Origin of the sequence: Streptomyces sp. NPDC057950, from assembly GCF_042887295.1 — a bacterium.
GTDB classification, from domain to species: domain Bacteria; phylum Actinomycetota; class Actinomycetes; order Streptomycetales; family Streptomycetaceae; genus Streptomyces; species Streptomyces kaempferi.
Genome location: NZ_JBHVPP010000004.1, coordinates 52,989 through 418,162, shown reverse-complemented (window position 1 = coordinate 418,162; position 365,174 = coordinate 52,989). Strand labels below are relative to the sequence as shown.

Below are 365,174 nucleotides of genomic sequence, written 5' to 3'. Positions count from 1 at the left end.
GCCCGGTTACATTCCGAACCCGGAAGCTAAGCCTCACAGCGCCGATGGTACTGCAGGGGGGACCCTGTGGGAGAGTAGGACGCCGCCGAACAAATATTGTGGGAGACCCCCGTACCGGGAAATCGGTACGGGGGTTTTCTGCGTTCGGGATTTTTTTATTTGGGGGCCTCTTGGGAAAGAGGCCCCTTTTTTTGTGCCGGCTTACAGGCGTCCTGCCGCCTTGAGGGACAGATACGCGTCCGCGAGAGCGGGGGGCAGATCGTCCGGAGTCGCGTCCACGACCGTCACCCCATGGCGCATCAACTGCTCTGCCGTGCGACGCCGTTCCGCCTGGGCGTGGGCCGCTGCCGCCGCCTCGTACACGGCGTCGGCGTTGCCGCGGGCCCTCGCCATGCGGGCGACATGCGGATCGGCGACCGAAGCCACCAGAACCGTATGACGCTGTGTGAGACGGGAGAGGACGGGGAGCAGGCCCTCCTCGACCGGGGCCGCGTCGAGCGTCGTCAGCAGGACGATCAGGGAGCGGCGCCGGGCCGTACGGAGTGCCGTGGCGGTCAGGCCGCGTGCGTCGGTCTCGACGAGCTCCGGCTCCAGGGTGGCCATCGCGGCGACCAGGGAGGGCAGGACGTCGCCGGCCGCGCGGCCCTGGACGAGGGCGCGTACCCGACGGTCGTACGCGAGGAGGTCCACGCGGTCGCCGGCCCGGGAAGCCAGCGCGGCGAGGAGCAGGGCCGCGTCCAGGGAGGCGTCGAGGCGCGGGGCGTCACCCACACGGCCCGCCGAGGTGCGGCCCGTGTCGAGGACCAGGAGGATGTGGCGGTCGCGTTCGGGGCGCCAGGTGCGGACGGCGACCGTGGAGTGGCGAGCCGTGGCACGCCAGTCGATGGACCGGGTGTCGTCGCCGGGGACGTACTCGCGCAGACTGTCGAACTCGGTGCCCTCGCCGCGGGTCAGGACGCTGGTGCGGCCGTCGAGTTCACGGAGCCGGGCCAGTTTGGACGGGAGGTGCTTGCGGCTGGTGAACGGGGGCAGGACGCGCACCGTCCACGGGACCTTGTGGCTGCCCTGGCGGGAGAACAGACCGAGTGGACCGTACGAGCGAATCGTGACGCGGTCGGCGTGCCGGTCGCCGCGGCGAGTGGGGCGCAGCCGGGTCGTCAGCCGGCGGCGTTCGCCGGGCGGGACCGTCAGACGGTGACGGGACGCGGCCACCTCGGTGCCGGCTTCCCAGCTGCTCGGGGGCCAGGCGTCGCGGAGGCGGGCACGCAGGGGGCGGCCCGAGGGGTTCGTGACGCTCAGAGTGACGTCGGCGGTCTCGCCCAGGCGTACCGAGGTGTCGCCGGAGCGGGTCAGACCGAGACGGCGTACCGGTGCGGCCAGGGCCGCGTCGCAGGCGCAGGCCAGCGCCAGAGGGGCGTTCACGGCGAGGATGCCCGTCCAGCTCGGTTCCCAGACGCCGATGGGGATGGTGCCGATGGCCGCCAGGAGAGCGGCGCGCCCGGTGAGTGCCATCAGCGGGGGACGGGGACGTGGGCGAGGATCGCGTTGATGACCGAGTCGCTGGTCACGCCCTCCATCTCGGCCTCGGGGCGCAGCTGGATGCGATGGCGGAGAGTGGGGAGGGCCAGGGCCTTCACATCGTCCGGGATGACGTAGTCGCGGCCGGTCAGCCACGCCCAGGCGCGGGCCGTCGCGAGGAGGGCCGTCGCGCCGCGCGGGGAGACACCGAGGGTGAGGGACGGCGATTCCCGGGTGGCGCGGCAGATGTCCACCACATAGCCGGTGATCTCGGGAGACACCGCGGTCTTGGCGACGGCGGTGCGCGCGGCTTCCAGGTCGGCAGGGCCCGCCACGGGGCGTACGCCGGCGGCCCGCAGATCGCGTGGGTCGAATCCCTCGGCGTGCCGGGTGAGGACGTCGATCTCGTCCTCGCGGGAGGGGAGAGGGATCGTCAGTTTGAGCAGGAAGCGGTCGAGTTGGGCCTCCGGCAGGGGGTACGTCCCCTCGTACTCGACCGGGTTCTGGGTGGCTGCGACGAGGAAGGGCTCCGGGAGCAGTCGGGGCGTGCCGTCGACCGTGACCTGGCGTTCCTCCATCGCCTCGAGGAGGGACGACTGCGTCTTGGGCGGGGTGCGGTTGATCTCGTCGGCGAGCAGCAGGTTGGTGAAGACCGGGCCGGGCTGGAAGGAGAACTCGGCGGTGCGGGCGTCGTAGACGAGCGAGCCGGTGATGTCGCTCGGCATCAGGTCGGGAGTGAACTGGACACGCTTGGTGTCGAGTTCCAGTGCCGAGGCCAGGGCGCGGACGAGCAGCGTCTTGGCGACCCCGGGGACTCCCTCGAGGAGCACGTGTCCGCGGCACAGGAGGGCGACGACGAGGCCGGTCACGGCGGGGTCCTGGCCGACCACGGCTTTGGCGATCTCGGCGCGCAGGGCTTCCAGGGAGGAGCGGGCGGCGCCCGGATCCCCGGTGTACCCGGCGTTGTCAGTGGTCGGGGCCATCATGAACGGCGTACCTCTCTTTCGAGGGCGTCTAGTCGGTCGACGAGGGAGACGAGGGCCGCGTCGTCGCGGGGCGGCGGCCCGAAGAGGAGGGGGTGCAGGGAGGACTGTCCGTCGCCGTGGAGCTGGGCGGACAGGGCGGGGAGCAGGGCCTCGGGCGCGTGAGCCTGGGTGGGGGACACGCCGACGAGGGGGGCGAGGCGGGTGCGGGTGGCGGAGCGCAGGGCGTCGGCGGCGCGGTCGCGGGCGTCGGCCTTGCGGTAGAGGCGGGCGCGGCCCTCGACGGTTTCCGAGGCGCGGATCGCGACGGGCAGGCGTTCGGGGACGAGGGGACCGAGTCGGCGTGCTCGCCAGAAGGCGGCCAGGCCCGCGGCGATGAGGAGTTGCAGGGTGCCCCAGAGCCAGCCCGAGGGCAGCAGGTCGAAGAAGGTCTTGCCGCCCGCGTCGGTCGCCGAGGTGTCGGACAGGGAGGGGAGGTACCAGACCAGATGGGGGCGGGAACCGAGCAGTTGGAGGGCGAGCGAGGCGTTGCCCTGCTGGTCGAGACGGTTGTTGTAGAGGATGTCGGGGGCGCCGACGACGACGGTGTCGCCGTTCTCGGAGGTTGCCGGGATCCGCAGCAGGGTGGACAGGCCGTCGCTGGGGTAGCAGGAGTCGGCGTCGAGGGCGGTGGTGGTGTAGCGGATGCCGCCGGTGTCGGCGCTGCCCGCGCGGCGGGCGGCCGGCAGGTCGCAGTCGGGCGCGAGCGTCGAGTCGAAGCTGATCGCGGGGTCGGCGGTGACGCCGGGGGCGAGGGTGCCGAGGGAGGGAGCTTCGGGGGCGATCAGGATCGTGCGGCCGCCGGAGCTCGCGGTCGCCCTGTGGAGGCCGGTCCGCTGGCTGTCGGTCAGCAGGTCGGGGGCGGCGACGAGCAGGGTGGTGTCGGGGCCGGCCGCGGCGCGGGCCTCGTCCAGGGTGGTGACCACGCGGGTGGAGACGCCGCGGTCGCCCAGGAGTTCGGCGACGGCGCGGCTGCCGTAGGGGTCGGCGGAGCGCGGGTCGAGGCGGCCGTGCTGGGCGCCGGAGCGGATCGCGGCGATCGCCACGGCGGCCGCCAGCAGGATCACGACCGCGAGGGTGACTCCTCGGGCGCGCGTCCACACCTGGCGGGCGGTGGGCGACGCCGAGGTGGAGGGGAGGGCGGCCTCGGTCATGAGGCGGCTCCGCGGCCGGTGTGGTGGGCGCTGCCCGTGAGCACGGGTTTGCTGCGCTCCAGGTCGCGGTCGAGCTCGGTGAGGCGGCCGTAGGCGCTGGAGCCGGCGGGCCGGCCGCCGTACGTGACGTCGTCGAAGTCGCGGGCGGCGGCGCGCAGTCGTTCCGTGTGTCCGGGCAAGGTGCGGCCCGCCTCGGCGGCCGCCTCGTCCGCGGTACGGCCGGGGCGCGGGTCGAGGAGGGTGCGTTCCTCCAGGGAGCGGACGATGGCGCGCATGCGTTCCTGGACGGCCTGGTTCCAGTGGCCCTGGGCGGCGTGGGCCTCGGCCGCCGAGCGGTGTTCGGCGGCGCTGCGGGGGCGGGCGTCGAAGAGCGCGGCGGCCGAGGCGGGTGCGCGTTGCGGGGTGCCCAGGCGCCACCAGAGGGCGGCGACGACGGCGAGTACGGCCACCACGATCACCAGTAGTCCGAGGGCGCCGCCGGGGGCCGCGGAGGACGCGGCTCCGAACAGCTTGTCGACCCAGTCCCAGAAGGCGTTCAGGGCGCGTTGGACCAGGCTGGGTTCGTTCTCGTGGTACATCCGCTTGGACAGTTCGCGCCTGGCCGCCTCCCGTGCGGGGTCGCGCGGGATCGTCACCGGTGGTTCGTCGCCGCCGTGCGGCAGCGCGAGGACGGCCGCGGCGCCGGTGTGCGGCAGCGCTCGCAGCGTAGTGAGAACTCCCCCCGCCGGACTCACTCCGTCAGCCTCCCGCGGTGGTGCCGGGGGCGTGGGACTCGTAGTCCCGTACGCCGGCGGCGCGGGCCAGGTCGAGGTCGAGGGCCTCGCGGCGGATGCGCTGGTCGATGTAGAGGAGCACGGTGACGCCGGCGGTGATCGGGAAGGTGAGCATGGACCCGATGACCGAGCCGATCCCGCTGATGACGAGGAACGTCCAGCCCAGGCTGCCGCCGCCGCTGTTGAGGAAGCCGCTGATGCCGTTGCCGCTGAGGGCGGCGGCGAGGATGGAGAACGGGATGACGACGATCGACGCGACGATGTTGGCGATGATCGTGGCGAGCAGCTGAATGCCGAAGATCCGCCACCAGGAGCCGCGGACGAGCTTGGCGGAGCGGCTCATCGACTTGAGGACGCCCTGCTTCTCCAGCATGAGCGCCGGAGAGGCGAGGGAGAAGCGGATCATCAGCCAGAGGGCGACGACGGCCGCGCCGAGTCCGCCCAGGGCGGCGAGTGCCGCGCCGGGGCCGCTCGCGCCGGCGAACGCGATGATCACACCCGGCAGGACGCCGACGCCGATGATCGCGCAGGCGAGGAGCGGCAGCAGGAAGGTCAGACCGAACAGTTTCAGCAGCTGGGGGCGGGCGTCCCGCCATGCCTCGGTGGCGGTGACGGGCTTGCCGAGCACCGCGCGGCTGGTGACGGAGGTGAGCAGCGCCGTCGCGACGATGGTGCCGAGCAGGGTGATGAGCAGGACGATGCCCGAGCTGAGCAGGGCGGAGCCCAGGGCGTGGCTCAGTTCGCCGACGGTGGCGCTCGGGTCGTTGAGGGCGTCGGTGTCGGCGTTGTCGTTCAGGAAGAAGCCCTGGAGCAGGATGACCGCGATCTGCGTGACGACGGCGACGGTCAGCGAGATGCCCAGGACCGTGCGCCAGTACGTGCGCATCGTGGAGACCGCGCCGTCGAGGATCTCGCCGACGCCGAGCGGGCGCAGCGGGATGACGCCGGGCTTGGCGGCGGGGGGCGGGCCGCCCCAGTTTCCGCCCCAGCCGGTGGGACCTCCTGGTCCGCGGCCGGGTCCGCCCCAGGCTCCGTAGCCGCCGCCGCGACCCGCCGGGCCGCCGGGGCCGGGAGGCCGGCCGCCGCCCCAGCCGGGTCCGGGCGGAGGCGGGGGCGGGGTCCGGCCGGGGCCCTGGGGGCTGGGGGCGGACCACTGGCCGGGCGGGGGCTGTTCCTTGGACCACTTCGAGGGCGGCTCCGGCTGGTCGGGGCCGCCCTGGTCCGAGGGCCGCTCCGGGGGCTGCGCGGTGCCGGAGCCGTCCGGCTCGTGCCCGTCGGAGGGGGCGGATCCGGGCGAGGCCCAGCCCGGAGTGTCGTTCATCGTCGCTCCTTCACGGTGCGCGTCCGCGGGCGCGGCGGCAGGTTGGCAGCCATCGTGTCACGGTGTGCCCGGGAGGGGACCGGCCGCCGTATGGGCTGCACATCTTCAATTGTCCGCCGGGTACGGGGCAGACTGGGCGGATGGCTGATCAGTACGCGCAATCCCGCGAGCACGACGGGCCAATGGAGATACCGGCGATCCGCTGGGAGGAACCACCTGAAGGGCCCGTAGTGGTCCTTCTCGACCAGACACGGCTGCCGGCCGAGGAAGTCGAGCTGGTGTGCACGGATGCCCCGGCGCTGGTGGAGGCGATCCGCACGCTGGCCGTGCGCGGTGCGCCGCTGCTCGGCATCGCCGGGGCGTACGGTGTCGCGCTCGCCGCGGTGCGCGGCTTCGACGTCGAGGATGCCGCCCGTGCGCTGGCCGGGGCCCGGCCGACGGCGGTGAACCTCGCCGTGGGTGTGCGCCGGGCGCAGGCGGCGTACCGAGGAGCGCTCTCCGGCGGCGGTGACCAGCGGGCGGCCGGGGAGGCGGCGCTGGCCGCGGCGCGGGCGCTGCACCGGGAGGACGCCCGGGCCAGTGCCCGGATGGCGGTGCACGGGCTGGGGCTGCTGGACGAGCTGCTGCCGGGCGGCGGTCACCGGATCCTGACCCACTGCAACTCCGGGGCGCTGGTGTCCGGAGGCGAGGGTACGGCGTTCGCGGTGGCCCTCGCGGCGCATCGGGTGGGGCAGCTGCGGCGGCTCTGGGTGGACGAAACGCGTCCGTTGCTGCAAGGTGCTCGCCTGACGGCTTACGAAGCGGCGCGCAACGGAATGGCGTACACCTTGCTCACGGACAACGCGGCGGGATCCCTGTTCGCGGCGGGTGAGGTGGACGCGGTGCTCGTCGGGGCCGATCGGATAGCCGCCGACGGTTCGGTGGCGAACAAGGTGGGGAGCTATCCGCTCGCGGTGCTGGCCCGGTATCACCACGTGCCGTTCATCGTGGTGGCGCCGGTGACGACGGTGGATCCGGACACCCCGGACGGAGCCTCCATCGAGGTCGAGCAGCGCCCCGGTCATGAGGTGACCGAGCTCACCGCGCCGCAGGTGCCGGTGGTGGGAGTGGAAGCGGGAGGCGGGATACCGGTGGCACCCCTGGGAACCCAGGCGTACAACCCGGCATTCGATGTGACGCCGCCCGAGTTGGTGACGGCGATCGTGACCGAAGAGGGCGTTGTTTCGCCCGTGACGGCTGAGGCGCTTGCCGAGCTGTGTGACAGGTCACGCCAGGTAACGATTTAGTTAATGGGATGATGTCGTTTATGAAGGGACGAGTCCTTGTCGTCGATGACGACACCGCACTGGCCGAGATGCTCGGCATCGTGTTGCGTGGTGAAGGTTTTGAGCCGTCGTTCGTAGCCGACGGCGACAAGGCGCTGGCCGCTTTCCGTGAGACCAAGCCCGATCTGGTGCTTCTGGACCTGATGCTTCCCGGCCGGGACGGCATCGAGGTGTGCCGCCTGATCAGGGCGGAGTCCGGGGTACCTATCGTGATGCTCACGGCGAAGAGCGACACCGTCGATGTCGTGGTGGGCCTCGAGTCGGGTGCCGACGACTACATCGTGAAGCCGTTCAAGCCGAAGGAGCTGGTGGCGAGGATCAGGGCGCGGCTGCGTCGTTCCGAGGAGCCGGCGCCGGAGCAGCTGGCCATCGGCGACCTCGTGATCGACGTCGCCGGTCACTCCGTGAAGCGGGACGGACAGTCGATCGCGCTGACGCCGCTGGAGTTCGACCTCCTGGTGGCGCTGGCGCGCAAGCCCTGGCAGGTGTTCACGCGTGAGGTGCTCCTGGAGCAGGTGTGGGGCTACCGGCACGCGGCGGACACCCGTCTGGTGAACGTCCATGTCCAGCGGCTGCGCTCCAAGGTCGAGAAGGACCCGGAGCGGCCGGAGATCGTGGTGACCGTCCGAGGAGTCGGTTACAAGGCGGGACCGAGCTGACGTGTCCAGGGACAGTGCCGCTTCGGCGCCCGGACAGCCGGGGAACCGCGCGGAGCGGCCTGTCGGCCGGACCATGACGGGCTCCGGCTGGGAGCGGCTCATGGCGGGCGGGCTGCTCCAGGGCGGAGTCAAGGGCAGTCCGGTCCTCCGGCTGCTCGTGCGCTGGGTGCGCCGTCCGCTGCTGCCGGTGATGCGGCTGTGGCGGCGCAACATCCAGCTCAAGATCGTCGTCACGACGCTCCTGATGTCCCTGGGCGTCGTGCTGCTGCTCGGCTTCGTCGTGATCGGGCAGGTGCGCAACGGTCTGCTGGACGCCAAGGTGAAGGCGTCACAGAGCCAGGCGACCGGCGGATTCTCGGTGGCCAAGCAGAAGGCGGACGCGACCGCCACGGCGAACGGTGACGCGGGGTCCGGCACGGACGACCGCCTCTCCAAGAACGTCAGCCAGTGGATGACCGACCTCGTCGTGTCCCTGTCCAGTGGTGGCCAGGGCGCTTTCGACGTGGTGACGCTCAGTTCCACCGCGGTCGGTTCCGGTGGTGCCGGGCTCGGGCCGCGCTCCTCGGGTGACGTCGATCCGACACTGAGCGTGCCGGAGAACCTGCGGGCCCGCGTCGACAGCAGCACGCTGGCGGCCCAGAGCTACACCCGTGTCGTCTACAAGGACGGCACGCAGTCGCAGCCCGCGCTGGTCGTCGGCAAACAGGTCAACGACCCGAACGGAGACCCGTACCAGCTGTACTACCTCTTCCCGCTGACGCAGGAGGAGAAGTCGCTGAGCCTGGTCAAGGGGACGCTCGCGACGGCCGGCCTGTTCGTCGTGGTGCTGCTGGGAGCCATCGCCTGGCTCGTGGTGCGCCAGGTCGTCACGCCGGTGCGGATGGCGGCCGGTATCGCCGAGCGACTGTCCGCCGGGCACCTGCAGGAACGGATGAAGGTCACCGGCGAGGACGACATCGCCCGGCTCGGTGAGGCCTTCAACAAGATGGCGCAGAACCTCCAGCTGAAGATCCAGCAGCTGGAGGAGCTGTCGCGGATGCAACGCCGCTTCGTGTCGGACGTGTCGCACGAGCTGCGTACGCCGCTGACTACCGTCCGGATGGCCGCCGACGTCATCCACGACGCGCGCGTGGACTTCGATCCGATGACCGCCCGCTCGGCCGAGCTGCTCGCCGATCAGTTGGACCGTTTCGAGACGCTGCTCGCGGACCTGCTGGAGATCAGCCGGTTCGACGCGGGCGCGGCGGCGCTGGAGGCCGACGCGATCGACCTCAGGGAGGTCGTACGCAGGGTGGTCAGCGGTGCCGAGCCGCTCGCCGAGCGCAAGGGCTCCCCGGTACGGATCGTCGGTGACGCGCAGCCCGTGATCGCCGAGGCGGACGCCCGGCGGGTGGAGCGGGTGCTGCGCAATCTCGTGGTCAACGCCGTGGAGCACGGCGACGGCAAGGAGGTCGTGGTCAAGCTGGCCGCGGCGGGCGGAGCGGTCGCGATCGCGGTGCGCGACTACGGCGTGGGCCTCAAGCCCGGCGAGGCGACCCGGGTCTTCAGCCGCTTCTGGCGCGCGGACCCGGCCCGCGCGCGCACCACCGGCGGTACCGGACTCGGGTTGTCGATCGCCCTCGAGGACGCCCGGCTGCACGGCGGCTGGCTCCAGGCGTGGGGCGAACCGGGCGGTGGTTCGCAGTTCCGGCTGACGCTGCCGCGGACGGCGGACGAGCCGCTGCGGGGGTCCCCGATACCCCTGGAGCCCAAGGACTCGCGGCGCAATCGCGGACTCAGCGAGGCGGGACTGCCCTCCGGCGGTGGCGGCAAACTCGCCACGGTGCCGGCGCAGTCCACGGGCGCTCACGCGCCGCCCCCGATGCCGCCGCGCACGTCCATGGAGTCACGTATGGCCGGGGTGTCGCCCACGGCCGATCCGACGGCGCTGCCGGGCAACGGCGCCCGCGTGGTGCCGCGGCCCGCCGGGGCCGTGCGACGGCCGGACGGCACGCCCGCAGCGGGTGGGGAGCGGACCGCGGAAGACCGTGGCGAGCAGGAGGAGCTCGGGCAGCACGAAGAGCTCGGACAAGGGGAGACATTCCGTGGGCGCTGACCGCGAGGGGAGCGGCCGGCTGCGTCCCGTACGCGTGGGGGTGTACCTCGGCTGCGGTGCGCTGCTGCTGACGGGGTGCGCCTCGATGCCGGACAACGGGGATCTGCGGGGGGTCGAGTCCACGCCGAGGCAGGACTCGCAGGTCCGCGTCTTCGCGCTGCCGCCGCGCGAGGACGCCCGGCCGGCCGAGATCGTGCAGGGGTTCCTGGAGGCACTGACCAGTGACGACGCGCAGTACAAGACGGCGCTCAAATATCTGACTACGGCCGCGCGCAAGACCTGGGACCCCTTCAGCTCCACGACCGTCCTCACCGACGGGCCCGACGCCAGGTCGCAGCAGTCGGTGAAGGCCCAGGACAGCGACGGCAGCTATTCGTACGTACTGGCCGGGACCAAGGTCGCCACGGTCAACGACCAGCACGCGTACACGCCGGACTCGGCCGCGTACCACGCGACGGTGCACCTCACCCGGCAGAAGGACACCAAGCAGTGGCGCATCGACGGGCTGCCGCAGGGCGTGGTGATGGGCAACTCCGACTTCCAGCGCAACTACGTGTCCGTCAACAAGTACTACTTCGCCTCGAACGCTCACTCCGGGGCCGCCGGGCAGCTGGGGACCGTCGCCGATCCGGTCTATGTGCGCGAGAAGGTGGACCCGATGACCGAGATGGTCCGGGCGCTGCTGAAGGGGCCCACGCGCTGGCTCGATCCGGTGGTCACGTCGAGCTTCCCGTCCGGCACGGATCTGAAGGCGGGCGTCACCTCGCTGTCGCCCGACGACCGCAACAGGGTGACGGTCCCGCTGAACCACAAGGCCGACCGGGTCGGCAGGGCCCAGTGCGACAGGATGGCGGCCCAGCTCCTGCTCACCTTCCGGGACCTGACGCCCACGGGGGTCGACGAGGTGGAGCTGCAGCGGTCGAACGGTTCGCAGCTGTGCGTGCTCAGCGAGGACCACGCGGAGGTCATCGCCTCGCAACGTGCGGCCGAGCACCCCGGGTTCGAGTACTTCATCGACGGCAAGCAGCGCCTCGTACGGTTGTCCAGCACCAACGGTGGCAAGGAGGCCGAGCCGGTGCCCGGCCCGCTGGGCGACGGCGGCAAGAAGCTGCGGGCCGCCGCGGTGTCCCGGGACGAGGACAGCGCCGCCGGCGTGTCGGTCGACGGGAGTTCGCTGTACGTGGGCTCGCTGGTGTCGGGCGCCTCGCTCGGTGACGCGGTGCTGCACAGCCAGGGCAAGACGGCACAGGACCGCCTGACGACGCCCAGTTGGGACGGCCGTGGCGACCTGTGGGTGGCGGACCGGGATCCCGCGAACCCCCGGTTGCTGCTGCTGGAGAAGGGCGCGGGCGCACCGCGGCAGGTCTCGACGCCGGGACTCGACGGGCGGATCAAGGCGGTACGGGTGGCCGCCGACGGGGTGCGGGTCGCGCTGATCGTCGAGAAGGACGGCAAGAGTTCGCTGCAGATCGGGCGCATCGACCGGGACACCGGTGAGCGGCCCAGCGTCTCGGTTCTCGAACTGCAACCGGTCGCACCGCAGCTGGAGGAGGTCACGGCCATGTCCTGGGCCGGGGACAGTCGGCTCGTGGTCGTCGGGCGGGAGTCCGAGGGCGTGCTGCAGATGCGGTACGTCCAGGTCGACGGCTCCACTCCGGTGGGCGCGGCGCCCTCCGCGCTGACGGGCGTGAAGGAGATCGCCGCGTCCGAGGACGAGCGGCTGCCGTTGGTGGCGCACTCGGAGGAGGACGGGATCGTGCGGTTGTCGTCCGGGGAGCAGTGGCAGAAGGTCGTCAAGAACGGCACGGCGCCGGTGTACCCCGGGTAGGTCGGTTCTCTGCCGTTCTCTTTCGTTCGCTGCCGTGTGCGTGTGCGTGTGCCTGTGCGTGTCCGTTGCGTGTCGAGGTGGGGTCGTCCCGTGGTTCCGGGGCGGCCCTCTTCGCGTTCCGTGAGGCCATGGGGGCTCCGTGCGGGCTGGTCCGACAGCCGTCCCGGCCGAGGACCGGCCCCCACGGGTGACGGGTGTCCGGTTGTCCACAGGCGGTTGTCCACAGGGGTGGCCGGTCGGCCGTGGTGTTGGCACAGTGGTGGACATGCGGGCGTGGTGGCAGGACCTCACCGACCTGGTGCTGCCGGCCGAGTGCGGAGGCTGCGGGAGACCTCGCACGGTGCTCTGCCCGGAGTGCCGTGCCGCCCTGAGCGGGGCCGCCCCGCGCCGGGTGCGCCCGGATCCGGCGCCGCCCGGGCTGCCGGTCGTGCACGCGGCGGCCTCGTACGAGGACGAAGTGCGCGCGGCACTCCTCGCGCACAAGGAACGGGGGGCACTGACACTGGCGACACCGCTGGGAACAGCCCTGGCGGGGGCTGTGAGGGCGGCTTCGGGACTCCCGCTCCACCCGGACCCGCACGGGCTTCCGGCGGCCTCGGACGGGCCTCTGAGCGTGGGGAGCGGGTGGCTGGGGTCCCCCGGCGGGCTGGGACCCGTGCTGCTCGTTCCGGTGCCCTCCTCGCGGCGGGCGGTGCGGGCGCGCGGTCACGATCCGGCGCGCCGGATCGCCCTCGCGGCCGCCGGGGAACTGCGGCGCACGGGAGCGCCGGTGCGGGTGCTGGCCGTGCTGCGGCAGCGGCGCGCCGTGGCCGACCAGGCGGGACTCGACTCCCGGCAGAGGCTGCGCAATCTCGCGGGCGCGCTGGAGGTCGCCACGGGAGGCGATCGGCTGCTGGCGGGCGCCGGCCGGGTGGTGCTGGTGGACGACCTGATGACGACCGGAGCCTCCCTGGCGGAGGCGGCGCGCGCCGTACGGGTGGCGGTGGAGGGCGCCGATGCATACGGAAGGGAAGCCGGGGAAGCAACGGGGGAACGGATGCGGAGACGAGTGGGGAAACGGATGACCGAGGCGACGAGAGAGGTGGAGGAACGTGATCCGGCGGCTCGCGGGATGACGGACACGAGCCGAGCCGGCGCCATGATCTGTGCCGCTGTGGTCGCGGCAACGCCGGATGGTTTCGAAATCAACCGGAACTGACTGAGAACTTCCATCGTTGCTGGTAATGACCAGGTCAATTCACCTGAACGGAGGTACGCCGCAGTAGAGGGTGACGACATCCGTCCGGGCGAGATATGTTCGGTTGTGAGGCCGTTGGCGCTGGCCACACCTCGTATATCCGAATGCCGTGCTGCGGGTTTCTGAATCACCCGCCCGCCATGGGGTGTAGATCTTGCCCATGGGGGAGGAGGAGGTGAAAGTCACCGAGTCCGAGGTTCCGGGGCTCACCGGGATCTGGTGCAAAAGGGAGATGCTCCGCCTGTGGAGCGGGGCTATCCGGGAACGGAGTTCTGCGTGGACATCGTCGTCAAGGGCCGCAAGACCGAGGTGCCCGAGCGGTTCCGCAAGCACGTGGCCGAGAAGCTGAAGCTGGAGAAGATCCAGAAGCTCGATGGCAAGGTGATCAGCCTCGACGTCGAGGTGTCCAAGGAGCCCAACCCCCGGCAGGCCGACCGTTGTGACCGAGTGGAGATCACGCTCCGCTCCCGCGGTCCGGTGATCCGGGCGGAGGCAGCGGCGAGCGACCCGTATGCAGCACTCGACCTGGCGGCGGACAAGCTCGAAGCCCGGCTGCGCAAGCAGCACGACAAGCGCTACACCCGCCGTGGCAACGGCCGGCTCTCGGCCGCGGAGGTCGCCGACCACGTCCCGGGTGCCGCGACACTGAACGGGAACGGGAGTGTTGTCCACGAGGACGAGCCCGACAGCGTGCCGACCAAGAAGATCGGCTCCCTCGAGGTCATGGGGGAAGGGCCCCTCGTCGTCCGGGAGAAGACCCACGTGGCCGCCCCGATGACGCTCGACCAGGCGCTCTACGAGATGGAGCTGGTCGGGCACGACTTCTATCTGTTCGTCGACTCCGAGACCAAGGAGCCGAGTGTCGTCTATCGGCGGCACGCGTACGACTACGGCGTCATCCACCTCAGCACGGACCCGATGGTCACCCAGGCCGGATCGGACGCGCCGGGCGGTGCGCTCGGCGGCTAGACCCGCCCCGACGACGACAGAGCCGGTGCCCCTGGTGCGCGCGTGCGCCCCCAGGGGCACCGGTGTGCGACCACTTCGCGACCCGCTCTGTCACCCCACTGTCGTCCGGGCATGAAATCATGGCCGCACCGGCCCCAACCGGGGGGCTGTTGCCTTGGGTTGGCGATGGCACAGGAACACGGGCCACGGCCTTCAGGGGGAGGAACGATGGCGGACAGCTTCGGACCGATGCGTGTCGAGGATGCCGACGGCGGGGGCGCCGGTACGAGCCCGGACGCGGGCACCTCACGCAAGGAGCCCATCCGTGTCCTGGTCGTGGACGACCACGCCCTCTTCCGCCGCGGTCTGGAGATCGTGCTCGCGGCCGAGGAGGACATCCAGGTCGTCGGCGAGGCGGGGGACGGGGCGGAGGCGGTCGACAAGGCGGCCGATCTGCTCCCGGACATCGTGCTGATGGATGTACGCATGCCGAAACGGGGCGGCATCGAGGCATGCACCTCCATCAAGGAGGTGGCCCCCAGCGCGAAGATCATCATGCTGACGATCAGCGACGAGGAGGCCGACCTCTACGACGCGATCAAGGCCGGCGCGACCGGATATCTCCTCAAGGAGATCTCCACGGACGAGGTGGCCACGGCCATTCGCGCGGTGGCGGACGGTCAGTCGCAGATCAGCCCTTCGATGGCGTCGAAACTGCTCACCGAGTTCAAGTCGATGATCCAGCGGACCGACGAGCGCCGGCTGGTGCCGGCGCCGCGGCTCACCGATCGCGAGCTGGAAGTCCTCAAGCTCGTCGCGACCGGAATGAACAACCGGGATATCGCCAAGGAGTTGTTCATCTCCGAGAACACGGTGAAGAACCACGTGCGCAACATCCTGGAGAAGCTCCAGCTGCACTCCAGGATGGAAGCGGTGGTGTACGCGATGCGGGAGAAGATCCTCGAGATCCGCTGAGGGCTGTCGTCCGGATCAGCCGGCCGGTCCGGGTGCGTCACCCGAGGGCGTGCGCCAGCTCCCTCGTCAGCGGGTCGCGCAGCTCGGGCGCGTCCACCCGCTCCACGCGCACGCTCGTGCAGTCCACCCAGCTCGCGGCCTCCACCAGTGCCTGGGCCACCGCGGGGACGGCCTTGGCGCCGTCCAGGGTGACCTGCTTGGCGACCAGGGTGTTCCCCTCCCGGGCGGGATCCACCCGGCCGACCAGTCGGCCGCCGGCGAGGACCGGCATCGCGAAATAGCCGTGGATCCGCTTCGGCTTGGGCGTGTACGCCTCCAGGCGGTGGGTGAAGCCGAAGATTCGCTCCGTCCGGGCCCGCTCCCAGACGAGCGAGTCGAACGGGGACAGCAGCGTCGTGCGGTGACGGCCGCGCGGCGCGGTCTCCAGGGCGGCCGGATCGGCCCACGCCGGCTTGCCCCAGCCCTCCACGGCCACCGGGACCAGCCCCGAGTCCGCGATCGCCGCGTCGACCTGCTCGCCCTTGAGCCGGTGGTAGTCGGCGATGTCCGCGCGGGTGCCGACGCCCAGGGACTGGCCGGCGAGGCGGACCAGGCGGCGCAGGCACTCCGCGTCGTCCAGCTCGTCATGGAGCAGGGTGTCGGGGACGGCGCGCTCCGCGAGGTCGTACACCCGCTTCCAGCCGCGCCGCTCGGTGCACACCACCTCGCCGTACATCAGCGCGCGCTCCACGGCGACCTTCGTGCCCGACCAGTCCCACCACTCGCTGGTCTTCTTCGCGCCGCCCAAGTCCGTCGCCGTGAGCGGGCCTTCGGTGCGGAGCTGCTTGATGACCTGGTCGTAGGTGCCGTCCGGCAGGGCGTGGTTCCAGTGCGGGCGGGCGCGGTAGGCGCGGCGGCGGAAGGCGAAGTGGGGCCACTCCTCGATGGGGAGGATGCAGGCCGCGTGGGACCAGTACTCGAAGGCGTGAGGGGCGCCGCCGGCACCCGGTGTCCAGTAGGCGTCGTCCACCGTCCTGCGGCCCACCGCGCCCAGCCGGGCGTACGGGACGAGTTCATGGGAGCGGGCGAGGACGGAGATCGTGTCGAGCTGGACCGCGCCCAGGTGTCGCAGGACCCCGCGGACGCCCGACCTGCGGTCCGGGGCCCCCAGGAAACCCTGGGCGCGCAGGACGATGCGGCGGGCCTCGTCGGCGGAGAGGTCGGTGGCGGGACGCGGGAGACTCGTCATGCCCGCACGATAGGCGGTGGCACTGACATCGGGGGCCGGGCCCGTGGTCCGGGGCCGGGGAGGCCACCGCCGACGCGCCCGGCCGGCGGCCGGCTCTCCCCGTTCCCGGCGCCGCGCCGGCTCTCCCCGTTCCCGGTGTCCGGGTCTCGGCTGCCCGGGTCTCAGACGGTCGGCGGCCCGGAAGGGGGCGGGAGGTAGGGCGCCGTCGAGGGCAGGCCCAGGTCCGAGGGGATCAGGGAGCCGATCCAGCAGTCGCGGCGGACGCCCTTGTTGTTGATGGCGGAGCGGAGCGTGCCCTCCATGGTGAAGCCGGCCCGCTCGGCCACCGCGCGGGAGGCATGGTTGCCGACCTCGGCGCGCCATTCGACGCGGTCGACGGCGAGGCTGGTGAACGCCCAGCGTGAGGCCGCGACGGTGGCTTCGGTGAGGTAGCCGTTGCCCCGGTGCTCCTTCGTGGCCCAGAAGCCGACCTCGCCGACACCCAGGGAGCGCATGGTGATGCCGAGCATGCCCACCAGTTCCCCGGAAGGGAGGAAGACGCCGAAGGTGAACATCGAGCCGTCCGACCAGCCGTCGGGCACCAGCTGGGCCGTGAACCCCGTCGCGTGTTCGTGCAGATAGGGCGACGGGATGGTGGTCCAGCGCTGGATGTCGGGATCCTGGACGGCGTCGAACACGGCGTCGGTGTCGTGCGAACCCACGGTGCGCAGGAGCAGGCGGTCGGTGGCGAGCGTGACGGGGTCCATCGGGCGATTCTGCTCGGGCTGCCGTAAGGGCGCCATTCCTTTGCCCTGGGTGATGCTTCGGTTACTTTTCGCTGCGTGGACGCGGCACCTTACGCAACCCCTGTCCGTTGTCCTAGTGGCTGTCGTGGGCAGACCTCCCGGCGCGGTGGGGTCCTCGCTTACGATGGCCGTTGCTCAAGCTGCTCTTGACACCGCCATTCAAACCGACCGTCCCAGGCCCGACCGGCAAGGAGACAAACCCCCGTGTCCGTCCTCTCGAAGATCATGCGTGCAGGCGAAGGCAAGATCCTGCGCAAGCTGCACCGCATCGCGGACCAGGTCAACTCCATCGAAGAGGACTTCGTCGACCTCTCCGACGCCGAGCTGCGGGCCCTCACCGATGAGTACAAGCAGCGGTACGCCGACGGCGAAAGCCTCGACGACCTGCTGCCCGAGGCGTTCGCCACGGTCCGTGAGGCCGCCAAGCGCGTCCTCGGCCAACGTCACTACGACGTGCAGATGATGGGTGGCGCCGCGCTCCACCTCGGCTACGTCGCGGAGATGAAGACCGGTGAGGGCAAGACCCTGGTCGGCACGCTGCCCGCGTACCTGAACGCCCTCTCCGGAGACGGCGTCCACCTCATCACGGTCAACGACTACCTGGCCGAGCGCGACTCCGAAATGATGGGCCGCGTCCACAAGTTCCTGGGCCTGAACGTCGGCTGCATCCTGGCCAACATGACGCCGGCCCAGCGCCGCGAGCAGTACGCGTGCGACATCACCTACGGCACGAACAACGAGTTCGGCTTCGACTACCTGCGCGACAACATGGCGTGGGCCCAGGACGAACTCGTCCAGCGCGGTCACAACTTCGCGATCGTCGACGAGGTCGACTCCATCCTCGTCGACGAGGCCCGTACGCCGCTGATCATCTCCGGCCCGGCCGACCAGGCCACCAAGTGGTACGGCGACTTCGCCAAGCTGGTCACCCGCCTCAAGAAGGGCGAGGCCGGCAACCCCCTCAAGGGCATCGAGGAGACCGGCGACTACGAGGTCGACGAGAAGAAGCGCACCGTCGCCATCCACGAGCCCGGCGTGGCCAAGGTCGAGGACTGGCTGGGTATCGACAACCTGTACGAGTCGGTGAACACCCCGCTCGTCGGTTACCTGAACAACGCCATCAAGGCCAAGGAACTCTTCAAGAAGGACAAGGACTACGTCGTCATCGACGGCGAAGTCATGATCGTCGACGAGCACACCGGCCGTATCCTCGCCGGCCGCCGCTACAACGAGGGCATGCACCAGGCGATCGAGGCGAAGGAAGGGGTGGACATCAAGGACGAGAACCAGACCCTCGCCACGATCACCCTGCAGAACTTCTTCCGCCTCTACAGCAAGCTCTCCGGCATGACCGGTACGGCGATGACCGAGGCCGCCGAGTTCCACCAGATCTACAAGCTCGGCGTCGTCCCGATCCCGACCAACAAGCCCATGGTCCGCAAGGACCAGTCGGACCTGATCTACCGCACCGAGGTGGCCAAGTTCGACGCGGTGGTCGACGACATCGCGGAGAAGCACGAGAAGGGCCAGCCGATCCTCGTCGGCACGACGTCGGTCGAGAAGTCCGAGTACCTCTCGCAGCAGCTCTCCAAGCGCGGCATCCAGCACGAGGTGCTGAACGCCAAGCAGCACGACCGCGAGGCCACGATCGTCGCCCAGGCGGGCCGCCGGGGTGCCGTGACCGTCGCCACGAACATGGCCGGCCGAGGCACCGACATCAAGCTCGGCGGCAACCCCGAGGACCTCGCCGAGGCCGAGCTGCGTCAGCGCGGCCTCGACCCCGAGGAGCACATCGAGGAGTGGGCCGCCGCCCTCCCCGCCGCCCTGGAGAAGGCCGAGCAGGCCGTCAAGGCGGAGAACGAGGAGGTCAAGGACCTCGGCGGGCTCTACGTACTGGGCACCGAGCGCCACGAGTCGCGGCGCATCGACAACCAGCTGCGCGGTCGCTCCGGCCGTCAGGGCGACCCGGGCGAGTCCCGCTTCTACCTCTCCCTCGGTGACGACCTGATGCGCCTGTTCAAGGCCCAGATGGTCGAGCGCGTGATGTCGATGGCGAACGTGCCGGACGACGTGCCGATCGAGAACAAGATGGTCACGCGCGCGATCGCGTCCGCACAGTCGCAGGTCGAGCAGCAGAACTTCGAGACCCGCAAGAACGTCCTGAAGTACGACGAGGTGCTCAACCGCCAGCGCGAGGTCATCTACGGCGAGCGCCGCCGCGTCCTGGAGGGCGAGGACCTGCAGGAGCAGATCCAGCACTTCATGGACGACACGATCGACGCGTACATCGGGGCCGAGACCGCCGACGGCTTCGCCGAGGAGTGGGACCTGGACCGCCTGTGGGGCGCCTTCAGGCAGCTCTACCCGGTGAAGGCCACCGTCGAGGAGCTGGAGGAGGCGGCCGGCGACCGCGCCGGTCTGACCGCCGAGTTCATCTCCGAGTCCGTCAAGGACGACATCCACGAGCAGTACGCGGCGCGCGAGGAGCAGCTCGGCTCCGAGATCATGCGCGAGCTGGAGCGTCGGGTCGTGCTCTCGGTGCTGGACCGCAAGTGGCGTGAGCACCTCTACGAGATGGACTACCTCCAGGAGGGCATCGGCCTGCGCGCCATGGCGCAGAAGGACCCTCTGGTCGAGTACCAGCGCGAGGGCTTCGACATGTTCGGCGCCATGATGGACGGCATCAAGGAGGAGTCCGTCGGCTACCTGTTCAACCTGGAGGTCCAGGTCGAGCAGCAGGTCGAGGAGGTCCCGGTCGAGGACGCCGCGCCGTCGCTGGAGAAGGAGGACGTCGTCCCCGCGGGCGCGCGTCCCGAGATCCGCGCCAAGGGGCTCGACGCTCCGCAGCGTCCCGACCGGCTGCACTTCTCCGCGCCCACCGTGGACGGTGAGGGCGGCGTGGTCGAGGGTGACTTCACCAACGACGACGAGCCCGTGCGCTCCGAGGCGGACGGACTCACGCGTGCGGAGCGCCGCAAGCAGCAGAAGAGCATCGGTCGCCGCCGCAAGAAGTGACGGCCGTGACGGCTGAGCCCCGGAGGGCCGAGTGGCCCGGGAGGGCCGACCGGTCCGGTGGGACCGCGCCGTGACGGGCTGATGGGCTGATGGGTCGAAGGGCCGGGCACCTCGGGTGTCCGGCCCTTCGCGTCGTTCAGCCGTCGTCGGCGGCGCGGGGCATGCGGGGGCCGCCCAGCTCCACAGCCGTGCACCGCCAGCGGAGGTCGGGTCCCTGTTCCAGGCGGAAGGCCATGGCGCGGATCTGGTCACCGGCGCCGATGCGGGCGAAAGCCTCGATCGCACCGGGGCGGGGGACGTAGTAGCCGATGTCGCGGACGACCGGCCGGCTGCCACGGGTGCGCAGCCGGCCACGTTCGGCGAGCCAGGCGAGCTCGTCGTAGGCGCGGCCCGCGGTGTGGCGCAGCATGCAGTGGACGGGGCGCTGACCGCTCAGCACGGCGAGCAGGCGGTCGGCGAAGAGGTCGGTGGGCCGGGGCTGCGGAGCGGGCCGCTGCCGGGTCCCGTCCGGGCAGGGGGCCGGGACCGGCGTGGTGTACGGGGGTGACGGCGGCGGGCTGCCCGCGGGGGCCGTGCGAGGGGCGCCGCCGCCCGGGGCGCGGGGCGGGGCGCCTCCCGGGCGACGGGTGTCCTGGCGGCCGGGAGGGCGGGTGCCCGGGCGGCGCCCCGTCCTGGTCATCACCTTGTTCATGAGTCGTCCCCGCTCGCTGCGGCCCGGTCGGTACCGGGCGGTAACTTTCGTGTCGGAGATCTTGTACGAGGCCGGAGCGGGGGCCCGCAAGGATGTCCGGCGCGCGTCGCGGCGGCCGGAGGATTCACCTATCAGGGTGACCGACGGGTGCGGGAGCCTTGGCGCGACAGGGGCGTACCGGGTGAATCGCGGGCCGGGGGTGGACGTCGCGGGCGGTCGGGCCCGGGACCCGAAAGAGGACGCCCACCCGTATCCTGAAGGCCCTCCCGGGAGGCGCGGGACAGCCCTCCCAGGAGCTCCCCGACCATCCAGGAGCTCCCCGACTACGAAAGCGGCCAGCCATGCGCGTCTACGTCCCCCTGACCCTCTCCGGGCTCGCCGAGGCGCACAAGACGGGGGAACTGGGAACGGGACCGTTCGTGGCGTACGCCGTCACGCCCGCCCTGCGCGAGTGGTATCTCTCCGACGACATCGAGGAGCTCGAGTACGCGGCGCTGAACCGGGCCGCGCTGGCCTCTCTCCGGCTGCTCGCGGGGGAGCGGGACACCGCGCGGCGCCGGGTGGTCGTCGCCGTCGACGTCCCCGACCGCGCCGCGGCAGCCGATCCCGACCGGGGGCTCGATCCGGTGGCGCTCGGCGAGGTGCGGGTGTCCGGGGCGGTGCCGCTGGCCAAGGCGGCCGCGGTGCACGTCGACGCCGACGACGCCGAGGAGGACGTGTCGGCCGCCGTGCGGGCGCTCGGGGCGGCCGACCACGGGGACGACGACGCGCAGTTCGTCGTGGACGGGGCGGAGGACCACGAGCTGTTGTGGTTCGCGACGCAGGAGATCCCCAACCTGGTGGGACTCGGGGACTGAGACGCCCCCGTCCGGTTGTCGGTGGAGCCGGGTACGTTCTTGGTATGGGGAAGCACGGAGCAGCGGCGCACATCGTGTGGGACTGGAACGGGACTCTGTTCCACGACAACACCGCGATCATCGGCGCGACGAACGCGGCGTTCGCCGAACTGGGGCTGGAGCCGATCACGCTGGACCGGTACCGGGCGCTGTACTGCGTCCCGGTGCCCAAGTTCTACGAGCGGCTGATGGGGAGGCTGCCGACGGACGCCGAGTGGGAGATCATGGACGACACCTTCCACCGGTACTACACGCAGCACCGCACGGGCTGCGAGCTGACCGAGGGGGCGGCGACGCTGCTCGCCGGGTGGCGGTCGGCGGGGCACAGTCAGTCACTGCTGAGCATGTACGGCCATGACGAGCTGGTCCCGCTGGTCAGAGGGTTCGGTATCGAGCCGCACTTCGTACGGGTGGACGGGCGGACGGGACCGTCCGGCGGCAGCAAGGCGGAGCACATGGTGCGGCACATCGGCGCGCTCGCCGGGGTGGATCCACGACGCACGGTCGTGATCGGGGACGCCGCCGACGACGCGGTCGCCGCGCTGCACGTGGGGGCGCGGGCCGTGCTCTACACCGGCGGATCGCACGGCCGCGCCAGCCTCGAAGTGGTGGGTGTGCCCGTGGTGGACAGCCTGGCCGAAGCGGTCGAGGAGGCCGAGCGGCTGGCGGCCTGACCGCGGACGCCGGCGGCCTGACGGCGGCGACGCCGGCGGCCGGTACGCCGGGAAGCCGGGCTCCGTACGGGCCGGGCCGCACGCCGGGCAGTTCACCTCCGGGCAGTTCACCGCCGGACAGCTCACCTCCGGGCAGTTCACCGCCGGTCAGGTCACCGGCGCCTTCGCGCGCAGGACCGTGAGGAACTCGCGCATCCAGCTGGAGTGGTCCGGCCAGGCGCGTGCCGAGACGAGTGTGCCGTCGACCACCGTCTCCGTGTCCTGGAAGGTCGCGCCGGCGGTCTGCATGTCCGGCTCCAGTGCCGGATACGCGGTGACGCGGCGCCCGCGCAGGGCGTCGACGGAGGCGGTGAGCAGCGGCCCGTGGCAGATCTGGGCCACGGGCTTGTCCGTCTCGAAGAAGGACCTGAGGATCTTGCGGAGTTCGGGGTCGCCCCGCAGATACTCGGGGGCGCGGCCGCCCGGGATCACCAGGGCGACGTACTGGCCGGGGTCGACCTCGCTGAAGGCGAGATCGGCGGGCCAGGTGTAGCCGGGCTTCTCGGTGTACGTGTCGAAGCCGGGTTCGAAGTCGTGGACCACGAACTGGAGCTTCTTGCGGCTGGGGGCCGCGATGTGGACCTCGTACCCCTCCTCGCGCAGGCGCTGGTAGGGGTACAGGACCTCCAGTGACTCCGCCGCGTCACCGGTGACGATCAGGATCTTCGCTGCCATGTCGCTCCGCTCTGTGAGCCGTGTGCGTCTTCGTCGGCCGTCCTGGGCAACGTGCCTCGGCGGACGGGTCCTGCCAAGGGGGCGCGCAGGTGTTTCGGGAACGGAGTGGCGGCTCGCCGGGGCACCGCGGGGGGTGTGCCGGCCGCGGGCCGATCGCCGGTCGCGCAGTTCCCCGTGCCCCTCCAGGCGGCGCGCAAGCCGTCCCCGCGACCCGTGCGGGACCCACGCCGACAGCCCCCGTGGCCCGCACTGCACGTTACCGTCCCATTCGTCCCTGTGCAGACTGTCAAAGTTCGACCCCCGGTTTTGTACACATACGGCTCATGACGAGTCCGGGGTGAGGAGCGATAGCCTGGTGGCGTGATCAGCGCGATATCTCGCGGGGGCGCCGTCGCCCCTGCCCCGCGCCCGGAGACCACGGACGACATCCGTGACCGGGCGTCAGTCGCTGACCTTCGCGGGCGGGACGGAGCGGCAAGCGCACTCCGTATGCCGATGACACGCCGTGGACGGACGTCGCCGAGAGCAGCGTCACAGTCCCCAGGGGTGCCGAACATGGCCGATATACCCCCGCCCATCTCTCCATGCGGCATAGCGTCGGACCAGACCGGACACCCCGCGTCACGGCGTCACGTCGGAGAAGAGACCGTATTTCCTTCTACGTCACGCAATGGCGCGCGACAGGAGCCAGAGGACAATGCAGACCAAGCTGGACGAAGCAAAGGCCGAGCTGCTCGAACGGGCCGCCCGGGTAGCTGAGAACAGTCCGGTCGGGGGGCACCTACCGACCGTGAAGACGGGTGCGGGCACCCCGGACCGGGAGACCGTGCTCGCGTTCCTCCAGCGCTACTACCTGCACACCGCCCCGGAGGACCTGACCGACCGCGACCCGGTCGACGTCTTCGGAGCCGCCTTCTCGCACTACCGACTGGCCGAGAACCGCCCCCAGGGCACGGCCAGCGTCCGCGTGCACACGCCCACCGTCGAGGAGAACGGCTGGACCTGCAGCCACTCCGTCGTCGAGGTCGTGACCGACGACATGCCCTTCCTCGTCGACTCGGTCACCAACGAGCTGTCCCGGCAGGGGCGCGGCATCCACCTCGTCATCCACCCGCAGGTCGTCGTACGGCGTGACGTGACCGGCGAGCTCATCGAGGTGCTGCCCGGCCGGCCCGTCGCCGACGAGCTGTCGCACGACGCGCACATCGAGTCCTGGATCCACGTCGAGATCGACCGCGAGACCGACAGGGCCGACCTGAAGCAGATCACCGCCGATCTGCTGCGGGTCCTGTCCGACGTCCGCGAGTCCGTCGAGGACTGGGAGAAGATGCGCGACGCCTCGCTGCGCATCGCCGAGGAACTGCCGGCCGAGCCGACCGCCGGAGACCTGCGCGACCGGGAGGTCGAAGAGGCCCGTGAGCTGCTGCGCTGGCTCTCGAACGACCACTTCACCTTCCTCGGGTACCGGGAATACGAGCTGCGTGACGACGATGTGCTGGCGGCGGTGCCCGGGACCGGGCTCGGCATCCTGCGCTCCGACCCGCAGCACGGCGGCGACGACAGCCACCCCGTCAGCCCCTCCTTCGAGCGGCTGCCCGCCGACGCCCGCGCCAAGGCCCGTGAGCACAAGCTCCTGGTGCTCACCAAGGCCAACAGCCGCGCCACCGTGCACCGGCCGTCCTACCTCGACTACATCGGTGTGAAGAAGTTCGACGCCGACGGCAACGTCGTCGGCGAGCGGCGCTTCCTCGGCCTGTTCTCCTCGGCCGCCTACACCGAGTCCGTGCGGCGCGTCCCCGTCGTCCGCCGCAAGGTCGAGGAGGTCCTCAGGGGCGCGGGCTTCTCGCCCGACAGCCACGACGGCCGCGACCTGCTGCAGATCCTGGAGACGTACCCCCGCGACGAGCTCTTCCAGACGCCCCCGGACGAGCTGCGTGCCATCGTCACCTCCGTGCTGTACCTCCAGGAGCGGCGGAGGCTGCGGCTCTACCTGCGCCAGGACGAGTACGGGCGCTACTACTCGGCGCTCGTCTACCTCCCGCGCGACCGCTACACCACCGGCGTACGCCTTCGGATCATCGACATCCTGAAGGAGGAGCTCGGCGGCAGCAGCGTCGACTTCACGGCTTGGAACACCGAGTCGATCCTCTCCCGGCTGCACTTCGTGGTCCGGGTCCCGCAGGGCACCGAGCTGGCACAGCTCAGCGACGCCGACAAGGACAGGCTCGAGGTGCGGCTCGTCGAGGCCGCCCGCTCCTGGGCCGACGGTTTCGCCGAGGCGCTGAACGCCGAGTGCGGTGAGGAGCGCGCGGCCGAGCTGCTGCGCCGCTACGGCGGTGCCTTCCCCGAGGGCTACAAGGCCGACCACACCCCGCGGGCCGCCGTCGCCGACCTGGTCCACCTGGAGAAGCTCACCGACGACGACACCAAGGACTTCGCGCTCAGCTTGTACGAGCCGGTGGGCGCCGGTCCCGGTGAGCGCCGCTTCAAGATCTACCGCACCGGCGAGCAGGTCTCCCTCTCCGCGGTCCTGCCGGCCCTCAACCGCCTGGGCGTCGAGGTCACCGACGAGCGTCCCTACGAGCTGCGCTGCTCGGACCGTACGACGGCGTGGATCTACGACTTCGGGCTGCGGCTGCCCAAGTCCCTCAACGGCAACGGCGACTACCTCGGCGACGACGGCCGCGAGCGCTTCCAGGAGGCCTTCGCCGCCACCTGGATGGGCGAGGCCGAGAACGACGGCTTCAACGCCCTCGTGCTGAGCGCCGGGCTGACCTGGCGGCAGGCGATGGTGCTGCGCGCCTACGCCAAGTACCTGCGCCAGGCCGGTTCGACCTTCAGCCAGGACTACATGGAGGACACCCTCCGCAACAACGTCCACACCACCCGGCTGCTCGTCTCGCTCTTCGAGGCACGGATGTCGCCGGAGCGCCAGCACGCCGGTGTCGAGCTGACGGACGCCCTCATGGAGGAGCTGGACGCAGCCCTGGACCAGGTCGCCTCGCTCGACGAGGACCGGATCCTGCGGTCTTTCCTCACGGTCATCAAGGCGACGCTGCGCACCAACTTCTTCCAGAAGGCGGTGGGCGACAGGCCGCACGAGTACGTCTCCATGAAGTTCGACCCGCAGGCCATCCCGGACCTGCCGGCGCCGCGCCCGGCGTACGAGATCTGGGTGTACTCGCCGAAGGTGGAGGGTGTGCACCTGCGGTTCGGCAAGGTCGCGCGCGGAGGGCTGCGCTGGTCCGACCGGAGGGAGGACTTCCGGACGGAGATCCTCGGACTGGTCAAGGCGCAGATGGTGAAGAACACCGTCATCGTGCCCGTCGGCGCCAAGGGCGGCTTCGTCGCCAAGCAGCTGCCCGACCCGTCCGTGGACCGCGACGCCTGGCTCGCGGAGGGCATCCGCAGCTACCGGACCTTCATCTCCGCGCTGCTCGACATCACCGACAACATGGTCGCCGGTGAGATCGTGCCCCCCGCGGACGTGGTCCGGCACGACGGTGACGACACCTATCTGGTGGTCGCCGCCGACAAGGGCACCGCCACCTTCTCGGACATCGCCAACGAGGTCGCCCAGAGCTACGACTTCTGGCTCGGGGACGCCTTCGCCTCCGGCGGTTCGGCCGGTTACGACCACAAGAAGATGGGCATCACCGCCCGCGGTGCCTGGGAGTCCGTCGAACGGCACTTCCGGGAGCTGGGCGTGAACACCCAGACCGAGGACTTCACCGTCGTCGGCGTCGGTGACATGTCCGGTGACGTGTTCGGCAACGGCATGCTGCTCAGCGAGCACATCAGGCTGGTCGCGGCCTTCGACCACCGGCACATCTTCCTCGACCCGACCCCGGTCGCGGAGAGCTCGTACGCCGAGCGCCGCCGTCTCTTCGAGCTGCCCCGTTCCTCGTGGGCCGACTACAACACCGAGCTGATCTCCGCCGGCGGCGGCGTCTTCCCCCGGACCGCCAAGGCGATCCCGGTCAACGCCCATGTCCGTGAGGCCCTCGGCATCGAGTCCGGGGTCGTGAAGATGACCCCGGCCGACCTGATGAAGGCGATCCTCCAGGCACCGGTCGACCTGCTGTGGAACGGCGGCATCGGCACCTACGTCAAGGCGTCCACCGAGTCGCACGCGGACGTCGGCGACAAGGCCAACGACGCGATCCGGGTCGACGGCGCGGACCTGCGCGTCAAGGTCGTCGGCGAGGGCGGCAACCTGGGCCTGACGCAGCTCGGCCGGATCGAGTTCGCCCAGCACGGCGGCAAGATGAACACGGACGCCATCGACAACAGCGCGGGCGTGGACACCTCCGACCACGAGGTGAACATCAAGATCCTGCTCAACGCCGTGGTGGCCAACGGGGATCTGACCGTCAAGCAGCGCAACAAGCTGCTCGCCCAGATGACCGACGAGGTCGGACACCTGGTGCTGCGCAACAACTACGCGCAGAACGTGGCGATCTCCAACGCGCTCGCCCAGTCCGGGAGCATGCTCCACGCCCAGCAGCGCTTCCTGCGCCACCTGGTCAGGGAGGGGCACCTCGACCGCGCCCTGGAGTTCCTGCCCAGCGACCGGCAGATCCGCGAGCGGCTCAACACCGGGCAGGGCCTGACCGGTCCGGAGACGGCCGTCCTCCTCGCGTACACGAAGATCACGGTCTCCGACGAGCTGCTCGCCACCTCGCTGCCCGACGACCCGTATCTGCAGAGTCTGCTGTTCGAGTACTTCCCGACGGCGCTGCGGGAGAGGTTCCGCGAGCAGATCGAGGGACACGCGCTGAGCCGCGAGATCGTGACGACCCTTCTGGTCAACGACACGGTCAACACGGGCGGTACGAGCTTCCTGCACCGCCTGCGGGAGGAGACCGGCGCCTCCCTCGACGAGATCGTCCGGGCGCAGACCGCGGCCCGCGCGATCTTCGGGTCGAGCGCGGTGTGGGACGCGGTGGAGGCGCTCGACAATGTCGTCGCCGCCGATGTCCAGACGCGGATCCGGCTGCACTCCCGCCGGCTCGTCGAGCGCGGTACGCGCTGGCTGCTCAACAACCGGCCGCAGCCGCTCCAGCTCGCCGAGAACATCTCGTTCTTCCGCGAGGGGGTCGCGCAGGTCTGGGGCGAGCTGCCCAAGCTGCTGCGCGGCGCGGACCTGGAGTGGTACCAGCAGATCTTCGACGAGCTGTCCGGCGCGGGTGTGCCGGAGGAGCTGGCCACGCGGGTGGCCGGGTTCTCCTCGGCCTTCCCGACGCTGGACATCGTCGCGGTGGCCGACCGCATGGGCAATGACCCGATGGCCGTCGCGGAGGTCTACTACGACCTCGCCGACCGCCTGCGCATCACCCAGCTCATGGACCGCATCATCGAGCTCCCGCGTGCCGACCGCTGGCAGTCCATGGCCCGCGCCTCGATCCGCGAGGACCTGTACGCGGCCCACGCCTCGCTGACCGCCGACGTCCTCGCCGTCGGCAACGGCACCTCGACGCCCGAGCAGCGCTTCGAGGCGTGGGAGGAGAAGAACGCGCCGATCCTGGGTCGCGCCCGCACCACTCTGGAGGAGATCCAGGGCTCCGACTCGTTCGACCTCGCCAACCTGTCGGTGGCGATGCGCACGATGCGGACCCTGCTGCGGACGCACTCGTAGTCCGTACGTTCCCGGCGTTCCTGGGGCGCCCCCGGCCGACAAGGCCGGGGGCGCCTCCGTCTTTCTTGCCGATCTCTCAAGGACCTCACGGAAAAACCGGACTTGGATTTTACCTATTACTGATAAAAGGGACAATTGTGACCGTGAATCTCTTCGAGGGGCGGGCCCGCATCGGGCGCCGTGCCCCCGCGCCCGCCCAGCCCTCGCCCGCCGGCCCTCCCGGACCCTTCGCGTGGACCCGTCGCGTCGCTCTCGAAGTGGTCAAGTTCGCGGCCGTCGGCGGCAGCGGTGTCGCGGTCAACTTCCTGGTCTTCAATCTCCTGCTGCACGGCCTGAAGTGGGCACCGATGGCCGCCACGGTCGTCGCCAGCTGTGTCGCCATGGGCACCAACTACCTCGGCTTCCGCTTCTTCGCCTACCGCGACCGCGCCTCGCGCACCCGGCGGCAGATCTTCCTCTTCTTCGTCTTCAGCGGCATCGGCGTCGTCATGGAGAGCGCGCTGTTCTATGTCGCGTACCACGGGCTGGGCATGGGTGGTCCGATCGGCTCCAACCTGGCCAAGGCGCTGTCGATCGTGCTGGCCTCGGCCTTCCGCTTCCTGGTGTACCGGACATGGGTGTTCGAGCAGACGAAACGCGACCACCAGGAGCTTGCCCAGGACCCGCAGTCGCCCGGGTGACACGCCAATGGAGCAGCCACCTGTGTAGTTTCATAGGAAATGTCTACCCTTGACAGGGTGAAAGTTGATCAGCGCTGCGCGCCCGACGCGTCCGGGACCGGGCCCGCCGGAACCGGAGCCGTACCCGCCGTGTCCGTGGTCGTGATCGTCTACAACGACGAGAACAGGCTGCCCACGGCCGTGCGCTCCGTCCTCGACCAGACGCTGCGGAGCGTCGAGGTCGTCATCGTGGACGACCGGAGCACCGATGGCTCGTACCCCGCGGCGCAGCGGCTGGCCGCCGCGCACCCGGACCGGGTCCGCGCGTTCCGGCTGCCCGAGAACAGCGGCGGCTGCGGAGCCCCGCGCAACCACGGCGTCCAGCAGGCCCGCGGCGACTACGTCCTCTTCCTCGACAGTGACGACGTCCTGGAGCGCAACGCGTGCCGCAACATGCTGGAGGCCGCCGAGAACACCGGCGCCGACCTCGTCTCCGGACTGTGCGTACGGGTGCACGTCGACTCGCGCACGCGCAAGGAGGTCAAGTGGTACCCCTGGCTGTACGAGCGCACCCGCACCCTGGAGTCCGTCTCCGAACTGCCCGACCTGCTGGTCTTCGACACCCTGTCGACCAACAAGTGCTACCGCAGACGGTTCCTGCTCGACGAGGGCCTGGAGTTCCCGGTCGGCATCCACTACGAGGACCTGCTCTTCTCCGCGCAGGCGTACGTGGCCGCGCGCCGGATCACCCTGATCCCCAACCGGGTCTACGACTGGCGGATCGTGGACCGGCCGGCGATGACGGCGGCGAGGTCCATCAGTAACCGGCGTGACGAGATCGCCAACTTCGCGCACCGCATGGAGATCCACCGCCGCGTGGACCAGCTGCTCGCGCAACACGGCCTGCTGGAGCTGAAGTTCGCCAAGGACGTCAAGTGGCTCAAGCACGATCTGGTCCTGCATCTGCGTGAGCTGCCGTTCCGGGACGCGGCCTACCGGCGGGAGTTCGCCGCGATCGCCCGCGCGTACCTGGCGTCGATCGACCGCGCCGCCTTCGACGAGACCGAGCCGATCCAGGCGATCTGCGCCTACCTCCTCCACGAGAGCGACTGGGACAACCTGCTGCCCGCCGTGGACACGCTCACCAACCGCGACAAGATCTCCTCGCCGCTCGTCGAGCGCGCCGGACGCGTGTACTGGTGCGCGCAGCACATCGAGGACGACGCCTTCGGCCGGCGCGTCCTGGACGTCACCGACCTGGGCCACCACACCAAGCCGGTCGAGAAGATGTTCCTGCGCAACGCGCTGACCCGGTACGAGGAGCACGCCGGCACCGTGCGGCTGGCCGGCCGCGTCACCAACCCGCTCGGTGTGATCCCGCCCGGTGCCCGGCTCTCCGCCGAGCTGGAGTTCTACGCCCGCCGCAAGGGGGTGCGCCTGCGGACCTTCCGCTTCCCCGTGGCCGAGCTGCGGCACGAGGGCGAGACCATCGCCTGGGAGGCGTCGGCCGGTCTGGCCAGGGGGCTGCGGCCCATCGGCGTCGTGGACACCGTGTGGGACGTTCGCCTCCATCTCGACGTCGACGGCGCCCGGACCACGACCCGGCTCACCGCCGTCGGGGCCGCACCGCCGGCCGGCGGCCTGCCGGTCCGGCCCCGCCTCACCCGGCTGGTCGCCGACCGCATGGAGCCGGAGGTCTCCGCGCGCGGCCACCTCTCCTTCCGGCTCGTCCCGGGCAAGAAGGCCGAGCAGCTGGTCCGGCGCGGAATGCGGGGAAAGATCGCACGCCGCGCCAAGTCCGGCTACCGAAAGGCCAGGGCGCGGCGCAGGGACCTCGCCTCGGGGCGCTCCAAACTCCGCCTCTACCACGAGGTGTTCAGCCGCCTCCCGCACCGGAAGGGCCTCGTCGTCTTCGAGAGCCATCTGGGAAGGCAGTACAGCGACAGCCCCAAGGCCATCTACGAGGAGATGCGCAGACAGGGGCTGGAGTTCGAGGCCGTGTGGGCGTACGCGGGCAGCCCCGAAGGCTTCCCGGCCGACGCCGCACTGGTGCGCCGCTGGTCGCTCCCGTACCTCAAGGCGCTCGCCCAGGCCGAGTTCTGGGTCGACAACCAGAGCTACCCGCTGAAGCTCACCAAACGGCCGGGGACCACGTATCTGCAGACCTGGCACGGATCCGCGCTCAAGCGCATGGGCTTCGACGAGCCGGGGTGGAAGGTGAGGTCCCGTGCCTCGCAGGCCGCACAGCAGCGCACCCTCGACCGCTTCGACCGGTTCCTGATCCGCTCGGAACACGATGTGCGCACCCTCGCGCGGGCGTTCAGGCTCCCGGAGCGGACCCTGTTGCGGGTGGGGTATCCGCGCAACGACGCGCTGGTACGGGTCAGGAAGCGCGCGGAGGCATCCGGAGGCCGGCGCGAACCGGTTCTCCTGGCGGCCGAGTTGGGCATTCCGTCCGACAAGGAGGTGCTGCTCTACGCGCCCACCTTCCGCCAGCGCGGGGGCAAGCGGAAGCGGTTCGAGCTGCCCTTCGACGTGGAGCGCTTCGCCGACGCCTTCGGTGACCGGTACGTCCTTCTCGTCCGCTCGCACTACCTCAACCACGTCGTGCTCCCGCCGTCCGTGCGCGGCCGCGTCATCGACGTCACGGACCACCACGACGTGACCCCGCTGCTGGCCCTCGCCGACGGCCTGATCACCGACTACTCGTCCGTGATGTTCGACTACTCCCTCCTCGACCGACCGATGTTCTTCTTCGCGTACGACTACGAGGAGTACGTGCACGAGGACCGCGGTACCTACTTCGACCTGCTCGAACGGGCCCCGGGGCCGGTCGTCCGCACCGAGGACGAGCTCTACGCCGTCCTCGGTTCGCTGGAGGACCAGAGGACGAAGTACGCGGCTTCGCGCGAGCGGTTCGTCGCCGACTTCAGCGAGTTCGACCGGGGCAACGCCGCGGAGAGCGTCGTCGACCAGTTCTTCGCCCACTGGAGGCGCACATGACCGCGGACCCCCGACGGGACATCTTCTTCGTCTCCAACAGCGTCGACGAGCTGGGCGGGGTGACCAGTTGGTCGCACCAGATGGCCCGCCTGTTCACCGAGCGCGGCCACCGTGTGAAGGTCATCGGCATCACCGATCCCGAGGTCCCCCAGGAGCTCGGCGAACTCCCGTACCCCACCCTCACGTTGTACGACGTCCACCCGCCGCGGGTCGGCCCCGCGCGCGGCATCAGGGGACGGTTCGACGTGGCCGGGCGCAGGCTGCGCGCCGAACGGGCGGCGGGGATGCGCGAGCAGGCCGCCAAGCTGAGCGTGCTGTTCCGGGCCGCGCGCCCAGGGGCGATGGTGATCGTCACGCAGGTGTGGGCGATGGAGTGGGTGAAACTGGCCGACACCGCCGGTCGGACCGTGATCGGCATGAGCCACGAGTCCTTCGCCTACTCGCGGGTGACCTCGCGCTTCGGGCGCGTGCGGCGGCACTACCGGGACGTGGACCGGATGCTGACGCTCACCCGTGAGGACGCCGACCTGTGGATCCGGCAGGGTCTCGACAACGCGTCGTTCATGCCGAACCCGCTCCCGTTCATGCCCGAGGTGCCCTCGCCCCGCACCGCGAAGGTGGTCGTCAGCGTCGGCCGGCTGACCGACCAGAAGGGCATCGACATGCTCCTCGACACCTGGGCCGAGGTCGCGCCGCGCCACCCCGATTGGCGTCTGCGGATCTACGGCTCGGGGGAGGACGAGGAGGTCCTCAGGAAGCAGTGCACGGCCCTGGGACTGGACGGCTCGGTGGAGTGGATGGGCGCGACCACGGACGTGCCGGACGCGCTGCGGGGCGGCTCCGTCTTCGTCCTGTCCTCGCGCGGTGAAGGCTTCCCGCTCGCCGTCATGGAGGCCATGGCGGCGGCCCTCCCGTGCGCCGCCTTCGACTGCGCGCCCGGCGTCCACGAGATCGTCCGCGACGGCGAGGACGGTCTCCTCGCCACCCGCGGCAACACCGGGGAACTCGCCCGCCGCCTCGACACGCTGATGTCCGACAAGCGGCTGCGCGACCGTATGGGCGAGGCGGCCCGCGTCAACATCCAGCGCTACTCGACGGACGAGATCGTGCGCAGGTGGGAGGACCTCTTCGTGTTCCTGGAGCGCTGAGGACCGGGCCTTTTGGGCCCGGTCCTCAGCGCAGCTTCCCCCTGCTTCCTACTTCCCGGTGAACTTCTCGTACTCCTTGAGGACCTCTTCGGTCGGCCCGTCCATCCGCAGCTCGCCGCGTTCCAGCCAGAGCACGCGGTCGCAGGTGTCGCGGATCGAGTTGTTGTTGTGACTGACCAGGAAGACGGAGCCCGCGCTCTTGCGCAGCTCGCGGATCCGCTGCTCGGAGCGCTTCTGGAAGGAGCGGTCGCCGGTGGCCAGGGCCTCGTCGATCATCAGCACGTCGTGGTCCTTGGCGGCCGCGATGGAGAAGCGCAGCCGCGCCGCCATGCCCGAGGAGTACGTCCGCATCGGCAGCGTGATGAAGTCGCCCTTCTCGTTGATGCCCGAGAAGTCGACGATCTCCTGGTAGCGCTCCTTGATCTGCTCGCGGGACATGCCCATCGCGAGCCCGCCGAGGTAGACGTTCCGCTCGCCCGTCAGGTCGCTCATCAGGGCCGCGTTCACGCCGAGCAGGGAGGGCTGGCCGTCGGTGTAGATCCTGCCGTTCTCCACCGGGAGGAGGCCGGCGACCGCCTTCAGCAGGGTCGACTTGCCCGAGCCGTTGGTGCCGATCAGACCGATGGCCTCACCGCGGTAGGCGGTGAAGGACACGTTCTTGACGGCGTGCACTTTGCGCACGCCCGCGACCTTCTCGGACTGCTTGCGGCGCATGATGCGGTTGAGCGCCGCGGTGGCGGAGCCGCGTCCGGCGCCGGTGCCGTTGACCCGGTAGACGATGTCGACCCGGTCGGCGACGACGGTGGGGACGAGGGCGTTCGCGGGACCGGCGTCGCGCGGGAGGCCGGATTCCTTGGTCAGGGTGTCAGCCACGTCCGTACGTCTCCTCGGCCTTCCAGAAGTAGATGAAGCCGCCTACGCCGGCGACCACGGCCCAGCCGACCGCCACCGCCCACACGTGCGGTGGCAGTTGGCCGGCGTGGAAGCTGTCGATCAGCGAGTAGCGCATCAGGTCGATGTAGACGGCGGCCGGGTTGCTCTCCAGCGCGACCATCGCCCAGTGCGGCAGATCGTCCTTGCTGAGCACCTTGTCGATGCTCCACATGACGCCGGAGACGTACATCCAGGTACGCAGCACGAACGGCATGAGCTGCGCGATGTCCGGCGTCTTGGCGCCCATCCGCGCCATCACCATCGCGACGCCCGCGTTGAAGGTGAACTGGAGCACCAGGACGGGCACGGCGAGCAGCCACGACGCGCTCAACGGAACGCCGAAGCAGAGCAGGATGACGACCAGCGCGGCCATCGAGAACAGCAGCTGCTGGAGCTGCTGGAGGGCGAAGGAGACCGGGAGTGCGGCCCGGGGGAAGTGCAGGGCCCGCACCAGGCCGAGGTTCCCGGAGATGGCCCGGGTGCCCGCCATGATCGAGCTCTGGGTGAAGGTCCAGATGAAGACGCCGGTGACCAGGAACGGGATGTAGTCCGGCACACCGCGCTTGGTGCCGAGCAGCACACCGAAGATGAAGTAGTAGACCGCCGCGTTCAGGAGCGGGGTCATCACCTGCCACACCTGGCCGAGCTTCGCCTGGCTGTACTGGGCGGTGAGCTTGGCGGTGGCGAAGGCGGTGATGAAGTGGCGCCGCTCCCACAGCTGCCGGACGTACTCGCGCAGGGCCGGCCGCGCGCCGCTGACGCTGAGGCCGTACCGGGCGGCGAGCGCCGCGGGATCGTCGGCCGGGGGGACCGGCGTCGGGGGCGGTGTGTGGAGGACCTGGCTCACATCCGCTGCTTTCGCTCAGGGGGGTGGGATGCGGGGTCCCGTGCTTGACGTTTCGCCCACTGTGTCTTTGCCAGTAGCTTACGTCGGGACGGGACCGTATCGTCGCAACGGGAGCCTAGAGCTTCGGAGCGTCGGAACGCAACCGTTTCGTCGCTACGGCCTATGCTGGTCGGTATGACGACGAACGCCGACACCACGAGTGCCGCCGCGGGCGCGGAGAGTGCTGCCGGGAAGGCCCCGCGTCGTAGGGCTCCCGCCGGTGCGGCCGTGCTGCGGGAGGACGTGACCGAGGCGATCCGGGCAGCCGTCTTCGAGGAACTCGCGGCCGTCGGCTTCGCCCGGATGTCCATCGAGGGCATCGCGCGTCGCGCGGGCGTCGGCAAGACGGCGGTGTACCGGCGCTGGCGCTCCAAGCTGCACCTGGTCCTCGACCTCGTCTCCGCCATAGCGGTGCAGGGGCTGCCCGCCCCGGACACCGGTTCCCTGGAGGGCGACCTGCGTCTGCTGTACGAGGTCACCTCGCGGGCGCTGCGGCACCCCGTCGCCGGCCAGATCATCCCGGACCTCCAGGCCGAGGCGGCGCGCAACCCCGACATCGCGCAGGCCCTCCAGGAGGCGCTGCGGGAGGGGCAGCAGGGAGTGGCGAGCGGGATCGTGGCGGCGGCGGCCGCGCGGGGCGAGTTGGACGAGGGGATCGACCTGGAACTCGCGCTCGACCTCATGTCGGGGCCGCTGTACTGGCGCTCGGTCGTGGTCCGCGGCCCCAAGCTGCCGAAGGGGTACCTGGCGAGCCTGGCCCGGTCGACGGCGGCGGCGCTGCGGGCGTTGTAGCGGGTCCGGCCACGGAGCGGTCCGGATCCGTGCGGCGCCGCCGACGCCGAGGCGTGCGGTCCGCGCGGCCGTGATGGTGCCGATCCGTGTCGTCACCGGGGTCGTCTCACTCTGCCAGCCGCCGGGCGAGCCCGCGCAGTTCCGCCGCCCGCAGTACCCGCCCGCCGAACCCCGGCAGCGGCACGTGCAGCGGCTCGAGCCACCGGCCGGGGATGGCGTCCGCCCCGTGCACGGCCCCGGCGAGACCGCCGGTGACCGCGGCGACGGTGTCCGTGTCACCGCCGAGGTCGACGGCGGCGCGTACGGCACCCTCGTAGGAGTCCGTGGTCCGCAGCGCCCAGACGGCGGAGCCGAGGCAGGGCCACACCGCGCCGTTGAACTCCGTCGCCCGGTCGGGATGCCAGTCGTCGGCGAGAACGGTGGCGTAGCGGGCCCGGTGGTCCGGGTGCACGGCCCGCAGGGTCAGGGGCAGGGCGGCGAGCGGGTCGCCGCCGTCCAGCGCGACCCGGACCAGCTCGTGGAACACGGCGGTGCCTTCCCAGGCCGCGCGGTCGCCGTGGGTGAGCGCGGCGATGCGGCGCGCCGCCTCCATCGTGGCGTCCCGCCCCTGCCGCGCGAAGTGCACGGCGGAGGTGGCGGCGCGCATCAACGCCCCATTCCCCGCCGCCCGTTGGCTGACCTGGAAGTGCAGTCCGGCGGCGAGGTCCCAGGGGTCCCCGCTGCCCAGCACGGCCTCCGTCTGCAGCCCGATGTCCTTGGGCTCCGCGGCCGCCCACCGCCGGAACCTCCGGAAGACGTCGGGGAGTTCGAGTCCGCCCCGGTCCAGCAGCGACTCCCCGACCAGCACGGCCATCTGGGTGTCGTCGGTCGCCTCGCCCGGCTCCCACCCTCCGCCTCCGCACATCTCCCCGCCGTGCCCCGGCTGCGGGAAGCGCGCCGAGAACGCGCCCTCGGGGCCGAACTCGAAGGGTGCGCCCAGCGCGTCGCCCACGGCGGAACCGAGCACGCAGCCGAGGACTCGCGGTTCACGGGGTCCGGTCATCGGGGCAGCGTACGGGGTGTCCTGGGGGACGGGTCAGTGTGGTGCGGGGTGGTCGGGTGCGCAGCCGCGGAGGGTGTGGGCGATGACGTCGTCCAGGTTGGCGTCGAGGGTGCCGGGGGGCAGGGTGCTGCTGACGGCGAGGCTGGCGAACCCGTGGAGGGTGCTGAACATCGGGATGGCGATGGCGTCCAGTGGGGCGTCGCGGACCTCGCCGGTGCGGCGGCCTTCGGCGATGAGGTCGGTGGCGAGTACGGACATGCCCTGGGAGGCCCGGACTAGGGCTTCGGATGCCGCGGGGTCGTGCTTGATGGAGAACATGAGGTCGAGGAGTTCGGCGTTGGCGGTGGCGAAGCCGACGTAGCTGCGGGCCAGGGCGCCGAGCCGGTCGGCGAAGGAGTCGCCCGCTGTCTCCTGTGAGGCGGCCAGGGCGGTGCTGAGGCGTTCGAAGCCGGTCAGGGCCAGCGCGTCCAGGAGGGCCTGTTTGTCCTTGAAGTGGCGGCTCGGCGCGGCGTGGCTGACGCCCAGGTCGCGGGCGAGCTCGCGCAGGGAGAGCGCGGCCGGCCCCTTTTCCCTGAGGGTGTCCTCCGCGCGGGCCAGCAGTGCGGCGCGGAGGTCTCCGTGGTGGTAGGGGCGAGGGCGGGTCTGCATGGGCGGCAGTCTATCCGGTATGTAACCGACGCCAACATTGTTGGCGTCGCCATCATTGTTGTCGTTGACAGCATTGTTGGCGCCGCCTACATTGAGGTCATGGCTACCAAGGACTCGGCTGTCGAGCAGAGCAAGAAGAAGTGGAGCGCGGGCGACATCGGTGACCAGACCGGCCGCACCGCCGTCGTCACCGGCGCCAACAGCGGACTCGGTATCGCCACCGTCGACGCCCTCGCGCGGGCCGGTGCCCATGTCGTCCTCGCCGTACGGGACCCGCGGCGTGGCGAGGCTGCCGCCCGCACCGTCCACGGCAGTGTCGAGGTGCGCCGGCTGGACCTGGCGGACCTCGCCTCCGTCCGTGAGTTCGCCGCGTCCTGGCGGGGCGACCTCGACCTGTTGATCAACAACGCGGGCGTCATGAACATCCCCGAGGCCAGCACCAAGGACGGCTTCGAGATGCAGTTCGGGACGAACCACCTGGGGCACTTCGCCCTCACCAACCTGCTGCTGCCGCACGTCACCGACCGCGTGGTCACCGTGTCCTCGGGGGCCCACCGGATTCCGGGCGGCACCCACATCCACTTCGACAACCTGAACCTCACGGGCGAGTACGCGCCCATCACCGCCTACGGCCAGTCCAAGCTGGCCAACCTGCTGTTCACCCTGGAGCTGCAGAGCCGGCTCGCGGCGGCGGGATCGTCCGTACGCGCACTGGCCGCGCACCCCGGCTGGGCCGCCACCGGCCTCCAGGGCCACGACGCCAGCGTGGTGCGCCGCGCCCTGATGGCGGTGGGCAACCGGTTCATCGCCCAGGACAACAGGGCCGGCGCGCTGCCCACGCTGTACGCGGCCACCCAGGACCTGCCGGGCGCCGGCTACGTCGGACCGGACGGGTTCGGCGAGATGCGCGGCGGACCGACCCTGGTCGGCCGTTCCGCCGCGGCCAGCGACCCGGTCTCCGCCGTCCGTCTGTGGCGGGCCTCGGAGGAACTGACCGGCGTCACCTTCCCCCGGCTGGACGAGGCCGCACGAGCGGTCGCGGCGGGGGGCTGACGCCGGGCCGGCCCTTCCCGGGGTGCGGCCGGGGTCAGACGCGTGCCGCCTCCGGGTGCAGCCGCAGCCATCCCGCCCAGGCCGAAGTGATCATGTCCTGGACGTCGTACCTCGCCTTCCATCCCAGCTCCCCGCGGATACGGTCGGCCGAGGCGACGACCCGCGCCGGGTCGCCCGGGCGGCGCGGCACGGTCACCGGAGGGCGGTCGTAGCCGGTGGCCGCGTTGATCAGGTCGATCATCTCGCGGACCGAAACCCCCTCGCCACGGCCGATGTTGAGGGTCAGGTCCCGGCCGGGCGAGGCGTCCAGCGCGCGGGCCGCGGCCACATGGGCCTCCGCGAGGTCGACCACGTGGATGTAGTCACGGACGCACGTTCCGTCCGGTGTCGGGTAGTCGTCCCCGAAGACGCGCGGCGACGCGCCCCGTGTGAGCCTGTCGAAGACCATGGGGACGAGGTTGAAGACCCCGACGTCGGCCAGTTCGGGAGTGGCCGCGCCCGCCACGTTGAAGTAGCGCAGCGAGGCGGTGGACAGACCCGTCGCCCGGCCCGTCGCGCGGACCAGCCACTCGCCCGCCAGCTTCGTCTCGCCGTACGGGCTCATCGGCACGCACGGGGCCTCCTCCGTCACCAGCTCCCCGGCCGCGGCCGCCGGCATCCCGTACACCGCGGCCGAGGACGAGAACACGAAGGAGCGGACGGAGGCCGCCGTCACCGCCTCCAGCAGGACACGCAGCCCCTCGACGTTCTCCCGGTAGTAGTGCAGAGGCAGGTCCACGGACTCGCCGACCTGCTTCTTCGCCGCCAGATGGACCACGCCGGTGACCACGTGCTCCGTGAGCGTCCGGGCCAGCAGCCCCGCGTCCAGGGTCGATCCGACCACCAGCGGTACGCCCTCGGGCACCCGTTCCGCGATGCCCGTGGACAAGTCGTCGTAGACCACCGCCTGTTCGCCCGCATCCCGCATCGCGCGCACGACGTGCGCCCCGATGTAACCGGCGCCGCCGGTGATCAGCCAGGTCATGGACGGTCGTCCTCTCGTCGGTGGACCGATGACGGTGCCGCCGGTCGTGGACAGGCGGGGTGGCCCTGGCCCGGCGTGGACCGGTGGCATGGCCGCCTCTCAGTGAAGCAGGCGGCCGAGGCGACGGCGTACCACTTCGGTCATTCCTCTCCATCCGGGCGCCAGCCGCAGCGCCAGTGCCCCCGCGTGGGTGCGGTACGGCTGCACCAGGAGCACGCCGTGCCGGGTGTCCGGGACCGCGCGCCGGCGCAGCAGACCCGGGCCGCCGACCGCGTGGGCGCTGACGTCCCGGTGCGTGCCGTCGCGGAAGTGGAGCCGCAACCGCAGGTCCCAGGTGCCGTGGCCCAGCGCCGACAGGTCCACCGGCGTCTCGGCCGACCAGCTGCCCCGGTCCGGGTCCGGCGCGAGGGCCACCCTCAGACTCGGACCCGTCCGCTCCTCGTCCCGGTGCGCGAACGTGACGTCCGCCGCGGCCGGGCCGGCCTGCGCGATGCGCCCGTACAGGTCGTGCAGGCGCAGCCGCAGCAGGGCCGCACGCGCGCGGGGACGCAGTTCGGCGTCGACGGCGGCCGGCAGCACGTGCGCGGGCCGCAGCAGGAGGTGGTCCAGCGTCACCTGGGGGAGGTCGTGCGACCAGACGGGCGTGCCGTCGGCGGCGCGCGCGTACGGCGGGCGCAGTCGTGCGGGGCGGGCGGCGAGCTCCCTGAGCCGGGGGAGATCGCGGGGGCCGGGGGCGGCCAGGACGACCCGGGCGATCAGACGGCCGGGGGCGGTCGGGTCGACGGTGAGGTCGGCCGCGTCGAACGACTCCAGATGGGCGCGGGTGAGGTCCCACCACGCACGCCGGTACGCGGGGGTGCGCAGCCCCAGCTCGCGGGTGTACATGCGCAGTTCGTGGTCGAGGAACCGGGCGTGGGCGGCGCGCGCGAGGCGTTTCTCGCCGGCGCCGAGGAGGATGGCGTGGGCGGTGCGGCCGGCCTCGGTCCTGGCCCGCCAGTTGTCGATGTCGGCGCGGTCGAGCGAGATCGACAGCCGCTCGGCGGTGCGCCGTACGTGCCAGACGTACACGGTGTCGGGGATCAGCGCGACGCGCGGCCCGGCGGCCAGCACACGCGCGGTGAACACGAAGTCCTCGTAGGGGTGGCGGCCTTCGGGGAAGCGGACGCGGTGCGCACGCAGGAAGTCGGTGCGGTACAGCTTGTTGACGCAGAGGGTGTCGTGGACCAAGCGCGGCCGCCGGGAAGGGTGGGGGAACACGGCCGGTTCGGCGTAGAGCGCGCGCTGCCACGGGGTCTCGCGCCCGGAGGGCAGTTCACGGCGCACGCACAGGCCGGCCGTGACCTCGGCGCGCCGCTCCAGGGCCGCGCCGAGCAGCGCGTCGACCGCGCCCGGCGGCAGCACGTCGTCGCTGTCCAGGAACATCAGGTACGGAGCGGTCGTCGCGTCGATGCCGTCGTTGCGGGGGCTGCCGCAGCCGCCGCTGTTCTCCCGGCGCCGGACGACCCGCAGACGCGGCTCGCCGGCGGCGAGACGGTCGAGCAGGTCGGCGCTCCCGTCGGTCGACCGGTCGTCGACCGCGAGCACCTCCCGGACGGCCGGCCCCTGCGCGAGTGCCGAGCGCACCGCGTCCGTCACATGGGGGGCGTCGTTGTACCCGATGACGACGACACAGACCTGCGCGGCTCGAGGTTCCATGGATTCACCGGACGGAATCGTAGGGCATGTCAGTAATTTTCCGTTGAAGGGGTGTTCAGTGTCCGGTCGGGGAGACGGCGGGGGCCGGTCGCGGGTCCCGGACGGGCGCGGCTGGCTCCGGGCGTTTCGTCGCGGGGAGGCCGGATCGCCACAGCCGGGTGAAGGACAGCGCGGCGGCCGTCGCCAGCAGACCGTTGCGTACGAGCATCAGCACACAGCCCGTCCAGGTGCTGCGGGTGACCTCCTCGTACAGGCCGGGGTAGACCACGGAACTGACCGCGGTCGCCGCCACGATCAGTGCGGCCACCGGGCGCTGGGTGGTGTGACGCGAGGTCAGGCAGACGGCGGACAGGCCGAGCAGCCACACCATGTACTGGGGGCTGATCACCCGGCTGGTCACCGTGAACAGCAGCACGGCGGTGAGCGCCGCGTCGTTCGGGGTGGCGAGCGTCCAGCGGCGCGCGCGCACCCGCCACAGCAGCAGGAGCCCGAAGCAGACGAGCGTGAGGGCGAGCGAGGCCGCCGCGACCGTGGGGACGTGCGGGCCCACGAACTCCATCGCGCCGTACTGGTAGCGCACGCTGCCCCGCCAGCCCGCGTGGCGCGCGAGACCGAGGACCGTGCCGCCGAGCGACTCGATCTGCACGCCCCGGCCGCCCTGCTGGCGCAGGAAGTCGAAGGGGTCGCTGAAGGCCGCCGTCAGGACGGCGAGCAGGACGGCCGCCGCGAGAGCCGCCGACGTCCATGCCTCCCGGGTCGTACGGCCGCGCGGGGTGCCCAGCAGCACCAGCGCGGGCCAGACCTTCACCAGGGCGCCGCACGCGGCGAACACGCCGCAGGCGCGCGGGGAGCGCTTCAGGGCCAGCAGGGAGAGCACCGCGAACGCCGTGACCTGTACGTCGTAACGGGCGAGCGGCACGTGCAGCAGCAGCGGCAGGCCCAGCGTCCACAGCGCCGCGCCCCGCAGACTGCGGCCCGCCCGGGATCCCGCGCGCACGAGTGCCAGCGCGATCACGGCGTCCGCGAGGAGCGTGAGGGTGACGAAGGCATGCGGGTAGGTCAGGCCCGGGAGCAGCGCCGGCGAGAGCAGGACCGCGCCCGCGCCCGGCGGGTACTGCCACAGCCGGTCGCCCGCCGGACAGGCGCCGTGCGACAGGACGCCGTACCAGCGGAAGTACAGATGGCTCACCTCGCGCGAGACCCCGCCGCCTCCGAGCACGGCGAGGTTGTCGTGCGCGAGCAGCCACAGCATGAGGGTGCGGGTGACGGCCCAGGTCGCGGCGAGGGAGAACAGGCGGTGTCGGGGGCTCAGGTAAACGCTCATCAATGCCGGATCGTAAGCTTCCTGAATGCCTCAGGGGCGGCGATACGCCGTCATGACCCTGCAAAGGTTGGCTAATAGTACTAAATAGGTCTCAGGGTGAGGGTGTTGATGAAGCGGTCCGGAGCCGGCCGTCCGGTGGTCGTCGCGGAGATCGTGGCGGTCCTGCTGCCCGTACTCGTCATGCTCGTGCTCGGGCTGTGGGGGCTCGACCGCGGCGGCATGTGGCGCGACGAGGCGGCCACCTTCCAGGTCGCGCGGCGCTCGGTTCCGCAGATCTGGCATCTGCTCCACCACGTGGACGCGGTGCACGGCCTGTACTACCTCTTCATGCACGCCGTCCTCGCCTCCGACCCCGGCGAGGTCGCGCTCCGGCTCCCCTCGGTCTGCGGCGCGGCCGCCGCCGCGGGCCTCGTCGCCGCCCTGGGTGTCCGCCTCTGCCGCCCGCGGGTCGGCCTGTGGGCGGGGCTGCTGTACGCCGTCACCCCCATGGCCGGGCACTTCGCGCAGGAGGGCCGGTCGTACGCGCTGGTCGCGGCCGGCGCGGCGGGAGCGACGCTGCTCCTGGTCAGGGGTGTGCGGTCGGCGGGGACGGGGGTCTGGTGGGCGTACGGCGCGACGGTCGCCGTCACCTGTCTGCTGCACGAGTTCGCGGTGCTCCTGCTGCTCGCGCACGCCGCGACCCTGGCCGCGGCCCGGCTGCCGCGCCGGGTCTGGCGGCGCTGGGGGCGCGCGGCCGGAGGGGCGGTACTGGTGCTGTCGCCGCTGGTCCTGGTCTCGCACGGGCAGTCCGGGCAGGTCGCGTGGCTGACGCGGCCGGACTGGGAGAGCGTGGACCGGCTGCTGCGGGCGTTCGCCGGGCCGACCCAACCGGTCTTCGTGCCCTACCTGTTCCTGGTCGCCCTGGGGGTGCTGTGGCAGGTGCCGCGCGGGGAGGTGACCCTCGCGGCGGTCGCCGCGCCGCTGATGGTGCTGCCGCCCGCGGTGCTGATCACGGTCTCCCGCTTCTGGCCGCTGTACGACGAGCGGTACGTCCTCTACGCCCTGGCGGGGGCGCCGCTGCTGGCCGCCGGGGGGACGGACCGGGTGGCGCGGGCGGTGGCCCGGTCGTGGGAGCGGTGGAGGGGGGCGACGCCGCCGTGGACGGCGCGGAGGAGGATGCGGCTGCCGGTGGCCGCCCTCGCCGGAGTCCTCGCGGTCGCGCTCGCGCTCACCGCCCAGTTCCCGCTGCTGTGCCAGGATCGCACCCCCAGCCGGCGCCCCGACAACCTCGCCGCCGTCTCCGCCGCCGTCGGACGCGAACTGCGCCCCGGTGACCCGGTGTTGTTCCTGCCCTCACTCGCACGGCGGTCCGCGCTGGCCTATCCGGAGGGTTTCCGCGGGGCCCGGGACATCGCGCTGCGGGCCTCCGCGACGGCCTCCGGGACGTTGTACGGCGAGGAGGAGGGCCCCGCCGAACTGCGCCGCCGGCTCGCCCGGCTCGACCATGTGTGGCTGGTCGCCGCGCCGTTCGCGCTGCGGTCGGGCTGGCGCCCGCACACTCCGACCGAGCGGGCCAAACTCGCCGTGATCGGCGAGGAGTTCACCCTGCGCGAGCAACTCGCGCGCCGGGGCGTCACCCTGCGCCTGTATGTACGCCACCCGTCGGCGGACGACCCGGCAGCCGCCCTAGTGCCGGCCTGAGGCCGGGTCGGGCGCTTCCCTCCGGGCCGCGTCGTCCAGTGCGACCGTCAGCCGGTCCAGCCGGGACTGCAGTTCGATGATCTCGTCGAGTTCGAAACCCGTCGCGGCGGCGATCCGGCGCGGCACCCGCAGGGCGCGCTCGCGCAGGGCTGTGCCCTCGTCGGTGAGGTGGACGTGCACGGAGCGCTCGTCGAGGGCGCTGCGCTCACGCCGTACCAGACCGGTCGCCTCCAGGCGCTTGAGGAGCGGCGACAGCGTCCCGGAGTCGAGCCGCAGATGTTCGCCGACCTTCTTCACGGGCAGTTCGCCGTGCTCCCACAGCACCAGCATCACGAGGTACTGCGGGTAGGTCAGCCCGAGGTCCTTGAGGATCACCCGGTAGACGCCGCCGAAGGCGCGCGACGCCGCGTTGAGGGAGAAGCAGATCTGCTGGTCGAGACGGAGGTAGTCCCCGTCGGACGGGGCCTGGGGGTGCGGGGTCGGCATGGCGGTCATACCCACAGGATAGCTCTCGTCCGTCACTAAGTTGTGTGCAATTTAATTGTGTGCTCTAATCGAGTCCGTGAGACGGCCGGACCGGCCGCTCCGACAGACATTCATCTGAGAGGGATGGTCTTCATGGAAGCGCTCTACACCGCTGTCGCCACCGCCACCCACGGCCGTGACGGTCGTGCCGTCAGCTCCGACGGCAAGCTCGACCTCCAGCTGGCCATGCCGGTGGAGATGGGCGGCAACGGGCAGGGCACCAACCCCGAGCAGCTGTTCGCCGCCGGTTACGCAGCCTGTTTCGCCAGCGCCCTCGGCCTCGTCGGCCGCGCGGCGAAGGTCGACGTCAGCGAGGCCGCGGTGACCGGCGAGGTCGGCATCGGCAAGCAGGGCGAGGGCTTCGGCCTCGCCGTCACGCTGCGGGTCGAGCTCCCCGACTCCGTGGACCAGGCCACCGGCCGCAAGCTGGTCGAGCAGGCCCACCAGGTCTGCCCCTACTCCAACGCGACCCGCGGCAACATCCCGGTCGAGCTCGTCGTCGAGTAGTACCGCGCCGTGCCGTCCCCGTGCCCCCTTCGCGCCCGCGAGGGGGGCACGGGGATCCTCGCGTACGGCCCCCGCCGCCCCGCGGCGGGCCGGACCCGCACGCCCGGCCCACCTCATCGGATGACACTGCTGTCCGTGCGCAGCGGCCCCGGCACCATGTCCAGGCCCGGCGCCCGTGGCCGTACGGCCTGTTCCAGCAGCAGCGGGAGCCCCACCACCGGCAGCACCCACACCAGCACGATCAGCCGGTCCCCGTAGATGGTGATGTCGGGATGCCCGGCCTGGTTGAGGACGCCGGTGAACGCGGCCGCGAGCAGCAGGACGGCGAAGGCCGGACGCCGCCGCACCACCCCCCACGCCCCGGCCGCCAGTGCCGCGAGGACGAACGGCTCCCGCAGCTCCCGGCGCAGCCACTCCACCCAGAAGTCGGCTTCGAGATGCAGGAACTCCGGCCACGGGCGGGTACGGTCCGGGACGGCGAAGTGCCCCGTGAGCAGGTCCTGGAGGCTCTCCGACTCGGACGGGTGGCGCAGCACCCGCGCCGCGAGGAGCGTGACCACGACCGCCCCGGCCGCCACCGCCCCGATCGCCCTGAGCGGCGGCGTGAGCCCGCGCAGCGGCCGGCGCGGCCCCCCGTGCCGCACGCCGGTCAGCGCGCACGCGCCCGTCAGGCACAGCCCGAGGAACAACGCCTGCGAGTGCTTCACCGTGAAGAGCGCCGCCAGCGAGCCCCCGACCAGCAGGCTCCCGGCCCGCGCACGGCCCTCCAGCGCCAGCGCGCAGCCCCACAGCGCGGCCAGCGTCAGGTCCAGCAGCAGACCCTCGGTCATCGGGCGCATCGCGGTCGTGCCGCACGGCAGGACGTAGAAGAGCGCCTGTCCGGTCAGGGCCGCGACGGTGGGGGCGCGCAGGGTGCGCAGTACGAGGAAGGCGAGCACGCCCCCGGCGACGGTGACGAGGACGCTCGACACCCACACGCCCCACTTCACCCCCAGGACCGTGACGAACGGGGCCAGCAGCGCCGGATACCCGGGCCGCGCCTCGAAGATCCGCATGAAGCGCGCCGACATGAACGGCACGGTGTGTCCCGAGGTCTGCCCGGCCCGCAGCCGCTTCGACACCCCCTCCCACTGCTCGCGCCGGCACTCCTCGAAGACCCGCCGGGTGGGGCTCGGCGCGTGGAAGCGCAGCACGTCGACGCTCTGGTCACGGCGGGCGAGGGAGGCCCTGCCGGCACAGACGTAGTCGATGGTGAGCGAGGCGGCCTCCTGCTTGCCCGCGCCGCCCAGACTCAGCGCGTACGAGAGGTAGTTCTTGCTGTCGGGGGTGTCCCGGCCGGTGATGTTCGCGAGTTGCAGGACGGCGAAGACGGCGGCCAGGACGATCACCCGGAACCGAGCGGGCCCGGAGCCCGAAAGCATGGCCACCGGGGTGCTCACGACGAGGTGAGGACGTCGTGCTCCGCCTGCGCGGGCACCTGGACGGAGGGCGCCGGTCCCTCGACGTGCTCACCGAGCATCAGCGTCCGTACCACCCGCTCGGCGGCCCGCCCGTCGTCGAACGCGCAGAACCGGGCCCGGAATCCGGCACGCAGCCGCGCCGACTCCGCGTCCCGCCACGCCCCGGACGCGAACAGCCGCGCCAGCTCCTCGTAGGAGCGGGTCACATGACCCGGTGCGTCGGCCGTGATGTCGAAGTACGCGCCCCGGCTCGCCGCGTACGCGCCCCAGTCGTCGGCGTGCACCACGATCGGCCGGTCCAGGTTGGCGTAGTCGAACAGGAGGGCCGAGTAGTCCGTGACCAGTACGTCGGAGGCGAGCATCAGCTCCTCGACGTGCGGCTCGTCCGTCGCGTCGACCACGACGCCGCGCCGGTGCAGCTCGGACAGGCCCGCCCCGCGCGCCGGACCGTCCACGAGCGAGGGATGCAGACGGACGACGAGGGTGTGGCCCTCGCCGAGGTCGTCGGCGAACCGGGCGAGATCGACACGGTCGAGGTGGCCGCCCCTGACGTAGTCGCGGCGCGTCGGCGCGTACAGCACCACCCGGTGGCCGGCCGGGATGCCGAGACGCGCCCGGACCCGCAGTCCGTCCTCGGGCCGCGCCCGCACGAGAAGGTCGTTGCGGGGGCTGCCCGTGCGCAGCGAGGTGAAATGGCAGGGGTAGGCGCGGTCCCAGACCAGCTCGGAGTGGCGGTTGGCGACCAGGCTGTAGTCCCAGCGGTCCGCGCGGCGCAGCATCTGCGGCACGTCGAAGCCGTGCCGTGCACCGGGCTTGCCCAGCAGGTCCGCGCCCATGTACTTCAGCGGTGTGCCCTGGTGGGTGTGGATGTGGACGCTGCCCTCGCGCTTGACCAGGGAGCCGGGCCAGTTGACGTTGTTGACGAAGTACGTCGCCCGCGCGGTCACCCGGCGGTAGTCGAGCGAGTCCGGTGTGACGTGCTCGACGCCGGGCGGCAGCAGCGCCACCTGGTCCGCCCGTACCACCCACACCCCCCGGATGTGCGGGGCGAGTTCACGGGCCGCGCGGTAGACGGCACCCGGGTCGCCGAGCACCCCGCGGTGCGAGAACGCCGAGTACACCGCCAGGCCGGGGTCCAGCGGCCGGAGTCCGTGCGCCGCGGACCAGCCGCGCTTGCTCCGGGTGACCGCGGCCGAGCGCACCTGCTGCCCGCGCCGGACCAGCTCCCCGCCGGCGCGGGCCGCCTGCCGACGGGCCCGGTATCGCGTGTAACCGCCCAGCAGGACACGGAGTTCGGGTGGCACGGGGCCGCTGCGGTGCTCGCGGAAGAGCGCGGCCGTCCGCGCGAAGAACTCGCCCTTGTCGGAGGCGGGCAGCCGGTCCGGCTTGGCGAGGATGTCGAGACAGTGCTCGCCCATCTTGCGGTGCAGATACGGGCGCCAGCGCGCCAGTTCCGGACGGGAGTCCACGAACGCGAAGACCCGCTCGTACTGGTCGTGGATGTCGAAGTGCTTGCGGCTGGTGGTGGACAGGATGTTGCCCTGGCGCCGCTGCCGGTAGTTCAGACAGATCCGGTCGAGCGTGGCGATCCGGTCGGCGCTGAGCATGACCGGGAAGGTCCAGGGCGTGTCCTCGTAGTAGCCGGGTGGGAAGGTGAAGCCCTCCCGCTCGACGAACTCGCGGCGGTAGACCTTGTTCCACACCACCATCAGCAGGTCGAGGATCTCCGGGCGCTCGACGGCGCGGAAGGTGCCGTCCCCGGCCTCGGAGAGCAGATGCGCGAGGACGTTGCGGCGGGTCCCGCCCCACCAGTAGGTGCGCGCGTAGTCGAACACGAGCACATCGGGCCCGGTGGGGCCGTCGGGGCCGTCGGGGCCGTCAGGGGCGGCGGTCTCGTCGAGGCGGTCGGCGACGGCGCGCAGGGCGCCCGGTGTGAGCGTGTCGTCGCTGTCCAGGAAGAGGAGGAACTCCCCGCCGGCGAACGGCATTCCGGCGTTGCGGGCGCGGCCGAGCCCCACGTTGCGCGGCAGGTGCAGCACCCGCACGCGCGGGTCGCGGGCCGCGTACTCGTCGAGGATCGCGCCGCAGCCGTCCGGCGAGCAGTCGTCGACGGCGATCACCTCGAGATCCGTGTACGACTGGTCCAGGACCGAGTCGAGGCACTCGCGCAGAAAGCCCTGCACCCTGAAGACGGGGACGATGATGCTGAAGCGGGGCACGTCAGCTCCTTACGAGGGTGGACGCGGCGGGGGCCGGAGGCCGCTCGGCGAGCGGGATCACCGGGGGGATCGCCTCGGGCGGCTGGCCCAGCAGCACTCTGCGGACGACCCGTTCGGCGGCCTGCCCGTCGTCGAACGAGCAGAACCGCTCACGGAATCCGGCCCGCAGGGCCCGCGAGGAGTCGTCCGCGTAGGAGCCGTCGCGGAACACCCGCGCGAGTTCCCCGGGGGTACGGGCCACCGGCCCCGGCGGCGCCTGGAGCAGGTCGAAGTAGACGCCCCGCGTCTCCTGGTACACCTCCCAGTCGTCCGCGTACACGACGATGGGACGGTCGAGGTTGGCGTAGTCGAACATGATCGACGAGTAGTCCGTGATCAGCGCGTCGGCGGCCAGACAGACGTCCTCCGAGGAGCGGTGCCGGGTCACGTCGATGATCCGGCCGCTGCCCGCGCGGCCGCCCTCGTCGTAGAAGTAGTGGGCGCGCAGCAGCACGACGAAGGAGTCGCCGATCTCCTCGCAGAACGCCTCCAGGTCCAGCCGGGACTCGAAACCCGTGCTGTGGTCCCGGTGCGTCGGCGCGTACAGCAGGGCCGTCCTGCCCTCGGGCACGCCCAGTCGCGCGCGCACCCGGGCGACGTCCTCGGCGGTCGCCGTGCAGTAGACGTCGTTGCGCGGATAGCCGTACTCCAGGGCCTCGTACGTGCCCGGGAACGCCCGCTCCCACATCTCCGTGGAGTGCCGGTTGGAGGAGAGGTTGTAGTCCCAGCGGTCCACCCGGGTCAGCAGCTTGGTGAAACTGCCGGTCGCCGCGGCCACCACCGGGTACGTCGACTGGTCGACGCCCATCTTCTTCAGCGGGGTGCCGTGCTGGGTCTGCAGATGCACACTGCCGGGGCGCTTGACGACGCCGTCCGCGAAATTGGCGTTGTTGATCAGGTACTTGGCGCGGGCCAGCACCTCCCAGGAGCGGGCGCTGCCGATCACCGCGTGGTCCACGCCCGCGGGCAGCCCGTCCACCGCATCCGCCTCGACGAGGAACACCCCCCGGATGTGCGGGGCGAGTTCACGGGCCTTGGCGTGGATCGCGGCCGGGTTGCAGGCGTAGCCGCGCCCCCAGTAGGCGCAGTACACCGCGAGGTTCTCGTCCAGCGGGCGGCGCAGTTGCGCCGCGTACCGCGTACGGGTGCGCAGCAGCCGGGGACGCGGCACTTTGCCCCAGACCCTCGGCAGCCGCCGGCTGGCGCCGCGCAGCGCGCGGAACGCGCTGTACGCACCGGCCGCCAGCAGCCGGTGCTGCACCCCGACCCGGCCCGCCGGGGGCCTGAACCCGGCCGGGCGGTGCAGACGGTAGAGCCTGCCCGCACGGCGGAAGAAGGCCCGGCGCCGGCTCAGGGGAAGCCGCCTGGGATGCGCCGCCGATTTCAGCACCGCCGTGAAGAGGTCGCCGAACAGCGCCCTCGACCGCTCCTCGGACAGCCCCTGTGCGGCGGCCCGCGCGAGCACCAGGCCGACCTGGTCGAGCAGGTGGAACTGGTGCTCGCCCGGCTCGTTCAGCCGGCTGCCCTGCCGGCGCAGCAGATGGCGTACGAGGACGGAGCGCAGCACCGCCATCCGTTCGGCGGCGAGATTCACCAGACCGCCCCAGCCCAGGTCCGTGAAGTGCCCCTGGGGAAAGGAGAGATCCCGCTCGCGCAGGAAGTCCCGCCGGTAGGCCGCGCTCCAGGCCGGCAGCAGCACACCGGTCAGCCGCGGTGCCCGGCCGGGCGTGAAGACCCCCTCGGGTGTCCTCGGGAGCGGGGGCGTGCTGGTCTCGACGTCCCACCAGTGGACCCGCTCGTGCGCGAAGTACAGGACGTCGGGCTCCTCGCGCAGCCCGCCCTCCAGGGTCCCCAGCGCGCCCGGCACCAGGACGTCGTCACCGTCCAGGAAGAGCAGATACGTGCCGGCCGCCGCCCCGATCCCGGTGTTGCGCGCCGCGCTCAGCCCGTCCGACGGCGGCGAGTGCACCGGGACGACCCGGGAGTCGCGCGCGGCATACCCGGCGACCACCTCGGCCGCCGGGGAGTCCGGCGTGTCGCAGACCGTGATCAGCTCGAAGTCGCCGAAGGACTGGCCGAGGACCGAGTCCAGTGCGAGGGCAAGCCGCCCGGCGACTCCATGGGTGGGGACGATGATGCTGAAGCGGGGCATTCTGCTCTTTCTCTCACAGGGAGCCGAGGTCTCGGGGGGTGCTGAGGCGGGTTGTCATCGCTTCGGCCGGCCGGCCGGACGCCAGGTGGCGGGCCGGGACGGCGTGGGCCGGGAGGGGCTGGAGGGCATGCCTGCTCCGGTTCAGAGGATCTCGGTGACGTGGGAGGGAGAACCGGGCGCGGGCACCGTGGCGAGGGGCGGCACCGGCCGGGTCCGGGCGGCCGACGCGACCGGGTGGCGCTCGGCGAGCGGGAGGGCCCGCGGCAGCCCGCCGCTCTCGCCCAGCACGACATGGCGCACCACCCGCTCGGCGGCGGACCCGTCCTCGTACGGGCAGAAACGCTCGCGGAACGTGGCCCGCAGCCGCGCCGAACGGGAGCCGCTCCAGTGTCCGCCCGCGAAGATGTCGATCAGCTCGTCCTCGCTGCCCGCGACCTCGCCCGGCGGGAAGGCGCGCACGTCGAAGTAGGTGCCGCGGGATGCCTCGTACGCCTCCCAGTCGTCCGCGTGGATCACGATCGGCCGGTCGAGGACCGCGTAGTCGAACATCAGGGACGAGTAGTCGGTGACCAGCGCGTCCGAGGCGAGACAGAGGGACTCGACGCTCGGGTGGTCGGAGACGTCGATGAGCCGGCTCCCGGGGACGGCGGTGAGGGGACCCGTGTACGCGTGGTGGGCGCGGGTCAGCACGACGAAGCGCGGGCCGAGCCGGCGCAGGACGCGCTCCAGGTCGAGGGTGAGGCGCTGGGTGAGCCGGTAGTCGCGGTACGTCGGCGCGTACAGGACCGCGACCGTGCCCGCGGGGATGCCCAGGGACTCGCGCAGCCGCGCCACGTCGGCCGGAGTCGCCCGCTGGAAGACGTCGTTGCGGGGCAGGCCGTACTCCAGCGTGGTGAAGGCGGCCGGGAAGACGCGCTCCCAGACCAGGGTGGAGTGGCGGTTGCCGGACAGGCAGTAGTCCCACTTGTCGGCGCTGCGCAGCAGTTCGGCGAAGTCCGTGCCGCGGGCGGCGGCCGGACGGTCCTGCAGATCGAGACCCATGTGCTTGAGCGGGGTCCCGTGCTGGGTCTGGATCATGATCTGGCCGCGCCGCTTGACCAGCCTGCGGTCGAAGTTGACGTTGTTGACCAGGTACTTGGAGCGGGCCAGCGCGGTCCAGTACCCGGCCGAGCCGGGCCGCAGCCGGTGCGTCGCCGGCGGGATCGTGTGGTGGTGCTCGGGGTGCGCGATCCACGCGGTGCGGATGTGCGGCGCGAGGTCGCGGAACGCGGACTCCAGGGCGCCGGGGTTGCAGCCGTGACCGCGCCCCCAGTAGCTGGAGAAGACGGCGCGGTCGGCGCGCAGCGGGAGGCGGAGCTGCACGCGGTAGTGGAACTGGAGCGCCGCTCCGCGGGCCCCGCGGAGCAGCTCCTTGGTGCGGCGCAGCGTCTTCTTGTGGACGCGTGAGGCCAGCGACAGCAGCCGGTACGTACGGTGGTTGCCGAGCCGGACCAGGGCGTGCCGGACACGGGTGCGCAGGGGGACCGGGACGCCCGGCGCGCGGTGGCGGCGGTAGTGGGCGCGGGCCGCGCGCAGGAACTCGGCGCGGGTGCCGCGCGGCAGCCGGCCCCGTTTGGTGAACACCGTCGAGAGGTGGTCGACCATGCGGCGGAACAGGACCGGGCGCCAGTGCTCCAGCTCCGAGTGCGCGTCGAGGTGCGCGAAGACCCGGTCGTACTGGGCGAAGATGTCGAAGTGCTTGCGGCTGCTGGTGCCGAGGATGTTGCCCTGGCGGCGCTGGCGGTAGTGAACACAGACCCGGTCGAGGGTCGCGATCGTCTCGGCGGAGGTCAGCACCGGGTACGTCCACGGCGTGTCCTCGTAGTACCCGGGCGGGAAGGTGAAGCCCGCGCGTTCGACGAACTCCCGCCGGTACGCCTTGTTCCACACCACCATCAGGACCTTGAGCAGCCCCGGCCGGTCGTCGAGCCGGAAGGGCGCCGGGCCCTCCTCGGTGAGGTGCGCCGCGAACTGGTTGCGGACCGCCTCGCCCGACCAGTAGGTGCGCGCGTAGTCGTAGACCAGGACGTCCGGTTCGCCGGTCTCCTTCAGGCGGTCGGCGATGGCGTGCAGCGCGTCCGGTGTGAGGGTGTCGTCGCCGTCCAGGAAGACCAGATAGTCGCCGGTGGCCTGTGCGAGCCCCGCGTTGCGGGCGTGTCCCAGGCCCACGTTCCGCGGCAGGCGCACCGGGCGGACACGGGCGTCACGCTCGGCGAACTCTTCGATGATCGCGCCGCAGGCGTCGGGCGAACAGTCGTCGACGGCGATCAGTTCGAGGTCCGGAAAAGACTGCTCCAGCACGGATTCGAGGCATTCGTGCAGGTACGCCTGAACCTTGTACGCGGGGACGATGACACTGAACCTGGGCAACGGACATCCATGGGTCGGCGCGGGCATACTGCCCGGCAACGGCCGAAGGGGTGACTTGGTTACGCCAGATGTGGCATATGGGGGACCCCGGGTGAACGCAGAGGGGCGAACCGGTGTCCGGTCCGCCCCTCGACCCGCCCGTCGTACCGCTACTTGACGGCGCCCGCCATCACGCCGGACACGAACTGCCGCTGGAACGCGAAGAACACGGCCAGCGGGATCACCATCGAGATGAAGGCGCCCGGTGCCAGCACATCGATGTTGTTGCCGAACTGGCGCACCTGGGTCTGCAGGGCGACCGTGATCGGCTGGCTGCCCGAGTCGGAGAACACCAGCGCGACCAGCATGTCGTTCCACACCCACAGGAACTGGAAGATGCCCAGCGAGGCGATCGCGGGACCGCCGAGCGGCATCACGACCCGTACGAACAGGCGCAGTTCACCCGCACCGTCCAGTCGGGCCGCCTCCAGCAGCTCGCGCGGGATCTCCGCGAAGAAGTTCCGCAGCAGGAACACCGCGAAGGGCAGGCCGAAGCCCACGTGGAAGAGGATCACCCCGAAGATCGTGCCGAAGATGCCGATCTTCCCGAAGAGTTCGGCGATCGGGATCAGCGCCACCTGCACGGGGACGACCAGCAGGCCGACCGTGCCGAGGAACCACCAGTCGCGGCCCGGGAACTCCATCCAGGCGAAGGCGTAGCCCGCGAGCGAGCCGATCACCACGACCAGGAGGGTCGCCGGAACCGTGATCAGCACCGTGTTCAGCAGCGAGTTGGTGATGTCGCCGTTCTCCAGGAGCTTCTGGTAGCTGTCCACGGTGAGCTGCGACGGCTCACTGAACACCTTCCACCAGCCGGACGCGCTCATGTCCTCCGGCCTGCGCAGCGAGGACAGCAGCAGCCCGATGGTCGGCACCAGCCAGAACAGGCCGACGAGCAGCAGGAAGACGCGTACGATCCCGCCGCTGACGCCGCTCGCGAGGCGGGAGCCGAGCGAGGTCCTGGTCTTCTCCCGGGCGGTGACGGGCGTGGTCTCGGTGACCGTGCCGGCGTGTGTGGTCATCGCCGTACCTCCCGCCGGAGCCGTCGGATGTTGAACAGCATCACCGGGATCACGAGCAGCAGCAGGAACACCGCGATGGCGCTCGCTATGCCCGGCTGGTCCTCGGAGAAGCCCTTGCGGTACAGCTCCAGGGCCAGCACGTTGGCGTCGTCCTGGGAGGAGCCCGGCGCGATGATGAAGACCAGGTCGAAGACCTTCAGGACGTTGATCATCAGGGTGACGGCGACGACCGCGAGCACCGGCGCGAGCAGCGGCACCGTGACCCTTCTGAAGACCTGCCACTCGTTCGCGCCGTCGACCCGGGCGGCCTCCAGCAGCTCCCGCGGCAGGCCCGCGAGCCCCGCCGCGATCAGCACCATCGCGAAACCGGCCCACATCCAGATGTACGAGCCGATGATCGCCGGGGTGACCAGGGACGGGCCGAGCCAGTCGAGACCGTTGTACGGCTCCTTGAAGTTGCTCGCGGGCAGCCGGAGCAGGGCCCCGTCGGCCTGGGCCGGCAGCGTGAACGTGCCGTTGTCGCGCACCTTCGTGGAGGCGACCACCTTGCCGTCCTTGACGGCCTCGACCTTCATACCGGCGTAGCCCAGCTCGCTCGGATCGGCCTGCCCGAGCCTGCCGACGCCCTCGCCGCGGGTGAAGTCCTGCCAGGCCGTCCCGGTGACCTTGCCCGGCTCGACGGCGGCCTGTACGGCCTTCTTCGCGCTGCCGGGCATCTGGTCGGGGGCGACACCGACGAGCGGCAGTGCGACGGACTGCCCCGCCCGTACAGCCTGGCCGGTGACGAACCCGCCCTTCTCCGGCCGGAGTGGCGACTGCCGTCCCGGGTGGGCCTTCGGGAACGCGGACGACTCCGCGAACGTGTCGTGCACCCCGACCCAGACCGCGTTCGCCACCCCCTTGTCCGGGTCCTGGTCGTACACCAGCCGGAAGATGATCCCCGCGGCGAGCATCGAGATCGCCATCGGCATGAAGACGACCAGCTTGAACGCCGTGCCCCAGCGCACCCGTTCGGTGAGCACCGCGAAGACGAGACCGAGCGCGGTCGCGGTGGTGGGCGCGAACACGACCCAGATGACGTTGTTCTTGAGCGCCGTGCGAATGCCGTCGTCCGTGAACAGCGCCTTGTAGTTGTCGAATCCGGCGAAACCGTCACCGGACTGGTTGAGGAAGCTGCGGACCAGCGAGTACCCGATCGGGTAGACCACGAGCGCGCCGAGCAGCACGAGGCAGGGCAGCAGGAACAGCACTGCCACGGTCCTGCGCGTACCGGTCACGCTCTTGCGCCGTGTCGCCGCGGGAGGGGTCGGGCCGACCCCTCCCGCCGTTGCCGACGTCATCGCCGGATCAGCCCTTGTACGCCGCGGCCGCGTCGGCCTCCAGTTTCGCCTGCGTCCCCGCCACGTCCTTGGGGTTCTTCAGGAAGTCCTGCAGGTCCTTCCACTCGCCCTTGCCGGGCGTACCGCCGAAGGACTGCGGGGCCTGGTCGGACATGTCGAAGCGGAAGTCGTCACCGGCGGCGATCAGGGCCTTCGCCATCGACTGCTGCACGGCGTTCGGGTACGCGGAGTTCGCCACGCTCTTGTTGGGGGAGAGATAGCCGCCGAGCTTCGCCTGGATGGTCGCCGCGTCCGGGGAGGCCAGGAAGGTGACCAGTGCCTGGGCCGCCTTGGAGTCCTTCAGGACGACGGCCGCGTCACCACCGCTGACCACGGGCGCCTTGTCGCCCACCGCGGGGAACGGGAACACCTTCGCGTCCGTGCCGATCTTCGCCTTCGTCTCCGCGATGTTGACGCCCACGAAGTCGCCCTCGAAGACCATGCCGGCCTTCGGCTGGTCGCCGCCGGTGAACGTCTGCGTCACCGAGGCCGGGAACTCCGTCTGCAGCGCGCCGTCCGGGCCGCCCGCGACGTAGTTCTTGTTGCCCCACAACTGGGCGAGCGTGGTCAGGGCGTCCTTCACGGACGGGTCCGTCCACTTGATCTTGTGCTGGGCGAGCTGGTCGTACTTCTCCGGACCGGCCTGGGAGAGATAGACGTTCTCGAACCAGTCGGTGAGGGTCCAGCCGTCCGCGCCTCCCACGGAGACGGGGGTGACCCCGGAGTCGTAGACGGTCTGGGCGGTGGAGAGGAAGTCCTTCCAGGTGGCGGGCTCCTTCGCCCCCGCGTTCTCGAAGACCTTCGTGTTGTACCAGACCAGCGACTTGTTGGCCGCCTTGTAGTACACGGCGTACTGCTTGCCGTCGACCTTGCCGAGGTCCTGCCAGCCCTGCGAGTAGTTCTTGGCGAGCTGGGCCTGGGCCTCGGCGCCGACCGGCTTGGCCCACTTCTTCTCGACGGCCTGCTTGATGGCGCCGACCTGGGGGAGCAGCGCGACGTCCGGCGGCGCGCCGCCCGCGATCTTCGAACCGAGGAAGTTGATGATCGGGTCCTGTGCGGGGACGAAGGTGACCTTCGCTCCGGTGCGCTTCTCGAACTCCGCCAGCACCTTCTTGAAGTTGGCCTGTTCGGGCCCCGTCCACACGGCGGCGACCTCCAGGCTCGCGCCGTCGAGCTTGGGCAGACTGACACTTCCGCCGCTGCCCGCCGTGTCACCGGTGCTGGCACCGCTCTTGCCGTCGTCGCTCTTCTTGCCGTCGCCACCGCCGCATGCGGTGAGGGTGAGTGCGCCGGCGATGACGGCGGCTGCGGCGGCCTGTGCGGCCCTGTGCGTCGAGTGGGTGGGCGAGCTGTCTGTACGAAGCGATCTGCGCATTACTGCCCCGTTCCTCGTTCGTCGTCGAACGTGCGGCGCTGTCCCGTGCGGTCTGGTCTACGCCCGGGGCCTTAAGGGCGGCAAGAGCGCCTACGGTGTCAAGTGAGCGATCGTGATTGGGTCGTGACGTGGCATGCCGGCCTGGCCGGCCCGGGTGGGTGGTTCTCCGGATGCGGGTGGGTGGGGGCTGGTCGCGCAGTTCCCCGCGCCCCTTGGGGGTGGCCGGCGGCCGCTGTCCCGGCCCGGCCCGTACCTGGGGGCTCCGCCCCCGGGCGCCTGCACGGCACTGCTCGGCGCAGGCCCGCCTACTCAGTCCACCCGGCGTTCGAGGACGAGCCCTTCGGGCGATGCGGGGGTCCAGGGGGCGCAGCCCCTTGGCTGGGTCCGGGGCGAGCCCCGGGGACGACGGCGGTCCCCCCTGCTCGAGCGACGCCGAGAGCTTGGGGGAGGGCAGGAGCGGCGAGGGCGAGGGAAACGGGGTCAGAGGAGGGACGGAACCTCGGCGGCCGCCACCGACCTCGCCGCCCGCTCCAACGCACTGGCCAACAACGCCAGATCCGTCGGCCCGTTACCCAGCTCCCGTACGGGCCGCCGCGCCGGCGGATCCCCCATACGCTGCCACTCGAGGGGCACGACCGTCGGCCGCAGCGTCGCCGTCCGCGGAATGCGCCCCGTGACCCGCCCGGCCTGGAAGGGCGTGACCCGGCCGTCCGGGGTGAACAACCGCCCACGTCCGGGGGCGGGTTCGTCGGCCCCGGGTGACACCGGGTCCAGGGCGACACGGAGCCCCGCGGAACGCCCCGGCTCACTGGCCGCCGCCCGTCCGTCGTCCGAGGCGGCCGCCACGAGATGGACACCGAGCCGGTCGCCCTCACGTGCCACGGCTTCCAGGGCGCGTACGACCGAACCGGCCGCCGGCCGGCCCGGCGACCCCAGCGCGGGGGAGAGCAGCGCGTCCAGGTCGTCGACCACGACGACGAGACGGGCGAGCGGCGGCCCGGGTTCGGCACGCGCGCGTGTGGCCGCCGGCCGCAGCCGCAGCGTCGAACTGGGCGGGGTGTCCAGATCGGCGGCACCGGAGGACGCGTCCGACGGCGCCCCGGGGGACGGCCGGGCCGCTCGCTGGCCGACGAACCGGCCCGACACCTCCCGGTGGGTGTGCCACTCCGCGAAGCCGAGCCGCCCGAGAAGCTCGGCCCGCCGCTTCAGCTCGGCGCTCAGCGACTGGGCGAACTCCCGCATCCGCACAGGGTCGTTGGCGGTGAGATGGGTGGTGACGTGAGGGAGGTCCGTACAGACCCGCAGCCCCTCGCCGCCCTGCGCCGCGCCGGGGCCGCCGGTGCTGTCCCGGCCGTCCACCAGCACGATGCCGAGCCGGTCGGGCCGCTCCGCGGCGGCCAGGGACGCGGCGATCGAACGGAGCAGCTCCGTACGCCCGCTGCCCGGCGGGCCCTCGATCAGCAGATGGGGGCCCTCGGCGGGGAGGTCCACACCCAGCGGCCCGCGCGGGCCGGCGCCCAGGACCGCCCGTCCGCGCCCGCCGAGCGACTCCGTGTCATCGGCCGCGTCCGCCCAACGCGCCAGCAGTGAGGCGGGGGTGGCGCGGGCCAGTCCCAGTTCGTCCAGCAGACGGGCGATCTGGGGGAGCGGAGCGGACACGCGCGGGTGCCGGTCGCCGTGCGCGCCGTCCGTGCGCAGGGGCGCCAGGGCGCGGGCGAAGCGCTCGGCCCAGGCCCGGGACACCGCGTCCACGGTGGCGACCGTGCCGTGCCCGACGGGGGCGCCGGACGCGACCCGCATGAGCCGCAGCGCCGTGGCCACGTCCCCGCTGAGCAGCGCGACGGTCCCGCACTCCCGGAACGCCGGTGACGCCGAACAGGCCGCCTCGTACGTCTTCGTCACCGGGGACGCGGGGGACGCCGCCGCGGTCTCGGCGAGGCAGAGCACGTGGATGCCCGCGCGGGGCCCCTCGTGCGCCAGCCGCAGCACGGCCTCCCGCACGTCGGCCCCTCCGGGGTCCCCGTCGACGACGACCAGCGTGTACGGCCCGTCGAAGTCCCGCTCCGGGCCCCGGGTCCCGCCCTTGTCCGCCGGGTCCTCGTCCCGCGCCCAGGACGGGCGCCGTCCGGCGGCCCGGGTGTCCAGCGGGATGTGGTCGGCCTCGTCGTACGGCCGGGGGCGGGCGCCGGGGTCGGTGGTGCCGGCGCCCCGGGAGTGCGTGGCGTGACCGCCGTCCGCTTCCGTCAGGTGGTCCTCGAGGCGGCGCAGCAGTTCGTCCGTGCGGGCGGTCGCCTGTTCGCGGTCGTAGGCGAGGAGCAGGCGGCAGTCCTGGCCGTGGGTCGGGCGCAGATGGGGGAGCCAGCCGAGCCAGGCCCATTGCGCGGTGCGCTCCTCGACCGGGCGGGAGCGGTCCGTGCTGAGCAGGACGATCTCCAGGGTGCCCGGCGAGTGCAGCGCCGCGAGCTGTGCGACCACCGAGCGGGCCAGCCCCGCGAGGCGCGCCCGCGGTCCCGCCAGGCCCAGCGCGCCGGCCTCCCGCAGGCCGGCCGTGACCGGCACCGCGGGCAGCAGCCCCGAACCGTGGGGCGTCGCCCGGTCGGCCGTCCCGAGCCGTACCGTCAGCGCCTCCGGGTGTCCCGGGCCGCGTTCCCACAGCCGCGATCCCGGTCCGAGCGCGGTGAGCAGCAGCGTCGCGGGGTCGGGCCAGCTCTCCGGCACCTGTGCCGTGCCGCCGTCCGCCGTGGACCCGGCGGCGTGGTTCTCGCCGTGCTCCCCGTACGCACCGTGTTCCCCGTACTCGGCGTGCTCCCCGTACCCGTACGGGTCCTGTCCGGTGTCCGTGGGCTCGCCCCGGCTTCCGGTCAGGCGGCGCGCCCAGGCCCCGAGGCCGCCGCGCCTGCGCTCACCCGGCGGCAGGTCGGTGCCCCGCGGGGGAGTGCCTTTCCTGGTGCTTTGATCAGGGTCGGCCGGGGACCGCGCGAGGTCCCCGGCGGACGTGGTGCCCGGACCGGACGGCTCCGGCCACCTGCTCTCGATCCCGGGCGCCCTGCCCTGTTCCGGTACGACGGGGGGCACGGCGGAGGGCGCGGGCGAGGTGGCGGGCGAGGCGGAAGGGGCGGCGTGCGAGGCGGAAGGGGCGGCGTGCGGCACGGCCCGGCCGTGCGTGCGTGTTCCGGTGACGTCCTCGGTGGCCTCCCACCGCGTCGATCCGTAGGCGTGACGGGTGTCGTCGCGGGGCGGCTCTGCGGCGTCCGGGGTACGGGCCCGGGGCACGGACGCGACGCGGGCGGACACCGGATCAGGGCGGGCGCCCGTACCGGCGGTGGTGGAGACCCGGACGTGTCCCTCCCCGTCGGGTGCCGTCCCCACGGAGCCCGGTCCGCCGGGTGGGGCCAGCCGCAGGGCGGACTCGCCCACGCGCAGCAGCGCGCCCGGCGGGAAGCCGACCGGGCGGGTGGTGACGCGGGCGCCGTCCAGCGTCGTACCGTTCGTCGATCCCAGGTCGGCCACCGTGACGCGGCCCTCGGGAGAGACCGTGACCGCGCAGTGCAGACGGGAGACGTCGGGGTCGTCCAGCGGGACGTCCGCCTCGGCGGAACGGCCGATGTGGATCCGGCCGCCGTGCAGCAGGTGCACGCCGCCCGCGTCGGGGCCCGCGACGACGTGGAGCTGGGCCGCGTCCTCGTCGACGTCCGGACCGGGTTCCGTGGGGGCGCCCAGCGACAGCACCGCGCCGTCGGTCAGCGGCGGCTCGCCCAGCGTGCAGCGCTGCCCGTCGAGCCGCTCGGCGCCCGCGTACAGCACGACCGGACCACCGCCGGGCTCCCGGCTCCGCTCGGACGGGCCGGCGCTCCCTTCCCCGCCGACCGCCGAGGCCAGACCCGACGCCACCGCCGCCAGCGCCGTCCCGGCGGGGGCGGTGACCAGCACATCGCAGGCCGTGGCACGCCCCCGCGGCTCCGAAGGCGGGCCCAGCGGGTCTACGACGGTCAGCCGGATCTGCATCGCCGTCAGGGGTCCCTTCCGCGCAGGCGCCCGCGACGAGGACGAGGCTGTGCTGCGGTCCCCCCACCGCAGATCCCCCCACCGCGCACGGACACGTCGGCCAGTACTGAAGGCATCCTCGCACCTGTCACTGACAACACGCCCGCCACCCGGGCAGAAGTGATCTTGATTGGTCGGCTCTGCCCGTAAAAGTGCCTGACCAGTGCCCGACCGGTGCCCGCTTGGGATCGGTCGCGGTATCCGTCACACCCCGTCGAAGGGGCCGAACGGCAACCAACCGTCGCGAGTGAGCGTCTTTCCGTCGAACATGTACGGGAACGCCTGCGTAAGCGTTTATACGAACCACAGGCGCTCACGGGAAGCAGACCAGGACGACAGTCCGGTGCCGGGCAGCTCGGCATTACAGTTGGGCGGAACCGCCGCAGCGGAAGTCACGCAGAAGCGACAACGGCGGACGGACCAGGCAAGCAAGCAACAGGGAGCGCATGACGTGCGGCCGGTAGGGAGCAAGTACCTCCTTGAGGAGCCGCTGGGGCGCGGCGCCACAGGCACCGTCTGGCGAGCCCGCCAGCGGGAGACCGCGGGTGCCGAGGCGGCCGTCGCCGGCCAGCCCGGCGAGACCGTGGCGATCAAGGTCCTGAAGGAGGAGCTCGCCAACGACGCGGACGTCGTGATGCGCTTCCTGCGGGAGCGGTCCGTCCTGCTGCGGCTCACCCACCCGAACATCGTGCGGGTCCGCGACCTGGTCGTCGAGGGTGATCTGCTCGCGCTCGTCATGGACCTGGTCGAGGGGCCCGACCTGCACCACTACCTGCGCGAGAACGGCCCGTTCTCGCCGGTCGCCGCCGCCCTGCTCACCGCCCAGATCGCCGACGCGCTCGCCGCCAGCCACGCCGACGGTGTCGTGCACCGGGACCTGAAGCCCGCGAACGTCCTGCTCAAGCAGGACGGCGGCCAGATGCACCCGCTGCTCACCGACTTCGGCATCGCCCGGCTCGCCGACTCCCCGGGCCTGACCCGGACCCACGAGTTCGTCGGTACGCCCGCGTATGTCGCGCCCGAGTCCGCGGAGGGACGTCCGCAGACGTCCGCCGTCGACATCTACGGCGCGGGCATCCTGCTGTACGAGCTGGTCACCGGACGTCCGCCGTTCTCCGGCGGCTCCGCCCTCGAAGTGCTGCACCAGCACCTGAGCGCCGAGCCGCGCCGGCCCTCCACCGTGCCCGATCCGCTGTGGACGGTCATAGAACGCTGTCTGCGCAAGAACCCGGACCAGCGGCCCAGCGCCGAGAACCTCGCGCGCGGGCTGCGCGCCGTCGCCGAGGGCGTCGGCGTGCACGCCACCTCCGCGCAGATCGCCGCGGCGGACGGGGTCGGCGCGCTGCTCGCCCCCGACCCGGCACCGGCGCCGGTGCCCGGCACGCCGGGCGCGGCCGACCCCACCCAGGTGCTGCCGCACGGCGCTCCGGGGGCGTACGACCCGAACGGCGCGACCAGCGTCCTTCCGCACACGGGCGCCGCCGACCCGACCGCCGTCATGCCGCCGGTGCCGCAGAACCAGCCCGGCGCGGGGCCCGGCCGGCCGGAGGACCCGCATCCCTGGCAGAGCCAGCTGCGGGCCGCCCGCGACCGCAACGAGCAGACGCAGTTCCAGCAGTACGTCGACCCGGAGCAGGACCCGCTGCGCCGGCGTCCGCAGCGGCAGGTCGCACGACCGCAGCAGCGGCCCGAGCAGCAGCAGGGCCAGCAGCCGCCGCCCGGATACGGGTATCCGCAGCAGGGGCAGCAGCCCCAGCGGTACGCGCCTCAGCAGCCTCAGCACTACGGGCAACAGCAGCAGTACGGGCAGCAGCAACAGCAGCAGCAGTACGGGCAGCAGCAGCAACAGCAGTCCCGGCGGGCGCAGCGTCAGCAGCCACAGCCGCAGCCACAGCCGCAGCGGTACGCTCCCGCGCCGCAGCAGCCCGAGGCGCCCGCGCCGCGGCAGCCGCGCGAGCCGCGGCAGCGCAGTGCCAACCGGATGAGGATCCCGGGTCTTGGCTGCCTCAAGGGCTGCCTGTTCATGATCGTCATCCTGTTCGTCGGTGGATGGCTGGTCTGGGAGTTCAGTCCCCTGCAGGGCTGGATCGGCTCCACCAGGTCCTTCTGGGGCGAGCTGACGCACGGATACCACGCCGTCAGCGACTGGGTCGGGAATCTGGGCTCGGGCTCGTCAGGCAACTGACGGGCCGCGCCCGCGCACCTGACCGACGGTCGGTCCGCGGCCGACTCTGGGGACTTGTCGACATCTGGCGGGTGATTTCCGCCTCCGGAGTGAAGGTTGGCTCCTCGGACGCGTACTTTTAGCGGCAACACGCGTCGGTAGGAGCAGTCTTGGCACGGAAGATCGGGAGCCGCTACACCGCCCACCAGATCCTGGGGCGGGGCAGCGCCGGTACGGTGTGGCTGGGCGAGGGACCCGAGGGGCCCGTCGCCATCAAGCTGCTGCGCGAGGACCTCGCGTCCGACCAGGAGCTCGTGGGCCGCTTCGTACAGGAGCGCACGGCCCTGCTCGGTCTCGACCATCCCCATGTGGTCGCGGTGCGTGACCTCGTGGTGGACGGCAACGACCTCGCGCTCGTCATGGATCTCGTACGGGGTACGGACCTGCGCACCCGGCTTGACCGGGAACGCCGGCTGGCGCCGGAAGCCGCGGTCGCGATCGTGGCCGACGTCGCGGACGGCCTGGCGGCTGCGCACGCGGCCGGGGTGGTCCACCGGGACGTCAAGCCCGAGAACGTGCTCCTCGACATGCAGGGGCCGCTCGGTCCGGGTGGCGCGCACCCCGCGCTGCTGACCGACTTCGGTGTGGCCAAACTCATCGACTCGCCGCGGCGGACCCGGGCCACGAAGATCATCGGCACGCCGGACTATCTCGCGCCCGAGATCATCGAGGGACTGCCGCCGCGGGCCGCCGTCGACATCTACGCGCTGGCGACCGTCCTGTACGAGCTCCTGGCCGGGTTCACGCCCTTCGGGGGCGGACACCCGGGGGCGGTGCTGCGGCGGCACGTGACCGAGACGGTGGTGCCGCTGCCGGGGATCCCCGAGGAGCTGTGGCAGCTCCTCGTGCAGTGTCTGGCGAAGGCCCCGGCGTCGCGGCTGCGGGCGTCCGAGCTGGGAGCGCGGCTGCGGGAGCAGCTGCCGCTGCTGGCGGGGATGCCGCCGCTGGACGTGGACGAGCCGGACGGGGAACCGGCGGAGGAGACGTCCGAGGAGGCCGCGGAGCCGGTCGAGCCGACGTCACGGGTACGACGAGGGGCCGTGCCGCTGGTGCCGGGCGCCGCGCCGGACTCGAACCGGGACACGCACACGTCCATGCGGGTGCCGGGGCCGGACGAGCTGGCCGGCGGGGCGCGGGGCACGGCACGCGTGCCGCGGGCCGCGGGGGCGCCCCGGCCCGGATCGGCGCGGCATCGGGCCTCCGCACGGCGGCGCCGGATCACGCTGGGGGTGGCGGGAGTGGTGCTCGTCGCCGCGGTGGGGGTGGGGACGTGGCTTGCCACCTCGGGGGACGACGGGGGGGCGCAGCCGTCCGACACGAAGAATTCGGCGCCGGCCTCTCCCTGACGCGTCGGCTCCGCCCCGGACCCCGGCCGGTCGTGCACCCGGGGCTCCGCCACGGACGCCGGCCGGTCCCGTCCCCGGGGCTCCGCCCCGGACCCCGCCAAGGGGCTGCGCCCCCTGGACCCCCGCATCGCCCGAAGGGCTCGTCCTCAAACGCCGGACGGGCTGGAGATGCGGGCCTGCGCCGGAGGGTCGCGGACGGGCCCGAGGGGTGTGGGCCCGCGCCGGAGGGTCGCGGACGGGGTGGAGGTGCGGGCCTGTGCTGGATCGTTCCGGGCGGGCCGGAGATGCGGGCCCGCGCCGGAGGGTCGCGGACGGGTGGAGATGCGGGCCTGTGCTGGAGGGTCGTGGACGGGCCGGAGGGGTGTGGGCCCGCGCCGGAGGATCGCGGACGGGCCCGAGGGGTGTGGGCCCGCGCCGGAGGGACGCGGACGGGGTGGAGGTGCGGGCTTGTGCCGGAGGGTCGCGGACGGGCCGGAGATGCGGGCCCGCGCCGGAGGGTCGCGGACGGGCCCGACGGGTGAGGGCCCGCGCCGGAGATGAGGGCGTGGGCTGATGGTTCCGGCCGGGGGCATGGCTCTCAGCCCGTCCGGCGTCCGAGGACGAGGCCGTCCGGGCCGAAGCGGGGGTCCGGGGGGCGGCAGCCGCCGGGACGGGGGGCCGGGGGCGCGGTCCCCGGGGGTGGGAGCCCCGCTTGCCGCAGCCGTTACGCTGGAGGCGTGGCAGTCGTCGATGTATCCGAAGAGCTCAAGTCCCTCTCCTCGACCATGGAGTCGATCGAGGCCGTCCTGGACCTCGACAAGCTGAGGGCAGATGTCGCCGTGCTCGAGGAGCAGGCGGCCGCGCCGTCCCTGTGGGACGACCCGGACGAGGCGCAGAAGATCACCAGCAAGCTGAGCCACCTCCAGGCGGAGGTCAGGAAGGCCGAGGCGCTGCGCGGGCGTATCGACGATCTGAGCGTGCTCTTCGAGATGGCAGAGGAGGAGGACGACCCGGACACCCGTGCCGAGGCCGAGTCCGAGCTCACCGCCGTCAAGAAGGCGCTGGACGAGATGGAGGTGCGGACGCTGCTGTCGGGGGAGTACGACTCCCGCGAGGCCGTCGTCACCATCCGCGCCGAGGCCGGCGGCGTCGACGCCTCCGACTTCACCGAGCGGCTGCAGCGCATGTACCTGCGCTGGGCCGAGCGGCACGGGTACAAGACCGAGCTCTACGAGACCTCGTACGCGGAAGAGGCGGGCATCAAGTCCACCACCTTCGCCGTGCACGTGCCGTACGCCTACGGAACGCTCTCCGTGGAGCAGGGCACCCACCGGCTCGTGCGGATCTCGCCCTTCGACAACCAGGGACGCCGGCAGACGTCGTTCGCCGGTGTCGAGATCCTGCCCGTGGTCGAGCAGACCGATCACATCGAGATCGACGAGTCCGAGCTCCGGGTGGACGTCTACCGTTCCTCGGGCCCCGGCGGCCAGGGCGTCAACACCACCGACTCCGCGGTGCGACTGACCCACCTGCCGACCGGCATCGTCGTGTCGTGTCAGAACGAGCGGTCGCAGATCCAGAACAAGGCGAGCGCGATGAACGTCCTGCAGGCCAAGCTCCTCGAGCGGCGCCGCCAGGAGGAGCAGGCCAAGATGGACGCCCTCAAGGGTGACGGCGGCAACTCCTGGGGCAACCAGATGCGTTCGTACGTGCTGCACCCCTACCAGATGGTCAAGGACCTGCGGACGGACTTCGAAGTGGGCAACCCCGAGGCCGTGTTCAACGGTGAGATCGACGGGTTCCTCGAGGCCGGAATTCGCTGGCGCAAGCAGCAGGAGAAGTAGCAGGAGAAGTAGCACGGGGCCCCAGGGGCTCTTTGTCGACATGGCAACTGCCGCTCTTCGGGCGGCAGTTGCCTTTTGTATGGCGGTCCTCTGGGGCTTACGTCACAGTCACATGTCTTCATGGCGGTCAAATAGCGCCGATCCGGACATCGCGGCCGCAACGACCTTGACGCTGCTTTGAAAACTGGGAAGGGTGACGAGTGGCATGCGTATCTCTGGGGCGCATGTGAACCGGGGGGTCGAGCAAAGCCACCCTGTGACGCCGTGGCCCCGGGCGCTGCTCCATTGACGATCAGCTACTGGGGGTAGCAAGCAGATGACCAAGAAGACGCGGATTCGCGCGGCGCGGATAGCCGCCTGTGCGGTGATCGCCGCCGGTGCCTCGCTGACCGCCGCGGGTGCCGCTTCGGCCCTCGACATCAACGTCGGTGTCACGCTGGACGGCCCGACCCCGACGGCGAGCGACACGGGCATCCCGACCAGCCCGCCGCCCAGTGACTCGGCGCCGACCAGCCAGCCGCCCACCACACCGCCGCCCTCCGAGTCCGCTCCGGCCACCACCGAGCCGACCGACGGGCCCACGGACCCGACCGAGGAGCCGACCGAGCCCACCGACCCGACCGACGAGCCGACCGACGGGGCCGGTACGGGCGGCAACGACAGCAACCCCGACGGTGGCTCCAAGCCCGTCGAGCAGGGCAAGGGCTCCTCCGGTCTGACCGACACCGGCTCGGACACCTCCGCCCAGGGCAAGAGCGGCGAGCTGGCCGAGACGGGTGCCGCCGAGACCACGTTCCTGCTGGTCGGCGCCGCCACGATGATCGCCGGCGGTATCGGCTTCCGCCTGCTGCCGCGCCTCATGAGCGGCCGCGGCGCCGCTGCCTGACACGGGCCGGTGTGATACGCGACACCATCTTCGCGTGACGATGCGAAAAGGGCCCGGAGCGAGCTGCTCCGGGCTCTTCCCGTACGCCCTGGGTAGCTGTCCGTACGCCCTGGGTGGCCTCTCGCGGGTCCTACACCGTCTGGTGGGCCAGCAGCGCCACCGCCGCGATGAGCACGGCCAGCAGCGCTATCAGCGCCATCGGGTTCAGCCCGGCGAAGGGGCTCTCCTGCTGCAGCCGCTCCCGGTTCGCGCGGCAGACCGGGCAGCGACCCTCACTGACGGGCGCCGCGCAGTTCGCGCACACCAATCGGTCGTACGTCATGCGCTTGCCCTCCTTGCGCCGTCCTCCGCGAACATAACGCCGCGGGGAACGCAACCGTTCCCCTTCCACTGTGCCAGGTTCCGCGGAATTCGGCGCGGCTCGCCTTATCCTGCCCCGTCCGGACGCTTTCCAGCCCGTCAGATCCGTGACAAAACGTGCAAGCGTCGCGCAACCCTGGACGCCGACTGCGGACCCACACCCGGTTCGCGTATGGTCACGCACACCTACCCCCGGCGACCCGTGGTGCATCCGTGATCCGATTCGACAATGTCTCCAAGGTCTACCCCAAGCAGACCCACCCCGCTCTCAGGGACGTCTCCCTGGAGGTCGAGCGTGGTGAGTTCGTGTTCCTCGTGGGGTCCTCCGGCTCCGGCAAGTCCACCTTCCTGCGGCTGATCCTCCGCGAGGAGCGGTGCAGCCACGGTCAGGTGCACGTCCTGGGCAAGGACCTCGCGCGCATCTCCAACTGGAAGGTGCCGCAGATGCGGCGCCAGCTGGGGACCGTCTTCCAGGACTTCCGGCTGCTGCCGAACAAGACGGTCGCCGAGAACGTGGCCTTCGCCCAGGAGGTCATCGGCAAGTCCCGCGGCGAGATCCGCAAGTCCGTGCCCCAGGTGCTCGACCTCGTCGGGCTCGGCGGCAAGGAGGACCGCAGGCCCGGTGAGCTGTCCGGTGGTGAGCAGCAGCGTGTGGCCATCGCGAGAGCCTTCGTGAACCGGCCCAAGCTCCTCATCGCGGACGAGCCGACCGGCAACCTCGACCCGCAGACCTCCGTCGGCATCATGAAGCTGCTCGACCGCATCAACCGGACGGGCACGACTGTGGTGATGGCGACGCACGACCAGAACATCGTGGACCAGATGCGCAAGCGCGTCATCGAGCTGGAGAAGGGTCGTCTCGTCCGCGACCAGGCGCGCGGCGTCTACGGCTACCAGCACTGACGACGGTCCACGGAAAGGCTTACCAGACGCCATGCGCGCCCAGTTCGTTCTGTCGGAGATCGGTGTCGGTCTCCGTCGCAATCTGACGATGACCTTCGCGGTCGTCGTCTCGGTCGCCCTCTCCCTCGCCCTGTTCGGCGGTTCGCTCCTGATGAGCGACCAGGTGAGCACCATGAAGGGCTACTGGTACGACAAGGTCAACGTCTCGGTCTTCCTCTGCAACAAGAGCGACGCGGAGTCCGACCCCCACTGTGCCAAGGGGGCGGTGACCGCCGAGCAGAAGAAGCAGATCGAGAGCGACCTCGGCAAGATGACCGTCGTCCAGAAGGTGACGTACGAGTCCGCGGACGACGCCTACAAGCACTACAAGGAGCAGTTCGGCGACTCCCCACTGGCCAGTTCCCTGACGCCGGACCAGATGCAGGAGTCGTACCGCATCAAGCTCAAGGACCCGGAGAAGTACCAGGTCATCGCGACCGCCTTCGACGGGCGTGACGGCGTGCAGTCCGTGCAGGACCAGAAGGGCATCCTGGACAACCTCTTCGGGCTGCTCAACGGCATGAACTGGGCCGCGCGCGCGGTGATGGCGATGATGCTCGTCGTCGCCCTGATGCTGATCGTCAACACGGTGCGCGTCTCGGCGTTCAGCCGGCGCAGGGAGACCGGGATCATGCGCCTGGTCGGCGCTTCCGGGTTCTACATCCAGGCGCCGTTCATCATGGAGGCCGCGGTCGCCGGACTCATTGGCGGCGGTGTCGCCTGCGGATTCCTGGTGGTCGCGCGGTACTTCATCATCGATCACGGTCTGGCCCTGTCCGAGAAGCTGAACCTGATCAACTTCATCGGCTGGGACGCGGTGCTCACCAAGCTGCCGCTCATCCTGGCGACGAGCCTGCTGATGCCCGCGCTTGCCGCGTTCTTCGCGTTGCGCAAGTACCTGAAGGTGTGACGCATGCCAAGGGGGCCGTACTGCCAACCGGCGGTACGGCCCCTCGCGTTGTCCTAGACTCACCGCCATGTCAGGTCGTGACCTGTTCTGCCAGCCCCGCCGCGTCGGCCGCGGGGCTGCCCTGACATTGGTTTTCGCGAGCGTTCTGGTCGCCGGGGCGGCGACCGGGTCGTTCGGCGACCCCGACCGGAAATCCCCGCTCCCGTCGACGCGTTCGACGCCGGCCGCCCACCACAAGGACGTCGCCGCGGCGGCGGCCGAGGCGATGGCCGACGGCAAGTCGCCCATGGAGGCGGCCGAGCGGGCCGTCAGCCGCAGCGGCGACCGCTGGGGCGCGGTCTACTCCCAGGGCGACTACGAGGAGTTCGAGGAGGCCCTCGACGGCCAGTACACCGGTGTCGGGCTGTGGGCCCGGCGCGAGCGTGACGGCCGGATCGAGGTGACCCGGGTGCAGGGCGCATCACCCGCGGCGGCCGCCGGGATCCGGGTGGGCGACCGGCTGCGCAGCGTCGACGGCGAGGACGTCGACGGCAGGCCCGTCACCGAGGTGGTCTCCTTACTGCGCGGGGACGCGGACGACGCGGCCGCCGGTACGAAGGTCCGCCTCGGTCTGGAGCGCGGCACGCGCGCGTGGAGCGAGACCCTGCGCCGGGCCAGGCTGTCCACGGACTCCGTGACCGTGCGCAAGCTCCCCGGCGGTGCCACCGTGATCAAGGTCGCCGCCTTCACCAAGGGCGCGGGCGACGCCGTGCGCACCGCCGTCGAGCAGGCCCCCCGGCAGGCCGGGATCGTCCTCGACCTGCGTGGCAACTCCGGCGGACTGGTCACCGAGGCCGTCACGACGGCCTCCGCCTTCCTCGACGGCGGCCTCGTCGCCACGTACGACGTCAACGGTGACCAGCGCGCCCTGCACGCCGCGCCCGGCGGCGACACCACCAGACCCCTGGTCGCGCTCGTCGACGGTGGCACGATGAGCGCCGCCGAACTGCTCACCGGCGCCCTTCAGGACCGTGGCCGCGCGGTCGTGGTGGGAACCAGGACCTTCGGCAAGGGCTCGGTCCAGATGCCGAGCGCCCTCCCCGGCGGCTCCGTCGCCGAGCTGACCGTCGGGCACTACCGCACGCCCTCCGGGCACGGCGTCGACGGACGGGGCATCACCCCCGACCTGGAGGCCGACGCGGGCGCCCTGGAGCGCGCCGAGACCGTGCTCGGCGGTCTCGGCGACCCTTCGTAGTCGTCACCGCCGGGCGCCCCTGTAATCGGCTTTCCCCCGGGCCCCCCTGTAGTGCGAAAATGGTCAGCACTATGAGCAAGGGAATGTACGTACCGAAGGAGTCCCAGCCCAAGCAGGGCGGAGGGGCCGCGAAGGCCAAGGACGGCAAGCGCAAGATCGTCGCGCAGAACAAGAAGGCACGGCACGACTACGCGATCATCGACACCTACGAGGCCGGCCTCGTGCTCACCGGCACCGAGGTGAAGTCGCTGCGTCAGGGTCGCGCCTCGCTGACCGACGGCTTCGTCCAGATCGACGGGAACGAGGCGTGGCTGCACAACGCCCACATTCCCGAGTACAGCCAGGGCACGTGGACCAACCACACGGTGCGCCGCAAGCGGAAGCTGCTCCTGCACCGCGAGGAGATCGACAAGCTGGCGTCGAAGTCGGAGGAGACGGGTCACACGATCGTGCCCCTCGCCCTGTACTTCAAGGACGGCCGGGCCAAGGCCGAGATCGCGCTCGCCCGCGGTAAGAAGGAGTACGACAAGCGGCAGACCCTGCGCGAGAAGCAGGACCGCCGGGAGTCCGACCGCGCGATCGCGGCGGCGAAACGGAAGCAGCGTGGCGAGTAGCCACGAGGCGCCGGCCGCGAGGCGGTAGCCACGGGGAATACGGTGGCACCGACGTGCGTCGGTCACGTAGGATGGCATCTGCATCCCACAGCGGGTGCGCGACCCTCTTCGGAGGGGCTTGAAAAAACAACATGGGGATGATCGGTTTCGACAGCGGATGTCGAAGCAGGGGAAGCGTGTCGAGGAAGCGACAATGATCTCGTTAACCATATGTCGCAACCAATAATCGCCAATTCCAAGAGCGATTCCCAGTCCTTCGCCCTCGCTGCCTAATAAGCAGTGAGTGAAGGACCCTTAATGGGTGTCAGCCCGGGGGTGTTCCCGACCCGGACCCTGGCATAATCTAGGGAACTAAACCATCGAGCCCGGTCACGGGGTTCGATGGGAAATCAAACAGTGACTGGGCCCGTCGGCGACTTGTTCGCGTGATCACCGGGGCCGAGAAAATCGCAGCGAACTGCACACGGAGAAGCCCTGATTCTGCACCGGTGGACGCGGGTTCGATTCCCGCCATCTCCACGATCAGGAGGTCCCCTGGACCTCCACATCCCATGTGGGCAAAGGCCCCGTCGCTTTCGGGCGACGGGGCCTTTGTCATGACCGGCGGCCGGTTCCTGGTAGTGGTCCGGTGAGTTCGAGTGCGGGACTTCTGGAGGTTCCGCCGGAGCCGGGTGGGAGCGGGTTCGAGGTCAGGGAAGGGTGAGGATACGGGGACCATCCTCGGTGATGGCGATGGTGTGTTCGATGTGGGCGGCTCGGCTGCCGTCGATCGTGCGCAGGGTCCATCCGTCGGGGTCGGTGTGGTACGCGTTGTGTCCTCCGGCCATGAGCATGGGTTCGATGGCGAGGGTGAGGCCGTGGCGCAGGGGGAAGCCGCGGCCGGGTCGTCCGTGGTTGGGGACGTGGGGGTCCTCGTGCATCTGGCGGCCGATGCCGTGGCCGCCGAAGTCGGCCGGCATGCCGCAGGCGGCCTTGCGGGCGACCGTGCTGATGGCATGGGAGATGTCTCCGATGCGATGGCCGACGGTGGCGGCGGCGATGCCGGCGTCCAGGGCCTGCTGGGTGGCGGCGATGAGTTCGAGGTCGGCGGGGCGGGGGGTGCCGACGGTGAAGCTGATCGCGGCGTCGCCGGTCCAGCCGTCGAGTTCGGCTCCGCAGTCGACGCTGACCAGATCGCCGTCGCGCAGGCGGTGGTCGCCCGGGATGCCGTGCGCGACGGCGTCGTTGACGGACGCGCAGATCACGGCGGGGAAGGGAAGAGGGGCGAAGGAGGGCTGGTAGCCGAGGAACGGCGAGCGTGCCCCGGCCTCGGTGAGAACGGCGCGGGCGGCTTCGTCGAGCTCGCGCGGGCGGACTCCCACGGCTGCCGCCGCACGTGCGGCCGCGAGCGCGTGGGCCACGACGCGTCCGGCCTCGCGCATCATCTCCAGTGCCGTGTCGGTCTTGATCTCCACCATGTGTCCTGCTCCCTGCCACGCGATGTCGCCCAATACTTATACCGGTATTAGTATCACGGGCATGGTGAGAGTTCCGTTGAGCCCGCAAGAGCGGCAACGTGGAGAGCGGTTCGGGTCGCTGCTCCGCGAGGCCCGCGGTGACCGCAGCATGGTCGACGTCGCGGCTGCGGCCGGCGTGTCCGCAGAGACCCTCCGCAAGATCGAGACCGGCCGGGCCCCGACCCCGGCCTTCTTCACGGTGGCAGCCCTGGCCCACGCCCTGCACCTGTCGCTCGATGACCTGGCCGTCGCCTGCGCGGAAGCCGGGGAGGACGCGGAAGGCGGCGGGCAGGCCATCTCGGCGTGACCGTCGGGCGCGCGCCGTCCGGCGGAGAATCGGCGTCGCGGCGTCGGCCCGGTTGATCGAGGCTCGCTGATGCGCCTCGGTGCCCGGTGGACGGGGGCACGGTTCCTCAAGGGGCCGGCGTGCGCGGTGCGGTGCTCGCGCGTTCCGTCAGCCGGGGCGTCAGGAGCGTGGCCTCGGGGACGTCGGTGCCCCCCAGTTTCCTCATCAGCAGTTCCACCGCCCGAGTGCCCACCTCGGTGGACGGGAGGGCGACGGAGGTGACGGGGACGCGGACGTTCCCGGCGAGCTCGTCCGGGCAGATCGCGGTGACGGAGAGGTCGGCGGGGACGCGCAGACCGAGCTGCTCGAAGGCGTCGATCAGCGGTTCCAGGACCGGTTCGTTGTGGACGACGACGCCGGTGAGCGCCGGCTGTTCGCGCAGGAGCTGTTCGGCGACCCGGCGCGCGGCGGCGGGCGAGGAGTCGCAGGGGTGGACGGAGGACACGAGTCCGCCCCGGTCGGCGGCGGTGGTGAAGCCCTCCACCACGCGCTGGGCGAACGCCGTCCCCCGCACGTACACCTCGGGGGGCGATCCGACCAGCGCCACGACCCGGTGCCCGAGCCCCGCCAGCCGTTCGACGCAGAGCTCACCCGCCGCCTTGAAGTCCAGGTCGATGCAGGTGAGCCCGGCGGGCCGGGAGGGGAACCCGATGAGCACGGAGGGCCGGTCCAGGGCGCGCAGCAGCGGCAGCCTTGGGTCGTGCAACTGCACGTCCATCACGATCAGGGCGTCCACCAGCGCGGTGTCCGCGACCCGCCGCAGCCCCTCCTCGCCCTCCTCCTGTGTCAGCAGCAGGACGTCGTGATCGTGCCGGCGTGCCGCCGTCACCACCGACACCGCGAACTGCATCACCACCGGCACGTGGATGCCCGCCCTCAACGGCACCACCAGCGCGAGGACGTTGGACCGGTTGCTCGCGAGGGCGCGCGCCCCGGCGTGCGGACGGTAGCCCAGCCGGCGGATGCTGGCCTCGACACGCTGCCGGGTCTCCTCGGAGATGGGGCGCTTGCCGCTGAGGGCGTAGGAGACGGTGCTGGGGGAGACCCCGGCGTGCCGCGCCACATCGGTGATCTTCACCATCACTCCGACTCCGACTCCGACTCCGACTCCGACTCCGGGTCCGACTCTGACTCCGGCTGCGGGTCGGGTTCCAGGTCCAGGGACAGGAAGCCCGTCCCCGCCTTCGCCCGCGCCTCGCGGCCGCCCGCCGCCAGCCCCCACGGCGCCGCCGGATCACTGGACGCGGCCCGCAGGGTGTTCCCCTCGCGGACCACGGTGAACGTCACGCCGCCCACCGGCACCGTCACCCGGGCGCCGCGCTCCAGGCCGTACGCGCGCAGGGTGACCCCGTCGGCGTGGACGTAGTCGGGCCGGTCGTCCACGGCGCCCACCGGGATCACCGCGCCCGGCCGCACCAGCAGGGGCACGCTCAGGAAGCCGTGGTGTTCGCGCACCCAGCGCGGACCGGTCACGGTCCGCCCCGTGAGGAGGTGGGTCCAGGTGCCGTCCGGAACGTAGTAGGAGACGTCTCCCTCGTCGTTGAAGACGGGCGCGACCAGCAGGTCGGGGCCGAGCATGTACTGCCGCTCCAGATGCGCGCACGCCGGATCGTCCGGGAACTCCAGCACCATCGCCCGCATCATCGGCACCCCCTCGGCCTGCGCGGCGCGGGCGGCCTCGTACAGATAGGGCATGAGACGGAGCTTCAGCCGGGTGAACAGCCGCAGCACGTCCACGGCCTCCTCGTCGAACAGCCACGGCACCCGGTAGGAGGACGAGCCGTGCAGCCGGCTGTGGGAGGAGAGGAGACCAAAGGCGATCCACCGTTTGAAGAGGGCCGGTGGGGGCGTTCCCTCGAAGCCGCCGATGTCGTGGCTCCAGAAACCGAACCCCGACATGCCGAGGCTCAGCCCGCCGCGCAGCGACTCGGCCATCGACGCGTACGTCGCCTCGCAGTCGCCGCCCCAGTGCACCGGGAACTGCTGGCTCCCGGCCGTCGCCGAGCGGGCGAAGACGACGGCCTCCGCCTCGCCCCGGTGCTTGCGCAGCACCTCGAAGACGGTGCGGTTGTAGAGGTAGGTGTAGTAGTTGTGCATGCGTTCCGGGTCGGCGCCGTCGGCGTACGCCACGTCGACCGGGACCCGCTCGCCGAAGTCGGTCTTGAAGCAGTCGACGCCCTGGTCGAGCAGTGCCTCCAGTTTGGCGGCGTACCAGTCGCGGGCGGCGGGGCTGGTGAAGTCGACCAGCGCCATGCCCGGCTGCCACAGGTCCCATTGCCACACACTGCCGTCGGGCCTCCTGAGCAGATGGCCCAAGGACTTTCCCTCGGCGAAGAGCGGGGAGCGCTGCGCGATGTAGGGGTTGATCCACACGCAGATGTGCAGGCCCTTGTCCTTCAGGCGGGTCAGCATGGCCGCCGGGTCGGGGAACACGCGCGGGTCCCACTCGAAGTCGCACCAGTTGAACTCGCGCATCCAGAAGCAGTCGAAGTGGAAGACGGAGAAGGGGAGTTCACGGTCGCGCATGCCGTCGATGAAGGAGGTGACGGTGGCCTCGTCGTAGGAGGTGGTGAAGGACGTCGACAGCCACAGGCCGAAGGACCAGGCGGGCGGGAGGGCCGGACGGCCGGTGAGCCGCGTGTACTTGCGCAGGATGTCCTTCGGACTCGGCCCGTGGATCACGTAGTACGTCAACTGCTGTGTCTCGGCGCTGAACTGGACCCGCGACACCGCCTCCGAGCCGACCTCGAAGGAGACCCGGCCCGGGTGGTCGACGAAGACGCCGTAGCCCGCGTCCGTCAGATAGAACGGCACGTTCTTGTACGCCTGTTCGGTGGCGGTGCCGCCGTCGGCGTTCCACATGTCCACCACCTGGCCGTTCTTGACGAGCGGGCCGAAGCGCTCGCCGAGGCCGTAGACCTGGGTGCCGACGCCGAGGTTCAGCTGCTCGCGCAGGTAGTGGGCGCCGGCCGCGTCCCGCATGATGCCCATGCCCTTGGGGCCGCTGGTGGTGAGGACGCGGCCGTCGGCGAGGAAGTCCACGTGCCAGGGGGTGGTGCGGGAGACCCGGACGGACAGGGCGCCCGCGGTGAGCGTCGCGTGCTCGTCGTCGTGTTCCACGACGGGGGAGAAACCGCTCCGGTGGAGTTCGAAGCGGGGACCGCGCGGTTCCTCCCCCTGGAAGTGCGTGAACGTGACGCCGATGACGTCCGGCATCGGCGCGTGCGCGCTGATCGTCACGACCGGTCCCTTCAGCAGGTCGCCGCGGTGGCGGATGGGCTGGGTCGGCGCGTGGATCTCCAGGGTCCCGCCGGACGCGCTCACATCGAGGACCTCGACCGGATGGGCCGCGCTGACGCCTTCGCGCAGCAGCCAGTAGCCGTCGGTGAACTTCACGCCCACACCCCTTACTTGACCGCGCCCACGGCGATGCCGCGGGTCAGCGTCCGCTGGAAGACGAGGAAGAAGACGATCGCGGGGAGCACGCCGAGGAGGGCCGCCGCGTTGGTCATGGTCGCGTCCATCAGGCGCTGGCCCTGGAGGACACCGAGCGCCACCGACACCGTCTGGTTGTCGTTGGAGATCAGCATGACCAGCGGCAGCAGGAACTCGTTCCAGGTCCAGATGAAGAAGAAGACCAGGAGGACGCCGATGGTGGGACGGCTGACGGGGACCACGATCCGCCACAGCACCTGCCACTTGTTCGCCCCGTCGATCCGGGCGGCCTCGATGATCTCGCGCGGGAACTGCCCGAGGACGGAGGACAGGAGATACGTGCCGAAGGCCGCCTGGACGACGGTGAACACGATGATCACGCTGAGCCGGGTGTCGTAGAGGCCCGCCTGCTTGCTCAGGTAGTAGACCGGGTAGACCAGCGCCTCCTGCGGCAGCATGTTCGCCAGCACGAAGAAGGCGAGGACCCAGGTGCGGCCCCTGATGCGGCCGATGCCGATCGCGTACGCGTTCAGGACGGACAGCACGGCGGCGCCGATCGCCACCGAGCCGGAGATCAGGACCGAGTTGACCAGCTTCTGGCCGTAGTCGACGCGCTGCCAGAAGTCCTCGATGCCGTCGAGGTAGAGGCCGTGGGGCAGGCTGAGGGGTCCGTTCGACGAGTACTCGGTGGGGGACTTGACCGCGTTGACCGCGACGATGCCGAACGGCAGCACCATGAAGAGGGCCGCGACGACCAGGGCCACGAGGACGGGGTACCGGCGTAGGGCGGTCATGCGCGGAGTCCTTCCTCGGCGTCCTCGGCACGGGTCTGGAGCTTCAGGCCGACCACGGCGAGGACGAGGATGATCACGGTCAGCACGGTGGAGATCGCGGCGCCGTAGCCGACCTGGGTCTTCTCGAAGAAGGTGGCGAAGGAGAAGTAGGACGGCACGTCGGTCGCGCCGCCGGGGCCGCCCTTGGTGAGGACGTACACCGCGCCGAACACCTTGAGCGCGGCGATCGTGCACCAGAGGAGGACGACGTAGATCTCCGGGCGGATCTGCGGCAGCGTGATGTGCCCGAACCGGCGCCACCAGCCCGCGCCGTCCAGCTCCGCCGCCTCGTACAGCTGCGGGTCGACGCGTTGCAGTCCCGCCATGAAGACGACCAGCGGGAAGCCGATCTGGACCCACACCATCACGCCCATGACGCTGTAGAGCGCGAGGTCGGGGTCACCGAGCCAGTCCCGCTGGAGCGAGCCGAGACCCACCGCCCTCAGAAGCGCGTTCAGGGAGCCGTTGTCGGGGGCGAGGATCCAGCTCCAGACGATGCCGGCGACGGCGATGGGCAGGACCTGGGGGAGGTAGAAGCAGGCGCGCAGGACGGCGGCGGTCTTCGTGCCGAAGTGCTTGCCGACGAAGTCGAAGAGGGCGGCGGCCAGCACGAGCCCGAGGACCGTCGGTACGGCGGCCATCGCGACGACCATGAAGAGGCTGTGCCGGAAGGACGCCCAGAACTCGGAGTCGTCCAACAGCTCGCGGTAGTTGGCGAGCCCCGACCACTTCGGCGAGCCGACGCCCTGCCAGTCGGTGAAGCTCACACCGGTGTTCATCAGGAACGGGACGACGATCACCGCGAGGAAGGCGAGGACGCCGGGGAGCAGGAAGAGGGCGTAGGAGGAGCGGGGGCGGCGCGGGCGGCCCGTACGGCTGCGGTGCCGCCGGACCACCTCGCCGCCCCGTTCGGCGGTGGCCGTCATGTCTTCGGCGCGCCCTTGTCGTACGCCGTCTGCAGCGCGCTCAGATAGGCGTCCGGTTTCTCGCTCCCCGTGATCAGCTTCTGGGTCTCGGAGACGAGGACGTCGTAGAAGCCGGCGACCGGCCAGTCCGGGTAGAAGGCCAGACCGTCCTTGCCGGAGAGGGTGTTGAAGTCGGCGATCAGGGTCTTCGCCTTCGGGTCGGTGATGGCGGCGGTGTCGGCGCCCACCGGGACCCCGCCCTTGTTGCCGAGCAGGTTCTGGATCTTCTTCGACATGGTGATGTCGATGAAGTCGTAGGCGAGGTCCTTGTTCCTGGCTCCCTTGGGGACGACCCAGAGGTTGCCGCCGGAGCCGAGGGTGAGGTCGCTGCCCGGCCAGAGGAAGGTGCCCCAGTCGAACTTGTTCTCCGTCTGGAAGCGCCCGTACCACCAGCTGCCGCTGAACAGGATCGGGCTCTTGCCCTGGATGAAGGAGACGCCCGCGTCCTCGGCCTTGAGCGAGGTGGACTTCTTGCCGATGTAGCCCTTCTTCACCCAGTCGGCGAAGGTGGTGGCGGCGTACGTCCAGGCGGCGTCGTGGAAGTCCGTCTTCCCCTTGTAGAGCTCGTACTTGTCGACCCACGAGCGGTCGGCCTTGGAGAGGGCGAGCTGGTACAGGTACTGCTGGGCCACGTACTCGGCGCCCGCGTTGGCCAGCGGGGTGATGCCCTTCGACACGAACGTGTCCATGGCCGCGGTGAGCTGGTCGAGGCTGGTGGGCTCCGCGACGCCGTACTTCTTGAAGAGGTCCTTGTTGTAGAACACCATCGTGTACTCGGCGTAGTTGGGCACCCCGTACCACTTGCCGGAACCCATGACCCCGTTGGCGTCGTACCGGCTGGTGGTGCGCACCCCCGCGCTGAGCTTCTTGTCCCAGCCGCGCTTGGCCGCCTCGGCGGTCAGGTCGGTGAGAAGCCCCTGCTTGGAGAGCAGCCCGGCGGTCGCGTTGCCCTTGTTGTACTCCATGAGGTCGGGCGCGTCGTTCGAGTTCAGGACCATCGGCGCGGTCTTCTGGATCTGTTCGAAGCCCTTCTCCTCGAACTTCACCTTGACGCCCGGGTGGGTCCGCTCGAACTCCTTGATGGCCTCGTTCCAGGCCACGCCCATCGCGCTGTCCGGCCCTTCGTAGTGCCACAGTCTCAGCGTCTTGCCGTCCGGCGCACCGCTGTCCGAGCTGCCGCAGGAGGCCAGCAGCAGGGCGCCCGTCAGGGTCACCGCCGCCGTCGCCACCACATGCCTTCGTGTCGTCGACATCCATTGCCTCCGGGAGTCGGATGGGATCGGAGCCGTCACGCGACGGCCGTCGAATCGTTTTCGACACATCCCGTCGAAGCGCTTCGACGGGGGAAGGTATGTGGGGGCTCCGGGTGCGTCAATGGGGTGCGTCGGAATTGGCGCACGGGTTCGACCCGCCGGACGGCGCACTCCCTCGAAATGTCGGTGAACTCCCTCGAAAACGCACTGATATCAGGGCGGAGAGCGTGAACGCGGTCGCCGCCGCCGCGACCGGCACGACATACCCGGCCGTCGAGGAGAAGCGCTCCACCACCCACCCGCCGACCGCCGAGCCGCAGGCGATCCCGCCGAGCAGACCGGTCACCGCGAGCGTCATGCCCTCGTTCAGGCGTCCCTCGGGCGTGCGCCGCTGGACGAGCGCCATACCGGTGACCATGGTCGGCGCGGTGGCGGTCCCCGCGAGGAGCAGCGCGCCCGCCAGTACCGGGAGCGAGCCGGTGAGCGAGGCCGCGAGCAGCGGCAGGGACATCGTGACCGTCATGGCGGCGAGGCCGAGCCGGTGGCGCCGCTCGGCGGGGCCGGCCGGCTTCAGGGCTCCGTACAACAGCCCCGCCGCGCACGAGCCGGCGGCCTGCAGGGCGAGCACCGCGCCCGCGGCCGACCGGTGTCCCTGCGCGTCCGCGAACGCGATCGTGACGACCTCCATCGAGCCGAACACCGCTCCGGTGGCGAGGAAGCCGAGCAGGAGCGGAGGCATTCCGGGGGCCAGGACGGGGGACTTGGACCGCGGGTGCCGCCGGGGCGGCGGTTCCGTGGAGCGCTGGGCGGCGAAGACCAGGACGCCGGTCATCAGCAGGACGCCGGCCACCAGCGTCCCCGCTTCCGGGAAGAGCGTGGTGCACAGGAACGCCGCGCACACCGGGCCCAGCATGAAACACAGCTCGTCGGCGGCCTGTTCGAAGGAGTTCGCGGTGTGTGCGGTGTCGGGGTCGGCCCGGAAGAGGTGGGCCCAGCGGGCGCGCGACATGCCGCCCGTGTTGGGCGTGGTGGCGGTGGCGGCGTAAGCGGCGAACAGGGTCCAGTCGGGCGCCCCGAAGCGCACGCACAGCAGCAGCGCCAGACTTCCCAGCACGGCGAAGGCCGTGGCGGGCACGGCGATCCGGGCCTGGCCGTGGCGGTCGACGAGACGCGCGGTCCAGGGGGCGACCAGCGCGGTCGCCGCGAGGCCCGTCGCCGTCACGGCACCGGCGAGGGCGTAGGAGCCGCGGGACCCGGCGATCATGATGACCGCGCTGACACTGAACATGCCCATGGGCAGCCGCGCGAGCAGGTTCCCGAGGGTGAAGGCGCGGGCGCCGGGGACGGCGAAGAGGCGGTGGTAGGGAGTGCGGGGGATGCGGGGGGTGTGGTTGGTTCGGGTCGGGTTCGCGGGGTGTGGGTGGAGGTCCGGGCCGGCGGGCGCCGGACCGTCGCCCGTGACGGTGAGCGGTGGCGTGCGTGTCTGCTCGGAGGGCTGTCGCGGCATGGGTCCACCGTCGCCGGGAGTGGGACGAACGGTCCAACACCTGTTCGGCGGCGATTGACGCATCCGCGTTGTAAATTCGCTCGATGCCTGGTCAACGGCCCCCTGCCGCATCCCGCACCGCGCCTCCCGCCCGTCGGCGCCCCCCTCGTCCCACCGCCCGGCCCGACCCCCGTCTCCTGCGCGCCTTTCTCGCCGTCGCCGAGGAGTTGCACTTCACCCGGGCCGCCGCCCGGCTGTACGTCGCCCAGCAGGCCCTGAGCCGCGACGTCCGGCGGCTGGAGCGGGAGCTCGGGGCGGAGCTGTTCGTGCGGACGACCCGGCAGGTGACGCTGACGGCGGACGGTGAGCGCCTGCTGCCGCACGCCCGGCGGGTGCTGGAGGCGAACGAGGCCCTGCTGTCCGCGTTCGCGGCGAACGGCCCGGACCGGCCGCTGCTGGTCGACGTCAACTCGCCGGGGCTCGCCTGTGGACGCGTCCTCGACCGGGCCCGCGCGCTCGCCCCGGACTGCGAGTTGCTCGCCCGCTTCGAGAGCGGGCTCACCGGCGCGGCCGAGGAGATCCTCGCCGGGCGTCTGGACGTGTCGTTCGGACGGTTCGCGGGCCTCGCTCCGGCGGTCCGGGCCAGGCTCGCACAACAGCCCGTCCGGTACGAGCCGATGGCCGTCGTCCTGCCCGAGGACCATCCCCTCGCGGCCCTGGACGCGGTGCCGCTGGACGCGCTGGCGGGCGAGACCGTGTACGCCGGCGCGGGGAATCCCCGGACGCTGGAGTGGACCGACTTGGCGCGTCACCTCTTCGAGGGACGTGGGATCGTGCTGGCGCCCCCCGCGCCGGTGGCCCTCGGAATCGAGGAGTTCCAGCGGATCATGGCGAAGAAGCGGAACCCGGTGCTGGCCGTCGTGGACTTTCCGACGATGTCCGAAACTGTACGCAGACCGCTGATCGACCCCGTTCCCCTGTCGCCCGTGTCATTGGTGTGGCGCAAGGGGCTGGAGCATCCAGGCGTCGATGCCCTGCGGCGGGCGGCGGTCGAATTCGCGGCCGAGGAAGGCTGGCTGAGGCGCCCGGTGAACGGTTGGATTCCAGCCATCGATGCGGGCATCATGGCGGGGAAGGATTGACACATAAGCACACGGGTCTTCCACGTGCGCTACATTCATCTTCCGGGTTCAGTGTGATAAAGGGGGCGCTCGGAACGGGTGGGGGCCCGTTCCGGACGGCGAGTCAGTAGCGCCCGGAGTCGTGCGCGCACCCGAAATCCGTCCCTGGGGGGATGTACGTGCACGTGGAGAAGTGGCGAAAAGAAGCCCAACCTGATCACCGGACCGGTGATCAGGTGGAGGGGGCCGGTCCTGATCCGTCGGAACGGCGACAAGCCGGAGACACGACGCCGGACAGCCCCGAAGAACCCTTTGTCTGGCCCGACGCGGCCCAGGCGACATCGACCTGGCCGCAGGCCGGAATCGGCTCCGAGACCTCGCGCTCCGTAGAAGCGGAATGTGAGACAGGGGTCGAACACGATGCCGAAACAGCTCGTGGAGCTGCGGCGGAGCGGGGTGTGCCGACGCCGCCCCGAACCGGGACGGAACCCCGAATCGGGGTAGAACGCCGAATAGGTGCGGACCGCGGATTCGGTACGGACCGCCGATTCGGCGTAGACCGGCCGAGTTGGGCGGACCGTGCGATGTCGGCCGACGGCTCGACGCCGGCGGATCGCCTGCCGACTGCGGACCGTGCGATGCCGGCGGACCGTGCGATCCCGGCGGACCGTGCGATGTCGGCGGCCGGTCCAACGCCCGGGGATCGCCCCCCGACTGCGGACCGACCGACGCCGGCGGCCGGCGCGACGCCCGCGGATCGCCTGCCGACTGCGGACCGTGCGATGCCGGCGGCCGGCGCGACGCCCGGGGATCGCCTGCCCACTGCGGATCGCCTGCCGACTGCGGACCGACCGACGTCGGCGGACCGTGCGATGCCGGCGGCCGGCCCGACGTCCGTGGATCAGCCCGCGCAGGTGGACCGGTCGGTGCCGGCGGTGAGCCGGGTCGACGCGGACCGTCCGGCCGGCGCGGGGCGCCGGAGCGTGGCCGGCGGCCCGGCGCGGAGCGGCCCCCGTGCCGCCTTCGCCACCGGCCCCTGGGAGCGGCCCGAGGAGCCGGACCACACCCACGATCCCCATGAGGTGACCGTCCAACTCGACGGAGCCGGACGCCGGCTGGAGGACCGGCTCGTCGCGCGGACCGAGGACACCCCCGGTGTTGCGGACGGTCCGGTCTTCGTCGACGAGTCGGGGCGCCGCAGCCGCAGGTTCCGCCGCCTCGGCATCCTGGTCGGCATCGCCTGCGCCGTGTACGCCGTGGTCATCGTCGCCACGCTGCTGTCCGGCAGCTCCGACGCGCCCTGGCTGCCGGTGCCGGGCCAGCAGGACGACACACCGGCCGGGCAGGTCCACACCTCACCTCTGCCCACCGACTCGGTGAAGCCCTCCGGCCCGAGTGGCGGCGCGGCACCCGGCGTGAGCGCGGCGGTGGGCGACGGCACCACACCGGCCTCGGGCGTCGCCCCGAAGCCCGACGCCTCGGGCAGCACCCTGCCGCCGGGCACCTCCGCGGACCCCAAGCCCTCGGCGTCCGCGACCACCAAGCCGAAGCCGAGCGCCAGCACCACCAAGTCACCGGTCGTCGAACCGTCCCTGCCGGTGTCCAGCTCTCCCGACCCCAGCCCCTCGGTGGACCCCTCCGCGGGTACCTCGCAGAGTCCGCTCGGCGGCGACAGCGGGACCGTCGCCGACGGTCCCGTCGAGCCGCGGCCCCTCGCTCCCGTACCCGGCGCCACCGGCACCCCGTTCTCGGAGAACCTCGTCTGATGGCTTCCCGCACCAGCGCGCACGGGTCCGTTCCCCGTGCGCGGCGCCCGGTTCCCAACGCCCGGCGCCGACGGCTGCCGATGCGTTTCCTGCTCCCTTCGCTGCTCCTCGTCGCCCTGCTCGCGATGCTGATGCTGCGCGGCTACGTCCACAGCGAGATCCTCGCCGACCACCGGATCCAGCCCGAGGCGGCCACCGACAAGGTGCCCGAGAAGATCCTCGACGGCGGCCCGGTCATCGACACCCGCGGCGGCCGCACGAGCAGCCTGAGCGTCCCCGACCACCGGCTCGTCCTCACCTTCGACGACGGCCCGGACCCGAAGTGGACGCCCCAGGTCCTCGACGTCCTCAAGAAGCACCACGCGCACGCCGTCTTCTTCGTCACCGGCACCATGGCCTCGCGCTATCCGGAGCTGGTGCGGCGCATGGTCGACGAGGGGAACGAGGTCGGCCTGCACACCTTCAACCACCCCGACCTCTCGTACCAGTCGAAGGGGCGCATCGACTGGGAGCTGTCCCAGAGCCAGCTGGCCCTGGAGGGCGCGGCGGGCATCCGGACCTCCCTCTTCCGCCCCCCGTACTCCTCCTTCGCCGACGCCATGGACAACAAGTCCTGGCCGGTGACGAAATACATCGGCAGCCGCGGCTACATCACCGTCGTCAACAACACCGACAGTGAGGACTGGCAGAAGCCCGGCGTCGACGAGATCATCCGCCGCGCCACGCCCGAGGGCGGCAAGGGCGCGATCGTCCTCATGCACGACTCCGGCGGTGACCGGCACCAGACGGTGGAGGCGCTCGACAGGTTCCTGCCCGGACTGCAGCGGCAGGGCTACGAGTTCCAGAACCTCACCGAGGCGCTGGACGCCCCCAGCGCGCACACCCCGGTCACCGGCCTCGACCTGTGGAAGGGCAAGGTCTGGATCTACCTGGTCGGGGCCTCCGACGGCGTCACCGACGTCCTGGTCGCCGGTATCGCGGTCATCGGCGTACTGGTCTTCACCCGCTTCGGCATGATGCTCGTGCTCTCCGCCGCGCACGCCCGCCGGGTGCGCCGCGACGGCTTCCGCTGGGGCCCGGTCCCGGTCACCGAACCGGTGTCGGTGCTCGTGCCCGCGTACAACGAGGCCAAGTGCATCGAGAACACGGTCCGTTCCCTCATGGCGAGCGAACACCCCGTCGAGGTCGTGGTCGTCGACGACGGGTCGAGCGACGGCACGGCCCGGATCGTCGAGGACCTGCGGCTGCCCAACGTCCGTGTCGTGCGCCAGCTCAACGCGGGCAAGCCCGCGGCCCTCAACCGGGGTGTGGCCAACGCCCGGCACGACATCGTCGTGATGATGGACGGTGACACCGTCTTCGAACCGGCCACCGTCGGTGAACTGGTGCAGCCCTTCGCCGACCCGAGTGTCGGCGCGGTCGCCGGAAACGCGAAGGTCGGCAATCGCGACTCCCTCATCGGGGCCTGGCAGCACATCGAGTACGTGATGGGCTTCAACCTCGACCGGCGGATGTACGACATCCTGCGCTGCATGCCGACCATCCCCGGCGCGGTCGGTGCCTTCCGACGTTCCGCCCTGGACCGGGTCGGCGGCATGAGCGACGACACGCTCGCCGAGGACACCGACATCACGATGGCCCTGCACCGCGACGGCTGGCGGGTGGTGTACGCGGAGAAGGCGCGCGCGTGGACCGAGGCACCGGAGTCCGTGCAGCAGCTCTGGTCCCAGCGCTACCGCTGGTCGTACGGCACGATGCAGGCGATCTGGAAACACCGCAGGGCCGTCGTGGAGAAGGGCCCCTCGGGCCGCTTCGGGCGGGTCGGCCTGCCGCTGGTGGCGCTGTTCATGGTGCTGGCCCCGCTGCTGGCCCCGCTGATCGACGTCTTCCTGCTCTACGGAGTGGTGTTCGGGCCGACACAGAAGACGATCATCGCCTGGCTCGGTGTCCTCGCCGTCCAGGCGGTCTGCGCGGCGTACGCCTTCCGGCTGGACCGCGAGCGCATGATCCACCTCGTCTCGCTCCCGCTCCAGCAGATCCTCTACCGACAGTTGATGTACATGGTCCTGATCCAGTCCTGGATCACTGCTCTCACCGGAGGCCGGCTGCGCTGGCAGAAGCTCCGGCGTACGGGCGTGGTGGAGGCGCCGGGGGCGACCCCGCGGCAGCGGACGGCGCGGAGCGAGAACGAGAAGGACCGGAGGCCGGTCGGATGACGACGCACGAGTACACGGCGGGTGCGACGCCGCCGCCGGGTGCCCCACGCGTGCGCACCGAACCGGCGGCGGTGCCGGTGCCCGCGGCGGCGGCCGGGAAGCCGGGCCGTGACCGCTACCTCGACCTGCTGCGCTCGATCGCCCTGGTCCGGGTGGTCCTCTATCACCTCTTCGGGTGGGCGTGGCTGTCCGTCCTGTTCCCCTCCATGGGCGTGATGTTCGCGCTGGCGGGCTCGCTGATGGCACGCTCGCTGAGCCGTCCCGCGTGGAGTGTGATCCGGGGGCGCGTGCGGCGTCTGCTGCCCCCGCTCTGGGCCTTCAGCGCGGTCGTGCTCGCCCTGATGTTCGCGGGCGGCTGGAACCCCGCGCACGACCCGGACACCGGCGGCGGTGTCTGGGGCGTCGCCGAGGTCCTCAACTACATCGTCCCGGTCGGCGCCCCGCCGTACCCCGCGCACGCCGGTTCGGAGTCGGGCCTGCTGGAATCCAGTTGGGCGGAACAGAGCGCGGGTCCGCTCTGGTACCTGCGCGCCTACCTGTGGTTCGTGGTCGCCTCCCCGCTCCTGCTGTGGGCGTTCCGCCGCGTTCCCTGGGCGACCCTGCTGGCTCCGCTCGCGCTGACCGCGGTGATCGGCACCGGGCTGGTCACCATCCCCGGCGAGACGGGCAACGCCGTCACCGACTTCGCGGTCTACGGCGGCTGCTGGGTCCTGGGCTTCGCCCACCACGAGGGGATGCTGGTGAAGGTCCCCCGCTACCTCGCGATCTCGGGCTCGGCGCTGGTGATGGCCTTCGCCCTGTGGTGGGCCTCGGGCCATCTCGGTTCCGAGGGCTGGGACCTGAACGACATCCCGCTGGCCGACGCGCTGTGGTCCTTCGGCTTCGTGGTGATCCTGCTCCAGTACAGCCCGTCCTGGAAGGAACTGCCGGGCCGCCTTGCCAGGTGGGACAAGCTCGTGACGCTGTCCAACAACCGCGCGGTCACGATCTATCTGTGGCACAACATGGTGATCATGGCCACGGTCCCGATCCTCGACCGGATGTACAGCCTTCCGTTCATGGACAGCGACCGCGCTGCGGCGGCGCTGGACGCGACCTACACGCTGTGGACGTTCGTCCTGGTGTGGCCCCTCATCGGCCTGGCCATCCTGGCCTTCGGCTGGATCGAGGACATCGCGGCGAAGCGCGGCCCACGGCTGTGGCCGAACGGAGCGAAGCCGAGGGGCGGCGGTCCACGGGGCGGTCACCGGGCGGCGGGCGCCGAGGCACCCCCACGGGGCGGTCACCGGGCGGCGGGCGCCGAGGCACCCCCAGGAGACGGCCACCGGGTCTGAATCCGGGCGGGAGGCGACGGTCCGCCGCGCATTCCTCACCGTCGCCCCCGCTCTCCGGTGAGAGCAACGTTCCGCTCCGGTCACTCGAGGCCACGACGCGGAAACGCGCCCTCCCTACCTTCGGGACCCAGCAGGTCGTCGGCCGACGCCTGGGCAGCGCACCGGAGATCCGTGGAGGCGTCATGACAGCCCCGAGCACAGCCCCCGCACGCAGCGGGAAAGGACGCTGGATCGAACGGTGGGATCCGGAGGACGAGACCTTCTGGCACGAGACGGGGGCGAAGGTCGCCCGGCGCAACCTGCTCCTGTCCGTACTCTCCGAGCACATCGGCTTCTCGGTCTGGACCCTGTGGTCGGTCATGGTGCTCTTCATGGGGCCCGAGTACGGGCTCACCCCCGCCGACAAGTTCCTGCTCACGTCGATGGTGACGCTGGTCGGGGCCGTGGTGCGGGTGCCGTACACCTTCGCGGTGGCGGTCTTCGGCGGCAGGAACTGGACGATCGTCTCGGCGGCCCTGCTGCTCGTGCCGACCGTCGCCGCGTTCGTGGTGATGGAGCCGGGGACCTCGTTCTCCACGTTCCTGCTGGTCGGTCTGCTCGCCGGCGTCGGCGGCGGCAACTTCGCCTCCAGCATGACCAACATCAACGCGTTCTTCCCGCTGCGCCGCAAGGGCTGGGCGCTCGGCCTCAACGCCGGTGGCGGCAACATCGGCGTGCCCGTCATCCAGCTCGTGGCGCTCGCGATCATCGGGGCGCACGGCGGGCCCCGCGTGCTGCTGGGCATCTACATCCCGCTCGTCCTCGTCGCCGCCGCGCTCGCCGCTGTCTTCATGGACAACATCGCGTCCGTGCGGAACGACACCGGCGCCGTCAAGGACGCCGCGAAGGACGCGCACACCTGGATCATGTCCCTCCTCTACACCGGCACCTTCGGGTCGTTCATCGGCTACGGCTTCGCCTTCGGACAGGTGCTGCAGAACCAGTTCGGGCGCACGCCCCTGCAGGCGGCGTACGTCACCTTCGTCGGCCCGCTGCTCGGCTCGCTGATCCGGCCGGTCGGCGGACGGCTCGCCGACCGGTACGGCGGGGCGCGGATCACGCTGTGGAACTTCGTCGCCATGGCCGGCGCGACCGGTGTCGTCGTGGTCGCCTCCGTCCAGAGGTCGTTGCCGCTGTTCACCGTCGCGTTCATCGCGCTGTTCGTGCTCACCGGGCTCGGCAACGGCTCGACGTACAAGATGATCCCCGGCATCTTCCAGGCCGAGGCGGTCGCCCAGGGGCTGCGGGGCGAGGCGGCCACCTCCTACGGGCGGCGGCTGTCCGGTGCCTCCATGGGACTCATCGGCGCGGTGGGCGCGCTCGGCGGCGTCGGCATCAACCTCGCCCTGCGGCAGTCCTTCCTCTCCTACGGTTCCGGCACCGGGGCCTTCGTGGCCTTCCTCGCCTTCTACGGACTCTGCTTCGCGGTCACTTGGGCCGTATACCTTCGTGTGCCCGCACCCCGGGCCCGGACCGTCGCGGTCGCGGAGGCGAAGCCGCGGCCCGACCACGCCGAGGTCTGACGTAACACGGGTGACATCACGGGGAACCGGGCCTGTCACGGGCCGTTGACAGGCTCGGTCGGCCGCAAGCGCACGACGACTTCCGCGTGAGACGAGACCCATGTACGAGGAACCGCAGCGACCCGCCCCGCAGGATCACGGCCCCCTCTCCGGATTCACCGTCGGAGTGACGGCCGCACGCCGGGCCGACGAGCTCGGCGCGCTGCTCCAGCGGCGCGGCGCCTGTGTCCAGCACGCCCCCGCCCTGCGTATCGTGCCGCTCGCCGACGACGGCGAACTGCTCGCCGCCACCGAGGAACTGATCGACCGTGCCCCGGACATCGCGGTGGCCACGACCGCCATCGGCTTCCGCGGCTGGATCGAGGCCGCCGACGGATGGGGACTCGGCGAGGCCCTGCTCGCACGGCTGCGCGGGGTCGAGGTCCTCGCCCGCGGGCCCAAGGTCAAGGGCGCGATACGGGCCCAGGGGCTGACCGAGGAGTGGTCGCCGTCCTCCGAGTCCATGGCCGAGGTGCTCGACCGGCTCCTGGAGGAGGGCGTGCGGGGCCGCCGGATCGCCGTACAGCTGCACGGTGAACCGCTGCCCGGGTTCGTGGAGTCGCTGCGGGCGGCGGGCGCCGAAGTGGTGCCCGTGCCGGTGTACCGGTGGATGCCGCCGCAGGACATCGGACCGGTCGACCGGCTGCTGGACGCCACCGTCGCCCGGGGCCTGGACGCGCTCACCTTCACCAGCGCGCCCGCCGCAGCCTCCCTGCTGTCCCGCGCCGAGGGACGCGGCCTGCTCCCCGAACTGCTCGCCGCCCTCCACCACGACGTGCTGGCCGCCTGCGTCGGCCCGGTCACCGCGCTGCCGCTCCAGGCCCACGGCGTCGCCACGATCCAGCCGGAGCGCTTCCGGCTCGGCCCCCTCGTCCAATTGCTCTGCCAGGAACTCCCGGGCCGTGCCCGCACGCTGCCGGTCGCCGGCCACCGGGTGGAGATCCGCGGGCACGCGGTGCTGGTCGGCGGCGCGCTGCGTCCCGTACCGCCCGCCGGGATGTCACTGCTGCGGGCCCTGTCGAGGCGGCCGGGCTGGGTGGTGGCGCGGGCCGAACTGCTGCGCGCGCTGCCGGGCGCCGGACGCGACGAGCACGCCGTCGAGACGGCCATGGCCCGGCTGCGCACCGCGCTGGGCGCCCCCGGACTCATCCAGACCGTGGTCAAGCGCGGCTACCGGCTGGCCCTCGACCCGGCGGCCGACGCCAAGTACGCGGACGGGTAGGCCCCGCGGTGGAGGTGGAGGGCGCGGGCGAGGCAGGCCAGGGCGGCCGTCGACAGCAAGGCCCGTACGACGTTCCAGGCGACCCAGGTGTCCTCGAAGCGCTCGCGCACGGCGGCCGGGTCGGCGATCCGCGCCGGGTCGCCCGCGTCCGCCAGCCGGTCGTTGAGCGGGACGTTCACGGCCGTGGTGACCAGGAAGGCGAGCACGTACGCGGCCAGGGCCGCCCACACCCACCGGCGGTGCGGGGACCTGCGCGACTGCCAGGCGGAGACGGCCGTGAGGACCAGCGCGCCCAGGAAGCTCAGGAAGAACACCGGGTTCTGGATCACGTCGTTGATGTTTCCCATGACCTCGATGAAGACGCGGTCGTCGCTGCGCGCCAGCGACGGCATGACGGCGCAGGCGAAGATGTAGAAGACGCCCGCGATCAGACCCATCGCGACCGTGGCCGCGCCCAGGACACCTGCGGCGGCCCTCGGCCGCCCCGTGCTGTTCTCTGTCATGACACTGAGTCAACCGCCCTGGACGCAAAGGGCACATGGCCGAGGCGCGCGGCCCCATGAGCGGACGTCCACGCGGCTGTCCGAGCGGCTGTCCGAGCGGCTGTCCGCGCCGCTGTTCACGCGGCCGTCCACGGCCTGTGCGGTACCGGGTCTTCCGGCGGCGCGCGCGGGCATGCACTGTAGGAGGTACCTCCCCCACGGCGGTAACCCCAAGGCGGTGACAGGCACATGGCATCGGGCATGGCCACGGCCCCGTACGAGTTGCGGTTCGACTCCGGGCGGATCTGCCTGGATCTCCTGGCGACCACCCACCCGGAGGAACGGCTCGACGCGGTGGACCGGCTGCGTGTCTGGATCATCCGGTCCGGCCTCGTCCCGGCCGGCACACCGCTGACGGCGGCCGATCCCTCCTGGCTCGTGGGCTTTCGCGAACTACGCGGACAAGTGGCCCAGTTGGTCCGGGCGGAACTGGACGGCCGGCCCGCCGAGACGGCGCTCGCCCGGGTCAACGCGCTCGCCCTCGCCGCCCCGCCCGCCCCCTCGGCCGTACGCGCCGAGGACGGCTCCCTGCGGCGCAGACTGCACACCCCGCCCGGATGTCCCGGGCTGCTCGCGCTGATCGCCCGTGACGCCCTCGAACTGCTCACCGATCCGGCGGCGCGCGCGAGCCTGCGACAATGCGCCGGTGACAACTGCCCGATCGTGTATCTGGACACCTCCCGTGGCAGGCGCCGGCGATGGTGCTCCAGCGAGGTGTGCGGGAACCGCGAGCGAGTGGCCCGGCACCGGCGGCGGGCCGCCCTCGCCCGTGCGTGAAACAGCCCTCCGGAGACCTCTTTCCCACCCCTACGTGATCTTCCGATCGCGCCGAGTGGTCATGGAGAGATCTTCACAACTCCCCCAGGAAATATGTACCGCCTCTTTGAACACGGGCCCGACCCCGCACGTACCCCGTCATGAGCGACCGACTGGGGGAACCCCCGGACACCGGAGGTAGGCGTGCGCAAGGATTCGGCCGTGGCTGATGATGAACGAAGGTCAAGGGCCCGACATCGCATGAATCCGTCCGCGTCGGCTTCGTCGAACAGCGAACCCGACGAGGAGCTGATGCGTGCGCTCTACCGGGAGCACGCGGGTCCCTTGCTCGCATACGTGCTGCGCCTGGTCGCCGGCGACCGGCAGCGCGCCGAGGACGTCGTACAGGAAACACTCATCCGTGCCTGGAAGAACGCCGGTCAGCTCAATCGGGCGACCGGTTCGGTACGACCCTGGCTGGTGACGGTCGCCCGGCGCATCGTCATCGACGGACACCGCAGCCGGCAGGCCCGGCCGCAGGAGGTGGACCCGGCACCGCTGGAGGTCATCCCCGCGGAGGACGAGATCGACAAGGCGTTGTGGCTGATGACACTGTCGGACGCGCTGGACGACCTGACCCCTGCTCACAGGGAGGTTCTGGTCGAAACGTACTTCAAAGGGCGTACGGTCAATGAAGCGGCCGAAACGCTCGGCATACCCAGCGGCACTGTGCGCTCCCGGGTGTTCTACGCCCTGCGTTCGATGAAGCTGGCGCTGGAGGAGCGGGGGGTGACGGCATGAACGCGTACGGGGGATACGGAACGGGCGGTCCAGGAGCCATGCAGGGACCACGGGGACAGCAGAACCCCGGCGACAACATCCACGAAACCGTCGGCGCCTACGCCCTCGGCATCCTCGACGACGCGGAGGCCACGGCCTTCGAGGCCCACCTCGCCACCTGCGAGTGGTGCGGCCAGCAGCTCGACGAGCTCGCCGGGATGGAACCGATGCTCGCCGCGCTCGCGGATCTGCCCGCCGCGCAGGGCACCCCGGCCATCGGCGAGTCGCTGTCCGCCCGCCCGAGTCCACGGCTCGCGGAACGGCTGGTCGACGAGGTCTCGCAGCGGCGCGCCGTCAAGCGCCGGCGCGGGATGTACCTGGTGGCCGCGGCGGCCGCGCTGATCATCGGCGGTCCGCTGACGGTGATGGCGGTCAGCGGCGGCGACGGCGGTACCAAGACGCCCGCCGCGATGGCCACCAGTCCGGCCAAGGCGGCGTTCCAGACGATGACCGACAAGGTCACGGCCACGGACCCGACGACCAGGACCAAGGCGACCGTCGCGGTGGAGTCGAAGGACTGGGGCACCCACGCGGTCCTCCAGCTCTCGAACGTCAAGGGCCCGCTGAAGTGCTCCCTGATCGCCGTGGGCAAGAACGGCGAGCGTGAGACGGTCACCTCCTGGGCGGTCCCCGAGTGGGGCTACGGCATCCCGGGCGCCACGACCGAACAGGCGAAGAACCCGCTCTACGTACACGGCGGAGCGGCCTTCAAGCCCAACCAGATCGACCACTTCGAGGTCATGACCTTCGACGGCAAGCGGCTCGTACAGGTGAAGGCGTGAGCGAGGCCTGGGCGCGCACGTAGCCTCCCGGGGTCCCCTTCGCGTACGGTTGACGGCTGCCCAGCACGTCAGAAGGGGGCCCGGTGGCCGCTCAGGCTCAGCAGGAAACCGCGCTCGGCCCGGTCCACGGTTCCGTACCGGAGAAGTCCGTCAAGGACGACTCCGTACGGGAGCGGGAGATCGGGGTCGAGCAGCAACATCTGGACCGGGTGTACCGGCGCCTCGAGGAGAAGATCCACGAGGCGGAGTTCCTCATGAACGACGCCGCCCAGCGCGGCCAGGTCGGTACGCCGGGAGCGCTCGCGGAGCGTGACGCCCAGGTGTTCCGGGCGGGAATCCACCTCAACCGCCTCAACAACGAGTTCGAGGACTTCCTCTTCGGCCGGATCGACCTCCTGCCGGGGAAGGACGGCAAGAAGGGGCCGGACGGCGCGTACACGGCCGTCGAACCGGCCGAGGGCGCGGTCCGCGCCGACGAGACCGGTCAGTACGCCTCCATCGCCGAGACGCTCCACATCGGCCGTATCGGGGTACTGGACGCGGACTACGCGCCGCTCGTCATCGACTGGCGGGCGCCCGCCGCGGCTCCGTTCTACCGCTCGACACCGGTCGACCCGGGACGGGTGGTCCGCCGCCGGGTGATTCGTTCCAAGGGCCGCAGGGTCCTCGGGGTCGAGGACGACCTGATGCGCCCGGAGCTCAAGGCCACCCTGGACGGCGAGGCGCTCCCGGTGATCGGCGACGGCGCCCTCATGGCCGCCCTCGGCCAGGCCCGCAGCCACACCATGCGGGACATCGTGGCGTCGATCCAGGCCGAACAGGACCTGGTGATCCGGGCCCCCGCCGCCTCCGTGACGTACGTGGAGGGCGGACCGGGCACCGGCAAGACCGCCGTCGCCCTGCACCGCGCCGCCTACCTCCTGTACCAGGACCGCCGCCGGTACGCGGGCGGCATCCTGGTCGTCTCCCCGACCCCGCTCCTGGTCGCCTACACCGAGGGCGTGCTGCCCTCCCTCGGTGAGGAGGGACAGGTCGCCATCCGCGCCATCGGCTCCCTGGTCGACGACGCGGAGGCCACCCTGTACGACTCCCCGGCCGTCGCCCGCGCCAAGGGCTCCTACCGCATGCTCAAGGTGCTCCGGAAGGCGGCGCGCGGGGCGCTGGAGGCGCCGGGAGGCTCGCGGCAGGGCTCACAGGGCCCAGGCTCGCGCCAGGGCCCACAGGGGTCGGGCTCGCGGCGGGGCGACAGGGGCTCCGGACGGGGCTCCGCGGGCTCCGGGAGCTCCGGGGGCTCCGGGGAGCAGCTCGCCTTCGGCGCGGACACCCCCGAGGCCCCCGCCGGGCCGCCCGTCCGGCTGCGGGTCGTCGCCTTCGGGCGGCGTCTGGAGCTGGAGGCCGCCGAGCTGGACCGCCTGAAGGAGAACGCGCTGAGCGGGACCGCCCCGGTGAACCTGCTGCGCCCGCGCGCCCGCAAGCTGCTGCTGGACGCGCTGTGGGCGCAGTCCGGCGCCGGCACCCGGCACGCGGACCCGGAGCTGGCCGCGGAGCTGCGCTCGTCGTTCGACGAGGACGTCGCCTCCGAGGACAGTTTCCTCGCGTTCCTGGACGCGTGGTGGCCGGAGCTGACCCCGCGCGGGGTGCTGGAGGCGATGGCCGACGAGCGGCGGCTCGGGCGGTGGGCGCGGCGGATCCTGAACCCGGGCGAGGTCCGCCGGGTGGCGCGCTCGCTCAAGCGGGACGGCTTCTCCGTGCACGACGTGGCGATGCTGGACGAGCTCCAGGCGATCCTCGGCGCTCCCGCCCGGCCCAGGAAGCGGCGTGATCTGGACCCGCTGGACCAGCTCACCGGTCTCGAGGAGCTGATGCCCGTACGCGAGGAGACGCAGCGCGAGCGGGCCGAGCGGCTTGCGCAGGAGCGGACCGAGTACGCGCACGTCATCCTCGACGAGGCGCAGGACATCACGCCCATGCAGTGGCGGATGGTGGGCAGACGCGGGCGGCACGCCACCTGGACCGTCGTCGGCGACCCCGCGCAGTCGTCCTGGTCCGACCCGGACGAGGCCGCGCAGGCCCGTGACGAGGCGCTGGGCAGCCGTCCCCGGCGCCGCTTCACCCTGACCGTGAACTACCGCAACCCGGCCGAGATCGCCGAGCTGGCCGCCAAGGTCCTCGCCCTCGCCATGCCGGGGTCCGAGTCCCCGTCGGCGGTCCGTTCCACCGGCGTGGCGCCGCGCTTCGCCGTCGTGGGGGACTCGCTCGCGCAGACCGTGCGCGCCGAGGCCGCGCACCTCCTGGAGCGGGTGGACGGCACCGTGGGCGTCGTCGTGGCCATGAACCGGCGCGAGGAGGCCGCCCGCTGGCTCGCGGGCCTGGGCGACCGCGTGGTGGCGCTCGGCAGCCTGGAGGCGAAGGGTCTGGAGTACGACGCGACGGTGGTCGTCTCACCGGCGGAGATCGCCGACGAGTCGCCCGCGGGGCTGCGTGTCCTGTACGTCGCGCTGACCCGGGCCACCCAGCAGCTGACCATCGTCTCCGGCGAGCGGGACGAGCCGGACGGGAACGGGGTGCCGGACCTGCTGCGGGACTGAGGCGCACCCCTCCGCTCGGGCGCCCGAGCGGAGGGGAGGCGGCTACGGCGAGAGGCCCACGTCACGGGGTGACGTGGGCCTCTCGTTCGTTCACGACACCGACCCGCCATGCTCGCCTCGCGGCAAGTGGTCGCTCGTAGCGACGAAGGTTGGGCCCGGGGGCTTGGATCGGGCCGGTGTCACGTCCACGGTAACAAAGGATCCCCGCTAGGCAATTCCCGTCCCGAAAGTTCATTTTCGCGGCGCGGGCTCCTTGCCGGTCCGCCCTTCCACCGTCAGGCGACTTCTCGTATGGTGGAATCAGATTTCCGAAAGTATTTCCAGCGCCGCGAACAAAACGTTCGCAACCCGGGGCGGCTACCACGTACTCCGCGGTAGGTGCGACGATCGGACGGCATACCCGCGACACGCAGTACACGGTGAAAAGCAGAGGAAGTCGGCCATGGCAACGGCGCCCAGCGTCTCCTACTCGATGACGGTCCGGCTGGAGGTGCCCGCGAGCGGAACCGCGGTCTCCCAGCTCACCACGGCCGTCGAGTCCCACGGAGGCTCGGTGACCGGCCTCGACGTGACCGCCTCCGGGCACGAGAAGCTCCGGATCGACGTCACCATCGCGGCGACCTCCACGTCGCACGCCGACGAGATCGTCGAGCAGCTGCGCCACATCGAGGGCGTCACCCTGGGCAAGGTCTCCGACCGGACGTTCCTGATGCACCTCGGCGGCAAGATCGAGATGCAGTCCAAGCACCCCATCCGCAACCGTGACGACCTCTCGATGATCTACACCCCGGGTGTGGCCCGGGTGTGCATGGCGATCGCCGAGAACCCCGAGGACGCCCGCCGCCTCACCATCAAGCGCAACTCCGTTGCGGTCGTGACGGACGGCTCGGCCGTGCTGGGCCTGGGCAACATCGGCCCGAAGGCCGCGCTGCCGGTCATGGAGGGCAAGGCGGCCCTCTTCAAGCGCTTCGCCGGTATCGACGCCTGGCCGCTGTGCCTGGACACCCAGGACACCGACGCGATCGTCGAGATCGTCAAGGCCATCGCCCCCGGATTCGCGGGGATCAACCTGGAGGACATCTCCGCGCCGCGCTGCTTCGAGATCGAGGCCCGGCTGCGTGAGGCCCTGGACATCCCCGTCTTCCACGACGACCAGCACGGCACCGCGATCGTCGTCCTGGCCGCTCTCACCAACGCGCTGCGGGTGGCGGGCAAGGCGATCGGCGACATCCGGGTCGTCATGTCCGGCGCGGGCGCGGCCGGCACGGCCATCCTCAAGCTGCTGATCGCCGCGGGCGTCAAGAACGCGGTCGTGGCCGACATCCACGGTGTCGTGCACGCCGACCGCGTGGACCTGGTCGACGCGGCCCCCGGTTCGGCCCTGCGCTGGATCGCCGACAACACCAACCCCGAGAGCCTCACGGGCACGTTGAAGGAGGCTGTGCGCGGCGCCGACGTCTTCATCGGCGTCTCCGCCCCGAACGTGCTGGACGGCGACGACGTGGCCGCCATGGCCGAGAGGGCGATCGTGTTCGCGCTCGCGAACCCCGACCCCGAGGTCGACCCGGCAATCGCCCGCCAGACGGCGGCAGTTGTCGCCACCGGCCGTTCCGACTTCCCCAACCAGATCAACAACGTGCTGGTCTTCCCGGGCGTCTTCCGCGGCCTGCTGGACGCTCAGTCGCGCACGGTCAACACGGAGATGATGCTGGCCGCCGCGACCGCCCTCGCGGACGTGGTGACCGAGGACGAGCTCAACCCGAACTACATCATCCCCAGCGTCTTCAACGACAAGGTCGCGGGCGCGGTCGCCGGAGCGGTGCGCAACGCCGCGAAGGCGGCGGGGGCGTCGGCGGCCGAGTAGACCCCGGCGCGCCGGTCCGGGGGCGCACCGGACGCGTGCACCGCCGGCGCGGGACACGCCCGGGCGCACACCGGTTGTGACGATCGCCACGGCCGGTCCGGCACCGGCGCGTCGTGGAACGCGGGGCCCGCGGGCGCCCTCTAGGGTGGCGGCCAGGCTCAGGCCTTCGCAGGCCCTGCGATCCGCTGCCGGGAGCGGACGGAGCGTCACCACATTGAGGCAGTGGCGCTTTTCGTGTGACTCCCAAGGGTGTTCGTGTGACTCCCAGGGGTGCCGGATTGGCTTTCCCGCCGCAGGTGGGGGCAGGATGCGTCTTCGGGCGCGAGGGTCTGGCTACGGACCCGGGTCCGGGGACCGACCGAGGACCCTGGCAGCATCGGCTTCGCCGCATCCGACATGCGGCTCCGCCGCGTGGCACGCCTCAACGGCAAGAAGAACACGGGAGTAAGAACATGAACCGCAGTGAGCTGGTGGCCGCGCTGGCCGACCGCGCCGAGGTGACCCGCAAGGACGCCGACGCCGTTCTGGCCGCGTTCGCCGAGACCGTCGGCGAGATCGTCTCCAAGGGCGACGAGAAGGTCACCATCCCCGGCTTCCTGACCTTCGAGCGCACCCACCGTGCCGCTCGCACCGCGCGCAACCCGCAGACCGGCGACCCGATCCAGATCCCGGCCGGCTACAGCGTGAAGGTCTCCGCGGGCAGCAAGCTCAAGGAAGCGGCCAAGGGCAAGTAGGTTCCCGCGTGTGCCACGAGACGGCGCACGAGGTCAGGTAACGCCAATGGGGCGGCCCCCTTCACCGGGGGGCCGCCCCATCGTCGTACCCGCGACGCGCCGGGCGCGTCCGGCCGTGTCTAGCCGAGCGCCTTGCCCGGCAGTTCCACCTTCGCGCCGAGCTCCACGAGCTTGTCCATGAAGTTCTCGTAGCCGCGGTTGATGAGCTCGATGCCGTGGACCCGGGAGGTGCCCTGGGCCGCGAGAGCGGCGATCAGGTACGAGAAGCCGCCGCGCAGGTCGGGGATGACCAGGTCGGCGCCCTGGAGCTTGGTCGGGCCCGAAACGACCGCGGAGTGCAGGAAGTTGCGCTGGCCGAAGCGGCAGTTCGAGCCGCCCAGGCACTCGCGGTAGAGCTGGATGTGCGCGCCCATCTGGTTGAGCGCGGACGTGAATCCGAGCCGGGACTCGTAGACCGTCTCGTGGATGATCGACAGGCCGGTGGCCTGCGTCAGGGCGACGACCAGCGGCTGCTGCCAGTCGGTCTGGAAGCCCGGGTGGACGTCCGTCTCCAGCGCGATCGCGTTGAGCTGGCTGCCGGGGTGCCAGAAGCGGATGCCCTCGTCGTCGATCTCGAACGCGCCGCCCACCTTGCGGTAGGTGTTCAGGAACGTCATCATCGAGCGCTGCTGGGCGCCCCGCACGTAGATGTTGCCTTCCGTCGCCAGCGCCGCGGACGCCCAGGAGGCGGCCTCCAGACGGTCCGGCAGGGCCGCGTGCGTGTAGCCGCCGAGCGAGTCCACGCCGGTGATGCGGATCGTCCGGTCGGTGTCCATGGCGATGATCGCGCCCATCTTCTGCAGTACGCAGATGAGGTCCTCGATCTCCGGCTCCACGGCCGCGTTCGCGAGCTCCGTGACGCCCTCCGCCAGGACGGCGGTCAGCAGCACCTGCTCGGTGGCGCCCACGGACGGGTACGGCAGCTTGATCTTGGTGCCGCGCAGCCGCTGCGGGGCCTCCAGGTACTGTCCGTCCGCCCGCTTCTCGATCTTCGCGCCGAACTGCCGCAGCACCTCGAAGTGGAAGTCGATGGGACGGCCGCCGATGTCGCAGCCGCCGAGGCCCGGAATGAAGGCGTGGCCCAGGCGGTGCAGCAGCGGACCGCAGAAGAGGATCGGGATCCGGGACGAGCCCGCGTGCGCGTCGATGTCCGCGACGTTCGCGCTCTCGACGTGCGAGGGGTCGAGCACCAGTTCGCCCGGCTCCTCGCCCGGCCGCACCGTCACCCCGTGCAACTGCAGCAGTCCGCGCACGACACGCACGTCGCGGATGTCGGGGACGTTCCGCAGCCGGCTCGGCTCGCTGCCCAGCAGGGCGGCGACCATGGCCTTCGGTACGAGGTTCTTCGCACCGCGGACACGGATCTCGCCCTCGAGCGGGGTTCCGCCGTGGACAATCAGTACATCGTCAGAGCCGTTGACGGTCATGTGTCTCGCGATCCGAAGAGTTGGGCAGGGGTACGCATCGGCGGGCCTGTTGGGCGGGAGCCGAACAGCAAGGGTAATCGCCGCCCACCCCCCTTCCGTAAGCCCGAGGACCACCCGGCAACGTCCCAGCTTTGCCACAACACGAACCGTTCCGTATCGGGCACACCGGGTCACCGGGGCCCTTGTGCGCGGGGGGCGCTTCTCTGCGCCCTGAGCTGCATTCACTCGGTTACGGGTATTGGGTCCCCCTGTGCGGGGAAGATGCGGGATCATGTCTGGCATGACCGAGGTGTCCTCGCTCACAGGGCGGCTGCTCGTGGCCACGCCCGCCCTGGCGGACCCGAACTTCGATCGCGCGGTGGTGCTGCTCCTCGACCACGACGAGGAGGGCTCGCTCGGTGTCGTCCTCAACCGTCCGACCCCGGTGGGTGTCAGCGACATCCTGGAGGCATGGGCGGACCTGGCCGGTGAGCCCGGTGTCGTCTTCCAGGGCGGCCCGGTGTCGCTGGACTCGGCACTGGGCGTCGCGGTGATCCCGGGCGGCATGGCGTCGGGGGAGCGCGCGCCGCTCGGCTGGCGGCGTGTGCACGGCGCGATCGGCCTGGTCGACCTGGAGGCGCCGCCCGAACTGCTCGCCTCGGCCCTCGGCTCCCTGAGGATCTTCGCCGGATACGCGGGCTGGGGCCCCGGTCAACTGGAGGACGAGCTGGTCGAGGGCGCCTGGTACGTGGTCGAGTCCGAACCCGGAGACGTCTCGTCCCCCGCCCCGGAACGCCTGTGGCGCGAGGTGCTGCGGCGCCAGCGCAACGAACTGGCGATGGTGGCGACGTATCCGGACGACCCCTCCCTCAACTGACCGGCGGGGTCCCGGTCCGGCCGCCGCCCCCGCGTCCTGCCCGGGCCGGGGGCTCCTCGACGGGGCGGACGACCACGAACGCCCGGTCGCTCCTCGTACGGCTGTCCATCTGTGACGCGGGCCCGTCGCTGTAGCGGCGCGTCGTTGATTACCCTTGCTCCCATGAGCACTCTTGAGCCTGAGACCCAGCCCCAGCGCGGCACTGGGACGGGGACCCTCGTGGAGCCGACGCCGCAGGTGTCGCACGGCGACGGGGACCACGAGCGCTTCGCCCACTATGTCCAGAAGGACAAGATCATGGCGAGCGCCCTCGACGGCACGCCCGTCGTGGCCCTCTGCGGCAAGGTGTGGGTCCCGGGGCGCGACCCGAAGAAGTACCCCGTGTGCCCCATGTGCAAGGAGATCTACGAGTCCATGGGCGCCGGTGGCGACAAGGACAAGGGCGGCGACAAGAAGTAGGCGCCCCCGCGCCCTCGCGGCGCGGCTCGCCGCGTGGAGCGAGCAGGACCGCGGCATCCCTGTGCGGGGTGCCGCGGTTCTGTCGTGCGCGCGTTGCACGGAGTGCGTCCCGTGGTCACAGAGTGGTGGAGACCTCTTGTGGGCATGTTCATGTACTCCATAGCCTCCGGTGTGTTGTGCAGAGCAAAACCCCCATTGCGCATGTTGCAACGCACCCCCACCGGAGGACGCTCGATGAAGCTCCCGCTGAACCTCTCCGTCCGAACGGCCGCCGCGGCGGCGGCACTCGCCGTCGGTGCTCTCACCGCCACCGCCTGCGCCCCCCAGAGCTCCGGCAACTCCGCCTCCGGGAAGGACGAGAAGTCCGGCACCCTGCGCGTCTGGCTCTTCCAGGAGGTCGGCAACGCGCCGAAGCAGAAGGTCGTGGACGCCGCCGTCGACACCTTCGAGAAGGCCCACAAGGACACCAAGGTCACCATCGAGTACATCCCCGTGGAGACCCGCGCCCAGCGCATGAAGGCCGCCTTCAGCGACCCGAAGAGCGCCCCGGACGTCATCGAGTACGGCAACACGGACACCGCCGGGTACGTCAAGGACGGCGGACTCGCCGACGTCTCCCGGGAGTTCGCGGACTGGAGCGAGTCCAAGGACACCGACCCGACGGCCAGGCAGTCGGTGACGGTGGACGGGAAGATCTACGGCGCCCCCTTCTTCGTCGGCGTCCGCGCCCTTTACTACCGCACCGACATCTTCAAGGACCTCGGCATCGAAGTCCCGCGGACCCAGGACCAGTTGGTCGCCACCGCCCGGCAGGTCCGGGCGGCGAAACCGGACCTGTACGGACTCGCGGTCGGCGGCGCCTACACGTACGGCGCGATGCCGTTCGTCTGGTCCCGGGGCGGTGAACTCGCCCAGGGCAAGGGCGGTTCGTACGCGGCGACCATCGACAGCGCCGCCGCCCAGAAGGGCATCAAGACGTACACCTCGCTCTTCGGCGACGACAACTGTCCGGCCGCCAAGTGTGCGGGCATGACCGGCAACGACACGGTCACCGCGTTCTCCTCCGGCAAGGCGGCCATGGCCATCGGCGGCGACTTCAGCCACGCGGCGATCGAGGCCGGGAAGGTCAGGGGCAAGTACGCCGTCGTGCCGCTGCCGGGTCTGAAGACGGGCGAGATCGCCCCGGCGTTCGCGGGTGGCAACAACCTCGGCGTCCTGAGGAGCACCTCGCACCGCACCCTCGCGGTCGGCCTGATGGAGGAGCTGGCGGGCAAGAAGACCCAGGCCGCGCTCTTCGACGCCATGGGGTTCCTGCCCACGTACACCGACGTGCGGGACGACGTGGCGAGGAAGCAGCCGTTCGTCGCGCCCTTCGTGAAGACGCTCGCCTCGGGCGCCAGGTTCGTGCCCGCGTCGCCGGCCTGGTCGCAGATCGACGCCTCGCTCGTCCTGCCGACCATGTTCCAGGAGGTCATCAGCGGCAAGAAGGACGTTGCGGCGGCCTCGAAGGACGCGGCGAAGAAGATGAACGACGCGTTCAGCTCCGCGGGCTGAGCGGATGACCACGCAAGAGGCCGTGGCCGGGCGGACCCCGGTGGGCGAGGCGGCGCCCGCCCGGCCCCGGCGCCGCGGTGCGGGCGCGGCCCCCTGGCTCTACCTCGCCCCCGCCCTCGTCGTGCTCGGCGGGCTGCTCGTCTACCCCGTCTACCAGCTCGGCCTGATCTCGCTCCTGAACTACACGCAGGCGCAGGTCAGCGGCGGCGAGCCGACCACCTTCGAGGGGTTCGGCAACTACACGTCGCTCTTCGCCGACGACCAGTTCTGGCGGGTGCTGGCCGCCACCGTGGTGTTCGCGGGGGCCTGCGTGCTCTCCACGCTGGCCGTCGGCTGCGCGCTGGCGGTGCTCCTCACCCGGGTGCGGGCCCTGCCGCGGCTGGCGCTGATGCTGGCCGCGCTCGGCGCCTGGGCGACCCCGGCCGTCACCGGGTCCACCGTGTGGCTGTTCCTCTTCGACCCCGACTTCGGTCCCGTCGACCGGATGCTCGGCATCGGGGACCACTCCTGGACGTACGGCCGCTACAGCGCCTTCGCGCTCGTCCTGCTCGAAGTGGTCTGGTGCTCCTTCCCGTTCGTGATGGTGACGGTGTACGCGGGGATCCGTGCCGTGCCGGCCGAGGTGCTGGAGGCGGCCGCGCTGGACGGCGCCTCGCAGTGGCGGATCTGGCGCTCGGTGCTCGCGCCGATGCTCCGGCCGATCCTGGTGGTCGTCACCATCCAGTCGGTCATCTGGGACTTCAAGGTCTTCACGCAGATCTACGTGATGACGAACGGGGGCGGCATCGCCGGACAGAACCTCGTGCTGAACGTCTACGCGTACCAGAAGGCGTTCGCCTCCTCGCAGTACGGCCTCGGCTCCGCGATCGGTGTGGTGATGCTGGTGATCCTGCTGGCGGTCACGCTCGGGTACCTGAGACTGCTGCGCGGACAGGGAGAGGAACTGTGAGCTTTCCGGGAACCGCCGTGCGCCGGCCGTGGCGGCTCGCCGCGGAGACGTCCGCGCTGCTGATCGCGGCGGTCGTCGCCTTCCCCCTCTACTGGATGGTGCTCAGCGCCTTCAAACCGGCCGGTGAGATCGAGTCCACCGAGCCCCGGCCCTGGACGCTTTCACCGTCGTTGGATTCCTTCCGACGCGTCTTCGGGCAGCGGGAATTCGGCCGTTACTTCCTCAACAGTCTTGTGGTGGCGGGCTCGGTGGTCGTCGTCTCGGCACTGATCGCGTTTCTCGCGGCGACGGCGGTGACGCGATTCCGCTTCCGTTTCCGGACCACCCTGTTGATCATGTTCCTGGTCGCGCAGATGGTGCCCGTGGAAGCGCTGACGATCCCCCTCTTCTTCCTCATGCGGGACTTCGGTCAGCTGAACACACTGGGCTCGCTGATCCTGCCCCACATCGCGTTCTCGCTGCCCTTCGCGATCTGGATGCTGCGGGGTTTCGTGAAGGCCGTACCGGACGCGCTGGAGGAGGCCGCGTACATCGACGGGGCGAGCCGCGCGCGATTCCTCTGGCAGATCCTTTTCCCGCTGGTCTTCCCGGGACTGGTGGCCGCGAGCGTCTTTTCCTTCATCTCGGCCTGGAACGACTTCCTGTTCGCCAAGTCCTTCATCATCAGCGACACCTCGCAGTCCACCCTGCCGATGGCCCTGCTCGTCTTCTACAAGCCCGACGAGCCGGACTGGGGCGGCGTGATGGCGGCGTCCACGGTGATGACGATTCCCGTGCTGATCTTCTTCGTACTCGTACAACGACGACTGGTCTCCGGCCTCGGCGGAGCGGTGAAGGACTGATGGACTCATGGACATGACGGATTCCGCGCTCATTCCCGCGCCGGGTGCCGTGCGGAGCGTCCCCGGCGCCGACGGCTTCGTCATCGACGAGGGCACCGTGATCGACGCCGGGCCCGGCACCGAGGCGACCGCGCGCTGGCTGCGGGCCACGCTCGGCGCCGTGACAGGGTGCGCGCTGGCGCCCGGGACCGGGGGTGACGGCCGGACGATCCGCCTGCGTATCGACCCGGCGGACGCGGGCCACCCCGGTCCCGAGGGCTACCGGCTGGACATCGGCGCGGACGCCGTCACCCTCCACGGTGACGGCCCGGCCGGTGTCTTCTGGGGAGCGCAGACACTGCGTCAGCTGCTCGGCCCCGACGCCTTCCGGCGCGCGCCCCTCGCGCCCGGCAGGCGATGGACCGTGCCCGCCGGCTCCGTCGAGGACGCCCCCCGATTCCCCTGGCGCGGTCTCATGCTCGACGTGTCCCGGCACTTCATGCCGAAGGAAGGCGTCCTGCGCTACCTCGACCTGCTGGCCGCGCACAAACTCAACGTCTTCCACTTCCACCTCACCGACGACCAAGGGTGGCGTGTTCAGATCAAGCGCTTCCCCCGGCTGACCGAGGTCGGATCCTGGCGGGCGCGCACGAAATTCGGCCACCGCGCCTCGCCGCTGTGGGAGGAGAAGCCGCACGGGGGCTTCTACACCCAGGACGACATCCGCGAGATCGTCGCGTACGCGGCCGAGCGGCATATCAGCGTCGTGCCGGAGATAGACATCCCGGGGCACTCGCAGGCCGCCATCGCCGCGTATCCGGAACTGGGCAACTCCGACGTCATCGACACCGCCTCCTTGACCGTCTGGGACTCCTGGGGCGTCTCCAAGAACGTACTCGCCCCCACTGACGGCACCCTGCGCTTCTACGAGGGGGTGTTCGAGGAACTCCTCGGCCTGTTCCCGGCGGACGCCGGGCCGTTCTCGCACTTCTTCCACATCGGCGGCGACGAGTGCGCCAAGGACCAGTGGGAGAGGTCGCCGGCCGCGCAGGCGCGTATCGAGGAGCTGGGTCTCGCGGACGAGGACGAGTTGCAGTCCTGGTTCGTCCGGCATTTCGACAACTGGCTCTCGGCACGCGGCCGTCGGCTGATCGGCTGGGACGAGATCCTCGAGGGCGGGCTCGCGGACGGCGCGGCGGTGTCCTCGTGGCGCGGTTACCAGGGCGGCGTCACGGCCGCCCGCGCGGGCCACGACGTCGTCATGTGTCCGGAACAGCAGGTGTACTTGGACTACCGCCAGGAGGCCGGGGAGGACGAGCCGGTGCCCATCGCCTACGTCCGCACCCTGGAGGACGTCTACCGCTTCGAACCCGTTCCGTCCGAGCTCACCGAGGCGGAGGCGCGGCATGTGCTGGGCACTCAGGCCAACGTGTGGACCGAGGTGATGGAGGACCCCGCGCGCGTGGACTACCAGGTCTTTCCCCGGCTCGCCGCCTTCGCCGAGGTCGCCTGGAGCGCGCTTCCCGCCCCCGCGGAGCGTGACTTCGCGGGCTTCGAGCGGCGGATGGCCGTCCACTACGGGCGACTCGACGCCCTGGGAGTGGCCTACCGGCCCCCCGGAGGGCCGCTTCCGTGGCAGAAGCGGCCGGGGGTGCTCGGACGCCCGATCGAGGGGGCGCCCCCGAACGTGTGAGGCGGCTCCCGGGCGGCGTGTCCCGGGCCGCCGGGTCCGCCACCGCGGCCCGACGAGGAGAAAGGCCCCCGAGAGTCTCCGAAGAGTGGCAATTCGCACTGAACGGCGATGCCGTGCGAAAACGGACCATCTCCCTGGTGAGGGGGCGAATGCCTCCTAGCGGACCCCCGCGTCGGGGGCCGGGGAAGATGTGCCAGAGTTGCCACGTCCGCCCTGTCAGCACGTACCGTACGCGCAACACAGGTGGGACCAGGTGGGGCAGCGGGAAGGGGCAGCCGGTTTGACCACGCACGCACCGCAGGCGGCGCAGGCCGTGACGCTGCCCGCCTCGCTGGACGAGGCAGTGGCGGCGCTGGCCGCCATGCCCACCGCCGTTCCGGTGGCCGGCGGCACCGACCTCATGGCCGCGGTCAACTCCGGACAACTGCGGCCCGCCGCGCTCGTCGGCCTCGGCCGGATCAGCGAGATCCGCGGCTGGCAGTACCAGGACGGCCACGCGCTGCTCGGCGCCGGCCTCACCCACGCCCGCATGGGGCGCCCCGACTTCGCCGCCCTCATCCCCGCGCTGGCCGCCGCCGCGCGCGCCGCGGGGCCACCGCAGATCCGCAACGCGGGCACCCTGGGCGGCAACATCGCCTCGGCCGCCCCCACCGGGGACGCGCTGCCCGTGCTGGCCGCCCTGGAGGCCACGCTGGTCATCGCGGGCCAGGGCGGGTCCCGCCGGGAGATCCCGGTGTCGCACCTGCTCGCGGGCATGGAGATGCTCCGCGGCGGTGAGCTCATCGGCTACGTGCGCGTCCCGCTGCTGCACGCCCCGCAGGTCTTCCTGAAGGCGACGGGGCGCACCGGTCCCGGCCGGGCGATCGCGTCCGTGGCGCTGGTCCTCGACCCGGCCCGGCGCGGCGTGCGGTGCGCCGTCGGGGCCATAGCGCCGATGCCTCTGCGGCCCCTGGACGCGGAGGCATGGGTCGCCCAGCTGATCGACTGGGACAACAACCGCGCGATCGTCCCGGAGGCGCTCACCGCGTTCGGCGAGTACGTCGCCGCCGCCTGCATTCCCGACCCGGTCCCGGCCGAGGACGGCTCCGTACAACCGCTTCCGCCCGCCGTACTGCATCTGCGCCGCACCGTCGCCGCGCTGGCCCGACGAGCACTGGGGAGGGCACTGTCGTGACCGACGACCAGCACGAAGAGGGCGCTCCGCAGGGCAGGGGCCGCTGGGATCCCCTCCCGCAGGGCGACTACGACGACGGCGCCACCGCCTTCGTCAAGCTTCCGGAGGGAGGCATCGAAGCCCTCCTCGCGGAACGCGACCGCAACAGCAACAGCCCGCTCGCGGCGCCCGGACACGGCTACGTGCCCCCGGAGATCACCACGGCGCCCCCGGTGCAGGAGCAGGGCGGCACGGGCACGTGGGGCGCGCCTGCCGAGCCCCGATGGCCCGAGCGGAGCACCGGGCACCAGGACACCGGGCATCAGGACACCGGGCATCACCGGACCACGCACGACGGGTTCTCGTACCACCCCGGCGCCACCGGGCAGTGGGACTTCGGGGAGGCCGCCCGGGAGGGCGCCCCCGGCGGTCACCACCCCGGCGGCACACCCGGGCACGACGTCACCGGGCAGTGGTCGATCCCGGTCGCCGGAGGTGATCTTCCGGACGAATCGGGCGAGTTCACCACTTCCGCGCTCGTCGAGCAGTGGGGCGGCACCCCGCCCGCCACGCTCCCCGGCGGCGCGTCCGCGCCCTGGGCGACGACGGAGGCCATCGGGGAACCCTGGTCCGCCGCACCGCCGACGGCCGCTCCTGAGGCCGCTGAGGCCCCCGTGGCGCCCTCGCGGCCGACACATGCCGAACCGGGCGCCGGGGCCGCCCAGCAGGCCACCGAGCGCGCTCACGAGGCATCAGGACCGGCCGCCGGCCCCTTGTCCGGGGACGGCGACCGCTCCGAAGCCCACGAACCGGACCCCGCCCGGCCGCCCGGCCCCGCCTCCGGCGACGACGACCCCACGGCCTCCGGTGCCGAAGCCGCCCCCCAGGACGGCCCCGACGCCCCGGACGAGCCCTCCGACACGCCGCCCGCGCACAACGAACACCCCCTCGCCTCGTACGTCCTGCGCGTCAACGGCGCCGACCGCCCGGTGACCGACGCCTGGATCGGCGAGTCGCTGCTCTACGTCCTGCGGGAGCGGCTCGGCCTCGCGGGCGCCAAGGACGGCTGCTCGCAGGGCGAGTGCGGCGCCTGCAACGTGCAGGTGGACGGACGGCTGGTGGCGTCCTGCCTGGTGCCCGGCGTCACCGCCGCGGGCAGCGAGGTGCGCACCGTGGAGGGACTGGCCGCCGACGGCCGGCCCTCGGACGTGCAGCGCGCGCTGGCCAAGTGCGGTGCGGTGCAGTGCGGTTTCTGCGTACCGGGCATGGCCATGACCGTGCACGACCTCCTGGAGGGCAACCCCGACCCCACCGAACTGGAGGCCCGTCAGGCGCTCTGCGGCAACCTGTGCCGCTGCTCCGGCTACCGGGGGGTCCTGGACGCCGTGCGCGAGGTCGTCGCCGAACGCGAGGCGCACAGCGCGGCCGCCGCCGAGTCCGTGCCCGACGCGGACGAACCACGCATCCCGCACCAGGCGGGCCCCGGCGCCGGCGGAGTCAACCCGTCGGCCTACGAGGACCCCTCTGCGTACGACGCCCAGGCGCCGTACGAGCAGCCGTACGGCCAGGACGGAGGCCAGGCGTGAGCAACGAGACCGTGACCGCGGCTGCCGCGGTGACCGAGACCGGACCGGAGCCGCTGCCGCACGGCCTCGGCGTGTCGTTGCCCGCCGCGGAGGCCCGCGCCAAGACGGAGGGCACCTTCCCGTACGCGGCCGACCTGTGGGCCGAGGGCCTGCTCTGGGCGGCCGTCCTCAGGTCGCCCCACCCGCACGCGCGCATCGTGTCGATCGACACCAGCCACGCGCGTGAGATGCCCGGCGTCCGCGCGGTCATCACCCACGAGGACGTGCCCGGCGCCGCCCTGCACGGCCGCGGCAGGGCGGACCGCCCCGTCTTCGCCTCCGAGGTCGTACGCCACCACGGCGAGCCCATCGCCGCCGTCGCCGCCGACCACCCCGACACCGCGCGGATGGCCGCGGCAGCCGTCATCGTCGAGTACGAGGTGCTCGACCCGGTCACCGACCCCGAGCAGGCATTCGAGGCCGAACCGCTGCACCCCGACGGCAACCTGATCCGGCACATCCCGCTGCGCCACGGCGACCCCGACGCGGCGGGCGAGGTCGTCGTCGAGGGCCTGTACCGCATCGGCCGCCAGGACCCGGCCCCGATCGGCGCGGAGGCCGGCCTCGCCGTGCCCCGCCCCGACGGCGGGGTGGAGCTCTACATCGCCTCCACCGACCCGCACACCGACCGCGACACGGCCGCCGCCTGCTACGGCCTGGAGCCCGAGCGCGTGAAGGTCGTCGTCACCGGCGTGCCCGGCGCCACCGCGGACCGCGAGGACCAGGGCTTCCAGCTCCCGCTCGGACTGCTGGCGCTGAAGACCGGCTGCCCGGTGAAACTCACCGCTACGCGCGAGGAGTCCTTCCTCGGCCACGCCCACCGCCACCCCACGCTGCTGCGCTACCGCCACCACGCGGACGGCGACGGCAAGCTGGTGAAGGTCGAGGCGCAGATCCTGCTCGACGCCGGCGCGTACGCCGACACGTCCTCGGAGTCCCTGGCCGCGGCGGTCTCCTTCGCCTGCGGCCCCTACGTCGTCCCGAACGCCTTCATCGAGGGCTGGGCCGTACGCACCAACAACCCGCCCTCCGGCCATGTGCGCGGCGAGGGCGCCATGCAGGTCTGCGCCGCCTACGAGGCGCAGATGGACAAGCTGGCGAAGAAACTCGGCGTCGACCCGGCGGAGCTGCGCCTGCGCAACGCGATGGCCACCGGGGACGTGCTGCCGACCGGCCAGACGGTGACCTGCCCCGCGCCGGTCGCGGAACTCCTCCAGGCCGTACGGGACTTCCCGCTCCCCGCGCTCCCCAAGGACACGCCCGAGGACGAATGGCTGCTCCCGGGCGGCCCCGAGGGCGCGGGCGAGCCAGGCGCGGTGCGCCGCGGCGTCGGCTACGGCCTCGGCATGGTCCACATGCTCGGCGCGGAGGGCACGGACGAGGTCTCCACGGCCACGGTCAAGGTCCACGACGGTGTCGCCACGGTGCTGTGCGCCGCCGTCGAGACCGGTCAGGGCTTCACCACGCTGGCCCGGCAGATCGTCCAGGAGACGCTCGGCATCGACGAGGTGCACGTGGCACCGGTCGACACCGACCAGCCGCCCGCCGGACCGAGCTGCCGGGGCCGCCACACCTGGGTGTCGGGCGGAGCGGTCGAACGCGCGGCCAAGATGGTCCGTACGCAGCTGCTGCAGCCCCTGGCGCACAAGTTCGGGATGTCCACGGAGCTGCTCCAGATCACCGACGGCAAGATCACGTCGTACGACGGTGTGCTCTCCACGACCGTCACCGAGGCGATGGACGGCAAGGAGCTGTGGGCCACCGCGCAGTGCCGCCCGCACCCGACCGAGCCGCTGGACGCCGCGGGACAGGGCGACGCCTTCGTGGGCCTCGCCTTCTGCGCGATCCGCGCGGTGGTGGACGTGGACATCGAGCTGGGCTCGGTACGGGTCGTCGAACTCGCCCTCGCCCAGGACGTCGGCCGGATCCTCAACCCGGCGCAGCTCACGGCCCGGATCGAGGCCGGTGTCACCCAGGGCGTCGGCGCGGCGCTCACCGAGAACCTGCGCACCGCGCGCGGCCTGGTCCGCCACCCGGACCTGACCGGCTACGCCCTCCCGACCGCCCTGGACGCGCCCGACATCCGCATCGTCAAGCTCGTCGAGGAGCGGGACGTCGTCGCGCCCTTCGGCGCGAAGGCGGCCAGCGCGGTGCCGGTCGTGACGTCCCCGGCCGCCGTCGCGTCCGCCGTGCGGGCGGCGACCGGGCGCCCGGTCAACCGGCTCCCGATCCGTCCCCAGGCCGCGGTGGTGACGACCGCATGACCACGTCAGGGCCTCCGGGGGAGGAGCCCCGGCAGCCGCGGGACGGCGACGGGGACCTGCCGCGGTACGAACCCCCGCCCAGTGTCGGCAAGCTGATGATCTGGGTCCTGCTGTTCTTCGTGGCGGCCCTGGCGGTCGTGCTGGGCGGCGTGTACTTCACCTGAGTGCGACGGCCGCGGGCCTGAGTGCCCGGCTTCCACGGGCCTGACCTTCCACCTTCCGGGGCGGGGCCGTGGGTCCGGGCGATCGCGCGCGTGCCAGGAGAGGCGATCTCCGGTACCTGGGACATGGCGGCGGGGGCTCCGCGCCGGGTGCCGGGCCCCGCCGGGGATGGCTTGAACCGGCGTGTTTCCCGGCTGTGCCCCCTGTGTGCCTGCATGTTTCCGGCGTTGTCAGCGGGGCGGCGTATGGTTCTCGGTCAGTGGGGAACAGCCGCTGGGCGGCGGGGTGTTCCCCGGGGGAAGCACACAAGCGTTCACATGCGCGGGGGAGCCATGAGTACGACTGACACCGATGTCGTCGGCGTGATCACGCTGACCGAGGGCGAGCTGGATCCGTACATCACGCACGCGGACACACGGCGCCGGCTGACGGGTCCGGGACTGCCGTCCGACGGCACACTGCTGGAATTCGGCACCCTGCGAGAGCACGGTCTGCGCAGGGTGACGGAGCTGGCCTCGGACGCCGACAAGCTCGCCGAGGAGCTCCGTGACCAGCTGGTCATCGGGGCGCTGCGGACCTTCGACCGGGACCTGGAGTCGATCGTGCTGGACGGGTCGACCGGGAAGGTCGCCACGACTCAGCTCTCCGCCCACCCCGTCCTGATGGACCTCGCTCCGCTGGCCCCGTCCCTGGAGGCGCTGGTGCGTTTCGCGGCGGCGACGGAGGAACTGACCGTGTCCCAGGAGCGGTTCGCGTCCCACGGGGGCCGGTTCGGCCCGAAGGCGGTCACGGAGGTCTCCGAGTCGCTGACCGAGGTCTTCGAGGCGGGCACGGGCGGCGAGGTGGCGGCGTACTGGCGGATGGCCGCGCTGATCCGCCCCCTCGCGCGGATCGCGGGCCCCGGCGAGGGGCTCCTGCTCGATCTGCCGCAGCGGCTGCTGGACGAGGAGTTCGGTCCCGGCGCGATCATGCGCTTCGAGGACGTCGACTTCCCGCCCGCGCTCGTGCACGAGCCGACACGCCGCTTCCTGCGCGGGACGGGTCTGCCGGAGGACGGCCTGCTCTTCCAGCTGGACACGGAGGTGCCGCTGCCGGCCCTCACCGAGTACTACGCGGACGAGCGTCCGGAGGAGTTCACCGCCGAGGAGCTGCCCGCGACGGCGGACCGGCTCATACGCCTCGGCTATCTCATGGAGGACACCAGCCTCGTCGTGGACGGCACGACGGGCGCGGTCCTCGCCTGGAGCGAACCGGACGCCACACTGCGCCCGCTCAACGCGGACATCTCCACGCTCGCCTTCACCCTCTGGCTGCTGCACCGCGAGAAGTCGATCGACGCCGCGTACGACCTCACCGACTCCTACGAGCAGCTCGCCGCGACCATGGCCCAGACCCTCGCCGCGGTCGACCCGGTCGCCTGCGACCCGGCCCCGAGACTGGACGGCGACGACGGCCGCCGCTACTGGCCGGAGATATTCGAGGACCAGGCGGGCGGCACGCTGTACGCGTAGACGGGCCGCGTCCCGCCGGGACGTCCGGTTCGTGAGGGCATTTGCGGGTATTTGACTGATATGACTACCGCATCCGCATCGATACAGATGGCAGCGCCCAGCGGCCTGCTCAGCCTCGGGCTGTTCCTGGTCGCCGTGGCCCTCGTGACGCTGTTGGCCGGCAGTCTCTGGCTGGGCTGCCGCATCCGAGCCCACGAACAGCTGCCGCGCCCCGAGGAGCAACCGCAGCTGCCACCGGGCGGCGCGGTCCACGAGGTCCGTGAGATCCGCGAGTCCGCCGAGATCCCCAAGGTGGACAAGAGCGGGCACGCCCTCACCCCGTACGAGCTGGCCCACTCGTCCCGGCCGAGCGCCTCGCAGGAGCGGCGACGCTGGGACGAGGGCGGAAGCGGCTCGTTCGGCAGCGGCGGCCTGGGGCCCCACTGAGGCGGCCCCCGACCGGGACACCCCCACGGAGACCGCCCCTGCCCGGAGGACGGCCCACCGGCACCGGGGCCCACGCGGACCCACCACGCGCGAGCCCCGTCCGCCTGCCCCGCGACGGGGCCCGCGGACCTCTGGAGGCCGTGGCGGGAATCGAACCCGCGTAACTCGCTTTGCAGGCGAGTCCCTGAACCACTCGGGCACACGGCCGTGTCAGGTGCGGCACGGCTCACTCGTTCCGAACCTGATGGGTCGACCGTAGGCGCCGTCGCGGGGGCGGCTCAAGAGGTCCGGGACCGTCGCAACGGGACTGCCACACGCCGTTCACGAAACGCCCCGCGGGTGGCGCGCGCTGGTGGTCGTACGACCAAAGAACCAGCTGATCACGGTCTTCGGACAGGAGCCATTGCGGGTTGTGCCCCTTACGCTGACGGCCATGACCGCACTGGAACCACGGGACACCGCAACCGCCCGGCCGTCGACGGAGGCCCAGGCCGGGGAAGGGGTGCTGAGCCGGCCGTACCGGGCGCTCAGTGTCGGGATCGTCTCCGTGGTGCTGCTGATCGCGTTCGAGGCGACGGCGGTCGGCACGGCCATGCCGGTGGCGGCCAGGGAGCTCGACGGGGTCGCGCTGTACGCCTTCGCGTTCTCGGGCTACTTCACGACGAGCCTGTTCGGGATGGTGCTGGCCGGCCAGTGGTCGGACCGGGACGGACCCCTGGGCTCGCTGACCGCGGGAATCGGGGCCTTCGCGGCGGGGCTGATCCTGTCCGGTACGGCCGGCGGCATGTGGCTGTTCGTGCTCGGGCGGGCGGTGCAGGGGCTCGGCGGCGGCCTGGTGATCGTCGCGCTGTACGTGGTCGTGGGGCAGGCCTACCCGGAGCGGCTGCGGCCGTCGATCATGGCGGGCTTCGCGGCGGCCTGGGTGGTGCCGTCCGTGGTCGGACCGCTCGCGGCGGGCGCCGTCACCGAACACCTCGGCTGGCGCTGGGTCTTCGTCGGCACACCGGTTCTGGTCGTCCTCCCGCTCGCCCTGGCCCTGCCACAGATACGGCGGCGCACCCGCGGACGGACGGCGGACCCCGCCCTCGTACCCCCGGGCCGGCGCCGCATCCGTTCGGCGCTCGCGGTCGCCCTCGGCGCGGGGTTGCTCCAGTACGCCGCCCAGGATCCGCGGTGGCTGTCGCTCGTCCCCGGCGCGGCGGGGGCCGCGCTGCTCGTCCCGGCCGTCCTGCGGCTGCTCCCGGCCGGTACCTACCGGGCCGCGCGCGGTCTGCCCTCCGTGGTGCTGCTGCGCGGGGTCGCGGCCGGCTCCTTCGTCGCCGCCGAGTCCTTCGTGCCGCTCATGCTGGTCACCCAGCGCGGACTGTCGCCGACGCTCGCCGGGTTCTCGCTCGCGGCGGGCGGCGGGACCTGGGCGCTGGGTTCGTACGTCCAGTCGAGGCCGCGCGTGGAGCCGTACCGGGAGCGGCTGATGTTCTTCGGGATGGTGCTGGTCGCGGCCGCGATAGCCGCCGTGCCCGCTGTGCTGGTGCACGCCGTGCCGGTGTGGACCGTCGCCGTCGCCTGGGGGTTCGGCTGCTTCGGGATGGGGCTGGTGATCGCCTCGACCAGCGTGCTGCTGCTCCATCTCTCGGCACCCGAGGAGGCCGGCGCGAACTCCGCCTCGCTGCAGATCTCCGACGCCCTCTCCAACATCGTCCTGCTCGCGGCGGGCGGTGCGGCCTTCGCCTCCCTGGGCGGCGGCACGGTCACGGACACGGCCGGCTCGGCGGCCGGCTCCCACCCCGCCGCCTTCGCCGCCGTGTTCCTGCCGATGGCCGGGGTGGCGCTGGCGGGCGCCTGGGTGACGACCCGGCTGCGGGAACGGTGACCGTGAGCCGGCCGACCGTGAGCCGGTCGACCGTGAGCCGGCCGACCGTGAGCCGGCCGACCTGAGCCGGCCGACCGTGAACCGGTCGACCGCGGCGGTCGGGTGGCTCTACCGTGACGCCGTGGAAGAACTGCCGCTCCGTCTCGCCCCCGGTCTCGCTCGCGACCTCGCCGACCTCGCGGACGCCCGGGACCGACTGCCCGAGGAGGTCGCGGTCGACGCCGTACGCCGGTATCTGCACGACGAGGGCGAGCACGTCCGCTCGCTCGCCACCCGGCTCGCGGCGGACCACGCCGGACTGCTGCGAAGGCTCGGCGAATGAGTCCTATGCACCCCGGTGACCCCGGTGACCCCGTGTCCGCGGGGCCGACCCGTCACCTCACCGTCGCCGAGGTCACGGACATCGCACGGATCGCCTTCGGCGGCGCCGCCCCCGAGACACGGGAGCCGGGACTACTGGTCTCCGCCGTGCACCGCCCGCGCGCCCGCATGCTCGGCGTGGCCGCCTACACCGACCTCTACGAACAGGCCGCGGCCCTGCTGCACGCGCTCGCCGCCAACCACCCCTTCGTCGACGGCAACAAGCGCACGGCCTGGCTGTCCGCCGCCACCTTCCTCGCCGTCAACGGCGTCGACCTCGGCGGCTGCGACCAGGCGGCGGCGTACGACCTGGTCATCGACGTGGCGTCCGGCGAGGAGAGCGGGCTCGGGGTGATCGCGGCCCGGCTGCGCACGCTGTGAGGTGGGTCGCATCCACGGGTGCCCCGGCGTCGTCCGCGCGGTGACACATCCGGGTCGCCGGTAGGGTGGCCCGGTTGTCATACGTAGCCGAGCCGCTCGACCACCCCACGGAGACCGTGACTACCACCGCCGCCACCGCTTCCTCCTCGCACCACCTCTCACCCGCCTTTCCCGGGCGCGCCCCCTGGGGCACCGCGGGCAAGCTGCGCGCCTGGCAGCAGGGGGCGATGGAGAGGTACATCCAGGAGCAGCCGCGCGATTTCCTCGCCGTCGCCACGCCCGGCGCCGGCAAGACGACGTTCGCGCTGACCCTCGCGTCCTGGCTGCTGCACCATCACGTGGTGCAGCAGGTGACCGTGGTCGCGCCGACCGAGCACCTGAAGAAGCAGTGGGCGGAGGCGGCGGCGCGGATAGGGATCAAGCTGGACCCCGAGTACAGCGCGGGCCCGCTCAGCAAGGAGTACCAGGGCGTCGCCGTGACGTACGCCGGGGTCGGCGTCCGGCCGATGCTGCACCGCAACCGCTCCGAGCAGCGCAAGACCCTCGTCATCCTCGACGAGATCCACCACGCCGGTGACTCCAAGTCCTGGGGCGAGGCATGTCTCGAGGCGTTCGAGCCGGCCACCCGGCGGCTCGCGCTCACCGGTACGCCCTTCCGGTCCGACACCAACCCGATCCCCTTCGTCACCTACGAGGAGGGGAAGGACGGGATCCGGCGGTCCTCCGCCGACTACACCTACGGGTACGGGTCCGCCCTCGGCGACGGGGTCGTGCGGCCCGTCATCTTCCTCTCCTACAGCGGCAACATGCGGTGGCGCACGAAGGCGGGCGACGAGATCGCGGCGCGGCTCGGGGAGCCGATGACCAAGGACGCCGTCAGCCAGGCATGGCGCACCGCCCTCGACCCGCGCGGCGAGTGGATGCCCAGCGTGCTGCGCGCCGCCGACCAGCGGCTGACCGAGGTGCGCAAGGGCATCCCGGACGCCGGTGCTCTCGTCATCGCCTCCGACCAGGACTCCGCCCGTGCCTACGCCAAGCTGATCCGCGAGATCACCGGGACGAAGGCGACCCTCGTCCTGTCCGACGACACCGGCGCCTCGAACCGCATCGACGAGTTCAGCCACGGCGACGACCGGTGGATGGTCGCGGTGCGGATGGTGTCCGAGGGCGTCGACGTTCCACGGCTCGCCGTCGGTGTGTACGCGACCACGATCTCGACCCCCTTGTTCTTCGCGCAGGCCGTGGGCCGATTCGTCCGCTCCCGGCGGCGCGGCGAGACCGCCTCCGTCTTCCTCCCGACCGTCCCCGACCTTCTCGGCTTCGCCAACGAGATGGAGGTCGAGCGCGACCACGTCCTCGACAAGCCCAAGAAGGAGGGCGAGGAGGACCCGTACGCCGAGTCCGAGAAGGAGATGGACGAGGCGAACAAGGAGCAGGACGAGGACACCGGCGAGCAGGAGCAGTTCTCCTTCGAGGCGCTGGAGTCCGAGGCCGTCTTCGACCGGGTGCTGTACGACGGCGCCGAGTTCGGGATGCAGGCCCACCCGGGGAGCGCGGAGGAGCAGGACTACCTCGGCATCCCCGGACTGCTGGAGCCCGACCAGGTGCAGATGCTGCTGCAGAAGCGGCAGGCCCGGCAGATCGCGCACAGCCGCAAGAAGCCCGACGAGGAGGCCGATCTCCTCGAACTCCCCGCCGACCGGCGTCCGGTGGTCTCGCACAAGGAGATGCTGGAACTGCGCAAGCAGCTCAACACCATGGTCGGCGCGTACGTCCACCAGAGCGGCAAGCCGCACGGGGTGATCCACACCGAACTGCGGAGGGTGTGCGGCGGCCCGCCGAGCGCGGAGGCCACGGCGGGGCAGCTGCGGCAGCGGATCGCCAAGGTGCAGGAGTGGGCCACCCGGATGCGGTGACGCCCCGTACACAGGGTTCGCCCGACACCGCCCGACACCGCGCGCGCCGATCGAGGTCGGCGCGCGCTTCGTGTGTGCCACGGCGTGCGCCACCGCGGGGGAACCGGGGCGTGCACGCGGTGTGCGGGGGTGGTGCGCGCCGTGTGGCTGGCGCCGCGTGTAACGGGACAAAGGGAGGGAGTCCGTACCGGCCCCTGCCCGGATTCTGGACGGAGGCTTCCGCTGAGCGGACCGGCTCGCTACTGTCACGCTACGCACACGCCCCGTGGCAGCGCCGCCGCGGAGCGCAGCCGTGTAGCGACTCCGCCCGGGAAGAGCCCGGGTCGTCAGCCGACGGCGGCCTCTGAAGCGCGTCGCCGACGGGACTCGGTGCCGCGACCGCCCGGAGGGGGCCGCCGACCTCACCACTAAGGAGTGGGCGTCGTGACCGCGGAGACCTCTCAGACGCTCGACCGGGGACTGCGCGTCCTCAAGCTGCTCGCCGACACGGATCACGGGCTGACGGTCACCGAGCTCTCGAACAAACTGGGTGTCAACCGGACCGTCGTGTACCGGTTGCTCGCCACCCTGGAGCAGCACGCGCTGGTACGCCGTGATCTGGGCGGCCGCGCCCGGGTCGGCCTCGGGGTGCTGCGCCTGGGCCGCCAGGTGCATCCGCTGGTACGGGAGGCCGCGCTGCCCGCGCTGCGCGCACTGGCCGAGGACATAGGGGCCACCGCCCATCTCACCCTCGTCGACGGGACCGAGGCCCTCGCCGTCGCCGTCGTCGAACCCACCTGGACCGACTACCACGTCGCCTATCGCGCCGGGTTCCGCCACCCGCTGGACCGGGGTGCGGCGGGCCGCGCGATCCTCTCCGCCCGGCAGGCACCCGTGGGCGAGCCCGGATACACGCTCACGCACGGGGAACTGGAGGCGGGCGCGAGCGGCGCCGCGGCACCGCTCCTCGGCGTGACCGGTGTCGAGGGCAGCGTGGGCGTCGTCATGCTCGCGGACTCCGTGCCGGAGCGGGTCGGGCCGCGGGTCATGGACGCGGCCCGTGAGGTCGCGGACGCGCTGCGCTGAGGCCGGCCGGGCGGCACGGCGGACGACGCCCTGAAGATCCGGGAGGGCACTGCCGTTAGATTGATCCCGTGCTCTCTCGCCTCACACGCCCCAAGGCTGTCGCCGTCTGCGCCGTTCCCGTCGTGGCCCTGCTCGCCACGGCGGTGTTCGCGCCGCTGCCGTTCTCCCTCGCGCAGCCCGGCCTGACGGCGAACGTCCTCGGCGAGAACAGGGGGGACCCGGTCATCACGATCAGCGGGTCGCCCGTCCGCCGGACCAGCGGACAGCTGCGGATGACGACGATCGAGGCGACCGGGCCGGACGCGCGCGTCTCGCTCGGTGACGTGATCAGCGCCTGGTTCGCCGCGGACCGGGCGGTGATGCCCCGCGACTCGGTCTACCCGAGCGGGAACAGCGTCAAGGAGATCGAGCGGCACAACGCCGACGAGATGAAGCAGTCGCAGGACACGGCGACCGAGGCGGCGCTGTCGTATCTGCACGAGAAGAACGACGTGAAGGTCACGCTCAAGCTGGCCGACGTGGGCGGGCCCAGTGCCGGACTCCTCTTCACGCTCGGCATCATCGACAAGCTGGACGGCGACGGCAGCGGCGGCGACCTCACGGGCGGTCGCACCGTCGCGGGTACGGGGACGATCGACGCGGACGGCAAGGTCGGCGCGGTCGGTGGCGTGGCGCTGAAGACGCAGGCCGCACGGCGGGACGGCGCGACGGTCTTCCTGGTTCCGAAGGCCGAGTGCTCGGACGCCAAGGCCGAGCTCCCCGAGGGGCTGAGGCTGGTGGCGGTGACCACGCTCAAGGGGGCGGTCGACGCACTGGTGTCCCTGGAAAAGGGCAAGGGCTCGGTGCCCGGCTGCTAGGACGTGTGGCGAAAGCCCCGCCCGCCGGGAGCGTGGTGGCGGGCGCGTGGTGGCCGGACGCGGCCTAGGCGGCGACGGCGGGCCTGGGGCCGGAGGCGAGGCGCAGGCCCACCTCCACCAGGGACCAGCCGAGGCGGGTGCGCAGTTCGCCCGGTGCGCGGGCGGCGACCGCGAGCCGGTGGACGCCGGCCTGGGCGCGGAGGTCGGCGGCGCGGACGTGGTGCAGGGCGAGGTGCGTATGGGCGTCGAGCATCGGAGTACCTCTCAGGTCTGTTTGAAGGGGAAGAGGTGCGTGTGGATACGTACCTGCTCCGCGCCGGGGGCGTCCTCGTCGGCTTCCAGCGGGCGGTAGCTGCTCAGGAGTTCGCGCATCCTCGTGACCAGTTCGGCCGCCTGGCCGGGTGTCAGGCGTACCGTCATGTCGCTCATGTCGGTGGCCCCGGACCAGGCGTCGGGCCAGTCGCTCCGGGTGGCGATCCAGGTCGACAGCTCACGGGTGTGGTTGTTCGCGACCTCGTGCAGGAACAGGTCGGCGGCTCCGCGGACCGCGGGGTCCGCGTCGGGGTCTCAGCCCTGTTTCACGAACCCCTGCGCCGTCATCCAGTCCAGTGCCACCTCGTGCGGATCCTGCCCCTGCACGTCCACCTTCGCGTTCAACTCCTGCGCCACCGTGTTGTCCAGCTTCCTCGTCACCGGGTCGAGGACCCGGGCGATCGCCGGATATCGCTTCAGCGCCCGGGAGTTGATCGCGGGCGCCGCGTTGTAGTTGGGGAAGAACTTCTTGTCGTCGGCCATCACGACCAGGTGCATCGAGCGGATGCGCCCGTCCGTGGTGAACACCTCCCCGTACGTGCAACTCCCCTTCGCCACCTGGGTGTAGATGATCCCGGTGTCCATCTGCGTGATGTTCTTCGCGGGCACGCTCATCCCGTACGCCTTCTCCATGCCCGGCAGTCCGTCGGCCCGGTTGGCGAACTCGCTCTCCACGCAGAGCGTGACCGCGCCGGGGTCCTTCCTGGACAACGCGGCCACGTCGGAGAGCGTCTTCGTGCCGTACTTCTCGAAGTTGGCCCGGTTCATGGCCAGCGCGTAGGTGTTGTTGAGCGCGGACGGCGGCAGCCAGGTGATCCCGTTCCGCAGGTCGGCGTCGTGCACCGCCTGCCACTGCTTGCGCGGGTCGGGGATGGGCTTGCTGTTGCCGAGGTACGTGATCCAGGCGGTGCCCGTGTACTCGTACATGCCGTCCGCGTCGCCGCTCTTGACGGCCTCCCGGGCACCGATCGACCCCTGGATACCCGTCCGGTCGAGGACCTCCGCACCGGCCGCCTGGAAGGCGATACCCATGATCGCGCCGAGGATCAGCTGCTCGGTGAACTCCTTCGACGTCACCGTGAGATGCGCGCCCTTGAGCGGCAGCCCCTGCCCGATGGAGCCGGGCCCGACGTCGTCGACCATGGGGGAACCGCTGGTCAGACCGCAGCCGGCGAGAAGCACCAGCGCACCGGCCAGCAGCGCGCGCGGACCCGTCCGCCTCATGAGCCCGCCTCCAGCCCCCGCGGCCGCAGCAGCAGTTCGGCCAGCGAGGCCAGCCAGTCCACGAGCAGCGCGAGCGTCACGGTGAGGACCGAACCGAGCACCAGGACCGGCATCCGCTGGTTGGTGATCCCGGTGGTGATCAGGACGCCGAGGCCGCCACCCCCGCCGAAGGTGGCCAGCGTGGCCGTACCCACGTTCAGGACCAGAGCCGTACGGACACCGGCGAGGATCAGGGGGACGGCCAGCGGGAGTTCGACGCGGGACAGGACGCCCATCGGGGACATGCCGATACCGCGCGCGGCCTCCAGGAGCGTCGGGTCGTTGGCCCTCAGACCCGCGATCGTGTTGGAGAGGACCGGCAGGATGGCGTAGACGGTGATGCCGATCAGGGCCGCCTTCTGGCCGGTGCCGAGCCAGATGACCAGCAGCGCCAGCAGACCGATCGCCGGGGTGGCCTGCCCCATGTTGGCGAAGGCCATCGCGACCGGGCTCGCCCTGCGGAACATCCCGCGGGTGAGCAGGACACCCAGCGGGATCGCGATGATCAGCACGAAGAACGTCGAGATCACGGTCAGCTCGATCTGCTGCCACAGGGCCTTCGGCACCTGCCCGTTCGACAGCGCGTTCCTCGAGATGGGGTCGAGGGTGGCCTGCTGGAACCACAGCCAGGTGGCCAGCAGCACGGCCGCCAGCACCGCCGGCAGGACCGTCAGCTTCTGCCAGGTGATCCGGCGCCGCGGCGCGGCGGGCGGCGGCACGGGCTCCAGCTCGTCCGGGAGACCGGCGTCCCCGGGGAGGATCTCGTCGTCGGGGAACGCGCCGTCGTCCCGGAACGCGAGCCCCTTGACCTCGTGCTCGCCCTCGGGCCTGCGGCCGGGCGGGGGAGTCCTCATGCCTTCGCCTCCCCGCCCGGACCCTCCTGCTCGAAGTGGGTCTGCTGGGCGCGCGCGTCCTCCAGTTCGTGCTGGTGCTCCATCGCCTCGAGCCGGTCCTCCTCCAGCAGCTCGTGCACGGAGTTCATCAGCGTCTCCATGTCGACGACACCGATGTACTCGCCGCGCCGACCCGTCACCGCGACCCGGCCGGTGTTGTCGGTGAGCACGGCCTCCAGCGCGTCCCGCAGCGTGGCGTCCCGGGTCACCGTGTCGTGGACCAGCGTGCCCGCCCGCGCCAGCGAACCCTTGGCCCGCATCAGGTCGCCGCGCCGCAGCCACTTGTAGGGACGGCGCCGCTTGTCGAGGAGCAGGATCTCGTTCGTCCCGCTGCTCCGCAGCTTGTTGAAGATCTCCTGGAGCCGGTCGTTGACGGTGACCGTCGGATAGTCGGTGATCTCCACGTCCCGCACCCGGGTGAGGTTGAGCCGCTTCAGCGCCGCGCCCGCGCCCACGAACCCCGACACGAAGTCGTCGGCGGGATTGGTGAGGATCGCCTCCGGGGTGTCGAACTGCGCGATGTGCGAGCGCTCGCGCAGGACGGCGATCCGGTCGCCCAGCTTGATCGCCTCGTCGAAGTCGTGCGTGACGAAGACGATCGTCTTGTGCAGCTCGCGCTGGAGCCGGATCAGCTCGTCCTGGAGATGGTCGCGGGTGATCGGGTCCACGGCGCCGAAGGGCTCGTCCATGAGCAGGACGGGCGGGTCGGCGGCCAGCGCCCGCGCCACGCCCACCCGCTGCTGTTGGCCGCCGGAGAGCTGACGCGGATAGCGGCCCTGGAACTCGCCCGGGTCGAGGCCGACCAGGTCCAGCATCTCCTCGACCCGCGCCCGGATCCGCGACTTCGACCAGCCGGTCATCTTCGGTACGAGGGCGATGTTCTGAGCGACCGTCATGTGCGGGAAGAGCCCGGACGACTGGATCGCGTACCCGATCCTGCGGCGCAGCTTCACCGGGTCCATGTCGGTGACGTCCTCGCCACCGATGCGGATGCGGCCGCCGGTCGGTTCGATCAGCCGGTTGATCATCTTGAGGGTGGTGGACTTGCCGCACCCGGAAGGACCGACGAAGACGACGAGTTCGCCCGCCTTGATCTCCATGTTGACGCTGTCCACGGCGGGGTCGCTGCTGCCCGGATAGCGCTTGGTGAGGTGCTCCAGCTCGATGGTGGCGCCGGTCGTGGACGTGTGCGCGACATCGGCGGCGTGCCGGTCCCGCCCGGCCTCGGTCGTCTCAGCCACGGATCCCCCTCGGGATGGTCAGCCGCCCGACGAGCACGTACGCGGCGTCGAACAGCAGCGCCAGGATGATGATCCCGACCGTGCCCGCGAGAACCTGGTTGAGCGCGTTCTTGCTGCCCAGGGACCCGATGCCCCGGAAGATCTCGTTGCCGAGGCCGGGCCCGGAGGCGTAGGCCGCGATGGCCGCGATGCCCATCAGCATCTGTGTGGAGACCCGGATGCCGGTGAGGATCGGCGGCCAGGCGAGCGGCAGCTCGACCTTCAGCAGCCGCGCCACCCGGGACATGCCGATGCCCTTCGCGGCGTCCACCAGCGCGGGGTCGACCCCGCGCAGGCCCACGATCGAGTTGCGTACGACCGGCAGCAGTCCGTACAGCGTCAGCGCGATCACGGTGGGCGGGACACCCAGCCCCACGATCGGGATCAGCAGACCGATCATGGCGAGCGACGGGACGGTCAGGACGGTGGAGGTGGTGATCGTGGCGAGGCCGCCCGCCCACTCGCTGCGGTAGGTGACCACACCGAGCACCACGCCGATGAGGGTCGCGACGACCATGCACTGGAAGACCACGCTGGCGTGCTGGTACGCGTCCATGAGCAACTGCTGGTGGCGGTTGCTCAGGTACTCCCAGAAGTTCACGCCGCCTCACCCTGTCGTCGGTCAGTGCTCGGCAGCCGCCTGTTCCACCAGCGGGATGATCCGCAGCGGCACGGCGTTCTCCATGACGATCGCCGTGGAGGCCCGGACGATGCCATCAAAACCGACGACCCGGTCGATCACCCGCTGGAGATCGGCGTTCGAGCGGGCCACCAGCCTGCACAGCATGTCCCCGCTGCCGGTGGTCGTGTGCAGCTCCAGCACCTCCGGGACGGTCGCCAAGTGCGCCCGTACGTCGGGGCCTTGCCCCTGTCGGATCTCCAGCGTCGCGAAGGCCGTCACGGGGTATCCGAGCGCGGCGGGATCCACCTGCGGACCGAATCCCCGGATGACGCCATTCGACTGAAGACGGTCCAGACGGGCCTGCACCGTGCCGCGCGCGACCCCCAGCCGCCGGGACATCTCCAGGACGCCGATCCGCGGCTCCCGCGCCAGCAGCACGATGAGCCGGCCGTCCAGATGATCGATCGCCATGCGCGCCTCCGGAGTGGTCATCCTGTACAGACCGCCCGCTGTTCGGGGCGGACCGCTGAACACATTGCCCAGCCGATACACAAACTATTGCGCACCTTGTGGAAGGGCGAGAGCCTGCGGCCATGTCCCTCATCGACGCGAACCCAGACCAGACTCCCGACACCGCCCGGCAGGCCGATCCCTTCCCGGTCAAGGGAATGGACGCCGTCGTCTTCGCCGTGGGCAACGCCAAGCAGGCCGCGCACTACTACTCCACCGCGTTCGGCATGCGGCTGGTCGCCTACTCCGGGCCGGAGAACGGCAGCCGCGAGACGGCGTCGTACGTCCTGGAGAACGGCTCCGCGCGCTTCGTCCTCACCTCCGTGATCAGGCCCTCCACCCCCTGGGGCCACTTCCTGGCCGAGCACGTGGCGGCGCACGGCGACGGGGTCGTCGACCTCGCCATCGAGGTCCCGGACGCACGCGCCGCGTTCGCGTACGCCGTCGAGCACGGCGCCCGCCCGCTCACCGAGCCGTACGAGCTGAAGGACGAGAACGGCACCGTCGTGCTGGCCGCTATCGCCACGTACGGCGAGACCCGGCACACGCTCGTCGAGCGGACCGGGTACGACGGTCCCTACCTGCCCGGGTACACGGCCGCCGCCCCGATCGTCGAGCCGCCCGCCCGGCGCACCTTCCAGGCCGTCGACCACTGTGTCGGCAACGTCGAGCTCGGCCGGATGAACGAGTGGGTCGGCTTCTACAACAAGGTCATGGGCTTCACGAACATGAAGGAGTTCGTGGGCGACGACATCGCGACCGAGTACAGCGCCCTGATGTCGAAGGTCGTCGCCGACGGCACGCTCAAGGTCAAGTTCCCGATCAACGAGCCGGCCATCGCGAAGAAGAAGTCCCAGATCGACGAGTACCTGGAGTTCTACGGTGGCGCGGGTGTCCAGCACATCGCGCTGAACACCAACGACATCGTCGAGACCGTACGGACCATGAGCGCGGCCGGGGTCCAGTTCCTCGACACGCCCGACTCGTACTACGACACCCTCGGCGAGTGGGCCGGCGACACCCGCGTCCCCGTCGACACCCTGCGCGAACTGAAGATCCTCGTCGACCGCGACGAGGACGGCTATCTGCTCCAGATCTTCACCAAGCCGGTCCAGGACCGTCCGACCGTCTTCTTCGAGATGATCGAGCGGCACGGCTCGATGGGCTTCGGCAAGGGCAACTTCAAGGCCCTGTTCGAGGCGATCGAGCGCGAGCAGGAGAAGCGCGGCAACCTGTAGCGACGCCTCGCGGCGCCGCCCGCCCGCCGTACCTACCGCCGTACCGCTTGTACCGCCCCCCGCCCGGTCAGTGCGGGGCGGTACGGCGGGGCGCGGGCGCGGAAGCGGCCGGTGAGGTGCGGTCGGGTTCCGGGACCTCCGGTTCCGGGAACGCCGGGTCCTCCTCCAGTTCGCTCGGGAGCGACGCGGACGACGTGGACGGCTCGCCCATCGCGTCCAGCGTCCGCCGGGCCAGGGGGGCGAGAAGGGGGGAGAAGTACGGATTGATCTGGAGGGCCTCGGCGATGTGCCGGCGGGCGGCCCCGGTCATGTCCAGGCCGCGTTCGATCTGCCCCCGGTGATAGACGTACAGCGCGCTGCGCACCCCGCCGCCGCGCTCCTTGTCCGTCGCCCGCTCCGCGAACCTCAGCGCCTCCTTGTTCTTCCCGGCCCGGTGCAGGGCCCACCCCAGCGCGTCCGCGACGCCGATGCCCGGCTGCCGTTTCCACTCCGCGCGCAGCCGCTTCACCGCCTCCGACGCATCCCCGTGGTCCGCCTCGAACAGCCCGAGGACCAGCGCGTCGTCGACACCGCCCGCGGTCTCCGTCCGCACCCGCGTCCGCACCAGGCCGTACTGCGCCCGCGCCGCCGAGTCGAGGCCCCGCGACTGGTACAGCTCGCCCAGCTCCAGCGCGTACCCCGGCGCGGGCCGCCCGGCGAACGCCGCCTGATACGCGCGAAGCGCCTCCGGCACGCGCCCGAGTGACGCCAGCGCACGCCCCCGCCCGGCGAGCGCGGCCGGCTCGGCCGGGTCGACGCGCAGCGCGCCCTCGTAGGAGCGCAGCGACTGCTCACGGTCCCCGCGCTCCGACGCCAGCCGGCCGGCCTCCGTCAGCCAGAGCGCCCGCTCGGTCGACGTCCGCGCGCCCGCCGCCGCGTCCGAGAGCGCCGCCACCGCGTCCTCGCGCCAGCCCCGGTCCCAGTACACCTGGGCGGCTCGGGCCAGCACCGGCGGCCCGGAGTGCAGCGCCTGCAGCTTCTCCAGCGCCTTGCGGCTCGCCTTGTAGTCGCCGAGGCCCCGGCACGAGTCGATCAGCAGCGGATACGTCGTCCACTCCTTGGGCGCCAGCTTGCGCGCCGTCTCCCCCCACTCGCGGCCCTTGCGGAAGTCGCCGCGGGCGTTGGCGAGCGCGGCCAGCCCCCGCAGCGCGGCCAGGTTCCGGGTCGGCCCCGCCGCCAGCGACGTACGCAGCGCCCGCTCGGCCTTCGGGAAGTATCCGGGCGTGGCGGTGCGCCGCCCCTGCTCCACGTACGCCGTCCCGAGGACCGCCCAGGACTCCGCGTCCCGCGGATGGGTGCGCAGATACGCCTCGCGGTCGCCGACGAGCGCCGCCAGATCCCGCAGCGACACCGGCACCCCGGCCGTCACCGCCGTCATCGCCCCGGCCACCGGCCCCGGGGCGGCCGGCGTCGGAGTGAACCCGCCGGAAGGCAGCATCACCATCGCCCCGCCGAAGACGGCACAGCCCGCGACCACGCCGATCAGCGCGCGCCGGGCGGCACGGGAGCGGCGCCGCCCGGAGCGTACGCGGGGTTCCGGCCCGGTGAGGATCGGCTGTCGCTGTTCGGTCTCCATGCCGCTCACCATGCGCCAGTACGACGACCACATCCCGGCACACGAAGGGTGCGGCAGACGGGGTTCACACCGATGGCCCCGAGTGCGACGCTGTGATCATGAGCCGTATCGAAGCCCCGCGCGACGACGTCACCGGCACCCTCGTCGACCGCCTCCTGACGGGCCTGCCGAGCGAGGCGGTCCTCACCGACCCGGACGTCACGGTCTCGTACGCCAACGACATGGCGAGCTTCTGCGAGGCCGGCACACCGGCCGTCGTCGTCCTGCCGCGCACCGTCGAACAGGTGCAGCACGTCATGCGCACCGCGACCGCCCTGCGGATCCCGGTCGTCCCGCAGGGTGCCCGCACCGGCCTGTCCGGCGCCGCGAACGCCTCGGACGGCTGCATCGTGCTCTCCCTGGTGAAGATGGACCGGATCCTCGAGATCAGTACCGTCGACCGCATCGCCGTCGTCGAACCCGGCGTCGTCAACGCCGCGCTCTCGCGGGCGGTCGACGCACACGGCCTGTACTACCCGCCGGACCCCTCCAGCTGGGAGATGTGCACGATCGGCGGCAACATCGGCACCGCCTCCGGCGGCCTGTGCTGCGTGAAGTACGGGGTGACAGCCGAGTACGTGCTCGGCCTGGACGTCGTGCTCGCCGACGGACGGCTGATGAGCACCGGCCGCCGCACCGCGAAGGGCGTCGCCGGCTACGACCTCACCCGGCTCCTCGTCGGATCGGAGGGCTCGCTCGGCATCGTCGTACGGGCGGTGCTGGCCCTGAAGCCGCGGCCGCCCCAACAGCTCGTGCTGGCGGCCGAGTTCGGCTCGGCGCGGGCCGCCTGCGACGCCGTCTGCCGGATCATGGAGGGCGGTCATGTGCCCTCCCTCCTCGAACTGATGGACCGTACGACGGTGAAGGCGGTCAACGCCCTGGCCCACATGGGCCTCCCGGAGACCACCGAGGCACTCCTCCTCGCCGCCTTCGACACCCACGACCCGGCGGCCGACCTCGCCGCCGTGGGCGCGCTGTGCGAGGCCGCGGGCGCCACCCAGGTGGTACCGGCGGAGGACGCGGCGGAATCCGAACTCCTGCTCCAGGCACGTCGGCTGTCCCTCACCGCGCTCGAAGCGGTCAAGGGCACCACGATGATCGACGACGTGTGCGTGCCGCGGTCCCGGCTCGGCGACATGCTCGAGGGGATCGAGCGCGTCGCGGAGAAGTACTCCCTGACCATCGGCGTCTGCGCGCACGCCGGCGACGGCAACACCCACCCCACCGTCTGCTTCGACGCCACCGACCCCGACGAGTCCCGGCGCGCCCGCGAGTCCTTCGACGAGATCATGGCCCTCGGACTGGAACTCGGCGGCACGATCACCGGCGAACACGGGGTCGGCGTCCTGAAGAAGGAGTGGCTGGCGCGCGAGATCGGGCCGGTCGGGGTGGAGATGCAGCGCGCCGTCAAGGCCGCGTTCGACCCGCTGGGGATTCTCAACCCGGGCAAGGTGTTCTAGGGCGTGTCGCGGCAGGCGGGACTCTCGTGACACGTCCTGGCGCCGCGGCACCGGAGCCCGTCAGGGCACCGGATCCGGCCGGGGCGGGTGCGCCGCCGTGCCCAGCCCGGTTCACTCCCCGTCCTCCGACTCGTCCGACGGCCACGGGTCGCGCAGCCACAACTCGTCGGCGGACGCGGATCCCGGCTGGTCCTGGAGGTCCCCGCGCTCGCACGAGGCCGAACACGGGGGAGAGGCCGAGAGCCTGGGGGAGGGAGCGAGCAGCTCGGCGAGGCCGTCGTCGATGCCGAGCCGCTCGCCCTCGGACCCCGGCAGAACCGCCCGCAGGGTGCGCTCCAGCCAGGCGGACACCTGCGCGGCCGGCGCCTCCAGCAGCGCGTCGCCTTCGGGTGAGGTGAGCGCCATCAGTACGACGCCCCGTCCCCCGACCTTCGTCGGCCACACGCGCACATCGCCGTGCCCGCACGGCCGGAACACCCCCTCCACGAGCAGTTCGCGGGCGAAGGTCCAGCTGACCGGATGGTCCGAGCCGATGTGGAAGGTGATGTGGACGGCGTACGGGTCGTCGGAGCGGTAGCTGAGCCGGGCCGGTACGGGGATGCTGTGCTCGGGGGACAGGACGAGGCGCAGTTCGAGTTCGCGTTCCACCACGGTGTGCATGTCGGTGCGCTTCCCTTCGTCTACGGGCCTCCGGGGCGGGTCCGTACGAGTGGAGAGCGCGGTGGCGCGGAACCATTACGCGGGTTCGGGGAAATCTTTTGGCGGGCGCGCCGGGGCCGACCGTGCGGGCGGTGACCGGAAGTGGCGGATCCTTGCCCGAAAGAGGTGGGTACCGCGGGAGCGCCGCTGACGGGGGCGCGGGTCTGGTAGATGTGGAGCCCCAAAAAGACCCCCGAGCAGATACGGGACGACGGACATGAGCGCCCCAACCCCGGCACCCGGTGACGACAGGCCCCGCGAAGGGTATTACCCGGACCCCTCCATTCCTGGATATGTCCGGTACTGGAACGGTGCTGCCTGGGTACCGGGCACGAGCCGTCCCGCGCCGTCCGACGGCGTGCCGCTCGGGCCGCCGCCCGGCACACGCCCGGTGGCTCCCGTACCCGCTCCGGCACCGGCCTCCACCGAGGAGACGGGACCGCACTTCTTCGACGAGGACCCCGGGCCGGCCGCCGAGCCGCGACGGGTGACCCCGGCGGAGGCGCAGCACGGCAGCAGGCCCGAGCCCGCGACCGCGTGGGGCGCCGACCGCTCGCGGCAGTCCGGTTTCGGCGGCGAGCAGGACCGGCGGGTGTCCTGGGGGGCGCCGCAGGGAGCCGACCCGCGTCTGCCGCGCGCGGCGGAGCCCGCCGAAGCGGTCCGGCCGCCAGGCGGCGAGACCCCGCACACGGACGGCACGGCGACGATCGAGCCCACGGACCGGGCGGCCGGCTCGCGGTCCCCGGCGCCCGACGGCACCTTCGTCTTCCACCGCCGGCCCGCGACGGGCGGCCCCGCGGGGGCGACGGACGCAGGCGCGGCCGCAGCGCGCGGCGCGCGGTTCGCCGGTCCGGGGCGGCAGGCGGCTCCTGGACCGTCCGCGGCCACCGGTACCCCGGGCACCCAGGACCCCGTCCCCACCGAGGGCACCATGACCTTCCGCGCGCGCTCCCCGCGCACGGAGCAGCACGGCGGGGCGCGGGAGGGGAGCACGGCCCCGGCGGGCGCCGCACCGGGGGCGGCCGCGCCCGAGGAGGGCCCTTCCGGCGCCGGGGGCGGCTTCGGCGCCGGGCAGGCCGCCGCCCAGGCGGCCAGAGCCGCTGCCGCCCAGCCGCCGTCGGCTCCCGCCGTCCCCCAGCAGTCCACCGGCGGCCCCGCCGCCACGCCGCTGTCGAGCGGCACCGGTGGCGGGCAGCCCTCCTGGGCCCAGCAGGTGCACCGGCTCGCGGGCGACGAGGGGCCCGTCGCCCCCTGGAAGCCACCGGTCGACGACGTGTTCCAGGCCGCCGCCCGCCGCCACTCCGCGGCACGGCCCGCGGCTCTGGGCAGACGGCTGGCGGCCCGGATCGTGGACACGGCGGTGCTGGCCACCGTCACCGCCGTGGCGGCCGTACCGCTGGGCACCAAGGCGATCGACCACATCAACGCGAAGATCGACGCCGCCAAGCGGTCCGGGCAGACCGTGACGGTCTGGCTGCTGGACGGCACGACCGCGGGCTACCTGGGAGTCTGCCTCGCCGTCCTGCTCCTGTTCGGCGTGGTCTACGACGCGTTGCCCACCGCCCGGTGGGGCCGCACCCTCGGCAAGATGCTGTGCGGCATCGAGGTCCGGGACATCGAGGGCCACGAACCCCCTTCCTTCGGCCCGGCGCTGCGCCGCTGGCTCGTCTACAGCGTTCCCGGCGTCCTGGTCATCGGTGTCGTGGGCGTGCTGTGGTGTCTGTTCGACAAGCCCTGGCGGCAGTGCTGGCACGACAAGGCGGCCCACACTTTCGTGGCCGCCCGGCCGCCCTCCGCCTAGGCGTCGACGCGGCCGCCCGGCCGCCGGGTCGTGCGGTCCCCCGGACGGCCGCTCGCGGGATGCGGAGCCGGAGGGTTCGCGGTCGACTCGGGCCATGAGCAGCGAACCGCCGCCCCCCGGCTCCGGGCAGCCACCGGAGGAAGACCCGTTCAAGAAGCAGCCCCCGCCGGCTGAGGGCGGCGGCTCCCCGTACGACGGCACCTCGCCGCCGCCGCCGTCGGGGTCGCCGTACGACTCCCCGCACGACAACCGGACGCCGCCGTACGGGAGTCAGCCCCCGCCGTACGGCGGTCAGCAGCCCCCGCCGTACGGCGGTCAGCAGCCACCGCCCCCCGGCGGCGGTCCCTACGGTTCGGGCGGCGGCGGTCCGTACGGCTCCGGCGGCGGCGATCCCTACGGCTCCGGCGGCCCCTACGGCGGCGATCCGCTGGAGGGCATGCCGCCGCTCGCCGACAGCGGTAAACGCGTGCTGGCGAGGATCCTCGACATGATCCTCGTGGGCATCGTGGTGTGGCTGCTGTCCTGGGCGTTCGGGGTCACCGAGTACAACGTGAACGCGGACCGGGTCGAGTACGGCAAGGGCCTCGGGCAGTCCGTGATCGCCGCGGTGCTCTACACCGGTTACGACACCTTCCTGATCCGCAAGTCGGGGCAGACCCTCGGCATGAAGCTGTTCCACATGCGGGTGGCCGACCTGGACAACGGCGCCACACCCTCCACGCAGACCTCGCTGATCCGCGCGCTGGTGCTGTGGATCCCGTTCGCGTTCTGCTGCGCGTGCATCTGGACCGCGATCGCGGGCGGCTGGAGTTTCTTCGACAAGCCCTACAAGCAGGGTCTGCACGACAAGGCGGCCAAGACGGTGGTGGTGGCCACCGGCTGACACACGCGATCAGCCGCACTCCACGAGGAGACGGCTGACCGGGACGGCGGGTCCGCGCTTCGTGGGCCCGCCGGACGTGCGTGGGGTCACGGACCCGCCGGTTCGTGAACGGGCTCGGACGACACGGAGACGGACGCGGCGACGGAAGCGGTCTCGCGCCGCACCGGAACCCGCGTCCGGACGGCGGGGGCCGCGACGGCCGACGGTGCGCGCTTCGGCAGCGGAACCGTTACGGCGACGAGCAGTCCGAGAGCGAGTGCCGAGAGGGTGATCACCGCGATCCCCAAACCCGAACTCGTCTGAGACAGCAGCAGCATGGCGAGCGTCGAGAAGATCACGGTGCAGGAACCGTAGGCGAGCTGTGCGGCGGTCGGACGAGGCATGGCGATTCCTCGGGGTGGGGGTACTCCCCCCGTGCCTCTCGAGATGGGGGAGGATGCGGACAACAACGGGCGTGGAGCTGCGAACTCGGGTCGTGCGGCGAACTCGGGTGGAGCCGCGAGCTCGGACGGAACGGTGAATCGTGGGGCGACAACGCTGTCGACCTGTCGTTCCGTTGACATTCCAACGGCGCGGCAATCGACTCTATTCGCCTGCATGCCCGACTGGAACGCCCGGTAAGCGTGACCTAACCCACGGTGCCGGTGCACAGGGGGCGCACGGAGTCACCGCGTCCATCAAGTGGACGTGCGGACGCGCCTGTTGGGGGCGTTCCGAGCGGTTCGGATACCGAACGGGTGCTCCTGCATAGTGCAGTTGACTTGTGCAAGTCAAGATCTGTCTTTTCTTTGGTAACTCCGGTCAACTGTCGTCACTTGACACGCGTATACGCGCGCGGAGCACCATGACACCGGGATCCCCCCATCCGCGCGGACGGACGCGGGGGAGGATTTCAAGTGACCAGCAGACCATGGACGTTCAGAGCAGCCGCGGTGGGCGTCGCCCTCGCGGCGGCCACCGCCACGTTCTCGACGTTCGCCGTCGCGCAGGCCGACGGCGCACCGTCGTCGGCGGCTGTGGAGCGCCACGACCCGCAGCCGGCCAGGAACAAGGTCGACCACGACCTCGACGGCCCGCTCAGCAAGACCCAGGACGCACAGCGCAAGGAAGCCCTGGATCAGGTCATATCCGGCGACGCCAAGGTCCAGGACCGCAACGGCTCGCACGTCGTCCAGCTCAAGGGCAAGAACAAGGGCAAGAGCAAGTACGTCGAGCTCGGCCGTGAGAAGACCGACCGGATCTTCACGATCCTCGTCGAGTTCGGCGACCAGGTCGACAGCCGCTACGGCGGCACCGCCGGCCCGCTGCACAACAAGATAGCCGCGCCCGACCGTGCCAAGGACAACAGCACGGCCTGGCAGGCGGACTACAACCAGAAGCACTTCCAGGACCTGTACTTCGGCACCGGCAAGAACTCCGAGTCGCTGAAGAAGTACTACGAGAAGGAGTCCTCGGGCCGCTACTCGGTCGACGGCGAGGTCACCGACTGGGTCAAGGTCCCCTACAACGAGGCCCGTTACGGCTCCAACAAGGCGTCCACCGGGGCCTGGTACGCGGTCCAGGACGGCGTCACCGCCTGGGTCGCCGACCAGAAGGCGGCAGGCAAGTCCGACGCAGCCATCAAGGCGGACCTCGCCCAGTACGACCAGTGGGACCGTTACGACTACGACGGCGACGGCAACTTCAACGAGCCCGACGGCTACATCGACCACTTCCAGATCGTGCACGCCGGTGAGGACGAGTCCGCGGGCGGCGGCGCGCAGGGCGAGGACGCGATCTGGGCCCACCGCTGGTACGCGTTCGGCACCGACGCCGGGGCGACCGGCCCGGTCGGCAACAAGCTCGGCGGCGCCGCGATCGGTGACACCGGCATCTGGGTCGGCGACTACACCATCCAGCCGGAGAACGGCGGACTCGGCGTCTACGCCCACGAGTACGGTCACGACCTCGGCCTCCCGGACGAGTACGACACCTCCGGCGGCGGCGAGAACGGCACCGGATTCTGGACGCTGATGTCGGCCGGTTCCTGGCTCGGCACCGGCAAGAACGCCATCGGCGACCTGCCCGGCGACATGAACGCCTGGGACAAGCTGCAGCTCGGCTGGCTCGACTACGACCGCGCCAAGGCCGGCGTGACGTCGGAGCACAAGCTGGGCGTCGCCGAGTACAACACCAAGAACAGGCAGGCCCTCGTGGTCTCGCTGCCCGACAAGAAGGTCACCACCACCGTCGTCACCCCGGCGCAGGGCGCCACCCAGTGGTGGAGCGGCAGCGGCAACGACCTCAAGAACACGCTGACCCGATCGGTCGACCTCACCGGCAAGGCCGCGGCCACGCTGACGCTCGACGGCTGGTACGACATCGAGCAGGACTACGACTACCTCTACACCGAGGTGTCCACCGACGGCGGCGCCAACTGGACCGCCCTCGACGGCACGGTGGGCGGCGCCGCGATCCCGCGTGACGGCAGCGGCAAGCCCGCGCTGACCGGCTCCGTGGACGCGTACAAGAAGCTGTCGTTCCCGCTCGACGCCTACGCGGGCAAGAAGATCGACCTGCGCTTCCGCTACCAGAGCGACGGTGGCGTGGCGTTGAAGGGCTTCACGGCCGACGAGATCACCGTCACCGCCGACGGCACGCCGCTCTTCTCCGACAACGCGGAGAGCGCGGACGCCGCGTGGACCGCCGCCGGCTTCTCCCGGATCGGCGCGTCCTTCGCCGACGACTACGCGCAGTACTACATCGCCGAGAACCGCCAGTACGTCTCGTACGACAAGACCCTCAAGGTCGGCCCGTACAACTTCGGCTTCTCGACGACGCGTCCGGACTGGGTCGAGCACTACCCGTACCAGAACGGTCTGCTGATCTGGAAGTGGGACACCTCCCAGGCGGACGACAACACCAGCGCCCACCCGGGCGTGGGTCTGATCCTGCCGGTGGACGCGCACCCGACGGCCCTGAAGTGGACCGACGGAACGATCCTCCGCAACAAGATCCAGACCTTCGACTCGACCTTCAGCACCTATCCGACGGACGCGCTCAAGCTCCACAACGCCGACGTCGCGCTGAAGATCAAGTCGCAGAAGGGGGTCTCCGTCTTCGACGACGGCAGGAACTCGTATTACGACCCGGCGAACCCCACGGGTGGTGTCAAGGTCACTGACACCAACACCAAGATCCGGATCGTGAAGGAGCCCAAGGACGGCTCGACGATCACGCTCCTGGTGGGCCGGTCGGCGAAGTAAGTGACGTTTTAGCAGGTCAGAGCATGATCGGCCGTGACCCCCTGGCGGGTTACGGCCGATCGTGTTTAGGTGCGTCCTGTGGATTTCTTATTGACACCGGGACGCACGGGGGTGTGACTGCATGGCCGCAGGAGGTTTCTGCAAGCTGCCGAACGGCAGTGTGGTGGTGGCACTGAACCTGCCCAGCCCGCCGGGCTCGGCGCTGGGCAGTGTGCGCTTCCTGGTGCTCGCCCAGAACCGGGCCCGCGCCCTGACCCGGCTGCGCAACCTGGGCCTGCGCGCCGTCTACCTCCGCGGAAACGGGGCCCCGCCCACGCCCGACGAGATCACGGCCGTACTGCACCATCCCGACGGCCTGATATGGCGTACGGCCCCTGACAACGGTGTCGCGTGCCCGGTCCCGTCCCAGGAGCTGTGGCACCCGATCAGAGCCCTCCTGAGACGCCCGGCCCCTCAGCCGTGAGACGTCCGGCCCTCAGACGACCGGCTTGCCGGTCAGCTCGACGCCCGCCTCCCGCAGTTCCTCCAGCGCCCGCTCCGTGGTCGCCTCGGACACCCCGGCCGTGAGGTCGAGCAGCACCTGCGTACGGAAACCGTTTCGCACCGCGTCCAGCGCGGTCGCCCGCACACAGTGGTCGGTCGCGATGCCCACCACGTCCACCTCGTCGATCTCGCGGGCCCGCAGCCAGTCGCCCAGGGAGACCCCGTTCTCGTCGGCGCCCTCGAATCCGCTGTAGGCCGCCGCGTACGCGCCCTTGTCGAAGACGGCGTCGATCGCGCCGGAGGCGACCACCGGGGCGAAGTTCGGGTGGAACCCCACCCCCTCGGTGCCGGCCACGCAGTGGGCGGGCCAGGAGTGGACGTAGTCGGGGTTGTCGGCGAAGTGGCCGCCGGGGGCGATGTGGAGGTCACGGGTGGCGACGACATGCCGGTAGCCGGCGGGCGCCTGCCCGATCAGCTCCGTGACGGCGGCGGCCACGTCGGCGCCCCCGGCCACCGCGAGGCTGCCCCCCTCGCAGAAGTCGTTCTGCACGTCTACGACGATCAAGGCGCGGCGCATGGTCGGTGTCCTTCGACTATGGGGTCGGTGTGGGGATACGGGCCCGGCCTGTCGGGCCGGCCTGGAGACTTCACGTGCGGCGCGGGAGGGGTTGGGTCACTGCTGTCGGCCCCGACGGCTGTGCTCGTGCGTGCTGCCGTTGCATTCCCGCTGACCGCCCGTTCATTCGTGTTTGCCCTGGGGCGGCCGAAGAAGCCGGGTGCCGCCACGGCGTTGCCCGCGCACACCCCGGCGCACCCTGGGCGTATCGGACGGGTCCGGGGCGGCGGAGCGGGGCGCCGCCCCGGACGCGCCGCCGCGCAGACGTCTTCTCGACAGACGCGTAGTCCGGCTCGGACGTACTCCGTGTGCTCATCGGACGTACTCCGTGGGAATCCTCAGACGTACTCCGTGGGAATCACCGCTTCCCCGCGCGACAGCTGGGTCGCCGAGAGCGGCAGACGGGCAAGGGCCGCCGCGTGCCGGTCGCGGGCCATGTCGAGCGGCTCCCGGGAGACGACCTGGCCGCCCTTGACCAGCTCGACCAGGAGCTGCTGGTCGGCGAGGTCGCCGGGCACCGGCCCGGTCCCGATCACCTCGGCCTCGGCGAACCCGCGCTCGTCGCGCCGCCGCGCCGCCCACTTGCGCCCGCCGATGGAGGTCTTGCCGCCGGTCGACCTCTTGGCCACGGGCACCAGCGGAGCCTTCGGGTCCGCCGACTCGGCACGGGCGACCAGCTTGTAGACCATCGAGCAGGTGGGATGGCCGGACCCCGTCACCAGCTGGGTGCCGACGCCGTACGCGTCCACCGGCGCCGCCGCCAGGGAGGCGATGGCGTACTCGTCCAGGTCCGAGGTCACGACGATCTTCGTCCCGGTCGCCCCCAGCTCGTCCAGCTGCTGCCGCACCCGGTGCGCGACCAGCAGCAGGTCCCCGGAGTCGATCCGGACCGCCCCGAGCTCCGGCCCGGCGATGTCGACGGCCGTCCGTACGGCCTCGGCGACGTCGTAGGTGTCGACGAGCAGTGTGGTGCCCCGGCCGAGCGAGTTCACCTGGGCCTGGAAGGCGTCCCGCTCGTGGTCGTGCAGCAGCGTGAAGGCGTGCGCGGACGTTCCCACGGTCGGGATGCCGTAGCGGAAGCCGGCCGCCAGGTCGGAGGTGGTGGTGAAACCGCCCACGTACGCGGCCCGTGCGGCGGCGACCGCGGCCAGCTCGTGGGTGCGCCGGGCGCCCATCTCGATCAGCGGGCGTTCACCGGCGGCGGAGGACATCCGGGAGGCGGCGGCCGCGATCGCCGAGTCGTGGTTGAGGATCGAGAGGACCACGGTCTCCAGGAGCACGCACTCCGCGAAGGACCCCTCGACCCGCAGGAGGGGCGAGCCCGGGAAGTACACCTCGCCCTCGGGGTAGCCCCAGACGTCGCCGCGGAAGCGGTACGAGGCGAGCCACTCCAGGGTCGGCTCGTCCACGATGGCCCGCTCGCGCAGGAATCCGAGGACGTCGGCGTCGAAGCGGAAGTTCTCGACGGCGTCGAGGACCCGCCCGGTGCCCGCCACGACGCCGTAGCGGCGCCCCTCGGGAAGCCTCCGGGTGAAGACCTCGAAGACCGAGCGCCGCTCGGCGGTCCCGGCGGCCAGCGCGGCCTGCAGCATGGTCAGCTCGTACTGGTCGGTGAAGAGCGCCGTCGAGGGCACGTCCACCGGCAGTCCGAGGTCCGCTGGATTCACTGCGCTCTCCTCGCACTCATCGCCGCGGGTCCCCCCGGCAGGGCGCCGGGGGTCCGGGGGCCGTCCCCCGCAATCGCCGCACAGCACGGGATCGTACCCCCATCTCGTCACTCTGACGATTTGTGGGTCCGGTTTGTCGGGCCCGTTTGTGCGGGCACCCCCTTGTGGTGGCAGCATGGGCCGTGTGACGGCTCCCGCACCCCTAGAGACCGAAAAGACCGAGTCGGCGGAGGAGGTCTTCGCCGTGCCCGAGCCGGACGTCCCCTGGGTCACGATCGTGCACAACGACCCGGTCAACCTCATGAGCTACGTGACGTATGTCTTCCAGACGTACTTCGGGTACACCAAGGACAAGGCGACCAAGCTCATGATGGACGTCCACCACAAGGGCCGGGCGGTCGTGTCCAGCGGCTCGCGCGAGGAGATGGAACGCGACGTGCAGGCGATGCACGGCTACGGTCTGTGGGCCACCCTCCAGCAGGACCGGAAGTAACCGGACCACCGAAAAGCCCGAAACCGCGAGCAGGACCGGAAGTAGCGAACTCACTCCATGCCAGGACACTTCGAACCGCTCCCCGACGGCGGCGCGGCCGTCGCGCTCGACGAGGTCGAGATCTCCATCATCCGCTCCCTCGCCGTGCAGCTCCTGGAGCTCATCGGTCCCGGCCCCGCGGCGGACGCCCCCGACGACCCGCTCGCGGAGCTGTTCGCGGAGGGCCCCAGTGAGCCGCCCTCCGACCCGGTGCTGCAGCGCCTCTTCCCGGACGCCTACAGCGGCCCCGACGTGGAGGCATCCTCGCCGGAGCAGGCCGAGGAGCAGCGGGCGTACTCCTCCGAGTTCCGCCGCTTCACCGAGAACGACCTGCGCGCGGGCAAGCGCGAGAACGCCCTCGTGGTGATCCGCTGCCTCGACGCGCTCACCACGGCGGGCGACGGCGGCGCGGTCCTCAAGCTCTCCGTCCCCGAGTCCGAGTCGTGGCTGCGCGCGCTCAACGACCTGCGGCTGGCGATCGGTGCCCGGCTCGACGTCGTCGACGAGGAGGACACCGACCTCCTCTACCGTCTGCCCGACGAGGACCCGCGCAAGCCGATGGTGATGGCGTACCTCTGGCTGGGCGGTCTCCAGGAGACGCTCGTCGAGACCCTTCTGCCCTGATCCCTCCGCATTTCGGCGTTCGCTCAGAGGACGCTCAAATCCGGATAACGATCTCGTCACCGATGCGGCCTGCTATATAGCGCTGTGCTCTTTTTGTCCGCTTCTCCCTGTGGTGTGCACAACACGAGCCGCCCGCCCCGTCCGTTGCGGTCGTGATAGATCTTCACGACCGCCCGACAGGACACCACCCACGTCCGGTCGGGTGCGCCACCGAGCCGGCGGATCGCCGGCCAGGCACACGCTCCATCAATCCGGGGGGATCGGAACCCGATCCGAAGCCAGGGGGACTGGCTCGGAACGGCATGGAGAAAGGCGCACCACGCATGACCTCATCGCAGGTCGACCAGACCGACGAGCCACGCGCAGGCAGTGAGGCCGTGGGCGGCGACACCCCCGGAGAGGGGTACGAGCGCGGGCTCGGAAGCCGTCAGGTCCAGATGATCGCGATCGGCGGCGCCATCGGCGTCGGTCTCTTCCTGGGCGCCGGGGCGAACATCGCCAAGGCCGGACCCAGCCTCATCCTCATGTACGCCCTGGCCGGCGTGATCATCTTCTTCATCATGCGGGCACTCGGCGAACTGCTGCTGTACCGCCCGGTCTCGGGGTCCTTCGCGGAGTACTCCCGCGAGTTCCTCGGCCCGTTCTTCGGCTACTTCACCGGCTGGACGTACTGGCTGATGTGGGTGGTCACCGGCATGGCCGAGCTGACCGCCGCCGCGATCTACGTCCACTACTGGTTCCCGGCCGTCCCCCAATGGGTGACCGCACTGGTGTTCCTGGTGGTCCTCTTCGTGGCGAACCTGATCTCGGTCAAGCTCTTCGGCGAGATCGAGTTCTGGTTCTCGATGGTCAAGGTCACCGCGCTGATCGGCATGATCGTGATCGGCCTCGGCGTGCTCACCTTCGGCTTCAGCTCCGCCGGTGACACCGCCTCCGTCGCCAACCTCTGGCAGTTCGACGGCTTCTTCCCCAAGGGCATCGGCTCGTCCCTGATGACCCTCCAGGGCGTCATGTTCGCCTACCTCGCCGTCGAGCTCGTCGGCGTCACCGCGGGCGAGTCCGAGAACCCCGAGAAGACGCTCCCCAAGGCCATCAACACCCTCCCGTGGCGCATCGCCCTCTTCTACGTCGGCGCGCTCACGGTCATCCTCTGCGTCGTGAAGTGGACGGAGTTCGCCCCCGGCGTGAGCCCCTTCGTGGAAGCCTTCGCGAAGATCGGCATCCCGGCCGGCGCCGGCATCGTCAACTTCGTCGTGCTCACCGCCGCCCTCTCCTCCTGCAACTCCGGCATGTACTCCACGGGCCGCATGCTGCGCACCCTCGCCGACAACGGCGAGGCGCCGAAGGTCTTCAACAAGCTCTCCTCCACCAAGACCCCGGCCTTCGGCATCACGATCTCCGTGCTCTTCATGGGCATCGGCGTGATCCTCAACTACATCGTCCCGGAGAAGGCCTTCGGCTACGTCACCTCGGTGGCCACCGCGGCCGGCATCTGGACCTGGCTGATGATCCTGGTCAGCCACATCCTCTACCGCCGAGCGGTCGACGCCGGACGCCTGCCCGCCTCGTCCTTCCCGGCCCCGGGCGGCGCGAAGTGCAGCTGGGTCGCGGTCGCCTTCCTCCTCTTCGTCACGGGCCTGATCGCCTACGACGGCGACTCCCGCATCTGCCTCTACGTGATGGCCGTCTGGGCCGTCGCGCTGGCCGTGGGCTGGTTCGTCCTCAAGGCACGCAATCCGCAGGTCACCGAGCGCCGCGAGACCACCTTCGAGAAGGTCGGCTGACCGGCCGCGGACGCCCGGCCCGCACGGGCCGCCGCTCGGACGTCCGGCATCCGGGCCGCCCCGTACCACTCTTCGGTACGGGGCGGCCCGTCTGTTTATCCTGGCCGACATGCTGACCATCACTCAGGCCCTCGTCGACCAGATCGTCGCGCACGCGCGCCAGGACCACCCCGACGAGGCGTGCGGCGTCGTCGCGGGCCCGGCGGGCACCGGCCGCCCCGAGCGCTTCATCCCGATGCTCAACGCCGCCCGCTCGCCCACCTTCTACGAGTTCGACTCGGGCGATCTGCTGAAGCTGTACCGCGAGATGGACGACCGCGACGAGGAGCCGGTGATCATCTACCACTCCCACACGGCGACCGAGGCGTACCCCTCCCGCACGGACATCTCCTACGCCAACGAGCCCGGCGCGCACTACGTCCTCGTCTCGACCGCGGACGCCGACGACGCCGGACCCTTCCAGTTCCGCTCGTACCGGATCCTGGAGGGCGAGGTGACGGAGGAGGAGCTCAAGATCGTAGAGGCCCACTGATCTCACCCCCCGGCCCGGAAGTATCCGGAATGCGAGATCACACCCGGGGATCCCGGGCGGGAATCGATACGATGAGCCCATGGTTTCCCAGGACGTGAGCGAGAAGACGCCGGGCGTGCTGCTCGTGGCGCGGCTGCACGTCGATCTGTGCAGGCTGCAGAGCGCCATCTGTACGCGCTGATCCGGCCGCCGCCGTACGGCCGTGAGCCATCGGGGTACCCCGGGTGAAGCCCACGCTTCCGGGATCCGCAACCGGCGTACCCCATGCTTTCCCGCGCTGCCGCGCGCCCACCGACCGACTTCCTTCCGACAGGAGCCCGAACCCATGGCCATCGAGGTCCGCATCCCCACCATCCTGCGCACCTACACCGGCGGCGAGAAGGCCGTCGAGGGCGGCGGGGAGACCCTCGCCGAGCTCTTCGCCGACCTCGAGACCCGGCACGCGGGCATCCAGGCACGCATCGTCGACGACGGCCAGCTGCGCCGCTTCGTCAACGTCTACCTGAACGACGAGGACGTCCGCTTCCTCGACGGCATCAACACCAAGCTCGCCGACGGCGACAACGTGACGATCCTGCCGGCCGTGGCCGGCGGCATGGCCTGATCGGCCGCTGGTCACCGATGCGCTACGACTCCCCGCTCGCCGCGGTGGGCAACACCCCTCTGGTGCGCCTGCCGCGGCTCTCGCCGTCCGCGGACGTCCGTGTCTGGGCGAAGTTGGAGGACCGCAATCCCACCGGCTCGGTCAAGGACCGGCCCGCGCTGCACATGATCGAACAGGCGGAGAAGGACGGCCGTCTGACACCCGGCTGCACCATCCTGGAACCGACGTCGGGCAACACGGGCATCTCGCTGGCGATGGCGGCGAAGCTCAAGGGCTACCGCATGGTGTGCGTGATGCCCGAGAACACCTCGCAGGAACGGCGTGAGCTGCTCGGCATGTGGGGCGCCGAGATCATCCCCAGCCCGGCCGCCGGCGGCTCCAACACCGCCGTGCGCGTCGCGAAGGAACTGTCGGCCGAGCACCCGGACTGGGTGATGCTGTACCAGTACGGGAATCCCGACAACGCGGGCGCGCACTACGCGACGACAGGGCCGGAGATCCTCGCCGACCTGCCCTCCGTCACCCACTTCGTGGCGGGCCTCGGCACCACCGGCACCCTGATGGGCGTCGGGCGCTTCCTCCGGGAGAACAAGCCGGACGTGAAGATCGTCGCGGCGGAGCCGCGCTACGACGACCTGGTGTACGGGCTGCGCAACCTGGACGAGGGCTTCGTGCCCGAGCTGTACGACGCGTCCGTCCTGACCACCCGCTTCTCGGTCGGCTCCGCCGACGCGGTGACCCGCACCCGGGAGCTGCTCCAGCAGGAGGGCATCTTCGCGGGGGTCTCCACCGGGGCCGCGCTGCATGCCGCGCTCGGGGTCGGCCGCAAGGCGCTCGCCGCGGGGGAGAGCGCGGACATCGTCTTCGTGGTGGCCGACGGGGGCTGGAAGTACCTGTCGACGGGGGTCTACACCGCCGCGACGACGGAGGAGGCCATCGCCACGCTCCAGGGGCAGCTCTGGGCGTAGGGGTGGACCCGGGCCTCTTCTCGCCCCCCGCCGCTCCTACCCGACCCGTGTTCTACCTGGGGGCTCCGCCCCCAGGTACCCCGCCGGACTCAGGGGCCTCGTCATCGAGCGCCGGACGGGCTGTGGCCGCGGGCCCGCATCTCCGTCCCGTCCGGCGCTCGGGGACGAGCCCTTCGGGCGATGAGGTCCAGGGCGCGCGGCCCCTTGGCTGGGCCTCGGGCGGAGCCCCCCAGCGGCGAGACGGGCGGGGACGTCAGTCGGCCAGGTGGCGGACCTGGTCCCACAGCACCGGATCGACCACCCCGACCCGCCGCCGGAACTCCCCGACGGAGACCTCGCGCAGCTCATCCGTCTCCAGGAAACTCGGCCGCCCGTACGCGTCCCCGACCGCCCCGGGCGGCAGCGGAATCACCCCGGCCCGCTCGTCGTGGTACTTGCTCGTGATCTTCGCGACGGTCGCCCGTTCCCCCCGCACCATCAGGACCAGACACGGCCGGTCCTTGCCCCCGGCCATGTCCTCGTAGGGCACGTTCGCCCACCAGATCTCCGCGGGCCGGGGCCGCGTCCCCCGCCGCACCCCGACGGACCGTCGCGCGGGCCGCCGGCCGGGGCGACCGGGCGGCCGGGTGCGGGCGGAGGGCCGGCGCCCACGGCGCCCCCAGCCGTCCACCAGCGTCGCGACGAGCGCGAGCAGCACCACGGCCGCCAACGCGAGCCACCAGGACGTGTCCATACCAAAGAAGGTACCGGCGCGCACCGCGACGCGCCCCCCGCCCGCACGACGCGCCCGTCCCACCTTCGTCCGAGCGTCCATCCGAACCGGTGACAGCTCAGGTGAGTTCGCCCACAACAGCCCCTGGCGGAGGAGCGACCCGCCCTTTCGCGCCTTACGCTCGACGGACCGCACGACCCCCGTTTCCGTATCTGCTCCGAGTAGTTGCCTACCGCACTTACTCCCTGCACTTCCTGTCAGCGCGGAGGTTCCAGCTCTTATGAAGCTCACCGTCGTCGGCTGCTCGGGGTCGTTCCCGTCCGCGGAATCGGCCTGCTCGAGCTACCTCGTAGAGGCCGACGGCTTCCGGCTGCTTCTCGACATGGGCAACGGTGCCCTTGGCGAGCTGCAGCGCCACTGCGGTCTTTACGACCTCGACGCGATCTTCCTCAGCCATCTGCACGCCGACCACTGCATCGACATGTGCGCGTACTTCGTCGCGCGCTACTACCGCCATGAGGGCGGCCGCTGCGACCCGATCCCCGTCTACGGACCCGAGGGCACGGAGCAGCGCCTGACCACCGCGTACGCGGACACCCCCACCGCCTCCTCGATGAGCGAGGTCTTCGACTTCCACACGGTCAAGCCGGGGTCGTTCGAGATCGGCCCGTTCACCGTCCACACGGAACGGGTCCGCCACCCCGTGGAGGCGTACGCCATCCGTGTCGAGCACGGTGGGAAGTCGCTGACGTACTCCGGGGACACGGGGGTCACCGTGACGCTGGACGAACTCGCCCGGGACACCGACCTGTTCCTCTGCGAGGCCGCGTTCACGCACGGCAAGGAGAACATCCCCGACCTGCATCTCAACGGCCGTGAGGCGGGTGAGACGGCCCACCGTGCCGGCGCCCGCCGTCTCCTGCTCACCCACATCCCGCCGTGGACGGACCCCCGGATCAACCTGGCCGACGCCCGCACGGCGTACTCGGGGCCGGCGGATCTGGCGGTGCCTGGAATGTCGTACGAGATCTGACCGCCCCTCGCGTACGCGAAGGCCCCCGGAACCGACTGGTTCCGGGGGCCTTCGGTCGTACGGCCGGACGGCTCACGCCTTCGTGAGGTCCTCGATCTCCTCCTCGGGCTCGCGGCCCGGGGTGGCGAGGTTGAACTTGAGGATCGCGAAGCGGAAGACCACGTAGTAGATCACCGCGAAGACCAGGCCGATCGGGATGATCAGCCATGGCTTGGTGGCCAGGTTCCAGTTGAGGAAGTAGTCGATGGCGCCTGCCGAGAAGCTGAAGCCGTGGTGGACGCCCAGGGCCCAGGTGACGGCCAGCGAGAGCGCGGTCAGAACCGCGTGGATCACGTACAGGACCGGCGCGATGAACATGAACGAGAACTCGATCGGTTCCGTGATGCCGGTGACGAACGACGTCAGCGCGAGCGAGAGCATCATGCCGCCGACGGCCTTGCGGCGTTCGGGGCGGGCGCAGTGCGTGATGGCCAGGGCGGCGGCCGGGAGGGCGAACATCATGATGGGGAAGAAGCCCGTCATGAACTGGCCGGCGGTCGGGTCACCGTGGAAGAAGCGCGGCAGGTCGCCGTGCCACACGGCGCCGGCGGAGTCCTTGTAGGTGCCGATCTCCTGCCAGGCCACCGTGTTGACGAACTGGTGCATGCCGACCGGGAGCAGCGCACGGTTGATGGCGCCGAAGATGCCCGCGCCGACGGCACCGAGCCCGGTCATCCACTCGCCGAAGTTGGTGATGACGTCGCCGATGGGCTCCCAGACCAGACCGAAGAAGACGCCGACGGCGGTGCCGATGAAGGCCATCAGGATCGGGACGAGCCGGCGGCCGTTGAAGAAGCCGAGCCAGTCGGGCAGCTTGGTGCGGTGGAACCGCTGCCAGGTGACGGCGGCTATCAGGCCCATGATGATGCCGCCGAGGACCTTCGGGTCGTTGTACGTCGCGGCGACGTCCACACCCTTGGTGACCTTGGCGTCGGTGATGGGGAACGCGGTGAGCACGTTCTTGTAGACCAGGAAGCCGACCAGCGCCGCCAGCGCGGTGGAACCGTCGGACTTCTTGGCGAAGCCGATGGCGATGCCGACGCAGAACAGCAGCGGCAGATTGCTGAAGACCGCGTCACCGGCGGTGGCGAAGACGGACGCCACCTTGTTCCAGCCGAGGCCGTCCTTGCCGAACACGTCCGGCTGGCCGAGGCGGAGCAGGATGCCCGCCGCCGGCAGCACGGCGATCGGCAGCTGTAGGCTCCGACCGACCTTCTGCAGGCCCTGGAACAGGCCGGATCCCCGCTTCTTCGCGGGAGCCGCCGATGCGGTGGCGGTGCTCATAGTTCCTCCATGTGCCGGCGCTGCCGGGGGACGGGAAGGGTGAAAAGGGGGCGGGCAGCGGCCGCGTGGTCTACACCACTCAGTGGTGTAGACCTGTTGTAGCACGGTGAAGGCTGGATAAGGAACCCACGAATTTTGTGGCCTCGGCCATACCGGAAATACCCCCTGCATTCATGCCGAAAGGCCCCCGGACCTGCGGGTCCGGGGGCCTTTCGGGTGGGGACGGCTACGCCTTGGTGAGGTCCTCGACCTCTTCCTCGGGCTCCCGTCCCGGCGTCCTGAGATCGAACCTGGTGATCGCGAACCGGAAGATCACGTAGTACAGGACGGCGAAGCACAGCCCGATCGGGATGATCGCCCACGGTCTCGTCGCCAGGTTCCAGTTGATGACGTAGTCGATGAGACCGGCCGAGAAACTGAAGCCGTCGTGCACGCCGAGCCCCCAGGTCACCGCCATGGAGACACCGGTGAGCACCGCGTGGACGGCGTACAGCACCGGCGCGATGAACACGAAGGAGTACTCGATCGGTTCGGTGATACCGGTGACGAACGACGTCAGCGCGAGCGAGAGCATCATGCCGCCGATCTCCTTGCGGCGATGCGGCCTCGCACAGTGGGTCATGGCCAGACAGGCGGCCGGCAGCGCGAACATCATGATGGGGAAGAAGCCCGACGTGAACTGACCCGCGTTCGGGTCGCCCTGCAGGAACATGTTGATGTCACCGTGCACCACCGTCCCGTCCGGTGTGGTGTAGCTGCCGAACTGGAACCAGATGGGCACGTTTAGGAACTGGTGCAGGCCGATCACCAGCAGGGCCCGGTTGGCCAGGCCGAACACGCCCGCGCCCCACGCGCCCAGACTGACCAGCCAGTCGCTGAAGGTCTGCAGGCCGTCGCCGACCGGCGGCCAGATCCACAGGCACAGCGCGGCGAACACGATGGCGACGAACGACATGATGATCGGCACGAGCCGGCGCCCGTTGAAGAAGCCGAGCCAGTCCACCAGCCTGGTGCGGTGGAACCGCTGCCAGAAGTACGCGGTCAGCAGCCCCATGACGATGCCGCCGAAGACCCCCGGATTCTGGTACGTGAACGCCGTCACGGAGGTGTCGGGCAACTGGCAGCCGATGTTCTGGATGACCTTCGCCTGCTGCGCACAGCTCTCCGGGAACTGGTGCAGCACGCCGAAGTAGACGAGGAACCCCGCGACCGCCGCGAGCGCGGTGGAGCCGTCCGACTTCTTCGCCATACCGATGGACACGCCGACGCAGAACAGCAGCGGCAACCCGAGCGAGCCGTCGAGCAGCGCGCCGCCGGCACCCTTCATGACCTTGGAGACGCTGTCCCAGCCGAGGCCGTCCGAACCGAACATGTCGGGCTGGCCGAAACGGTTGAGAATGCCCGCGGCAGGCAGTACCGCGATGGGGAGCTGGAGGCTGCGGCCCATCTTCTGCAGGCCCTGGAACAGGTTGTTCCAACGGGCGTGCGCGGGTACGGCGGCGCTGTCGGCACTCATGGGCGTCCTTTGTGCGGAGCCGGTTTGGCGACCGTCCGTCAGCTGGTGTAGACCAGTCGGGTGTGGGCTGGTCGGTGAAGACCGGTCGGCGAACGGCCGCACTGTCGTGAACGCCATCATTCGGTACACACCGCATGAATGCTCGCGAAGATGGGCCAACTGTGGGTTACTGCGACAAAGCGGTTCGGATCAGGGAGTAGGACATGGCCACCAAGGCTGAGAAGATCGTCGCCGGGCTCGGCGGCATCGACAACATCGAAGAGGTCGAGGGCTGCATCACCCGCCTGCGCACCGAGGTCGTCGACCCGAGCAAGGTCGACGAGGCCGCCCTGAAGGCAGCCGGAGCCCACGGCGTCGTCAAGATGGGCACCGCCATCCAGGTCGTCATCGGAACCGACGCCGACCCGATCGCCGCGGACATCGAAGACATGATGTGAGCCACGCTCCCTGAGCCCGGCTCACCCCTGAGGGGCTGCTTCCGCCATCGGAGGCAGCCCCTCACCCGCATGCGGCTAGGCTCATCGCCATGTCTCGAATCGACGGCCGCACCCCTGAGCAACTGCGCCCCATCACCATCCAGCGCGGCTGGAGCAAGCACGCCGAGGGCTCCGTCCTCGTCTCCTTCGGCGACACCAAGGTGTTCTGCACCGCCTCCGTCACGGAGGGCGTCCCGCGCTGGCGCAAGGGCAGCGGCGAAGGCTGGGTCACCGCCGAGTACTCCATGCTCCCGCGCGCCACCAACACCCGCGGCGACCGCGAGTCCGTCCGCGGCAAGATCGGCGGCCGCACCCACGAGATCAGCCGTCTGATCGGCCGCTCCCTGCGCGCCGTCATCGACTACAAGGCACTCGGCGAGAACACCATCGTCCTGGACTGCGACGTCCTGCAGGCCGACGGCGGCACGCGCACGGCGGCCATCACCGGCGCCTACGTCGCACTGGCCGACGCCGTCACCTGGGCGCAGAACAAGAAGCTGGTCAAGCCCGGCCGCAAGCCCCTCACCGGCACGGTCTCCGCCGTCTCCGTCGGCATCGTCGGCGGCGTCCCCCTCCTCGACCTCTGCTACGAGGAGGACGTCAAGGCCGACACCGACATGAACGTCGTCTGCACCGGCGACGGCCGCTTCGTCGAGGTCCAGGGCACCGCCGAGGCCGAGCCCTTCGACCGCAAGGAGCTCAACGCGCTCCTCGACCTGGCCGTCTCGGGCTGCGACGAGCTCGCGGCGATCCAGCGGGCGGCGCTCGAGGCAACCGTGGGTTAACCCTTCGCGTTCTTAGGGGTACGGGCGTACGGTCCAGCCGTGCGCCCCGCCGGCCCCCATGGGGCGGGCCGACCGCACCACCGGTCGACCACATCCTGTCCACGGGGAGGGACCGTTCCATGGCCGCGCGCCACCGTCGCCGCACCGCCGCAATCGCCGTCACCGCCGCACTCGTCGCCCTGCCCGCGGCGGTCGGCTGCGATGCCGTCAACAAGGCCCTGGACTGCGTCCAGACCGCCGACGCCATCGCCGACAGCGTCACCAACCTCCAGCAGGCCGTGGAGAACGCGGCGAACGACCCGACGCAGACCGACCAGTCCCTCAACGCGATAGAGCAGAACCTCGGCAAGATCGGCGACAAGACGGACAACGCGGATGTCAACAAGGCCGTCGACGACCTGGGCAAGGCCGTCGACAACGTCCGTACCGCCGTCAGGAACGGGGACGACACCCCCGACATCAGCCCCGTCACCGACGCCGCGGGAGAACTGACGAAGGTCTGCACCCCGTAGGAGCCACTCCTCGGGGTTGGGGATACTGAGGGCCATGACCCGCCTGATCCTCGCCACCCGCAACGCCGGAAAGATCACCGAGCTGAAGGCGATCCTCGCCGACGCCGGTCTCACCCACGACCTCGTCGGCGCGGAGGCCTTCCCGGAGATCCCCGACGTCCGGGAGACCGGCGTCACCTTCGCCGAGAACGCCCTCCTCAAGGCCCACGCCCTGGCGCAGGCCACCGGCCTGCCCGCCGTCGCCGACGACTCCGGCCTCTGCGTCGACGTCCTGAACGGCGCTCCCGGCATCTTCTCCGCCCGCTGGGCCGGCCGGCACGGTGACGACCAGGCCAACCTGGACCTCCTGCTGGCCCAGCTCTCCGACATCGACGAGCCGCACCGGGGCGCCCACTTCGCCTGCGCGGCGGCCCTCGCCCTGCCCGACGGCACGGAACGGGTGGTGGAGGGCCAGCTGAGGGGCACCCTCCGGCACAGCCCCGCGGGCACGAACGGCTTCGGCTACGACCCGGTCCTCCAGCCGGCCGGAGAGACGCGCACCTGCGCGGAACTCTCCCCCGACGAGAAGAACGCGATCAGCCACCGGGGGAAGGCGTTCCGGGGGCTGGTGCCGGTGGTTCGGGAGCTGCTGGGCTGAGCTGCGGAGCTACGCAGTGGGGCCGCCCGTCCGGGCGGCCCCACTGAGGGACGTGCGGCCGGTGGGATTCGAACCCACACGGGCGTTAACCCACTGGCACCTAAAGCCAGGATGTCTGCCAATTCCATCACGGCCGCTCAAAAACGGTCGTCGTGCTCGACCGGCGGCGCCCAGTCTACGGGTAGGGCGAACTAGCCAGCGAGAGGAATTGCCCTCTTCTGGCGACACCACGTCTCCGTCAGCGCGTGGCAGTTCGGGCACAAGTAGCGCAGATTCTCCCTGCGGTTGTCCCGCCAGTTCCCGTCCACGTGGTCGATCTGCAAGGTGATGGGCCGGCCCAGCCACTCACCGGTGTTGCCGCATGTCACACACAGGTACGGCACCCCGATCTCGGTCAGGGCTCGATGGAGCTGAGTCCTGTTGGTCCGGCCGGCGGGCTCCGGCAGGACGACCAGCACCTTGCTCGCTCTCTCCGCGGGCGCGGGGCCTGTGGGCCGTCCCCAGCTGCGACGCTTGAAGTGGCTTGTCCCGAGACCGATGCGGGTTACCGCGCGTCGGATTCGTCTGTGGTTGGTGTCGTTGACCTCCAGCCCGAGACCGCGCATGACGTCGGCGTAGCTGGTGCACTGCTCCACGAGGCTGCGAAGCCGGTCCTCGGGGATCGAGAGGCGCCGGTGGGAGAAGTGCTCGACGTCAACGCCCCTCGTGCGCAGCATGTGTGCCAGCGCGGCGCGTGAGCGGCTGTCATCCGGCACACCGAGTGAGCGGGCCACGCCGCGGACACTGTTCGCCGCGGCAGCCGCTTCTTTCAACTCCTCGGTGGTGAAGAAGAGTTCAGAGGCCGAGCGCTTGATTCCGAGGAAATGATCGATATCGATGCCCGCCGCTGCGATACGGCGCCGGAGGTGGGACAGAGTTCCCGTCGCCGGAGTCGCGCCCAGTTCGAGTGCCACTTCGCGCAGCGACGAGGAAGAGGCGGCAGCCTCGGCGATGGCGGTGTCGGAATACTTCCGCCACGGGGTGCGCTTGGCGAAGTGGCTGGTGTCCAGTCCGTACGCGACCACCTTCTCCTGGAGCACGCGGCGCCGGCCGCCGCTCGGCTTGAGACCGAGCCGCCGCATCAGGTCCGTCCCATCGCGGGCCTCCGCGACGACCTGTGCGAGCCGCTCCCTCGCGTAGAGATCCGACGGCGCGGTCTCACCTCCGCGTACAGGCCCGCCCTCGGGTTCCGGCGCGTTCCCCATGCTCTCCACCTCTCCGCTCCGATCGCCTGTTCGCGACCTCGTACGGAGTAACGAACCGCTTATCGGACAGTCACGCTCGATGTTCGGGGCTGGTGAAGGCCGGCCCGCGGAAGAGGCATGGTGCGAGCTGTCGGGGGGGGCAGGTCGGCGCCGTAGTGGGCGGACCTGCCCCCCGGCGTACGGATCCCCTTGCGGGGGACCGGGCGGTCTCAGATCCCCAGATCCTTGATGATCTTCGCCACGTGACCCGTCGCCTTCACGTTGTACAGCGCGCGCTCGACCTTGCCCTCCTCGTCCACCACGACCGTGGAGCGGATGACGCCGACGACCGTCTTGCCGTACAGCTTCTTCTCGCCGAAGGCGCCGTACGCCTCCAGGACGGTCTTGTCGGGGTCGCCGACCAGGGTGACCTTCAGGGACTCCTGCTCGCGGAACTTGGCGAGCTTCGCGGGCTTGTCGGGGGAGACGCCGATGACGTCGTAGCCCGCGCCCGCCAGCAGGTCGAGGTTGTCCGTGAAGTCGCAGGCCTGCTTCGTGCAGCCGGGGGTCAGGGCGGCCGGGTAGAAGTAGACGATGACCTTGCGGCCCTTGTGGTCGGCGAGGGAGACCTCGTTGCCGTCGGCGTCGGGCAGGGTGAAGGCGGGGGCGGTGTCGCCGGGCTGGAGTCGCTCGCTCATCGGTACCTCACGTGGCCGGGGGATGGTTACGGACTACGGAGTGAGCGTAATGGGGGTGCCGAGGGGTGCGTCGCAGCGTGAGCTGACAGACTGTCGACTGCACAGAGTTCGAAAATCGACCACGGAGGCAGCGCGGTGTCGGATACGTCGAGAACGTCGGATACCAGGACTCCGGCGCAGATCGAGGCGGACATCAAGCGCCGCCGTGAAATCCTGGCGGAGACGCTGGACGAGATCGGTGTGCGGGTGCACCCGAAGACGATCGTCGGGGACGCGAAGGCCAAGGTCGCCGCGAACGTCGATCACACCCTCGGGCGGGCGTACGTGGGTGTCCACCGCGTCGTCGGCGACGTGAAGGGCCGGTTCGTCACCGAGGAGGGCGCGCCGAGGCTGGAGCGGATCGTGCCCGTGGCGCTCGTGGTGGTGGGCGTGGTGGGGCTGCTCGCGGTGGGTTCGCGGCGCCGCAAGCGCTGACCCGGCTGCGTACCGACGGCTCAAAGGCAGGTAGGTTCGGGGCGTGAGCGCCAATCAGGACAAGCAGAACACCCACCAGGACAAGTTGCCCATCCGCATGCTGCACGACCGTGTGCTGGTGCGGCAGGACGCCGCCGAGGGCGAGCGGCGTTCGGGCGGCGGCATCCTGATCCCCGCGACGGCGGCCGTCGGCCGGCGGCTCGCCTGGGCCGATGTCGTCGCGGTCGGGCAGAACGTGCGGACGGTGGAGCCGGGCGACCGGGTGCTCTACGACCCGGAGGACCGGGCCGAGGTCGAGGTGCGAGGGATCGCGTACGTGCTGATGCGCGAGCGCGATCTGCACGCCGTGGCCGCCGACCGGTTCGAGGGTTCCGAGGACTCGACCGGCCTCTACCTGTAGTCCGCTCCCCGCTCCCCGCAGTCCGCAGTCCGCAGTCCGCAGTCCGCAGTCGGCAGTCCGCGGTCCGCGGTGCGAAAGGGGCCGGTGACCATGGTCACCAGCCCCTTTTGCCTGTGCTTTGCTACCGTGGAAGCACCCGACGAGACGCGCCGTACCGGGACTCCGCAAAGACGACGCACCCCTGTTGCCCCTGCGCGGAGGTGCCTGTCATGGCCTGGATCCTGTTGCTCGTCGCCGGCCTTCTGGAGGTCGGCTGGTCGATCGGGATGAAGTACACGGACGGTTTCACGCGGCTGGTGCCCAGCCTGCTCACGGGCGCGGGCGTCGTCGCGAGCATGGTGCTGCTGTCGTACGCGGCGAAGTCACTGCCCATCGGTACGGCGTACGGCGTGTGGGTGGGGATCGGCGCGGCCGGTGCGGCGGTGCTCGGCATGGTCGTGCTCGGTGAGCCGGCGACCGCCGCCCGGATCTTCTTCGTCTGTCTGCTGCTGGTGGCCGTGGTCGGCCTGAAGGTCACCTCCGGCCACTGACCCGTCACGGTCCGCGCCCGCGGCTACTGCCTTCTCTGGGTGAGCCCGGTCAGCGGTCCCACCCCGGTGGTGGTGCCCGGCGGCCCGCCGTCGGTGGCGCCGCCGTTGCCCGGGGTGCCGCCGTCGGTGGCACCCCCGTCCGTCGTGGTGCCGCCGTCGGTGGTGGTGCCGGTGGTCGACCCGTCGGTGGTGCCGCCGTCGGTGGTGGTGCCGGTGGTCGATCCGTCCGTGGTGGCGCCGCCGCCGGTGGTGCCGCCGTCCGTCTGGCCCTGGGTCCGGCCGCCGTTGTCGCCGGGCGGCGGGCTCTGGGTGTCCTGGCCGCCGGTCGCGGCGCCGCTGTCCTGGCCGCCTGTGCCGGGGGACTGGCCGGTGGGTCCGGTGCTCGGGAGCTGCTGCCGTTCCTCGGCGCCCGGCTGGAGTTGCAGGTCGAAGCCGATCGGGCCGGTGCCCTTGAGCGCGGACTTCGTGTACTGCGCCCAGATCTGCGCCGGGTAGCCGCCGCCGTTGAGCCGGGCCTGGCCGAGCGCGCCGTACAGGGACTTGTGGACGCCGGTGTCGGGGTCCTGACCCATGACGGCGACGACGGTGGCGAGGTTGGGGGTGTAGCCGGCGAACCAGGCCGCCTGGTCCTCCTCCGCCGTGCCGGTCTTGCCCGCGGCGGGCCGGCCGGCGGCCTGCGCGGCCGTGCCGGTGCCGCCCTCGACGACGCTCCGCAGGACGGAGGTGGTGGTGTCGGCGGCCTGCCGGGTCACCGCCTGCCTCGTGGCCTGCTTGGGCAGCTGCACGTCCTCCGCGCCCTCCTTGGTGATCTTGTCGACGAGCGTGTACGTGCCGTGCCTGCCGTGGTTGGCGAGGGTCGCGTAGGCCTGCGCCATGTCGAGGACGCTGGCGGTGGACGGGCCGAGCGCGATGGAGGGGGTGGCGGTGAGGTCCGGGGTGTCGGCGGGGACGCCGAGGTCGACGGCGGTGTCCTTGACCTTGGACGGGCCGACGTCGACGGCCATCTGCGCGTACACGGCGTTGACCGACTTGTCGGTGGCGGTGCGCACGGTGATGGGTCCGTACGAGACGTTGTCCTCGTTCTCGGGCGCGTAGGTGCCGCCGTTCCAGCCCTGTACGGGACGCTTGTCCGTGCCGTCGTAGAAGGTGTTCGGGGTGATCGTGCGGCCGTCCTCGGTGCGTGAGTCGTTCTGCACGGCCGAGGTGAACACGAACGGCTTGAAGGTCGAGCCGACCTGGTAGTCGCGGCGCGTGGCGTTGTTCACGTACTGCTTGGTGTAGTCGATGCCGCCGTACATGGCGACGACCTTGCCGGTGGCCGGGTCGATGGAGACGCCGCCGGCGCGGACGTAGCGGTCGACCTTGCGGGCCTTCTTGTCGAGGTGGCTCATCACCTGGTCGTCGACGGCCTTCACGAAGGCGTCCTGCTTGGGCCTCTGCAGGGTGGTCGTGATGCGGTATCCGCCGGTCTGCAGGGTGTCCTCGTCGATGATCTTGTGTTCGGCGAGGTAGTCGTTCACGGCCTTGACGAGGTAGCCGCGCTGGCCCGACATGCCGGTGGCGATCACCGACTGCTTGGGCTCGGGGAAGGTGACCTCGGCGCGTGCCGCCGGGGTCAGCCACTGCTTCTTGACCATGCCGTCGAGGACGTAGTTCCAGCGGGCCAGGGCCGCGGCCTTGTTCTCGGGGTGCGCGATCACGTCGTACTCGCTCGGCGCGTTCAGGAGCGCGGCGAGGTAGGCGCCCTGGCCGACCGTCAGGTCCTGTGCGTCGACGCCGTAGTACGCCTGGGCGGCGGCCTGGATGCCGTACGCGTTGCGGCCGTAGTAGCTGGTGTTGAGGTAGCCCTCGAGGATGTCGGCCTTGCTCTTCTGGCGGTCGAGCTTGATGGAGATGAAGAACTCCTTCACCTTCCGGGTGGCGGTCTGCTCCTGGCCGAGGTAGTAGTTCTTCACGTACTGCTGGGTGATCGTCGAGCCGGACTGCCTGCCCTTGCCGGTGGCGGTGTTCCAGCCGGCGCGGATCATCGCCTTGGGGTCGATGGCGGACTCGGTGTAGAAGTCCCGGTCCTCGGCGGCGAGCGCCGCGTGCTGGGCGTCCTTCGAGATCTGCGCGAGGGACACGTTCTCGCGGTTGACCTCACCGTCGCGGGCGAGCTGGCTGCCGTCCGCGTAGAGGTAGACGTTGCTCTGCTTGGTCGCGGCGGCGTTCGCGGACGGGATCTTGACCAGGTAGTAGCCGAGCGCGAAGAGGCCGATCACGAGCAGGACGAGGCCGAGGAAGGTGCCGAGGACCATCCGCCAGGTGGGGATGAGCCGCCCCCAGCCGGTGCGCTTCCGCCGTGCCTTCTTTCCCGGCTTCCCCAGCTTCCCCGGCTGTCCCGGTTCCTCCGGCTTCCCCGGTTCCGCCAGTCGTGCGGGTGCCGGCGGGTTCCCGGGTTCCTGTGGCATTCCCGGCTGTCCGGGCCTCGCGGGACGTGCCTGCTGCGGGTGTTCCTGCGGATTCCCGGGGTGTGCCGGCCGTGCGGGTCCCTGCGGAATCCCGGCTTCCCCGGACCTCGCGGGCTGCGCGGGTCCCCGCGGCTTCTCGGGTCGTGCGGGCTGCGCGTGCTCCTCCGGCTTCCGCGGCCCTTCCGGCCTGCCGGTCCCGTCCGGCTTACCGGCCGCTTCCGGCTTCCCGGTCTCGTCCGCCCGTCCGGTCTCCTCCGGCTTCCCCGGCCTTTCCGGCTTCTCCGGGTCCCCCCGTTCTGCGGGCGGCTTCCCCGGCTCACCGGGTTCGCCCGGTGCCGCCTGGGCAGCCGACTCGGGCCCCCTGGGTGCCCAGCCCTGGTCGTCCTGCTGCGGCTGCGGCTTGTCACTCATCTGTTTGCCGGACTCCTGTTTCACGTCGTACGCACCCGTACGACCTCATACGCCTTGTGCGCCCCCTCTTGAAGACTGTCGCACCAAGCGTTCCGTTCCCGGATTCCGGCACGCGTCGCGCCGGAAAATGCCTGGCAGCGAGCATCGCCGTGGGACTAGGCTCCTGCGCTTCGGCCGAAAACGGCTTTCCCGGTGCAAGGAGGACTTCCTCGTGGGGACAGGGCGGTTGTACACGGCCGTCGCCCTGGGCGGGTTCCGGCGCTACGCCACCTACCGGACGGCGACGGCCGCCGGTGTGTTCACGAACACCGTCTTCGGGCTCATCCTGGCGTACATCATGACCGCGCTGTGGGACGAGAAACCGCACCTCGGCGGCTACGACCAGGCACAGGCGCTCTCCTATGTGTGGCTGTCCCAGGCGCTGCTCATGGTGGTCGCCACCATGGGCGGCGGCTTCGAGGACGAGCTCCTGGAGCGTATCCGTACGGGTGACATCGCGATCGACCTCTACCGTCCCGCCGACCTCCAGCTGTGGTGGCTGGCCCAGGACGCGGGCCGGGCGCTGTTCCATCTGCTGGGGCGTGGAGTGGTCCCCCTCGTGTTCGGCGCGCTCTGCTTCGACCTCGCGCTGCCCGCCGACCCGCTGACCTGGCTGGCGTTCCTGGTCGCGGTCGCCCTCGGGGTGCTCGTCAGCTTCTCCATCCGCTATCTCGTCGCCCTGTCCGCCTTCTGGCTCCTGGACGGGGCGGGCGCGGTGCAGATGGCCATGATCGCGGGCGTCTTCTGCTCGGGGATGCTGCTGCCGCTGAACGTCTTCCCGGGTGTGCTCGGCGAGGTGGTGCGCGCCCTGCCCTGGTCGTCCCTGATCCAGGCGCCCGTCGACGTGCTGCTGGGCACGGCGGACCCGCTCGGCACGTACGCCTTCCAGGCGGCCTGGGCGGTCGGACTGCTGGCGCTCGGACGGCTCCTCCAGTCGGTGGCGACGCGAAGGGTGGTGGTGCAGGGTGGCTAGCCCGGCGGACGGCTCGGCGGACAGTACGGCGGACAGCCCGGTGGACGTGCGGTCCCGGACGACCGAGGCCGGGGCCGGGGCCGGAGCCGAGGACCCGTGGGCCCGGCAGGGGACGTACGCCCGGATGCGCGACGGACTGAGCGCGTACCGCATGATCGCCGCCATGTGGATCCGTTCCACGATGGCCTACCGCGCGTCCTTCGCGATGACCACCTTCGGCAACTTCGCGGCGACCGGCCTCGACTTCGTCGCGATCCTGCTGATGTACTCGCAGATCGACCGGCTCGGCGGTTACAGCCTGCCCGAGGTGGCTTTCCTGTACGGGGTCTCGGCCATCGCGTTCGGGCTCACGGATCTCGTGCTCGGCTCGATGGACCGGCTCGGGCGCCGGGTGCGCGACGGCACGCTCGACACGCTGCTCGTGCGGCCCGTGCCCGTGCTCGCGCAGGTCGCCGCGGACCGTTTCGCCCTGCGCCGGCTGGGCCGGGTCACCCAGGGGCTGCTGGTCTTCGGTTACGCGGTCACCGCACTCGACATCACCTGGACGCCGCTGAAGGTGCTGCTGGTGCCGCTGATGGTGCTGAGCGGCGCCGCGATCTTCTCGGCGGTCTTCGTGGCCGGCGCGGCCTTCCAGTTCGTCGCGCAGGACGCCTCCGAGGTGCAGAACTCCTTCACGTACGGCGGCAGTACGCTCCTGCAGTACCCGCCGACCGTCTTCGCCAAGGACCTGGTGCGCGGGGTGACCTTCGTGCTTCCGCTCGCCTTCGTGAACTGGCTGCCCGCGCTCTACGTCCTGGGGCGGCCCTATCCGCTCGACCTGCCGGCCTGGGTCGCCTTCGCACCGCCACTCGTCGCGGCGGGCTGCTGCGTGCTGGCAGGGGCCGCCTGGCGGGCGGGACTTCGTTCCTATCGCAGCACGGGGAGCTGAACCGACATGACAACAGACCTGTCCGCGGGTCCGGTTGACGCCTTCATCGAACTCGACCGTGTCGAGAAGGTCTTCGACGTGCGCAAGAAGACGGGCTTCCTGCGCAGCGAGCGCCGTCAGGTGCGGGCGGTGGACTCCCTCTCCTTCACCGTGCCGCGCGGCGAGATGGTCGGCTACATCGGACCGAACGGGGCCGGGAAGTCCACCACCATCAAGATGCTGACCGGGATCCTCACGCCGAGCGGCGGCCGGCTGCGGGTCGCGGGCATCGATCCGTCCCGGGAGCGGACCCGGCTCGCGCGGCGCATCGGGGTCGTCTTCGGGCAGCGCACGACGCTGTGGTGGGACCTCCCGCTGATCGACTCCTACCGGCTGATGCACCGCATGTACCGCATCCCGGACGCCCGTTACCGCGAGAACCTCGATCGCTGCGTCGAACTCCTGGAACTGGGCGAGCTGTTGGACGTACCGGTCCGGCAGCTGTCCCTCGGCCAGCGGATGCGCGGGGACATCGCGGCGGCGCTGCTGCACGACCCCGAGGTCCTCTATCTCGACGAGCCGACGATCGGTCTGGACGTGATCAGCAAGGCCCGGGTCCGCTCGTTCCTGCGCGACCTGAACGCCGAGCGCGGCACGACGGTGCTGCTCACCACGCACGACCTCACCGACATCGAGCAGCTGTGCCGGCGGGTGATGGTCATCGACCACGGGCGGTTGATGTACGACGGTCCGCTGACCGGGCTGCACGTGGTGGGGGAGAGCGAGCGGACCCTCGTGGTGGACCTGGAGCGGGAACTGCCGCCGGTCGAGGTGGCGTCGGCGCGGGTCGTGAAGGTGGAGGGGCCCCGGCAGTGGCTGGCCTTCCCCGCGTCGGCGTCGGCGGCCGAGCTGGTGGCGCGGATCGCGGCCGAGTACCCCCTGGTGGACCTCTCGGTGCGGGAGCCGGACATCGAGGCGGTCATCAGCCGCATGTACGAGGAGAAGGCTCTCTCGTAGGCTGGTCCCATGACCGAGGATGTGCCTTCCCGGGGAAGCGACGACCAGCGTCCGGTGCCGCGGGCTCCCGAACCCGCGGGCCCGGAGTTGCGAGCCTCCGACGCCGATCGTGAACGGGTCGCCGAACAGCTCAGGGACGCCCTCGCGGAGGGGCGCCTCGACATGGAGGAGTTCGAGGAGCGGCTGGAGGCGACGTTCAAGGCCCGTACGTACCGGGACCTGGCGCCGCTCACCCGCGATCTGCCGGGCTCGGCCGCCGCGACTCCGGTGAATATGCTCAAAGAGCCCTCTGAGAGCGGGAGTTGGGCCGCTCGGATCGTCGGCGGGGAGGGCTCGTCCGGGTGGGGGGTCGCGATCCTGTCGGGGTTCGAGCGCAAGGGCCGCTGGACCGTGCCGCGGCGCTTCAGCTCCTTCGCGTTCATGGGCGGCGGTGAGATCGACCTGCGCGAGGCGAACTTCGCCGACCGTGAGGTCGTCATCAACTGCGTCGCGGTCATGGGCGGTGTGAACGTCGTGGTGCCGCCCGGGGTGGAGGTCGTCGTCCGCGGCATCGGCATCATGGGCGGCTTCGACCACCGTGAGGAGGGGCGGCCGGGCGACCCCGGGGCCCCGCGCGTGATCGTCACGGGCTTCGCGTTCTGGGGCGGGGTCGGCGTCGAGCGGAAGGTCACCCGCGCCGAGCGGCTGCGCCTGAGGGAGGAGCGCCGCCAGGAGAAGCTGGAGCGCAAGTCCGGCCGCGGGGCGCTGGGGGCCGGCTCACGGGGCCGCCTCGACGACGTGTACGACGCCCACCTCGAGGCGCTCGAGGAGGCCCGCGACCTGATCCGCGAGCGTCACGAGGAGCGCCGGGAGAGGCACGCCGAGCGTCGCGAACGCCACGAGGCCCGCCGCCAGGAGCGTCACCGCCGCCACCGCGACTTCTGAACGGAGCGCCGCCGCCGCCACCGCCGGCTTCCGGGCGGAGCGTCACCGCCGCCACCGCCGGCGTCTGAACGGGGCGTCGCCGCCGGCTTCCGGACGGAGCGTCACCGCTGCCACCGCCGGCGTCTGGACGGAGCGTCGCGGCCGGCTTCCGGACGGAGCGTCACCGCTGTCACGGCCGACTTCTGGTCGCGGTCGGCCCCCGCTACAGCTCCGCCGGGGCCGACCCCTTCAGGTCGTCCAGGTCGAAGACCTCAGCCATCCGCTCGTACCCCTTGTCGCTGGGGTGGAGATGGTCGCCCGAGTCGTAGTCGGAGCGGAGCCTGCGCGGGTCGTACGGGTCGCGCAGCGCCTTGTCGAAGTCGACGACGGCGTCGTACACCAGGCCCGCGCGGATCTCCTCGTTGACGGCCCGCCGGACCGCGTCGCGGCCGCCGGTGTAGCCGCGGTGGCCCCCGAAGGGCATCAGGGTCGCGCCGACGACGCGCAGTCCCCGGACGTGCGCCTGCTGGACCAGCCGGCGCAGTCCGTCGGTGATCGAGCGCGGGTCGACCTGATGGGGGTTGCGCAGGATGTCGTTGACCCCGAGGTCGATGACGACGGCCCTGACGTTCGTGCGGTCGAGCACGTCGCGGCGGAAGCGGTTGAGGCCGCTCTGGTTGTCGGCGGGCCGGCCGAGACCGTCGGCCAGGACCTGGTTGCCGCTGATTCCCTGGTTGACGACGCTGTAGCGCGGCACGTCCGCGGAACCGGCCGCGGCGTGCAGCCGCTCCGAAAGGGCGTCCGTCCAGCGGTGGTTGGCACCCGTCGTGGAGGTGATGCCGTCGGTGAGCGAGTCGCCCAGGGCGACGACGGTGCCCGCCGACTCGTTGCTCAGCACGTCGAGGGCGGTCAGATAACGCCAGTGCGGGGTCTGTTCGGTGTACGCGGCGCCGGTCGGGTCCTCGGTGCGGTCGCCCTCGGCGACGTACGAGATCTGCCGTGCGTGCTGGTGATAGGTGACCGGGCCGGACGGGGTGGGCGAGTACGTGGTCACGAGGACGTCGGTGTCGCGCGGGATCGGGATCCGTACGCCGTCGCTCATCACCTGCTGCCCGGCCGGGACGACCACCGCGGTGCTGCCGGCGAAGGTGAGGCGGCTCATGGTCCCGGCCGCGGCCGCCGCGTCGTTCTCGCCCGCGGCGACCGCGATCGAGGCGTGCGTGATGCGCAGCGGCTGCTGGCCGTAGAGGTTGGAGAGGGTGATGCGGGCGTCGGTGCCGCCGACGTCGACGTGCACGACGTTGCGCACGGAGCGGCCGGCCAGGCCGCCCGCCTCGGTGCCGGGTTCGGCTCCGCCGGGTGAGGCGGACCAGGCGGCGACCCAGGTGCCCGCGGAGGCGGGGGCCGCGGAGTTGTGGGGGCCGGGGGCGCCGGCGAGGGCGTTGCGGGTGCCGTTTCCGTCGTCGGCCGCGGCTCCCACGTATATGGCTGCGGATATGACCACGATCACGGCGACGATCGCGGTCAGCAGGGCATAACCGTGACGCTTGGTCATGCGGTGCGTGTCTCCTCGGGCGATGGGAGCCCGAGGCTCCGATGTGATGAACCCATGATGCGTCATGGGGTAGAGGGAGATGGACAGAACCTCTTCCGGGGCGACCCTGAGGCGTCCCGGAGATCTCCCTGAGTTCTCCCCGTCCGAACAGACGCCGGGAACTCCTGTTCCGTTCCAGGAGTCGGTCAGGAAGGGACAATGGGTACCAGACCTCGGACGGGGTCGGCGAACGGGTGGAGCGAATGGAACGCACAGAACCGGAAGCAGCGGATCCCGAAGGGCCGCGCGCCCGGCCGGACGGCGCCGCGAACCGCGCGACGACGGCGCCCGGCCCGGTGAACCGCACGATGTCCTCGTTCAGCCCCGCCGACGAGGAGAAGCAGCGCGGCGTCCGCCGGATGAAGGCGACGGCGACCGGCCTGCTGCTCCTGGTCGCCCTGGTGTACGTCCTCGCCAAGTGGGCCTCGCACGAGGGCGCGGGCCCCTGGGCCGGATATGTCGCCGCGGCCGCCGAGGCCGGCATGGTCGGCGCGCTCGCCGACTGGTTCGCGGTCACGGCCCTCTTCCGCCATCCGCTCGGCCTGCCCATCCCGCACACCGCGATCATCCCCACCAAGAAGGACCAGCTGGGGGTGTCGCTCGGCGAGTTCGTCGGCGAGAACTTCCTCTCCGAGGAGGTCGTACGCCAGCGCCTGCGGGCCGTCGGCATCGGCGGCAGGCTGGGGACCTGGCTCGCCGAACCGGAGCACGCGGACCGGGTCACGGCCGAGCTGGCCACCGCCCTCAGGGGAGCGCTGACCGTGCTGCGCGACTCCGACGTGCAGGCGGTGGTCGGCGAGGCCGTCACGCGCCGCGCCGACGCCCAGGAGATCGCGCCCGGCATAGGGAAGATGCTGGAGAAGATCGTCGCGGACGGCGGTCACAAGCGGGTCGTGGACCTGATCTGCGCCCGCGCCCACGACTGGCTGGCGCTCCACGACGAGCAGGTCATGGACGCCGTGCAGGGTGGCGCGCCCGGCTGGACCCCGCGTTTCGTCGACAAGAAGGTCGGTGAGCGGGTCTACAAGGAGCTGCTGCGCTTCGTCACCGAGATGCGCGACGCGCCGTCCCACCCGGCGCGCGGCGCCCTCGACCGCTTCCTCGGCGATTTCGCCGCCGACCTCCAGTCCGACACCGACACCCGCGCCCGGGTGGAGCGGCTCAAGGGCGAGGTGCTCGGCCGCGGTGAGGTCCAGGACCTGATCGCCTCCGCCTGGACGGCCGTACGATCCATGATCGTTTCCGCCGCCGAGGACGAGCGCAGTGAGCTGCGGCTGCGGGTGCGGGCCTCGCTGCTCTCGCTGGGCACCCGCATGGCCACCGAACCCAAGCTCCAGGCCAAGGTCGACCGGTGGCTCGAGGGCGCCGCGGTGTACGTCGTGACGACCTACCGCAAGGAGATCACCTCCCTGATCACCGACACCGTCGCCGGCTGGGACGCCGAGCACACGACCCGGAAGATCGAGGCGCACATCGGCCGTGACCTGCAGTTCATCCGGATCAATGGCACGGTGGTGGGATCACTGGCCGGGCTGCTGATCTACGTGGTGTCGCGAGCGCTGGGGGCGTAACCACCTCGCGGCGGGGAATCCGGTCAGGGTTCGTCGAACGGAGAGGGAGCCATGACCCCACCAGCCCCGCCGGCCCCCGTGCCCGCTTCCACGGGCACCATCACCACGAGTGTCCCCGCCCGCCTCGACCGGCTTCCCTGGTCCCGGTGGCACTGGATGATCGTGATCGGCCTGGGAACCGTCTGGATCCTGGACGGCCTGGAAGTCACCACGGTCGGCAACATCGCGAGCCGGCTCTCCGAGGACGGCAGCGGCCTGTCCATCTCCTCGGCCCAGGTCACCGGCGTCGCGGCGGCGCTCTATGTCGCGGGAGCCTGCGCCGGAGCCCTCTTCTTCGGCTGGCTGACCGACCGTTACGGCCGCAAGAAGCTCTTCATGGTGACGCTCGTCGTCTACCTCGGCGCGACCGCGATGACCGCGCTCTCCTTCGACGCGTGGTGGTTCTTCACCTTCCGCTTCCTCACCGGCTTCGGTATCGGCGGCGAGTACGCGGCCATCAACTCGGCGATCGACGAGCTCATCCCCGCGAAGTTCCGGGGCCGCGTCGACCTGATCATCAACGGCAGCTACTGGCTCGGCGCGGTCGGCGGCGCGCTGCTGTCCATCGTCATGCTGAACACGGACATCTTCCCCAAGGACGTCGGCTGGCGGCTCACGTTCGCCCTCGGAGTGGTCCTCGGACTGGTGGTCCTGCTGGTCAGGCGGCATGTGCCGGAGAGCCCGCGGTGGCAGTTCATTCACGGCCGCGGCGAGGACGCGGACGCGCTGGTCACCTCCGTCGAGCGGGACATCGAGCGGGAGAAGGGCAGGCCGCTGCCGCGCGCGGAGGGCGAGATCACCATCGAGCAGCGCAAGAGCATCGGCTTCGGGCTCATCGCGCGGACCGTCTTCCGCCGCTATCCGAAACGCGCCGTGCTCGGCCTCTCCCTCTTCATCGGCCAGGCATTCCTCTACAACGCGATCACCTTCGGTTTCGGTGCCATCCTCACCACGTTCTACGACGTCCCCTCCGGCGGCACCGGCTACTACTTCGCCGTCATCGCGGCCGGCAACTTCATCGGCCCGCTGCTGCTGGGCAAGCTCTTCGACACGGTCGGCCGCAAGGTGATGATCTCCTCCACGTACCTGCTGTCGGGCCTGCTGCTCTTCGGCACGGCCTGGCTCTTCGGCCAGGGCTCGCTGAACGCGGCGACGCTCACCGCATGCTGGTGCGTCGTGCTGTTCTTCGCTTCGGCGGGCGCCTCCAGCGCGTACCTGACGGTCTCGGAGATCTTCCCGATGGAGACCCGCGCGATGGCCATCGCCTTCTTCTACGCCCTCGGAACGGCCGCCGGTGGTATCAGCGGACCGCTGGTCTTCGCGGACCTCACGAAGTCCGGTGTCGTCGGAGACACGGTGCTCGCCTTCCAGATCGGCGCGGCCCTGATGTGCGCGGCGGGACTGGTGGCCGCGTTGCTCGCGGTGAAGGCCGAGGGGCGCTCTCTGGAGGACATCGCCACACCGCTGTCGGTGTCGTCGTCCGGCGCGTCCGGCGCGTCCGGCACGTCCGGGAAGACGGCCTGACCCGGCTCGCGGACGACCGGCCACGCCGGTGGGCCGTTCGCCGACCGGTCCCGGTCCGCCGTTCTCGGGGATCCGAGGATCTGAGTACGCATACTCTGTCGGGCCGTCGCCCGGACAGTGACCCTCGTACGCATGACCGAGAAGCTGTTAGGCCCTCTGCGCACGCGCCCCTGGCCGGAACGCTGGCTGACGCGCCTGCTCGGCGCCGCCCTCTCCGGCGCGGCGTACCTCCTCTGCCTGCCCTGGGATCTGCGCAACCGCCCCGACTCGCCCGGGTCGCTCACCGAGACGACCCCGGTGACCGTGCCCGGAGTCGTGCTCCTCGGCGCGGCCCTGCTGCTCCTGGCGGTCTACTTCGGCCGCCGGGACGCGCTGGCCTGGCCGTTGCTGCTGGTGGCGGCCCCGCCGGCGGTCCTGATGTACGTCGCCTTCCACTCCCACCCGGAGCCCCCGGACGCCGCGGTCTGGCCACTGGCGTGGGCGTCCTTCACGCTGATCGTCGCGGCGGGGGTACTGGTCGCGACGGCGGTGGCCCGGCAGTTCAGGGCAGACCTGGAGGAACGGACCGACTCGCCGCTGCTCACCGGCCGGCGGGCGGGATCCTGCGGCTAGGCACCCGTGGTGGACCCCGGTCGGATGATCATCAGTATCGTCACGGTGGCCCAGAGCAGGTTGAAGACGCCGGTGAACATGGCGAGCCGGACCGTCGCCCGGGGGTCCGGCACGCCGCTGTCGTGCCAGATGCCCTCCACGATCGCGGTCTGCCGGGGCAGCACCAGCGCCGCGAGCACGACCGCGGCCAGCGCCGTCAGGGCGATCGAGACGATCAGCCAGGTGTCACCGAGGACACCCATGGCACTGGCGGTGGCGAACCCGAACACGGGGACGACGACGCCGACCGTCGCGTACACCCGGCAGATGCGGTGCAGCAGCCGGACGGTGGAGCGGGCCTGCTCGTCCCGCGGCTCGGCGAGCGCCTTGCGGGCGGCGGGCGGGAACATGCTGGCGGCGACGGTGACGGGCCCGATCGCGACGATCGCGGCGAGGACGTGCACGGCAAGAAGGAACTTGGTCACGGGGTGACGCTATGGGCGGTTCGGATCTTGCAGAAGTGGCACTTTTGCCAGGGCTCGACGGATTCCCGCCAGCCGCGATCCCCTCCGTCGGCATGGGCCGTAAGAGGCGGTGAGCGGAGGTCCCGCGAGACCAGCGGCCCGCTGCGGTGGAGGCTGGTTCGCCGCTGGCCGCTGTTGGCCACAACCCGCCGTATGCCTAGGCTCTGGCCATGCACACCGTTGCCGTACTGGCGCTCGACCAGGTCATCCCGTTCGACCTCTCCGCCCCGATCGACGCCTTCGGCCGGGCGCGCCTGCCGGACGGACGGGCGGCCTACCGGATCCGGGTCTGTTCGGTCGAGGCGGGCCAGGAGGTCGGCGCGGGCCTGTTCACGCTGCGCGCCCCGTACGGCCTGGAGGCGCTGGCCGAGGCGGACACGATCATCCTGCCCGGCACCGAGAACCCCACCGCCCCGCTCCCGCCGGGGGTGGCCGAGGCGCTGCGCGCGGCGGCCGCGAACGGCACCCGGATCGCCTCGATCTGTGTCGGCGCCTTCGTCTTCGCCGCCACCGGCCTGCTGGACGGACTGCGCGCGACCACGCACTGGATCGCGGCCGGGGACCTGGCGGCCCTGCACCCCGCCGTGGCGGTCGACCCGAACGTCCTCTACGTCGACAACGGCCAGTTCCTCACCTCGGCGGGCGCGGCCGCGGCCCTCGACATGTGCCTGCACATGATCCGCCGGGACCATGGCTCGGCCGTCGCGGCGCACGCGGCCCGGCTGTCGGTGATGCCGCTCGAACGGGAGGGCGGGCAGGCCCAGTTCATCGTCCACGCCCAGCCACCGGCACCGGCCGGCGCGACCATGGAACCGCTGCTCGGCTGGCTGGAGGAGCACGCGGACCGGGACCTGACCCTGGAGGACATCGCCGTCCGGGCCGGCACGAGCACCCGCACCCTCAACCGCCGCTTCCGCGAACAGACCGGCACCACACCACTCCAGTGGCTGCACCGCGCCCGGGTCCGCCGCGCCCAGTACCTCCTGGAGACGACCACGTACCCGGTCGAACGCATCGCGACCCAGGTGGGCTTCGGCTCCCCGACAGCGTTCCGCGAACGCTTCAAGCGAGTGGTGGGGACGAGCCCGTACGCGTACCGGCGGGCGTTCCGGGGGGCGGAGGAGCGAGTCTCCTGACGCGGGGGCGCGGTCGCGCTGCGCGCTGCCCTTCGTGCTCTGTGCCCCGTGCCCCGTGCCCTGCGCTCGGCGTGGTGCTCAGGCGCGCCGGTCGGCGACGGCCCACGAGGCGAGGGCGACGGCCCCGGCGACCCCGAACACCGCGGGCCAGGCGCCCACCTTCTTCGCCAGCGGGTGAGACCCGGCGAAGGCGGCGACGTACGCGACGGTCAGCGCCCCGGCGGCCTTCCCGCCGGCCTGCCGCCGCCACTGCTGCGCGGCCGCGGCGCCCGCGGTGGCCAGCACTACCCCACCGAGCTGCCGCTTCTTCGTCCACCGGGCCACGCCGTACCCACCGACAAGCCCACCGGCGGCCACTGCCGCGGCCGGTACCTTCGCCATCGCTGCCTCCTGCGACTGCCTGTGCCCGCACCTACCTGTGCCTGCATCTACGTGCGCGGGCTGAACACACCGAGGCTAACTCGGGCGGACGGCTGATCGACGATCGCCCTCCAACCCTTCTATCCCTTCTGTGAAGGCCCGCCAGGAGTGAGAGCGGAAGGCGACGACGAGCCCACCGGCGTCCTTGGAATCACGTACGAGGACACCGCCCACACCGTGGGCGCACTCGACGCATTCGCCGCCCGCGCCGTTGCTGTAGGAGGACGTGAACCAGACGGAGGCGTGGGCGGCCACGGACGGTGCGGCGTTCATCTCGCATACCCCTTGAGGACGGTCTCGATCAGTTCGGCGGAGCGCCGAGGGCTCAAAGCCGCTGCTCGCAGCCCGTCGAAGGCCCTCGTGTACTCACGCACATGATGCTCGCCTTCGAGATACACGGCATCGGTGATGCCGTCCCGATAGACGAGGTCCGGGTCCTCTTGATCGGGGAATCCCAGCAGGGTGAACGAACCGGTGGCCGGGTAGGTGCCCGAATCGAAAGGCAGGATCTGCAGGGTCACACTGGGCAACTCAAGCGACTCCAGTAGTCGTTCGAGCTGTTCGCGCATAAGCGCTCGATTCCCGATGAGGTTGCGCAACGCGCCCTCGTTCACGATGAACCAGGCATCCGGACCGCCGGACCGCGTCAACATCGCCTGCCGTTCCATCCGCACACGCACAGCACGGTCGATGTCCTGGGCGGACAGGTGCGCGCCGGTCCTGTGAAGTTCACCGGCATACGCCGAAGTCTGCATCAGCCCCGGCAACAGCTCGCACTGGTACTGGCGGAACGTGGAGGCGTCCTGCTCCAGACCGATGTAGATGGAGAACCACTCCGGAACTCCAGCGCCGTGCACCTGCCACCAACCCCGAGTCTTTGCCTGCCGGGCCAGTGCCTTCAGGAACTCGCGCAACTCGTCACTGGTGGCGTAGAAGCGGCACAGGGCATCGATATCGGACGGTTGGATCCTGCCGCTGCCCGTCTCCATCCGATTGACCTTGGAACCACTCCAGTCGAGCGCCGCACCGACCTGTGTGCAGGTCAGCGCACTCTGCTCGCGGAGCTTCTTCAGCTCGATCGACAGACGTCGACGACGTGCAGTCGGCGATCCGGCCATCCCAACCCCTCTCCTGATAACGGGCGTTCAGTCTTTCGCCAAGAGGGGTGCGTGCCAATCACTCGGAAGTGGGAATCCCGCCGTGCACATTGCATGGAGGGATTCGCAGCCTCATTCGGACAGGCAGCGCCACTCAGTGTGAGTGTGCGTAACACTCCGTCGATCCGTCGGGGTCGGCGTTGCCGTCGATGAGAGGGGTCTCGGTGATCCAACAGGCGTGCATGTCACGGAAGCCGTGGGACTTGGCCTTTCTGGCCGTCCCCGAGGAAGTGGCCCCGCTGCGGCGCATCGTGCGGCTGCGCCTTGAGCTCTGGGGTTTACAAGAAGCGACTGATACGGCTCAACTCTGTGTCAGCGAACTCGTCTCGAACGTGATCACGCATGTCGGTCGGGGCACCCCGACCACACTCGCCGTATCAATGAACGGCACTCGTCTGAGAATCGAGGTCCATGACCCCGACACCAGGGCTCTCCCGACGCTTCTGGACGCGAGCGACGACTCCGAAGGGGGCCGTGGCATGGCGCTCGTAGGCGCGATGGCGGACCGTTGGGGCGTCCAACTCCATGCCGACCGAAAGGTCACCTGGTGCGAGCTGGCAACCAGCCTGATCTCGCCCAGCGGCCACACTGGCGGCGCCGGCGTGGCAAGAGCGGGCGCCCTCCTCAGCGCCTACGGCTCGACGAGGGTGGCCCCGTACGCGAGCCTGAGCACCTCAACTTTGGTGGCGGAAACGGCAGTCAATGCCATCACCGACCTCCTGCACTGGCTACAAGCACACGGTCGTGACGTAGACGAGGCGCTGGAGCGCGCGCAGACGCACTTTGAGGCAGAAGCATGTGCACGGAAAGATCAACTATGAGGTGCTACCCCGCAGCGATTGCGGAGTATGTCCAGACGTCTGCCGGGATCTCATGCGTCAACTTCCATGTGATCGCCATCGGCTTGCTCCCCTCGTGCCCGTCGTACTTGGCGGGGCCTAGCAACATCCATGGCTGGGCTCCGCCGATATCAGTGCTCTTGTAGCGGCGGACGAAGAGTAGGACGTGGCTACCCTCCTCAGCGTGGTTCTTGTAGCGGAGGCCGGTAGGGGAAGTGGCCGACGTCTGGTTTTGGGACTCCCAATGGAAGCGGGTCTCGCTCAGCGCGTAGTCGTGGTAGCGGGTCTGCGGGGAGAAGTCCTTCTCATCTTTATCCAAGGTGATCAGTAGAGCGTCAGTCTTGATCGAATCACACCACTTCACTCCCTCGCGGAAGTCGCCCGGCATAAAGCCGCCGATGAAAGATTGGCCGAGTGCAGGGAGGATCTCTTCTCGACTGTAAGAGGCATGCACTGTCAGCGGAATGCCGGCTTTCCCGCCGACTCCGAGCAACGGGATGGGGACATGCTCGGTGTGGGCGAGGTTGTACGCCAAAACCTGACGAAGTTCATCGCGTACAGCGTGCTGGCGGCGCAACATCGCAAACCCGGCGTCATAGCTTGTGAAGCTCTTTCGGGTGATTCCACCGAGCGGCCAAAGCTGGAAGAACAGCATGCGGGCGTAAGCCTGTCCCTGTTCGTCTAGTGCGCCGTAATCCGGGGCATTATCTTCCAGCAGTCGCGTGTATGCCGCAACGCGCAGTGGGTCGTCGACGTGTAGGAAGGCGGAAACTCGCTTGAGTAGCGCGGATTCACCTTCGGGCGCCTCATCCTTCAGGAGTCCGGAACGCCGAAGCAATCCAGTCCATGAGTTCCCGTTACCGCGGTAGAGCTCTCGTAGCTCCCGCCCACTCTCATCAAGGTAGTTACTCAGTCTCGGCTCGGCATAGTCTGCGACTTCCCTGGCCAGAGCCGTCACGTTGACACCAATCTGCTCCTTGATGTTGGCGATGATGACCTTCTTCGCCTTCTCCTCAAGAATGATCTGGCAGCCGGAGGGGAGTTGCGGAAATCCATGTTCGATGTTGTCCAGGAGGCGCTTTCGGGTGAGGTTCGTCAGCGCCCGGAATTGGTTCTCGAAGCGGAATTCCTTACGATGCTGACCGATGAAGTCCAGTACGGTCAGCACTGCTTTGCCCTCGGTGCGACGGAGACCCCGGCCAAGTTGCTGGAGGAACACGGTCGCGCTGGAAGTGGGGCGGAGTAGGAGAAGAGTGTCTACGTCGGGGATGTCGAGGCCCTCGTTGAAGAGGTCGACCGAGAAGATTACCTGTAGCGAACCCGATCGGAGATCAGCCAGTGCTTGATCGCGCTGGTCGGCAGGGGTCTCACCGGACAGGGCGACGGCATGGAGACCCGCCCCCCGGAAGTACTCCGCCATGAAGTGCGCGTGCGCGACCGACACGCAGAATCCCAAGGCGCGCATAGTTCCAGGCTCGGCGATCTTCTCTTCGACCGCCTTTGCAACCAGTCGAGCCCGTGCATTATTTCCCGTGAGGACATTACTGAGAGCGTTCGAGTCGTATGCTCCCCGTTTCCACTCCACTGTACGCAGGTCGGTGTTGTCGCTGATCCCGAAGTAGTGGAAAGGGCTCAGGAGGTCATTCTCCAGGGCTTCCCAGAGTCGCATCTCGGCAGCGATTCGCCCATCGAAGAACTCATCGTGGATATTCTTCCCGTCCATGCGTTCGGGGGTCGCTGTCAGTCCCAGCAATTCCAACGGATGGAAGTGGTCGAGGATCCTTCGATACGTTGGTGAGGTCCCATGGTGAAATTCGTCGATGACGATCACGTCGAAGTGATCCGGAGCGATATTGCTCAGTTTTCCAGCATTTAGTGACTGCACGCTGGCGAAGACGTGTGTCCATTTATCGGGGATCTCGCCGCTGTGGAGAGATTCGCCGAAGTTCGCGTTCGCCAGGACGTCTTGGTAGGTCCGCAGGGATTGCTGCAAGATTTCTTTGCGATGCGCCACGAACAAGAGTCGCAGGTCACGGCCATGCTTCTTGCACAACTGCTTGTAGTCGAGAGCGGCCATAACGGTCTTGCCGGTCCCAGTCGCGGCCACCAGCAAATTTCGGTGGCGGTCATGCACCGCACGCTCAACTTCCAGTCGCTCCAGCATGTCGCGCTGGTGCGGGTAGGGCCGTACTTCAAGTCCAGACAGCGTGAGCCTTCGGCCCGTGGAGGACAGCGAGGAACTGCCACCTGCAATGGCCAACGCCTCCTGCAAGCGAGCACCATCGGTATCAGGGTTGTACGCCTCGAAGGAAGGGTCGCTCCAGTACGCCTCGAAGGTTGCTTCGAACTTTCGCAGGACGTCCGGAGTGGCGATGGAGGACAGTCGGACGTTCCACTCCAGGCCATCGAGTAGGGCGGCCTTGGATAGGTTGGAGCTACCGACGTAGGCTGTGTCATAGCCACTCTGACGTCGGAACAGCCAGGCTTTGGCATGGAGTCGAGTAGAGCGTGTCTCGTAGTTGACCTTGACGTCGGCGTTGAACTCTCGCACCAGCCGATCCAGCGCGCGCCGCTCAGTTGCGCCGATGTATGTCGTCGTAATGACGCGTATCGGCACACGCCGCTCCTGGGCGGCTTTCAGTGACTGCTCGATGATGCGTAGACCGTGCCACTTCACAAAGGCGCAAAGTAGATCGACCCGGTCAGCGGTGGCGAGCTCGGCGCGCAGTTCGAAGCCGAGGCTGGGATCCTCTGGCGAGTTGGTGATGAGCGCAGTGTCAGAGAGCGGTATGCCGGGGCGCACAGCGAAGACACCGGATGCTTCTTGCTTGGTGAGCGTCAGGAGTTGGCGAGGTCCGTCGGCCACCAGCTCCACCCACTGTTGTGCGCCCTCAAGCGTACTGATGGACTCCAAGATGTGGTTCGCCGCATGCACCCGCTCTTCTGGCGAGAGGTTTTTCAGCACGCGGCGTACCGTCCGGGCGACGTGTCTTGCCAGGACATGGGGAACAGACTCGGTTCCCACCGTTTCGCTCACCGGATGCCACCCGAGGCGCGCGAACTCCTTCAACTTCTTCTCGAAGCGTACGGTGATGAGCTCCTCGTACACGCCCACGGCTGGTTGCGTCAGATCCCCCGACTCGGACACGCTGATCCCCTTGATCGCTCCAGATAGCTGTGCCCATGTGTAACAGAGACCACTGACAGTGGGCTGGCGAAGACCGGCTACTGGACGTGGGAAAACGTTATCGGTGCACTCCGCTGCACGGAGAGAGGACTGCTGCGAGTCCCGCGCCGCGGCCATGGGCAAAATGGGACATCCGATGGAGAGAAGCCGTCGAGCAGCGGTCGCGAGGGCCAGGGAAGGTCAAATGGGGAAGCCGAGGCTATCCGTAATCCCGATGGACCGCTTCGTGCTTGGCGATCGATCTAGTCGGCGAGGGTGTTCGAGACGACCCGCGGAGGCCCCGGTCTGACAGGCCGGGGCCAGGTCGCGTTGGGCTCCTTCGGTTAGTTGACAGCCCCGTGACACTCCCCGTACCCCCGCCCCGACCCGCACCAGCACACAACCCCCCGCTGCGGCGGCCACGCCATCGCTCGGCCCCGGGCCGCCAGGGTTGTCGCGTACTGGGGGAGCAGCGTCATGTCGGACGGGGACGACGCTTCCGAGGCGGAGAAGGCCTCGTAGGACGGGACCGTGCCGGTGACGATGCCCAGGTTGGGGGTGCCGGAGGCGGACAGTTCGCGCAGGGACGCCTCTATCGTCGACAGGTGCTCCTCGTGGGACGGGTACTCCGCGGCGAGGGAGGGGTACGCGGCCAGGAGTTCCGCCAGTTCGTCGGCGGGCCAGTGCAGGACCGCGACCGGGAACGGGCGGGAGAGGGCCTCCCGGTGGGCGCCGAGTTCGGCGCGGAGGCGGCTGATCTCCGCCTGGAGCTCCTCCGGGTTCTCCGAGCCGAGTGACCACACACGCTTGGGGTCGTGGAGTTCGTCGAGGGAGACGGGGGAGGAGTGGAGGGTGTCGGCGAGGGCGTCCCAGTCGTCGTGGGCGACGCCCAGCATGCGGCGGACGCGGTGGCGGCCGAAGAGGATGGGGCGGGTGGCGTACGGGGGGTCCGTCACGTCCGCCAGGAGCAGCGTCGCGCCCTCCGTGAACGTCTCCTGCGCCGCCTCCAGCTCGTCGTGCGACTCCAGTGCCTCCGCCACGATCACCCAGGGCGCGGGGTCGCGCGGGGACGCGGCGCGTACTCCGTCGATGATCGCGCGCGCTTCCGCCTCGTGGCCGTACTCCCAGAGGTTCGACGCCTTCAGGGCGCGGACCAGATGGGGGCGCTCCAGGGGTGTCGAGGACGACAGGAGGCGGTCGTAGAGTGCGCTGGCGCCGGGGCGGTCGCCGGCCAGTTCGAGGTGGGCCGCGGCCTGCAGGAGCAGGTGTTCGGCGTCCTCGGGGTAGAGGCCGGAGGTCCGCTCCAGGCGTGCGGCTTCGGCGGTGTGGTCGACGTTCTCGGCAGGCGTGTCGGGGCGCATGGATGACACCGTACTGCCGTCGCCTTACGAAATGGAGAGATCCGCTGGCCAGAGGGTGAGCACGGGCGGCTGATACCCGTTCCGGGGGCGAGGAGGGAGAAGGGGTGACACGGGTGGCGGGTGCCCGGTCGTGGACGGGCTCAAGCCACCACGCCGTCGACCTGCAGGGTCTGGACCGCCCCCGCCGCGAACGGCACGCTCAGTGACTTCCCGTTCAGGCGCGTGTCCGAGTGCGCGGTGTAGAGATCACCGCCGCCGGTGGTGAGGGTGTTCCAGCGGGGGACCAGGCCGCCGGTGGAGCCGGACACGGTGGTGAAGCGGGAGAGGTCGAAGGTCAGGGTCTGGGCGGACGTGGACTTGTTCGCGGCGACGATCACCAGGCGCTTCGCCGTCGCGTCGTACGCCACCACCGCGTAGTCCACGCCCGTGTCCACGATCGTCATTCCGGGCCGGATGTGGCGGCTGAACTGGGCCATCACATAGAGCTTCGTCTCGACCGCGCCGGCCGTCAGGGTGCTTCCGTCGTACTTGATCATGCCCCAGCCCGCTGTCGGGTCCATGACCTGCCAGTAGACCCAGGCGGTCGGGTGCAGCCAGCGGAAATCCAGGAGGAGGTTGCTCGCCAGGCTGAGGCCGGTGCCGTCGCCGTCGCCGTACTCGGAGTTCCACAGGGCCTTGCCGCCGGTGGTCACGGCGTCCGCGTAGAGGAGGTCACGGCGGCCGCCCGAGCCCTGGTAGCCGTGCACGTTGACCCGGTCGACCAGCGCCCTCGTCGTCACCGAGGTTGTAGCGGGCGATGTTCAGACCGAGGCCGGGCAGCGCGGTGCCGTTGCAGGTGACCGACCTGGTGGTGAAGAAGAGGTCCGCGAAGTCGTCCCGGGCCCCGAACACATTGGCCCACCACGCGAGCGAGGTGCCCCAGCCGTCCCATGTCCCGTACGTGGTCGCGGGGTTCACGGCGATGGTCGCGTCGGCGTGCGCGGTTCCTGTCGCCAGGGCGCCACCGAGGACCGTACCGCCCGCCGAGGCCAGCAGTGTTCTGCGTCGGATCACGGCTCTCCACCTCTCCGCACCGTTCAACTGCCGCATATCCGCACGGAGTTGGCTGGCCCGGTCGAGGACGTCGGACCCGCCGACGCCCTCAGGAAGCATCGGGTGTGGCGCGTGGGGTTGTCGAGGGTTGCGACACCCCTTTCCAAAACCGCTGTACGAAGCGGATCGGGCGTGAAGAGGGCCACAGGGGTGGTGACTTGAGCGGGCACGTCCTATGGTGCGGGCCCCGGCGCGACCGGCGGACGTGCCGGGCCGAGGCGTACGGACCGGGGTGATGAGGGGTGCGCGTGCGGGTTCCGGTGGTGCGGCACAGCACTCTGCGCCGGCGTGCCCTGCGCAGGCGCGTCCTGTGGACCGGCGGGGAGCTCCTCGTCACCATCGGTGTCGTCCTCCTGCTCCTCGTCGTCCACCAGTTGTGGTGGACCAACCGGCAGGCCCGGCACGACGCCGACCGCGAGGTGCGGGCGTTGGAGCGGGAATGGGGCGCACCCGGGACGTCTGGGCCGACCGGTCCCTCCGCGGGAGCCGCGGGAGCCGCCGGAGCCGAGCGGGCGGCTACGGAGGCCGGGGACGGGGGCGGGAGCGCCCGGTCCCCGGAACGCGAACGGGGGGCAGGGGCCACCGACACCGCCGGCGCGCCTCGCTGGTCCCAGGCGTACGCCGTCCTCAGCATCCCCCGTCTCGGCCTGCGTGTCCCCGTGGCCGAGGGCGTCGGCAAACGGGACGTCCTCAACAAGGGGTACGTCGGTCACTACAAGGGTTCCCAACAGCCGGGCCAGGCAGGGAACTTCGCGCTCGCCGGGCACCGGAACACCCACGGGGAGCCGTTCCGGTACGTCAACCGGCTGCGGCCCGGGGACACCGTGCGCGTCGAGACGGCGTCCGCCGTCTTCACGTACGCCGTCGACAGGACGCTGCCGCGGACCTCGGCGCGGGACGGCGGGGTCATCGGCCCGGTGCCGCGCAGTACCGTCCGGCCGTCCTACGGCTACAGCGAGCCGGGCTACTACATCACCCTCACCACCTGCACCCCCGAGTACACCTCCACGTACCGCCTGGTGGTGTGGGGGAAGCTGCGGTCCATGAGACCCCGGTGAGTCCCGTCGAGTCCCCGCGGGACCCGGGGGTCCTGGAGGAGCGCCGCTGCCGGGAGCCGTGAACGCCCAGCCCGTGGAACCATTGTGGCCCTCCCGGACGTCGAAGGGGTGCCGGGCCCGGGGCTCGGTCCCGACCCGGCGGGATCCGGGAATGTGCGAGAGCCCGGCGGGACCTGGGAATGTGCGAGAGGAGCAGTGGCCGATGATCCGTCTCCGGGCGACCGTGCGCTCCGCCGTCGCGCCGTTCCCTCGTCCGCTGCCTCTCGTCCTCGTCGTCCTCTTCCTGGCCGAGGTCGTCCTGCTCGACGCCGGTGGTCTCTCGGCCGCCGTCGCCGTCGCCTTCGCCGCCACCACGGCGGTCGGCTCCGCCCTCGCGGTCTGCGCCGTCCTCGCCGCGCGCTGCGCCCCCGTCGTCCCGCGTACGAGGGTCCGTACGGCCCTCCGTGACCGCGAGCACCGTACGGCCTTCCTGCCGCAGCGTGATCCCGACGCGGCGGGGCGCAGACGTCCCCGGGCACCGGGGTCCGGCCTCCCGGCGACCACCGCGTAGGCCACGGCCCCCTTCCGTACGTTTCCTGTCTTCCGTATGACCGACGTGGCTCACGCGGGTCGTCATGCCGACATCTGTATCGACTCCGGCACGACGAGACCCTCGGAGGGCTCATCCATGTCCACGCTCATGTCCGCTTTCGGCACTCTGGTCGAGCAGGTCGCCGACCTGCTGCAGCCGCTGTTCCACGCCTCCGCGGCCGCCGCCGCGATCGTTCTCATCACCGTGCTCGTACGGCTGCTCGTGCACCCTCTGTCCCGGGCGTCGGCACGAGGGCAGCGGGCGCGTACCGCTCTGCGCCCACGGGTCGCCGAGCTGCGCGAGAAGCACGGCGGCAACCCGGAGAAGTACCAGAAGGCGCTGCTGGAACTGCACGCGCGGGAGAAGGTGTCGCCGCTGGCCGGCTGCCTGCCCGGTCTTCTGCAGATACCTGCCTTCGTCCTCCTCTACCACCTGTTCTCCGGTACGACGCTCGGCGACGGCCCCGACGGGCTGCTGAACCACCGGCTGTTCAGCGCGCCGCTCGGCCACCGGTACGCGGACGCGCTCGGGGACGGCGGGGTGTTCGGGGCCCAAGGGCTGGTCTACCTGGGCCTGTTCGCGGTGGTCGCCCTGGTCGCGACCTTCAACTACCGGCGTACGAAGCGGACGGCGGCCGCCGCGGCGTCGGAGGCCGGCGGCGAGCAGCAGATCCCCGGGCTCGGCGCGGTCGGCGCGTTCATGCCGTTCCTCTCCTACTTCACGCTCCTCACCGTGGCGTTCGTACCGCTGGCGGCCGCGCTGTACGTCGTGACCAGTACGACGTGGAGCGCGGCGGAGCGGGCGGTGCTGTACCCCTGAGGGTGCGGGCAGGGGGCAGGGGGCCGTGGGCTGTGGGCCGGGCGAGGTGGTGGGCGGTCCAGTCCGTGAACTGGGTATTGCGGACTGGACGCGCACCTTGGAGGATCGACCAGTCCTCCGATGGCTGCACCCATCGGTGGCTGCCCGCGATCGAGGGAGATTGTGACCATGAAGCTGCTGCGAGTCGGTACTGCGGGATCGGAGCGGCCCGCGCTGCTCGACACCGAGGGAACCCTCCGGGACCTGTCGGGTGTCGTCCCGGACATCGACGGGCCGCTGCTCGCCGACGACGCGGCGCTCGGCCGGATCCGTGCGGCCGCCGAGTCGGGGGAGCTGCCCGCGCTGGACGCGGCGGGGCTGCGGGTCGGGCCGCCGCTCGCCCGTATCGGCAAGGTCGTCTGCATCGGCCTGAACTACCACGACCACGCCCGGGAGACCGGGGCCGAGCCGCCCGCCGAGCCGGTGATCTTCTTCAAGGCCGCGGACACGGTGGTCGGGCCGCACGACACCGTGCTCGTGCCGCGCGGGTCGGTCAAGACCGACTGGGAGGTGGAGCTGGCGGTGGTGATCGGACGTACCGCGCGCTATCTGCCGTCCCATGAGGAGGCGCTCGCGCACGTCGCCGGGTACGCGGTCGCGCACGACGTCTCCGAACGCGAGTTCCAGATCGAGCGCGGGGGCACCTGGGACAAGGGCAAGAACTGCGAGACGTTCAATCCGCTGGGGCCGTGGCTGGTGACCGCGGACGAGGTCCCGGACCCGCAGAACCTGGCGCTGAGGCTGTGGGTCAACGGCGAGCTCAAGCAGGACGGCACGACGGGCGAGCAGATCTTTCCGGTCGCCGAAGTGGTCCGCTACGTGAGCCAGTTCATGACCCTTTACCCGGGTGACGTCATCAACACCGGTACGCCGGCGGGGGTGGCGCTGGGGCAGCCGGAGCCGAAGCCGTATCTGCGGGCCGGGGATGTCGTGGAACTGGAGATCGAGGGGCTGGGGAGGCAGCGGCAGGTCTTCGGGGCGGCGTAGGGCTTCGCCGGGTGCGGGTGCGGGTGCGGGGCCGTGGGGTCGTAGGGGTTGGGCGCGCGGTTCCCCGCGACCCTTGGAGGGGCGGGGCTTCGCCCCGGCCCCTCTGGGGTGGTGGTTCGCTGCGGGTGGGTGGGGGCTGAGCGCGCAGTTCCCCGCGCCCCTGAAGGCCGGGGGCTGCGCCCCTGCCTTTTCCGGTCGGGGTGTCGGGTGTGGGTGGGTGGGGGTTGGGCGCGCGGTTCCCCGCGCCCCCGAAGGCATGGGGGCTGCACCCCTGCCTTTCCCGGTCGGGGTGTCGGGTGCGGGTGGGGGTTGGGCGCGCGGTTCCCCGCGCCCCCGAAGGCATGGGGGCTGCACCCCTGCCTTTCCCGGTCGGGGTGTCGGGTGGTGTGCGGTTTCCCGCGCCCCTGGCGGGGCGCGGGTCCCTTGAGGTCAGAGGGTCAGGAAGTGGGTCAGGGCCTCGACCACCATCGCGTGGTCGTCCAGTTGGGGCAGGCCCGAGACCACCACGGTGCCGATCACGCCCGCGCCCTCGACCGTGACCGGGAACGCGCCGCCGTGGGCCGCGTACGTGTCGGGGTCGAGGCGGGAGGACTCCTCGAAGGTCGTGCCCTTGGCGCGGAAGCGGGTGCCGACCAGGAGCGACGAGCAGCCGTAGCGTTCGACGACCCGGCGCTTGCGGTCGATCCAGGCGTCGTTGTCCGGGGTGGAGCCGGGCAGCGCCGCGTGGAAGAGCTGCTGGCCGCCCCGCCGGATGTCGACGGCGACGGGGGCGCGGCGCTCACGGGCGAGCTCGACGAGGAGCGTGCCCAGCGTCCACGCGTCGTCGTGGGTGAACCGGGGAAGCACCAACCGGCGCTCCTGCTCCTCCAGTTCCGCGATGTCCGGGGCGCTCACAGGGCCACCACCGTGTTCTCGCGGGCGGAGCGGTGCGCCGCCTCGAGCACGTCGAGCGCTGCCGCCGCCTCGTGCGCGGTGACCGGGTTCGGCCCGCCGTCGCGCAGGGCGGCCGCCACCGCCGCGTAGTACGCGGGGTACGCGCCCGGGAGCGTGGGCTCGGGCCGGCCGCCTCCGGAGAGCGGGGACTCGCCGGAACCCACCCGGCCCCACAGGGACTCGGGCTCGACACCCCACTCGGCCGTCACGCCGGGACGTCCGCCCTCGCGCAGCTCCGCCTCCTGCGGGTCGAGGCCGTGCTTCACGTAACCGGCCCGCGAGCCGAGGACGCGGAAGCGAGGGCCGAGCTGCGCGGTGGTCGCGGAGACGTAGAGGTGGGAGCGGACGCCGCTCGTGTGCGTGATCGCGATGAAGGTGTCGTCGTCGGTCACCGCGCCGTCGCGACGGACGACCGCCTCGGCGTACACCGAGGCCGCGGGGCCGAAGAGGACGAGCGCCTGGTCGACGACGTGGCTGCCGAGGTCGTAGAGGAGACCTCCGATCTCTGCCGGGTCGCCGGACTCGCGCCAGCCGCCCTTGAGCTGCGGACGCCAGCGCTCGAAACGGGACTCGAAGCGCCACACGTCGCCGAGCTCGCCCTCGTCGAGCAGCTTGCGGACGGTCAGGAAGTCGTTGTCCCAGCGGCGGTTCTGGAAGACCGAGAGGAGGAGGCCGCGCTCGTCGGCCAGGGCGGCGAGCTCCCGGGCCTCGGCCGCCGTGCCGGCGAGCGGCTTGTCGACGACGACCGGGAGGTCCGCCTTGAGGGCGGCGGTCGCGAGGGGGACGTGGGTCTTGTTCGGAGAGGCGATGACGACCAGGTCCAGCTCGTCGGCGCGTGCCCAGAGGTCGTCGGGGGTGGCGGCGAAACGCACCTGGGGGAACTCGGCGCGGGCCTGCTCCTGCCGCTCCGGGTTCGAGGTGACGATCGTGTCCAGGGCCAGGCCCTCGGTCGCGGCGATCAGCGGGGCGTGGAAGACGGAGCCCGCGAGCCCGTAGCCGATGAGGGCCACGCGGAGGGGGGCGCCGGGGGCGGAACCTGCTTCAGGACCTGTGTCAGTCGTGCTTCCTGTCATGGCTCCACTTTCGCAACGCTGTTGCCAAAGTGCAAGCGCGGGGGACAATGGCGTACGTGAACAGGAGCAGCGGGGAGTCGGGAGCGAGTCTGGCGGGGCGGCTCGAGGGGGCGGGGGCGAATCTGCTCGCCCTGCGCAGCCACAACGGGGCGCTCGTGCTCGACCTGCTGCGGACGGCGGGCACGACGGGCATCAGCCGTCTCGAACTCGCCGAGCGCACCGGGCTGACCCCGCAGGCGGTCAGCAAGATCACCGCCCGGCTGCGGGCGGACGGGCTGGCGGCGGAGGCGGGGCAGCGGGCCTCGACGGGCGGCAAGCCGCGTACCGTGCTGCGGCTCGTCCCCGAGGCCGGGCACGCGGTCGGGCTCCACCTCGACCGGGACGAGCTGACGGCGGTGCTCTGCGATCTCGCGGGCGTGGTGGTCGCCGAGCGGAAGGTGCCGCTCGGCCTGGGGGCCGGGGCGGGGGCAGTCGTCGGCGGGGCGGCGCGGGAGGTCGAGGCGCTGATCGAGGGGGCCGGCGTGTCCGTGCTGGGGCTGGGCGTCGCGCTGCCCGGACCGCTCGACCACGCGCGGGGGACGCTGCACCGGGTCACGGGGTTTCCGGAGTGGGACGGGTTCCCGCTGCGGGACGCGCTGGCGGGGCGGCTCGGGGTGCCGGTGGTGGTGGACAAGGACACCAACGCGGCGGCGCTGGGGCTGGCGGTGGGCGGCTGTGGGCCTGTGCGTGAACCGGGGGCCGGGCGCGGTGACGGGTTCGGTGACGGCGGCAGCTACGACGACAGCCACGGCGACAGCCGAGACGGCAAGCACGACGGCAGTCACGACGACAGCCACCGCGACAGCCGAGACGGTAGTTACGACGACAGCCGAGATGGCAGGCACGACGGCAGCCGAGACGGCAGTCACGACGCCAGTCACGACGGCAGTCACGTCGGCAGTCACGACGACAGCCGAGATGGCAGTCGCGACGGCAGTGACGGAACCGGTGACCGTGCCGGGGGCCACGGCGTCGGCCGTGACCGGGTGCGAGGCGGCGGAGTCGACGGCGGTCGGAGCGGCGGCGGCGTTCGCGTGGGCGGGGAGGCGGCGTTCGCCTATCTGCATCTCGGTACCGGTCTCGGGGCCGGGCTCGTGTTCGGCGGGGCCGTGCACCGGGGCGCCCGTACCGGAGCGGGGGAGTTCGGGCACCAGGTCATTCAACTGGACGGCCCCCTGTGCGACTGCGGCAACCGTGGCTGCGTCGAGGCACTGTGCCTTGCCGCGGTGGGACGCGGGGCCGTGGACGAGGCGGCTCGCGTGCTGGGCGCGGGGGCCGCGAATCTGGTCGGGTTGCTGGACATCGACCTGGTGCTGCTCGGGGGCCGTACGGTCGCGGCCCATCAGGAGACCTTCGTACGGGGTGTCGGCACGGTGCTGGGGGAGCGGGCCCGGCGGGAGGGCACGGACACGGTTCCGGTGCGGATCGCTCCCGGCGGGGCGCGCGGGGTGGCGGAGGGGGCGGCGCAGTTGTTGCTGGCCCCGCTGTTCGGGCGGGGAGAGGGCTGAGGCGTAGAGGCGGCGCGCGAGGGCGGCGAGGGCGGCGAGGGTGACGAGGGAGGCAAAGGCGGCGAGGGCGGCGAGGGCCGTGGAACCGGAGCCTCGAGCGTGAGGCAGGGGCTCGGGTGCGCCCGCTCGTCCTCCGCGCTTCCCGGGTCCGCTGTTCGAGGGGATCCACGGGGCCGATCGGGGTCCCGGGCGGGCGTGGCGACGCGGGGTCGCCGGGCGGGAGTGGCAGGGTCTCGCGTGCCGTTGCCCGTTACCGCCTGACGCTCCTGGTCCCCACCGTCCTCGATCGGCAAAGGCCCTTCATGCGACCGCGCCCGTCCCTCCCACCCGTCCTGAACCGCCTCCCGCTCGCCCCGGCCGCCGCCGCGCCCGCCCTCGCCCTCGTCCTCGCCCTGGCGCCCGTCCCCGCCCTGGCGCCCGTCCCCGCCCACGCGCGCGTCCCCGCCCACGCGCGCGTCGCCCGCACGGACCCCGGTCCCACCTGTGCCGCCCCCGACACCCGCGCCTTCCCGGTCAAGACCCGGATCCACGGGGGGCCCGGCACCTTCGAGGCCGGTGGCGGCTTCGGGACCTGGTACATCGACCTGACCAACACCACGGCGCACACCTGCGGCGACATCCATCCGGTCGTCGTGCTGGTGGACGGCAAGCGGGTGCTGCGGCCGAAGCAGGCGCGGATGGAGTTCTTCGAGGGCGAGAAGCCGCATCCGGTGACGTTCGAGAAGAGCGACGAGGACGAGAACGTAGGGGCGTTCGACGACGGGTTCCCGGGGTTCACGGTGGGGCCGGGGCGGACGGTCACCGTGAAGGTCAGGCTGGCCGTGACCTCGGACGCCGTGCCGAACGACGTCGTCGCCAACGCGGCGGTCGTCCAGCGGCGCGGCGACGACGGGAACTGGGTGGGGGAGTCGAACGACTACCGGTTCCGGATCGAGGGCGGTGACGCTGACGTCCCCGGGACCGCGGAGAACCACGGCCGCACCGACGGCGGCGGCACCGGTGGGGGGAACGGCGGGGGCGGCAGCGGCGGTGGCGACGGAGGGGGAAGTGGCGGGGGCAACGGCGGTGGCGACGGAGGGGGGAATGGCGGCGATGACGGAGGCGGCAGCGCCACCCCTGACCAGGGTGGTGGCAGCGGCGGGACCGGCGCGGGTGCCGCGACCGGCGGGGGCGGGTCCGGCGCCGGCGCGGGCGGTGGTGACGGCGGCGGAAGCGGCGGCGACGGGGGGACGGGCGGCGACGGAGGTACCGGCGGGGGTACGGGCGGCGACAGGGGTACGGGCGGAGTCTCCGCCGCGGACGAGCTCGCCGAGACCGGTCCCGGCGCGCCGCACGGATTCGGCGTGGCGGGCGTGATCGGCGTGTTCGCGACCGGCGTCGCCCTGTTCGTGGCGGCCCGCCGGGCCCGGTCCGATCGCCGCTGAGCCTTAGGTGCGTGCCTGGTCCGTGCGCCGTTGAGTCTTCGGTGCGGACCTGCTCCGATCGCCGCTGAGCCTTAGGTGCGTGCCTGGTCCGTGCGCCGTTGAGTCTTCGGTGCGGACCTGCTCCGATCGCCGCTGAGCCTTCGGTGCGAACCTGGTCCGTACGCCGCTGAGTCTTCGGTGCGGACCTGGTCCGATCGCCGCTGAGTCTTCGGTGTGTGCCCGGTCCGTACGTCGCCGGGCCCTCCCGCGGGCACGGCCGCGCGTTCCGTCTGCGACCATCCCACCCGTGGACTACCCGAACGACCAGGCCCCCGGCGCCCCCGTCCGCTCCGGCATCCCGGAGCACGGCCGCATCCCCAAGTACTACGCGGTGAAGGCGCACATCGCCCTGCTGATCGAGGAGTTGGGCGAGGGCGGCCTCCTGCCGACCGAGCGGGACCTCGCCGAGCAGTACGGGGTCGCCCGCGAGACCGTACGCCAGGGCCTGCGCGAACTGCTGCTCGAAGGGAAACTGCGGCGGCAGGGGCGCGGGACGGTCGTCGCGGGGCCGAAACTGGAGCAGCCGCTGTCCCTCGCGAGCTACACCGAGGGCGTCCGGCGGCAGGGGCGCACCCCCGGCCGTACGCTGATCAGTCTCGATCGTTTCCCCTGCCCCGAGACGCTCGCGGCGGAGGCGGGGCTCACGCGCGGCGAGCCCGTCTGGCACATGGAGCGGGTGCTGCTCGCGGACGACGAGCGGGTCGGGCTGGAGAGCACGTATGTCGCCGTGGCGCGCGTACCGCACCTCGACCGCGACTTCACGCCGGACTCGTCCTTCTACGCGTACCTCCACGACCGGCTCGGTATCGCGTTCGGCGACGCGGACGAACGCATCGAGACCGTGCTGGCCACCCCGCGCGAGGCGCTGCTCATCGGCACGCCGCCGGCCCTGCCGATGATCCTGATCCACCGTGTCTCGCGGGACACGGAGCGGCGGCCGCTGGAGCGGGTGCGGACGCTCTACCGGGGGGACCGCTTCTCCTTCACGGCCCACCTGGGGGGATGATCCGAGCCATGTTCGGGCGGGCTCCGGCCCGCCTCTTTTCATAACGACAAGATAACGGGTCTAGCCCAAACGTGATGGGCAGTTCACCATCTGGTTGCAGTGCGGACCCTTCCGATTCCCCCGTACCGAGGAGCGTTGCCGTCGTGAGAGTGATAGTTGTCGGAGCCGGAGTGGTGGGCACCCTGCATGCCTGGCACGCAGTGGAGCGCGGCCACGAGGTCGTCCAGATCGAGCGCGAGGCTGAGGCCCGCGGGGCCTCGCTGCGCAACTTCGGGCAGATCTGGGTGAGCGGCCGTGCCGGAGGAGAGGAACTCGAGACCGCCCTGCGGGCGCGGGAGCTGTGGGAGTCGATCGGGGCGCGCGTGCCCGGCCTCGGCTTCCGGGCCAACGGATCGCTGACCCCGCTGCGGGGGGAGCGCGAACTGGCCGTCGCCGAGGCCGCCCTGGCCCGTGACGACGCCGCCGCCCGCGGCTACAAGCTGTTCACGCCCGACGAGGCGCGCGCGCTGAACCCGGCCCTGCGGGGGACGTTCGAGGCCGCCCTGTACTGCGAGCGCGACGCCGCCGTCGAGCCCCGCACCGCCCAGCTCGCTCTGCGCGAACAGCTGCTGCGGTCCCCGGGCTACACCTTCCTGCCGGGGCGCGAGGTCCGGGACGTGATCGGTGAGCACGCCGTGCGCGACGACCACGGGGACGTGCACACCGGTGACGTCGTCGTGCTGTGCACGGGCGCCTGGCTGGGCGGTCTCGTACGGGAGCTGGCCGGTCCCGAGCTGCCCGTGCGGCGCGTACGGCTGCAGATGATGCAGACCGACCCCCTCGGCGAGCCGCTCGCGACCTCGGTCGCCGACGCCGACAGCTTCCGGTACTACCCCGCCTACCGCAGCCCCGCCCTGGACGAGCTCAACACGCTCCAGCCGCAGGCCCCGACCGCCGCCGAGCACCGGATGCAACTGCTCATGGTGCAGCGCGCGGACGGCGGGCTGACCATCGGCGACACCCACGAGTACGAACACCCCTTCGCCTTCGACACCCTCGAAGACCCCTACGACCACCTCACCGAGGTCGTCGAGTCCTTCCTCGGACGCCCGCTGCCGAAGATCCGGCGCCGCTGGGCCGGGGTGTACGCGCAGTGCACGGACACCAGCCGGGTCGTGCACCGGCAGCGGGTGCGGGACGCGGTGTGGCTCGTCACCGGGCCCGGCGGGCGCGGAATGACCTGTTCACCGGCGATCGCCGAGACCACAGCCAACGAACTGGGATGGTGAAAGAGAGGGTGGAGGAAATGACCACGGACACACGGCTCGTCGTCCTCGACATGGCCGGCACCACCGTCGCCGACGGCGGCCTGGTGGAGCGGGCGTTCGCGGTGGCCGCTGGAGAACTGGGCGTCGAGCCCGGATCCGCGGACCACGCCGGGAAACTGGACTACGTCCGGGCCACCATGGGCGAGTCCAAGATCTCCGTCTTCCGGCACCTGTTCGGCGAGGAACCCCTCGCCCAGCGGGCCAACGCCGCCTTCGAGAGGGCCTACGGGGAACTCGTCGACGGCGGGCACATCGCGCCGGTCGCCGGGGCGCGCGAGGCGATCGAGGCGCTCACCGGGTCCGGGCGGACCGTCGTGCTGAGCACCGGGTTCGCCCGTGTCACCCAGGACGCGATCCTCGACGCCCTGGGCTGGCGGGACCTGGTACCGCTCACCCTGTGCCCGGCGGACGCGGGCGGCCGGGGACGCCCGTACCCCGACATGGTCCTGGAGGCGTTCCTGCGGACCGGGGCCGCCCAAGGCGTCCAGCAGATCGCGGTCGTGGGCGACACCTCCTACGACATGCTCAGCGGGGTACGCGCCGGCGCCGGCCTGGTCGCGGGCGTGCTGACCGGCGCGCACGACGACGCGGCACTGCGCGCCGCCGGAGCCGGGCACGTGCTCGGCTCCGTGGCCGAACTGCCCGCCCTGCTCCTCGGATCCGACCGGCCCGGCGGGAACGGGCGATGACCAGCGGAATCCGCTTCGACCGGGTGTCCGTCGCCTACGACGGCACCACGGTCCTCGACGCCCTCGACCTGACCGTCGAACCCGGCGAGGTCATGGCGCTGCTCGGGCCCTCCGGATCCGGGAAGACCACCGCGCTGCGGGCCGTCGCGGGGTTCGTACGGCCCGCCTCCGGGCGGGTGTTCATCGGCGGCCGGGACGTGACCGACCTGCCGCCCCACCGGCGTGGCATCGGCATGGTGGTGCAGCAGTACGCGCTCTTCCCGCACCTGCGCGTCGAGGACAACGTCGCCTTCGGGCTCAAGGCGCAAAAGGTCGCCAGGAGCGAGATCCGCGGGCGGGTCGCCGAGGCGCTGGAGATGACCGGGATGGCGGCCTACGCCCGGCGCCATCCCCGGGAGCTGTCCGGCGGACAGCAGCAGCGCGTCGCCATCGCGCGAGCGCTCGCCATCCGGCCCGGCGTGCTCCTCCTCGACGAGCCGCTGTCCGCCCTCGACGCGCAGCTGCGCTCCGGAATGCTCGCCGAACTCGCCCGGCTGCACCGCGAGTTGCCGGACGTCTCGATCCTGTACGTCACCCACGACCAGGTCGAGGCACTCACCCTGGCCGACCGGATCGCGGTCATGGACCGGGCACGGCTGCGGGACTGCGGGACACCGCGGGAGCTGTACCGGTCGCCGCGGACCGAGTTCACGGCGTCCTTCGTGGGCAACGCCAACCTGCTGCCCGTGACCGTCGGGTCCGGGACCGTCTCCCTCGCCGGGACCGAGCTGAAGGTCGACACCGCGGACGCCGCTCCCGGCGCCTCGGCGACCCTGTGCGTCAGGCCCCACCTCGTCGGCCTCGGCCCCGGCCCCAACCAGGTCACCGGGACCGTCAGCGAGGTGCAGTGGCGCGGCTCCACCCACCGGCTGTACGTCGACGTGGCGGGCCACCGGGTGATGACGGACCTCCGCGAGCTGCGCGAACCCCCCGTCCACGGCGACCCGGTGACGCTGCACTTCGCCCCCGACGACGCCGTACTGCTGTCGGCGGGGGTGACCGCGGATGGCTAGCGCCGTGGCGACCGCCCCCGCGACGGCGCCCGCCGGGTCCCGCCGGCGGATACCGCCGTGGGCCTGGGCGCTGCCGCCCGTCGCCGTCCTCGGCCTCGTCTTCCTCTACCCCCTCGCCCTCGTCGTCCAGCAGTCCTTCCGGCCGGACACGGGAGGCACCTCGGCGCAGGCGTACGGCGACGTGTTCGCGTCCACCGCCTTCCGGGAGGCGCTCGGCACCACCGTGTGGCTGGCGGTCGGCTCGACGGCCGGATGTCTCGTCCTCGGGTTCGCGCTCGCCCTGGTCATCGCGTTCGTGCCGTTCCCCGGGGGAAAGGCCGTCGCCCGGTTCATCGACGTCTTCCTGTCCTTCCCGTCCTTCCTCATCACGCTCGCCCTGCTGTTCCTCTACGGCAGCGTGGGCATCGCCAACGGACTGTGGACGGACGCGACCGGCGCCGCCGAGGGGCCGTTCCAGTTCCTCACCACGCCGTGGGGCGTACTGCTCGCCGAGATCACGTACTTCACCCCGTTCGTGATGCGGCCCCTGCTCGCCGCGTTCGCGAACATCGAGACCGCCCAGCTGGAGGTGGCGTCCTCGCTGGGGGCGCGGCCCGCGCGGATCGTGCGACAGGTGATCCTGCCCGAGGCGCTGCCCGCGCTGGCGGCCGGCGGCAGCCTCGTCCTGGTGCTGTGCCTCAACGAGTTCGGGATCGTCCTGTTCACCGGCGCGAAGGGGGTCACGACCCTGCCGATGCTCGTCTACGGCAAGGCGATCCTGGAGTCCGACTATCCGGGCGCCTGCGTCGTCGCCGTCGTCAACGTCCTGATCTCCGTGGGCCTCTACGGCCTGTACCGGGTGGTGAGCCGTCGTGCTGGTGCATAGCCGCAAGGGGAAGTGGGCCACCTGGGCCGTGTTCTTCCTGCTCTTCCTGCCCCTGTTCGCGCTGCCGCTCCTCGTCGTCCTGGCCGCCTCGTTCGCCACCAACTGGTCGAGCGCCCTCCCGTCCGGCTTCACGACCGGGCACTACACGGCCGCCACCCGCGGCGAGTCGCTCCAGGCCCTGACCACCAGCCTGGTCACGGCGCTCACCGCGAGCGTCCTCGCGCTGGTCGTCGGCACCTGGGCGGCGCTCGCCGCGCACGCCCTCAAGCGACGGGGGGCGCGCGTCCTCGACGCGCTGTTCATGCTGCCGGTCGCCGTGCCCTCGGTCGTCGTCGGCCTGGCGGTCCTCGTCGCCTTCTCGAAGCCGCCGGTGCTGCTCAACGGCACCCGGTGGATCGTCATCCTCGCGCACGCCGTTCTTGTCACGGCGTTCGCCCATCAGTCGGTGTCGGCCGCGATCGTGCGACTCGACCCGGCGTACGAACAGGCGGCCGCCTCGCTCGGCGCCCGGCCCTCGTACGTGCTGTGGCGGGTGCGGCTGCCCTTGCTGCTGCCCTCGCTGACCGCCGCGGCCGGCCTCTGCTTCGCCCTGTCCATGGGCGAGTTGAGCGCCACCATGATGCTCTACCCGCCGGACTGGACACCGCTCCCCGTCCAGATCTACGCCGCCACGGACCGCGGTGCCCTCTTCACCGGTTCCGCCCTCGCCGTGGTCCTCATGACCGCCACCGTGCTCGTCCTGTTCGCCGTGTCCCGGATCCGGACCAGGGCGACCTACCGCTGACCTTCCGCTGACCGACCGATCCACCGATCCAGTTCGTCACCGATCCGCCCCGCCGCGCAAGGAGTTCATCTCGCCATGCCCAGAAACACGCACCTCAAGTCGATCGCCGCCGTCGTCGGCGCCCTCGCCCTCGCCTCCACCCTCACCGCCTGCGGTGGCGACTCCGCCGCCTCGGACGCCAAGGTCGTCACCGTCTACAGCGCCGACGGCCTCAAGGGCGAGAACGGCGACGGCTGGTACGACCAGGTCTTCAAGGACTTCGAGAAGCAGACCGGGATCAAGGTCAAGTACGTGGAGGGCGGCTCGGGCGAGGTGGTCCAGCGCGCCGTGCGCGAGAAGACCAACCCGCAGGCCGACGTCCTCGTCACCCTCCCGCCGTTCATCCAGCAGGCCGACGGCAAGGGACTGCTGCAGAAGTACGCCCCGAAGGGCTCGGACCAGGTGGACGGCGCCGACAAGGCCACCGACGGCACCTGGACCTCCGTCGTCAACAACTACTTCGGCTTCGTCTACAACAAGAAGGAGCTGAAGCAGGCGCCCACCAGCTGGGACCAGCTGCTCGACGCGGCGTACAAGAACAAGCTCCAGTACTCCACCCCGGGTGTCGCCGGTGACGGAACCGCCGTGCTCATCAAGGCGATCCACGACTTCGGCGGCAAGGACGCGGCGCTCGCCTACCTGAAGAAGCTCCAGGCCAACAACGTCGGCCCGTCCGCCTCCACCGGCAAGCTCGCCCCCAAGGTCGACAAGGGCGAACTGCTGGTCGCCAACGGCGACGTCCAGATGAACCACGCGCAGTCCAAGGACATGCCGAACCTCGGCATCTGGTTCCCGCGGGCCACCGACAAGGCCGCCGACGCCGCCGGCAGGCCCACCACCTTCGCGCTCCCCTACGCCGGGGCCCTCGTCGCCAAGGCGCCGCACAGCGAGAACAGCAGGAAGCTCCTCGACTTCATGCTCTCCGCCAAGGCGCAGCAGCAGGTCAGCGAGATCGGCGGAGGCTTCTCGGCGCGGGGGGACGTCAAGGCCACCGACGCCAACGCCATCGCCCTGACCAAGCTCATGGACGGGGTCGAGGTCTTCGCGCCGGACTGGGCCGACATCGACAAGAACCTCACGTCGTACGTCGACGACTGGAAGTCGGCCACGGGCAGCTGACACCCCGGACCCCACGCCCGGCCCCGGGGTACCGGTTGATCAGCGGGGTGCGGATCGAACAGGCCTGACCAGCTCGGGATCGTACGGCCCTGACTAGGCTGGGGGGCGTCGGCACAGCGTCGTTCCGGCGCCCCCGGATCCAGTGCGTACGAACGCCAGGACGGCAGGAGACCCAGCAGATGTCAGAGCGCAAGCCCATCGAGTCGTGGCTCACCGACATGGACGGTGTGCTCATCCACGAGGGCGTGCCGATCCCCGGCGCCGACGCCTTCATCAAAAGGCTGCGGGAGTCCGGTAAGCCGTTCCTGGTGCTCACGAACAACTCCATCTACACCGCCCGTGACCTGCACGCCCGGCTCCGCCGCATGGGCCTGGACGTCCCGGTGGAGAACATCTGGACCTCCGCCCTCGCCACCGCCAAGTTCCTGGACGCCCAGCGCCCCGGCGGCACCGCCTACGTCATCGGCGAGGCGGGTCTGACCACCGCGCTGCACGACATCGGGTACGTCCTGACCGACCACGAGCCGGACTACGTGGTCCTCGGCGAGACCCGTACCTATTCCTTCGAGGCGATGACGCAGGCGGTCCGGCTGATCAGGGGCGGCGCCCGGTTCATCGCGACCAACCCCGACGAGACCGGCCCGTCAACCGAGGGCCCGCTGCCCGCCACCGGCGCCGTCGCCGCGCTGATCACCAAGGCGACCGGGAAGCAGCCGTACTTCGCGGGCAAGCCGAACCCGCTGATGATGCGGACGGGCCTGAACGCCATCGGGGCGCACTCCGAGACCAGCGCGATGATCGGCGACCGCATGGACACCGACGTGCTGGCCGGCCTGGAGGCGGGGATGGAGACCTACCTGGTACTGACCGGTCTCACCACGCGCGAGGAGATCGAGAAGTACCCGTTCCGGCCCTCGAGGATCGTCGACTCGATCGCGGACCTCGTCGACCGGGTCTAAACCATTTGTGACCCGTCCGGAGTAGTCGTCCGCGTCAGCGGATGCGTCGTGCGGCCGTCGGGGGGAGTCTCCAGATATCTGGAGGTTCACGATGGGTTCACGGAAACTCACTCTCTGCACCGGTGCGGTCGTCGCTGCCGTGCTGACTCCCACCGCCTGCCTGGCCGCGCCGGCCCCCGCCGCGTACGCGACCGCTCCCCGAAGTGACGCGGCGGGCGTCTCGGTGACACCCGCGGTCCCCGCGCCCGGCAGCGACATCCGGCTGCGGGCACAGGGCTGCACGGGAAGCACGGGCACCGCGGCGTCCGCCGCGTTCGTGTCGGACGCGCGGCTCACGGGTTCGGACGGCGTGCTCACCGGCGAGACCCGGGTCCGCACCTCGCTGTCGCCCGGCACCTATGACGTGACGGTCGGCTGCGAGGGCGGGCAGGGCCGGCGGCAGGTCGCGGGCTCCGTGACCGTCACCGGGCAGGCGGAACCGCTCTCCACGCTCTCCGCCCCCGCGTCGCTCCCGGCCTCGCCCATCGCCCCGGTGCACGCGGGCGGTGGCGGCACCGCGCGTGCCGACGGGAACGGCAGGCACACGGTGGCCGTGGACGCGCGCGCGACCGGCCCCGGGACCCGCCAGGCGGTGATCGGTCTCGTCCTCGCGGGCGTCGCCGCGGTGGCCGTGGCGCTGCGCAGCGCCCGCCGCGGCCGGGACACCTCGGAGTGACATGCCGGACAGGGAGCGTTTCTCAGGTGCCGGGCGGCTGCTGACGGGCTTCGCCTGGGTGCTGCTGCTGATCGGACTGTGGCTGTGGGGCCGGGAGGTGACCGACGTACGGCTGGGGATGTCGGCGCCGACCACGGGAGACATCGCGGCGGTGGGACGGCCGCCGGAGGTCCGGATGCCTTCCCCGCTGAAGCCGCTCGGCGGGGCGCGGCCCCAGCGCGTCGACATTCCGTCGATGGGGGTGCGGGCGCCGGTCGTGGCCCGCGGGCTCGACACGCAGGGCGCCATCGATCCGCCGCCCTACGAGCAGCCGGGCGTCGTCGGCTGGTACGCCGCCGGAGTGCAGCCGGGGTCGGCCGGGACCGCGCTGTTCGTGGGGCACGTCGACACCGAGACCCGGCCCGCGGTCTTCTACAAGCTCAGCGCGATGCGGCCGGGCCAGACGGTCCGGGTGATGCGCGACGACGGGACCGTCGCCGAGTTCACCGTGGACGACGTCGCGGTCTTCCCGCGCGATCACTTCGACGCCCAACAGGCGTACGGGCCACGGCAGTCGGGTCGGGCCGAGCTGAGGCTCGTCACCTGCGGCGGCACCTTCGACCGGACCCGCCGTACGTACACCGCGAACGTGGTCGTGTCCGCGTACCTCACCGGCAAGGCTTCCTGAACCCGGGCGGCCCGCGGACGGCCCGGTCCCCTGGACCCGGCACACCTGGTCCGGCCGGCGGCCCGCTCCCCCCGGGGCCACCGACCGGACTGGTCCTCGACCGCGCACGCACGGGCTGCGGGAGTAACCCGGCGACGGCGCGGGAGGTTCTGAGACCATTCCGGACATCGCGAACCACGGGGAGGAGCTCGGTGATCGGGACGACCGGCATGGCGCGCCCGGCCTGAGCCGGGGGCGTTCGAGGCAACTGTAGAGCCGATGGGCGTTCCGGCCTAGAGGCTGTCGGACGCCGGTCGACAGCCGGTGGCACTGTGTGATCCGCCCAGGTGACGGCCGCTTCCGGGGTGGCCGGTGAACTCCTCATACGGGCGGGGGCCGTTCGGCGTCCAGGCCGTCCCGGTCCAGCGAGCCCTCCACCGCCCGCGCCGCGGCCTCGTCGAGCGGCATCCGGTGCCGGCGCGCGTACCGGCGCAGTGCCGCGAATGCCTGGTCCACCCCCGTGTTCCAGCGCTCGGCGAGCATCCCCTTCGCCTGCTCCACGCGGACGCGGTGGGAGAGCGCCGACTGCAACTGCCCCGCCAGCGCGCGGTATTCGGCGTGCAGCCGCTGGTTGTGCAGTCCGGCGGCCCCCGCCTCGGCGAGAAGTTGAGCCAGCCGCACGCTCTCCTCGTCGCCGGGTGACTCCGGCCGGCCGGGCGGCTCCGGAGGGCCGGGCGGCGGGGATACGAACACGTTGAGCGCGCCGAGCAGGGACTCGCGGCGGCGCAGCGGGACCGCGAAGGTCGTGGCGATGCCGTGGTGCAGCGCCCGCCGGGTGAAGTCGGGCCAGCGGGCGGCGGTCCCGGCGGCGCCGATCGGGACGTGCGGCACGGGCCTCCCCGTGCCGTAACTGTCCAGGCAGGGGCCGCCGCGGTGCGGGGTGGCCTGGACGGTCAGCAGGTCCAGCGCGATGGCCTGGCGGCGGCTGCTTCCGACGAACGAGACCGCCTCGCCGCCCGCGACCAGCATGATCCCGGCGGAGTGCGCGCCGACGATCTCCACGCAGTGGTCCGACAGGCGCTGCAGATGGTGCGCGGTGTCGAAGCCGCCGGAGAGGGTGTCCGTGGCTTCCAGCAGCGCCGCCGCGAGCCCTGTCTCCCGGGTGCTCAGATGCATCTCCCGTACCCCGATTCCGTTGTCGTCCCCCCGTTCCCTGTCGTCTCCGTCCGTGTCGTCCCGCTGTGCCGGGTTCCGTTCGGCGGCGCCTACCCAGCCCGTGCGGGCCTGTAACAGCTCTCCGACAGGGCTCGGGCGTTTCCGTGGACGAGGAGACACCTATGTCACGATTGACCCTCAACGCGGTGCATCCGAGGGGGAGTTGCATGTACGGCGGCAAGGAGGCCGGGGCACGGGCGTCCATGGCGGTGATGGGGGCGGTCCTGCTGCTCGCGGGGTGCTCGTCCGCGGGGGGCGGCGGGGACGAGCGCGACGGTGCCTCCGGGGTCACCCGGCAGCCCGGGAATCCCGACCAGTTCTGGGTCAACCCGGCGGGCAGCGCGGCCGAGCAGGTCGCCACGTACGTCAAGGCGGGCAGGAAGGACGACGCCGAGCAGATCCGCAAGATCGCCGAGCGGCCGACCGGCGAGTGGATCGGGCCGGAGAACCCGGAGCGGGAGGCGCGCGGCTTCACGCAGGCCGCCCAGCGGGCCGACCGGGCCGCCGTACTGGTCCTCTACAACATTCCGCACCGCGACTGCGGCCAGTTCTCGCAGGGCGGCGCCGCCGACGGCGACACCTACCGGACCTGGATCGACGGGGTCGCCCGGGGTATCGGTGACCGGCCCGCCACGGTGGTCCTGGAGCCGGACGCGATCCTGCACCTGGTCGACCGGTGCACTCCGGCCGGGCTGCGGGAGGAGCGCTACTTCCTTCTGAAGGAGGCCGTCACCAAGCTCAAGTCCCTGAAGAACACGAAGGTGTACCTGGACGCGGGCAACGCGGGCTGGGGCCACCCCGACCAGATCTTCCAGCCGCTCGAACGGGCGGGCGTCGACCTGGCCGACGGCTTCGCGGTGAACGTCTCCAACTTCTACTCGACCCGGGACTCCGTCGCGTACGGCAAGCGGCTGTCCGCGAAGGTCGGCGGCAAGCACTTCGTCATCGACACCAGCCGCAACGGGAACGGACCGTACACGGGCGGCAAGGCCGACGAGAACTGGTGCAATCCGCCGGGACGCGCGCTGGGTGAGAGCCCGACGACGAAGACCGCCGATCCGCTCGTCGACGCCTATCTGTGGGTGAAGCGGCCGGGCGAGTCGGACGGCACCTGCAAGGGCGGTCCGAAGGCGGGCGACTGGTGGCCCGAGTACGCGCTCGAGCTGGCGAAGGCGTCCGGGTGAAGCCCTCCGAGTGAAGGCTGCCGCGGGAAGTCCTCCGGGTGAGGGCCTCCGCGTGGCGGCCGGTACGTGACCGGGGGCGCCCTCCGCCGTCGCGCGGAGGGCGCCCCCGGTCACGTGGGCAGGCCCCGGCGGATCAGGGAACCCTGACCCACCGGGCCTCGGACGGCGTTCCCTGGTCGTCCGTCACGAACAGCATGTACCAGCCGGACTCCACCAGGTTCCGGTTCTTCGGCACGGTCACCGTGATCCCCTTCGCCGTCTTCCTGAAGTCCAGCGCGATGGAGCGCTGGTCGACGTCGGTGACATGGGTGGACGCGCTCGGCCTGATCAGGCGGGCCGTCCTGATGGACGAGGCGTGCGCCGTGGCGAAGGTCGCCGAGCCGCCGCGCGCGACGGTCTTCGGGCCGCCGGCCAGGCCGGGCCGGGAGTCGCGGTAGAGATACGGCGGCGTGTAGATCTCGATGCGCTGCTCGAACGTGGCGGGCTTGGTGTCGGCCTTGTCCGCGTAGAGCGGGTTGGAGCCGAAGAACATCACGCGGCCGTCGGGCAGCAGGATCGAGCCCGAGTGGTAGTTGCGGCCCACCAGGGGGTCGGCGACCCGGTCGAAGGTGTTGGCGTGGGGGTCGTAGATCCGTGCCTGGAGGATGTCGGAGGCGCCGCGCCCGCGGTAGTCCTCGGAGCCGCCGGAGACCAGGACGGTGTCGTCGGGCAGGATCGAGGACTGCGGATAGCGGGTGCCCTTCTCCAGCTCGGGTCCGTCCACGAACCTCGGGTTCCTGTCCTTGAGGTCGATGAGCCGGGTCCTCCTGCTGGAGAGCCTGGACTCGCCGACCCCGCCGCCGCCGATCACCAGGTACTTCTCGTCCTGCGCGGGCGGCAGCAGCACCGTGCCGGAGGTCTCCATCATGGTGGGATCGCTCAGGCCGGGCAGTCTGGTGAACCTGTTCGTCGCCATGTCCCAGACGCCCGGGTCCCGGCCCACGTCGTCCGGTCCGTAACCCGCGTTCGAGCCCGAGTAGAACATCTTGCCGTTCTGCATCAGGCTGATCGCCGGATAGGTAGGGAACTGACGGATGCCCTTGGTGTACGTCCACTTCCTGGTCTTCGGGTCGAAGACCTCGTTCTTGCCGGGGACCAGCTGGCCGATCTCGTCCAGGCCGGAGAGGCTGAGGATCCTGCCGTCGCTCATGGTCGTCAGGGTCGGGTACCAGCGGGCCTCGTTCATCGGATCGACCTTGACGTACCGCTCGGCCACCGGATCGAACTCGAACGCGTCCCTGATGCCCTGGAAGTCCTTCTTGTCCAGGGCGAGTTTCTGGGCGATGCCGTACGTGTTGCGCGCGTCCGGGCCCGTCAGGCCCAGGACGCGGTAGTTGTCCTGGGTGCCCGTCTCGTACCGCCGGCCGCTTCTCTGCGCCTCGACGTAGATCCGGCCCAGGCCCGGGTCGTTGCGCAGGAACGCGCCGGTCGCCCGGTCGAAGACCTTCTTCGCGCGCGGGACGAGCACCGGGTCCTTGGAGACGAACGTCCTGCCGTTCTCCTTGCCGGTGAACCGGGTGCCCGCGGGCAGTGTGACCGGCTTGTCGGGGTTCTCGTTGTGGACGACCATCAGGCCGCCGGCCTTGGTGACGTCGCCCTTCAGCGTCTCGTAGCGCTTGGTGCCGCCGGCGATCAGGAGAGTGCCGTCGGCGAGCTGGGTGTGGCCCGTGCAGAACAGGTCGGCCGGCGTCGGGACCGCCTTGACGGTCCCCTTGACCGGATCCCAGAGCCGCGTGTCGAACTTCTTCGCGTCGAAGTTGTCCTGGTTGTTGCCCGAACCCGCGACCAGCAGGACCTTGCCGGTGTGCAGCAGGGCCGCGTGGATGGTGTTCAGGCGGTACCGCCTGGGGAAGCGGACGACGTCCCAGTGACCGTTCTCGGCTTTGTACTCGGGCTTGTTGATCGTGTACTGGTGGTATCTCTCCGTGCTGAAGCGATAGACCCACGGGCCGTTCATCCCGGCCAGGGCGAGGACCACCGCCCCGCCCATCGCGAGACGGCGGGCGCGGCGGATGCGGGTACCTTCCTTCATTTCTTACGTCCCCCAGGGGAAATCCGCATGGTCCGTTCGGAGTCCTCCCGCGCCGCCGCCCGGCCGGGCGTGTGCTGAGGCGGGTGCGGGGCGTGCTGCTCCTGCTGCGGCACGGAGGCCGGCGCGGGCGGGGGAGCGGTCTCCCCGGACGGGACCGGGGGCTTCCTCCTGGCCTGGCGCAGAGTCCACTGCCAGGCCAGGATCGGCGAGGCCGTGATCAGCAGGGCGAAGCAGGCCCAGGTGATCATCGCGGGATGGGAGTGCCCGAGCAGGAGTCCGGCGACGATCGAGCCGGCGAAGACCAGGATGAAGAACAGGTGGATCCGGAAGGTCCCGAACAGGGTGTCCGGGCTCGCCGAATCCCCCTTGGGGGTCACCACGAACCTGCTCCTGCGGCGCAGGACGGCGTCCATCAGGGAGCGGGCGTAGACCGGCGCGGAGAGCGCCGACATGATCATGCCCGCGACGCCGCCGGACCCCTCGGGCTCGTGCGGGGAGACGTTGTGGCGGCGGTTCCACACGTACAGGCCGATCTGCAGCGCGGAGGCGTTGCCGTACAGCATCAGCCAGACCGTCGGGTCGATGTTCACGCCCGAGGCGCCCAGGCCCAGGAACAGCGCGCAACTCAGCGCCGCGAGGATCCAGTTGAGGGCCGACATCGGGTAGAAGATGATCATCATGGTGTAGTTGAAGAGCTTGCTCGGCGGCAGCGAGAAGAAGCCCTTCCAGTACTGCTTCAGGATCGTCTCGTACGTGCCCCGTGACCAGCGCAGCTGCTGGGTGAAGAAGTCCGTCCAGGCGTTCGGGCCCTCGCCGACCGCGAGCACGTCCGGGGTGTAGACCGAGCGCCACTTGCGCCCCGTGGCCGGATTCCGGTGGCGGTGCATCTCGAAGCCGGTCGCCATGTCCTCGGTGATCGAGTCGTACAGACCGCCGATCTGCTTCAGCGCCTTGATGCGCACGGCGTTGGAGGTGCCCACGAACATCGGCGCGCCGTAGCGGTTGCCGGCCCGCTGGATCAGCGCGTGGAAGAGGAACTGCTGGGACTCGGCGGCCTTGGTGATGGGGTTGTCGTAGTTGCCGTACACCTGCGGGCCGATCACGAAACCGATGTCCGGGTCGCGGAAGAAGCCGAGCATCCGCTCCAGGTAGTTCGGCAGCGGCACGTGGTCGGTGTCGACGGAGGCGAAGAAGTCGTACGCGTCGCCGTGCGCCTCCAGCCAGGCGTTGTAGTTGCCGTGCTTGGTCCTGGCGCGGTGCGGTCCCTTGGCCTGGTTCCACTTCGCGACACCCTTGCGGGAGAAGTGGTGCACGCCGAGGCGCTCGCAGACCTCCTTCACCTCGGGATCGTCGCCCTCGTCGAGGAGCCAGATGTGCAGAAGGCCCCGGTGGCGCAGCCGGACCGCCGCCTCCAGGGTCTTGGTCACCATCGCCAGCGGTTCCTTGCCGGGCACGAAGGACGTGAGGAAGGCCACTCTGGTGCCGGTCTCGGGCACCACCGGGACCGGGTCGCGGGCGACCAGGGTCGCGTGTGCGTTCGAGAGCACGTTCATGCAGCGGAAGAACTCGATCAGACCGATCGAGACGAGCATCACGGTGTCGAGCACCGGCAGGAAGTCGTGGGCCGGGTAGTCGCGTTCGGTCCAGTGCTCCGGCTGGAGCAGCCAGCCGAGCAGGACCAGCGAGAGCAGCGGTGCCGCGCCCAGCATGAGGGCGGCCCGTACGCGGTGCGGCTCCTGGGACAGCAGGGAGCGGTACTCCACCTTGTACGGCTTGCCCGGATCGGGCCGTCTGAGAGGTCCGGCGAGCCTGCTGTAGTGCTCGTAGTCGTATCTCGGCAGGGTCTTCTCGATCCTGCCGGGGCCGCCGGTCCGCTGTTGCGGCACCCGGAGCCGGGCCGTCCCGGACGCGTCGAAGTCCTGTCGGGCGCCTGTCGGCGTCGACGTCATGAGTCATTCCCCCCACACGCACGGTCGCGTGCGTGTTCGTCGGTTCTTGTCGCCCGCTCGGATCCCCCTCGACCGTCGCGGACGCATGCTGGCAGGCGGCGTCACCGCTTCGTCCACACGCGGGAAGACCGCGGAAACGCGACCGTCCGGTTGTACGGCGCCCCCTCGGCACCCGTTCGTGAGCGGGGCCCCCAGCCCCCCACGGACACAACCGGCCAAACCCCCAACTGCCGTATACCGGCAGTCCCTTGTCGCCCAGGGTTCTACGGCGCCCGGCATGATCGCAAGGTGGGAAACGCGGTGTTAACCGGTCATACGATCTAATTGGGACGTCTGTACGAAGAGGGGATGTCTCCGTACGACGAAGGGCCCCTCGCCTGTGGCGAGGGGCCCTTCTGTCGGTGCGCCGCCAGGGACTCGAACCCCGGACCCGCTGATTAAGAGTCAGCTGCTCTAACCAACTGAGCTAGCGGCGCCTGCTGACCCGAGAACTCTACCCGATGCGAACGGGTGCTCCCGACCGCGGTGCGGCCCTGCCCGCGGTCGGGAGGCCCCGTACATCATTCGGACCGTCAACATGCGACACCGGACGACAGTTGAGAAACTGACGACTGTGCAGAAAAGCGGAGATTTCTATCTGGAGTGTGAGGGGCGACGCATGGAGACTCCGGTATTCGAGGAATTCGATCCCGCGAGTGACTGCGATTGCCCCGGATGCGTGCGCAGGCGGCGTTTCCCGGCCCCTTCCGTGCCCCCGGGACCGGTCGGCCGCCCGGTGTCCCACCGGGCCTTCGTGATCGCCGCGGCGGCGGGCGCTGTCCTTGTCGCGGTCCCGTCGGTGCCGGCCGTCGCCGTCGCGCACGGCCCCGCCCGGCCGGGTGACCCCGCAGGTGACGAGCCCGACACGCCGCAGGGTGGCGAGGCTCCGCTGCATGGGCCGGCCGGTAGTCCCGCGAAGCCGGGGACCGGGGTCGAGGTGCCCGCCACGACCCGTGCGGCGATCATCAACCGGGCCAAGAAGTGGATCACCGCGCAGGTGCCGTACAGCATGAGCGCGTACTGGTCGGACGGATACCGGCAGGACTGCTCCGGATTCGTCTCGATGGCCTGGAATCTGCCGGGAAACGAATGGACCGGCAGTCTCGGCACGTTCGGCGTACGCATTTCCCGCGATCAGCTGCAGCCCGGCGACATTCTTCTCTTCCATAATCCGGCGGACCCCCAGAACGGCTCGCACGTCGTGCTTTTCGGCGGCTGGACGGACTACACGCACACGTATTACATCGCCTACGAACAGACCCGCCCGCACACCCGCAGACAGTCCACGCCGTACGCGTACTGGAGCAACTCGACCCGCTATCTGCCCTACCGTCACAAGGGGCTGGCCGACGGCGCGAGCGGCGCGCAGCCCTCGGTACCGGGTACCAAGTCCGCCCCCTATCCGGGCCCGTCCGCCTTCGGCCCCGGTACGAACAACGCGTACGTCACCCAGCTGGGCCGGCTCCTGGTGGAGCGGGGCGGGCGCCGTTTCTACACCTCGGGGCCGGGGCCGCGCTGGTCGAACGCGGACCGGCGGGCCACCCGGGCCTTCCAGCTCGCCCAGGGCTGGAAGGGGGCAGGCGCGGACGGACTGCCGGGGCCGCGCACCTGGTCGTACCTGGTGGAGAAGAAGGGCAGGGACATCCCGCCCGCGGCAGGCACCGCGACCACTACGGCCGCGGCAGGCACCGCGACCACCACGGGCACCGCGACCACCACGGCCGCGACGGGCGCCCTGACCACCACGGCCGCGACGGGCGCCCTGACCACCACGGCCGCGACGGGCACCGCGACCACCACGGGCACCGCAGGCACCACGGGCGCGACGGGCACCGCAGGTACCACGGGCGCGACGGGCGCCGTGGGCACCACGGGGGCGGGCGGGGCGCCGTCGGCCGCCCCTCCCGCCTTTCCCGGACGCGGGATGTTCCGGCCGGGTGCGCGCAACGCCTTCGTCACCCTGCTCGGAAAGCAGCTGGTCAAGAGGGGATTCGGCACCTACTACGCGCACGGACCCGGGCCGGACTGGGGCGAGTCGGACCGGCGCGCCGTCGAGGCCTTCCAGCGGGCGCAGGGCTGGCGGGGCGGTGCGGTGGACGGCCGTCCGGGTCCGGAGACCTGGCGGCGGCTGTTCTCGTGACCGGGTCCCCGGAGCCGCACGGAACCCGGGCGCGGCGCAGGTCCCCGAGTCGTCACGGGGGTCCCTGACGGGGCCGCACGGCCCACGGTCCCGACGCGGTCCGTGATCGTACTTCCACGCGCGGAGGCATGGAGGCAGGTATGACTTCGACCACTTCACCCGCTCCGGAGCCCGAGGGGGCTCCGGAGAGCGGTGCCATCCGGTCCGCCCGGCTCATCCACAACGAGGCGACCACCGAGATCCCCGTCCACCTGCTCTTCCGGGACGAGCCCGAGCCGGTGCCGGTCCCGCTCGCGTCCGATGACGTGGAGCGCCGGCCGGACACCACCGTCCCCCTGCGGGCGCAGGTGCGAAAGGGGGAGCGCGAGCAGCCACGGGTGCGCCGGCCCGCGTCGGGCCGGGCCGCGCGCCCGGTGCCGGAGGTCGATCCCGATCTGGTGGAGCGGCCCGCGCGGGTGCTGCCCGCGGTGGCGGGTGTGCTGGCCGGGGCCTGCGGGGTGGCCGGGTGTGTCCTCACCGCTTGGTGGGCGGGGTCGCTGCCGTCGGCCGCGGGGCACGCGTTCGGGCTGCCCGGACACGCGGGTGCCGGGCTCGGGCCCGCGCAGTTGGGTGCCTACGCCGGAGCGGGCGCGCTCGGCCTGTTCGGCTTCGGCGGTCTGGCCCGCGGCCGGACCGGCCGGGCCTGGGTGCTCGGTCTCTTCGGGGGCTACCGGGGCACGGTCCGGCGCACCGGCCTGATGTGGATCAACCCGCTGGTGATCCGGCGCCGGGCCGACGTACGGCTGCGGCACTGGCGCAGCGAGCCGATGCCGGTGGCCGACGGGAACGGCGTGGCGCTGCGGGTGGTGGTGCTCGTCGTGTGGCGGATCAAGGACACGGCGCGGGCCGTGCTCGGGGTCGAGGACCATGAGACGTATCTGCGCGAGTGTGTGGAGGCGGCGCTGTCGCGGGTGCTCACGCGGCTGCCGGCGGACCTGCCGCCGTCGGTGGTCAAGGACCTGACCCTGCGCAACACCGACGCCGTCGGCGAGGCGCTGACCGGGCTGGTGGCCGAGGAGGCGGCGCCGGTCGGTCTGGAGGTGTTCTCGGCGCAGCCGACCCGGATCGAGTACGCGCCCGAGATCGCCGCCGTGATGCAGCGTCACCGGATCGCCGCTCTGGACGCCCGGCACCGCGACTCCGTGCTCGATTCCGTCGTCGACTCCGTCGAGGACACGGTGACCCGGCTGACCCTGCGCGGGCTGGTCGAACTCGACGACTACGAACGCAAGGCGCTGGTCAAGGACCTGACGGTGGCGTTCTGCACCGGGCGCAAGGAGGGCTCCTAGCGGGGCCCGCCGTTCGGATCACGCGGCGGGACGCGGGGCGGCCGACCAGGTACCGCGCTCCGGCGCGACCCGGCCCGGACGACAGGACCCGGCGTCGTGTGTGATTGGTCTGGACATGTTCAAGAAGGCGCAATAATCTGGGACTTGGTCTAGACCTGAAAAACGCGCGCACGGCTCACGAGAACCTCCCCCACGTCCTCCAGGAGCGGCAGCATGCGCATACGGACGACCAGGAACAACGCCAAGTGGTACGCGGCCGTCGTCGGCCTCGCCACCGCGGGCACCTTCGTGCTCTCCACCGGCAGTGCCGGCGCCCACGGCTACACCGACCAGCCCCTCAGCCGGCAGAAGATGTGCGCCAGTGGCGGCACCGTCGCCAACTGCGGTGACATCCAGTGGGAGCCCCAGAGCGTCGAGGGTCCCAAGGGCTTCCCGGCGGCGGGCCCCGCGGACGGCCGGATCTGTTCCGCGAACCACACCAATTTCGGCCAGCTCGACCAGCCCAAGACGCCCTCGGGCGGCGCCTGGCCCACGACCAGGGTCACCGGCGGCCAGAGCTACAGCTTCCGCTGGCAGTTCACGGCCGTGCACGCCACGACCGACTTCAAGTACTTCGTCACCAAGCCCGGCTGGAACCAGAACCACGCGCTGACCCGGGCCGACCTGAACACCACACCGTTCCTGACGGTCCCCTACAACGGCCAGCGCCCGCCGTCCACCCTCTCCCACTCCGGCACCCTGCCCACCGGTCTGAGCGGACACCACGTCATCCTCGGCGTGTGGACGATCGCCGACACCGCGAACGCGTTCTACTCGTGCGCGGACGTCACGTTCTGAAGGTGCCGGGTCCGGATGTTCTGAGCCTCCCTTGAGGCGCCGGTCCACCCCCCACGGGTAGGTTCCACGCACATCGCCATGACCATGACGGTGTGCGTGGAGCCGAACCGACAGACGGGGGAATGTCATGGACGTCGTTTTCTACGCCGTACCCGCGCTGATCATGGCCGGAGCGGTCCTCATGGCGGTCACCGTGATCCGCCGCTCGCTGGACGTGCGACGTGCCTGGAACAGCGGACTGACCGCGGAGGCGCGCTGTCTGCGCTCGTACACCACGATCAGTGGCGGTGGTGGTGACACCTCCGTGTCCACGACGCTGCACCACGTGTACGAGTTCATGGCGCGCGACGGCCGCACGATCCGCTTCGAGGAGCCGAACGGCCCGGCGACGGTCGTCGGGGGCGACATCGTCACCGTCCACTACGCCGCCGACCGCCCGGAGAAGGCGACGGCCCACGCGCCGCGCCGGGGAGTGCTGGTGGCGGGCACGGTCTTCGTCCTGGCCTTCTGCTCGGTGGTCATCCTCTTCTGCGTCGGCTTCATGGTGGGCTTCCACGAGTTCTCCTCGGCGTGGGACTCGGCCTGGACGGGAGGCGGCGAGTCCGAGGGCGCGGGACTCCCTTTCTGACGACACGTCAGTTATCGTGCGCCTCCATGGGGTTCATGAGGCGAACCGTCGCGGAGCTCGTACTGGAGCGGTGGGGCGACCACCGGCCGGGGCTGTGGTTCGAGGGGCGGGTCCTGAGCCATCACCGGGTGACGGCGGCCGCGGCGGCACGGGCCGCGCTCCTCGCCGACCTGCTGCCCGCGGGCGCCGAGCCGCACCTCGGTGTCCTGCTCGACAACACCCCCGAGTACCCGATGTGGTTGAGCGCCGCCGCCCTCGGGGGCGCCGCCGTCGCCGGGATCAATCCGACCCGCCGTGGCCCCGAACTGGCCCGCGACATCCTGCACACCGAGTGCCGTGTCCTGATCACCGAGCCGACCCATCTGCCCCTCCTCGACGGCCTCGAACTCCCCGGCGTCCGCGTCCTGGTGACCGGCACCGAGGCGTACGAGAACCTCCTCGCGCCGTACGACGGGGTGCGGCCCGAGGTGTCGTCGGTGTCGCCGGACGACCGCCTCCTCCTCTATTTCACCTCCGGCTCGACCGGTGCCCCGAAGGCCGCGATCTGCACCCAGGGCCGGCTGGCCGCCGCCGGACGCTCACTGGTCGACCACTTCGGGGTGCGCCCGCAGGACACGCACTACGTCTGCATGCCGATGTTCCACGGCAACGCGGTGATCGCCGACTGGGCGCCCGCGCTGGCGGCGGGCGCGCGGGTCGCGCTCCGGCGCCGCTTCTCCGCGTCGGGCTTCCTGCCGGACGTACGGGCCTGCGGAGCCACGTACTTCACCTACGTGGGCCGTGCCGTCCAGTACCTGCTGGCCACGCCCGCCCGTCCCGACGACCGGGACAACCCCTTGCGGACGGGATTCGGGACGGAGGCCGGAGCGGTCGACGCGGCCGCCTTCGAGCAGCGCTTCGGAGTCCGGCTGGTGGAGGGATACGGATCCTCGGAGGGCGGGGCCGCCATCCAGCGCACGCCCGGCACTCCGGCGGGCGCGATCGGGCGGGCGGCATCCGGCGACGACCTGGCCGTGATCGACCCGGAGACCCGCGCCGAATGCCCCGCGGCCGTCTTCGGCCCGGACGGCCGGCTGCTCAACGGGAGTGCGGCGATAGGGGAACTGGTGAACCGCGGAGCCAGCCCCTTCGAGGGGTACTGGCGCAACCCGGCCGCCGACCTGGCCCGGCGCCGCGACGGCTGGTACTGGACGGGCGATCTCTTCTACCGGGACTCCGACGGCTTCCTCTACTTCGCCGGCCGCACGGACGACCGGCTGCGCGTCGACAGCGAGAACCTCGCCGCCGCGATGATCGAGAACATCCTCGCCCGGTACCGGGGCGCGGCGGCCGTCGCGGTGTACGCGGTGCCGGACCCGGTGGCGGGGGACCAGGTGATGGCGACGATGGCGCCGCGCGACGGTGTCCCCTTCGACCCGGACGCCTTCGCCGCCTTCCTGGCCCGGCAGCCCGACCTGGGGACCAAGATGGCACCCCGCTTCGTGCGGATCGTGGAGCGGATGCCGGTCACCGCCACCAACAAGATCCACCGGGCGGCGCTGCGGCGCGCGGGCTTTCGCTGCGCCGACCCGGTGTGGTGGCGGCCGTCAGGCGCGCCGGCCTACCGACGGCTCGGGCAGGCGGACGTGCGGGGCCTGCTGGCCGAGTACCGGGCGCGGGGACGCGAGGACCTGCTGCCGGCGGCGCAGGGCTGACGCCACCTCGGATTCCCCCTCGTTCCGACGGTGTGTACCGGTCTGTCCGCACGGCCCGCGGAAGCCGTGCGGAGGTCTCGGCGCGCGGAGGAATCCCGGCCGCCCGACAGGGGGAGGATGCACCCGGACACCCGTGTCGCGCGTGCCGAGGACGGTGCCGCGTCGAGGAAAGAGGGAACATGCGTCACCTGATCCGGATCCGGGTCACGGAGGCCGTCGTCGCCGTACCCGTGACGGCCGACGGCCGGGACGCCATGGGCGGACCTCGGTCATATTCTTGTCATGCCCCTGTTGATCAGGGTGCCGGGCTTCGGCGACTGACGCCGGGACCCGCGGCACACCCCGCCCGTGTCCCGCGGTGACCCCTCCGTCGGTCCCTCCCCGGGCGACGGTCCGGTCCGGACCACCGCGCCCCCTCCCCAGGTGTCCGCGGACCGCGGTACCCCGCCACGGCCCGTGAGTTCCCCGGCGACCCGTCCTCCGTCCCCCGAACCGTGCACTCGGCCGGACGGGCCGCCGACCCGCTCCTCGACCCTCGTCAGTCCTTCCCGAAAGGCGTGAGCGCCCATGTCCCCCACGCATGACCGCAGTCACAGCGACGATCTGCTGTCCTTCGTCCGCGCCAGCCCCTCGCCGTACCACGTGGTCGCGAACGCGGCCCAGCGCCTGGAGAAGGCGGGTTTCCTGGAGCTGCGCGAGACGGACGACTGGGTGGCCGGCGCCGAGGGCGGCCGGTACGTGGTCCGCGCGGGAGCGCTGCTCGCCTGGTACGTCCCCGAAGGCGCTCCCGCCCGTACGCCGTTCCGGATCGTCGGCGCCCACACCGACTCCCCGAACCTGCGGATCAAACCCGAACCGGACACCGGCACGGCGGGGTGGCGTCAGATCGCCGTGGAGGTCTACGGCGGTGTGCCCTTCAACACCTGGCTGGACCGGGACCTCGGCATCTCGGGACGGCTGATGATGCGGGACGGCTCCAGCCGCCTCGTCCGCGTCGACCGGCCGCTGCTGCGTGTGCCGCAGCTCGCCATCCACCTCGACGGCGGTGTCAACGAAGGGGTCGCGCTGGACCCGCAGCGGCACCTCACCCCCCTGTGGGGGCTCGGCGGCACCCGGCCCGGCGCCCTGCTCGGCCGGGTCGCGGACGAGGCGGACGCCCGTGTCGCCGACATCCTGGGCTGGGACCTGATGCTGCACGACGTCCAGCCGCCCGGTTACCTGGGCGCGGACGAGGAGTTCCTCGTCTCCTCCCGCCTCGACAACCAGATCTCCGTGCACGCGGGCGTCACCGCGCTGGTCGCCGCCGCGACCGCCGCACGGCCGCCCGCGTACGTCCCCGTACTCGCCGCCTTCGACCACGAGGAGGTCGGCAGCGGCTCCTGGTCGGGGGCTCAGGGGCCGCTGCTGGAGCGGGTGCTGAGCCGGTCCGTCGGCGCGCGGGGCGGCAGCGCCGAGGACTTCCACCGGGCCCTCGCCGGCGGTTTCTGCGTCTCCGCCGACATGTCGCACGCCGTGCACCCCAACTACGCCGAGCGCCACGACCCGGACCACCATCCGCTGCCCAACGGCGGCCCCGTCGTCAAGGTCAACGTCAACCAGCGGTACGCCACCGACGGCACCGGGGTCGCCGTCTTCGCCGCGGCCTGCGAGCGGGCCTCGGTGCCCTGGCAGCCGTTCGTCTCCCACAACGCCATACCGTGCGGGACCTCGATCGGGCCGATCACCTCGGCGCGGCTGGGGGTCCCCACCGTCGACGTGGGCGTACCGGGGCTGTCGATGCACTCCGCCCGGGAACTGTGCGGGGCGAGGGACCCCGGTCTGCTGGCGCGGGTGCTGACCGAGTTCGTCACGGCGGGCTGAGCCGGATCCCGGACACGCGTGAAGGCCCCCCACTGCTGTGGAGGGCCTTCAATCTGTGCGCCGCCAGGGACTCGAACCCCGGACCCGCTGATTAAGAGTCAGCTGCTCTAACCAACTGAGCTAGCGGCGCATGACTCCCGCCTTCCGCTTCCGCGGTCGGCGACGAAAGAAATACTACCTGGTCCGACGGGGTGCTCCGGACCACCCGGGTCGGGTCGGCTCCTGGCGGCCGGCCGGCCGCCGAAGGGCAGGCTCTAGAGGGCGAGCGACACGAGCACCGGGGTCGCCTCGCGGTTCAGGGTGTCCGCGGCCCGGCGCAGCCGGTGGGCGTGTTCGACCGGAAGGGACAGGGCGAGACAGCCGACCGAGGAGCCCGCGGTGATGGGGACGGCCGCGCAGACCGTGCCGATCGCGTACTCCTGGAGGTCGAGCACCGGCACCGTCGGGGGCTGGGCGTCGAGCCGGGACAGCAGCAGCCGCTCGTCGGTGATGGTGCGCGAGGTGAGGCGGGCCATCCGGTGACGGGAGAGGTGGTCGCGGCGGGCGTTGAGGTCGAGTTGGCCGAGCAGGCTCTTGCCCACGGCGCTGGCGTGGGCGGAGGAACGGAAGTCGACCCATTCGTTGACCGCGGGGGTCGCCGGGCCCTCGGCGCACTGGGTGACCTCCACCTCGCCGTCGATGTAGCGGCTGATGTAGATCGCGGCGCCCACAGAGTCGCGCAGCCGGTCGATGGTCTGCTGGAGCTTCTCGCGCAGCGCCAGGTCACGGCCGTGAGCGGAGTCCAGCCGGCCGAGGGCGGCACCGGCGACGAACACGCCGTCGGTGACCTGCTCGACGTATCCCTCCCGGCGCAGCATCCGCACCAGTGCGGGCAGTCGGTCCGGCCCGAGGCGCGTCCGGCGGGCGAGTTCGGCGTCGGTGATGCCGCCGGAGTGCCGGGCCACCGCCTCCAGGACGCGCAGGGCGTCCTGGGCCGAGTGGTACGGCGCGGTCGGCTCGTTCATCAGCGCCACGGTTTCCCCCTGCGCTTCCTGGGTCCTCGGTCCGGACAGCTGAGCTTCTCCACGATAACTGTCAAACGGTGCACGAGGAGGGGCTGTTGGCCAGAATGTTCGTCCCCCGCGGTGCTCTCAGCAGCGGCGTGACACCCTGGCATATGCCAGGGTCATGGCCCGTCGGGCATGCGCCGAGGGTCGGACCTCGGACCTTCCCGCGTTCACTCCTTGTAGTCACAGGACCGCGCTGAGGAAATCCCGGGTACGTTCGTGCTCCGGATCGCCGAACATCCGCTCCGGCGGACCGGCCTCGATGACACGGCCGGAATCGAACATCAGTATCTGGTCCGAGATGTCACGGGCGAAATTCATCTCGTGGGTCACACAGAGCATGGTGATGTCGGTGGTGCGGGCGATGTCACGGAGGACGTCGAGGACCCCTGCGACCAGCTCGGGGTCGAGCGCGGACGTCACCTCGTCCAGCAGCAGCACCTGCGGCCGCATCGCCAGCGCCCGCGCGATCGCGACCCGCTGCTGCTGCCCGCCGGACAACTGGCTCGGGTAGGCGTCGCACTTGTCCGCGAGGCCCACCAGGTCGAGCAGCTCGCGGGCCCGCTCCTCGGCCTCGTCCCTGGGCAGGCCGAGCACGGTGACCGGCGCCTCGGTGATGTTGCGGAGCACCTTCATGTTCGGGAACAGGTTGAACTGCTGGAAGACCATCCCGATCTTCTTGCGGACCTCACGGATCTGCTTCTCCTCCGCCGGGAAGAGTCGTTCCCCGGCCACCGTGATCGTCCCCTCGTCGGGCTTGGCCAGGGTCATCAGCAGCCGCAGGATCGTCGTCTTGCCGGAGCCCGAGGGCCCGATCAGCGTGACGTGCTTGCCCTGGTCGACACGGAAGTCCAGCCCGTCCAGGACGGTGTTGTCCCCGAAGCGCTTGGTGACCTTGTCGAACCGGATCAGCTCCTGGGTCCGCTGGTGACGGGTGTCGGGGGTCTGATTGTCGATGTCAACGGACAAGACGTCGCTCCAGGGCTCGCAGAAGAAGGGAGGCCGGACAGGAAATGAGGATGAAGGCCACACCGATGACCGTGAGGGGCTCGGTGAACTGGAAGTGCTCCTGCGAGTACAGCCGCGCCTCGCCGAGCATCTCCAGGACCGTGATCGCCATCAGCATCGGGGTGTCCTTGAGCATCGAGATGACGTAGTTGCCCAGCGCGGGCACCACGCGGCGGATCGCCTGCGGCAGGATCACCGCCGTCCAGGTGCGCCGCAGGGGCAGGTTGAGCGCCGTGGCCGCTTCCCACTGACCGGCCGGCACGCCCTCGATTCCGGCCCGGTAGACCTGCATCGTGTACGTCGAGTAGTGCAGCCCGATCGCGACGACCCCGGTGGTCAGCGCGGAGAACGTGATGTTCCACTCGGGCAGCACGTAGAAGAGGAAGAACAGCTGCACCAGCAGCGGGGTGTTGCGCACGAACTCCGTGACGGCCCCCACCGGCCAGCGCACCCAGCGGGTCGGCGCCCGCATCAGCAGCGCCCACACCAGCCCGAGGGCGAAGGAGATCGACGAGCCGAGGGCCAGCGCCTTCAGGGTGACCAGGAGGCCGTCCCGGAAAAGCGGCATGAAGTCACCGACCGCGCTCCAGTCCCACGTCATGCGACACCTCCCACGTCGGCCGTCCTGTACCGGGTCATGAGGCACCTCCGCTCGCCGCGCCGACTCCGCTCGCACCGGCGCGGCGCGTCTCCCGCGCGGCGGCGGGGCGCTCGGGCGCCCTGCCGAGCCCGGCCTTCAGCCGCCGCTCCAGGACGCGCATCAGCCGGGTGATCACGAAAGCGATCACGAAGTAGATCAGCAGGATGTACGCGTAGATCTCCGCGCTCTCCTGGAGCGCGAGCCGCACCAGGTTGCCGCTGAAGGCCAGATCGCCCATGCCCATGATCGAGACCAGGGCCGTGCCCTTGAGCAGCTCGACCAGCAGGTTGCAGAAGGAGGGGATCATCTCGGGCACCGCCTGCGGCAGCAGGATCAGCCGCATCCGCTGCCAGGGCGTGAAGCTGAGCGCGATGCCGCCCTCGCGCTGGGCGGGGTCGACGGCGTTCAGGGCGCCGCGCACGATCTCGCCGCCGTACGCCCCGTAGGTGAGCCCCAGCGCCAGCGTGCCCGCCCACAGCGGGACGAGCTGCCAGCCGAAGGCCGGCGGCAGCACGAAGTACACCCAGAAGATCATGATCAGCGCGGAGGTCCCGCGGAACACCTCGGTGTAGAGGCCCGCGAGGAAGCGGACGATCCACCGCCGGGAGGTGCGTGCGACGCCCACCACGAAGGAGACGGCTCCGGCCACCAGCGAGCCGAGGAACAGCAGCTGGAGGGTGACCCAGATCCCCTTGAGTACGAGTTCCCAGAGTCCCGGCGTCATCCGCGACAGAGCTCCTTCGCGGTCATGCCGGTCATCTCGGCCCTGGTGAAGCCGAACGGCCGCAGGATGCGGAACAGCTCGCCGCTCTTCTTCATCTTCCGCAGCTCCCCGTTGAAGGCGTCCCGCAGGCGCGTCTCGGCCGAACGGAACGCGAAGCCCCCGCCGTCGACGTGCGGCTTGCCCTTGACCAGGGGTGCGAACGGTTTGGTGCTCTCGGCCTTGCGGGACTTCCCGACCACCTCGCGGACGGTCAGCGCGGTCCCGGCGAAGACGTCGACGCGCCCCGCCTCGACGGCGTTCAGCCCGGCGACCTGGTCGGGCACGATCAGGATGTCGCTCTCCTTGTACCCGGCCTCGACGGCGTACTGGATCTCCGCGTACCCGGTGCCGGTCGCGAACCTGGCCTTCTTCGCCACGACGTCCTTGTAGTCGTGCAGGTCCTTCGGATTGCCCTCGCGCACGATGAAGGCGTCGAGCATCTGGTAGTCGGGGTCGGCGAAGATGACCTGCTCGCACCGCTCGGCGTTGATGTACATCCCGGCGGACACGACGTCGAACTGCTGCGAGTTGAGCCCGGGGATGAGCGAGCCGAACTCCGTCGGGACCGGCTGGACGCGGTCGACCCCCAGGCGCTCGAAGACCGCCTTCGCGAGTTCGGGCGCCTCTCCGGTCAGGTCGCCGTTCCGGTCGATGTAGCCGAACGGGATCTCGCCCGCGATACCCAGCCGCACGACACCCTGCGCCCTCAGCCGGCCGAGGAGATCGCCGCCGTCCGTACCGGCGGCCGTGGCCACCCGGCTGCAGCCCGCGGCGCCCAGCGCGCCGGCCGCCCCGAGCGCCGAGACACCCGTGAGCAGCGCCCGCCGGCTCGGACCTCGTGTCCGCGCACCGGGCCCGTCTCTTCCGTCATTGCGTAGTGGTGGAGCCATGGCGGCGCGGCTACCCGGGACCACACGATCCATTCCGGCCACCGCGCGCGCCGTCCGTCGACGAGGCGCCCTTGACCCCGGCGGGACCATGGAACGCATGACCGAGCGCATGACCGACCGGTACATCGAAGTCTCCCTGGTCGAGCGGGGAGTCCACTGCACGGCCAGACTGCTCGACGACCGGGCACCCCTCACCTGCGCGGCGGTGTGGGACGCCCTCCCCCTGGCGGGTGACGTCTATCACGCCAAATACGCGCGCAACGAGATCTACGCCCTGTTCCCGCCCTTCGCGGCCGGCGAACCCCCGCTGGAGAACCCCACGGTGACCCCCGTCCCCGGCGACCTCTGCTACTTCGCCTTCGCGGGCACCGAGCTGGGCACCAAGGCGTACGGCTACGACGCGAACGTGCGCCCCGGCACCACGGTCGTCGACCTCGCCGTCTTCTACGAACGCAACAACCTGCTGCTCAACGGTGACGTGGGCTGGGTGCCGGGCATCGTCTGGGGCCAGATCGTCGAGGGCCTCGACACCATGGCCGAGGCATGCAACGACCTGTGGCGCTCCGGCGCGCTGGGGGAGAGCCTCAGCTTCCGGCGGACGTAGCGAAGCCGGGCGGCGGGGCGACCCCGGCCGCCCCCGCCTCGTACAGCGCGTGCGCCGTCCGCAGGACCAGGTCGTCACGGTGACGGGCGGCGACGATCTGCAGGCCGACGGGCAGCCCCGCGGCGTCGGTACCCACCGGGACCGACGCCGCGGGCTGCTGCGTCATGTTGAAGGGGTACGTGAACGGGGTCCATCCCGTCCAGCGCCGGTGCCCGGAGCCCCCGGGGACCTCGGTGCCCGCCTCGAACGCGGTGATCGGCAGCGTCGGCGTCACCAGTACGTCGTACGACTCGTGGAAACGGCCCGTGCGGCGGCCCAGGTCCATCCGGACGTCCACGGCGGCCAGATGGTCCAGGCCGCTGAGCCGTGCGCCCTGCCGGCATATCTCCCGGAGCCCGGGGTCCAGCAACTCCCGCTGCCGCGGCCCGAGTCGCTGCACCACCCGGGCTGCTCCGCCGAACCACAGGGTGTGGAAGGCGTCCACCGGGTCCCTGACGTCGGGGTCGGCCTCCACGACGTACGCGCCCAGGGCCGCCAGCCGCTCCACCGCGCGCCGCACGGCCGCCGCGACGTCCGGGCGGACCGCGACCTGCCCGCCGAGGGACGGAGAGTAGGCGACCCGCAGCCCGCGCACCCCGCCCTCCAGCGCGTCCGCGAAGGAACCGCCGACCGGCCCGAGCGCCGACCAGTCACGGGCGTCGGGCCCGCTGATCACGTCCATCATCAGCGCCGCGTCGGCCACGTCGCGGGTCATCGGCCCCACGTGCGAGAGCGTCCCGAAGGGGCTCGCCGGATACAGCGGCACCCTCCCGTACGTCGGCTTCAGCGCGAAGATCCCGCAGAACGAGGCCGGGATGCGCACACTGCCGCCGCCGTCCGTGCCCAGCGCCAGGGGTCCCGCGCCCAGGGCGACGGCCGCCGCGCTGCCGCCGCTGGAGCCGCCCGCCGTGCGCGAGACGTCGTACGGATTGCGCGTGACCCCCGACAGCGGTGAGTCGGTGACGCCCTTCCAGCCGAACTCGGGTGTGGTCGTCTTGCCGAGGAAGACGGCGCCGTGCTCGCGCAGCCGGGCGACGGACGGCGCGTCCTCGTCCCAACCACCCTCCGGGGAAACGGTCCTGGAGCCCCGCAGGGTCGGCCCGCCGCGCAGCAGCAGGATGTCCTTGACCCAGACCGGGACGCCGTCCAGCAGCCCCGCGGGCTCGCCTCGCCGCCAGCGGGCCGCGGACTCCGCCGCCCCCGCCAGCGCCGCGTCCGTGTCGAGGCGGACGAACGCGTTCACGGCCGGCTGGACCTCCTCGGCCCTGCGCAGTGCCGCCCGCACCGCGTCCACCGGGCCGAACTCGCCCTTGCGATAGCCGTCGACGAGTTGGACCGCGGTCAGCTCGGTGAGTTCGGTCATCGGCCTGCCCCTCCAGGAAGTTCGGCGGCTCAGTGTCCGGGCACGTACCCGCGCTTCTTGTCCACCACATTCGGCAGCGGCCGGCCCGCCTCCCAGCGCTCGTACATCTCCACGAACTGCGCGCCGAGTTCGTCCCGCCAGCCGACCGTGTCCCCGCTCATGTGCGGGGACACGATCAGCCCGGGAACGTCCCACAGCGGGCTGTCCGGACCGAGCGGCTCGTGCTGGAAGACATCGAGGGCAGCGCCCGCGATCCACCGCTTCGACAACGCCTCGGCGAGCGCGTCCTCGACGACCAGAGGCCCGCGCCCCACGTTGATGAAGCGGGACGACGGCTGCATCATCCCGAAGCGCCGGGCGTCGAACATGCCGTGCGTGGCCTCGGTGAGCGGCGCCGCCGAGATCACCCAGTCGGCGCGTGCCATCAGGCGGTCGAGCTCCCCGGGCCCGTGGATCCCGGTCCTCGGGGTGCGTCCCACCAGCGCCGTCGTCACCTCGAGTGCCTTGAGCGACTTGACGATCGCCCGCCCGATCGGCCCGGAACCGACCACGCAGGCGCGGGTGCCCGCCACCCGTTGCGACTCCCGGTGCCGCCACTCCCGCCGCCGCTGCAGGTCCCAGGTCCGCGGCAGATCCTTGGCCATCGCCAGCACCAGCGCGGTGACGTACTCGGCGATCGGCCGGTCGAAGATGCCCCGCGCGTTGGTCACCACCGTGTCGGACGAGGCGAGTTCGGGACACAGCAGATGGTCGACACCCGCGCTCGCCGTGTGGACCCAGCGCGGTCGCCGGCCCTCGCCCGGCCAGGCGCGCCGCACCGCCCGCGAGGTGAAGTCCCAGACCAGCAGCACGTCCGCGCGCGGCAGCCGCTCGGCGAGCGTCGACTCGTCGGCGTGCTCGATCCGTACCCGGCCGGTGAGCCTGCCGAGGCGGGGGAGCGGTTCGGCGTCCAGGACGAGCAGCGTGGTGCGGTCCCCGGACGCGGCGGCGGACAGCGGCGTGGACGCGGTCGCGGACACCGGGCGGGGCGTTCGGGGGAAACCGTTTCGCAATGCGAGTCCGCTTTCCTGAGAGGACGAACCTGCGGGAGGAACCTGCGGGGCGAGCGTACGGGGACGGGAGTGCGGGCCGTGCGTGAGGCGCGGCCGAGGGGGCGAAGCCGGGGGAGCGGGGCGGGGCCGGAGCCGTCTGAGATGCGCGGATTGACCACGCTCGCACCCGAACCTACCTTCGTCAACACGGTGGCGCGCACGGCCTGTTGTCCGTCGGTGCCTCCGTGTGGGTCCCACCTTCCGCCTTCGTGAGGCCGGTGCTGCCATGGACGTCTCCCTGGACATCTCGTTTCTGGGCGGTCCCCGACCGCAGCGCGGGGTGGGTGTCGTCGCGCCCTTCGACTTCGCCCTCGACCGGGAGCTGTGGCGCTGGGTCCCGGACGAGGTCTCCCTGCGCGTCACGCGCACCCCGTTCGTGCCGGTCGAGGTCGGCCTGGACCTGGCACGCCTGGTCTCCGAGCACGAGACGCTCGGCGACGCGGTCCGGGCGCTGAACGCCGTCGCGCCCGAGGTCGTGGCGTACGCGTGCGCCTCGGGCAGTTTCGTGGGCGGGGTCGCGGGGGAGCGGGCGATGTGCGAGGCCATGCGGCGGGCGGGCGAGGTGGCCTCCCTGACCACGTCCGGGGCGCTGCTGGAGGCCCTGGCCGAGCTGGGCGCGCGCCGGATCGCCCTGGTGACTCCGTACACGGTCTCGGTCACCCGGTCCCTGGAGGAGTACCTCGCCGAGGCGGGCACGGAGGTCACCGGGCGTGCCTTCATGGGCCTGACCAGGCATATTTGGAAGGTGCCCTACCGCGACGTGGTGGACATGGCCCACCGCGCCGTCCGCAACGGCCCGGCGGACGCGCTCTTCATCAGCTGCACCAATCTGCCGACGTACGACGTCATCGCCCAGCTGGAGACGGAACTGAATATTCCGGTCATATCGGCCAACCAGGTGACGATGTGGGCGGCGCTGCGTCATCTGGGTACCCGGGCAGTGGGCCCGCGCCAGCGGCTGGTCCGGGGACACCTTCCCCGCCCCTCAGGCTCTGGGGGACAGTCGGCGCACGGGGCTCCTGTACTGCCGGAAGAACAGGAAGGCTGGACATGACCGCACTCGGATTCCTCTACCCGGGCCACTCGGCCGAGGACGACTACCCGCGTATGGAGCAGCTCCTGGGCAGCGACATCCGGCTGCCGTTGATCCACACGGACATCGGTGAGGACGCGCACCGGGTGGACGCCCTGCTCGAGATGGGTTCCCTGACGCGGCTCTCGCCGGGCGTCGAGGAGCTGCGGCTGTCCGGGGCGGAGGCGGTGGTCTGGGCGTGCACCAGCGCCAGTTTCGTGTACGGCTGGGAGGGCGCCCACGAGCAGGTGCGTTCCCTGGCCCGTGCGGCGGGCCTGCCGGCCTCCTCGACGTCCTTCGGCTTCGCGCACGCCGTACGGGAGATCGGGGCGCGGCGGGTCGCTGTCGCCGCGACGTATCCGGACGACGTGGCGGAACTGTTCGCGGACTTCCTCCGGAAGGCCGGGGTGGAGGTGGTCTCGGTGCGGGCGTCCGGGGTCCTGACGGGGGCGGAGGTCGGGACGTGGGGTGAGGCGGAGGTGTTCGCGCTGGCGCGGGACGGGGATCACGCCGATGCCGACGCGGTGCTCCTGCCGGACACGGCTCTGCACACGGTGGCGCATCTGACGGCGCTGGAGAAGGAGCTGGGGAAGCCGGTGCTCACCGCGAACCAGGTCAGTGTCTGGGAGGCGCTGCGGCTGGCGGACCGCCGCGTCAACGCGCCGGCCCTCGGCGCGCTCTTCACCCGTGAGCCGCTGGTCCAGTCCTGACCCGGGGTGTCTCGTCCGTCCCCTGGGGGCTCCGCCCCCAGACCCCCGTCCGGCCTTGAGGGCCTTGTCCTCAAACGCCGGACGGGCTGGAGATGCGGGCCTGCGCTGACAGAGTGCTGAAAGGCTGAGGCCAGGGGCGGGCATTTCAGCCCGTCCGGCGTTTGAGGACGAGCCCTTCGGGCGATGCGGGGGTCCAGGGGGGCACAGCCCCTCGGCGGGGGTCTGAGGGCGGAGCCCCCAGGGTCGGGATGCCACGAACCCCAGTGGGCGGGAATAAGCGGGGACTGTCTCCTGTTTCGCGGGGAAGGACCGCACGACGTACGCAATCAGGAGGCCCACCGGTGGACGCGACGGACAACACGGACGAGATCCGAGGCACCGCCCAGGGCACCGCCCCCGTACCCCTCTCCGTGCTGGACCTGGTCACCGTGGGCGCCGGCCGCACCGCCACCGACGCCCTGCGCACCAGCGTCGCCATCTCCCGCCTCGCGGAATCCCGCGGTTTCCACCGCTACTGGGTGGCCGAGCACCACTCCATGCCGGGCGTGGCCTCGTCCTCACCGGCGGTGATCCTCGCCCACCTGGCCGCCCACACCACCCGCATCCGCCTCGGCTCCGGCGGCGTCATGCTCCCGAACCACGCCCCCCTGGTCATCGCGGAGCAGTTCGGAACCCTGGAGGCCATGGCCCCGGGCCGGGTGGACCTGGGCCTCGGCCGCGCCCCCGGCACGGACGGCGCCACCGCGGCGGCCCTGCGCCGCACCGACCGCCTGGGCGAAGGCGCCGACGACTTCCCCGAGCAGCTCGCGGAGCTGACCCGTTTCCTGGACGACGACTTCCCCGAAGGCCACCCCTACGGCCGTATCCACGCCGTGCCCGGCCCGGTCCAGGCCACCTCGCCCGGCGGTGTCCAGTCCCCGCACCGCCCCCCGGTCTGGCTCCTCGGCTCCTCCGGCTTCAGCGCCCGCCTGGCCGGTGTCCTCGGCCTCCCCTTCGCCTTCGCGCACCACTTCTCGGCGCAGAACACGATCCCGGCCCTGGACCTGTACCGCGAGTCCTTCCGGCCGAGCGAGGTACTGGACTCCCCGTACGCCCTGATCGGCGTCTCCGCGCTCGCCACGGACGACGAGAAGGAGGCCCGCCGCCAGGTGATGGCCGCCGCGCTGAACATGGTCCGTCTGCGCACCGGCCGCCCCGGCCTCGTCCCGACGCCGGAGGAGGCGGAGGCGTACACCTTCTCGCCGATGGAGCGGGAGTTCATCACGTCCTGGAACGCCAACGTCATCCACGGCACCGCCGACGAGGTCCGCGCGGGTCTCGACGACCTCCACAAGCGCACCGGCGCCGATGAGCTGATGATCACGGGCAACGCCCACAGCGGCGACGTACGCCTGCGCTCGTACGAACTGATCGCGGACGTCTACGGGCTGCCGAAGGCCCGTCCGGGCCAGGGGGCCCCGGCGGACCCGGGCGCTCAGGCCTGAGCGCAGGCCGCGGTCAGCAGCGCGGAGATACGGTCCGGCGCCACCGGGCGGGAGTACAGCCACCCCTGTCCGGTGTCGCAGCCGATGCCGCGCAGCCGGGACGCCTGGGAGGCGGTCTCCACGCACTCGGCGGTGACCGTCAGGCCCAGCCGGTGCGCGAGCTGGATGAGCGCCTCGACGATGACCTCGTCGGCGGGGCTCGGCCGGGCGGAGCCGCCGTCTCGGGCGTCGTACCGGAAGCCGCGGACGAAGGAACCGTCCAGCTTCAGGACGGAGACCGGCAGCCGGCTGAGGTAGGCGAGGTTCGAGTATCCGGTGCCGAAGTCGTCGATGGCGATCCGGACGCCCATGTCGCTGAGGGCCTGCAGGGACTGCAGCGGCCGGCCCGCCGATCCCATCACCGCCGACTCGGTCAGCTCCAGCTGGAGCAGATGCGGGGCGAGGCCGGTCTCTGCGAGGATCTCCCCGACGTCCGCGACCAGGTCGGAGTCCCACACCTGCCGTACGGCGACATTGACGCTGACGAAGATCGGGGGCGCGTCCGGATGGTCCAGCTGCCAGCGGCGAGCCTGTCGGCAGGCGGTGGCCAGCACCCAGCGGCCGAGCTGCACGATCGAACCGTCCTCCTCGGCCAGTCCGATGAACCGATTCGGCGTCAGCATGCCGAACTGCGGGTGGTTCCAGCGTACGAGCGCCTCGACACCGCGCACGTCGCCGTCCTCCATGCCCACCAACGGCTGGTACTCCAGGGCGAATTCATCCCGCTCGACGGCCGCCCGGAGGGTGGAGGCGAGTGCCTGGCGGGTCATGCGGTGGGCGTTGCGCTCCGGGTCGAAGAGCGTCCAGCGGCCCTTGCCGTCCGCCTTCGCCCAGTACAGCGTCGTGTCCGCGGCCTGCATCAGACCGGTCGCGGTGGTCCCGGCGGCGCGGCGCTCGACGACCCCGATCGACGCGGAGAGCGACAGCCGCCGGCCGGAGAGGTCGAACGGCGCCTGAAGTGACGTCAGGACCGACTCGGCGAGTTCCGCCACCTGGTCGGTGCCCGTGGAGCCCTCGACGAGCAGTGCGAACTCGTCGCCGCCCAGCCGGGCCACCAGCGGAGTGGTCGCCCGCCCGGAGCCGGCCGCGTCGGCGCACCGCGTCAGCCGCTCGGCGACGGTCGCGAGCAGCCGGTCGCCCACCCGGTGGCCGAGCGTGTCGTTGACCGCCTTGAACCCGTCCACGTCCAGATAGCAGAGCCCGATCCGGCCGGTGCCGCCGTCCTCGTACGCCCCCGCCTCCAGGGCGGACGTCAGACGTTCGAAGAACAGGGTGCGGTTGGGGAGCCGGGTCACCGGGTCATGCATCTGCAAGTGCCGCAGCCGCGCCTGGAGTTCACGGCGGGGGCTGAGGTCCGTGACGGACAGCAGCACGGCCTCCTCGCCCGGGGGCAGCGGAGCGACGGTCACCTGAACCCACAGCGCGTGCCCGTCGGGGTGTTTGAGCCGCCGGGTGCAGCGCAGCCGGGCCTGCCGGCCGCGCAGTACCTCCCGGTAGGCGTGCCAGGTGCGGGCGTCGGAGGCGAGGTCCACCAGATCGGCGGCGATCCGTCCGGTGAGCGCGCCGGATCCGAAGCCGAGCAGTGCGCTCAGCGACTCGTTGGCGGTGACGACCAGGCCCTCCCGGTCCACGACGGCCATCGGGAGCGGCGCCGCGGCGAAGGCGGCGCGAAACGTGCGCGGTGACGTCCCGGGGGGCCCGGCCGGGTCGGGGAGCTGTTCCGCGGGGTCGTACGCGCCGGACGAGGAGGCGGACGTGGAGACGGACGAGGAGGTGGATGGAGAGACGGACGAGGAGGTGGACGGAGAGACGGATGGTGCGGATGCGGCGGAGGGCGATCCGGTGGAGGTACGAGGAGATGTAGTGGTGTGACGTTCTGTGATGGCCGGCCGGTCGAGGCCTGCCGCGGGCGCCGGCCCTTCGGACGTTCCGCTCACCGCTCGCTCCCGCAGTGCACTCGTTCTTCGTATGGGTCGCTCGGAGTGGTCGGCCGGTGCTGGACGGCCGAACAAGCCGTGTCCGTGCAGGAAAGTGTGCCGATCATAGAGGCTGCCCTCGGGGCCTTGCAGCCACTCTCCAGTGTCCCTGAACAACCACCCGTTCTGACAGATCGTTTCTGCCTGGATCTGGACCGGATCCTTCGCCCACCGATCGTATGTGACGTTCCGTGAGTGTTCGGGGTGTCGGCCGGGAGGCCGGTGACATGCGACCCTTCACTCTTCTGGTGCAGACAAACAGGGCAAAGTAGTACGAAGTAACACAAGCTGGGTGCGGTGTCCTGAAATCCGCGCCCGGAGGTCGACGTGCCGCGTCAGCTCCCCTTGAGGAGTCTCGCCTGTGAGCTCCTGCTGGGTCTCGCTCCCCAAGGGGCGTCCCGCTGGCGCAGTACCGCGGCCGCGTTCACCTCGCTGGCGGCGGTGGTCGCGACCTCCCTGGTCACGGGCCCCGCCCTCGCCGAACCCCTCTTCGCCCCCTGCGCCCTGCAGCGGACCGACGTCCACCACTCGGAGGGCCTGGACGTCTGGAACGCCGCCTACCCGCGCCCCACCCGTCCCCTCGACGCGGTACTGGTCTTCCTCTCGTTCCCCGACTCCCGCCCGCGCACCACGCCGGCCGAACTGACGGCCGATTACTTCCCGTCCACCAGCCGCTTCTTCGAGCGCGCCTCCTACGGCAGGTTCACGCTGCGCCCGCATCCCCAGCGCGCGTGGATCCGGATGCCGCACGCGTCCACCTCGTACGCCATGCGGCGCGACTGGAACTCCGCGCGGCGCGCCGCCTATCTGCGCGACGCGATCGGCGCGGCCGACCGGCAGGTCGACTTCTCGCGCTACGACATCGTCTACTTCGTCGCCGATCCGGACGCGCCGGGCGTCGACTCCGACGCGACGAAGGTCGTCAACCTCGAGACCCCGCTGCGGGCCGACGGCAAGGACATCAGCCGCGTCGTCACGGTCTTCGAGAAGCACCCGCCGGACCGGCTCGTCCTCGCCCATGAGACGGGGCACGTCTTCGACCTGCCCGACCTCTACCACCGGCCCTCCGACGGCAAGGGCGACTGGGACACGTACGTCGGTGACTGGGACCTCATGGGCAGCCAGTTCGGCCTCGCGCCGGATCTGTTCGGCTGGCACAAATGGAAGCTGGGGTGGCTGGAGCCGCGGCAGGTGGTGTGTGTGGGCGCCCACGGGAGTACACGGCTGACGCTGGAGCCCCTGGGCGCCGGGCCGCCGGCGGCCGGTGTGGGCGCGGCGGGAGCACCGGCCGCCGGTGCGCCCCCGGCGGCGGACCCCTACGGCGCTTCCGGCGGCGCTCCGGGTCCCGTGCCCGTCGGCTCCGGCGTACCGGTCTTCGGCTCCGGGCGCGGTACCAAGCTGGCGGTCGTCCGTACGGGGCCCGACAGCGCGCTCGCCTTCGAGGCGCGCGGCTCGGCGGGCAACGACGGGACGACCTGTACGCAGGGCATCCTCGTCTACCGGGTCCGCAGCGGGGCTGCCTCCGGTGACGGCCCGATCCAGGTCGTCGACGCCCACCCGCACTCGGAGTCCTGCTGGGGCGAGTCGGTCTACCCGCCGCTCGCGGACGCGCCGGTGGAGCTCGGTGAGAGCTTCACGGTCCCCGGCGAGAAGGTGCGCGTCGCGGTGGAGGACTGGACGGCCGCGGGGGACTGGACGGTGAAGATCACGACGGGCTGAGCGCTCGTGGACATGACGATGGCGAGGCGTGTTCACGTTTCCGCGAACAAGCCTCGCCATCGCTAGCGTGCGCCGCCAGGGACTCGAACCCCGGACCCGCTGATTAAGAGTCAGCTGCTCTAACCAACTGAGCTAGCGGCGCCTGCTGACGTCGTAGACCTTAGCATCCTGATCGGCGGGAGGAAAAATCGATATCCGCACCGCCGCGGAGGCCGCCGCGCGGGCCGCACGGATGGCCGCCCAGACCAGGATCTCGGCGCCGGGGAGCCAGGGATGCCGGGTGTCGGGGGCCACCAGCCAGCGGGATTCGGGACGGGCGGCCGGGTCCGGGCCGGTAGCGCCGACGCGGTCGCCCGGGGTGCGGACGCGGGTCGTACGGCCGTCTCCCGGGGCGGGGACGGTCACCGCGTCGCCGGTGCCGTGACAGAGCAGGGGAGGGATCGCGCCGACCCGCCCCAGGCCGCCCGGACAGGCCGGATGGCCGGTGACACCGGGCCGTCCGGTGACGCCGGTGGCACCGGACGGCCCGGCGTCCCCCCGACCGCCGCGCCGCCCCACGGGCCCGCGCGGGTCCTGGAAGCCGTCGACGGCCTTGACGCGCTTGATGCCGTTGATGGTCCTGCTGCTGTCGATGTCGCCGATGCGGTCGTCGAAGCCGTCGCCGTGGCCGTCGTCGAAGGCGCTGAGGGCGCCGGAGTCCCAGGCGTCCCATGAGCCCTCGGCGCCGCGGGAACCCCGCTCCTCCCACTCCAGGAGCGACGGGAGTCGCTGGGCCGTGCCCGGGGCGCTGAACAGCAGCATCCGCCCGCGGAACACGGCCACCGGTCCGGAGCCCGGCCCCTCGTCCCACAGGCGGTCCAGCATCCGCCGACCGAAGATCGCGGGCGCGTTGACGACGTCGAAAGCGGTGCCGCAGGGCAGTACGACCGGCGCGGTCGGCCGGTCCTGCCAGAGGGCGAGGGTGCTGCGCGGATACGTTCCTGCCGAGGCGAGCCAGGCGGCCCCGTCCGCGGTGACGCCCGCGGCGTCGAACCGGTCGGACAGCGGGGCGCCGGTGCCGTGGGGGAAGGTGCCGGCGTTGTTCCGTGTGCTGCTCATGACGACAAGGTCTACCGTCGGTGAGCATCCCGTCTCCGAGGGTTGCGGAAAATCGGGACAGGGGGGTCGCGAATGGGGTATGTCACCCGCCGCCGGCGTATGCCAGGAGACCCTGCGGGCGCCGTCCACCTGGCACCAGGAGGCCGCCTGGTGCAGGGGTGCAGGGGTGCACGGGTGCCGGGGACGCCGGCGGGATGCCGGGGGCGGGCCCCCGGCGGTCACACCGTGCCGGTCAGGCGTGGTCGCCCACCCCGTGCCCGTGTCCGTTCCCGTCCGCCCCCCGGAGCAGGTCACGGCCGAACTCGACCATCTTCTTCGCGTAGTCCTCGGTCCACTCGGCGCGCTCGGCGATGTCGGCCGACGTGAGCCGGTCGAAGCGGCGGGGATCGGCGAGCTGCGCGGCGGCGATGGCCTGGAACTCCAGCGCCCGGTCGGCCGCCGCCCGGAAGGCGAGCGTCAGCTCCGTGGCCCGCGCCAGCAGCGCCCTCGGATCGTCTATCGACTCGAGATCGAAGAAGTGCTCCGGGTCACCGGCCGCCTCCGCGGGCTCGAAGAGCAGGGGCGCGGGGCGTAGCCGCGGTTCGTTCCGACGCGGCGTGGGCTCCGCCATGTCTTCTCCTCCTCGTACGGTTCAGGGGCCCGCTTCGTGGGTGGGCCACCGTCCATTGTCCCCCGCTCGCGCAAGGGGGCCCGTGGAACGGGGCGGATCGGAGTCTCAGGGCCGCCATCTCACCCGGTGCTCCGCCAGATGCGACAGCACCGCGTGGCTCGCCTCCCAGCCGTCCGGGAACTTCACCGTGACACCCAGCTGCACGGGCTCGGTGGAGGGGTGGTCGTCCAGCAGCTCCGTCACCCCCGCCCGGCAGACCACGATGCACGCGTGCCGGTGCCGGGAGGCGAGGACGCACAGTCGTCCCGTCTCCAGGTGGAACGCCGTCGCGTCCGGGCGCCCGGAGAGCGGGTGGAGCACCACCGTCACGTCGAACTCGCGGCCCTGGAGCCGGTTCGCCGTGTCGACGGTGACGTCCGTGACACCGAGATCCGCCAGCGCCGCCCGCACCACCGCCGCCTGGTCCCGGTGCGCCGTGCCGACGGCGATCCGGTCCGCCGTCAGCGGTGCCGGATCGGGCGACCGCTCCGAGGTCGCCGCGCCGCCGCGCTCCAGCAGCCGCCGTACGACCTGCGCCACCGCCCGTACGGCCTCGGGGTCGGTGCGCGGCGTGTGCCGGGCCGGCAGCTCCAGGAGCCCCCAACCCGTCTCCGCGGCTTCGTCGATGACCAGGTCGGGCCCGGAACCGTCCGACGGCACACCGAAGTTCAGCAGCCGGTCACCGTGTCCGGTGCCGCTGCGGAACGGCGTGTACGGGTAGAACGCGTCCGAGACCAGCGGGGCCGCGGACGCCGGGAGCCGCCATGACACCGGCAGCCGGTGCTGCGGCAGTTCGGGGTTGTGCGCGAGCAGGGTCGTGACGGCGGACGCCGAGGGGTCGTACGACAGTCCCGCCCACTGCTCCGCGCCCACGATGGCGAAAGGGTCCAGCTGGCCCGGATCGCCCACGAACAGCGCCCGCTCGAAGAGGCCGGCCACGGCCAGCAGCGCGTCGGAGCGCATCTGGTACGCCTCGTCGACGATCGCGTGCCGCCAGGGCTCGACGTTCTTGACGTGGGCCCACTTCGCGGCGGTCGAGATGACGACCGGGAGGCCCGCCAGGTCGGTGGCCTTCGCCGACTTGCGGACGTTGCCCAGGTCGTCGAGAGCCTTGTCGTACGGGTCGGCGTCACTGCTGTGCAGGCGCCCCACCGGCAGCTCGGGGTCCTTCTCGGCGAGCCGTACGACCAGGTCGTCCACCTGGGAGTTCGTCTGTGCGATGACCATCAGGGGGCGTCCGGCGGAGGCGAGTTCGAGTGCCGCGCGCACGACGAGGGTCGACTTCCCGGCGCCGGGCGGGGAGTCGACGACGACCCCGCGGTGGGTGCCGTGCAGGGTGTCGCGCAGGATCGCGTCGGTGGCGCGGGCGGCCGCGGCCCCGGGATCGAAGACCGTGGTCACAGGATGTCCTCCTCCGTCACCGGATCCGGCTGCGGTACGGCGTCGGGGTCGCCCGGCGGGCCGCCGTGCGTCCACGGTGTGTTCTCCGGGTCGGGCAGCTTCGCGCCGCCGCGCTGCTCGTGCTCGAAGAGCGTGAAGCAGACGAGGTCCCCCTTCTCCGGCACGGACCCGGGCTCGGGCTCCTTGCCGCGGCCCATCTTGTCGACGACCCGCAGCACGAGCAGACCGTCCTCCTCCTCCGGTCCGGTGGCTCGCGCGTGTCCGACGTATTCGGCCGCCTGCGGTTTGCCGTCCAGCGACCGGTACACCTTCGTGCGCTCACCGAGATGCGGCCGGTCGTCCGTGCGGACGGTCACCAGGGGGCGGGGGCTCGGGCGTCTGCTCTCGCTGTACGCCATGACGACATCGACGACCTCGCCCGTGAAGGCCTCGCCGACCAGGCGCCGGCCGGCCATGACGAGCGGATCGTCGAGAGCCTCCTGCGCGTCCAGGCGGGCCTGTTCACGCTCGCGCGTGGCCAGCTTGTTCGCCGCCGTGACCGCGTCGTCGCGGCGCGGCTGCGGTGGCTCACCCGCGAGGACCCGGTCGCGGTGACCGGTGAACGACCAGCGGTCGCGGGTCCACCGGTCGGCCGCGTGCGCTCCCTCGGGCAGCGTCCGCAGCATGTCGAGGCCCTGCCACACCGCGTCCCAGGTGGGCCGGGCGACACGCTCCACCAGGCCGCGGATCTCCCGCTCCGCCGCGGTGAGTTCACCGAGCCGGTCGTCGGCCTCCAGACCGTCCTCGGCGGCGGCGAGTGCCGTCCGCGCGCGGTCGTAGCGCTCGATGGCGGGAGCCAGCAGCTTGTTGTCGAAGGCGGGATCGGTGGCCGGTCCCGCGGGCGGCCGGACGAGCTGGCCGCCGGAGTCCCGCCGGAGCTCCGCCTCCAGGGCCGCCCGCGCGCCCGACTCGCCCGCCGGGGGATCGATCCAGGCGAGCAGCGCTCCCAGGTGCTGGTCCTCCAGGCTGCTCTGGCCGGTGGCCCAGTGCCGGGACAGCACGTCGCCGAGGGCGAGCAGCAGAGCGGAACCGGGCACCCGGGCCCGCTCCCCGAAGTGGGTCAGCCACCGCCCGAGCAGCGGCACCCGGGGCGGCGCCGGATGCGGTGCCTCCGGCTCCTGCTCCGCGGTGCGCCGGAACCGCATGGAGCGCCCGAGGAGTCGCACGAACTCCGCACCGGCCCGGCTCGGCACGATCAGCTGGGGCGCGTCCGCGCACAGCTCGACCTCGACCTTGACCCGCTTCCCGGTCTCCGGATCGGTCTCGTTGCGCTCGGCGGCCTCGACCACGTCCGCGTAGGAGCCGACGTACGGCAGGACGACGTCCGCGAGCTCGGCGAGGAACGCGAACCGCAGATCACGGTCCCGGGGCTGCGGCACGACCAGCAGCCGCGGCGCGTCCCGGTCCGTACCGACCAGGGCCCCGAGAGGGGCCCCGGCCTCACCGGCGGTGATCAGGGGCACGAGGACGAGCGGCCGGTCGGAGAGATGCCGGTGGCGGACGGTGGCGAGGGGCTGCGCCCGCCCGCTCTCGACGGCTTCCAGCCGGGCGAGGGTGGCGATCAGCGACACGCGGCCACCTCCGCGAGCGCGGCCCGGCCGGTGGGGTGCGCCCGCTCGTGTCCGCGCAGGGCTTCCGCCCGCAGCCGGGCCGCCGCGCGCAGGGCGGCGACCGCCGGATCCTGCGGGTCCCCGGCGTCCGCGCGAGCAGCCGCCAGTACGTCGTCCACGGTGGTCAGACCGCCCAGCTCCGCGCGCAGTGACCGTCCCAGCGCGGTCACCGCGCCGGCCTCCCGGGAGCGGGCGCGGCAGTGGAAGGCGAGCTCGCAGGCGGCCAGGCACTCGGGGGCGTAGGCCGCGGGGACGGCCTCGACCGCCGCTGTCAGCCGCTCGGCCGGCAGACCGGGGGCGAAGCAGGTGTCCTCGGGGAGGGCGGCCGCGATGTCCTCGACACGGGTGAGGCGGTCCAACTGGCGGCGGGTGACCGCGCGCTGTTTGCGGACGTCGACGGCGGACGCGGTCGGGAGGTTGGAGAAGTCCTTGGGGCAGACCAGCAGGACGCGGTGGCGGACGTCGGGGGCCGGGTCCAGGCGCGCGGCGACCTCCTCCAGTGCGAGGACGTACACCGCCGACTGACGGGCGGCCGCGCCCACCTTCGCCGGGTCTGCCGAGCCGTCCAGCATGGGGAAGGACTTGATCTCGACGACCGTCCACGTCCCGTCGGGGTGCACGACGACGGCGTCCGGTTCGAGGAAGGCGGGGGAGCCCGCGACGTCGAGGGCGAGCATGGGGTGGTCGAGCAGGGTCCAGGCGCCGGCGCTGGTGGCGTCGCGCAGCGCGAGTGCGGTTCGGGCGGTGCGGCCCTCGGGGCCGGCCGCGGTCAGGTCGGGGACCGTCCCGGCCCGGGGCGGCTCGGCGCCGGGGTCCAGCTTCTCGTGCACGAGGCGCAGCAGTTCCGCGCCGCCGTCCGCCTTGACCCGGGCCTCGAACGCGTTGCCCCGCATGAACGCGAACTGGGACTGGCCGAAGGCGGACGGTGAACCCAGCCCTTCGGCCAGCTGCGCCTTGTCGACACCCGCGCCGTCGAGCAGGGCGCGCCGCTCGCAGCCGGGGTTCGCGGCGAGCGCCGCGAGAGCGCGCGCGTCCAGGGCCTTGGGCGGTACCGCCGGGCCGCGCAGCTCAGCGAGTCTTCCCCAGACTCCCGGCTTCGGTGGAGGAGGGGAGATCCCAGTCCGCAGCTCCGTCCCCCGCATCCTTGGGAGGGGCACCGGGGTCGGCTCCCGGTCCGGTGCGGGACTCGCGCTGTCGGGGAATGCGTTCACCCGTGGAAGTCTGGCATCCGGCACTGACAATCGGGGAACCCGCGTCGTGGGAGGCGCCCGCGATCCACGGGATCCGGGTACCCAGGAGTGTCTTCACACGGTCCGCGAGCCGTGTCACCTGCGGGGCGAGCAGCAGCCCCGTTCCCATCACCGCGACGCCGGCGACCGCGTCGAGGAAGTAGTGGTTGGCCGTGCCCATGACGACGATCGTGGTGAGCAGCGGGTACGCGATGCCCGCGAGCCGGACGACGCGTGTGCGGCCGTAGCGCCACAGCATCACTCCGCACCACAGCGACCAGCCCACGTGCAGGCTCGGCATCGCCGCGTACTGGTTCGTCATGCCGCCGAGACCCCGTGGAGCGCTCGCCTCGCCGCCCCACCAGCCGTACGAGCTGTACTGGGCCATCGTGTCGACGAAGCCGTGGCCCGCCGAGAGCAGCCGGGGCGGGCAGGTCGGCATCAGGGTGAAGCCGACCAGACCGATGAGGGTGGACGTCATGAGCCAGGTGCGGGCCGCGCGGTACAGGTCGGCGCGGGAGCGGAAGAGCCAGATCAGGATGGCGGGCGTCACCAGATAGTGCAGTGACGCGTACCAGAAGTCGGCGGGCACGCCGAGCCAGGCCTCGCGTGTGAACAGCCGGTTGAGCGGGTGCTCGGCGTTGAGGTGGAGGGCCTTTTCGATGCGCAGGATCTCCAGGCCGTGACCGACGGCGCTGTCCGTGTCGCCCCGGGCGAGCAGCCGGCCCGCCGAGTACGACGCGTACACCAGGACTATCAGCGGCAGCTCGGTCCACCAGCGCAGCCGGAGCTGAGGTGCGGACGGGCGCAGCTCGGTCCACCGGCCGAGCCGGGCGCGCGGTGCCGTCCCGGTCCGCCGTGCATCGGTCTGCGGCATCCGATCGCCCTCCCCCATCTGCTCGTCGTGCCCCGGCGACCCCGTCGGCGGCCGCACCGGCACCGCGCGAGCGACCGCTCGCGGTGTGACGGTGCGCAAGTCTGTCCGTGACGATGCGTGGCCGCACCGGATTTTACGGCGTATGCGAACGGCCCCTGGAAGCGCCCCCGGTCGTCAAGGACGCTGAGATCGCCCTGCGGGTTGCCCCTCGCGGGGGTGCGCGATGATGGAGTGACCCATTTATCCGGCGAATCGGGAAGGCTTCTCCTCATGGCACCGCGCATCCTGCTGGCCCGGCATGGACAGACGCAGTGGTCGCTGTCCGGCAAGCACACCGGCAGGACCGACGTACCGCTGCTGGACGAGGGCCGGCGCGGAGCCGAGACGCTGGGCGAGCGACTGCACCGGGCGCCCTTCGACGGGCTCCCCGGGGCGGAGGTGTTCACCAGCCCGCTGGCACGCGCGCGTGAGACGTGCGAGCTGGCCGGCTTCGGTGAGCGCGCCACCTCCTGGGACACGCTGATGGAGTGGGACTACGGCGCGTACGAGGGGATGACCCCGGCCGAGATCCAGGCCGTACGTCCGGGCTGGTTCATCTGGCGCGACGGGGTGCCCGGCGGCGAGACCCTGGAGCAGGTCACCGCGCGCGCGGACGAGGTCGTCGGCCGGGCCCGCGCCGCCGACCGCGACGTACTGGTCTTCGCGCACGGGCACATCCTGCGCTCCATCGGTGCGCGCTGGCTGGGCCTCCCCCTCGACTTCGCCGCCCGGATCCGTCTCAACCCGACCTCGCTGTCGGTGCTCGGCTGGGCCTACGGCGAGCCCGCCATCGAGACCTGGAACGACCTCGGGCATCTGACCGCGTAGAGCGCGTGGACCGGGTCCGGCCCTTCGCCGGGCCCTTCACACCGGGCCCTTCACACCGGGCCCTTCGCCGGGCCCTTCGCCGGGCCCTTCGCCGGGCCCTTCACACCGGGCCCTTCGCACCCGGGCCGGCTCACGCGGTCCGCGGCAGATTCGCGTGGCGCTCCAGGAACGCGGAGACGCCCGACGCCCTGCGGTGCGGCAGCAGCACCCGCGCGGTGGCCGCCAGCATGGTCTGGATGCGGGAGGACTGGACCTCGCCCAGCAGGTCGAGGACGCGCAGACCCGCGACCGCGGCCTCGTCGGGGCGGCCGCCGCGGGCGAGGTCGTCGGCGAGTTCCGCGGTGTAGAGGGCGATGTTGCGGGTGAAGTGCGGATCCTGCAGGTGTGCCGCGCGACGGGCGTGACGGGCCGCGCGCGGCCAGTCACCCAGCGTGGACCAGCACTGCGCCTCCAGGCCCTCCAGTTCGGCCTCTCCGTAGAAGGTCATCCACTCGGGGTCGGTCTCCGAGGCGCCGCGCTCGAAGAGGGCCTGGGCGCGGACGAGGGCCCGTTCGCACTCCGCGCGGTCCGCGAGCCCCGCCCAGCCGCCCGCCTCGCGCAGCGCGAGCAGCGAGAGCAGTCGCGAGGAGCCGAGCGGGTGCGCCGCCCGCTGCGCCGCCTGCGCCGCGCGCACCGCCTCACGTGGGCGGCCCGCGTCGCGGGCGAGGAAGGCCGTGTTGCAGAAGGCGTGCGCCTCCAGGCCGGGGTCGCCGGACATCCGTGCGGTCGCCAGTGCCTCGGCGTAGTGCGAGCGCGCGTCGTCGAAGCGCCCGGAGTCGTGTGCCAACCAGCCGACGGAGATGGCCAGTTCGCCCGCCCCCGCGTACAGCCGGTCGGCGGTCCGCTGACGGGTGGTGCCCGCGTCGAGCAGTTCGTACGCGGTGCGCAGGGGGGCGGCGGCCCGCCGGTAGAGGCCGTCGGCCCCGTGCCGGTCGTCGAGCAGCCGGATCCTTCGTACGGCTTCTTCGAGGGCGCCCGCCTCGGACGTCCCCACCCGGTGGGCACGGCGGACACGGTGGTCCGTGGCCTCGGCCTCGGCCGTACCGCCGAACGTGCCCGCGAAGGGGCCCAGTGTGGCTGCCGCCATGGTGGCGGTGCCGCCGGTCATGAATGCGCGACGCTGCACGTCGCTCTCCTCGTGGTTCTGTTCATGGTGCTCGTGCGGGTTCTGCGGGTCGTGCGGGTCGTGCGGGTCGTACGGGTCCTGTGGGTCCTGTGGGTCCTGTGGGTTCGGCGTGGTCTCATACGTCTCGCACGCCCCTTCCGTCTCACCCGTGGTGCACGAAAGGCTTGTGGTGTGTGCGGGGGGCTCTTCGTCCGTGCCGCGCGCCCCTCGTCCGCGCACGGACGAGCGGGGCGAGAAGCCCAGGTCGGTCAGCGTGCGGCCGGGGAACATGTGCAGGAACACCCGCTCGTACGCGTAGTTGGGACAGCGGATCTCGCCGGCCTCCACCCGCCCGACATAGCGCGCGTCGCAGCTGACCCGCTCACCGATCTCGCGCGCGGCCCGCCGGACCGCCGCGGCGAACTCGCCGGGCGAGCGCTGTCCGCGCAGCCGCCGGAAGGCGAGGTTCGGCCGCGGTGGCCGGGGGGACTGGGACGAGGTCACCGTTGACGACGCCATGGTCGGGCCCTCTCTTGCGAACCGTCGAACCATGCCGGAACCAGGGCGAAGTGTCTGTGTCATGCCGTGTGGTGCCCTGCTCCGGCGGAGCAAGAACGTACCTGCTGTGACGACGTCGCCACGCTGGGTTTGGCTACAAAACGGATATCTCATGCATGATCTGCCATGAACTGCCATCCTTTGCGGCGGCGTTCCGCCGTAGCCGTTGACGTTCTGACGCGTTGAACCCGATGGACCGGGAGCGCACCCGAACTCCCGACCCGCTCGTGCAGGAGGAGGGGTTCCGTGTTGGAGGCCGGGTTGGAGAGCACCGAGTTCCGTAGACCGCTGTCGACCGCCGGGTACGGGTCGTCCCCGGAGTACGGCGCCCCACCGCAGCCGGTCGCCGGCTGCGACCTGGTGACCGTTCCGGCGCGCCAGGGCCTGGAGGCCGTCGACATCCTCCGCCGCGGCGCCTGCGAATCCGTCGGGCCCGTTCTGCTCGACGGCGGCTGCGACACCCTCGGCTTCCTGGTGCCGCGCGGCACCGCCGAAGCCTGGGACGTGCCGGGCAGTACCTGTACGCGAACCGTCGGCCGCGGCCTGCGGCCGGCCCCCGAGCCGCCGGTCGAGGGCTCGGACTGGCTGCTGCCGCCGGGGGAGGCGGACCTCGCGACCGACCCGGCCGTCCTGCGGGCGGCGCTGGGCGAGGCGGCACGGCTCATCGAGGCCGCGGACAACTGTCGCTGACCGCCCGAAGCGGCCGCTGGGCCGACCGTCCCGGAGCCCCTGATAATGGCGGAATGGGAAGGTCGAAGAACGCGCGGCGCGGCCAGGCGCCCACCGAGCCCCTCGTCGAGACGGTCGACGGCGGGCTCGCCGAGCTGATACCCGACCGGGACCGCCCACGCGCCTGGACCCTGCTGATCGACGGCGCCCCGCAGTCCCACGTCGACCTCGACGACCCCGCCCACCTGAGCTTCGAGTACCAGCGCCGCCTCGGCCACGTCATCGACCTGGTCGCCCCGCCCGGCAAGCCCGTGCACGCCGTGCATCTCGGCGGCGGCGCCTTCACCCTGGCCCGCTACACCGCCGCGACCCGCCCCCGCTCCACCCAGCAGGTCGTCGAACGCGACGGCCTCCTCGTCCAACTCGTCCGGCGTGAACTCCCGCTGGACCCCAACGCCCGTATCCGGGTGCGTTCCGTGGACGCCCGTGAGGGTCTCGCCAAGGTGCCGGACGGCTGGGCGGACCTCGTCATCGCCGATGTGTTCAGCGGCGCGCGGACCCCGGCCCACCTGACCTCCGTGGAATTCCTCGCCGACGTCCGCAGGGTCGTCAAACCCGGTGGCGTGTACGCCGCCAATCTCGCCGACGGGCCGCCGCTGGCCCATCTGCGCGGCCAGATCGCCACCGCCGCGGCGGTCTTCCCCGAACTGGCCCTCGTCGCCGACCCGACGGTGCTGCGCGGCAAGCGCTTCGGCAACGCCGTCCTCGTCGCCTGCGACCGGCCGCTGCCGCTGGCCGAACTGACCCGCCGCGCGGCCTCGGACCCGCACCCCGGACGGGTCGAACACGGCAGACAGCTCGCCGACTTCACCGGGGGAGCGGCACCGGTCCTGGACGCGGCGGCGGTGGCCTCACCGGCTCCACCCCCCTCGGTGTTCCGCTGACGGCACGGCCCCCACCGGGCACGGCCCCCACCGGGCACGGCCCCCACCGGGCGCGGCCCCCACCGGGCGCGGCCCCCACCGGGCGCGGCCCCCACCGGGCGCGGCCCCCACCGGGCGCGGCCCGAGGCCAACAAGCCCTAGTAGGTGCCGATCTCCACATGCGGCGGCCCGTCGTGCCACGTGCAGAACACCGACACCCGATCCGCACCCGAGGTGAACTCCACCCGGATCCACGACTCGGTCTTCCACAGCTGCATCGACCAGCCCGAGCCGGGCGTCGCGGAGACGAGCGTCGCGGAGGCCGTGCCCAGGTCGAAGACCGCCCGTCCGCCGTCGGTGTCGTAACTCTTGACCCGACCCGCCGGTCCGCCCTGTGCGGAGGCGCTCGTACTCGGCACGGACGAGGGCGACTTGGAGGGCGGGGGAGTGGCGGCCGGCCGTCGGCTCCGCTCGGGGGTCGCGGCGGCGGTCGGCGTCCCGGTCCGGGCGGTCGGGGAGGGGAGCGGCTTCGCCTTCTGCGTGACGGAGCCGTCCACCGTGACGGGCAGCGCCCGCGGCGGGTCGTACGCCGTCCCCGTCATGACCGTGTGGACACCCCACCACGACAGCGTGACCGCCGCGCCCGTGGCGAGCGTCCAAGCCAGTACGTGTACGAGTCCTCTGCGCATCGCGGCCATACTGCCCCACGTGCCCCACGGGTGTCTCGTTCCCGTCGTGCGGCGGGAGTTGTCCACAGGCGCCGGACCGGCATCGCACGGATGGCGTACGGTGCCGCCCATGGCAAGTGTGCTCGTGGTCGAGGACGACCAGTTCGTACGCTCGGCCCTCATCCGGCATCTGACCGACGCCTCGCACACGGTGCGCAGCGTCGGCACCGCGCTGGAGGCGCTGCGCGAGGTCGCCCATTTCCCCTTCGACGTAGTCATCCTGGACCTCGGTCTGCCCGACCTGGACGGGGCCGAGGCCCTGAAGATGCTGCGCGGCATCACCGACGTCCCCGTGATCGTCGCCACCGCCCGGGACGACGAGACGGAGATCGTCCGCCTGCTGAACGACGGCGCGGACGACTACCTCACCAAGCCGTTCTCGGTCGAGCACCTGTCCGCGCGGATGGCCGCCGTCCTGCGCCGTTCGCGGTCGGCGGGGGAGGCGCCCGCGTCGCCGGTCATCCGGGTCGGCGGCCTGGCCATCGACCCGTTGCGCCGCCGGGCCGAGCTGGACGGCGTCCGACTCGACCTCACCCGGCGCGAGTTCGACCTGCTCGCCTTCCTCGCCGGCCGGCCCGGTGTCGTCGTGGCCCGCAAGGAGCTGCTCGCCGAGGTGTGGCAGCAGTCGTACGGGGACGACCAGACCATCGACGTCCATCTGTCCTGGCTGCGGCGGAAACTGGGCGAGACGGCGGCGAGGCCGCGCTATCTGCACACCCTGCGCGGTGTCGGCGTGAAGCTGGAGCCACCGCGGACGGAGTTCCCGCGAGCGGAGCCGCCGCTGTGAGGTGGGCACTGGTCAAGGTGTGCGTGGCGGTGACCACGATGGTGGTGGTGGCCTTCGCCGTGCCGCTCGGGCTCGTCATCAAGGAGATGGCCCGCGACCGCGCGTTCTCGAACGCCGAGCGGGAGGCCGCGGCCGTCGCGCCCGCGCTCTCCATCACCACCGACCGGGACCAGCTGGAGCGGGTCGTCGCCTCCGCCGGTTCCGACGACGGCATGGCCGTGCACATACCGGCGAGCGACGCCGCCAGGGCGGTCGACATCGGCCGGCAGCGCGCCGCCGCCAAGGACATCGCGGCCACCCGCGCACTGGGCCGGGCCTCCACCTCCGAGGTCCCGGGCGGCTCCACCCTGCTCCAGCCCACCGCGCTGAGCTCCGGCGAGATCGCGGTCGTCGAGGTGTACGTCCCCGAGTCCGAGGTCAGCAACGGCGTGGGGACGGCCTGGGCGGTGCTCGCCGCGGTCGGAGTCGCGCTCATCGTCGGCTCGGTCGCGGTCGCCGACCGGCTGGGCGTACGCATGGTGCAGCCGGCCCAGCGGCTGGTCGAGGGCGCGCACGAACTGGGGGAGGGCAAGCTCGGAGCGCGGGTCCCCGAGGAAGGCCCCACCGAACTGCGGCTGGCGGCGGTCGCGTTCAACTCGATGGCCGACCAGGTCGTGCAACTCCTGGCGAACGAGCGGGAGCTGGCGGCGGACCTCTCGCACCGCCTGCGCACCCCGTTGACCGTACTGCGGCTGAACACGGCCTCGCTCGGCGACGGACCGGCCGCCGAGCAGACCCGGGCGGCCGTGGCACAGCTGGAGCGGGAGGTCGACACGATCATCAGGACGGCGCGTGAGGCCAAGCCGCGGACGGTGGCGCTCGGTGCCGGGGCCGGGTGCGACGCGTCCGAGGTGGTCCGCGAGCGGATGGACTTCTGGTCGGCGCTCGCCGAGGACGAGGGCCGCAAGGTGCGGGTCGCGGGCGTGGACCGTCCAGTCCGCATACCGGTCGCGCGGGCCGACCTGGTGGCCGCGCTCGACGCGCTCCTCGGCAACGTCTTCCGGCACACCCCGGAGGGCACGGCCTTCGCGGTCGACGTGCACAACGGCGACGACGCGGTGATCGTGCTGGTGTCGGACGCGGGACCGGGGATCGTGGACCCGGAGTCGGCGATGGCCCGCGGGCGGGGCTCGGGCAGTGACGGCTCGACCGGGCTCGGGCTGGACATCGTGCGGCGACTGGCGGAGTCGACGGGCGGGGACGTACGGCTGGGGTCGTCGGTGCTGGGAGGCACCGAGGTGCGGATATGGATCCAGCTGGACGGGCGGGCGCCGGTGCGACGCGGGCACCGGGGGGCGGTACGGCGACGCAGACGCGGCGTCGGCGTGAGCTGAGTCGGTGCCGGGGCCGGCCGGTCCACGGCCTCGAACCGGCCCGGACAGGTCTCGACCTTTAACCGTTCCCGATGCCTTCCTTAAGCGCACCCTAAGATCGCCGGCCTCCGTCCGGATGAAGCGGTTTGCCCGATTCCGGATCGCTAGCGTGCTGCCCGCACCCCCTGGGGATCCCCAGCGAACTCCCGTGAAACCGCGAAGGCAGGCACGCGATGAGCAGTACGCACCGGCGCAAGGTCAGTGGCAGGAACAAGGCGATAGGCGGCGTCGTGGCCGCTGCCGTGGTCGGCGGCGGTGCCTTCCTGTTCTCCGGCACCGCGCTCGCCGCCGGTGTCGGCGCCGCGTACACCAAGACCAGTGACTGGTCCACGGGTTACACCGCTCAGTACGTGATCACGAACGACACCGGCCGGACGAAGAGCGACTGGACGCTGGAGTTCGACCTGCCCTCAGGCGGCCGGCTCGGCTCGCTGTGGAACGGCGAGTCCGCCGTGAGCGGAAGCCACGTCACGGTGAAGCCGCCGTCCTGGGACAAGGACGGCCTGGCGGCCGGCGAGTCGGTCACCGTCGGCTTCGTCGTGAACGGCACCGCGGACCCGAAGGGCTGCGTCATCGACGGCGCCAAGTGCTCCGTGGACGACGGCGCGACCCCGGAACCGAGCGGCCGCCCCACACGGCCGGCCACCCCCACGGCCACGCCGAAACCCACCCCGACCGCCTCCCGCAGCAGCACCCCGACCACTCCCGCGTCCACCCCGGCCGGCACCCCGACGCCCTCCACCCCGGCGAGCACCGGCGGCACCACCGCGGGCGCCGGCTTCGTGCCCTACGTCGACACCTCCCTCTACCCGGCCTTCGACCTGGTCGGCAGCGCCACGGCCACCGGGGTCAAGAACTACAACCTCGCCTTCATCACCGACGGCGGCGGCTGCACGCCCAAGTGGGGCGGGGTGAGCGACCTCGCCGGTGACGCGGTGGCCGCGCAGATCGGCGCGCTGCGGGCGAAGGGCGGCGACGTCCGCGTCTCCTTCGGCGGCGCCTCCGGCGCGGAGCTGGCGACGACCTGCTCGTCGGCGGACGCGCTGGCCACGGCGTACGGGAAGGCCGTGGACGCGTACCGGCTGACGAAGGTCGACTTCGACGTCGAGGGCGGCGCGCTGCCCAACACCACCGCGAACACCGACCGCGCGAAGGCCATCGCGAAGCTCCAGCAGCGGCACCCGGGCCTCGACGTGTCCTTCACGCTCCCCGTCATGCCCGAGGGCCTCACCCAGGACGGCGTGAACCTCCTGTCCGACGCCAGGTCGAACGGCGTGAAGATCTCCGCCGTCAACATCATGGCGATGGACTACGGCCCCTCGTACAGCGGTGACATGGGCACCTACGCCGAGCAGGCCGCCACCGCCACGCAGGCCCAGGTCAAGAGCGTCCTCGGACTCTCCGACAGCGCGGCCTGGAAGACCGTGGCCGTCACCCCGATGATCGGCGTCAACGACGTGGCGTCCGAGATCTTCAAGGTCGACGACGCCGCCCAGCTGGTGGCGTTCGCCAAGTCCAAGGGGCTCGGCTGGCTGTCGATGTGGTCCGCGAGCCGCGACAAGCAGTGCGCGGGCGGCGCGAAGAACTCCGCGGACGCGACCTGCAGCTCGGTCGTCCAGGACGCGGGGGCGTTCTCGAAGGCGTTCGGCGCCTACAAGTAGGCCCGGCGGCCACCGAGTCCTCCCCCACGGGAAGAGCGTCCCGGCCGGGACCACCCCCCATCCGGCCGGGGCGCGGCCCCCTTTCCGGACGCCGCGCCCCGCCCCCCGATCCCCCCGCCCCCGATCCCCCGCCCCCGTCTCCGGAGGGCGGCAAGCCCTCCGCCCTCCCGGACCGTGACCTACTCGGCCGCGGTCGTCACCGGCGGCAGCGTCCCCGTCCGGGCCGCCCGGCTGTACCAGTGGGCGCTCGACTTCGGCGTACGGGCCAGGGTCGCGTAGTCGACGTACACCGCGCCGAAGCGCTTGTCGTAGCCGTACGCCCACTCGAAGTTGTCCATCAGCGACCAGAGGTAGTACCCGCGGACGTCCGCGCCGTCGGCGATGGCGCGACGGACCGCCGACAGGTGGCCGTGCAGATAGGCGATGCGCTCCGGGTCGTGGACGCGGCCCTCCGGGTCCGGCTTGTCGTCGTACGCGGCGCCGTTCTCCGTGATGTACAGCGGCAGGCCGGGCGCCTCCCGCGTGTAGCGCGTGATCAGGTCGTGCAGGCCCGTCGGGTCGATCGTCCAGCCCATCTCCGTCCGCTCGCCCGGAGTCTGGTGGAACATCACGTCGTCGGCGCCCGGCCACGGCGTGTACGCGCTCGCCCCGTGACCGTCCGCACGGGTACCGGACGCGGTCGCCTCCGCCGCCGACACCAGCGTCGGGGTGTAGTAGTTCAGCCCCAGCGCGTCGAGCGGCTGCTTGATCACCGCCAGGTCGCCGTCCAGGACGTACGACCAGTCCGTGATCGCGGACGTCTCCTCGAACAGGCCCTCCGGGTAGGCGCCGTGCAGCATCGGGCCGTGGAAGACGCCGTTGGCCAGGTTGTCGATGCGCCGGACCGCCGCGAGGTCCGCCGGACTCTGCGAAAGCGGCCTGACGACCGAGGAGTTGAGGCTCACCGCGACCGAGTTGCGGGCCGGCATCACGGACCTCAGCGCCTTCGCGCCCAGGCCGTGCGCCAGGTTCAGATGGTGGGCGGCCTTCAGCGACGCCGCCGCGTCCGTGCGGCCGGGCGCGTGCACCCCGGAGCCGTAGCCCAGGAACGCGCTGCACCACGGCTCGTTCAGGGTGATCCATTGCTCCACCCGGTCGCCCAGCGCCTCGCCCACGATCTGGGCGTAGTCGGCGAACCGCAGCGCCGTGTCGCGCGCGGGCCAGCCGCCCGCGTCCTCCAGTTCCTGGGGGAGGTCCCAGTGGTAGAGGGTGATGGCCGGCTTGATGTCATGGGCCAGCAGTTCGTCGACCAGGTTGCGGTAGAAGTCCAGACCCCGCTGGACCGCCGGTCCGCGGCCCGTCGGCTGCACCCGGGACCAGGAGACCGAGAAGCGGTACGCGGACAGGCCCAGCTCCGCCATCAGGGCCACGTCGTCACGGAAGCGGTGGTAGTGGTCGACAGCGATGTCACCGGTCTCACCGCCGGCCGTCTTTCCGGGCGTGTGGCTGAAGGTGTCCCAGATGGAGGGCGTGCGGCCGTCCTCCCGTACCGCCCCCTCGATCTGGTACGCGGAGGTCGCCGCGCCCCAGAGGAACGCGGGGGGAAAGGTCACGGGCGATGCGGGTTCAGGCATGGAAGCGCTCCCATGGAAGGTCGTGGAGAACGACGGTGAGCAGGAGAAAAGGGGAGGAGACGGGGAGGTGAGGGGGACGATGGGGCCGGGGCGGCGGTGACCCGGCCCCCACGGGCGGCGGTACGGCGGGTCAGCCCTTGATCGCGCCCTGCATGATGCCGCCCACGATCTGCTTTCCGAACAGCAGGAAGGCGATGAGCAAGGGCAGCGTGCCGAGCAGCGCGCCCGCCATGATCACGGCCTGGTCGGGGACGTAACCGGTGCCCAGCGAGTTGAGGGCCACCTGCACGGTGGGGTTCTGCTGGTTGAGGGCGATGATCGGCCACAGGAAGTCGTTCCAGGCCATCACGAAGGTCAGCAGACCGAGGACCGCCATCGCCGGCCGCGCCGCCGGGAAGACGACGTGCCACACGACGCGCAGGCTGCTCGCGCCGTCCACCCGCGCCGCCTCGATCAGCTCGGTGGGCAGCGCCTGGACCAGGTACTGCCGCATGAAGAACGTACCGAAGGCGCTCACCAGGGTGGGCAGGATGACCGTCTGCAACTGGTTGGACCAGCCCAGGTCGCTCATCCACAGGTACAGCGGTACGACGGCCAGCTGCGGCGGGATCATCATCGTGCCGATGGTCAGCAGCAGCAGGGTGCTGGAGAACCTGAACCGCAGTTTGGCGAAGGCGAACCCGGCGAGAGTGGAGAAGACGACCGTACCGACGGTGATGGTCCCGGCGACGATCGTGGAGTTGAGCATCGCGGTGCCGAGCCCGGCCTGGTCCCACGCGGCCTGGAGGTTCTTGAACAGGTTCCCGCCGAACCACAGCGGCGGCGGTGTCTGCGCCAGCCGCTCGTTGTTGCGGGAGGCCGCGATGGCCGTCCAGACCAGCGGAGCGAGCGAGACCAGCGCGAAGACGGCCAGCACGACATAGGTGACCGGACCCGCGTGCAGCTGCTTGCCCGCGCCGAGCACCCGGCGCCGTCCGGGTCCCCGGTCGTCCGGGGTCCCCTTCGCCGCAGCCTGAGGGACAGTCAGTTCTGTGGTGGTCATTGGGATTTCCTCAGCCGTCGGGTGACCAGCAGGTTGATCGCGGCGACGATCAGCAGGATCAGGAACATCGTCCATGCGATCGCCGACGCCTTGCCGAGGTTGCCGATGCCCCAGCCCTGGTCGTACATGTACAGGCCGAGCGTCTGGTACTGGTGCGCGGAGCCGCCCTTCGAGCCGCTGACCCCGCCGAACAGGAGCGGCTCACCGAACAGCTGCGTCGCGCCGATCGTGGACACGACCACCGTGAACAGGATCGTCGGCCGCAGCATCGGGACCGTCACATGGCGGAACTGCTGCCAGCGGCCCGCGCCGTCGAGAGCCGCCGACTCGTACAGGTCGGTGGGGATCGCCTGCATCGCCGCGAGGTAGATCAGCGCGTTGTAGCCGGTCCACCGCCAGATCACGATCGAGGAGACGGCGAACTGCGAACCCCAGTCCGACTCACGCCAGTTGATCGGGTGGACCCCGACGAAGTGCAGCAGCCAGTTGATCATGCCGCCGTCCCACGAGTACAGCAGCGTGAAGACCAGCGTCGCCGCCGCCACCGAGGTGGCGTACGGAGTCAACATCACGACCCGCCACACGGTGGAGCCGCGCAGCCGGTAGTTGAGCAGGTGGGCGATTCCGAGCGCCATGAGCAACTGCGGCACCGTGGAGATCACGCCGATGCTGAAGGTGTTCTCCAGGGCGTTCCAGAAGAACTCCGAGGACAACAGGTTCTTGTAGTTGTCCAGCCCGGCCCAGGTCTGGTGGTCCAGGCCCGACAACTGCACGTTGTGCAGCGAGTACCAGGCCGTGTAGAGCAGGGGCACGAGCCCGAAGGCACCGAAGATGACGAAGAAGGGGGCGATGAACGCGTACGGAGACGCCTTCATGTCCCAGCGGTACAGCCGGCTGCGCCAGGAATCCGGGCCAGGCGGCGGCGTACCGCGACCCTGAGCGCCCCGGGCCGCGCCCGGCTGGGAGCCGGGCGCGGCGTCGGCGCTCGTCGCGGTGTGCGCGAGAGCCTCCTTGGAGCTGGTCACTGGCCGAGCACGTCCTTGATCTCCGCCTTGGCCGCGTTCCAGCCCTGCTCGGGGGACTTGCCCTTCTGCTCGACCTGGAGGATGCCCACGTCGGTGATCGCGGTGCCGATCGGCTGGTCCTTGGTGCCGAAGACCTGGACGGGGATGGTCTTCGCCGAGTCGGCGAAGATCTGCGTGATCGGCGCGTCCGAGAAGTACGAGGTCGTCGCGGCAGCCGGCTTCAGGCTGTCGTACGCCGCCGGGGTCGACGGGAAGCTCGCCTGCTTGGCGAAGACCTTCGCCTGCTGCTCGGGCGCGGTCAGCCACTTGGCCAGGGCGATGGCCTCCTTCTGGTGCTTGCCCGCCGTCGGCACGCCGATGAACGAACCGCCCCAGTTGGCCGCGGTCGGCGCGGCCGCCACGTCCCACTTGCCGTTCCCGGCGTCACCGGACTTCTCCTGGATGTAGCCCATCATCCAAGCGGGGCAGGCCACCGTCGCGAACGAACCCTTGGCGAAGCCCTGGTCCCAGGTCGGGTCGAACTGCTTCAGCTTCGCCGACATGTTGCTGGTCGCCACCGTCATCGCGGCGTTCCAGGACTTCTTCACGCCCGTGGACTTGTCCCAGATGACGTTGCCGTCCTTGTCGTAGTACCGCTGGCTCTCGCCCCCGAGCGCCGCGTTGTAGACCGAGGAGGCGGAGTCCACGAACTTGGTGCCGCTCGGCGCCTTCTTCATGTACTGCTTGCCGAGGTCGACGTACTTGGCCCAGTCGCCCTTCCACTGCGCGGCGAGCTTGGTGCGGTCGGTCTCCAGACCGGCCTGCTTGAAGAGGTCCTTGCGGTAGCAGATCGCCATCGGACCGATGTCCGTACCGAGCCCGATGGTCTTGCCGTCCTTGGTGGTGGCCTGGGCGGTCTTCCAGTCCAGCCACTGCGACTTGTCGGCCTCCTTGCCGAGGTCGACGAACTTGTCGGCCTGGGTCTGGACGGCCTCGGTGATGTTGCCGACCTCGATCGCCTGGATGTCGTCGGTGCCGGAGCCGGCCTGCAGACGGGTGAGCGTCTTGGGCCAGTACACGTCGGTACGGGTGGTGACGTTCTCCTTGATGGAGATGTCCGGGTGCAGCTTCATGTACTCGTCGTAGAGACCGGCCTGCTTGTAGCCGAAGACACCGAAGGTGCCGATCGTCAGAGTGGTCTTGCCCTTGCCGCCCCCACCGCCGTCGCCCGACTTCGACGATCCGTCGTTCGAGTCGTTGGCGCAGCCGGCCAGCAGCCCTGTGGTCAGCGCGGCGACAGCCGCGAGGGCCCCCAGCCTGCGGGACCGGCGGGTACTCGTGCGCATTGCGTCCTCCTGTTGCCTGACGTGCCGACCCCCCGGCCAACTGCATTGTTGGGCCCGTTTTTCTCGCTGCGGCTCGGGCGGGGAACGTGCGGGATGTTTTGGTGTCAGGTACCGTGGGAGCGCTCCCACAGGTGATGTGTTGAAGAGTCGTCGGTTCGCGCGGGGGTGTCAAGGGAGCGGACACGGAGAGACGCGTTCAGTTATCGGCCTGTTAACTAACTCCGGGAGGCAGGGCGAAAGAGGGTGGGGGGACGGGCGGAGCCACTCGTACCGAGGTGGCTTCACGGGGCCGGTCGACGGTGTCGGCGAGGCCGGCACCGGCAGCCCCGGTGAGGTTGCCACCGCGGCCGGGCCCCTGTCCATGAACGGGACTGTTAGATTCCAGGCCAGCCGCTCAGAAGCGCGGCGTCGACGGGAGGCGGACCATGGTAGGCCACGGAGCGCGGGGCCGGAGCGGCGGGCGGCCGACCCTCGAGGAGGTCGCCGCGCGCGCCGGTGTGGGCCGCGGCACGGTGTCCCGGGTGATCAACGGTTCCCCGCGGGTCAGCGACGCGACCCGCGCCGCGGTCGAGGCGGCGGTGGCGGAGCTCGGCTATGTTCCGAACACAGCGGCGCGCGCGCTCGCCGCCAACCGCACGGACGCGATCGCGCTCGTCGTCCCCGAGCCGGAGACCCGGTTCTTCGCGGAACCGTACTTCTCGGACATGCTCCGGGGTGTCGGCGCGGAGCTCTCCGACACCGAGATGCAGCTGCTGCTGATCTTCGCGGGCAGCGATCGGGAGCGGCAGCGCCTGGCCCAGTATCTGGCGGCGCACCGCGTGGACGGCGTCCTGCTCGTCTCGGTGCACGCGGACGACCCGCTGCCCGACCTGCTCTCCCAGCTGGAGATCCCGGCGGTGATCAGCGGTCGGCGCTCGGCGGACGAGACGCTGCCGTCCGTGGACTCCGACAACTACGGCGGGGGGCGCCTCGCCGTCGAGCATCTGGTCGCCCGGGGGCGCCGCAGGATCGCCCACCTCGCGGGCCGCCTCGACGTCTTCGGCGCCCAGCGTCGTGTCGACGGCTACCGCGAGGGTCTGCGTGCCGCGGGCCACCCGGTGGACGACGGACTCATCGCGGCCGGCGACTTCACGGAGGAGGGCGGGCGCCGTGCGATGACCGAGCTGCTGGCCCGCCGCCCGGATCTGGACGCCGTCTTCGCGGGCTCGGACGTGATGGCGGCCGGCGCCCGCCAGGTCCTGCGCGAGGCGGGCCGCCGTATACCGGACGACGTGGCCCTGGTCGGTTACGACGACTCGGCCATCGCCCGCCACATGGATCCACCCCTGACCAGTGTGCGCCAGCCGATAGAGGAGATGGGCCGGGCGATGATCGACCTGCTGCTCGGGGAGATCGCCGACCGCCGCCCGGCGGTGTCGCGCGAGCTGGAGAAGCGTCAGGTCGTGCTGCCCACCGAGCTGGTGGCGCGGGCGTCGTCCTGACGCCGCGCGCCACCGCTCCGCCGCCACACTCCCGTCACAGTCACAGTCACGGTCACCGGCATCCGTCACGGCCGCTGTCCCGCACCGCTCCGTACCGCTGACGGCGCAGCCGCCCCGCCGCTGTTGACGCTGTTGCCGCACGGGAAGAGCTCCGTAGGGCAATCTGGCGGGTATGGTCCTGCATCCCTTGCTGGGAGTCGATGAAGTGCCCGCCGTGGAGCCCTATCTGGGCCGGGTGGGCGAGGTGTTCCGAGCGTTCCGCGAGCAGGACTCGGGGTGCGTGTCGTACGGGGTGAGACTGCTCGACGGCGGCCGGTGGTTCCTCAAGGAGGCGGTCACCGACCACGGCCGGCGCTCGCTGGAGCGCGGCTGGGCCTTCCACCGGTCGGTGCGGCACCGGGCGATCGTCCCGCAGGTGCACCGCATCGCCGTGCAGGGCGGCGGCTGGGCGGTGGTGATGCCCTGGCGGGAGGGCGAGGTGCTGTACCCCGCGGAGGTGGACGGGGAGCGCGACCGTACGGACCCGGCCGGCGCGATGGCACGCTTCCGCGCCCTGCCGGCCGACGCGGTCCTGCGCGCCTTCGACCGGGTCCTGGACGCCCACCTCGCGGTGGAGGCGGCCGGCCAGGTCGCCGTCGACTTCTACGACGGGGCGCTGCTGTACGACTTCGACCGTGACGTCGCCCATCTGGTCGACCTCGACGAGTACCGGCCGGGTCCGTTCGTGGTCGAGGAGGAACGTCTGCCGGGCTCCCGGCGGTTCATGGCTCCCGAGGAATGGGTGCGCGGGGCCGTGATCGACACCCGGACGACCGTGTTCACGCTGGGCCGTGCCGCCCGGCTCCTGCTGGACGCGGGTGACGAGGAGCGCGCCTGGCGGGGCACCGCGGCCCAGCAGACGGTGATCGTCCGTGCCACCCGGACCGATCCCGGGGAGCGCTTCGAGAACGTCCACCGTTTCGCCGAGGCGTGGCGGGCGGCCGACACCGCGCCGGGTGCCTGAGGCGGACTGTCGGAGGGGCGGTGTCCGAGGCCGGGTGGCCGAGGGGGACTGTCCGAGGTCCGAGGGCCGGGTGGGTGCCTGAGGCCGGCTGTCCGATGCCGGGTGCGTGGATTCGGGCGTCCGGCATCCGGCGCCCGGCCTCGGCGTCCGGCGTCGGATCTCCGGCGTCCGGTGTCCGGCGCCTCGCGGAGGGAGTCCCGGCCCCCGGCCTGGCCCCGGCCCACGAGGCCCGTGCCGATCGCTGCCCGCGGACTTCGCCCGGCGGAGCTTCCCGCGTACGGCCGGGCACCGGGCACCGGACATGACCAGGGTCCGCACATGACCGAGGCCCGGTCCGCTTGCGCGGACCGGGCCTCGGTCTGTCAGGGTGAGTGACGGGACTTGAACCCGCGGCATCCTGGACCACAACCAGGTGCTCTACCAGCTGAGCTACACCCACCATGTCCGGTCCTGGTTTCCCTGACCGGCCGAGAAAAAGTGTACAGGGTCCGGAGGGGTGCTCGCGCCCGGCTTTTGTCCGGGGTCCCCCGGGACCCCGGACACGCGTCATTCCACGGGCAGTACGTGCTTCGCCGCGATGGTGCGGGCGGTCTCCGAGTCGGGGCCCGGCTGCGGGACGAAGATCGCCTCGCGGTAGTAGCGGAGTTCGGCGATGGACTCGCGGATGTCGGCGAGGGCGCGGTGGTTGCCGTTCTTGTCCGGGCTGTTGAAGTACGCCCGCGGGTACCAGCGGCGGGCCAGCTCCTTGACGGAGGAGACGTCCACGATGCGGTAGTGGAGATAGCCCTCCAGTGTGGGCATGTCGCGGAGCAGGAAACCCCGGTCCGTGCCGACCGAGTTCCCGCACAGCGGGGCCTTGCCCGGCTCCTTGACGTGCTCCCGCACGTAGGAGAGGACCTGTTCCTCGGCGTCGGCCAGGGTGGTGCCCGCGGCGAGTTCGGAGAGGAGGCCGGAGGCCGTGTGCATCTGGCGCACCACGTCCGGCATCGTCTCCAGGGCCGCGTCCGGCGGGCGGATCACGATGTCCACCCCTTCGCCGAGCACGTTCAGCTCCGAGTCGGTGACCAGCGCGGCCACCTCGATGAGTGCGTCCTCCGACAGCGAGAGCCCGGTCATCTCGCAGTCGATCCACACCATGCGATCGTTCATGGCCCCAACCCTACGGCGCGCCCCGGCGCACGGGCAGGTCCGGGACGGCAACGGCCCGGGACCCTCGGGCCGCGGGCACCGCACACGGCGACGGCCCGGGACCCGAGGGCCCCGGGCCGTTCACGGCCGGGCGGTGTGACGTGGCCAGGGCGCCACGGCGCCCGAGCGCTAGGGCGCGCTGCGCTGCCCGGGCAGACTCGGCCGCCCCGCCGCGTACAGCTCGGCGCCCGGCTTGCCCGGATCCATCGCGGTCGACAGCGCCGAGGCCGGGCTCAGAGCACCGGCGGCCGCCGTGCGACGGGTCTGCGACGGGACCGCACTCTCCTGGCTCAGGACCGGTGACTGCCCGGCCGAGCCCATGGAACCGTCCGGGTCCGACGGCCGCTCGGACTGCGGCCTACGCGCCCGGTACGCCGCCCGGTAGGCGGCCGGGGACGAGCCGAGCTGGCGCCGGAAGTGCCCGCGCAGTGCGACCGGCGAGCGGAAGCCGCAGCGTCCGGCGACCTCGTCGACCGAGTAGTCGGACGTCTCCAGCAGCCGCTGCGCCTGCAGCACACGCTGGGTGATCAGCCACTGCAGCGGCGCGCTCCCCGTCAGCGAGCGGAAGCGGCGGTCGAACGTGCGGCGGCTCATGTACGCGCGCGCCGCCAGCGTCTCGACGTCGAACTGCTCGTGAAGGTGTTCCAGCGCCCAGGCGACGACCTCCGCGAGGGGGTCGGCGCCGATCTCCTCTGGTAAAGACCGGTCGAGATAGCGCTCCTGTCCGCCGCTCCGGCGCGGTGGGACCACCAGACGACGGGCCAGCGCGCCGGCCGCCTCGTTGCCGTGGTCCGTCCGCACGATGTGCAGACAGAGATCGATTCCGGCCGCGGTGCCCGCCGATGTCAGTACGTCACCGTCGTCGACGAACAGCTCACGCGGATCGACGTGTACGGACGGATAGCGTTTGGCCAGCGTCGGCGCGTACATCCAATGTGTCGTCGCCGGGCGGCCGTCCAGCAGTCCGGCGGCGGCCAGTACGAACGCACCGGTGCACAGTCCGACTATGCGGGCCCCCTCCTCGTGCGCCCGGCGCAGCGCGTCGAGCGCTTCCTCCGGTGGCGGCGAGGTGATCGAGCGCCAGGCGGGCACCACGACGGTGCCCGCTCGCGAGATCGCCTCCAGGCCATGCGGCGCGGTGAGTTCCAGGCCCCCTGTGGTCCGCAGCGGGCCGTCCTCGCCGGCGCACACCAGAAGTCGGTAGCGCGGCACGCCGGCGTCCTGGCGGTCAATCCCGAACACCGACAGCGGTATGGAACTCTCGAAGATGGGGCCGCCGCTGAACAGCAGCACCGCGACGATCTCCTTGCGGCGTCGCCCGGAGAGTTTCCGGGCCGCGGCTTCCGGCGCGGCAGTGGAGTCGTGGCTCATACTGCTAAGCCCCCCTCGGTGGTCGCGGCTCCTCGGTTGTGTCGCTCCTGCACGTTTCCCCTCGGTCCTGCACGAGTCCCCCGCCGTAAGACAGTCAAGATCGAATCTACTGTGTCCCGTCGCGCCTGGGTGACCACTTCGACACTCGACAGAATGTCGACATGGCAACTTGGCGTGAAGCATTCGATCACGAAGCGTTGCACTCGCGGGCCGTGCAGGGAAGTGCGCCTCGTGTCAGTGGCCAATCCACATAGGGTGCACGAGGCCTCCAGGGGCCTTTAGGCGCAGGTCGAACGCGGGTTGGGGGGTTGTTCGGGCAAGGGATGCCCGGGAGACCGAAGTTGGCTGAAAAGCAGCGGGGGCGTGCGCACAAACCGGTCAGTCGACCGGCTTCTTTCCCGCACCGCGGCGCCCGCCCCTGTGCGCCCCCGAGCCACCCCTGCCCGGCAAGCCGTTCATGATGTGCGTGTCGGCCACATCCTGCGCGCCGGGAGCCGGCACCGGAGCGCCCACCGGGCCGCCGCCGGGCCCGGGAACTCCCGTGACGCGACCTCCTGCGTGCCGATCTCCGCCGCGATGATCTCCGCCGTCACGATCCCGCACACCGGGATCCCGCACGCCGGCGACAGGATTCCGGGCGGCGGGATCCCGTCCGTCCCGGTCCTGTCCGTCGCGGTCCTGACGTGTCCGGTCCCGGGGGCCGCGCTCCCGCGGTCCGCTCCTGCCGTGGCGCGCGCGGTGCGGGGCCCGCTCGTCGGCGCGCATGCGCGCCGCGCCCCGTTCCGACTGGCGCAGCAGCACCAGGCACGCCGTGGTCACGGCCGCCAGGCCCAGCGCCGTGCCGGCGGCCCCGGCGAGCGAGGTGCCGAACCAGACGAGGACGACCGGGACGAGGACGCAGCTGAAGGCCGCCCAGCGTGCCACCTCGCTCGCCGTGTCCGGCGCGGGGGGCGGTCCGGGGCGTGCTCCGGAGGAGGGGCGGGACACGGTCTCTGGTCCGGGCACGGTCTGCTCCCTGGTTCCCTGGTACTCCATTGCTCTCCATGGCGGTGGCTCACCTGTTCAACGCCTGTTCGACCGGCCGGTCACTGCCCGGCCGGCGGTGTCCGGTCCGCGGGGGCGCATCCCCGGGTGAACCCTGCGCAAACCGCCTGTACGGGGCAGCAACCATTGCGTTACGGGCGCCTCTCATGCATGCTCCGGGGAACGCCGCACAGCGCACGCGGTATCTGGGCAGAGGAGGAGTGCCGCCGTACCCTTGGGGGTATGGGGCTGGGAAGACTGTTCCCGGACACAGCTCTGCCGATCGTTGTCGTCCCCACCACGAGGATCCAAACGCCGAGATACCCATGGCCGGTCACGAATTCTTCGATCCCGCGGACCGCAAGCGCCCGCTCGCCGATCCCACGGCGGCCGAGCCCCTGGCGGCGGAAGAAACCCGCCAGTCCTGCGATCCCGCCTTCAAACACGGCGTCGTCGTCGGTTTCGACGGTTCGACGTCCAGTGAACGTGCCCTCGCGTACGCGATCGGCATGGCCCATCGCTCGGGCTCGGGCCTGATCATCGTGCATGTCGCGAACCGGCTGCCCACCACGGTGTGGGCGGGCTGTGAACCACCGGTCTTCGTCGACGTGCCCGACCACCGCACCGAGGTGCTCGGACTCGAGCTCGCCTGCGCCGAGTACCTGGCCGAGGTGCCGTGGATCCTCGTCGAGCGCGGCGGAGACATCTGCCACGAACTCGAGGAGGTGGGGCGCGAGTACGAGGCGGACGCGATCGTCGTCGGCTCCACGCACGGCCTCGTCGGGCGCATCTTCGGCTCGGTGGCCGGGCGGCTGGCGAAGCGCGCGCGGCGCCCGGTGATCGTCATTCCCTGACCGGTCGTCAACTCGGTGTTGTCCCAGGCGGGGTGATCCGGGCGATTTCCCGACGGATCGTCAACTCCCTTTGACACGTGCTCGAAAACCCGCGAATCCATTCGTGCGACAAGGTGGATTGTGCCTTTGTGAAGGGTACATACCGGTCACCGGCCCCATCCCTCGGCCGGCACCACGCAGCACGACTGCACCCGCATGAAGGGACCCCGCCGTGGACAATGACGTCTCCTCGGGAAGCACCACCTCGACTCTCGGTCAACTCGCCCTCGGTCTCACCCTGTTGCTCTTCGGCCTCGGGAACACCCGGGTGATCGACGGAGTGACGGCGGCCGACTCCGTCTCCCTCGCCACGTACGTCGGCGGGATCGCGCTCTTCGTCGCGGGTCTGTTCGCCCTCCGCGACCGCGACGCCCTCACGGGCACGGCGTTCACGGCACTCGGCGCGTTCTGGTTCACCTGGGGCGTCACCTCCGACGGGCGGATGTCCGCCAACGCCACCGGCCTCTTCCTGCTCCTGTTCGCGCTCGTCGCGCTGAGCCTGACCGCCGGCGCGAGCGGCGCCCCGCTGCTCGCCCGGGGGACGTACGCGCTGCTGTTCGTGGCCCTGCTCCTGCTGGCCGTCGGTCAGTTCGGCGACAGTGCCGCCCTCGCCAAGGCCGGCGGCTGGTTCGCCGCGGCCGGCGGACTGCTGTCCTGGTACGCGGCCACGGCCGCGCTCGCCCACTGGCCCACCGCGCTTCCCGGACGCGCCGCCGGCCGGGGGGTGACGGCCACCGGCTGAGCCCGGCGCGGGCCGGGGTACAGGCGGCTCCGGCCTGGAAGGAACGGCCCCCTGTGCGAAGGTGGCGCGCACAGGGGGCCGTTCATGTCCGGGGAGCCGCGGGCGGCCCGTCCTACTCGACCGTCACCGACTTCGCGAGGTTCCGCGGCTTGTCGATGTCCCGGCCCAGCGCGAGCGCCGTGTGGTAGGCGAGGAGCTGCAGCGGGATGCCCAGCAGGATCGGGTCCAGCTCGTCCTCGTTCTTCGGGACGACGATCGTCTGGTCGGCCTTCTCCTGCTCCCGGTGCGCGACCGCGAGGATCTTGCCGCTGCGCGCCTTGATCTCCTCCAGGGCGGCGCGGTTCTTCTCCAGCAGGTCGTCGTCGGGGACGATCGCGACCGTCGGCAGCGCGGGCTCGATGAGCGCCAGCGGACCGTGCTTGAGCTCGGAGGCCGGGTAGGCCTCGGCGTGGATGTACGAGACCTCCTTGAGCTTCAGCGAGGCCTCGCGGGCCACGGGGTAGCCGCGGACCCGGCCGATGAAGAGCATCGAGCGGGCCTCGGCGTACTGCTCGGCCAGCTTCTTGATCTCGTCCTCCTGCGCCAGGATCTCGGAGATCTGCGCGGGCAGCCTGCGCAGCCCCTCGATGATCCGCTTGCCGTCGCGGACCGACAGGTCACGGGTGCGGCCGAGGTGCAGCGCGAGCAGCGCGAAGGCGACGGTGGTGTTGGTGAAGCACTTCGTCGAGACGACGCAGACCTCGGGGCCGGCGTGCACGTACATGCCGCCGTCCGCCTCGCGCGCGATCGCCGAGCCGACGACGTTGACCACGCCCAGGACCCGCGCGCCCTTGCGCTTGAGCTCCTGGACGGCGGCGAGGACGTCGTACGTCTCGCCGGACTGGGAGACCGCGACGTACAGCGTGTCGGGGTCGACCACGGCGTTGCGGTAGCGGAACTCGGAGGCCGGCTCGGCGTCCGCGGGGATGCGGGCCAGCTCCTCGATCATCTGGGCGCCGATCATGCCCGCGTGGTACGAGGTGCCGCAGCCGAGGATCTTCACCCGGCGGATCTGACGCGCCTCGCGGGCGTCCAGGTTCAGGCCGCCGAGGTGCACGGTGGAGAATCGGTCGTCGATACGGCCGCGCAGCACGCGGTCCACGGCGTCGGCCTGCTCGTGGATCTCCTTGTGCATGTACGTGTCGTGGCCGCCCATGTCGTACGACGCGGCCTCCCACTCGACGGTGGTCGGCTCGGCCGTGGTCCGGGTGCCCTCGGTGGTGTACGTGCGGAAGTCGTCGGCCTTGAGGGTCGCCATCTCGCCGTCGTCCAGCGTCACTATCTGCCGGGTGTGGGTGACCAGGGCGGCGATGTCCGAGGCGACGAACATCTCCTTCTCGCCGATGCCGAGGACGACCGGGGAGCCGTTGCGGGCCACCACGATGCGGTCGGGGAAGTCGGCGTGCATCACGGCGATGCCGTAGGTGCCCTCGATCACGCGCAGCGCCTGGCGGACCTTCTCCTCCAGGGTCTCGGCCTGGGAGCGGGCGATGAGGTGGGTGAGGACCTCGGTGTCGGTCTCGGAGAGGAACTCGACGCCGTCGGCCTCGAGCTTCTTCCGCAGGTCGGAGGCGTTGTCGATGATGCCGTTGTGGACGATCGCGACCTTGTTGTCGGCCGACATGTGCGGGTGCGCGTTGACGTCGGAAGGGGCGCCGTGGGTGGCCCAGCGGGTGTGGGCGATGCCGGTGGTGCCCTTGAAGCGCGCGGGGACCTTGGCCTCCAGGTCGCGGACCCGGCCCTTGGCCTTGACCATCTTCAGGCCGGCCGACTTCGGCGTAGTGACCACGATGCCCGCCGAGTCGTAGCCGCGGTACTCCAGCCGCTGCAGACCTTCGAGCAGCAGCGGGGTCACGTCACGCCTGCCGATGTATCCGACGATTCCGCACATATATACGTATTCCTCAGCCGTAGACAATGCGGCGCAGTTGCCGGAGCGTGAGCTCCGGCGGCGCGACCGCCCGGTATTTCAGGTCCGCCTCGATCCGTTCGAAGATCGCCGTGTTGACCCAGCCCTGGGCCTGGAGCTCGCGGTGGCGGCGGCGGACGTACTCCTCGGTCGGCTCGTCGAAATAGGCGAGCACGTCCTGGATCACCCGTAGCGCCTCGCCCCGGTTCAGGGGCGTGGAGCGCGTCAGATGATCGGCAAGTTCGTCGTGCACCCGTTGATCCTGGAGTACGAAGAGTCGATTCGCAAGAATCCTGCCCGATATCGGGCAAGGGGCTGTTGAATCTCTTATGGACCGCTGTTTGCGATCTGTCCATACTCCGTCTTGCGTCGCGTCGATTGCCGGGAGCAACTTCTGAGCCCATGGACACTCCACGCATGGGCGTACCGGAGAAGCTCGCCGAGAACATGAGCATGGCCGAGCAGCACGAGTATCTCCGCGCCAAGTTCTCGCGGCGCAACATGATCAGAGGCGGAGCCGTGACCCTCGGCGCCGTCGCGGGCGGTGCCTTCGTACCGGGCGCCGTCGCGCAGGCCGCGGTCCCGACCCGGTCCACCGCGCCCCAGACCGAGAAGGTCGACGGTGCCCTCGTCGCCCCCTTCGGCCGCCACCTCGCCTTCGGCAACGACCCGCGCACGGAGATCACGGTCTCCTGGCAGGTCCCGACCGCGGTGAAGAAGCCGTACATCCGCATCGGCGCCCACCCCTGGGACCTCTCCCGCAAGATCGAGGCCGAGGTGCGCACGCTCTACACCCCCGCCGGTGTCGGCGTGAGCGGTGACCACACCCAGTACTACCTGCACGCCAAGCTCACCCACCTGCGCCCCGGCAAGACGTACTACTACGGCGTCGGCCACGCGGGCTTCGACCCGGCGGCGTCCCACCTGCTGGGCACCCTCGGCACCTTCACCACCGCGCCCGACCGCTCCGAGCCGTTCACCTTCACGGCCTTCGGTGACGAGGGCGTCGGCTACCACGGCCTCGCCAACGACGCCCTGCTCCTCGGTCAGAACCCGGCCTTCCACCTGCACGCCGGCGACATCGCGTACGCGGACCCGTCCGGCGCGGGCAAGACGGAGGACACCGGCTTCGACTCGCGCATCTGGGACCAGTTCCTCGCCCAGACCGAGACGGTCGCCAAGCAGGTCCCGTGGATGCCGGCGTACGGCAACCACGACATGGAGGCCTGGTACTCGCCCAACGGCTACGGCGGCGAAGAGGCCCGCTGGAGCCTCCCGGACAACGGCCCGGACGCGAAGAACCTCCCGGGCGTGTACTCCTTCGTCTACGGCAACACGGCGGTCATCTCGCTGGACGCCAACGACATCTCGTTCGAGATCCCGGCCAACCTCGGCATCTCCGGCGGCACCCAGACCAAGTGGCTGGAGGGGCAGCTCAAGAAGTTCCGGGCCTCCAGGGACGTCGACTTCGTGGTCGTCTTCTTCCACCACTGCGCCTACTGCACCTCCACGGCGCACGCCTCGGAGGGGGGCGTGCGACAGGAGTGGGTGCCGCTGTTCGAGAAGTACACGGTGGACCTGGTGATCAACGGCCACAACCACCAGTACGAGCGCACGGACGTCATCAAGGGCAACAAGGTCACCAAGAAGCTCCCCATCGGCGGCACCGCGTACCCGGAGACCGACGGTGTCGTGTACGTGACGGCCGGCGCGGCCGGGCGCAGCCTGTACGCGTTCAGCGCGGCGGAGTCGTACGAGGGTCACGAGAACGAGGTCGACTCGGTCGCCTCCTTCATCAACCTGAAGGACGGCAAGCAGAACGAGACGGTCGCCTGGTCGCGGGTGCGCTACCTCAACTACTCGTTCCTGCGCGTGGACGTCACCCCCGCGTCGAGGGGCCGCCTGACCACGCTGACGGTGCGCGGCATCGCCGAGACCGGTGCCGAGGTCGACCACTTCACGGTGGCCCGCCGGGCCAAGTAGGCCACCCCGTACGCCCGCACGCAGGGGTGTACGCGCCGCAGGCGGTCCTCAGGCGCTCACATGCGCCTGAGGACCGCCTGCTTGGCGAGGGCGAACTCGTCGTCCGTCAGGACGCCGGACCTGTGGAGGTCGCCCAGTTCGCGCAGACGCCGCAGCAGGGCGTCGTGGTCGGCCTCCGGGGCGGGGTGCGGGAGCACCGGAGTCCCCTTCACCGGCGGCCGCCCGGGAGGCGCCGTCGGATGGTCGAGTCGCGCCTGCACCGCCGCCGCGACCAGCGCCATCAGCGGATCCTTCTTGAAGCCCCACAGCTCCACCGCGTGCGGGTCGTACTTCGGCGGAGCCTTGGTGCCGGCACCGCGCACGGTGAAGCGGAGACAGCCGTTCTCCAGGCCGACCGCGGGGTGCCACTCGACGCCCGTGATGTCGCGCAGGGCGAGCCGGCGGGTGCCGGCGGACGCCTTCGCGTCCTCGGTCTTCCAGTTCCACTCCAGGCGCACCTGCTCCCCGTCGAAGCTCGCCGTGCCGTCGCCCGCGGAGGCGGACAGCGGTACGGCGGGACCGGGGAGCAGATAGCCGTCGACCGGGCCGGCCGGGACCTGGTCCAGGAGCAGCGCGTTGCGGACCTCGTCCACGACGTACTCGGCGACGCCGTAGCGCTCGGACTCGACGGTCAGCTGATAGGGGTCGTTGGGCTCGGCGAGCCTGCCGCCGGTGGCCTGCAGCAGCGGGTCGGCGCCGTCCCGCAGCCGGAGTCGCAACCGCCCGCTGCGCTTGCCCTGTTCGAAGGATATTCCGGCCAACGCCCCGAGCGGGACGGTCAGTTCACCCAAGGCACGGCGGAGCAGGCTCACGTTCCTGTCGCGCCCCGGAGTCAGCCGCAGCGCGTCGCCGTCGAAGATCCAGGTCCCGTCCTTCTGGATGATTTCCGCCATGAGGGGGATTGTTTCACCGGCTCTGCGGCAGAGTGGTCTATACCCATCGGAGCCCAGGGAAGCCAAGGGGCTCATGACAGCTCGTGGGACCTGAAGGGAGCGCATGTGAGACAGCACAGAACGCCCCGCCTTCTCGGTACGCTGCTGCTCGTGGCGGCCGCAAGCATCTCCGTCGTCGGCGCGACAGCCTCCGCGTCCGGCCGAACAGCCGTGCCGCTGGGCCGGGTTGTCCCGGCACCCGCCTCGGTCGTCGCGGGCGGGTCACCGTACGGCATCACCCGGGACACCAGCATCCGGGTCGACGACTCGCGCGAGGTCCGCCGGGTCGGCGCCTACCTGGCCGGCGTCCTGCGGCCCTCCACCGGCTACCGGCTGCCGGTCACCGACCGGGGCTCCGGCGGTATCCGGCTGCGGCTCGGCGACCGGACCCTGGGCAACGAGGGGTACCGGCTGGACAGCGGCCGAAGCGGCGTCACCATCACCGCGGGCAAACCGGCCGGCCTCTTCCACGGGGTGCAGACCCTGCGCCAGCTCCTCCGGCCGCCGTCGAGAGCGACTCCGTGCAGCCTGGCCCCTGGCTGGTCGCGGGCGGCACCATCGAGGACACCCCGCGCTACGGCTACCGCGGCGCGATGCTGGACGTCTCCCGGCACTTCTTCACCGTCGCCCAGGTCGAGCGGTACATCGACGAGCTGGCCCTGTACAAGATCAACAAGCTGCATCTGCACCTGAGCGACGACCAGGGCTGGCGCATCGCCGTCGACTCCTGGCCGCGCCTCGCCGCGTACGGAGGCTCCACCCAGGTCGGCGGCGGACCCGCGGGCTTCTACACCAAGGCCCAGTATCGGGAGATCGTGCGGTACGCCGCCGAGCGATATCTGGACGTCGTCCCGGAGATCGACATGCCGGGGCACACCAACGCCGCGCTCGCCTCGTACGCCCGGCTGAACTGCGACGGGACCGCGCCGCCGCTCTACACCGGTACCGACGTCGGCTTCAGCTCCCTGTGCGTGGGCGAGCCGGCGACGTACGACTTCGTGGACGACGTGATCCGGGAGCTGGCCGCGCTCACGCCCGGCGCCTACCTCCACATCGGCGGGGACGAGGCCCACTCCACCAGCCATGCCGACTACGTGACCTTCATGAACAAGGTCCAGCCCCTCGTCGCCAAGTACGGCAAGAAGGTGATGGGCTGGCACCAGCTGACCGGGGCGACCCCGGCGAAGGGCGCGCTCGCGCAGTACTGGGGGCTCGACGACACCAGTGCCGCGGAGAAGGAGCAGGTCGCGCAGGCCGCGCGGAACGGGACGGGGCTCGTGCTGTCGCCGGCCGACCGGATCTACCTCGACATGAAGTACACCGAGGACACCCCGCTGGGGCAGGACTGGGCGGGTCTGGTCGAGGTGAGGCGAGCGTACGACTGGGATCCCGGCACCTACCTTCCCGGCGCGCCCGCGTCGGCGATCCGGGGCGTCGAGGCGCCGCTGTGGTCGGAGACCCTCGTCACCGGAGCGGACATCGACTACATGGCCTTCCCGCGGCTGCCCGGAGTGGCCGAACTCGGCTGGTCGCCCGCCTCGACGCACGACTGGGACACCTACAAGGTGCGGCTCGCCGCCCAGGCGCCGCGCTGGGACGCGCTGGGCATCGGTTACTACAAGTCGCCCCAGGTTCCCTGGCCCGGGGTCTGATCCCCGCAGGACGGAGGTGGGGCTCAGGGGGACCGTCCCCTGAGCCCCACCCGGTTCAGCGGCCCGCGATCGGGTTCCTCAGCGTGCCGACCAGTTGCAGCGCTCCGGACGGATCCGTCAGATCCACCATCTGCCGGTTGTCGCGCAACTGGAGCCGGTTGAGGCAGGACAGCGCGAACTCGGGTGCGAACAGGTCGTACCGCGCGAACTTCTCCGCGAGTTCGGGCGTCGCGTCCTGGTACGCGCGCACCGACTCGGCCACCGTCCGCCAGAAGACGTCCTCTTCGAGGATGCCCTCGGCCGCGAGGTTCGCCGCCAGGAAGCGGAAGAAGCAGTCGAAGACGTCCGTGAAGATCGACAGGAGCTTCGTGTCCTCGGGGACCTCGACGCGGATCCGCTCGACCGCGGGCGGCAGCACCGCGTGCGCGTCCATGACGGCTATCTCCTCCGCGATGTCCTTGTAGATCGCGCGCCGCACGGCGCCGTCCTCGAGGACCAGGATGACGTTCTCGCCGTGCGGCATGTAGACGAGGTCGTAGGCGTAGAAGCTGTGCAGCAGCGGGGTGAGGTAGGCCCGCAGATAGCCGCGCAGCCACTCCACCGGCGTCAGCCCCGACCGCTCGATGAGCGCGCCCGCGAACGAGGCGCCCTCGTGGTCGACATGGAGGAGGGAGGCCATCGTCGCGAGGGTCTCGCCCTCCCCGAGCGAGGCCACGGGGCTCTCCCGCCACAGGGCGGCGAGCATCTTGCGATACGGGGAGTGGCGGTCGGTGGCGGCCTCGTACTCCAGGTGGCGGTAGCCGACGGCGGCACGTTCGCGGATGATCGACAGGCCGGTGGACCTGAGCACCGGGTCGTTCTCGACGAGCTGGGCCAGCCAGTCGTTGATCGCCGGCGTCGCCTCCATGTAGGCGGCCGAGAGTCCCCGCATGAAGCCCATGTTGAGGACCGACAGAGCGGTCTTCACATAGTGCTTCCCGGGACTCGACGTGTTGAAGAACGTCCGGATCGACTGCTGGGCCAGGTACTCGTCGTCCCCCTCGCCCAGGCACACCAGGTGACGCCGGGCGACCTCGGCCGCGAACGTCACCGAGAGCTTGTTCCACCACTGCCAGGGGTGCACGGGGATCAGGAGGTAGTCCTCCGGGTCCAGCCCCTGGCCGGTGAGCGTGGCGGTGAACCGTGCCAGCGCGGGCTCGCCGAGTTCGTCGCGTACGAAGGACTCGTACGCGATGCCCACCCCCGCGGTGAACGCGGCCCGGGAGCGGTGCGCGGCCAGCCACACCAGCCGGACCGGGCTCGCGGTCTCCGGCGCGTAGGACAGGTACTCGTGGACACCGAAGCCGAGCCGCCCGTTGTTGGCGACGAAGCAGGGGTGGCCCTCGGTCATGCCCGTCTCGATGGCCTGGAACCCCGCCCCGGCGAGCTCGGCGGAGGTGATCCGCGGCTTGGTGAGCTTGAAGCAGGTGCCCGAGAGAGTGGAGGAGATCTCCTCCAGATAGACCGGCAGGACCTCGTCGCTCAGGCCGAGCGACTTCTTCAGCTCGATGAAGAAGTCCATCGCGGCGAGCGGGAGTTCGCTCTCGTCCCGGTGGCGGGTGACCGACTCGGCGTCGATCTGCCAGTGGTCGAGGGAGCGGACGGTCGCGGTGAACCCGTAGCGGGTCAGGCCGTCGTCGCTGTGGACGACGTAACGGTCGTCCCCGGCTGCCTCCGGCGTGATCAGCCGCTCGTGCGCGAACTCGGCGAGCGCCTTGCGGACGAGGAGGCGGTTGGCGTGTTCCCAGCGTTCGGGGGAGAGGTGGGACACGGCGTCGGACAGGGTCATACGGCTGCTCCTACCGCTGCCTCGAACCGCTCCCGCGTGCAGAAGCTCAGCAGCGCGCGCTTCTCGGGCTTCTGGATCTCCCGCTCGGCCACGAAGCCGACGGCCTCGTTGAGGGCGTGCACGGCCGTGTTGTTCACGTCGGGTTCGACGACGACACGCCGGGTCGCCGGGTCGGCGAACAGGTGCCTCATCACCGTGGTGATCACGGCCCGGGTGAATCCGTGCACGGGCGTGTCGGTCGGCGCGACCAGGAAGTGCATGCCGACGTCGCCGGGCTCGGGCTCGTACAGGCCGACCAGCTCGACATGGCGCGGGTCGTACCTCTCCATCAGGAACGCGGGCTCGCCGTCGCACAGGCCGAGGTACGCGTGATGGTGCTCGGCGGCCGCGACGGCCATGTACTCGCGCTCCACGTCGTGCAGTTTCGCGCCCTGCATCATCCAGAACGCGGACTTGGGGTGCGTCACCCACCCGTGCAGCAACCCGGCGTCCTGGACCGGATCGAGCGGGCGGACGGTCAGGACACCTATGCCGGTGCGGCTCATACGGAGAACTCCTGGAACGCGATCGACTTCTCGACCGGGTAGTACTCGGTGCCGAGCAGCTCACGGATGATGGACGCGTTGCGGTAGGCGCCCATGCCGAGGTCGGGGCTGGTGATGCTGTGCGTGTGCACGCCGGCGTTCTGCAGGAAGACGCCGCGCCCGGTGGTGTCGACGGCGTAGTTGCGGGCCACGTCGAAGTTGCCGCGGCTGTCGTAGCGCAGCCGGTCGCGGACCGGTGCCAGGAACGCGGGCTCGGCGTACTTGTAGCCGGTGGCCAGGATCAGGCCCTGCGAACGCAGTTCGTAGTCCTTGCCCTGCTCCTCCTGGCGCAGGCCGAGGGTGTAGCCGCCGTCCTCGTGACGCACGCTGTTCAGGGCCGAGTTGGTGAGCAGCCGGGTGGGGACGGGCCCGCCGAGGTTCTTCTGGTAGAGCAGGTCGAAGATGGCGTCGATCAGCTCGCCGTCGATGCCCTTGAACAGGCCCTTCTGCTCCGTCTGGAGGCGGTAGCGGGTCTGCTCGGGCAGCGCGTGGAAGTAGTCGATGTACTCCGGGGAGGTCATCTCCAGCGTGAGCTTGGTGTATTCGAGCGGGAAGAAACGCGGAGAGCGGGTGACCCAGTTCAGCCGGTAGCCGTGGACGTCGATCTCGCTGAGCAGGTCGTAGTAGATCTCGGCGGCGGACTGCCCGCTGCCGACCAGCGTGATCGATTCCTTCGCCTGCAGCTCCTTCTTGTGGCGCAGGTAGCGGGAGTTGTGGATGAAGTCGCCGCCGAGGTCCGCGCACGCCTCGGGGAGGTACGGCGGGGTGCCCGTGCCGAGGACCAGGTGCCGGGCGCGGTAGGTGTCACCGGCCTCGGTCCGTACGGCGTAGACCCCGGCCGCGTCCTCGTACGTCACCTCGGCGACCGTGGTGGAGAAGCGCACGCCGGAGAGTTTCGACGCGGCCCAGCGGCAGTAGTCGTCGTACTCGACCCGCAGCGGGTAGAAGTTCTCGCGGATGTAGAACGCGTACAGACGGCCGGACTCCTTCAGGTAGTTGAGGAAGGAGTACGGGGAGGTCGGGTCGGCGAGGGTCACCAGGTCCGACATGAACGGGGTCTGCAGGTGCGCGCCCTCCAGGAACATCCCGGAGTGCCACTCGAAGTCCGGCTTGGACTCGAGGAAGACGCCGTCCAGTTCGGCGATCGGCTCGGTCAGACAGGCGAGCCCGAGGTTGAAGGGGCCGAGACCGATCCCTACGAAGTCGTATGTCTTTCCGGTGCCTTCGGCGGATTCAGGAAGCGCGGTCAAGGGACTCTCCCAGGTACTGCTCGGCGTGGCCGGCGATCAGATCGAGGACGGCGGCGATGTCGTCGGCCGTCGTCTCGGGGTTGAGCAGGGTGAACTTCAGGTAGTGGCGTCCGCCGACCTTGGTGCCCGCCACGACGGCGTCACCGGAGGCGAACAGAGCCTTGCGGGCGTAGAGGTTGGCGCGGTCGATCTCGGCCGGGTCGGTGACGGCGGCCGGGATGAACCGGAAGACCAGGGTGGACAGCGAGGGTTCGACCACCACGTCGTAGCGCGGGTCGGCGGCCAGCAGCCGCCAGCCCTCCTGTGCCAGGTCGCAGACCTCGTCGAAGAGTTCGCCGATGCCGTCGGCGCCCATCACGCGCAGCGTCATCCACAGCTTGAGCGCGTCGAAGCGGCGAGTGGTCTGCAGGGACTTGTCGACCTGGTTGGGGATGCGCTCCTCGACCATGCGGCGCGGGTTCAGATATTCCGCGTGGTAGGTGGCGTGGCGCAGGGTGGCGGCGTCGCGCACCAGCACGGCGGACGAACTCACCGGCTGGAAGAAGGACTTGTGGTAGTCGACGGTGACGGAGTCGGCGCGCTCGATGCCGTCGATGCGGTCCCGGTTCTTCAGCGAGGTGAGCAGGCCGCAGCCGTAGGCGGCGTCGACGTGCATCCAGGCCCCGTTGCGGGCGCACAGCTCGCCGATCTCGGGCAGCGGGTCGATCGAACCGAAGTCGGTGGTGCCCGCGGTCGCGACGACCGCCATCGGGACCAGGCCCTCGTTCTTGCAGCGCTCCAGTTCGCGGGCGAGCGCGAGTGTCTGCATGCGCTTGTCGTGGTCGACGGGGATCGGCACGACGGCGTCGGCGCTCAGGCCGAGGAGTTTCGCCGACTTCTTGACGCTGAAGTGGCTGACCTCGGAGGCGAAGACGCGCAGCCGGCCGAGGTCGTCGGTCTTGGCCTCCTCGCGGGCCAGCAGCAGCGCCTGCAGGTTGGACTGGCTGCCGCCGCTGGTGAACACGCCGTCGGAGGCGGGTCCGAAGCCGATGCGCTCGTTGGTCCAGTCGATGAGTCTGCGCTCGATGAGGGTGCCGCCGGCCGACTGGTCCCAGGTGTCCAGGGAGGAGTTGACGGCGGACAGCACGGCCTCGCCGAGCACGGCCGGTATGACGACGGGGCAGTTGAGGTGCGCGAGGTAACGGGGGTGGTGGAAGTAGATGGCGTCCCGGAGGTAGACCTCCTCCAGTTCGTCGAGGACCGCGCTGGTGTCGTGCAGCGGACGGTCCAGGTCGATCCGTTCGATGCGGGGCGCGAGGGCGTCGACCGAGACGCCCGTGAACGGACGGTCGGTGGTGGCGAGTTTGGCCGCCACCCGCTCTATTCCTTCGGTCACGGAGCGGCGATACCGCTCCGCGGTCGTGTCATTGAGCAGGTGCGAGCGCATGTGGGGGTCCTCCGTGCGGGGAAGAGGGAGCGTCCGGGCGGGGTGGCGGAGCGGGACGGCTCGGGTGAGAGGGCGAGGGCGAGGGCGGAGACGAGAAGCCGAGAAGCCGGGGAGACGGAAGGGACGAGGCCGCGTCGTTCAACTAAGGTTAGCCTAACCTAAGTTTGTTACGCGACCCCGTCCCTCGGGTTCCGGCAGTGACGTACGCCTCTGTTTGAGGGGCCCTCACCGGTGCGCGCCGCTACTCCTCCTCGCGCAGCTGCTCCTCCGTCAGCCCGCGTCGCCAGTAGCCCACGAACGTGACGCGCCTGCGGTCGATCCCGCGCTCGCGCACGAGGTGACGGCGCATCTCCTTCACGCACCCGGACTCGCCCGCGATCCAGGCGTACGGCCGCTCGGCGGACGGCAGCCGGGAGGCCCGTACGGCGTCGGCGGCCATGGGGGAGCCGCTGTCGCGCACGAGCCAGGTGATCTCCGCGTCGGCCGCCACGGACAGGTCCTGGACGTCCTCGCGGTGCTGGACCTCCAGCCAGGCCCGTACCCGGGTGCCCGCCGGGAGCGACTCCAGGATGGCGGAGGCGGCCGGCAGGGCGGTCTCGTCCGCCCACAGCACGGTCAGGTCGGTGTCGGCGGGCGGCCGGAAGCGGATCGCCCGGTTGTCCTCGACCGCCGGGCCGAGCAGGACGACGCGGTCACCCGCCGCCGCGCGCGAGGCCCACCGGGACGCCGGACCCGCGGGGACTCCGGCGTCCGGCTCCACTCCGTGCAGCACGAAGTCGATGTCGATGCCGGTGGTGCGGCCCCGGGCGTCGCGGCGCAGCGCCCGCAGGGTGTACGAGCGCATCACCGCCCGTACGTCCTCGGGGAGTTCGCGCCAGCCCCGCCACCAGTGGTCGCCCAGTTCGAAGGGGACGGCGGGCTCGGTCTGGCCGGGGTGCGGCAGGAACAGCGAGAGGCTCTGGTCCCGGCCGTCGGAGGCGAAGGCGTCCAGGTCGGAGCCCGCGAAGGAGACCCGGACCAGCGACGGGCCGAGCCGCCTCGTCCGTACGACCTGGAGGGAGAAGAAACGGAACGGGGTGGCAACGGCCGTCGGCATCAGTGCTCCTGAGTGGTGGTCAGGGTGTCGCGGCGGGGTGTCAGGCGACCTTCTTGGCCTTCTCGATGGCCTCGGCGAGGCCGTCGAGCAGCGGGGTGCACTTGTCGTACGAGATGATCGGCTCGGGGGAGCGGGCGATGACCTGGCCGGCCTTGACGGCGGGCAGCTTCTTCCAGGTGGCCTCGGTGATGTCGGCCGGCTGGATGGTCGAGCTGCGGTCGTCCATGATGATGATGTCCGCCGGGTACTTGTCGACGTTCTCCCAGCTCAGGTTCTCGAACCAGCCGCCACTGGCCTTCAGGGCCTTGGCGGAGGGCTCGACGATGTTCACGCCGAGCGCCTTGAAGTACTCCAGGTCGATGGAGAGGTTCGAGCCGGAGACGTAGAAGATGTCCTGGCTCGCGGAGCCGGCCAGGACCTTGATCTCCGGGCGGGCCTTGGCGGCCTTGCGCAGGCGCTCGGCGGCCGTCTCGAACTTCTTCTTCGCCTCGACGATCCTCGCGGACTTCACGTCGGCGCCGAGCGACTCGGCCAGCGCGTACATGCGCTCCAGGGACTGCGGCATCTGACGGTCGTAGACGGAGACGCCGACGCTCGGCGCGAGCTTGAGGATCTTGTCCTTGGACTCCTCGGGGACGTACCAGAGGGTGCCCGCGGCGTCGAACATCGTCGAGATCAGCACGTCGGGCGCGAGAGTCGCGTACTTCTCGATGTTGAACTGGCCCCACTCGTTGCCGAGCACGGTCAGCTTGGTGACGTCCATGTCCCCGGCCTGGACATCGGCCTTGCCGTCCTTGGTCGTGGTCGGGCCGAAGACGCCCTTGACCTCGATGCCGTAGTCGTGGAGCGCGGCGGCGACACCGGTGAAGGCCACGATGTTCGCCGGTATCCTGTCGAGCTTCACGGTGGTGCCGCGGTCGTCCTTGAACGTCCAGGGGCCGGACTTGGACTTGGCGTCGGCGGCCTTCGTCGAGTCCGAGCCACCGCTTTTCGCGTCGTCGTCGCCGCAGGCGGCGAGGACGGCACCGAGGCCGAGGGCGCCGCCGGCGGCGAGGATGCCGCGGCGGGAGAGGTGGGTGGCACGGGCGTTGGACATGAGAGTGGCTGCTTTCGGCACGGGGCGGAGCGCCCGCCGGACAAGTTCGAAGGTAGGTTAGCCTAACCTCAGTTCTTGTTCCAGGGTGGGGTGCCGGCCACTCGCCGGTGCCGCCCGTCAGGTCCGTACGGCGGCCCGGGAGGCACGCGCGTCGGGTAGGGGCGTGAGGACGGCTTCCGGTGGCGCCGGACAGCCCCCCGACCGGCGCTTGCGCGTCCTGGTCGGGGGGCTGTCCACGGGGCCTCGGTGCGGGTGGACGCTCAGCCCGTGAGCCCCAACTCCCTCGCGATCAGCATCCGCTGCACCTCGCTCGTGCCCTCGCCGATCTCCAGGATCTTGGAGTCGCGCCACATGCGGGCCACCGGATACTCGTTCATGAAGCCGTAGCCGCCGTGGATCTGGGTGGCGTCGCGGGCGTTGTCCACGGCGATCGTGGAGGAGTAGAGCTTGGCGATCGCCGCCTCCTTCTTGAAGGGCTCGCCGGCGACCAGCCGGGAGGCGGCGTCGCGCCAGCCGACGCGGGCCATGTGGGCCTTGGTCTCCATGTCCGCGATCTTGAACTGGATGGCCTGGTACGCGCCGATGTTCCGGCCGAACGCGTGCCGCTCCTTGGCGTACTTCACGGACTCGTCCACGCAGCCCTGGGCCAGTCCCGTCGCCAGGGCCGAGATGGCGACGCGGCCCTCGTCCAGGATGCGCAGGAACTGCGCGTACCCGCGGCCCTCCTCGCCCAGCAGGTTCGCGGCCGGGACGCGGACGTCGGCGAAGGACAGCTCACGGGTGTCCGAGGCGTTCCAGCCGACCTTCGAGTAGGGCGCGGCGACCGTGAAGCCGGGGGTGCCGGAGGGGACGATGATCGAGGAGATCAGCGGCTTGCCGTCGGGCTTGCGGCCGGTGACCGCGGTGACCGTCACCAGGCCCGTGATGTCCGTGCCCGAGTTGGTGATGAAGCACTTGCTGCCGTTGATCACCCACTCGTCCGTGTCCGGGTCGAGCCGGGCCGTCGTCCTCGTCGCGCCCGCGTCCGAGCCGCCGTCCGGCTCGGTCAGGCCGAAGGCGCCCAGGATCTCTCCGGAGCACAGACGGGGGAGCCATTCGGCCTTCTGCGCGTCGGTGCCGAAGAGGTGGATGGGCATCGCGCCGAGCGAGACGCCGGCCTCCAGGGTGATGGCCACCGAGGAGTCCACGCGCGCGAGTTCCTCCAGGGCGATGCCCAGGGCGAGGTAGTCGCCGCCCATGCCGCCGTACTCCTCGGGGAAGGGCAGGCCGAACAGGCCCATGCGGCCCATCTCCCGCACGATCTCGTACGGGAACTCGTGGCGCTCGTAGAAGTCGCCGATCTTCGGAGCCACGACGTCGTGCGCGAACTCCTCGACCGTACGGCGCAGTTCCTCGAGTTCGGGGGAGAGGCGGTGGTCCAGGGACATGGGGTTCACTCCTGGTGGGAGAGGGCTTTGACGGTGCGGGACGGGCTGGGTCGGCCCAGTTGTCCGGCCATCCACACGCTGGTGGCGGTCAGGCGGCCGAGGTCGACCCCGGTGTCGACACCGAGGCCCTGGAGCATCCATACGAGGTCTTCGGTGGCGAGGTTGCCCGTCGCGGACTTCGCGTAGGGACAGCCGCCCAGGCCGCCCGCGGACGCGTCGACGGTCGTCACCCCGTGCTGCAAACTCGCCAGGGTGTTGGCGAGCGCCTGGCCGTACGTGTCGTGGAAGTGCACACCGAGCGCGCTGGTCGGCACACCCTCCTCGTTGAGCTCGGCCAGCAGGTTCTGGACGTGGCCCGGCGTCGCCACGCCGATCGTGTCGCCCAGGCTCAGCTCGTCGCAGCCCATGTCCAGCAGGGCCCTGCACACACGCACGACCTGGTGGATGGGGACGGCGCCCTCCCAGGGGTCGCCGAAGCACATCGAGACATAGCCGCGGACGTGCGCCCTCTCCGCCCTGGCCCGGGACACCACCGGCTCGAACATGGCCAGCGACTCGTCCACGGTCCGGTTGAGGTTGGCCTTCGCGAAGGACTCCGTCGCACTGGCGAAGACGGCGACATGGCGGGCGCCGAGGGCCAGGGCCCGGTCCAGGCCGCGTTCGTTCGGTACGAGGACCGGGAGGCGGACCCCGGGCACGCCGCCCGTTCCGCCGAGGTCGCTCACCAGCGGGAACAGCTGCTCCGAGTCCGCCAGTTGGGGCACCCACTTGGGGTGGACGAAGCTGGTGGCCTCGATGGTGGTCAGGCCCGCGTCGGCGAGGCGCCGGATGAACTCGGCCTTGACCTCGGTCGGTACGGTCGCCTTCTCGTTCTGCAGTCCGTCGCGCGCGCCGACCTCGTGGATCCGCACCCGCGCGGGCAGGTCCTGGGCCGGTACGACCATCGGGAGGCCGAGTTCCGGGGTGCTCATGTCGTCTCCTCGTACGGGGTGATCACGGCCAGGATCTGGTCCATGGCGACCGTGGTGCCCGGGGTGACGTCCAGTTCGCTGACGGTCCCCGCGTGCGGGGTGGAGATGACGTGCTCCATCTTCATCGCCTCGACCACCAGCAGACTCTGTCCCGCGGTCACCTCGTCCCCGACCGCGACCTTGACGACGGTCACCGTGCCGGGCATGGGCGCGGTCAGCGAGTCGGCGCCGGCGTGCGCCGCGCCGGTGAGGGAGGCGGCCACCGGGTCGTGATTGCGCACGTGCCAGGCGTCGCCGTCGCGGCCGAGCCAGTCGCCGGCGCGGTGGAAGGTGTGGCGTACGCCGTCGAGGGTCACGCAGACCTGGTCGGCGGTGACCGTGTGGGCGCCGCGCGGGACGTGGACCACGGGGTCGTGCACCCGCAGGTCGAAGCCCACGGGGGCGGGCGTGCCGCCCAGCCGCCAGCCGCTCGGCACCGAGAAGGGATCGCTCCAGCCCTCGCCCCGGGGCTCCAGCGCGTCGAGGCGAACGGCCGCGGCCGCCTCGTACACCTCCTCCGGTACGTCACCGGAGACCAGTCCGTCGGCCTCCCGTTCCACCAGGCCGGTGTCCAGCTCGCCCGCGACGACCGCCGGATGGGCCAGCAGCCGGCGCAGGAACCCCGCGTTGGTCTGGACCCCGAGCGTGACCGTCTCCGCGAGGGCCGCGCGCAGCTTGCGCAGCGCGGTCGCGCGGTCCGGGCCGTACGCGATGACCTTGGACAGCATCGGGTCGTACAGGCTGCCGACCTCCGTGCCCTCGCTCAGCCCCGAGTCGGTGCGCACCCCGTCGCCCTGCGGCTCGCGCAGGGAGAGCACCGTGCCGCCGGACGGGAGGAAGCCGCGGGAGGGGTCCTCCGCGCAGACGCGCGCCTCGACGGCGTGTCCGGTGAGCGTGATGTCCTTCTGCTCGTAGGGCAGCCGCTCGCCCGCGGCCACCCGGAGCTGCCACTCCACCAGGTCGAGTCCCGTGACCAGTTCGGTGACCGGGTGTTCCACCTGGAGGCGGGTGTTCATCTCCATGAAGTAGTACGAGGACGGGTCGGAGCCGGGGACGATGAACTCCACGGTGCCCGCGCCCTCGTACCCGCAGGAGCGGGCCGCCTGGACCGCCGCCTCGCCCATGGAGGCCCGGGTCGCGGCGTCCAGGAACACGCTGGGCGCCTCCTCGATGATCTTCTGGTGGCGGCGTTGCAGGGAGCACTCGCGCTCGCCCAGGTGCACGACGTTGCCGTGCCCGTCCGCCAGGACCTGGATCTCGATGTGGCGGGGGCGGTCGACCCAGCGCTCGACGAGAAGGGTGTCGTCGCCGAAGGAGGCGCGGGCCTCGCGCCGGGCGGCGGCGATCTCGTCGGCCAGGTCCGCGGCGTCCCGGACCAGCCGCATGCCCTTGCCGCCGCCGCCCGCGCTCGGCTTCAGGAGGACCGGCATGCCGATCTCCCGCGCCGCCTCGGCCAGCAGGGCGTCGGTGAGACCGCTGCCGGACGAGCCAGGGACGACGGGGACTCCCGCCGCCCGGACCGTCTCCTTGGCGCGGATCTTGTCGCCCATGAGCGCGATCGCGTCGGCGGGCGGACCGATGAAGACGAGGCCGGCCTCGGCGCAGGCGCGCGCGAACGAGGCGTTCTCCGCGAGGAAGCCGTACCCCGGGTGAACGGCTCGGGCCCCGGTCCGCGCCGCCGCCTCCAGCAGGGCGGGCACCGACAGATAGCTCTCGGCGGCCGGAGCCGGACCGATCCGTACCGCCGTGTCCGCCTCGCGCACGTGCCGGGCGTCGGCGTCCGCGTCGGAGAAGACGGCGACCGAGCGCACGCCCAGGGACCGCAGGGTGCGGATGACCCGGACGGCGATCTCGCCGCGGTTGGCCACAAGAACGGTGTCGAACATGGTCAGAGGTCCCTCACATCCGGAAGACGCCGAACTGGGGGTCTCCCAGGGGCGCGTTGGCGCACGCGGTCAGGGCGAGACCCAGCACCTGCCGGGTCTCCAGCGGGTCGATCACACCGTCGTCCCAGAGGCGGGCCGTCGCGTAGTAGGCACTGCCCTGCTGCTCGTACTGGGCGCGGATCGGGGCCTTGAAGGCGTCCTCGTCCTCGGCGGGCCAGGACTCCCCGCGCGCCTCCAGCTGGTCGCGCTTGACGGTCGCGAGGACGGACGCGGCCTGCTCCCCGCCCATCACGGAGATCTTCGCGCCGGGCCACATCCACAGGAAGCGCGGCGAGTACGCCCGGCCGCACATCGAGTAGTTGCCCGCGCCGTACGATCCGCCGATCACCACGGTCAGCTTCGGGACGCGGGTGCAGGCCACCGCCGTGACCATCTTGGCGCCGTGCTTGGCGATGCCCCCCGCCTCGTACTGGCGGCCGACCATGAAGCCCGAGATGTTCTGCAGGAACACCAGTGGGATGCCGCGCTGGTCGCACAGCTCGATGAAGTGGGCGCCCTTCTGGGCGGACTCCGAGAACAGGATGCCGTTGTTGGCGACGATGCCGACCGGGTGCCCGTGGATCCGGGCGAAACCGGTGACCAGGGTCTGCCCGAACTCGGCCTTGAACTCGGCGAACCGCGAACCGTCGACCACGCGCGCGATGACCTCGCGCACGTCGTACGGGGTGCGCGAGTCGACCGGCACGGCGCCGTAGATGCCGAACGGGTCGACCTTGGGCTCGGTGGACGGCGCGACCTCCCAGGGCAGCGCCCCGCGCGCGGGGAGGGTGGCCGCGATGTTCCGGACGATCCGCAGTGCGTGCGCGTCGTCCTCCGCGAGGTGGTCCGTGACGCCCGACACGCGTGCGTGGACCTCGCCGCCGCCCAGCTCCTCGGCCGTGACCACCTCGCCGGTGGCGGCCTTCACCAGGGGCGGGCCGCCCAGGAAGATCGTGCCCTGATTGCGCACGATCACGGCCTCGTCGCTCATCGCCGGTACGTAGGCGCCGCCGGCCGTGCACGATCCGAGGACGGCGGCGATCTGCGGGATTCCCGCTCCCGACATCCGTGCCTGGTTGTAGAAGATCCGCCCGAAGTGCTCGCGGTCGGGGAACACCTCGTCCTGCATGGGCAGGAAGGCTCCGCCGGAGTCGACGAGGTAGACGCAGGGGAGGCGGTTCTCCAGCGCCACCTCCTGGGCCCGCAGGTGCTTCTTCACGGTCATCGGGTAGTACGTGCCGCCCTTGACCGTGGCGTCGTTGGCGACGATCACGCATTCGCGGCCGCTGACCCGGCCGATTCCGGCGATCACGCCGGCCGCGGGTGCCTGCCCCTCGTACATCCCGTGCGCCGCCAGGGGGGCCAGCTCGAGGAACGGTGATCCCCGGTCCAGCAGCTGGTCCACCCGTTCGCGCGGCAGCAGTTTGCCGCGCGCGGTGTGGCGCTGCCGGGCCCGCTCGCCGCCGCCGAGCTGCGCCTCGGCGAGCTTGGCGCGCAGCTCCTCGCCGAGGGCCTGATGAGCCGCCTCGTTGGCCCGCCAGGCCTCCGACGCGGGATCGGCCGCGCTCGTCAGCTCCGGTGCTTCGTGCATGTCCTGCGGTCCCCTCGCCCAGTGGTCGACCAGTTAATGAGCGTTAACGCATGTCGTCCAGGTTAACGACCGCTAACCTCCCTGTCTAGAATTGTTTTCATGGCCACGAGAACCGACGCCCCCACCCGACGCGAGCAGATCCTCAAGGAGGCCGCCCGGCTCTTCGCCGAGCGCGGTTTCCACGGGGTCGGCGTGGACGAGATAGGGGCGGCCGTCGGCATCAGCGGCCCCGGTCTGTACCGGCATTTCCCGGGCAAGGACGCGATGCTCGCCGAGCTGCTGGTCGGCATCAGCGGACAGCTGCTCACGGGCGGCAAGCGGCGGGTGGCGGAGGCAGGCGGCGGTCCGGAGGCGCTCCTCGACTCGCTCATCGAGGGGCACATCGACTTCGCGCTGGACGACCGTCCGCTGATCACCCTGCACGACCGCGAACTGGACCGCCTGCGGGACAGCGACCGCAAGCTCGTGCGGCAGCTCCAGCGGCAGTACGTCGAACTGTGGGTGGAGGTCGTGCGGGAGGTGTATCCGGCCCTCACCGAACCCACCACCCGCTCGGCGGTGCACTCGGTGTTCGGGCTGCTGAACTCGACGCCCCACCTGGGACGGCCGGGCGCGCTGCCGGGGCGCGGGGTGACGGCGGCCCTGCTGCACCGGATGGCGCGGGGCGCCTTCGCGGCGGCCGGGGACGCCGTTCTCTGACGCGGATCAATTGCGAGCGGCGACTCTGCCCCCCGCGTCATGATGGCGGCCATGAACGGACACACGGCCATGGACGGCCCCGCTTCCGACTGGGTGACCCTCTCCTGCTTCGAGAACGTCCCCGGCCGCCCGCGGCCGGGGCGGCTGGTGGCGGATTGACTGCGTGACCGGGGCATCGACTGGGACCCCTTCGCCGCGCGCGACGTCCGGATCGACCTCATGTGCGGGGTCCGGTCGGACGGACACTGGCACGGCACCGTCGTCGTGTGCGTGCGCGCCGACGCCCTGCGCCGACTCGGCCTCCATCCCGATCAGCCGACTTCGGCACCGGCCGACCCGTTGCCGCCCAAGTGGTGGGGCCCATGGGCGCGTTGATCCCCGATGGGTGATCCGCGCCCAGCGATCCGTTTTCCGCGACCAGTGATCCGCGCCCAGTGATCGGTGATCCGCGACCCGTGCTCGGATCTTCCGGCCGCGGGCCGGCCCGGGCGGGCGCCCCGCGGCGCGTTCCCGCCCGCCGGGCCGGGCGGGAGCGGGCGTGACGAGCGTCATGGGGGAGGGCGGCCGACGGCTCTGGACGGTCGTCGTGACCGACGGGTAACCTGAGTGCTGAGCAAGCGCTTAGCCAAGGGTCGCGGCCATCCGATGAGCAACCCCGAAGGCGAGCAGCCACATCCGCGAGAGCGGCGCCGGTTCAGGCGCAGAGAGGGGCCGACGGTGCGCCGTACGGTGTTCAACGAGGACCACGAGGCGTTCCGGGAGACCCTGCGGGCCTTCATCGAGGCCGAGGTCGTTCCCGTCTACGACGAGTGGTTCGCCGCGGGCCAGGCGCCGCGCGACTTCTACCACAAGCTCGCCGACCTCGGCGTCTTCGGCATCCGTGTCGACGAGGAGTTCGGCGGCGCCGGCATCGACTCGTACAAGTTCGAGGCCGTGATGTACGAGGAGACGGCCCGCGCGGGCGTCCAGTTCGGCGGCTCCGGCGTGCACGTGCTGCTGGGCCTGCCCTACATCAAGATGCTCGCCACCGACGAGCAGAAGAAGCGGTTCCTGCCGAAGTTCGTCACCGGCGAGGAGATGTGGGCCCTCGCGATGACCGAGCCGGGCACCGGCTCCGACCTCGCGGGCATGAAGACCACGGCCAAGCTCTCCGAGGACGGCACGCACTACGTCCTCAACGGCTCCAAGACCTTCATCACCGGCGGTGTCCACGCCGACCGCGTGATCGTCTGCGCCCGGACCTCCGCGCCCACCGCCGAGGACCGCCGCTTCGGCATCTCCCTCTTCGCCGTCGACACCAAGTCCGAGGGCTACTCCATCGGGCGCAAGCTCGACAAGCTCGGCCTGAAGACCTCCGACACCGCCGAGCTCGCGTTCGTCGACGTCAAGGTGCCCGTCGAGGACCTCCTCGGCGAGGAGAACAAGGGCTTCTACTACCTCGGCCACAACCTCGCCTCCGAGCGCTGGGGCATCGCGTTCGGTGCGTACGCCCAGGCCAAGGCGGCCGTCCGGTTCGCCAAGGAGTACGTCCAGGAGCGCACCGTCTTCGGCAAGCCCGTCGCGTCCTTCCAGAACACCAAGTTCGAGCTGGCCGCCTGCCAGGCCGAGGTGGACGCGGCCGAGGCCGTCGCCGACCGCGCCCTGGAGGCCCTCGACAAGGGCGAGCTGACGCCGGCAGAGGCCGCCAGCGCCAAGCTGTTCTGCACCGAGGTCGCGCACCGCGTCATCGACCGCTGCCTCCAGCTGCACGGCGGCTACGGCTTCATGAACGAGTACCCGATAGCCCGCCTGTACGCGGACAACCGCGTCAACCGCATCTACGGCGGCACCAGCGAGATCATGAAGTCGATCATCGCCAAGGACATGGGCCTGTAGGCGCGCGAAGGAACACCGGAAACAACTGCGCGGTACAACTGACACCATGAGTCAGGCACTGCAGTCGCTGCTCGATCTGCTCGATCTGGAGCGGATCGAGCAGGACATCTTCCGCGGCCAGTCCCGCTCCGCCGTCGTCCCCCGGGTCTTCGGCGGGCAGGTCGCCGCGCAGGCGCTGGTCGCCGCGGGGCGCACGGTCCCGGAGGACCGGTTCGCCCACTCCCTGCACGCCTATTTCCTGCGTGCGGGGGACCCGGGCGCGCCCATCGTGTACTCGGTGGACCGCATCCGCGACGGCCGCTCCTTCACCACCCGGCGGGTGGTCGCCGTCCAGCACGGGCAGCCGATCTTCCACCTCTCCGCGTCCTTCCAGGCGCACGAGGAGGGCATGGAGCACCAGGCCGCGATGCCGCCCGCGCCCGACCCCGAGACGCTGCCCACGGCCGCCGAGCTGCTGCCGCGGTACGCCGACGTCCTGGGGGACCCCGTCGTCGTGGAGCGCCTCCTGGAGGCGCGCGAGTCCGTCGACCTGCGCTATGTCGACCCGCCGCCCTACGGCACCGTGGGCGAGACCCGTGAACCGCACTCCCAGGTGTGGTTCCGCACCAACGGCAAACTCGACGGCGCCGTCGACGAACCGCTGCTGCACGTCGTCCTCGCCACGTACGTCTCCGACATGACGCTCCTCGACTCCATCCTGCTCGCGCACGGGCGCGGCGGGTGGGTGACCGGTGACGTCGTCGGGGCCTCGCTGGACCACGCGATGTGGTTCCACCGGCCCTTCCGCGCCGACGAATGGCTGCTGTACGACCAGGAGTCCCCCTCGGCGTCCGGGGGCCGCGGGCTCGGCCAGGCCCGGATCTACACCCAGGACGGCCGGCTGGCCATCTCGGTGATCCAGGAGGGCGTGGTCCGGATCCCCCGCGAGCTGTCCTGATCCCCGGGTAGGACTGGGGCATGACTGAAGCTGCGCAGGACGACGGCGGCGCGGGCGAGAGCACGGTCACGGTGATCGTCGCCGCCCTCGCCAATCTGGGGATCGCGGTGGCCAAGGCGGTCGCGGGCGTCATCAGCGGATCGAGCGCGATGCTGTCCGAGGCCGCACACTCGGTGGCCGACACGGTCACCGAGGTGCTGCTGCTCACCGCGCTCAAGCGCAGCGAGAAACCGGCCGACGAGGAACACCCCCTCGGATACGGGCCCGAACGCTACATCTGGGCGATGCTCGCGGCGGTCGCGACGTTCGTCGGCGGCGCGGTGTTCTCGATCTACGACGGGGTGCACACCCTCGTCGCGGGCGAGGAACTGGGCAGCCCTGTCGTCTCCTACGTGGTGCTCGCGGTCGCCTTCCTGCTGGAGGGCTACTCCCTGCGCACCGGCGTGCGCCAGGCACGCGGTGAGGCGGCGCGGATCGGGGCGCCCTTCAAGCGCTACCTCCGCCACACCCCGGACACCGCGGTGAAGGCCGTGGTCCTGGAGGACTCGGCCGCGCTGATCGGCCTCGTCCTCGCCGCGGGCGGTCTGCTCGGCGGGCAGCTCACCGGCTCCGGCGTCTGGGACGCCGTCGCGTCCCTCTGCATCGGCCTCCTGCTCCTGTACGTCGCCTGGGTCCTCGGCCGCTCCAACGCGGAGCTGCTCATCGGACGTCCGCTGCCGAAGGCCGTCCGGGAGGGTATCCGGGCCGAACTGCTCGCGGTGGAGCACGTGGAGGCCGTGCTGGAGCTGACGACCCTGGTCCAGGGACCGCGCGAGGCGCTCGTCGCGGCCAAGGTCGACTTCCGCGACGCGTCGACCGCCGCCCAGATCGAGTGGGCCTGCGAACAGGCCGAACAGCGACTGCGGGAGGCGTTCCCGACGGTGAGCCGGGTGTACCTGGACCCGACCCCGGGCCACGCCCGACGCCGGGCCGAGGGGCTGAACCCCTGGCCCTGAGGGCCGTGCCCCGATCCCCCGTGGACCGGCGCGCGGCGCCGGACGCGGTGCGTCCGGCTCGGCGGGGTGGTGTCAGGCGAGTCCCGCCGCGTTGAGCAGGTACGCCGTCATCGGGTCGTAGTGCCGGGGACTCGTCACGTGGTCGTCGAGCGGGACGGTCACCTGGACGGTGCCCTCGGACTCGGCGAGGAAGAGGGCCGGGTCGTTGCTGTCGGCGTAGCCCATGGAGTCGATGCCGAGCCGGCCCGCGCAGCCGGCCCAGCCGTGGTCGGCGACGACCAGACCGGGCAGCGGGCGGCCCTCGCGCTCCAGCCCGGTGAGGATCGCCCGCATCGGCTCGCCCGAGTGGGTGTGCCAGAGCGTCGCACCGTGTTCGAGCACCGCGACGTCCGCGAACTGGAAGACGTACCCCTCGTCGGTCTGCAGCCCGTCGGGAATGACGACGATCTCGCAGCCCGCCGCGCGCAGTGCGGCGGCGGTCGCGCGGTGGACGTCGAGGAGCCCGCCCGGGTGCCCGGTCGCGAACAGCACACGCTCCTTCGCTGCCGCCGACTTGCGCAGCCGCGCCGCCATCCGGTCCAGGGCGTCGACCGTCAGCTCCGGGTCGATGGTGTCCTGCCCGTACCGGTACTCCGGGTCGTCGTTCACGCCGCACCGCTCCGCCATCACCGCGAGGACGTCCTGCTCGTCGGTCCAGCGGTCACCGAGCTCCAGGCCGAGCCAGAAGTTGCGGTCGCCGTTCGCGAGCTTGCGGTAGTGGGAGAGGTTGTTCTCGCGGGGCGTGGCGACATCGCCCGCGATACGCGTCCGTACGAGGTGGTCGACGAGCTCGCTGCGGTTGGGGGTCCCGGATATTGGCATGCCCCCATTGTGCCGGGGCGTCCCGCCCGGGGAACGGCTGTCCCGCGCCCTGGGACGCGCGTCACTCGGGACGGGGGAGCGCGGGCGCGCAAGGGCCGCGCCGGCCGGTCACCGCGTCACACCGTCCTCGCTCACCGCGCCACAGCGTCCTCGGTCACCGAGCCACACCGCCCCCGTTCACCGCTCCCGCAGCGCGAACCACAACTCCATGCGCACATCGGCGTCGTCGAGATCGGCCCCCAGCAACGCCGCGCAGCGCGCCACACGCTGGCGCACGGTGTTGCGGTGGACGGCGAGGGCCACCGCGGTGCGGTCCCAACTGCCGTGCAGGGAGAGCCAGGTGCGCAGGGTCTCGATGAGGGCCGGGGTCGCGGCGATGGGTGCGAGCAGGGCGCGGGCATGGGCCTGCGCGTCGGCCGCGGCAACGAGGTCGGCGAGCGCGGGCCGCTCCGCGTGGCGTACCAGCGCCGTACGGGTCGCCCGCGCGCGGGCCAGTGCCCGCGCGGCCTGGGTGTCGGCGAGCGCCCACTCGTGCGGGGCGACGGGCGCGCTGACCCCGCACGTCCAGCCCCGCTGGGCGGTCGGCGCGCCGTCACCGGACACGAGGACGCGTACCACGTCACCGCCCGCGTCGATGAGCGCGGAGCCGAGCGCCGTCCCCAGCGCGGAGGCGGCGACGGCGTCCGGAGCGGGACCGTCCGCCGTGGGCCGCGCGTGCACGACGATCCACCGTTCCCCGCCCAGCAGGGGTGCGACCGTTTCCGGCGCGGCCCCGAGCAGCAGCCGGACGAGCGCCGCCGACCGTGCCGCGCCGCTCCCGCTCTGCTGTTCCCCGGTGAGCAGGGAGAGCAGCACGGCCGCGACGGAGGCGATGGTGTGGTCCCCGGGATCGCGGCGCGGCGCCGCCACGCCGAGGACGAAGCCCTGCCCGCCGCCGAGGGCGTAGGCGGCGAGATGGGTGCCCTGGACGGTGTCGCTGGCGGAGGAGGGGGCCGGACCCTGGGTCTCCCCGGGGCGCACCACCGCCGCCAGCCCGGCGAGGGCCCGCGCGACGGGTGCCTCCTGGGTCCTTCCGGCACCGGCCAGCTCCGCCCCCTCCGGCCCGTACAGCACCGCCCGGCCGGACACCCGCTGGGCCAGCTGGCGCAGCACCGCGGGCACCGGGTCGGGGCGGGCGGCCGCCGCGGCCAGACTCTGCTGGCCCTCGGTGACGCGGCGCAGCTCCGCCAGGCGGGCCTGGGCCATCAGCTGCCAGACCGCGCGGGCCACCCCCGAGAAGGTCGTCCGGGGCGGGACCTCGATCAGCGGGAGGCCCTGGGCGTCGCAGGCCTCGACCAGCGCGCGCGGAACCGTGTCGTGCACGGGCGCCAAGCCGAAGCCCAGCGCCGCGCCGCCCGCCGCGACGATGCGGGAGACATAGCCGTCGAAGTACTCCCTGAGCCGCGACCGCTCCCGGCCGGGGGTGTCCCCGGCCGGGAGCGCCGCCTCCGGGACGTGCACGCCCGCGGTCAGCAGCAGCTCGCCGCCCAGCAGATAGGGGTACGGGTCCGCCATCTCCGAGGTGTGCGCCCAGTGGATCACCGTGTCAGGGTCGGCGGGGCCCGCGATACGGCGCAGGGCCAGGTCCTCCCGGGCCAGCAGCGCGCTCAGCGGCACCGGCGGAGTGGGTGGGACCGGCGGAGCCGGGGGGACCGGCGGAGCCGATGGGGCGGACGAGACCAGTGGGCCTGGCGAAGCGGAAGGTTCCGGCATGACGTCCCGCTCGGCGTCCCGCTCGGCGTCCCGCTCGGCGTCCCGCTCGGCGTCCCGCTCGGCGTCCCGCTCGGCGTCCCGCTCGGCGTCCGCCATGGTGGTCATTTCCTCCATCTGGTTCAGCGACAGTGGATGAAAAGTACACTTCAGAGTCGCCTTCCGGCCACCTAGGGTCGTGCCGTCGGCAGCCGCGGGTACGGGCGTATGTCCCCGCGATCCGCTGCCGCACCGACCGGGCGGTGACCGCTCGCGGATCCGCCGCCGGTCCTCCCGGCCGGACCGCGCTCGTCCCGGCCGCGTCCCCATCCGTATCTGCACGACACGCCACCGAGAGTGAGCGAAGGAGGGCCCCGCATGGCCGTCGACTACACAGTGATCGTCGTCTATCTGGCCGGCATGCTGGCCATGGGCTGGTGGGGCATGCGCCGCGCCAAGTCCAAGAGCGACTTCCTCGTCGCGGGACGCAGGCTCGGGCCCGCGATGTACTCCGGGACCATGGCCGCGATCGTGCTGGGAGGTGCCTCCACCATCGGCGGCGTCGGGCTCGGATACCAGTACGGGCTCTCCGGGGCCTGGATGGTGTTCACCATCGGGCTCGGCCTGCTCGCCCTCTCCGTCTTCTTCTCCGCCCGCATCGCCCGGCTGAAGGTCTACACGGTCTCCGAGATGCTCGACCTGCGCTACGGCGGCCGGGCCGGTGTCATCTCCGGCGTCGTCATGTGGGCGTACACCCTGATGCTCGCGGTGACCTCGACCATCGCGTACGCCACGATCTTCGACGTCCTCTTCGACATGAACCGGACGCTCGCGATCGTCATCGGCGGCTCGATCGTCGTCGCGTACTCGACGCTCGGCGGCATGTGGTCGATCACCCTCACCGACATGGTGCAGTTCGTGGTCAAGACCATCGGTGTGCTGCTCCTGCTCCTGCCCATCGCGGTCGTCAAGGCCGGCGGGTTCAGCGAGATGAAGGCCAAGCTGCCCACCGAGTACTTCGATCCGCTGGGCATCGGCGGCGAGACGATCTTCACCTACGTGCTCATCTACACGTTCGGCATGCTCATCGGCCAGGACATCTGGCAGCGGGTGTTCACCGCCCGCAGTGACACCACGGCGCGGTGGGGCGGCACGGTCGCCGGTACCTACTGTCTGGTGTACGCCGTCGCGGGCGCCGTCATCGGCACGGCGGCCAAGGTCCTCTACCCGACGCTGCCCAGCGCCGACGCCGCCTTCGCGACCATCGTCAAGGACGAACTCCCGGTCGGCGTGCGCGGGCTGGTGCTGGCCGCGGCACTCGCGGCCGTCATGTCGACGTCCTCCGGCGCGCTGATCGCCTGCGCCACCGTCGCCAACAACGACATCTGGTCCCGGCTACGGGGAGCCGTACGGCCCGCGGGCGAGGAGCACGGCGGCGACCACGACGAGGTCAGGGGCAACCGGGTCTTCATCCTCGTCATGGGGGTCGCGGTGATCTGCACGGCCATCGCCCTCAACAACGTCGTCGAGGCGCTGACCGTCGCGTACAACCTGCTCGTCGGCGGGTTGCTCGTGCCGATCCTCGGAGGACTGCTGTGGAAGCGCGGGACCGCGCAGGGCGCGCTCGCCTCCGTCGTGGTCGGCGGCCTCGCGGTCGTCGGGCTGATGGCGGTGTACGGCATCCTCGCCAACGAACCGGTCTACTACGGACTGCTGTCCTCGCTGGTCGTGTACGTGATCGTGTCCCTGGCCACACCCGCGACCGATCCGGCGGTGCTGGTCGCTTGGCGTGAACGGCTGGCCGGGCGGGGAGTGCCTTCGGCGGAGGGGGCGAAGGTGTCGGCGTGAGCGGGGTTCGCCCCCCGGGTTCCCGGGGGGCGAGGCCCGTGTGTGGCCGCGGGCCGTCCGTGGCTGGTCACGCGGTTCCCCGCGCCCCTGCCGGGGCGCCGCGCCCCCGGCGGGACCGTGACGGAGCCCCGGTGGGGCTCAGGGGCGTGAAGAGTTTCGGGCCGGTCGCCGTGGGGCGGCCGGGCCGGGCGGATCCCGGTGGCCGGGGTCCGCGACACTGGAAGACGTATCACCCGTACCACGCATCACCGGTATCACCTGGAGGAGTCCGACGATGAGCAGCACCGACAACCCGGCAGCAGGCGGCAGCCAGCCACGCGGCCCCGTCGACTCGTCCCGCGTCCCGCGGTACGCCGGCCCCGCGACCTTCGCCCGGCTGCCCCGCCTCGACGAGGTCGGCACCGCCGACGTCGCCGTGGTCGGCGTGCCGTTCGACTCCGGGGTCTCCTACCGGCCCGGCGCCCGCTTCGGCGGCAACGCGATCCGCGAGGCATCCCGGCTGCTGCGCCCGTACAACCCCGCGCAGGACGCCTCCCCCTTCGCCCTCGCCCAGGTCGCCGACGCCGGTGACATAGCGGCGAACCCGTTCAACATCAACGAGGCCGTGGAGACGGTCGAGGCGGCGGCCGACGAGCTGCTCGGCACCGGCGCCCGCCTGATGACCCTCGGCGGCGACCACACCATCGCGCTGCCTCTGCTGCGCTCCGTGGCGAAGAAGCACGGCCCGGTCGCCCTGCTCCACTTCGACGCGCACCTCGACACCTGGGACACGTACTTCGGCGCCGAGTACACCCATGGCACCCCGTTCCGCCGCGCCGTCGAGGAGGGCATCCTCGACACCTCCGCCCTCTCCCACGTCGGTACCCGCGGCCCGCTGTACGGCAAGCAGGACCTCACCGACGACGAGAAGATGGGCTTCGGCATCGTCACCTCGGCGGACATCTACCGCCGCGGCGCCGACGAGGTCGCCGACCAGCTGCGCCAGCGCATCGGAGACCGCCCGCTCTACATCTCCATCGACATCGACTGCCTCGACCCGGCGCACGCGCCCGGCACCGGGACCCCGGAGGCGGGCGGTATGACCTCCCGCGAACTCCTGGAGATCCTGCGCGGCCTGTCCTCCTGCAACCTGGTCTCCGCGGACGTGGTCGAGGTCGCGCCCGCCTACGACCACGCCGAGATCACCGCCGTCGCCGCGTCCCACACGGCGTACGAACTGACCACGATCATGTCCCGCCAGATCGCCCAGGAGAAGGCAGCGAAGTGACCCACGACCACGACCTGGTACTCCGTCCGTCGGCGGCGCAGACGGAGGCCGCGCTGAACCCGCCCCCCGGCCGCAACGGCGGCGACCTGGTCGTGGAGACCCTCTCCGGGCTCGGCGCGACCACCGTCTTCGGCCTGCCCGGCCAGCACGCGCTGGGCATGTTCGACGCGCTGCGCCGCTCGTCGCTCCAGTACGTGGGGCTGCGCGTCGAGAACAACGCGGGCTTCGCGGCGGACGCGTACGGCCGGATCACCGGGGAGGCCGCGCCGCTGCTGCTCTCCACCGGCCCGGGGGCGCTGACCTCGCTCGCCGCGCTCCAGGAGGCGGCCGCCGCCTCGGCCCCCGTCCTCGCGATCAGCAGCCAGATCCCGACCGCCGGACTGGGCGGCGGACGCCACGGCTATCTGCACGAACTCCCGGACCAGCAGGCATCGTTCAGAGGCGTCGTGAAGTCCGTGCACACCGTCCGCACGCAGTCGCAGATCCCCTCCGCCCTCGCGGCGGCCTGGGAGTCGGCGCTGACGGCCCCGCACGGACCGGTCTGGGTGGAGATCCCGCAGGACGTCCTCCTCGCCGAGACGGGCCTGCCGATGGTGACGCCGATGGACGCGACCCCCGAGGACGTCGTCCCGCGCCCCGAACTGACCGCGGTGGCAGCCCACTTGCTGTCCTCGGCGGCCCGCCCCGCGATCATCGCGGGCGGCGGTGTCGTACGGGCGGACGCCTCCGGCAAACTGCGCCTGCTCGCCGAGCGGCTGAACGCGCCGGTCGTCACCACCTTCGGCGGCAAGGGCGCCTTCCCCTGGGAGCACCCGCTGTCCCTCCAGTCCTGGCTGGAGGACCGGCACACCACCGACCTCCTGGAGGACGCGGACGTCCTGCTCGTGGTGGGCTCCGGCCTCGGTGAACTGTCCTCGAACTACCACACGTTCAAGCCCCGCGGCCGGGTGATCCAGATCGAGGCCGACCTCGGCAAGCTGGAGTCCAACCATCCGGCACTGGGCATCCACGCCGACGCCAGGCTCGCGCTCTCCGCGCTCCTGGAGACGGTCGACGAGCGCCCCGACCCGACAGCGCCCGAGCGCGTGCGCACGCTGCTCGCGCGGGTAGGCGAGCGCATCGCCGCGCAGGAACTCACCCTGGAGCAGGACGTGCTGGCGTCCGTGCGCCGCGCGCTGCCGGACGGCTCCCCGTCCTTCTGGGACATGACCATCCTGGCGTACTGGGCGTGGTCCGCCTTCGACCCCCGCAGGCCCAACACGATGCACTCCGCCCAGGGCGCCGGCGGCCTCGGCTACGGCTTCCCGGCGGCCCTCGGAGCGGCGGCCGCCGACCCGACCCGCCCGGTCCTCGCGGTCTCCGGCGACGGCGGAGCGCTGTACTCGATCGCCGAGCTGGCCACGGCGAAGCAGTACGGCCTCGACGTCACCTGGCTGATCGTCGACGACGGCGGCTACGGCATCCTGCGCGAGTACATGACCGACGCCTTCGGCCAGGCCACGGCGACGGAGCTGGCGCGCCCGGACTTCGTGGCCCTCGCCGAGTCCTTCGGTGTCCCGGGGATCCGTACGACCCCGGGGACACTCGAAGCCGACCTGTCGAAGGCGCTGGCCACCCCCGGACCGACGGTGGTGCTGCTCCCTGCGGTCCTGCGGATGTTCGCGCCCACGCACCTCGACGGCTGACCGGCTGCCGGACGCACCGGCTGCCGGACGGACCGGCCACCGCACCGGGCGGTGGCCGGTCCGAGCCGCTACCAGATCGCCTCGACCCACTCCGGGTGGTCGATGAACGGGTTGCGGTTGTGCTGGTAGCTGTCGTAGATGACCTGGTTGCGCTTCTCCTCGAAGGCGCTCGGCGGGTCCTGCTCGTTCCACTGCTTCAGCACGGACAGCTTGCCGATGTACGGGGCGCTGCCGTTGTTCACCTTCTCGTCGGGCTCCAGATCGGCGAACCCGTCGCCGCCGTCGTAGCGCACGGCCATGTAGAGGATCATGCGGGCCACGTCGCCCTTGTCCGCGTCGCGCGGCTCGAAGGAGTCGGAGTCGACCTTGCTGCCGCCGCCGCCCGTGACCGCGCTGCCGCCGTTGTCGAAGTCCAGGTTGCCGCGGATGCCGTTGACCTGGACGTCCGCGGGACGCAGGTGGTGCAGGTCGGTGCCGGGGCCGGTCACCTCGCCGAAGTCGCCGTGGGACTTGGCCCAGGTGTGCTCGCGGTTCCAGTCGCCGACGTCGCCTCCGTTGAGGGACTTGCTGCGGGAGACGCCGCTGTACAGCAGGATCACGTTGTTGCTGTTGTTCGGGTCCTGGTCGGTGACCTTCAGCGCGTTCCAGACCGCGGCGTACGAGATCTTGCTCTGGGTGCTGATGATGGTGTGCAGCGAGGACTTCAGGCTCGCGCCGGTCTTGCCGACCGCGTTCTTGTAGTACGTGCTGTCGTACACGGTCGTGGTGGCGCTCGCGGGAGTCGCGGTGACCGTCGGCAGGGTGAGGCCCACCAGTACGGCGGATGTGGTCAGCGCCAGCGTCTTCCAGCGGCGTATGTGCGTTGTCGCGGGCATCGTGGGGAGTCCGTTCTACGCGTGTTGATTGAGCAGGCAACGGGAGCGTGACATGCACATGCGGTGGGGGCAATGAACGGGCGGTGTCGGTTCCGTGTCGGAATCCGGCAAGTCGCCTTCCGGTAAGTCGCCTTCAGGGCACGCGACATGGCGCGGCGGGCGGCCCCGGCGGGGGTGAACGCCGCGCGGCTCCGTGGTGGTCGGCTCGACGCGGCGGCGGCCGCCCGGCGGGCGGCGCGGCACGCGCTCCGTGCGGGGGCGGGCCGCGGAGCCCCACGAACACGCGTACAACCCTCGGTCATCTCTGCGAGTCATGACAGTCGGGTGCGCCGCAGGCGCGCTCGTACTGGTCGAAGGGGATGGGGAACCTCCATGACTCACCGGATATCCCGGCGCGCCCGGATGCTCGCAGCGAGCCTCGGCGCCGGGGTGCTCGTGCCGTTCGCGGCGGCCGCGGCACCGGCCTCCGCCGCCGCGGCGCCGCAGGTCAGCTGTACGTCCGCCAAGGCGGGCCTGGCCGCCAAACTGCAGAAGGACATCACCGCGGCCCTGAAGAACCGTGCCGGCACCGTCGCCGTCGGACTCTACGACCGGACGACGAAGACGACCTGCACCCTGCGTGCCACCTCGGCCTACGACTCCGCCAGTGTGGTCAAGGTCACCGTGCTGGCCACGCTGCTGTGGGACGCCAAGAAGCACAACCGGTATCTGACCAGTCGTGAGCAGACGCTCGCCACGGCCATGATCACCAAGTCGGACAACACCGCGACCAGCACGCTGTGGAAGCAGCTCGGCGTGACCAAGGTGAAAGGTTTCCTCACCGCCGCCGGGATGACCGGGACCAAGCCGGGCGCGAACGGCTACTGGGGTCTCACCCAGATCACCGTGCGCGACGAGCAGAAACTGCTCGGGCTGCTCACCGCCAAGAACTCCGTGCTGAGCGACAACTCCCGCGCGTACGAGCTGAAGCTGATGGGCAAGGTCATCTCCTCGCAGCGCTGGGGCACCCCGGCCGGCGCGCCCTCCTCGGTCGCCGTGCACGTCAAGAACGGCTGGCTGTCGCGCTCCACGCACGGCTGGCGCGTGCACAGTGTCGGCACCTTCAACGGCGCCGGTCACGACTACATGATCACCGTGCTCACCCATGGGAACAGCACCATGAGCTACGGCGTCAGCACCATCCAGGGCGTCGCCAAGGCGATCCACAAGGACCTCGTGCCGGCCACCTCCAAGAGCAGCGCGAGCGTGCTGCGGTACGTGCCCACCGGCACCCCGCAGGAGGCGTCCGTGCCCGCGCCCGCGAGCTGACGGCGCGGCCGGGCTCCCCTGTTCCACGGCGAGTCCGCTCCCGGGCCACCGGCGCGTCCCGCCGTGACCGTCCACGCCTGAGATCCGTACCCGCCACCGGCACCGCCGGCCCGGCGGCGGCCACGTCGCTGACCGTCGCCGGCCCGGCCGGGGTCCTCACCGGCCCCGCCGTTCGCCTTCCGCCGCCGTCGAGACCTGCTCCGGCACGCGCGCTCGGCAGGACGACGTACGAGGGCATCCTCGCCGGCCATCTCGCCGCACTCGCCGCGCGCCGCGAAGGGCAGGCCACCCTCCGTGCGGCGGGACCGACCACCGACCGGCCGTCGCGCCGGCACCCGTGAACCGCGCCGGCACCCGTGAACCGTCCTTCACCGGGCGTCCGGGCCGAGCGGCCCGGGACCGATCCGCCGCTCGGCGACATCGAGGTGCTCGCCGGTAGCGGCCGGACCCGGGGCGGCCGCCCCGGCCCGCTCCCGGTCGGCGACGGCCACCGGAACGCGGCGCGGACCACCCGTCCGTACGCCGTGCGCGTGCTCCTGCCACGGACGGTGGGGGAATGATTGTTGCGGAGGGATGAAATCCGCTTCGTTCGGCGTTGGTGTCTTCCGGCGGAGTGAGATCTACGGAAGGCACCGGCGTGGCAGGTCAGCGGGGATGGGCACGGCGACTGGCCGGGTACGCGTGGCGGTACCCGAAGGACGTGCTTCTCGCGCTCGGGTCCGCGCTCGGCGGCATGGCCGTGCTGGCGGTGGTCCCGCTGATCACGAAGGTGATCATCGACGACGTCGTCGGGAACCACACCCGCTCCATGGCCCCCTGGGCGGGCGCGCTGATAGCGGCCGCCGTCGTCGTCTACGTCCTCACCTACATCCGCCGCTACTACGGCGGCCGTCTCGCCCTCGACGTCCAGCACGACCTGCGGACCGAGATGTACGACACGATCACCCGGCTCGACGGACGCCGGCAGGACGAGCTGTCCACCGGACAGGTCGTCGGCCGGGCCACCAGTGACCTTCAGCTGATCCAGGGCCTGCTCTTCATGCTCCCGATGACCATCGGGAACGTGCTCCTCTTCGTGATCTCGCTCGGGATCATGGCCTGGCTCTCCCTGCCGCTCACCCTGGTCGCGCTGGCCGTCGCCCCCGCCCTGTGGTTCGTCGCCAAGCGCAGCCGCTCCCGGCTGCACCCCGCCACCTGGTACGCGCAGGCCCAGGCCGCCGCCGTGGCGGGCGTCGTGGACGGCGCCGTCAGCGGTGTCCGCGTGGTCAAGGGCTTCGGCCAGGAGGACCAGGAGACCGGGAAGCTCCGGGAGGTCGGCCGACGGCTCTTCGCCGGACGGATGCGGACCATCCGGTTCAACGCGAGGTACACCCCCGCCCTCCAGGCCGTGCCCGCCCTCGGCCAGGTCGCGATGCTCGCGCTGGGCGGCTGGCTCGCCGTACGGGGGCAGATCACGCTCGGTACGTTCGTGGCGTTCTCCTCGTACCTCTCCCAGCTCGTCGGGCCCGTCCGGATGCTCGCGGTGGTCCTCACCGTCGGGCAGCAGGCACGGGCCGGCGCCGAGCGCGTGCTCGAACTGATCGACACCGAACCGGCCATCCAGGACGGCACCAAGACCCTCCCCGCCGACGCACCCGCGACCGTCGAGTTCGACGACGTGTCCTTCGCCTACGAGGACGGCCGACCGGTCCTGAACGGGCTGAGCTTCGAGATCCGGCCCGGCGAGACCCTCGCCGTCGTCGGCTCCTCGGGGTCCGGCAAGTCGACGGTGTCGCTGTTGATGCCCCGCTTCTACGACGTCACGCACGGCGCCGTCCTCGTCGGCGGCCACGACGTCCGCGAGCTCACGCAGGAGTCGCTGCGCGCCGCGATCGGCCTGGTCCCCGAGGACTCCTTCCTCTTCTCCGACACCGTGCGCGCCAACATCGCCTACGGCCGCCCCGACGCCACGCAGGAGGAGATCGAGGAGGCCGCCCGAGCCGCGCAGGCCGACCGCTTCATCACTGAGCTGCCCGCCGGCTACGACACCAAGGTCGGCGAGCACGGCCTGACGCTCTCCGGCGGCCAGCGCCAGCGTGTCGCCCTCGCCCGCGCCATCCTCACCGACCCGCGGCTGCTCGTCCTCGACGACGCCACCTCCGCCGTGGACGCCCGCGTCGAGCACGAGATCCACGAGGCGCTGAAGCAGGTCATGGAGGGCCGCACGACCCTGCTGATCGCACACCGCCGTTCCACCCTCAACCTCGCCGACCGCATCGCCGTCCTCGACGGCGGCCGGCTCGCCGACATCGGCACCCACGAGGAGCTCCAGGACCGTTCCCCGCTGTACCGGCGGCTGCTCACCGACCCGGACGAACTGGGCGGGGTCTCCCCGGGACACGCCCAGCCCGTCGCCGCGGCGGAGGACACCTCGGTACGCGAGGAACTGGACGCCGAGTTCGACGCCGAGCGCGGTGTCACCCCGCATCTGTGGACCGGCGACCGCGAGCCCAGGGACAACGCGCTGGCCGGCATGCCGGCCACACCCGAACTCCTCGCCCAGGTCGAGGCGCTGCCCCCGGCCACCGACACCCCGGCCATCGACGAGGCACGCGCGGTCACGCCCGAGGAGTCGTACGGACTGCGCCGGCTGCTGCGCGGCTTCGGCCTCCCGCTCCTGGTGAGCCTCGGCCTGGTCGCGGTCGACGCCGGTATGAGCCTGCTGCTGCCCGTGCTGATCCGGCACGGCATCGACCAGGGCGTCTCCAGGATGGCCCTCGGCGCGGTCTGGGCCGCGGCGGCCCTGGCGCTGGTCACCGTCCTCGTCCAGTGGTCGGCGCAGATCGGTGAGACACGGATGACGGGACGGACCGGCGAGCGGGTCCTGTACTCGCTCCGCCTGAAGATCTTCGCTCAGCTCCAGCGCCTCGGACTCGACTACTACGAGCGCGAGCTGACCGGGCGGATCATGACCCGGATGACGACCGACGTCGACGCCCTGTCCACCTTCCTGCAGACCGGCCTGGTCACCGCGTTCGTCTCCGTCGTCACCTTCTTCGGCATCATGGGCGCGCTGCTGGTGATCGACGTCCAGCTCGCGCTGGTCGTGTTCGTGACGCTGCCGCCGCTGGTCGTCGGCACGTTCTTCTTCCGCCGGGCGAGCGTGAAGGCGTACGAACTCGCCCGCGAGCGCGTCTCGGCGGTCAACGCCGACCTCCAGGAGTCGGTCTCGGGGCTCCTGATCCTGCAGGCATTCCGGCGCGAGCGCTCGGGCAGCCGGCGGTTCGCGGAGGGCAGCGCCGGCTACCGCGCGGCGCGCATCCGCGGACAGTGGCTGATCTCCGTCTACTTCCCCTTCGTGCAGCTGCTGTCGTCGGTCGCGGCGGCCGCGGTGCTGATGGTGGGCGCGCACCGGGTCGACGCCGGGACGCTGACGACCGGCGCGCTGGTCGCCTACCTCCTCTACATCGACCTGTTCTTCGCGCCCGTGCAGCAGCTCTCCCAGGTCTTCGACGGCTATCAGCAGGCGACGGTGTCGCTGGGCCGCATTCAGGAGCTGCTCCAGGAACCGACGTCGACACAGGCCGCCGCCGAGCCGCTGGAGGTGCTCTCGCTACGCGGCGACATCGCCTTCGAGGACGTCGGCTTCGCGTACGGCGACGACGAGGAGGCCCTCAGCGGTGTCTGCCTGACCATCCCGGCCGGACAGACCGTCGCCTTCGTCGGTGAGACCGGCGCGGGCAAGTCGACGCTGGTCAAGCTGGTCGCCCGCTTCTACGATCCGACGGGCGGGCGGGTCACCGTCGACGGCACCGACCTGCGCGCCCTCGACATCACCTCGTACCGCCACCGGCTCGGGGTGGTCCCGCAGGAGGCGTACCTCTTCCAGGGGACGGTCCGCGACGCCATCGCCTACGGCCGGCCCGGCGCGACCGACGCCCAGGTGGAGGCCGCCGCCCGCGCGGTCGGCGCGCACGACATGATCGCCACGCTGGACGGCGGCTACCTCCACGAGGTCGCCGAGCGCGGACGCAACCTCTCCGCGGGTCAGCGCCAGCTGATCGCGCTGGCCCGCGCCGAACTCGTCGACCCCGACGTCCTGCTTCTCGACGAGGCCACGGCCGCGCTCGACCTCGCCACGGAGAGCCTGGTCAACCAGGCCACCGACCGGCTCGCGGGCCGTCGTACGACCCTGGTCGTCGCCCACCGGCTGACCACGGCCGCCCGCGCGGACCGGGTCGTGGTCATGGACCGCGGCCGGGTCGCGGAGGACGGCACGCACGACGAACTGCTCCTGCTCGACGGCCGGTACGCGGAGCTGTGGCGGACCTTCGTGGGGGCGTCGGAGCCGGAGGAGCCGGTCGGCTCCACCGCCTGACGCCCGCCCGCTCAGCCCTTCTGCCTGATGTCGGAGATCTTCTTCGTCGACAGGTCCGACTGGACGGCCAGATAGGTGTACGTCGGGTGCTGGGCGGAGCCCCAGGTCAGGCGGACGGTCGACCAGGTGTGGCCCGCGCCGCTGTCGCCCGCCGTCACCTTCCAGGCACGCGGCACGTCCTGGGCGCGCAGGACGCCGTCCGCGTGCTCACGGCCCTCCCACCTGGCCAGCCGGTTACGCAGGTCCGAGGTCAGGTAGAAGGAGCGCAGCTGCGGGCCGAGACGGCCGGCTCCCTGGTCGGTCACGGCGTCGATGTAGGCGCCGTAGAAGTCGGCCACCCGGTCGTACGCCGGGCCGTTGGCGCCGGCGCGTGGGGGCGGGGGAGTGGGGGAACCGGCGAACGCGGGCACGGAGGCACCGGCCGCGGCGAGGACCGCGGCGCCGGCGAACGCGCCGACGGCGGCGCGGGACCGGGACGTGCGGGACCGGGGCGAGTGCGAACGGGACGTGCGGGACATCGGGTACCACCTTTCGCTTTTCTGACCAGTTGGACACCGGTCAAAGCGGCGCGGTTGCCCTGTAAGCGGAAAAAAACCCGTCCGGGTCACAGGGGGGCGCACGGCCGGGCGCGCGCAACCATCAGACATACGTTCTGCGTCCGTACACCAGTACGCTCAATGGTCGGGGAGGGGCGATTGTGGACAGTGGTGCTATCCGTCGGCGCACGGCGCTCGGTCTGGCTGTGCTGACCGCCTCCGGGCTGCTCGCGTTGGTATGCCCGGGGAGCGCGCAGGCCGCCTCGTACTGCTCGGGACACAAGGTGCGCACGGTCCCCTTCGCGACCGGCTCCGTGCAGCTCTACCGGAGCGGCGGTTACGTCTGCGCCGTGACGCTCCCCAAGAAGCAGCAGGCGCAGAAACGGCCGATGTCGGTCAGCGTGCAGGCGCGCGGCAACCGGCCGGTGACCGACGCGGGCCGCTTCTCGCACCACGCGGGCCCGGTCACCGTCCACGCGGGCCACCGTTGCGTCCGTATCAGGGGCTCGGTCGGCTCGGGCTCCGTGAGCTCGGGCTGGATCCTGTGCTGAGCCGGGCGGTCCCGGCCGGAGCCCCCGCCCTTCCCGGCTGAATCACGGCGAAGTCACAGAATTCCCTCAAGTCCCCCTGGTGTCAGGCCAGTTGCTCCGCTAGGTTCCGGCGGACAGCTGTGTAACTCCAGGGGAGGGTGCATGCGCAAGGCGCTCAGATGGCTGCTGGCGCTCACCGTGCTCATAGGCACGCTGAGCACGGCCGGGGCGGCCACCGCCGCCCAACCGGAGGCCATCACCGGCACCACCAGCACCACCACGCAGGACATCAAGGACCGTCTCCTCGCGATACCGGGCATGAGCCTGATCGAGGAGAAGCCGTACACCGGCTACCGCTTCTTCGTCCTCGGCTACACCCAGCCGATCGACCACCGGCACCCGTCCAGGGGAACGTTCCAGCAGCGCATCACGGTGCTGCACAAGGACACCGCACGCCCGACGGTCTTCTACACCGGCGGCTACAACGTCTCCACGACCCCGAGCCGCCGCGAGCCGACCCAGATCGTGGACGGCAACCAGGTCTCGATGGAGTACCGCTTCTTCACCCCGTCCCGTCCCGCGCCGGCCGACTGGTCCAAGCTCGACATCTGGCAGGCCGCCAGCGACCAGCACCGCATCTTCGAGGCCCTCAAGCCGGTCTACCGCCAGAGGTGGATCTCGACGGGCGGCTCCAAGGGCGGCATGACCGCCACGTACTACGAGCGCTTCTACCCGCGCGACATGGACGGCGTGGTCGCCTACGTCGCCCCGAACGACGTGGTCAACGACGAGGACTCGGCGTACGACCGCTTCTTCAGGAACGTCGGCACCAAGGAGTGCCGCGACAAGCTGGACGCGGTGCAGCGCGAAGCGCTGGTGCGCCGGAAGCCGCTGGAGAAGAAGTACGCCCAGTACGCCGCCGACAACGGCTACACCTTCACCACGATCGGCAGCCTGGACAAGGCGTACGAGGCCGTCGTCCTCGATTACGTGTGGGGCTTCTGGCAGTACAGCCTGCTGGCCGACTGCGCGACGATCCCCGCCGACGCGCCGCACGCCACGGACGACGCGATCTGGGACTCCATCGACACCATCTCCGGTTTCTCGGCCTACACCGACCAGGGCCTGGAGACGTACACCCCGTACTACTACCAGGCGGGCACACAGCTCGGCGCGCCCACGATCCACTTCCCGTACATCGAGAACAAGCTGATCCGCTACGGCTACCAGCCACCGCGGAACTTCGTGCCGCGCTCCATCCCGATGACGTTCCAGCGGTCGGCGATGCGGGACGTGGACACATGGGTCGCGCACCACGCCCACCACATGCTCTACGTCTACGGGCAGAACGACCCGTGGGGCGCGGAGCGCTTCCGCCTCGGCAGGGGCGCCCGTGACGCGTACGTCTTCACGGCTCCCGGCCTCAACCACGGTGCCAACGTCGCCGGTCTCGTACCCGACGAGAAGGCGCTCGCGACGGCCCGCATCCTGCAATGGGCCGGCGTCGCCTCCGCGGCCGTCCAGGCCGACCCGTCGGCGGCCCGGCCGCTGGCCGGATTCGACGCGAGGCTCGACCGGCGCGACATCGAGCGCGAGCCCGCGCTGCGCCCGTAAGGCACGGCTGCGCCCGCCCACCGGTCACACCGGGCGGGCGCAGCCCACCGGTCTGCCGCCGCCCAACTGGACGTAGAGGGCCGTGGCGGACGGGCACTCGGAGCGCTCGGCGACCGCGGAGGTCACCCGGTACTCCGGGGGCTTCCTGCCCTTGCCGTCGCAGGCGGTCTCACGGACCTGACCGCTGCCCGCGCTGTAGACGCAGTCGCCGACGATCGTGCGGGGGCCTCCGCCGCCGCCCGGGTCGCCGGGGTGCGGGGCCTCCAGCTTGCGCATGCAGGCGTAGCCCTGCGGGACCGCGCTGTCGCCGTTCCCGTCCGCGGCGGCCCGGGTCTCGCTGATGTGCAGGACGAAGTCGGTGGTCGGCGGGCACGGCGGGCCGTCGGTGACCGCGCCGTCGTAGCGGGCGACCACGCGGGCCGCGGCCCGTTCGCTGGTGCAGGGCACCTCGGTGAAGCTGGTCGTCCCGAAGGAACTGCACTCGTCGACCGCGAGGAACACCGCGCCGTAGCCGGAGGGTCCGGCCGACGTCGTCACCGCGCTGGGTCCGGCGCTTTCGGAGTCCGACCAGTGGCCGCAGCCGGTGAGCGCGGCCACGGCCGGCAGCAGCGCGCACATCACCCCGGCACAACGCCGACCCACCGAGCTGGCTCGCATGGCTTCCCCCCGATACCCCCGTCCAGCGTGACCCGCCGCGACGGGCACACGCCAGACATCCGGGGTGCTTTGCGTATGTTGGGGGTGGTGCGCCCGGTCTGCGGCGTAGGGCTAGTACGTCATTCCGTACCCGATCGGATACAGCACCTGAGCAGGGTCGTCCGCCCGCTGGACCGCGACCGGAAGCCTGCCCCGCGGCTTCACCCGGCCGGCGATGACCCGTGCGGCGGCCCGCAGTTCGACGTCCGTCCAGGAGTACGCCGCCAAGTGGGCGGTGGCGGAGGGGAGATGAGCCACGTCGTACGGATTCCGGAGGGCGATCACGACGACCGGCACACCGGTGGCGACCAGCCGGTCGACGAGTGTCCGCTGGGAACTCGCCGCCGTGACGTTGTACGTCCCGACGACCACGGCGTCCGCTCCCGCGGCGGCCGCGACCGCGCCGTCGATGGCCGCCCCGGTGGGCGCCGTCCCCGTGGACAGCGCCGTCGCCGTGAAGCCCAGCGCGGTCAGGGCGGTCGCGAGGACGGTGGTGGGCGGGCCGTCGGTGCCGGAGGGCGAGGCCGGGTCGGCGCCCACGATCAGCAGCTTCTTGTGCGTACGCCGGGAGAACGGCAGCAGGCCCCGCTGGTTGACCAGCAGGGTCGTCGTGCGTTCGGCGATCCGGTCGGCCGCCCTGAGGTGGGCCGCGGTGCCGACCGAGCGGTCGACCCCGGCGTCGCTGACGTACGGGTTCTCCAGCAGCCCGAGCCTCGCCTTGAGGCGCAGGACGCGCAGGAGCGACTCGTCGAGGCGGGCCTCGGTCAGCTCGCCGCCGCGCACCGCGTCGAGCACGGCGTGCCAGGCGACGTCGATGGACGGCGGGTTGAGGAGCTGGTCGACGCCGGCCTTCAGGGCCAGCACGGGGACGCGGTCGTCGCCGTACTTCGTCCGCACGCCCTCCATGCCGAGCGCGTCCGTCACCACGACGCCGTCGTAGCCGAGTTCCCCGCGCAGGATGCCGGTGAGGATGGGGTGGGAGAGCGTGGCCGGGTCACCGGCCGGGTCGAGCGCCGGGACCATGATGTGGGCGGTCATGATCGAGTCGATGCCGGCCCGGATCGCGGCCCGGAAGGGCACGGCGTCGAGGTCCGACCACAGCTCACGGCTGTGCGTGATGACCGGGAAGCCGAAGTGACTGTCCACGGCCGTGTCGCCGTGCCCCGGGAAGTGCTTGGACGTGGCGGCCACGCCCGCGCCGCGGTATCCCTCCACCTCGGCGGTCACCAGCCGGGCCACCGCGTCCGGATCGGCGCCGAAGGAGCGCACGCCGATGACCGGGTTGGCCGGGTTGACGTTCACGTCGGCGACCGGGGAGTAGTCCTGCCGGATGCCGAGCGCGCGCAGTTCGGCCCCGCCGAGCCTCCCCACGGTGCGGGCGTCCTCCCGTGAGCGGCCCGCGCCCAGCGCCATCGCGCCCGGGAAGAGCGTCGCGGGCTTGCCGACCCTGGCCACTATGCCGTGCTCCTGGTCGGTGGAGATCAGCACGGGCAGGCCGCGCGGCTGGGCCAGGGAGACCCGCTGGATGCCGTTGGACAGAGCCGCGATCTGGTGCGGGTCGCGGGTGTTGTGGGCCCAGGTGAAGTAGATGATGCCGCCGACGCGGTAGCGGGCGATCAGCTCGGCGGCCGTTCTGACGCCGAGTTCCGCGAGGTTGGCGTCGATGTCCGCCTGGTCGGGGGCGGTGGCCGAGTGACCGTACACCCGCATCACGAAGAGCTGGCCGACCTTCTCCTCCAGCGTCATGCGCGAGATCAGGGCGCGGAGTGACGTTTCGTCATGATGGCCCCCGGCGGCTCGGGCGGGGACCGCGCCCAAGGAGAGAGCGGCGGTGGTTCCGGCGGTGGCGGCGAGAACCGTACGTCTGGACGGTTGTGCGGTGCTTCCCGTGCTGGAGTCGCGCACGAGCGCTCCTTCCCTCGTGAAGGAAACTTCCGAGGAGTCACGAATATCCTGGAAGTTTCTTCCAGTCAAGAGGGTGCACCGTAGCCGGACAGGGGCCGTCACCGGCGCAGTTGGAGGGGGGCGCGCCGGTGACGGCGTGCTGCCGGCCGCAGGCGGCGGAGAGGGTGGTCAGCGATCGCAGCCAGCAGCGAGGCCGACACCGCACTGCGGAGACTCGTGCGGCAGCATGCGGATTGGACGAGCCGGCACCGGTCCGGGTTCCCCGATTCCGGCTGATCGGCGAAGTCGGTACGGGAGTGCCGGGCGGGTCGGGTGGGGCGCCGAGGCGCTGCTCACGGGGCGTCGTGCCGGGACGCCGAGGCCCAGTGGGACCGGAGCGTACGGACCGTCTCCGCGATGGCCGGACGCCGCGCCGCGCCGGTGCGCCACAGCGCGTACAGCCGTCGTACGGGCATCGGGTCGAGCGGCACCTCCACCACCCCGTCGGGAAGCGCGCCACGCCCGAGCCGGGGGATGAGCGCGACCCCGAGCCCGGCCGCGACCAGGGCGACGAGGGTCGGGTTCTCGTCCGCCTGGTGGACGATGTGCGGCTCGCAGCCCGCCGCGCGCAGGGTGCGCACCAGCCAGTCGTGGCACACCCGTCCGGGCGGCTGGCAGATCCACCGCTCGCCGGCCAGCTCCTCCCGCCGCACGGACACCCGCCCGGCGAGGGGATGCCCGGCGGGCACGAGGAGGTCGCAGAGGTCGTCCCCGATCACCGCCTGCTCCACACCCGGCGGGGCGGGGAGCCGTGCGATGTCCCAGTCGTGCGCGACGGCCACGTCGACGGCGCCCTTGGCGACCAGGTCCACGGAGAGGTGCGGGTCGACCTCGGTGAGCCGGGTGTCGAGGGCCGGATGCCGGACGGCCAGGTCGGCCAGTACGGCGGGCAGCAGCCCGCGTGCCGCACTGGCGAACGCGGCGAGGTCCAGCCGGCCCGCGGGCACCCCGCGCCGCTCCTCGAGTTCGGTCTCGGCCCGCTCCACGATGGCCATCAACTGCTGTGCTGTGGAAGCCAGTTGAAGGGCCTGCTCGGTGAGCCGCACGCCGCGTCCGCGCCGTTCGAGCAGTACGGTCCTGGTCTCCCGCTCCAACTTGGCGATCTGCTGGGACACGGCGGAGGGCGTGTACCCGAGCGCGGCCGCGGCGGCGCCGACCGTGCCGTGCACGGAGACGGCGTGCAGGGCACGCAGTCGCTGGAGATCGAGCACGACCCGCCCCTTTCATCAGGAATGCTTCATCCAACCATGCAGCAGGATTCGCTGGTGCTTAACGGTTCGTGGGCGTGATCCTCGACCCATGCGACCCGCCCACCTCTGTCTCGCCGTCCTCGTCGCCGCTGTCTGGGGCGTGAACTTCACCGTCGTCGAGATCGGCCTCGGCCACTTCCCGCCCCTGCTCTTCTCGGCACTGCGTTTCCTGGTGGCCGCGCTGCCCGCGGTGTTCTTCGTGGGGCGGCCCAAGGTCGCGTGGAAGTGGATCGTGGCGGTGGGACTGGTCCTGGGCGTCGCCAAGTTCGGACTGCTCTTCATCGGCATGGACGCCGGGATGCCGGCCGGTCTGTCGTCCCTCGTCCTCCAGATCCAGGCGGTCTTCACGGCGCTCATCGCCCATGTCGTCCTGGGTGAACGGCCCACCGGCGTCCGGCTCGCGGGTATGGCGGTGGCGCTGTGCGGCGTGGGCCTGGCCGCCGTGGACGAGGGCGCCGGCGGCCCGCTCGGCGCCTTCGCCCTGGTGATCGCGGCGGCCGCCTGCTGGGGCGTGTCCAACGTCCTCACCCGCAAGGCGTCCCCGCCCGACTCCCTCAACTTCATGGTGTGGGTGAGCACCGTCCCCGTACTGCCGCTCCTGGGGCTCTCGCTGCTGACGGAGGGCCCGGCCCGGGACCTCGACGCGCTGCGCGCCCTCGACTGGCGGGGCGCCGGAATCGTGGTCTACGTCGCCTGGATCACGACCGTCCTCGGCTTCGGGGCATGGGGCTGGCTGCTGCACCGCCACCCCGCGTCCACGGTCGCGCCCTTCTCGCTCCTGGTCCCGGTCTTCGGCATGTCGTCGGCGGCCCTGTTCCTGGGCGAGTCGATCGGCCCACTGCGCTGGGGAGCGGCGGCGCTGCTGGTGGGAGGGGTGGCACTGACCTCGCTCGCACCCTCGCGGACGGCCCGCGCGAGGGTCCGCCCGGCGGACGGTCCGACGCGGGACCGGATCGGGGAGCCGGCATGAGTTCCCGGGTTTCCGGGGCGGGAGAGTCGGCCCGCCCCGGGGAGCCGCTTCCCGGGGCGGGGCCGTCCGTCAGTGCGGGATGCCGTCGATCAGTTCGCGGGCCCCCTGGCGCAGGAGGGCGACGGCGACCGACGTGCCGAGGGTTGCGGCGTCGAGGCGGCCCGCCCACTCGTGCGCGTGCAGGACCGTCTTGCCGTCCGGAGTGAACACGCAGGCGCGCAGCGACAGTTCGCCGGCACGGTCGACCTTCGCGTAGCCCGCGATCGGTGAGTTGCAGTGGCCCTGCAGGACATGCAGGAACATGCGCTCCGCGGTGGCCTCGCGGTGCGTGTCCGGGTCGCCGAGGTCGCTGATCGTCTCGATCACGTCCGTGTCGCCCTCGCGGCACTGGAGGGCCAGGATGCCCGCGCCGATCGGCGGCATCATCGTCTCGGGCGACAGGACCTCGCTGATCACGTCCGCGCGGCCGATGCGTTCGAGCCCGGACACCGCGAGCAGCAGCGCGTCCGCCTCACCCGCCGCCAGCTTCTCCAGCCGACGGTTGGCGTTGCCCCGGAACGGCACGCACTCCAGGTGCGGGTGCGAGGCGGCGAGCTGCGCGACGCGTCGCACGGAGGAGGTGCCGATCCGGGCGCCCTGCGGCAGCTCGTCTAGGGTGAGCCCGGCGGGGTGGATCAGCGCGTCGCGGATGTCGTCCCGGGCGAGGAAGGCGGCGAACATCGTTCCCGCGGGCAGCGGGCGGTCCGCGGGGATGTCCTTCACGCAGTGCACCGCGAGGTCGGCCTCGCCCGCCAGCAGCGCCGCGTCGACCTCCTTGGTGAACGCGCCCTTGCCCTCGACCTTGGACAGGTCGCCCATCCACTTGTCACCGGTGGTCTTCACCGGGACGACCTCGGTGCGGATCTCAGGGTGGAGCGCGCTCAACTCGGCGCGTACGCGCTCCACTTGGGCCAGGGCCATGGGGGAGTCGCGAGAGACGATACGGATCAGTTCCGGGGCCGACATGCCGCCCACGATAGCCGGTTTGCCGGGGGTGGGTGGGGGGTAAGGCGATCGCCCCAGGTCGTGGCGTGGAATCGGTGGGGGTGGCTCGCGGGTGGGGGTGGGGGTGCGGCGGTGGAGAGGTGGTGGGTACGGGTGCGGCGGTGGGGAGGTGGTGGGTACGGGTGCGGCGGTGGGGAGGTGGTGGGTACGGGTGCGGCGGTGGGGAGGTGGTGGGTACGGGTGCGGCGGTGGGGAGGTGGTGGGGGTGGTTCGCGGCGGTGGGGTGATGGTGGGGGTGGTTCGCGGCGGTGGGGTGATGGTGAGGGTGGTTCGCGGTCACGGGCGCGGTGGCGGGGAGGCGGCATGGGCGCCGCGGCGGGGTGCGGTGGCGGGTGCTCGGGTGCTCGGATGCTCAGCCGGTGACCGGCTCGGCGGGGGGCTCAGCGGCCGGGGTACCCGCCGGCCCGGAGTCGGTGTCCTCCGTGCTCCGGAGTTCGGCCGTACTCACGCCGACGGCCACGACCGCCAGCACGCACAGCAGCCCACCGCTGACCAGGGCGGTCGTACCGGAGGTCCAGCCGGCCACCAGGCCCCCGCGCAGGCTGCCCAGGTTGGGGCCCGCCTGGCCGACGATCTGTTCGGCGGCGGTGACCCGGCCGAGCAGCGCGTCCGGCGTGCGCGTCTGGACGATGGTGCTGCGGGAGATGACGGACACGGTGTCGGCGGCACCCGCCAGCACCAGCAGCCCGAGACCGGCCCATGGGTTCGTCATCAGACCGAAGAGGGCGAGGGCGATGCCCCAGACGGCGGCGCCGCAGAGCATCACCGGACCCGGGTGGGCGAGGCGGGTGAGCGAACCCGACAGGGCCGAGGCGCCGATGCCGCCGATCGCGAGCGCCGACAGGAAGAGGCCGAGCGTGCGCGGGTCGTCGCCGAACCGCTCGGCGTTGATCAGCGGGAACAGGCTCAGCGGCATCGACAGCACCGTCGCGGCCAGGTCGGTGATCAGGGCGCCGCGTACCACCCGGTGGCCGGCCAGGAACGCCAGCCCGTCCATCACGCCGCGCAGCCCGGCCCGTGACTGCTCGCCCTCGGGCGGCAGCGGCGGCAGCCCGAACGCGGCGTAGAAGGAGAAGCCGAAGCTGACGGCGTCCACCAGATAGCAGACGCTCACGCCTCCCCAGCCCAGGACGAGACCACCGAGGGCCGGGCCCGCCAGCAGCATCGCCTGGAAGAAGATCTGGTTGAGGGCCAGCCCGGCCGCCACCTGGTCCTTGGCCAGCAGTCGCGGTACGAACGTGCCCGCCGCCGGGCCGCCGACCGCGCCGAAGGCGGACTGCGCCGCGACCAGCGCGAGCACCACCGGCACCGGCGGGTGTCCGGCGAGGGCCTGCACGGCCAGCAGCGCGGAACAGGCCGCCTGGCCCGCCGTGGAGGCCAGGTACAGCCGCCGCCGGTCGCCGCGGTCCGCCAGCGAACCGGCGAACAGCCCGAACGCGATCAGCGGCAGGGCCTGCGCCAGGCCGACCGCACCGGTCCACACCGTGCTGTGCGTGGACTGCCAGACCTGGTACATGACGGCGACCATCGTCATCATGGTGCCGAGCACGGAGGCCGTCCGGCCGATCAGCAGCCGACGGAAGACGGGTGAGGTCCGCAGCGGGCGGACGTCGATCAAGGTGTGCGTCAGGCCCACGGGGTGGCCCGGATTCGGGTGGGACGGTGCTCGGTCACCGGCGGAGGCTAACCACTGACCCCGTGCTCGTGCCAATCAGTTTCGTTCCCGCGTCGTCCCGCTGCGGTCCGCACGGGCGCCCGGTGCCGGGTACGGATGGGGGTGTGGGGCTACGCCGACTCGTTCAGCAGACGCCCGAGGTGGTCCCGGCCCGGACCCAGCAGTTCCGGGAGCGGCGCGGCGGCCTCGTACCACCGCTTCTCGTACTCCCAGCACAGCCAGCCGTCCCAGCCCTCCCGGGAGAGCAGTTCGACACACTCCGCGAGCGGCAGAACTCCGGCGCCCAGCGGGAGCGGGGTGGTGTCCTCTGCGGAGGCGATGTCCTTGACCTGCACATAGCCGAGGTACGTGCACAGCGCCGCGTACGTCGACGGCGGCTCCTCGCCGCCGAGCCAGGTGTGCATGACGTCCCACAGCGCGCCCACGTGGTGATGGCCGACCAGGCCCAGGATCCGCATCGCGTCCGCGCCGGTGCGGTGCGAGTCGTGGGTCTCCAGCAGGACGCGTACGCCCACGTCGGCGGCGTACTCCGCGGCCGTGCCGAGCCGTCGCGCCGCCGTCGCGTCGGCCTCCTCGGCGCTCTGTCCGGCGCTCGCGCCCGGGAAGACACGGACGAAGGGGGCCGAGAGGTCCCGCGCCAGGTCCAGGAGTTCGCGGATCTCGGCGACGACGGGGGCGTCGTCACCGGGCGCCGCCACCCGCGCGTACCCGGCCAGACCCATGATCTCGACACCGCCCGCCTCGAACGCGGCGGCGACCCCGGCCCGCTCGGCCGGCCCGAGCCCGGGGTGCACCGGCTCCTCGGGGTGCGCGCGCAGCTCCACACCGTGATAGCCGTGCGTGGCGGCGAGTCGTACGACGTCGGGGACGGGGAGTGCGGGCACGCCCAGCGTGGAGAAGGCCAGCTTCATGGACCGGGACCCTACCCGGCACCGCGGATCATCCCGGGGAGACGTGCAGGTCCAGTCGCCAGTCCTGGCCGACGAGATCCGCGCCGAAGGAACGGTGCGGTTTCTCGGCGACGAGGGAGAAACCATGGCGCCGGTAGACGCGGCCGGCCGCGGTCAGGACGTCGTTGGTCCACAGGACGAGGTCCCGGTAGCCGCCGTCCCGCGCGAAACCGACGACCGCCTCGACCAGCCGGTCCCCGATGCCGAGACCGCGGGCGTCCGGCTCGACGAGGAGCAGGCGCAGCCGGGCCGTGCCCGGGGCGTCGTCCCGCACGCACATCACGCCTCCGACCGGCCGTCCGGCCAGCTCGGCGATCCAGACCCGCTCCAGGTGCGGATCGTGGTCCTCGGCGAAGTCCGCGACGATCCGGGCGACCAGGCCCTCGTAGTCGGTGTTCCAGCCGTACTCGGCGGCGTACAGCGCGGCGTTGCGCTGCACGATCCAGCCGAGGTCGCCGGGGACCGGCTCACGCAGCACGACGTCCTCGCGGTGACGGCGCGCGCTCGGGGCGGCTCGGCGGGAGGACAGGAGCGTGCGCACGGTGTGCATCGCCTCGGCGAGGCGGGGGCGGTCGTCGGCCGGGACGGTCGCCAGCAGGGCCTCGACGGATTCCCGCGAGCGCGCGTCCAGGACGGCCGCGGTCTCCCGGCCGTGCTGCGTGAGCGTGATCCGGCGGCGGCGCGGGTCGCGTTCGGAGGGCGTACGTTCGATCAGTCCGTCCTGCTCGAACTTGCTCAGGATCCGGCTCAAGTACCCGGAGTCCAGGGACAGTTCGCCACCGAGGTCGACGGCGTCGGTGTGCGGGGAGTGGGCGAGCTCGTACAGCACGCGGGACTCGGTGAGGGTGTACGGGGCGTTGAGGTGGCGGCCGTGGTCGAGTGCGCCGATGACGTTCGTGTAGAAGCGGTTGAAGGAGCGGATGTCCTGGACGGTCATGGTCAACCCCGGATGTCGGCTCTGATTATCGGCTCTTGGCGATCGGTGCGGGTGGACGCGGGGGAGCGGGGGCTGTATGTGGCGGGGGGTTGGACTGGGGTCGTCGTGGGGACGGTTGACTCAGTCAGAGGTACGGGTCGAGCGTACGGGGGTGGACGAGGTGGAGTCCACGGGGTGGAGTCCACGGGGTGGGCGTGTCCGGTGGTCGTGGAGCCCGCGTGAAGGCGGCCAAGCCCCGGCGACGTTCCGGCGACCCGGGTCATGGCTTGGCCAACCCCCTTCCGTACGTTGTCCACAAGTTCACCGCGCGCCTCTGCCAACCCTCAGGAACCCCTAGGAGAGTGAAACGGCGGGGTCCGCCCCGGCGTGGCCCCGCAGTTCGACTCCGGAGAGCTGACGAAGTCTCAAGAAGGGGCGTCCATGACCGAGTTGACACGTCGTAGACTGCTGGGTTCGGCCGCCGGCGCGCTGGGCGGCGCCGCGGCACTCTCCCTCCTCCCACCGAGCGTCCAGAAGGCCGTCGCCGCCGGACCGCCCCGCCGCGGATCGCTCCGCGACATCGAGCACGTCGTCATGCTGATGCAGGAGAACCGGTCCTTCGACCACTACTTCGGCACGCTGTCGGGCGTCCGGGGTTTCGCCGACCCCCACGCGCTGGAGCTCGACACCGGGCGGTCGGTCTTCTACCAGCCCGATGCCGTGAACCCGAAGGGGTACCTGCTCCCCTTCCACCTCGACACCCATACGTCCAGCGCCCAGGCCATCCCCTCCACGAGCCACGCGTGGGCGGTGCAGCACGAGGCGTGGAACGGCGGCCGGATGGACCGGTGGCTGCCGGCGCACCGCAAGGCGGACGGGGTGAACGGTCCGTATGTGATGGGGTACTACACGCGTGAGGACATCCCGTTCCAGTTCGCGCTCGCCGAGACGTTCACCCTCTGCGACAACTACTTCTGCTCGGTGTTCGGGCCCACCTGGCCCAACCGGCTCTACTGGATGACGGGGACGATCGATCCGGGCGGGACCCGGGGCGGCCCGGTCCTCGTCAACAAGGCGCCGACTCCGTACCGGTGGACGACGTACGCGGAGCGGCTGCAGGCGGCCGGCGTCAGCTGGAAGGTGTACCAGCAGGACGACGACTACGGCTGCAACATGCTGGAGCAGTTCGCGAACTTCCGTGCGGCGGCGCCGGGATCGGACCTGTACGAGCGGGGGGTGCGGCCGCAGCCGGAGGGGACGTTCGAGGACGACGCCCGCAACGACCGGCTGCCGGCGGTGTCGTGGATCATGCCGACCAGTCACCAGTCGGAGCATCCGGACTATCTGCCCGCGGCGGGTGCGGATTTCGTCGCCTCGAAGATCGAGGCGATCGCGTCGAACCCGAAGGTGTGGCGGAAGACGGCGTTCATCCTCAACTACGACGAGAACGACGGCCTGTTCGACCATGTGCCGCCACCCACGCCGGCGGCCGGGACGGCGGACGAGTTCGTGCAGGGGCTGCCGATCGGGGGTGGGTTCCGGGTGCCCGCGATCATCGTCTCGCCGTGGACGGTGGGGGGCTGGGTGGCGACGGAGTCGTTCGACCACACGTCGGCGCTGCAGTTCCTGGAGCGGTTCACGGGGGTCGAGGAGCCCAACGTCAGCGACTGGCGTCGGTCGGCGTTCGGTGACCTCACGTCCGCGTTCCGTTTCTCCCACTCCCGTCCGCGTGCGCCGCGGCTGCCGGACGACACGGCGGAGCAGTTGGAGAAGGCGAAGGAGGAGGTGGCGACACTGCCGAAGCCGACGCTTCCTGGTGCCGACCAGTCCTTCCCGCACCAGGAGCGGGGGCGCCGGCCGCACGTGTGAGCGGCTGCCGGGGCCTGGGCCTGGGCCGGGGCCTGGGCTTGGGCCGGGGCCGGTGGGTGGGTCGGGGCCGTGCCGGTGTGTCGAGGCCGTCGCCGCTGGATCAGGCGTGGGCCGAGTATGGGAGCCGCTGCTCGATCCGAACGTAAGCGACGGCCTTGCGGCACACCGGCACGGCCCCTCGCGTGCGTCGGCGGCTGCGGGTGGGGGGCTTCGTCGGCGCTGGGCGCGCGTATTCAGTGCGTTCGAAGCCGTTCGGCGCGGGTCGGTCGGCGTCTCTGGGCCGTCCGTGACCACTCGGCGCGCGCCCGCATTTTCAGCCCGTCCGGCGTTTGAGGACGAGCCCTTCGGGTGAGGGGCTCCAGGGGGCGGAGCCCCTTGGCGGGGGGCTGGGGGCGGAGCCTCCAGGTGGAGGATGGGTCGGGTAGGGGCGGCGGGGGCGAAGGAAGGGTTTTCGGGGGCGTCCGGCGAGAGCGCGGGGCGCCTCAAGCCTTGGGCACCCCGGTGGACCCCCGCACCATCAACTCCCCCCGCACCGTGGCGATCCCCCCGGGAGGAGCCTCTTCGCGACCCATCGCGACCCGCCCCGCCCGCGCCCCCGCCTCCGACAACGGCAACCGCACCGTCGTCAGCGCGGGCACCACGTCGACACTGAACGGCAGGTCGTCGAACCCGGCGACCGACACGTCGTCCGGGATGCGCAACCCCGCGTCACGCAACGCCGCGCACGCGCCGAGCGCGACGGTGTCGTTCGCGGCGACGACCGCCGTCAGACCCGGCTCCCTGCGCAGGAGCTCGACCGTCGCCTCGTACCCGGAGCGGCGGTCGTAGCGTCCGTGCACGGTCCACCGCGGATCGTCCTCGACGCCGTGCGCGGCGAGCGCGGCCCGGTGCCCCTCCAGCCGGTGCCGGGTCGTGGTCCGCTCCTCGGGCCCGGCGATGTACCCCATCCGCCGATGCCCGAGGCCGATCAGATGCTCGGTGAGCCGCTGCCCGCCACCCCGGTTGTCGAAGGTGAGCGCGATCGCCCCGGGGGCGTCCGGCGCGGGCGGCCGTCCGCACAGCACCACCTGGGTACCCGCCTCGCCGAGCTTGCGCAGCTTCGCCGCGACCGCCGCCGCGTGCGGCGCGTCCTCGACGGCGCCCCCGGTCAGCACGACAGCCGCGGCGCGCTGCCGCTGAAGCAGCGTGAGGTACGTCAGCTCGCGCTCCGCGACACCACCGGTGTTGCACACCACCCCGAGCCGCTCCCCGCCCGCACGGCCCCCGGGACCCTCGATCTCCGACTGGATCGCGGCCGCCATGATCCCGAAGAACGGGTCGGCGATGTCGTTGACCAGGATCCCGACCAGGTCGGAGGTGGCGGCGGCCAGCGAACTGGCGGGCCCGTTCAGTACGTAGTCCAGTTCGTCCACCGCGCGCAGCACCCGCTCGCGCGTGGACGCCGCGACGGGATAGTTCCCGTTCAGCACCCGGGACACGGTCGCGGGCGAGACCTGCGCCCGCGCCGCCACGTCCGCCAGGGTCACGGTCATCTCGTCGTCCTCCGGTCACGCGTCTCGTCGTCGTGGTGCAAACAGGCGGGTGCGAGGAGTCGGGGCACTGAGGCGCACGGCCATGCGTAGCGCACACCCCCCCCGCACCCGTGTACGCCCGCCACGTGCGGGTCCATCCGATCGTGCCCGCGCCCGCAAGTCCAGACGTCCGGCCGGTCGAACATCTCGTCACTCGCGTGGTCTTGTCCGATCGGCTGGACAGAGGCTAGCTTCTCTCCCGGATGGAAAGCGCTTGCTGTCACGCTCGTCAGTGGGGCGTACGCGGCGCGGAACCCGCGTACGAAGGGGAAGACGTGACACGCAAGACGGTGCGTATCGCCATGAACGGTGTGACGGGGCGCATGGGCTACCGCCAGCACCTCGTCCGCTCGATTCTCGCCCTGCGCGACCAGGGCGGTCTGGATCTGGGCGACGGTACGACGCTGTGGCCCGAGCCGGTCCTCGTCGGCCGCCGCGAGCACGCCCTGAGGACGCTCGCCGAGCGGCACGGGCTGGAGCACTGGTCGACGGACCTGGACGCGGTCCTCGCCGACCCGGATGTCGACCTCTACTTCGACGCGCAGGTCACCTCCGCCCGCGAGGAGGCCATCCGGAAGGCCGTCGCGGCCGGGAAGCACGTCTACACCGAGAAGCCGACCGCCACCGGTCTCGACGGCGCCCTGGAACTGGCCCGGCTCGCCCAGGCGAAGGGCGTCAGGCACGGGGTCGTGCAGGACAAGCTCTTCCTCCCGGGGCTGCTGAAGCTCAAGCGCCTGATCGAAGGCGGCTTCTTCGGGCGGATCCTGTCCGTGCGGGGCGAGTTCGGCTACTGGGTCTTCGAGGGCGACTGGCAGCCCGCCCAGCGTCCCTCCTGGAACTACCGCGCCGAGGACGGCGGCGGCATCGTCGTCGACATGTTCCCGCACTGGGAGTACGTCCTGCACGAGCTCTTCGGCCGGGTCACCTCCGTCCAGGCACTCACCACCACCCACGTCCCGCAGCGGTGGGACGAGCAGGGCAAGCCGTACGACGTCACGGCCGACGACGCCGCGTACGGCGTCTTCGAGCTGGAGGGCGGTGCCGTCGCCCAGATCAACTCCTCCTGGGCCGTGCGTGTCCACCGTGACGAACTGGTCGAGTTCCAGGTCGACGGGACGGAGGGCTCGGCTGTCGCCGGGCTGCGCGCCTGCCGTGTCCAGCACCGGTCCGCCACCCCCAAGCCGGTCTGGAACCCCGACATCCCGGCCGCCAGCTCCTTCCGCGACCAATGGCAGGAGGTCCCCGACAACGCCGAGTTCGACAACGGATTCAAAGCGCAGTGGGAGCTGTTCCTGCGGCACGTCTACGCCGACGCGCCCTACCACTGGGACCTCCTGGCCGGCGCCCGCGGCGTCCAGCTCGCCGAACTGGGCCTGAAGTCCTCGGCCGAGGGCCGCCGTCTCGACGTACCGGAGATCTCGCTGTGACCGTGCGACTGCCGGACCCGGCGGGCGGGGTGAGGCGGTACGAGCCGCGCGCCGTGCCCCTCGCCCTCACCACCGGGGCGCCCTTCACCTCCCGTACGGTCTTCTCGGCGGCGCACGTCGTCGCCGACCCGTACGCCGACGTGTCCCCCGACTCGCCCGCCGCCGTCGACTGGGACGCCACCCTCGCCTTCCGCCGCCACCTGTGGTCCCACGGCCTCGGTGTCGCCGAGGCGATGGACACCGCGCAGCGTGGGATGGGCCTGGACTGGGCGGGCGCCGCCGAACTCGTCCGCCGGTCGGCCGCGGAGGCGAAGGCGGCCGGCGGCCGGATCGCGTGCGGGGTGGGGACCGACCAGATCACCGCCGGCTCCCTCGCGGAGGTCCGCGCCGCGTACGAGGAGCAGCTCGCGCTCGTCGAGGAGACCGGCGCGCAGGCCGTCCTGATGGCTTCGCGCGCCCTGACCGCCGCCGCGCGGGGCCCCGAGGACTACCTCGACGTCTACGGGCATCTCCTGCGCCAGGCATCCCGGCCGGTGATCCTGCACTGGCTGGGCCCGATGTTCGACCCGGCGCTCGAGGGCTACTGGGGTTCCAGCGACCTGGACGCGGCGACGGACGTCCTCCTGGAGGTGATCGAATCCCGTCCCGACAAGGTCGACGGCGTCAAGGTCTCCCTCCTCGACGCCCGGCGCGAGGTCGGTCTGCGCCGCAGGCTCCCGCACGGTGTCCGCTGCTACACGGGCGACGACTTCCACTACCCCGAGCTGATCGCGGGCGACGAACGGGGCTTCAGTCATGCCCTGTTGGGCATCTTCGACCCGCTGGGACCGCTGGCGGCCGAGGCGGTGCGGGTACTCGACACGGGGGACGTGAAGGGATTCCACGAGCTGCTCGATCCCACCGTCGAGCTGTCCCGTCACCTCTTCCGGGCGCCGACCCGTTTCTACAAGACCGGAGTTGTCCTCCTGGCGTGGCTCGCCGGGCACCAGACGCACTTCACGATGGTGGGCGGCCTGCAGTCGGCCCGTTCCCTCCCCCACCTCGGGCGGGCGTACGAACTCGCGGACGGACTGGGGCTGTTCCCGGACCCGGCCCTGGCGGAGACCCGGATGAAGAACCTCCTCGCGGTGCACGGAGTGGATCAGTGAACCCGGTGAGCCCGACGGGCCCGGTGAGTCCGACGGGCCCGGTGAGCAACGTCCTCGAGCGGTTCAGCGTCAACCAGATGACCGTCAGGCAACTGGCGATGCCCGAACTGGTCGCCGCCTGCGTCGAGTCGGGCGTCCCCGGCGTGGGCCTCTGGCGGGAGCCGGTCCGGTCCTACGGCGTCGAGGCCACCGCCAGGCTCGTGCGTGACGCGGGGCTGTCGGTGACGACGTTGTGCCGAGGGGGTTTCCTCACGGCGATCGGGCCCGCCGAACGCGCCCGCGCCCTGGACGACAACCGCGCGGCGGTCGACGAGGCCGCGACGCTCGGCACCGACACACTGGTCCTGGTCTCCGGCGGCCTGCCGGCCGGGTCGAAGGACCTGCGCGGTGCCCGTGAACGCGTCGCCGACGCGCTGGCGGAACTGGGCCCGTACGCCGCCGGGCGCGGCGTACGGCTGGCAGTCGAACCCCTCCACCCGATGTACGCCGCCGACCGCTGCGTCGTCTCGACCCTCGCCCAGGCCCTGGACCTCGCGGAACGATTCCCCGCCGACCAGGTGGGCGTCACCGTCGACACCTACCACGTCTGGTGGGACGACACCGCGCCCGCCCAGATCGCCCGTGCGGGCGCGTCCGGACGTATCCACAGCTTCCAACTCGCCGACTGGACGACCCCGTTGCCCGAGGGAGTCCTCAACGGCCGCGGCCAGATCGGCGACGGCGCCGTCGACATGCGGGAGTGGCGGGGGTACGTCGAGGCGGCGGGCTACGCCGGTCCCATCGAGGTCGAGCTGTTCAACGACGGGCTGTGGGCCCGTGATGGGCGGGAGGTGCTGGCGGAGACGCTGGCGCGGTTCGTGGAGCATGCCGGGTAGCCGGGTAGCCGGGTAGCCGGGTAGCGCTAGCGGGTGCCGGGTGCCGGGTGGCCGTGGCGGCGCCGTCGTCGGAGCGCGCGGGGAGGCTACTTCCGCGTTCCGCGGGCGGCCCGCTTGGTCAGGACCGACAACAACACCGGGATCACCAGTTCGATCACCCGCGCCACCGTCGCCGGAGGCAGTCCCGTCTTCCTGGCGACCGCGTTCGCGACCGGCCTGCTGATACGGGCGAGCAGTCCGCCCATCAGGCCGCCGGTACCCATGCCGCCCAGGCCGCCCAAGGTGGCCACACCGCTCAGCGGGGCCTCCTGCGCCTCCGCGTAGGCCTGCTGAACCTCGCCCGGATCCGTGACCGCGCGGTCCTGGAGGCCGCCCGAGAATTCCGACACCGTCGTGCCGACGACCTCGCGTGCTCCGGCCGCGTCCGTGCCGAGCAGACCCGCGATCTCCTGGAGCCCGGCGTCGTCGAGCGCGTCGAGCACGTCCTTCTGGAGTGGCTCCTCGTTCATGCCGCAAACGCTACGTGCACCCCGGTCGGTCGGCACGCCGAAAAAAATCCCGGAAGTCCGTACAACCCTCCCCGCACCTGGTGGGTCGTACTTGGCATCAGGACTTCTGGAGGGGGATCTGGGGGGATCGCGGGGGTTCTGATGCGGAGGGGAACCCGAGGGGGCCCGGTCGACGGACCGGGCCCCCTCGAAACGTTCCGGAAGCGCCCGGACACCGGTGTCTAGAAGAACACCCCGCACCGCAGGAGCACGTTCGCGTACGGCCGTGCCTCCCCCGTGCGGACGATCAGCCGCGCGCCCGCCGACAGCGACTTCAGCTCCTCGTGCGGGACCAGTTCCAGCGTGGGAAAGCGGGCGGTCAGCAGGGCGGAGGCATCCGGGTTCGCCGCGTGGACCTCACGCGCGGCCGTGGCGCCCTCCACCACCAGCTCCGCGAGCAGCCCGTCGAGCACCTCGGCGAACGACGGCACCCCGGCCCGGAAGGCCAGGTCCACGACGCGCGGCCCCTGGGGTATCGGCATCCCCGCGTCGCACACCAGCACCCCGTGCCCATGGCCCAGCTCGGCCAGGGCGCCCGCGAGATGGCGGTTCAGAATTCCGGCTCTCTTCACAACGACTCGACCTCCTCGGCGGTCGGGAAGGACTCCTGGGCACCGGGCCGGGTGACGGCGACGGCGCCCACCCGGGCCGCGTACGCGGCGGCGACGGACAGCGGCTCACCGAGCCCCAGCCGCCAGGCCAGCGCCGCGGTGAACGAGTCCCCCGCGCCCGTCGTGTCCACGGTCTCCACCCGCACGGACGGCACCCGCGCGGCTCCGTCCGCGTCCGCCACCAGAGCGCCCCGCGCGCCCAGCGTGACGACCACCGAGCGCGGGCCCAGGGCGAGCAGGGCCGTCGCCCAGTCCTCGGGCTCAGGGCCCGCGCCGTCGCCCAGCACCACCCGGGCCTCGTGCTCGTTCACGATCAGCGGGTCGCAGGCCGCCAGCACCTCGGCGGGCAGCGGCCGGGGCGGCGACGGGTTCAGCACGAAACGGCTGCCGGACGCGAGGGACCGTACGGTCTCCACGACCGTCTCCAGCGGGATCTCCAGCTGTGCCGAGACCACCCGGGAGGCGCGTACGAGATCCGCGGCCGCGCGGACGTCCTCCGGCGTCAGCCGCCCGTTCGCGCCCGGGGAGACCACGATGCTGTTGTCCCCGGACGGGTCCACCGTGATCAGCGCCACGCCGGTGGGCGCCCCGCCGACGAGCACGCCGGCGGTGTCGACGCCGGCCGCCCGCTGCGAGTCGAGCAGCAGCCGGCCGTGCGCGTCGTCGCCGACCCGGGCCAGCAGGGCCGTACGGGCCCCGAGCCGGGCGGCGGCGACCGACTGGTTGGCGCCCTTGCCGCCGGGGTGGACGACGAGGTCGGAGCCGAGCACCGTCTCGCCGGGCGCGGGCCGCCGTTCGACCCCGATCACCAGGTCCGCGTTGGCCGAGCCCACGACCAGCAGGTCGTAGTCGTACATGAACTGTCTCCCTGTGTAGCTGAGGTGAGTCGGGGCGGCCGGCCGGTCGCGTGGACCGCCCGGCCGCCCCGTCGCCGGTCGGCTCAGCCGGTGAACCCGGCCACGTTCTGCGCCGTGACCACCTTCACCGGCACCATCACGGTCTTCTCGACCTTCTTGCCCTCGGCGGACTTCAGCGCGTTCTCCACCGCGATCCGGCCGAGCTCCGTCGGCTGCTGGGCCACGGAGGCGTACAGCGTGCCGTTCTTGACCGCCTTCAGTCCGTCGGGGGTGCCGTCGAAGCCGATGACCGAGACCGACTTGCCGGCCTTGGAACCGAGCGCCTTGATCGCGCCGAGCGCCATCTCGTCGTTCTCAGCGAAGACACCCTGGACGTCGGGGTGCGCCTGGAGCAGGTTCGTCATCACGTCGAGGCCCTTGGTGCGGTCGAAGTCCGCGGGCTGCCGGGCGACGACCTGGATGCCGGGGTAGGCCTTCAGGCCCTCGGCGAAGCCCGCGCCCCGCTCACGGCTCGCGGACGTGCCCGCCAGACCCTGAAGGATGACGATCTTGCCCTTGCCGCCCAGCTTCTCGGCGAGCGCCTTGGCGCCCAGCTTGCCGCCCTCGATGTTGTCGGAGGCGACGAGCGCGGCGGTGTCCGCCTTGTTCACGCCCCGGTCGACACCGATGACGGGGATGTCGGCCTTGTTCGCCGAGCGGACCGCCGGGCCCGCCGCGTCCGAGTCCACCGGGTTGACGATGATCGCGCCGAGGCCCGAACTGGTGAAGTTCTGCAACTGGTTGGCCTGCTGTGAGGCGTCGTTCTGGGCGTCGGTGACCGTCAGGCGCACGCCGAGCTTCTTCGCCTCCTGCTGCGCGCCCGCCTTGATCTGGACGAAGAAGGGGTTGTTCAGCGTGGAGAGGGACAGGCCCACCTTCTTCGACGCCGTCGAGGAGGAGCCGGTGTGCAGGAAGGACATCGCGCCGACGATCGCCGCCGCGACCACGGCCGCGATGAGGTACGTCGCCGCCTGCTTGCCCCGGTTGCCCGGGGTACCGGCCCCGGCGGCCACCGGGGTCGCGCCGGCCTTGCGCCGCACCGTGTCGAGCAGCACCGCCAGCGCGATCACGACACCGATGACGACCTGCTGCCAGAAGGCGGAGACGGACAGCAGGTTGAGGCCGTTGCGCAGCACCGCGAGGATCAGCGCGCCGATCAGCGTGCCGGACGCCTTGCCGGTGCCGCCCGCGAGCGAGGCACCGCCGATGACGACCGCGGCGATCGCGTCCAGTTCGTAGCCCTGCGCGGCCTGCGGCTGCGCGGAGGAGAGCCGGGAGGCGAGCACGATGCCCGCGGCGGCCGCGAACAGACCCGACAGGGCGTAGATCGCGAGCTTCTGCTTCTTCACGCGGAGGCCGGAGAGGCGGGCCGCCTCCTCGTTGCCGCCGATGGCGTACATGGAGCGGCCGATGTACGTACGGCCGAGGATCACGGCCGTGATCAGGCCCATGACGACCATGACGAGGACGGGGACGGGCAGCCAGCCGCCGAGGGTGTCACCGAGGTGCGAGACCGAGGAGGGGAAGGCGATCGGGCTGCCCTGCGAGATCACCAGGGACAGACCGCGGCCCACCGAGAGCATGGCGAGCGTCGCGATGAACGGAGGCAGTTTCCCGTACGCGATCATCACGCCGTTGACCAGGCCGACGGCGATGCCGGCGGCGATCGAGACGATCACCGCGATCCAGACCGGGACGCCCTGTGTGGTCGCCATCCAGGCGAGGACGGTGGCGGAGAGCGCGGCGACCGAACCGACCGACAGGTCGATGCCCGCCGCGACGATGACGAAGGTCGAGCCGAAGGCGAGGATGGCGGTCACGGCCGCCTGGACGCCGATGTTGAGCAGGTTGTCCGTCGTCAGGAAGTCGCCGGACAGAGCCGCCATCGCGATGACGAGGGCGATGAGCGCGGTGAGCGCTCCGTTGTCGAGCAGGAGGCGGCGGACCGCCGAGGCGCCACTCGCGCCCGATGTGCTCTTGAGCGTGTCAGTGGCCACGGGAGCCCTCCACAGCGGTTTCGGATTTGGTGGTCGGTGTGCTGACGGCGAGTGCCATCACGGAGTCCTGCGTGGCTTCGGAGGCGGACAGTTCGCCCGCGATCCGGCCCTGGGCCATCACCAGCACCCGATCGCTCATGCCGAGCACCTCGGGCAGATCGCTGGAGATCATCAGGACGGCCGCGCCCGCGGCCGTCAGTTCGTTGACGAGCTGGTAGATCTCGACCTTGGCGCCGACGTCGATGCCACGGGTCGGCTCGTCGAGGATCAGCACCTTGGTGTCGGCCAGCAGCCACTTGCCGATGACGACCTTCTGCTGGTTGCCGCCGGACAGGGTGCGTACGTGCTGGCCGAGACCGGCCATCCGGACGCCGAGCTGCTCGGCGATCCGCGCGGCGGCCACCCGCTGACCCCTCAGGTCGACGAGCCCGCCGTGGGTGGCGCCCCGCATGGTGACCAGGCCGAGGTTCTCCTCGACGGAGGCGTCGAGGAGCAGTCCCTGACCCTTGCGGTCCTCGGGGACGAGGCCGATGCCGGCCCGCATCGCCGCGGTCACGTCGTGCCCGCGCAGCTCGGCGCCGGCGACCTTCACGGCGCCCCTGTCGTACGGGTCGGCGCCGAAGACCGCGCGGACGACCTCCGTACGTCCGGCACCCACGAGCCCCGCGATGCCGACGACCTCACCGGCCCGCACCTCGAAGCTCACGTCGTGGAAGACACCGTCGCGGGTCAGCCCCTCGACGGTCAGCAACGCGGTCCCGGTACCGGCTCCGTCACCCGCGCCGGCCTCGGGACGCTCACGCGGATACTGCTGCTCGATCGACCGGCCCACCATGAGGCGGACCAGTTCGTCCTCGGGCGTGGTCGCGGGCACCTGGCCGACGCTCTTGCCGTCGCGGATGACCGTGACCCGGTCCCCCAGGACCGCGATCTCCTCCAGGTGGTGCGTGATGAAGACGATGCCGACCCCGTCCTCGCGCAGCTGACGCACGATCGCGAAGAGTTTCTCGACCTCTTCGGAGGTGAGCACCGCGGTCGGCTCGTCCATGATCAGGACGCGCGCGTCCAGGCTCAGCGCCTTCGCGATCTCGACCATCTGGAGGCGTGCGATGCCGAGTTCACGCACCCGTGCGCGGGGCGACACGTTCACGCCGACCCGTTCGAGCAGCGCGGCGGCCTCGGCCTCCATCGTGCGGCGGTCGATCAGCCCGTAGCGGCGCGGCTGCCGTCCCAGGAAGATGTTCTCGGCGACCGTCAGATCGGGAACGAGGTTGAACTCCTGGTAGATGGTGGCGATCCCGAGGCGCTCGGAGTCCTGCGCACCGTGGATGCGCACCTCCGCGCCGTCCACGAGAACGCGCCCGGAGTCGGGCTGGTAGGCGCCGGAGAGCATCTTGATCAGCGTGCTCTTGCCGGCGCCGTTCTCGCCGAGCAGCACGTGCACCTCGCCGCGGCGCAGATCGAAGTCGACGCTGTCCAGCGCGACCACGCCGGGGAAGGTCTTGCGAATGCCCTCGATGCGCAGCAACTCGTCCTCGTTGCTCACGACTGGCTCCTTTGTACGGGGGACTGCTGTGCGGGGGTCGTCTCTAGGGGGTTCCGGGGTTCGGGGGGCGGTTGTGCGGGGGCCGTCCGTACCGGGGGCGGTTCGCCGCACGAGCGGCGGACGACGAGACGGGCGGGGAGGGTGACGGACTGCGGGGGGCGTCCCTCGATCCGGTCGACGAGCGCGCGTACGGCGGCCCGTCCCAGCTCGCCGGTCGGCTGGGCGATCGCGGTGATCGGGGGATCGGTGTGCACGAACCACGGGATGTCGTCGAACGCGGCGAGCGCGATGTCCTCGGGCACCCGCAGCCCACGTGCCCGGACGGCGTCCAGCGCGCCGAGCGCCATCAGGTTGTCGGCGGCGAAGACGACCTCGGGCGGTTCGGCCAGGTCCAGGAACCGTTCGGTGGCGCGGCGCCCGCTCTCGGCCTGGAAGTCGCCCTGTCCGATGTAGGTGTCCGGCAGGGCGATGCCGTGGGCGGCGAGCGCTTCCCGGAACGCCTCGACCCGCTCGCTGCCGGTGGTGGTCGCCGCCGGGCCCGTGATGATGGCGAGCCGGCGGTGTCCGAGACCGTGCAGGTGGGCGACGAGGTCACGTACGGCCGTGCGTCCGTCCGCCCGTACGACGGGGACGTCCACGCCGGCGATCCAGCGGTCCACGAAGACCATCGGGGTGCCGGCGCGCGCGGCGTCCAGCATCGCGGGGGAGCCGCCGTCGGTGGGGGAGACCAGCAGACCGTCGATGCGCCGGTCCAGCAGGGTCCGTACGTGGTGGTCCTCGATCTCGGGCCGCTCGTCGGCGTTGCCGATGATCACGCTGTAGCCGAGGGCGCGGGCCTCCTCCTCGACGGAGCGGGCCAGTTCGGTGAAGTACGGGTTGAGCACGTCGCTGATGACCAGGCCGAGGGTGCGCGTCTGGTCGGTGCGCAGCGAACGGGCGACGGCGTTCGGCCGGTAGCCCAGCGTCTGTACGGCCGCCAGCACACGGGTGCGTGCGTCCGGGCTGACCGACGGGTGGTCGTTCAGCACACGGGAGACCGTGGCGACGGACACACCCGCCTCCGCGGCGACATCCTTGATGCTCGCCATGACCGCCCCACCTCCTCGTGGAATCGATTACATGGAGGATTGGAATCGATTACACGGCTTTCGGGCAAGGGTCCAAAGACCTTCTGAGACCGGATCGTGATGAACGTGACCCGGGTCCCATCGGCGTCACGGGAGGGTCGGCGGGAAGGTCGGCGGCACCTGTGGGCAGGGGTTCCGAAGGAGTGCCCCGCTCGCCGGGCCTCTCCGTCGGCGGCGGGGCGGGGATCACGCCGCGGTCAGCTCGCACCACACGTATTTGCCCCGATTGCCGAACCTGGACAAGGGCTGCCAGCCCCACAGGTCCGAGCACGCCTGCACCAGCTCCAGTCCCCGGCCCTCCTCCCGTTCGGCGAACCGGTCCGACGGCCTTGGCGGCTCCGGCGGTTCGGGGTCCGCGTCCCACGCGCCGAGCCGCAGGGTGCCCGGCGGTGCCCAGCGCACCCGCAGGGCGGCCGGTCCCTTCGTGTGCCGTACGGCGTTGGAGACCAGCTCGGTGGCGAGCAGCTCGGCGACGTCGACCAGGCCGATCAGTCCATGGGCGGTGAGGATCAGCCGGAGGGTGCGGCGGCTGACGGTGACCGCGCGGAGGTCGTTGGGGATGGTGAGGGTGTACTCCCATGCTTCGGGCATGCGTCATCAACTCCGGTGCCTGTGGGGGAAATGCACGCACGGTGGCATTGCTGCATCCGTCATGGCGGGACGGAGCGGTGCGCTTCCGCTGCGTGTGCGTTGCGTCACCGACGGTAGACCTTAAAGTTTCGGTGAGGCAAGTGGGTCGCGTAATCTGACCCCCGAACGAGGTGCGCGGACGGGCGCGTTGGAACAAGGAGCGGTCGATGAGCACCAGGCGCGAACCGACGGCGCGGCAGTTGCGGCTGGCAACGGAGCTGCGCAGGCTCCGCGACGCGGCCGGCCTCACCGCCCGCGAGGCGGCCAAACTGCTCGGCGTGAGCAACGTCCAGATCAGCCAGATCGAGGCGGGTCTGTCAGGTGTGAGTGAGCAGCGTCTGCGCCGTCTTGCGTCTCATTACGCATGCACGGACGAGGAGTTCATCGACGCGTTGGTAGCCATGGCGACCGACCGGACTCGGGGTTGGTGGGAGGAGTACCGCGGTCTGCTGCCCACATCGTTCCTGGATCTCGCCGAGTTGGAGCACAGTGCCGCGTTCTTGCGCGACGTAGCCATCCTGTTCGTACCGGGGCGATTTCAGACAGCCGACTACGCGCGAGCTGTCTTCTCGTCCAGGCTGCCCGGACTCACCGACGACGAGATCGAAGTGCGTGTCCGTCACCGAATGCAGCGGCAGGAGCGCACAGTCCCGCACGAGGTCGTCATCCATGAAGCTGCCCTTCGCATCAGGGTCAGCAACCGCGCCACGTCCAAGGCCCAGCTCGCTCGGCTGCTTGAGTTCTCCGAGGCGGACCACATCGTCTTGCGTGTCGTCCCCTTCGAACTGGACGACTTCGCCGGGGCCTCAAGCACGATGACGTATGCGGGTGACCCCCTGCCCAAGCTGGACACGGTGGTGCGTGACGCCCCTCATGGGTCGGTGTTCATTGATTCCGAGGCTCAGCTCAACACCTACCGAACAAGCTTCCGTAGAGTGGAGGCGGCGTCCTTCGACGCCGACAGGTCGCGTGAGTTCATCTGCAAACTGGCACAAGAGCTGTGAGGCGTACCGTGGACAACTGGCGGAAGTCGTCCTACTCCGGCGAGGGCGACGGCAACAGCTGCGTGGAGATCGCGAACACCGACACCGACGTAGCCGTGCGCGACTCGAAGGTCCCCGCCCGAGCCACCCTCACCTTCCCCACCCCCACCTTCACCGCCTTCCTCGAATCCCTGAAGCAGGCGCCCGGGGGGCCGGGACGGCGGCGGTGAGCGGCCGGGGGCGCGCCTTCCGTCCGCGCCCCGGGCAGGGTCCCCCCCTGTCGGTGCTCACCGGTACCGTCGGATCATGGCGCACCAGGCGGGGACTCCCACAGGCGAACGGCAGCTGGCCGTCCTCGAAGGCGTGCTGGAGCGGATCACCTACGCGAACGAGGAGAGCGGCTACACGGTCGCGCGGGTGGACACCGGCCGTGGCGCGGGGGACCTGCTGACCGTCGTCGGCGCGCTCCTCGGCGCACAGGTCGGCGAGTCGCTCCGGATGGAGGGCCGCTGGGGCTCCCACCAGCAGTACGGCAAGCAGTTCACGGTGGAGAACTACACGACGGTCCTCCCGGCCACCGTCCAGGGCATCCGCCGCTACCTCGGTTCCGGTCTGGTCAAGGGCATCGGCCCGGTCTTCGCCGATCGCATCACCCGGCACTTCGGGCTGGACACGCTCCGGATCATCGAGGAGGACCCGAAGCGGCTCATCGAGGTCCCCGGCCTCGGCCCGAAGCGGACGAAGAAGATCGCCGACGCCTGGGAGGAGCAGAAGGCGATCAAGGAGGTCATGCTCTTCCTCCAGAGCGTCGAGGTGTCCACGTCGATCGCGGTGCGCATCTACAAGAAGTACGGCGACGCGTCGATCTCCGTCGTGAAGAACCAGCCCTACCGGCTCGCAGCCGACGTCTGGGGCATCGGCTTCCTCACCGCCGACCGGATCGCCCAGTCCGTCGGCATCCCGCACGACAGCCCGGAGCGGGTCAAGGCGGGCCTCCAGTACGCCCTTTCGCAGTCCACCGACCAGGGGCACTGCTATCTCCCGGAGGAGCGGCTGATCGCGGACGCGGTGAAGCTCCTCCAGGTGGACACGGGCCTGGTCATCGAGTGCCTGGCCGAACTCGCCGCTCCCCCGGAGGGCGAGGAGGAGCCCGGTGTCGTACGGGAGAAGGTGCCCGGTCCCGACGGCGGTGAGCCGGTGACGGCGGTCTATCTGGTGCCCTTCCACCGCGCCGAACTATCCCTATCCGCACAGCTGTTGCGCCTGCTGCGCACGGACGAGGACCGGATGCCCGGCTTCCGGGACGTGGCCTGGGACAAGGCGCTGACCTGGCTCAAGGGGCGTACGGGCGCGGAGTTGGCGCCCGAGCAGGAGGAGGCCGTGCGGCTGGCGCTGACCAGGAAGGTCGCCGTGCTCACCGGAGGCCCCGGCTGCGGCAAGTCGTTCACGGTCCGCTCGATCGTGGAACTGGCGCGCGCCAGGCGGGCGAAGGTCGTCCTCGCCGCGCCCACGGGCCGCGCGGCCAAGCGGCTCGCCGAGCTGACGGGCGCCGAGGCCTCGACGGTGCACCGGCTGCTGGAGCTGAGGCCGGGCGGGGACGCGGCGTACGACAAGGACCGGCCGCTGGACGCCGACCTGGTGGTGGTGGACGAGGCGTCCATGCTCGACCTGCTGCTCGCCAACAAGCTGGCCAAGGCGGTGCCGCCGGGCGCCCACCTCCTGTTCGTGGGAGACGTCGACCAACTCCCCAGCGTGGGCGCGGGTGAGGTCCTGCGGGACCTGCTCGCCGAGGGCGGCCCCGTCCCGTCGGTCCGGCTGACCCGGATCTTCCGCCAGGCCCAGCAGTCCGGGGTGGTGACGAACGCGCACCGGATCAACTCCGGGCAGCACCCGGTCACCGACGGTCTGAAGGACTTCTTCCTCTTCGTCGAGGACGACACCGAGGAGACCGGGCGGCTGACGGTGGACGTGGTGGCACGGCGGATTCCGGCCAAGTTCGGGCTCGACCCGCGCCGTGACGTGCAGGTGCTGGCGCCGATGCACCGGGGGCCGGCGGGCGCGGGCACCCTGAACGGCCTGCTCCAGCAGGCGATCACGCCCGCGCGTCCCGAGCTCGCCGAGAAGCGCTTCGGCGGCCGGGTCTTCCGCGTCGGCGACAAGGTCACCCAGATCCGCAACAACTACGAGAAGGGCGAGAACGGTGTCTTCAACGGCACCGTGGGCGTCGTGACCTCGCTCGATCCGGTCGAACAGCGTCTGACGGTGCTGACGGACGAGGACGAGGAGGTGCCGTACGACTTCGACGAACTGGACGAGCTGGCCCACGCGTACGCGGTGACGATCCACCGTTCCCAGGGCAGCGAGTACCCGGCGGTGGTGATCCCGGTCACCACGGGGGCCTGGATGATGCTCCAGCGCAACCTCCTCTACACGGCGGTCACCCGGGCCAAGAAGCTGGTCGTCCTCGTCGGCTCCCGCAAGGCGATCGGCCAGGCCGTCCGCACGGTGTCGGCCGGCCGGCGCTGTACGGCCCTGGCCTTCCGTCTCGGGGGCCGCCCCCTGTCCCACGTGCCCGCTCCGGAGCCGGCCCACCGGCCCTGACCGGCTCCGGCGCACGGTCGGCCTCACCCCTTCGGTCAGGTGCCCCCAAAAAATGATCGATCAAAGGAGTCGTAAAGGTCACACACCACTTCCGGAACCAGGGCGAAGGGGGGCAGGATGAGCAGGTTGGCGGCACTGAGTGCCGCCAATAGGCCCAATGGTCGACCCCGAGTGCACTCTCCAGGGCCAAATGGGGGATGGTAGAGACAGTCAGGGCACCTCGAAGAAGAGGCACAACGTCGGTGAGGGATGACGTGAGCGACAACTCTGTAGTACTGCGGTACGGCGATGGCGAGTACACCTACCCGGTGATCGACAGCAGCGTCGGCGACAAGGGCTTCGACATCGGGAAGCTCCGGGCCCACACCGGGCTGGTGACGCTGGACAGCGGGTACGGCAACACCGCCGCCTACAAATCCGCGATCACCTATCTCGACGGTGAGCAGGGCATCCTCCGGTACCGCGGCTACCCGATCGAGCAGCTGGCCGAGCGCTCCACCTTCCTGGAGGTGGCCTCGCTGCTGATCAACGGCGAACTGCCGAACGTGGACGAGCTCTCCACCTTCAAGAACGAGATCACGCAGCACACCCTGCTGCACGAGGACGTCAAGCGCTTCTTCCAGGGCTTCCCGCGCGACGCGCACCCGATGGCGATGCTGTCGTCGGTGGTCAGCGCCCTGTCGACGTTCTACCAGGACAGCCACAACCCGTTCGACGAGAAGCAGCGGCACCTCTCGACGATCCGCCTGCTCGCCAAGCTTCCGACGATCGCGGCGTACGCCTACAAGAAGTCGATCGGCCATCCCTTCGTCTACCCGCGCAACGACCTCGGGTACGTCGAGAACTTCCTGCGCATGACCTTCTCGGTCCCCGCCCAGGAGTACGAGCTCGACCCGGTCGTCGTCTCCGCGCTCGACAAGCTGCTCATCCTGCACGCGGACCACGAGCAGAACTGTTCGACCTCCACCGTGCGTCTGGTGGGCTCCTCGCAGGCGAACATGTTCGCCTCGATCTCCGCCGGCATCTCCGCCCTCTGGGGACCGCTGCACGGCGGCGCCAACCAGTCCGTGCTGGAGATGCTCGAGGGCATCCAGGCCTCCGGCGGCGACGTCGACTCGTTCATCCGCAAGGTGAAGAACAAGGAGGACGGCGTCCGCCTGATGGGCTTCGGGCACCGCGTCTACAAGAACTTCGACCCCCGGGCGAAGATCATCAAGGCGGCGGCGCACGATGTCCTCTCGGCGCTCGGCAAGTCCGACGAGCTGCTGGACATCGCGCTCAAGCTCGAGGAGCACGCGCTCTCCGACGACTACTTCGTCTCGCGCAGCCTCTACCCGAACGTGGACTTCTACACGGGCCTGATCTACCGCGCCATGGGCTTCCCGACCGAGATGTTCACGGTCCTGTTCGCCCTCGGCCGCCTCCCGGGCTGGATCGCCCAGTGGCACGAGATGATCAAGGAGCCCGGCTCCCGCATCGGCCGTCCGCGCCAGATCTACACGGGTGTCGTCGAGCGCGACTTCGTGCCGGTCGAGGCCCGCTGATCCTCCTCGTACGGGCATAGCCCTACGAAGGGTCCGAAGCCGAAAGAACCCGGCAAAACGGAAAGCGCCCTGCTACCGGTCCCCCCACGGGCCGGCAGTCAGGGCGCTTTCCTTGTCCCGGTGCGGATTCCCCCCACGGGATCCGGCCGGGCGTCTGTGGACAGCGCCTGAATCGCTGCGAGCAAAACGAGCAGAACTCTTCGTGCTACCGCGTGCTCCCGCACGCGCTCCGGTGCGATCTGCCGGGACCCGTACCGACGGGAGGGCCGCTCAAAGCTCCCCGCTGTACGTGCCCCGGCAACGCAGTTCCGGGAACGTCCCCCAAGACATCCCCAGATGTCAGAAACGCCCCCCAAGACGTCTCTGGCATCGCCAACTTAGACTCACGAACCCCTTCGCTGGTTACGTTCACATCACTGTGATCTGTGTCTCTTGCGTATGTCCTGAAGATACGCAAGAGCCCCGATACGGGAATCGGGGGCCAAGCGTAAGGAAGATGCGCGAGCCGTGTGAAGAGCTTATGTGAGGCTCCCGTTGGACTCTAGGGGGACTCTTGCTCCGTCGTCATGAGAATGTCCTGAGTCGAAGGCTGTTCGTCACCACGAACACGGACGAGAAGGCCATCGCGGCCCCCGCGATCATGGGATTGAGGAGTCCGGCCGCGGCGAGCGGCAGCGCCGCCACGTTGTAGGCGAAGGCCCACACCAGGTTTCCCCGGATCGTGGACAGCGTTCTGCGGGACAGCCGGATCGCGTCCGCCGCCACCCGGAGATCCCCGCGGACCAGCGTCAGGTCGCTCGCCTCGATCGCCGCGTCCGTGCCCGTGCCCATCGCGAGGCCGAGGTCGGCGGTGGCGAGCGCCGCGGCGTCGTTCACCCCGTCGCCGACCATCGCCACGGTCCGCCCCTCGCCCTGCAGCCGCCGGACGACGTCGACCTTGTCCTGCGGCAGTACCTCGGCGACCACGTCACCGGGATCGATGCCCACGGCACGCGCCACCGACTCCGCGACCGCCCGGTTGTCACCGGTCAGCAGTACGGGGGTGAGCCCCAGGGCGCGCAGCTCGCGCACGGCCTGCGCGCTGGTCTCCTTCACCGTGTCGGCGACGGTCAGGACGCCGAGCGCCACCCCGTCCCGGGTGACCACGACGGCTGTCCGTCCGTCCGCCTCGGCCGCGGCCTTCGCCCGCGCCAGCTCTCGCGGAAGCGCTCCCTGATCGAGCCGCCCCACCCGGACGTCGTGACCCTCCACGCGCCCGCGCACGCCCAGCCCGGGGGCGCTCTCGAAGTCCCGCACCGCGGGAAGGGCCCCAGCCCGCTCCTGGGCGCCCGCGGCGATCGCACGGGCCACCGGATGCTCGGAGGCGTGTTCCAGGGCGCCTGCGAGCCGCAGGAGCTCCTTCTCGTCGCCGCCCGCGGTGACGTACACCTCGCGCAGCGTCATCCGTCCGGTCGTGACCGTGCCGGTCTTGTCCAGGACGACGGTGTCCACACGGCGGGTGGACTCCAGGACCTCGGGGCCCCGGATGAGGATGCCGAGCTGGGCGCCGCGGCCGGTGCCGACCATCAGGGCGGTCGGGGTGGCCAGGCCGAGCGCGCACGGGCAGGCGATGATCAGCACCGCGACGGCCGCGGTGAAGGCGGCGGCCGTGTCGCCGGTGGCGCCGAGCCAGACCGCGAAGGTGCCGAGCGCGATCAGCAGCACCACCGGTACGAAGATGCCCGAGATCCGGTCGGCGAGCCGCTGCACCTCGGCCTTGCCGTTCTGCGCGTCCTCGACGAGCCGGGCCATCCTGGCGAGCTGGGTGTCGGCTCCGACCCGGGTCGCCTCGACGACGAGGCGGCCCCCGGCGTTCACCGTCGCGCCCGTCACCACCGAGCCCACCGTGACGTCGACCGGCACCGACTCGCCCGTCAGCATGGAGGCGTCCACCGCGGAGGCGCCCTCGACGACGGTGCCGTCCGTGGCGATCTTCTCGCCGGGCCTCACGACGAAACGGTCGCCGGCCGTGAGCCGCTCGACGGGGACGCGCACCTCGCGGCCGTCCCGCAGCACCGCCACGTCCCTGGCGCCCAGTTCCATCAGCGCCCGCAGCGCCGCTCCCGCCCGCCGCTTGGAGCGGGCCTCCAGATAGCGTCCGAGCAGGATGAACGCGACGACCCCCGCGGCGACCTCGAGATAGATCGTCGACGATCCGTCCGTGCGGGAGACGGTGAACTCGAAGCCGTGCCGCATACCGGGCATCCCCGCGTGTCCCCAGAACAAGGCCCACAGGGACCAGCCGAACGCGGCGAGCGTGCCGACCGAGACGAGCGTGTCCATGGTGGCGGCACCGTGCCGGGCGTTGGTGAACGCGGCCCGGTGGAACGGCAGCGCGCCCCAGACGACGACGGGCGCGGCGAGCGTCAGCGAGAGCCACTGCCAGTTGTCGAACTGCAGCGCGGGGACCATCGACATCAGGACGACGGGGAGGGCGAGCAGGGCGGAGACGACGAGCCGCTCGCGCAGGGAGGCGAGTTCGGGGTCCTCGGTGGCGGCGGCGGCCGGTTCCGGCGTGCCTGTCGGTGGCGGTGGGGGTTCCTCGGCCGTGTATCCCGTCTTCACGACGGTGGCGATCAGGTTGGCGACCGGTACCCCCACCGGGTACGAGACCTTCGCCTTCTCCGTCGCGTAGTTGACCGTGGCGGTGACGCCGTCCATGCGGTTGAGCTTCTTCTCCACGCGGGCCGCGCAGGAGGCGCAGGTCATTCCGCCGATCGTGAGTTCGACTTCGGCGGTGACGGGGGTGACGGCGGTCGGGGAGACGGCGGTCGGAGGCGTCTTCGCTATGGGTGACTCGGGTGCTGCGGTGGTCATGGTCCGGCTCCAGGGAATGAGCCGGGCCGTACGGAGCCAGTATCAGCTGGTCGGTACGGCCCGGTGTGGAGAGCTAGGTGGAACTGGGTGTGGCTGGGTGTGACCGGGTGGGGCTGGGCGGAACTGGGTGTGGCTGGCGTGCGTGGTCAGGCCTCGGTGACGAGCTCGAAGCCCGCCTCGTCGACCGCGGCACGCACGGCCTCCTCGTCGAGCGGCGCGACGGACACCACGGTGACCTCGCCCGTCGCGGCCACGGCCTGGACCGAGCTGACCCCGGCGATCCCGGAGATCTCACCGGAGACGGAGCCCTCGCAGTGCCCGCAGCTCATGCCGGTCACCTGGTAGACGGCCGTGGTGGAACCCTGGGTGTCGGTCTGCGTGGTCATGGCGTGCTCCTCGTCGAGGCGTGTGCGGGGTCGCGGGGTGAGCGGGGTGTCCGAGTCGGGTCGCGGCGTGATGCCTGTGGGCCGAAAAGGATCCTGAGATTCCAGGGTTCCCTTCGATGCTCACAAGACTATACCCCTAGGGGGTATTTATCCAAGCAGGGTCCGAGTGGGCGTGGACGGGCCCCGGGGGTGGGGTGCCTCTCGGAGGGTGAGGGATCTGGGGCGATTTGTCCGAACCTTATGGCAGGGAACCGCTGTGTCGCGGTGTTCTGCGTGTCCGCCCGGTCTCCAGGCGCGCCCCGGCGACCGGGCGGCGTGCGCGGGCCGGCCGGGCGGCGCTCCGGAGGGCCGGAGGTCGGGCGGCGCTCCGGAGGGCCGGAGGCCGGGTCAGGGCCGGGTGGCGAGGGTGTCGGGGGAGTCGGGGGTGAGCGCCTTGCCGTCCGTCAGTGGTTCGACGTAGCGGAACAGGACGTTCTTCAGCTCCTGGACGTACGCCGCCCGCTCCGCCCCCTCGTTGGCGAGGATCAGTTCGAGCCCCGCCTTGTAGATGCCCAGGCACACCTGCGCCGTGCGTGTGATGCCGGCGGCGGGCGCGTCGGGCAGGAACGCGGAGAGCAGTCCCTCGACGCGGGAGATCAGGGTCAGGTGCAGTGCGTCGTGGTCCTCGGCGATCCGGCCCGGGATGTCGGGGCCGTGCATCAGGGCGAAGAAGACGGGGTGGTCGCAGTTGAAGGCGACGAAGCGGTCGACCGCGGCGCCGACGGCCTCCTCCAGCGTGGTCGCGGGGGCGACCGGGCCGAGCGCCTCGCCGTAGGTGGCCCGCATCTCGTGCATGAGCCGGTCGCCCAGTTCGATCGCGATGGCTTCCTTGTTCGGGAAGAACTGGTACAGCGTGCCCGGCGAGACGCCGGCCTCCCGGGCGATCGCGTTCGTGCTGGCGGCGGTGTAGCCGGTGGTGCAGAAGACCGAGGCCGCGGCCTCCAGCAGTTGGGCGATCCGGCGTTCGCCGCGGGCCTGCCGCCGGCGTGGACGCTCGTCGTCGACGGTCCGGTCGCCGAGGGTCCGCTCGGCGGCGGTCTGCGCGTCGGCGGTCGGTGCGTCGACGGTCGGTGCGTCGACGGTTTGTGCGTCGGCGGTCTGCGCGTCGGCGGCACGCCGCTTCTCGGGCTTGTCGGGCACGAGTTATCCCCAACTCTCCGAACGTGTTTGACAAACGCGAGCGGTCGCTCGCATTCTGGTGAAACGCGAGCGATCTCTCGTGTTTGTCGATTCTATTGGCGATGACCGACCCATGCTGCCTGAGCGCACGGACGGACGTGGACGCGCGGACAGAGGGTCACGGTGAAGGGGACACCGCGCGATGACCGAAGTCAACAGCGCAGATCAGGACCGGGGCAGGGGCGCGGGGCGCGGGACGGGCGCGCGAGGCCGAGGCGCCGCGGGCGGTGTCCCGCCGGCGGATGAGGCCGCGCTCGCGGGCCACCGTCCCGGGCCGGGTGACACCCCTCGGTCGGACGGCGGCACGCGGACGGGTGGCGGGCCGCGGGTGGGTCACGGCCCATGGGCGGGCGGTGGGCCGCGGGTGGGCGGCTGGACCCGGTTCGTGACCGCGCGGCCCCGGCTGTCCCTGCTCGTCGCACTGCTGCTCACCGCCCTCGCGGTGGTCGCCGGCAGCGGGGTCGCCGACCGGCTGGGCAGCGGCGGCTGGCAGGACCCGACCGCCGAGTCGACGTACGCCACGAAGGCGCTGGAGCGGGAGTTCCCCGCCTCCCAGCCCAATCTGCTGCTCCTGGTCGACTCCGGGCGCGCCGCGGTCGACGATCCCGCAGTCGCGGCCGAGGCGAAGCGGCTGGCGGCACGGCTCGCCACCGAGCCGGGTGTCACGGGAGTCGGTTCGTACTGGGAGTCGGGCGCCCCGGGGCTGCGCGCCGAGGACGGCCACGAGGCACTGATCGCCGCGCGGATCACGGGTGACGAGAAGACGGCGAGCGAGACCCTGGACCGTCTCGCACCCTCCTACCGGGGCACGCACGGCCCGGTCGGGATCAGGGTCGGCGGCCCCGTCGCCGTGCAGCACGAGATGCAGACCACCATCCGGGAGGACCTGACCCGGGCCGAGGTCATCGCCCTGCCGGTGACCCTCGTGCTGCTGGTGATGGTCTTCGGCAGCGCGATCGCCGCGTTGCTGCCGCTGGGTGTCGGCATCGTCGCGATCCTGGGGACGAACGCCGTGCTGCGCGGTCTCACGGAGTTCACCGACGTCTCGGTCTTCGCGATGAACCTCACCACGGCCCTGGGGCTCGGCCTCGCGATCGACTACGCCCTGTTCATCGTCCGCCGGTTCCGCGAGGAGCTGGCGACCGGTGCCGAGCCGGTGACCGCCGTCGGCACCACCCTGCGCACGGCGGGCCGCACGGTCCTCTTCTCCTCCCTCACGGTCGCCGTGTCGCTCGCCGCGATGCTGCTCTTCCCGCAGTACTTCCTGCGGTCCTTCGCCTACGCGGGCATCGCGGTGGTGCTGCTGGCCGCGGCGTCCGCGCTGATCCTGCTCCCGGCGGCCCTGGTGCTGCTCGGGCACCGGGTCAACTCCCTCGACCTGAGGCGCCTGTTCCGGCGCGGCGAGTCGCGTACCTCCGGCGACGGCGCGGCCTGGGGACGGACGGCCTCCCTCGTCATGCGCAGGGCGCCGGTCTTCGCGGTGGCCACCACCGTCGGGCTGATCGTCCTCGGACTGCCCTTCCTGGGCGTGAAGTTCGGCACCGCGGACGACCGGCAGCTGCCCTCGGGCGCGGTGTCCCATGTCGTCCAGCAGCACATCCGGGACGGATTCCCGGGCAGCCCCGGCGGCGGCCTGGAGATCCTCGCGGAGGGCCGGGCCACCGCGGCGCAGTACGCGGCCTACAAGAGCCGTGTCGCCGCTCTCCCCGAAACCCTGCGGGTGGAGGGGCCCTTGGTGAAGGGCGACGCCGCGTACTTCACGGTGCAGCCGAGGGGCGAGGCCGTCGGTGATGGGGCACAGCGTCTGGTGCGTGAACTGCGGGCGACGGATGCCCCGTTCGGCACGGCGGTGACGGGCACGGCGGCGGTCCTGGTCGACTCCAAGCACGCGATAGCCGACCGGCTCCCCTGGGCGGCGGCGTTCATCGCGATCGTCACGCTGCTGCTGGTCTTCCTCCTCACGGGCAGTGTGCTGATCCCGGTCCAGGCGGTGCTGCTCAACGCGCTCAGCCTGACGGCGATGTTCGGCGCGGTGGTCTGGGTCTTCCAGGACGGCCATCTCTCCGGCCTGCTCGGCTTCACCAGCCCGGGATCGATCGAGACGACCCTTCCGGTGCTGATGTTCTGCGTCGCCTTCGGACTGTCGATGGACTACGGCGTCTTCCTCCTCTCCCGCATGAAGGAGGAGTACGACCGCACGGGCGACCACCGGGAGTCGGTCCGCTTCGGTCTCCAGCGCACCGGCGGACTGATCACCGCGGCCGCCGTCATCCTGGCGGTGGTGATGGTCGCGATCGGCACCTCGCGCGTGACCAACACCAAGATGCTGGGGCTGGGCATCGCGCTCGCCGTCCTGATGGACGCGATGGTCGTGCGCAGCCTGCTGGTCCCGGCGGTCATGCGCCTCACCGGGCGCGCGACCTGGTGGGCGCCCGCGCCGCTGCGCCGCTTCCACGACCGGTTCGGGCTCAGCGAGGGCGAGACACCGGAACAGGCGGCCACGAAGGAGGGCGAACCCGGCACTCCGAGCGAGGAGGCGGACGACCGGGACCGGGACAAGGCCGGGGTGCGCGGCTAGCGTTCACCCCTGAAGGTGATCTTCGGGCGGAGGGTGGCACGGATGCGGGCAGTGGTGTTCGAGCGGTACGGGGAGCCGGCCGGGGTCCGTGAGGTGGCGGACCCGGCGCCCGCCGACCACGGAGTGGTGGTGCGGGTCGAGGCCACCGGGCTGTGCCGCAGCGACTGGCACGGCTGGATGGGCCACGACCCGGACATCACCCTGCCCCATGTACCGGGCCACGAACTCGCCGGAGTCGTCGAGGCGGTGGGCGCGCGGGTGGTGGGCTGGCGCGCCGGCGACCGGGTCACCGTCCCGTTCGTCTGCGCCTGCGGGAGCTGTCCCTCCTGCGCGGCGGGCGACCAGCAGGTGTGCGAGCGGCAGACCCAGCCGGGGTTCACGCACTGGGGTTCCTTCGCGCAGTACGTGGCACTGGAGCAGGCCGATGTGAACCTGGTGGCGGTGCCGGACGAGATGTCCTTCTCGACGGCGGCGTCGCTGGGCTGCCGGTTCGCCACGGCGTTCCGCGCGGTGGTCGCGCAGGGCCGGGTGGCCGCGGGGGAGTGGGTCGCGGTGCACGGCTGCGGGGGCGTGGGCCTCTCGGCGGTGATGATCGCGGCGGCGGCCGGGGCACGGGTCGTGGCGGTCGACCTCTCGCCCCGGGCCCTGGAGCTGGCGCGGACGTTCGGGGCGGTGGAGACCGTGGACGCCGCGCGCACCGGGGACACGGCGAACGCGGTGCGTGAGCTGACCGGTGGCGGCGCCCACCTCTCCCTCGACGCGCTGGGCTCCCCGGTCACCTGCGCGGCCTCGGTGAACGGGCTGCGCCGCCGCGGGCGTCACGTCCAGGTCGGTCTGCTGCCCGAGGCCCCCGCCGTTCCGATGGCCCGGGTGATCGGCCTCGAACTGGAACTGCTGGGCAGCCACGGGATGCAGGCGCACGCCTACCCACGGATGCTGGAGCTGGTACGGGCCGGTGTCCTCCGGCCCGACCTCCTGGTCACCTCCACCCTGGCACTGGACGGCGCGCCGGCCGCCCTCGCCGCGATGGGGACGGCGCCCGGGACCGGGGTGACGGTCATCGAGCCGTGGAGCTGAGCGCGTCCGCCGCGGGCGACCAGGACGGACGGTCCACTCGTCGGCGGGGATCGCCCTCGGCGTCTCGGCTGACGATTCCGGGAGCAACGGGATTCGCGGCCGCGCGGGGCGGTGGAGATGGGGTACGGATTTTTGTGTCCCGTCCCGTCCGGTGGAGACCGGGCGGGACGGGACAGGCGCCGGGGGCGGTGGTCGGGACGGGACGGGACAGGCGCCGGGGGCGGTGGTCGGGACGGGACGGGACAGGCGCCGGGGGCGGTGGTCGGGACGGGACGTGAGGCAGGGACGGGACGGGGGCAGAGGGACGTAGGCGGGGACCGCGGGTCGGCGGGTGGGGTCAGTCGGATCTGCGGCCGCGGTTTCCCGGGCGGGAGGCGACCCAGGCGCGGACGGTGTCCGCGTACCAGTAGGGCTTTCCGCTCTCCACGTGGTCAGGAGGGGGCAGCAGCCCGTGTTTGCGATACGACCGCACGGTGTCCGGCTGCACCTTGATGTGCGCCGCGATCTCCTTGTACGACCAGAGCTTTCGGTCGGTCATGAGTGGCACCTCCCTGCGCGCGCCGCGGCGGCGGCCGGGGGCGGCCGTCGGGGGAGCCGGGCGCTGCGCTGGTGATCACAAAGCCTGTGCCCGGTGAACGACACGGCGTGAGCGCAGGGCAGTGCTTGTCGACCGGGTGTGACGCAAGACCCGCGTACACGGGACATGTGTGACAGGAAGGTGGCATTTGTGACACAGGTGACGCAATGGGAGGGAGCGCCGGGTGTTTGCGGGCGGGGCGGGAGCGTTCGTCGCCCCCGCCCCCCCCGGCCCGTCGGCCGCTCTTCCCGGATCCTCGGCCCCGGATTCCCGTCCGCCTACGAGCCCCGCGGATCCCCCGGGGCCGTCAGGCCCCGCACGACCGCAGGAACGCCCGGGTCCGCTGGGCGATCGGCAGCGGCTTGTCCGGCGGGCACGGGTACATGTCCTGCTCGACGATCGCGAAAAGGTCGACGTCGAGCTTCTGCGCGGCGGCGAGCACCGGCTCCAGCGCCGGCACGCCGGACGGCGGCTCGCACATCACGCCCCGGGCGACGGCGGGCCCGAACGGCACCTCGTTCGCCCGCACCTCGGCCAGGATCGACGGATCCACCTGCTTGAGGTGCAGGTACCCGATGCGCTCCCCGTACGTCTCGATGAGCTTGACGCTGTCGCCGCCGCAGTAGGCGTAGTGCCCGGTGTCGAGGCACAGCGACACCAGCGAGGAGTCGGTCGCGTCGAGGAAGCGGGTGACGTTCTCCTCGCTGTCGATGTGCGTGTCGGCATGCGGGTGGACGACGATCCGCAGCCCGTACCGCTCGCGCACCTCATGGGCGAGGCGCTCGGTCTGGGCGGTCAGATCGCGCCACTGCGCGGGCGTGAGGGTGCTGTCCTCCAGCACCTCGCCCGTCTTGTCGTCCCGCCAGAAGGCCGGGATCACGACGAGGTGCTCGGCGCCCATCGCCTGGGTGAGCGCCGCGATGTCGGAGACGTGCGCCCAGGTGGCGTCCCACACCTCCGGCCCGCGGTGCAGCCCGGTGAAGACGGTGCCCGCCGACACGGTGAGCCCGCGCCGCGCGGTCTCCTCCTTGAGGACGGCCGGGTCGGTCGGCAGATAGCCGTAGGGGCCCAGTTCGATCCACTCGTATCCGGACTGGGAGACCTCGTCCAGGAAGCGCTGCCAGGGGACCTGTTGCGGGTCGTCCGGGAACCACACGCCCCAGGAGTCCGGAGCCGAACCGATCCGGATGCGGGACAGTGAGGACTGGGGTGATGTCTGCGGTGACAACGACGTCATGGGCGTCAGCTTCCGACGGCCCCGGTGAGGTGTCAAGGCCTGGTCCGAATGTCTGGACAAACCGTTGACAGGGCGTCCCGCCCAGGGCTAGACCTTGGGGAGGCCGAAGCGAAGGGAACTCGATGGCGTACGACCTGATCACCATGGGACGGATCGGTGTGGACCTGTATCCGTTGCAGACGGGGGTCCCGCTGGCGAGGGTGTCGTCCTTCGGGAAGTTCCTCGGCGGCTCGGCGACGAACGTCGCGGTGGCGGCGGCCCGGCTGGGGCGCGACACGGCGGTGATCACACGCACGGGCGACGATCCGTTCGGTACGTACCTTCACGAGGCGCTGCGCGACTTCGGCGTCGACGACCGCTGGGTCACCCCGGTCGCCGGGCTGCCGACACCGGTCACGTTCTGCGAGGTCTTCCCGCCGGACGACTTCCCCCTGTACTTCTACCGGCAGCCCAAGGCCCCGGATCTTGAGCTCGACGCGCACGACCTCGACCTGGGCGCCGTCCGTGAGGCGCGCATCTTCTGGATGACGGGCACCGGCCTGAGCGAGGAGCCCAGCCGCACGGCGACGCTCGCCGCGCTCGCCCACCGCGCCAGGTCCGGTACGACGGTCTTCGACCTCGACTGGCGTCCGATGTTCTGGAAGGACCCGGACTCCGCGCGACCCTTCTACGCCGAGGCCCTGCGCCACGCCACCGTGGCCGTCGGCAACCTCGACGAGGTCGAGATCGCCACCGGCCAGCGCGAACCGCACGCGGCCGCCCGCGCGCTCCTCGACGCCGGTGTCGAGCTCGCCGTCGTCAAGCAGGGACCCAAGGGAGTCCTGGCCGTCCACCGCGACGGCACGTCCGCCGAGGTCCCGCCCCTCCCGGTGACGGTTCTCAACGGACTCGGTGCCGGTGACGCCTTCGGCGGCTCCCTCTGCCACGGCCTGCTGTCCGGCTGGGACCTGGAGCGGATCATGCGGTACGCGAACGCCGCGGGCGCCATCGTCGCCTCCCGGCTGGAGTGCTCCTCCGCGATGCCGACCCCCGAAGAGGTCGAGGACGCGCTCGCGGCGGGAGCGGTCCGATGAGGGCGGGACGCGTGGGGCACGAGGGCGGCGATCCCTCGGCACACGGCCGACAGGGCGCCCACGACGGCCGCTGCGCCGGTTCCCCGGACATCGACGTGAGCGCGCTCGTCCAGCTGCGGGCCCGCCACCCGGAGGCCATCGCCGAGGCCGCCGCGCGCCGCCCGCGCCGGCCCCTCCTCGACGACACCGGCCGGCTGATGATCGTCGCCGCCGACCACCCGGCCCGCGGGGCGCTCGCCGTCGGCGACCGCAAGTTCGCCATGGCGAGCCGCGCCGACCTGCTGGAGCGGCTCTGCCTCGCCCTCTCCCGCCCCGGCGTCGACGGCGTGCTCGCCACCGCGGACATCCTCGACGACCTGCTGCTGCTCGGGGCCCTGGACCACAAGGTGGTCCTCGGTTCGATGAACCGCGGCGGTCTGGCGGGCGCCTCCTTCGAGCTGGACGACCGCTTCACCGGCCACCGCCCGCGGGACATCGAGCGGTTCGGCTTCGACGCGGGCAAGCTCCTGCTGCGCATCGACTACGACGACCCGGGCTCGCTGCGCACCCTGGAGTCCACCGCCCGCGTGATAGACGAGATGGCGGAGCGTCAGCTCCCGGTCTTCGTGGAACCGTTCCTTTCCCGTCGCCGTGCGGACGGGAAACTGGTCAACGATCTGAGTGCCGACGCCGTGATCAAGTCCATCGCCATCGCCAGTGGCCTGGGCGGCAGCTCGGCGTACACCTGGCTGAAGGTCCCCGTCACCGAGAACCCGGACGACATGGCCCGGGTCATGGAGACCTCCACCCTGCCCGCCGTACTGCTCGGCGGCGACGTCGGCGAGGACCAGGAGGGCGCGTACGAGAAGTGGCGCGGCGCGCTCCAGCTCCCCACCGTGCAGGGCCTGGTCGTGGGCCGTTCGCTGCTGTACCCGGCCGACGGCGATGTGACCGCCGCGGTGGACACCGCCGTAGGACTGTTGTGAGGATCCGATGACGAGCAACGACCTGTACGTCCCCAAGGGCGCCACCGCCGGGGGTCCGTACGCCGTCGACATCGACCCCGAGCGGGCCGGCTGGAGCCACAGCAGCCTGCGCGTGGTGGAGCTGGAGCCGGGAGGTACGCACACCTTCACCACCGGTGACAGCGAGTGGATCGTGCTTCCGCTGAACGGCGCCTGTACGGTGCGCACAGAGGACGAAGAGTTCCAAATCCTGGGTCGGGAAAGCGTGTTCGCGGGGGTAACCGACTTCGCGTACGTGCCCCGAGACACCCGGGCACAGATCGCCTCCGGCGCGGGAGGCCGCTTCGCCCTGGCAGGAGCGAAGTGCGAGCGCCGACTCCCCGCCCGCTACGGCCCCGCGCCGGAGGTTCCCGTCGAAGACCGCGGCAGCGGCGGCTGCGCCCGCCAGGTGCGCAACTTCGCCTCTGCCGACGCCTTCGCCTGCGACAAGCTCATCGCCGTCGAGGTCATCACCCCCGGCGGCAACTGGTCCTCGTATCCGCCGCACAAGCACGACGAGCACCGGCCGGGCGAGGAGAGCGAGCTCGAGGAGATCTACTACTTCGAGATTGACGGCCCGAACGGATTCGGCTATCAGCGCGTATTCCCTTCGCGTGAGGGCGGAACCGACGTCCTCGCCGAGGTCCGCACCGGCGATGCCGTGCTCGTCCCCGACGGCTGGCACGGTCCGTCCATCGCCCAGCCCGGCCACACGATGTACTACCTGAACGTGATGGCCGGACCGGGCGAGGAGAGGGAATGGCGGATCTGCTTCCACCCGGGACACGTAGAAAGCACAGAGGGCTACCGATGACGGATCCGATGACGAAGACGTCAGAGGCGCCGACGACGACCAGGCTGACGGTCGCACAGGCGCTGGTGCGGTTCCTGGCCGCGCAGTACACGGAGCGGGACGGCGAGCGGCGGCGGCTGATCGGCGCCACCTGGGGCATCTTCGGCCACGGCAACGTCGCCGGGATCGGCCAGGCGCTCGTCGAGTACCCGGACGAGATGCCGTACCTCCAGGGCCGCAACGAGCAGTCCATGGTCCACGCGGCGGTCGGCTACGCGCGGCAGAGCAACCGGCTGTCGGCGCACGCCGTGACCACGTCCATCGGTCCCGGCGCGACCAATCTCGTCACGGGCGCCGCGCTCGCGACGATCAACCATCTGCCGGTGCTCCTCCTGCCGGGTGACACCTTCGCGACCCGCCCGGCGGACCCGGTGCTCCAGCAGCTCGAACTCCCGTACGCGGGCGATGTGTCGGTCAACGACTGCCTGCGCCCGGTGTCCAGGTACTTCGACCGGGTGACCCGCCCCGAAGCGCTGATCCCGGCCGCCCTGCAGGCCATGCGCGTGCTCAGCGACCCGGTCGAGACCGGCGCCGTCACACTCGCGCTCCCGCAGGACGTGCAGGCGGAGGCGTACGACTGGCCGGTGGAGTTCTTCGCGGAGCGGACCTGGACGGTGCGGCGCCCGGCGGCCGACGCGGCCGAGCTCGCCGCCGCCGTCTCGGCGGTCCGCGGTGCCCGGCGCCCGCTGATCGTCGCGGGCGGCGGCGTGCACCACAGCCGTGCGGAGGAGGCGCTCGCGGAACTCGCCGCGTCCACCAGGATCCCGGTCGCCTCCACCCAGGCGGGCAAGGGCTCGCTGCGCTGGGACCACCCGCAGGACGTGGGCGGCATCGGCCACACGGGCACCGCGACCGCCGACGAGCTCGCCCGCACGGCCGACCTGGTGATCGGCGTCGGCACCCGCTACACCGACTTCACCACCGCCTCCGGCACGCTTTTCACCGCCCCGGGCGTCCGCTTCCTGAACGTCAACATCGCGCCCTACGACGGCCACAAGCTCTCCGGGATACCGCTGGTCGCCGACGCGCGGGCCGGGATCGAGGCGCTCACCGAGGCGCTGCTGCTGCACGAGCACCGTGCCGAGCCCGGGTACGTCACCGAGTACGAGGACGACAAGGAGCGTTGGGAGTACCGCGTAGACGCGGCGTTCGAGGCCGAGGACATCGACCTGCGGCCCACGCAGCCACAGGTCCTCGGTGTCCTGGACGAGCTGGTCACCGACGACGACATCCTGATCAACGCGGCCGGTTCGCTCCCCGGTGACCTGCACAAACTGTGGCGGGCGCGGTCGCGTGACCAGTACCACGTCGAGTACGGCTACTCGTGCATGGGCTACGAGATCCCGGCCGCGATCGGCGTCCGGCTCGCGGCACCCGACCGCCCCGTGTGGGCGCTGGTCGGCGACGGCACGTACCTGATGATGCCGACCGAGATCGTCACCGCCGTGCAGGAGGGCGTCGCGATCAAGGTCCTCATCCTGCAGAACCACGGCTACGCGTCGATCGGCGGCCTCTCCGAGTCCGTGGGCGGCGAGCGGTACGGCACCGCGTACCGCTTCCGCTCCGAGGACGGTACGTACACGGGAGCCCCGCTGCCCGTCGATCTCGCCGCCAACGCGGCCAGCCTCGGCATGCGGGTACTGCGCGCGAAGACCGTCCGTGACCTGCGTTCGGCGCTGGCCGAGGCGCGCGCCGCGGACACTCCCACTTGTGTCTACGTGGAGACCAGAACGGCAGACACAGTGTCGGGCGCGCCCCCGGCCCAAGCCTGGTGGGATGTACCCGTGGCCGAGACCGCGACCCGAGTGTCGGCGGTCAAGGCGCGTGAGGAGTACGACCGGCACGTCGCCGCCCGACGCCGCCATCTGTGAAGGAGTTCTTGGCCATGACGAAGACCGTCGACCACTGGATCGGTGGCAAGCCCGTCGCAAACGCCGCGGGCGAGTCGGGTACGTACGGGCCGGTCACCGATCCGGCGACCGGCGCCGTGACCACGCGGGTCGCCTTCGCGACCGTGGAAGAGGTGGACGCCGCGGTCGCCGCGGCGAAGGACGCCTACGCGACCTGGGGCCAGTCCTCGCTGGCGAAGCGGACCACGATCCTCTTCAAGTTCCGGGCGCTGCTGGACGCCAACCGGGACGCGATCGCCGAGCTGATCACCGCCGAGCACGGCAAGGTGCACTCGGACGCGCTCGGTGAGGTCGCGCGCGGCCTGGAGATCGTCGACCTGGCGTGCGGGATCACCGTGCAGCTGAAGGGCGAGCTGTCGACGGAGGTCGCCTCCCGGGTCGACGTGGCCTCGATCCGGCAGCCGCTGGGCGTCGTCGCGGGCATCACGCCGTTCAACTTCCCGGCCATGGTGCCGATGTGGATGTTCCCGATCGCCATCGCGTGCGGCAACACCTTCGTGCTGAAGCCGTCCGAGAAGGACCCGTCGGCCGCCATGAAGCTCGCCGAGCTGCTGGCCGAGGCCGGCCTGCCCGACGGTGTCTTCAACGTGGTGCACGGTGACAAGGTGGCCGTGGACCGGCTCCTGGAGCACCCGGACGTGGCCGCCGTGTCCTTCGTGGGCTCGACGCCGATCGCCCGCTACATCCACACCACCGCCGCCGCGCACCACAAGCGTGTCCAGGCCCTGGGCGGCGCCAAGAACCACATGCTGGTCCTGCCGGACGCCGACCTGGACGCGGCCGCCGACGCCGCGGTCTCGGCCGCGTACGGCTCGGCCGGTGAGCGCTGCATGGCGATCTCCGCGGTCGTCGCGGTGGGCGCGATCGGCGACGAGCTGGTCGCCAAGATCCGCGAGCGCGCCGAGAAGATCAAGATCGGTCCGGGCAACGACCCGGCCTCCGAGATGGGCCCGCTGATCACGGCGGCGCACCGCGACAAGGTGGCGTCCTACGTCCACGGCGCGGCGGCGCAGGGCTCCGAGGTCGTCCTCGACGGCACCGGCTACACCGTGGAGGGCCACGAGGACGGCCACTGGATCGGCCTCTCGCTGCTCGACAAGGTGCCCACGACCGCGGACGCGTACCGGGACGAGATCTTCGGCCCGGTGCTGTGCGTGCTGCGCGTGGAGACGTACGAGGAGGGCGTCGCCCTCATCAACGCCTCGCCGTTCGGCAACGGCACCGCGATCTTCACCCGGGACGGCGGCGCGGCCCGCCGGTTCCAGCTGGAGATCGAGGCGGGCATGGTCGGCGTGAACGTGCCGATCCCGGTGCCCGTCGGCTACCACTCCTTCGGCGGCTGGAAGGACTCCCTCTTCGGGGACCACCACATCTACGGCAACGACGGCACGCACTTCTACACCCGCGGCAAGGTCGTCACGACCCGCTGGCCGGACCCGTCGGAGGCGCCCTCCGGCGTCGACCTGGGCTTCCCGCGCAACCACTGAGGCCGTACGGCCACTGGTGCCCCGCCCCTCGCACGAGGGGCGGGGCACCGTCGTGTCCGGCCCGCCCCGGAGGTTCCGGAGTGCGGACCAATCCTGGTCAATTTCGATGCCTCGACTGCGGTTCTCGCCATGCGGTGATGAAACGGGTACCGCAGGCAGATTGGTGGTGTGTCCTTTGAAAGCAAGGTCACACTCCAGTGGGTATTGATGATTGACACGGAAAAGTGGCAAGACCTGGGAAAACGATGCGGTGTGCACCACTCCGCTACTGCGAATTCCGAAGGTAAACGGCCATTGACGCAACGGTTTCCGTCAAGGTTCCATCAACGCGGGAGCGGACGACGAGACGAACGACACGAGCCGCCGGAGGCGATAGCGCTCCCGCCCGAACCACCTGACGCACGAGTCGATCGGAACCGCTCCATGACCGACACGCTCCGCCCTGTCGAGACCGCTGCCCCGGACACCGCCTCCACGGCCTCCGACAGCCCCCAGAAGCTCAAGCGCTCCATCGGCATCGTCGGAGGCACCCTGCTCACGCTCTCCTGCGTGACACCCGCCTCCACGCTCTTCGTGGTCGTGCCCGACCTGTTCTCGTCCCTCGGCACCGCGACCGCGCTCACCATCGCGATCGGCTCACTGCTCTGTATCGCCGTGGCGTTCTGCTACTCGGAGCTGGGCACCCTCATCCCCAGCGCGGGCGGCGAGTACGCCATGGTCTCCACACTGGCCGGCCGCCTCGCGGGCTGGCTGGTCTTCGTGCTCTCCCTGCTCGTCGTCATGATCGTGCCCCCGGTGATCGCGATGGGCACCGCGGACTACCTGGCGCCGATCGTGCACCTCAACCCGTCGATGGCGGGCGCGGGCGTGATGCTCCTGGCCACCCTCGCGGGCCTGCTCGACCTGCGGGCCAACGCCTGGATCACCGGTGTCTTCCTGGTCCTGGAGGTCATCGCGGCGGCCGTGGTGGCCGTCCTGGGCTTCGCGCACAGCGAGCGCGGCGCCGGCAGCCTGGTCTCGATGCAGGTCGCGGGCTCCGGCGGCCACACGGACACCGTGACGGCCATGCTGGTGGTCTCCGGACTCGCCATCGCCCTCTTCATCACCCAGGGCTTCTCGACCGCGGTCTACCTCTCCGAGGAACTGGAGAACCCGCGCCGCAACGTGGCCCGTACGGTCCTGGCCACCCTCGCCATCTCGTCCGTGATCATCCTGGTCCCGGTCGTCGCGATCACCATGGGCGCCCCGGACCTCTCGGCCCTCACCGGCGGTGACATCAGCACCATGGTCACCGCCTGGTCCAACTCCGCCGTCGGTACCTTCGTCAGCCTCTGCGTCGCCCTCGCGATCATCAACGCGGGCATCGTCATGGTCATCCAGAACTCCCGGGTGCTGTTCGCCTCGGCCCGCGACAAGGCATGGCCCGGACCGGTCAACAAGGGCCTCTCCCGGCTCGGCCGTTTCGGCTCCCCGTGGGTCGCCACCCTCCTCGTCGGCGTCCCGGGCGCCGCCCTCTGCTTCGTCAACCTGGACACGCTGTACGGCGTCACGGGCGTGTCCGTGACGGCCATGTACCTGCTCGTGGCGGTCGCCGCGCTGCTCGCCCGGCGCGGCAGCCACGCCCACACCCCCGCCTGGCGCATGCCGCTGTGGCCCGCCGTGCCGGTCCTGCTGATCGCCGTCCTCGCCTACATCCTCAGTCAACAGGAGACGGTCTACCTCGTGTGGACCGGCGGCATCACGGCCGTCGCCACCCTCTACTGGGCCTTCTACCTGCGACCCCGCCGCGAGACCCGCTGGCTGGTGTCGATCCCCGAGGACATGCGGGCCTGACCCTCGACCGAAGTCCCACGTCACCACCGTGCACGTCCCGTCGTCCTCGCCACCCGCACCGCGGTAGGTGGCGAGGGCGACGTCGTTCCCGGTGTCGGCGTGGTCGAAGAGGTGCTCGTCCGCCACGAGTTGCGACGGAGGTGGCGCGGCGAACCTCCATGGGGCGTTCGTACCACGGGCGCGGTACGCCGGAGCCGACGTCTACTCCCGCAGGAGGGGCGAGGGTTCCGACCGGCGGCGGCATCGGTTGTCGGCGGCGGCCCGTACCGTTGACACATGGATCTTCGACTGCCCCGACTGCGTGGGCCCGCACCGCGGACACGGCGCCGGTGGGCGACCGCGGCGGCCGCCGTCGTCGTGCTCGCCGGCGCCGGTACGTGGACGGCTGTGGCCTCGGACGACGGGCCGGCCGTCCACCGCTCCGACCGCGTCATGGCCATGGGCGGCGGGGTGCGCGTCGACACCTCGTACTTCACCGCGGGCTCCGGCCGCCGCCCCGCCGTGCTGATCGGGCACGGCTTCGGCGGCAGCAAGGACGACGTCCGGCCGGAGGCCGAGAAGCTCGCCCGCGACGGGTACGCGGTGCTCACCTGGTCGGCGCGCGGCTTCGGCCGGTCCAGCGGCAGGATCGGGCTGAACGACCCCGAGGGCGAGGTCGCCGACGTCTCGAAGCTCATCGACTGGCTCGCCGCCCGCCCGGAGGTCCGGCTCGACAAGGCCGGCGACCCGCGCGTGGGCGTCACCGGTGCCTCGTACGGCGGGGCGGTCTCGCTGCTGGCCGCCGGACACGACCCGCGGGTCGACGCGATCGCCCCGTCGATCACGTACTGGAATCTGGCGGACGCCCTCTTCCCGAACGGCGTCTTCAAGAAACTCTGGGCCGGCGTCTTCATCAACTCCGGCGGCGGCTGCTCCCACTTCGAGCCCCAGCTGTGCGCCATGTACAACCGGGTCGCGGAGGCCGGGAAGCCGGACGCCGCGGCCCGTGCCCTGCTCGAGGCCCGCTCCCCGTCCGCCGTCGCCGACCGCATCAAGGTCCCCACGCTGATCACGCAAGGGCAGACCGACTCCCTCTTCCCGCTCGGCCAGGCCGACGCCATGGCCAAGGCGATCCGCGCCAACGGCGCGCCCGTGGACGTCGACTGGATCGCGGGCGGGCACGACGGCGGGGACCTGGAGACCGGCCGGGTCGAGGCCCGCGTCGGTTCCTGGTTCGACCGCTATCTGAAGGACGACAAGAAGGCCGACACCGGCCCCGCGTTCCGCGTCACCCGCACCGGGGGCATCGACTCCACCGACGGCGCGGTGCAGCTCAAGGGCGCGAGCGCGGACGCGTACCCCGGCCTGGAGAGCACCGAGCACACGGTCCGGCTCGGCACCGGCAGGAAACAGAGCTTCCAGAACCCGGCCGGCGCGAGTCCACCCGCGATCTCCGCCCTCCCCGGCCTCGGCGGCGCCGGTGGCCTCTCCCAGCTCTCCTCCCTCGGCGTCGGCGTCTCCCTCGACTTCCCGGGCCAGTACGCGCGGTTCGACTCCGCGCCCGTCCGCACCGGCCTGCGCGTCACGGGATCGCCGACCGTGAAGATCCACGTCACGTCCACCACCGACGACGCCGTCCTCTTCGGGAAGGTGTACGACGTCGGGCCGGGCGGCGCCCAGCCGGTGCTGCCGGCCCAGCTGGTGGCCCCGCTGCGGGTGACGGGAGCCAGGACGGGCAAGGACGTCACGATCGTCCTGCCCGCGATCGACCACGAGATCCAGAAGGGCCACCGGCTGCGGCTGGTCCTCGCCTCGACCGACCTCGGCTACGCCTCACCGGCCGCCCCGGCGACGTACACCGTCTCCCTCAGGAGCGACCTGAAGGTCCCGACGGCGCCCGGTGTGCGGACCGCCGCGGCGCCCCTGCCCTCGTGGGTGTGGTGGCTGCCGCTGGCCGGAGTGCTGGTCGCCCTGGCGCTCCTGCTGACCGGCCGCCGCCGCATGACGCCCGGGGTGCCGGACCCCGCCCTCGCCGAAGTCCCGCTCCAGATCACCGGCCTGAGCAAGCGGTACGCGAAGTCCGCGGACCGGTACGCGGTACGCGACCTGTCGTTCCGCGTCGAAAGAGGCCAGGTCCTGGGCCTCCTGGGGCCGAACGGCGCGGGCAAGACGACGACCCTGCGCATGCTCATGGGCCTGATCAAGCCCGACGGCGGCGAGATCCGCGTCTTCGGCCACGCGATCCGGCCGGGCGCTCCGGTCCTCTCCCGGGTCGGCGCCTTCGTCGAGGGCGCCGGCTTCCTGCCGCACCTCTCGGGCCGCGAGAACCTGGAGCTGTACTGGCGGGCGACGGGCCGTCCGCCCGAGGACGCCCACCTGGCGGAGGCACTGGAGATCGCGGGCCTGGGCGACGCGCTGGCCCGCGCGGTCCGCACGTACTCCCAGGGCATGCGCCAGCGCCTCGCCATCGCCCAGGCCATGCTCGGCATGCCGGACCTCCTGATCCTGGACGAACCGACCAACGGCCTGGACCCGCCCCAGATCCGGGAGATGCGCGAAGTCATGATCCGCTACGCCGCGGCGGGCCGCACGGTCATCGTCTCCAGCCATCTGCTGGCCGAGGTCGAGCAGTCCTGCACCCACCTGGTGGTCATGGACCGCGGGCGGCTGGTGCAGGCGGGTCCGGTGAGCGAGATCGTCGGCTCCGGCGACACCCTCCTCGTCGGCACCGGTTCCCCCGTGGACGGCCCGGTCGTCGAGAAGGTCGGCGCGCTGCCGGGCGTCGCCTCGGCCGTCGTCGCCGAGGGCGGGCTGCTGATCCGCCTCGACGCGGACGGCAGCGCGGAACGCCTGGTCGTGGAGCTCGTACGGCTCGAGGTTCCGGTCGCGTCGGTGGGCCCGCACCGACGCCTGGAAGACGCCTTCCTCACCCTGATCGGAGGTGCCGCATGAGCACGCTCACCGAGCGGGCCGAGACCGCGGACGGCTACCGCCCGCGGCACACGCTGCCCCTGCGGGTCGAGCTGCTGCGGCAGCTCAAGCGCCGCCGCACCCTCGTCATGGGGGCGATCCTGGCGCTGCTGCCCTTCGTGCTCGTCGTCGCGTTCGCGATCGGCGGCGGGCCCGGCTCACGCAACGGGCAGGTCACGCTGATGGACACGGCGACGGCGTCGGGCGCGAACTTCGCCGCGGTGAACCTGTTCGTGTCCGCCGGCTTCCTTCTGGTCATCCCGGTCGCGCTGTTCTGCGGGGACACCATCGCCTCCGAGGCGAGCTGGTCCTCACTGCGCTATCTGCTGGCGGCCCCGGTGCCCCGGACCCGGCTCCTGTGGTCCAAGCTCACCGTCGCGCTGGGCCTCAGCCTCGCCGCGATGGTGCTGCTGCCGGTCGTCGCGCTGGCGGTGGGCACCGCGGCCTACGGCTGGGGCCCGCTGGAGATCCCCACCGGCGGCGCGCTGTCCACGGGCACCGCGACCCAGCGGCTCCTGGTGGTCATCGCGTACGTCTTCGTGTCCCAACTGGTCACGGCGGCGCTCGCGTTCTGGCTGTCGACCCGGACGGACGCGCCGCTGGGCGCGGTCGGCGGCGCGGTCGGCCTGACCATCGTGGGCAACGTCCTGGACGCCGTCACCGCCCTCGGCCACTGGCGCGACTTCCTCCCCGCGCACTGGCAGTTCGCGTGGGCCGACGCCGTCCAGCCGCAACTGGAGTGGGCGGGCATGATCAAGGGCACGGCGATTTCGGTAACGTACGCGCTTGTCCTGTTCGCCCTGGCCTTCCGGGGTTTCCGGCGCAAGGACATCGTGTCGTAGATCTCCGGAGCGTCACCTACCGGTCTCGACGGCCGCCCTTCGTGGCCGCTTCGAGATCCATCCGCAACGCTCCATGGCGCACGCCGTAGCCCCCTCGGACGTCACAGTCACAGACATCGGCCCAGTACACGGGCCGGCGGGCGACTCACCGAGGGGGCACGGATGGGGAACGACCACATACGGCGACCGTGGCAGACGGTACGTCCGGGACGGCCCGAACACCCGGGGCGGCCCGGACGCGCCGGGTGGCCGGAACACCTCGATCGGCCGGAACACCTCGATCGGCAGGAACACCCCGGGCGGCAGGAACACCCCAAGCGGTCGGAACGCCCCGGGCGACCGAGGCGACCCCGCGGCACCCTGCTCACCCTCGTCCTCGCGGGTGGCCTGCTGCTCACCGGCTGCAGCGGGAGCGACGGCGGACACAGCTCCGCGGACGGCGCGGCGCGCGGGTCCGGCGGATACGCGGGCCCGATGCCCGCCCCGGACCGGACCTCGGGCTCCGGCCAGGGCGGGCCGGACGGCGAACAGACGGGTGACGCGCGGAGGGATGTCGCGCCGTCCCCCGACCACCTCTCCACCTTCGCCCTCGACGTCGACACCGCCTCCTACGGCTACGCCCGCCGAGCCCTTGACGACGGGCGGCTGCCCGACCCCGCCACCGTCCGTCCGGAGGAGTTCGTCAACAGCTTCCGCCAGGACTACCGGCGCCCCGACGGCAACGGCTTCTCCGTCACCGTCGACGGCGCCCGCACCCGGGACGAGGACTGGTCACTGGTCCGCGTCGGTCTCGCCACCCGCACGGCCGCCCGGGACGGCGAACGCCCGCCCGCCGCCCTCACCTTCGTCATCGACGTCTCCGGCTCCATGGGCGAACCCGGCCGGCTCGACCTCGCCAAGGACTCCCTCGGCGTGATGACGGACCGGCTGCGCGACGACGACTCGGTCGCCCTGGTCACCTTCAGCGACGAGGCCGAGACCGTGCTGCCGATGACCCGCCTCGGCCACCACCGCGGCCGCGTCCACGACGCGGTCGACGGGCTCGAACCGACGGAGTCGACCAACCTCGGCGCGGGGGTGCGCACCGGGTACGCCACGGCCGTCGAGGGCCTGCGCAAGGGCGCCACCAACCGTGTCGTCCTGATCTCGGACGCCCTCGCCAACACCGGGGAGACCGACGCGGACACCATCCTGGAACGCATCTCCGGCGCCCGCCGCGAGCACGGCATCACCCTCTTCGGCGTCGGTGTGGGCAGCGAGTACGGCGACGCCCTCATGGAGCGCCTCGCCGACAAGGGCGACGGCCACACGACGTACGTCTCGAACGACGACGACGCCCGCAAGGTCTTCTGCGAGCAACTCCCCGAGAACATCGACCTCACGGCCCGCGACGCCAAGGCGCAGGTCGCCTTCGACCCGGGGACCGTACGGCAGTTCCGGCTCATCGGGTACGACGACCGTCAGGTGGCCGACCAGGACTTCCGGGACGACCGGGTGGACGGCGGCGAGATCGGGCCCGGCCACACGGTCACCGCGCTCTACGCCGTCCGCACCCGGCCCGGCGCCTCCGGGCACCTCGCCACCGCGAGCGTGCGCTGGCTCGACCCCCGCACCCGCGCCCCGCACGAGGAGTCCGGCCAGCTGGAGACCGGATCCCTCGACGACGACCTGTGGACCTCCGCACCCCGCCTCCAGGTCGACGCGGTGGCCGCGTACTTCGCCGACGCCCTGCGCACCGGCGGCGACCACGGGAGCGCGCTGCCGGGCGCGCTCCCGCTGTCCGAACTCGCGCGCCGGGCCCGTACGGTGGCGTCCGCCGCCGAGGACGGGGCGGTGCGCGACCTCGCCGACTCGGTCGAGCGGGCGAGCCGACTGGCGGGCTGACGTCGCGGACCGGCGACCCGGTCCGCGGCTCCAGGGCTCCACGGCTCCACTGCTCCACGGCTCCACTGCTCCACGGCCTCGCTGCCTCCCGGCCTCACGTGTCCGCAGCCATTGAACTTCCCTTACGAATCGGTAAGTTGACTCGCGAGTAGGCATGAGCCCCGCGACCTGGTGGAGCCGTCATGGGCGTACGCAAGGATCTGAGACGGGCACGACGGCGGGGCGACCTGGCGGCCCGCGCCGGGACCGAGCTGATCAGGGACGCGAGCGGTGCGGTGCGCGAGGTGCGCACCACCCCGCTCGCGCCGCGGCCCACCACCGGCAGCCTGGCCGACCTGCCCCTCACCAACGCGGCCGAGGCCCCGGACGCCGTGGTCCTGCGCCGCAGGGAGGGCACCACCTGGCGCCCGGTCACCGCGGCGGCCTTCGCCCGGGAAGTCGCCGACACCGCCAAGGGGCTGATCGCCGCGGGCCTCGAACCCGGCGGCCCGGTAGCGCTGATGTCCCGTACCCGCTACGAATGGACGGTCCTCGACTTCGCGATCTGGGCGGCCGGCGGCCTCACCGTCCCGGTCTACGCGACCTCCTCCGCCGAGCAGGTGGATTGGATCGTCAGGGACTCGGGCGCACGGCTCGTGGTCGTCGAGACGGCCGAGAACGCGGACACCGTCGCCACCGGCACCGCCCGGCACCCCGAACCCCCGGACGTACGACGGCTGGACGCCGACGCGATGGCCGAACTCGTGACCCAGGGACGGCACATCTCCGACGAGGAACTCACCCAGCGCCGCACCGCGCTCACCCCGGACACGGTCGCGACGATCTGCTACACCTCCGGCACCACCGGCCGGCCGAAGGGCTGCGTCCTCACGCACGCCAACCTGCACGCCGAGGCCGCCAACACGGTCGAGCTGCTGCACCCGATCTTCAAGGAACTCACCGGCCAGACCGCCTCGACCCTGCTCTTCCTCCCGCTCGCCCACGTCCTGGGCCGCACCCTCCAGATCGCCTGTCTGACGGCACGGATCGAACTGGGCCACTGCCCCGGCATCAAGCCGGACGAACTCCGCCCCGCGCTGAAGCAGTTCCGCCCCACCTTCCTCGTCGGTGTGCCCCATCTCTTCGAGAAGATCCACGACACGGGGCGGGCGACCGCGGAGAGGATCGGCCGCGGGGCCTCCTTCGACCGCGCCGACCGCGTCGGCGTCCGCTTCGGACAGGCCCGCCTGGACAAGTTCCTGGGGACGGGCAAGGGCCCCCGCCCCGGCCTGTACGCGGCCTGGGCGCTGTACGACCTGCTGGTCTACCGCCGTATCCGCAGGGAACTCGGCGGCCGCGTGCGCTACGCCATCAGCGGCGGCGCCCCGCTCGACCGCGACCTCAATCTCTTCTTCCACGCCGCCGGTGTCATCGTCTACGAGGGGTACGGCCTGACGGAGACCACGGCCGCGGCGACGATCGTGCCGCCGTTGCGTCCCCGCCCCGGCACGGTCGGCGTCCCGGTCCCGGGCACCGCGGTCCGTATCGCCGACGACGGCGAGATCCTCGTCAAGGGCCCTGTCGTCTTCGACTCCTACTGGAACAACCCGGCCGCGACCGACGCCGTCCTGCGGGACGACTGGTTCGCGACCGGCGACCTCGGAGCCCTCGACGAGGACGGCTACCTCACCGTCACCGGCCGCAAGAAGGACCTTCTCGTCACCTCGGGCGGCAAGAACGTCTCCCCCGCCGTCCTGGAGGACCGGCTGCGCGGCCGTCCGCCCGTCGGCCAGTGTGTCGTCGTCGGCGACAACCGTCCCTTCGTCGCCGCCCTGATCAGCCTCGACCCCGACGCCGTCACCCACTGGCTCGCCGTCCGCGGACGGCCCGCCGGCACCCCGCTGTCCGAACTCGTGAGAGACCCCCTGCTGCGCGCCGACGTCCAAAGGGCCGTGGACCACGCGAACGAGGCGGTCTCGCGTGCCGAGTCCATCCGCGCCTTCGCCCTGGTGGCGGACGGGTTCACCGAGGACAACGGGCTGCTCACGCCGTCCCTGAAGGTCAGGCGCCATGCGGTGGCGACCGCCTACGCGGCCGAGATCGAGGCGCTGTACGGGACCTGAACACGCGAAGAGCGGGCCGTCGAGATGCTCGACGGCCCGCTCCGCGGGGTACGGGGATCAGCCGTTGTTGGCGCCGTTGCCCGAGAGGACCGGGATCTGGTCCAGGATGTGCGACAGCGGCTCGTCGCCCTTGGCCTGGGTCGAGTTCTCGACGCACTGCTGGTTCTGCGGGGCCGAAAGGATCGGGACGTCCTGCACGGCGATCGGGATCAAGCCGACGAGCGAACCGGCGTTGACCTTCGCGGGCAGGCCGATGCACGGCTTGTTCAGCGAACCCTGGACCAGCGAGAGCTGCGGGCTCATGGCACCGAACGTGGCGGAGTTGCCGAACGACTGGGTAGCCCCGTTGCCGCTGACCGAGGTGGTGCCACCGTCGTCACCGATCGCCAGGGCCTGAGGGGCGGCCGTGGCCGAGATGCCGGCGACGGAAGCGGCGATAGCGGCGGTTGCCCACAGCTTCTTCATGTTCGTTCCCTTCGAAAAGCGGACTCCTGGGGGAGGAGCTGCATGATCATCAACTGGGGGAACTGTGAAGGGGTTTCGGGTTGTGCCCCATTCGGCGCAGCGCCCGGGGAGCTCGATTCGCCATGTGTACGCCGGTGAGCTCCCTCGAAAGAAGACGCCATGGCCGGAGCGGGGCGCACCGTGCCGCCGGGAAAAAGAATTCGCCCGAGGAGCTGAAAGGCCGAAGAGATGGAGAGACGGAGAGGTGAAGAGCCGGAGGGGTGAAGAGCAGAAAAGGCGAAAAGTCGAAAAGGGGAATGCGTGAAGAACCGAACGGCAGAAGACCCGAACGCATGACGAGCCGAATGTGTGAAGAATCCGAAGGGCCGGAGAAACGCCGACGGGCCGCCGGATGTCCGGCGGCCCGCTGACGGGAACTCAGGAAGTGGACTACCTGTTGCCCACACCGTTGCCCGAGAGCACCGGGATGTCGTCGAGGATGTGCGACAGCGGCTCGTCGCCCTTGGCCTGGGTCGAGTTCTCGACGCACTGCTGGTTCTGCGGGGCCGAGAGGATCGGGACGTCCTGGACGGCGATCGGCACGGCGCCGATGAGCGAGCCGAGGTTCGCCTTGGCCGGCAGACCGATGCAGGGCTTGTTCAGCGAGCCCTGGATGAGCGCCATCTGCGGGCTCATGTTGCCGAACGTCGCCGAGTTGCCGTACGACTGAGTGGCACCGTTACCGCTGGTGGACGTCGTGCCACCGTCGTTTCCGATGGCCAGCGCCTGCGGCGCGGCCGCGGCGGAAACGCCGACGACGGAAGCGGCGACCGCGGCGGCGGCCATAACCTTCTTGATCACTAGCTAGTCCCTTCTGGAGAAACCCCGTCCACCGGAGCGCACTGGTCAACTGCGGCGGACGACCTTGGTTGCTCCCATTCACTCCGATGGCGCACATCGAGGAGGGTCTCCGGGCTCGCGCGCGCCGGGGATTCCCGCGCATCCCCGGCCGCTGAACGGGCCAACCGGGTGAATCACCGAAACCAATGCGGGGCCGCCGGGTTGATGCCAGGGCAGGAACACGTGTCTCTGCCAGGAAAGGAACGCGAAATGTTCAAGAAGGCAATGGCCGCGGCGGCGGTCGCCGCTTCCGTCGTCGGTGTCTCGGCGGCGGCCGCGCCCCAGGCGCTTGCCATCGGTGACGACAACGGCACGACCTCCGTCAGCGGGAACGGCGCCACGGAGTCGTTCGGCAACTCGGTGACCGGCGGCAGCATGAGCCCGCAGCTCAGCCTCGCGCAGGGCACGCTGAACAAGCTCTGTGTCGGCCTGCCGGCCAAGGCGAACGCCGGTTCGCTCGTCGGGGTCCTCGTGCCCGTCGCCGTCCAGGACATTCCGGTCCTGTCGGCCCCGCAGAACCAGCAGTGCGCCGAGAACTCGACCCAGGCCAAGGGCGACGAGCCGTTGTCGCACCTGGTGGACGACATCCCGGTCCTGTCGGGCAACGGTGTCGGCAACCACTGACCGTCGCCGCTGAAATCTTCGCCTCGAAGAGGCTCGGGCCGCCCGTCGCGTTCGACGCGGGCGGTCCGCTGCTCTTTCCGGTAATTCAGGGAAGCGTTTCTTCCCTTGTGCGGACTCGGTTCCGACAGGGAAACAGGGCAATTCGAGTGAATTCCCAAACGGCACGCGTTCCGCAGTTTCTTCGGGCGTCCCGGCCTCGTTTACAGCCTGCAGGTCATGAAGCGAGCCGTTCCTGTTGCGCTCGCTCGGCTTCGGCCGTCATAGGGGCATGACCGCAGAGAAGGGAAAGCACGTGAAGCACAAGAAGAGCGCTGCTGTCGTCGCCGGCGCGATCATGGCCCTGGGCATGGCCGCCCCGGCCTTCGCGGACTCCGGTGCCGAGGGCGCCGCCATCGGTTCCCCGGGTGTCCTCTCGGGCAACGTGATCGAGGTCCCCGTGCACGTCCCCGTCAACCTGTGCGGCGACTCGGTCGACGTCATCGGCCTGCTCAACCCGGCCTTCGGCAGCGGCTGCGTCAACCACTGACGCGACAGGACACCAGCCACCCGGCTGTGTCACGGCCGGCCTTGGACCGCCTTTTCCGGTTCCGGGGCCGGCCTTCCTCACTTCTCACTTCTTCACACAGGGAGGACAAGAGATTGCGACAGACCCTGAGCAAGGGAATGGTCATGGCCGCGGCCACGACGAGCATCCTGTCCCTGTACGGCACCCCCGCGTTCGCGGACGCGCAGGCGAACGGCGGAACGGCGGACTCGCCCGGCGTCGGTTCGGGCAACACGCTTCAGGTTCCGGTGAACGTGCCGGTGAACGTCTGCGGTATCACCGTCGACGCGATCGCCGCGCTCAACCCGGCCTTCGGGAGCTCCTGCGCCAACGGCTCGGGTTCGCAGGGACCGCGCGGCGTGACGCACCAGCCCGTCCACCATGTGGGCCGGACCGGCCACGGCGGTGGGCACGTCCACCACGACGGGTCGGGCCACCACAGCGGCATGCCGGGCTCCGGCACCCACGGTTCCGGCACCCACGGTCACGGCTTCCCGGGTTCCGGCACCCACGGTCACGGCTTCCCGGGTACGGGTTTCGACGACTCCGGCCCGCTGGGTCCGGGTTCACACGGCTCCGGCGCCTGGGCGCACGGTGAGACGCACGGTTCGCCAGGCATCGGGTCGGGCAACAACGTGCAGGCCCCGGTGGACATCCCGGTGGACGTCTGCGGCGACTCGGTGAACGTGGTCGGCATCGGCAACCCCGCGTTCGGCAGCGACTGCGAGAACGGCTACGGCGACACCCCGCCGCCTCCCACGACGCCGCCGGTGACCCCGCCACCGCCCACCACCCCGCCGCCGGTGACCCCGCCGGTGACCCCGCCGGTGACACCGCCGGTGACGCCTCCCGTCACTCCGCCGTTGACGCCGCCCGTCACCCCTCCCGGTCCTCCCGCCCTGGCCCAGACGGGCAGTGAGGACGTACTCGGGTTCTCGGCCGCCAGTGCCGCGCTGCTGATCGGCGGCGCCGTCCTGTACCGGCGAGGCCGAGCCACGTCGCGTCGCTAGTACGCGGCACCAGCGGGATGCCCGTACGACGCTTCGGGTGCCGGACGCCTCGCCGTGTCCGGCACCCGAGCTCGTCGTGCGAGCCGGTCCCGGGTCTGTTCCCGGGGCCTCCATGAACAGACCCGGCACCGAGGACCAGAGGTCCCGGCCGGCCGCGGGCGAGCCGTCGGCCACCAAGGCCGGCCCCGCGCCGCTCGTCGACGAGCGGACCGAGCCGTTCGCGGGCCGCCTCCGGACCCGTCGCCCGCGACGCGACGTTCGGCCTCCGGCGCCGCCTCGCCGCCCCACCGCCTCCAGCCCCAGCCGTACGCCTCCCGTCGACGCGCGGGCCGCGGCGCTCGCGTCATCCATCGGGATGAGCACCGCCGGACGAGATGGACGCGCGGCCACTCGGAGCAACGCCGGGGCGACGCCCATCCCGCTCACGCCGGGCGTGTCCCTCGGACGAAGGTGTGATCCGCGGACGGGAAATTCCGCGGAATCGGCGGCCACGCACATTTCCAGGACCGCTCCGTCGGGCAGCGGCACGGACCTTCCCCTCGACCCGGTCACCCTCGCGGGTGAGCGGTGTGTCGCGAAGGCGACGCCTCTGTTGGCGGAACGGCTACTTGTATGACTGGGTGTCAGTGGAGGAGGAGTAAGAAAGCAGCCGGAGCAGCGGAGAGCGGAGAGAGGAGCAGGCATGGCCCCACAACAGCAATGGTCCCGGAGCGGAAGGCTGGTATTCGTCGCGGTCGGCGTCGTCGCGTCGATCGCCATGGCGCCGGGTCCGGGATACGCCATGGGCGCCGGGGTGGTGCGCGTCGCCGATCCTCCGGCACCGTCACCGACGTCGGTGACACCGCAGGCGCAGACGCCCGTGCCGCCCGCGCCGCCCGTGCCGCCCGCGCCGCCGTCCACGACGGCGGTCGCGCCGCCGCCTCCCACCGCATCCGTGACACCCGCCGTCCCACCCACCTCACCCGTGACGCCGCCGAAACCCGTGACGCCCCCGGCGCCCGCGAAGCCGGCGAAGCCCGTGAAGCCCACGACGGTCACACCGCGCCCGGCCTTCGGGGCCTACCTCGACTACGGCCCGCTGGGCGTGGCCCGGATCGCCCAGCTCAGCCAGTGGCTGGGCGGCACCGAACTGCGCGTCGGGCACACGTACCTGCCGGGCGACCGCTGGAGCAACATCGAGGGACCGCCCGGCTTTCTGGACGTCTGGGCGGGCTGGCGGCGTGAGCGGGCCGACCGGATGCTCGTCCTCAACGTGCCGATGCTGGAGCGCAACGAGGAGAACGTCTCCGACCCGGAGGTGCGGGCGCTGCTGCGGCAGGGCGCCGACGGCGCGTTCGACCGGCACTTCCGCGCGCTCGCCCAGCGGCTGGTCCGACTTAAGGTGCCGGACACCGTCGTCGTGCTCGGCTGGGAGATGAACGGCATCACGTACACCCACCGCTGCGGGCCGGACCCGGAGGCGTGGAAGAAGTACTGGAACAGGATCGTCACCGTCATGCGGTCGGTCCCGGGCCAGAAATTGCGGTTCGACTTCACCCCGAGCCGCGGCCTGGACGCCGTTCCCTGGACACAGTGCTATCCCGGGGACGACACGGTCGACATCATCGGCATGGACTCCTACGACCAGCCGAGCGGACTGTCGTTCGACGAAGAGGTGAAGGAGCCGTACGGCCTTCAGGAACACGTGGACTTCGCCAAAGCCCACGGCAAGCCCATCTCGTACCCCGAATGGGGACTCTTCCGCAACGGTGACAACGCGGCGTACATGAAGCGCATGCTCGCGTGGATGGACGACCACCGGCCCCTGTACAACACGCTGACCGACTACTGTCCGCACGGCGTGTGGCAATGCGCGGACAACCCGAAGGCGTCCCAGGTCTACCGCGAGGTGCTCTCGGGCCACATCGGCCCGGCATCGGAGCCGGTGCCGACACCGGTGCCGTCCGTGCCCAAGCCGGTGCCCAAGCCGGTGCCGACACCCGTGCCCGAGCCAGTGCCGACGTCCGTGCACCCTCCCAACTGTTCGCCGGTGGAACTGGGTGACTGGGTGGAGCACTGGCTCGGAGGGAAGCTCTGCCTCCGCTTCGACTGGTGGTCGCGCAACCGGTGACCGGGCCGTGTGACCGGGCCATGTGACCGAGATCGGCACGCCGTGATCGGCACGCCGTGACCGGGACATCGTGACCGGGACATCGTGACCGGGACATCGTGGTGGCGGGGGGCCGTTCACGGCCCGTCGCCACCACGCTCCCTCCAGCGCCGCACCAGTTCCTTGCCCCGGCTGCGCGCGACGACGTCGCAGACCACCGCCGACAGCAGCGGCGCCGTACGCCGCCGGGCGAGCAGCAGCCGTTGGTTGACGACCGGGTAGGGGCGCCAGTGGTACTTGTAGGGCTCGTCGCCGCGCAGCAGGCTCAGTGCCCCGCGGCGTTCCCCCTCGGTGTGCCGGGCGCAGGCGTCCAGCAGTATCACGGCGACATCGGCCTTCCGCTCGCGCAGATCCGGATGGGCCCCGTAGAGGTAGCCGCCCGCCAGCCGCGGGGACAGCAGGGTGAGGTCCACCGCCATCACGGTGCCGTCGAGCCGGAACTCGGTGACCACCGCGTCCCCGGAGCTCACCATCGGTCCGACCGACCGGACCAGGTGTTCGGCGAACCGTTCCTGGAGGTGCTCGGACGTCACCTTCCGCCCCTGCCACTGCAGTCGGTGCAGTTCCAGCAGGCGGCGCAGTGCCGTGTCCACCTCACCGGCCGGTACGATCCGGCGCTCGATGCCCAGTGCGGCGAGCTTGCGCAGCTTGGCCCGCACGCGCTGGGCCTTCGAGGAGGGCAGCCGGCCCACCAGTTCGTCCATCGAGAGGGCGGGCAGTTCCAGACAGAGCGAGTCGCGCACCCGGCGCCGCGGTCCGTGCCAGCGCTCGTAGACCCGCTCCACCGCGCCGCCGGGCCGTACCTCGCGGAAGTCGATCACCGCGCTGCGGGCGGCCAGGGACAGTCCCTCGGCGAGAGTCGCCGCCGCGCGGTCGGCGTACTCGTCGTCGATGAGGACGTCGCCGTAGTCGGAGATGGCCCCGCCGAGGGGGACCAGCGCGGGCAGCGGACGGCGTACGCGCATCAGGGGCGCGACCGCGCGGAGCTCGTCGCCCTCACGGACCAGGACCAGACGCAGGCGGCCGGGGGTGCCGTACGACAGCCACCAGGAGTACAGCCAGGCGTGGTTCTGGAACGGGGTGGCGGTGGCGCACCGGCCGTACAGGCGTCCCCAGGCGGGTGCCAGGGCGGCGAACTCCCGCTCCTCGGTGATGATCTCGGCCCGCAGGGCGCCGGCGGGCCCGGCCCGCAGAGCGCCGTTCACAGCTGTCCCCGCGCGTCGGCGGCGGACGCCGGGTTCGGTACGCAGGCCGTTCGCGCCGATTCCGTGCCCCGCCGCGGACGCACCAGCAGGACCAGACCGCCCAGCAGCCCCCCGGCACTCGCGCCGACCAGACCGGTCACCTTCGGCGACGGCGAGGAGGGGGCGGTCGGCTTCATCGCCGGGGAGAACTGTAGGAGTTCGACGTGGGTACTGGCACGGGTGGCGTTGGCGTGCTCGGTCAGCGAGCGCGAGACGGCGTTCGCCATACCGGCCGCGAGACCCGGACGCGTGGACGTGGCCGACACGGCGACCATCGGAGCGTCGGGCGAGGTCGCGGTCTGCACACTGCGCTGCAGCGTCCTCACCGGTACTCCGGCCCGCACCTGCGCGCCCTCGAGCACCGCGAGCTGCGTGGCGACCCGGCCGTACGCCTGCGCGAAGCCGAGCGCCGGTGCCGGGTCCGACTTCTCCGTAGGGACGGCGATGACGTAACTCGTCGCCGTGTACGTCGGGGGCTTCTCGACCCCGTACGCGCCGCCGAGCGCACCGCCGAGCAGGGCACCGGCGACGAGCAGGGTCCACCGCGGCAGGCCCCTCCGACGGGCGACGGGCTTGATCACCGGGCCGGGCGGGACCACCGGTTCGGCCGGGCCAGGCGTGTCCCCCGGGCCGTCCGGTTCGGCCGGGCGGTGCTGCCTGGTGGGAATTTCGGTCATGAGGAACTCACTCCCAGAGGGGGGCAGGAGACGGCGGCCGCGTACACGTCCATGAGCTGCGCGGCGCTGCGGGTGATGCTGTAGTGGTGGGCGGCGTCCGGTACCGAGCGGGGTCCTGGACCCGCTCCGCGCACCGCCCGGAGGGCTCGTACGAACGAGTCGGCACCGCCCTGGACCCGGCGGGCGCCGGGCGCGGCGCCCGCGGGCAGGTCCTCGACCGCGGGGCAGGAGACGTACAGGACCGGCAGCCCGGCCGCCATCGCCTCCACGACCGCGAGCCCGAAGGCTTCTTCGGCGCTGGGTGAGGCGAGGACGTCCATGGCCGCGGTCAGCGACGGCAGATCGGCGCCCGGGAGGCCGCCGGTGGGGCGCTCGCCGGTGAACAGCACCCGGTCCGTGACCCCGGCCCGCTGTGCGGTCCGGCGCAGCACGCTCTCCTCGGTGCCGCCGCCGACCAGCAGCAGCCAGTGGTCCGGGGGCAGTTGGGCCAGCGCGCGGATCAGGACGTCGAACCGCTTGCCCGCCGTGAGCCGGCCGACACCGCCCACGACGTAGGCGTCCGCCGGCAGTCCGAGCCTGCGACGGGTGCGTTCGCGCAGGACCGGATCGAAGCGGAAACGGTCCACGTCGATGCCGTTCGGGACGACCTCGATGCGCGGTCCGGGCACCCCCCAGCGACGCAGCCGGTCGGCCACGGTCGGTGAGACGGCGACGGTGGACCGGCCGAGCCGCTCGCTGGCGAGATACAGCGCGCGGACGCCCGCGCTCAGTCGGCGCCCCTCCATCTGCGAGTCGCCCAGGGAGTGTTCGGTGGCCACGACGGCCTTCACCCCGGCCAGCCGCGCCGCGATCCGGCCGTACACGCACGCCCGGTAGAGGTGGGTGTGCACGAGGTCGTAGCGGCCTCCGTGGATCAGCTTGGCCAGCCGGGGGAGCGCGGCGAGGTCCCGGTTGCCGTTCATGGCGAGGTGGACGACGCGTACGCCGTCGTCGGCGAGTCCGTCGGCGACCGCGCCGGGGTTGGTGAGTGTGACGACGTCGCAGTCCACGGGCAGATGCCGCAGGAGCAGCCGCAGTTGCTGCTCCGCGCCGCCGACACCGAGGCCGGTGATGATGTGCAGGGCCTTCATCAGGCCCCCTCGACCGGGCGCCGCCGCAGCCGGTGCAGCTTGAGTTTCAGCAGCAGGCGTACGGCGGTGTCGTTCTGCCCGATGTGGACGCGCGGCAGGGCGTGCGGGCCGGTCAGCGGGCCGGGGTCGATTCCGCAGCCGTAGCGGTACCCGGCGTCGCGCACGGCGTCCACGACCCGCGGGTCGATGGTTCCGTAGGGATAGCAGAAGCCGTCCACGAGGGCACCCGTCAGGTCGGAGAGCACCGCTCTGCTCCCGGCGACCTCGGAGTGCAGCAGGGCGTCGTCGATCTGTGTCAGGTCGATGTGGGTGAGGCCGTGTGAGCCGATCTCGATGCCCTCGGCGGCGGCCAGCCGGATGCCGCGGGCACCGAGCAGCGGTTTGCGGGGGCCGAGCGGGTCCCAGGCGTTGTCGCCGTCCAGCCGACCGGGCAGGACGAAGAGGGTGGCACCGCAGTCGTGCCGGCGCAGGAGGGGCAGGGCGGTCTCGACGAAGTCGGCGTATCCGTCGTCGAAGGTGAGACCGACCAGGCCGCGGCCCTTTCCCCGGGCGCGTGCGGCGAGCAGTTCGGCCATGCTCACACCACGCAGCCCGCGGCGCCGCAGCCACCCCAGCTGGTGGTCGAGACGCTCCGGCGAGACCGTGATGCTGTACGGGTCGTCGGAGCAGTCGCCCACGGAGTGGTACATCGCGATCCAGGGGACCGTGTCGGCGGCCCGCACGGCGGTGTGGAAGCAGGTGCGGCGACGGAGGTCGGTGGCGGCGCGTGCGTCGACACGTCTGAAGCGGTCAGCGGAAACGGACATGCGGCAGCCTTCGTTTGAGGGAACGGAGGACGGGTGCGAGGGCCTGGATCCCCAGGGCCCAGGCCAGCACGGCGAAGACGACGGTCACGACGGTGCCGCCGAGGACGAGACCCACCAGGGGAGAGTGCGAGCGGCTCGCGCAGAACGCTCCCACCGCGCCCGCGACGAGCGCCGCGCGCACCGGTTTGCCCAGTTCGGCGGCCACCCGACGGGTGCGGATCGGCACGCTGCGCGAGCCCATGCCGCACAGCAGGAGCAGGGCGCTGAGGGTGATGCCGCCCGCGTTCGCCGCGGCGATCCCGCACACCCCCCAGCTGCCGACGGCCAGCGCCCCGATCCACGAGGTCGCGACGATCCCGGCGGTCATCGCGAACAGCGGGTACCAGGTGGGCCGCCCCGACGAGAAGTACGAGCGCACGAGGGCGCCCACCAGCGTGTGGCCGAGCAGTCCGACCGCGTAGACCCGCATCACGGCGGCGGTGGCCGCGGTGTCCTGCGCGGTGAACGCACCCCGCTGAAAGAGCAGTTGGATGATCTGGGGCGCGCACGCGACGACCGCCGCGGTACCGAGGAGCACGGTGCAGGAGACCAGCGCCAGGTCGCGCTCGACCCGGGCACGGGCCCGCTCGGTGTCGCCCTCGGCCATCGCCTGCGCCACCACCGGGAAGGTGACGGTGCACAGCATCAGCGAGAGGACCATCGGCATCTGCGCGACCTTCTGCGCATAGTTGAGGTGCGAGATGGCACCGGCGGGCAGGGACGAGGCCAGGAACCGTTCGACCAGGACCTGGGACTGCCGGCACAGGGCGAAGAGCAGGACCGTGCTGATCAGCGTCAGGTCCATCGGACGCGCCTGCGCGACGGCCGCCCCGTCCACGGCCACCTCGTGCCGCCTGAGCTGCCGCCAGAGCGAGGGCGCCTGCGCGACCACCATCAGGGCGCCGCCCACCGCGACCCCGAGGGCCGCCGAGCGCACCCCCCAGCGGCCGCCGAGGACGAACATGGCCGTGATGATGCCGGTGTTGTACGCGACGTAGATGACCGCGGGCGCGACGAACCGGCGGTGCGCCCGCAGTGCGGCGCTGCAGTATCCGGCGAGACCGAAGGTGAACACGCAGGTGGCCGTCAACCGGGTGCAGTCCACGGCGAGCCGGGGGTCGGGCAGGCCCGGCGCGAGAGCCTCGACGAGGTAGGGCGCCCCGGCGATCAGCAGCGCGGCGACGGCCGTGACGGCGAGCGTCAGTCGGGGCAGGGTCGCGGCGACCAGCGCGCGGACCGGATCGCCGACGGCCCCCTGGGCGCGCCGTGCCACCGCCATGCTGAACGCCGGTACGAGCACGAAGGCCAGACCGTCCTCGATCAGCAGTGTCGCCGCGAACTCCGGGAGGGTCCAGGCGACCAGGAAGGCGTCCGTCGCGGAGTCCGCTCCGAACAGGTGCGCGAGGGCCTGGTCGCGACCGAGGCCCAGCAGGGCTCCGGCGATCGACAGCGCGATCGTGACGAGGGCGGCCTTGGCGAGGAACCGGTTGGAAGGGCTCTCCGGTGAGGTGGTGGGGGTGGAGGAAGCCGTGGGGGTGGAGGGGGTGAAGGCACTGGGAGGCACAGAGGGAGCAGAGGGTGCAAGAGGTACAGAGGGAGCAGAGGGAGCAGAGGGTGCAAGAGGCACAGAGGGAGCAGGGGGTGCAGAGGGAGCAGGGGGTGCAGAGGTAGTGGACGGGGCAGAGGGGGTGAAAGAGGCAGAGGGGGCAGCGGAGTTGGGCGGGGCGGACAGGAAGGGAGGACGGAGAGGGGAGGGAGGGGCGAGAGGGCCGGGTGGGTCGTAGCCGGGGGCGTCGTCGCGGGCGCCCGGCAGGGCGAACGTGTCGTCGGTTCCGGCGCCACCGTCGGCCGCCGCCCGGGGAGGCTGCACCGTCATCGCCCCGAGACCTCCTTCGGCGAGAGCGCCGCCGGCGAGGACGTGGACACGGGCGACGCCGCGGCTCGGGAGGCCGGCGGTGCCGGAAGTGCCGGGGACGCCGCGGCTTCGGAGGCCAGGGACACCGGGGACGCCTGGTCCACCAGCGCCCACCAGGCCACCAGGCCGAAGCAGACACCCGTCAGCACCGTGGAGGGTCCGCCGATGTCCGCGTACACGAAGTCCACCAACTGCCAGCCGAGCAGCCCGCACGCGACCAGCGCGCAGTCGAGCCCCGACCGGGCCGGAACCGGGCTGCCGCGCCCCGCCGGGGCGCCCGGCGGCGTCCGGCGCACCCGGACCAGGCCGCGCAGCGCGCACACCAGGAGCGCCAGCCAGCTGCCGGAGAGGGCGAGCAGCCCGATCAGGCCCTGCTCGCTCAGCACGAGCAGATACATGTTGTGCGGGGAGAGCAGCGGCTGCTTGCTGTACGCCGTTCCGGCGCCCCCGATGTCGCTGCCCGAGGAGAGGGCCAGTGAGGCATGGCCGTCGCGGTGGTCGGGGAAGCCCTTCAGCCCGACGCCGGTGAGCGGGTGGTTCCGCCACATGTCGACGGCCGCCGCCCACATGGTGTACCGGTCCACCACCGACTGGTCCGGGGCGTCGGTGACCCGCGTGATGCTGTCGACGCGCTCCTGCAGCATCGCCGTACCGACGCCGAGTCCGCCCACCAGGATCACGGCCACCGCCGCGACGGCGGCGCCGACCTTCACCGCGCGCCGCAGCCCCGCCAGCGTCAGCTGGACGCCGCACGCCAGAGCCGTGGCGATCCACGCGCCCCGGCTGAACGACAGCGCGAGCGGCGCCAGCAGCGCCAGCGCGCACACGACGGCGGAGGTCCGCTGCCGCACCGGGCCCGAACCGAGCGCCAGGGCGAGCGCGCACACCAGCCCGAAGGCGACCACCGTCGCCATGCCCATCACGTCCGTCGGCCCGAAGGTGCCCACGGCCCGGACGTCCTCGCCCTGGTAGGAGGCACCGGTCCCGGTGACGTACTGGTGCACCCCGACCGCCCCCTGCCACAGCGCCAGGGCGACGAACGACCAGGCGAGCAGCCGGAAGTCGCGGCGGTCCCGGACCAGCAGCAGCACGGCCGCGGGCACCAGGACGAAGATCTGCAGATAGCGGGTGAGACCGGTGATCCCCGCTCCTGGGCTCGCCGCCCCGGCCGCCGCGACCGCGATGCCGACCACGGGCAGCCCGAGGACCGCCGCCGCGCCCGGTGACAGGGGGCGCCGACGGTCCCGTACGAGCCGTACCGCGCAGCAGAGCACGACCAGACCGGACATGGCGTCCGCGATGTTCGCGCCGCCCTCTCCGCTCGGCGCGATCGGCAGCCCGAGCAGCGCGATCACCGCCATGACCGGCAGCACCGGCAGCGCGCGGCGCGCGCCGGACAGCAGGGTGCCCAGTGGCGAGCGGGCGGTGGCCGGCGGCGAACAGGGGGGCGGCGGCGAGCAGGGGGTCGGCGGCGTGCGGGGGACGGCCGGCGGTGAGTGGGGCAGGGCTCGGCTCATCGGCTCAGCTCCCCGTCGGGCGTACCAGCGAGGCCGCTGTGCGCAGCAGGATGCAGACGTCCTGCCACAGCGACCAGTCGTCGATGTACGCGTTGTCGAACCGGCAGCGGTCCTCGATCGAGGTGTCGCCGCGCAGCCCGTGGATCTGGGCGAGGCCGGTGATGCCGGTCTGCATGCGGTGGCGAGCCGCGTAACCCGGGTAGGTCTGGCTGAACTTGGCCACGAAGTAGGGCCGTTCGGGGCGCGGGCCGACCAGGCTCATGTCGCCCCGCAGGACGTTCCACAGCTGCAGCAGTTCGTCGAGCGAGGTGCGCCGCATGAAGTGGCAGAAACGGCTCATCTCCCGCTCGCCCGCGACGCTCCAGCGGGTCGCGGCCTCGTGCGCGTCGACCGGACGGTGGGTACGGAACTTCAGCAGGGTGAAGGGCCGTCCGTCCTTGCCGATGCGCTCCTGGCGGAAGACCACCCCCGGTCCGTCGCTCAGCCGCAGCGCGACCGCGCACACCAGCAGCAGTGGGCTGATCACGAGCAGCAGCACCCCGGAGACGGCGACGTCGAGAAGCCGTTTGCCGAGGTTCCCGCGCGGTCTGGAGACGTTGATCCGCCGGCAGGAGAACCCGGCGAGCCGCCCGCTCCCGCCCGCCCTCCTGTTCGCGCCTCCCTGGGCTCTGCCCCGCGGCACCGCGTACGAGGTCTCCTGCGACGGCGAGTCCGCGTCGACGTGCCACAGCACACAGCCCGCCTCGCTCAACGCCCGCAGCAACGGACCGTGTTCGCGGTGCGGCTCCACCACGAGCACCGCGCGCACGCTGTTCTGGATGAGGGCCCGCTGCACCTCCTCACCGGTGGTGAGGACCGGCAGCCCCTCGGCGCCGGCCGTCTGGGCGGCGACGACGCCCACCGGACGCAGGCCGCACCGAGGGTGACGCAGGAAGGCCGCGGCCACCCGCTGGGCGGTTCCCGCGGGGCCGATCACCAGGGTGGCGTCGGGGCGCAGGACCAGGGCCCGGCGGCGTCGCCGGTGCAGGACGGCGCGGGCCGCGCAGCTCACCGCCGACTGCATTGCGCAGCCGATCGCCAGGGTCCGGGCGGGCAGCGCCGCGGCCGGGGAGAGCGCCGCCAGCAGGGCCGCGAGCGTGCACCACGTCACCACGACGCGCGCGCACACGGCGGGCAGGTCGTCGAGCACCGTGGGGATCCGCCCGGGGCGGTACAGCGTTCCGTGAGCGTTCAGCACGAGCACGCCGAGCAGCAGCGCGACGAGGAGCGGCGGGTGCCGCTGGACCTGGGCGAGGGACAGGCCCGTCAGCACCGCCGCACCGCCGTCCGCGACGAGCAGGGGCAGCCACGGGGCGCGCGGGGCGGACAGCCGACGCACGGCGGGGAACCTGAAGCCGTCGGCGGCCCCGCGTGAAGGGATGACCGAGACGGGCGAGGATCCGTACTCCCGGGGCTGCCCGCCAGGGGAGGGAACGGTGCTTTCCGCAGTCACGTGTGGATGGGCTCCCTGCACTCGGTGTGTTCCCCGCACCCGGCGCGCCCGCCGGGCCCCGCGGCGAGCAACTCGCGGTAGACCCCCGCGACCGCGTCGGCCACGCGCCGCACGTCGTGCGTGGTCAGTACGTGGCGTCGCCCCTGCCGGCCCAGCGACTCGCGCAGCGGCGGATCGGCCAGCAGGTCGCAGATGGCGCGGACCAGCGGGCCCGGCGCCCGGGAGGGCACCAGACAGCGGGTGTCGAGGCCCGGCGGGAGGCTCTCGCGGGCGCCGTCCACGTCCGTCATCACGACCGGACGCCCGCAGGCCATGGCCTCCAGCGGCGCCAGCGCCATGCCCTCCCAACGGGACGGCAGCACGACCAGGTCGGCGGCCTGGTACCAGGGCACGGCATCGTCCGCGGCCCCGGCGAACAGCACGTCGCCGGGTGCCCCGGCCCGCAGGCGCGCGGCCTCCGGACCGTCCCCGACGAGCACGAGCCGGGCTGCGGGCATCCGTCGCCGTACGGTGTCCCAGGCGTCCAGCAGGACGTCCTGGCCCTTCTGCCGGCACAGCCGTCCGACGCAGACGACCAGGGGAGCCGCCGGATCGAGCCGGTCGAGCAGGGGGATCCCGGTCCGTACGGTCCTCGCGTCGGCGGGGTGGAAGCGGTCGGTGTCGACCCCGTTGGGGATCACACTCCACGTCGCCCTGACCCCGGCGCGCACTCCGGTGACGCGCTCCGCCTCACTCACACACACCACCCGGGACGCCCAACGCGCCCCCCACCGCTCCCACTTCAGCGCGAGGCCCGCCGGGAGGCCGTCGACCGCCTCGAAGGACCAGGCGTGCGGCTGGAACACCGTCGGCACCCGGCCACGCAGGACGAGCCGGGCGGCGAGTCCGGCCTTGGCGCTGTGCGCGTGCACCACGTCGGGCCGCGCCTCGGTGACCACGTGAGCGAGCTGTCGTACCTCCCGGACCAGCCGGGGACCCGGCGCGCGGGTCGCCTGCCAGTGCGCCACGTCGGAACCGAGCGCCCGGAGCGTGTGCGCGAGGCCGCTGTCCTGCGGGCAGGCCGCGGTGACGTGGAGTCCGGCGGCGAGCTGCGCCTTCACCAGGTCGGTGAGCACCCGGGCCACTCCGCCGTCGACCGGCTGGCTGAGGTGCAGGACCCGCGGCGGAGGGTCGCTCGATGGCAATGACATGCGCGGGTTCCTTAGTGACGGGCGGCGCTCTGACGCACGCGTCACCGCTGCGCGTCGACGGCGGCGAACAGCGCTCCGACCCAGGCCGCGTCCCGCTGCGAAACGAGTTGGACGGTCAACTGGTCACCCCCGAAACGGAATTCCGTGTCCAGGCCGAGGACATCGGCGTCGTATCCGGGTGTGTTCGAGCACCTGGGCACGCGTTCGGCCGGTGTGTTCCCCGGCTCGGTGATCGACGAGCCGAGTACGTCGTCCGGGGGGCCGGCGGCGTCGCCCGGCGCGGTCGGCTCACCGTCGTCGGCCCGCGGACCCAGCGGGTCTCCGGTGCTGCCGCGGTCGCCGTCGACGTTCGCGGGGCCGCCGCCCGCTGTCCGGAGGGCGACGAGGGCGGAGCGGCCCACCATCGCGCGGCGCGGCAGAGGGCCCGGGGAATGACGCATGACCGGCGTTGCCCTTTCGGGAAAAGGTTCTGGACCGGCGGAGGAACGGAGATCCGCAGATCACTTGGGTGCGCGCTGACTCCCCCGTCGGTTTTCGACTTTCGACGCCTTGCGGCATCTGGTTCCAAGCAGCCTCGGGAGGTGACCGACTCTAGCCGCTATAGGTATTTATTTGTCGAAACCTGACAAGTGTGTCGTAATAGGGAGGTATTCATCGAGGTCAGAGGCGGGTGTGACGCTCGGGGCCCAGAGCGGGCGACCGGGGGTCTCGAGATCACTCCTTTGGAGGCGCAACCCGTACGTGCGCCGCGCGTTGATTCCAGCGCTGGGCATTCCGCCCGGCTGTTGTGACGATTTCGAGGAGCACTTCTCCATGTCGCGTATCGCGAAGGGCCTGGCCCTGACCTCCGTTGCCGCCGCCGCCATGGCGGGCGCCGCCGGCATCGCCGCCGCCGACAGTGGCGCAAACGGCGCGGCCGCCAACTCCCCCGGTGTCCTGTCGGGGAACGTTCTTGAGGTTCCGGTCCACGTCCCGGTCGAGGTCTGCGGGAACACCGTCGACGTGATCGGCCTGCTGAACCCCGCGTTCGGCGACACCTGCGCCAACGGCTGACGTCACCGCGGACCCTTCTGCCGGCCGTCCTCCCCATCGGGAGGGCGGCCGGTTCGCGTTGCCCCGAACGGGGGAAGGGGGCGGGCGGCCCCGGTGTGGTTCCCCACCAGCGGCGATTGGGGTGGTAAGGGTGCCGGGCTGCTACGGAGAGCGTTCGTACGGTTGCGCACAGCGACGACGGCTTGGACGGTGGGCACACGATTCGAAAGCACCATCGAAGGGAATAGCCGTGCGTGCTCCGCCCGCACGGCGCATCGCGTCCTCCGCACGCACGGCGCATCGCGTCCTCCGCACTCTGTGCCACGCTTCTGCTCGGGATAGCCGGGCCGGCCGCGGCAGCGGCCGGCAGCGACTCGGCACGTGGCCGCACCCACGCGGCGGCACCCGTCCCCGGCGCGGACGCGGTTCTGACGCAGGTTCAGTCGCTCGCGAACGTCAGCGGCGTCCTCGCCCCGGTCACCGACCTGCTCAACGCCGCCCTCAAGGCGGACGGCGGACAGCGTCCCGCCGCCGACGCGACGAAGCTCGGCCAGGCCGTGCGGGACGCGATCGCCAAGGCCACCGCGACGCTGCCGGCCGTGCCCGCCGCGCCCAGCGTGCCGACGCTGCCCAGCACGCCGGCCCTCCCGGCGACGCCGGGTCTGCCCGCCGTGCCCTCGCTGAAGAACGCCGATGAGCAGGGTGGTGCCGAGGAGCGGGGTGACGTCGAGGGACGGAGGGCCGAGCAGCAGGACGACAAGGCGCCGCGCGCCAAGGGTTCGCGAGCCGCGGCGAACCTCGCGGCCGACGCCCTCGTCGCGCTGCAGAAGGCGGTCGACGCGCTGGTCAAGGCGGTCACGTCCGGCGACGCCACCCAGGTGGTGCCCGCCGCCACCGCCGTGGTGACGGGCCTCGTCAACTTCGTCGTCGCCGTCGTGCTCGGTGGCGGCCTGCCGGCACCGAACCTGCCCGGTCTGCCGACGCTGCCGAGCCTGCCGGCGACGTGATCGCCGGTTAGGTGATCGTCCGTGCGGTGATCGCCCGCGATGTGATAGCCCGCGACGTGATCGCCCGCGCGGTGGACGCCCGTGCGGTGATCGCCCGTGCGGTGAACGCCTGAGTCATGAACGTCGACCACATGAATGCCGGTGACCGGTCTCCTGCCCTCCTGGGCCCGGGGAGCGGTGCCTGAGGCGACGCGGTCGCCTGCCCGCCGTGGTGGGGGCCCCGACCATCGGGGGGAACGGTTTTAAAGCGGGGGCGGGTGAATGGTGGGGGAGGTTTATATATAGACAAGACAATAACGACGTGGGGT

General features: G+C 71.4%; 300 protein-coding genes, 6 tRNA genes, 1 rRNA gene, 1 other RNA gene, 2 pseudogenes and 1 riboswitch. Of the genes and pseudogenes, 167 read left to right on the top strand and 143 right to left on the bottom strand.

Annotation, left to right across the window (positions count from 1 at the left end; genetic code table 11):
• Window positions 1-91: ribosomal RNA gene (rrf, locus tag ACFVTC_RS10740) — 5S ribosomal RNA — on the top strand; the annotation flags it as partial.
• Window positions 92-201: 110 nt separating this feature from the next.
• On the opposite strand, the gene ACFVTC_RS10735 is transcribed toward rrf, so the two are convergent.
• Genes ACFVTC_RS10735 through ACFVTC_RS10715 form a run of 5 tightly spaced genes read right to left on the bottom strand, consistent with a single transcriptional unit; the run spans window position 202 to window position 5,788 of the window.
• The gene (locus ACFVTC_RS10735) at window positions 202-1,512 is read right to left on the bottom strand and encodes a DUF58 domain-containing protein (protein ID WP_390126190.1); all 1,311 of its coding nucleotides are present in this window, start codon (window positions 1,510-1,512) and stop codon (window positions 202-204) included.
• The gene (locus ACFVTC_RS10730; protein WP_390126188.1) at window positions 1,512-2,501 is read right to left on the bottom strand and encodes an AAA family ATPase; all 990 of its coding nucleotides are present in this window, start codon (window positions 2,499-2,501) and stop codon (window positions 1,512-1,514) included. Before ACFVTC_RS10730 ends, ACFVTC_RS10735 begins: the two co-directional genes overlap by 1 nt.
• Window positions 2,501-3,694 (bottom strand): DUF4350 domain-containing protein, encoded by a 1,194-nt coding sequence (locus ACFVTC_RS10725; protein WP_390126186.1) that lies wholly within the window; start codon window positions 3,692-3,694, stop codon window positions 2,501-2,503. Before ACFVTC_RS10725 ends, ACFVTC_RS10730 begins: the two co-directional genes overlap by 1 nt.
• Window positions 3,691-4,428 (bottom strand): DUF4129 domain-containing protein, encoded by a 738-nt coding sequence (locus ACFVTC_RS10720; RefSeq protein WP_390126184.1) that lies wholly within the window; start codon window positions 4,426-4,428, stop codon window positions 3,691-3,693. Before ACFVTC_RS10720 ends, ACFVTC_RS10725 begins: the two co-directional genes overlap by 4 nt.
• 4 nt (window positions 4,429-4,432) lie before the next feature.
• Window positions 4,433-5,788: a glycerophosphoryl diester phosphodiesterase membrane domain-containing protein gene (locus tag ACFVTC_RS10715; RefSeq protein WP_390126182.1), complete on the bottom strand. Its 1,356-nt coding sequence runs from the start codon at window positions 5,786-5,788 to the stop codon at window positions 4,433-4,435.
• 140 nt (window positions 5,789-5,928) lie between these two features.
• Between ACFVTC_RS10715 and mtnA the strand changes: the two genes are divergently transcribed.
• From mtnA to ACFVTC_RS10680, 7 genes are all read left to right on the top strand, one after another.
• A complete protein-coding gene (gene mtnA / locus ACFVTC_RS10710) occupies window positions 5,929-7,074 on the top strand; it encodes an S-methyl-5-thioribose-1-phosphate isomerase (protein WP_390126180.1) in 1,146 nt (381 codons plus the stop codon).
• A gap of 8 nt (window positions 7,075-7,082) precedes the next feature.
• Window positions 7,083-7,772 (top strand): two-component system response regulator MtrA, encoded by a 690-nt coding sequence (gene mtrA / locus ACFVTC_RS10705; RefSeq protein WP_015659998.1) that lies wholly within the window; start codon window positions 7,083-7,085, stop codon window positions 7,770-7,772.
• 1 nt (window position 7,773) lies between these two features.
• Window positions 7,774-9,867, top strand: coding sequence for an MtrAB system histidine kinase MtrB (gene mtrB / locus ACFVTC_RS10700; RefSeq protein WP_390126178.1), 2,094 nt, complete (start codon window positions 7,774-7,776; stop codon window positions 9,865-9,867).
• Window positions 9,857-11,695: an LpqB family beta-propeller domain-containing protein gene (locus ACFVTC_RS10695; RefSeq protein WP_390126176.1), complete on the top strand. Its 1,839-nt coding sequence runs from the start codon at window positions 9,857-9,859 to the stop codon at window positions 11,693-11,695. The genes mtrB and ACFVTC_RS10695 overlap by 11 nt, the downstream gene beginning before the upstream one ends.
• A gap of 265 nt (window positions 11,696-11,960) precedes the next feature.
• Window positions 11,961-12,893 (top strand): ComF family protein, encoded by a 933-nt coding sequence (locus tag ACFVTC_RS10690; RefSeq protein ID WP_390126174.1) that lies wholly within the window; start codon window positions 11,961-11,963, stop codon window positions 12,891-12,893.
• 315 nt (window positions 12,894-13,208) lie between these two features.
• Window positions 13,209-13,901 (top strand): ribosome hibernation-promoting factor, HPF/YfiA family, encoded by a 693-nt coding sequence (hpf, locus tag ACFVTC_RS10685; protein WP_381237079.1) that lies wholly within the window; start codon window positions 13,209-13,211, stop codon window positions 13,899-13,901.
• 207 nt (window positions 13,902-14,108) lie between these two features.
• Window positions 14,109-14,855, top strand: a complete 747-nt coding sequence (locus ACFVTC_RS10680; RefSeq protein WP_390126172.1) for a response regulator — start codon at window positions 14,109-14,111, stop codon at window positions 14,853-14,855.
• 37 nt (window positions 14,856-14,892) lie between these two features.
• Here ACFVTC_RS10680 and ACFVTC_RS10675 read toward each other — a convergent pair whose 3' ends face one another.
• The gene (locus ACFVTC_RS10675) at window positions 14,893-16,083 is read right to left on the bottom strand and encodes a winged helix-turn-helix domain-containing protein (protein WP_390126170.1); all 1,191 of its coding nucleotides are present in this window, start codon (window positions 16,081-16,083) and stop codon (window positions 14,893-14,895) included.
• A gap of 161 nt (window positions 16,084-16,244) precedes the next feature.
• Entirely contained in the window at window positions 16,245-16,829 is a 585-nt protein-coding gene (locus ACFVTC_RS10670; protein WP_390126166.1) for a GNAT family N-acetyltransferase, read from the bottom strand.
• 243 nt (window positions 16,830-17,072) lie between these two features.
• Here ACFVTC_RS10670 and secA point away from each other — a divergent pair, with 243 nt between their 5' ends.
• The gene (gene secA / locus ACFVTC_RS10665; RefSeq protein ID WP_390126164.1) at window positions 17,073-19,883 is read left to right on the top strand and encodes a preprotein translocase subunit SecA; all 2,811 of its coding nucleotides are present in this window, start codon (window positions 17,073-17,075) and stop codon (window positions 19,881-19,883) included.
• Between the two features lie 136 nt (window positions 19,884-20,019).
• Here the strand turns inward: secA and ACFVTC_RS10660 are convergent, their stop codons facing one another.
• On the bottom strand, window positions 20,020-20,574 hold the full coding sequence (locus ACFVTC_RS10660) for an Rv3235 family protein (RefSeq protein ID WP_390126162.1): 555 nt from the start codon (window positions 20,572-20,574) through the stop codon (window positions 20,020-20,022).
• 341 nt (window positions 20,575-20,915) lie between these two features.
• Here ACFVTC_RS10660 and ACFVTC_RS10655 point away from each other — a divergent pair, with 341 nt between their 5' ends.
• A complete protein-coding gene (locus ACFVTC_RS10655) occupies window positions 20,916-21,431 on the top strand; it encodes a DUF6912 family protein (RefSeq protein ID WP_168528413.1) in 516 nt (171 codons plus the stop codon).
• A 44-nt stretch (window positions 21,432-21,475) separates the two neighbouring features.
• A complete protein-coding gene (locus ACFVTC_RS10650; protein WP_390126159.1) occupies window positions 21,476-22,144 on the top strand; it encodes an HAD family hydrolase in 669 nt (222 codons plus the stop codon).
• A 147-nt stretch (window positions 22,145-22,291) separates the two neighbouring features.
• Here ACFVTC_RS10650 and ACFVTC_RS10645 read toward each other — a convergent pair whose 3' ends face one another.
• Window positions 22,292-22,858 carry a DJ-1/PfpI family protein gene (locus tag ACFVTC_RS10645; protein WP_168528411.1) on the bottom strand — a complete coding sequence of 189 codons (567 nt, stop codon included), beginning with the start codon at window positions 22,856-22,858 and terminating at the stop codon, window positions 22,292-22,294.
• A gap of 697 nt (window positions 22,859-23,555) precedes the next feature.
• Between ACFVTC_RS10645 and ACFVTC_RS10640 the strand changes: the two genes are divergently transcribed.
• The 4 genes from ACFVTC_RS10640 (at window position 23,556) to ACFVTC_RS10625 (ending at window position 33,306) form a co-directional block, all read left to right on the top strand.
• Window positions 23,556-28,496, top strand: coding sequence for an NAD-glutamate dehydrogenase (locus ACFVTC_RS10640; RefSeq protein ID WP_390126156.1), 4,941 nt, complete (start codon window positions 23,556-23,558; stop codon window positions 28,494-28,496).
• 143 nt (window positions 28,497-28,639) lie between these two features.
• On the top strand, window positions 28,640-29,176 hold the full coding sequence (locus ACFVTC_RS10635) for a GtrA family protein (RefSeq protein ID WP_390126153.1): 537 nt from the start codon (window positions 28,640-28,642) through the stop codon (window positions 29,174-29,176).
• A gap of 129 nt (window positions 29,177-29,305) precedes the next feature.
• A complete protein-coding gene (locus tag ACFVTC_RS10630) occupies window positions 29,306-32,158 on the top strand; it encodes a CDP-glycerol glycerophosphotransferase family protein (RefSeq protein ID WP_390126219.1) in 2,853 nt (950 codons plus the stop codon).
• Entirely contained in the window at window positions 32,155-33,306 is a 1,152-nt protein-coding gene (locus ACFVTC_RS10625) for a glycosyltransferase (RefSeq protein WP_390126151.1), read from the top strand. The genes ACFVTC_RS10630 and ACFVTC_RS10625 overlap by 4 nt, the downstream gene beginning before the upstream one ends.
• 48 nt (window positions 33,307-33,354) lie before the next feature.
• Here the strand turns inward: ACFVTC_RS10625 and ACFVTC_RS10620 are convergent, their stop codons facing one another.
• A complete protein-coding gene (locus tag ACFVTC_RS10620; RefSeq protein ID WP_390126218.1) occupies window positions 33,355-34,167 on the bottom strand; it encodes an ABC transporter ATP-binding protein in 813 nt (270 codons plus the stop codon).
• A gap of 4 nt (window positions 34,168-34,171) precedes the next feature.
• Window positions 34,172-35,086 (bottom strand): ABC transporter permease, encoded by a 915-nt coding sequence (locus ACFVTC_RS10615; RefSeq protein WP_390126149.1) that lies wholly within the window; start codon window positions 35,084-35,086, stop codon window positions 34,172-34,174.
• A gap of 174 nt (window positions 35,087-35,260) precedes the next feature.
• Between ACFVTC_RS10615 and ACFVTC_RS10610 the strand changes: the two genes are divergently transcribed.
• Window positions 35,261-35,917 (top strand): TetR/AcrR family transcriptional regulator, encoded by a 657-nt coding sequence (locus ACFVTC_RS10610; protein ID WP_390126147.1) that lies wholly within the window; start codon window positions 35,261-35,263, stop codon window positions 35,915-35,917.
• Window positions 35,918-36,023: 106 nt separating this feature from the next.
• Here ACFVTC_RS10610 and ACFVTC_RS10605 read toward each other — a convergent pair whose 3' ends face one another.
• Window positions 36,024-36,959, bottom strand: coding sequence for an ADP-ribosylglycohydrolase family protein (locus ACFVTC_RS10605; RefSeq protein ID WP_390126145.1), 936 nt, complete (start codon window positions 36,957-36,959; stop codon window positions 36,024-36,026).
• A gap of 33 nt (window positions 36,960-36,992) precedes the next feature.
• Window positions 36,993-37,607 (bottom strand): TetR/AcrR family transcriptional regulator, encoded by a 615-nt coding sequence (locus ACFVTC_RS10600; protein ID WP_390126143.1) that lies wholly within the window; start codon window positions 37,605-37,607, stop codon window positions 36,993-36,995.
• A 99-nt stretch (window positions 37,608-37,706) separates the two neighbouring features.
• Here ACFVTC_RS10600 and ACFVTC_RS10595 point away from each other — a divergent pair, with 99 nt between their 5' ends.
• Window positions 37,707-38,660 (top strand): oxidoreductase, encoded by a 954-nt coding sequence (locus ACFVTC_RS10595; RefSeq protein ID WP_390126141.1) that lies wholly within the window; start codon window positions 37,707-37,709, stop codon window positions 38,658-38,660.
• 34 nt (window positions 38,661-38,694) lie between these two features.
• Here ACFVTC_RS10595 and galE read toward each other — a convergent pair whose 3' ends face one another.
• The 3 genes from galE to ACFVTC_RS10580 all read right to left on the bottom strand — a co-directional run bounded on the left by galE (window position 38,695) and on the right by ACFVTC_RS10580 (window position 42,703).
• Window positions 38,695-39,684, bottom strand: coding sequence for a UDP-glucose 4-epimerase GalE (gene galE / locus ACFVTC_RS10590; RefSeq protein WP_390126139.1), 990 nt, complete (start codon window positions 39,682-39,684; stop codon window positions 38,695-38,697).
• A 99-nt stretch (window positions 39,685-39,783) separates the two neighbouring features.
• On the bottom strand, window positions 39,784-41,379 hold the full coding sequence (locus tag ACFVTC_RS10585) for a glycosyltransferase (protein ID WP_390126137.1): 1,596 nt from the start codon (window positions 41,377-41,379) through the stop codon (window positions 39,784-39,786).
• Between the two features lie 55 nt (window positions 41,380-41,434).
• A complete protein-coding gene (locus tag ACFVTC_RS10580; RefSeq protein WP_390126135.1) occupies window positions 41,435-42,703 on the bottom strand; it encodes a glycosyltransferase 87 family protein in 1,269 nt (422 codons plus the stop codon).
• 108 nt (window positions 42,704-42,811) lie between these two features.
• Between ACFVTC_RS10580 and ACFVTC_RS10575 the strand changes: the two genes are divergently transcribed.
• The gene (locus ACFVTC_RS10575) at window positions 42,812-44,383 is read left to right on the top strand and encodes a glycosyltransferase family 39 protein (RefSeq protein WP_390126133.1); all 1,572 of its coding nucleotides are present in this window, start codon (window positions 42,812-42,814) and stop codon (window positions 44,381-44,383) included.
• Here ACFVTC_RS10575 and ACFVTC_RS10570 read toward each other — a convergent pair.
• Window positions 44,369-44,878 (bottom strand): MarR family winged helix-turn-helix transcriptional regulator, encoded by a 510-nt coding sequence (locus ACFVTC_RS10570; RefSeq protein ID WP_390126131.1) that lies wholly within the window; start codon window positions 44,876-44,878, stop codon window positions 44,369-44,371. The two genes, ACFVTC_RS10575 and ACFVTC_RS10570, sit on opposite strands and share 15 nt — an antisense overlap.
• A gap of 123 nt (window positions 44,879-45,001) precedes the next feature.
• On the opposite strand from ACFVTC_RS10570, the gene ACFVTC_RS10565 reads away from it, so the two are divergent.
• A complete protein-coding gene (locus ACFVTC_RS10565; RefSeq protein WP_390126129.1) occupies window positions 45,002-45,415 on the top strand; it encodes an organic hydroperoxide resistance protein in 414 nt (137 codons plus the stop codon).
• A gap of 113 nt (window positions 45,416-45,528) precedes the next feature.
• Here ACFVTC_RS10565 and ACFVTC_RS10560 read toward each other — a convergent pair whose 3' ends face one another.
• The 8 genes from ACFVTC_RS10560 to ACFVTC_RS10525 form a co-directional block, all read right to left on the bottom strand.
• Window positions 45,529-46,836, bottom strand: a complete 1,308-nt coding sequence (locus ACFVTC_RS10560; protein WP_390126216.1) for a hypothetical protein — start codon at window positions 46,834-46,836, stop codon at window positions 45,529-45,531.
• Between the two features lie 14 nt (window positions 46,837-46,850).
• Complete coding sequence (locus tag ACFVTC_RS10555) at window positions 46,851-49,094, bottom strand: CDP-glycerol glycerophosphotransferase family protein (protein WP_390126127.1); 2,244 nt, start codon at window positions 49,092-49,094, stop codon at window positions 46,851-46,853.
• A 1-nt stretch (window position 49,095) separates the two neighbouring features.
• A complete protein-coding gene (locus tag ACFVTC_RS10550; RefSeq protein ID WP_390126125.1) occupies window positions 49,096-51,285 on the bottom strand; it encodes a CDP-glycerol glycerophosphotransferase family protein in 2,190 nt (729 codons plus the stop codon).
• A 141-nt stretch (window positions 51,286-51,426) separates the two neighbouring features.
• Window positions 51,427-53,694, bottom strand: coding sequence for a CDP-glycerol glycerophosphotransferase family protein (locus ACFVTC_RS10545; RefSeq protein ID WP_390126123.1), 2,268 nt, complete (start codon window positions 53,692-53,694; stop codon window positions 51,427-51,429).
• Between the two features lie 149 nt (window positions 53,695-53,843).
• On the bottom strand, window positions 53,844-54,755 hold the full coding sequence (locus ACFVTC_RS10540; RefSeq protein ID WP_390126121.1) for a carbohydrate ABC transporter permease: 912 nt from the start codon (window positions 54,753-54,755) through the stop codon (window positions 53,844-53,846).
• Window positions 54,752-56,095, bottom strand: a complete 1,344-nt coding sequence (locus ACFVTC_RS10535; RefSeq protein ID WP_390126119.1) for a carbohydrate ABC transporter permease — start codon at window positions 56,093-56,095, stop codon at window positions 54,752-54,754. The genes ACFVTC_RS10540 and ACFVTC_RS10535 overlap by 4 nt, the downstream gene beginning before the upstream one ends.
• Before the next feature lie 7 nt (window positions 56,096-56,102).
• The gene (locus ACFVTC_RS10530) at window positions 56,103-57,509 is read right to left on the bottom strand and encodes an ABC transporter substrate-binding protein (RefSeq protein ID WP_390126117.1); all 1,407 of its coding nucleotides are present in this window, start codon (window positions 57,507-57,509) and stop codon (window positions 56,103-56,105) included.
• Window positions 57,510-57,989: 480 nt separating this feature from the next.
• Window positions 57,990-61,514: an FHA domain-containing protein gene (locus ACFVTC_RS10525; RefSeq protein ID WP_390126115.1), complete on the bottom strand. Its 3,525-nt coding sequence runs from the start codon at window positions 61,512-61,514 to the stop codon at window positions 57,990-57,992.
• Window positions 61,515-62,004: 490 nt separating this feature from the next.
• Here ACFVTC_RS10525 and ACFVTC_RS10520 point away from each other — a divergent pair, with 490 nt between their 5' ends.
• From ACFVTC_RS10520 to ACFVTC_RS10505, 4 genes are all read left to right on the top strand, one after another.
• Window positions 62,005-63,738 carry a serine/threonine-protein kinase gene (locus ACFVTC_RS10520; protein WP_390126112.1) on the top strand — a complete coding sequence of 578 codons (1,734 nt, stop codon included), beginning with the start codon at window positions 62,005-62,007 and terminating at the stop codon, window positions 63,736-63,738.
• A 149-nt stretch (window positions 63,739-63,887) separates the two neighbouring features.
• On the top strand, window positions 63,888-65,123 hold the full coding sequence (locus ACFVTC_RS10515; RefSeq protein WP_390126111.1) for a serine/threonine-protein kinase: 1,236 nt from the start codon (window positions 63,888-63,890) through the stop codon (window positions 65,121-65,123).
• 716 nt (window positions 65,124-65,839) lie between these two features.
• Window positions 65,840-66,946, top strand: a complete 1,107-nt coding sequence (prfB, locus tag ACFVTC_RS10510) for a peptide chain release factor 2 (RefSeq protein WP_168528393.1) — start codon at window positions 65,840-65,842, stop codon at window positions 66,944-66,946.
• Between the two features lie 316 nt (window positions 66,947-67,262).
• Window positions 67,263-67,832, top strand: coding sequence for a hypothetical protein (locus ACFVTC_RS10505; RefSeq protein WP_390126108.1), 570 nt, complete (start codon window positions 67,263-67,265; stop codon window positions 67,830-67,832).
• 130 nt (window positions 67,833-67,962) lie between these two features.
• Here the strand turns inward: ACFVTC_RS10505 and ACFVTC_RS10500 are convergent, their stop codons facing one another.
• Window positions 67,963-68,154, bottom strand: coding sequence for a hypothetical protein (locus ACFVTC_RS10500; protein WP_095854342.1), 192 nt, complete (start codon window positions 68,152-68,154; stop codon window positions 67,963-67,965).
• A gap of 251 nt (window positions 68,155-68,405) precedes the next feature.
• Here ACFVTC_RS10500 and ftsE point away from each other — a divergent pair, with 251 nt between their 5' ends.
• The 5 genes from ftsE (at window position 68,406) to ssrA (ending at window position 72,414) form a co-directional block, all read left to right on the top strand.
• The gene (ftsE, locus tag ACFVTC_RS10495) at window positions 68,406-69,095 is read left to right on the top strand and encodes a cell division ATP-binding protein FtsE (RefSeq protein ID WP_148008662.1); all 690 of its coding nucleotides are present in this window, start codon (window positions 68,406-68,408) and stop codon (window positions 69,093-69,095) included.
• 31 nt (window positions 69,096-69,126) lie between these two features.
• A complete protein-coding gene (ftsX, locus tag ACFVTC_RS10490) occupies window positions 69,127-70,044 on the top strand; it encodes a permease-like cell division protein FtsX (protein ID WP_390126106.1) in 918 nt (305 codons plus the stop codon).
• 67 nt (window positions 70,045-70,111) lie between these two features.
• Window positions 70,112-71,278: a S41 family peptidase gene (locus ACFVTC_RS10485; RefSeq protein WP_390126104.1), complete on the top strand. Its 1,167-nt coding sequence runs from the start codon at window positions 70,112-70,114 to the stop codon at window positions 71,276-71,278.
• Between the two features lie 71 nt (window positions 71,279-71,349).
• Window positions 71,350-71,892 carry an SsrA-binding protein SmpB gene (gene smpB, locus ACFVTC_RS10480; RefSeq protein WP_054229635.1) on the top strand — a complete coding sequence of 181 codons (543 nt, stop codon included), beginning with the start codon at window positions 71,350-71,352 and terminating at the stop codon, window positions 71,890-71,892.
• Window positions 71,893-72,025: 133 nt separating this feature from the next.
• Window positions 72,026-72,414, top strand: a transfer-messenger RNA (tmRNA) gene (ssrA, locus tag ACFVTC_RS10475).
• A 167-nt stretch (window positions 72,415-72,581) separates the two neighbouring features.
• Here the strand turns inward: ssrA and map are convergent.
• Complete coding sequence (gene map / locus ACFVTC_RS10470; RefSeq protein WP_390126102.1) at window positions 72,582-73,349, bottom strand: type I methionyl aminopeptidase; 768 nt, start codon at window positions 73,347-73,349, stop codon at window positions 72,582-72,584.
• Window positions 73,350-73,410: 61 nt separating this feature from the next.
• On the opposite strand from map, the gene ACFVTC_RS10465 reads away from it, so the two are divergent.
• Window positions 73,411-73,695: a helix-turn-helix domain-containing protein gene (locus tag ACFVTC_RS10465; RefSeq protein ID WP_390126100.1), complete on the top strand. Its 285-nt coding sequence runs from the start codon at window positions 73,411-73,413 to the stop codon at window positions 73,693-73,695.
• Window positions 73,696-73,801: 106 nt separating this feature from the next.
• Here ACFVTC_RS10465 and ACFVTC_RS10460 read toward each other — a convergent pair whose 3' ends face one another.
• The 6 genes from ACFVTC_RS10460 to ACFVTC_RS10435 all read right to left on the bottom strand — a co-directional run bounded on the left by ACFVTC_RS10460 (window position 73,802) and on the right by ACFVTC_RS10435 (window position 81,727).
• Window positions 73,802-74,815, bottom strand: coding sequence for a LacI family DNA-binding transcriptional regulator (locus ACFVTC_RS10460; protein WP_390126098.1), 1,014 nt, complete (start codon window positions 74,813-74,815; stop codon window positions 73,802-73,804).
• Complete coding sequence (gene yicI, locus ACFVTC_RS10455; RefSeq protein WP_390126096.1) at window positions 74,815-77,130, bottom strand: alpha-xylosidase; 2,316 nt, start codon at window positions 77,128-77,130, stop codon at window positions 74,815-74,817. Before yicI ends, ACFVTC_RS10460 begins: the two co-directional genes overlap by 1 nt.
• 11 nt (window positions 77,131-77,141) lie before the next feature.
• Window positions 77,142-77,963, bottom strand: coding sequence for a carbohydrate ABC transporter permease (locus ACFVTC_RS10450; RefSeq protein WP_390126094.1), 822 nt, complete (start codon window positions 77,961-77,963; stop codon window positions 77,142-77,144).
• Entirely contained in the window at window positions 77,960-78,928 is a 969-nt protein-coding gene (locus tag ACFVTC_RS10445) for a carbohydrate ABC transporter permease (RefSeq protein WP_390126092.1), read from the bottom strand. The genes ACFVTC_RS10450 and ACFVTC_RS10445 overlap by 4 nt, the downstream gene beginning before the upstream one ends.
• A complete protein-coding gene (locus ACFVTC_RS10440) occupies window positions 78,925-80,220 on the bottom strand; it encodes an ABC transporter substrate-binding protein (protein ID WP_390126090.1) in 1,296 nt (431 codons plus the stop codon). The genes ACFVTC_RS10445 and ACFVTC_RS10440 overlap by 4 nt, the downstream gene beginning before the upstream one ends.
• 118 nt (window positions 80,221-80,338) lie before the next feature.
• Window positions 80,339-81,727, bottom strand: coding sequence for an MFS transporter (locus ACFVTC_RS10435; protein WP_390126088.1), 1,389 nt, complete (start codon window positions 81,725-81,727; stop codon window positions 80,339-80,341).
• Window positions 81,728-81,810: 83 nt separating this feature from the next.
• Between ACFVTC_RS10435 and ACFVTC_RS10430 the strand changes: the two genes are divergently transcribed.
• From ACFVTC_RS10430 to ACFVTC_RS10405, 6 genes are all read left to right on the top strand, one after another.
• Window positions 81,811-82,848: a LysR family transcriptional regulator gene (locus tag ACFVTC_RS10430; RefSeq protein WP_390126086.1), complete on the top strand. Its 1,038-nt coding sequence runs from the start codon at window positions 81,811-81,813 to the stop codon at window positions 82,846-82,848.
• 851 nt (window positions 82,849-83,699) lie between these two features.
• A complete protein-coding gene (locus ACFVTC_RS10425) occupies window positions 83,700-84,593 on the top strand; it encodes a hypothetical protein (protein ID WP_390126084.1) in 894 nt (297 codons plus the stop codon).
• Window positions 84,593-86,809 carry a glycosyltransferase gene (locus ACFVTC_RS10420; RefSeq protein WP_390126082.1) on the top strand — a complete coding sequence of 739 codons (2,217 nt, stop codon included), beginning with the start codon at window positions 84,593-84,595 and terminating at the stop codon, window positions 86,807-86,809. Before ACFVTC_RS10425 ends, ACFVTC_RS10420 begins: the two co-directional genes overlap by 1 nt.
• Window positions 86,806-88,143: an acyltransferase gene (locus ACFVTC_RS10415; protein ID WP_390126081.1), complete on the top strand. Its 1,338-nt coding sequence runs from the start codon at window positions 86,806-86,808 to the stop codon at window positions 88,141-88,143. The genes ACFVTC_RS10420 and ACFVTC_RS10415 overlap by 4 nt, the downstream gene beginning before the upstream one ends.
• 182 nt (window positions 88,144-88,325) lie before the next feature.
• Window positions 88,326-89,705, top strand: coding sequence for a nitrate/nitrite transporter (locus ACFVTC_RS10410; RefSeq protein ID WP_390126079.1), 1,380 nt, complete (start codon window positions 88,326-88,328; stop codon window positions 89,703-89,705).
• Window positions 89,706-89,805: 100 nt separating this feature from the next.
• Complete coding sequence (locus ACFVTC_RS10405) at window positions 89,806-90,966, top strand: uroporphyrinogen-III synthase (RefSeq protein WP_390126077.1); 1,161 nt, start codon at window positions 89,806-89,808, stop codon at window positions 90,964-90,966.
• Here ACFVTC_RS10405 and ACFVTC_RS10400 read toward each other — a convergent pair.
• Window positions 90,915-91,469, bottom strand: coding sequence for a DUF1772 domain-containing protein (locus tag ACFVTC_RS10400; protein WP_390126075.1), 555 nt, complete (start codon window positions 91,467-91,469; stop codon window positions 90,915-90,917). The two genes, ACFVTC_RS10405 and ACFVTC_RS10400, sit on opposite strands and share 52 nt — an antisense overlap.
• A 228-nt stretch (window positions 91,470-91,697) precedes the next feature.
• On the opposite strand from ACFVTC_RS10400, the gene ACFVTC_RS10395 reads away from it, so the two are divergent.
• From ACFVTC_RS10395 to ACFVTC_RS10370, 6 genes are all read left to right on the top strand, one after another.
• Window positions 91,698-92,285, top strand: coding sequence for a CGNR zinc finger domain-containing protein (locus tag ACFVTC_RS10395; protein WP_390126073.1), 588 nt, complete (start codon window positions 91,698-91,700; stop codon window positions 92,283-92,285).
• 183 nt (window positions 92,286-92,468) lie between these two features.
• Window positions 92,469-93,065, top strand: coding sequence for a sigma-70 family RNA polymerase sigma factor (locus ACFVTC_RS10390; protein WP_390126071.1), 597 nt, complete (start codon window positions 92,469-92,471; stop codon window positions 93,063-93,065).
• A gap of 38 nt (window positions 93,066-93,103) precedes the next feature.
• Window positions 93,104-93,886, top strand: coding sequence for a zf-HC2 domain-containing protein (locus ACFVTC_RS10385; RefSeq protein WP_390126069.1), 783 nt, complete (start codon window positions 93,104-93,106; stop codon window positions 93,884-93,886).
• A gap of 83 nt (window positions 93,887-93,969) precedes the next feature.
• Window positions 93,970-96,474, top strand: coding sequence for a HelD family protein (locus ACFVTC_RS10380; RefSeq protein WP_390126067.1), 2,505 nt, complete (start codon window positions 93,970-93,972; stop codon window positions 96,472-96,474).
• Between the two features lie 442 nt (window positions 96,475-96,916).
• Window positions 96,917-98,338, top strand: a complete 1,422-nt coding sequence (locus ACFVTC_RS10375) for an NAD-dependent malic enzyme (RefSeq protein WP_390126065.1) — start codon at window positions 96,917-96,919, stop codon at window positions 98,336-98,338.
• 452 nt (window positions 98,339-98,790) lie between these two features.
• Entirely contained in the window at window positions 98,791-99,072 is a 282-nt protein-coding gene (locus ACFVTC_RS10370) for an HU family DNA-binding protein (RefSeq protein WP_148008648.1), read from the top strand.
• Window positions 99,073-99,191: 119 nt separating this feature from the next.
• Here the strand turns inward: ACFVTC_RS10370 and murA are convergent, their stop codons facing one another.
• Window positions 99,192-100,538: a UDP-N-acetylglucosamine 1-carboxyvinyltransferase gene (gene murA / locus ACFVTC_RS10365; RefSeq protein ID WP_168528368.1), complete on the bottom strand. Its 1,347-nt coding sequence runs from the start codon at window positions 100,536-100,538 to the stop codon at window positions 99,192-99,194.
• 280 nt (window positions 100,539-100,818) lie between these two features.
• Between murA and ACFVTC_RS10360 the strand changes: the two genes are divergently transcribed.
• The 12 genes from ACFVTC_RS10360 to ACFVTC_RS10305 all read left to right on the top strand — a co-directional run bounded on the left by ACFVTC_RS10360 (window position 100,819) and on the right by ACFVTC_RS10305 (window position 114,011).
• Window positions 100,819-101,394: a YqgE/AlgH family protein gene (locus tag ACFVTC_RS10360; RefSeq protein ID WP_168528367.1), complete on the top strand. Its 576-nt coding sequence runs from the start codon at window positions 100,819-100,821 to the stop codon at window positions 101,392-101,394.
• 162 nt (window positions 101,395-101,556) lie between these two features.
• The gene (locus ACFVTC_RS10355) at window positions 101,557-101,853 is read left to right on the top strand and encodes a DUF3039 domain-containing protein (RefSeq protein ID WP_010986534.1); all 297 of its coding nucleotides are present in this window, start codon (window positions 101,557-101,559) and stop codon (window positions 101,851-101,853) included.
• 234 nt (window positions 101,854-102,087) lie between these two features.
• Window positions 102,088-103,407, top strand: coding sequence for an extracellular solute-binding protein (locus ACFVTC_RS10350; protein WP_390126062.1), 1,320 nt, complete (start codon window positions 102,088-102,090; stop codon window positions 103,405-103,407).
• Between the two features lie 4 nt (window positions 103,408-103,411).
• A complete protein-coding gene (locus tag ACFVTC_RS10345) occupies window positions 103,412-104,356 on the top strand; it encodes a carbohydrate ABC transporter permease (protein ID WP_390126059.1) in 945 nt (314 codons plus the stop codon).
• Complete coding sequence (locus ACFVTC_RS10340; protein WP_390126057.1) at window positions 104,353-105,198, top strand: carbohydrate ABC transporter permease; 846 nt, start codon at window positions 104,353-104,355, stop codon at window positions 105,196-105,198. Before ACFVTC_RS10345 ends, ACFVTC_RS10340 begins: the two co-directional genes overlap by 4 nt.
• A 13-nt stretch (window positions 105,199-105,211) precedes the next feature.
• The gene (locus tag ACFVTC_RS10335) at window positions 105,212-106,870 is read left to right on the top strand and encodes a beta-N-acetylhexosaminidase (protein WP_390126215.1); all 1,659 of its coding nucleotides are present in this window, start codon (window positions 105,212-105,214) and stop codon (window positions 106,868-106,870) included.
• A gap of 280 nt (window positions 106,871-107,150) precedes the next feature.
• Window positions 107,151-108,044, top strand: a complete 894-nt coding sequence (locus ACFVTC_RS10330; protein ID WP_390126055.1) for an FAD binding domain-containing protein — start codon at window positions 107,151-107,153, stop codon at window positions 108,042-108,044.
• Complete coding sequence (locus ACFVTC_RS10325; RefSeq protein ID WP_390126053.1) at window positions 108,041-109,609, top strand: 2Fe-2S iron-sulfur cluster-binding protein; 1,569 nt, start codon at window positions 108,041-108,043, stop codon at window positions 109,607-109,609. Before ACFVTC_RS10330 ends, ACFVTC_RS10325 begins: the two co-directional genes overlap by 4 nt.
• Complete coding sequence (locus ACFVTC_RS10320) at window positions 109,606-111,912, top strand: xanthine dehydrogenase family protein molybdopterin-binding subunit (protein WP_390126051.1); 2,307 nt, start codon at window positions 109,606-109,608, stop codon at window positions 111,910-111,912. The genes ACFVTC_RS10325 and ACFVTC_RS10320 overlap by 4 nt, the downstream gene beginning before the upstream one ends.
• Window positions 111,909-112,076 carry a hypothetical protein gene (locus tag ACFVTC_RS10315; RefSeq protein WP_390126049.1) on the top strand — a complete coding sequence of 56 codons (168 nt, stop codon included), beginning with the start codon at window positions 111,909-111,911 and terminating at the stop codon, window positions 112,074-112,076. Before ACFVTC_RS10320 ends, ACFVTC_RS10315 begins: the two co-directional genes overlap by 4 nt.
• A gap of 330 nt (window positions 112,077-112,406) precedes the next feature.
• Window positions 112,407-113,585, top strand: a complete 1,179-nt coding sequence (locus tag ACFVTC_RS10310; protein ID WP_390126047.1) for an SUKH-4 family immunity protein — start codon at window positions 112,407-112,409, stop codon at window positions 113,583-113,585.
• 60 nt (window positions 113,586-113,645) lie between these two features.
• A complete protein-coding gene (locus ACFVTC_RS10305; RefSeq protein WP_390126046.1) occupies window positions 113,646-114,011 on the top strand; it encodes a DUF6479 family protein in 366 nt (121 codons plus the stop codon).
• A gap of 132 nt (window positions 114,012-114,143) precedes the next feature.
• Here the strand turns inward: ACFVTC_RS10305 and ACFVTC_RS10300 are convergent.
• Window positions 114,144-114,218: transfer RNA gene (locus ACFVTC_RS10300), tRNA-Cys, on the bottom strand.
• Window positions 114,219-114,444: 226 nt separating this feature from the next.
• Here ACFVTC_RS10300 and ACFVTC_RS10295 point away from each other — a divergent pair.
• The 6 genes from ACFVTC_RS10295 (at window position 114,445) to ACFVTC_RS10270 (ending at window position 120,460) form a co-directional block, all read left to right on the top strand.
• A complete protein-coding gene (locus ACFVTC_RS10295; RefSeq protein WP_390126044.1) occupies window positions 114,445-115,881 on the top strand; it encodes an MFS transporter in 1,437 nt (478 codons plus the stop codon).
• Between the two features lie 121 nt (window positions 115,882-116,002).
• Window positions 116,003-116,203 carry a hypothetical protein gene (locus tag ACFVTC_RS10290; RefSeq protein ID WP_390126041.1) on the top strand — a complete coding sequence of 67 codons (201 nt, stop codon included), beginning with the start codon at window positions 116,003-116,005 and terminating at the stop codon, window positions 116,201-116,203.
• Complete coding sequence (locus tag ACFVTC_RS10285) at window positions 116,200-116,622, top strand: type II toxin-antitoxin system death-on-curing family toxin (protein WP_390126039.1); 423 nt, start codon at window positions 116,200-116,202, stop codon at window positions 116,620-116,622. Before ACFVTC_RS10290 ends, ACFVTC_RS10285 begins: the two co-directional genes overlap by 4 nt.
• A 116-nt stretch (window positions 116,623-116,738) precedes the next feature.
• The gene (locus ACFVTC_RS10280) at window positions 116,739-118,538 is read left to right on the top strand and encodes a DEAD/DEAH box helicase (protein ID WP_390126213.1); all 1,800 of its coding nucleotides are present in this window, start codon (window positions 116,739-116,741) and stop codon (window positions 118,536-118,538) included.
• 423 nt (window positions 118,539-118,961) lie between these two features.
• Complete coding sequence (locus ACFVTC_RS10275; protein ID WP_266699453.1) at window positions 118,962-119,603, top strand: IclR family transcriptional regulator; 642 nt, start codon at window positions 118,962-118,964, stop codon at window positions 119,601-119,603.
• Window positions 119,604-119,671: 68 nt separating this feature from the next.
• Complete coding sequence (locus ACFVTC_RS10270; RefSeq protein WP_390126037.1) at window positions 119,672-120,460, top strand: S16 family serine protease; 789 nt, start codon at window positions 119,672-119,674, stop codon at window positions 120,458-120,460.
• A 64-nt stretch (window positions 120,461-120,524) separates the two neighbouring features.
• Here ACFVTC_RS10270 and ACFVTC_RS10265 read toward each other — a convergent pair whose 3' ends face one another.
• The 7 genes from ACFVTC_RS10265 to ACFVTC_RS10235 form a co-directional block, all read right to left on the bottom strand.
• A complete protein-coding gene (locus ACFVTC_RS10265) occupies window positions 120,525-120,713 on the bottom strand; it encodes a hypothetical protein (RefSeq protein ID WP_390126035.1) in 189 nt (62 codons plus the stop codon).
• Window positions 120,714-120,724: 11 nt separating this feature from the next.
• A complete protein-coding gene (locus ACFVTC_RS10260) occupies window positions 120,725-120,889 on the bottom strand; it encodes a hypothetical protein (protein WP_390126033.1) in 165 nt (54 codons plus the stop codon).
• Window positions 120,890-121,027: 138 nt separating this feature from the next.
• Complete coding sequence (locus ACFVTC_RS10255; protein WP_390126031.1) at window positions 121,028-121,996, bottom strand: glycine betaine ABC transporter substrate-binding protein; 969 nt, start codon at window positions 121,994-121,996, stop codon at window positions 121,028-121,030.
• Window positions 121,993-122,889: an ABC transporter permease gene (locus ACFVTC_RS10250; protein WP_390126029.1), complete on the bottom strand. Its 897-nt coding sequence runs from the start codon at window positions 122,887-122,889 to the stop codon at window positions 121,993-121,995. The genes ACFVTC_RS10255 and ACFVTC_RS10250 overlap by 4 nt, the downstream gene beginning before the upstream one ends.
• The gene (locus ACFVTC_RS10245; RefSeq protein WP_390126212.1) at window positions 122,886-124,094 is read right to left on the bottom strand and encodes a betaine/proline/choline family ABC transporter ATP-binding protein; all 1,209 of its coding nucleotides are present in this window, start codon (window positions 124,092-124,094) and stop codon (window positions 122,886-122,888) included. Before ACFVTC_RS10245 ends, ACFVTC_RS10250 begins: the two co-directional genes overlap by 4 nt.
• Window positions 124,095-124,161: 67 nt before the next feature.
• Entirely contained in the window at window positions 124,162-124,809 is a 648-nt protein-coding gene (locus tag ACFVTC_RS10240) for an ABC transporter permease (RefSeq protein ID WP_390126027.1), read from the bottom strand.
• 21 nt (window positions 124,810-124,830) lie between these two features.
• Window positions 124,831-125,301 carry an Lrp/AsnC family transcriptional regulator gene (locus ACFVTC_RS10235; protein WP_187285622.1) on the bottom strand — a complete coding sequence of 157 codons (471 nt, stop codon included), beginning with the start codon at window positions 125,299-125,301 and terminating at the stop codon, window positions 124,831-124,833.
• A gap of 122 nt (window positions 125,302-125,423) precedes the next feature.
• On the opposite strand from ACFVTC_RS10235, the gene hppD reads away from it, so the two are divergent.
• Window positions 125,424-126,578, top strand: coding sequence for a 4-hydroxyphenylpyruvate dioxygenase (gene hppD / locus ACFVTC_RS10230; RefSeq protein WP_329288085.1), 1,155 nt, complete (start codon window positions 125,424-125,426; stop codon window positions 126,576-126,578).
• Between the two features lie 67 nt (window positions 126,579-126,645).
• On the opposite strand, the gene ACFVTC_RS10225 is transcribed toward hppD, so the two are convergent.
• Window positions 126,646-128,193: a hypothetical protein gene (locus ACFVTC_RS10225; protein ID WP_390126025.1), complete on the bottom strand. Its 1,548-nt coding sequence runs from the start codon at window positions 128,191-128,193 to the stop codon at window positions 126,646-126,648.
• A gap of 92 nt (window positions 128,194-128,285) precedes the next feature.
• On the opposite strand from ACFVTC_RS10225, the gene ACFVTC_RS10220 reads away from it, so the two are divergent.
• On the top strand, window positions 128,286-129,692 hold the full coding sequence (locus ACFVTC_RS10220; protein ID WP_390126022.1) for an FAD-binding oxidoreductase: 1,407 nt from the start codon (window positions 128,286-128,288) through the stop codon (window positions 129,690-129,692).
• Window positions 129,693-129,803: 111 nt separating this feature from the next.
• On the opposite strand, the gene ACFVTC_RS10215 is transcribed toward ACFVTC_RS10220, so the two are convergent.
• Complete coding sequence (locus ACFVTC_RS10215) at window positions 129,804-130,352, bottom strand: SsgA family sporulation/cell division regulator (protein WP_390126019.1); 549 nt, start codon at window positions 130,350-130,352, stop codon at window positions 129,804-129,806.
• Window positions 130,353-130,608: 256 nt separating this feature from the next.
• On the opposite strand from ACFVTC_RS10215, the gene ACFVTC_RS10210 reads away from it, so the two are divergent.
• Window positions 130,609-132,192 (top strand): RDD family protein, encoded by a 1,584-nt coding sequence (locus ACFVTC_RS10210; RefSeq protein WP_390126016.1) that lies wholly within the window; start codon window positions 130,609-130,611, stop codon window positions 132,190-132,192.
• A gap of 94 nt (window positions 132,193-132,286) precedes the next feature.
• Entirely contained in the window at window positions 132,287-133,075 is a 789-nt protein-coding gene (locus ACFVTC_RS10205; RefSeq protein ID WP_390126013.1) for an RDD family protein, read from the top strand.
• Between the two features lie 86 nt (window positions 133,076-133,161).
• Here ACFVTC_RS10205 and ACFVTC_RS10200 read toward each other — a convergent pair whose 3' ends face one another.
• Window positions 133,162-133,458 carry a hypothetical protein gene (locus tag ACFVTC_RS10200; protein ID WP_168528349.1) on the bottom strand — a complete coding sequence of 99 codons (297 nt, stop codon included), beginning with the start codon at window positions 133,456-133,458 and terminating at the stop codon, window positions 133,162-133,164.
• Between the two features lie 513 nt (window positions 133,459-133,971).
• Here ACFVTC_RS10200 and ACFVTC_RS10195 point away from each other — a divergent pair.
• Window positions 133,972-136,320 (top strand): immune inhibitor A domain-containing protein, encoded by a 2,349-nt coding sequence (locus tag ACFVTC_RS10195; protein ID WP_390126009.1) that lies wholly within the window; start codon window positions 133,972-133,974, stop codon window positions 136,318-136,320.
• A 121-nt stretch (window positions 136,321-136,441) separates the two neighbouring features.
• Window positions 136,442-136,783, top strand: a complete 342-nt coding sequence (locus ACFVTC_RS10190) for a hypothetical protein (protein ID WP_390126006.1) — start codon at window positions 136,442-136,444, stop codon at window positions 136,781-136,783.
• 12 nt (window positions 136,784-136,795) lie between these two features.
• Here the strand turns inward: ACFVTC_RS10190 and ACFVTC_RS10185 are convergent, their stop codons facing one another.
• Both ACFVTC_RS10185 and ACFVTC_RS10180 read right to left on the bottom strand, forming a co-directional pair.
• Entirely contained in the window at window positions 136,796-137,380 is a 585-nt protein-coding gene (locus tag ACFVTC_RS10185) for an isochorismatase family protein (RefSeq protein ID WP_390126003.1), read from the bottom strand.
• A gap of 377 nt (window positions 137,381-137,757) precedes the next feature.
• A complete protein-coding gene (locus ACFVTC_RS10180) occupies window positions 137,758-139,086 on the bottom strand; it encodes a nicotinate phosphoribosyltransferase (protein ID WP_390126000.1) in 1,329 nt (442 codons plus the stop codon).
• 175 nt (window positions 139,087-139,261) lie between these two features.
• Here ACFVTC_RS10180 and clpS point away from each other — a divergent pair, with 175 nt between their 5' ends.
• The 7 genes from clpS (at window position 139,262) to ACFVTC_RS10145 (ending at window position 144,130) form a co-directional block, all read left to right on the top strand.
• Entirely contained in the window at window positions 139,262-139,579 is a 318-nt protein-coding gene (gene clpS, locus ACFVTC_RS10175; protein ID WP_390125998.1) for an ATP-dependent Clp protease adapter ClpS, read from the top strand.
• A gap of 57 nt (window positions 139,580-139,636) precedes the next feature.
• On the top strand, window positions 139,637-140,242 hold the full coding sequence (locus ACFVTC_RS10170; RefSeq protein ID WP_168528343.1) for a DUF2017 domain-containing protein: 606 nt from the start codon (window positions 139,637-139,639) through the stop codon (window positions 140,240-140,242).
• A 323-nt stretch (window positions 140,243-140,565) separates the two neighbouring features.
• The gene (locus ACFVTC_RS10165) at window positions 140,566-142,026 is read left to right on the top strand and encodes an amino acid permease (RefSeq protein WP_390125995.1); all 1,461 of its coding nucleotides are present in this window, start codon (window positions 140,566-140,568) and stop codon (window positions 142,024-142,026) included.
• A gap of 109 nt (window positions 142,027-142,135) precedes the next feature.
• A complete protein-coding gene (locus ACFVTC_RS10160) occupies window positions 142,136-142,558 on the top strand; it encodes a Mov34/MPN/PAD-1 family protein (protein ID WP_390125994.1) in 423 nt (140 codons plus the stop codon).
• A 79-nt stretch (window positions 142,559-142,637) separates the two neighbouring features.
• Window positions 142,638-142,739 (top strand): putative leader peptide, encoded by a 102-nt coding sequence (locus tag ACFVTC_RS10155; RefSeq protein WP_329288077.1) that lies wholly within the window; start codon window positions 142,638-142,640, stop codon window positions 142,737-142,739.
• Between the two features lie 144 nt (window positions 142,740-142,883).
• Window positions 142,884-143,162, top strand: coding sequence for a MoaD/ThiS family protein (locus ACFVTC_RS10150; protein ID WP_148008611.1), 279 nt, complete (start codon window positions 142,884-142,886; stop codon window positions 143,160-143,162).
• Window positions 143,163-143,179: 17 nt separating this feature from the next.
• Window positions 143,180-144,130 (top strand): PLP-dependent cysteine synthase family protein, encoded by a 951-nt coding sequence (locus ACFVTC_RS10145; protein ID WP_390125989.1) that lies wholly within the window; start codon window positions 143,180-143,182, stop codon window positions 144,128-144,130.
• Between the two features lie 253 nt (window positions 144,131-144,383).
• Here ACFVTC_RS10145 and ACFVTC_RS10140 read toward each other — a convergent pair whose 3' ends face one another.
• Entirely contained in the window at window positions 144,384-144,863 is a 480-nt protein-coding gene (locus tag ACFVTC_RS10140; protein WP_390125986.1) for a type II toxin-antitoxin system PemK/MazF family toxin, read from the bottom strand.
• A gap of 259 nt (window positions 144,864-145,122) precedes the next feature.
• On the opposite strand from ACFVTC_RS10140, the gene ACFVTC_RS10135 reads away from it, so the two are divergent.
• Window positions 145,123-145,875 carry an MBL fold metallo-hydrolase gene (locus tag ACFVTC_RS10135; RefSeq protein WP_390125983.1) on the top strand — a complete coding sequence of 251 codons (753 nt, stop codon included), beginning with the start codon at window positions 145,123-145,125 and terminating at the stop codon, window positions 145,873-145,875.
• Between the two features lie 72 nt (window positions 145,876-145,947).
• On the opposite strand, the gene ACFVTC_RS10130 is transcribed toward ACFVTC_RS10135, so the two are convergent.
• Window positions 145,948-147,198, bottom strand: coding sequence for a PTS transporter subunit EIIC (locus tag ACFVTC_RS10130; protein ID WP_390125981.1), 1,251 nt, complete (start codon window positions 147,196-147,198; stop codon window positions 145,948-145,950).
• Between the two features lie 226 nt (window positions 147,199-147,424).
• Window positions 147,425-148,714, bottom strand: coding sequence for a PTS transporter subunit EIIC (locus tag ACFVTC_RS10125; RefSeq protein WP_390125978.1), 1,290 nt, complete (start codon window positions 148,712-148,714; stop codon window positions 147,425-147,427).
• A gap of 203 nt (window positions 148,715-148,917) precedes the next feature.
• Here ACFVTC_RS10125 and ACFVTC_RS10120 point away from each other — a divergent pair, with 203 nt between their 5' ends.
• The 4 genes from ACFVTC_RS10120 (at window position 148,918) to rdgB (ending at window position 151,124) form a co-directional block, all read left to right on the top strand.
• Window positions 148,918-149,151, top strand: coding sequence for a glucose PTS transporter subunit EIIB (locus tag ACFVTC_RS10120; protein WP_030569190.1), 234 nt, complete (start codon window positions 148,918-148,920; stop codon window positions 149,149-149,151).
• An 89-nt stretch (window positions 149,152-149,240) separates the two neighbouring features.
• Window positions 149,241-149,975: a ribonuclease PH gene (rph, locus tag ACFVTC_RS10115; protein WP_168528335.1), complete on the top strand. Its 735-nt coding sequence runs from the start codon at window positions 149,241-149,243 to the stop codon at window positions 149,973-149,975.
• A gap of 119 nt (window positions 149,976-150,094) precedes the next feature.
• Entirely contained in the window at window positions 150,095-150,487 is a 393-nt protein-coding gene (locus ACFVTC_RS10110) for a hypothetical protein (RefSeq protein ID WP_390125973.1), read from the top strand.
• A gap of 34 nt (window positions 150,488-150,521) precedes the next feature.
• Window positions 150,522-151,124 (top strand): RdgB/HAM1 family non-canonical purine NTP pyrophosphatase, encoded by a 603-nt coding sequence (rdgB, locus tag ACFVTC_RS10105; RefSeq protein WP_390125970.1) that lies wholly within the window; start codon window positions 150,522-150,524, stop codon window positions 151,122-151,124.
• 53 nt (window positions 151,125-151,177) lie between these two features.
• Here rdgB and ACFVTC_RS10100 read toward each other — a convergent pair.
• From ACFVTC_RS10100 to bcp, 3 genes are all read right to left on the bottom strand, one after another.
• Window positions 151,178-151,261: transfer RNA gene (locus ACFVTC_RS10100), tRNA-Leu, on the bottom strand.
• A gap of 54 nt (window positions 151,262-151,315) precedes the next feature.
• Window positions 151,316-152,368: an HNH endonuclease gene (locus ACFVTC_RS10095; protein ID WP_390125967.1), complete on the bottom strand. Its 1,053-nt coding sequence runs from the start codon at window positions 152,366-152,368 to the stop codon at window positions 151,316-151,318.
• Window positions 152,369-152,577: 209 nt separating this feature from the next.
• Complete coding sequence (bcp, locus tag ACFVTC_RS10090; protein WP_381929586.1) at window positions 152,578-153,045, bottom strand: thioredoxin-dependent thiol peroxidase; 468 nt, start codon at window positions 153,043-153,045, stop codon at window positions 152,578-152,580.
• A 135-nt stretch (window positions 153,046-153,180) separates the two neighbouring features.
• Here bcp and ACFVTC_RS10085 point away from each other — a divergent pair, with 135 nt between their 5' ends.
• The 3 genes from ACFVTC_RS10085 (at window position 153,181) to sugE (ending at window position 154,449) form a co-directional block, all read left to right on the top strand.
• Complete coding sequence (locus ACFVTC_RS10085; RefSeq protein WP_390125964.1) at window positions 153,181-153,519, top strand: DUF3618 domain-containing protein; 339 nt, start codon at window positions 153,181-153,183, stop codon at window positions 153,517-153,519.
• 97 nt (window positions 153,520-153,616) lie between these two features.
• Window positions 153,617-153,919: a co-chaperone GroES gene (locus ACFVTC_RS10080; RefSeq protein WP_103554526.1), complete on the top strand. Its 303-nt coding sequence runs from the start codon at window positions 153,617-153,619 to the stop codon at window positions 153,917-153,919.
• 115 nt (window positions 153,920-154,034) lie between these two features.
• Window positions 154,035-154,099, top strand: a riboswitch (guanidine-III (ykkC-III) riboswitch).
• A 29-nt stretch (window positions 154,100-154,128) separates the two neighbouring features.
• The gene (gene sugE / locus ACFVTC_RS10075; RefSeq protein WP_390125961.1) at window positions 154,129-154,449 is read left to right on the top strand and encodes a quaternary ammonium compound efflux SMR transporter SugE; all 321 of its coding nucleotides are present in this window, start codon (window positions 154,129-154,131) and stop codon (window positions 154,447-154,449) included.
• Between the two features lie 23 nt (window positions 154,450-154,472).
• Here the strand turns inward: sugE and ACFVTC_RS10070 are convergent, their stop codons facing one another.
• Complete coding sequence (locus tag ACFVTC_RS10070; protein WP_390125958.1) at window positions 154,473-156,899, bottom strand: transglycosylase domain-containing protein; 2,427 nt, start codon at window positions 156,897-156,899, stop codon at window positions 154,473-154,475.
• A 622-nt stretch (window positions 156,900-157,521) separates the two neighbouring features.
• Between ACFVTC_RS10070 and ACFVTC_RS10065 the strand changes: the two genes are divergently transcribed.
• From ACFVTC_RS10065 to ACFVTC_RS10050, 4 genes are all read left to right on the top strand, one after another.
• Window positions 157,522-158,322 (top strand): ABC transporter permease, encoded by an 801-nt coding sequence (locus ACFVTC_RS10065; RefSeq protein ID WP_390125955.1) that lies wholly within the window; start codon window positions 157,522-157,524, stop codon window positions 158,320-158,322.
• A 124-nt stretch (window positions 158,323-158,446) separates the two neighbouring features.
• The gene (locus ACFVTC_RS10060) at window positions 158,447-159,250 is read left to right on the top strand and encodes an ABC transporter permease (protein ID WP_390126211.1); all 804 of its coding nucleotides are present in this window, start codon (window positions 158,447-158,449) and stop codon (window positions 159,248-159,250) included.
• 6 nt (window positions 159,251-159,256) lie between these two features.
• On the top strand, window positions 159,257-160,246 hold the full coding sequence (locus tag ACFVTC_RS10055) for an ATP-binding cassette domain-containing protein (protein WP_390125953.1): 990 nt from the start codon (window positions 159,257-159,259) through the stop codon (window positions 160,244-160,246).
• 9 nt (window positions 160,247-160,255) lie between these two features.
• Window positions 160,256-161,170 (top strand): DUF1707 domain-containing protein, encoded by a 915-nt coding sequence (locus ACFVTC_RS10050; protein WP_390125951.1) that lies wholly within the window; start codon window positions 160,256-160,258, stop codon window positions 161,168-161,170.
• A 202-nt stretch (window positions 161,171-161,372) separates the two neighbouring features.
• On the opposite strand, the gene ACFVTC_RS10045 is transcribed toward ACFVTC_RS10050, so the two are convergent.
• Window positions 161,373-162,704 (bottom strand): SGNH/GDSL hydrolase family protein, encoded by a 1,332-nt coding sequence (locus ACFVTC_RS10045; RefSeq protein ID WP_390125949.1) that lies wholly within the window; start codon window positions 162,702-162,704, stop codon window positions 161,373-161,375.
• A 242-nt stretch (window positions 162,705-162,946) separates the two neighbouring features.
• Here ACFVTC_RS10045 and ACFVTC_RS10040 point away from each other — a divergent pair, with 242 nt between their 5' ends.
• The 3 genes from ACFVTC_RS10040 to ACFVTC_RS10030 all read left to right on the top strand — a co-directional run bounded on the left by ACFVTC_RS10040 (window position 162,947) and on the right by ACFVTC_RS10030 (window position 166,489).
• Complete coding sequence (locus tag ACFVTC_RS10040; protein ID WP_390125946.1) at window positions 162,947-164,314, top strand: DUF445 domain-containing protein; 1,368 nt, start codon at window positions 162,947-162,949, stop codon at window positions 164,312-164,314.
• Between the two features lie 51 nt (window positions 164,315-164,365).
• Window positions 164,366-165,877 (top strand): MFS transporter, encoded by a 1,512-nt coding sequence (locus tag ACFVTC_RS10035; RefSeq protein WP_390125943.1) that lies wholly within the window; start codon window positions 164,366-164,368, stop codon window positions 165,875-165,877.
• 132 nt (window positions 165,878-166,009) lie between these two features.
• Window positions 166,010-166,489 (top strand): hypothetical protein, encoded by a 480-nt coding sequence (locus ACFVTC_RS10030; RefSeq protein WP_390125940.1) that lies wholly within the window; start codon window positions 166,010-166,012, stop codon window positions 166,487-166,489.
• Here ACFVTC_RS10030 and ACFVTC_RS10025 read toward each other — a convergent pair.
• Window positions 166,486-166,953: a DUF2269 family protein gene (locus tag ACFVTC_RS10025; RefSeq protein ID WP_390125936.1), complete on the bottom strand. Its 468-nt coding sequence runs from the start codon at window positions 166,951-166,953 to the stop codon at window positions 166,486-166,488. The two genes, ACFVTC_RS10030 and ACFVTC_RS10025, sit on opposite strands and share 4 nt — an antisense overlap.
• Window positions 166,954-167,162: 209 nt before the next feature.
• On the opposite strand from ACFVTC_RS10025, the gene ACFVTC_RS10020 reads away from it, so the two are divergent.
• The gene (locus tag ACFVTC_RS10020; RefSeq protein ID WP_390125934.1) at window positions 167,163-168,128 is read left to right on the top strand and encodes a GlxA family transcriptional regulator; all 966 of its coding nucleotides are present in this window, start codon (window positions 167,163-167,165) and stop codon (window positions 168,126-168,128) included.
• 78 nt (window positions 168,129-168,206) lie between these two features.
• Here the strand turns inward: ACFVTC_RS10020 and ACFVTC_RS10015 are convergent, their stop codons facing one another.
• From ACFVTC_RS10015 to ACFVTC_RS10005, 3 genes are all read right to left on the bottom strand, one after another.
• Window positions 168,207-168,509, bottom strand: a complete 303-nt coding sequence (locus tag ACFVTC_RS10015; RefSeq protein WP_390125931.1) for a hypothetical protein — start codon at window positions 168,507-168,509, stop codon at window positions 168,207-168,209.
• Between the two features lie 75 nt (window positions 168,510-168,584).
• Complete coding sequence (locus ACFVTC_RS10010) at window positions 168,585-168,821, bottom strand: DUF397 domain-containing protein (protein WP_390125929.1); 237 nt, start codon at window positions 168,819-168,821, stop codon at window positions 168,585-168,587.
• Window positions 168,818-169,666 (bottom strand): helix-turn-helix domain-containing protein, encoded by an 849-nt coding sequence (locus ACFVTC_RS10005; RefSeq protein WP_390125926.1) that lies wholly within the window; start codon window positions 169,664-169,666, stop codon window positions 168,818-168,820. The genes ACFVTC_RS10010 and ACFVTC_RS10005 overlap by 4 nt, the downstream gene beginning before the upstream one ends.
• Before the next feature lie 221 nt (window positions 169,667-169,887).
• Between ACFVTC_RS10005 and ACFVTC_RS10000 the strand changes: the two genes are divergently transcribed.
• Window positions 169,888-170,526, top strand: coding sequence for an ATP-binding protein (locus ACFVTC_RS10000; RefSeq protein WP_390126210.1), 639 nt, complete (start codon window positions 169,888-169,890; stop codon window positions 170,524-170,526).
• 4 nt (window positions 170,527-170,530) lie between these two features.
• Here ACFVTC_RS10000 and ACFVTC_RS09995 read toward each other — a convergent pair whose 3' ends face one another.
• The 3 genes and pseudogenes from ACFVTC_RS09995 to ACFVTC_RS09985 all read right to left on the bottom strand — a co-directional run bounded on the left by ACFVTC_RS09995 (window position 170,531) and on the right by ACFVTC_RS09985 (window position 176,124).
• Entirely contained in the window at window positions 170,531-173,692 is a 3,162-nt protein-coding gene (locus ACFVTC_RS09995; RefSeq protein ID WP_390125923.1) for a DUF3427 domain-containing protein, read from the bottom strand.
• 362 nt (window positions 173,693-174,054) lie between these two features.
• Entirely contained in the window at window positions 174,055-175,071 is a 1,017-nt protein-coding gene (locus ACFVTC_RS09990) for an SEC-C domain-containing protein (protein ID WP_390125921.1), read from the bottom strand.
• A gap of 140 nt (window positions 175,072-175,211) precedes the next feature.
• A pseudogene (locus ACFVTC_RS09985) lies at window positions 175,212-176,124 on the bottom strand (hypothetical protein).
• A 287-nt stretch (window positions 176,125-176,411) separates the two neighbouring features.
• Between ACFVTC_RS09985 and ACFVTC_RS09980 the strand changes: the two are divergent.
• From ACFVTC_RS09980 to ACFVTC_RS09965, 4 genes are all read left to right on the top strand, one after another.
• Window positions 176,412-177,221 (top strand): class E sortase, encoded by an 810-nt coding sequence (locus ACFVTC_RS09980; protein WP_390125919.1) that lies wholly within the window; start codon window positions 176,412-176,414, stop codon window positions 177,219-177,221.
• Window positions 177,222-177,423: 202 nt separating this feature from the next.
• A complete protein-coding gene (locus ACFVTC_RS09975) occupies window positions 177,424-177,771 on the top strand; it encodes a DUF6412 domain-containing protein (protein WP_390125916.1) in 348 nt (115 codons plus the stop codon).
• Window positions 177,772-177,900: 129 nt separating this feature from the next.
• Complete coding sequence (locus tag ACFVTC_RS09970; protein WP_390126209.1) at window positions 177,901-178,611, top strand: YidC/Oxa1 family membrane protein insertase; 711 nt, start codon at window positions 177,901-177,903, stop codon at window positions 178,609-178,611.
• Window positions 178,612-178,779: 168 nt separating this feature from the next.
• On the top strand, window positions 178,780-179,637 hold the full coding sequence (locus ACFVTC_RS09965) for a fumarylacetoacetate hydrolase family protein (protein WP_390125915.1): 858 nt from the start codon (window positions 178,780-178,782) through the stop codon (window positions 179,635-179,637).
• A 429-nt stretch (window positions 179,638-180,066) separates the two neighbouring features.
• On the opposite strand, the gene ACFVTC_RS09960 is transcribed toward ACFVTC_RS09965, so the two are convergent.
• Both ACFVTC_RS09960 and ACFVTC_RS09955 read right to left on the bottom strand, forming a co-directional pair.
• Complete coding sequence (locus ACFVTC_RS09960; protein WP_390125913.1) at window positions 180,067-180,531, bottom strand: heme-degrading domain-containing protein; 465 nt, start codon at window positions 180,529-180,531, stop codon at window positions 180,067-180,069.
• On the bottom strand, window positions 180,528-181,643 hold the full coding sequence (locus tag ACFVTC_RS09955) for a Gfo/Idh/MocA family oxidoreductase (protein WP_390125911.1): 1,116 nt from the start codon (window positions 181,641-181,643) through the stop codon (window positions 180,528-180,530). Before ACFVTC_RS09955 ends, ACFVTC_RS09960 begins: the two co-directional genes overlap by 4 nt.
• Before the next feature lie 56 nt (window positions 181,644-181,699).
• Here ACFVTC_RS09955 and ACFVTC_RS09950 point away from each other — a divergent pair, with 56 nt between their 5' ends.
• The 12 genes from ACFVTC_RS09950 (at window position 181,700) to ACFVTC_RS09895 (ending at window position 193,855) form a co-directional block, all read left to right on the top strand.
• Complete coding sequence (locus ACFVTC_RS09950; RefSeq protein ID WP_390125910.1) at window positions 181,700-183,190, top strand: ROK family protein; 1,491 nt, start codon at window positions 181,700-181,702, stop codon at window positions 183,188-183,190.
• A 302-nt stretch (window positions 183,191-183,492) separates the two neighbouring features.
• Window positions 183,493-184,614: a hypothetical protein gene (locus ACFVTC_RS09945; RefSeq protein WP_390125908.1), complete on the top strand. Its 1,122-nt coding sequence runs from the start codon at window positions 183,493-183,495 to the stop codon at window positions 184,612-184,614.
• 286 nt (window positions 184,615-184,900) lie between these two features.
• A complete protein-coding gene (locus ACFVTC_RS09940; RefSeq protein WP_390125906.1) occupies window positions 184,901-185,659 on the top strand; it encodes a GntR family transcriptional regulator in 759 nt (252 codons plus the stop codon).
• A 143-nt stretch (window positions 185,660-185,802) separates the two neighbouring features.
• The gene (locus ACFVTC_RS09935; RefSeq protein ID WP_390125904.1) at window positions 185,803-186,927 is read left to right on the top strand and encodes a TIGR03364 family FAD-dependent oxidoreductase; all 1,125 of its coding nucleotides are present in this window, start codon (window positions 185,803-185,805) and stop codon (window positions 186,925-186,927) included.
• Between the two features lie 17 nt (window positions 186,928-186,944).
• Entirely contained in the window at window positions 186,945-187,655 is a 711-nt protein-coding gene (locus ACFVTC_RS09930; RefSeq protein ID WP_390125902.1) for an HAD family hydrolase, read from the top strand.
• Window positions 187,652-188,707 (top strand): ABC transporter ATP-binding protein, encoded by a 1,056-nt coding sequence (locus ACFVTC_RS09925; RefSeq protein WP_390125900.1) that lies wholly within the window; start codon window positions 187,652-187,654, stop codon window positions 188,705-188,707. The genes ACFVTC_RS09930 and ACFVTC_RS09925 overlap by 4 nt, the downstream gene beginning before the upstream one ends.
• A complete protein-coding gene (locus tag ACFVTC_RS09920) occupies window positions 188,700-189,572 on the top strand; it encodes a 2-aminoethylphosphonate ABC transporter permease subunit (RefSeq protein ID WP_390125898.1) in 873 nt (290 codons plus the stop codon). Before ACFVTC_RS09925 ends, ACFVTC_RS09920 begins: the two co-directional genes overlap by 8 nt.
• Complete coding sequence (locus tag ACFVTC_RS09915; RefSeq protein ID WP_390125896.1) at window positions 189,559-190,356, top strand: ABC transporter permease; 798 nt, start codon at window positions 189,559-189,561, stop codon at window positions 190,354-190,356. The genes ACFVTC_RS09920 and ACFVTC_RS09915 overlap by 14 nt, the downstream gene beginning before the upstream one ends.
• A gap of 75 nt (window positions 190,357-190,431) precedes the next feature.
• Window positions 190,432-191,514, top strand: a complete 1,083-nt coding sequence (locus ACFVTC_RS09910; protein WP_390125895.1) for a 2-aminoethylphosphonate ABC transporter substrate-binding protein — start codon at window positions 190,432-190,434, stop codon at window positions 191,512-191,514.
• A 179-nt stretch (window positions 191,515-191,693) separates the two neighbouring features.
• Window positions 191,694-192,473 carry an HAD-IIA family hydrolase gene (locus ACFVTC_RS09905; protein ID WP_390125893.1) on the top strand — a complete coding sequence of 260 codons (780 nt, stop codon included), beginning with the start codon at window positions 191,694-191,696 and terminating at the stop codon, window positions 192,471-192,473.
• Between the two features lie 91 nt (window positions 192,474-192,564).
• On the top strand, window positions 192,565-193,188 hold the full coding sequence (locus ACFVTC_RS09900; protein ID WP_390125892.1) for a hypothetical protein: 624 nt from the start codon (window positions 192,565-192,567) through the stop codon (window positions 193,186-193,188).
• Between the two features lies 1 nt (window position 193,189).
• Window positions 193,190-193,855 carry a class F sortase gene (locus ACFVTC_RS09895; protein WP_390125891.1) on the top strand — a complete coding sequence of 222 codons (666 nt, stop codon included), beginning with the start codon at window positions 193,190-193,192 and terminating at the stop codon, window positions 193,853-193,855.
• A gap of 360 nt (window positions 193,856-194,215) precedes the next feature.
• On the opposite strand, the gene ACFVTC_RS09890 is transcribed toward ACFVTC_RS09895, so the two are convergent.
• A complete protein-coding gene (locus ACFVTC_RS09890) occupies window positions 194,216-195,010 on the bottom strand; it encodes a GAF and ANTAR domain-containing protein (protein ID WP_390125890.1) in 795 nt (264 codons plus the stop codon).
• 206 nt (window positions 195,011-195,216) lie between these two features.
• Between ACFVTC_RS09890 and ACFVTC_RS09885 the strand changes: the two genes are divergently transcribed.
• Entirely contained in the window at window positions 195,217-196,233 is a 1,017-nt protein-coding gene (locus tag ACFVTC_RS09885; RefSeq protein ID WP_390126208.1) for a glycoside hydrolase family 6 protein, read from the top strand.
• A gap of 133 nt (window positions 196,234-196,366) precedes the next feature.
• Here ACFVTC_RS09885 and ACFVTC_RS09880 read toward each other — a convergent pair whose 3' ends face one another.
• The 3 genes from ACFVTC_RS09880 to ACFVTC_RS09870 all read right to left on the bottom strand — a co-directional run bounded on the left by ACFVTC_RS09880 (window position 196,367) and on the right by ACFVTC_RS09870 (window position 200,729).
• Window positions 196,367-198,304, bottom strand: coding sequence for a galactose oxidase-like domain-containing protein (locus ACFVTC_RS09880; RefSeq protein WP_390125888.1), 1,938 nt, complete (start codon window positions 198,302-198,304; stop codon window positions 196,367-196,369).
• On the bottom strand, window positions 198,301-200,253 hold the full coding sequence (locus ACFVTC_RS09875; RefSeq protein WP_390125887.1) for a glycosyltransferase family 2 protein: 1,953 nt from the start codon (window positions 200,251-200,253) through the stop codon (window positions 198,301-198,303). Before ACFVTC_RS09875 ends, ACFVTC_RS09880 begins: the two co-directional genes overlap by 4 nt.
• Window positions 200,254-200,655: 402 nt before the next feature.
• Window positions 200,656-200,729, bottom strand: a tRNA-Lys gene (locus ACFVTC_RS09870).
• Window positions 200,730-200,911: 182 nt separating this feature from the next.
• Between ACFVTC_RS09870 and ACFVTC_RS09865 the strand changes: the two genes are divergently transcribed.
• The 6 genes from ACFVTC_RS09865 to ACFVTC_RS09840 all read left to right on the top strand — a co-directional run bounded on the left by ACFVTC_RS09865 (window position 200,912) and on the right by ACFVTC_RS09840 (window position 208,779).
• Complete coding sequence (locus ACFVTC_RS09865; protein ID WP_390125886.1) at window positions 200,912-202,432, top strand: peptidoglycan-binding protein; 1,521 nt, start codon at window positions 200,912-200,914, stop codon at window positions 202,430-202,432.
• Between the two features lie 140 nt (window positions 202,433-202,572).
• A complete protein-coding gene (locus ACFVTC_RS09860) occupies window positions 202,573-203,760 on the top strand; it encodes an SPFH domain-containing protein (protein ID WP_390125885.1) in 1,188 nt (395 codons plus the stop codon).
• Window positions 203,761-203,973: 213 nt separating this feature from the next.
• Window positions 203,974-204,597: a lytic polysaccharide monooxygenase gene (locus tag ACFVTC_RS09855; RefSeq protein WP_390125884.1), complete on the top strand. Its 624-nt coding sequence runs from the start codon at window positions 203,974-203,976 to the stop codon at window positions 204,595-204,597.
• A 127-nt stretch (window positions 204,598-204,724) separates the two neighbouring features.
• Window positions 204,725-205,225: a DUF3592 domain-containing protein gene (locus ACFVTC_RS09850; RefSeq protein ID WP_390125882.1), complete on the top strand. Its 501-nt coding sequence runs from the start codon at window positions 204,725-204,727 to the stop codon at window positions 205,223-205,225.
• A gap of 26 nt (window positions 205,226-205,251) precedes the next feature.
• On the top strand, window positions 205,252-206,919 hold the full coding sequence (locus ACFVTC_RS09845) for a long-chain-fatty-acid--CoA ligase (RefSeq protein ID WP_390125881.1): 1,668 nt from the start codon (window positions 205,252-205,254) through the stop codon (window positions 206,917-206,919).
• 567 nt (window positions 206,920-207,486) lie between these two features.
• Window positions 207,487-208,779 (top strand): M18 family aminopeptidase, encoded by a 1,293-nt coding sequence (locus ACFVTC_RS09840; RefSeq protein WP_390125879.1) that lies wholly within the window; start codon window positions 207,487-207,489, stop codon window positions 208,777-208,779.
• 56 nt (window positions 208,780-208,835) lie between these two features.
• On the opposite strand, the gene ACFVTC_RS09835 is transcribed toward ACFVTC_RS09840, so the two are convergent.
• The 6 genes from ACFVTC_RS09835 to ehuB all read right to left on the bottom strand — a co-directional run bounded on the left by ACFVTC_RS09835 (window position 208,836) and on the right by ehuB (window position 213,126).
• Window positions 208,836-208,909 (bottom strand) — tRNA-Lys (locus tag ACFVTC_RS09835).
• 124 nt (window positions 208,910-209,033) lie between these two features.
• Entirely contained in the window at window positions 209,034-209,792 is a 759-nt protein-coding gene (locus ACFVTC_RS09830; protein ID WP_390125877.1) for an IclR family transcriptional regulator, read from the bottom strand.
• Between the two features lie 216 nt (window positions 209,793-210,008).
• Complete coding sequence (gene ehuA / locus ACFVTC_RS09825) at window positions 210,009-210,782, bottom strand: ectoine/hydroxyectoine ABC transporter ATP-binding protein EhuA (RefSeq protein ID WP_390126207.1); 774 nt, start codon at window positions 210,780-210,782, stop codon at window positions 210,009-210,011.
• Between the two features lies 1 nt (window position 210,783).
• Window positions 210,784-211,434, bottom strand: a complete 651-nt coding sequence (gene ehuD, locus ACFVTC_RS09820) for an ectoine/hydroxyectoine ABC transporter permease subunit EhuD (RefSeq protein WP_390125875.1) — start codon at window positions 211,432-211,434, stop codon at window positions 210,784-210,786.
• Between the two features lie 34 nt (window positions 211,435-211,468).
• Complete coding sequence (ehuC, locus tag ACFVTC_RS09815; protein WP_390125873.1) at window positions 211,469-212,197, bottom strand: ectoine/hydroxyectoine ABC transporter permease subunit EhuC; 729 nt, start codon at window positions 212,195-212,197, stop codon at window positions 211,469-211,471.
• Window positions 212,194-213,126, bottom strand: a complete 933-nt coding sequence (gene ehuB, locus ACFVTC_RS09810; protein ID WP_390125871.1) for an ectoine/hydroxyectoine ABC transporter substrate-binding protein EhuB — start codon at window positions 213,124-213,126, stop codon at window positions 212,194-212,196. Before ehuB ends, ehuC begins: the two co-directional genes overlap by 4 nt.
• 109 nt (window positions 213,127-213,235) lie before the next feature.
• On the opposite strand from ehuB, the gene ACFVTC_RS09805 reads away from it, so the two are divergent.
• Window positions 213,236-213,730: a DUF3830 family protein gene (locus ACFVTC_RS09805; protein ID WP_390126206.1), complete on the top strand. Its 495-nt coding sequence runs from the start codon at window positions 213,236-213,238 to the stop codon at window positions 213,728-213,730.
• Here ACFVTC_RS09805 and ACFVTC_RS09800 read toward each other — a convergent pair.
• Both ACFVTC_RS09800 and ACFVTC_RS09795 read right to left on the bottom strand, forming a co-directional pair.
• A complete protein-coding gene (locus tag ACFVTC_RS09800) occupies window positions 213,711-215,132 on the bottom strand; it encodes an amidase (protein ID WP_390125869.1) in 1,422 nt (473 codons plus the stop codon). The two genes, ACFVTC_RS09805 and ACFVTC_RS09800, sit on opposite strands and share 20 nt — an antisense overlap.
• A gap of 29 nt (window positions 215,133-215,161) precedes the next feature.
• Complete coding sequence (locus ACFVTC_RS09795) at window positions 215,162-216,151, bottom strand: D-2-hydroxyacid dehydrogenase (protein WP_390125867.1); 990 nt, start codon at window positions 216,149-216,151, stop codon at window positions 215,162-215,164.
• A gap of 298 nt (window positions 216,152-216,449) precedes the next feature.
• On the opposite strand from ACFVTC_RS09795, the gene ACFVTC_RS09790 reads away from it, so the two are divergent.
• From ACFVTC_RS09790 to ACFVTC_RS09780, 3 genes are all read left to right on the top strand, one after another.
• Window positions 216,450-217,277 carry an aspartate/glutamate racemase family protein gene (locus tag ACFVTC_RS09790; protein ID WP_390125865.1) on the top strand — a complete coding sequence of 276 codons (828 nt, stop codon included), beginning with the start codon at window positions 216,450-216,452 and terminating at the stop codon, window positions 217,275-217,277.
• Complete coding sequence (locus ACFVTC_RS09785; protein ID WP_390125863.1) at window positions 217,274-218,005, top strand: decarboxylase; 732 nt, start codon at window positions 217,274-217,276, stop codon at window positions 218,003-218,005. Before ACFVTC_RS09790 ends, ACFVTC_RS09785 begins: the two co-directional genes overlap by 4 nt.
• Before the next feature lie 341 nt (window positions 218,006-218,346).
• Window positions 218,347-219,489: an LLM class flavin-dependent oxidoreductase gene (locus ACFVTC_RS09780; protein ID WP_390125861.1), complete on the top strand. Its 1,143-nt coding sequence runs from the start codon at window positions 218,347-218,349 to the stop codon at window positions 219,487-219,489.
• Here ACFVTC_RS09780 and ACFVTC_RS09775 read toward each other — a convergent pair.
• Window positions 219,480-221,465, bottom strand: a complete 1,986-nt coding sequence (locus tag ACFVTC_RS09775) for a putative bifunctional diguanylate cyclase/phosphodiesterase (protein WP_390125859.1) — start codon at window positions 221,463-221,465, stop codon at window positions 219,480-219,482. The two genes, ACFVTC_RS09780 and ACFVTC_RS09775, sit on opposite strands and share 10 nt — an antisense overlap.
• 366 nt (window positions 221,466-221,831) lie before the next feature.
• On the opposite strand from ACFVTC_RS09775, the gene ACFVTC_RS09770 reads away from it, so the two are divergent.
• On the top strand, window positions 221,832-223,223 hold the full coding sequence (locus ACFVTC_RS09770; RefSeq protein ID WP_390125858.1) for a M6 family metalloprotease domain-containing protein: 1,392 nt from the start codon (window positions 221,832-221,834) through the stop codon (window positions 223,221-223,223).
• Between the two features lie 68 nt (window positions 223,224-223,291).
• Here the strand turns inward: ACFVTC_RS09770 and ACFVTC_RS09765 are convergent.
• The 7 genes from ACFVTC_RS09765 to ACFVTC_RS09735 form a co-directional block, all read right to left on the bottom strand.
• Window positions 223,292-223,365: transfer RNA gene (locus tag ACFVTC_RS09765), tRNA-Lys, on the bottom strand.
• On the bottom strand, window positions 223,356-224,321 hold the full coding sequence (locus ACFVTC_RS09760) for a bifunctional DNA primase/polymerase (RefSeq protein WP_390125856.1): 966 nt from the start codon (window positions 224,319-224,321) through the stop codon (window positions 223,356-223,358). The genes ACFVTC_RS09765 and ACFVTC_RS09760 overlap by 10 nt, the downstream gene beginning before the upstream one ends.
• A 232-nt stretch (window positions 224,322-224,553) precedes the next feature.
• Window positions 224,554-224,931: a hypothetical protein gene (locus tag ACFVTC_RS09755; protein WP_390125855.1), complete on the bottom strand. Its 378-nt coding sequence runs from the start codon at window positions 224,929-224,931 to the stop codon at window positions 224,554-224,556.
• A 105-nt stretch (window positions 224,932-225,036) separates the two neighbouring features.
• Window positions 225,037-226,371, bottom strand: a complete 1,335-nt coding sequence (locus ACFVTC_RS09750; RefSeq protein WP_390125853.1) for an AAA domain-containing protein — start codon at window positions 226,369-226,371, stop codon at window positions 225,037-225,039.
• Window positions 226,368-227,981 (bottom strand): hypothetical protein, encoded by a 1,614-nt coding sequence (locus tag ACFVTC_RS09745; protein ID WP_390125851.1) that lies wholly within the window; start codon window positions 227,979-227,981, stop codon window positions 226,368-226,370. The genes ACFVTC_RS09750 and ACFVTC_RS09745 overlap by 4 nt, the downstream gene beginning before the upstream one ends.
• Window positions 227,972-229,177, bottom strand: a complete 1,206-nt coding sequence (locus ACFVTC_RS09740; protein WP_390125850.1) for a hypothetical protein — start codon at window positions 229,175-229,177, stop codon at window positions 227,972-227,974. Before ACFVTC_RS09740 ends, ACFVTC_RS09745 begins: the two co-directional genes overlap by 10 nt.
• Entirely contained in the window at window positions 229,089-230,126 is a 1,038-nt protein-coding gene (locus ACFVTC_RS09735) for a phosphatase PAP2 family protein (RefSeq protein ID WP_390125848.1), read from the bottom strand. Before ACFVTC_RS09735 ends, ACFVTC_RS09740 begins: the two co-directional genes overlap by 89 nt.
• Before the next feature lie 270 nt (window positions 230,127-230,396).
• Here ACFVTC_RS09735 and ACFVTC_RS09730 point away from each other — a divergent pair, with 270 nt between their 5' ends.
• A complete protein-coding gene (locus ACFVTC_RS09730) occupies window positions 230,397-230,993 on the top strand; it encodes a histidine phosphatase family protein (RefSeq protein WP_390125846.1) in 597 nt (198 codons plus the stop codon).
• A gap of 130 nt (window positions 230,994-231,123) precedes the next feature.
• Here ACFVTC_RS09730 and ACFVTC_RS09725 read toward each other — a convergent pair whose 3' ends face one another.
• A complete protein-coding gene (locus ACFVTC_RS09725) occupies window positions 231,124-232,656 on the bottom strand; it encodes a hypothetical protein (RefSeq protein ID WP_390125844.1) in 1,533 nt (510 codons plus the stop codon).
• Window positions 232,657-232,983: 327 nt separating this feature from the next.
• On the opposite strand from ACFVTC_RS09725, the gene ACFVTC_RS09720 reads away from it, so the two are divergent.
• Window positions 232,984-233,385 (top strand): hypothetical protein, encoded by a 402-nt coding sequence (locus tag ACFVTC_RS09720; protein WP_390126205.1) that lies wholly within the window; start codon window positions 232,984-232,986, stop codon window positions 233,383-233,385.
• A 53-nt stretch (window positions 233,386-233,438) separates the two neighbouring features.
• Window positions 233,439-234,308: a spermidine synthase gene (locus tag ACFVTC_RS09715; RefSeq protein ID WP_390125842.1), complete on the top strand. Its 870-nt coding sequence runs from the start codon at window positions 233,439-233,441 to the stop codon at window positions 234,306-234,308.
• Window positions 234,309-234,445: 137 nt separating this feature from the next.
• Here ACFVTC_RS09715 and ACFVTC_RS09710 read toward each other — a convergent pair whose 3' ends face one another.
• Window positions 234,446-234,976 (bottom strand): hypothetical protein, encoded by a 531-nt coding sequence (locus ACFVTC_RS09710; RefSeq protein ID WP_390125840.1) that lies wholly within the window; start codon window positions 234,974-234,976, stop codon window positions 234,446-234,448.
• Between the two features lie 109 nt (window positions 234,977-235,085).
• Between ACFVTC_RS09710 and ACFVTC_RS09705 the strand changes: the two genes are divergently transcribed.
• The 3 genes from ACFVTC_RS09705 (at window position 235,086) to ACFVTC_RS09695 (ending at window position 238,875) form a co-directional block, all read left to right on the top strand.
• Window positions 235,086-235,802: a response regulator transcription factor gene (locus tag ACFVTC_RS09705; protein ID WP_390125838.1), complete on the top strand. Its 717-nt coding sequence runs from the start codon at window positions 235,086-235,088 to the stop codon at window positions 235,800-235,802.
• Window positions 235,799-237,175: an ATP-binding protein gene (locus tag ACFVTC_RS09700; protein WP_390125836.1), complete on the top strand. Its 1,377-nt coding sequence runs from the start codon at window positions 235,799-235,801 to the stop codon at window positions 237,173-237,175. Before ACFVTC_RS09705 ends, ACFVTC_RS09700 begins: the two co-directional genes overlap by 4 nt.
• Before the next feature lie 212 nt (window positions 237,176-237,387).
• Entirely contained in the window at window positions 237,388-238,875 is a 1,488-nt protein-coding gene (locus ACFVTC_RS09695; RefSeq protein ID WP_390125834.1) for a cellulose binding domain-containing protein, read from the top strand.
• A 179-nt stretch (window positions 238,876-239,054) separates the two neighbouring features.
• Here ACFVTC_RS09695 and ACFVTC_RS09690 read toward each other — a convergent pair whose 3' ends face one another.
• The 4 genes from ACFVTC_RS09690 to ACFVTC_RS09675 all read right to left on the bottom strand — a co-directional run bounded on the left by ACFVTC_RS09690 (window position 239,055) and on the right by ACFVTC_RS09675 (window position 243,880).
• A complete protein-coding gene (locus ACFVTC_RS09690; protein ID WP_390125832.1) occupies window positions 239,055-240,488 on the bottom strand; it encodes a GH1 family beta-glucosidase in 1,434 nt (477 codons plus the stop codon).
• A 130-nt stretch (window positions 240,489-240,618) separates the two neighbouring features.
• Window positions 240,619-241,530 carry a carbohydrate ABC transporter permease gene (locus ACFVTC_RS09685; RefSeq protein WP_390125831.1) on the bottom strand — a complete coding sequence of 304 codons (912 nt, stop codon included), beginning with the start codon at window positions 241,528-241,530 and terminating at the stop codon, window positions 240,619-240,621.
• Window positions 241,527-242,555 (bottom strand): carbohydrate ABC transporter permease, encoded by a 1,029-nt coding sequence (locus tag ACFVTC_RS09680; protein WP_390125829.1) that lies wholly within the window; start codon window positions 242,553-242,555, stop codon window positions 241,527-241,529. Before ACFVTC_RS09680 ends, ACFVTC_RS09685 begins: the two co-directional genes overlap by 4 nt.
• Window positions 242,552-243,880: an ABC transporter substrate-binding protein gene (locus ACFVTC_RS09675; protein ID WP_390125827.1), complete on the bottom strand. Its 1,329-nt coding sequence runs from the start codon at window positions 243,878-243,880 to the stop codon at window positions 242,552-242,554. Before ACFVTC_RS09675 ends, ACFVTC_RS09680 begins: the two co-directional genes overlap by 4 nt.
• A 425-nt stretch (window positions 243,881-244,305) precedes the next feature.
• Here ACFVTC_RS09675 and ACFVTC_RS09670 point away from each other — a divergent pair, with 425 nt between their 5' ends.
• Entirely contained in the window at window positions 244,306-245,361 is a 1,056-nt protein-coding gene (locus tag ACFVTC_RS09670; RefSeq protein ID WP_390125825.1) for a LacI family DNA-binding transcriptional regulator, read from the top strand.
• Window positions 245,362-245,533: 172 nt separating this feature from the next.
• Window positions 245,534-246,364 carry a serine/threonine protein kinase gene (locus ACFVTC_RS09665; RefSeq protein WP_390125823.1) on the top strand — a complete coding sequence of 277 codons (831 nt, stop codon included), beginning with the start codon at window positions 245,534-245,536 and terminating at the stop codon, window positions 246,362-246,364.
• Window positions 246,365-246,730: 366 nt separating this feature from the next.
• Here the strand turns inward: ACFVTC_RS09665 and ACFVTC_RS09660 are convergent.
• The 4 genes from ACFVTC_RS09660 to ACFVTC_RS09645 all read right to left on the bottom strand — a co-directional run bounded on the left by ACFVTC_RS09660 (window position 246,731) and on the right by ACFVTC_RS09645 (window position 249,958).
• Window positions 246,731-246,803: transfer RNA gene (locus ACFVTC_RS09660), tRNA-His, on the bottom strand.
• 107 nt (window positions 246,804-246,910) lie between these two features.
• Window positions 246,911-247,513, bottom strand: coding sequence for an oligoribonuclease (gene orn / locus ACFVTC_RS09655; RefSeq protein ID WP_390125820.1), 603 nt, complete (start codon window positions 247,511-247,513; stop codon window positions 246,911-246,913).
• Window positions 247,514-247,681: 168 nt separating this feature from the next.
• Window positions 247,682-248,923 (bottom strand): helix-turn-helix domain-containing protein, encoded by a 1,242-nt coding sequence (locus tag ACFVTC_RS09650; RefSeq protein WP_390125818.1) that lies wholly within the window; start codon window positions 248,921-248,923, stop codon window positions 247,682-247,684.
• Window positions 248,924-249,301: 378 nt separating this feature from the next.
• Entirely contained in the window at window positions 249,302-249,958 is a 657-nt protein-coding gene (locus ACFVTC_RS09645) for a hypothetical protein (protein WP_390125815.1), read from the bottom strand.
• A gap of 314 nt (window positions 249,959-250,272) precedes the next feature.
• On the opposite strand from ACFVTC_RS09645, the gene ACFVTC_RS09640 reads away from it, so the two are divergent.
• A complete protein-coding gene (locus ACFVTC_RS09640) occupies window positions 250,273-250,800 on the top strand; it encodes a universal stress protein (RefSeq protein WP_168528256.1) in 528 nt (175 codons plus the stop codon).
• 211 nt (window positions 250,801-251,011) lie between these two features.
• Entirely contained in the window at window positions 251,012-251,581 is a 570-nt protein-coding gene (locus ACFVTC_RS09635) for a GPR1/FUN34/YaaH family transporter (protein ID WP_390125811.1), read from the top strand.
• Between the two features lie 112 nt (window positions 251,582-251,693).
• On the opposite strand, the gene glmS is transcribed toward ACFVTC_RS09635, so the two are convergent.
• Together glmS and ACFVTC_RS09625 are read right to left on the bottom strand one after the other, a co-directional pair.
• On the bottom strand, window positions 251,694-253,511 hold the full coding sequence (gene glmS, locus ACFVTC_RS09630) for a glutamine--fructose-6-phosphate transaminase (isomerizing) (protein WP_390125808.1): 1,818 nt from the start codon (window positions 253,509-253,511) through the stop codon (window positions 251,694-251,696).
• Between the two features lie 13 nt (window positions 253,512-253,524).
• Window positions 253,525-253,782, bottom strand: a complete 258-nt coding sequence (locus ACFVTC_RS09625; RefSeq protein ID WP_148008533.1) for a hypothetical protein — start codon at window positions 253,780-253,782, stop codon at window positions 253,525-253,527.
• A 164-nt stretch (window positions 253,783-253,946) separates the two neighbouring features.
• On the opposite strand from ACFVTC_RS09625, the gene ACFVTC_RS09620 reads away from it, so the two are divergent.
• Window positions 253,947-255,512, top strand: a complete 1,566-nt coding sequence (locus ACFVTC_RS09620; protein WP_390125806.1) for a purple acid phosphatase family protein — start codon at window positions 253,947-253,949, stop codon at window positions 255,510-255,512.
• Window positions 255,513-255,568: 56 nt separating this feature from the next.
• On the opposite strand, the gene ACFVTC_RS09615 is transcribed toward ACFVTC_RS09620, so the two are convergent.
• Entirely contained in the window at window positions 255,569-256,444 is an 876-nt protein-coding gene (locus ACFVTC_RS09615; protein ID WP_390125804.1) for a DUF4429 domain-containing protein, read from the bottom strand.
• 105 nt (window positions 256,445-256,549) lie between these two features.
• On the opposite strand from ACFVTC_RS09615, the pseudogene ACFVTC_RS09610 reads away from it, so the two are divergent.
• Window positions 256,550-258,135 (top strand): annotated as a pseudogene (locus ACFVTC_RS09610) (beta-N-acetylhexosaminidase).
• A 55-nt stretch (window positions 258,136-258,190) separates the two neighbouring features.
• Here the strand turns inward: ACFVTC_RS09610 and ACFVTC_RS09605 are convergent.
• The 10 genes from ACFVTC_RS09605 to ACFVTC_RS09560 all read right to left on the bottom strand — a co-directional run bounded on the left by ACFVTC_RS09605 (window position 258,191) and on the right by ACFVTC_RS09560 (window position 271,368).
• Entirely contained in the window at window positions 258,191-259,963 is a 1,773-nt protein-coding gene (locus tag ACFVTC_RS09605) for an IucA/IucC family protein (RefSeq protein WP_390125802.1), read from the bottom strand.
• Window positions 259,960-260,508 carry a GNAT family N-acetyltransferase gene (locus ACFVTC_RS09600; protein ID WP_390125799.1) on the bottom strand — a complete coding sequence of 183 codons (549 nt, stop codon included), beginning with the start codon at window positions 260,506-260,508 and terminating at the stop codon, window positions 259,960-259,962. The genes ACFVTC_RS09605 and ACFVTC_RS09600 overlap by 4 nt, the downstream gene beginning before the upstream one ends.
• Complete coding sequence (locus tag ACFVTC_RS09595; protein ID WP_390125796.1) at window positions 260,505-261,797, bottom strand: lysine N(6)-hydroxylase/L-ornithine N(5)-oxygenase family protein; 1,293 nt, start codon at window positions 261,795-261,797, stop codon at window positions 260,505-260,507. The genes ACFVTC_RS09600 and ACFVTC_RS09595 overlap by 4 nt, the downstream gene beginning before the upstream one ends.
• A complete protein-coding gene (gene desA / locus ACFVTC_RS09590) occupies window positions 261,781-263,223 on the bottom strand; it encodes a lysine decarboxylase DesA (protein WP_390125794.1) in 1,443 nt (480 codons plus the stop codon). The genes ACFVTC_RS09595 and desA overlap by 17 nt, the downstream gene beginning before the upstream one ends.
• Before the next feature lie 241 nt (window positions 263,224-263,464).
• The gene (locus ACFVTC_RS09585) at window positions 263,465-264,319 is read right to left on the bottom strand and encodes a siderophore-interacting protein (protein ID WP_390125791.1); all 855 of its coding nucleotides are present in this window, start codon (window positions 264,317-264,319) and stop codon (window positions 263,465-263,467) included.
• A gap of 40 nt (window positions 264,320-264,359) precedes the next feature.
• Window positions 264,360-265,415 (bottom strand): ABC transporter substrate-binding protein, encoded by a 1,056-nt coding sequence (locus ACFVTC_RS09580; protein ID WP_390125788.1) that lies wholly within the window; start codon window positions 265,413-265,415, stop codon window positions 264,360-264,362.
• A 260-nt stretch (window positions 265,416-265,675) separates the two neighbouring features.
• Entirely contained in the window at window positions 265,676-266,836 is a 1,161-nt protein-coding gene (locus ACFVTC_RS09575) for an acyl-CoA dehydrogenase family protein (protein WP_390126203.1), read from the bottom strand.
• Window positions 266,837-266,847: 11 nt separating this feature from the next.
• Entirely contained in the window at window positions 266,848-267,813 is a 966-nt protein-coding gene (locus ACFVTC_RS09570) for a hydroxymethylglutaryl-CoA lyase (protein WP_390125786.1), read from the bottom strand.
• Window positions 267,810-269,738 (bottom strand): acetyl-CoA carboxylase biotin carboxylase subunit, encoded by a 1,929-nt coding sequence (locus ACFVTC_RS09565; RefSeq protein ID WP_390125783.1) that lies wholly within the window; start codon window positions 269,736-269,738, stop codon window positions 267,810-267,812. Before ACFVTC_RS09565 ends, ACFVTC_RS09570 begins: the two co-directional genes overlap by 4 nt.
• A 13-nt stretch (window positions 269,739-269,751) precedes the next feature.
• Window positions 269,752-271,368, bottom strand: coding sequence for a carboxyl transferase domain-containing protein (locus tag ACFVTC_RS09560; protein WP_390125780.1), 1,617 nt, complete (start codon window positions 271,366-271,368; stop codon window positions 269,752-269,754).
• Window positions 271,369-271,467: 99 nt separating this feature from the next.
• Between ACFVTC_RS09560 and ACFVTC_RS09555 the strand changes: the two genes are divergently transcribed.
• The 4 genes from ACFVTC_RS09555 to ACFVTC_RS09540 all read left to right on the top strand — a co-directional run bounded on the left by ACFVTC_RS09555 (window position 271,468) and on the right by ACFVTC_RS09540 (window position 275,874).
• Window positions 271,468-272,067 (top strand): TetR/AcrR family transcriptional regulator, encoded by a 600-nt coding sequence (locus ACFVTC_RS09555; protein WP_168528247.1) that lies wholly within the window; start codon window positions 271,468-271,470, stop codon window positions 272,065-272,067.
• Between the two features lie 717 nt (window positions 272,068-272,784).
• On the top strand, window positions 272,785-273,942 hold the full coding sequence (locus ACFVTC_RS09550) for an acyl-CoA dehydrogenase family protein (protein WP_390125777.1): 1,158 nt from the start codon (window positions 272,785-272,787) through the stop codon (window positions 273,940-273,942).
• Window positions 273,943-273,988: 46 nt separating this feature from the next.
• Window positions 273,989-274,879, top strand: a complete 891-nt coding sequence (gene tesB, locus ACFVTC_RS09545) for an acyl-CoA thioesterase II (RefSeq protein WP_390125774.1) — start codon at window positions 273,989-273,991, stop codon at window positions 274,877-274,879.
• A gap of 20 nt (window positions 274,880-274,899) precedes the next feature.
• Window positions 274,900-275,874 (top strand): cation diffusion facilitator family transporter, encoded by a 975-nt coding sequence (locus ACFVTC_RS09540; RefSeq protein ID WP_390125772.1) that lies wholly within the window; start codon window positions 274,900-274,902, stop codon window positions 275,872-275,874.
• A 72-nt stretch (window positions 275,875-275,946) separates the two neighbouring features.
• Here the strand turns inward: ACFVTC_RS09540 and ACFVTC_RS09535 are convergent, their stop codons facing one another.
• On the bottom strand, window positions 275,947-276,735 hold the full coding sequence (locus ACFVTC_RS09535) for a phosphatase (protein WP_390125770.1): 789 nt from the start codon (window positions 276,733-276,735) through the stop codon (window positions 275,947-275,949).
• Window positions 276,736-276,912: 177 nt separating this feature from the next.
• Window positions 276,913-278,592, bottom strand: a complete 1,680-nt coding sequence (locus ACFVTC_RS09530) for a helix-turn-helix domain-containing protein (protein ID WP_390125768.1) — start codon at window positions 278,590-278,592, stop codon at window positions 276,913-276,915.
• Between the two features lie 249 nt (window positions 278,593-278,841).
• On the opposite strand from ACFVTC_RS09530, the gene ACFVTC_RS09525 reads away from it, so the two are divergent.
• The 3 genes from ACFVTC_RS09525 (at window position 278,842) to ACFVTC_RS09515 (ending at window position 283,263) form a co-directional block, all read left to right on the top strand.
• Window positions 278,842-280,311: a sodium:solute symporter gene (locus tag ACFVTC_RS09525; RefSeq protein ID WP_390125766.1), complete on the top strand. Its 1,470-nt coding sequence runs from the start codon at window positions 278,842-278,844 to the stop codon at window positions 280,309-280,311.
• Between the two features lie 274 nt (window positions 280,312-280,585).
• Entirely contained in the window at window positions 280,586-281,578 is a 993-nt protein-coding gene (speB, locus tag ACFVTC_RS09520; RefSeq protein ID WP_390125763.1) for an agmatinase, read from the top strand.
• Window positions 281,575-283,263 (top strand): thiamine pyrophosphate-binding protein, encoded by a 1,689-nt coding sequence (locus ACFVTC_RS09515; protein WP_390125760.1) that lies wholly within the window; start codon window positions 281,575-281,577, stop codon window positions 283,261-283,263. The genes speB and ACFVTC_RS09515 overlap by 4 nt, the downstream gene beginning before the upstream one ends.
• A gap of 68 nt (window positions 283,264-283,331) precedes the next feature.
• On the opposite strand, the gene ACFVTC_RS09510 is transcribed toward ACFVTC_RS09515, so the two are convergent.
• Window positions 283,332-284,138 (bottom strand): endonuclease I family protein, encoded by an 807-nt coding sequence (locus ACFVTC_RS09510; RefSeq protein ID WP_390125758.1) that lies wholly within the window; start codon window positions 284,136-284,138, stop codon window positions 283,332-283,334.
• A gap of 402 nt (window positions 284,139-284,540) precedes the next feature.
• On the opposite strand from ACFVTC_RS09510, the gene ACFVTC_RS09505 reads away from it, so the two are divergent.
• The gene (locus tag ACFVTC_RS09505) at window positions 284,541-285,446 is read left to right on the top strand and encodes a serine hydrolase (RefSeq protein WP_390126202.1); all 906 of its coding nucleotides are present in this window, start codon (window positions 284,541-284,543) and stop codon (window positions 285,444-285,446) included.
• Window positions 285,447-286,083: 637 nt separating this feature from the next.
• Window positions 286,084-289,803 (top strand): ABC transporter ATP-binding protein, encoded by a 3,720-nt coding sequence (locus tag ACFVTC_RS09500; RefSeq protein ID WP_390125756.1) that lies wholly within the window; start codon window positions 286,084-286,086, stop codon window positions 289,801-289,803.
• Window positions 289,804-289,814: 11 nt separating this feature from the next.
• Here the strand turns inward: ACFVTC_RS09500 and ACFVTC_RS09495 are convergent, their stop codons facing one another.
• The gene (locus tag ACFVTC_RS09495) at window positions 289,815-290,321 is read right to left on the bottom strand and encodes a hypothetical protein (protein ID WP_390125754.1); all 507 of its coding nucleotides are present in this window, start codon (window positions 290,319-290,321) and stop codon (window positions 289,815-289,817) included.
• A gap of 179 nt (window positions 290,322-290,500) precedes the next feature.
• Here ACFVTC_RS09495 and ACFVTC_RS09490 point away from each other — a divergent pair, with 179 nt between their 5' ends.
• Window positions 290,501-290,890, top strand: a complete 390-nt coding sequence (locus ACFVTC_RS09490; RefSeq protein ID WP_390125752.1) for a hypothetical protein — start codon at window positions 290,501-290,503, stop codon at window positions 290,888-290,890.
• A 141-nt stretch (window positions 290,891-291,031) separates the two neighbouring features.
• Complete coding sequence (locus ACFVTC_RS09485) at window positions 291,032-292,483, top strand: S28 family serine protease (RefSeq protein WP_390125750.1); 1,452 nt, start codon at window positions 291,032-291,034, stop codon at window positions 292,481-292,483.
• Between the two features lie 24 nt (window positions 292,484-292,507).
• On the opposite strand, the gene ACFVTC_RS09480 is transcribed toward ACFVTC_RS09485, so the two are convergent.
• The 3 genes from ACFVTC_RS09480 to ACFVTC_RS09470 form a co-directional block, all read right to left on the bottom strand.
• Entirely contained in the window at window positions 292,508-293,140 is a 633-nt protein-coding gene (locus tag ACFVTC_RS09480; RefSeq protein WP_390125748.1) for a hypothetical protein, read from the bottom strand.
• A gap of 111 nt (window positions 293,141-293,251) precedes the next feature.
• Entirely contained in the window at window positions 293,252-295,084 is a 1,833-nt protein-coding gene (locus ACFVTC_RS09475; RefSeq protein WP_390125746.1) for a glycoside hydrolase family 3 protein, read from the bottom strand.
• Window positions 295,085-295,416: 332 nt separating this feature from the next.
• Window positions 295,417-296,334: a LysR family transcriptional regulator gene (locus ACFVTC_RS09470; RefSeq protein WP_168528235.1), complete on the bottom strand. Its 918-nt coding sequence runs from the start codon at window positions 296,332-296,334 to the stop codon at window positions 295,417-295,419.
• A gap of 88 nt (window positions 296,335-296,422) precedes the next feature.
• Between ACFVTC_RS09470 and ACFVTC_RS09465 the strand changes: the two genes are divergently transcribed.
• On the top strand, window positions 296,423-297,343 hold the full coding sequence (locus ACFVTC_RS09465) for an EamA family transporter (RefSeq protein ID WP_390125744.1): 921 nt from the start codon (window positions 296,423-296,425) through the stop codon (window positions 297,341-297,343).
• Between the two features lie 69 nt (window positions 297,344-297,412).
• Here the strand turns inward: ACFVTC_RS09465 and hemC are convergent, their stop codons facing one another.
• The 4 genes from hemC to ACFVTC_RS09445 all read right to left on the bottom strand — a co-directional run bounded on the left by hemC (window position 297,413) and on the right by ACFVTC_RS09445 (window position 301,949).
• A complete protein-coding gene (gene hemC, locus ACFVTC_RS09460) occupies window positions 297,413-298,348 on the bottom strand; it encodes a hydroxymethylbilane synthase (protein ID WP_390125742.1) in 936 nt (311 codons plus the stop codon).
• A gap of 391 nt (window positions 298,349-298,739) precedes the next feature.
• Window positions 298,740-300,023, bottom strand: coding sequence for an MFS transporter (locus tag ACFVTC_RS09455; RefSeq protein WP_390125740.1), 1,284 nt, complete (start codon window positions 300,021-300,023; stop codon window positions 298,740-298,742).
• A gap of 149 nt (window positions 300,024-300,172) precedes the next feature.
• A complete protein-coding gene (locus tag ACFVTC_RS09450) occupies window positions 300,173-300,973 on the bottom strand; it encodes a sugar phosphate isomerase/epimerase family protein (RefSeq protein ID WP_390125738.1) in 801 nt (266 codons plus the stop codon).
• 28 nt (window positions 300,974-301,001) lie between these two features.
• A complete protein-coding gene (locus ACFVTC_RS09445; RefSeq protein ID WP_390125737.1) occupies window positions 301,002-301,949 on the bottom strand; it encodes a GNAT family N-acetyltransferase in 948 nt (315 codons plus the stop codon).
• Window positions 301,950-302,369: 420 nt separating this feature from the next.
• Between ACFVTC_RS09445 and ACFVTC_RS09440 the strand changes: the two genes are divergently transcribed.
• On the top strand, window positions 302,370-303,797 hold the full coding sequence (locus ACFVTC_RS09440) for an alkaline phosphatase family protein (protein WP_390125735.1): 1,428 nt from the start codon (window positions 302,370-302,372) through the stop codon (window positions 303,795-303,797).
• 482 nt (window positions 303,798-304,279) lie between these two features.
• Here the strand turns inward: ACFVTC_RS09440 and ACFVTC_RS09435 are convergent, their stop codons facing one another.
• Window positions 304,280-305,329 carry a LacI family DNA-binding transcriptional regulator gene (locus ACFVTC_RS09435; RefSeq protein ID WP_390125733.1) on the bottom strand — a complete coding sequence of 350 codons (1,050 nt, stop codon included), beginning with the start codon at window positions 305,327-305,329 and terminating at the stop codon, window positions 304,280-304,282.
• Between the two features lie 314 nt (window positions 305,330-305,643).
• Here ACFVTC_RS09435 and ACFVTC_RS09430 point away from each other — a divergent pair, with 314 nt between their 5' ends.
• The 3 genes from ACFVTC_RS09430 to ACFVTC_RS09420 all read left to right on the top strand — a co-directional run bounded on the left by ACFVTC_RS09430 (window position 305,644) and on the right by ACFVTC_RS09420 (window position 308,818).
• Complete coding sequence (locus ACFVTC_RS09430) at window positions 305,644-306,795, top strand: Gfo/Idh/MocA family protein (protein WP_390125731.1); 1,152 nt, start codon at window positions 305,644-305,646, stop codon at window positions 306,793-306,795.
• Window positions 306,792-307,943 (top strand): dihydrodipicolinate synthase family protein, encoded by a 1,152-nt coding sequence (locus tag ACFVTC_RS09425; RefSeq protein WP_390125729.1) that lies wholly within the window; start codon window positions 306,792-306,794, stop codon window positions 307,941-307,943. The genes ACFVTC_RS09430 and ACFVTC_RS09425 overlap by 4 nt, the downstream gene beginning before the upstream one ends.
• Window positions 307,944-308,020: 77 nt before the next feature.
• Window positions 308,021-308,818 (top strand): sugar phosphate isomerase/epimerase family protein, encoded by a 798-nt coding sequence (locus tag ACFVTC_RS09420; RefSeq protein ID WP_390126201.1) that lies wholly within the window; start codon window positions 308,021-308,023, stop codon window positions 308,816-308,818.
• A gap of 86 nt (window positions 308,819-308,904) precedes the next feature.
• On the opposite strand, the gene ACFVTC_RS09415 is transcribed toward ACFVTC_RS09420, so the two are convergent.
• The 7 genes from ACFVTC_RS09415 to ACFVTC_RS09385 all read right to left on the bottom strand — a co-directional run bounded on the left by ACFVTC_RS09415 (window position 308,905) and on the right by ACFVTC_RS09385 (window position 316,134).
• Window positions 308,905-309,327: a DUF937 domain-containing protein gene (locus ACFVTC_RS09415; protein WP_390125727.1), complete on the bottom strand. Its 423-nt coding sequence runs from the start codon at window positions 309,325-309,327 to the stop codon at window positions 308,905-308,907.
• A gap of 221 nt (window positions 309,328-309,548) precedes the next feature.
• A complete protein-coding gene (gene rbsD, locus ACFVTC_RS09410) occupies window positions 309,549-309,938 on the bottom strand; it encodes a D-ribose pyranase (RefSeq protein ID WP_390125725.1) in 390 nt (129 codons plus the stop codon).
• The gene (locus ACFVTC_RS09405) at window positions 309,935-310,834 is read right to left on the bottom strand and encodes a ribokinase (protein WP_390125723.1); all 900 of its coding nucleotides are present in this window, start codon (window positions 310,832-310,834) and stop codon (window positions 309,935-309,937) included. Before ACFVTC_RS09405 ends, rbsD begins: the two co-directional genes overlap by 4 nt.
• A gap of 83 nt (window positions 310,835-310,917) precedes the next feature.
• On the bottom strand, window positions 310,918-312,870 hold the full coding sequence (locus ACFVTC_RS09400; RefSeq protein WP_390125721.1) for a substrate-binding domain-containing protein: 1,953 nt from the start codon (window positions 312,868-312,870) through the stop codon (window positions 310,918-310,920).
• Window positions 312,860-314,416, bottom strand: coding sequence for a sugar ABC transporter ATP-binding protein (locus ACFVTC_RS09395; protein WP_390125719.1), 1,557 nt, complete (start codon window positions 314,414-314,416; stop codon window positions 312,860-312,862). Before ACFVTC_RS09395 ends, ACFVTC_RS09400 begins: the two co-directional genes overlap by 11 nt.
• Window positions 314,413-315,504 (bottom strand): LacI family DNA-binding transcriptional regulator, encoded by a 1,092-nt coding sequence (locus ACFVTC_RS09390; protein ID WP_390125717.1) that lies wholly within the window; start codon window positions 315,502-315,504, stop codon window positions 314,413-314,415. The genes ACFVTC_RS09395 and ACFVTC_RS09390 overlap by 4 nt, the downstream gene beginning before the upstream one ends.
• Before the next feature lie 225 nt (window positions 315,505-315,729).
• A complete protein-coding gene (locus ACFVTC_RS09385; RefSeq protein WP_390125714.1) occupies window positions 315,730-316,134 on the bottom strand; it encodes an ATP-binding protein in 405 nt (134 codons plus the stop codon).
• A gap of 206 nt (window positions 316,135-316,340) precedes the next feature.
• Here ACFVTC_RS09385 and ACFVTC_RS09380 point away from each other — a divergent pair, with 206 nt between their 5' ends.
• The 4 genes from ACFVTC_RS09380 to ACFVTC_RS09365 all read left to right on the top strand — a co-directional run bounded on the left by ACFVTC_RS09380 (window position 316,341) and on the right by ACFVTC_RS09365 (window position 321,301).
• Window positions 316,341-317,177: a helix-turn-helix transcriptional regulator gene (locus ACFVTC_RS09380; RefSeq protein ID WP_390125712.1), complete on the top strand. Its 837-nt coding sequence runs from the start codon at window positions 316,341-316,343 to the stop codon at window positions 317,175-317,177.
• 8 nt (window positions 317,178-317,185) lie between these two features.
• The gene (locus ACFVTC_RS09375) at window positions 317,186-317,386 is read left to right on the top strand and encodes a DUF397 domain-containing protein (protein WP_390125710.1); all 201 of its coding nucleotides are present in this window, start codon (window positions 317,186-317,188) and stop codon (window positions 317,384-317,386) included.
• Between the two features lie 76 nt (window positions 317,387-317,462).
• On the top strand, window positions 317,463-319,757 hold the full coding sequence (locus ACFVTC_RS09370) for an ATP-dependent RecD-like DNA helicase (RefSeq protein WP_390125707.1): 2,295 nt from the start codon (window positions 317,463-317,465) through the stop codon (window positions 319,755-319,757).
• A gap of 254 nt (window positions 319,758-320,011) precedes the next feature.
• Window positions 320,012-321,301 carry a citrate synthase gene (locus tag ACFVTC_RS09365; protein ID WP_390125704.1) on the top strand — a complete coding sequence of 430 codons (1,290 nt, stop codon included), beginning with the start codon at window positions 320,012-320,014 and terminating at the stop codon, window positions 321,299-321,301.
• A 564-nt stretch (window positions 321,302-321,865) separates the two neighbouring features.
• On the opposite strand, the gene ACFVTC_RS09360 is transcribed toward ACFVTC_RS09365, so the two are convergent.
• The 3 genes from ACFVTC_RS09360 to ACFVTC_RS09350 all read right to left on the bottom strand — a co-directional run bounded on the left by ACFVTC_RS09360 (window position 321,866) and on the right by ACFVTC_RS09350 (window position 325,539).
• Window positions 321,866-324,157, bottom strand: coding sequence for a heavy metal translocating P-type ATPase (locus ACFVTC_RS09360; RefSeq protein ID WP_390125701.1), 2,292 nt, complete (start codon window positions 324,155-324,157; stop codon window positions 321,866-321,868).
• 146 nt (window positions 324,158-324,303) lie between these two features.
• Window positions 324,304-324,543, bottom strand: a complete 240-nt coding sequence (locus ACFVTC_RS09355; RefSeq protein ID WP_390125698.1) for a heavy-metal-associated domain-containing protein — start codon at window positions 324,541-324,543, stop codon at window positions 324,304-324,306.
• Window positions 324,544-324,930: 387 nt separating this feature from the next.
• Window positions 324,931-325,539 (bottom strand): TetR family transcriptional regulator, encoded by a 609-nt coding sequence (locus ACFVTC_RS09350; protein ID WP_390126199.1) that lies wholly within the window; start codon window positions 325,537-325,539, stop codon window positions 324,931-324,933.
• Between the two features lie 607 nt (window positions 325,540-326,146).
• Between ACFVTC_RS09350 and ACFVTC_RS09345 the strand changes: the two genes are divergently transcribed.
• Both ACFVTC_RS09345 and ACFVTC_RS09340 read left to right on the top strand, forming a co-directional pair.
• On the top strand, window positions 326,147-328,339 hold the full coding sequence (locus ACFVTC_RS09345; RefSeq protein WP_390125694.1) for an MMPL family transporter: 2,193 nt from the start codon (window positions 326,147-326,149) through the stop codon (window positions 328,337-328,339).
• A 42-nt stretch (window positions 328,340-328,381) separates the two neighbouring features.
• Entirely contained in the window at window positions 328,382-329,416 is a 1,035-nt protein-coding gene (locus tag ACFVTC_RS09340) for a zinc-dependent alcohol dehydrogenase family protein (RefSeq protein ID WP_390125691.1), read from the top strand.
• 337 nt (window positions 329,417-329,753) lie between these two features.
• On the opposite strand, the gene ACFVTC_RS09335 is transcribed toward ACFVTC_RS09340, so the two are convergent.
• Both ACFVTC_RS09335 and ACFVTC_RS09330 read right to left on the bottom strand, forming a co-directional pair.
• Complete coding sequence (locus ACFVTC_RS09335; protein WP_148009823.1) at window positions 329,754-329,954, bottom strand: AlpA family transcriptional regulator; 201 nt, start codon at window positions 329,952-329,954, stop codon at window positions 329,754-329,756.
• 346 nt (window positions 329,955-330,300) lie between these two features.
• Window positions 330,301-331,230, bottom strand: coding sequence for a sugar phosphate isomerase/epimerase family protein (locus ACFVTC_RS09330; RefSeq protein ID WP_390125688.1), 930 nt, complete (start codon window positions 331,228-331,230; stop codon window positions 330,301-330,303).
• Between the two features lie 122 nt (window positions 331,231-331,352).
• Between ACFVTC_RS09330 and iolC the strand changes: the two genes are divergently transcribed.
• From iolC to ACFVTC_RS09280, 10 genes are all read left to right on the top strand, one after another.
• A complete protein-coding gene (gene iolC / locus ACFVTC_RS09325; protein ID WP_390125685.1) occupies window positions 331,353-332,303 on the top strand; it encodes a 5-dehydro-2-deoxygluconokinase in 951 nt (316 codons plus the stop codon).
• A complete protein-coding gene (locus ACFVTC_RS09320) occupies window positions 332,300-333,268 on the top strand; it encodes a deoxyribose-phosphate aldolase (RefSeq protein WP_390125682.1) in 969 nt (322 codons plus the stop codon). Before iolC ends, ACFVTC_RS09320 begins: the two co-directional genes overlap by 4 nt.
• Before the next feature lie 7 nt (window positions 333,269-333,275).
• On the top strand, window positions 333,276-334,100 hold the full coding sequence (gene iolB / locus ACFVTC_RS09315; protein WP_390125679.1) for a 5-deoxy-glucuronate isomerase: 825 nt from the start codon (window positions 333,276-333,278) through the stop codon (window positions 334,098-334,100).
• An 8-nt stretch (window positions 334,101-334,108) separates the two neighbouring features.
• The gene (iolD, locus tag ACFVTC_RS09310) at window positions 334,109-336,010 is read left to right on the top strand and encodes a 3D-(3,5/4)-trihydroxycyclohexane-1,2-dione acylhydrolase (decyclizing) (RefSeq protein ID WP_390125676.1); all 1,902 of its coding nucleotides are present in this window, start codon (window positions 334,109-334,111) and stop codon (window positions 336,008-336,010) included.
• 14 nt (window positions 336,011-336,024) lie between these two features.
• Window positions 336,025-337,536 (top strand): CoA-acylating methylmalonate-semialdehyde dehydrogenase, encoded by a 1,512-nt coding sequence (mmsA, locus tag ACFVTC_RS09305; RefSeq protein ID WP_390125673.1) that lies wholly within the window; start codon window positions 336,025-336,027, stop codon window positions 337,534-337,536.
• 423 nt (window positions 337,537-337,959) lie between these two features.
• Window positions 337,960-339,369, top strand: a complete 1,410-nt coding sequence (locus tag ACFVTC_RS09300) for an APC family permease (RefSeq protein WP_390125670.1) — start codon at window positions 337,960-337,962, stop codon at window positions 339,367-339,369.
• A 276-nt stretch (window positions 339,370-339,645) separates the two neighbouring features.
• Window positions 339,646-342,300 carry an alpha/beta fold hydrolase gene (locus tag ACFVTC_RS09295; protein ID WP_390125668.1) on the top strand — a complete coding sequence of 885 codons (2,655 nt, stop codon included), beginning with the start codon at window positions 339,646-339,648 and terminating at the stop codon, window positions 342,298-342,300.
• Window positions 342,297-343,160, top strand: a complete 864-nt coding sequence (locus tag ACFVTC_RS09290) for an ABC transporter permease (protein ID WP_390125665.1) — start codon at window positions 342,297-342,299, stop codon at window positions 343,158-343,160. The genes ACFVTC_RS09295 and ACFVTC_RS09290 overlap by 4 nt, the downstream gene beginning before the upstream one ends.
• Before the next feature lie 162 nt (window positions 343,161-343,322).
• Entirely contained in the window at window positions 343,323-345,044 is a 1,722-nt protein-coding gene (locus ACFVTC_RS09285) for a von Willebrand factor type A domain-containing protein (RefSeq protein ID WP_390125662.1), read from the top strand.
• A gap of 182 nt (window positions 345,045-345,226) precedes the next feature.
• On the top strand, window positions 345,227-347,146 hold the full coding sequence (locus ACFVTC_RS09280; protein ID WP_390125659.1) for an AMP-dependent synthetase/ligase: 1,920 nt from the start codon (window positions 345,227-345,229) through the stop codon (window positions 347,144-347,146).
• 57 nt (window positions 347,147-347,203) lie between these two features.
• Here ACFVTC_RS09280 and ACFVTC_RS09275 read toward each other — a convergent pair whose 3' ends face one another.
• On the bottom strand, window positions 347,204-347,611 hold the full coding sequence (locus tag ACFVTC_RS09275) for a rodlin (RefSeq protein ID WP_390125657.1): 408 nt from the start codon (window positions 347,609-347,611) through the stop codon (window positions 347,204-347,206).
• 429 nt (window positions 347,612-348,040) lie between these two features.
• A complete protein-coding gene (locus tag ACFVTC_RS09270; protein ID WP_385091150.1) occupies window positions 348,041-348,451 on the bottom strand; it encodes a rodlin in 411 nt (136 codons plus the stop codon).
• Window positions 348,452-348,700: 249 nt separating this feature from the next.
• Here ACFVTC_RS09270 and ACFVTC_RS09265 point away from each other — a divergent pair, with 249 nt between their 5' ends.
• The 4 genes from ACFVTC_RS09265 to ACFVTC_RS09250 all read left to right on the top strand — a co-directional run bounded on the left by ACFVTC_RS09265 (window position 348,701) and on the right by ACFVTC_RS09250 (window position 352,778).
• Complete coding sequence (locus tag ACFVTC_RS09265) at window positions 348,701-349,114, top strand: rodlin (protein WP_390125652.1); 414 nt, start codon at window positions 348,701-348,703, stop codon at window positions 349,112-349,114.
• Between the two features lie 268 nt (window positions 349,115-349,382).
• Window positions 349,383-349,640 carry a chaplin gene (locus ACFVTC_RS09260; RefSeq protein WP_390125649.1) on the top strand — a complete coding sequence of 86 codons (258 nt, stop codon included), beginning with the start codon at window positions 349,383-349,385 and terminating at the stop codon, window positions 349,638-349,640.
• 113 nt (window positions 349,641-349,753) lie between these two features.
• The gene (locus tag ACFVTC_RS09255) at window positions 349,754-350,668 is read left to right on the top strand and encodes a chaplin (protein ID WP_390125646.1); all 915 of its coding nucleotides are present in this window, start codon (window positions 349,754-349,756) and stop codon (window positions 350,666-350,668) included.
• A 682-nt stretch (window positions 350,669-351,350) separates the two neighbouring features.
• Window positions 351,351-352,778: a glycoside hydrolase family 26 protein gene (locus ACFVTC_RS09250; protein ID WP_390125644.1), complete on the top strand. Its 1,428-nt coding sequence runs from the start codon at window positions 351,351-351,353 to the stop codon at window positions 352,776-352,778.
• Between the two features lie 116 nt (window positions 352,779-352,894).
• Here ACFVTC_RS09250 and ACFVTC_RS09245 read toward each other — a convergent pair whose 3' ends face one another.
• From ACFVTC_RS09245 to ACFVTC_RS09205, 9 genes are all read right to left on the bottom strand, one after another.
• Complete coding sequence (locus ACFVTC_RS09245) at window positions 352,895-353,986, bottom strand: GNAT family N-acetyltransferase (RefSeq protein WP_390126197.1); 1,092 nt, start codon at window positions 353,984-353,986, stop codon at window positions 352,895-352,897.
• A 32-nt stretch (window positions 353,987-354,018) separates the two neighbouring features.
• Window positions 354,019-354,738 (bottom strand): lipopolysaccharide biosynthesis protein, encoded by a 720-nt coding sequence (locus tag ACFVTC_RS09240; protein ID WP_390125641.1) that lies wholly within the window; start codon window positions 354,736-354,738, stop codon window positions 354,019-354,021.
• Window positions 354,735-355,868, bottom strand: a complete 1,134-nt coding sequence (locus ACFVTC_RS09235) for a glycosyltransferase (protein WP_390125639.1) — start codon at window positions 355,866-355,868, stop codon at window positions 354,735-354,737. Before ACFVTC_RS09235 ends, ACFVTC_RS09240 begins: the two co-directional genes overlap by 4 nt.
• A complete protein-coding gene (locus tag ACFVTC_RS09230; protein ID WP_390126195.1) occupies window positions 355,868-356,557 on the bottom strand; it encodes a polysaccharide deacetylase family protein in 690 nt (229 codons plus the stop codon). Before ACFVTC_RS09230 ends, ACFVTC_RS09235 begins: the two co-directional genes overlap by 1 nt.
• A gap of 100 nt (window positions 356,558-356,657) precedes the next feature.
• A complete protein-coding gene (murJ, locus tag ACFVTC_RS09225) occupies window positions 356,658-358,277 on the bottom strand; it encodes a murein biosynthesis integral membrane protein MurJ (RefSeq protein WP_390125636.1) in 1,620 nt (539 codons plus the stop codon).
• 308 nt (window positions 358,278-358,585) lie between these two features.
• On the bottom strand, window positions 358,586-359,989 hold the full coding sequence (locus tag ACFVTC_RS09220; RefSeq protein WP_390126193.1) for an O-antigen ligase family protein: 1,404 nt from the start codon (window positions 359,987-359,989) through the stop codon (window positions 358,586-358,588).
• 160 nt (window positions 359,990-360,149) lie between these two features.
• Window positions 360,150-361,637, bottom strand: coding sequence for an exopolysaccharide biosynthesis polyprenyl glycosylphosphotransferase (locus ACFVTC_RS09215; protein ID WP_390125634.1), 1,488 nt, complete (start codon window positions 361,635-361,637; stop codon window positions 360,150-360,152).
• Window positions 361,634-362,827 carry a glycosyltransferase family 4 protein gene (locus ACFVTC_RS09210; protein ID WP_390125632.1) on the bottom strand — a complete coding sequence of 398 codons (1,194 nt, stop codon included), beginning with the start codon at window positions 362,825-362,827 and terminating at the stop codon, window positions 361,634-361,636. The genes ACFVTC_RS09215 and ACFVTC_RS09210 overlap by 4 nt, the downstream gene beginning before the upstream one ends.
• 41 nt (window positions 362,828-362,868) lie before the next feature.
• Window positions 362,869-363,267 carry a hypothetical protein gene (locus tag ACFVTC_RS09205; RefSeq protein ID WP_390125629.1) on the bottom strand — a complete coding sequence of 133 codons (399 nt, stop codon included), beginning with the start codon at window positions 363,265-363,267 and terminating at the stop codon, window positions 362,869-362,871.
• Window positions 363,268-363,640: 373 nt separating this feature from the next.
• Between ACFVTC_RS09205 and ACFVTC_RS09200 the strand changes: the two genes are divergently transcribed.
• Together ACFVTC_RS09200 and ACFVTC_RS09195 are read left to right on the top strand one after the other, a co-directional pair.
• Window positions 363,641-363,880, top strand: coding sequence for a chaplin (locus ACFVTC_RS09200; protein WP_329287948.1), 240 nt, complete (start codon window positions 363,641-363,643; stop codon window positions 363,878-363,880).
• A gap of 233 nt (window positions 363,881-364,113) precedes the next feature.
• A complete protein-coding gene (locus tag ACFVTC_RS09195) occupies window positions 364,114-364,866 on the top strand; it encodes a hypothetical protein (protein WP_390125627.1) in 753 nt (250 codons plus the stop codon).
• The last annotated feature ends 308 nt before the right edge of the window (window positions 364,867-365,174 follow it).

Excerpts from the sequence above, each read along its gene's own strand:
- ACFVTC_RS09860 (WP_390125885.1), top strand. The coding sequence starts at position 202,573 with ATGACTTCGACCACTTCACCCGCTCCGGAGCCCGAGGGGGCTCCGGAG.
- ACFVTC_RS09505 (WP_390126202.1), top strand. The coding sequence starts at position 284,541 with ATGCTCGCAGCGAGCCTCGGCGCCGGGGTGCTCGTGCCGTTCGCGGCG.
- ACFVTC_RS09890 (WP_390125890.1), bottom strand. The coding sequence starts at position 195,010 with ATGCATCTGAGCACCCGGGAGACAGGGCTCGCGGCGGCGCTGCTGGAA.
- ACFVTC_RS10660 (WP_390126162.1), bottom strand. The coding sequence starts at position 20,574 with ATGAACAAGGTGATGACCAGGACGGGGCGCCGCCCGGGCACCCGCCCT.
- ACFVTC_RS09695 (WP_390125834.1), top strand. The coding sequence starts at position 237,388 with ATGAGCAGTACGCACCGGCGCAAGGTCAGTGGCAGGAACAAGGCGATA.
- ACFVTC_RS10130 (WP_390125981.1), bottom strand. The coding sequence starts at position 147,198 with ATGAGCACCGCCACCGCATCGGCGGCTCCCGCGAAGAAGCGGGGATCC.
- ACFVTC_RS09200 (WP_329287948.1), top strand. The coding sequence starts at position 363,641 with ATGTCGCGTATCGCGAAGGGCCTGGCCCTGACCTCCGTTGCCGCCGCC.
- ACFVTC_RS09845 (WP_390125881.1), top strand. The coding sequence starts at position 205,252 with ATGGGGTTCATGAGGCGAACCGTCGCGGAGCTCGTACTGGAGCGGTGG.
- ACFVTC_RS09875 (WP_390125887.1), bottom strand. The coding sequence starts at position 200,253 with ATGACGTCGACGCCGACAGGCGCCCGACAGGACTTCGACGCGTCCGGG.
- ACFVTC_RS10715 (WP_390126182.1), bottom strand. The coding sequence starts at position 5,788 with ATGAACGACACTCCGGGCTGGGCCTCGCCCGGATCCGCCCCCTCCGAC.
- ACFVTC_RS09990 (WP_390125921.1), bottom strand. The coding sequence starts at position 175,071 with ATGCGCCCCGACACGCCTGCCGAGAACGTCGACCACACCGCCGAAGCC.
- ACFVTC_RS10030 (WP_390125940.1), top strand. The coding sequence starts at position 166,010 with ATGACCGAGAAGCTGTTAGGCCCTCTGCGCACGCGCCCCTGGCCGGAA.
- ACFVTC_RS10120 (WP_030569190.1), top strand. The coding sequence starts at position 148,918 with ATGGCCACCAAGGCTGAGAAGATCGTCGCCGGGCTCGGCGGCATCGAC.
- ACFVTC_RS10060 (WP_390126211.1), top strand. The coding sequence starts at position 158,447 with ATGCGCGACGGACTGAGCGCGTACCGCATGATCGCCGCCATGTGGATC.
- murA (WP_168528368.1), bottom strand. The coding sequence starts at position 100,538 with ATGACCGTCAACGGCTCTGACGATGTACTGATTGTCCACGGCGGAACC.
- ACFVTC_RS09420 (WP_390126201.1), top strand. The coding sequence starts at position 308,021 with ATGACCGTCAGGCAACTGGCGATGCCCGAACTGGTCGCCGCCTGCGTC.
- ACFVTC_RS10435 (WP_390126088.1), bottom strand. The coding sequence starts at position 81,727 with ATGCCGCGACAGCCCTCCGAGCAGACACGCACGCCACCGCTCACCGTC.
- ehuB (WP_390125871.1), bottom strand. The coding sequence starts at position 213,126 with ATGGCTCCACCACTACGCAATGACGGAAGAGACGGGCCCGGTGCGCGG.
- ACFVTC_RS09605 (WP_390125802.1), bottom strand. The coding sequence starts at position 259,963 with ATGACCCTGTCCGACGCCGTGTCCCACCTCTCCCCCGAACGCTGGGAA.
- ACFVTC_RS10150 (WP_148008611.1), top strand. The coding sequence starts at position 142,884 with ATGGCCATCGAGGTCCGCATCCCCACCATCCTGCGCACCTACACCGGC.
- ftsX (WP_390126106.1), top strand. The coding sequence starts at position 69,127 with ATGCGCGCCCAGTTCGTTCTGTCGGAGATCGGTGTCGGTCTCCGTCGC.
- ACFVTC_RS09805 (WP_390126206.1), top strand. The coding sequence starts at position 213,236 with ATGACCGACCGGTACATCGAAGTCTCCCTGGTCGAGCGGGGAGTCCAC.
- ACFVTC_RS09790 (WP_390125865.1), top strand. The coding sequence starts at position 216,450 with ATGGACGTCTCCCTGGACATCTCGTTTCTGGGCGGTCCCCGACCGCAG.
- ACFVTC_RS10165 (WP_390125995.1), top strand. The coding sequence starts at position 140,566 with ATGACCTCATCGCAGGTCGACCAGACCGACGAGCCACGCGCAGGCAGT.
- ACFVTC_RS10420 (WP_390126082.1), top strand. The coding sequence starts at position 84,593 with ATGGCTTCCCGCACCAGCGCGCACGGGTCCGTTCCCCGTGCGCGGCGC.
- ACFVTC_RS09220 (WP_390126193.1), bottom strand. The coding sequence starts at position 359,989 with ATGGCGGTGATCGCGCTGCTCGGGCTGCCGATCGCGCCGAGCGGAGAG.
- hppD (WP_329288085.1), top strand. The coding sequence starts at position 125,424 with ATGTCCCTCATCGACGCGAACCCAGACCAGACTCCCGACACCGCCCGG.
- ACFVTC_RS10595 (WP_390126141.1), top strand. The coding sequence starts at position 37,707 with ATGGCTACCAAGGACTCGGCTGTCGAGCAGAGCAAGAAGAAGTGGAGC.
- ACFVTC_RS10410 (WP_390126079.1), top strand. The coding sequence starts at position 88,326 with ATGACAGCCCCGAGCACAGCCCCCGCACGCAGCGGGAAAGGACGCTGG.
- ACFVTC_RS10465 (WP_390126100.1), top strand. The coding sequence starts at position 73,411 with ATGGTGAGAGTTCCGTTGAGCCCGCAAGAGCGGCAACGTGGAGAGCGG.
- ACFVTC_RS09510 (WP_390125758.1), bottom strand. The coding sequence starts at position 284,138 with ATGCCCGCGACAACGCACATACGCCGCTGGAAGACGCTGGCGCTGACC.
- ACFVTC_RS10405 (WP_390126077.1), top strand. The coding sequence starts at position 89,806 with ATGTACGAGGAACCGCAGCGACCCGCCCCGCAGGATCACGGCCCCCTC.
- map (WP_390126102.1), bottom strand. The coding sequence starts at position 73,349 with ATGGTGGAGATCAAGACCGACACGGCACTGGAGATGATGCGCGAGGCC.
- ACFVTC_RS09435 (WP_390125733.1), bottom strand. The coding sequence starts at position 305,329 with ATGACCGTGACCCTGGCGGACGTGGCGGCGCGGGCGCAGGTCTCGCCC.
- ACFVTC_RS09380 (WP_390125712.1), top strand. The coding sequence starts at position 316,341 with ATGAGCACCAGGCGCGAACCGACGGCGCGGCAGTTGCGGCTGGCAACG.
- ACFVTC_RS09300 (WP_390125670.1), top strand. The coding sequence starts at position 337,960 with ATGACCGACACGCTCCGCCCTGTCGAGACCGCTGCCCCGGACACCGCC.
- ACFVTC_RS09705 (WP_390125838.1), top strand. The coding sequence starts at position 235,086 with ATGGCAAGTGTGCTCGTGGTCGAGGACGACCAGTTCGTACGCTCGGCC.
- ACFVTC_RS09330 (WP_390125688.1), bottom strand. The coding sequence starts at position 331,230 with ATGACGTCGTTGTCACCGCAGACATCACCCCAGTCCTCACTGTCCCGC.
- ACFVTC_RS09290 (WP_390125665.1), top strand. The coding sequence starts at position 342,297 with ATGAGCACGCTCACCGAGCGGGCCGAGACCGCGGACGGCTACCGCCCG.
- ACFVTC_RS09275 (WP_390125657.1), bottom strand. The coding sequence starts at position 347,611 with ATGAAGAAGCTGTGGGCAACCGCCGCTATCGCCGCTTCCGTCGCCGGC.
- ACFVTC_RS10645 (WP_168528411.1), bottom strand. The coding sequence starts at position 22,858 with ATGGCAGCGAAGATCCTGATCGTCACCGGTGACGCGGCGGAGTCACTG.
- ACFVTC_RS10450 (WP_390126094.1), bottom strand. The coding sequence starts at position 77,963 with ATGACCGCCCTACGCCGGTACCCCGTCCTCGTGGCCCTGGTCGTCGCG.
- ACFVTC_RS10525 (WP_390126115.1), bottom strand. The coding sequence starts at position 61,514 with ATGCAGATCCGGCTGACCGTCGTAGACCCGCTGGGCCCGCCTTCGGAG.
- ACFVTC_RS09900 (WP_390125892.1), top strand. The coding sequence starts at position 192,565 with ATGGGTTCACGGAAACTCACTCTCTGCACCGGTGCGGTCGTCGCTGCC.
- ACFVTC_RS10640 (WP_390126156.1), top strand. The coding sequence starts at position 23,556 with ATGCAGACCAAGCTGGACGAAGCAAAGGCCGAGCTGCTCGAACGGGCC.
- ACFVTC_RS09905 (WP_390125893.1), top strand. The coding sequence starts at position 191,694 with ATGTCAGAGCGCAAGCCCATCGAGTCGTGGCTCACCGACATGGACGGT.
- ACFVTC_RS09495 (WP_390125754.1), bottom strand. The coding sequence starts at position 290,321 with ATGTCCCGCACGTCCCGTTCGCACTCGCCCCGGTCCCGCACGTCCCGG.
- ACFVTC_RS10080 (WP_103554526.1), top strand. The coding sequence starts at position 153,617 with ATGCTGCACGACCGTGTGCTGGTGCGGCAGGACGCCGCCGAGGGCGAG.
- ACFVTC_RS10605 (WP_390126145.1), bottom strand. The coding sequence starts at position 36,959 with ATGACCGGACCCCGTGAACCGCGAGTCCTCGGCTGCGTGCTCGGTTCC.
- ACFVTC_RS10345 (WP_390126059.1), top strand. The coding sequence starts at position 103,412 with ATGACCACGCAAGAGGCCGTGGCCGGGCGGACCCCGGTGGGCGAGGCG.
- ACFVTC_RS10135 (WP_390125983.1), top strand. The coding sequence starts at position 145,123 with ATGAAGCTCACCGTCGTCGGCTGCTCGGGGTCGTTCCCGTCCGCGGAA.
- ACFVTC_RS10530 (WP_390126117.1), bottom strand. The coding sequence starts at position 57,509 with ATGCGCAGATCGCTTCGTACAGACAGCTCGCCCACCCACTCGACGCAC.
- ACFVTC_RS10360 (WP_168528367.1), top strand. The coding sequence starts at position 100,819 with ATGACCGAGGTGTCCTCGCTCACAGGGCGGCTGCTCGTGGCCACGCCC.
- ACFVTC_RS09485 (WP_390125750.1), top strand. The coding sequence starts at position 291,032 with ATGCGCAAGGCGCTCAGATGGCTGCTGGCGCTCACCGTGCTCATAGGC.
- ACFVTC_RS10735 (WP_390126190.1), bottom strand. The coding sequence starts at position 1,512 with ATGGCACTCACCGGGCGCGCCGCTCTCCTGGCGGCCATCGGCACCATC.
- ACFVTC_RS10015 (WP_390125931.1), bottom strand. The coding sequence starts at position 168,509 with ATGGCGAAGGTACCGGCCGCGGCAGTGGCCGCCGGTGGGCTTGTCGGT.
- ACFVTC_RS10140 (WP_390125986.1), bottom strand. The coding sequence starts at position 144,863 with ATGGACACGTCCTGGTGGCTCGCGTTGGCGGCCGTGGTGCTGCTCGCG.
- ACFVTC_RS10460 (WP_390126098.1), bottom strand. The coding sequence starts at position 74,815 with ATGGTGAAGATCACCGATGTGGCGCGGCACGCCGGGGTCTCCCCCAGC.
- ACFVTC_RS10375 (WP_390126065.1), top strand. The coding sequence starts at position 96,917 with ATGGCAACGGCGCCCAGCGTCTCCTACTCGATGACGGTCCGGCTGGAG.
- ACFVTC_RS09930 (WP_390125902.1), top strand. The coding sequence starts at position 186,945 with ATGACCACGGACACACGGCTCGTCGTCCTCGACATGGCCGGCACCACC.
- ACFVTC_RS10095 (WP_390125967.1), bottom strand. The coding sequence starts at position 152,368 with ATGGGGAACGCGCCGGAACCCGAGGGCGGGCCTGTACGCGGAGGTGAG.
- mtnA (WP_390126180.1), top strand. The coding sequence starts at position 5,929 with ATGGCTGATCAGTACGCGCAATCCCGCGAGCACGACGGGCCAATGGAG.
- ehuD (WP_390125875.1), bottom strand. The coding sequence starts at position 211,434 with ATGACGTGGGACTGGAGCGCGGTCGGTGACTTCATGCCGCTTTTCCGG.
- ACFVTC_RS10610 (WP_390126147.1), top strand. The coding sequence starts at position 35,261 with ATGACGACGAACGCCGACACCACGAGTGCCGCCGCGGGCGCGGAGAGT.
- ACFVTC_RS09265 (WP_390125652.1), top strand. The coding sequence starts at position 348,701 with ATGTTCAAGAAGGCAATGGCCGCGGCGGCGGTCGCCGCTTCCGTCGTC.
- ACFVTC_RS10005 (WP_390125926.1), bottom strand. The coding sequence starts at position 169,666 with ATGGCCGGATCGCCGACTGCACGTCGTCGACGTCTGTCGATCGAGCTG.
- ACFVTC_RS09640 (WP_168528256.1), top strand. The coding sequence starts at position 250,273 with ATGGCCGGTCACGAATTCTTCGATCCCGCGGACCGCAAGCGCCCGCTC.
- ACFVTC_RS09785 (WP_390125863.1), top strand. The coding sequence starts at position 217,274 with ATGACCGCACTCGGATTCCTCTACCCGGGCCACTCGGCCGAGGACGAC.
- ACFVTC_RS10550 (WP_390126125.1), bottom strand. The coding sequence starts at position 51,285 with ATGCCCCGCTTCAGCATCATCGTCCCCACCCATGGAGTCGCCGGGCGG.
- ACFVTC_RS10440 (WP_390126090.1), bottom strand. The coding sequence starts at position 80,220 with ATGTCGACGACACGAAGGCATGTGGTGGCGACGGCGGCGGTGACCCTG.
- ACFVTC_RS09895 (WP_390125891.1), top strand. The coding sequence starts at position 193,190 with ATGCCGGACAGGGAGCGTTTCTCAGGTGCCGGGCGGCTGCTGACGGGC.
- rph (WP_168528335.1), top strand. The coding sequence starts at position 149,241 with ATGTCTCGAATCGACGGCCGCACCCCTGAGCAACTGCGCCCCATCACC.
- ACFVTC_RS09925 (WP_390125900.1), top strand. The coding sequence starts at position 187,652 with ATGACCAGCGGAATCCGCTTCGACCGGGTGTCCGTCGCCTACGACGGC.
- glmS (WP_390125808.1), bottom strand. The coding sequence starts at position 253,511 with ATGTGCGGAATCGTCGGATACATCGGCAGGCGTGACGTGACCCCGCTG.
- orn (WP_390125820.1), bottom strand. The coding sequence starts at position 247,513 with ATGAACGATCGCATGGTGTGGATCGACTGCGAGATGACCGGGCTCTCG.
- ACFVTC_RS09450 (WP_390125738.1), bottom strand. The coding sequence starts at position 300,973 with ATGAAGCTGGCCTTCTCCACGCTGGGCGTGCCCGCACTCCCCGTCCCC.
- ACFVTC_RS10430 (WP_390126086.1), top strand. The coding sequence starts at position 81,811 with ATGCCTGGTCAACGGCCCCCTGCCGCATCCCGCACCGCGCCTCCCGCC.
- ACFVTC_RS10445 (WP_390126092.1), bottom strand. The coding sequence starts at position 78,928 with ATGACGGCCACCGCCGAACGGGGCGGCGAGGTGGTCCGGCGGCACCGC.
- ACFVTC_RS09210 (WP_390125632.1), bottom strand. The coding sequence starts at position 362,827 with ATGTCATTGCCATCGAGCGACCCTCCGCCGCGGGTCCTGCACCTCAGC.
- ACFVTC_RS09525 (WP_390125766.1), top strand. The coding sequence starts at position 278,842 with ATGGCCGTCGACTACACAGTGATCGTCGTCTATCTGGCCGGCATGCTG.
- ACFVTC_RS09415 (WP_390125727.1), bottom strand. The coding sequence starts at position 309,327 with ATGAACGAGGAGCCACTCCAGAAGGACGTGCTCGACGCGCTCGACGAC.
- ACFVTC_RS09355 (WP_390125698.1), bottom strand. The coding sequence starts at position 324,543 with ATGACCACGCAGACCGACACCCAGGGTTCCACCACGGCCGTCTACCAG.
- hemC (WP_390125742.1), bottom strand. The coding sequence starts at position 298,348 with ATGTCGGCCCCGGAACTGATCCGTATCGTCTCTCGCGACTCCCCCATG.
- ACFVTC_RS10145 (WP_390125989.1), top strand. The coding sequence starts at position 143,180 with ATGCGCTACGACTCCCCGCTCGCCGCGGTGGGCAACACCCCTCTGGTG.
- ACFVTC_RS09570 (WP_390125786.1), bottom strand. The coding sequence starts at position 267,813 with ATGAGCACCCCGGAACTCGGCCTCCCGATGGTCGTACCGGCCCAGGAC.
- ACFVTC_RS09665 (WP_390125823.1), top strand. The coding sequence starts at position 245,534 with ATGGTCCTGCATCCCTTGCTGGGAGTCGATGAAGTGCCCGCCGTGGAG.
- ACFVTC_RS09670 (WP_390125825.1), top strand. The coding sequence starts at position 244,306 with ATGGTAGGCCACGGAGCGCGGGGCCGGAGCGGCGGGCGGCCGACCCTC.
- ACFVTC_RS10260 (WP_390126033.1), bottom strand. The coding sequence starts at position 120,889 with ATGAGCGACATGACGGTACGCCTGACACCCGGCCAGGCGGCCGAACTG.
- ACFVTC_RS10535 (WP_390126119.1), bottom strand. The coding sequence starts at position 56,095 with ATGACGTCGGCAACGGCGGGAGGGGTCGGCCCGACCCCTCCCGCGGCG.
- ACFVTC_RS10575 (WP_390126133.1), top strand. The coding sequence starts at position 42,812 with ATGAAGCGGTCCGGAGCCGGCCGTCCGGTGGTCGTCGCGGAGATCGTG.
- ACFVTC_RS10125 (WP_390125978.1), bottom strand. The coding sequence starts at position 148,714 with ATGAGTGCCGACAGCGCCGCCGTACCCGCGCACGCCCGTTGGAACAAC.
- ACFVTC_RS09560 (WP_390125780.1), bottom strand. The coding sequence starts at position 271,368 with ATGCACGAAGCACCGGAGCTGACGAGCGCGGCCGATCCCGCGTCGGAG.
- iolC (WP_390125685.1), top strand. The coding sequence starts at position 331,353 with ATGGCGTACGACCTGATCACCATGGGACGGATCGGTGTGGACCTGTAT.
- ACFVTC_RS09390 (WP_390125717.1), bottom strand. The coding sequence starts at position 315,504 with ATGGCGAGCATCAAGGATGTCGCCGCGGAGGCGGGTGTGTCCGTCGCC.
- ACFVTC_RS09615 (WP_390125804.1), bottom strand. The coding sequence starts at position 256,444 with ATGGCGGAAATCATCCAGAAGGACGGGACCTGGATCTTCGACGGCGAC.
- ACFVTC_RS10045 (WP_390125949.1), bottom strand. The coding sequence starts at position 162,704 with ATGACCAAGCGTCACGGTTATGCCCTGCTGACCGCGATCGTCGCCGTG.
- ACFVTC_RS09975 (WP_390125916.1), top strand. The coding sequence starts at position 177,424 with ATGATCCGTCTCCGGGCGACCGTGCGCTCCGCCGTCGCGCCGTTCCCT.
- ACFVTC_RS10070 (WP_390125958.1), bottom strand. The coding sequence starts at position 156,899 with ATGCCACAGGAACCCGGGAACCCGCCGGCACCCGCACGACTGGCGGAA.
- ACFVTC_RS10585 (WP_390126137.1), bottom strand. The coding sequence starts at position 41,379 with ATGGAACCTCGAGCCGCGCAGGTCTGTGTCGTCGTCATCGGGTACAAC.
- ACFVTC_RS10505 (WP_390126108.1), top strand. The coding sequence starts at position 67,263 with ATGACCAAGAAGACGCGGATTCGCGCGGCGCGGATAGCCGCCTGTGCG.
- ACFVTC_RS10560 (WP_390126216.1), bottom strand. The coding sequence starts at position 46,836 with ATGCTTTCGGGCTCCGGGCCCGCTCGGTTCCGGGTGATCGTCCTGGCC.
- ACFVTC_RS09285 (WP_390125662.1), top strand. The coding sequence starts at position 343,323 with ATGGGGAACGACCACATACGGCGACCGTGGCAGACGGTACGTCCGGGA.
- galE (WP_390126139.1), bottom strand. The coding sequence starts at position 39,684 with ATGACCTGGCTGATCACCGGCGGCGCCGGTTACATCGGGGCGCACGTC.
- ACFVTC_RS09585 (WP_390125791.1), bottom strand. The coding sequence starts at position 264,319 with ATGCCGACGGCCGTTGCCACCCCGTTCCGTTTCTTCTCCCTCCAGGTC.
- ACFVTC_RS10185 (WP_390126003.1), bottom strand. The coding sequence starts at position 137,380 with ATGCGCCGCGCCTTGATCGTCGTAGACGTGCAGAACGACTTCTGCGAG.
- ACFVTC_RS10205 (WP_390126013.1), top strand. The coding sequence starts at position 132,287 with ATGAGCAGCGAACCGCCGCCCCCCGGCTCCGGGCAGCCACCGGAGGAA.
- ACFVTC_RS10370 (WP_148008648.1), top strand. The coding sequence starts at position 98,791 with ATGAACCGCAGTGAGCTGGTGGCCGCGCTGGCCGACCGCGCCGAGGTG.
- ACFVTC_RS09910 (WP_390125895.1), top strand. The coding sequence starts at position 190,432 with ATGCCCAGAAACACGCACCTCAAGTCGATCGCCGCCGTCGTCGGCGCC.
- ACFVTC_RS09295 (WP_390125668.1), top strand. The coding sequence starts at position 339,646 with ATGGATCTTCGACTGCCCCGACTGCGTGGGCCCGCACCGCGGACACGG.
- ACFVTC_RS09280 (WP_390125659.1), top strand. The coding sequence starts at position 345,227 with ATGGGCGTACGCAAGGATCTGAGACGGGCACGACGGCGGGGCGACCTG.
- ACFVTC_RS09970 (WP_390126209.1), top strand. The coding sequence starts at position 177,901 with ATGTCCGCTTTCGGCACTCTGGTCGAGCAGGTCGCCGACCTGCTGCAG.
- ACFVTC_RS10355 (WP_010986534.1), top strand. The coding sequence starts at position 101,557 with ATGAGCACTCTTGAGCCTGAGACCCAGCCCCAGCGCGGCACTGGGACG.
- sugE (WP_390125961.1), top strand. The coding sequence starts at position 154,129 with ATGGCCTGGATCCTGTTGCTCGTCGCCGGCCTTCTGGAGGTCGGCTGG.
- ACFVTC_RS09555 (WP_168528247.1), top strand. The coding sequence starts at position 271,468 with ATGGCCACGAGAACCGACGCCCCCACCCGACGCGAGCAGATCCTCAAG.
- ACFVTC_RS09965 (WP_390125915.1), top strand. The coding sequence starts at position 178,780 with ATGAAGCTGCTGCGAGTCGGTACTGCGGGATCGGAGCGGCCCGCGCTG.
- ACFVTC_RS09645 (WP_390125815.1), bottom strand. The coding sequence starts at position 249,958 with ATGGAGTACCAGGGAACCAGGGAGCAGACCGTGCCCGGACCAGAGACC.
- ACFVTC_RS10160 (WP_390125994.1), top strand. The coding sequence starts at position 142,136 with ATGCTGACCATCACTCAGGCCCTCGTCGACCAGATCGTCGCGCACGCG.
- ACFVTC_RS10415 (WP_390126081.1), top strand. The coding sequence starts at position 86,806 with ATGACGACGCACGAGTACACGGCGGGTGCGACGCCGCCGCCGGGTGCC.
- ACFVTC_RS09335 (WP_148009823.1), bottom strand. The coding sequence starts at position 329,954 with ATGACCGACCGAAAGCTCTGGTCGTACAAGGAGATCGCGGCGCACATC.
- ACFVTC_RS10265 (WP_390126035.1), bottom strand. The coding sequence starts at position 120,713 with ATGCTCGACGCCCATACGCACCTCGCCCTGCACCACGTCCGCGCCGCC.
- ACFVTC_RS10310 (WP_390126047.1), top strand. The coding sequence starts at position 112,407 with ATGAGTACGACTGACACCGATGTCGTCGGCGTGATCACGCTGACCGAG.
- ACFVTC_RS09685 (WP_390125831.1), bottom strand. The coding sequence starts at position 241,530 with ATGACCACCACAGAACTGACTGTCCCTCAGGCTGCGGCGAAGGGGACC.
- ACFVTC_RS10675 (WP_390126170.1), bottom strand. The coding sequence starts at position 16,083 with ATGACGAGTCTCCCGCGTCCCGCCACCGACCTCTCCGCCGACGAGGCC.
- ACFVTC_RS09760 (WP_390125856.1), bottom strand. The coding sequence starts at position 224,321 with ATGAGCAGCACACGGAACAACGCCGGCACCTTCCCCCACGGCACCGGC.
- ACFVTC_RS10350 (WP_390126062.1), top strand. The coding sequence starts at position 102,088 with ATGAAGCTCCCGCTGAACCTCTCCGTCCGAACGGCCGCCGCGGCGGCG.
- ACFVTC_RS10305 (WP_390126046.1), top strand. The coding sequence starts at position 113,646 with ATGACTACCGCATCCGCATCGATACAGATGGCAGCGCCCAGCGGCCTG.
- ACFVTC_RS09715 (WP_390125842.1), top strand. The coding sequence starts at position 233,439 with ATGGGAAGGTCGAAGAACGCGCGGCGCGGCCAGGCGCCCACCGAGCCC.
- ACFVTC_RS09445 (WP_390125737.1), bottom strand. The coding sequence starts at position 301,949 with ATGACCGTCCAGGACATCCGCTCCTTCAACCGCTTCTACACGAACGTC.
- iolB (WP_390125679.1), top strand. The coding sequence starts at position 333,276 with ATGACGAGCAACGACCTGTACGTCCCCAAGGGCGCCACCGCCGGGGGT.
- mmsA (WP_390125673.1), top strand. The coding sequence starts at position 336,025 with ATGACGAAGACCGTCGACCACTGGATCGGTGGCAAGCCCGTCGCAAAC.
- ACFVTC_RS10570 (WP_390126131.1), bottom strand. The coding sequence starts at position 44,878 with ATGACCGCCATGCCGACCCCGCACCCCCAGGCCCCGTCCGACGGGGAC.
- ACFVTC_RS10730 (WP_390126188.1), bottom strand. The coding sequence starts at position 2,501 with ATGGCCCCGACCACTGACAACGCCGGGTACACCGGGGATCCGGGCGCC.
- ACFVTC_RS10425 (WP_390126084.1), top strand. The coding sequence starts at position 83,700 with ATGCCGGCGGCCGGCCCGACGTCCGTGGATCAGCCCGCGCAGGTGGAC.
- ACFVTC_RS10040 (WP_390125946.1), top strand. The coding sequence starts at position 162,947 with ATGGAACGCACAGAACCGGAAGCAGCGGATCCCGAAGGGCCGCGCGCC.
- ACFVTC_RS10200 (WP_168528349.1), bottom strand. The coding sequence starts at position 133,458 with ATGCCTCGTCCGACCGCCGCACAGCTCGCCTACGGTTCCTGCACCGTG.
- ACFVTC_RS09580 (WP_390125788.1), bottom strand. The coding sequence starts at position 265,415 with ATGTCCAACGCCCGTGCCACCCACCTCTCCCGCCGCGGCATCCTCGCC.
- bcp (WP_381929586.1), bottom strand. The coding sequence starts at position 153,045 with ATGAGCGAGCGACTCCAGCCCGGCGACACCGCCCCCGCCTTCACCCTG.
- ACFVTC_RS09565 (WP_390125783.1), bottom strand. The coding sequence starts at position 269,738 with ATGTTCGACACCGTTCTTGTGGCCAACCGCGGCGAGATCGCCGTCCGG.
- ACFVTC_RS10255 (WP_390126031.1), bottom strand. The coding sequence starts at position 121,996 with ATGAGGCGGACGGGTCCGCGCGCGCTGCTGGCCGGTGCGCTGGTGCTT.
- ACFVTC_RS09880 (WP_390125888.1), bottom strand. The coding sequence starts at position 198,304 with ATGAAGGAAGGTACCCGCATCCGCCGCGCCCGCCGTCTCGCGATGGGC.
- mtrA (WP_015659998.1), top strand. The coding sequence starts at position 7,083 with ATGATGTCGTTTATGAAGGGACGAGTCCTTGTCGTCGATGACGACACC.
- ACFVTC_RS09920 (WP_390125898.1), top strand. The coding sequence starts at position 188,700 with ATGGCTAGCGCCGTGGCGACCGCCCCCGCGACGGCGCCCGCCGGGTCC.
- ACFVTC_RS10285 (WP_390126039.1), top strand. The coding sequence starts at position 116,200 with ATGAGTCCTATGCACCCCGGTGACCCCGGTGACCCCGTGTCCGCGGGG.
- ACFVTC_RS09675 (WP_390125827.1), bottom strand. The coding sequence starts at position 243,880 with ATGCGCACGAGTACCCGCCGGTCCCGCAGGCTGGGGGCCCTCGCGGCT.
- desA (WP_390125794.1), bottom strand. The coding sequence starts at position 263,223 with ATGCGCTCGCACCTGCTCAATGACACGACCGCGGAGCGGTATCGCCGC.
- ACFVTC_RS10235 (WP_187285622.1), bottom strand. The coding sequence starts at position 125,301 with ATGGCGATCGATCATCTGGACGGCCGGCTCATCGTGCTGCTGGCGCGG.
- ACFVTC_RS09230 (WP_390126195.1), bottom strand. The coding sequence starts at position 356,557 with ATGTACCACTCCGTGGGCGACTGCTCCGACGACCCGTACAGCATCACG.
- ACFVTC_RS09370 (WP_390125707.1), top strand. The coding sequence starts at position 317,463 with ATGGCGCACCAGGCGGGGACTCCCACAGGCGAACGGCAGCTGGCCGTC.
- ACFVTC_RS10215 (WP_390126019.1), bottom strand. The coding sequence starts at position 130,352 with ATGCACACCGTGGTGGAACGCGAACTCGAACTGCGCCTCGTCCTGTCC.
- ACFVTC_RS10600 (WP_390126143.1), bottom strand. The coding sequence starts at position 37,607 with ATGCAGACCCGCCCTCGCCCCTACCACCACGGAGACCTCCGCGCCGCA.
- ACFVTC_RS09735 (WP_390125848.1), bottom strand. The coding sequence starts at position 230,126 with ATGCCGCAGACCGATGCACGGCGGACCGGGACGGCACCGCGCGCCCGG.
- ACFVTC_RS09800 (WP_390125869.1), bottom strand. The coding sequence starts at position 215,132 with ATGACCGAACTCACCGAGCTGACCGCGGTCCAACTCGTCGACGGCTAT.
- ACFVTC_RS09710 (WP_390125840.1), bottom strand. The coding sequence starts at position 234,976 with ATGCGCAGAGGACTCGTACACGTACTGGCTTGGACGCTCGCCACGGGC.
- ACFVTC_RS10580 (WP_390126135.1), bottom strand. The coding sequence starts at position 42,703 with ATGAGCGTTTACCTGAGCCCCCGACACCGCCTGTTCTCCCTCGCCGCG.
- ACFVTC_RS10485 (WP_390126104.1), top strand. The coding sequence starts at position 70,112 with ATGTCAGGTCGTGACCTGTTCTGCCAGCCCCGCCGCGTCGGCCGCGGG.
- ACFVTC_RS10050 (WP_390125951.1), top strand. The coding sequence starts at position 160,256 with ATGACCGAGGATGTGCCTTCCCGGGGAAGCGACGACCAGCGTCCGGTG.
- ACFVTC_RS09725 (WP_390125844.1), bottom strand. The coding sequence starts at position 232,656 with ATGGCGTCGTCAACGGTGACCTCGTCCCAGTCCCCCCGGCCACCGCGG.
- ehuC (WP_390125873.1), bottom strand. The coding sequence starts at position 212,197 with ATGACGCCGGGACTCTGGGAACTCGTACTCAAGGGGATCTGGGTCACC.
- ACFVTC_RS10315 (WP_390126049.1), top strand. The coding sequence starts at position 111,909 with ATGACCACGTCAGGGCCTCCGGGGGAGGAGCCCCGGCAGCCGCGGGAC.
- ACFVTC_RS10655 (WP_168528413.1), top strand. The coding sequence starts at position 20,916 with ATGCGCGTCTACGTCCCCCTGACCCTCTCCGGGCTCGCCGAGGCGCAC.
- clpS (WP_390125998.1), top strand. The coding sequence starts at position 139,262 with ATGGGCCGTGTGACGGCTCCCGCACCCCTAGAGACCGAAAAGACCGAG.
- ACFVTC_RS09235 (WP_390125639.1), bottom strand. The coding sequence starts at position 355,868 with ATGAAGGCCCTGCACATCATCACCGGCCTCGGTGTCGGCGGCGCGGAG.
- ACFVTC_RS10650 (WP_390126159.1), top strand. The coding sequence starts at position 21,476 with ATGGGGAAGCACGGAGCAGCGGCGCACATCGTGTGGGACTGGAACGGG.
- ACFVTC_RS09885 (WP_390126208.1), top strand. The coding sequence starts at position 195,217 with ATGTACGGCGGCAAGGAGGCCGGGGCACGGGCGTCCATGGCGGTGATG.
- ACFVTC_RS09620 (WP_390125806.1), top strand. The coding sequence starts at position 253,947 with ATGGGCGTACCGGAGAAGCTCGCCGAGAACATGAGCATGGCCGAGCAG.
- ACFVTC_RS09540 (WP_390125772.1), top strand. The coding sequence starts at position 274,900 with ATGACTGAAGCTGCGCAGGACGACGGCGGCGCGGGCGAGAGCACGGTC.
- ACFVTC_RS09650 (WP_390125818.1), bottom strand. The coding sequence starts at position 248,923 with ATGAGCCACGACTCCACTGCCGCGCCGGAAGCCGCGGCCCGGAAACTC.
- ACFVTC_RS10670 (WP_390126166.1), bottom strand. The coding sequence starts at position 16,829 with ATGGACCCCGTCACGCTCGCCACCGACCGCCTGCTCCTGCGCACCGTG.
- ACFVTC_RS09730 (WP_390125846.1), top strand. The coding sequence starts at position 230,397 with ATGGCACCGCGCATCCTGCTGGCCCGGCATGGACAGACGCAGTGGTCG.
- ACFVTC_RS10190 (WP_390126006.1), top strand. The coding sequence starts at position 136,442 with ATGGCCGCAGGAGGTTTCTGCAAGCTGCCGAACGGCAGTGTGGTGGTG.
- ACFVTC_RS10385 (WP_390126069.1), top strand. The coding sequence starts at position 93,104 with ATGCAGGGACCACGGGGACAGCAGAACCCCGGCGACAACATCCACGAA.
- ACFVTC_RS09385 (WP_390125714.1), bottom strand. The coding sequence starts at position 316,134 with ATGCCCGAAGCATGGGAGTACACCCTCACCATCCCCAACGACCTCCGC.
- ACFVTC_RS09855 (WP_390125884.1), top strand. The coding sequence starts at position 203,974 with ATGCGCATACGGACGACCAGGAACAACGCCAAGTGGTACGCGGCCGTC.
- ACFVTC_RS09535 (WP_390125770.1), bottom strand. The coding sequence starts at position 276,735 with ATGCCAATATCCGGGACCCCCAACCGCAGCGAGCTCGTCGACCACCTC.
- ACFVTC_RS10295 (WP_390126044.1), top strand. The coding sequence starts at position 114,445 with ATGACCGCACTGGAACCACGGGACACCGCAACCGCCCGGCCGTCGACG.
- ACFVTC_RS09440 (WP_390125735.1), top strand. The coding sequence starts at position 302,370 with ATGACCGAGTTGACACGTCGTAGACTGCTGGGTTCGGCCGCCGGCGCG.
- ACFVTC_RS10020 (WP_390125934.1), top strand. The coding sequence starts at position 167,163 with ATGCACACCGTTGCCGTACTGGCGCTCGACCAGGTCATCCCGTTCGAC.
- ACFVTC_RS10000 (WP_390126210.1), top strand. The coding sequence starts at position 169,888 with ATGTCACGGAAGCCGTGGGACTTGGCCTTTCTGGCCGTCCCCGAGGAA.
- ACFVTC_RS10565 (WP_390126129.1), top strand. The coding sequence starts at position 45,002 with ATGGAAGCGCTCTACACCGCTGTCGCCACCGCCACCCACGGCCGTGAC.
- ACFVTC_RS10690 (WP_390126174.1), top strand. The coding sequence starts at position 11,961 with ATGCGGGCGTGGTGGCAGGACCTCACCGACCTGGTGCTGCCGGCCGAG.
- ACFVTC_RS10725 (WP_390126186.1), bottom strand. The coding sequence starts at position 3,694 with ATGACCGAGGCCGCCCTCCCCTCCACCTCGGCGTCGCCCACCGCCCGC.
- ACFVTC_RS10155 (WP_329288077.1), top strand. The coding sequence starts at position 142,638 with ATGGTTTCCCAGGACGTGAGCGAGAAGACGCCGGGCGTGCTGCTCGTG.
- ACFVTC_RS09840 (WP_390125879.1), top strand. The coding sequence starts at position 207,487 with ATGTCCCCCACGCATGACCGCAGTCACAGCGACGATCTGCTGTCCTTC.
- ACFVTC_RS10170 (WP_168528343.1), top strand. The coding sequence starts at position 139,637 with ATGCCAGGACACTTCGAACCGCTCCCCGACGGCGGCGCGGCCGTCGCG.
- ACFVTC_RS09690 (WP_390125832.1), bottom strand. The coding sequence starts at position 240,488 with ATGCCTGAACCCGCATCGCCCGTGACCTTTCCCCCCGCGTTCCTCTGG.
- ACFVTC_RS09600 (WP_390125799.1), bottom strand. The coding sequence starts at position 260,508 with ATGAGCCGCACCGGCATAGGTGTCCTGACCGTCCGCCCGCTCGATCCG.
- ACFVTC_RS10625 (WP_390126151.1), top strand. The coding sequence starts at position 32,155 with ATGACCGCGGACCCCCGACGGGACATCTTCTTCGTCTCCAACAGCGTC.
- ACFVTC_RS09360 (WP_390125701.1), bottom strand. The coding sequence starts at position 324,157 with ATGACCACCGCAGCACCCGAGTCACCCATAGCGAAGACGCCTCCGACC.
- ACFVTC_RS10400 (WP_390126075.1), bottom strand. The coding sequence starts at position 91,469 with ATGACAGAGAACAGCACGGGGCGGCCGAGGGCCGCCGCAGGTGTCCTG.
- iolD (WP_390125676.1), top strand. The coding sequence starts at position 334,109 with ATGACGAAGACGTCAGAGGCGCCGACGACGACCAGGCTGACGGTCGCA.
- ACFVTC_RS09955 (WP_390125911.1), bottom strand. The coding sequence starts at position 181,643 with ATGACAGGAAGCACGACTGACACAGGTCCTGAAGCAGGTTCCGCCCCC.
- ACFVTC_RS10500 (WP_095854342.1), bottom strand. The coding sequence starts at position 68,154 with ATGACGTACGACCGATTGGTGTGCGCGAACTGCGCGGCGCCCGTCAGT.
- rdgB (WP_390125970.1), top strand. The coding sequence starts at position 150,522 with ATGACCCGCCTGATCCTCGCCACCCGCAACGCCGGAAAGATCACCGAG.
- ACFVTC_RS09250 (WP_390125644.1), top strand. The coding sequence starts at position 351,351 with ATGGCCCCACAACAGCAATGGTCCCGGAGCGGAAGGCTGGTATTCGTC.
- ACFVTC_RS10250 (WP_390126029.1), bottom strand. The coding sequence starts at position 122,889 with ATGAGGACTCCCCCGCCCGGCCGCAGGCCCGAGGGCGAGCACGAGGTC.
- tesB (WP_390125774.1), top strand. The coding sequence starts at position 273,989 with ATGAGTCAGGCACTGCAGTCGCTGCTCGATCTGCTCGATCTGGAGCGG.
- ACFVTC_RS10010 (WP_390125929.1), bottom strand. The coding sequence starts at position 168,821 with ATGAACGCCGCACCGTCCGTGGCCGCCCACGCCTCCGTCTGGTTCACG.
- ACFVTC_RS09405 (WP_390125723.1), bottom strand. The coding sequence starts at position 310,834 with ATGTACGACTACGACCTGCTGGTCGTGGGCTCGGCCAACGCGGACCTG.
- ACFVTC_RS09945 (WP_390125908.1), top strand. The coding sequence starts at position 183,493 with ATGCGACCGCGCCCGTCCCTCCCACCCGTCCTGAACCGCCTCCCGCTC.
- ACFVTC_RS10225 (WP_390126025.1), bottom strand. The coding sequence starts at position 128,193 with ATGGAGACCGAACAGCGACAGCCGATCCTCACCGGGCCGGAACCCCGC.
- smpB (WP_054229635.1), top strand. The coding sequence starts at position 71,350 with ATGAGCAAGGGAATGTACGTACCGAAGGAGTCCCAGCCCAAGCAGGGC.
- ACFVTC_RS10540 (WP_390126121.1), bottom strand. The coding sequence starts at position 54,755 with ATGACCACACACGCCGGCACGGTCACCGAGACCACGCCCGTCACCGCC.
- ACFVTC_RS09465 (WP_390125744.1), top strand. The coding sequence starts at position 296,423 with ATGCGACCCGCCCACCTCTGTCTCGCCGTCCTCGTCGCCGCTGTCTGG.
- ACFVTC_RS10055 (WP_390125953.1), top strand. The coding sequence starts at position 159,257 with ATGACAACAGACCTGTCCGCGGGTCCGGTTGACGCCTTCATCGAACTC.
- speB (WP_390125763.1), top strand. The coding sequence starts at position 280,586 with ATGAGCAGCACCGACAACCCGGCAGCAGGCGGCAGCCAGCCACGCGGC.
- ACFVTC_RS10110 (WP_390125973.1), top strand. The coding sequence starts at position 150,095 with ATGGCCGCGCGCCACCGTCGCCGCACCGCCGCAATCGCCGTCACCGCC.
- ACFVTC_RS09850 (WP_390125882.1), top strand. The coding sequence starts at position 204,725 with ATGGACGTCGTTTTCTACGCCGTACCCGCGCTGATCATGGCCGGAGCG.
- ACFVTC_RS09865 (WP_390125886.1), top strand. The coding sequence starts at position 200,912 with ATGGAGACTCCGGTATTCGAGGAATTCGATCCCGCGAGTGACTGCGAT.
- ACFVTC_RS09480 (WP_390125748.1), bottom strand. The coding sequence starts at position 293,140 with ATGCGAGCCAGCTCGGTGGGTCGGCGTTGTGCCGGGGTGATGTGCGCG.
- ACFVTC_RS10335 (WP_390126215.1), top strand. The coding sequence starts at position 105,212 with ATGACGGATTCCGCGCTCATTCCCGCGCCGGGTGCCGTGCGGAGCGTC.
- ACFVTC_RS10210 (WP_390126016.1), top strand. The coding sequence starts at position 130,609 with ATGAGCGCCCCAACCCCGGCACCCGGTGACGACAGGCCCCGCGAAGGG.
- ACFVTC_RS09340 (WP_390125691.1), top strand. The coding sequence starts at position 328,382 with ATGCGGGCAGTGGTGTTCGAGCGGTACGGGGAGCCGGCCGGGGTCCGT.
- ACFVTC_RS10035 (WP_390125943.1), top strand. The coding sequence starts at position 164,366 with ATGACCCCACCAGCCCCGCCGGCCCCCGTGCCCGCTTCCACGGGCACC.
- ACFVTC_RS09530 (WP_390125768.1), bottom strand. The coding sequence starts at position 278,592 with ATGACCACCATGGCGGACGCCGAGCGGGACGCCGAGCGGGACGCCGAG.
- ACFVTC_RS09240 (WP_390125641.1), bottom strand. The coding sequence starts at position 354,738 with ATGACCGAAATTCCCACCAGGCAGCACCGCCCGGCCGAACCGGACGGC.
- ACFVTC_RS09320 (WP_390125682.1), top strand. The coding sequence starts at position 332,300 with ATGAGGGCGGGACGCGTGGGGCACGAGGGCGGCGATCCCTCGGCACAC.
- ACFVTC_RS09205 (WP_390125629.1), bottom strand. The coding sequence starts at position 363,267 with ATGCGTCATTCCCCGGGCCCTCTGCCGCGCCGCGCGATGGTGGGCCGC.
- ACFVTC_RS10395 (WP_390126073.1), top strand. The coding sequence starts at position 91,698 with ATGGCATCGGGCATGGCCACGGCCCCGTACGAGTTGCGGTTCGACTCC.
- ACFVTC_RS10680 (WP_390126172.1), top strand. The coding sequence starts at position 14,109 with ATGGCGGACAGCTTCGGACCGATGCGTGTCGAGGATGCCGACGGCGGG.
- ACFVTC_RS09260 (WP_390125649.1), top strand. The coding sequence starts at position 349,383 with ATGACCGCAGAGAAGGGAAAGCACGTGAAGCACAAGAAGAGCGCTGCT.
- ACFVTC_RS09755 (WP_390125855.1), bottom strand. The coding sequence starts at position 224,931 with ATGGCGGAGCCCACGCCGCGTCGGAACGAACCGCGGCTACGCCCCGCG.